We start from the raw sequence: 420,408 nt of genomic DNA on the forward strand, positions 1-420,408 counted from the left end.
CAATGTGACGGTGGACGTGGAACTGATCGTGCCGGTGGCGATGGAAGAGAAGCTGCGCTTCGCTATTCGTGAGGGTGGCCGCACGGTGGGTGCGGGCATCGTCGCAGCCATCGTCGAGTAAGCAGAAAAGTGGATCTGGCGCGGGGCGGTGAGAAAAACCTCCCGCCCCTCGGCAGAACAAGGAATTTCGGTATGAACGGACAAAATATCCGCATCCGCTTGAAAGCTTTCGATCACCGCGTGCTCGATGCTTCCACGCGTGAGATCGTCTCGACCGCCAAGCGCACCGGCGCCAATGTGCGCGGTCCGATCCCGCTTCCGACGCGGATCGAAAAGTTCACTGTCAACCGCTCGCCGCACATCGACAAGAAGAGCCGCGAGCAGTTCGAGATGCGTACGCATAAGCGCCTGCTCGACATCGTTGACCCCACGCCGCAGACCGTGGACGCGCTGATGAAGCTCGACCTGGCCGCAGGCGTGGACGTCGAGATCAAGCTTTAAGAGCGAAACCGTCGGCGCTTCATTCCTGAAGCTGCTGGCATTGAAGTTCGGAAGGAAACCGGAACGATGCGTTCAGGTGTTATCGCACAGAAGGTCGGCATGACCCGCATCTACAATGATGCGGGCGAGCACGTGCCCGTGACCGTTCTGCGCATGGAAAACTGCCAGGTCGTGGCTCAGCGCACCGAAGAAAAGAACGGCTACACCGCTGTTCAGCTCGGCGTCGGCCTCGCCAAGGTCAAGAACACGCCCAAGGCGCTGCGCGGTCATTTCGCGACGGCCTCGGTCGAGCCCAAGGCGAAGGTCGCAGAGTTCCGCGTCTCCGCCGACAACCTTCTCGATGTCGGCTCCGAGATCACCGTCGAGCACTTCGTCGCTGGCCAAAAGGTCGATGTGACGGGCACTTCGACGGGTAAGGGTTTCCAGGGTGTCATCAAGCGCCACAACTTCGGTGGTGGCCGCGCGACGCACGGTAACTCGCTGTCGCACCGCGTGCACGGCTCGACCGGTCAGCGCCAGGACCCGGGCAAGGTTTTCAAGGGCAAGAAGATGGCCGGTCACATGGGCCAGACCCGCGTGACGACCCAGAACGTCGAGGTGGTTTCCACCGATCTCGACCGCGGCCTGATCCTGATCCGCGGCGCGGTTCCCGGTTCCAAGGGTGCTTGGATCCTGGTGCGCGACGCCGTCAAGGCTACGCTGCCGGAAAACGCGCCGAAGCCGGCAGCGATCCGTGCAGCCCAGAACGACTCGGCCCAGCCGGGCGAGGGGGCATAAATGGACGTGAACGTTTCCACGCTCGCAGGTCAGGGCGCCGGCACGGTGACCCTGTCGGACGAGATCTTCGGCCTCGAGCCGCGCGAGGACATTCTCGCCCGCGTGGTACGCTGGCAGCTGGCCAAGCGTCAGCAGGGCACGCATCAGGCCAAGGGCCGCGCGGATATCGCGCGCACCGGCGCCAAGATGTACAAGCAGAAGGGAACGGGCCGCGCCCGTCACTCCTCGGCCCGCGCTCCGCAGTTCCGCGGCGGCGGCAAGGCCCACGGCCCGGTTGCCCGCTCCCACGAGCACGACCTGCCCAAGAAGGTCCGCGCGCTCGGCCTGAAGCATGCGCTTTCGGCCAAGGCCCGTGCGGACAGCATCATCGTCGTCGATGAGTTGGCTCTTTCCGAAGCCAAAACCAAGACGCTGGTGGCGAACTTCGCTTCGCTCGGCCTTTCGAACGCTCTGGTGATCGGCGGCGCCGAACTCGACCAGAACTTCGCCAAGGCAGTGAACAACATTCCGAACATCGACGTGCTGCCGATCCAGGGCATCAACGTCTACGACATCCTCCGTCGCGGCACGCTGGTGCTTTCCAAGGCTGCGATCGAGGCTCTCGAGGAGCGCTTCAAGTGACCGATCTTCGCCATTACGACGTGATCGTCAGCCCCGCCATCACCGAGAAGTCGACGATGGCGTCGGAGCAGAACCAAGTGGTCTTCAACGTTGCCAAGACGGCTTCGAAGACCGAGATCAAGGCCGCTGTCGAGGCGCTGTTCGGCGTCAAGGTGACGGGAGTGAACACGCTGGTCCGCAAGGGCAAGGTGAAGCGCTTCCGTGGCACGATCGGCCGCCAGCAGGACGTCAAGAAGGCCATCGTCACCTTGCGTGACGGCGACTCGATCGACGTCAGCACCGGCCTCTAAGACGGATCGGCAAGGACAAGAACATGGCACTCAAGAGCTATAAGCCGACGACCCCGAGCCAGCGCCAGCTGGTGATCGTCGACCGCTCTTCCCTGTGGAAGGGCAAGCCCGTGAAGGGTCTGACCGAAGGCCTTTCGTCTTCGGGCGGCCGCAACAACTATGGTCGCGTGACGGCTCGCTTCATCGGCGGCGGTCACAAGCGCACCTATCGCGTGATCGATTTCAAGCGTCGCAAGTTCGACGTCTCGGCGACCGTCGAGCGTCTGGAATACGACCCCAACCGCACGGCCTTCATCGCGCTCTTGCGCTATGACGACGGCGAGCTGAGCTACATCATCGCCCCGCAGCGCCTGTCGCCGGGCGACAAGGTGATCGCCGGCCAGTCGGCCGACGTGAAGCCGGGCAATGCGATGCCGCTGCAGTCGATGCCGGTCGGCACGATCGTGCACAATGTGGAGCTCAAGCCGGGCAAGGGCGGTCAGATCGCGCGTTCGGCGGGTTCCTACGCACAGCTCGTCGGCCGCGATCAGGGCATGGCGATCCTTCGCCTGAACTCGGGCGAGCAGCGCCTCGTTCACGGCTCGTGCTTCGCGACCGTGGGTGCGGTGTCCAACCCCGACCATGGCAACATCAACCTCGGCAAGGCCGGTCGTTCGCGCTGGCTGGGCCGTCGCCCGCACAATCGCGGCGTCACGATGAACCCGGTCGATCACCCGCATGGTGGTGGTGAAGGCCGCACCTCGGGTGGCCGTCATCCGGTCACGCCCTGGGGCAAGCCCACCAAGGGCAAGAAGACCCGGTCAAACAAGGCGACCGACAAGTTCATCATGCGCTCGCGCCATGCGCGCAAGAGCTAAGTAAGAGGTAGAGGCGCATGTCCCGCTCAGTCTGGAAGGGCCCGTTCGTCGACGGATATCTGCTGAAGAAGGCAGAGAAGGTTCGTGAAGGCGGTCGTTCCGAAGTCATCAAGTCGTGGAGCCGCCGCTCCACCATTCTGCCGCAGTTCGTGGGTCTCACGTTCGGCGTCTATAACGGCCAGAAGCACGTTCCCGTCGCGGTGAACGAAGAGATGGTCGGTCACAAGTTCGGCGAGTTCGCGCCCACCCGCACCTATTACGGTCACGGCGCGGACAAGAAGGCAAAGAGGAAGTAACATGGGCAAGGCCAAGGCTCCGCGCAGGCTCGCCGACAATGAGGCTCGCGCCGTGCTCCGCACGATCCGCATCAGCCCTCAGAAGCTGAACCTCGTTGCCGCGCTGATCCGCGGCAAGAAGGTGGCGAGCGCGCTCAATGATCTGGAATTCTCGCGCAAGCGTATCGCATCGACCGTCAAGAAGACGCTCGAATCGGCAGTCGCGAACGCCGAGAACAACCATGACCTCGACGTGGACGCGCTGGTGGTGTCCGAGGCCTATGTTGGCAAGTCGATCGTCATGAAGCGTTTCCATGCTCGCGGTCGCGGCCGGGCGAGCCGGATCGAGAAGCCCTTCTCGCATCTGACCATCGTCGTCCGCGAAGTGGAAGAGAAAGTGGAGGCCGCCTGATGGGCCAGAAAGTCAATCCGATCGGTCTGCGTCTGGGCATCAACCGCACCTGGGATTCGCGCTGGTACGCGAACACCGGCGAGTACGGCAAGCTGCTCCACGAAGACCTCAAGATCCGCGAATACCTGCTCAAGGAACTGAAGCAGGCCGCCGTGTCGAAGGTGGTGATCGAGCGTCCGCACAAGAAGTGCCGCGTCACGATCCATGCCGGCCGTCCCGGCCTGATCATCGGCAAGAAGGGCGCGGACATCGAGAAGCTTCGCAAGAAGCTGACCGAGATGACCAAGTCGGAAACGCACCTCAACATCGTGGAAGTGCGCAAGCCGGAGATCGACGCCACGCTGGTCGCGCAGTCCATCGCGCAGCAGCTCGAGCGCCGCATCGCCTTCCGCCGCGCCATGAAGCGTGCCGTTCAGTCGGCCATGCGTCTGGGCGCCGAGGGCATCCGCATCAACTGCTCGGGCCGTCTCGGCGGCGCTGAGATCGCGCGTCTGGAATGGTATCGTGAAGGTCGCGTGCCGCTTCACACCCTGCGCGCCGACGTCGATTACGGCACGGCCGAAGCGCACACCGCTTACGGCACCTGCGGCGTCAAGGTCTGGGTGTTCAAGGGCGAGATCCTCGAGCATGACCCGATGGCGTCGGAGCGTCGCGCAACGGAAGGCGAGCAGAACGCGCCGCGCCGTCGCGAGCGCGAGAACGCCTGATTTTTGGAGTAGAACGAGATGCTGCAACCTAAGCGCACGAAGTTCCGCAAGCAGTTCAAGGGCCGCATCCACGGCGCCGCGAAGGGCGGGACAAACCTCGACTTCGGCGCGTTCGGTCTGAAGGCGCTTGAGCCCAACCGCGTCACCGCGCGCGAGATCGAGGCGGCCCGCCGCGCGATCACCCGCGAGATGAAGCGTGAAGGCCGCGTCTGGATCCGCGTGTTCCCGGACGTTCCTGTCACCTCCAAGCCGACCGAAGTCCGCATGGGCAAGGGCAAGGGCGCTGTCGATTACTGGGCAGCCCGCGTCAAGCCGGGCCGCATCATGTTCGAGATCGACGGCGTGTCGGAAGAAACGGCTCGCGCCGCGCTCCGCCTTGGTGCTGCCAAGCTTTCGGTCAAGACGCGCTTCATGCAGCGCATCGCTGAGTAAAGGACCGGGGTGATGAAGGTTTCCGATATTCGTGGCAAGTCCACTGACCAGCTGAACGACGAGCTTGCCTCGCTGAAGAAGGAGCAGTTCAACCTGCGCTTCCAGAAGGCGACGGGCCAGCTCGAGAAGACCGCGCGGGTGAAGGAAGTTCGCCGCACCATCGCGCGAATCAAGACCATCGCCGCCGAGCAGTCGGCCGCCAAGAAGGCATAAGGACAACAACCATGCCCAAGCGTGTCCTGCAAGGCACCGTCGTCAGCGACAAGAACGACAAGACGGTGGTCGTCAATGTCGAGCGTCGCTTCACGCACCCGGTCATGAAGAAGACCGTGCGCATGACCAAGCGCTACAAGGCGCATGACGAGAATAACAGCCACAAGGTCGGCGACCAGGTCTTCATCCAGGAGTCCAAGCCGATCTCGCGCGACAAGCGCTGGATCGTGGTGACCGAGGAGCAGGCAGAAGCCTGATTTCTCAGAATGACGGGTGAGGCGGCTTCGCTTCAGTCGTTTCAGTTTTTCGGGTTTCCGGGGCAATTCCAATTAGACTGCGGTGCAGTTTTGTTGGAATTGCTCTGGATTTTTAAGGCTTGCCGGCTTATGGGGCAGGCCGTGAATAACAAGAAGGTGGTCAGTCATGATCCAGATGCAGACTAACCTCGACGTGGCCGATAATTCAGGCGCTCGTCGGGTCATGTGCATCAAGGTTCTCGGCGGTTCGAAGCGCAAATACGCTTCGGTGGGCGACATCATCGTCGTCTCCGTGAAGGAAGCGATTCCGCGCGGCCGTGTGAAGAAAGGCGATGTCATGAAGGCGGTCGTGGTGCGCACGGCCAAGGATATCCGCCGCGCCGACGGCAGCGTCATCCGCTTCGACAAGAATGCGGCTGTGCTCGTCGATAACAAGCGCGAGCCGGTCGGTACCCGTATCTTCGGGCCCGTGCCGCGCGAGCTGCGCGCCAAGAACCACATGAAGATCGTCTCGCTCGCGCCTGAAGTGCTCTGACGCGTCGAACCGATCAAGGACCCAACTCATGAACAAGATTCGCAAGGGCGACAAAGTCGTCGTGCTCGCCGGCAAGGACAAGGGCCGCACCGGTGAAGTGCTTCAGGTGATGCCGAAGGACGACAAGGCCGTCGTTCGCGGCATCAACCAGGTTCGCCGCCATCAGCGCCAGTCGCAGTCCCAGGAAGGCGGCATCATCACCAAGGATGCACCGATTCATCTGTCCAACCTCGCTCTGACCGACAAGAACGGCAAGGCCACCCGCGTCGGCTTTGAGGTTCGTGATGGCAAGAAGGTTCGCGTGGCGAAGACCACGGGGGAAGTGATCAATGGCTAACACACAGTATCAGCCGCGCCTTCGGAAGGTCTATGACGAGACCATCCGCAAGTCGCTCCTCGAGCAGTTCAAGTACGACAACGAGATGCAGGTTCCCCGCATCGACAAGATCGTGCTGAACATGGGCGTTGGCGAAGCTACCGCCGACTCGAAGAAGCCCAGCATCGCCGCGGAAGATCTCGGCCTCATCGCCGGCCAGAAGGCCGTGGTGACCCGTGCCCGCAACTCGATCGCCGGCTTCAAGGTGCGCGAGAACATGCCGATCGGCGCGAAGGTCACTCTTCGCAAGGAGCGGATGTACGAGTTCCTCGATCGTCTCGTGAACATCGCGCTGCCGCGCGTTCGCGACTTCCGCGGGCTCAACCCCAAGAGCTTCGACGGCCGTGGCAACTACGCCATGGGTATCAAGGAGCACATCGTTTTCCCGGAGATCAACTACGACAAGGTCGATCAGATCTGGGGTATGGACGTCATCGTTTGTACGACTGCGAAGACGGATGAGGAAGCCCGGGCTCTGCTCAAGGCTTTCAACTTCCCCTTCCGCCAGTAACGGCAGCGAGAAAGGAAACACGAGATGGCAAAGACCAGCTCAGTCGAGAAGAACAACCGCCGTCGCAAGATGGTGAAGCAGTTCGCAAAGAAGCGCGCCGACCTCAAGGCGATCGTGATGGATCAGGACAAGCCGATCGACGAGCGCTTCCGCGCCCAGGTCAAGCTTGCCGCGCTGCCCCGCAATTCCGCGAAGAACCGCATCCGCAATCGTTGCGAAGTGACCGGTCGTCCGCGCGCCTATTACCGCAAGCTCGGAATGAGCCGCGTGGCGCTGCGTGAGCTCGGTTCGCTCGGGATGATCCCGGGTCTGGTCAAGTCGAGCTGGTAAGGGAGGGACGACGATGTCTTTGAGCGATCCTCTTGGCGATATGCTGACCCGGATCCGCAATGCCTATGGGCGGCGGAAGAGCACGGTGTCCACTCCCGCTTCACGTCTGCGCGCTCGGGTGCTCGACGTTCTGAAGTCGGAAGGCTACATCCGCGACTACAGCCAGACCGAGTTCGAGAACGGCAAGTCCGAGATCGAAATCGAGCTGAAATATTATGATGGCGCGCCGGTGATCCGCGAGATCTCCCGCGTGTCGAAGCCCGGCCGCCGCGTTTATGTGTCGGTCAAGTCCATCCCGCAGGTCGCCAACGGCCTCGGCATCTCGATCCTGTCCACGCCCAAGGGCGTGATGGCGGATCACGAGGCGCGCGAGCAGAACGTGGGCGGCGAGGTGCTCTGCCAGGTCTTCTGACCCGGCAGGCTCTTGGATCAAGGAAGGCTTTCATGTCTCGTATCGGAAAAAAGCCGGTCGCCGTCCCTCAGGGCGTGACCGCATCGGTGAACGGTCAGACCGTTTCCGCGAAAGGCCCCAAGGGAGAGCTGCGCTTCGTCGTCAACGACGAAGTACTGGTGAAGCTCGAGGAAGGCAGCATCTCCGTCACCCCGCGTGACGAAACCAAGGATGCGCGTTCGAAGTGGGGCATGTCCCGCACCCAGATCGTGAACATCCTGCAGGGTGTGAAGGACGGCTTCGAGCGTCGTCTCGAGATCACGGGCGTGGGTTACCGCGCCGCCATGCAGGGCAAGAACCTGCAGCTGGCTCTTGGCTTCAGCCATGACGTGGTCTACCAGACGCCGGAAGGCGTCACGATCGCTGTGCCGCGCCCGACCGAAATCGTGGTCACGGGCATCGACAAGCAGCAGGTCGGTCAGGTTGCCGCCGAAATCCGCGAATATCGCGGTCCCGAGCCCTACAAGGGCAAGGGTGTCCGCTATGCCGGCGAGCGCATCGTGCGCAAGGAAGGCAAGAAGAAGTAATCGCGGCAGGGCCGGTTTTCGCCGGCCCTTCCTTCTGTTTTCAGCGCGCGATCACGGGCGAGACTTTCCCGTGGTGGCGCTGTCAGTCTAGGAAAAGACCATGAGCACCAAGGCAAGCACGCAGCGCCGCGCACAGCGCGTCCGCCGCCAGTTGAAGAAGGTCGCGGGCGAGCGTCCCCGTCTTTCGGTTCACCGCACCTCGAAGAACATCTATGTCCAGGTCATCTACGACAAGCAGGGCCGGACCCTCGCTGCCGCTTCGACCCTGGAAGCCGGCTTCCGCAAGGAAGGCAAGACGGGCGCCGACACCGGCGCAGCGTCGGCCATCGGCAAGCTGATCGCCGAGCGCGCCAAGGAAGCGGGCGTCAACGAGGTCGTGTTCGACCGCGGCGCCTACATCTATCACGGCCGCGTCAAGGCGCTGGCCGAGGCAGCCCGTGAAGGCGGTTTGACCTTCTGAGGTTTTCACCGCCGGCTGATCGCATGATCGGCCGGCATCATTCCCAACCCGTGCTATCCGGAAAAGAACAAGGATTAGGATCATGGCACAAGAACGCAGGGACGGCGGCCGCGATCGCGGTCGTGACCGCGAAGAGCGCGACGACGGCTTCGTCGATAAGCTCGTTCATATCAACCGCGTCGCCAAGGTGGTGAAGGGTGGCCGTCGCTTCGGCTTCGCTGCTCTCGTCGTCGTCGGCGACCAGAAGGGCCGCGTCGGCTTCGGCCACGGGAAGGCGCGCGAAGTGCCTGAGGCAATCCGCAAGGCGACCGAGTCTGCCAAGCGCGACCTCATCTTCGTGCCGCTCCGTTCGGGCCGCACCCTGCATCACGACGTGGAAGGCCGCCATGGCGCGGGCCGCGTTCTGCTGCGCTCGGCCAAGGCCGGTACGGGCATCATCGCAGGCGGCCCGATGCGCGCCGTTTTCGAGACGCTCGGCATGCACGACGTCGTCGCCAAGTCGATGGGCTCGTCGAACCCCTACAACATGGTTCGCGCCACTTTCGACGCGCTGAAGCACCAGCTGCATCCGAAGGATGTGGCCGCGGCGCGTGGCATCAAGTATTCGACCCTTCAGGCACGTCGCGGCACCGCCGTGGCTGCTGAAGAGTAAGAGCGGCCGCGAGGAGATATTCGATGGCTGAGAAGAAGACACTCGTCGTGAAGCAGATCGGTTCGCCGATCCGCCGTGAGAAGAACCAGCGCGCCACGCTCGTGGGCCTGGGGCTGAATAAGTTGCACCGCGAGCGCACGCTGGAGGACACCCCTTCGGTGCGCGGCATGATCGCTTCGGTGAACCACCTCGTCCGCGTCGTCGGCGAGGCGTGAGCGCGAAGCGAGGAGAACCAAGATGAAACTCAACGATCTGCGTGACAACGAAGGCGCGACCCACTCGCGCAAGCGGCTCGGTCGCGGTATCGGTTCGGGCTCGGGCAAGACCGCCGGTCGCGGCGTGAAGGGCCAGAAGGCTCGTTCGGGCGTCGCGATCAACGGCTTCGAGGGCGGCCAGATGCCGCTCTATCGTCGCCTGCCCAAGCGCGGCTTCACCAACATCTCGGCGAAGAGCTACAACGCCGTGTCGCTGGCCCGCCTCCAGGCGGCAGTGGACGCCGGCAAGCTCGAAGCCGGTTCGACCGTCGATGCGGCGGCGCTCATCAAGGCCGGCGTGATCCGCCGCGCCAAGGATGGCGTGCGCGTGCTCGGCACGGGCGAACTGACCGCGAAGCTCTCGCTCGACGTGGCGGGCGCTTCGAAGTCGGCCGTCGAGAAGATCGAAAAGGCCGGCGGTTCGATCCGCGTGGCCGAGGCTGCCGCCTCGGCTGAATAATGGCGGCGCGACGCGTCTCCTACGCGTCGCTTGCAAGGTGACCGACCGGAGCTTATCTCGGCTCCGGTCCAGCCGCTCGCCCGACTCCCCTGGCGGTGCGGCCCAGCGGAGAGTGCTTGATGGCATCGGCTGCAGAACAGCTCGCATCCAACCTAAATTTTGCGGCCTTTGCCAAGGCTGAGGATCTCAAGAAGCGCATCTGGTTCACGATCGGTGCGCTGCTTGTGTATCGTCTCGGTACTTACATCCCGCTTCCCGGAATCAATCCGGCCGCTTTCGCGCAGGCGTTCAGCCAGCAGAGCGGCGGCATGCTCGGCGTGTTCAACATGTTCGCCGGCGGTGCCGTTGCCCGCATGGCGATCTTCGCGCTCGGCATCATGCCTTATATCTCGGCTTCCATCATTATGCAGCTGATGACCTCGGTCATCCCCTCGCTCGAGGCGCTGAAGAAGGAAGGCGAGCAGGGGCGCAAGGTCATCAACCAGTACACGCGCTACGGCACGGTGCTTCTGGCGCTGGTGCAGGCCTATGGCATCGCGGTCGGGCTGGAGAGTGGCAACGGGATCGTCACCGATCCGGGCCTGTTCTTCCGTGCGTCCACCGTGCTGACGCTGGTCGGCGGCACGATGTTCTTGATGTGGCTCGGTGAGCAGATCACCGCGCGCGGCATCGGCAACGGTATTTCACTGATCATCTTCGCAGGCATCGTGGCGGGCCTGCCGACCGCGCTGGCCGGCACGCTCGAACTCGGCCGCACCGGTGCGCTTTCGACCACGCTGATCCTGGCGATCATCGTTCTGGCGATCGTCGTGATCGCGGCGATCGTGTTCTTCGAGCGCGCCCAGCGTCGCCTGCTGATCCAGTATCCGAAGCGCCAGGTCGGCAACCGCATGTTCCAGGGCGACACGTCGCACCTGCCGCTGAAGCTGAACACGGCCGGCGTCATTCCGCCGATCTTCGCATCCTCGCTGCTCGTGTTGCCCGCGACGATCGCAGGCTTCTCGTCGAGCACGAACCTGCCGGGATGGGTGAACACGGTTCTCGCATCGCTCGGTCACGGCCAGCCGCTCTATATGCTGCTCTACGCCTCGATGATCGTGTTCTTCGCGTTCTTCTATACGGCGATTGTGTTCAATCCGAAGGATACGGCGGACCAACTCAAGAAGCATTCGGGCTTCATTCCGGGCTATCGTCCAGGCGAGCGCACGGCGGAGTATATCGACTACGTGCTGACGCGCATCACGGTGATCGGCGCGGCATATCTTGTGGTCATCTGTCTCATGCCGGAATTCCTGATTTCCGCGACCGGCGTTCCGTTCTATCTTGGCGGCACGTCGCTCCTGATCGTTGTCAGCGTCACGCTCGACACGGTTGCGCAGATCCAGGGCCATCTGATCGCGCACCAGTATGAGGGGCTCATCAAGAAGTCCAAGCTTCGCGGGGGGAAAAGGACACGATGAGACTGATTCTGCTTGGACCGCCCGGCGCCGGCAAGGGAACGCAAGCCCAGCGCCTCGTGCAGAAATACGGCATCCCGCAGCTTTCCACCGGCGACATGCTGCGGGCGGCTGTCGCGGCCGGCACGGATGTCGGCAAGCGCGCGAAGGCGGTGATGGATGCGGGCGAGCTCGTGTCCGACGAGATCGTCAACGCCATCGTCGCCGAGCGCATCCAGGAAAGCGATTGCAAGAAGGGTTTCATCCTCGACGGTTACCCGCGCACCCTCGCGCAGGCCGATGCGGTTCAGGAGATGCTCGACAAGAGCGGTCGGCGGCTCGATGCGGTGATCGAACTTGTCGTGGACGACGAGGCGCTCGTCGGCCGTATCGTCAAGCGGGCGGAAGAAACGCTCGCGGCGGGCAAGCCGGTTCGCAAGGACGATACGCCGGAAGTGTTCGAAGAGCGCTTGCGCGAGTACTATAAGAAGACCGCACCGCTGATCGGCTACTATTATGCGAAGAACATGTTGACCCATGTGGACGGCATGGCTTCGATGGATGCGGTGACGTCCTCGATCGAGAAGATCCTCGAGGACACGCGCGCTGTCGCGTAAAGTGTCAGTCAGCATTGACTTATGTGGGTGCGTCGCCTAAAGGCGGCGCATCTTCTGATCGCTGACTCGGCTGGCCGCCCTGTTTCGGGGTGTCGCCGGCTTTTTGGTTATGAGGATACCCGCAGGGGCCGGCCTCCACCGGACGCGGGGTTTTGCAACGAACGCCGGACATGGTCCGGCTCACATGGAGAATGAGCATGGCTCGTATTGCGGGTGTCAACATCCCGACCAACAAGCGCACCGTTATCGCGCTTCAGTATATTCACGGCATCGGCAAGAAGTTCGCGCAGGAGATCATCGACAAGGTCGGTATCCCGGCGGATCGTCGCGTCAACCAGCTGACCGACGCCGAAGTGCTTGCGATCCGCGAAACCATCGACCGCGACTATCAGGTCGAAGGCGATCTGCGCCGCAACGTTTCGATGAACATCAAGCGCCTGATGGATCTCGGTTCCTACCGTGGCCTCCGTCACCGTCGTTCGCTGCCGGTTCGCGGCCAGCGCACGCACACCAACGCTCGCACCCGCAAGGGTCCGGCGAAGGCGATTGCCGGCAAGAAGAAGTAATCTGTGGGGCAGGGCATCGCGTTCGCGTGGCGCTCTTCCGCAAGGTGTAGCCGCTGGAAATACGGCGGCGTAGAGATCAAAGGACAAGACCATGGCCAAGGAAGCCACACGCGTTCGCCGCCGCGAGCGCAAGAACATCTCGTCGGGCACCGCCCACGTGAACTCGACCTTCAACAACACGATGATCACCATCACCGACGCGCAGGGCAATGCGATTGCCTGGTCGTCGGCTGGTGCGCAGGGCTTCAAGGGCTCGCGCAAGTCCACGCCGTTCGCAGCTCAGGTTGCGGCCGAGGACGTGGCGCGCAAGGCTCAGGAGCACGGCATGCGCCAGCTCGAGGTGGAAGTGTCGGGTCCCGGCTCGGGCCGCGAGTCCGCGCTGCGCGCCTTGCAGGCGGCAGGCTTCACCATTACCTCAATTCGTGACGTCACCCCCATTCCGCACAATGGTTGCCGCCCGCGCAAGAAGCGCCGCGTCTGACGTTTTCACGAAAAGCTGCCCGAACGCTCACTCGCGGTCTTCTCGCAGCTTCCACCGATCGGCCGTCACGATTGGATAGTGGCGGCGAATGGAAGGAAAATACATGATCCAGAAAAACTGGCAGGAATTGATCAAGCCCAACAAGATCGATTTCTCCTCCAAGAACAAGACGCTGACGACGCTCGTCGCCGAGCCGCTCGAGCGTGGCTTCGGCCTGACGCTCGGCAACGCCCTGCGCCGCGTGCTGCTCTCGTCGCTTCGCGGCGCGGCGGTGACCGCCGTGCAGATCGACGGCGTGCTGCATGAGTTCTCATCGATTGCTGGCGTCCGCGAGGACGTGACGGACATCGTTCTCAACATCAAGGAAATCGCCATCCGTATGGAAGGCGACGGTCCGAAGCGCATGGTCGTGCGCAAGCAGGGTCCGGGCACCGTCACCGCCGGTGACATCCAGACCGTGGGCGATGTCGAGATCCTGAACCCCGACCACGTGATCTGCACGCTCGACGAGGGCGCGGAGATCCGCATGGAGTTCACCGTGGACAACGGCAAGGGCTATGTGCCCGCCGACCGCAACCGCGCCGAAGACGCGCCGATCGGGCTGATTCCGGTCGACTCGCTCTACTCGCCGGTCAAGAAGGTTTCGTACAAGGTCGAGAACACCCGTGAGGGCCAGGTTCTCGACTACGACAAGCTGACCATGACCATCGAGACCAACGGTTCGATCACCGGCGAGGACGCCGTGGCCTATGCCGCGCGCATCCTGCAGGATCAGCTCGGCCTGTTCGTCAACTTCGACGAGCCGACCAAGGAGCAGCCGTCGGAGCAGGTCGCGGAGCTCGCCTTCAACCCGGCGCTGCTCAAGAAGGTGGACGAGCTGGAGCTTTCGGTCCGTTCGGCCAACTGCCTGAAGAACGACAACATCGTCTATATCGGCGACCTGATCCAGAAGAGCGAAGGCGAAATGCTGCGCACGCCGAATTTCGGCCGCAAGTCGCTCAACGAGATCAAGGAAGTCCTGGCCTCCATGGGTCTGCATCTCGGCATGGAAGTGCCGGACTGGCCGCCGGAGAACATCGACGACCTCGCCAAGCGTTACGAAGATCAATATTGAGCCGGCCCCGCCCGGCAGAACCAAACTCGCGCGGTTCTAGCCGGCGGGACTTGAAGGAGAAAAACAATGCGTCACGGAAAGAGGGGCCGTCGGCTCAGCCGCTCCGTCAGCCATCGTAAGTCGCTCTTCGCGAACCTCGCGGCTTCGCTGATCGAGCATGAGCAGATCGTCACGACCCTGCCGAAGGCGAAGGACCTGCGTCCGATCGTCGAGAAGCTGGTCACGCTCGGCAAGCGCGGCGACCTGCATGCCCGCCGTCAGGCGATCTCGCAGATCCGCAACGAGGCTCTGGTCGGCCGTCTGTTCGACACGATCGCGCCCCGCTATGCGAGCCGCAACGGCGGTTACCTGCGCATCATGAAGGCGGGCTTCCGCCATGGCGACAATGCGCCGATCGCGGTGATCGAGTTCGTCGATCGCGACACCTCGGCCAAGGGTGCGGCCGACCGCGCGCGCGTCGAAGCAGAGACCGCGGAAGAGGCCGAAGCGGCATAAGCCGTTTCAGCACCGAATGTGTGAGAAGGGGCCGAAAGGCCCCTTTTCTTTTGCCCGGTCGTTCAAGCGCAGTTGTGGGATGGGGCGCTTGACCGGTGCAATGAGCGGAGTAGAGGTCGGCCCATGCTCAACATGATCAAGCTTTGCGTCGGCTGCGAATCCGTCGAGGATCTGGAAGGCTGGATCCAGTCACGGCTCGACGCGCGCCGTGCGGCGGGCGAGCCGGTGGAGCAGTTCCATACGACCCGCATGGTGCCGGTGCGCAAGGACGAGCTTCTGGATGGCGGCTCGCTTTACTGGGTGATCAAGGGAATGGTGCAGTGCCGGCAGCGGCTGGTGGATGTACGGCCGTTCACGGACGGCGAAGGCATCGGGCGCTGCCATCTGGTCCTGCACCCTGAGGTGATCCGGACCGACCTCGTGCCGAAGCGGCCATTTCAGGGATGGCGATATCTGATAACGCATGAAGCGCCGGCGGATATCGGGGGAGACCGCGCGGCGCTTCTGGAAATGCCGCATCACCTGCGGCGGGAACTGACTGAACTCGGACTTCTCTGACGCTTATTCCATGTTCAGCATGATGGCGGCCCTGCCGTCCGGCGCATAGACGCGAAGGCGGACGACCGTGGCGGGCATCGACGAGCGCCAGGAGCGCGCGCCGTGGGCGAGCAGCAGGTTGACCAGATCCCTGGTCTTGAAGCGCGGGGTGTTCTGGCGGAAATCCGCGAGGCCCATGGCTGCCTGATGCAGCATCTGGGACCGCGTATCGTTCGCGCGCGCCAGCTTACGGCGCGGGTCGATATAGCCCAGAACGTCTTTCTCCTGAATCATCTCTCAACCCCTTCGACGCAACAGAACAAAACCGGGAGTGGTGGCGAGCAGAGTGCTTACTGCTCGATGGCGTAGCAGGACACGCGCTGCTTCTTGAGTGCCGCGCAGGCGTCCCATGCGGCGGTCTTGGTGTCGAAGCCGCTGTAGCGCGCGCGATAAAAAGTGCTGCCGCCCTTGTTGAAGGCAACGGTGAAGGGCGAGGCCGCTGATAGGACGTTCGGTGCCTTGGCGGTGGTGGCATCGAGCAGCGCCCGCGCTTCGCGCTCGCTGGCGGACGATGCGACCTGAATCACCCAGCCGGACTGTGTCACGGAAGCGGTGGCGATCTGATCCACATGCTCAACGGCCGATGACGGCTTCTGGCGCGCAAAGGCGAGGGGGGCCGGCGCCTGCTTGGGCATGGCAAGGGTTTTCGCGGCGGGAGCGCTGCGGAGGACGCGGCCGGATTTCGGCGTGGTCAGAACCTGGGTATCCACTTCCTCTTCCACGGCTGCGGCGGCCACGATGTCGTCGGCGTCCATGTCGGCGGAGGCGACCTCGATCTCGTGGCGCGGTTGCGGCATCGGGATATCGGTGTGGGGCAGGACGGCGTCGGCGAAGGCCTTGAGCGGCGTGGCGCTGGCCGAGGCGACGAGCGTGCCGCCCTTGGTCGAGGCTTCGGGCAGATATTTCGTGATCAGGCGCGCCATCTGGTCGTCGCGCGAACGCCCCGTCGCACCGCCCATCACGACGGCGACGATCTTGCGGTTTCCATCCACGACAGACGAGACGAGGTTGAAGCCGGACGCGTTGGTGTAACCGGTCTTGATGCCGTCCACGCCCTTGATGCGGCCCAGGAGCTTGTTGTGGTTGGGCATGCGCTGGCGGCCGAGCGTGAAGGACGGCGTGGAGAAGTAATCGTAATATTCGGGGAAATGAGCACGCAGGGCCAGACCGAGGGTCGCCATGTCGCGTGCCGTGGTGTGCTGCTCCATGTTGGGCAGGCCGGACGCGTTGCGGAACACGGTCGAGCTCATGCCGAGACGGCGAGCCTTCTGCGTCATCATGACGGCGAAGCGGTCTTCGGAGCCGCCGAGCGTTTCGCCGAGAGCGGCTGCGGCATCGTTGGCGGATTTGGTGACGAGCGAAAGAATCGCGGTCTCGACGGAAACCGACTTGCCGGCGGGCACGCCGATCTTGGTCGGAGACATGCCGGCGGCGTGGGCCGAGAAGACGACGCGCGAATCCTTCGAGAGCTTGCCGGCCTTCATCGCCTCGAAAGTGAGGTAGAGCGTCATCATCTTCGTCAGCGATGCCGGGAAGCGCTGACCATCGGCATTTTCGGCGAAGAGCGTCTTGCCTGTGTTGGCGTCCACCACGATCGCGGCATAGCGCGGATTGTTGGCAGGGGCCTTCTTCCTGGGGGCAGCGTCGGCGGCACCGGCGCTCATCACCGACACTGCAACGAGAACTGCGGGAACGGTCGTGGAGATCGTACGGACGGTCTTACCGAAAAGACCAGCCAACACCTGTCGCACAGCGTCTTCCTTTTTATTCTTCTGATGGCGAGCAGCACCGCGCGGTGTGCTTCCTTGGCATCACGCTATGGGTGGCGCGTTACCATTCGGTTTATGGTTTCTCGATTGTTCATTTTTCCGCTCGGATTCGACCGGCTCACGCTCTCGCCGCTCTCGTTCACGAAAAGCGGAAATCACAGCGGAAGGGGCTTAGAGCCGTATTGTGCGCCGCCGCGAAGGGCTTACAATCGGCGTGCGAACACCTACATCCTCGCTGGGTTGAGGCTGAAGGTTTGGCCAACGGAAGGACACGGAACTTGAAGAGCAGGACGGCCCTCCACGCGCGAGATGCGCGGATGGCGGGCGAGGGCGAGAAGAACAATGGCACGGGTCGCGGCACCGCCGTGATCACGCGAACCCAAACTCGCACCAAGAAGCCAAGTCTCTATCGCGTGCTCATTCTGAACGACGACTACACTCCCATGGACTTCGTCGTTCACGTGCTCGAACGGTTCTTCCAGAAAGACAAGGAAGCAGCGACCCGGATCATGCTCCACGTCCATCATCATGGCGTCGGAGAATGCGGCGTCTACACCTACGAGATCGCGGAAACCAAGGTCTCGCAGGTGATGGATTTTGCCCGCGAAAACCAACATCCGCTTCAATGCGTGATGGAAAAGAAGTGAGGTCCTGAATGCCCGCATTCTCTCCAGGCCTTGAGAAGGCCCTCCACCAGGCGCTCACATTGGCCAATGAGCGCCATCACGAATATGCCACGCTGGAGCACCTGCTCCTGGCGCTGATCGACGACACCGACGCGGCCGCGGTGATGCGCGCCTGCAATGTCGATCTCAGTGAACTCAAGCGCACGGTGCTGACCTATATCGACACCGAGCTCGACAATCTCGTTACCGGCTATGACGAGGACTCGAAGCCGACCGCCGGTTTCCAGCGCGTGATCCAGCGCGCGGTGATCCATGTGCAGTCATCCGGCCGCGAGGAAGTGTCCGGCGCCAATGTGCTCGTCGCGATCTTCGCGGAGCGCGAAAGCCATGCCGCCTACTTCCTGCAAGAGCAGCAGATGACCCGCTATGACGCGGTCAACTATATCAGCCACGGCATCGCCAAGCGGGCCGGCGCGAGCGAGGCGCGGAGCCCGCGTGGGTCCGACGACGAGCCGCTGCAGAACGGTGCGCAGGACGGCGAGGACAACAAGAAGAAGCCGCAGGACGCGCTTTCGGCCTACTGCGTCAACCTCAACCAGAAGGCCAAGTCGGGCCGCATCGATCCGCTGATCGGGCGCATGAACGAGGTCAACCGTACGATCCAGGTGCTGTGCCGCCGCTCCAAGAACAACCCGCTTTACGTGGGCGATCCCGGCGTGGGCAAGACGGCCATCGCCGAAGGCCTCGCTAAGCGCATCGTCGAGAAGGACGTGCCCGAGGTTCTGCAGGACGCGACGATCTTCTCGCTCGACATGGGCACACTGCTTGCCGGCACGCGCTATCGCGGCGACTTCGAGGAGCGGCTCAAGCAGGTCGTGAAGGAGCTCGAGGAGTATCCAGGCGCGGTGCTGTTCATCGACGAGATCCACACCGTGATCGGTGCGGGTGCGACGTCGGGCGGCGCGATGGATGCTTCGAACCTCCTGAAGCCAGCCCTGTCTTCGGGTGCGATCCGTTGCATCGGTTCGACGACCTACAAGGAGTATCGCCAGTTCTTCGAGAAGGACCGCGCGCTGGTGCGGCGCTTCCAGAAGATCGACGTGAACGAGCCTTCGGTCGATGACGCCATCGAGATCATGAAGGGGCTCAAGCCGTACTTCGAAGAGTTCCACAAGGTGAAGTACAGCTCGGATGCCATCAAGGCCGCCGTGGAGCTTTCGGCGCGTTACATCAACGACCGCAAGCTGCCGGACAAGGCCATCGACGTGATCGACGAGACCGGCGCCTCGCAGATGCTTCTGCCCGAGAACAAGCGGAAGAAGACGATCAGCGTGAAGGAGATCGAAGCGACGATCGCCACGATGGCGCGCATTCCGCCGAAGACCGTTTCGGCCGACGACGAGCAGGTGCTGGCCAATCTCGAAAGCGAGCTGAAGCGCGTGGTCTATGGCCAGGACACGGCCATCACTGCACTGACCTCGGCGATCAAGCTGGCCCGCGCCGGGCTGCGCGAGCCGGACAAGCCGATCGGCTCCTACCTGTTCTCCGGCCCGACCGGCGTCGGCAAGACGGAGGTGGCGAAGCAGCTGGCGGCCTCGCTCGGGGTGGAACTCCTGCGCTTCGACATGTCGGAGTATATGGAGCGCCATACCGTGAGCCGCCTGATCGGCGCGCCTCCCGGCTATGTCGGCTTCGACCAGGGCGGCCTGCTGACGGATGGCGTGGACCAGCATCCGCACTGCGTGCTCTTGCTCGACGAGGTCGAGAAGGCGCATCCGGACCTGTTCAACATCCTGTTGCAGGTGATGGACCACGGCAAGCTGACCGACCACAACGGCAAGCAGATCGACTTCCGCAACGTGATCCTGATCATGACCACGAATGCGGGTGCCTCCGAGATGCAGCGTGCCGCGATCGGCTTCGGCTCGTCCAGGCGCACGGGCGACGACGAGGAGGCGATCAACCGCCTGTTCACGCCGGAATTCCGCAACCGTCTGGATGCGATCATTCCGTTCGGTCCGCTGCCGGTTCCGGTGATCCATCAGGTGGTGCAGAAGTTCGTGCTCCAGCTCGAAGCCCAGCTTTCCGAGCGTGGCGTGACCTTCGACCTTGCACCCGAGGCCATCGCGTGGCTGGCCGACAAGGGCTATGACGAGCGCATGGGCGCGCGTCCGCTGGGCCGGGTCATCCAGGAGCACATCAAGAAGCCGTTGGCGGAAGAGGTGCTGTTCGGACGGCTCAAGAACGGCGGCACCGTGAAGGTGACGGTGGAAAAGAAGGAGTCCGGCGAAACCGGGCTGCATCTGGAATCGATCGCCGGCGAAGTGCCGGTGAAGCCGAAGAAGGAAGAGCCGGAAGGCGAGCCGCAGGCGCGCAAGAGCCCGACCCGCAAGTCGTCCAAGCGAGATGATGGCGAGGACGATGCCGGTGGTGGCGAGGGCGGCAAAGAAGGGGGCAAGCGCAGCCTCGTTCCGCAGCTTCCGCGCAAGAACTGACGAAACAGGGGGGCGGCCTTCGGGCCGCTCCTTTTCTTTTCGGGCTCTGGTCCGCTAAGGACGAGGCCCATGCCGCTTTCCCCAGAATCACATCTATCCTGGTTCCGCGCGGGCTGCCGCGCGGCGCTTTCTGTGCCCGGCTTCATCCTGCTTGCCGCCTTTGTCGGTTTCGCAGGGCTGGCTAACGCGGCGGGCTTCACGCTCGCGCAGACGCTTTTCACGGTGCTGACGATCTGGGCGCTGCCCTCGATGGTGGTGCTGGTGGGCTCGGTGCAGAACGGGCTGTCACTGCCTGCGACCGCTCTGGCGGTGGCGCTTTCCGCAGTGCGGCTGATGCCGATGGTGGTGGCGCTGGTGCCGGAGATGCGGGACGCGAAAACGCGCCGCGTGACGCTCTACTTCCTGTCGCACTTCATCGCCGTCACCTCCTGGGTGATGTCGTTTCAGAGGTTTCCGGACATCCCGCGCGAGCAGCGCACGAGCTTCTATGCTGGCCTGGCGGCGATGCTGATGGTGATGAACCTCGCGGTGGTCGCAGTGGTGCATCCGCTGGCGAAGGAGCTGCCGCCCACACTCTCCGCGCTGCTGCTGTTTCTGACGCCGATGTATTTCCTGACTTCGCTCTGGGGCTCGGCGCGGGAGATCGCGGGCGCCTATGCGATGCTGCTTGGGCTGGTGCTCGGGCCCATCTGCCACGTGCTGGTGCCGCAGGCCGACCTCCTGGTGTCGGGGCTTGTCGGTGGCGCGCTGGCTTACGGATTGCAGCGTTGGCAGCAGGGCCGCAGAGGCGCATGACGTTCGACGCGTTCAGCCATCCGCTCTGGCCGTATCTGTTCATCCTCGTCGCCGGAAGTTTCGCGACGGATATCTGGCGCTTTCTCGGCGTCCATTTCGGCAGCCGGATCGACCCGGATTCGGAGGCGCTGGTGATGGTGCGGACGCTGGCGACCGCGCTGGTGGCCGGTGTGATCGGCAACCAGATCGTGTTTCCGAGCGGCGCGCTGGCGGATGTGCCGCTGCTTTTGCGAATCGGCGCGGCGGCGGCGGGGTTTGCGGCCTACCTCGTTCTCGGCAAGCGCGTGCTGGTCGGCATCGTCATTGCCGAGGCGGTCCTGCTCATAGGAATTCTGCTGAATTAGAAGCCGAGTGCGCCGATGATGAGTTCGGCGTTCCGTGCGAGCACGTCGGGCTTCTCCATCTCGGTCGTGGGCGGCGAAAGGGGCACGCCTTCGAAGCGCGGTATGATGTGGACGTGGAGGTGGAACACCACCTGCCCGCCCGCGGACTCATTGAATTGCTGAACGGTGACGCCATCGGCATCGAAGGCCTTTACGACGGCACGGGCGAGTTTCTGCGTGGTGACCGCAACATGCGCGAGGCTGTCGGGCGCCACGTCGAGGATGTTGCGCGCTGGCGCCTTGGGGATGACGAGGCAGTGGCCTCTGCCGCGGGGCATGATGTCCATGAAGGCGAAGGTGTGCTCGTCTTCGTAGAGCTTTTGGGCGGGAAGCTCGCCGCGCAGGATCTTGGCGAACACGTTGCTCTTGTCATAGTCCGCCATCGTCGCTGTCCTTCGCGTCTTTCCTGAACGGGGCATGTTCGGCGTAATAGGCGCCGGCCATTTCGACCTGTCGCGATTCCTGCCGCAGATAGTCTGCCACGGCGCGGCGCAGGCCGGGATGGGTGAAATAATGCGCTGACTGCGTTTCCACCGGCTGGTAGCCGCGCGCCAGCTTGTGCTCGCCCTGCGCGCCGGCTTCAACCACGCGCAGCTTGCGCTCGATCGCGAAATCGATGGCCTGATGGTAGCAGACCTCGAAATGCAGGAAGGGGTGGTCCTCGACGCAGCCCCAGTTGCGGCCGAACAACGTGTCCGCGCCGATGAAGTTGATGGCGCCTGCGATGTAACGACCCTCGCGCCTGGCCATGACGAGCAGGATGTCGTCGGCCATGCGCTCGCCGATCAGCGAGAAGAAGCGGCGGTTGAGATAGGGGCGGCCCCATTTGCGGGAGCCGGTGTCCATGTAGAAGGCGAAGAAGGCATCCCACGCGGATTCCGTGAGATTCTTGCCCGTCAGCCATTCGACCGTGATCCCGGACGAAAGGGCTTCGCGGCGCTCCTTCTTCAGCCCCTTGCGCTTGCGCGAGGAGAGGGTGGCGAGGAAGTCGTCGTAGGATGCGTAGCCGTCGTTGAAGAAGTGGAACTGCTGGTCGATGCGGCGGAGAAAATCCGCGCTTTCAAGAGCGGCCATGTCTTCGTCGGTGGCAAAGGTGACGTGAGCGGAGGAAATGTTGAGCTTTTCGGCGACGGCACGGAGGGCGGCGGCGAGGACGGGTTTGCGCTCGGGTGCATCGGCGGGGGCCAGCAGACGGGGACCGGTGGCGGGGGTGAAGGGGACGGAGACCTGGAGCTTGGGGTAATAGTCACCGCCCGCGCGCTCCAGCGCGTCGGCCCAGCCATGGTCGAAGACATATTCGCCTTGGCTGTGGGATTTGAGGTAGCCGGGCACGGCGCCGAGAAGCTTGCCGTCGGACGATTCCAGCCGGAGGTGATTGCCCTGCCAGCCGGTGCGGGCGGTGGCGCAGCCGGAATCTTCGAGGCTGAGCAGGAATTCGCGCGACAGGAAAGGGTTGTAGCCGGGCTCGCCGCGCGTGGTGCCGGCGAGGCTGCTCCACTCCGCCGGCGAAAAGTCCGTGATGCTCGAAACGACGCGCACGAGCGCGTCAGGCGTCTCAGGCAAGAGCGGCGAACTCCGGCTCGAAGCCTTCGAAGGTCATCTGGTCCGCATGGGCCTGGGTTTGGCTCACCGCAGCCTCGTCGCGGACCGTCCACGTGATCACCGGCATCTGCAGCCTTTCGCGCACGAATGAGACGAAGCGGTTGGGCAGGGCCGCCACCTCGTAGGACACGAAAGATATGCCATGGGCGAGCATGGAGAAGTGGGCTTCGATCAACCCTTCGCTACTGCCATAAGCGGTGAGCCCAGCAGGGATGCCGGCGGCGTCGAGCGGGAAGCGGCGGATGATCCAGTGGTCGAAGGACATGATCGCGACCTGGCCCTCATAGAGAGCGAGCTGTTCGGCGACGCGGGCGACGAGGCCGTCGTCGTGACCGGGAATGCCCTTGATCTCGATCACGAGCGGCACGCGGCCGGCTACCAGCCTCAGCATCTCGGCGAGCGTCGGCACGTGGTCATGCGTGCCGCCGACCTTCAGCGCCTGAAGCTCGGCGGCGGTTCGCTGCCAGACATAGCCGTCCTCGCCGGTGAGGCGGGTCAAACCGTCATCATGGAAGACGACGGGGATGCCATCGAGCGAGAGATGGACGTCGCATTCGATGGCGTAACCGCGATGTGCTGCGCGCTCGAAGGCGGAAAGCGTGTTTTCCCAGCATTGCTGGTTGCCGTCATGCAGCCCGCGATGGGCGATGGGGCGATGGGTCAGCCAGGAAATATCGGCCATGGATATCTGCCTCAGGGACTCTCTGAAAATGTTCTCGGGTCGGGCCAGCGGTTCTTTCGCTGCGCTGGCCCTCCATCGATGAATTCCCGAACAGTCTCTTACTCGGCTACCTCGATGACCGCTTCGACCTCGACCGGCGCGTTCAGGGGAAGCGCGGCCATGCCGATGGCGGAGCGGGCGTGCTTCCCCTTTTCTTCGCCGAGCACTTCGACCAGGAAATCCGATGCACCGTTGGCGACGACCGACTGGCTGGTGAAGCTTGGATCGGAGGCGATGAAGGCGGTGATCTTCACGATGCGCTTGATCTTGTCGAGATCGCCGAGCTCGGCCTTGGCGATGGCCAGGATGTTGATGGCACAAAGGCGCGCGGCGGCCTTGGCGTCTTCCGGCGAAACGTCACGGCCGACAATGCCGGTGGTTTCGAGCTTGTCGTTGACGAAAGGCAGCTGGCCCGAGGTGAAGATGAGGTTGCCGGTGCGCGTGTAGGGCACATAGTTGGCGGCGGGTGCTGCCACTGCGGGCAGTGTGATGCCTTGTGCCTGAAGCTTCTGTTCTGCCTGTCCTGCCATCGGTGCCGTCCTGCTCTGATGTGCGGCATCGGAGCTGCGTTTTTCGCCTCGCTTCCGCCACCGCTTCCGGTATGTTCGATCACCCGAAGCGGCGATCAGCGTTGGCCGCCATGGAGTTGATCGATGTTCAAGTTGCGGCTCGTGACAACCTTGTTGGCCTCGGTGGCCGGGCTGGGTTCAGCCTTCGCCGCGCCGCTGCTCGTGCCGCATCGCGCGGTTTACGACCTCGTGCTCGATCAGGCAACCGACCGTTCGGGGATCACCGGGCTTCAAGGCCGCATGGTCTATGAGTTCAACGGCAACGAGTGCGAAGGCTACACGGTGACCTTTCGGTTCGTGACGCAGATCGCCACGAATGACAGCTCGCGCGTGACCGACCAGCAGACCACGACCTTCGAGGGCGGCGACGGCAACTCGTTCCGATTCGTCACGAAGTCGTTCGTGGATCAGGCGCTCGACAAGGAGATCCGCGGCGAGGCCAAGGTGGAGCCGGACAAGCTCGACGTTGAAATCCAGCAGCCATCCGCGCAGAGCCTTTCGCTGGCGAAGTCTCAGTTCCCGACGCGGCATCTGATGGAGATGATCGACAAGGCCGAGAAGGGCGAGACCTTCTACGAAACGAGCCTGTTCGACGGCTCGGACGACGCCGACAAGGTGATGACGACGACCGTCGTGGTGGGCAAGAAGACGGCCGCGCCGAGCGACGACCCAGAGCTGCCGGCGGCGCCCGGGCTCGCCAAGGACCAGTATTGGCCCGTCGAGATCGCCTATTTCGACACCGGCAAGAACGATGGCGAGGGGCTGCCGGAATATCGCACCAGCTTCAAGCTGCACGAGAACGGCGTGACGCGCGATCTCGTGATGGATTACGGCGACTTCTCGATGAAAGGGAAGCTCGTGAACTTCTCGCTGCTTAAGCCTTCGACGGCTGCCTGCGACAAGCCGAAGTAAGGTCGTTCACCTTCGATAGCTCCGCCTGCGCGCAAAGGCTTGCGTGACGGCGCTTTGCCGCTTATATGCGCGGCTATTCCACACACGGGCTTTGGTTTCGGTTTCCGGGAGACATCCGGCCGAGACCTCCGGTGGCATCCGGGAATTCCTCTCGGTGCCGATGGTCCGTGGAGGCTCAACCGGAAAGGAAACTGACTAATGGCTCTGCCAGATTTCACCATGCGCCAGCTTTTGGAAGCCGGTGCGCATTTCGGCCACCAGACCCACCGCTGGAACCCGAAGATGGCGCCCTACATCTACGGCGCGCGCAACAACATCCACGTCATCGACCTCAGCCAGAGCGTGCCGCTCCTGCATCAGGCGCTCAAGGTGGTGTCCGACACCGTGGCCCGTGGCGGTCGTGTGCTCTTCGTCGGCACCAAGCGCCAGGCTTCGGACATCATCGCCGACGCTGCGCAGCGCTCGGCGCAGTATTACGTGAATTCGCGTTGGCTCGGCGGCATGCTGACCAACTGGAAGACGATCTCGAACTCGATCGCACGTCTCCGCAAGCTTGACCAGACGCTGGGCGAGGAAGGCTCGGGCTTCACCAAGAAGGAACGCCTGAATCTCGACCGCGAGCGCGAGAAGCTGAACAAGGCTCTCGGCGGCATCAAGGACATGGGCTCGACGCCTGACCTGATGTTCGTGATTGACACCAACAAGGAAGCGATCGCCATCCAGGAAGCCAAGCGTCTCGGCATTCCGGTCGTCGCGATCATCGATTCGAACTGCGATCCGGACGGCATCGACTATCCGATCCCGGGCAACGACGACGCCGCGCGCGCCATCCAGCTCTATTGCGACCTGATCGCGCGCGCCGCCGTTGACGGCATCGCCCGCCAGCAGGGTTCGTCGGGCTACGACATCGGCGCGGCCGAAGAGGCTCCGATCGAGCCGGCGCTCGAGGAGGCTCCTGCCGCTGAGGCTCCGGCGGCTGACGCTGCCGAGGCCAACACCGAAGTTCAGCAGTCGGCCTGATCGCGTTTTTCATATCCGGTCGGGCGGTTTCGGCCTGACCGGTCACATTCGTGTCGGGCGCATCGTTCATCAAACGGTGCGCCCGACCTGTTTCAAGATACTGACAAGAGGATGAGATGAGCATCTCGGCTGCACAGGTAAAAGAACTCCGCGAAGCCACCGGCGCGGGCATGATGGATTGCAAGGCCGCGCTCGGCGAAACCAATGGCGACATGGAAGCCGCCATCGACTGGCTGCGCAAGAAGGGCATCGCCAAGGCCGACAAGAAGGCCGGCCGCACGGCGGCCGAAGGCCTGATCGGCGTCGCGTCGGAAGGCAACAAGGCGGTCGTCGTCGAGGTCAATTCCGAGACGGATTTCGTGGCCCGCAACGACGCGTTCCAGCAGATCGTGCGCAATGTGGCGCAGGTGGCGCTCGAGACGGACGGCTCGACGGATGCTGTGGCCGAGGGCCGCTATCCGGGTGGAACGAAGTCGGTGACCGAGACCATCAAGGATGCGGTCGGCACGATCGGCGAGAATCTGAGCTTCCGCCGTTCGAAGCTGCTCGAAGTCAGCCAGGGCGCGGTGGCGACCTATGTGCACAACAGCGTCGGCGAGAACCTCGGCAAGCTGGGCGTGCTGGTGGCGATCGAGACCGCTGGCGACGCGGAAGCCGCGCGTAACTTCGCGCGTCAGGTTGCGATGCATGTGGCCGCGACCAACCCGCTTTCGCTGAACGAGACCGATCTCGATCCGGCGGCCGTCGAGCGCGAGAAGGCGATCTTCTCCGATCAGGCGCGCCAGTCGGGCAAGCCGGAGAACATCATCGAGAAGATGGTGGAAGGCCGTTTGCGCAAGTTCTACGAGGAAGTCGTGCTGGTGAAGCAGGCTTTCGTGCTCAACCCCGACCTGACCGTCGAAAAGGCGCTCAAGGAAGCCGAGAAGGAAATCGGTGCGCCGGCGAAGATTTCCGGTTTCGTGCGCTTCGCGCTGGGCGAGGGCATCGAGAAGGAAGAGTCTGATTTCGCTGCGGAAGTCGCGGCAGCCGTGAAGAAGTAAGCGCAAGCACTTCGCTTCAACGAGGAGGGCGCCGCGTGACATCGCGGCGCCCTTCGTGTATCCGCCGTTTCGCTGCGCGAGAACTCGCGCCGGCTCAGCCCTTAGTTTTGCGTCTTAGCGATGGAGCCCCGATGTCGGAGAAGCCAGTTTACCGCCGTGTCCTGTTGAAGGCCTCGGGCGAAGCCCTGATGGGCGGCCAGGGGTTCGGTATCGACGTGTCCGTCGCCGACCGCATCGCGTCCGACATCGCCGAAGCACGCGCGATGGGCGTGGATGTCGGCGTCGTGGTGGGTGGCGGCAACATCTTTCGCGGCGTGGCTGTGGCTTCCAAGGGCGGCGACCGCGTGACGGGCGACCACATGGGCATGCTCGCCACCGTCATCAATTCGCTGGCGCTGCGCACCTCGCTTCACAAGATCGACGTGGATGCGGTGGTGCTGTCGGCCATCGCGATGCCCGCTCTTTGCGAGAGCTTCTCGCAGCGCAAGGCGACGGCCTATCTCGATGCGGGCCGCGTGGTTCTGTTTGCCGGCGGCACGGGCAATCCCTTCTTCACGACCGACACGGCGGCAGCCCTTCGCGCGGCCGAGATCGGCGCCGGCGCGCTGTTCAAGGCGACGCAGGTGGACGGCGTTTATTCGGCCGATCCGAAAAAGGATGCGAATGCCGTGCGTTACGACCGCATTACCCATGACGAGGTGCTTGCGCAGGGCCTCGCTATCATGGATACCGCTGCGATCGCGCTTGCGCGCGAAAACCGAATTCCGATCATCGTCTATTCCATCCAGGAAGCGGGTGGGCTGGGCGAGATCCTGCGTGGCGGAGGGAAACGCACGGTCGTTTCCGACGCCTGACCGCGCGACGAGCAGACAGGAGATTTCTCGATGAGCACGGACGGTATCGACTTCAAGGATGTTCAGCGTCGCATGGACGGCGCCTTGACCTCGTTCAAGAACGATCTGGCTTCGCTTCGCACCGGCCGTGCCTCGAGCAACCTGCTCGACCCGGTGCAGGTCGCCGCCTATGGCAGCACCATGCCGCTGAACGCGGTGGCGACTGTTTCCGTGCCCGAGCCGCGCATGATCTCGGTGTCCGTCTGGGACAAGCAGATGGTGGGCGCGGTGGACCGTGCGATCCGCGAATCCAATCTCGGCTTCAACCCGATCGTAGACGGCACCACGCTGCGCATTCCGCTGCCCGAACTCAACGAGCAGCGCCGCAAGGAATTGGTGAAGATTGCGCATCAATATGCGGAGCAAGCTCGCGTCGCGGCACGCCATGTTCGGCGTGACGGGATGGAGCAACTGAAAAAAGCCGAAAAGGATGGCTCATTGAGCCAGGACGATTCGCGCATCCATTCCGAGCGCGTGCAGAAGATGACGGATGAGACCATCTCGTCGATCGAAAGCGCGCTGAGCGGCAAGGAAGCGGAGATCATGCAGGTTTAAACCGCTCCACCGAGCGGGCCGGGAAGCGGGAAATGACCAGCCCATCGCATGTCGCCATTATCATGGACGGAAACGGACGCTGGGCGAAGGCGCGAGGCCTACCGCGCCTGGCGGGCCATCGCGCGGGCGTGGAAGCGCTGCGCCGGACCGTTCGCGCTGCCGGCGACCTCGGCATCGAGTGGCTGACGGTCTACGCGTTTTCCTCCGAGAACTGGTCGCGGCCGGAGCCCGAGGTGAGCGGGCTGATGGGGCTGCTCAAGCTCTTCATCCGACGCGATCTGGCCGACCTTCATGCGCAGGGCGTGCGGATCCGGGTGATCGGCGACCGGGAAGGCGTGCCGAGCGACATCCGGCATCTGCTCGAAGAAGCGGAAGCGCTGACGGCGAACAACCGCCTGCTCAAGCTCGTGATCGCGTTCAATTATGGCGGGCGCGACGAGATCATCCGTGCGGTGAAGAAGGTCGCGCAGGCTTCCGCGCAGGGACTGATGACGGCTGACACGCTGACGCATGAAAGGTTCGCCGCGTTCATGGATACGGCGGAAATCCCCGACCCTGATCTGGTGATCCGCACGAGCGGCGAAATGCGGCTGTCGAACTTCCTGCTTTGGCAGGCGGCCTATAGCGAATTCGCGTTTCTGCCCTGCTATTGGCCCGACTTTTCCGAGCGCGACCTGCGCGAGGCGATCGAGATTTATGGCCGGCGCGAGCGGCGCTTCGGCGGGCTCGTCGCCCAGGATGCGGCCGCGTCGTGACGGCGGGGCCAAGAGACACACCCTCTTCACCGCGTGTCCGCAGCAATCTGCAGCTTCGCGTCATCTCCGCCATCGTTCTGGGCGCGCTGGCGATTGCCGCGACCTGGGCGGGCGGGTTCTGGTTCCAGCTGTTCTGTGCGCTGATCGGCGCGCTCGTCTTCTATGAGTGGGCGGCCATGACGCGTGCCATCTGCGATCGGCGGGCGCAGGTGCTGGCGGCGATAGCGCTGGCCGTGGCGCTGCTCGCACTGGTGATCGAGACGCCGTATCTCTCCTTCATCGTCGCCGGTGCGGTGGCAGTCATGCTCGTCGCGACGCTTTTCGACCGCGAGGCCTGGATCGTGGCTGGTGGGATCTACGCGCTGGTTGCAGCCCTGCCGCTGGCGCTTTTGCGTGGCCATGAGTTCGCTGGGCTCGCGGCCGTGCTGGTGCTTTACGCGCTGGTTTGGGGCACCGACACGTTCGCCTATTTCGTCGGACGCAGCCTGGGCGGGCCGAAGCTGGCGCCGGCCATCTCGCCGGGAAAGACGTGGAGCGGCTCGGTCGGCGGAGCGGTCGGCGGCACGCTTGCCGCGCTTTTCGTCGGCTATCTCTGCGGGGTCGCCATCGACGTGCGACTGGTCCTTGTTCTTCTCATCGTCTCCGTCATCTCTCAGATGGGCGATCTCTTCGAATCCTGGGTCAAGCGGCGGCGCGGGGTGAAGGATTCCAGCCATCTCATCCCTGGCCATGGCGGCGTGATGGATCGGGTGGATGGCTTGATCGTGGCCGCGCTGGCGTTCTGGCTGATTGGTGGGCTCGTGGGTGAGTTCGACGCGCCTGCTCGCTGGCTTTTTCCGGTTTAGTGGCGTGCGCTGGCACTCAGCCACGCTTCCGCCTTGTTCACGCTGCCTCTGCTAAAGGCGCGTTTCGCATCATGTTTTCGGATTTCAGCTTTTGAGCGACGTGTTTTCATCCGTGTTCGGCCTAGAGGGCATCCTGCTCGGCACCCTTGTGCCGTTTCTTTTCGTGCTGACGGTGGTCGTGTTCGTGCACGAGATGGGCCACTACCTTGTCGGGCGCTGGTGCGGGATCGGCGTACAGGCTTTCTCCATTGGCTTCGGGCCCGAGCTGATCGGCTTCAACGACCGGCGCGGGACGCGTTGGAAACTGTGCGCCGTGCCGCTCGGTGGCTATGTGAAGTTCGTCGGTGACATGAACGCGACGAGCGCGCCCGATCCCTCGCAAGTCGCGAGCCTCAGCGAGGAAGAACGCCGCGTGGCGTTCCATACGCAGCCCGTGTGGAAGCGGGCGCTGACGGTGTTTGCGGGACCGGCCTTCAATTTCATCCTGACGATTGCCGTGTTCGCGGTGATGTTCGGTCTTTATGGCCGTTACGTGCTGGAGCCGGTGGTGGCCGAGGTGCGCCCGAACAGCCCGGCGGCGGTTGCGGGTTTTCAGCCGGGCGACCGCTTCCTGCGGGTCGATGGCGCGAAGATCACCAATTTCGGCGATGTGCAGCGGATCGTCAGCGGGCGGGCGGGCGACGCCATTCCGTTCTTGGTGGCGCGCGGCGACCGGGAGGTGACGCTGACGGCGACGCCGGAACTCAGTGCGCAAAAGGATGCGCTGGGCAACGATGTGAAGATCGCCGTGATCGGCGTCGTGAACAGCCAGGAAGTCGGCCAGCCGCGCCTGATAGAGTATTCGCCCGCGTCTGCCGTGACCGAAGCCGTGCGCGAGACGTGGCATGTGGTCGAGCGGACCGGACAGTTCCTAAGCCGCTTCGTGGTGGGGCGCGAGGATCGCTGCCAACTGGGCGGCCCGGTGCGAATCGCCGACATGGCGGGCAAGGCGGCCGCGCTTGGATTCGAGTGGTTGGTGCAACTCGTTGCGCTGCTTTCTGTGGGTATCGGCATCCTGAACCTGTTGCCGATCCCACCACTCGACGGGGGGCATCTGGCTTTCTATGCGGTGGAAGCCGTAAAGGGACGACCGGTCTCCGAACGTGCTATGGAGGCGGTCTACCGAGTCGGATTCATGCTCGTTCTGGGCTTCATGGGTTTCGTGTTCTGGAATGATCTGTTCGGGTGTTGAGTGAGGGAGGGACGTCCACGGCGGCATTAGCCGTCTGTTCACCATGATGGTGCGTGGGCGTGTCGAGAATGCCACGGTCAGGGGTGCTGGTAAGCGCAAGTTAACCAGAAACCTTGCGTGTAGGGAAAACTTCAGTAAGACGTGAGGCCTAGTTTGGGCCGAGACGTCCGGATTTCTCGCCGTGGGGACTTCGAGAAAAGGTTACATGGGCCTATGAAGGCATCTTCGAGTTTGTTGAGCGCCGTTTCGGCGGTGGCGTTGTCGGCCGGTGTGACCGTGGCCGGCGTTGGTGCTGTTGGGCTGGCGAGCGTGACCGCTGCCCATGCGGCCGTGGTGAGCAATATCGACGTGCGGGGCAACCAGCGCGTCGAGGCCTCCACGATCCGTGACTATGTCGGCATCCGCCCCGGTCAGAACTTCTCTTCCGGCGACGTTGACGAGGCGACCAAGCGCCTGTTCGCGACCGGCCTGTTCTCCGATGTGAGCGTGAACCAGCGCGGCTCGACACTGGTGGTCGAGGTGTCGGAATACAAGGTCGTCAACCAGGTCCTGTTCCAGGGCAACAAGAAGATCAAGGACGCGCAGCTGAGCCAGGGCGTTCAGCTGAAGCCGCGCGGCACCTTCTCGCAGTCGCAGCTCGACGCCGACGTCGAGACCCTGCGCGAAGCCTATCGCCGCGTCGGTCGTGACGATGCGACCATCACCGGCCGCACCATCGACCTCGGCGAGAATCGTGTGAACGTGGTCTATGAGATCAACGAAGGCGACCGCACCAAGATCGCGTCGATCAACTTCATCGGCAACGAGGCGTTCAGCGACCGTCGCCTTTCGGAAGTGATCACGATCAAGCGCTCGAACTTCCTGTCCTTCCTGTTCCGCGACGACGTGTATGACGAGCAGCGTCTGCGCGCCGATGAAGAGGCCCTGCGCCGCTTCTACTTCAATCGCGGCTATGCCGATTTCCAGGTGGTGTCGTCTTCGGCCGACCTCAACGAGGCGACCAACGAGTACACGATCAACATCACAGTCGAAGAAGGCCAGCGCTATACGTTCGGCAATATCTCGGTTGAAAGCTCGATCCCCGAAGTCAATGGCGACTCGCTGCGCAGCGCGCTGCAGACGAGCGAAGGCAATGTCTATTCGGCCGAGAAGATCGAAAACTCGATCGTCGCTCTGACCGAGCGCGTGGCCGGTCTCGGCTACGCCTTCGCGCAGGTGACCCCGCGTGGCGACCGCAATTTCGAGAACCATACGATCAACGTCGTCTATGCCATCGACCAGGGTCCGCGCACCTATGTCGAGCGCATCGAAATCCGTGGCAACAGCCGTACGCGTGACTATGTGATCCGTCGCGAGTTCGATGTTTCGGAAGGCGATGCGTTCAATCAGGTCCTGATCCAGCGTGCGAAGAAGCGCCTCGAGGCGCTGAACTTCTTCGAGTCGGTCGAAGTTTCGACCGCGCCGGGTTCGGAAGCCGATCAGGTCGTGCTGGTGGTGGACGTGGTCGAGAAGTCGACCGGCGAGTTCAATATCGGCGCGGGTTACACCACGGGCGGCGACTCGTCGGGTCCGACGGTGGAAGGCTCGATCGCCGAGCGCAACTTCCTCGGTCGTGGCCAGTTCATCCGCTTCGCGGCAGGTGGCGGCAAGGACTCGCGTGATTATCGCGTGTCGTTCACCGAGCCCTACTTCCTCGGTCGCCGCATTTCGGCGGGCTTCGACGTGTACCACTCGACCCGCGAGTATCGCCGCTACGATTCAGAGTCCACGGGTGCCACCATCCGCTTCGGTCTGCCGATCACGCAGGCGCTCTCGACGCAGCTCGCCTACAACATCGTGCGCGAAGAGTACGATCTGGACGATTGCGACGACGACGATAACGATCCCACCGATTTCTGCGATGGTGACGTGTCGCGCGCCATCTTCAACGCGGTCGAAGACAGCCCGTGGACGAAGTCGTCGGTTTCGGCGAGCTTGCTCTACAATACGATCGACGATTTGAAGAACCCGCACTCGGGCCTCTACATCACCGGCACCGTCGAAGCCGCCGGTCTCGGTGGCGACGCGCAGTGGGTGAAGTTCACGACACGCGGTACGCTTTACCACACGCTCTCGGAAGAGTTCGACGTTGTCGGTTTGCTGACGGGTGGTGCAGGTTACGTCGCCAGCTATGGCGACAAGGACCTTCGCGTGTTCGACCAGTTCCGTGGCAATGACCGCATCATCCGTGGCTTCAAGGGTGGCGAGTTCGGTCCGGCGGCGGTGACCGAGGACGGCGACTTCGATCATGTGGGCGGCACGACCTACTTCAGCGCTTCGGCTGAAGCCCAGTTCCCGCTGCCCTATATCCCCGAGAGCTTCGGCCTGAAGGGTGCGATCTTCGCCGACGCGGCGACGCTTTACGGCAACGATGTGCGTTCGGGCGACGAGTTCGTGTCGGTCGACTCGCAGCTGCGCGCTTCGGTCGGCGCCGGCCTGATCTGGTCCTCGCCGTTCGGTCCGCTGCGCGTCGATTACGTGAAGGCGATCAAGAAGGAAGACAGCGACGAGGAAGAGAACTTCTCGTTCGGCATGTCCACGCGCTTCTAAGCTTTTGGAGATGCCGTCGGCGATTGCATCGCGCGGCGGCATCTCTTAATCCCTCCCGCATGAGTGATTCCTCGTTTTTTCCTATCTCGGGACCGCTGACGGTCGGCGAGATCGCATCGCTTTTGGGTGCGACGTTGCGCGACGAGACGCATGCGGAACGGGAAATCAGCGGGATTGCGTCGGCCGCCTCTGCGACGTCAACCGATCTCGCTTTTGTTGAAGGCAAGCGCAATGCGCCGATGCTCGAAGGTATCCGAGCCGGTGCGGTTCTGTGCTCGCCGGAACTCGAAGCGAGCGTGCCGCAGGGTGTGGCGGCTCTCCTCATTCAAAAGCCGCAGCGCGCATTCGCCGAGATCGGGCGCAAGCTTTACCCCGAAGCGGCTTTCCCCCATGCGCTGACAACTCAGCGCGGCGTTTCACCGAACGCTCATATCGACCCGAGCGCTCGCCTCGAGGATGGCGTGGTGGTGGAAGCCGGAGCGGTGGTCGGGCCGGACGTCGAGATCGGCGCGGGCACGGTGATCGCGCCCAATGCCGTGATCGGCAGGGCATGCAAGATTGGACGTTTCTGCTATCTCGGCCCGAATGCCAGCGTTCAGTGCGCCCATATCGGCAACGGTGTCGTGATCCATGGGGGGGCGCGGATCGGGCAGGACGGGTTCGGCTATGTGGGCGGCGCCAAGGGGCCGGAAAAGATCCCGCAGATCGGCCGGGTGATCATTCAGGACAATGTCGAGATCGGCGCGAATACGACGATCGACCGCGGCGCGCTCGAAGACACGGTGATCGGCGAGAACACCAAGATCGATAATCTCGTGCAGATCGCACACAATGTGCGGATCGGGCGCAGCTGCCTGATTGCCAGCCATAGCGGGATTTCAGGCTCGACCGTACTCGGCGACGGCGTGATGCTGGGCGGCCGGGTTGGACTGGCGGATCATCTCAATATCGGCTCAGGCGCGCAGCTTGCAGCATCCAGCGGTGTGATGAACGATATTCCGGCAGGCGAGAAGTGGGCGGGAACGCCGGCTCAGCCGTTGCGGGAATTCTTCCGCGGCGTCGCAGCAGTGCGGCGGCTGGCGGATAGCGGAAAGGGAAAGCAGTCGGATGGCTGAAGGCGAGAAGGCCGAGCTCGGCGCGGTCGAAATCAACGAGCTGATGCGGCTCCTGCCGCATCGCTATCCGTTTCTTCTGGTCGACAAGATCATCGAGATCGACGCCGACAATTCGGCGATCGGCATCAAGAACGTGACGATCAACGAGCCGCATTTCCAAGGCCATTTCCCGTCCTTCCCGGTGATGCCGGGTGTGTTGATCATCGAGGCAATGGCGCAGACAGCAGGTGCGATCTGCATCCGCGCGAGCGGCGCGTCGGACACGGCTATCGTTTACTTCATGACCATCGACAATGCGAAGTTCCGCAAGCCCGTGGTGCCGGGCGACCGGCTGGAGATTCATGTGCGCAAGCTCAAGAAGCGCGGCAATATCTGGCGCTTCGCCTGCGAGGCAGTGGTCGATGGCGGCAAGGTGGCCGAGGCCGAGATCTCAGCGATGATGGGTTCGTCGCGCCAGCCGACCTCGACTGGGGGAGCTGCGACCGATGCCGCATGAAGTCTCGATTCATCCTTCCGCCGTCGTCGAGGCGGGGGCGCAACTGGGCTCTGGCGTGTCCGTCGGTCCCTTCTGCCATGTGAGCGCCGATGCGGTGCTCGGCGACAATGTTTCGCTGGCGAGCCATGTGGCCGTGATGGGTGCGACCACGCTTGGGGCCGGCTGCAAGGTGTTTCCGCAGGCCGTGCTCGGCGCGCCACCGCAGAACGCCAAGCACAAAGGCGGTCGCACCACGCTGATGGTCGGCGCGAACACGATCATCCGCGAAGCGGTGACCATGCATCTCGGCACCGATACGAGCCGGGGCGAAACGATCATCGGCGAGAACGGCAACTTCCTCGCTTATTCCCATATTGCCCATGACTGCATCGTCGGCCGCAACTGCACATTCGCCAATGGCGCGACGCTTGGCGGGCATTGTGAGATCGGCGACAGCGTGAATATCGGTGGGCTCACCGCAGTTCATCAGTTCGTGCGCATCGGCGATGGCGCGTTCGTGGGCGGTTGCTCGGCGGTGGTGGGGGATGTCATCCCGTTCGGTATCGCCGCGGGCAACCGGGCGAAGCTGCGCGGGCTGAATATCGTGGGTCTGCGCCGCTCGGGCATGTCGCGCGCCGAAATTCACCAGCTGCGCCAGCTTTATCTCGACATTTTCTCGCATGAGCACCCGTTGTCTGAAAACATCGGACGCGTGGGCGCGCAGAGCGAGACATTCTCGGCGAACGCCAGGAAGATATTCGATTTCCTGACCCATCGCGGCAAGCGGCAATATACGGTGCCGCCGCTGGCGGGCGCGCTGCTCGATGACGATTCGGGCGAGTGATCGCCGGATCGACCTGAAGCCGGGCACACGCTTCGGCGTGATCGCGGGCGAGGGGCGTTTGCCCCTCGACGTGGCCGACCAACTCGCTGCAAACGGCACGCCGCCCTTCATCGTGCTCGCAGGAAACGACGCGCAGACTGCGCCGCGATTGCGCGACTTCGACCACGCGGAGCTTCCGCCCGAGCGGATCGCCGAACTCGTTTCGCTTCTCAAAAAGAACCGCGTTTCGACGGTGGTGTTGTCGGGAGCGATCACGCGCCGGCCGAACTGGCGAAGCTTCCGGCCGAGCATGCGCCTGTTGGGGCTGGTGCCGACTATCGCCAAGGCCTTGGTTCAGGGCGATGACGGTTTGCTGCGCATTCTGGTGCGCCATCTGGAATCGCAGGGCCTGACAGTGGTCGGCGCGCATGAGATCGCGCCGCAGCTGCTTGCGCCGCTTGGTGCGATGACAGCGATCAAGCCGACCAAAGGCGATGCGCGCGACCTTGAAGCTGCGCTGAAGGCGGCAAAAGCGATCGGTGCGCTCGATATCGGGCAGGCCGCGGTCGCGATCGGGGGCAGGGTGATCGCTCTTGAGGGGATCGAAGGCACGGACGGATTGCTGGAACGGGTGGCGGGGCTGCGCGGTCATGGCAGGCTGGCTAACGCCCAGCGTGGGGTGCTCGTCAAATGTGCCAAGCCCGAGCAGGAGTTGCGAGCCGATTTGCCGACGGTCGGCCCTGATACCGTGTTCCGCGCCCATCAGGCAGGCTTAGCGGGGATCGGCGTCGAGGCCGAGCGCTCGCTGGTGCTCGATCTGCCGGAACTTCAGGCGGAGGCTGAAAGGCTGGGTCTGTTCGTGGTTGGTTTGCGATGAGCAGTGAGACGCGGCCCCTTCGCATCGCTGTCGTTTCGGGAGAAGAGTCCGGCGACATCCTCGCGGCGGAACTGATCGAGGCGATCGCGCGGCGAAGCGGGCGGACTGTGGAACTCGTCGGCGTCGGCGGGCGGCATCTTCAGCGGCTGGGCCTGCAGTCGCTTTTCGATCCGCATGAGATCGCGCTGGTCGGCATCGGGGCTGTCGTTGCCGGGTTGCCGCGAATTCTGCGTCGTATCGATTTTACCGCAAAATCTCTCGCGCGCTCCGAACTCGATGTTCTGCTCACAGTCGACGTGCCGGATTTTTCGTTGCGCGTCGCCAAGCGGTTCCATGCCACGCAGCCCACCGTGCCTGTGGTCCATTACGTCTGTCCGAGCGTGTGGGCATGGCGGCCGGGGCGGGCAAAGACGATGGCCGGGTTCGTGAATCATGTGCTGTGCCATCTGCCGTTCGAGCCGGCGGAATTGAAGCGCCTAGCCGGACCGCCCGGCACCTATGTCGGCCACCGGCTGACGCACGATGCCGGGCTGGCCGAGGTGAGAGGCAAGCGGGAAACGGTGGCGGCAAGGGAGGCGGGCAAGACGCTTCTTCTGCTGCCGGGGTCGCGGCGGAGCGAGGTGAGGCGTCTGCTGCCCGATTTCGAGAAGGTGGTGGACATTCTCGCCGGTCGAGGCGGCGTGCCCGAGCTTCTGCTGCCGACCGTTCCCCATGTGGCACCGCTCGTCGAGGAAGCCACCGCACGGTGGAAGCATCGGCCGACAGTTCTCTTGGAGCCTGCGGACAAGCTCGCCGCGCTGGCGCGTGGGGATGCGGCGCTGATCGCTTCCGGCACGATTTCGCTGGAACTCGCGGTCGCCGGCATCCCGCATGTGTCGTCCTACCGGCTGGATGCGATCTCGCGGCCGTTCCGCTTTCTGATCCAATCGTGGTCGGCGAACCTGCCGAACCTGATTTCGGATCGGCCGATCATCAGCGAGTTCTTCGACGAGATGATCCGGCCGGCAAATCTGGCGCGGCAGGTGGAGGCGCTGTGGGACAAGACCCCACTGCGCGCCTGGCAACTCGACGGATTTGCCGAGGTGCGCCGGCGGCTCGAAACGGAAACGCCCGCAGCCGAGATCGGCGCGGGCGTTGTTCTCGATCTTCTGAAGCGCTGATCAGCGCTTGGCGATCGGCACGTAGTCGCGTTCCGGCGAGCCGGTGTAGAGCTGGCGGGGGCGGCCGATCTTCTGCTGCGGATCCTCGACCATTTCCTTCCACTGCGCGATCCAGCCGACCGTACGGGCCAGCGCAAAGAGCACCGTGAACATGGTGGTGGGGAAGCCCAGCGCCTTGAGCGTGATGCCCGAATAGAAGTCGATGTTCGGGTAGAGCTTCTTTTCGATGAAGTACTCGTCGGTCAGCGCGATGCGCTCGAGCTCGATGGCGACATCGAGCGTCGGATCGTCCTTGATGCCGAGTTCGCCGAGCACTTCATGCGTGGTGCGCTGCATGATCTTGGCGCGCGGATCGTAGTTCTTGTAGACGCGGTGGCCGAAGCCCATCAGGCGGAACGGGTCGTTCTTGTCCTTGGCGCGCGCGACATATTCCGGGATGCGATCGACGGTGCCGATCTCGGACAGCATGTTGAGCGCGGCTTCGTTGGCGCCGCCATGCGCCGGGCCCCAGAGACAGGCGATGCCGGCAGCGATACAGGCGAACGGATTGGCGCCCGAGGAGCCGGCGAGACGCACGGTCGAGGTCGAGGCGTTCTGCTCGTGATCGGCATGGAGGATGAAGATGCGGTCCATGGCGCGGGCCAGAACCGGGTTCACCTTGTATTCCTCGCAAGGGACTGCGAAGCACATATGGAGGAAGTTCGCCGCGAAGGAGAGTTCGTTGCGCGGATAAACGAAGGGCTGGCCGATGTGATACTTGTAGGCCATAGCAGCAATCGTCGGCATCTTCGCGATCAGGCGGATGGAGGCCACCATGCGCTGGTGCGGATCAGAGATATCCGTGGAGTCGTGGTAAAACGCCGAGAGAGCGCCGACCACGCCGCACATGACCGCCATCGGATGGGCGTCGCGGCGGAAGCCGGTGAAGAAGCGCGACATCTGTTCATGCACCATGGTGTGGTGCGTCACGCGGTGGTCGAAGTCGTCCTTCTGGCTCTTGGTCGGCAGGTCGCCATAGAGAAGCAGGTAGCAGATTTCGAGGAAGTCGCCGTGCTCGGCCAGCTGGTCGATCGGGTAGCCACGATGCAGCAGCATACCTTCGTCACCGTCGATGAAGGTGATCTTCGACTCGCAGCTTGCGGTCGAGGTGAAGCCGGGGTCGTAAGTGAAGGCACCGGTGTTCTTGTAAAGTGCCGCGATGTCGATCACGTCCGGACCGACGGTGCCTTTTCGTACCTTGTATTCGTTTTCCTTGCCGCCGAATTCCAGCTTCGCCGTCGATTCCACCATCGCTAACTCCTTGGGGGCCGCGCCGGGATTTCCGGTTCCGGGCTGCGGCAGATATGCGCGAAAGAGCGTTTCCTCGTTCAATCACTTAACAGCAGGCGGTGGGGGAGGTTGCCTGCTTGAAATATTGCAATGCAGCAATAGCCCTTACTGCGCCTCTGCCAAGCAATCGTCAATCCGCGCGAGGCTTTCGTCCCGGCCAAGCACGGCAAGCACGTCGAAGACGCCCGGCGAGGTGCTGCGGCCGGTGAGGGCTGCGCGCAATGGCTGGGCGAGGGCGCCAAGCTTTGCCCCGGTTTCAGCGGCGACGGTGCGAATCGCGGCCTCGGTGGACGCGGCTGACCAATTCGCATTCACCCCCCGCAGCGCTTCGGCACCCTTCCGGAGCATTTCGAAACCGGGTCCCGAAACGAGGCTTCTCGCTTTCTCATCCAGCGCGAGCGGACGCTGGGCGAAAAGGAAGGCGGCACCTTCGGCGAGTTCCACCAGCGTCTTGGCGCGGTCCTTGAGACCCGCCATAGCCTGGACTAGGAGGGCGCGGCCGTGATCGGTCTTCGCGGCTTCAATGAGTGTGCCGTTCGGCAGAAAGGGCTGGGTAGCAATCAGCGCATCGGCGAGGGCCTCATCGCCCATGGCGCGCATGTGAATGCCGTTGAGCGCGGTCAGCTTGTCGAAATCGAAGCGCGCCGCGCCTTTGTTGACGTCGTCGATGTCGAACCAGGCGATCATGTTCTCAAGCGACATGACCTCGTCGTCGCCATGGCTCCAGCCGAGGCGGGCGAGGTAGTTCTGCAGCGCCGCGGGCAGGTATCCCAGTTCGCGATAGGCCTCGACCCCCAGCGCGCCGTGACGCTTGGAAAGCTTGGCGCCGTCCTGGCCGTGGATCAGCGGGATATGGGCCATGACCGGCACATCCCAGCCCATCGCCTTGTAGATCACCGTTTGGCGGGCGGCGTTGGTGAGATGGTCGTCGCCGCGAATGATGTGGGTGACGCCCATGTCGTGGTCATCGACAACCACGGCATGCATGTAGGTCGGCGTGCCGTCGGAGCGCAGGATGATGAAATCGTCCAGATCCTTGTTCGGAAAGCGCACTTCGCCCTGCACGCGGTCGTACACGACGGTTTCGCCCTCCTGTGGCGCCTTGATGCGGATAACGGGCCTGACGCCTTCGGGCGCTTCGGCCGGATCACGGTCGCGCCAGCGGCCATCATAGCGGGGCGGCCGGCCCTCGGCCTTCGCCTTCTCACGCATCGCGTCGAGCTCGGCGGGCGTGGTGTAGCAGTAGTAGGCTTCGCCCTTGGCGACCAGCTCTTCGGCGACCTCGCGATGGCGCGGGGCGCGTTCGAATTGCGATATCGGCTCGCCGTCCCATTCGAGGCCGAGCCAGCTCAAGCCATCGAGAATCGCGGCGGTGGCGGCATCCGTCGAACGCTCGCGATCGGTGTCCTCGATGCGAAGCAGCATCGTGCCGTTGGTGTGCTTCGAATAAAGCCAGTTGAAAAGTGCCGTGCGCGCGCCGCCGATATGCAGATAGCCTGTGGGCGACGGCGCGAAGCGCGTTACGATGCGGTCTGTCATGAAAAGTCTCGCTCGGGCGACAGAAGAACCGCCCGCGTCGGTTTGCGGTGCGGGTGATGTAGCATAGGCGAGACACCGCGCAAGGGCGGGCTGGGGATGAGCGACGCGCCGGGGAGGGTGCTGGCAAGCGGCAGCCGGGCGATGCTCCGGCCGCTCGCGCTTGCCTTGCCGCGCGTTTCAATCGGCGCGTTGCGGCGGGACTTGGCAATCGAGGAAGATCGCGGGATCCTCTTTCTGCTTGGCACGGTGGCGCTGGGGTTCGGCGCCGTTCTCTACTTCCTTGCACCGTTCGAGCCGCCGCTCTGGCTGCCTGTTCTGGCAGTGGTCGCCGCCATGTCAGTCTTGTGGAGGCTGGCGCTTGGCCGCGCCTCGACGCTCGCGGTGGTGACACTCCTGTTGATCTCCGTCGGCGCCCTGGCCGGGAAGCTCGAGACGCTGCGCCACTCGACGCGTGTCATCGGTTCGGAGATCAGCACCAAGCTGACCGCGCAGGTGGTGCAGATCGAGCGGATGGCGAACGGGCGGACGCGGCTGACGCTCGACGTGGTTTCGACCGAACGACCCAAGCTGCGCTACGCGCCGGAACGGGTCCGGGTTTCCGCGCGGAAAGTGCCGGACGGAGTTAGGGCGGGAAGTCTCGTTTCGGGCATCGTCCGGCTGATGCCGCCTTCGGGGCCGGTTCGTCCGGGTGGCTACGACTTTTCGTTCGAAAGCTATTTCGACGGCATCGGGGCGAGCGGGTTCTTTCTCCGCGACCCTGAATTGCTGCCGGATGATCCGAGGCATCCTGCCGGTTGGCAGGGCGCGCTGGAGAATGCCAGGGCGCGCATCGCGGATCGCATTGCCGGAACGATCGGCGGCACCGAGGGGCAGATCGCGGCAGCGCTCGTGGTCGGCATTCGCGCGGGCATTCCGGAGGATGTGAACGAGGTTCTGCGCAAGACAGGTCTGGCGCACATTCTCTCTATCTCGGGGCTGCATATGGCGCTGGTGGCGGGCATTGCGCTGGGCAGTTTGCGCTTCGTTCTCGCGTTGTTTCCAGCTCATGCCTCGCGTCATGCGGTGAGGAAAGTCGCGTCGGCAGGAGCGCTGGCGCTTTTGACGGGATACTTCTTCTTTTCGGGCGGCGATGTGGCGGCGCAGCGGTCTTATGTGATGCTGGCCGTAATCCTTCTGGCCGTGATGTTCGACCGCGCGGCGCTGACCATGCGCAACCTCGCGATTGCGGCCGGCATCACCATTCTTTTCGCGCCGCACGAGGTGATGGGGCCGAGCTTTCAGATGTCGTTCGCGGCAACCGCCGCGCTGATCGCCGCCTATGGATGGTGGGTGGATCGCCAACGGATGCGGTCGCACTCGCCGCCGGGGGATCGAGGCGTCATTTCGAGCGCCGTTCATTGGCTCGGCGTGGTTGTCGCCGGCGGTGCCGCGACTTCGCTCGTGGCGGGCAGCGCGACGCTGCTGTTCAGCGCCTACCATTTTCAGCGCGCATCGCCCTTCGGTGTCGTGGCAAACCTTGCCGTCATGCCGTTGGTGTCGATCCTCGTGATGCCGTTCTGCCTGCTCGGCATGATCCTCATGCCCTTCGGCCTCGACTGGCTCGCCTGGGCTGTGGTCGGGTTCGGTTTGAAAGCGATGCTGGTGGTGGCAGCATGGTGCGCGTCCTATACGCCGCGCGATGCCATCGGACTTGTTCCCACCGTCACACTGGCAGTGGGCACGGTGGCGCTGATCGTGTTCGCGAGCGCCACGACACGCCTGAGGCACCTTTCTGTGCCATTGCTGCTGGTGGCCGGCCTTGGAATGACAATTCGGAGCACGCCGGACCTCTACATTTCCGAGGACGCCAAGCTCGTCGGCATGCGACGGCCGACGGTTCGGTGGCGTTCAACATGGACCGACCATCGGCATTCATTGCCCAGAATTGGCAGAACGCGTTCGATGTCGAGACTGTCAACAAGCTCGGAAAAGCCGGTTTCCAATGTGCCGGCGAGACCTGCCAAGCGGGTGAGGGTGATCGGAGCGTGGCTTTTGCCTCGAACGGAAAGGCTGGGAAAGCGCTTTGCGGCAAGGCGAGCGTCCTCGTCGTGTCCGAGGCTTCAGTCGAACCATGCCCGTCGCCTGCAGGGCCGTCGCTCATTCTATCGGCTCGTGATCTGGCCCGCCGGGGTGCAGCGGAGATATGGTGGCCGTCCGAGCCAAACGAGGCGCCGTTGGTGCGGTTCGCACTGCGTGAGGAATACCGTCCTTGGCACAGCCATCGCCGCTTCTCGCGTGCGGCGCGAGGCCTCGCGGAATATGTCAGGCCTCGCAAAGACGCACCGAAGGTGAAGACGGCTGAACCACCGCGTTGAGCTCCGGAAAGCTTCGGGAAATCGCGGACTTGCGCGGATGAGAACGAAAGACTACTGTTTGTTCTGGTTTTGTTTTTGATTGATTCCCGAGGCGCGCGATGCTTACCCGCAAACAGCATGAGCTTTTGCTTTTCATCCATGAACGGATGAAGGAAAGCGGCATTCCGCCCTCATTCGACGAAATGAAGGAAGCCCTTGATCTGGCTTCGAAATCCGGCATTCATCGCTTGATCATGGCGTTGGAGGAGCGGGGCTTCATCCGTCGTCTGCCGAACCGCGCGCGAGCGCTGGAAGTTCTGAAGCTGCCCGAATCGTCGACGCCGAGCCTTGCTGCGCCTCGCAAGTTCTCGCCGAGTGTGATCGAGGGTAGCCTTGGTAAAAAGCCGGTTGAGATCAGGAAGCCCGCTGCTGTCGAGACACGCGAGGCATTCGTTTCTCTGCCGGTGATGGGCCGTATCGCAGCCGGTGTTCCGATCGACGCGATTCAGAGCCAGACCCATTCCATCGTGGTGCCGCCCGAGATGCTGGCCGGCGGCGAGCACTACGCGCTGGAAGTGCGCGGCGACTCGATGGTGGACGCCGGTATCCTTGACGGTGATACGGTGATCATCCGCAATGCGAGCACGGCCAATGGCGGCGATATCGTCGTGGCCCTGGTGGACGACCAGGAAGCCACGCTGAAGCGCTTCCGTCGCAAAGGTGCCTCGATCGCGCTCGAGGCTGCCAACCCGGCCTATGAGACGCGGATCTTCGGACCCGACCGGGTGAAGGTTCAGGGCAAGCTGGTCGGGTTGATCCGGCGCTATTAAAGCGCCGAGCTAGCGAGTGGTTGTTTGATGAGTGAGCGGCGTCGGACACACGGCGCCGCTTTTTCGTTTGAGCGATGTTCGTCGGCAGGCTCTCGATTGACGCCCGTGCATGTCCGATGTCCAGCAGGTCATGAGAGCTTGGTCGGAGATGGTGACAGGCATAAATTCTTCACGTTGCCCTGACTGGGGCGATACTCCTCCGGCGAAGCGGCGAAGGGATGTGGCTGAGCCTGGCGAAAATGCTGAAGCGTCACGATGATCCGTAGGATCGGATGAGCGACGGCAGGCGCGTTGAGCGTGACTGCTGAACGCAGGACCGATGGGCAAATCCGCGTGCGACCTGAGATCAATATCAGTTCCATAATATATCTTATGCGACTGGCAGGTATGGGTGCCGGTGGCAAGGTGGGCTGTGGCGAATGGCATTGGAGCCCGGTATTGAGATTGGAACATTGCCTCCCCTCGAACTGGTGATTCCGATGGACGTCGAGCCTTCCTCCGATATCGCGATGCTGATTGGGATTATGCGGGCGTTGCGCGACCCGGTGGACGGATGTCCGTGGGATATCGAGCAGAGCTTCGCGACCATCGCTCCTTACACGATCGAGGAGGCTTACGAGGTTGCCGATGCGATCGAGCGTGGCGACATGGACGATCTCTGCGACGAGCTGGGCGATCTTTTGCTGCAGGTCGTTTATCACTCGCAGCTGGCATCCGAGAGCGGCGGGTTCGCGTTCGGCGATGTGGTGATGGCGATCACGCGGAAGATGATCCGGCGGCATCCGCATGTGTTCGGTGAAGAACGCGCACAGAGTGCCAAGGCGGCCAAGCTCTCGTGGGAGGCGTCCAAGCAGGCCGAGCGGGCCGGTCGGCCGAACAAAAGCGCTGGATTTCTCGGCGACATCCCGAACGCGCTTCCGGCAACGATGGCGGCGCTCAAGCTTCAGCGGAAAGCGGCGACAGTCGGGTTCGATTGGCCAAAGGCGTCGCAGGTGCTTGGAAAGATCGACGAGGAGCTGGAGGAAATCCGCTCGGTCATCGTTCAAAAGGAAGATGCTTCACGCATCCAGGATGAGGTCGGCGACCTGCTGTTCGCGGTCGTCAATCTCGCGCGGCATCTGGACGTCGATCCCGATACGGCGCTGCGGGGCACGAATGCGAAGTTCAGGCGGCGATTCACCTCGGTCGAGGATGCGCTTGTCAGTCAGGGCCGCGATCTCGCATCGGCATCGCTGGACGAGATGGAAGTGCTTTGGGTGGATGCCAAGAAATCCGAGCAGGAAACCGCAGGCCAAAGTGGCTTCTGACCATATTGTGCCACCGCGCTCTGGCCGACCACAGACGGCGGCGTTCGCTTTCGAACCGTTGCGTATCGGTCGGCGGTTGCCATACCAGCGCGTCACACCTTTTTTGCGCATCGTGCTGAATCGAAATCGTCGACGTTCCGACGACCTAACCTGATTGCAAGCCGCGCCAGCCTCCCATCTTCATGGCTGAAGGCTTCGTGCTTCTCGGCTAATTCGGTCTCGCTCTCAAAGCAAAGAGGCCTGAATACCTCTTCGGTTGCATGAGTTCGGATGCGAACTCGGCACCTCGTGAGCTGGTTGGCGGGCCGAGGGATCGGTTGGCGGTATTCGCTCGCCTTTGCCCCAATTTCTGCGCCTCTGAAGGCTGGAGATGTCGGTGCGTCAATATTGGGCTCAGGCCGCGACGTGTTGGCCCCGTTGCTGACCCGGCGCTTGTTTCGGACCGAGGTCGCTTTTGTTCCGAACGCCGGGCGGAGGATTGTGAATTCCCGTCGCTCCGGATCGCGGCCGCTCAAGCGGCCGAGAGCTTTTCCAGATCGTCGCGCGCGGAGCGAGTGCCGCGCAGATTGAGCGTCACGGAGCCGTCTTCTTCGTCCTGGCGCGAGACGACATCGGCGGTCTCGTAGACGGTTTGTAGGCGCGAAAGGCGGTCGGGCGACAGACGGATCGTGAAATCAACCAATTCGCCGGCAAGTTCGCGCTCGATGCGCTCGGTGAGGGCGGAGAGACCTTCGCCGGTGATGGCGGAAATGGCGACAGGGCGTTCAGCGCCCTCGCCCTGGCTTTCCGCGATGAGCCGCTCGCGGTCGTCTTCCGGCAGTGCGTCGATCTTGTTCCAGACTTCGATCAGCTTGGCGTTGGCCGGTTCGATACCGAGATCGCGCAGGATGCCTTCGACATCCTCGGCCTGGGCCGCCGTGTCGGGATCGGAGATGTCGCGGACATGCAGGATCAGGTCGGCCTCGACGACTTCTTCCAGTGTCGCGCGGAAGGCAGCGATCAGGTGCGTCGGCAGGTTCGAGATGAAGCCCACGGTGTCGGACAGGATGACGGGCGTGCCGTGCGGCAGGCGAAGGCGGCGCAGCGTCGGGTCGAGCGTGGCGAAGAGCATGTTCTCGGCCAGCACCTCGGCGCCGGTCAGCCGGTTGAAGAGCGTTGATTTGCCGGCATTGGTGTAGCCGACGATGGCGACCACCGGAAACGGCACTTTCCTGCGCTTGGCGCGGTGAAGCTCGCGCGTCCGGCGCACGGTTTCGAGCTCGCGCTTGAGCTTGATGATTTTTTCCTGAATCAGGCGGCGGTCGGATTCGATCTGGGTTTCGCCCGGGCCGCCCAGAAAGCCCGCGCCACCGCGCTGGCGTTCAAGGTGAGTCCACGAGCGAACGAGGCGGCCCTTCTGGTATTCGAGATGAGCGAGATCGACCTGCAGCACGCCTTCCTTGGTCCGCGCGCGTTCACCGAAGATCTCGAGGATCAGCCCGGTGCGGTCGAGTACCTTGGCTTTCCATTCCTTTTCGAGATTGCGCTGCTGAACGGGCGTCAGCGCGTGATCGACCACCACCAGCTCGATCTTCTCGCGGTCGATCTGTTCGGCGAAATCCTCGACCTTGCCGCTGCCCAGCAGCGTCGCGGGGCGTGGATCGTTCAGCGTGACGACCTGCGCATCGACCACATCGAGATCGATGGCGCGGGCGAGACCGGCGGCTTCCTCGCGGCGCGCTTCAGGCGCGCGGGACAGGCGCGGACGGTTGGGGCTCGCATCGTCCTCTCCGCGCTGGATGCGGGTCAGCCAAGGCACGATCACCAAGGCGCGGGTGGGCTCACCACCCTCGCCCGATTTGCGGCCGCTCGGGCCTTCGCGAGAAACCAATGAAGTTCCTTAGCTTGCGTCTTCGCCTTCGAACATGTTCACGGGCTGGCTCGGCATGATCGTGGAGATGGCATGCTTATAAACGAGCTGCGAGTGACCGTCGCGGCGAAGCAGAACGCAGAAGTTGTCGAAAGAAGTGACCACGCCGGTGAGTTTCACGCCGTTGATCAGGAAAATGGTGAGAGGATTCTTGCTCTTGCGAACGGAGTTCAGGAACAAGTCCTGAAGGTTCTGAGACTTGTCAGCCATGCTTTATTCTTTTCTTTGCCTCAGTTCGCGAACCCGGTGAGGGAAAGGCAGATTCGCGAAGTCCCACTTGATTGCAGTCGCGGCGCTTCCAGTCGCCATTCGAGACTGCAATCATTGGCGGTATCAGGCGGGTATCTTTTCCGCAATGTCAAAAAATGCCTTTCGCAAGGATAGCGCGATGGAGCTGGGGTGACCGTTGGCAACGGTGCGCCCATCGATCTCCACGACAGGCATCACGAGCGTGGTGGCGGCGGTGATGAAGGCCTCGCGCGCGGCCAATGCCTCGTCCACAGTGAAGCCGCGCTCTTCGATTCGCAGCCCTTCCTGGCGAGCGAGATCGAAAAGCGTCGTGCGGGTTACCCCGCGCAGGATGCCGTGTTCGGCCGGGCGCGTGACGAGCGTGCCGTCCTTGGTGACAATCCACGCATTGGTCGCAGCCCCTTCCTTCACGGTGCCGTCCGAATCGACGAACCAGGCCTCATAGGCGCCCTTTTCTTTCGCGGCCTGACGCGCGAGCACGTTGGGAAGGAGACCGACGGATTTGATGTCCACGCGATCCCAGCGGTTCTCCGGTACGGTGATGACGCTGATGCCTTTTTCGGCGCGGTCGTTGCCCGCCTTCGGATCGGTGCGCTTGGAGGTGATGACCAGCGAAGACGGCGTGCCGGGCTTCGGGAAGACGTGGTCACGCGGGGCGACCCCACGCGTTACCTGGAGATAGACGAGGCCGTTGGTGACGTGGTTGCGGCGCACCACTTCCCCCATCACCATCTCGAGCACGGGGCGGCGGATCGGCCATGCGATGGAGAGTTCGCCCAGCGAGCGGTCGAGCCGGTCGAGGTGGCGCTTGCGGTCCACGATGAAGCCGCGCGCGACCTCGCAGACTTCGTAGACGCCATCGGCGAACTGGTAGCCGCGATCCTCGATGTGAACCGAGGCCTGGTTGTGCGGCAGATAGCGGCCGTTGACATAGGCGATGCGCGGCACGTCAGACTCCGAGGGACTTGAGTTTGCGGTGGAGTGCCGAGCGCTCCATGCCGATGAATTCGGCGGTGCGGGAGATATTGCCGCCGAAGCGGTTGATCTGCGCGATCAGATATTCCTTCTCGAACATCTCACGCGCCTCGCGCAGTGGCAGCGCCATGATGTGCACGTCCGATTGCGACGGCGTCTTCGGCATGACGTCGCCGATCTCCGAGGGCAGCAGGTCGGCGGTGATGGGAGAATCGACATCGCCGCCGCGTACCAGGATCATCAGGCGCTCGATATTGTTGCGCAGCTGGCGGACATTGCCCGGCCAGTTGTGGGCCTGGATGACCGCCATCGCATCGTCGCCGATACGGCGCGGCTTGATGCCGGCCTGACGCGCGATCTGCTTCATGAAGTGATCGACGAGATAGGGAATGTCCTCGCGGCGCTCGGCGAGAGGCGGCACCATGACGGGCACGACGGCGAGGCGGTGATAAAGGTCCTCGCGGAAGCGTCCATCGGCGATCATGGCTTCGAGATTGTGCGCGGTGGACGAGATGATGCGCACATCGACCTTGACGCGCTTCGTGCCCCCTACCCGCTCGAACTGCTGATCGACCAAGACGCGCAGGATCTTGCCCTGCGTTTCGCGCGGCATGTCGGCGACCTCGTCGAGGTAGAGGATGCCCTTGTGGGCCTCTTCCAGCGCACCGACCTTGCGCTCGCCGCCGTTGTTCGACTCGGTGCCAAAGAGCTCGATCTCCATGCGCTCGGGCGTAATGGCTGCCGCGTTGAGCGAGACGAAGGGACCGGCGGCGCGCGACGAGTTGCCGTGGATCGCGCGCGCGACCAGCTCTTTTCCGGAGCCGGATGGGCCGATGATCATGACGCGGCTGTTGGTCGGTGCCACGCGTTCGATGGCCTGGCGAAGCTGCACCATGCCGGATGACATGCCGATGAGATCGAAGGTCTCACCGCTGCGCAGCTTGAGGTCGGACACCTCACGCTTGAGCTTCGATGTTTCAAGCGCGCGTTCGGCAATCAGCACCAGCCGGTCGGCCTTGAAGGGCTTTTCGATGAAGTCATAAGCACCACGGCGGAGAGCCGAGACGGCGGTCTCGATCGTGCCATGGCCGGAGATCATCACCACCGGCAGATTGGGATGCATGGCCTTGATCTTGTCGAGAAGCTCGAGGCCGTCGAGGCGCGAGCCCTGAATCCAGATGTCGAGAAAAACAAGACGGGGTACGCGGTCTGCGATGGCCTGAAGGGCGGAGTCGCTGTCATGCGCGGTGCGCGTGTCGTGGCCTTCGTCGCTGAGGATGCCGGCCACCAGCTCACGGATATCGGCCTCGTCATCGACGACGAGGATGTCAGACGCCATGTTCGACCCTCTCTTTCGCTTTCAATTCGGTTTCGCCGGTGGGCGGCAGGCGCAATGTCACCATCGCGCCGCGACCGCCGTGGAAGCGCACGGGCGCATCGTTCAACTCGATCGAGCCGCCGTGGTCCTCGATGATCTTCTTGACGATTGCGAGGCCGAGCCCCGTCCCCTTCGCGCGCGTCGTCATATAGGGCTCGAGAAGCCGCTGCCTATTCTCACGCGGCAGACCTTTGCCGTTGTCGATCACATCGACGCGCAGCTGCGGGCCTTCGCGGCGCGAGCGGACATGGATGTGGCCGCTTTCGTTCTCACCATAGGACGCGCTTTCGATGGCTTCCGCCGCGTTCTTGATGATGTTGCCGAAAGCCTGCGTGAGCAGGCGGCTGTCGAAGGTGCCAGCCAGTTTCTCATCTCCCAGATCGCGCGAGAACTTGATGTTGGGCTGGCTGACTTCCACCAGGAACGAGGCCTCGCGGAGCGGCTCGCGCAGATCCATCTGCTTCATCTCGGGCTTGGGCATGCGCGCGAAGGCCGAGAACTCATCGACCATGCGGCCGATATCCTCGACCTGCCGGATGATCGTGTCCGTGCACTGGTCGAAAACTTCGCGGTCTTCGGTGATGACCTTGCCGTAGCGGCGGCGGATGCGTTCGGCGGAGAGCTGGATGGGCGTCAGCGGGTTCTTGATCTCGTGCGCGATGCGACGGGCGACATCGGCCCAGGCCGAGCTGCGCTGAGCCTGCACGAGATCGGTGATGTCATCGACCGTGACGACGAAGGACGATTCCTCATCGCCCCCCTCGCCGCTTTCTTCGGTGACCTGCACATTGAAGGTGCGCTCGGCACCGCCTCGGAAAAACGTGACCTGTTCGCGGTAGACGGGCTTGTGGCTGGAGCGCGCGACTTCGAACACCTGCCCGACATGCGGCAGGAGGCTGGAAAGCGTCTGCCCCTCCGCGTCCTGCATGGCGATGCCGAGCATGGCTTCGGCGGACGGGTTGAGGATCGTCACCATGCCATCGGGATCGACGCCGATGACGCCCGACGTCACGCCCGACAGCACGGCTTCGGAGAAGCGGCGGCGTTCGTCGATCTGGTAGTTGGCTTCCAGCAATTCGTTGCGCTGGGATTTCAGCTCGCCGATCATGTTGTTGAACGTATCGGCCAGCGCACCGACATCGCCGTCCGAGGGGCGGACGGGGACCTTCACGTCGAGATTGCCGCCGGCCACTTCGTCGGCCGCACCGATGAGCTGGCGGATGGGGCGAACAAGCCGGTCGGCGACCGCGATGCCGGTCCAGATGGCGGAAAGGACGATGATGAGCGTGACGCCGAGATAAAGCACGGCAAAGGCGATCTGCGTGGTGCGGCGGTTGTTTTCGAGTCCGCGATATTCATTCGAATTCGCCGTCACGATCTGACGCGCGCGGATCACTTCCGGGTCCACCGTGCGGATCGTGTAGAGATAGGAGTTGTCGTATTGCTTGAGCTTGACGATGGCGCCGACGATGTTGCGCGTGCGCGGCTCGATCAGCACCGGCTTACCGTCGGCTGCGGTCTTCACCGCATCGACAGGTGGCTCTGGCATGGCGAAATCGGCGCGCGTTTCAGCCGTCATCTCGAAGGAGCCGTCGCCACGCAGGAGCGCTGCGTGAGCCAGGGAGCGCCCTTGCGCCTGCTCGCTCATGAACTCGCGGAAACCCGTGCGATCCAGGCCGTAGAGCGTGCGCGCGTTGTCGAGGTCATAGGCCATCGACAAGGTAGTGCCCTGAAGGTTGCGCGCGTTCTCCTGCACATAGGCTTCGGCAATCGAGAGCGAGGAATTGATGATCGTCTTGGTGCGGATCTCGAACCAGCGGTCGAGACCGACATCGAGCGTGATCGACGCAACCACGGCCACGAGCACGGCTGGGAGCGCGGCAACCAGCGAGAACATGGCGATGATGCGCACATGAAGGCGCGACGCGGCCTTGCGCGTGCGGCGTGCCATCAGGATGCGGTGTATCTCGCGGCCGATGAGGGCAAGGAGAAACGCGACGAAGCCGGCATTGATGCCGATCAGGGTCAGGGTCGTGGTCTGGTCGGGCGTGATGGGCGTGGCACCCATCAGGATCGCGAAGGAAACGGCGGCGGTCAGTAGTGCGCCGACGACCGCGATCACGCCGGGCAGCGCGAGCAGGCGGCGTCCATCGCTGCCCGCGCGGGTGCGCGGAAGCTTACGTTGCAGCAGTGGCTGGGCGAATGACGCCATCTGGCCGGACGGTTCCCTTTTGCCAATCACCCCTATGCAACGCATTGTGGCGATTATGCAACAAGTTTACCATTCGAGTATAATTTAGGGCCGCGAAGAGCGGTAAATCGAGACCCCCAGTTCGCGGATCTTCTTGCGAAGGGTGTTGCGGTTCACACCGAGCAGATCGGCGGCCTTGATCTGGTTCCCGCGCGTGGCGGTCATGGCAGCGAGCACGAGCGGATATTCCACTTCGGCGAGCATGCGCTGATAGAGACCGGCCGGCGGCAGCTCGGGGCCGAAGCTCGCGAAATAGCGTTGGAGGTAATGCTCCACCGCCTGGCCGACGGAAAGATCGTCGGGCAGTTCGCTTTCGGTCGGCGAGGTCGTGGACGGCGCTTCGGCGCGCAGTTCGGCCTGGATGATCTCGGCCGAAATTTCGTCCTGTGGGTAAAGGGCCGCCAGCCGGCGCACGAGATTTTCGAGCTCGCGCACATTGCCCGGCCAAGGGTAGCGCTTCATGAGTTCCAAGCCCTGCGGCGAGATGCGCTTGGCCTGCAGGCCTTCGGCCTGACCCTGCTTGAAGAAGTGGCGGACGAGATCGATGATGTCCTCGCTGCGCTCGCGCAGCGGCGGCAGGCGCAAGGGCACGACATTGATGCGGTAGAACAGGTCTTCGCGGAACAGCCCCTGATTGATCAGGGTGCGCAGGTCCTTGTTGGTGGCAGCGACGATGCGGACGTCCGTCTTGATGGGCGTGCGGCCGCCGACCGTGGTGTACTCGCCCTGCTGGAGCACACGCAGAAGGCGCGTCTGCGCCTCCATCGGCATGTCGCCGATCTCGTCCAAGAAGAGCGTGCCGCCTTCCGCCTGCTCGAAGCGGCCCGTCGAGCGGTGCTGCGCGCCGGTGAAGGCGCCCTTCTCATGGCCGAACAGCTCGGATTCGATCAGATCGCGCGGAATGGCCGCCATGTTGATGGCGATGAAGGGGCCCGAACGACGACGACCATATTCGTGCAACGCGCGGGCAACGAGCTCCTTGCCGGTTCCGGACTCGCCATTGATCATGACGGTGAGATCCGTCTGCATCATGCGGGCGAGCATGCGGTAGATGTCCTGCATCGCGGCCGATCGGCCGATCAGCGGCATTCCGTCCTGCTCTTCCGAGCGGGGCTCGTTTGCCTTCGCGCGGGGCTCCGACAGCGCGCGATTGACGATGGCGATCAGTTCGGTGAGGTCGAAGGGTTTGGGGAGATATTCGTAAGCCCCCGTTTCCGAGGCGCGGATGGCGGTCATGAAGGTGTTCTGCGCGCTCATGACGACGACCGGCAAATCGGGCCGCGCCTTCTTGATGCGTGGCAGCATATCGAAGGCGTTCTCATCGGGCATCACCACATCGGTGATGACCAGATCGCCCTCGCCTGCCGCGACCCAGCGCCAGAGCGTGGATGCGTTGGGCGTGGTGCGCACCTCATGGCCGACGCGCGACAGCGCCTGATTCAGCACCGTGCGGATCGCGGCATCGTCATCCGCGATGAGGATCTGGCCGCGCGTCGTCATGCATTGTCCTCGGATGAAGCGTCAGGCTCGGCGCTGTCTTTCCAGGCCGGCATCAGCACACGGAAGACCGTGCCGCGCCCGGTGGAATCGCACTCGATGATGCCGCCGTGATCGCCGACGATCTTGGCGACCAGTGCCAAGCCCAGACCGGAGCCGTTGGGCTTGGTGGTGATGAAGGGATCGAACAGGATCGGCAGGATATCGTCAGGCACGCCGCCGCCATTGTCCTCGACGCAGAATTCCAGAGGCAGCGAGACACGCACCTGCGTGCCGGGAACGGACACCCGCATGCCGGGGCGGAAGGCGGTGGAAAGAACGATCTCGCCATCCTCCCTGTGGCCAATGGCTTCTGCCGCGTTCTTCACGAGATTGAGGAAGACCTGGATCAACTGGTCGCGGTTGGCGTGAACCGGCGGGAGCGACGGGTCGTAATGCTCCTCGAAGCGGATGTTGCGGGCAAAGCCGCTTTTCGCGAGCGTCTTCACATGGTCGAGCACGACATGGATGTTCACCGGGAAGCGCTCGATGGGGCGCTCGTCGGAGAAGACTTCCATGCGGTCCACCAGCGAGACGATGCGGTCGGTCTCATCGCGGATCAGCTGGGTGAGCGTGCGATCCTCGTCGGACACGGTGCTTTCGAGCAGCTGGGCTGCGCCGCGAATTCCGGAAAGCGGATTCTTGATCTCGTGCGCGAGCATGGCGGCAAGGCCGGTGACCGAGCGCGCGGCGCTGCGATGGGTCATCTGACGGTCGATCTTTTCCGCCATCGACCGCTCCTGCAGCATGATGACGACCGAACCGGGGAGTTCGGGCACCGGCGCGGCATAGGCGTCGACGACCTTCTCGATGCCCAGACGCGGCGAGGAGACATCGACGCGGTATTCGTTGACCGGCGCGTAACGTTCACGGACCTGATCGACCAGCGTGAGGATCGGGCTGCCGAAGGGCACGAGTTTCGCGAGCGTGGTGCGGGCCAGCATGGTGGCGCTGGAGCGGAAGAAATCTTCCGCGTCGGCATTGGCATAGCTGATGGCCCCCTCGGCATTCAGCATCAAGACCGGGCGGCGGATCGTGTTGAGCACGATCTGCGCCGCTTCCTGCTCGCTGATCTTGGGCTTCGAAGGGGCATTCATGCGGCCTTCTTCTCCGGCAAAGGAGCGAATGCGGCACGAAGTGACGTCGCGACATCAAAGGGATCGAGCGAAGTCATGATCTGGGAGCGCAGCTCCGGCGCCGTGTGTGGCGCGTGGTTGTCGAGATACCAGCCGAGATGCTTGCGCGCCTGACGCAAGCCCTTCTGCTCGCCGTGGAAGCGAAGCATGTCCTGGTAGTGCTCGACGACGTAGGACGCCATGTCCGCTGGTTTCTGGCAGCCGCCGCATGCCACTTCGCCCGGCAGCCAAGGGGCACCGTAGGTGGCGCGGCCGACCATGACGGCGTCGGCGCCGGACTGGTCGAGGATCGCCTGCGCATCCGCAGGGCTCGCGACATCGCCGTTCGCAACGAGCGGCACGGTGACGGCCTCCCTCACCCGGCGGATCGCCCGCCAATCGGCGCGGCCTTCATAGAACTGGCAGCGCGTGCGGCCGTGGACGGTCACCATCCGCACGCCGGCCTGTTCCGCGCGGCTGGCGATGTGCGGCGCGTTCAACGAGGTCTCGTCCCAGCCAAGGCGCATTTTCACCGTGACAGGCAACTTCACGGCCTCGACGACGGAGGCGATGAGCCTGATGGCATGATCGGGCTCGCGCATGAGGGCCGAGCCGCAATAGCCGCCAGTGACCTTCTTGGCCGGGCAGCCCATATTGATATCGATAATGTCGGCGCCCTCACCTTCGGCGATCCGCGCAGCTTCCGCCAGTGCGGAGGCATCGCGGCCGGCGAGCTGGACCATGTGGACGGGGATATCCGGACGCCGCATGCGTTGCGCGGTGTCGCCGCGCATTTTGACGAGCTCGCCACTCGCGATCATCTCGGTCACGACGAGGCCCGCGCCCGCCTGATGCGCACGGACGCGAAAAGGCTCGTCCGTGACGCCGGACATCGGCGCAAGGAAGACGCGGTTGGGAATCGAGACTCGACCCAGCTGGAGAGGCTGATGGAGCAGCAAGAAATTGGTTGCCTAAAAACGGAGCATGGCGACAGACTGCTTATTCTCTAAACACAGTCTGCGAGGCGGCGCAACGGCGTGATTTGCCGCTGTGCTGTGGATGCCGTTTGGCCCTTTGCGAAGGTGGCCCACCTCCGCTAAGCCTCGCGCCATGACATTGCAAGACAAAGAGCGGGTTGCCGCGATCATCGTCGCCGCCGGCCGGGGCGAGCGCGCAGGCGTGGCCGAGGGGCCGAAGCAGTATCGCCGCTTGGGCGACAGCACGGTGATCGCCCAGTCGATCAGCCATTTTCGTGAGCATTTCGCGGTCGAGGCCATCGTCGTCGTGGTCCATGCGGATGACGGCGAGCTGCTTTCGCGTGCTTGCGATCTCGCCGATGCACAGGTCGTGATCGGCGGCGGGACGCGACAGGAGTCCGTTCTGCGGGGGTTGGAGGCGCTCGAGGGTCGGTCGTTCTCGAGGGTGCTGATCCACGATGCTGTTCGGCCTTTCGTCGATGCGGACATCATCACGCGTGTGATCGAATCCACTGACGGCCAAACGGGAGCGCTTGCCGCCCTGCCGATGCCCGATACGCTCAAGCGTGAGGCAGCGGATGGTACAGTGCTGGAAACATTGCCGCGCCAAGGCCTGTGGGCCGCGCAGACGCCGCAGGGATTTCCATTCGACCCTATTCTCGAAGCTCATCGCAAGGCACATGCGGAAGGACGCCATGACTTCACGGACGACGCGGCGATCGCGGAATGGGTGGGGATGCCGGTTCGGCTGGTTGAAGGCAGTGCCGACAACACCAAGCTCACATGGGCGCGCGATATCGAGCGGGCACGCAGGATGATCGCCGCCCAGCCGCGCTTTCCCGATGTGCGCGCCGGGACGGGCTATGACGTGCATTCGTTCGAACCAGGCGATGCGGTATGGCTTTGTGGGGTCGCCATTCCGTTCACCAAAAAGCTGTCCGGCCATTCGGATGCCGATGCCCCGCTGCACGCGCTGACCGATGCGTTGCTCGCGACATGCGGCGCGGGCGATATCGGCGTGCATTTCCCGCCCTCCGATCCGCAGTGGAAGGGCGTGGCATCGCGCCGTTTCGTCGAGCATGCGGTGAAGATCGTCCGCGATGCGGGTGGCCGTATCGCGAATGCCGATATCACGATCATCGCGGAGGCGCCGAAGGTGGGGCCGCATCGGGAGGCGATGACGGCACTTTTGAGCGAGGTTCTGGGCATCACGCCGAACCGCATCTCGATCAAGGCGACCACCAATGAGCGCATGGGTTTCGTCGGGCGCGAGGAAGGCATCGCAGCTCTCGCAACGGTCAGCGTGGTTTACCCGGGAGAACTTGTGTGATGAGCGAGGAAACACTGGCGAAACGTCTGCTCGCCTCGTGCATCGCGCGCGACATTCTGGTGGCGACGGCCGAGTCCTGCACCGGCGGCATGGTCGCCGCCGCGATCACGGACATTGCAGGCTCATCGGCTGCACTGGATCGGGGCTTCGTGACCTATTCCAACGAGGCCAAGATGGCGATGCTGGGTGTCGAGGCGAAGACGCTCGCCAATCACGGGGCGGTATCCGAAGAGACGGCGGCCGAAATGGCGCGGGGAGCACTCGCCCATTCGAACGCTGGTGCGGCCGTTGCGATCACGGGCATAGCCGGACCGGGCGGCGGCAGCGTGGAGAAGCCTGTCGGGCTGGTCTGGTTCGCCACCGCGTCGCGCGATGGGACGGTGGTCACGCGTCAGGCGCAGTGGGGCGATATCGGCCGCGCAAAGGTACGCGAGGCAGCACGGCATACGGCGCTCGAAATGTTGCTCGAAGCGGTGGAGCGGCTACACCGAGGCTGATGCGGTCGCGCCGTAGATCGTGTCGGCGCGCTTTTCGAAGGCTTCAGCGAACTTGCGGAAGGCGCGGTCGAACATCGCGCCCATCAGCGCGCCCAGCATGCGGCTCCTGAACTCGTAGTCGATCGAGAAATGAATGGTGCAGCCGCCGTTCGGAGCGGGTTCGAAGCGCCATTGGCTGTTGAGGTAGCGGAACGGACCGTCGAGATATTTCGCGTCGATCGTGTGTTCGGCGGGCTTGAGATGCACCTGTGTGGTGAAAGACTCGCGGATCGCCATATAGCCGACGGTCATTTCTGCCGCGAGCACCGCCTGACCGTCGCGCTCGCGGCGCGAGCGAATCGCAAGGCCTTCGCAGAGCGGCAGGAATTCCGGATAGCGCTCGATGTCGGCCACGAGCGCGAACATCTGGTCGGGTGTGTAGCGCACATGGCGTTCAGTCTGAAACTGCGGCATGGAAAGGTCAGGCTTTCCGCGCCAGGGCCGCCTCGCGTGCGGCACGCAGCTTGGCGAAGTCGTCGCCGGCATGGTGCGATGAGCGCGTCAGCGGGCTCGACGCGACAAGCAGGAAGCCCTTGGTGCGGCCGACCGTCTTGAAGCTTTCGAACTCATCGGGCGTCACGAAGCGCTTGACCGGATGGTGCTTGCGGGTGGGCGCCAGATACTGGCCGATGGTCATGAAGTCGACATTGGCGCTGCGCAGGTCATCCATCAACTGCAGCACTTCGTTCCGCTCCTCGCCCAAACCCACCATGATGCCCGACTTGGTGAAGATCGACGGGTCGAGTTCCTTCACGCGCTGAAGCAGGCGGAGCGAGTGGAAGTAGCGGGCACCGGGACGGACCGTGAGATAAAGCGACGGGACCGTTTCGAGATTGTGGTTGAAGACGTCGGGCTTGGCCTCGACGACCACTTCGAGCGCGCCGTCCTTGCGCAGGAAATCCGGCGTCAGGATTTCGATGGTCGTGGCGGGCGAAGTCTTGCGGATGGCACGGATGACGGCGGCGAAATGCTCCGCACCACCATCGGCCAGATCGTCGCGATCGACGGACGTGATGACCACATGCGTCAAGCCCATCTGCGCAACCGCATCGGCCACGCTTTGCGGCTCGTTCGCATCGAGCGCGCCGGGGATGCCGGTGCGGACGTTGCAGAAGGCGCAGGCGCGGGTGCAGATCTCGCCCATGATCATGAAGGTGGCGTGCTTCTTGTCCCAGCACTCGCCGATATTGGGGCAACCGGCCTCTTCGCAGACGGTGACCAGCTTGTTCGAGCGGACGATCTCGCGCGTTTCCGCATAGCCCTTGGAGACGGGCGCGCGTACACGGATCCAGTCCGGCTTGCGGAGCACTTCCTGATCGGGCCGATGAGCCTTTTCAGGATGGCGCGGCCGGGGCGCGATCGTGCGGTCGAGAACTGTGACCATCGTCGAATGGATACCCTTCACCCAGTTCGGGAACCACTGATCTAACCATGATGGCCGCAAATAAAAAGGCCGCCCGCGTTGCGCGAGCGGCCCATCTGCAATGCGTTTTTGCGTCTATCGCCTGAACAGGCGCGCAATCGCAATCAGGATGCAGGCGCCGATGAAGCCCGCGATCAGGTAAGCGATCCATCCGGTGCCGAGCGAGATATTCAGCGCGGCCAGGATGGCGTTGAGAACCACGGCACCGATGATGCCGAGGATGATGTTCATGAGCACGCCCATATTGCTGCGCATGAACGTTTCGGCGAGCCAGCCGGCAATGCCGCCGATGAGGATGGCTGCGATCCAGCCTACTCCGTTGGTATCCATTTCGTCCCTCTCCGCTGAGGTTGCCCAAACAGTGCTCAGGCAGTCACGGGAAGCGAAAAGGATTCCACTGCCGCCCAGCGGCGATAGAACTTTTGAAACGGATAACGGTTCCGTGAATCAAACGTTATCCACAGGCACGCTCAGGCGTTGAGCGCGCGACCGTAAGCGTCGAGCACGCTTTCCTTCATCATCTCCGACAATGTCGGGTGCGGGAAGATGGTGTGCATCAGTTCTTCCTCGGTGGTTTCGAGATTCATCGCCACGACGAAGCCCTGAATGAGTTCGGTCACTTCCGCGCCGATCATGTGAGCGCCGAGAAGCTGACCGGTCTTCTTGTCGAAGATCGTCTTGATGAAGCCCTGGTCCTCGCCGAGCGCGATGGCCTTGCCGTTGGCAGCAAAAGAGAAGCGACCGACTCGGATGTCGTGACCCGCTTCCTTCGCTTTGGCTTCGGTGAGGCCGACCGAGGCGACCTGTGGCTGGCAGTAGGTGCAGCCTGGAATCTTCATCCGGTCGAGTTTGTGAACGTGCAGGCCCGCGATCTTCTCGATGCAGGTGACGCCCTCATGCTCGGCCTTGTGAGCCAGCATCGGAGCACCGGCGACATCGCCGATGGCGTAGATGCCGGGCACATTCGTCGCGCCGTAGCCATCGGTGACGACCGTGCCGCGCTCGATCTTCACGCCGACCGCTTCGAGCCCGAGATTTTCGACATTGCCCTGCACGCCGACAGCCGAGATGAGCTTTTCGGCCGACAGTGCCTGGGTCTTGCCGTCCTTGGTCTCGACATGCGCGGTGACGCCGGTGCCGGACTTTTCGACCTTGGACACCTTGGCATCGGTCAGAATCCTGATGCCCTGCTTCTCGAACTGCTTGCGGGCGAAGGCCGAGACCTCGGCGTCTTCCACGGGCAGGATGTTGGGCAGGAGTTCGATCACCGTCACTTCCGCGCCCATGGTGCGATAGAAGGAGGCGAACTCGATGCCGATGGCGCCGGAGCCCATCACGAGCAGCGACTTCGGCATGGCCTTCGGAACCATGGCCTCGAAGTAGGTCCAGATGCGGTCGCCATCCGGCTCGATCCCGGGCAGCGCGCGCGGGCGTGCGCCAGTGGCGACGACGATATGCTTGGCGGTGTACGTCCCCTCGCCTTTGGTGCCCTTCGGCGCGGGTGGCTGGGGCTGCATGGCGGGCTTGGAAGATTTGCCGACCACGATCTCGCCCGGCTTGGTGATCCTGGCTTCGCCCCAGATCACGTCCACCTTGTTCTTCTTCATCAAGAAGCCGACGCCGCCATTGAGGCGCTGCGAGACGCCGCGCGAGCGCTGGACGACCGCGCCGACATCCGCCGACACGGTGCCGTCGATCTTCAGGCCGTAATCCTTGGCGTGCTCGGCATAGTGCATGACTTCGGCCGAGCGCAGCAGCGCCTTGGTGGGGATACAGCCCCAGTTGAGGCAGATGCCGCCCAGATGCTCGCGCTCGACGATGGCCGTCTTGAGCCCGAGCTGTGCGGCGCGCACCGCTGCGACATAGCCGCCGGGACCGGAGCCGATGATGATGACGTCGTAATTCTCGGCCATGAGCCGGCTCCTTGTCGTCAGGAGTTCAGGATATCGCGCACGAGGGGCGCGAGCGCGCGACCGACCGCGCGCGTATTTTCGGCATCCATATGGACGCCATCGAGCGGCGTGGTCTGCGCCACGCTGCCCGCATCGAAATGCGAAATGCCCAGTTGCTTCGCGAGCTTCGCATAGGCGCCCGCGAGTTTTTGCGATTCTTCGATCGCTTCGAACATCTCGGCGAAATCCTCGTCCTCGGTCCGGCACAGAGCGGGCGGGGAGACGAGCAGGATTTTCGGCACCGCGTATTCGAAGCCGTAGGCGTGGCCGCGAATGAGTTCGATGAGCCGCTCCATGCCCTGGCGGGCCGCGAGCGCCCTGCCCGCGATCCACGGCTTCATGTCGTTCGAGCCCAGAAACAGGATCACGAGGTCGAGCGGCTTGTGCGTTTCGAGGACCGTCGGGAGAAGCCGCATCCCGTTCCGGTCGCAATCGGCCCCGTGGTCGTCATAGATGGTCGTGCGACCGTTCAGACCTTCGGCGATGACGTGGAAGTCTTCGCCGAGTTCGGCCTGCAGGACGCTCGGCCAGCGATCCGCATACGCATGCCGTGTGGGACCCGAGGCGCTGTAGCCCCAGGTCAACGAGTCGCCGTAAGCGAGGATCGTCTTCATCGTGGGCGGCTCAGACGAGCATGCCCATCGGGTTTTCGATGTGGCGCTTGAAGGCCTGGAGCAGTTCGGCACCCAATGCGCCGTCCACCGCGCGGTGGTCGGTCGAGAGCGTCACGGACATGATCGTGGCGATCTTGATCTCACCCTTCTTCACCACCGCCCGCTCCTCGCCCGCGCCGACCGCGAGGATCGTGGCGTGCGGCGGGTTGATGACGGCGGAGAAATCCTTGACGCCGAACATGCCGAGGTTCGAAACGGCCGTGGTGCCGCCCTGATACTCTTCCGGCTTGAGCTTGCGGTTGCGTGCGCGGGAGGCGAGGTCCTTCATCTCGTTGGAGATGGCGGAAAGCGTCTTCTCTTCGGCACGTCGGATGATCGGGGTGATCAGGCCGCCCGGAATCGAGACTGCAACGCCGACATCCGAATGCGAATGCTTGAGCATCGCGGATTCGGTCCATGACACATTCGCGTTCGGCACGTCGCGCAATGCGAGCGCCAGGGCCTTGATGACCATGTCGTTGACGGAGAGCTTGTAGGCCGGAACCTCGCCCTTCTCGGTCTTGCGCATGGGCGATGCCTCGTTGATCTGCTTGCGCAGGGAGAGGAGCGCGTCCAGTTCGCAATCGACGGTGACGTAGAAATGCGGAACGGTGCTCTTCGCCTCGGTCAAGCGGCGGGCAATCGTCTTGCGCATGTTGTCGTGCGGGATCAGCTCGTATGAGCCTTCCTCGAAGAGCTTGAGCACGGCATCATCGCTCATCGGCTTCGGTGCAGCCGCAGGAGCTGCGGCTGGAGCCGGTGCTTCACCCGGCTTGGCGGCAGGAGCCGCGCCGGGCTTCGCGTTATCGACGTCCGCCAGAACGATGCGGCCATGCGGGCCGCTGCCTTTCAACGCGGAAAGGTCGATGCCCTTCTCCTTGGCGACACGGCGCGCGAGCGGCGACGCGAAGGTGCGCGCACCGCCATTGGCGGCGTCACCCGTTGACGGTGCCTGCGGCGCTGTGCTGCCGCCGTAGCCATCCTTGGCAGCAGCCCTGCTGTCGCTCTTCGGCGCTTCAGCCTGCGGCTCGGAAGCCGTGGCTTCGGCCTTGGGTGCCTCGGCTTTCGGTGCCTCCGCAGAACCCGAAGCGGCTGCGCTCGCGTCCTCACCGTCTTCGGCCAGAACGGCAATCAGCGCGTTGACCTTCACGCCTTCAGTGCCGGCAGGCACTACGATCCTGGCGACCGTACCTTCATCGACGGCTTCCACTTCCATGGTCGCCTTGTCGGTCTCGATCTCGGCGATCACATCGCCGGCCGAAACCTTGTCGCCTTCCTTGACCAGCCATTTGGCCAGATTGCCCTCTTCCATCGTAGGAGAGAGCGCGGGCATGGTGATGTTGATCGGCATCGCTCGCCCCTTATGCGCGGTAGGTCACTGCTTTGACGGCCTCGACGACTTCGGCCACGTTCGGAAGCGCGAGCTTCTCGAGGTTGGCCGCATATGGCATCGGCACGTCCTTGCCGGCGACCGTGATGACCGGCGCGTCGAGATAGTCGAAGGCGCGCTGCATGACCTGGCTGGCGATGTGGTCGCCTACCGAGCTTTGCGGGAAGCCTTCTTCGACAACAACCAGACGGTTGGTCTTCTTCACCGATTCGATGATGGTATCGAAGTCGAGGGGGCGGATGGTGCGCAGGTCGATGATCTCGACATCGAGGCCGAGACCGCGCAGTTCCGCTTCCGCCTTCACGACATAGGTCATGCCGATGCCGAAGGAGACGATCGTGGCGTCCTTGCCGGACTTGTGGATGCGCGCCTTGCCGATGGGGAGCACGAAATCGTCGAGCTTCGGCACGTCGAAGCTCTGGCCGTAGAGGATCTCGTTCTCGAGGAAGACAACCGGATTCTCGTCGCGAATCGAGGCCTTGAGCAGGCCCTTCGCGTCGGCAGCGGAATAAGGCATCACGACCTTGAGGCCGGGAATGCTGCTGTACCAGGCGGCATAGTCCTGGCTGTGCTGGGCACCCACACGCGCGGCGGCACCGTTGGGGCCACGGAACACGATCGGCGCACCCATCTGGCCGCCGGACATATAAAGCGTCTTCGCGGCCGAATTCACGATCTGGTCGATTGCCTGCATCGCGAAGTTGAAGGTCATGAATTCCACGATGGGACGCAGGCCCGCCATGGCGGCGCCGACGCCGACGCCGGCAAAGCCGTGCTCGGTGATCGGGGTATCGACCACGCGCTTGGAGCCGAACTCCTGTAGCAGGCCCTGCGTGATCTTGTAGGCGCCCTGGTACTCGGCGACCTCCTCGCCCATGACGAAGACGTTTTCGTCGCGGCGCATTTCCTCGGCCATGGCATCGCGCAGCGCTTCGCGCACGGTGGTCGAAACCATCTCGGTGCCCGCCGGAATATCCGGGTCGGCCTGCACATTGGCAACGGGTGCGGCAGGAACCTTGGCAGCGTCCTTGTCCGCCGTCGGCTCATCCTTTGCTTCGCGCGCCTTGCCGCCGGCATCGCCCTCGGCGGCCTTGGGCGTATCGGCATTGGTCGCCTCGGCTGGCTTGGGCGCGGGAACTGCTGCTGCCGAGTCCGCGCTTTCGCCGTCCTGCAGAAGCGTGGCGATCGGCGTGTTGACCTTCACCCCTTCGGTGCCAGCCTCAATCAGGATCTTGCCCAGCGTGCCTTCATCGACGGCTTCCACTTCCATGGTCGCCTTGTCGGTTTCGATCTCGGCGATCACGTCACCGGCGGTGACCGCATCGCCCTCGTTCTTCAGCCATTTGGATAGCGTGCCCTCCTCCATGGTCGGGGAAAGCGCGGGCATCAGGATTTCAATCGGCATTGGTGGTGAAATCCTCAGCGTACGATGTCGGTCCAGAGCTCGGACACATCCGGCTCAGGGTCGGTTTGGGCGAATTCGGCGGAATCGGCGACGACGTCGCGGACTTCCTTGTCGACGGCCTTGAGATCCTCCTCGCTGGCCCAGCCGGCCTTGGTCAGGCGCGCCTTGACGAGCTCGATCGGATCCTGCTCGGTGCGGATCTTCTGCACCTCTTCCTTGGTGCGGTACTTGGCCGGGTCGGACATCGAGTGGCCACGATAGCGGTAGGTCTGCATCTCGAGGATGATCGGGCCCTTGCCGGAGCGGCACCATTCGGCGGCGAAATCACCCGCAGCCTTCACCGCGCGCACGTCCATGCCGTCCACCTGCATGCCGGGGATGCGGAAGGACGCGCCGCGATGGGAGAAGTTGGTTTCGGCCGACGAGCGCGAAACGGCCGTGCCCATGGCGTATCGGTTGTTCTCGATCACGTAGATGACCGGTAGCTTCCACAGCGAAGCCATGTTGAAGCTTTCATAGACCTGGCCCTGATTGGCCGCGCCGTCGCCGAAATAGGTGACGGACAGATTCTCGTTGCCGCGATATTTGTTGGCAAAGGCGAGACCCGTGCCGAGCGAGACCTGTGCGCCGACGATGCCGTGGCCACCGTAGAAATGCTTCTCTTTCGAGAACATATGCATGGAGCCGCCTTTGCCCTTGGAATAGCCGCCCCGACGTCCCGTCAGCTCGGCCATCACGCCACGCGGGCTCATGCCGCAGGCGAGCATGTGGCCGTGGTCGCGATAGGCCGTGATGACCTGATCGCCCTCGACCAGCGCCATCTGCATGCCGGTGACGACGGCTTCCTGGCCGATATAAAGGTGGCAGAAACCGCCGATGAAGCCCATGCCGTAGAGCTGGCCCGCGCGCTCTTCGAAGCGGCGGATCAGGAGCATGTCGCGATAGGCCTTGAGTTCGTCTTCCTTGCTGAATTCGGCCGGAGGCGGTGTCTGGGGCGAGGCTTCGGTCAGCGCAGCCTCGGCGTCGAACTCGTCCTGCGTTTTTCGCGCCGCATTCGCCATGCATCACTCCCTGGACAGCATGATTGAGTGTTCGGCCGCGCGAATGAGCGCCGCCTATCATGCGTCCATAGCTAGCATCTTGGATGGGTCGCGGCCATGCGGAAAATGCATGGCTCATATGCGGCTAAGCTGTTCAAATCACTGCACTTATCCGCAGCATTTCATGTTGCACTGCAACATCAGCGCATGATCGTGATCTCGTCGGCATGGCTCAGGCTGAGCGCCTTACGCGCCTGCTCGTCGAGCATGTCCTTGTCGATGGTGCCGTCGTGGATCATGCGGACGCGACGCTCGATCGCCTCGCGTCGGCCGCGCACCTCATCGAGCTGCGCGGTGAGTTCGGCTTCACGGGCTTCATAGCGATAGGTGGCATAGATGCCGTAGTCGCCGTGATAGGCATGGAAGCCGAAATAGGAGAGGAAGCAGACCGAAATGACGGGGACGATCAACAGTCCCAGTCCTCGTTGCTTGTGCTGTTTGGTCCACATCGGCGCGGCTCTCCTCTGGCCGCGCCACTTTCCACAAACAGGCTTAACGCCCGGTTTAAGCGCGCAGAATCGAGCGCCCGGCGAAGCGTGCCTGCTTGCCCAGTTCTTCCTCGATGCGGATGAGCTGGTTGTACTTGGCGAGCCGGTCGGAACGGGCAAGCGAGCCGGTCTTGATCTGTCCGCAGTTCGTGGCAACCGCGAGATCGGCGATGGTCGAATCCTCGGTCTCGCCCGAGCGGTGAGACATGACTGCGGTATAGCCGGCCTTGTGCGCGATCTCGACGGCTTCCAGCGTTTCGGTGAGCGAGCCGATCTGGTTGACCTTCACGAGCATCGAATTGGCGACGCCGATGCGGATGCCGTCGCGCAGGCGGGCGGAGTTGGTGACGAACAGGTCGTCGCCGACAAGCTGCGTCTTCGCACCTGCGAGATCGGTCAGAGCCTTCCAGCCGTCCCAATCGTCCTCGGCCATGCCGTCTTCGATGGAGATGATCGGGTAATCGGAGGCGAGCTTGGCGAGATATTTGGCTTGTTCCTCGCTCGAGCGCGTGGTGCCCTCGCCTTCATAGACGTAGGCGCCGTTCTTGAAGAACTCGGTCGCTGCGCAGTCGAGCGCGATGCCGACCTGCTCGCCGGGCTTGTAGCCGGCCTTCTCGACGGACTTCAGGATGAAATCGAGCGCTTCCTCGGGGCTCTTCAGGTTGGGCGCGAAGCCGCCTTCGTCGCCGACATTGGTGTTGTGGCCGGCGTCCTTGAGGCCCTTCTTCAGGGTGTGGAAGATTTCCGCTCCCCACTGCACGGCCTCCTTGAGGCTCGATGCACCGACCGGCATGATCATGAATTCCTGGAAGTCGATCGGGTTGTCGGCATGCACGCCGCCATTGATGATGTTCATCATCGGCACCGGAAGGATGCGCGCATTGGCACCGCCGACATAGCGGTAAAGCGGCAGGCCCGAAGCATCGGCCGCTGCCTTGGCGACGGCAAGCGACACGCCGAGGATGGCGTTGGCGCCGAGGCGGCTCTTGTTGGGCGTGCCGTCGAGTTCGATCATCGTCTCGTCGATCTTGGTCTGGTCTTCGGCCTCGAGCCCACCGATCGCTTCGAACAGCTCGCCATTGACGGCATCGACCGCCTTCTGCACGCCCTTGCCGAGATAGCGGCTGCCGCCGTCGCGCAACTCAACGGCTTCGTGTGCGCCAGTGGAGGCGCCGGAAGGGACGGCCGCGCGGCCCTGCGAGCCGTCTTCCAGAACCACATCGACCTCCACGGTCGGGTTGCCACGGCTGTCGAGAATTTCGCGGCCGATGATATCGACGATGGCGGTCATGGGGTCTCTCCCTTTGGACAATCCGGGCCCCTCATAAACCAACCGCCGCGAAACTCAATTCGCGGCGGTGGGGGCAGGCCAAGAATTTAAATCGGTTCAGGACCAGTATGGGTCGACTTTGTAATAGTCGTATGACGCGTCACGCGCGGTGCGGCCGTCTTCCCGCGTCAGTTCCTCCACCGAATAGGCGGGCGCAGCTTCGAGCTGGTCCTTGGAGTAAGGCACGATATAGCCGCCACGGCTCTTCTCGTAGTCGAGCGAGCCCCAGGGGATGGCGTGATACTTTTCGCCGATCCCCAAAAATCCGCCGAACGAGACGACCGCGAACATAATGTTGTTCGACAGCTTGTCGAGCATCACATCGTGGATCGTGCCCACATTGTCGCCGGCGGTGTTGTAGACGGCGGTACCGATGACGCGCGATGCCGCGATGGCCGAGGTGTGGCCTGCCGGTGTGCTCATGCTGTTCTCCTTTCGCTTCAAGAAACTCGCGGCGAGAACAGGCTGGACGGCCGGTTGGTTCCGGCTCAGGCGCCCTTGGCGATGCGGTCGAACGCCATCAGACGCTCGAGAAGGCCGCGCATCTTGTCGAGGGGGACCATGTTGGGGCCATCCGATGGAGCGTTGTCGGGGTCCTCATGCGTTTCGATGAAGACAGCCGCCACACCCACTGCCACAGCCGCCCGGGCCAGCGTTTCCACGAAGCGGCGGTCGCCGCCCGACGAGCCGCCCTGCCCGCCTGGCTGCTGCACCGAATGGGTCGCGTCGAAGACGACCGGTGCGCCGATCTCGGCCATGATCGGCAGCGAGCGCATGTCGGAAACGAGGGTATTGTAGCCGAAGGATGCGCCGCGCTCGGTGAGGAGCACATCCGGATTGCCGGACTCGGTCAGTTTGGCGACCACGTTCTTCATGTCCCACGGTGCGAGGAACTGGCCCTTCTTGACGTTGACGATGCGGCCGGTCTTGGCGGCGGCGATCAGAAGATCGGTCTGGCGCGAAAGGAAGGCGGGGATCTGAAGGATGTCCACAGTTTCGGCGACGATAGCGCACTGTTCCTCATTGTGAATGTCGGTGAGGACCGGAAAGCCGAATTCCTTCTTGAGGTCGGCGAAGACGGGCAGCGCGCCTTCGAGGCCGATGCCCCGCTTGCCACCGAGCGAGGTGCGGTTCGCCTTGTCGAAAGACGACTTGTAGACGAAGCCGATGCCGAGTTCGTCGGTGAGTTCCTTCAATGCGCCGGCCATGGCGAAGGCATGCTCGCGGCTTTCCATCTGGCAGGGGCCTGCGATAAGGGTGAGCGGCAGGTTGTTGCCGAAGCGCACCGCGCCGGCTTTGACTTCGCTGTTGGGCTTTGCGGACATTTTCGATTTCCTGTTTGCGCGGCGGTTTGCCTCAATCGCCGCCGCGCATCAAGCGCTCGCTCTTCCTTCAAGATTCAGGCTGCGTTAAGTGGTCCTTGACCATAATGGGTCTTTCAGCCTCGCCAGCCCATCATTCCCGCCGAGACACCGTGAAACCCCTGTTTGTCATCCTTTCGCCCGCGCGGGCCGTAGCCCTCGCTCTTACGCTCAGTGTTGCCGGCTGCTCGACGTCGCAGACGCTCGACAGCGTCAGCCCGCTGCCGGTTTCCTCCTACGCGCCGGTGAACGGCAAGCAGGCGGCGATCGTGATCGATGGCGACACGGGCAAGACGCTCTACGAGTCGGACTCGACCGAGCCGCGCTACCCGGCGTCCCTCACCAAGATGATGACCGCCTACATGCTGTTCGAGGCCATGCAAGCGAACCGCATTTCGCCTTCGACGCGCATTCCGGTCTCGGCCAACGCCGCCTCGCAGCCGCCGACCAAGATCGGCTTCCGTCCCGGCGACACGATCACGGTGGAGGATGCGATTCTCGCGCTCGTCACCAAGTCGGCCAATGACGTGGCGGTGGCCGTAGGCGAGTTCCTGGGTGGCAGCGAAGAGAAGTTCGCCGAGCAGATGACGGCCAAGGCGCGACAGATCGGCATGCGCAACACCCGCTTTCGCAACGCCTCGGGCCTGCCCAACCCGGAACAGCAGACGACGGCGCGGGACATGGCGCTGCTCGGCATCACCCTGCGCAAGCGCTTCCCGCAATATTTCCATTATTTCTCGACCCAGAGCTTCATGCTCGGTGGCACCAAACCGGTGCGAGGGCACAATAGACTGCTCGCCCGAGTGAATGGCGCGGATGGCATCAAGACCGGCTACACGCGCGCTTCGGGTTTCAACATCGTCACGTCCGTCAACCGCGACGGCAAGAAGCTGATCTGCGTGGTGATGGGCGGTGCCAGCGCGAAGGCGCGCGACGACTATGCGGCATCGCTGATCGACACCTATCTGCCGCCGGTCGCGCCCGTTTCGCCCAAGGCGACGGACCCCGTCTGGGCGCCCGACCCGACCGAAGACAGCTGATGTTCGAGGGCTTCGCGCTCGACCGGATCCAACTTCCAGGCGGAGAAGTCCGCGTCAGGCATGGCGGCTTGGGGCCGCCATTGCTGCTGTTGCACGGGCATCCACGCACACATACGACCTGGCATCGGGTGGCACCGATCCTTTCGGAGCATTTCACTGTCGTCTGCCCGGACCTGCCGGGCTTCGGGCAATCGTTTCAGCCCATCGACGCGCCGGACCATCGTAATTCCTCGAAGCGTGCGAAGGCAAAGGCGCTGGTCGAGTTGATGCAGACGCTCGGTTTTGATCGGTTCAGGCTCGCCGGCCATGACCGGGGCTCCTACTCGGCGTTCCGGCTGGCGATGGATCATCCGCAGCGCGTTGAGCGATTGGCGATCCTCGATGGCGTGCCGATTCTGGAGGCGCTGGAGCGGACAAACGAAAAGTTCGCGCGGGCTTGGTGGCATTGGTTCTTCTTCGCGCAGCCGGATAAGCCCGAGCGTGCGATCATGGCCGATCCGGACGCTTGGTATGGAGCCGTACCGGAGGCGATGGGGCGGGAGAACTATGAGGATTTCCGCGCGGCCATTCATGATCCGAAGGTCGTGCATGGCATGATCGAGGATTATCGCGCCGGACTGTCGGTCGATCATCTGCATGACAAGGCGGACCGGGAGGCTGGCCGCAGGATCGCCTGTCCCATGCTGCTGCTTTGGTCGCTGCGCGATGATCTCGCAACGCTTTATGGCGATCCGCTTGCTGTCTGGCGGCCGTGGACGGCGGAGCTAACTGGGTTCGGCATCGACAGCGGCCACCACATGGCCGAGGAAGCGCCCGACGCTCTCGCGCAGGCGCTTCTCCGTTTCTTCCGGTCTTAAACGAGCCGAGACTGCTCCATCGCCGCTTCGATGAAGCTGGCGAAGAGCGGATGCGGCTCGAAGGGACGGCTTTTCAGCTCGGGGTGATACTGCACGCCGATGAACCACGGATGGTCGGCATATTCGACCGTCTCGGGCAGCACGCCATCGGGCGACATACCGGAGAAGACCAGACCGGCATCCTCGAGCTTCTGCTTGTAGTCGATGTTGACTTCGTAGCGGTGGCGGTGGCGCTCGGCGATATCCGTGTCGCCGTAGATCTCGGCGATCTTGGTGTCGGGTTTCAGCGAGGCTTTGTACGAGCCGAGCCGCATCGTGCCGCCCAGGTCACCGGCCTCCAGCCGCCGCTCCAGCATGTTGCCGCGCAGCCATTCGGTCATGAGACCGACAACCGGCTCCTTGGCCGGGCCGAACTCGGTCGAGGATGCGCCTTCGATGCCGGCGAGCGAGCGAGCGGCCTCGATGCAGGCCATCTGCATGCCGAAGCAGATGCCGAAGTAAGGCACCTTGCGTTCGCGTGCGAACTTCGCGGCGAGGATCTTGCCTTCCGACCCGCGCTCGCCGAAGCCGCCGGGCACGAGAATGCCGTGGACCTTTTCGAGGAACGGCGCGGGGTCTTCCTTTTCGAAGACCTCCGACTCGATCCAGTCGAGCTTCACCTTGACGCGGTTCGCCATGCCGCCATGCGCGAGCGCCTCGATCAGCGACTTATACGCGTCCTTGAGACCGGTATATTTGCCGACGACGGCGATGGTCACCTCGCCTTCCGGGTTGTGAATGCGGCTGGCGATATCTTCCCAGCGCTCCATGCGCGGCAGCGGCGCGGGCTCGATGCCGAAGGCTGCGAGCACTTCCGAATCGAGGCCTTCATTGTGATAGGCCACGGGCACATCGTAGATGTTCGCCACATCGAGCGCCTGGATGACGGCCGATTCGCGGACATTGCAGAACAGTGAAAGCTTGCGGCGCTCTTCGCGCGGGATCGGGCGATCGGCGCGCACGAGGAGGATATCGGGCGCGATGCCGATGGCCTGCAACTCCTTCACCGAATGCTGGGTCGGCTTGGTCTTCAATTCGCCGGCAGCGGGAATGAAAGGCATCAGGGTCAGGTGGACATAGACCGACTGGCCACGCGGCAGATCGTTGCCCAGCTGGCGAATCGCTTCGAGGAATGGCATCGCCTCGATGTCGCCGACCGTGCCACCGATCTCGCAGAGCACGAAGTCGTAATCCTCGTTGCCGCTCAAGACGAACTGTTTGATCTCGTCTGTGACGTGCGGGATGACCTGGACGGTCGCGCCGAGATAGTCGCCGCGGCGTTCCTTCTCGATGATGTTCTTATAGATGCGCCCGGTGGTGATGTTGTCGTGCGCATTGGCCGAGCGGCCGGTGAAGCGCTCGTAGTGGCCGAGATCGAGATCGGTATCGGCACCGTCGTCGGTCACGAAGACCTCGCCGTGCTGGTAGGGCGACATCGTGCCCGGATCGACATTGAGGTAGGGGTCCAGCTTGCGGATTCGCACGCGGTAGCCGCGTGCCTGCAGCAGGGCCGCAATCGCAGCCGCTGCAATACCTTTGCCAAGCGAGGAAACCACGCCGCCCGTGATGAATACGTATCGCGCCATGGGGGTCAGGGCATAACTTCACAAAGAAACTCGCGCCAGCGAAAAGATCGCGGCGCGAGCTTGTTTCACAATCTGATGAAGGCCGCCCTCATTGGGCAGCCGGCGAAAGTTTCAGAGGACGACGACGTTGGTGCCGACCTTCACGCGGCTGTAGAGTTCCTGCACATGCTCGTTGATCATGCGGAAGCAGCCGTTCGAGGCACTGGTGCCGATGCTCTGCGGCTCGGTGGTGCCGTGGATACGCAGATGCGTGTCCTTCTTGCCGTCATAGAGGTAGATCGCGCGCGCGCCGAGCGGGTTCGAGACGCCGCCGGGCATGCCGTCCTTGTACTGGCCGTACTTCTTCGGATCGCGTTCCTGCATCTCCTTGGTCGGAATCCAGCGCGGCCATTCCTGCTTGTCACCGACGGTCACGGCGCCCTTGTACTGAAGACCCTGGCGGCCGACGGCAATGGCGTAGCGGCGGGCGGTCGAGTCGGTTTCCATGAGGTAGAGGAACTTGGCTTCCGTATCGATCACGATCGTGCCGGGCTTGTAGCCGGTATAGGTGACTTCCTGTGGCATGAACTCAGGCTTCACCCTGAACGGGCGCTTAGCGTCCTTGTCAGCCAGGCGGGCATCGAGCGCACGGGTCTGAGGCAGATAGTCGGGCTCGCGCTCTTCGACGCCAAGCATGGCCGCGAATACGCCGATCTTCTTTCGCTCCGCGTTGGAACGCAGCTCGCCGTTGTTGCCGCTCTGAAGGACTTCGTCGGCCGTCGGCGCGCCGGCCATTTCGATGCTGGAAAACACGCCGGGCGGCGTGGTGCCGACCTTGGTGACGGGCGCCGTCACCTTCGTCTTGGCCGCGACCTTCTTGTCGGCCTTCGCCTTCTTGTCAGCGACCTTCTTCCTGGTCGAAGCGTCGGCCTTCTTGGTCTTCGTGTCGGCGGTGTTTGCCTCCGCGCGGGCGGCACGGCGGGCGGCGAAAATCTCGCTCAGCGTCTGCGCCTGTGAGACGCTGGGAACGCTTGAGAAAGCGAGGGCGGTGGAAAGAGCAAGCAGCGCAAGGCGAGTGCGAGACATGGGAGCGATCCGAGATGCACGAGCGACGCGGCGCGCGGGTCATCCACTTCGCGCCGAAAACTCTTCGTACCTAGGAGCTTGGAAAAATTCTCTCAAGCGGCGACAGCACCCTGCCGCCGCGATTTTTCAAAGGTGTGCCCGGCGCAACACATAGTTCGCACCGGCATCTAATTTACTGACCGCTCGGAACTTGCGGTGCGGCTGGCTGAGACGGCGTTGAAGGAGCCGTCGAAGGGGCCGGTTCGGAAGGTGCCGGCGTGGTGGTGGGCTCGCTCGCAGCCGGCGCCGGGGTCGTGGAGAGCGGCGAGCTTTCGGCTGGCGCGGTCGGGTCGGCAGCAGGTGCCACCGGTGCACCGTCAGTGTTCGGCGGGGTCGGGTTGGTTTCAGCCGGGGCGGGCTGGGCAGGTGCCTGCTCGCTGGACGGGGCGGTCGGCGTCGCCGGGGTCGCCGGCGCAGGCGCCGTCGAAGCGCCGCCGAGCTGGTCGAGAACGCCGCCCTGCCCGCTGCCGCCCTGCTGGGTCTGAACGCGATCGAGGATGTCGCCCGGCTGGCCGCCGTAGCGCGCAAGGATCGAGAGGCCGAGCGAGGTGATGAAGAAGGCAGCGGCAAGGATGGCCGTCGCGCGTGTCAAGGCATTCGCAGCACCGCGCGCAGTCATGAAGCCCGAACCGCCGCCGATGCCGAGGCCCCCGCCTTCCGAGCGCTGGACGAGCACGACGCCGACAAGCGCGAGCACGACCATCAGGTGGATGACGATGATGACGGTTTCCATGAACAAGTTCCCTGCGCGCGCCGAAACGCGAAATGCGCCCCTGGGGCGCGAAATTTGCGGCTCATTACAATGACCGGCGCAAGTTTCCAAGCCCGGCCGCGCAATGGATGATCAAGGCTCAGGTGGGAAAGCACCGCCCTGTTTGCAAATGGACGGTCAAAGCTTTCGGTAGGCTTCGGCGATGCCGAGGAAATCGGAAGCCTTCAGGCTGGCGCCGCCGACGAGCGCACCATCGACATTCTCCACGCCGAGCAATTCGACGGCGTTCGATGGCTTGACCGACCCGCCGTAAAGGATGCGCACCTTGTTTCCTTCTTCGCCGATCAGGCGGACGAGTTCGGCGCGCAAATGCGCGTGGGCGCGCTTCACATCTTCCGCGGTGGGCGTGAGACCGGTGCCGATGGCCCAGACAGGTTCATAGGCGATCACCGTGGTGGATGCGACCGCAGCGCGTGGCAGCGAACCGCCGATCTGGCGTGTCAGCACATCCGGTGTCGCGTTGGCTCGACGTTCGGCATCCGTTTCGCCGACGCAGATGATCGCCGTCAGCCCGCCGCGCCAAGCTGCTTCGGCCTTGCCGTGCACATCGCTGTCCTTTTCGCCATGATCCGTACGGCGCTCGGAATGGCCGACGATGACATAGCGCGCACCCGCGTCGTGCAGCATTTCCGCCGCGATATCGCCGGTGTGCGCGCCGCTTGCCTTGGCATGGCAGTCTTGCCCACCGACGGCGACCGGTGAGCCACTGAAAATCGAGGCGGCGCGGGTGATGAGGGTGGCCGGCAGGCAGAGCAGCGCGTCTACCTCGGCGTCTAGGCCGGACATGAAGCCGTTTCGGATTCCATGAATCTCGCCGAGCGAGGCTTCCGTGCCATTCATCTTCCAGTTGCCTGCGACCAGCGGTCGGATGCCTGGGGTCATGCGAAACTCCTCTATTCCTCGAACAAACGTGGCGATGGAGTATCAAACTCGCGACACAAAGCAATCGACACTCGGTTTCGAGCCCGCTATTGCCGGGAATGATTGCGGATAACTCCGCCAATGGAATCAAGGACGACTGATGCTGGATGCATTGCGCAGGGCGGCGCAGGGTTGGGTTGCCAAATCTCTTCTGGTGCTTCTGGTCGGCTCGTTCGCGATCTGGGGCCTTTCCAGCCGCATGATGCATGGCTTGGGCGGCAACCAGATCGTGACCGCCGGAGATACGGTGGTTACGCCCGCTGAATATCGCCTTGCCTGGAACAGCCAGGTGGGTGCCATCAGCCAGCAGTTCGGCCAGCAGCTGACGCGCGATCAGGCGCGCTCCTTCGGCATCGACGATCAGGTGCTTTCGCAGGTCGCGGCCGGAGCCGTTCTGGATGAGCAGGCACGCGAGATGCGGCTCGGCGTAACCGAGGACCGCCTGGCACAACAGACGGTCGAGAACCCGATCTTCCGGGCTGGTGGTTCGGGTTTCGACCGCAACCGCTTCAATTATGTGCTGAGCCAGGTCGGCATGACCGAGCGCGACTATTTCCGCAATCAGGAACAGGTCGCGGTGCGCCAGCAGATCACCGAGGCCGTGTCGGACGGCATGGTCGCGCCCGATACGTTCCTGCGAGCGGCTTCGCTCTACGCGGGTGAGGACCGGACGGTGGACTATCTCCTGCTTCCGCCCTCTCTGGTCGAGCCGATCGAGGAGCCGGCAGCGGATGCGCTGAACAAGTTCTTCGAGGAAAACAAGGCGACTTACGCAGCACCCGAATATCGTAAATTTTCCTATGTGAAGCTCGAAGCAGAAGACATCGCCGATGTCGCGAGCATCACGGACCAGCAGGCGCGCGAGAATTACGATCAGAACATCGCGACTTACACGACGCCGGAATCGCGAGTAATCGAGCAGCTAGTGTTTCCGTCACGCGAGGCAGCGCAGGCTGCGCTCGATGCCATTCGCGGCGGTAAGACGTTCGACGCGGTCGTCGCCGAACAAGGCAAGACAGCGAGCGACGTCGCGCTCGGCACATTCACGAAGGAAGAGGTCAGCGACCCGAAGGTCGCAGAAGCGGCCTTCGCACTTCAGCAGGGCGCGGTGAGCGACGTGGTAGACGGCCAGTTCGGCGCCGTGCTGCTGCGCGTGTCGACGGTCACGCCTGCACAGGTCAAGCCGTTCGAGGAGGTCTCCGCCGAAATCAAGCGGACGCTTGCGACCAAAGATGCGGGCACGGCCCTCGCCCAAGCGCACGACACCTATCAGGATGCGCGTGCGGGTGGCGCGAGCATGCAGGAGGCGGCGAGCAAGACCGGCTTGAAGGTCGTGACCGTGGACGCGATGGATCGTCAGGCGCAGCGCCCCGACGGGTCGGTGGTCAATGACCTGCCGGTGTCACAACAGCTCGTGGCGGCCGTTTTCGACGCCGATCAGGGCGTGGAAAACGAGGGCCTGCCGACCGTTTCGGGCGGTTCGGTATTCTACGAAGTCGAGGGCATCACGCCGGCACGCGATCGCACCTTGGACGAGGTTCGCGACCGCGTGGCGGCCGACTGGAAGACCGCCGAGCGCACGGCACGGCTGAAAGCGCGTGCGGACGATCTTGCCAAGAGACTGGCCGACGGCAGCGCGACGCTGGAGGCGATCGCGGGCGAAACGTCGATCGAGAAGCAGACCAAGCGCGGCGTGAAGCGCGAAGCGGATGACGGGGATTTCGGACGCGCCGGGGTTCAGGCCATTTACGCAGTCGCCGAAAACAAGACCGGAAGCTTCGAAGCGCCGAACAATGCGGGCCGGATCCTGTTCCACGTGGTGGAAAGCATCGAGCCGGCGGGCGCTGGGCCGGAAGCCTTGGGCGAACAGCAGCGTACCAGCTATGCCCAAGGTTTGCGCAACGACCTGCTCGACCAGATGATCTCGCAGCTCGAGACCAAGTATACCGTTCAGATCAACCGTGAGGCGGCCGAACAGGCGCTGGGCGAAACGCAGCGATGACGGGACTGAAGGCGCATCTCGCGACGGTCGCCGCCGGCAAGCCGCTTTCGTTCGAGGAAGCGCGCGAGGCGTTCGGCATCATCATGTCGGGTGACGCCACGCCGGGCCAGATCGGCGGCTTTCTGATGGCACTGCGCGTGCGCGGGGAGAAGGTGGACGAGATCGCAGGCGCAGTCGCGTCAATGCGCGAGCGCATGCTGACCGTCGAAGCACCGGCCGAGGCCATCGACATCGTCGGCACCGGCGGCGATGGCTCGCACAGCGTGAACATCTCGACGGCTTCGGCTTTGATCATTGCAGGCGCCGGCGTGCCTGTGGCGAAGCACGGCAATCGCGGATTGTCCTCGCTGACGGGTGCGGCCGATGTGCTAATGGCGCTCGGCGTGAACATCGAGCTGACGCCGGAACAGATCGGGCGTTGTATCCGCGAGGCGGGCGTGGGCTTCATGTTCGCTCCCTCCCATCATCCGGCGATGCGCCATGTCGGGCCGACGCGTTCGGAGCTCGGGACGCGGACGATCTTCAACCTGCTCGGACCACTGTCGAACCCCGCAGGCGTCAAGCGCCAGCTGGTCGGGGTGTTCGCGCCGGAATGGGTCGAGCCTGTGGCGCAGACACTGCTTTCGCTTGGGACGGAGCATGCCTGGGTCGTCCATGGTGATGGCTATGACGAGATCACGACGACCGGCGCGACCGAAGTGGCAGAACTGAAGAGTGGTCAGGTGCGCAAGTTCTCGATCACGCCGGAAGAATTCGGCCTTCCGCGGCATGTGAGCCGGGACCTGCGCGGCGGAGATGCCGCCTTCAATGCGTCGGCGCTTTCGCGGTTGCTGGATGGCGAGGCGGGCGCCTATCGCGACACGGCGCTGATGAATGCTGGTGCGGCACTGGTCGTCGCTGGCAAAGCCGTAGGACTGGCGGATGGCATCGCCGCGGCCAGGCATTCAATCGACTCCGGTTCGGCGCGGCGCGTGCTCGACCGGCTGGTCGAAGTCTCTCGAGGTTGATCATGGCCGATGTTCTGCGGCGCATCGAAGCCTACAAACGCGACGAAATCAAAGCGGCGAAGGCGCGGCTCCCGCTTCACGAGCTGAAGGCGAAGGTTCGTGACTGCGCGCCGACGCGCGGCTTCGCGCAGGCGCTGCGCGCCAAGCACGCCGCCGGGGCGTTCGGACTGATCGCCGAGGTGAAGAAGGCGAGCCCGTCCAAAGGTCTGATCCGCGAGGACTTCGATCCGGCGAGTTTGGCGAAGGCTTATGAGGCCGGCGGCGCGGCTTGCCTCTCCGTGCTGACCGACACGCCGTCCTTTCAAGGCGCGCCGGAGTTCCTCGCGCAGGCACGCGTTGCATGCGCCCTGCCCGCTTTGCGCAAGGATTTCATGCTCGATCCCTATCAGGTGTGGGAAGCGCGGCTTTGGGGTGCGGATGCGATCCTGATCATCATGGCGAGCGTCGATGACGCTCTCGCCGCTGAGCTGGAGGACGCGGCCGAGGAGCTCGGTATGGACAGCCTGATCGAGGTTCACGACGAGAGCGAACTCGAACGCGGGCTCAAGCTGCGCTCACCGCTGATCGGCGTCAACAACCGCAATCTGCGGACCTTCGAGGTCGATCTGGCGACGACCGAGCGGCTGGCGCCGATGGTCGGCGCTGAGCGGATCATCGTCGGTGAAAGCGGAATTTTCACGCATGCGGACTGCGAGCGGCTTGCGCGTTCGAACGTGCGCTCGTTTCTCGTCGGCGAGAGCCTGATGCGGCATGCGGATGTGACCGCCGCTACACGCGCGCTTCTTTTCGAGGCGGCCTGAATTGGTCGGCAAGTCACTCACCCATGTCGCGGCCGATGGCCGGGCCGATATGGTCGATGTCGGCGAAAAGGGAGCAACGCGACGCACGGCGGTGGCCGAGGGCCGCGTGCGCATGGCGGGAGAAACGCTGCGAGCGATTCGCGACAACAACGCCAAGAAGGGCGATGTGATCGGTATCGCGCGTATCGCCGGCATCATGGGCGCGAAGAAGACGCATGAGTTGATCCCGCTCTGCCATCCGCTTCTGCTGGATAAGGTTTCGGTCGAGATCGAGCCGGATGACACTTTACCGGGGCTCGTGGTGACGGCGCTCGCGCGGGTCTCGGGCAAGACGGGTGTCGAGATGGAGGCGCTGACAGCGGTGTCGGTTGCATGCCTGACCATCTACGACATGGCAAAGGCGATGGATCGCGGGATGGTCGTCGAGAACATACGGCTGCTCGAGAAGAGCGGCGGAAAGTCAGGCGATTTCCGCGCGGGTAAGATCTGATGGCGCTGCTCCCCGTCGCCGAGGCGATGCGCCGGATTCTCGATCGCGCAGGCCCGCGTGACGAGGAATGGGTGCCGCTCGCAGAAGCACGGGGACGGGTTTTGAGCCAGCCGCTTCAGGCCGGCCGCACCCAGCCGCCTTTCGATGCTTCAGCGATGGATGGTTATGCCGTGCGGGCAAGCGATATCGCGGAAGTGCCGGCGCTCCTCACGCTGGTCGGCGAGGCTGCGGCAGGGCAGCGATACCATGGCAAGCTTGGTGCCGGTGAGGCAGTGCGAATCTTCACCGGCGCGCCGCTGCCCGAAGGTGCGGAGACGATCGCCATTCAGGAGAATGTCCGCAGGCTCGACGGTGACCGTATCGAGGTGATCGAAAGCGCTGCGGCGGGCAAGCATATCCGCCGCGCGGGGCTCGATTTCACGAAGGGCGACGAGTTGCTGGCGCAAGGGCGCGTGCTCGATGCAGCCGCTCTCGCCTTGGCAGCATCGGGTAATCATCCGGAAGTGCCCGTTTATCGGCGACCTCTGGTTGCCGTGCTGGCGACCGGAGACGAACTCGTGCCGCCGGGGGTGGAGCCGGGGCCGGATCAGATCGTGGCGTCGAACACGTTCGGGATCGTCGCGATTCTGAAGGACGCCGGTGCGGATGTGGTCGATCTTGGTATCCTGCCGGACGACAAGGCTGTCATCGTGAAGAACCTTCGGGAAGCGCTAGACAGGGGCGTTGATCTGATCGTCACGGTTGGTGGTGCCTCGGTCGGCGACCATGATCTGGTCAACGAGGCGCTCACCGAGGCCGGGCTGTCGCTGGACTTCTGGAAGATCGCGATGCGGCCGGGCAAGCCGCTGATGTTCGGCACGGTGGGCCAGACGCGTTGCATCGGCTTGCCGGGTAATCCGGTGGCAAGCCTCATCTGCTCGCATGTGTTCGTGGCGCCGCTGGTGGCCCGGCTCGGCGGGCGAACGCATGAGCCGCTGATCCTGCAGGCGCGGCTCGCTGCCGATATCGGCGGGAATGACCAGCGCCAGGACTATGTGCGGGCAAGCCTGCGCCGCGACGGCGAGACGCTTTTGGTGACGCCGTTCGGCACGCAGGATTCATCCATGCTGAAATTCTTCGTGGATGCCGACTGCTTGCTGATCCGGGTGCCGCATGCGCCTGCCGCAAAGGCGGGCGATCCGTGTGAAATCCTGGTGATCCGGCGCTGAGGCGTCGTCAGGCGATCTCGGTCTCGATCACCAGACCGTCATAGGCCGGCTCCACGTGAGCGGGCGTCTCGGCGAGCACCGTTCGGTAGTCGAGTGGCACGTGCATATGCGTAAGGACCGCGCGTGTCGGCGCCAAGCGCTCGATCCATTCGAGGGCTTGGCCCAGCGAGAAGTGACTCGGATGCGTGCGGTATTGCAGGGCGTCGATGACGAGCAGATCGAGATCACGCAACTGCTCGACTGTCGCATCCGGGAAGCCGCTGACATCCGGGCAATAGGCGAACGAGCCAATCCTCATGCCGAGCGTGATGGCATCGCCGTGGTGCTGCGGGAGGGGTTCGAAAGTGATCGGACCGCCCTCACCCTCGATAGCGAAGGGTTCGCCATGCTTGATGAGGTTAGCGCGCAGGATCGGCGGGTAATTGCTGCCCGGTGGCGTCTGGAAGCAGTAGCCGAACGCTTCGTTGAGGCGCAGTTGGGTCGCCCGGTCGGCATAGACATTCACGAGGTGCTTCTGGTCCAGCACATAGGAACGCAGGTCGTCGATGCCGTGAATGTGGTCGGCATGCGCGTGCGTGTAGACAACGCCATCCAACCGGCCCGGCGGAACGGATAGCATCTGCTGACGGAAGTCAGGACCGGTGTCGATCACGATGCGGGTGGTCCCGCTGGCCGAGATGCGCTCCACGAGTGCCGCCGCACGGGTGCGGCGGTTGCGCGGTTCTGCCGGATCACAGGCGCCCCAGTCGCCGGTGATGCGAGGCACGCCGGGCGACGAGCCGCAGCCGAGGATCGTCAGCCGAAGCCTGTCACCCATCAGGGACGGCTCATCTTCGAGAAGAGCCGGAACGCATTCTCGGTGGTGATGGCAGCCATCTGCTCGGTCGAAGTGCCCCGCGTGGAGGCGAGCACGGCGAGTGTGTCGGCCACATAAGACGGCTCGTTGGTCTGGCCCCGATGCGGGACGGGCGCGAGATAGGGCGCGTCGGTTTCGACCAGCAGACGATCTTCCGGGACCGCCGCTGCGATTTCTCTAATCTCGGGCGAGTTGCGGAAGGTGAGGATCCCGGAAAACGAGACGTAGCCGCCAAGTTCCACACCGGTCTCGGCCAAAGCGCGGCCCGATGAGAAGCAGTGGAGCACGAAGGGAAACGCGCCCTTCGCGGTTTCGTCGCGCAGGATGCTCGCCATGTCGTCGTCCGCCCGCCTGGCGTGGATGACGAGCGGCAGCTGCGTGCGGCGCGCCGCTTCGATGTGGACGAGCAGACTTGCGCGCTGATCGGCGTGCGGGGCGCGGTCGTAATGGTAGTCGAGCCCGGCCTCGCCGATGGCGACGACCTTCGGATGCTCGCTCAGTGCGACGAGATCCTCAGCCGTGATGTCGGTTTCCTCATGCGCGTTGTTGGGATGCGTGCCGACCGAACAGAACACGTCATCGAACTCTTCGGCGATGGCGCGGATGGTGTCGAAGCGGCGCAAGCGGGTGGAGATCGTAATCATGCGCCCGATGCCTCTGGCTCGAGCGCGTGCGACGACTTCAACGCGCTCGGCTTCGAAATCGGGGAAGTCGAGATGGCAGTGGGTGTCGATGATCACTGCGACGCCTCAGGCGCGGCCTCGACGTAGCGCGGGAACACGCCTTGCGGTGCCGGCAGTGGCGTTCCGGGTTTCAGGGCATGCTCTTCCGCGACATGAGCGAAAGTGCGCGCGTCGGTATCAACCGCGAGCAGGTCGAGCAGCTTAGCCGATGACTCCGGCATGAAGGGCTGGCAGAGGATCCCGACGCGACGTACGACCTCGATGGTCGTCCAGAGCACGGTTTCCATGCGAGCCGGATCGGTCTTGCGCAGCGCCCAAGGCTCCTCGCCCGCGAAGTAACGGTTGGCCTCGGAGACGACCGCGAAGATGGAGGCCAGCGCGTGATGCGTCGCCTGTTCGCCCATGGCCTTGCGCGCGGAACCGAGTGCTTCGACGGCCGCCAACAGGATTGCCTCATCCTGCGGCGCAGCCGCGCCGTGCTGGGGCACGACCCCGCCGCAATTCTTGGCGATCATCGACAGGGAACGCTGGGCGAGATTGCCGAGATCGTTGGCGAGATCTGCATTGGTGCGGTTGACGATCGCTTCGTGGCTGTAGGAGCCATCCTGTCCGAACGGCACTTCGCGCAAGAGGAAGTAGCGCACCTGATCGAGACCGTAATGGGCGACGAGCGAGAACGGATCGATGACGTTCCCGACCGACTTCGACATCTTCTCTCCGCGATTGAACACGAAGCCGTGGCCGAACACGCGGCCGGGCAGTGGAAGGTTCGCGGACATCAGGAAAGCCGGCCAGTAGATGGCGTGAAAGCGCGTAATATCCTTGCCGATTACATGGAGGTTCGCTGGCCAGAACCCGGCGCGCGGCGCATTCGGGTCTGGATAGCCGGTCGCGGTCAGGTAGTTGGTCAGGGCATCGACCCAGACATACATCACATGCTTCTCGTCACCCGGCACCGGAATGCCCCAGTCGAAGGTGGTGCGGGATACCGACAGGTCCTTGAGGCCCGAACGCACGAAGCTCGTGATCTCGTTGCGGCGCTCGATCGGACCGATGAAGTCCGGGTTCTCGCCATAGAAGGCAAGCAGGCGGTCGCCATAGGCGGAGAGGCGGAAAAAGTAGCTCTCCTCTTCGACCCATTCGACCGGCGTGCCCTGCGGACCATAGCGGACGCCCTCGCGGACTTCCGTTTCGTCCTCGCCGTAATAGGCCTCGTCGCGCACCGAGTACCAGCCGGCATAACCGCCTTTGTAGATGTCCCCACTGGCTTCCATCGCCTTCCATATGGCCTGGCAGGCAAGCTTGTGGCGCGCTTCGGTGGTGCGAATGAAATCGTCGTTCGATGCGTTCAGCACCTCCGCCATGCGCAGGAACTCGGCCGCGTTCCGGTCCGCGAGTTCCTTGGGCTCAATGCCTTCCTTGCGTGCCGTTTGCAGCATCTTGATGCCGTGCTCGTCGGTGCCGGTCAGGAAGAAGACATCCTTGCCATCGAGCCGCTGGAAGCGCGCCAGCGCATCGGTCGCGATCAGCTCATAGGCGTGACCGATATGCGGGCGGCCGTTCGGATAGGAAATCGCGGTGGTGATGAAAAACTTGTCGGCGGACATAGGCTTGCTTGGGCTTACTGGCAAAACGGAACTGAAGTGCCGTTGCCTTAGCCTATCACCCCTCCTCTGACTACCTTGGATGGCGCTTAGCCGCCATGCACAGCGCGGTGAACGGCGTTGATGAGGTCCAGGGCCTGCTGCTTGCGGTCGAGATTATAGGCCATGGCCTCGCGCGAGGCATCACGAAGGGATTCGCTCGAGGAAGAAAGGCGTTCGGCTCTGCCGAGTTCGCCTCGCAGTGCGGCTTCGCTTGCGCCTTCGGTCAGCATTTCGAGGGCGCGATCATGAAGAAGCGTGAAGGCCGTTTCCTTGCCTTTCGCGGCAACCTGATCGGCAAGCCGGTTGGCGGCAAGCGTGTCGAGACGCGCATTTCTGATTGCGGCATCGAGCGCGCCGGCAATTTCGACGCCGCCATGTCGCATCAGCAGGATCGCCTGGCGCACGCTGCCATTGGCGCCTTCGATGATGGCCTGGCGCGGCGATGGGTCGTCGGGCAGCGGCGCGCCTGCAGATTGCAGTGCTGCGGAGAGATCGTCCGCCTCGAGCGTGTCGAGTTTCAAAACCTGGCAGCGGGAGCGCAGCGTCGGCAGGATCGGGCGGCGCGCGTGGGCGATCAGGATGAAGACGGTCCGGCTCGGCGGTTCTTCGAGGTTCTTGAGAAGCGCATTGGCGGCCTCGGTGTTCATGTCGTCCACGGAGTCCACGATCACCATGCGATAGCCGCCATCGTGGGAGGTGTGCGACAGGAAGCGGCCGATGCGGCGGATCTCTTTGACCGAGAGCACGGTCTTGAAGCCCTTGCCCGTCTCGCTGAGAGGACGCGTGAGGTGCAGCACGGCCGGGTGCGCACCCGAAGCAACCTGACGGAAGATCGCGCCATCGATCGGCACCGTAGCGAGGTCGCTTCCACTCTGCCGGCTGAGAAGATGCCGCGCGAAGTGGAAGGCGAGCGTCGCCTTGCCGATGCCGGTCGGGCCGGAAAGGATCAGGCCATGCGGCAGCCTCCCGCTGGTCTGCATCGACAACAGCCGCGTGATCGTTTCGTGGTGGCCGAACAGGTTCGGATTTTCAGCGGGTTCGGGAATATTGTCGAGCGTGTCGTGCTGCTCGGGGGCCAGTCGCTCAACCATCAGTCCGATGCTCGTGCCGCAAGTGCCGCAAAGACCGCCTCCGTCACGGCATTCTCGACCTCCTCCGGGCTTCGCGAGGCGTCGATGAGGCGGCAGCGATCCGGTTCCGCGGCAGCGATGGCGAGGAAGGCTTCGCGACGTCTGCGGTGGACGTCGAGCGCCTCCTTTTCGAAGCGGTCCACTTCGTCCTCGCCTCGACGAGCCGCGGCGCGACGCAAGCCTTCTTCCGGGTCGATGTCGAGCAGGAGCGTGAGATCCGGCCGCGTGCCGTCGAGTGCCAGTTTCTCGACACTCTTGATGAAGCGCAGATCGATGCCGCCGGTCGTGCCCTGATAGACGCGGGTCGAATCCGCAAAGCGGTCACAAAGCACGATCTCGCCGCGTTGCAGAGCGGGCCGGATCGTCGAATCGAGATGATCGATGCGCGCCGCTGCGAAAAGCAGCGTTTCGGCCTTTGCTCCCAGGGGTTCCGCAGCACCCGACAGCAGAACGTGTCGCACCGCTTCCGCTCCAGCTGAGCCGCCCGGCTCACGCGTGACTAGAACGCCGTAGCGCTTGTCCCGCAGCTTCTCGGCAAGCCAGGCGATCTGGGTCGATTTACCCGCCCCCTCGCCGCCTTCGAATGTGATGAAGAGCCCGCCCGTCATGCGCGCTATATGCGATGAATCGAAAGGCTCCACCAGACTTTAGGGAACCCAACCGAGCATCAATTCGCCGGCCGCGTCCATGGCCCGCTGCTGCAAGGTACCTGTGCCGATGCTTTCGGCTGCGAAGAGCGGGGTTTCCTGGCTCAACGTGTCGCCGAGCCAGACCCTCAGCTTGCCGATCGGCGCGCCGGTCTCGACCGGCGCCCGGACGGGCCCCTGATACTCGATGCGCGCAACGAGCTTGTCGCGGTTGGCGACCGGCACGAAAAGCGAGACGGGACCGCCAGCCTTGAGCGCGACGGTTGACTTGGTGCCGCCATAGACCGAAGCCTCGCCGACCATCTCCCCTTCAGCGAAAACCGGAAGCTTGCGGAAGGCCCGAAGGCCCCATTCGAGGAGCTTGCGCGATTCGACCGCGCGCTCCTTGTCGCTCGCCATGCCGCTCATCGCCACGAACAGGCGCTTGCCGTCGCGATTGACCGAGCCGACAATCGCGTAGCCGGATTCCTCGGTGAAGCCGGTCTTCATGCCGTCCGCGCCGATATCCATGGCAAGCAGCGGATTGCGGTTGCGCTGCTTGATCTTGTTCCATGTGAAGTCGCGCTGCGAATAGTAGCCGTAGCGGTCCGGATATTCGCGCCAGATATGCATCGCGAGCTGTGCCAGCTCACGCATGGTGACGAGCTGGCCCTCGGCCGGCAGACCGGTGGAGTTCTTGAAAACCGACTTTTCGAGCCCGATCGCGCGGGCGCGCTCGTTCATTAGCGCCGCGAAGTTCTCTTCCGAACCCGCCATGCCTTCCGCGATGACGATGCAGCCATCATTGGCCGACTGGATCACCACGCCCTGGATCAGGTCTTCGAGCCTGATCTGCGAATTCAGCTTGGCGAACATGGTGGAGCCGCCGGAATTCGTACCGCCGGTGCGCCATGCATTCTCACTGACATGGAACATGTCGTCGAGCGCGTTCTGGCCGGTCTTCAGGTTGTGGAAGACGACTTCCATCGTCATCAGTTTGGCGAGCGACGCCGGAGGCACGAGCTTGTCGGCATCCTTGGAAAACAGGATCGTGCCGGTCTCCGCATCGACCATGAAGGCTTGGCCAGCACGGGTCTCGAACGTCTGCGCCGAGGCGACGCCGGTGCCAAGCACCGTCAAGGCCGATGCCGCCAGTGTGGATTTCAGAAGATCGCGCCGATTGACCACGAACTGCCCCTGCTTCTCGTAGTCCCTTCAAGGATAGGCTTAGCGCGGGCAATTGCCGCCCGCAATGTCGACCGGTGTCGTTTCAGCGAATTGTCATCGCGTTCGGTGCGCCGTTCGCCCATGCCGCCTGAAGAAGATCGTTGCCCGCCAAGCGGCCGTCCGACCGAAGGACGACGCTGAATGCGCCGCCGGCCACCTCGACCCGCGCTTCACCGAATTCCGCAAGACGTTCGGCCAAAGTGTCGGCTTCGCGCTTCGAGCGGAAGGTGCCGGCTGCGACGTAGTCGTGCTGTGCCGGGCGGTCGAAGCTCGCGAAGGCGTTCAAGCCGCCATCGGCTTGGCCTGCCGGCGCATAGGACATCACCGCAAACGGGATCTGGTCGGGCGGCGCGAAACCTGGCTTCACCTCAGGCTCGCGATGTGGCTTGCGCTTGGGCGCAGCGACCGGGGCCTCTGGTTTGTTGAAGGCGGGGACGACCTCTGGAAGAGCGACCGGCGTCGGCATGGATGCCGCGACCGGCTGGACATCGGTGGGTACCATCGGCTTCGGCATCGGCGCGCGGCGAACCTTTGGTGCGCTCGGTTGCGAGCCGTTCATGGCGATCATCACGCCGCTCGGCAAGCCATCCATCGAAGGATCGGGCACCCGGCCGCCGGGGCGGTAGGAAGCCATCAGATACTGATCGTCCTGCCCGTCCATGCGAGCACGTCCGACATATTCGACCTCGACCTTGGCCGAGCCGGCCTGCGTATAGCCGAGAAGATCGGCCGCCTTGTGCGAAAGGTCGATGACCCGCCCCTGCTCGTAAGGTCCGCGATCGTTCACACGCACGATGACCGAATTGCCGTTGGCGAGGTTGGTGACACGGGCGTAGCTCGGCAGCGGCATGGTCGGATGCGCGGCCGTCAGGTGCGTCATGTCATAGACTTCGCCGTTCGCCGTCAGGCGGCCGTGAAACGCGTCGCCATACCAGGAGGCCTGGCCGACTTTCCTGTAGTCCTTGTCTTCCTTCGGAAAATACCACTTGCCCTTGACCTGATAGGGCTGGCCGGTCTGGTCGCGACCGCCGCCGCGCGGCAGGTTCGTGCGCAGGGTCGAAACCCGCGGGCTCGCCTTCACGCCATAGATGCTTTCGGCGAAATATTCCTTGGAACGCTTCTTCTTGGTCTCGGCGACCTTGGGTGCGGTCGCGCTGCACGAGGCCAGAAGCCCGGCGGAAACCGCGAATACTGCCACTTTTCCAACGCTGCGCGCTGAGACACCTGTTCGCTGCCGCATCAGCTGAACTTCCCCTCTCACTGCCTTAAGCCACACCGGCAGCCTGTCGAGCCTGCTTCCAATCTTTGTCCCTATCGCTAAATCTTTATCGATAGCTTAACCGGAGTCACGCGCGGTTTGAGCGCGCGATGGCCACGGAAACACTGGCTGGGGACAAGTCTGCGACACCCGCCTTGCGCGAGCCCGGAGTCCTCGCGAATTTTATGTCCGGGCACCCGATCCCGTTCTCGTCGCCGGCATGTGGATAAGTGTTGTGGGACGGGTGGCCGCTCGAGAAACTCGGCCCAAGTCAAAATGAAACATTCCGCTTGCCCTAATCCAACCACATTGACGACAGGCTCCGCCGAGCGCTAAAGCCCTCCCCAGAACCGCCGCCAAGCAGGCGAAAAACGCCGGAGGGATGGCCGAGCGGTTTAAGGCACCGGTCTTGAAAATTGGCGATGGCCGTATCCTTTCTGACCAGCCCTGATCAAAAAGCGCGCATTTACGCGGTTCGCCTTCATCGCTCGTGATAGAAAAGTTCAGGCCTGATCAGTCGGGAATTTTCCGTCCGGTGCCAACTCCGGTGCCAAAAACGAGAACGGGGTGCCGTCTCCGACACCCCGTCATCCGATTGCTACTCCGGATAGAGCAGGCCCTTCGCAAGGACCTTGAACATACCCAGAGAGTGCTGACCGCGCAAATAAAAGCGCGCGCCTGGATGCCAAGCGCGCGCTCTTCTGGAGGTCTTTGCTAGGGACCGATCTGCTGCCAGCACCCTACCCCGGATCGGCCCACTTCAGCAAGCGGACGCATATCCTGAACAGGACGATGCAGACGGTCGCGCGCCGCCCGGCAAGTATTGTTCCCGGTCGGAACAATACCCATTCGCCGTTGACCTGGTGCAGCGGGGTGATGGCCTCCATCAGCCACCGCGCCGGGATGGTGATCGCGAACGCGATGAGCATTCGAATCATGCTGCGGCCTCGACGAGCGTGCGGATGAGATCGCCCACCCACTTGTCGCAGCCCTTCAGATCCTCCCGCTGCATGGCGAGCTGGGCTTTAGCCTGCGCGTCGGCAAGCGTGATGATCGGCGCCGAGTAGACGGCCGCCTCAGCCTCGAGAATCGCCGCGAAAGCATCTTCCTTCAGCTTGTCGAGCGCCTCGCCGCCCGCTGCGGCATACTTCTCATAGTCGACGCGAGGGACAGGCACGCCCAGAAGCGAAATCGGCTTGGGGTCGAGTGAAGATTGCTCGAGCCGGTCGACAGCAGCCCCTGCCCGTTCATATCGAGCGAAGGCCTCAACTTCGAGGCGCAGAAGCGTCGCCAGCGCCTTCGATACGCCGGATGGTGGCAGAGTGGCGGAAGCGCCTAGCGCACGACCTGAGGCAGCTGTGGCGGAAAGAACGGGTATCGCCGCGAGCGCGGCACGGCGGGAGAGTTTGGTCATCTCAGTTCTCTCGGTTCGAACCAGCTTTCTAGGGCTGGCGAAGTGAAAGGGTGGGACGGCCCTCCTCTTCACTTCCTCGCAGATGGCGGACCTGCAGCCGGGGGCTAGAAACCAGCCGAGAGACTGGCGCGACGCTTTTATGGGTTGCCCCACTGGACAGAACGGCGCCCCCCGGCCATAAAGGTCGGGTTCGGAGCCGCGCCGCCAAGCGCGTCCGTCAAAATCCCAACTTGGTTGGAATTTCAGTCACCGCAGCCCAACGCCGCCAAGCGTCAGGGCGATCCTCGCCAAAGGATGTTGCGGTCTATCTCGGTCCGGGTTTCTAGGCCCACGGACACCCTGCCCTCACATCGTTAACATTGCAAGCACTCCCCTCGGGGGGAGCGAGCTTGCGCGCGTGAACGTGATGGGTGATGTTCCGGCATGACCGAACGTGAACGCGAGACAATCAAGCTTCAGGCTAACTATGCGAACGGCCTCGCCTTGGTAGCAGCTGGTGCCGGGGGATTCGCTCCGATGATCGCTCTTGGCAGCAAGCTGCATCCCGTTTGGCTGATTGCGGGCCTTTCAATATTTGTCGCGGGAATGTGGCTGAGCTCGTCTCTTCACAAACACGCCATGCAGATCCTGCAGAAGCTGCCAAACTGATCGCGAGCGGGCAGCCGTCGGACGGTTCGGCGTGATGTCGACCATTCGGCCACGGTGGCCGTATGGTCCATCCGCGCAAATCTGCACGGATCATTCAGAACTGGATCATATGGCCACCATGGCCGGATGATAGGTGCGCTCACTTCTGAGCCGACCGATCCAAATCTGGATTGGATGACCATTTAGCGACCGCGGCTATTTGGTCCGCGAAAGCAAAACAGCTGACACGGTTAGGACCGCGCAGATTTGCGCGCACCTCGGTCTGTCCAGATTTGGACGCACCTCGATCGCCCCAGATTTGGGGGCATTGGTCTTCTCCCCAGTTTTGGGGGAAAGAGTGTCGGCACCGTCAGCCTTTCGCGCAGTTTTGCGCGAAAGTCCTGGCCTCCAATAACCTCTAACTTATCGGAGGCCAGCCCGGTACCATTGCGCGAGGATCCGTGATCATCGCCCTCGCCCGCCGCACGAGGTCGCACTGCTCTGGCTGCAGCTTCTTCCACTGCGGCGTCGTCAGGCCGACCGATAGAGCGCACTGCCGTTCGAGCCTGAAGTGCCTTGCCGTTCCCCTCACCTGCCTGCACTGCTGACTGTTGAGCTTCTGGCAGAGGCCGATGCCGGGAAGCTCGATCGCCTCTAGGCAGCCAGACACGTTGAAGTGGGGGATGGGGGCGCCGGTCATCCAACTATGTTGCCATCTCGACGCGCCTCCGCCAACGGGCATGCCTTGCGGCAGACGGCGACTCCATTCACGGTGCCACCATGAAGGAACGTCGCGTAACCGCCACACAGCTTGAAGCAGCCGCTCGGATCGCGAAGAGCCATGGCGTTTCGATCACGCTCAAGACCGACGGCACGGCCGTCGTGTCGCCGCTGAGCGCTGACCAGCTCGCAGATCAGGAGGTCGAGCGCGAATTCGCTGACTACCAACGAAAGCACGGCTACCTCTGACTGATGAGGAAGCCGCTGCGGTGGGATTGATAGCAAGGGCAGCCTTGCGCTTTGCGCGGTTGACGGCGAACTTGACGGTATGGACCCAACTCTCGTTTCGCTCGCTTCCGTTGCACTCGGTGGTGTGATCGGTATCACCGGAACGATCGCCACGACGGCGATGCAGGGAGCGCGAGAAGAGCGACGTCACCGCCGTGAACTTGCTGCGCAGTTCGCCCTCGCGGAGTGGAAGCATGCGCACGAGGCGATAAAAGATATGGGTGGAGCAGCTGGTTCGCTCGACCTCCATCTGATCCGGATGACGAAGATCCTTCAACTGATAGAAACGGGCGAACTGACGTCTGAGAAACTCATTGAGTTGAACGCCGAGAGCCGTCAGCTTTTTGAAGCACTACGTGCTGCCGAGCAAGAATAGCGGACGACCGATGCTTGACTTCCTTTAGGTCCTGCCCCAGCTTCTCCGCATCGACTCGCTTTGGGTCGCCCTGGTGGGCGCGCTCGTGACCGGCGGTCGGTGGTAACAAGGAGAACTGCCATGACTGCTTCACAGCAGAACGACACCTTTGTGCTGTCTTACAACAGCTGTCGCAACATCAGTGCCCCCGAGGATGACGCCGCAGGTCGGAAGGTCTACTCCGGGCATGCCCCCGCCACCTCTGTCCTGGATCTCGACGACAACGAGAACGTTCGCGAGTATCTCGTGGATGCCCGCGGGAAGCAGAAGCGCACTCCTACCCTCGTCCATCAAGCCATCCGCAAGACCCTGCGCGATCAGCCCGACCAGTTTAGCATCCTGAATGGCGGAATCGTGCTTGTCGCGCGCAGCGCTGTCGTCGATGACAAGGAGAAGGTCATCCGTCTGACCGATGCCAGCATCATCAACGGCTCGCAGACGCAGGGTGAACTGAAGCGCTACTTTGCAGAGGTGCAGGGCGGCATGGTGCCGAGCATCCGGTACGAGCTGATCGTCTGTGATGATGATGACCTCATCGCGGAAATCTCGATCGCGCGGAACTTCCAGAACGATGTGCGCGCGATCTCGATTGCCGGCAGGCGCGGTCAGCTCGATGACCTCGAGGCGTCTATCCAGCGCGTCGACACTAGCATCAAGCTGCGCAAGTCGGAAACGGATCTGACGGCTGACGGCGAGTTTCTGGATACGGAAAAGCTTATCCAGGTCATCTTTGCCCTGCTGCCCGAGCCTATGCTGCGGAAGATGGATGCGCAGGCGGATCCGAGCAACAAGGTTTTCACTTATGCTCAGAAGACCCGCTGCCTGCGCCTCTACCAGAAGCTGGTGGAGGACGGACCGCGTGAGGTCTATCAGTGTTTCCTAGATCTCGCTCCGATCGCGTGGGAGCTCTATCAGGGCTGGAAGGCGCACCAGGGTTTCCGCGGCACCCGCATTCGCTCGATTGAGCGGGATAACGGCGAGATCATCGAGGTGCCGGACGGCGTGATCTTTCCGATCATTGCAGCGATGTCTGCATTCGTGACGCAGAATGACGAGGGTCGCTGGATCGTCCGTACGCCTAAGATGTTCAACGATGCTGAGATGATCAGCGCTGCGAAGCAGGCCTACATGAACATCGCGGATCACAATCCGCAGACGATGGGCAAGAACCGGGCCTGCTACGCCACGCTGCAGCAGATCACCGACATCTACGCCCGCCTGGCAAACAAGGTGGACCTCTTCTCGTAAGGTCTCGCGAGACGAGGCGGCTCAGGCCGCCTCTCTCAACAATTGCCGAGGATTTGCCAGCTGCCACAGGATGACGCTGGCGATCGCCGCCGACTTCGGGCAATCGCGGGCGGCCACCGTCGCCCAAGCGCGGATCTCGCCAAGATCGAGCTGATCGAACGCATCGAAGAGCGCACCGTCGACCGTGACAAGCCCCGACAGCACGACGCGCGACACGGCCGTGATGATGTCGGCCTCGAGTGCGGTCGCGTTGCCCTTGCTCTCGACGATCAGCCGGAGGACCAGCTCAAGGTGCGGTTCGCCGTGTGTCTGCCCGATCCACTTCAGCGTCTTTCGGGCAAAGCACTGGCCGGGCGCGCGGTCGGCGCGCGCTTCCGTCATCGGTGGCAAGCGGACACCCACGCGGGCCGCCACAGCGAACACATCGCAGGGATACGCCTGGCCGGGCATCGGCCGCTGCCGGCCGTTCACCGACTTCGGCGCCAAGCTGTTCGCCGCCATTTGATTGTTCATGAAAACGCACCCTGCCGACGCGATGTCGTTCAAGATAATGGAACGGACAGACAAGTTCCAGCTGTGCTCGCATGCGGGGATGCGTCGTTGCCTCCTACTGAACAGACCCTCTGCGCCCTATGTATGATCTCAGAGGATGCCACCATGCGCTTTTACACGCTCAAGCGATCTGCCGACGGGAAACTGTTCGGGGTGACTGCCGGCTCTCGCGACACAGCGATCGAGTATCTGGCTGACCTGGCGGATGAAGATCTTACCTTAGACGTGTTTGATACGATCCCGCCATTTCTCCTCAGTGATCAAGATGATCGAGCGGGCAGGACAAGGTTTGTCATACCCGTGTTTCGACGAGTGTTGTGACGCCGTATTCGGACTTGGGTGATCGACTCTAAGTAAGGGCGCACTTGCCATCAGCCGAGTCCAGCGACAGGGCTTCAGACACAGAATAAAAATGCGGTGAAATGGTAATTGCTCGACAGCGAAAGCAAATCATAATGCGCTTAAATCAACTTAGGTTAACTTATTGTCCTACCTTGTAATATAAGGTGCTCCCATCGGCGACATGTCTGAACCAGGCGTCGCTGGCTGGGAGAGACAATCACGCTTCCGCCTGCCCTTGCAGGAATGAAGCCATGTCTTCGCACTCAAGCGGGCCTGTTGGCGTGTTTACGTTTCGGCTGAATGCCGTTTCAAACCTATCGAGCCCTATCAGCTACGCCTTGGGACGCCTCGTCGGCAATGTGCGGACCTTCCCCGCGCATCAGGACATCGTGCGCCAAGGAGACCGGCCGTCGCAGTGCTGTGTTGTCCTTCGCGGCTGGGTCAGTCGCAACAAGGTACTCGAAGGCGGCGTCAGGCAGATCACGGCCTTGCATATTCCAAGCACGATCCCGGATCTGCAAAGTCTCATGCTGCCTCAGATGGATCACAACATCACCACGGTCACCTCAGTGGAGGCCGGCTTCATTCCCCACTCTGCGCTCAGGCACCTGATGACCGAGTTTCCGTCCCTTGCTCTAGCTTTCTGGAAAGAGACATTGATCGATGGGGCCATCGCACGCGAGTGGGAAGTCAACCTCGGCAGTCGGCCCGCCGCCCAGCGCATCGCCCATCTCTTCTGTGAGATGGCCACGCGTTTGGAGCATGTCGGTCAGGCTGATCGTATTGAGAATGCGCTGTCCTTCCCGTGGCCGCTAACGCAGGGTCAACTGGGAGAAGCGACTGGTTTGTCCGCGATTCATATCAATCGGACTTTGCAGGAACTGCGTGCACGCGGACTTATCGAGTTCACGCGGCAGCAAGTGCAGATCACTGACCTGGATAGACTGACGCACTTCGCTGGGTTCAACCCGGATTACCTTTTGAGCGAGAAGCCCGGGCAATCGGCATCGCTCATCGATGCATATGAGCGAGCTGTAGCCTCGATCTGAGTAAACATTTTAGGACGCAGTTCGCAGGGTTTGGATCAATGGTCACACATACCTTGGAGCCCTCAACGCATAACGGCCGGGGCCAGATAAAGCCGCTGACGGGCATCGCGATAGTCTCCACTGCCCAGTGCCTGCACATATCGAAATGATTGCAGAAATGACTGACGAGGTAGCTGGACTTGAAGACGAGGCCAAGCATTTGCGAGCGATCATCGCGAATTGCGAGGCGGCAACAAGAACCGAAGCCAGGGCAACAAGCAAGGTTCGTTCTGACGGCAGCCTCATGGCGTTCCGCAACCGGCTGATGGTTGTCGAACTTCGCATCAAAAAGATCAAGTTCAGGCCGTTGCGTCTGGTGGAATGATCGAACGCCCGTGAAGGATGACAACGAAAAGTGTGATCCGAGTACGGGTTGATATCCGCTGTCTGCTTCTATCTCACCGCCCGGTGAAACGGAGGGCCAGCTGTGTCGAAGATCGTTCCCTGGCATCATCAGGAACCCACGCCTGATGACATTGAACATCTGATCGTACGTCAGTCCGAGAACGGCCACTTCAAGCTATCAGCTAAGCTCCACGGCGAACCCGACGAGTTCGAAGTGACTGGGCAGAGTTACACGACCATGACACGCGCTCTGGAAGCTGCGCACTCGTTCGCGAAGTCGATGAAGGTCGATCACATCTATCTGCTGCCCAAGCAGCATGCCGTCGAGGATTAGCGGTGCGCTGACTCTCTGCGCCGCAGTTCGATACGTCCTTCGCTAAAGCCATCCATCCACGCCATCCGAAGATGCCGGAATGGGAAGGGTGGGCAGTCTACCGCATACTTGGCAGGATTGGTGCCGGCTGCCCGGCCGAGCGCACGCGCATCGTCGTGGCTCATATCGTCTGACAGCGGATCGTTGGTGCTCATCAGTCACAACGTCAGAGCGGAAGCAAAGCCCGTCCAGTGTTTGGCCACCGGACGGGCCCTTGTCGGCATCTCAACTTCCGGGGTGCAGAAGCCGAGAGGCGCGGCCCCGATAGCTGACTGCTTCTTACGGATTGATAAAAAACCCGCCCAGCGTGGTGACACCGGACGGGTAAGGTCGGGATTAGCCTCGCAAGAGAGTGTGGGAGGCATGACTGCAAGCGTGAGGCGTTCACTCAGTTCCATTGCCACCCAACCACAGCCCGGCGAATGTAAGCGTCGCAGAATAGACCGGTGCCCCCGCCTCATCCTTCACCAGCACCGTGAACGCTTGTCGGTCACCATCCTTCGGGATCTCTTCTCGAGCGATCGAAGGCAGCACCCTCATCGCTTCGAGCCGGACCTCCTCATGGGAGACGCAGTCGTGTCCGTGATCGTCCACGATGTGCGTGCCGTTCTCAAAGGTGTCGAAGAAATAAAGAGGCATCACGCTCCCGTACGATCTCAAACCACGATCTGCTTTGACATAAAGCAGTGCAGGCAACAGAAAACCCGCCTGGCTATCACCAGACGGGCTTAGAGCTCGGAAACTCTATCCTTGCCGGGAGCATTGCTCCCGAGACATGAAACTACGGGCCGGCGGCTAGGATAGTTTCGCCCATACTGGGAGACCCAGGATATGGGGTGCGCATCCCTACGCCTTGGAGCGCTTCTTCGCTGCTTTCGTCCGATCTGCCCTCCGGGCGTTGCCTAGCCCAATACGTTTCGCATTCTCAGAGCGGGCTTCCGCATAGTCGGGCGCGGTCATCGGGTAGCTTGCGGGAAGTCCCCACTTTCTCCGGTATGCGTCTGGTGTAAGTCCAAGGCGTCCCAAGTGCGGTTTCAGCATCTTGTAAGCCTTGCCGTTTTCGAGGCTGATGATGTGATCAGGGAAGACCGAGCGCTTCGGGTTTACTGCCGGCTTCTGGCCCGCCGCAACCTGTTGCGAGGGAACGCGCAACGGCTGCACGGTTGCTGCAGCAGCGATCCCACGATGCACGTCGGCGATAAACTTAGGCAGCTGGTCTAGCGCAACATGGTTGTTGCCGATGTAAGCACAGACGATGTCGGCGGTCTCATCAAGGAAATCGACGCTCATGGAAATGCCTGGTTGCGGTTTCTCGCGACCCTCCTACGTCGATGATGGGGACACAAGGGCCTATCGGTCTTCAACGCTGACCGAGATGACGCACGTCACCCGATCGTTCTCATCGGTGACGAACATCTGCCACTCATTGCCGTCCCACCGATCAGTGCCTGTCTTGGCGAGCATCTCTCCCACCTGCTTCAGCGCTTCACGCCGTGCTTCCTTGCGCGAGCATATCTGCCTGCCCTCGTTGTCGGGCTCAAACCGACCATGGCGGACGTGAAAGAAGAACGGGCTTGTTCGATGAGCTGGCGCCATAGCTAGCAGCACCCCTGACGAGTCGAAACTACGATAGCCAGCGTGCCAAGGGTGTCAGCTACGACCTGCCGTCAGGGTTTCCTGAAAATTAACGGAGCGCGCGAGGTTTTATGCAAAAAACCCCAGACCCGACCGAAGCCGAGCCTGAGGCTTTAGGCTGCTCGTTTGCAGGGAGCAACGCGGGCTTCGTAGCATGGCTATCCTTAGGGAATGTGATCTTCCGCACAAAGTGATGGCCCAATCAGCGAAAGCATTCCCGATCTAAACAATAGTTAGGATTGGCAAAGCAGCCAGCGTCTGATTCATTCTCAGCGCTGGCTACTCCCTGCAAGCTGTGGCCGGCGGATAACCCGGCGCCTTCCCTACCAACCCCCAAGGCAGGCGCCGGGCCCCCAGTTCTGAGACATGAAGAGCTCCAGAACGGACCACCCCTCTACCTATCCGGAGCTCTTCTGACGGCGCCGGGATCAGACGACACCGCGCCCGTAGTATGTGCTCTTAACATTTGGTAGGCAACGGGCGCGCTTATCCGGCATAACTCGCCAGTTCCGTCTCGACCTTCGCCGGCAGTCCCAGTCCCTCGTCCACCTTCCGGCAGACGGTATTAAGGTCAGAGGGCATCCCGCTACTTGATACTGATCGCCCGCTCCATCTCATGCAGCAGGCGCGGCACCACGTACTTGTCGGCGATCTCGATCACCAGCTCGGCGTACTCATCAAGGTTGCGGTTGATGTGCTCGGCAATGTTCACACCATAGAGCTCGCGGATCGGCAGGCGTTTGTCGCTGGTGCGCATGAAGACGCCCACATGGCCGCTCTTCATCGTCTGCACGAATGCCCCGTGATGGCGGCCGGCGCGCTTCATCATCGCCTGCAATCGGCCAGCCTTGCCCGCCGTTTGCTTATAGCGCGTCAGCCATCTCGTCCTGACCTGTAGCTCCTCTGCATCGTTCGCGAAGCCCACCGTCATCTGACCCTTGAACAGGTGCTGCGCGGCTTTGGTTCGCTGGGAAGCGTGGCGGGCGATCTGTGTCTTCATCATGCCACGGACTCGGCCAAGCGCCCGCTGTGCCACCTTGGCTTTCAGGTCTGCTGGCATCTGGTTAAGCATCCGCTCCACGCGCGCGAAGTCATCAGCCTGGATCATGAAAGCCATGGTGTTTCCTCCTAGTGCGCCACGGTGGACGGCTCGCCCATCGAAAGCAGCGCCTGCGCCTTCATGCCTTGCGCCTGCTTGTCGAAGATCGCTTGGCACTCGCTGAGGTCTACGCCTGTCACGGTCTCGGCGATCTCGTTGAGCGCCTTCGAAAGCGCGCTGTAAAGGTCGATCTGCTTGACGATATGGGGCACGCGGTCGGCTTCTTCGGGCAGTGCCAAGGTGTGGAGCATCAGTGCGACGACACCCTCATGTGCCTCGCTCAAGGCCTCGTCGAAGCGGTCAGCGTCGACGAAGTGCGGTTCGTCAGTCATCGCTATCGATCCTGTATGTGGGTTCGAGGGCAGCCGGGGTGTCCCAGCCGGTGCTTGATTTGCCCCGCGGGTTCTCGCCACCCAGCGCGCGGGGATCCTGCAGGTTCAATGTGGTAGTCGTGCCGTTGTCCGCATCCTGAACGAGCGCCACGTCGCTGACGATCATGTCCTGAGCGATCCCGAGCCAGTCGCTTTCGACGGGGACAATGAAGTTGCGGGTCCAGAGGGTGCCGCCAGCGTCACGCCAACCGGGCACAGTGATTGTCGCGCTTGTGCCTCTGCCAGCGCCCCTGCGCGCCTCCCAGGCAGCGCGCCTCTTCAGGTTGATCGAGTTGGCCTCTCCTTCGTAGATGATGATCAGCGGGCGCTTGCGTCTGACGCCTGGGTCAATCGCTTCCGCCTCGGGGCGGAGCGCAGAGCCGGTCACACCAATCGAAGACTGTCCGCGCACTTTGACGCTGGAATGCCTGGTCGCCCCGGACAACTGCGCGGACGCCTCGATGATGTTGTGGCCTTGTGTGAGCGCACCGACGTGACGGCCGTCCGGCTTGCTGGCTAGGCGAAGCTTTCCCTTCGGCGTGTCGTAGATGAGGATGCCTTCGCCGCGCGCCACATCCTCGATCGTGTCGAATAGCGTTTCGCCCAGATTGATCTTGTGGCGTGGTTTGGTTTCGCTTTCGACGTCACCCTCGATGCCGATGCCAAGCGTGTCGAACGCCTTCGCCACTCCCATGATGTCGACGTTCACGGCGAGGCCTGTCGGATGGTCGATCGAGCATTCGGTGGCGTCGATCGTCCGGCTGACAAAAGACACCTCATAGGAGCGGTCTTCTGGGTTCATGCTGGGCTGGATCGAGCCGACATAGCCCGTGCCCCAGCGCTCGCCGGAGACATCGATGGTGGCGGGCTCGTCGTAGATGCATGGCAAGCCCGGCTCGTTCCAGGCTATCGAGAACGAAGCTTCGCGGACTGCCTCGCGCGCGGACGAGCGAAGCGAGCAGCGGGTGTGCGGCAGCTGCCGTCCGCCCACGGTGAGAACAACGCTTTCCAGCATCAGCGCGGCCCGCCATAGCTCGGGCTGCCTGCATTGGGCATGGAGGGCCCAAGATTGCGAGCCGGTGCCCCGCCGCTGCCTGGGTTCGTGATCCTCGCATTGATCGTCAGACTGCTCAGCTCGCGCGCAACTCTGGTGCCAGCATCCTCGATGGCCCTGGCGGCCTGATCGCCCGCTTGCTGCAGCCGGTCAGCGGCGTCTGCGACCGATCGGCCAGCATCCCTGCCGCCGTCGGACATCGCGTTGCGCAGCGCATCCACGTCGTTGGAGATGGTGCCAGACAGATCCATCGTATCGGGCAGCGAGCGGGGGTTGCGCGATGGCGTGGGCAGCACCGATGTCGTCGGCCAGTGACGCGTAATGTCCGGCCACTCGGCAGCCGGCGCGGCTCCATGCCGGCCGCCTCGACCCGGTGGCGGGACGGATGCTGCATTGAATCGGGTGTCCCGATCCTCCTCAACGATGATCTTGGGCTCGGATACAAGACCATCGCCGCGGAGGAAGTCGCGCTCGGAGAGGTCGCGGTCGGACAGCACCTGCGCGTTGCGTCGGTTCTCCGCCGCACGCCGAGCGGAGCGTCGCTGCGCTGCATCCCATGGCGTGGCGACAAAGCCGCCGTTCTCTTCCTTCATCGCATCGGGGATGCTCGCATAGGGCACATCGGCGGGTTCGAGCAGAGAGGAAGGATTCGAGATGCCTTCGCGGATGATCTCGATGCCACGCGCCACGCTGTTGATGCCGGTCGAGATGTCATTCACGATCTTCGCCGTGTCGCGGAAGAAGTCGCCGATGCTTGAGCCTGACGTGTTGAGGTTCAGCAGCTCGCCGATCTTGGTGGCAAGGTCACCGACAGCCGCCGAGGCCGCATCAAACTCGTTCATGTCGATCTGCGTGTGGAAGTTCTCCAAGCCGTGGTCAATCTCCTCGACGAGCTTCTTGGCGCCTTCCAGACCCGCCTTCATTGCAGGCATACCGCGCATGCCGACATCGATCGCAAGCTCGCCGACCTGGTTCTTGAACAGCTGCCACTGCGATTCCATGGTCTTCAGCTTGATCTGGTAGGCATTGCTCAACGAGCCGAACCAGTCCTTGCTGTCCACGTAGTCGAAGTTCTTGATCAGCTCGTCCATGCCACCGGCGAGACGCTGCACCTCGTCGGAGAAACCTTGACCGAGGATTTTGCTCAGGATGTCGGCCTGCTTGAACTTGTCCAGTTCGCGAACGCGCTTCAAGAAGTCGATCAGCGCGCCACGCGCGTCCTTTTTGAGCAGATCGGTGAACTTGTCGGCGCTGCCATAGAGCTCTTTGAAAGCAGCGCGGGACGGCTTCGTAGCTTCCGGCGTCAGAAGTTTAGTGCTGAGCGTGCCCATCGCTCGGGCTGCCACGTCAGCGGGCAGCTTTAGGTTCAGGAGCGTTGAACCGAGGGCCGCCACATCCTCTTTCGCGAGGCCGAGGTTCCGCAATGGTGCAGCGGCATTGTCGAGGAACTTCACAATGTCACGCTCGTCGGCGATGCCGCTGTCCGCCAGTCCGTTGATAAGGTCGAAGTATCGCTCCATCTCGGCAATCGGAACGCCCATCGAGACCTTGAAGCCTGCGGCGGCATTTCCGACGTCTTCCGCACTCATCTCGAAGCCGTCAGCCGCTGTCGCGGAAAGCCTTGCGAACTCGCGCAGATCATCAAGCGGCAACCCAGCTGCGGCGCCGCGCTCATAGGCACTGAGGATTTCCTCAAGTGGCATGGCCAACTCGCCGCTGGTGGCGAGCTTGCGCGCCTCGTCGCCGAGCTTGGCCGCTTCCTCGGCGGTGCCACCGAGCTTCTTCTGGATGCCAGCAAGGCGGGACTCGTAGTCGGCCGCCGACTTCGCCACCCCGACGAACCCGGCGCCGATCGCGAGCGCACCAGCGGTCTTGCCGTAGGCGAGCAGCGCGCTTTCGGACGATGCCATGGTCTTCGATAGCGCAGCCTGTGTGCGATTGAAGGCGCCAGTCTGCCGCTCGACTTCCCTGATCTTCTTCCGCGCCTGCTCGAACGCGGCCATGGAGCCGAGTTTGGACTGAATCTTGAGGGTGGCTGTGACCTCTCGGTTTGCCATGATCAGTTCTCCTCTTCGGCTTCAGATGCGCGCTTAATCTCGTCTGGTCCGATACCGACCACGATCGTTGAAGCCAGTTCGTCGAGGCACTCGTGGACGGCCGCGCGGATCGTCGCCTCGATCTCGGCCGCGCTGGTCAGCCCAAGCACCCGCGGTGCCAGTTTGGTTGGAATGGCGAGGAGCTTTGCCCGCACCCTCGCGAAGGCGGCCGTGATACCTGCCAGCACCTCGTCGCGTGGCAGCAGCTGGTTCCGGAGCCGCGCGGTGCGCATGCGCTGCTCGTCGAGCGCGGCCTCGGTCTTCTCGCGCTTGGCAGTCGTCAGACGCAGCTCTTCACGCTTCTGCTCTGCGTTCTCACCGCCGGCCTTCAGGTAAGCGACATAGGCCTGCACCGTGCGCTCGACGGACCACTTTCCGCGGGAAACAGGTTCGGGGATCGTGCCGGCCTTCGACAGGCGGCCCAAATGCACCTCGGAGAGCCCGCAGATGCGGCCCATCTCAAGCGTGGAGACTGTCAGCGTTTCCAACATAACATGCCTTTTTTCGAGGTCTGTCTCTGACGGGATTTCGGGGTCGCCCCGACCCGCAGTAGGAGGGGGACGGCTCGAAAGGTACCTGAACCCAGGGGGGTGTCTGGGGCGGTCTGGGCGGGGTCGAGGGACATCGGGTCAGGCCTCCTCGTGGTCGAGGCCGAGGCGTCGGCGTTCATGTGCCTCCCTGTCGGTTAGGGCGGGCTGCTGGCGCGATCCTCTGCCCACGTCCGACAGAACAGCTTCGAACAGGCCCTCGCACTCAGCGAGCTTTATGGGGGCTTTGCAGACGAGGTGCATGAGAAGCGGGAAGTGGCAGTCACCCATCCCGGCATTGGCATAGAGCTGCATGATGCCGGCGACGCGCTTCATCACTTCCTGCTCGCGAGCTTCAAGCTCCTCAGCGTGTGTGAGGGTGGGCGCCTTCGGCTCAGCACTTGGGACGAGGCTGAACTTCGCCTTGCCGTTGAGCCTTCCACTCTCGATGTGCATCTCGGTGCGTTTGGCTGCGATCTCGCCCCGCGTCTCGAACAGTTCAGCTCGCGTCTCCTCGTCCTTCTGGAACACACCCTGATCGCGGCATGCGTCGAGGTATGTCCGCCGCAGGGGCAGATCGGTCACGTTGGAAGGAGCGGAGTCCGCACCGGACCGAAACGATGCGGACTCCTCACCCTGGTCCACTACCTCCAGGGGTTCATGATCCTCGGTCATCACTGGCCTCGCTCCGGCTCAGGCAGGCCGCAGAGACGGCGCATGTTGGCTGCGAGGCTTCCGTCCGCTGCATTCGGGTTCGGAATGCCGAGGAACGGGTTTCCGTCCTGCTGGCCGATCACCCGTCGCATGTTCGCCTTGGCACGCTCGGTAGCCTCCGTTTGCCGCTGCTTGGCTTGGGCGACGATATCGACGCGCAGCGGTTGCTGCTGGGCAGGTGCAGGCGCAGGCGCAGGCGGGGTCTGCGCCACAGCGGCAATAGGCGGAACGGACCTCACACCGCTAAAGGCGATGCCGGGGCGATAGGCTGCCGTACGGCTGGCGGAGCGGGCGTGATCCCGGATCTGGCGTGACAGGTTGTCGACCATCGCGCGACGATCGAGCGGGGTTGCGGTGGGGATGGTCATAGGTCTCTCCTGAACCGGCTGGCTTCCGTGAAGGTGTTGGTCTCATCCGGGAAGGATTCCGGCATCTCCACGCCGTGCTTGGCGAAGACTGCTTCGGCGCGCGCAAAGCGGTCCTGGGCAGCGCGGAGGGACGCATGCGGGCTGGGGCGGCCATACACCCGGCTCTCGCTCTCCAGAGCGCGGACAGGGCCGCGGCACTCGTACGGTTCGGTGTGAGGTGCACTCGCTGCGGACGGTGTTGCTGGCCGTGCTGATCCGCCCAGATAGCTCGAGGCGAATTCCGACGAGCGGCGGACGATGCTGCCGAACCCCATGCCCAGTGTCAGCGGCGCGCGCGGGTTCCGCTGTCGGCCAATGCGGTTGCCCTTCCGCCTCGGACCTTTCGTCTTCGATTCCTTGACGGGGGCAAGGACACCAGCCGCACGCGCGGCCTCTGCGACCTCTGGCTTGACGTTGCCCGACCAGAAGGCCGGATAGATCACGTGCTGGCCGCATTCGTGCCTGTGCTCGAAGGCAATGCGGAACTGAACGAACTCGGTCATGCCCGCGCCCCCAGGGGCACACCCTGCCGCGCAAAGATCGGCAAGGATTCTCGATACCGACCCAGCTCATCCTTGCCCGCAGGACGGGATAGCATGGCGCGCAGGTGCTTGTACTTGTCCCACTCGCCGCTCACCCTTGTCGCGCGAGCACGCTTCTTGCTGGATCGGGAAGCCATCAGGCGGCCTCCTCTTCGACTTCGGCAACCGCCAGTGCCCGAACGTTGCCGAGGTTCACGCAGTCCGCCAGGCTGACCGAAGGTGCGAAGAAAGCGGTCGGCGACTGACGGCGGGCCTCCTGCTGATCCCTGAAGGCTTTTTCGCCTTCCGGAGTGTCAATGCGTAGCGCCACGCCAGCTTCGACCGCAGCGTCTGCGACGTCTTCCGGTACATTGTGCGACCAGCGCGAAGTGATGATGGTGTAGGCCTCGCCTTCGGCTGTCCGGTAGGCGAAGTGGACAAGCGAGTAGATCTGCACGAGCGGGAAAGTCGGCACGATCTTGGGCCTGAAGCGGACCGGCACGAGGTCGGTGTCATCGAGATCGGGGGACAGCTCGCCTGCCACGATGTCTTTCGCCCGGTCGCGCAGCCGCTCGCTGATAAAGTTCGCCGCGAAGGTCCGCGCATCGGTCGGGATCGGAAGCTCGCCAGTGGCGTAGTACCGGGCCCGGCCGTCCGTATCGAGCAGCCGACGCAGCGCCGAGGCGTGTCCGTCGTACTTGGCGAAGTATTCGGTCGGGAAGGCAGATGGGATAGCATGAGCGATGCCCTCGGCGATGACGGCCGCGACGAGGCGCTCCTTGTCGCTCTCGCCGTCGCCCAGCTGCTCGGAGAAGTCGATCACATGCAGGCTGGGCGGAATGGCGCCGACCATCTTCGAGGCGGCCTTAGCGAGCGCTGCGATCGCATCATTCAGTTCGACTGCGGCCTTGTCGACCGCACCCGCAACGCGTTCGAGTTCCTTGGCCGAGGCGGCACGGACATCCTCGTCCTTCGCCTTCGCCAAAAGCTCTTCCTGCTCGGCGTGCTGTTCATCGAGATCGTGAAGCACACCCTGGATGGTCTCGATCTCGTCTTCGTTATCGCGCACCGCCTGGGTGAGAGCTGAGAGGTCAGCGGTGGGGTCGGATGCCAGCGCACTCTTGCGCGCCGAGCGGGCCGCTTCGAACTTGGCAGTGGCATCCGCCAGCCGGCCGTTCAGCGTCTCGCGACGCGCGGCGAGGTTGGCGATGGCAGCCTCGATGGTGCTCACCGGGTCTTTGCCCAAGAGCTTCGAAATCTTCATGGTGATGGATCCTGTCTTGGCCACGGTCAGGCCGCCTGGTCGGAGATGTCGCCGGCGCGGAACACGCCGCCGAAGGATGCGCCCCGAGCGCGCAGGCGCTGGGCTGTGGCGCGCAGCACAAACTCGTTCACGCTCATGCCCTCACGCGCTGCAGCATCGAACAGGGACGCGCGGAAGGCAGATGTGACGCGGCCACCATTGAGCATCAGCGCGACGGTGGCATCAGGGCTTTCGGAAATGGGAAGAGGTGTCTGGGACACGAAGGCCGCTCCTCTCGATTGATCGGGAAGAGAATGGACGAGAACGTCAGGCCTGAGGACTAGGCAGGGTTATGCATGTGTGGGCACGGATTGAGTGAACGTCAACACTCCCGCTGGCCCGTCAGTCAGCCCTGACTTTTGCGCAGATCCAGCCGGGAAGCCTCGACGATCGAAGAGTGATCAATGATGGAATGTCTTCATCCTGCAAGAGCATTCATATCTTGATTACAAGAGGTACTTATAACGTAAGTTATCTCACTACAGCTTTGGAGGTACAAATATTAACGTGATTGGATACCGTAATATTTAGATGAACTTCGACGAGGGGTCAGACTTAATCTTGACCTTTCCGCTTTTGGAAAGACAAGTTTTCGAGGAAATGACAATGTTTATCAAGAAAACACTGACCACGCTCGCAGTCGGCACGATGCTTGTCGGCTGGACAGCGGTCAGCTTCGCTGACAGCACCGGCGGTAGCGGCACCAGCGGCTCAGCTTCATCAGGCAACGCCAGTGGGGGGAACGCATCCTCATCGGGCTCAGGGGGCGGCTCGGCCTCAGGCGGTAACGGCTCGTCTGGTTCAGCGTCCTCCGGATCGGCCGGGGGTGGCAACGCCTCCAGCTCAGGCGGTGGTTCAGCCAGTGGTGGCTCTGGCACCTCTGGCGATGCTTCGTCGGGCTCGGCCGGCGGCGGAAACGCTTCAAACTCGGGTGGTGGCTCGTCAACCGGCGGCAGCGGAACGTCCGGTGACGCCTCCTCCGGGTCGGCTACCGGCGGGAATGGAACGTCCTCAGGCGGCGGCAGCGCGACCGGCGGCAATGGATCGAGCGGATCGGCCGGTTCTGGCTCCGCTACAGGTGGGGATGCCAATTCGTCAGGCGGCGGCACGTCTGGTGGTAACGCTGGCACCGGCGGCAGTGGATCTGGCAATGGTGGCACCTCTGAGGGCCATAACCCAGGGGATGGTGGTGCGACTGGCGGGACCGGCAGCAGCACTGGTGGGACAGTCGGCGGCGGCACAAATGGTGACGCAGGCTCAGGCAGCATCGGAGGCAACTCGGATACCACGCCGAACGGAGGAGCAGTCACCGGCGGCGACGCCACAAGCGGTAGCGCCTCAACGGGCAATGCTTTGGGCGCCAGCAGCGACAGCTGGCCTAGGTCTGCCGGGTCGGTCGATGATCCAAACTTCGTCGGCCCTGACAAAGAAGGCAAGTAATCTCTTCTGAACTGAATGACTGCGGCCTCACTCAAGTGGGGCCGCATCGTATCTTTTGCCTGACGGTACACCCGATGCTTGGACTATCTCGCCACATTCGATCGAAAGCGTTCTTCAGTGAAAGGCTCAGCCGGACGAGGCCATCAACCCGATCTCGCCCGCCAAGCGACCCGTCTAACCCCTCGAATTTCCATCGACCAGCACGGCCGAAAGTGCTCTGTGATAGTGTTTACGCCACACACCGGGCGTTTCTCGGGCCACATTGATCACTTGCCGCACGACCCTCAAAAAAAAGCAGCATTGGAGTCTCTTGAGAGCTCCAAGAATCGCATGATATTTGAGTGCCACCCTGAACTCGCTACGGCTGCGGAAGATCCTGTGGCCTGAATCCAGTGCAGCGAATTGCTTTGAGCGTGGCCCGCATGACCCTCATGTCGGTAGGCCGATGTGCTCAGCATAACGCTTGACCTCAGGTGCATCCCGGCGTCCTTCGCGAAGAAGCTCAATCGCTCTAACATCTCCATATCGGGCCATTTCCAAAGCGAGTCGATTGATTTCCAATGGACTGCCCGGGGTTGGTTGGTGCGCAATTCCGTATAGGTGGCACCAGCGGCGGACCGTATCCTTCGACCTGCCGATCTGATGTGCCGCCCGGTCGAGGTTGGTGATCTCGTCCGGCAGGCTGAGGATGGGCGGCCGCGTCGACATCACGCCGCGTCCCCATGCTGCTCGCCAAGGATACCGAGAATAATCTGACGGCGCATGGCACAGACGATGCCTTCTCGAAAGATGCTGGTCTGGCGCTCGATCTCGGCGGCTGGAAAACGCTGACGCTGCATGCGCAGACGCATCAATGCGACTTCCTTGTTGAGGTACTTCTGCTGACGATCAAGCGGCAGTGCGAGAGTTTCGGCAGCGATATCCCGCATCGCTCGCCTCATCGCAAACGCCGGGAAGGCGACGAGTTCGCCCGACTTCCGTGCTGGCTGGGTGGCGAGCCAATCGAACAGATCGAGTTGCGCACAGGGATCAGAACGGGACGTCATCGTAGTCTTCCTCGCTGTCCTCGTCGACAAACTGGATCGAGCCGTCGGCGGCAGACAGAATTTGGTAGCTTTCCCCTGTATCCATGTGCCGGACGGTGTAGCGGTTGCCCCCAAGCTCTTCGAGGACGACGCAGACGCCAATGCTGGGGATTGGCACCTCGTCATCCTCACGAAAGAATTTCTGCTTGGTGGTAGGGGACGCGGCCGAAGGTCGAGCGTCCCTACTACGGTCCAACGTAGAGCTGGATCCGGTACTCATAGAGCTGGAGTTATCAGAAGAACGATGACGTTCATTAAGAACGTCTCGTTCTGACTCTGTCATCTCTCTCTTACTCTTCTCTCTTTCTCTGTATGCCTCAGCATCGTCGGGTCTTTGTTTTTCTTTGTTTTTTTCCCAACGTTTGGCTGCTTTTTGTCGCCCCAACTCGCTCCTATTGCGCCTGAATTCCTCCTCCATTTGAGCAGCATCAGCCCAAAGGCCACCGGACGATCTTGTGACCAGTCCCTGCTCGACGAGGCTGTCGAGAGCGGTTTTGAACGAGCTGGTTTTGAATATGTGGCAGGCAGTTGCGAGGCGGCGATGATCCTCCTTCAGCGGACCTTGATCCTCATGCATGTGGGCAAGCAAGCGAACGTAGATGGTGAACTCGACAGGCGACAGACGGCTGGTCTGCGAAAGGAAACGCGCCGCGTGGAGTCGAAACCAGGGTGCTGGCGCTCGGGCTGCGTCCAGCGACCCGGCGCCGCGACCGTCCGCTTTGCTCTCAACATCGCTCGCTAGGCTTCCGATGGCCCCCGGTGCTCGAACATTCCGCGCGACGGCGCTCATGTCGATTGGCCTTTCCGGCGCTGCCACTCTGCGATCGCCGCATCCGCTTCTTCGCGCAGTTCGGCCTTCGACTTTCGCTTCTTGAGAGGCCCTACCAGAGCGCTCAGCGGGATGCCTTGATCGGTCACATCATCAGCGCCGCGGTCGCGGACGAGCTGGCGCGATCGGTTGCGGTCCCAGTCCCGGCCGCCGCTCATTTGCACGCCCTCCTCATCCGGCCTGCGAACCGCCGAACGATCTCAAAAAGCTCTCTGTCCGTAAGATCCGGATGGCGTCCCCTGAGGAAGGCGGCGACGGTGACGAAAGCATCGACGGGTGACGCTTCATCAGCGCTCGCCTCTGGCCACTCCACGTCGGTCAGACGTACGACGACGTCCTCGATGCGGGGAACCGATCGGGCAGGCCCGGCGCCGTTTGTCCCGCATTTTTCCGCCGTTTGTCCGCCGTTTGTCCGCCTGTTGGCGTTGGCATTGGCGGGTTGCGGGCTCATCAGACTGCGCTCTCAAATTTCGTCTTGAGCCCCAGCTGCTTCGCCACGATCGCAACGGGCACGAGCAACGACTTGTTGATCTCGATGGTGGGGATTTGACCGTTCCTCGCGGCCTCATACGCCTTCGAACGGCACATGCCGAAGAAGATGCGGCCAGCGTCCGGCACGCTGATAGTTGGGCTGCTCAGGGCGTCGTCAAGAGTCACTGCTATCTCCTATGTAGGATATGAACCTATGTAGGAAAATCTAGCACAGCTTGACTTGCGTGCAACATATTTTATGCGCAAGTTACGTATATCGAGAAAAATGCGAATTTATCGAATGGCCGACGAGCCGCAGCAGAAGAGCGAACGCTTCAACATGTTCATCTCGCCGTCCGAACTGGCGGCGATTGATGAATGGAGTTTCCAAAACCGTATCAGGTCTAAGTCTGAGGCGGTCCGAAGGCTTGTTCAGATCGGGTTGGTTTACGATGTTGAGACGCGGGCATCGCGCGACCATGCAAGGAAGGCGATACAGGAATCGCTTGCTGGGCTTAATCAGCTGTCGGCGCTTCTCCGAGCATCTGAAGGCGAAACTGCTTATGCGGTTCATGCTGCCATGGGCCCGCTCATCGCAGGTGGCCGGGCGCTGGTCGCACTCTTTCAGGACATGGCCGCGACAGACTCCACAGCCAATGCCATGGAGAGCGTCGAGGAGTTCGAGCAAGCTCTTCAAGATGCCGCAGAGGAGCGCGCCAAAATTGACGCGCAACGCACGAAATGACCGGCAGTATCACGAAGCGAGGCGAGCGGTCCTGGCGTCTGAAGTTTGACCGCGGCACCGATCCCGAAACGGGCAAGCGGCGCACAGTCTACGTCACTGTGAAAGGCACGAAGAAAGAGGCGCAAGCTGAGCTGATCCGACAGCTCAACCAAGTTGATGAGGGCAGCTTCGTTGCGAAGTCGGGCAGCACGGTCGGCGAGTATGCCGACCATTGGCTCACTTCGATCGCGCCCGCAAAGGCATCGCCAAAAACCCTTGAGCGTTACCGCGAGATCGCCGCGCATCACATTGCCGCCCGGCTAGGCAAGGTCGAACTGCAGAAGCTCGACGGCACGAAGATCGATGAGTTCTACCAGCACTTGCGGACCAAGGGGCGGCGAGACGGCAAAGGCGGGCTGGCCTCGCAAACCGTGATGCACGTTCACCGGCTGCTGAGCCAGATTCTTGCGTCGGCCGTGAAGGCGCGCAAGCTCCGCGCTTCGCCTATGGCTGAGGTGCAGGCAGTGCCGAAGGTGCGCAAGGAAGAGATCCAGGTTCTTGACGATGGCGAGTTGGCGAAGCTGCTGCAGCACCTAAAGGGCCGATCGATCTACATGCCTGTGATGGTGGCGGCCTCGACGGGAATGCGCCGCGGCGAGGTGCTGGCTCTGCGCTGGCGCGATGTCGACTTCGACGCATTGACCCTGCAAGTGCGCCAGGTCGTGGAAGAGACGAAGGAAGGCGTTCGCGTCAAAGAGCCGAAAACCGATAGAGGCAGGAGAACGATCTCGCTGCCAGCGCGCTTGGTCGCAGAGTTGAAGCGGCACAAGAAAGAGATAGCCGAACTGCGCTTGAAGCTCGGCATGGGCAAGGCAAACCATGATCTCGTCTTCCCGACGATTGACGGCGGCATGCGTGCCCCTCGCCCGTTCTCAAAAGAGTTCGCTCGCGAGGCGAAGGCCGCAGGCGTTCCGCACGTCACCTTCCATGGTCTGCGACATACCCACATCACGCACCTGCTGCGCAGCGGCGTGCCGGTTCACGTGGTTGCAACGCGCGCCGGCCACGCTAATCCGTCGGTCACCCTGACGATTTACGCGCACGTACTGCCTGGACAGCAGGAAGCTGCGGCCGCGATAGTTGACGCGGCGCTGTCTCGCGCTCTACAGGAGGGCCCGCAACAGTCCTCGGACCGCTCCGGTGCCAATTCGGTGCCAACTGACCAGATCAGTGGGGCTGTAGCACTGCCAAGTGGTTGAAAAATCACGATGGAGGGATGGCCGAGCGGTTTAAGGCACCGGTCTTGAAAACCGGCGTGGGGGCGACTCCACCGTGGGTTCGAATCCCACTCCCTCCGCCACTGCGGCATCGCCGCATCTGCGATCTTGTTCAGCGTTATCACCTGGAACGAACAGCGCAGGCCACCGTTCGTGGTGGGCCTGGGGTCGGCGTATTGGTCGATCCATTTCGCGACCAATTTTGGAGATCCAGCCATGGCGCCTCCCGCCAAAGCCACCTCCGCGCCTTTCCATGCGCAGACTGTTTCGCTTACGCTGAATGGGGAGAACAAAACCCTTCAGGTCGAACCGTGGACGACCCTTCTCGATCTGTTGCGCCATGACCTTAGGCTGACCGGCACCAAAAAAGGATGCGATCACGGGCAGTGCGGCGCTTGCACCGTCTTGATTGATGGTGAGCGCATGAATTCATGCCTGCAGCTGGCCATCATGCAGGACGGCAAAGCGATTACGACGGTCGAGGGTTTGGCCGGCGAAGGCGAAGATCTTCATCCGATGCAGGCGGCGTTCATCAGCCATGATGCCTTTCAGTGCGGGTACTGCACGCCCGGCCAGATTTGTTCAGCGGTGGCACTGGTGAACGAAGGTCGCGCGAAAAGTCGCGACGACATCCGCGAAATGATGAGCGGCAATATCTGCCGATGCGGCGCCTATCCCAACATCGTCGATGCCATCGAGGAGGTGCTTGCCGAGCAGCAGTCGGGTTCGCGTCATCTGGAGGCTGCGGAATGAACCGGTTCTCCTATCTACGTGCATCTGATGTCGGCGAAGTGGTTTCGGCGTTGAAGGACGCACCAGCGGCCAAGATCATCGCTGGAGGGACAAACCTCGTCGATCTGATGAAGTACAATGTCGAAAGGCCTGAGCGGCTGATCGACATCACGCATGTCGAGGCGCTTCAGGAGATCATCGAAGGCGAAAATGGCTCGCTCAGGATCGGCGCACTCGTTTCGAATAGTGCCCTGGCCTACGACGCGCGTGTGACCGAGCGTTTTCCGCTCCTGTCGAGCGCGTTGCTGGCGGGTGCCACACCGCAGCTGCGAAACGCTGCGACCGTGGGCGGCAACATCAACCAGCGGACCCGATGCTACTACTTCTATGACGCGGGCACGCCTTGCAACAAGCGCGAGCCCGGCACTGGTTGCCCCGCGAAAACAGGTCTTAACCGCATCCACGCGATCCTCGGACAGAGCGAAGCGTGCATCGCGACACATCCGTCTGACATGTGTGTCGCCATGGCTGCGCTTGAAGCTGTGGTGCATGTGACGGGGCCTGATGGCGAACGCGATATTCCGTTTGCGGACTATCACCGCTTGCCTGGCGATACGCCTCAGAAGGATAACACCCTGCTGGATGGCGAAGTGGTGACAGGGATCACCCTGCCCGCTTCGTCGACGCAGTTCAGCGCCAACTATACTTACCTGAAACTGCGTGATCGCTTGTCTTATGCCTTCGCCCTCGTCTCAGTCGCGGTTGCGCTTGAGAAGGAGGGAGACACGGTAAAGCGCGCGCGGATCGCGCTTGGCGGTGTTGCCCATAAGCCGTGGCGAAGAGCAGAAGCGGAAGCACTATTTGAGGGCAAGGCAGCAGACTCAGGCCTGTTCGCAAGGGTCGCCGATGCACTGATCGACGGCGCGCGGGGCTATGAACACAACGCCTTCAAGATCCGCATGGCCCGCGAGGCTATCATCCGTGCGCTGGAGCAGGCTTCGGCCGGCACGCCGCAGTCCAATATCGACAAGCACATCGTTTGAGGCGAGCACCATGCTGAGAAACGAACGGAATTTCGGTTCACCCCGCGACCGCGTGGATGGTCGCGCCAAGGTCACTGGCGCAGCGCAATATGCGGCCGAGTTCAATGCACCGGACTTGTTGCACGGCTATGTGGTGTCGAGCACCATCGCCAAAGGCCGGATCACGTCCATCGACACACAGAAAGCGCTCGACGTGCCGGGCGTGCTCAAAGTGTTCACGCATGACAATCGACCGGCGACGGCCTGGTTCAGCTCGAGCTACCAGGACGAGGTCGCCCCTCCCGGGACGCCCTTCCGGCCTCTCTATGACGAACAGATCTATTACAGCGGGCAGCCGATCGCGCTGGTGGTGGCCGAGAGTTTCGACGTTGCCCGCTATGCCGCGTCGCTGGTCGAAGCGACCTACGAGGCCGGGGCGCACGAAACGGATTTGAAGCTGGCGCGCGCTGCGGCCTATGTGCCGCCGAAGAAGCGGCAGGGCATGAAGCCGCCGGCCAGCAAGGGCGACGCCATGGCGGCTTACGCGAAAGCGCCCTTGCGTATCGCGAACGACTACTCGATCGCCAACGAGCATCACAACCCAATGGAGCCGCATGCTTCGACGGTGATTTTCGAGGCCGGCGGCAAGCTGACGATCCACGACAAGATTCAGGGTGTGATGAACACCCAGTCCTATGTATCGGGCGTGTTCGGCCTGCCGGCGAGCGACATCCATGTGGTGTCACCGTTCGTCGGCGGCGGCTTTGGCTCGGGCCTGCGACCGCAGTATCAGCTCTTTCTGGCCGTGATGGCTGCGTTGGATTTGAAGCGGTCCGTGCGTGTCGAGATGACCCGCGATCAGATGTTCACCTTCACGCATCGGCCGGAAACGATCAACACGGTGCTGCTCGGCGCGGATAAGACAGGGCGGTTGAGCGCACTGCGGCACCAAGCCGTGGCTGTGACCTCGCGGTTCGAAGACTATCAGGAGGTGGTCGTGAACTGGTCGGGCATCCTTTACGATGCCGAGAACAAGCAGTTCGATTACCGCATCGCAAAGGTCGATACCTATACGCCCGGGGACATGCGCGCGCCCGGCGCGCCGCTTGGCACGTTCGCCATCGAGAGCGCGATGGACGAACTGGCCTATGCCGGAAACATCGATCCGTTGGAGCTGCGGCTGCGCAATTACAGCACGCGCGACGAGACGACGAACAAGGAGTTCACCTCCAAGGAGCTGCGGGCCTGCTTCCAGCTGGGTGCCGAGAAGTTCGGCTGGTCCCGGCGCTCGCCCGCGCCGCGTTCCATGCGCGAAGGCCGCGAACTGATCGGTTGGGGCATGGCATCGGGCTGTTGGGAAGCGCAGTTCAGCAAAACCAGCGCCAAGGCGGTGCTGACGAGCGATGGCCGGCTCGAAGTGGGCACGGCGACAGCGGATATCGGGACCGGCACCTATACGATCCTGACCCAGATCGGCGCGGACGCGCTTGGTCTCGACATGGAACAGGTGACGGCCAAGCTCGCGGATACGACGCTGCCCAAATCGCCCGTCGAGGGCGGGTCGTGGACGGCGGCCTCGGCTGGAACGGCGGTTCAGATGGCCTGCGAGGCGCTGAAGAAGACATTGCTGCAAGAGGCGCAGAAAATCGAAGGCTCGCCACTTGCGGATGCGAAATACGAGGACGTGGTGTTTGCCAACGGACGTATCGCGATGGCCGACGATGCGGGCAGATCACTCGACTTGTCGGACGTCGTGCGGCATTCGGGTCAAAGCGAGATCGAGGAACAGGCGACGGCGCAGCCGGATTCCAAGGTGCAAGCTCAATATGCGGCCTATACGCACAGCGCGGTTTTCGTCGAGGTGCGGGTGGACGAGCAACTCGGGCTTGTCCGCATTCCACGCATCGTCAATGCCGTCGCGGCGGGCCGCATCATCAATCCGAAGACCGCGCGCAGTCAGGTGACCGGCGGCACGGTATGGGGCATCGGAATGGCTCTGCACGAGGAGTCGCTGACCGATCACAATCTCGGCCGCTTCATGAACCACAATCTGGCCGAGTATCACGTGCCGGCAAATGCCGACATCTACGACATCGATGTGATCTTCGTGCCCGAGGAGGACGACAAGGTCAGCCCGATCGGCGTGAAGGGTCTGGGCGAGATCGGGATCGTCGCGACGCCCGCGGCAATCGCCAATGCGATCTTCCACGCAACCGGCAAGCGTATTCGCGAATTACCGATCACCATAGACAAGGTGCTGCGGGAAGCTGCTTAAGGAGCGTGTTGCGATGAAGCTGACTTATGAAATTGTCGAGCATAATGACGGTTGGGCTTACAAAGTGGGAGACACTTTTTCAGAGACCTTCGATACGCACGACCAAGCGGCTGAGGCCGCACGGCGAGCGGCTTCTGAGCAGCAGCTTTCGGACGAGACCCACGACATCGAATATGAAGATGCCGATGGTGAATGGCACGAAGAGTCGTCGGAGGGTGATGACCGGCCTGAGACCGAAGTCAAAGGCTGATACCGTCGATCGATTTTTTTCGAAAGTGGCGGAACCAATTGTCGGCCCGACAATTTTTGGAGCCAGACGGATCGTCCCCCACCCCCCTCGGATCCGTCTTAATTCAAGCCGGCCTTCATGGCCGGCTTTTTCTTTGCGCTGAAGACTTAGCCTTCGTGCTTGACGCGGTCTCGAACCGCAAGCTACGGGCCGGTTATCACTGAAGGGCGTCTTCATGGAAATTTTCACCAGCGCGGGTTTCACCGCGCTCCTACAAGTCATCGCAATCGACTTGGTCCTTGCCGGCGACAACGCTATCGTCATCGGTCTGGCGGCTGCCGGCCTGCCGGCGGATCAGCGCAAGAAAGCCATTCTGGTCGGCATCATCGCCGCCACCGTGCTGCGTATCGGCTTCGCGCTGGCCACGACATGGCTGCTTCAGATCGGACCGGTCCTGCTGATCGCCGGCGGTCTGCTGCTTCTCTACGTTTCCTGGAAGATGTGGCGCGAACTTGCCGGTGGCCACGACAAGGAAGAAGAGGCGGCTGCCGCGATCGAAGCTGCCGAGCATGGCGGCGCCACGGGGCAAGGCGGCATGCCGCGCAAGACATTCGCGCAGGCGGCCTGGCAGATTGTCATCGCGGACGTTTCGATGTCACTCGACAATGTGCTGGCGGTTGCGGGCGCTGCGATGGAGCACCCGACGGTGCTTATCATCGGCCTCGGTTTGTCCATCGCGCTGATGGGATTTGCAGCGACATTCGTGGCTCGCCTGCTCAGCAAGTATCGCTGGATCGCCTATATCGGCTTGCTGATCATCCTTTATGTCGCGATCAAGATGCTGCTCGATGGCGCTGTTCAGGAATGGCCGGACCAGTTCGGCTTCCTGAGCCCATGGTTCGGCCACGGCGGCGGTCACTGAGCTCAAAAATGGCGGCGTCTTGATGCCGCCGTTTTTCTCGATCATATGAGCACCGAGCGAAGGGCAGGCGCTGCCGCCCTTCCGGCACCGTCCGATTGATGATTGCGCTTCGCAGCGGCCCGGCCGCTTGCGGAGCTTTTGCTTTGGAGTTTCGATGGCAACCCCTGCCCCACGCGTAAGCTTCGTGAGCCTCGGCTGTCCGAAGGCGCTGGTCGATTCCGAGCGCATCATCACCCGCCTTCGTGCCGAAGGCTATGAAATCGCCCGCAAGCATGACGGTGCTGATCTCGTGGTGGTCAACACATGCGGGTTTCTCGATTCCGCGCGTGACGAGTCGCTGCAGGCGATCGGCGCGGCGATGTCGGAGAACGGCAAGGTGATCGTCACGGGTTGCCTGGGAGCCGAACCCGAGGCCATCCGTGAGAAGCATCCAGGCGTGCTCGCGATCACCGGGCCGCAGGCCTATGAAAGCGTGATGGCTGCCGTGCATGAAGCCGCACCGCCCGCGCATGATCCGTTCATCGATCTGCTGCCGCCGCAGGGCATCAAGCTCACGCCACGCCACTATGCCTATCTGAAGATTTCAGAAGGCTGCAATCACCGCTGCACCTTCTGCATCATCCCGGCACTGCGCGGCGATCTCGTCTCGCGTCCGGCCGCCGATGTGTTGCGCGAGGCCGAGCGTCTTGCCAAGGCGGGCGTCAAGGAATTGCTGGTCGTGTCTCAGGATACCAGCGCCTACGGTGTCGATATCCGCTACGAGGCCAGCAAGTGGCAGGACCGCGAGGTTCGGGCTAAGTTCTACGACCTGACGCGCGAACTGGGCGATCTCGGCATCTGGGTGCGCCTCCACTACGTCTACCCCTACCCGCATGTTGACGAGGTGATCCCGCTGATGGCCGAGGGCAAGGTGCTGCCCTATCTCGACATTCCTTTCCAGCACGCTTCGCCGACGGTCCTGCGCAATATGCGGCGCCCGGCGCACGGCGACAAAACACTCGATCGCATCCGCCGCTGGCGCGAGATCTGCCCTGACCTTGCCATCCGCTCGACCTTTATCGTCGGTTTCCCCGGCGAGACGGATGAGGATTTCGAGATGCTGCTCGACTGGATCGAGGAAGCGAAGATCGACCGCGCGGGCTGCTTCAAGTTCGAACCGGTGCGGGGCGCGCAGGCGAACGATCTCGGGCTACCACCCGTGCCCGCCGAGGTGATGGAATCACGCTGGCATCGCTTCATGGCGAAGCAGCAGAAGGTTTCGGCGGCCATCCAGAAGAAGAAGGTCGGCAAGCGGCTTCAGGTCATCATCGACGAGGCCAACGGCCTGCACGGCAAGGGCCGCACCAAATACGACGCGCCCGAAATCGATGGCTCGGTGCACCTGCAGTCACGCCGCCCCTTGCGGGTGGGTGATATCGTCACCGCCAAGGTCGACAGCTCGGATGCTTACGACCTCTACGCGACGGTCGTCTGAAACGAAAAAGGGCGCCTGAGGGGCGCCCTTCTTATATCTGCCTTTCGCTTACTGCGGCAGCTTGTCGTCCACACCCGCGACATAGAAGTTCATGCCGAGCAGCGTGGCATCGTCGGACGACTCGCCGGCCTTGAGCCATTCCGAACCGTCCTGCTTCTTGATCGGGCCGGTGAATGGCTTCAGCTCACCAGACTTGATCTTGGCTTCGGTCTCCTCGGCCAGCTTCTTCACGTCGTCCGGCATGTTGGTATAGGGCGCCATGGTCAGGATGCCGTCCTTCAGCCCGTCCCAGATCGATTCCGACTTCCACGACCCATCGGCAACGGCGCCGATGCGCTTCTCGTAGTATGGCGCCCAAGTGTCGACGATCGCGGTCAGCTGGGTCTTCGGGCCGGCCTTGATCATGTCCGAGGCCTGACCGAATGCGAGAATGCCGCGCTCGGCTGCGACCTGCATCGGACCCGTCGAGTCGGTGTGCTGGGTGATGATGTCCACGCCCTGATCGATCAGCACCTTGGCGGCGTCGGCTTCCTTGGCAGCATCGAACCAGGTGTTGGCCCACACGACCTTCAGCTTGAAGTCCGGGTTCACGGACTGCGCACCAAGGAGGAAGCTGTTGATGCCCATCACGACTTCAGGAATCGGGAAGGAGGCGATGTAGCCCGCCTCGCCCTTCTTCGACATCTTGGCCGCGATCACGCCCTGGATGTAACGGCCCTCATAGAAGCGCGAATTGTAGGTCGCGAGGTTCGGCGCGCTCTTGTAGCCGGTGGCGTGCTCGAACTTCACATCCGGAAACTTCTGCGCGACGGCGACCGTCTGGTCCATGAAACCGAACGACGTCGCGAAGATGATCTTGCAGCCCGAGCGCGCCAGACGCTCCAGTGTGCGCTGTGCGTCGGGACCTTCCGGCACGCTTTCCACGAAGCTCGTCTCGACCTTGTCGCCCAGATCCGCCTGAACCTTCTGACGCGCGATGTCATGAGCCTGGCTCCAGCCGCCATCGGTCTTCGAGCCGACATAGATGAAGCAGGCCTTGGTCTTGTCCTGCGCCATGGCCGGCACGGATGCCGACACGGCCATGGCGGCTGCGAGACCGATCAGTATCTTTTTCATTCTCCGAATTACCCTCTCTGGAGTTGGCCGCGTCTTGTCGCGCGGCATGTTTGCATTTTTCGTGAACCGGCTCAGCGTTCCGGCACGAAAGGTTGCCCGAGTGAAGCCGGCGTGTTCATCATGGTCAAGCGACGGTTACGTGAGATGATGACGAGCACGACGACCGTCGCGAGATAGGGAAGTGCCGACAGGAATTGCGAGGGAATGCCGACGCCCAGCGCTTGAGCGTGGAGCTGGCCGATGCTGACCGCGCCAAAGAGATAGGCGCCGAACAGGATCCGCATCGGGCGCCACGAGGCGAAGACCACCAGCGCTAGCGCGATCCACCCTCGTCCGGCCGTCATGTTCTCTACCCACTGAGGCGTGTAAACGAGCGACAGATGCGCCCCTGCCAGACCGGCGCATGCCCCGCCGAAGAGAACGGCGGCATAACGATAGGCGACGACCTCGATGCCGAGCGCGTGGGCCGAGGCATGACTGTCGCCGATGGCGCGCAGCGTCAGCCCTGTTCGCGTGCGAAACAGGAACCATGAGACGCCGATCAGGAGCAGAATCGAGATGTAGAAGATCGGATCCTGGCCGAACAGCAGGCGGCCGACGAGCGGGATATCGGTGAGGCCGGGTACGTATAGGTTCGGCAGGCGCAGGCCGGGTGAGCCGACGAAACTTTCGCCGATCAAGCCGGACAGGCCGAGCCCGAGCAAGGTGAGCGACAGACCGGTGGCAACCTGATTGGTGGCAACCGTGATCGTCAGCACGCCAAAGAGCAGCGAGAACAGCGCACCGGCGAGCACGCCGCACAAGACGCCAATCCACGGCGAGCCGCTCAGCGCAGCGCCCGCGAAGCCGCAGACCGCGCCGATCACCATCATGCCCTCGACACCGAGATTGAGAACGCCGGAGCGTTCGACGACGAGTTCGCCGAGCGCTGCGATCAGCAGAGGCGTCGCGGCCGTCGCGATGGTGAGCAGGATACTTTCAGCGAGCCCCACCGGTGCCTCCTGCTTCCAATGCGGCGGCCTCGGATGACGAAGCGGCGGGTGTGTCGGTGATCGACGACGGGGCAATCGCCTGCGCGACGCGGCGGATGCGGTAGTGGATCAGCGTGTCGCAGCCGAGGACGAAGAAGAGCAGCATGCCTTGAAACACGCGAGCAACCTTCTCGGACACCCCAAGCGAAATCTGCGCTGCCTCGCCGCCGAGATAGGTCAGCGCCAAGAGTAGGCCGGCAGCGACCGCGCCGAGCGGATTGAGCCGGCCGAGGAACGCGACGATGATCGCCGTGAAGCCGTAGCCCGGCGAGATCGTCGGCCGAAGTTGGCCGATGGCGCCAGACACCTCGGAGATGCCGGCAAGACCCGCCAATGCACCAGACAGGAGGAAAACGAAGAAGACCATGCGCTTCGCGCTGAAGCCTGCGAAACGCGCCGCGCGCGGGCTCGCGCCCATCACTCGGATCTCGAAGCCTTTCAGCGTGCGGCTCAGCATCAGCCAAGCGAGGACCGCAGCCACCAGCGCGAAGACGATGCCCCAATTGGCGCGACCTGAAGACGGAAACAGTTCGGGCAGGACGGCCTGCGCGTCGAACTGACGGGTTTCCGGAAAGTTCATGCCGCCGGGATTGCGCCACGGCCCACGCACGAGCCAGTCGAGCAGCAGTTGCGCGACATAGACCAGCATGAGGCTGGTCAAGATTTCATTGGTGTTGAAGCGCGCTTTGAGGAATGCGGGAACCGCCGCATAGACCGCCCCGCCGACCATACCCATCAGCAGCATCAGGGGCAGAACGAGCGGGCTCTGAAACTCCGGATAAAGCACCGGCAGGATCGAGCCGACGATGCCGCCGATGATGAACTGCCCTTCCGCCCCGATATTCCAGTTGTTGGACCGGTAGCAGATCGTGAGGCCGACCGCGATCAGGATCAGCGGCGCTGCCTTGATGGCAAGCTCGTGCAGCGACCAGATTTCGGTCAGCGGCTCGACGAAATAGGAATAAAGCGCATTGACCGGGTTCTGGCCGATAAGGGCGAAGAGGATCGCGCCCGCGATCAAGGTCAGGCCGAATGCGAGGAATGGCGAAAGAGCGGAAAAGAGAGCTGAGCGCTCGGGACGCCGGACGAGTTCGAAGCGCATCAGGCGGCTGCCGTCGCATGGCCGGATGCGTCCGCGCCGCCCATCAGAAGGCCGATGCGCTCGAAGCTGGCCTCGGCGATCGGGATCGGTGCCGAAAGTTCGCCGTGGTGCATGACGGCGATGGCGTCCGAAATCTCAAAGAGTTCGTCGAGATCCTGGCTGATGACGAGTACGGCGGACCCTGCACGCGCGAGCTCGACCAGTGCCTGGCGGATGCGAGCGGCCGCGCCCGCATCGACGCCCCAGGTCGGCTGGTTGACCACCATCACGGCTGGCTGGCGATCAAGTTCGCGGCCGATGATGAATTTCTGCAGATTGCCGCCCGATAGCGCCGATGCTTCCGGATCGTCACCGGATTTACGCACGTCCATGGCCTGCGAGATGCGCTGCGCCGCGCGCTTCACGGCTCCGAAATGCAGCAAGCCGCTTTTACCGGCAAAGGTGCGATCGGTGTGATGGCGAGCGAGCAGAAGGTTCTCGGATAGCGTCATCCGTGGCGCGGCAGCGTGGCCGAGACGCTCCTCGGGAACGAATGCGGCGCCCAGCCGACGGCGCTCCGAGATACCGATCCGGCCGGCCGGTCTGCTGCGGATGCTGACGGTCTCGGCCTGATCCTGCAGCACCTCGCCCGAGATCGCCTCGAAGAGCTCACTCTGGCCATTTCCTGCCACGCCAGCGATGCCGATCAGCTCGCCGCCGCGAACGCTCAAGGAGACATTCTTCAGCGCCGTGGCGAAGGGGTTGGCCGGCTTGCGGCTGAGATTGCGAACCACCAGTCGCGGCTCGCCGGCCGTCGTGCCCTCGCCTCGGCTGGCAATCTTCACATCGGCTCCGACCATCATGCGGGCCAGGCTCGCGGCCGTCTCTTGCCGTGGATCGCAATGGGCGACGACCTTGCCGTGACGCATCACCGTGGCGCGGTCGCAGATGCGCTTCACCTCCTCAAGGCGGTGGGAAATGTAGAGGATCGATTTGCCTTCCGCGCGCAGGCGTTCGAGCGTCTCGAACAGCTTGTCGGCTTCCTGCGGCGTGAGCACGGAAGTCGGCTCGTCGAGAATGATCAGCTCGGGTTGCTGAAGCAGGCAGCGGATGATCTCGATCCGTTGGCGCTCACCGACGGAAAGGTCGCCGACCAGCGCATTCGGGTCGAGCGGCAGGCCATATGCGCTTGAAAGTTCGCGCGCGCGATCGGCGGTGGCACGGAGCGGCGTGGTCGCATCGAGAGACAATGCGATGTTCTCGGCAGCGGTAAGCGCCTCGAACAGCGAGAAATGCTGAAACACCATGCCGATGCCGAGCTTGCGGGCCTCGGCTGGGTTCGTCAGACGGACATTCTGGTTATTCCAGAGGATCGTCCCGACATTGGGTTCGAGCGAACCAAACAGCATTTTCACGAGGGTTGACTTGCCCGCACCATTCTCGCCGAGAAGCGCGTGAATTTCGCCCCTGGCGATATCGAGATTGACGCCGTCGCAGGCGCGTAACGTGCCGAAGAGCTTGGTCAGCCCCTCGACCTGCAAGAGCCGGTCACCCTGTGAACTCACGCGCGCGTCCAACCCCTGGAGCCCCTGCTGTTCGCCTAAACCAGTTTGCCGATTTTTGTGGCATCCCTGGAACATGCTCGAAAGAGCATCAGCACTCGTCATGCGAAAAGGCAAGTGCGTGTTTTTCAGCGCAGCCCTTTATCCCTTACCTGTGATATCGACCGAACCATTCGCTGACGCTTTCCGGCCGAGGTTAGGGAACAATTGCATGACCCCGCCGATGCAGAAAAGATAGATTCCCGTTATTGCGATCCCGATCTTTGTGAAGATGTTCACATCCGCCTGCTCCACGCCAATCTGATAGTAGAAATGCGCGAGCGCGGCCTCTGCCAGCGCCAAGCCGCCGAAGGCGCACCACAGGAGCGTCATGCCGAGATTGAGGGGGCGCAACCGAACCACGCGCACCGGATGCAGGAAATTGATCGGCAGGAAGGTCAGGATGCCAGCGACGAGCACCACCGCGAATGAAACCCACTCGCCCGGCTCGATGATGAAAAGCGTGAAGACCACCATGTTCCAGACGACAGGGAAGCCCTTGAAGAAGTTCTCCTTCGTCTTCATGCCCGTGTCGGCATAGTAGATCGCGCTCGAGACGACGATGATCGCAGCCGACAGGAAAGACAGCCCCTCGCCCATGAAGCCACGTTGATAGAGCGCGAAGGCTGGGATGAGGACGTAGGTCACGTAGTCGATGACGTTGTCGAGGAGCTCACCCGACCAAGTCGGCAGAACTTCCTTGACCTCGAGCTTGCGGGCGATCGGGCCATCGATACCATCCACCAGGAGCGCCAGGCCGAGCCAGAAGAACATCGCCGTCCATCGCCCTTCGCTTGCGGCGACCAAGCTGAGAAAGGCCAGAAAAGAGCCGGACGCGGTCAGCAGATGGACCGAAAACGCCTTGGCTTGCGGTGCGGTGACCTTCTTCCGGCGGATCAATGGTTCCATAGGAAAACTCCGCAGCGCATCGGGTGAGCAGAAGGACGGCGCATGGCGCGGCCGTCGAGCAGCTGTGTCACGTGGCAATTCCCTTCCCTGCGGTGGTTGGACCCTAGCCACGAGCGGCGCGCGAACACAAGTGCGGCGGCCTTCTGCCTCAGCGGGATTGAACCCTTACCCCCAGCGCTTTAACTGCGATGCTTCACCGGGATCATGACATGACCGATCGCAGTTTCGACATCATGGTTGTAGGCGCAGGCCCTGTCGGCTCGCTGGCTGCGGTGGCGCTCGCAAGGCACGGTTTCGCGGTCGGACTGATCGGGCCGGAAGCTGCAACAGACCGGCGGACCACGGCCATCATGACGCCCGCGCTGCAGTGGCTGGACGAACTCGGGCTCGCCACGAAACTGCAGGTCGAAGGCGCGCCGCTGCGCGTGATGCGCATCGTCGATGCAACCACACGGCTGGTCCGCAGCCCGCCGGTGACGTTCCGCGCGAGCGAGATCGGTGAGGATGGGTTCGGCCTCAACGTCCCGAATGCCATCCTGAACCGCGATCTGGCCGATGCAGTGGCGCAGGAAGCGGGCATTGAGCGGCTTACCCTCTCAACGACACACTGGCTGATGGAAGGCGGCGAGGTTGCCGCCACATTGTCGGACGGAACGCTGGCAAAGGCCAAACTGGTCGTAGCCGCCGACGGCCGCATGTCGCCGGCACGTCAAGCAGCAGGTATCGGCCTATCGAAGGAAAGCTTGCCGCAAAGCGCGCTGGTGCTGAACTTCGCGCATAGTCGGGATCACGGCTACGTCTCGACGGAGTTCCATACGGAAACGGGTCCGTTCACGCAGGTTCCGCTGCCCGGACGGCGCTCGAGCCTGGTTTGGGTAGAAAATCCCGAACGTGCCGCTTCGCTCGAAAAGATGGGTGCCGACGAGCTGTCGCGCGCTGTCGAGAGCAAGATGCAGTCCATGCTGGGTGAGGTGAAGGTCGAGGATGGGCGGCAGGTCTATCCACTGAGTTCAGCCCTGCCCCGGGCCTATGCCGCGCGCCGCGTGATGCTCGCGGGCGAGGCTGCGCATGTGTTTCCGCCAATCGGAGCGCAGGGCTTGAATCTGGGCATCAGGGACATTCGCGATATCGTTTCCGTTGTAGAGAGCAATCGCGATGATCCGGGAAGCGATGGGGCGTTGTCCGCTTATGATCGAAAACGCCGGCTCGACGTGGTCAGCCGCAGTGCCGGTGTCGGCCTGCTGAACCGCTCTCTTTTGTCGGGCATGCTGCCGATGCAGATCGGAAGGCATGTGGCGCTTTCGGCGCTCGACCGTTGGGCGCCGCTGCGCGGCTTCGCAATGCGCATGGGGCTTGGCGGGGCGGGGCGGAAATCGGCTTAGTACCGGATTGATGGCCTCGTGCCCCGGTCCGCGGTCCCAATTCTTGGGGGATCAAGCGCCTACGCGTTGCGTTTAGGTGTGCCTGTCGTCAAAATAGCCGAAGGCACTTGGTTCAAACGTCGATGCGGACAGCGAAATTTCAGATCGGGCAGATCGTGCGGCACCGGATATTTCCGTTTCGCGGCGTGATCTTCGACGTTGATCCGGTCTTCAACAACACGGAGGAATGGTATGAAGCCATCCCTGCCGATGTGCGACCGCGCAAGGACCAGCCCTTTTACCATTTGCTGGCCGAAAACGAGGACACGGAATACATTGCCTATGTGTCCGAGCAGAATCTTCTGCCGGACCGATCCGATGAGCCGGTGCGGCATCCGCAGATCGGAGAGTATTTCGAGCAGATGCCGGACGGGCAGTTGAGGCCGCGGGATCAAGCCAAGCACTGAAGCGCAAAACGAAAGGGCCGCATCGCGCGGCCCTTTGTCATGTTGGATCCCAGCTTGCCGACTTACTGGCTCGCCTTCGCCTTTTCTTGCTCGTCCTTGAGCTTCTTGGCGAAGTCCTGGTTGTTCTTGCTCACGAAGTCCTGAAGCTTCTTCTGGCGGTCCGCGATATCGGACTGCTTGAGCGGCGCGCCGTCATAGGCGCCGGTGAAGCCCTTGAGCGAAACCTTGATCGGGTTCGGCTGGTTCTGGAAATTGACCGACGTCAGCGTCAGCTCGGTGCCCTTCTTGAACGTGCCGACAAGACCGTCGGTCAGCGCGATCTCGGCCACGCAGCGGTCCGGAAAGCAGATCACATAGTCGAGCTTCTGCGCCTTGCCGCCGTCAATCTGCAGGTTGATGCCGGGAGGCACGAGACGGCCGCTCGGCACGGTGACCTGGAACACGCGGCGCGTGACCTTGCCCTTGAGGTCGATCAGCGAAACGCCGGTCACGAGCTGGCCTGTGCTCGCGGTCACGATCTGCTGCACATTGCAGATGTCCACATCGTTCTGCTTCGTGCAGGCCTTGAACCAGCCCTCAGGAATACGCTGCTGCTGGGCTGCCGCAGGCTGCACATTGGCGACCGAAGCGAGACCCACAAGCGCGGCCACCGATAGCGCCGCACGCGAAATGTTGATGAACACGCTCGTCATCCCCTTTAGTTGCCTCCAAACTCTGGAAAGTCGGCGCTGCCGCCCTATTGCCCGCTCCCTCTCGCATGAATGAGGCAACAGGATGACTGGCCGTCTCGCCGCTCCTGCCGCCCCATGCCACTCTTCGACGGGTTGAAGCAAGCTATGCCGGCCATGCTAAGCAGGCACGAATCAAAAAAGCTGACGCCTTGAACCGTTTCCTGAAACCCATTCTGCCCACCTTGGCTTTCCTGGCGCTTGCCACGTTAGGCGTGCAGGCAGAGCCGCGCCACGGGATCGCGATGCATGGCGAACCGACCCTGCCTGCGACCTTTCAGCATTTCCCCTATGTGAACCCGGATGCGCCGAAGGGTGGGCGCGTGGCCTATGGCTGGCCGGGCACGTTCGACAGCGTGAACCCCTTCATCGTGCAGGGAAGCGCGGCGCGCGGCAGCCTCGATCTGATCTACGGCAATAACGTCTTCGACACGCTGATGATGCGTTCGGCCGACGAGCCGTTCACGCTCTACCCGCTGGTGGCTAAGACGGTCGAAACGGATGAGGCGCGCAGCTTCGTCGAATTCACCCTGGACGAGCGCGCGAAGTTTTCTGACGGACAGCCGATCACGCCCGAGGACGTGATCTTCACCGTCGAACTGCTGCGCGACAAAGGCCTGCCGCGCTATGGCGTGACCGCTCGCAAGATCGCGAAGATGGAAAAGGTCGGCGAGCGCAGTGTGCGCTTCACGTTCAACGAGCCCGACCGTGAGCTGCCGCTGATCCTCGGGCTGATGCCGGTGCTGCCCAGGCATGCGAACGATCCGGCGACATTCGGGCGTTCGACGCTGAAGCCGTTGGTCGGCAGCGGGCCCTATGTCTTGGAGAATGTTCGCCCGGGCGACAGCATCACGCTGCGCCGCAACCCGGATTATTGGGCAAAGGATTTGCCGTCCAAGCGCGGCTTCGACAATTATGATGAGATCCGCCTGACCTATTACCGGGACGAGAACGCGATGTTCGAAGCGTTCAAGGGCGGTCTGCTCGATGCCTTTATCGAGGGCAGCAGCGGACGCTGGAAGAGACAGTACAACTTTCCCGCCAAGTTGCGCGGTGACGTGGTTCAGGAGACATTCGACACCAAGCTCGCGTCGGGCATGCTCGGCTTTGTCATGAATACGCGCCGCGCGCCGTTCGACGATCGCGAGGTACGCCGCGCGCTAGCGAGCCTGTTCGATTTCGAATGGGCGAACCGCAACCTGCTTTCGAACGCCTACACGCGAACGCAGAGCTATTGGGACAATTCCGACCTTTCCTCGCATGGCGTGAAGGCAAGCGATGGCGAACGCAAACTTCTGGCACCGTTTCCCGATGCGGTCTCGGCGGACATCATGGATCACGGCTGGGACGCGCCTGTTTCGGATGGTACGGGACGCGACCGCAACTTCTTGCGCGCGGGCTTCGACAGGCTCAAGGCCGCCGGTTTTGCGATGCAGAACGGCCAGCTGACGGGAAAGAATGGTCGCGCGCTTTCCTTCGAACTGATGCTGAAGGGCCGTGACGGCGAGCAGTTGGCGAGCGCTTGGGCGGCGTCGCTTGCCCGGCTCGGCATCACCGTGACTATCCGCTCGGTTGATGCCTCGCAGTATCAGCTCCGGCTGAACGCCTATGACTACGACATGATCATGTTCAACTATACCTCATCGCTGTCGCCGGGTGTCGAACAGATGTCACGCTGGGGCTCGGCCTCACGCGACGTGAAAGGCACCTACAACTATGCCGGCGCCAACGATCCGGCGCTGGATGCCATGATCAATGCGATGCTCGCGGCAAAGGATCGCGAGAGCTTCCGAGATGCGACGCGCGCCTTCGACCGGGTACTCTTGAGCAACGCTTATGTGGTGCCCCTTTATTACCTGCCAGAGCAATGGCTTGGACATTGGTCGCGGATCGAGCGGCCGCAGGCGACGCCGATCTATGGCTATCAACTCCCGACCTGGTGGAGAAAACAATGACGCTGCGCATCGATGTCGTGTCGGATGTCGTCTGCCCGTGGTGCTTTCTCGGCATGAAGCGCCTCGATCGCGCGCTCGTGCAGGTGCCGGAAGCGAACGCGGTCGTCACTTGGAGACCGTTTCAACTCGATCCGAGCATCCCGCCGAACGGCCTCGATCGGCAGCAATATATGCAGGCGAAGTTCGGTTCGAGCGACAGGCTGCAGCAGATTCATGCGACGCTGGAACAGCTCGGTGCTGCCGAAGGCATCAGCTTCCGGTTCGATGCGATCACCCGCTCACCCAACACGCTCGACGCGCATCGGCTGATCCGCTGGGCCGGCGCCGAGGGCGAAGCCATCCAGCGCGATGTCGTGGCCGAACTGTTCTCGCGCTATTTCGAACAAGGGCAAGATATCGGCGATCATGACGTCCTGACGGACGTTGCCGAGAGGTCCGGCATGGCAACGGCCAACCTTGGCGAGCGTCTCACAAGCGCTGAGGATCGTGGTGCCGTACAGGCCGAAATCGCCGAGGCGCAAAGCAAGGGCGTTTCGGGCGTGCCCTTCTTTATCCTCGCCGGGCGCTACGCTGTTTCTGGTGCACAGGAGACGGCAGTTCTGGCCGATGCCATCGCCCAGATCGCTGCGATGCCGAAGGAGGCTTAGGCCGCGTCCTTCTTCTCCACCAACCTCGCCAGTTGCGTCATGACTACCGCTGAGCCCGCCAACCGCTTCTCGGGCGTCGCCCAATCGCGGATGAAGACCACGCTCTGATCGGGTCTGATTTTCGCCATCGAGCCCTGTTCGCCGATAAAGCGGACGAGGCCGGCAGGGTTCGAGAATTCGCGCTGGCGGAAGTGGACCACGACGCCTTTGGGTCCCGCATCGAGCTTTTCGACATTGGCCTTGCGGCACAGCGCCTTGATGAAGACGATCTTCAGCAGGTGCTGAACCTCTTCGGGCATCGCGCCGAAGCGATCCACCAGTTCCGCGCCGAACGCGTCGATGTCTTCGGGCGAGTCGAGCTCACCCAGGCGGCGATAGAGATTGAGGCGAAGCTGGAGGTCGGGCACGTAGGACTCGGGGATCATCACCGATGTGCCCACGGCGATCTGCGGTGACCAGCCACTGTCGGCCGCGTCTTCCTGTCCGCGCAATTCGGCGACGGCCTCCTCCAGCATCTGCTGGTAAAGCTCGAAGCCGACTTCCTTGATGTGGCCGGACTGTTCCTCGCCCAACAGGTTGCCGGCACCACGAATGTCGAGATCGTGGCTCGCAAGCTGAAAGCCTGCGCCGAGCGTGTCGAGCGATTGCAGGACTTTCAAGCGACGCTCAGCCGTCTGCGTCAAGGTACGGTTGGCTGGCAACGTGAAGAGCGCATAGGCGCGGACCTTCGAGCGGCCGACGCGGCCGCGCAACTGATAGAGCTGCGAGAGGCCGAACATGTCGGCACGGTGCACAATCATGGTGTTCGCAGTCGGCACATCAAGGCCAGATTCCACGATGGTCGTGGAGAGCAACACGTCGTACTGCCCGTCATAGAAGGCGTTCATGATGTCGTCGAGCTCGCCGGCCGGCATCTGGCCATTGGCGGTGGCGACCTTCAGTTCCGGCACCTGTTCCGCGAGAAAATCCTGAATTTCCTTCAGGTCGGAAATGCGCGGCACGACATAGAAGCTCTGCCCGCCGCGATAGCGCTCGCGCAGAAGCGTCTCACGGATCACGAGTGGATCGAAGGGCGAAATGAAGGTGCGCACCGCCATGCGATCCACAGGCGGCGTGGCGATCAGCGAGAGTTCGCGAACACCCGTGAGCGCCAGCTGCAGCGTGCGTGGGATCGGCGTGGCGGACAGCGTGAGCACGTGCACGTCGGATTTCAGCTCTTTCAGCCGCTCCTTGTGCTTCACGCCGAAATGCTGCTCCTCGTCGATGATCAGCAGGCCCAGATTCTTGAAGCTGACGCCACTGCCGAGCAGCGCATGGGTGCCGACGACGATATCGATCGTGCCATCCGTGATGCCCTTCTTGGTCTCGGCCAGCTCTTTCGTTCCGACGAGACGCGACGCTTGCCGCACCTTGACCGGCAGGCCGGCAAAACGCTGCGAGAATGTTTTGAAGTGCTGGCGTGCGAGAAGCGTGGTCGGCACGACCACCGCGACTTGGAAGCCTTCCAGTGCCGCAAGGAAGGCCGCACGCAAGGCCACCTCCGTCTTGCCGAAGCCGACATCGCCGCAGATCAGGCGATCCATCGGCTTGCCCGCCGTCAGGTCCTCGAAAACCGCGTCGATCGCGTTCTGCTGGTCGTCTGTTTCCTCATAAGGGAAGCGCGCCGAGAACTCGCCATAAAGGCCTTCGGGCGGGTTCATGACCGGTGCCTTGCGGGTCTGGCGTTCGGCTGCGAGCTTGATCAGACCGCCCGCCATATCAAGCAGGCGCCGCTTGAGGCGAGCCTTCCTCGCCTGCCAAGCGCCGCCGCCGAGCTTGTCGAGATGTGCTTCGGCAGAATCCGAGCCATATCGCGACAGAAGCTCGATATTCTCGACCGGCAGGAAAAGCCGGTCGTCGCCGGCATAGTGGATCTCCACGCAGTCGTGCGGCGCGCCCAGTGCTTCGATAGTCTTGAGGCCGATGAAGCGGCCGATGCCGTGATCGGCGTGAACCACGATGTCGCCCGCATTAAGCGAGGAGACCTCGGCGATGAAGTCCGAGCCCTTCTTGCGCCGCTTCGAGCGGCGCACGAGGCGGTCGCCTAGAATATCCTGCTCGGCTACGACAACGAAGCTGTCGGTCTCGAAACCCGCCTCGATGGGCAGGATGCCGAGCCCGGCCTCGTTCTTCGCGAGCTTGTCGAGCCCTGCGAGATTCTCGACCGATTTTAGCCTGCTTAAGCCGTGCTCGCCCATGATCTGGCTGAGGCGATCAAGCGAGCCTGCGGTCCAGCCGGCGAGCAGAACCTTGCGGCCCTTTGCGCGAATATCCGCGACGTGATCGACAGCCGCCTCGAAGACATTGGCTTCGGTATCCGCGCGCTCACGCTCGAAGCTGCGGCCCTCATGCGAGCTGGCGTGGTAAACCTTGCGCGCACTGCTTTCCGGCGTGTCGAAGGGCGAGAATTCGAGCAAGACACGGCGTTGCGCAACTGCCTGTGCTTCGTCCGGATCAAGGAACATCAGCGCGGGCGGGACCGGTTTGTAAGGCACAGAGTCCGCACCACCCAAGGTGCTTTGCTTCTGGCGCGCATCGAAGTGGTCGAGAATAAGCGTGTGACGCTCGCCCATCGCTTCGCGCGACAAGTGATCGAACACGACCGGCGCATCGGGCAGGTAGTCGAATAGCGTATCGAGCCGCTCGTAGAAGAACGGGAGCCAGTGCTCCATGCCGGCGAAGCGACGCCCTTCCGAGATCGCGGCATAGAGCGCATCGTCACGCGACGGCGCCCCGAAGGCCTCGATATAGTTACGGCGGAACCGTGCGATGGTGTCGGGCGACAGCGTGACTTCGGTCATCGCCTGCAAAGAGACCGATGTGCGCTGGCCCGTGGTGCGCTGGGTGGCCGGATCGAAGGCGCGGATAGTTTCGAGCGTGTCGCCAAAGAAGTCGAGACGAAGCGGTTCGTCGGCTCCCGGCGCGAACAGGTCGAGGATACCGCCGCGCACGGCATATTCGCCGACTTCACGAACCGTGCCGACGCGTTCGAAGGCGGCCGATTCGAGCCGCGCGATGAGCGTCGCCATCTCTACCTGATTGCCCGGCTTCGCATTGAAGCTCTGCGCCTCGATCAGATCGGCTGGTGGAATACGCTGAAGCAGTGCGTTGGCGGTCGTCAGAACGATGGCACGATGCGGTTTCCGGCGCAGCGCCGCGAGACCGGCCAGCGCTTCGAGACGACGCGCGGCGGCGTCGGCGCTCGGTGAGACGCGATCGTATGGCAGGCTATCCCAGCCGGGCAGTTCCAGCACAGGGATGTCGGGGGCTGCGAAGGCCAGCACATCGCGCAGATTGGGCAGGCGCTGACCGTCGCGAGCGACGAAGAGCAGCGGGCCATCCGGCGCAAGCTCAGCGGAGGCAGCGGCAAGTGCGAAGCCCGCGAAGCCATCGGCCACGCCGTCGAGGATGGACAGGCCGGGCTTGGCTTTGGCAAGGCCGATATCGGGAAGCAGCGTCATAAAGCAGGCGAACTTTTAGGACCGAATGGAAGCCTTGATGCGGTCGAGCAGGCTCTCGGCCCAGGCCGGCGGCGCGGCTCGCGCGCCCGTCACCCATCCGAGCAGCTCGGCATCAGGAATGTCGAGAAGGTTCTCATATTGTTCGAGTTCCGGCAGGGTCAAGGCACCGAGTTCGCGGTCGGCGAATGGGCCCAGGATCAAGTCCATCTCGCGCATGCCGCGATGCCACGAACGGAAGCGGGCGCGCTTGCGGCGCGGGTCGAGCTGATGAACATCCATGCCGCACGCACTATCCGAGGTCGTCCCCGCGCGCCAGCTTTGCAAGCATGGCCACTTGTCGCTAACTGAGCGCCGCATGCGCCCGACAATCCTCGATCCCCTGTTCGCACCGATCACCTCGCTTTCCGGCGTGGGTGAGAAGGTTGCCGGCCTGATCGAGCGCGTGGTGCCAGCCGATCTGGGCGGACGCCATGCGCGGGTCGCCGATCTGCTGTTCACCTTGCCGCATTCGGTGATCGACCGTCGCTTGCGGCCCGGCATCGCACTTTCGCCGGAAGGCGCGATCGTAACGCTCGACCTGCGCATCGACCGTCACCAGCCGCCGCCCCGCGGCAATCATTCGGTGCCCTACCGTGTCTTCGCGCATGACGACACCGGTGAAATCTCGCTGACTTTCTTTCGCGCACAGGGGCAGTGGCTCGAGCGGCAGATGCCGGTGGGCGAGCAGATGGTCGTCAGCGGGCGGATGGAATGGTTCAACGGGCGGCCGAACATGGTCCATCCGGACCATATCGCCAAGGCCGAGGATGCCGCTTCGCTGCCGCTCATCGAGCCGGTCTATCCCGGCACGGCTGGACTGTCCTCAAAGGTCCTGAAGCGCGCCATCGACCAAGCCCTGGGCCGGATACCCGCCCTGCCCGAGTGGCTGGATGGCGACGCGTTGCGCACGCATGCGCTGCCTGCCTTCAGCGCCGCTCTCAGCGCGCTCCATCATCCCGACGAACCGTCGGAAGCGGCTCCCGAAAGCAACGCATGGAAGCGGCTGGCCTATGATGAGCTGTTCGCGGGACAGATCGCGCTCGCTCTGGTGCGCGGGAGCACAAGGCGGGACAGCGGACGACGCATGGCACTGACGGGCGAGATCGCGGCTCGCATTCGCACGGCACTGCCTTTTCAGCTCACCCGTTCGCAGGAGCAGGCCGTGGCCGAGATCGATTCGGATCTGCGCTCTGACAACCGGATGCTGCGCCTGCTTCAAGGCGATGTCGGCTCAGGTAAGACGGCCGTGGCGCTGATGGCGATGGCGGGCGCGGCGGAGGCCGGGCGGCAGTCAGCGTTGATGGCGCCAACGGAAATCCTTGCGCGCCAGCATTTCGCGACGATCGGGCCGCTGGCCCAGAAGGCCGGCTTGCGTACGGCAATCCTGACGGGACGGGAAAAGGGCCGGGATCGCGCCGAGACGCTGGCTGGATTGGCTTCCGGCGAAATCCAGTTGATCGTCGGCACCCATGCTCTCTTTCAGGAACAAGTGGAGTTCCACGACCTCGGCCTCGCGATCGTCGATGAGCAGCACCGCTTCGGCGTGCATCAGCGGCTCGCCATGAACGCCAAAGGCGAGCAGCCGGATATGCTGGTGATGACGGCCACGCCGATTCCGCGCACTCTGGTGCTGACGGCGTTCGGCGACATGGAAGTGTCGCGTCTGACGGAGAAGCCTGCCGGGCGCCAGCCGATCCGAACAGTGTCCATGCCGGACGACCGTATCGGCGAACTCGTCGGGCGCATCGGGGACGCGATGGCGGATGGGCAGAAAGCGTACTGGATCTGCCCGCTGGTCGAAGAGTCGGAAGAGCTCGACCTGACGGCAGCACAGAAGCGGTTCGAATCCCTGCAGAAGGTATTCGGCGACGCGGTCGGCCTCGTTCACGGCAAGATGCACGGCCGCGACAAGGACGAGGCGATGCGGCGCTTCAAGGAAGGTGAAACGCGGCTGCTGGTAGCGACCACGGTCATCGAAGTCGGCGTCGATGTGCCGGATGCGACGATCATCGTGATCGAACATGCCGAGCGTTTCGGCTTGGCGCAGTTGCATCAGCTGCGCGGCCGCGTCGGGCGCGGATCGAAACCGTCTTCCTGCGTGCTCGTGTTCAAGGGGCCGCTCGGGGAGACGGCCAAACGGCGGCTCACTATCATGCGCGAGACCGAGGACGGTTTCCTGATTGCCGAAGAAGACCTCAAACTGCGCGGCGAAGGCGAGGTACTGGGCACACGGCAGTCGGGCACGCCGGGCTTCCAGATCGCGCGGCTAGACGTTCATCAGGACGTTCTGGCAATCGCGCGCGACGACGCACGACTGCTGCTCTCACGCGATCCCGAACTGCAATCGCCGCGCGGCCAATCCGTGCGGCTCCTGCTTCATCTTTTCGGTCGCGAGGAAGCCGTGCGCCTGCTCGATGCCGGCTGATTACTCGACGGTGACCGACTTCGCGAGATTGCGTGGCTGGTCCACATCAGTGCCCATGAAGACAGCGGTATAATAGGCCAGCATCTGGATCGGCAGTGCGTAGATGATCGGTGCGACGATCTCCGGCATATCCGGCAAGACGATGGTCTGCAGCGTCTCGACGGTCGCGTGTTCGGCGCCCCTCTTGTCGGTGATCAGGATGATCTTGCCGCCGCGCGCTGCAACTTCCTGCATGTTCGAAACCGTTTTCTCGAACACACGGTCGTGCGGGGCGATCACGATCACCGGCATGCTCTCGTCGATGAGTGCGATCGGCCCGTGCTTGAGTTCGCCGGCGGCATAGCCCTCGGCGTGAATGTAGGAAATCTCCTTGAGCTTCAGCGCGCCCTCGACCGCAAGCGGGTAGCTCGTGTCACGGCCGAGATAAAGCACGTGCTTGTAATGCGCGAGTTCGCGCCCGAGCGCTTCCAGCTGCGGCGCGAGCTTGAGCACCTGGCTCGCCAGACGCGGTGCTTCGGCCAACTCGCGCACGAGTTGTTCTTCGCCGGCATCATCCACCATGCCCCGCGCCTTGGCTGCATTCACGACGAGCGAAGCAAGAACGGAAAGCTGGCAGGTGAAGGCCTTGGTCGACGCGACGCCGATTTCCGGACCGGCAAGTGTCGGCAGAACGACGTTGGATTCACGCGCGATCGTCGATTCGCGCACATTGACGATGGCACCGATCGGCAAGCCGGCCTTGCGGCAGTAGCGCAGCGAAGCGAGCGTATCGGCCGTTTCCCCGGACTGCGAAACGAAGAGCGCCGCACTGCGCATCGAGAGCGGCATCTCGCGATACCGGAACTCGGACGCGATATCGATATCGACCGGCAGCTTGGCGATGCGCTCGAACCAGTATTTGCCGACCGAGCCCGCCAGAAACGCCGTGCCGCAGGCTGCGATGGCAAGACGATCGACCTTAGCGAAGTCGAATGGCAGATTGAGAGGTTTGGCGCGGTTGGTGGTAAAGTCGAGATAGTTCGCCAGCGTGTGCGAGATGACCTCGGGCTGCTGGTGGATTTCCTTTTCCATGAAATGGCGGTGGTTGCCCTTGTCCACCAGGAAGCTGGTGCCGATGGACTGCTGGCGCGTGCGCTCGACGGGCTGGCCGTCGATGTCGAAAATCCTTGCTTCGTCGCGGCGAACCACCACCCAGTCGCCATCCTCGAGATAGGTGATCGAATCGGTGAAGGGTGCAAGCGCGATAGCGTCGGAGCCCAGGAACATCTCATTGTTGCCGTGACCGATGGCGAGCGGCGGGCCGTTACGCGCGCCGACGATCAGGTTGTCGTCGCCTTCGAACATGATCGCCAGGGCGAAAGCTCCTTCGAGCCTGCGCAACGCGTTGTGCGCGGCCGCGACCGGTTCAATGCCCTTCGCAAGTTCGCGCGCAACGAGATGCGCGACCACTTCGGTGTCGGTCTGCGAGGAGAAGGCGTAGCCGTCGCGCCGCAATTCATCGCGCAGAGCGGCGAAATTCTCGATGATTCCGTTATGAACGATGGCCACGCCATTCGAGAAATGCGGATGGGCGTTGGTTTCGTTGGGCACGCCATGCGTCGCCCAGCGCGTGTGACCGATGCCGATCGAACCATCCAGCGGTTCCGCAGCCAGGCGGCGTTCCAGATTGATCAGCTTGCCCTCGGCACGCCGACGGCCTAGCGCGCCTTGATCGACAGTAGCGACACCAGCGGAATCATAGCCGCGATATTCCAAACGTTTCAGCGCATCCACGATGAGAGGCGCGACCGGCGCATGGCTGACGATGGCGACAATGCCGCACATAGAGAATATCCCCCGAAGGCCGCCCCCAAGCGGCATAAAGATCAGTCCGTCAGGCGGCTTTTAGTGGAGCGCGCGGCGCGGCGGGAAGTCAAATTTCATTGCGGCGTATGACAGCAACAATAAGGCTTAGACCTTCTTCGCTTTCGCGGCCGCACGTTGCTCGCGAAGCTCTCTGCCGCGTCCCGCTTTCGTCACCTGACGTGCCCGACCGAAGGCCAGTGCATCTGCCGGAACCTCATCCGTGACGACACTGCCCGAAGCGACATAGGCGCCGTCGCCGATCTTGATCGGTGCCACCAGTGCGGAGTTCGAACCGATGAAGACGTTCTCTCCGATATCGGTGAAAAACTTGGAATAGCCATCGTAATTGCAGGTGATCGTGCCGGCGCCGATATTCGAGCCGGCGCCCACGCGCGCATCGCCGATATAGGTCAGATGGTTGACCTTGGCGCCCGCCTCGACCACTGCCTTCTTGACCTCGCAGAAATTTCCGACCTTGGCCTTGCGCCTGAGTTCAGCGCCGGGGCGCAGGCGCGCATAAGGGCCGACCTCGCAGGCTTCATCGACGGTCGCGCCTTCAAGATGTGAGAATGCGTGGATCACGGCATGGCGGGCGACCGAGACGCCGGGCCCGAACCAGACATTCGGTTCCACCACCGTGTCTTGCCCGATGACCGTGTCGTAGGAGAAGAATACGGTTTCCGGCGCGATAAGTGTGACACCGTCGAGCATCATCGCGCGCCGCTTGCGCTGCTGCCAGATCTGCTCCGCTTCGGCAAGTTCGGCGCGATTGTTGATGCCGAGCACGTCCTCATAGGCACATTCGACGACCGCTGCACGATGGCCTGCCTCGTTCGCGAGCTCCACGATGTCGGTGAGGTAGTATTCGCCTTTGGCGTTCTGGTTGCCGATCTTGTCCAGCAGTTCCAGGACCAGCCGGCCGCTGATGGCCATAGCCCCGCCATTGCAAAGCTGGATCAGCTTTTCATCAGGCGAACAGTCCTTGTCTTCGCGGATCGCGAGGAGGTCACCGTCACGCTCGATCAGGCGGCCATAGCCCTGTGGGTTCATTGTACGAAAACCCAGCACCGCTACGGCTGCACCACCGAGAACGGCATCGCGCGCGCGGCCGAGCACGTCCGCCGTGATGAGAGGCGTGTCCCCAAATGTCACCAGCACGACGGACGGCGCACTGCTTAGCGCGTCACGCGCGGCGAGAGCAGCGTGAGCCGTGCCCTTGCGCTCAGCTTGCACGAAGGTCTTGTGCGTGCCAAGAAACTTACTTGCAGCATCGCGAACTTTCTCGACACCGTGACCGACGACTAGCGCAATATCGGATGCGCCCGCGGCCTCTACAGCTTTTGCCACATGGCCGAGCATCGGGAGACCGGCGATCGGGTGCAGAACCTTGGGCAGCGCGCTTTTCATGCGCGTTCCCTCTCCCGCTGCGAGAATCACTGCGAGCGTCGTATCCGTCATCACTATCTCCGACATCGGTGCCGGCTCATAGCATCGGCGCGCGCACGCGCCTAGCCGAGGCGCCCGAGCGCCGGGAAGGTTTCGAGTAGCCAGTAGGAAGCGGTGGCGACGCCGCCCGTCATGAAGAAGATGCCGGCGAGAACCAGAAGCGCGCCGATGGCCTTCTCCACTTGACCGAGATGCATCCGGAAGTGTCCGAGAAAGCGCATGAAAGCTTCTGAAAAGAAGGCCGCGATAAGGAACGGGATTCCGAGACCAAGCGAATAGGCGGCGAGCAGGAGCGCGCCTTCGCTGACCGTCTCTCGACCGCCCGCCAGTGTCAGAATCGGACCGAGCACCGGGCCGATGCAGGGCGTCCAGCCGAAGGCAAAGGCCAGTCCCATGAGATAGGCGCCCGCAACGCTCGCGGGCTTGCCCGGCGACTGAAATCGCGCTTCACGAGAAAGGAGCGGAATGCGCAGGACGCCGAGAAAATTCAGCCCCATCAGAATGATGACGATGCCCGCGCCGATCGCCAAAGGTTCCTGCCAGACGCGAAGAAGACGGCCGATGGTCGAGGCGCCTGCGCCGAGCGCGACGAAAACCGTCGAGAAGCCGAGGACGAAAGCGAAGGCCACACTGAGCAAAGCGCGTTGCGCATGGGACTTCTCGCCCGTGCGGAAGTCGTCGATGGAGACGCCCGCCATATAGCAGAGGTAAGGCGGCACCAGCGGCAGGACGCAGGGCGACAGAAACGAAAAGGCGCCGGCAACCACTGCGCTGGCAAGACCGACATCAATGGCCATGAACGAAAAGCGCCCTCGAAAACATGATGCTGACAGGGCGAAGGCTTGGTGAGCGCGCTGGGACTCGAACCCAGGACCTACAGATTAAAAGTCCGTTGCTCTACCAGCTGAGCTACGCGCTCGCGACAGCCGGTGAACCGCCGTCCGAATTGCGGCGGACCATATTGAGTCGAACCCAAAGGGTCAACGGCAGAAGCGTCGCATTTCAGCTGGTTCTGCAAATTAGCTCAAGCGAGCTAGCACGCTGGAACAAACCACTGAATCTTTCGTTGCGCAAACACAAGGGACGTCCAAAACGCTATCGAAGGAAACGTCATGAGAAAGCTTTCATCGAGCCTCTTCGCCGTGGGGCTCGCATTTGCCACCGCTTTGACCGGAGTGATGCCGTCGCAGGCTGCGCCGCGCGCGAGCACACCGACGCCAACGGTTGTCGCTGGTGACGCAGGTCTGGTTCAGGAGGTGCAGTGGGACCGCCGCGATGCCCGTCGCTATCGTGAGATGCGCCGCGCCGAACGGCGTTTCGACCGCAGGGCGGACCGTTATGAGCGTCGCCGCGACGGCTATTACCGCGGATACAGGGGCTATCGCGATCGCCGTGCCGGCTACCGTTACCACAATGGCTACTGGTTCCCGGCAGCCGCGTTCCTCGCGGGCGCATTGGCAACCGGCGCCATCGTGGACGCCAACCGTAACCGGGCCAGCGCCGGCAACTCGCATGTCGAGTGGTGCTACAACCGCTACCGTTCCTATCGCGCATCGGACAACACGTTCCAGCCGAACAGCGGTCCGCGTCGCCAGTGCGTGTCGCCCTACTGAGCGATCAAACTTCCCGTCAAACCCGCAGCTTCACCGCTGCGGGTTTTTCTTTGCCTCGGACTCATATCCGAAATCAGGAAGGCTCTTGAACGCGACCTTGAGCGCGTTGGACCATCCATCCGAAATTTTGCGATAATAAGGATCGTCAGCGCCGATCCGCTTTCGCAGACCGACCTTTAAGCTGTCGCGTTCGTAGAAGGTCATGTCGAGCGGGAGCCCGACGGATAGGTTCGATTTCAGCGTGGAGTCGAACGACACCATCAGGAGCTTTGCTGTTTCGGCGAAGCTCATATCGGGGTCATATGCCCGGATGATGATCGGCTTGCCGTATTTCGTCTCGCCGATCTGGAAGAATGGCGTGTCTTCCGTGCTCTCGATGAAATTGCCTTCGGGATAGATCATGAAAAGACGCGGCTCGGAGCCTTCGATCTGGCCACCGACGATCAGCGAAGCCTGAAACGCCTCGGCTTTGTGCCCCCCGCGCGCTGACCGGGCGATGACCTCGCGCAGCGTGTTTCCGACCAGAAGTGCTGTTTGATACATCGACGGCGTTTCGAGAAGCGTTTGCACGCGGTCCTTCGCTGCCTTCACGCGCTCGTCCAGCAGACTCACGACCGCCTGCGTCGTTGCGAGATTGCCGGCCGACATGATGACGATCACGCGCTCGCCGGGCTTCTCCCAGACATGCATCTTGCGAAAGGTCGAAATATTGTCGATGCCGGCATTGGTGCGGGTGTCCGACATGAACACCAAGCCGTTATTGATCTTCAATCCGATGCAGTAGGTCATTCGCTCCGCGCCTTCGTCGCGCGGGATTACTGCTCCACCGTGATCCGCACTGCAAGCTGTTCCTCACCACTTCCGACCCTGATGCCCGAAACCGGCATCGCATCGCGGTAATCGCGTCCGATCGCGACGCGCACATAGGCTTCGTCCGGCGAGATGCCGTTGGCGACATCGAATGCGACCCAACCGAGTTGCGCGACATGGGCCTCGGCCCATGCATGGGAGGCCGCCTGCTCCGTGTCAGCCATCTTCAGGTAGCCGCTGACGTAGCGCGCCGGAAATCCGAGCCGCCGGGCGGCGGCGATGAAGATGTGAGTGTGGTCCTGACACACGCCCTCGCCCCGCTCGATGGCCTCCTCGGCTTTCGTTTCCGCGTCCGTCACGCCGGCATTGTACGCGACACGCTCGCGTATGGACCCCATCAGGTGATGCAATCGCGAAATGTCGTCACCCTTGGATACGACCGATGCAGCGATCGAACTCACCCCCTCACCGGCCTCCGTCAGTTGCGTGTCCGACTGGAACAACCAGAGCGGCGCAAATCCGCGATGGGGACCACTGACACCGGCGGTATCCGTCGTTTCGACAGTGCCGCTCGCTTCAATGGCGATCAGTTGCGGCTCGCCTTCGACGCTGATGAGACGGGTGTCGTTGCCGAACTGGTCGCCGAAGCGCAGTTGCTCCCGCCCTCCGGTGATAGCGAGTGTCCAGGGTCCGACCTTTTGCGTCGAGCCGTTTGGCGGCATGAGGCGCAGGCGCTGAAGCGCGTAAGCAACAGGCGCGTCATAGCGATACTCTGTCCGGTGCGTGATCTTGAGCCGCAAGCCGGATCTCCTCAATAAAACTGGAAATCGCTGGCGAGCTGGTCGCTCAGCTGATTGTTGTCGCGGATGAAGTCCGACAAGAACTCATGCAGCCCCGCGTCGAAAATATCCTTGATCGTGCTGTTCGAAAGCTTCGCGTAGGTCGTCTCGGCAGTCGCGTGGCACGCATGGCGGACGCCGTAATCCTGGCTGAGAAAGCGTAGGCTCTCAGTGAGGTAGCGGTAGCAGAAGGCCAGGGAGCGCGGCATCCGCCCATTGAGAATCAGATAGTCCGCGATCTGTCGCGGCTTGTAGTCGCCCTCGTAGAGCCAGCGATAGGAACGATGCGCCGCAACCGAGCGGAGGATCGATTCCCACTGTGAGGTGTCGAGCGTCGAACCGACCCACGAGATCGAAGGCAGCAGAACATAGTACTTCACATCGAGGATGCGCGCCGTGTTGTCGGCGCGCTCCACGAATGTGCCGAGCTGGCAGAAGTCGAAAATCTCGTTGCGCAGCATGGTGCCGTGGAAGGAGCCGCGGATCAGCGCCGTCTCGCGCTTGATGGCATCGAGGACGCTTGGCAGGTCACGCTCGTCAATGGGGTCGGCAAGCATGCGCTTGAGCGACATCCAGGCTTCGTTGATGCTTTCCCATGTTTCGCGCGTAAGGGCGGTGCGCACAGCCCGGCCGTTCTGGCGGGCGTTTTCGATTGAGGACAGCACGCTCGAGGGATTGGCCGGGTCGCGCAGCAGAAAGTCGGTCACCGGTCCGACCTCGAACTGGTCGTATTTCTCGCGATAGGCGTTTTCCGCGCCGGCGCTGACGATGACCGAAGCCCACTCCTCCGCCGATGACTGCGAGCGTGTCAGCGCCATGCGCAAGCCGGCATCGACCAGACGCGCCATGTTCTCGGCGCGCTCAATGTAGCGGTTCATCCAGTAAAGGCCGTTGGCGGTGCGACCAAGGAGCATGAATCAGGCGGCCTTGCGAAATGAGAGGCGATTGCGGCTTTGGCAGGCGTGACGCATGCGTTCAGTCATCCAGCACCCACGTATCCTTCGTGCCGCCGCCCTGACTGGAATTGACCACCAGGGACCCTTCCTTCAGCGCCACGCGTGTCAGTCCGCCGGGCACGATCTGGATACGGTCGGAAACGAGAACGAAAGGCCGTAAATCGACATGGCGTGGCGCGAGACCCGCATCCGTGTAGATCGGGCATGTCGAGAGCGAGAGTGTCGGCTGAGCGATGTAGTTCGATGGGTTCGATTTGAGTTTCGCAGCGAAGGCGTCCTGCTCCACTTTCGTGGAAGTCGGCCCTACCAGCATGCCGTAGCCGCCCGAGCCGTGCACTTCCTTGACCACCAGTTCGCCCAGATGTTCGAGAACGTATTTCAGGCTGTCCGCTTCCGAACAGCGCCAGGTCGGCACATTCTTCAACAGCGCCTTTCGCCCGGTGTAGAACTCCACGATCTCGGGCATGTATGAATAGATCGCTTTGTCGTCAGCGATACCGGTTCCCGGTGCATTGGCAATGGTGACGTTGCCCGCGCGATAGACATCCATGATGCCGGCGACACCGAGGGCCGAGTCGGGTTTGAAGGTCAGCGGGTCGAGATAGGCGTCGTCGACCCGGCGATAAAGAATGTCGATCTGCTTGTATCCCTCGGTCGTGCGCATCGCGACATGGCCGTCCACCACCCGCAGATCCTGCCCCTCGACCAATTGCACGCCCATCTGGTCGGCGAGAAACGCGTGCTCGAAATAGGCCGAGTTGTAGGAGCCGGGGGTCAGCACGGCGATCGTCGGCTGGGACGACGAGCCTTCCGGACGGGTCGCGGAAAGAGACTGGCGCAGGAGCTGCGGGTAGTTCTCGACTGGTCGCACCTTCACCTTCTGAAACAGCTCGGGAAAGAGCTGCATCATGGTTTCGCGATTCTCGAGCATATAGGACACGCCAGAGGGCGTGCGGGCGTTGTCCTCGAGCACGAAGAACTCGTCTTCGCTCGTGCGCACGACGTCGATGCCGATGATGTGGGTATAGACACCGGCCGGCGGGCGAACGCCGATCATTTCCGGCAAAAACGCCGCGTTGCGCGCGATCAGATCCTTCGGAATGCGCCCTGCCCGCAGGATTTCCTGCCGGTGATAGATGTCGTCCAGAAAGGCGTTGATCGCCTGCACGCGCTGCTCGATGCCGAGCGTCAGCCGCCGCCATTCGGCGCCTGATATGATGCGCGGTACGATGTCGAAGGGGATCAGTCGTTCTGCGGCGTCCTCCTCGCCATAAACGGCGAATGTGATGCCGGTCTTACGGAAGACGCGCTCAGCGTCACGCATCTTGTCCTGAAGGCGCTGGGCCTGCTGAGTCTGCAGCCAACGATCGTAACCGGTATAGGGCTTCCGCAAGCCGTCTACCTGCGGAAGCATCTCATCGAATGCCGTCAAGCCATGTCTCCCATTGGCGCTTATTCCATTTCGCAAATGCGAAAAAAGCAAGCATGTTTAAGCGCCTCGCGAGCTTCCCCGCGTGAGTTTTTGCTGCGCCGGCTCAATCGGCCAATTGAAACTCAACGAGCGGGATGCACGTATCCCTTTCGGACGCTTCACGTAGAAACGGCGCCAGGGTGACATAGAGGAGAATGCGATGCGCAGCCTTCTTGCGGCGATCGGCTTTTCACTTGCTTCCACAGCACTCGCTCAGGCGGGCGATGCCGAGGTGAAGGCCGCGCAGAATACGATCGAAATGCAGATGGACGCCTTCCGTGCCGGCGACGGGGTGCGTGCATACAGCTACGCCGCGCCGACCATCCAGAATATCTTCCGCACGCCCGACCTTTTCATGAGCATGGTGACGAACGGCTATCCGCCGATCCGCAATCCGCAACAATACTCTTTCGGCGCGGTGGAAGAAGCGGCGAACGGCACGATTGCCCAGCGTGTGATGGTGACCGGGCCCGACGGCAAGGAATATGAGGCGCTCTACCAGCTTCAGCGCCAGCCCGACGGCATGTTCCGCATCATCGGCGTCAGCCTGAAGGCCGCGAACACCATCGGGGCGTGACGTGTCATCCGATCAGCGTGGCGGGATATCGCCCCGCGCCCAACCTTCACTGATCCGAGCCGCCATATCCACGAATTTGCCCGACGCGATGCCGTCGCGGATTTCGGCCATCAGGCTCTGGTAGTAGGCAAGGTTGTTCCAGGTCAGCAGCATCGCGCCGAGCGCTTCGTTCGAGCGGACCAGATGGTGGAGGTAGGCGCGTGAGTAGTCACGCGCGGCAGGGCAAGTGCTTTCCTCGTCCAGCGGGCGCGGATCATCCGCGTGGCGCGCGTTCTTGAGGTTGATCTTGCCAAACCGCGTATAGGCGAGGCCGTGGCGGCCGGCGCGGGTCGGCATCACGCAGTCGAACATGTCGATGCCGCGCGCGACACTTTTCAGGATGTCGTCCGGGGTGCCGACGCCCATGAGATAGCGCGGCTTGTTCTCCGGCAGTTCGGGACAGGTGATCGACAGCATATCGAGCATCACCGCCTGCGGCTCGCCGACGGCGAGGCCGCCAACGGCATAGCCTTTCAGGTCCATGCTGTTCAGCGCCTGAGCCGACTTCACCCGCAGTTCGGGCACGTCGCCGCCTTGGACGATGCCGAACATCGCCTTGCCGGGCTGGTCGCCAAATGCAGTCTTGCAGCGCTCGGCCCAACGCAGCGACAGCTCCATCGCGCGCTGAACCTCGGCAGGCTCGGCCGGCAGCGCGATGCATTCGTCGAGCTGCATCTGGATATCGGAGTCGAGCAGGCCCTGAATTTCGATGGAACGCTCCGGGCTCATCTCGTGCTTGGCGCCGTCGATATGGGAGCGGAAGACGACGCCGCGCTCGTCCAGCTTGCGCAGCCCCGAGAGTGACATGACCTGAAATCCGCCGGAGTCGGTCAGGATCGGGTGCGGCCATCGCGCGAAGTCGTGCAGCCCGCCGAGCCGGGCGACCCGCTCGGCGCCGGGGCGCAGCATCAGGTGGTAAGTGTTGCCGAGAATGATGTCCGAGCCGAGGTCTCGGACCTGATCGAGATACATGGCTTTTACCGTGCCGCCAGTGCCCACCGGCATGAAGGCGGGGGTGCGGACATTGCCGCGCGGCATGGAAATCTTGCCGCGCCGCGCGCCGCCGTCGGTCGCGAGCAGCTTGAAAGTGAACTGGTCGGTCATTGGCTGTCTTGCCGGAAAAGAAGACTGGCGTCGCCGTAGGAGTAGAAGCGGTAGCCGGTTTCGATCGCGTGCGCGTAAGCCGCGCGCATCGTTTCCAGCCCGGAGAAGGCGGAGGCGAGCATGAACAGCGTCGAGCGCGGCAGATGGAAGTTGGTCATCAGCATGTCCGGCACGCGGAAGCGGTAACCGGGCGTGATGAAAATCTCTGTTGCACCTTCCCAGGCCTCGATCGTGCCGTCAGGCTGAGCCGCACTTTCCAGCAGGCGAAGCGAGGTGGTGCCGATTGCGACGACCCTTCTGCCTTCGCGCTTCGCCCTCATGATGCGGGCGGCGACCTCGGCTGAGATATGGCCACGCTCTGCATGCATGTGGTGGTCATCGGTATCGTCGGCCTTGACGGGCAAGAAGGTCCCCGCGCCCACGTGGAGCGTGAGGAAGCAATGCTCGACGCCGCGCTGGGACAGCTTTTCGAAGAGCTGAGGTGTGAAGTGCAGGCCGGCGGTCGGAGCGGCGACCGCACCTTCCTCGCGCGCATAAACGGTCTGGTAGTCGTGCCGGTCCTGCGCGTCGTCCGGACGCCTGCTCGCGATATAGGGCGGGAGTGGCACATGGCCGACTTCGGCGATAGCCCGGTCGAGCGCGGGTCCGGACACCGAGAAGCGGAGCGTCGCCTCGCCTGCATCACCTTTGGCAGCGACTGTCGCGGTGAGCGTGTCACCATCACCGAAAGTAATGGTGTCGCCTTCGGCCACTCGCTTGGCCGGGCGCAGGAAGGCTTTCCAGCAGTCATCCGACACGCGCATGTGCAGCGTCGCCTCGACGCGCGCGCTGGCTTCGCCGCGATGGCGCAGACCTTCAAGCTGGGCGGGAATGACCTTGGTGTCGTTGAAGACAAGCAGATCGCCGGGCTCGAGCAGGTCAGGCAGATCGCCGACATGGCGATCCGCAAGCCCATCGCCCGGCTTCACGACGAGCAGTCGTGCAGCTTCGCGGGGCTCAGCGGGCCGGAGTGCGATGCGCTCGTCCGGCAACTCGAAATCGAACGCGTCGACGCGCATCAGGTCAAACGGATGAGAAGCGCGCCGCAGAGAAGCAGAACGGCGCCGGTGATGCGGCCGAGGGAGATCTCGCGCACGGCCACGCCCATGAAGCCGATGCGGTCGATCAGCAGTCCCGCCAGAAGCTGGCCGGTGACGGCGAAAGCCATCACGGCGGCGGCACCCACTTTAGGCACAAGAAGAATGGCGACCGTCACGTAGAATGCGCCGAGAACGCCGCCCGCGAAGAACGTCCATCCAGCGGGTGCGCGCAGGTCGATGCTCTCACCCTGCCACCAGATGAAGCCGAGCGAGACCAGCGCGAGAAGAACCGCGCCGGAAAAGAAGGAAAAGCCGGCAGCGGCCGAAGGCAGGCCGAGACCGCGCCCGAGCGCCGTATTGATCGGCGCCTGGACGGCAATGGCGGCGCCCGCGAGGACGCCGAGCACTGCCCAGAGGAAATTCGCCACCGGCATAACGGTCAGGCCTGAGCGTCCGCTGCGACCTTGAGCGACACGATGGTGTCGGGATCACGCACGGGCTCGCCGCGCTTGATCTGATCGACGTTCTCCATGCCCTCAATGACCTGGCCCCAGACCGTGTACTGACGGTTCAGGAAAGCGGCGTCATCGAAGCAGATGAAGAATTGCGAGTTGGCCGAGTTCGGGCTCTGTGCGCGCGCCATGGAGCAGGTGCCGCGGCCGTGATTGGCGTTGGAGAATTCCGCCTTGAGGTCCGGCTTGTCCGAGCCGCCCATGCCGGCGCGGTTCGGGTTGAAGAAGCCCGAGCCCGTCTTGCCGAACTTCACGTCGCCGGTCTGAGCCATGAAGCCCTCGATGACGCGATGGAAAACCACGCCGTCATAAGCACCCTCGCGGGCCAGTTCCTTGATGCGAGCGACGTGGCCGGGGGCCAGGTCGGGATAGAGCTCGATCACGACGCGACCCTTGGTCGTTTCCATGATCAATGCGTTTTCGGGATCCTTGATCTCGGCCATGAGGCTGAACCTTTCCTGTTATGAACTTACTTGTCGGCCGCGATGCGGACCTTGACCATGCGATCCGGCTCGCTCACCGTGCCGTTGGCGCTCTCGTCGCCCTTCTTGATCGCGTCGATATGCTCGATGCCCTTCTCGACTTCGCCGACCACAGTATACTGGCCGTCCAGCGAAGGTGCCGGCGTGAACATGATGAAGAACTGCGAGTTCGCCGAGTTCGGGTCCTGCGCCCGCGCCATGCCGACCGTGCCGCGCTTGAACGGCGTCTGCGAGAACTCCGCCGGAATGTTCGGCTTGTCCGAGCCGCCGGTGCCGACATCCGATGCCGAGAAATTCTTATCCATGTTCCCGAACTGCACATCGCCGGTCTGCGCCATGAAGCCGTCGATCACGCGATGGAACGCGACGCCGTTATAGGCGCCCTCACGCACCAGTTCCTTGATCTGCGCGACGTGCTTGGGCGCGAGGTCGGGCCGCAAGCCGACGACCACATCACCGTCCTTCAGCGTGATGATCATGGTGTTTTCCGGGTCGGCCGCCAAGGCCGCCGTGGCACCGAAAGCGACAGCGCATGTCAGCGCGAACGCGGTGACCAGCTTCTTGAAGAGCATCAGGCTTTATCCTCTTTGCCGTGAGCGAACTTGGCTTCCAGAGCGGAAGCGACAAGGGGCGGGACGAAGGGGCGGACATTTCCGCCCATGGATGCGATCTGGCGTACGAGCGTGGCAGTGATGGGGCGCGAGGCGGGCTTTGCCGGAAGAAAAACGGTCTGGATGCCTGGAGCCATGGCGGTGTTCATGCCGGCCATCTGCATCTCGTAGTCGAGATCCGTACCATCGCGCACGCCGCGAAGGATGATCGAGGCGCCGTGCTCACGAGCGGCATCGATCACGAGACCGCCGAACGCGATGACATCCACCCGTCCAGCGGCTTCCGAAAAATGCGCCTGCGCGACTTTGCGGATCAGCGCGACGCGCTCGTCAAAACTGAAAACCGGCTGCTTTCCCGGATGCGTGCCGATCGCCACGAGCACACGGTCGGACAATCCCAAGGCGCCTTCCAGCACGTCGAGATGGCCGTTGGTGATCGGATCGAACGAGCCGGAGTAGAGAGCCGTGCGGGAGGTCATTGGGACGGGCTTCTAGCGAGTGGCCGGCTGAAACGCAAACCGCAGAAATTTTCGATGCAACGTGTGTCGGATCACGGATGATTCAGCGATGATCAACATAGTTGTGATCGACTGGCGATCGTGAGCCGATGCAACCAAATGAATGAAGCATTCGTTGCTAGCTCACAAGACGAGACGCGGAAACTGGACCCATGTTGATCTACCTGCTCGCCGCCGCCATGACGATCGCCATGCTTATCGCCACTGCTTTCGGCCTTCATCAGGAAGCGCAGAAGGTGCGGATCGAAGCACGTCGCAACCGCGTCAATCCGTTCGGTCGCCGTTACTGAGCCCAAACCGCCCGCGCCCTCTACGACGCGGGCTCCGATTTGAGGTTTAGTCGTCGGCTTCTTCCTCGGTCTCCGGAATACGCTCGACCGAAACGACTTTTTCGCCACCCGCTGTGCGGAACACGGTGACGCCCTTCGTCGCACGGCTCGCAAAGCGTATGCCAGTGACAGGCACCCGGATCACCTGCCCCCCATTCGACACCATCATCAGTTGATCGCCCGGTTCCACTGGAAATGCCGCGACGAGACAGCCGATTTCGTCCGTCTTCGACACGTCGGTCGCACGGATACCCTTGCCGCCACGTCCTGTGAGGCGGAAGTCATAGGATGACGAGCGCTTGCCGTAACCGTACTCGGTCACGGTCAGCACGAACTGCTCGCGTGCCTTAAGTTCCTCGTAGCGGGCCGGCGAGAGGTCGGTTTCTTCCGCCACATCTTCGTTTGTCAGCGTGACAGCATCCTCTGCATCCTCCGACTCGCTTGGCTCCGCGGCCTTACGTTCGGCAGCTGCCTGTTTCAGATAGGCCGCGCGCTCTGCCGGACTCGCATCGACATGCGTGAGAATGGTCATTGAGATCGCACGGTCATTTTTAGCCAGTGCGATACCGCGTACACCGATCGAATTGCGGCCTGCGAAGACACGGACGTCTGACACGGAGAAGCGAATGCACTGGCCCGAGGCTGCGGTCAGCAGCACATCATGCGCCTCTGTGCAGGTCTCGACGCCGAGAATTTCGTCGCCCTCTTCCTCCAGCTTCATCGCAATCTTGCCGTTACGGTTGATCTGCGTGAAATCCGAAAGCTTGTTGCGACGAACCGTGCCCCGCGTGGTGGCGAAAAGCACATCAAGCTCCGCCCAGCTATCCTCGTTTTCCGGCAGCGGCATGATCGTGGTGATCCGCTCGTTCTGCTCGAAGGGCAGAAGATTGCGCAGGAACTTGCCCTTGGATTGCGGCGTGCCGAGCGGCAGGCGCCAGACCTTTTCCTTGTAGACCTTGCCCGACGAGGTGAAGAATAGGATCGGCGCGTGCGTGCTGGCCACGAAGAGCCGCGTCACGAAATCCTCGTCCTTGGTCGACATGCCCGAGCGGCCTTTGCCGCCACGATGCTGCGCGCGGTAGATCGAGAGCGGCACGCGCTTGATGTAACCCTCGTGCGTGACTGTGACGACCATGTCCTCGCGCTGGATCAGGTCTTCATCCTCGACATCGGGCCCGCCTTCCGCGAGTTCAGTGCGGCGCGGCGTGCCAAATTCGTCGCGAACTGCGATCAGCTCATCCTTGACGATCTGCTGGATGCGAGCGCGCGATGACAGGATGTCGAGATAGTCTCGAATCTCCGCGCCGATCTTTTCGAGCTCATCGCCGATCTCATCACGGCCGAGCGCGGTAAGGCGCTGGAGGCGCAGTTCAAGAATGGCGCGCGCCTGCTCTTCGGAGAGGTTGTAGGTGCCGTCATCGTTGATGCGATGACGCGGATCGTCGATGAGGCGGATGAGAGACTCGACATCCTCCGCCGGCCAACGACGCGTCATCAGGCGATCACGCGCCGTCTGCGGATCGGGCGCTTCGCGAATAGCCTTGATGACCTCGTCGATGTTGGCGACCGCAATCGCCAGACCGACCAACACATGCGCGCGCTCACGCGCCTTGCGCAGCAGGTATTTGGTGCGCAGGCTGACGACGTCCTCACGGAACGTGACGAAAGCCTTCAGCATGTCGTGGAGGTTCAGGACCTCCGGACGACCGCCGTTCAGAGCCACCATGTTCGCGCCGAACGAGGTTTGCAAAGGCGTATAGCGGTAGAGCTGGTTGAGGATCACGTCCGCATTGGCGTCGCGCTTCAGCTCGATCACCACGCGGTAGCCCTGGCGGTCGGATTCGTCGCGAATGTCCGAGATGCCCTCGATGCGCTTTTCGCGCACCAGATCGGCCATCTTCTCGATCATCGTGGCCTTGTTCACCTGGAACGGCACTTCAGTGATGATGATGGCTTCGCGGTCGCCGCGCAGCTGCTCGATCGAGGTGCGGCCGCGCATGATGATCGAACCGCGGCCCGTCGAATACGCACTGACGATGCCGGAACGGCCCAGCACCAAGGCACCGGTCGGGAAGTCCGGGCCCGGAATGATTTCCATCAGTTCGGACAGGTCGATGGCCGGATTGTCGATCAGCGCGACGCAGCCGTTGACGACCTCGCTCAGATTATGCGGCGGAATGTTCGTTGCCATGCCCACGGCGATGCCGCCGGAGCCGTTGACGAGCAGGTTCGGAAAACGGGCCGGCAGAACGCGCGGCTCGCTGCCCGACGCGTCGTAGGTGTCCTGAAACTCGACCGTTTCCTTGTCGATGTCTTCCAGAAGCTCATGCGCGACCTTGGTCAGGCGCGACTCGGTATAGCGCATGGCCGCCGGCGGATCGCCGTCGATCGAGCCGAAATTGCCCTGGCCGTCGATCAGCGGCACACGCAAAGACCAGTCCTGCGCCATGCGCACCAAGGCGTCATAAATCGAGGCGTCGCCATGCGGGTGATACTTACCCATCACGTCGGCGACAGGACGGGCCGACTTCACATATTTGCGGTTCCAGTGATACCCGCTCTCATGCGCCGCATAGAGGATGCGCCGATGCACGGGCTTCAGGCCATCGCGCACATCGGGCAGCGCGCGGCTCACGATCACGCTCATGGCGTAATCGAGATAGGAACGCTGCATCTCGTCGATAATGGAAATGGGCTCGATATCGGTCGGGCCCAATGGCGGGGTCGGATCGCTCAAAACAGTCACGCAATCGAAAAAGAATCGGACCTGTTACATATAGGAAATGACAGGGCTAAATACCAACGCCGCGTAAGCGGGCTGCCATGCCGTCCGACGTTTCCACCCGAATTGGCGCGCAAGCCGAGGGGACAGCGATTGCCTGAGTTCGAAGCCTTGTTCAACGCTTTCGTCACAGTGCTGGTGACCATCGACCCGCCGGGCCTCGCGCCACTGTTTTTGGCGCTGACGCCCGGTATGTCGCGGTCGCAGCGCGCGCAGGTTTCGTTGCGGGCGAGCCTGATCGCGTTCGGCGTGCTGGCGCTTTTCGCCATCGCCGGGGCTGCGATCCTGAAAGTGTTCGGCATTACCCTGCCCGCTTTCCGTGTCGCGGGCGGATTGCTGCTGTTCTTCATCGCCTTCGAAATGATCTTCGAGCGCCGGCAGGACCGAAAGGAAAAGAGCGCGGATGTCGCGATTACGCGCGACATGATCCACCACGTCGCCGCCTTCCCGCTCGCCATTCCGTTGATCGCCGGTCCCGGCGCGATTTCCGCCATCGTCCTGTTGTCCGGCTCGATGCCGGGTGCCGGCGGCAGCATTGCGCTGACGATAATCATCGCGCTCTCTATCCTGATCACATATGCAGTGCTGATCCTCGCCGAGCGCGTGGACCGTTTCCTTGGCCAAACGGGCCGCTCGATCCTCACGCGCTTGCTCGGCGTGATCCTCGCGGCGCTTGCGGTGCAGTTCGTGGCGGATGGGGTTCGCGCGCTCATAAGAGCGGGATGAGCAAGCCTTCTCTATCTGCGCTGCAGCGTGAATGAAAAAGGCACGGCGTGAGCCGTGCCTTTTACTTTTGCGCGTAAAGTCAGATCAGAACGGAATGTCGTCGTCGAGATCGCGCGAGCCGCCACCACCGCCGCGCCCACCACGGCCACCACCGCTGCCGCCCCAGTCATCGCTCGGGCCAGAACTGCCGAAGTCGCCACGACCGCCGCCGCTGCGACCTCCGCCTCCGCCGAAGCTGCCACCACCGCCGCCGTAGTCGCCGACATCGCCACCGCCCTGGCCGCGCGCGTCGAGCATCTGGAGTTCGCCGCGGAACTTCTGCAGCACGACCTCGGTCGAATACCGGTCCTGACCGTCCTTGTCCTGCCACTTGCGGGTCTGAAGCGCGCCTTCGAGGTACACCTTCATGCCCTTCTTCAGGTACTGCTCGGCGACCTTGGCGAGGTTGTCGTTGAAGATCACGACGCTGTGCCACTCGGTCTTTTCCTTGCGCTCGCCCGAGTTCTTGTCGCGCCAGGTTTCCGAGGTCGCAATTCGCAGGTTGACGACAGGGTCGCCGGAACCCAGGCGCCGGACCTCAGGGTCCGCTCCGAGATTGCCGACCAATATGACTTTGTTGACGCTTCCCGCCATCACGCTTCTCCACGCATTATCCTAAACCGGCCCGAAGGCGGCGCTACCCTAGCCCGCGCTCGCGCCATTTGCTTGCATCATCATCGAACATTCCCCGTTCTCCACAGGATATGTTCCTTGTTTGTTCTAAGCAATGTGGTCGGTCTCCACAAGAGAAAGCCCTCCGAGCTCGGAAGCAGCGGAGGGCTTGCATGGCAACGCCATTGGCAGTTCAGGATGCCGGCCTTTGTTCGTGACGCAACGCGAAACCGCGCGGTCCGACTATAGTCTCTTCGGTGGGTTGGGTTTCGGCTTCGCGCGCCGGGATGAGCCAGCTCGTATCGGCCGTGGCTCCAATCGTCAGGTGGAGCCTTTTGAACGCTGCGGTGGAGTCATGGCCTCCCTCCGGTTCGTTGCTCACAATGTTCAGCCACCTTCCCGGTGCCTGCGGCGCCTCGCAGGCGGTCGCTGATCGACGCGGGTGCAAGAAGGCTGGAACAGGATGAAACGTGCGCCCGATCACGCAGCCTGTCAACGAAAACGGAATCATGCTCGCGGATTCGTGAATGTCAGGACGCGACAGCACCAAATTGCCGCTGGATTTGTTTCCGTTGCGTTCTCACTTAAGCCGATGTTAATCACTGCAACGATCTAGGCGCCGCGCCCGTTAGCCGTTCGACCGCGCCACCCACACTCCCGAGATATCATGGCCGACCACCGAACCATTTCGATCCGCGGCGCGCGCGAGCACAATCTCAAGAATATCGACCTCGATCTGCCCCGGGATTCGCTGATCGTGATGACCGGCCTGTCGGGCTCCGGTAAGTCATCGCTCGCCTTCGACACGATCTATGCGGAAGGCCAGCGCCGTTACGTCGAGAGCTTGTCGGCCTATGCGCGCCAGTTCCTCGAAATGATGCAGAAGCCGGATGTCGATCAGATCGACGGCCTGTCACCCGCGATCTCCATCGAGCAGAAGACGACTTCGAAGAACCCCCGTTCAACGGTCGGCACCGTCACGGAGATCTACGATTATATGCGCTTGCTCTGGGCGCGCGTCGGCATCCCCTATTCGCCGGCCACCGGCCTGCCTATCGAGAGCCAGACGGTGAGCCAGATGGTGGACCGCGTGCTCGCGCTCGACGAAGGCACGCGCCTTTTCATCATGGCGCCCATCGCGCGGGGCCGTAAGGGCGAATACAAGAAGGAGCTGGCCGAGCTTCAGAAGAAGGGCTTCCAGCGCGTCAAGATCGACGGCGAATTCTACGAAATCGGCGAAGCACCGACACTCGACAAGAAGTACAAGCACGATATCGACGTGGTCGTGGACCGCGTCGTGGTGCGCGCCGATATGAGCTCGCGCCTAGCTGACAGCCTGGAAACGTCGCTGAAGCTCGCTGAAGGCTTGGCCATTGCGGAGTTCGCCGACAAGCCGCTGCCCGAGGGCGCCACGGCCAAGGATTCCGCGAACAAGTCGAAAAACGAGACGCATGAGCGGATGCTGTTCTCGGAGAAGTTCGCCTGCCCGGTTTCCGGCTTCACGATCTCCGAGATCGAGCCGCGCCTGTTCTCGTTCAACAACCCGTTCGGCGCCTGCCCGACTTGCGATGGCCTCGGCAGCCAGCAGGCCATCGATCCGACGATGATCGTGCCCGATGAAGGTCTGACGTTGCGCAACGGCGCTATCGCACCGTGGGCGCGCTCGACCTCGCCCTACTACAATCAGACGCTGGAGGGTCTCGGCGCGATCTATGATTTCAAGCTTTCCGACCGGTATCGCGACCTGTCCGCCGAGGCGAAGAAGGCGATCCTTTATGGCACCGGCTCGAAGCAGGTCGCATTCCAGTACAATGACGGGCTGCGTTCCTACAAAACCAACAAGACCTTCGAGGGCGTGATCCCGAATCTCGAGCGTCGGTGGAAAGAGACCGAGTCTGCCTGGATGCGCGAAGAGATCGAGCGCTTCATGTCCGCCACGCCCTGCCCGGCGTGCAAAGGCTATCGCCTGAAGCCGGAAGCTTTGGCGGTGAAGGTTGCCGGGCGGCATATCGGCGAGGCCACTCAGCTCTCGATCAAGGCAGCGGATGCCTGGTTCGATACTCTGCCCGGGCAGTTGAGCGAAAAGGACAATGAGATTGCGGTCCGCATTCTCAAGGAGATCCGCGAACGCCTGCGCTTCCTCAACGATGTCGGCCTCGACTATCTGACGCTTTCGCGCAATTCCGGCACGCTGTCGGGCGGCGAGAGCCAGCGCATTCGCCTGGCATCACAGATCGGCTCGGGGCTGACCGGCGTGCTTTATGTGCTGGATGAGCCGTCTATCGGCCTGCATCAGCGCGACAATGCGCGGCTGCTCGAAACGCTCAAGCACCTGCGCGATCTCGGCAACACGGTTATTGTTGTCGAGCATGACGAGGATGCCATCCTGCAGGCGGATCACGTGGTCGATATCGGTCCTGCTGCGGGCATCCACGGTGGAGAGATCATCGCGCAGGGCACGCCATCCGACATTCTTGCGAGCCCAAAGTCGCTGACCGGCCAATATCTGTCTGGCTCGATAGGTGTGCCGGTGCCGGATCATCCTCGCGTCGGCAAGAAGGGGAAGATGCTGAAGGTCGTCGGCGCGCGGGGCAACAACCTCAAGAACGTCACGGCTGAAATTCCGCTCGGCACTTTTACGGCGGTGACGGGCGTTTCAGGCGGCGGCAAGTCTACATTCCTCATCGAGACGCTGTTCAAGGCCGCGTCGCGCAAGATCATGGGATCGCGCGAGCACCCGGCCGAGCATGACAGCATCGAAGGCCTCGAATTCCTCGACAAGGTGATCGACATCGACCAGTCGCCCATCGGACGCACGCCGCGTTCGAACCCCGCCACCTATACGGGCGCCTTCACGCCGATCCGAGACTGGTTCGCCGGCCTGCCGGAAGCCAAGGCGCGCGGTTACCAGCCGGGCCGCTTCTCGTTCAACGTAAAGGGCGGCCGTTGCGAGGCATGCCAGGGCGATGGCGTCATCAAGATCGAGATGCACTTCCTGCCCGATGTCTATGTCACCTGCGATGTCTGCCACGGCAAGCGCTACAACCGCGAAACGCTGGATGTCACGTTCAAGAGCAAGTCGATCGCCGATGTGCTCGATATGACCGTGGAGGAAGGCTGCGACTTCTTCTCGGCCGTGCCGGCCGTCCGCGACAAGCTGCTGACGCTCAACAAGGTCGGCCTCGGCTATATCCGCATCGGCCAGCAGGCCAACACGCTGTCCGGCGGTGAGGCTCAGCGCATCAAGCTCGCCAAGGAACTGTCGCGCAAGAGCACCGGCAAGACGCTTTATATCCTGGACGAGCCGACCACCGGCCTGCACTTCCACGACGTCGCGAAGCTCCTCGAACTGCTGCATGAGCTTGTCGAACAGGGCAACACCGTGATCGTGATCGAGCACAATCTCGAAGTCATCAAGACGGCGGACTGGATCCTTGATCTTGGGCCGGAAGGGGGCGATGGCGGCGGTGAGCTCGTCGCCGAAGGGCGACCGTCAGACATCATCAAGCAAAAGCGGTCCTATACTGGCCGCTTCCTCAAGGAAGTAATGGAGCGTCGGCCAAGCCTGCCGCAGGCTGCGGAGTAGAAGCGAATTCAGCGCCGCTTGGGCTTCAGCGCTTTCGGTCCGAGTTCTGTGAGCACTGCCGGCAGCGCGTCCGGCAGATCCTCGGCGATCAGCCCCGGTCCGAACCGGGATGCCGTTTCCGCATGGAGCCAGACGGCCGCGGATGCCGCCTCAAATGGCGGCATGCCTTGCGCAAGCAGGCCGCCGCAAAATCCGGCCAGCACATCGCCCGAACCCGCGGTGGCCAGAAAAGGCGTCGCGTTGCGGTTGATGGCTGCGCGGCCATCGGGATCGGCGATGATTGTTTCCTCGCCTTTCAGGATGACCACGGCGCCTGATCGTCTTGCGGCCTCTCTCGCCCTATCCACGCGGGTGAGTCCCTCGTCTTCCCCGAGATCGGGGAATAAGCGGCTGAACTCGCCTTCGTGTGGGGTCGTCACCACGTGGGAGGCGCTGCTCTTGATGGCTTCGAACAGGATTTCAGGCTTGTCTCGGAACGCGGTGATGCCATCGGCGTCGAGAACGAGTGACGACGCTTGCTTAAACGCGAGCACAGTGATCGCGAACGCGTTCGCCTTCTCGAGATTTCCAAAGCCGGGCCCAAGGACATAGGCGCGGCAGCGCGCTTTTTCCTGAAATGCGTCCAGAGCATTAGCGTCAGCCAGCGAGCGCACCATGATCGCGGTCAGGTGAATGGCATTCACCAGCAGCGCATTCGGTGGCGACAAAACCGTCACCGCCCCTGCCCCGATCCGCGCCCCGCCTCTGGCCGAAAGTCGTGCGGCGCCAGTCATCGAGGCGGGGCCTGAGAAAACCGCGAGATGGCCGCGTGCGTATTTGTGGGTATCACCGCCCGGCCATGGAAAATGGTCGAGCCAGAGTTCCGGCCGGTTTTCGACTAGGCTGCCGCTAAGGTGAGTTGCCGCGCGGCTGGTCACTTCTTGTGCAGGCTGTCCGGCTTGTGCGCGGCCTTCGCGCCGCTCTTCGCGCTTTCGACGATGATCTGTGGATCGTCCTTGGACGCGGATACTTTGTGACCTTTGATCTTCGTGTCACTCGTCTGCTTTTTGACGACTTTGCCCTCTGTCTCTCCCTGCGAGGTATTCCAGGCGACTTTGTCGCCTTTCTTGAATTCAGTCACGCGCGCCTCCTCTATGTCCGGCCTCTAGAACGACAATGGATGAGCAACGTTCCTACGCCAATCGTGCTCACGGATTAGGCGAATTGCATCCGAATTAAGCATGAATTCGTCTTGTCAGGCTGTCAGATAGTCATGGCCGGGCGCAGCATTACGAGACGCGCGGCAGTCCTACGCGATCCAGATTGCTGTTGCCTTGGCATGCATCCTGCATTCATAACGGCGGCTGGGCTCTTGCCCTGCCTTGCAGCGAGGAAGCGTTCAAACTCATGAAAAAGATCGAAGCGATCATCAAGCCGTTCAAGCTCGATGAGGTGAAGGAAGCGCTTCAGGAAGCCGGACTTCAGGGCATCACCGTTACCGAGGCGAAAGGCTTCGGCCGACAGAAGGGTCACACCGAGCTCTATCGGGGCGCGGAATATGTCGTGGATTTTCTGCCCAAGGTGAAGATCGAGCTGGTGCTGGGCGACGATGCAGTGGAAGCAGCCGTCGAGGCCATCCGTCGCGCCGCTCACACCGGCCGCATCGGCGACGGCAAGATCTTCGTCTCCACGGTTGAGGAAGTCGTGCGAATCCGAACGGGCGAAACCGGCATCGACGCCATCTGAGCGTTCGAGCCGATTAAAAAGACCACAAACGAAAACAGGGAAAGACCGATACATGACGACTGCCTCAGACATCATGAAGCAGATCAAGGACAACGACGTGAAGTTCGTTGACCTGCGCTTCACCGACCCCAAGGGAAAGCTGCAGCACGTCACCATGGATGTGGGCGTGGTGGACGAGGAAATGTTCGCCGATGGCGTGATGTTCGACGGCTCCTCGATTGCGGGCTGGAAGGCCATCAACGAGTCCGACATGGTGCTGATGCCCGACACGGACACCGTCCACATGGACACGTTCTTCGCGCAGTCGACCATGGTCGTGGTTTGCGACATCCTCGATCCGGTCACCGGCGAAGCCTACAATCGCGATCCGCGCGGCACGGCGAAGAAGGCCGAGGCCTATGTGAAATCGGAAGGCATCGGCGACCAGATCTTTGTCGGCCCGGAAGCAGAATTCTTCATCTTCGATGACGTGAAGTACAAGGCCGATCCTTACAATACCGGCTTCAAGCTCGACTCTTCGGAACTGCCGTCCAACGACGACACAGACTATGAGACGGGCAATCTCGGCCACCGTCCGCGCGTGAAGGGCGGCTACTTCCCCGTTCCGCCGATCGACAGCGCGCAGGACATGCGCTCCGAGATGCTGACGGTTCTGTCTGAAATGGGCGTGACCGTCGAGAAGCACCACCACGAGGTGGCGGCGGCCCAGCATGAGCTCGGCCTGAAGTTCGACAGCCTCGTGCGCAACGCCGACAAGATGCAGATCTACAAATATGTCGTGCATCAGGTCGCGAACGCCTATGGCAAGACCGCGACCTTCATGCCCAAGCCAGTGTTCGGCGACAACGGCTCAGGCATGCACGTGCATATGTCGATCTGGAAAGACGGCAAGCCGACCTTCGCGGGCAATGAATATGCCGGCCTTTCGGAGAGCTGCCTCTTCTTCATCGGCGGCGTGATCAAGCATGCCAAGGCGGTGAATGCCTTCACCAATCCGCTGACGAACTCGTACAAGCGCCTGGTCCCGGGCTACGAGGCGCCGGTTCTGCTCGCCTATTCCGCGCGCAACCGCTCGGCATCCTGCCGCATTCCGTTCGGCTCGTCGCCGAAGTCGAAGCGCGTCGAAGTTCGCTTCCCCGATCCGGGCGCGAACCCCTATCTCGGCTTCGCTGCACTGCTGATGGCCGGTCTCGACGGCATCAAGAACAAGATCCACCCCGGCCAGCCGATGGACAAGGATCTCTATGACCTGCCACCGCGCGAATTGAAGCGTATTCCGACCGTGTCCGGCTCACTGCGCGAGGCGCTGCAGAACCTCGACAAGGATCGCGGCTTCCTGAAGGCTGGCGGCGTGTTCGACGACGATCAGATCGACGCCTTCATCGAACTGAAGATGGCCGAGGTCATGCGCTTCGAAATGACCCCGCATCCGGTCGAGTTCGACATGTATTATTCGATCTGATCGAATGTCGATTTATTCGAAAGAAAAAGGGGCGCGGCTGAAACAGCCGCGCCCCTTTTTATTTATCTTACGATCACGGAAACTCACCGCCGTCGGCAGCTCAGAATTTCCTCGCATTCAATTCGTCGCGCATCGCTTGCTCATGATACCAACCGTCCGTGTCGATGATCGGACGGATCAATTCCACATTCCGCGTGCCGGCCACATCTCCTGCCGCATGTCCCCGCCTTTGGCGGATGGCGTGAAGCGGGAATTGCAGAACCGTCGCGGATGCTTCCTGCATCCTGCCAGACATGTTCATTCCCTCAAATTTGTCGTTGGGATCGAACTTAGTACGTTCCTCAAGATAAGCAAGCGATCTGCCCAATAATAATGCTTATTGCCTAATATATGTGCATTTGAGCGAGCATGAGCGGTCGGCCCCAAGAGATGAGCAGCCGCTAGGGCCCGGCGAAAGCCGCCCTCGGTGCCGATGTTCCAGTGCCGCGGACGAAATTTCGCGGTTGGCACGAGGCTTGCAGTATCCCTCGCGTCGAGCGCGCCAAAGGGAAACGCGTCGGCTGCCGCGCCCGGGGCATGGAGAGAGGCGAAAAAAGAAGGTCATCATGACGAAATACAAACTCGAATATATCTGGCTGGATGGCTGCAAGCCTGTGGCGGGCCTGCGCGGCAAAACGCAGATCAAGGAATTCGCTGAGTTTCCGACGCTGGAGCAGCTGCCGCTCTGGGGCTTCGATGGTTCGTCCACCGAGCAGGCGGAAGGCCGCTCTTCGGATTGCGTTCTCAAGCCCGTCGCCATTTATCCCGATCCGGCCCGCACGAATGGCGCGCTTGTCATGTGCGAAGTGATGATGCCCGACGGCGTCACCCCACACGTGTCCAACAGCCGCGCAACCATCCTCGATGATGAAGGCGCTTGGTTCGGATTCGAGCAGGAATACTTCTTCTACAAGAACGGCCGTCCCCTCGGCTTCCCCGAGAGCGGTTACCCGGCGCCGCAGGGCCCTTACTACACCGGCGTCGGCTACAAGAATGTCGGCGACATCGCGCGCCAGATCGTCGAAGAGCATCTCGACCTCTGCCTCGCGGCCGGCATCAACCATGAGGGCATCAATGCCGAGGTGGCCAAGGGTCAGTGGGAATTCCAGATTTTCGGCAAGGGCTCGAAGCGTGCTGCCGACCAGATGTGGATCGCGCGTTACCTGCTCCTCCGCTTGACCGAGAAGTATCAGATCGACATCGAATTCCACTGCAAGCCGCTCGGCGATACCGACTGGAACGGTTCGGGCATGCATTGCAACTTTTCGACCGCCTATATGCGCGAAGTCGGCGGCAAGGCCTATTTCGAAGCGCTCATGGGTGCGTTCGAAAAGAACCTGCAGGAGCACATCGACGTTTACGGTCCGGACAATCACATGCGCCTCACCGGCAAGCATGAGACCGCTCCGTGGAACAAGTTCTCCTACGGCGTTGCCGACCGGGGTGCTTCGATCCGCGTGCCGCACTCCTTCGTCAACAACGGCTACAAGGGCTATCTCGAGGATCGCCGTCCGAACTCGCAGGGCGACCCGTACCAGATCGCTTCCCAGGTTCTGAAGACCATCGCCTCGGTTTCGGCCGAGGAAGGCAATGTTTCCGCAGCCGCCTAAAAAGCGCCTCGCGTAACCTCCAAGCCAGTTTTCGCGGCGGCCCGAGCAATCGGGCCGCCGCTTTCGTTTGATCACATTCTGCGATGTTCTTGTTTTGTTCATTTAACCGAGCTAGGTTGGAAGAGTTTCGTCAACCTCCTTTGCGCATGGTCGCGAAATGCTTGTGGACGAGTGTGAATCGCGGGCACCGGGTCTGAATGAGGCAAGTCGGGTTCGCCCGAATCGCCTCACCCCGCTAACCTGCTTTCTTTTCGTTGGAGCAATCGACTGTCATGGCTGAACCTGCCCGTAAGATCGGTCTTGTCGAAACCCCGCTTTATCGCGAGGCTCCCAGCAACATCGAGGCCGAGCAGGCCCTGCTGGGCGCCATCCTCGTCAACAATGACGCGCTTTATCGTGTCACGGACTTTCTCAAGCCCGAGCACTTCTTCGAGCCGCTGCACCGTAAGATCTACGAGGTCGCGGGCGACATGATCCGCATGGGCAAGACGGTCAGCCCGGTGACGATCAAGACCTTCCTGCCCGCTGACGAGAAAGTCGGCGACATGACCGTTGCCTTCTATCTCGCGCGCCTCGCAGCCGAAGCCGTGACCATCATCAACGCCTCGGACTATGGCCGTGCCATCTACGATCTAGCCACCCGCCGTTCGCTGATTTCGGTCGGCGAGGACATGGTAAACGTCGCCTACGATTCGCCGGTCGACAGCTCGCCGCAAAGTCAGATCGAGGATGCCGAGCGAAAGCTTTTCAGCCTGGCCGAAAGCGGTCGCTACGATGGCGGCTTCGAATCGTTCAACGACGCGGTGAAGACCGCGATCGACATGGCCAACGCCGCCTACATGCGGGATGGAGGCCTGTCGGGCATCTCAACTGGTCTGCGCGATCTCGACAAGCGCATGGGTGGCCTGCAGCCCTCCGACTTGATCGTGCTCGCCGGGCGTCCCGGCATGGGCAAGACCTCGCTTGCGACCAACATCGCCTATAATATCGCGTCGGTATATGAGCCGATCCAGCAGGCCGACGGCTCGTTCAAAGCCAAGAACGGCGGCGTCGTCGGCTTCTTCTCGCTCGAAATGTCGTCCGAGCAGCTTGCGACCCGTATCATTTCCGAGCAGACGGAAATCGCCTCCTCCAAGATCCGTCGCGGTGAGATTACCGAGGTTGATTTCGAAAAGCTCACGGCCTGTGCGATTCAGATGGAGAGGGTTCCCCTCTATATCGATGCGACGGGCGGCATTTCCATCGCGCAGCTCGCCGCGCGTGCCCGCCGTCTCAAGCGTCAACGGGGGCTGGATCTTCTGGTGATCGACTATATCCAGCTGATGCAGGGCTCTTCGAAGAACAGCCAGAACCGCGTGCAGGAGGTGACCGAGATCACCACCGGCCTGAAGGCGCTCGGCAAGGAGCTCGCGGTGCCGATCATCGCGCTGTCCCAGCTTTCGCGTCAGGTCGAGAACCGCGACGACAAGCGTCCGCAGCTTTCCGACCTTCGCGAATCGGGCTCGATCGAGCAGGACGCCGACGTTGTGCTCTTCGTGTATCGCGAGGAGTACTACCTCAAGAACAAGGAGCCCAAGCCCGGCACGGAGGAATACGTGCAGTGGGAAAACAACATGAATGAGATGCGCGGCAAATCCGAAGTGATCATCGCCAAGCAGCGTCACGGTCCCACGGGCTCGGTGCCTCTCGGCTTCCAGTCCGAATTCACGCGCTTCTTCGACCTCGCCGAGGAAGACCGCCTGCCTGTTCAATACGAGTAATCCCTTGAAGCACCCAGCATCGGGAGCGCGCGGCTGATGGCTAAGCCGCGCGCTCAATTCATCTGTCAGAACTGCGGGACGGTTTACAGCCGGTGGGCGGGCAAGTGCGACGCCTGCGGGGCCTGGAACACGATCGTCGAAGAAGGGACGTCCGGCGGCATCGGCGGCGGACCGGCCGCGATGCGTTCGGCTCGCAAGGGCCGTCCGGTTGCGCTGACCTCGCTGCAAGGCGAGATCGAGGATGCGCCGCGCATCGTCACTGGCATCGCGGAACTCGACCGCGCCACAGGTGGTGGGTTCGTGCCCGGCTCGGCACTGCTGGTCGGTGGTGACCCCGGCATCGGCAAATCGACGCTGTTGATGCAGGCGGCGGCGGCACTCGCGAGTAAAGGCTATCGCATCGTCTATGTCTCGGGCGAGGAAGCGGTCGCGCAGGTGCGCCTGCGGGCACAGCGTTTGGGCGTGGCATCTGCCCCGGTCGAGCTGGCAGCCGAAACGAATGTCGAGGACATCCTCGCCACCCTCGCCGATGGCAAGCACCCCGATCTCGTGATTCTCGATTCGATCCAGACGCTTTGGACCGACCTTGTGGAATCCGCACCCGGCACCGTCACGCAGGTCCGCAGCTCCGCCCAGAGCATGATCCGCTTCGCCAAGGCGTCGGGCTCGGCCATCGTGCTTGTCGGCCACGTCACCAAGGAGGGCCAGATCGCGGGTCCTCGTGTGGTCGAGCACATGGTCGACGGCGTGCTCTATTTCGAGGGCGAAGGCGGGCATCACTATCGCATCCTGCGCACTGTGAAGAACCGTTTCGGGCCGACCGACGAAATCGGCGTGTTCGAGATGGGCGATAAGGGTCTGCGTGAGGTCTCGAACCCTTCCGAACTCTTCCTCGGCGAGCGGCAGGAGAAGGCGCCGGGTGCTGCGGTCTTCGCCGGCATGGAAGGCACGCGGCCGGTGCTGGTCGAGATTCAGGCGCTGGTTGCCCCCACTTCCCTTGGCACACCACGCCGCGCGGTGGTCGGGTGGGACGGCGCGCGGCTGTCCATGGTACTCGCGGTGCTCGAAGCGCATTGCGGTGTCCGCTTCGGTCAGCATGACGTTTATCTCAATGTCGCGGGCGGCTATCGCATCAGCGAGCCGGCAGCGGATCTGGCCGTGGCGGCAGCCCTGGTCTCCTCCATGACCAGCCTTGCCCTGCCCGCGGATTGCGTTTATTTCGGCGAGATCAGCCTGTCGGGTGCCATCAGGCCGGTTGCGCATGCGCAGGCCCGGCTCAAGGAGGCCGAAAAGCTCGGCTTCGGACAGGCCGTGATGCCGGCTTCCAGCGAAGAGACGCTGAGCGGGATCGGCAGCAAAGGCTTCCAGCCGCGCATGCTGATCGATCTGGTTTCGCGGATCGCTGGCGCCCGGCTGAGGCGGGAGGCGGACGACGATTAAAGGCCGAGAGGGCAAAGTGGCATTCGCTTTGCCTGCTCGAACAGCCGGCAATCGAGAATTCTGGGGCAGCGCGGGTCCACCGCGCCGTTCAAGGCTTGTTTTGGCCGCATTTTCGGGGACAGAGCGGGGCTTACCGTTTCCGGAACTGCCTTACTTGGACGAGGGGGTCCATTCTCGCGATGCCGATTACGCTGCTCGACGGAATCCTCGTCGGCTTCACGCTCGTTTCCGCCGTTCTCGCCATGGTGCGTGGCTTTTCGCGCGAGATTCTGTCGATCGCTTCATGGGCCGGCGCCGCGATCGCCGCCTATTTCCTCTACCCCTATGCCCTGCCCTATGTGCAGCCTTACGTGAGCAGCGCGCAGCTGGCGCTTGCCGCGGCAGCCGGGGCGGTGTTCGTGATCGCCCTGATCGTCATCACCTTGATCACGATGAAGATCGCCGACTTCATTATCGACAGCCGCGTGGGCGCGTTGGATCGCACGCTCGGTTTCCTCTATGGTGTCGCACGCGGCGTGATCGTGGTTGCCGTTGCGCTGATGTTCTTCAACTGGCTCGTCGGCACCAATCCGCCTGCCTGGATAGCCAACGCCAAGTCACGCCCCTGGCTCGAATCCATCGGCCAGTGGATCGAAGCGAAGCTGCCGGCCGACCCCGAAGATTCGCTGCTGCGCCGTCTGCGTCCGGGTGAGACCACCGAGCAGCCTTCGACGACACCGCCCGCAGAGGTAGCGCCGTCCGACGAGGCCTCACCGCCCACTGACAACGCACCTGTGGATGCGCCGCCGGCTGACAATTGATTGAGTAGCGACAGTGCCCGCCCTTTCCTATATGCGTGGCTCTCGCGGAGACTGAACCCATGTCCCAGCAAACCGAGCTGATGGCCGAGGCAGACGACTACTTCCACGACGAGTGTGGCGTCTTCGGTATCTTCGGACGCCAGGATGCCGGCGCCATCGTGACGCTCGGCCTTCATGCCCTGCAGCATCGCGGCCAGGAAGCGGCCGGTATCGTTTCTTATGACGGGCAGCAGTTCCACGTGGAACGTCACGCCGGTCTGATCAGCGATGCCTTCACGAGGCCGGACGTGATCGAGCGGCTCAAGGGAAGCCGTGCTATCGGGCATACCCGTTACGCCACCTCCGGCGGCGGTGGCATGCGCAATATCCAGCCGTTCTTCGCAGAACTCGCGGATGGTGGCTTCGCGGTTGCGCATAACGGCAATCTCACCAATGCCCGTGCCGTTCAGCGCGTGTTGCAGAAGCAGGGATCGATCTTCTCCTCGACCTCGGACACCGAGACGATCCTGCACCTCGTCGCCACCAGCAAGGAGCGTGACACCAATGCGCGCTTCATCGATGCCGTGCGCCAGATCGAAGGCGCATTCTCGCTCGTCGCGCTGACGACCAAGAAGATGATCGGTTGCCGCGATCCGCTCGGCATTCGCCCGCTGGTGCTAGGCGATCTCGACGGTGCCTATATCCTTGCCTCCGAAACCTGCGCGCTCGACATCATCGGTGCGCGTTTCGTGCGCGATGTGAAGCCGGGCGAGATGGTGATCATCACTAATAAGGGGATCGAGAGCCGGTTTCCGTTCGAGCCGGTCAAGTCGCGCTTCTGCGTGTTCGAGTATGTCTATTTCGCGCGGCCGGATTCGATGATCGAGGGCCGCAACGTCTATGAAGCCCGCAAGCAGATCGGGGTGGAACTTGCGTTGGAAAGCCCGGTCGAGGCTGACGTAGTCGTGCCCGTGCCGGATTCCGGCGTGCCGGCAGCGATCGGCTTCGCGCAGGCTGCGAATATTCCCTTCGAACTCGGCATCATTCGCAATCACTATGTCGGCCGCACCTTCATCCAGCCGGGGGACTCGATCCGGCATATGGGCGTGAAGCTCAAGCACAACGCGAACCGCCGGATGATCGAGGGCAAGCGCGTGGTGCTGGTGGACGACTCCATCGTGCGTGGCACCACTAGCCAAAAGATCGTGCAGATGGTCCGCGATGCGGGCGCGAAGGAGGTGCATATGCGCATCGCTTCTCCGCCGACGCGCTCCTCATGCTTCTATGGCGTCGATACGCCCGAGACTGCCAAGCTTCTCGCCTCGCGCATGTCGGTCGAAGAAATGGCGGATTTCATCCGCGTGGACTCGCTCGGATTCCTTTCGATCGACGGGCTTTACCGCGCTGTCGGTGAAACGAACCGCAACAACGAGACGCCACAGTTCTGCGATGCCTGTTTCACCGCCGAGTATCCGACGCGCTTGGTGGATCATGAAGGCGTGGACAATGTGCGGCCGCTGACACTGCTCGCAGCAGGCGCATAAGGTGACTGTCGATCTTGCGGGACGCATCGTCCTCGTCACCGGTGCCTCGCGCGGCATCGGTTATCATCTTGCCAAGCAATCTGCCGAAGCCGGCGCGCATGTGATCGCGGTCGCGCGCACGGTCGGCGGGCTCGAGGAGCTGGACGACGAGATCAAGGCGGCGGGCGGCGAGGCAACTCTGGTTCCGCTCGATTTGGCCGACATGAAGGGCATCGACCGCTTAGGCGGCGCCATCCATGAGCGTTGGGGCAAACTCGACGTGCTCTTCGCCAATGCCGGCATTCTAGGCACCATCTCCCCCATCGGCCATGTCGAGGCGAAGGTGTTCGAGAAAGTCATGGAAGTAAACGTGACTGCGACTTGGCGGCTGATCCGCTCGGTCGATCCGCTGCTTCGCCTGTCCGATGCCGGCCGCGCCATCATCATGTCGTCGGGTGCGGCGCATAGCGCCAAGGCGTTCTGGGGGCCGTATGCGGCGTCCAAGGCAGCAGTCGAAGCGCTGGCGCGGTCGTGGGCGGACGAAACCAAGAACTCGCCGCTGCGCGTGAACTCGGTTAACCCTGGTGCCACGCGCACGGCGATGCGCGCTCAAGCCGTGCCGGGCGAAGACCCGAGCACCCTGCCCCATCCGTCCGAGATCGCCGCTCGCATCATGCCGCTCGCTTCACCGAGCGAAACGCGCACGCGCATGATCTATGAGGCCAAGCCCGATCGCTGGACCTCGTATCAGATGCCTGAGTGATCAGGTCCGGCTTTCGCCTCTTCGATATCGGCGCGCCGTGAATAGGCTCGTGCGCTCAACGGCAAGAAGATGAGATAGGCGAGCGTCGACAGGCTCAGCGTTCCCCACGGATAAACGACCAGCAATACGACATAGAAGGCTGCGGCGAGAATGGCCGGCAGCGCATATTCGCGCCTCAATCGAAAGCTCTTCGCCGACCAGACCGGCAGGCGGCTGACGAGAAGGAACGCGATCAGCACCGTATAGGCCGCCGAAATGTAGGCAAAGGTTCGGTCCGGCGTGACGAAATCAAGGAAGGAAACATAGATCGGCAAGAGCACGAGCACCGCGCCGGCAGGCGCGGGCACGCCAACAAAGTACTCGATCTGCCAGGCAGGCCGTGCATGCTCCTCGTCCAATTCATCGAGGACGTTGAATCGCGCAAGGCGCAGACCGCATGCGATGGTGAAGAGAAGCGCCGCGATCCAGCCCGGCGAGCGCGTGAGGTCGAGCAGGTAGGCGTAGAGCACGAGGGCCGGCGCCACACCGAAATTGACGATATCGGCCAGCGAATCCATCTGAGCGCCGAAGCGTGAGGTGGCCTTCATCATCCGCGCTATGCGGCCATCGATGCCGTCGAGAAAGGCAGCGATCAGAACCATCACCACTGCCGGCTCGAAGCGACCCTCGAAGGCCAGGCGGACGCCAGACAGGCCGGCGCAGATCGCGAGCACCGTAATAAGGTTCGGCACCAAGAGGCGCATCGGAATTTCACGGATGCGCGGGCCGCCGCTGCCATGGGGTTCGAAGGGCTGGAATGGGCCGACCATGGTTCAGCTCACCCGAACGAGAGACGACGGCACGGAAGCGCCGAACTCGGCGATGACAGTTTCGCCGCCAACCGCAGTTTGGCCGACCGCCACACGGGTGGTGAAGCCGGCGGGCAGATAAACATCGAGACGCGAGCCGAAGCGGATCAGACCGAAGCGCTCGCCCATGCCGATGGCGTCACCGCCACGCGACCAGCACAGGATGCGACGGGCCACCAAGCCGGCAACCTGGGTCACGGCGATTTGGCCGTGTGGTCCTTCGATCAACAGGCTGTTGCGCTCGTTCTCGGCACTCGCCTTGTCGAGATCGGCATTCAGGAACTTGCCCGGACGATACTCGATGCGGGCGATGCGGCCACGCACCGGGGAACGATTGATGTGGCAGGAGAAGACATTCATGAACACCGAGACGCGTGTCAGCTCAATGTCGCCCAACCCCAGTTCGCGCGGCGGAATGGCGGGGCCGACGGCGGACACGATGCCATCCGCCGGGCTGATCACAAGCCGGTCGTCGGTTGGCGTAACGCGAACCGGATCTCGGTAGAAATAGGCGCACCATGCTGTGAGGATCGCACCTATCCAGAACAGCGAGGTGGACCAGAGCCCGAGCAGGATGGTCACGACCGCGAAAGCCGCGATAAACGGATAGCCCTCGCGGTGAATGGGCACGAAGGTCTTGCGAATGGTATCGGAGAGGCTCATCGCGTGTCGGGAATTCCCTGTTGCGGCAAGCCTGTCAGTAAACAAAGGCTTAGCCAGCCGCAATGCGGCATGGCTTCAAGGGACGCCGACAGGGCGCCGACGCACGACGAAGCCCTCTTCATCCGCTTCACGCGCGATGCGCAGCTTCTCTTCGGCCTCGGTCGCCTCGCGCTGGCGTTGCCACATGGAGGCGTAGAGGCCGTTGCTTGCCAGAAGCTCGCCATGGGTGCCGCGTTCGGCGATCTCGCCATCCTTGAGCACGATGATCTCATCGGCCGAAATCACGGTGGAGAGGCGGTGCGCGATGACCAGCGTGGTACGACCTCGACTGACCAGATCGAGCGCGGCCTGTATCTCTTGCTCGGTCTGCGTGTCGAGCGCAGAAGTCGCCTCGTCGAGCATGAGGATCGGCGGCGCTTTGAGAATCGTGCGCGCGATGGCGACACGCTGTTTCTCGCCGCCTGAAAGCTTCAGGCCGCGCTCGCCGACCATGGTTCGGTAGCCATCGGGCAGGCGTTCGATGAACGGACCGATCTGTGCCAATTCGGCCGCACGACGCACATCCTCTTCGCTCGCATCGGTTCGGCCATAGCGGATGTTGTAGGCGATGGTGTCGTTGAAGAGCACGGTATCCTGGGGGACCATGCCTATCTCACGACGGAGGCTTTCCTGCTCGACCGAGGCAATGTTCTGCCCGTCCACCAGGATCTCGCCGCCTTGGATGTCGTAGAAGCGGAACAACAGGCGCGAGATCGTCGACTTGCCCGCACCCGATGGACCGACGATTGCGACAGTGCGCCCGGCCGGCACTTCGAAAGAGACGTTCTTGAGGATCGGTCGTGCCGGATCGTAGGCAAAGCTCACATTGCGAAACTCGATAGTGCCTTTACCCACCACCAGCGGCTTCGCATTCGGCGCATCCTGCACTTCCTGCGGTACATCCAGCAGGTCGAACATCTGTTCGATGTCGGTAAGCCCCTGGCGTACTTCGCGGTAGATGAAGCCGATGAAGTTGAGCGGCACGGAAAGCTGCATCAGCATCGTGTTGATGAAGACGAAATCGCCCACGGTCTGTGTGCCGGCCATCACTTCGCGGGCGGACATGACCATGGCAACCGTCATGCCGATGCCGAAGATCATGCCCTGACCGAAATTCAGCCAGCCGAGCGAGGTCCAGCCTTTGGTTGCGGCCACCTCGTAACGCGCCATGGAGCGGTCGAAGCGCTCGGCCTCCATGCGCTCATTGTTGAAATACTTCACCGTCTCGAAATTAAGCAGCGAGTCGATGGCCTTGGTGTTGGCGTCGGTATCGGACTCATTCTGCTCGCGCCGGATGCCGATGCGCCAGTCGCTGGCGCGGATCGTGAACCACACATAGACCGCGACGGTGATGGCGATCACCGCCACATAGGACCAGCCATAGGCGAAGGCGAAGACGCCTGCGGTCAGGGCGAACTCGAGAACGGTGGGCAGGGAGTTGAGGATCGTGAAGCGGACAATCGTCTCGATGCCCTTCGTGCCGCGCTCGATGATACGCGACAGGCCGCCCGTGCGCCGTTCGAGATGAAAGCGCAGCGACAGCTGGTGCATGTGCACGAAAGTGCGATAGGCGAGCTGGCGCACCGCATACTGGCCGACGCTTGCGAAAAGCGCATCGCGCAGCTGGTTGAAACCCCATTGCACGAGGCGGACGACGTTGTAGCCGATGACTAGCGCGACCGGCGCCAGCAGGATCGGCGGCAGGTCCGGCAGGCCCTGAGGCTCGTCGGCCAGCGCATCGGTCGCCCATTTGAAGAAATATGGGACGCCGATCAGGACGACCTTGGCGATGACGAGAAAGAACGTCGCCCAGATCACACGCCATCTGAGATCGGGCCGATCTTTCGGCCACATATATTCCCAGAGATTGGCGAGCGTGCGGAAAGTCGAGCCGGTTTCGGCCGAAACTGTTTTCTGCGCCATGGCGTCAGGCCTTTTCAACGCAGCAAGCGGACAGTCTCGCGAGTTCGGCCTGAAGCTGCTCGAACGCGGCAAGTTCGACAGTGAACAGCGACTTTTGACCCTGTGCCGCTTGTTTCACCAAGCCGGCATCCACCAGCACCCTGAGATGCTGGGATACGGTCGATTGCGCGAGATCGAGCCGAGCCACGACCTGCCCGCAGCAACAGCTCCGTTCCAGGAGAAGATGCTGCAGAATTTCAAGGCGGCGCGGGTGACCAAGGGCCGCGAAGCCCTTGGCAACATCGCCCATGCCCGCTGATACGGAGGAATTATTCATCGTCTATCGCCGATAGACGATGAATATTGGCTCTTCAACATGCGAATTGGAGAATGGTCAGTTCGCCGCAGGCGGGTTCGAGACGGACTGCTCGCCCATCGCGCCCATATTCGCTGCTTCACCCTCTGCAGATTTATTGGGCACCGTGAAAACCTGACCCGGCCAGATGCGGTTCGGGTTGGTGATCTGCTGCTGGTTGGCGAGGTAAATGGTCGAGTAGCGCGTGCCGAAGCCGTAGACCCGGCGCGAAATGCGCCAGAGATTGTCGCCGCGCCGGATGATCACGGCGCCATCGACGTTCTGAAGTGCTGGCGACAAGTTCTCATCGGTCTGCGCCGCTGTGTGCGCCGAGGCGACGGCGGTATCGGCACTATGGGCGTCGCCCTGCCCTGAGCCAGCGGCGGATTGCGCTGTCGATGCGCCGGGCTCAGACGACCCAGCGCCGTTGGTCTGTGCAGCCGCCTGTTCGCCGATTGGACCGTCAGCAGCGCTTTGCGCACCAACTGCACCAGCCGGCGTGCCGGGAGCAGCAGGCGACGTCTGGGATGTCGTCGCATCGGATGTGGGAGCAGCGGTCGCCTTTGCGGGAGTGCTCGGTGCCACGGCGGCGAGCGTCTCTCCAGGCTCACGCTGGAACGGCACTGCGGCGCGAGCCGTCACTTTTCCGTCCGCGCCGAGCACATCCGCGCGGACGACGTAATTTCCGACCGCAAGGTCGCGCTGCGCTTCGACCAGGAACTGGCCATCGGGCGACGCCTTGGCATCGCCCAGCAGCGTCTCGCCCGCATAAACACGGACGGTTGCGCCCGGCGCGGCACTGCCTGCGACGAAGACCTTGCGGCCTTCGATTTCGACGGCCTTGACTGCTACCGCATTCTGCGAGCCGGGCGCTCCAGCAGGTACCGTGACGCGGGGCTGCGTCTCGGTTACTGCAACCTCGGCACCGCTGGGAGCAGACGTTTTCGACGGCGCACTCTGTGCTGTTGGCGTCTGAGAACCGCCCGACGCCTGACTTTGTGTCGCCACATCCGGCATCGGCTGTGCGGGTTGCACAGCGGCGTTGCTGTCGGGCTGCGGTGCCGTCAGGATTCGGCTCGCCTCACCCGGCTGATCGACCATCGCCAGCACTTGGCCGTTCGGCTGCATGGGCACGGAAACGGTGGCCGTTTGCGGGGAGACGACCGGCTTGCCATCGGGACCTGTCGCCTGGAGCTCGATCTGGTGGTTGCCGGGCTCGAGCGGCTGGTCGAGAACGATAGCGAAATCGCCCCCCGGTCCCGCCTGCGCACTGCCTAGGACCTTGCCGCCGAGCCGAAGTTCGACCTTGGCGTTCGGCGCCGCCTGCCCCGCCACGACTGCCGAACCATCACCCTCGACCCGAACGACGTCGAAGGACGGCGTCGCGACAATTGCTGCGGCAGGGTTCGCATTCGCCGATGATGGCGCCGTCCCTTGTTCGGGCTGCGCCATGTCAGCTGGCGGCGTTGTGGCCTGTTCAGTGCCGACAGACGTCCGATCACCCTTCGGCGCGCTCGCGGCGACGTCCGTGGTGCGACCTTCCTTGCTCGTCGTTCCAGCCACCGGCGAATTGACAGCACCATTCTGCGCGGCTTGTTGCGACGGCGAAGCGCTCGGCTGCCAGCGGCCGGCGACATATGCCGCGCCAGTCACAGCCAGCACACCGCCCAGCACAAACAAAAATATCTTCAACGGCTTGTTAGCCATTCTTCCAGCTCCCACCACCCCCATGGATTTAGCGGCTTTTGCCGGCGCTCACAAGAAACGCGTGCTGCGCTCTTGACGAGTTACGAGCGCCATCCCCAATCAGTTTCCCATGACCATGATTCGATCCGTCTGCGTGTATTGCGGTTCCTCCAACGGGAACGGTGGGCTTTATCGAGCGGCGGGCGTCGCGCTGGGCCGAAGCATCGGCGAGGCCGGGCTGAGACTTGTTTATGGCGGTGGCACGCGCGGCATCATGGGCGCGGTCGCCGAAGGGGCGATGGCCGCGGGCGGCACGGTCACCGGCATCATTCCGAGCTTTCTGCTCGACAAGGAGGCGTCGCGCGATGCGCTGGCGCATCTGACCGAAGTCACCATCACCGAGAACATGCATGAGCGCAAGCACGCGATGTTCGAGCGCTCCGATGCCTTCGTTGCAATGCCCGGCGGCATCGGCACGCTGGAGGAGATCGTCGAGATCATGACCTGGGGACAGCTCGGCCGTCACCACAAACCGATCCTGTTTGCCAACATCAACGGCTTCTGGGACCCGATGCTCACACTTCTCGATCACATGCGCACGGAGGGTTTCGTCCATACCGGTCACCTGGTTCAGCCGCTTGTGGTGGATACGGCCGAAAAGATCGTGCCCGCCCTGCTCGCGGCAGGCAGTTCCGGGAACAGCGGCGATGCGCCGATTATTCAGAAAATGTAGGGGCGCTCACCGCTTTCTGAAGATCGACCAGGTGTAGACGACGAGCGACAGCCAGATCAGGATGAAAGCGATGCCGCGAACGGTGCTGAAGGGTTCGCGGAAGACGAATACCGCGATCAGGAACACCAGCGTCGGTGCGATGTATTGCATGATGGCGATGGTCGACAGGCGCAGGCGCTTGGCGCCGTTGGCGTAGAGGATCAGCGGGATCGCTGTGACCAGGCCCGATGCCATCAGCAGAACCGTGTCCTGCCAGCCCGTCACGCCGAAATGTGCCGTGCCGCTCTGGCCGACCCAGAAAAGGCAGATCAGCGCCAGCGGCGAGAGCAGAAGGACTTCCAGAAAGAAACCCTGATTTGCGCCGATCGGCAGAGCTTTCTTGAGCAGCGCATAGACGCCCCAAGAGCCGGCAAGGCCAAGCGAAACCCAAGGCAGGCCGCCGGTTTCCCATGTCAGGAGTGCGACGGCCGCAGCCGCGATTCCCACCGCAACCATCTGCAGTCCATTAAGCTTCTCGCCGAGAACGGCGGCTGCTAGCAGAACGCTGATGAGCGGATTGATGTAATAGCCGAGCGCGCCTTCCACGGCGTGGCCCGAGCCGATCGCCCAGACATAGATGCTCCAGTTGACCGTCAGGAAGCCGGCCATCAGCATCCCCATGCCGATCATGCGCGGCGAGATCAGGGCTTCGCGCAACTCTTTGGTCCGGCCGGTCAGGATTACGACCAAGCCCGCAATCGGCAGCGACCAGAGAATCCGGTGCGCGACCACTTCGAAGATCGGGATGTGCCCGACCGCCTTCAGGTAGAATGGCAGGAAGCCCCAGAGCAGGTAGGCCGAGAAAGCGAAGGCGAAACCCTTGCGGCTCTCATCGGCGGGCGCATCGACCGGCGCGGCGGCGAGTGTCGACATCGGGCGTTTCTCCAGACGGCTTTTGACCCCGCCTCTGCGCCTGTTCAGCCCCGCTTACCAGTTCAATTCGTTGATCCAACCATTAACGGCTCTACTCCGCGGCTGCCCGCCCCGCGAGATCGCGGTTCTTCATGAGCTTGAAGACGATGGAATCCATCAGGGCCTGGAAGGACGCGTCGATGATGTTGTCCGAGACACCAACGGTAGTCCAACGCGCGCCTGCGCCATCATGCGATTCGATCAGGACACGCGTCGTGGCTGCGGTGCCGCCATTGAGGATGCGGACTTTGAAGTCCACGAGTTCAAGGTCGGCGATCTCGCGCTGGTATTTGCCGAGGTCCTTCCGCAGCGCGATGTCGAGCGCGTTAACCGGGCCATGACCTTCGGCGACAGACATCTTCTCTTCACCGTCGATCAGCACTTTCACGACCGCTTCCGAGAAGGTGCGCAGCGTTCCGTTCGCGTCGTAGCGGCGCTCGACGGTGCAGCGGAAGCTCGTGACGTGAAAGAAGTCCGGCACCGTGTCGAGCATGCGGCGGGCGAGGAGCTCGAAGCTCGCATCCGCCCCTTCATAGGCGTAGCCCTCGGCCTCACGCTCCTTGACCAGCGCCACGAGGGCATCGAGGCGTCCCTCGCCTTTCGGCACGTCGATGCCGCGACGCTTGAGTTCGGCCACGAAATTGGCCTTGCCGCCCTGGTCGGAAACCATGACGCGCCGGCGATTGCCGACGCTTTCGGGTGGCACATGCTCGTAAGTGGCCGGTTCCTTGAGCAAAGCCGAAGCGTGAATTCCGGCTTTGGTCGCAAACGCCGACTGGCCCACATAAGGCGACTGTGCATCCGGCGCGCGGTTCAACAGCTCGTCGAACCCGCGCGAGAGATGCGTGATTCCTGCCAGCGCGTCTGGGGAGATGCCGGTCTCGAAGCGCTCGGCATAAGCAGGCTTGAGCAGCAAGGTCGGGATCAAGGAGACGAGATTCGCATTGCCGCAACGCTCGCCGATGCCGTTCAAGGTGCCTTGGATCTGGCGCGCGCCGGCCTCGACGGCGGCCAGCGCATTCGCGACGGCCTGACCCGTATCGTTGTGCGGATGGATTCCGAGTTGTGCGCCGGGGATGCCGCCCCTCACGACCTGCTCGACGATTGCCCGCACTTCGCTCGGTTGGGTGCCGCCATTGGTGTCGCACAGCACGACCCATCGCGCACCGGCTTCATAGGCTGTTCGCGCGCAGGCAAGGGCGTAGGTCGGGTTCGCCTTGAAGCCGTCGAAGAAATGCTCGCAATCGACCATTACCGCCCGGCCCGCAGCCGAGGCCGCCTCGACCGAGGCACGGATGGCGTCGAGGTTTTCGTCCTTTGTGCAGCCCAGCGCCACGCGTACGTGGTAGTCCCAACTCTTGGCCACGAAACACACGGCATCGGCTTCCGCGCGTAGGAGCGTCGCGAGACCGGGGTCGTTCGAGGCCGAGACGCCGACGCGCTTGGTCATGCCGAAGGCGACGAACTTCGCCTTCGCGGTGCGTTTGCGCGTGAAGAAGGCCGTGTCCAGCGGGTTTGCACCGGGATAGCCGCCTTCGACGTAATCGACGCCGAGTTCATCGAGCATGCGCGCAATCGAGATTTTCTCCTCGAGCGAGAAATCGATGCCGGGTGTCTGTTGGCCGTCACGCAGGGTCGTGTCGAAAAGATAGATGCGTTCCCGCGACATAAGCCTAGCTCGCGTAGTGATCTGTGGCGCGGATCAGGCGGTCGAGGATGCCGGGTTCGGAATAAGCGTGCCCGGCCCCCTCGATCAGATGAAATTCGGCTTCCGGCCATGCCTTGTGCAGCTCCCAGGCGAAGCGCGCGGGGCATGGCATGTCGTAGCGACCGTGGACGATGGTGCCGGGGATGCTGCGGAGCTTATGAGCACCGCGGATCAGCTGCCCCTCCTCCAGCCAGCCGGCATGGACGAAATAGTGGTTCTCGATGCGTGCGAAAGCCAGCGCAAACTCGTCTTCGCCGAATTTGCCGCTGGTTTCAGGCTCGGGCAGGAGCGTGATGGTTTCGCCTTCCCAGATACTCCACGCGCGCGCCGCCTCGATCTGCGCCTTGCGATCATCCCCGACCAGCCGCTTGCGGTAGGCGCCCATCATGTCGCCACGCTCTTCCGGCGGTATCGGGGCCACGAAGCGTTCCCATTTGTCGGGAAACATCTCGGAGACACCGAACTGGTAGTACCAGGCGAGCTCGGCTCGCGTCAGAGTATAGACGCCGCGCACGACGAGTTCGCTGACCCGCTCGGGATGGGCTTCGGCGTAAGCCAGCGCCAGCGTAGAGCCCCAAGAGCCACCGAAGACGAGCCACTTCTCCACACCGATCATTTCGCGGAGCCGTTCGATATCGGCCACGAGATGCCATGTCGTGTTGGCTTCGAGCGAGGCGTTGGGCACTGATTTACCGCAGCCGCGCTGATCGAACAGGATCAGATCGTAGCGCGCCGGATCGAAGAGACGCCGGTGCTTCGGGCTGAACGCACCGCCCGGACCACCGTGGAGGAACATTGCCGGCTTCGCACCACGTGTGCCGACGCGCTCCCAATAGATTTGATGGCCGTCGCCGACATCGAGCATGCCGCTGTCGAAGGGCTCGATCTCGGGATAAAGTGTCCGCAACGTCCCGCTCACAGCTTCAGTCCCTGACGCGGCCAATTCTCGGTATCGTGGTCGGGATGCTGGAAGGAGATGATGCTTTCCTGCCGCATCGCATCCTCCGCGTCGTTCCGATGCGGCTGGTCGAAGATTTCCTCGACCCACGGCAGGCGCGCGGAGTAATTGACCTGAATGCGCGGCATCAGATTGTCGCGGTCATCGAAGGCGCCGATGGCGATGTCGATGCCTTGCGGATAGCGATAGGTCAGCGGCGTTCCACACTGCTTGCAGAAGCCCCGCGCGATGTTGACCGAGGACTGGAAATAGCTCGGCTCCTCGCGGGTCCATTCCAGCCTCTCGCGCGGCACGGTCACCAACGGGCCGAAAAAGCCGCCGAAGGCTTTTTGGCACATGCGGCAATGGCAGATGGAAGCGCGGCCGAGTTCGCCGCGTATGCGAAAGCGCACGGCGCCACATTGGCAACCGCCGGTTCGGATCGTCTCGCTCATGCGTGCTTCTCCAAGGGCCACTGATCGGTATCGTGATCGGGATGCTGATAGGACACGATGTCCAGCAAATAGCTGGATGCATCGGTGTCGTCGAACGTGTCATGGCCCGGAAGCGACGGCACGCTATCGACGTACGGCAAAGCCGCCTCGCGGCCCCACTGGACGGTTGGCGCCAGTGACGAGGGGTCATCGAATGCGCCGACCGTCAGTGCGATGCCTTCCGGCGTCTCGAAGGTCAGCGGCGTGCCGCACTCAGCGCAGAAACCGCGCTTGACGTGATTGGACGACTGAAATCGCTTCGGCTCGCCGCGCGTCCATTCCAGCGTCGCATCGCCCGTGCCGACGAGCGTCAGATACAGATTGCCGGCCGCCTTCTGGCACATGCGGCAGTGACAGACGGAAGGCGACTCGATGGCGCCTTCCACGTGGAAGCGGACGGCACCACACTGGCAGCCGCCCGAGAAAGTGGGCCTGTTGTCGAGGCTCATCGGTTGACCTCCCAAGTCGTGATGCGCTCTCCCGTCGCCGGGTCTTTGCCGTCCTTGAGCTGGACACCTTCGGCAAGAAGCTCGTCGCGAATCCTGTCAGCTTCGCCCCAATCCTTCGCGCGGATCAACTGCAAGCGCTGCTCGATCCGCGCGGTAAGCTTCTCGGCTTCGTCTGCATCGAGTTGCTTGGCAGTGAAATCCAATCCGAGAAGTTCCGCAGCGGCCCGAAACTCACCCGCGGCAATACCCTCGCCACGCTGGCTGAAGAGCCAGTTCAGCGCAGCGGCAGTGTTGAGATCGTCCCCGATGGTCTCGAGAAATTCCGATGGGACATTCGACGCCGGCGTGTTGCCGATAAAGGAGCGCGCCCGTGCCACGAGGTTCTCCGCCTCCTGAAGCTTGCGGACGCTGAAATCGATCGGCTCGCGGTAGTGCGTCATCAGCATCGCCAGACGCAGCACCTCGCCCGGCCATGCCCGCCCCCCGAACTTGTCGGTTTCCAATAGCTCGGCGATGGTGACGAAATTGCCCTCGCTCTTGGACATCTTGCGCCCTTCGACCTGCACGAATCCGTTGTGAAGCCAGTAATTGGCCATCACTTCCGTGCCATGCGCACAGCGCGACTGGGCGATCTCGTTCTCATGGTGGGGGAAGATCAAGTCGAGCCCACCGCCATGGATGTCGAAGACTTTGCCGAGATAGGCAGCCGACATGGCGGAACACTCGATGTGCCAGCCGGGGCGGCCACGGATGGGGATTTTCTGCCCATCGACCTCGAAGGATGCATCCCAGCCGGGCTCGTCCGCGCTGGAGGATTTCCAGAGCACGAAGTCGGCGGGGTTTCGCTTGTGCGCATCCACCGCCACGCGCGCGCCGGCCTGCTGCTCGTCGAGAGGACGTTTCGAAAGCGCGCCGTAATCGGCCATCGAGCGGGTGTCGAACAGGATTTCACCTTCCGCCTCATAAGCATGACCGCGTTTGATGAGATCCTGAATGATGCTCACCATATCGGCCTTGCCATCCGCGCGCGGCAGCACGAACTCGGTAGCGCGCGGCTGCACGGTCGGGTTCAAGCAGCCGAGCGCCTGGACGTCCTTCTGATACTGCGCCGCCGTCGTTTCCGTCACCTTGCGGATCGCGTCGTTGAGCGGCAGGCCGGGATGGTCGCGCAAGGCGCGCGCGTTGATCTTGTCGTCCACGTCCGTGATGTTGCGGGCATAGGTGACGTGATCGTCACCGTAGAGGTGGCGCAGCAGACGGAACAGCACGTCGAAGACGATGGCCGGGCGCGCATTGCCGATATGGGCATAGTCGTAGACGGTGGGCCCGCAGACATACATGCGCACGTTCTTCGCATCGATCGGCAGGAAGGCCTGCTTTTCTCGCGCCAGCGTGTTGTAAAGCCTCAGCTTCGGTGTGCCGTCAGTCATCAAGTCCGCCCGTCAGAGAACGCGAAAAGCTCAACCGCCCGCCGGCTGGTCGGGTGGGTTCTCGTGCAGTCTCAGTGAGAGGGCGAAAACGTCCGGACCAGCCAAAGGGCTAGCCGATAATGCAGATGCCGGAAATGGCCGTGGACGCGTTCATGCGTGTCTCTTCTTCCACACGGCAAAGAAAATCAAGTCCCGACACAATCGAACGCCCCGGGCGGCATCGGTTCGAAACACTTCGTTAAGCATGAGAGCGCTTCGCTGAAACATCTTGATACGAAGGTTGAACGTGGCGTCACGAATTCGACCGAATCCGCCAACACTTCTTCGGTCCATAGGGACACGAGATCGGGAGAGAACAATGTCCGCCAAGAAGCCGGAAGCCGAACGAGCGCAAATCGACAACCAGGCGCTTGCCACCCAGTATCGTGAGATCGGCCCTGCCGCGCTCGTCGCAGCCCTGCTTTGCGCCGCCAAGAAGGGCAAGAAGGCTGACGAGGGCAAAAAGAAAGCCGCTTGAGCGGCAGTCCGCAACCACTGGCGCTGATCGAAGCGGTTTCGGTCGCGCTCAGGCAGGGCGATGCCCTGCTTCTGGTCAAGCGCGGTCGCGCACCATCGCTTGGCTTATACGCGTTCCCGGGTGGCCGGGTCGAACCGGGCGAGACGCTGATCGAGGCCGCGCGCCGCGAACTTTTCGAGGAAACCGCGCTTCGTGCCGCGCATCTCGAACATCTCCGCACCATTCTGCTGCCCGCCGAAGGCGACAATGGCACGCCGCATTACTCGCTGACGGTCTTTCTCGGCGAGAACCCGTCGGGCGATCTGCAGGCAGGCGACGATGCGGCCGAAGCTGGATTCTTCACGCTGGCTGAAATGGCATCCCTCCCCATCACCGCCTCGACTTTTGATGCCGCTCGTTCGATTTTGAGCTAAACGCGCCTTATCGCCGTCAAAATGGGCGTGCTTGTTGGTGCCCATGCGTTTGGTTGCGTGCGTCTCTGCTGGTCTGTTGTTGTGCGCGACGCCGTTGCGCGCGGCCGAAGCCCCGTTCGAACCGAGCTTGCTCCGATTGGCCGAGATTCTCGGCTCGCTTCACTTCCTGCAGACATTGTGCGGTGGCGAATCGCGCGACTGGCGCATGGAGATGGAGACCCTTCTTGACGCCGAGAAGCCGAGCGCGGAGCGCCGCGCACGCTTCATCGCCGGCTTCAACAGCGGCTATCGTGCTTACGCGGCAAATTATACGACCTGCACGCCCTCGGCGAGGGCAGCCATCGCGCTTTATGCAAAAGAGGGCGAGAAGCTCACACGGGAAGTAACCGGCCGTTTCGGCAATTAGGCAACTGTTAACCTTTAATTCGCGTCGGCGGTTTCGCGCGAAATCAGGCATGGTAGAACTCTTAACGAGACATTAATTCATCGATTCAAATTGGCTGGGGCATTCCCGGTCGTGAGAACCGAAGCGGGGGCGAGCATATGGCTCAGGGCATGAACGAAATCGACGCGCTGGTGCGCGAGGAAAAGCGTCTGACCGCCGTGGATTGCCACAACGAAGCCTGGGCCGAGGGCCTGTCGGCCGGCATCGAGCCCGATATCATCGCGGAAGCGGCGTTGACCACCGCATTCGGCGAGCTTTGCCGCTCGAGCGGCGAAAATGCCGCCCTTGCCTTGCTCGACCGCATGCGTTCGATGGTGGAAGCGGGCGAGTTCGAGCCGTCGAAGCTGAAGCACTGAGCCGACCGCTTCGCAACTCTGGAATTTCCTCGATGACGATTACCCCCAACCGTCTCACTGCTTCCCGTGCTCTTCTGCTCGCCCTTACGCTTGGTGTCAGTTCCTTCGTCTCCTCATCGGCGTGGGCCTTGAGCGAAATCCAGCGCGAAGAAATTCCGGCGCCTGCCGGTGAACAGCCGACGCAAAGCGCGCCGGACGCGACGACGCCCGCTCAGCCCGAAGCGGGCGAAGGAGCTGAGACACCTGCGCCTGAAGGTGGTGACAAAGCTCAGGCGCCGACCGCAGAGGAAGACGAGACACCTCCGCCGCCCATCGAATACGACCTTCCGAAACTGCCAGAAGCAGTGAAGCGCACGCATGATCAGCTGATCGAGATCGCCAAGAGTGGCGAGATCGAGAAACTGCGCCCTCTGCTCGGCACAGGCGATGAGGCCACCCAGCTTTCCGTCGGCGAAGTCTCGAGCGATCCGATCGAATTCCTGAAATCCGCTTCCGGCGATGGTCAGGGCTATGAGATCCTCGCCATCCTGCAGGAAATCCTGTCGGCCGGTTTTGTCCACCTCGATGCGGGCGAACCGGAAGAGCTTTATGTCTGGCCCTATTTCTTCGCCGTGCCGCTCGACACGCTCGACGGTCGCCAGCAGGTCGAGCTGTTCAAGCTGATCACGGCTGGCGATTTCGAAGAGATGAAATCGGTCGGCAATTATATTTTCTATCGCGCTGGCATCACGCCACAGGGCCGCTTCGCCTTCTTCCTCGCAGGCGACTAAGCGCTCGCTCCCAGGGTCTCACTAAACCTGATCGGCTGGCCGCCACCTGCGGCCGCCAACTCGCCTTCCCACATCCGCATATTGCCGCGCACGATGGTGCCGACCGGCCAGCCGGTGACCTTGCGCTCATGATGCGGCGTCCAGCCCGCCTTCGAACCGGCTTGTTCGTTCTTAATCGTCTCACGCCGCTTGAGATCGACGACGGTGAAGTCGGCATCGTACCCGACCGCGATACGCCCTTTGCCGGCGATGCCGAACAAACGCGCAGGACCGGCGCTCGTCATGTCGACGAACCGTTCGAGCGACAGGCGGCCGTTCGCAACATGATCGAGCATTACCGGAACGAGCGTCTGCACACCGGTCATGCCCGAGGGCGATTGCGGATAGGACTTGGCCTTTTCCTCCAAAGTGTGCGGCGCATGGTCCGAGCCGAGAATGTCGAGGATGCCGCTTGCCAGGCCCTCCCATAGCCCGTCGCGATGGAAGGTCTCTCGCACCGGCGGGTTCATCTGCAGTAGCGTGCCGAGGCGGGCATAATCGTCAGATGAAAGCGTCAAGTGGTGCGGCGTCACCTCGGCACTCGCATAATCTTTGGCGGCTGCGAGCAGCGGGAGTTCGTCACGCGTCGAGATGTGCAGCACATGGATGCGCGCGCCGGTCTCCTTCGCGATCCGCAGAAGGCGACTCGTCGAACTGACGGCAGCTTCGACATCGCGCCAGACATGGTGCGACGTGGGATCGCCCGGGCGCCGCTCGTCGAGACGCGCGCGCAGGCGGAATTCGTCCTCGGAGTGAAATGCCGCGCGGCGGCGCGTGTTGCGCAAGATGGCCCGCACGCCCTCGTCGTCCTCCACCAGCAGGCTGCCGGTCGAGGAGCCCATGAATACCTTGATGCCGGCCGCCGCCGGCAGGCGTTCCAGTTCGGCCACCTCATGCGCGTTCTCGCGCGTGCCGCCGACCCAGAAGGCGAAGTCGCAATGCATCCGACGCGTCGCGCGCCGCACTTTGTCCGCAAGTGTCGCTTCGCTCGTCGTAAGCGGATTGGTGTTCGGCATTTCGAAAACACCGGTGACGCCGCCCAGGACCGCCGCACGTGAGCCGCTTTCGAGGTCTTCCTTGTGATCCAACCCGGGCTCACGAAAATGCACCTGCGTGTCGATCACGCCCGGCAGAACGTGCAGGCCGGCGCAGTCGATGGTCTCACCGGCACTCACGCCAGCAAGCGCGCCGATTGCCGCGATGCGTCCCGAGCGGATGCCGATGTTTCGCGTCCCCACTCCATCCTGATTGACGACGGTTCCGTTCAGAAGAAGGAGGTCGAAGGTATCGGCCATGCAGGTTCGTCCCTTGCTCGCGCTCAGGCTCGGGCATAATTACGCCCTGCCCCTTCCGCAAGCTTCAGCGCCAAACGAACCCATGCCATCCGCAATTCTTTCCAACCGCGCTCTCCTTCGTCTTTCAGGCGAGGATGCGGCGTCGTTCCTCCAGAACCTCGTCACCACGGACATCGATTTGATCGGTAACGACGAAATCCGCGCATCAGCGCTGCTCTCGCCGCAGGGAAAGGTCATGTTCGACTTTCTCGTCTCGCGCGACGGCGAGGAGCTTCTTCTCGAAACTCGCGCCGATATCGCAGCCGATCTGGCCAAGCGACTGACGCTATACAAGCTGCGCGCGAAGGTTGTGATTTCTCAGCCGGAGCAGGTTGTTGCCAAAGTTTTCTGGGACGATGATTCAGCGTCGGTGATGTCCGGCAGCAAGCGTGACACACGGTTCAAGGGGCTGGTCGTGTGGCGTGTTTATTTGGATGCTGGACAATCATCGAACGAAGATGAGTGGAACCGCCTCCGTATTGCATCTGGCGTGGTCGAAAGCGGATCTGACTACGCGCTCGGCGATGCGTTTCCCCATGACATCTCATTCGACCAGAATAGTGGGGTCGGCTTCGGCAAAGGGTGTTTCGTCGGACAGGAAGTGGTTTCGCGCATGAAGCACCGCGGGACGGCACGACGGCGGGTGCTGATTCTCGAAGGCAGCGACGCCTTGCCCGTGACGGGCACGGATGTCACGGCGAACGGACGGCCGCTCGGGTCGCTCGGGACGGTTGACGGAAACAAGGCGCTCGCGATCCTGCGCATCGACCGTGTGGCTGATGCGCTCAACGGCGCATTGGCGATTCTGGCGGGCAGCGTCCCGGTCACAGCATCGCTTCCGCCGGATGTGAGCTACAGCTTTCCCGCCGACACCACGTCGGCCCAAGACTAATGCCGCCGCGCAAAGATGCCAGCCCGCGTGCGTGGCAGCGGATGTTGTCCGGTCGGCGGCTCGACCTTCTCGATCCCTCGCCGCTCGATATCGAACTCAGCGACATCGCCCATGGACTTGCCCGCGTTGCGCGCTGGAACGGCCAGACGCTCGGCGCGCATGCCTTTTCGGTGGCGCAGCATTCGCTTCTGGTCGAGGATATCTTCGGCCTGATAGGCGAGGAGCCAAGCCCGAAGGAGCGGATCGCGGCACTGCTGCACGACGCCGCCGAGTATGTGATCGGCGACATGATCTCACCCTTCAAGGCAGTCGTCGGCGGTGGCTATCGGGAGGTCGAACATCGCCTGCGCCATGCCATCCATTTGCGGTTTGGGCTCAAGCCCGACCTTTCCAAGAAGCTCGAGGCGCGGATCAAGCGAGCGGATCAGGTGGCCGCCTATCTCGAAGCCACCGTGCTTGCGGGCTTTTCAAACACCGAGGCAGCAGCTTTTTTCGGAAAGCCGAGTGAAATCGTGGTCGAGCGTTTCGATGTGACGCCGCAGCCGGTCGAGCAGGTGCAGAACGCTTTCCTCGAAAGATTTTCAGCGCTCGAAGCTGCGAGGCACTAACGCGCGGTTCGTTCCAGCCGGTCGAGGAACCATTGGGTGAGGCGCACCCAAACCTCGTCCTTCTCTCCCGAATCTTCATAGCCATGGTCGAGGTTCGGGTTGTCGTTGACCTCGATCACCGTCACGCCGTCTTTCGTCTCCTTCAGATCGACGCCATAAAGTCCATTGCCGATACAACTCGCCGCGCGCACGGCCGTATCGACCACATGAGCAGGTGCGTCCCTGAGCGTGAAGGTGCGCACGCCGCCCTGATCCGGCTTACCGTTCCGCTCGTGATTGACGATCTGCCAGTGCTTCTTGGCCATCATGTACTGCACGGCGAAAAGCGGTCTGCCGCCGAGCACGCCGACGCGCCAGTCATAGGCGGTCGGCACATATTCCTGCGCAATCAGCAGATCGGAGTCCTCGAGCCACTTGCCGGCAATCTGAGCTAGCTCATTCGGATTATTCGCTTTCTTCACCCCGCGCGAGAAAGAACCGTCCGGAATTTTCAGGACCAACGGAAAGCCAAGCGTATCGGCGGCTTGCTCGAACTCCTGCGGGCCCGCGATCATCATCGTTGCGGGAACAGGCACCTTGTTGGCGCTCATCAGTTCGTTGAGATAGACCTTATTGGTGCAGCGGATCATCGACAGCGAGTCATCGATGACCGGCATGCCCTCCTGCTCCGCGCGACGCGCAAAGCGGTAGGTATGATTGGAGATCGCCGTCGTCTCGCGGATGAACAGCGCATCGTAATTGGCGAGTTTGGCCAAATCCTTCCGCGTGATCGGCTCGACCTCCACTCCCATCTTCTCCGCGATGCGCGCCCAGTAGCGCAGCGACGCGACCGTAGAGGGCGGCATGTCCTCCTGCGGATTGACGAGCGTGGCGAACGTAAAGCGCGCGGGGGTTCGCGTCTTCCCATCGCGCCACTCGCGGCTCGTGTAGGCGTCGAGGCATGCGAGAAACCGCGTACGCTCCTCACCATCGATGCGGCCGAGCGGCTTGAAGGCGATCTTGCGGATCGACGCCCATCCGTCAGCGTCCTTGATCGAAACCTCCAGCGCCGGCGCGCGGAACCAGTCGAAGAGCAGCTTGGCGAAGCGTTCCCAGGGTTTGGATGGCGCGATACCGAAAAAGATCACGATCCTGGCCGGAAAGTCTCCGCCAAGTTCCTTTCGGCATTTGTTGAGCGAAACTTCGAGTTCCGGCAGCGCGGTCTCGTAGAGCTTGCGCTCGGAGAGATCGATCATCGTCTCGACGGTCGGGATCACCTTGTGTCCGCGTGAGCTGGCAAGCAGCGACGCGTAGTAGCCGCGACTTTGATAGCCCGTGCTGCCAGCGAGATTGATGACCTTTGGCCGCTGTCCGTTGAACAGCGTTGGATGGACGAGATAATCTTTCGCCGTGATGATCTTGTGCGGCGTGGCGACCTGATCGAGGTCCCCCGGACGGCTGGTGACGATCACCCAGCTCATCGGAGAACCGCCTGTCCCAACGACTTGATGAAGTGCAAGGCAGTCGCGCCGTCAGAATAGTAGTTCTTCGTTTCGCCCAACAATTCGTAGCCGTCGCGCCGGTACAGGCTTACCGCAGGTTCATTGTCCGCGCGAACCTCGAGGCTGACGGCCTCGCATCCCCGCTCCCTCGCCGCACGCTCCATCTCAGCAAGCAATGCTCTCCCAACGCCTTTACCCCGGGCGGCTTGCGCGACAGCCAGTGAATAGAGTCTGCAGCGCCTGGAGTAAGACCGGAACAGCACGACTGCGCATCCGGCGATCAGGGTGCCCTCAACGGCGACGAGCACTGCCGCGCTGGGTGCTCCGACAAGGCGCGCGAATGATCGGCGGGAGATACGATCCTGGCTGAAGGCTTCGTTCTCCAAGGCGACGATCGCGTTCAGATCCGATAAGGTCGCATGACGAATGTTCAGCGAGCCCCCATCGTACCTCACTACTGGCACTGCCTCAGTCTGCGTGCTCATGAAAGCCCCGATCCCACCCTCAGGCACACGCAAGGTGCCGCGCGCAAACGCCCGTGCAATACGGCTACAGTGTGACGCGTTCGCCTGATCGGCGCATCAGAGTTTCTGACGCATTCATCCGGCGAATTGAATTAACTTGCGCGCCCCGTCGCGCTAGAAATCCTGATCCTTCCGGAGTTCATCCCATGACCGTCGCAAATCCTCCGCGTCAGTCCAGCGCGTCGCTTCCCTGGCTGGTGATCGGCTGCGGCTGCCTCGTCGCGGCGCTGACCTTCGGACCGCGCTCCGCAATGGGCTTTTTCCAGCTGCCCATGATCACCGACAGGGGCTGGGACCGCGCGACGTTCGGCCTCGCCATGGCGATCCAGAACCTCTTCTGGGGCCTCGGCCAACCGCTCTTCGGCGCAATGGCCGACAAGTTCGGAACATGGCGCGTGCTCACGCTTGGCGGGGTGCTCTATGCAGTGGGCCTGCTGATGATGGCGCATGCCAACAATGTCGCGATGCTGCATATCGGCGGCGGCGTGCTGATCGGCCTCGGGATCGCGGCCGGTTCCTTCAGCATCGTCCTCGCGGCCTTTGCGCGGAAGGTTTCGCCGGAGCGACGCAGTCTTGTTTTCGGCCTCGGCACGGCGGCCGGTTCGGCGGGCATGTTCCTGTTCGCGCCCATCAGTCAAGCGATGATCGGCACCTATGGCTGGTCCGATACGCTGAGCATCTTCTCGATACTCCTGCTGATCGTACCGCTTCTCGCCATCCCGCTTGCCGGCAACTCGTCTACCGGACAATCGGCGCAGGCAGAGATGCAGCAGACGGCAGCACAGGCGTTGCGCGAGGCCGCCGGGCACCGCTCCTACCTGCTGCTCGTGTCCGGCTTCTTCGTGTGCGGCTTTCAGGTCGCCTTCATCACCGCGCACTTTCCGGCCTATATCGGCGACCTCGGAATCGCGCCGCGTTATGCGGTGATCGCGCTCGCCCTGATCGGTTTCTTCAACATCATCGGCTCACTCGCAGCCGGCTTCATCGGCCAGCGCCAGCCCAAGCCCTATGTTCTGGCCTTCATCTATTTCGGCCGCTCGGTCGTGGTGACACTGTTTCTGCTCCTGCCGCAAACGCCGACGAGCGTGATCGTTTTCTCAGTTGTCATGGGTCTGCTATGGCTTTCAACCGTGCCGCCGACCAACGGCCTGGTCGCGACCATGTTCGGCACTCGTCACCTCGGCATGCTCGGCGGCATGGTGTTTCTGTCGCACCAGATCGGATCGTTCCTGGGCGTTTGGCTCGGCGGGGAGCTGTATGACCTGATGGGTTCATACGATCCCGTCTGGTGGCTGGGCGTAGCACTGGGACTGTTGGCGGCGCTCGTTCATCTTCCCATCCAGGAGCGACCCGTCGTCCGCGCCCAGCCTGCGGCAGCCTGACCCCATGGACTTGGCGCGGGAGCTTTGCCAAAGCTCTCGCCCATGACCGCTCAGCCATTGCCTTCGCGACACAAGCCGCCTCGCCTGCCATGGATCGACGCGGCGCGCGGTGGCGCGCTGCTTGCGATGGCGGTCTATCATTTCAGCTGGGATCTCGAGTTCTTCGGCTACCTGCCAGCGGGCATCACGGCGCAGGGGCCGCTGAAAATTTTCGCACGCTGCATCGCCACGAGCTTTCTGTTTCTCGTCGGCGTCAGCCTCGTTCTGGCGCATGGCAATGGCATTCGCTGGAAGGGATTCTGGAAACGGTTCGCCATGGTCGCCGGTGCGGCCGCGCTGATCACTGTTGCGACGTTCTTCGCCGTCCGCGACGAGTTCATCTTCTTCGGCATCCTGCACCAGATCGCGTTCGCCAGCGTGGCAGGCCTGCTGTTCCTCCGCCTGCCAGCGCTTGTTACGGCGGGGCTTGGCGCCGCGATCATCGCACTGCCGTTCGGTTTCCAGAGTTCCTTGCTTGATCCGCCGTGGTTCTGGTGGCTGGGCCTTTCAGAAGTACGTCCGCGCTCGAACGATTATGTGCCGCTGTTCCCGTGGTTCGGCGTCGTGTTACTCGGCATCGCGGCGGCAAATTGGGCCTGGGAGGCCGGGCTCTTCAATCGGCTCGCCGGGCGAGGCGTGGGCAGGTTGAAACCGCTCGCCTTTCTCGGCCGCCACAGTCTCCTGTTCTATCTGCTGCACCAGCCAGTCTTGATCGGCCTCGTATGGTGTGCGGCACAGGTTCTACCGCCGCAGGTGGAGACCGAATCCGTGCGGTTCCTCCGCTCCTGCCAGACCAGTTGCGAAGAGATTCGGGACACCGAATTCTGCACTCGCTACTGCGCGTGCATGGAAGAGCAGGTCGAGCAGGCGCAAATGATGAACGATGTCTTCAGGCGCGGCGGCGAGAGCGACGTGCAAACGCGCGTGCAAAACCTCGCCCGCATGTGCACCGCGCGGGTCGACCTCGCCGAGCCGGCTCCCCAGCCCTTCCCCGAAAACGACTAGGTCGAGACGCCGAGTTCCGCCAAGCGTTCGAGGCAGTTGTCCTCCGCCAGGTCGAGTTCGCCCAAAGCGTCCTCCAGATCACGACGCTTCTGGCGCAGCGCCTCGCGCTTTTCATCGATACGGCGGATCATCAGCTTGAGTTGCCCGACCTCGCCAGGCGGTTCGCGATACATCTGAATGATCTCGCGGATCTCCGCGATCGAGAAGCCGAGGCGCTTGCCGCGCAGGATCTGGCGAAGCAATTGGCGATCGGCAGGGCGGTAGAGCCGCGTGCGTCCGCGCCGCACGGGATGGATCAGCCCTTCGTCTTCATAAAAGCGCAACGTGCGCGTCGAGACGTCGAACTCCCGGGTCAGTTCGGTGATCGAGTAGAATTCGCGAACGGCCAAGCCACTTCTCCTGCGCTCAGCCATGAACTCTGCCTGAGTTACGTAAAAGTCAATTGCGTGGCCCTCACCCGCCGAGCCCGAACCACCATGTGGCGAGGCCAAGAAACGAGAAAAAGCCCACCACATCGGTGACGGTCGTCACGAAGACGGCGGACGCGATGGCAGGGTCGGCGCCGAAGCGATCGAGCAGAAGCGGAATGAGGATGCCTCCCGCAGCGGCTGCGAACATGTTGATGATCATTGCGGCCGCTATGACCCCGCCCAGACTTGGGTTCGAGAAAAAGATCGCTGCCGTCGTACCGACGAGAATCGCGAAGGTTATTCCATTGATGGCGCCGACAAGCAGTTCGCGCCGGATCACGCGCCAGGCATTGTAGATGTCGAGATCGCGCGTCGCGAGCGCCCGCACGGTGACCGTCATGGTCTGGGTCGCAGCGTTGCCGCCCATGGAAGCGACGATGGGCATAAGGATCGCGAGAGCCACCATCTGCTCGATTGTCGCGTCGAACAATCCGATCACGCTGGCGGACAGGAACGCTGTGAGCAGGTTCACCCCAAGCCACGGCACGCGACCGCGGCTGGTCGTGAGAACCGTGTCTGATAGTTCCTCGTCGCCAACGCCGCCCATGTGCAAAAGGTCTTCCTCGGCCTCCTGCTGGATTACGTCCACGACATCGTCGATGGTCAGCACACCGACAAGACGGTCGTTCTCGTCCACCACGGCGGCGGACAGCAGATCGTACTGCTCGAACTCCTGCGCAGCCTCTTCCTGATCCATCGTGGCGGGGATGGCGTGACGCGTTTCGTGCATCACGTCCTCCACTTTGATCGAGCGCTGGGAGCGCAAGATCTTATCGAGGTCCACTGCGCCCTTGAGCTTGAAGCTCGGGTCGATCACGAAAATCTGGCTGAAACGCTCGGGCAGATTGCGATCGTCGCGCATGTAGTCGATCGTCTGGCCAACCGTCCAGAAGGGTGGCACGGCGACGAATTCGGTCTGCATGCGGCGCCCGGCACTCTCCTCCGGGTAATCGAGCGAGCGGCGCAGACGGATGCGTTCGGTAAAGGGAAGCTGGGCCAGGATTTCTTCCTGATCCGCCTCGTCCAGATCCTCCAGAATGTAGACCGCATCGTCCGAATCGAGTTCCTGGACAGCCTGCGCGATGGTCTCGTTGGGCAGGTTCTCCACGATCTCATGGCGAACCGCGTCATCCACTTCGGTGAGCGCGGTGAAGTCGAAATCGCTGCCGAGGAGCTCCACGAGCTGCTGGCGCTGCTCGGGCATCAAGGCTTCGAGGAGATCACCGATCTCGGACTGGTGGAGCTCGGGAACCTCGCCGCGAAGCGTTACCGTGTCGCGGTCGGCAATCGCCGCGCCGATATGCGAAACGTAGCCGGCGCGGATCGCGCCGTCTTCGTCATAGATATCTGCATGGGGGCGGGACGCGGCAGCCGCTTCGCGAGCGTCGTGAAGGCTCTCCATGGGCGTTTCCCCGCTAGACCATGGTGCGGGATACTCGTTCCAGCATCGCTCAGAAGCGAGAAAGGAACAGCGTCACACGCTGAATTTGAAGAGAGCTGCCGATGATCCGAAGCGGGGAACTTCGGGCGATGGTGCGGTCGAGAAGACTCGAACTTCCACGGGTTGCCCCACAGCGACCTCAACGCTGCGCGTCTACCAATTCCGCCACGACCGCTCGCCACGAAAACCCGGTCGGAACCGGCACGCGGCATCTAGCAAAGGGTTTAGCCAGACACAAGGCATCCGGTGAACTTTTCTCAGTCTTTGTACGGTGACGCAGCGGCTTCAAGGCGGCTATGCGAGGCTGGCGTCGGGACACCGGAAAGGCCATATCTCGCAGCATGACATCCACGCCCCTGCCACGCGAAGCTCTTCCGCACAAATTTCTGCCGGTTCAGCCCGCTGCGCCTGTTTCCTGGCGCCTCGGATCAGGGTTGACACCCTATGAGGACGCGGTGGTGGAAATGGAGCGGCTGGCGGCCGATATTCATACAGGCAGGGCGCCCGAAACCGTCTGGCTGGTCGAGCATCCTCCGCTCTACACAGCCGGCACCAGCGCCGATGCAGCAGACCTTCTGACGCCGGACCGTTTCCCTGTGCATCAGACGGGGCGCGGTGGCGAATATACCTATCACGGGCCGGGCCAGCGCGTGGCCTATGTGATGCTCGACTTGAAGCGCCGCCGACAGGATGTGCGGGCTTTCGTCTCTGCCTTGGAAGAGTGGATCATCCAGACGCTTGCGCGATTCAATGTGAAAGGCGAGCGCCGCGAGGATCGTGTTGGTGTCTGGGTCGTTCGACCTGACCGACCTTCTCAGCCCGACGGGTCGCCCGCCGAAGACAAGATCGCCGCCATCGGCATCCGACTGCGCCGATGGGTGAGCTTCCACGGCATCGCGATCAACCTCGAACCCGATCTCAGCCATTTCGGCGGGATCGTGCCGTGCGGAGTTTCTCAGCATGGTGTCACGAGCCTCGTCGACCTCGGCCAACCCATCACGATGACCGATCTCGACTTCGCGCTCCGTGCCGCCTTCGAAGACATATTCGGTCCGACTGCCGCAGCCAGAAGCGCATAAAAAAGGCCGGAAAATCCGGCCTCGAAAAGTTTCGTTAGAGGGCACCGATCCACATGGCGGCAGCTACCAGAAAGGTCCCCATGCAGGCCATGGAAAGCACGTCCTGAACCAGATCACTCATCGCCCTGCTCCGTTTCTGTTGTGTTTTATTATTGTTCTATCTTTGTTCTCTTTGCAAGCGAAAAAGATGAGCGATTCGCAAGCACGTTGCGAATGCTCAATCTTTACGAAAAGCTGAAGAAAATCAGGCTGGAACGATATGGCCCTGGTCAAGCGTGACCTTGCGGTCCATGCGTGCAGCCAGTTCGTGATTGTGTGTGGCGATCAGCGCGGCCAGGCCAGACTGTTTCACCAAGGCTGCGAGCGCATCGAATACGTAGCCGGCCGTCTGCGGATCGAGATTGCCGGTCGGCTCATCGGCGAGCAACAAGCGGGGGGCGTTGGCAACGGCACGCGCGATTGCCACCCGCTGCTGCTCGCCGCCGGACAGCTCGGCGGGACGATGGCCTGCGCGCTTGCCGATATGCATGTAGTCGAGCAGCTGCCTGGCTCGGTTCGCCGCTTCCTTCTTCGCAAGCCCCTGCACCAGTTGCGGCAGCATGATGTTTTCGAGCGCGGAGAACTCGGGCAAAAGGTGGTGGAACTGGTAGACAAAGCCGATCTCGTTGCGGCGGATCGAAGTGCGCTCGTCGTCCGGAAGGTTGCCACAAACGCGGCCGTTCAGCGTCACCTCGCCCGCATCGGGCTTCTCCAGAAGCCCTGCCGTATGCAGAAGCGTCGATTTACCCGCACCGGAGGGCGCCACCAGCGCGACCATCTCGCCGCGGTTAATGGTGAAATCGGCCCCGTTCAGGATCGTCAGCTTGCGCTCGCCTTGGACATAGTGCCGCTCAACCTTGTTGAGCACCAGCACGGGCCGCGCCGGCGCGGGAGGCTTGCTCATCACTCGTACCTCAGTGCTTCGACCGGATCGAGCTTGGCCGCGCGCCATGCCGGAAAGAGAGTCGCGAGGAACGAAAGACCCAAGGCCATCAGCACGACTGAAACCGTCTCACGCACGTCCATGCGCGCCGGCAACTGGCTGAGGAAATAGAGCTCGGGGTTGAACAGCGTCGTGCTCGTCAGCCACGAGAAGAACTCGCGGATGCGTTCGACATTGAGGCAGATGGCGACACCTAGCGCCACGCCTGCCAGTGTGCCGGTGACGCCGATGGCCGCACCTGTCATCATGAAGATACGCATCACCGCACCGCGCGAGGCGCCGATCGTCCGCAATACGGCGATGTCGCGGCCTTTGTCCTTCACCAGCATGATCAGCCCGGAAATGATGTTGAGCGCGGCAACCAGCACGATCATCGTTAAGATCATGAACATCACGTTCCGCTCGACCTGAAGGGCCGAGAAGAAGGTTTGATTGCGCTGGCGCCAGTCGGTCAGCATGATCGGCCGTTGGGCCGCGTCCTCGATAGGCTTGAAGAGCATATCCACCGCGTCCGGGTTGTCGACAAAGACCTCGATGGTCTGCGCCCTGCCCTCCATGTTGAAATAGAGCTGCGCTTCCGCCAGCGGCATATATATGACGGAGGCATCATATTCGGACATGCCGACTTCGAAGATCGCCGTCACCGGATAGGCTTTGACGCGAGGCGTAGTGCCGAGTGGTGTCACATCGCCATCGGGCGAAACCAGCGTCAGCATATCGCCGAGCTGAAGCCCGAGATTCTGCGCCATGCGCGTGCCGATAGCGACACCTTCGCTGGTGTCGAAGCCGACGATGTTGCCCTGCTTGATGTTGTTGGCGACGAGCGTGACCTTGCCGAGGTCCCCGCCCCGGATGCCACGCACCAGCGCGCCGGTGCCGGGGCCGGCATTGCCGGATGCCAGGACCTGTCCGTCCACCAAGGGGATCGCATATTTCACGCCGGTCACGCCATTGATGCGGCCGGCAATCGCCTCGTAGTCCTCGAGCGGGCTGTCGAGCGGCTGGACGATCAGATGTCCGTTGATGCCGAGAATGCGTGTGAGCAGTTCCGCGCGGAAGCCGTTCATCACCGCCATCACCGTGATCAGCGTGGCGACGCCGAGCATGATGCCGATGAAGGAGATGATGGCGATGACGGAGACCACCGTTTCCTTGCGCTTGGTACGCAGATAGCGCCACGCCACCATGCGCTCGAACGCAGAGAATGGACCTGCGCCCTTCGGCGCTGGCGCGCGCTTCGCAGGTTTTTCGACAGCGGCGGCGGTGGCGCTCATGCAGCCTTTTCCAGAGATGCGAGGAGCTCGGCAATCGGCTTCACCGCGCGCTCGCCGCTCTTGCGCTGCTTCACCTCGACTTCCGCATTCGCCACGCCGCGCGGACCGACAATGATCTGCTGCGGCACGCCAATCAGATCGGCGGTAGCGAACTTGCCGCCCGCGCGCTGATCGGTGTCGTCATAAAGCACGTCAAGGCCGGCAGCCTGATAGGCGGCGTAGAGTTCTTCGCTTACGCGGTCGCATTCGGCATCGCCGGTCTTCATGTTGATGATCACCGCATCGAAGGGTGCGATCGAATCCGGCCAGATGATGCCGTTCTCATCGTGACTGGCTTCGATGATCGCCGCGATCAGGCGGCTCGGCCCGATGCCATATGAACCCATCGACACGAAATGCTCCTTGCCATCCGGGCCCGTGACGCTGGCGCCCATGGGCTTGGAATACTTCTCGCCAAAGTGGAAAATATGGCCGACCTCGATGCCGCGCGCGGCAAGCTGGTCACCTTCGCCAACCTTTGCCCAAGCTTCCTCGTCGTGCATCTCGTCGGTCGCCGCATAAGGCGTCGTCCACTGTTCCACGACGCCCGCAATTTCGGCATCGTTCGAAAAGTCGGTGTCGGCGCCCGGCACCGGCATTTCGAGATAGGCGCGATCGCAATAGACCTGGCTCTCGCCTGTCTCGGCCAAGATGATGAACTCGTGGCTCAGGTCGCCGCCGATGGGGCCCGTATCGGCCCGCATTGGAATGGCCGTCAGGCCCATGCGCGTGAAGGTGCGCAGGTAAGAGACGAACATGCGGTAGTAGGCCGCCTTCGCGCCGTCGTAGTCGAGGTCGAAGGAATAGGCATCCTTCATCAGGAACTCACGCGAGCGCATGACGCCGAAACGCGGGCGCACCTCGTCGCGGAACTTCCACTGGATATGATAGAGGTTCAGCGGCAGGTCGCGGTAGGACTTCACGTAAGAGCGGAAGATTTCCGTGACCATTTCCTCGTTGGTCGGACCATAGAGCATGTCGCGCTCGTGCCGATCCTTGATGCGCAGCATCTCCTTGCCATAGGCCTCGTATCGTCCGCTTTCGCGCCAGAGATCGGCAGACTGGATCGTCGGCATGAGAATTTCGAGTGCACCGGCGCGGTCCTGCTCCTCGCGAACGATCTTGCACACTTTGTCAAGCACGCGCTTGCCGAGCGGCAACCAGGAGAAGCTACCGGCACCCTGCTGGCGGATCATGCCGGCACGCAGCATCAGGCGATGCGACACGATCTCCGCCTCGCGCGGTGTCTCCTTGAGAATGGGAAGGAAATATCGCGAAAGGCGCATGGGAGTCCGAGTAGCTAGAGAGGCCGCGCGAGGGATAAAGCGCAACGGCTTCTTAACCAGTTCGCCGGCCAAATCAAAGCGCGCATTCAACCTCCAATCCCGATGCCCGCGCCTTGGGCAAGCCCTGCGAAAGGCTTAGGCAAAATCCTCTTCTTCTGCTTGTTTCCGTGCAAAATTCCTCGTGACAAGCATACGGACCTTGAGTAAGGTCGCCGCCATAAACAAAGTGCGAAGGCAAATTCGCTCTTTTACGCGGTCAAAGTCTTGGGAGGATGCGATCTAGGCGCGGTTACTCGCTGCCGCCACTAAACTGGAAACAGATCGGACGCGTTTGATTGCAAGGCCTTCGGGCCTTGCTTTTTTTTGGCCTGTTGTTTGCCTCAACCACTGATAGTGGTTGGCATTATTCAGTGGTGATCGAAGTCCGGCACGAAACTCGGAATGCTGTCGATACCCAAGCCCAGTCGATTGACCAGCAAGTAGGCCGACCCCATCAGGATCACGGTGACTATTGTCGTGCGCAGCATGGCGCGGCGCATGTGACTGCCGTTCGGCGCGCTGGATGTGGTGCCGAGGATGACTTCGTTTTCGTCATCTTGCGTGCGCAGGCTGAAGGGCAGCACGGCGAAAAGCGTGAGCCACCAGACGATAAAAGTCAGCGCTGAGAACGAAATGCAGTTCATCGCGGTCCTTCTCCGCCCTCTCTGTTCAGCGCGTCACGAAAACCGTGACCATGGGCTTCTTGCCCCACGCCTCGTTCGCAGCCGCGCGCACCGCTCGGCGCACGGCGTCGGACACCAGATCGAGATCCTTGCGCCGCGGCTTCGGAATGCTGTCGAACGCGCCGACCGCTGCGTCCAGCATCAGATCCTCAATCGACTCACCGGAACGATTCGTCTCAGGCACGCCCACCGGCACGATATCCGGATCGCCAGCCAGTTCGTAACGGTCGTCCAGAACAACATTGATCGCCACATGGCCGGCGAAGGAAAGCTTGCGGCGCTCGGCGACGCCGGTTTCCTTCTCACCGCCGACAACAAGGCCATCCTTGAACACGCGTCCGACCGGCACTGTACCGAGCTTGGCTGACGGGCCGGGCAAAAGGCGCAGGACATCACCGTCTCGGATGCTGGCGACATCCGGCACGCCGCATGAGCGCGCGAGCTGTGCGTGGGCGACGAGATGGGCCGCCTCACCATGTACGGGCACAGCCGTCTTCGGCTTCACCCAATCATACATCTGGCGCAGTTCGTCGCGGCGGGGATGACCCGAAACGTGCACCAGCGCGTCGCCGTCCTCGATCACGCGGATGCCGCGGTCGATCAGGCCGTTCTTGATCTCGAGAATCGCCTTCTCGTTGCCGGGAATGACGCGGGATGAGAACACCACGGTGTCGCCGGCCGTGAGTGCAACGGACTTGAACTCATCACGCGCAAGCTTGGCTAGAGCGGCACGCGGCTCGCCTTGGCTGCCGGTGCAGAGAAGGACGAGATTCTCGCGCGGGATATAGCCGTAATCCTCTTCCGACACGGGCGCTGGCAAGCCTTCCATGTAGCCGAGCTCGGTCGCGACCTCGATCACGCGCTTGAGCGAGCGGCCCATGACCAGAAGCTGACGGCCGCTATCCGCCGCAGCCTTGGCGATGGAGCGCACACGGCCGACATTGGACGAAAACGTCGAAATCGCCACGCGGCCCTTTGCCTTGCTGATGACCTCGCGGATGCCCTCGCCCACCTGCTGCTCGCTCGGCGACTGGCCCTCGCGCATGGCATTGGTCGAATCGCAGATGAGTGCCGCAACACCTTTCTCGCCGAGAGCACGGAAGCGCGTCTCATCGGTCTTGGGACCGAGTTCCGGCGCCTGATCGATGCGCCAATCACCGGTATGAATCACCGTACCCAGAGGCGTGGTAATGGCGAGGGCCATCGGCTCCGGGATCGAATGTGCGACCGGGATCGCTTCAATCGCAAATGGCCCGATCTGGAAGCTTTCGCCACCGCGGAAAATCGAGATGGGGATGCTGCGCGGGGCGCCGGGTTCGTTCATCCGCTTGGCTTCGAGCAGGCCAGCGGTAAATGGCGTCATCCAAACAGAAACGCCGATGCGGGGCCAGAGATCGACCAGCGCGCCGTAGTGATCCTCGTGCGCATGCGTAATGATCATGCCCGTGATGCGGTCGCGATTCTTTTCGATGAAGGAAATATCCGCGAAAACGAGATCGATGCCCGGAAGCGTCGCATCCGCGAAGGTCACGCCGCAGTCCACCACGAGCCATTCGCGATCATTTGCGGGCCCATAGCCATAGAGCGCGATGTTCATGCCGATCTCGCCGACGCCGCCCAACGGCACGAAAACGAGTTCGGCTTGATCCTGTTCAGCCATGCCGATTTCCCTTTGCCGTCATGCGGCGCCTGCGCTGGCGACCGCACCAAAATGGACGTCGCCTGCGGAGATCAAACGTGTTCTTCCATTCGCTTCGCGCAAAACGAAGCGGCATTCACTATCGATTGTTTCGAAGGTACCGCGCACCACGTCATGGTCGATCTTCACGGCGACTTCCGAGCCCAAGCCCGCCGCCCGCGTCAACCATTTGCGCCGGATTGCGTCGAGCCCACGCCCTTCGTCCCAAATCGCACTGTTTTCAGCCCACGCCGCCGAAAGCACTTCGAACAGGCCCTCCGCATCGACGGGGAAGCCGAGCCAATGAAGGGAAGTGGCGGGGTATGGCAAGTCATCCGGATGGGCCAGGACATTGACGCCAATGCCTACCGCGATAGCCATCGCGCCATCGGGCAGGAATGCCGATTCAAGGAGGATGCCGGCGAGCTTCGCGCCATCGGCCAAAACATCGTTCGGCCATTTCAGCGTGAAGCGGCCGCCTTGCGCGGTCGCGCCACCGTCCACGCCGACGGAGAGATAAAGGTTGGGTGCGACGCGATTCAGCGCATCAGACAGCGAGAGACCGGCCACGAAGCCGAGTGCCGCCGGCTGTTGGATGCCTCGCAGAACCAGCATAAGCGTTGCGGCGAGATTGCCTTCCGGCGTTTCCCAGATACGGCCACGACGGCCGCGTCCTGTTTCCTGCTTCACCGCTGCAATCCAGAGCCTGCCCGGATCGCCAGCCTTTGCCCGTTCGAGCGCCATCGCGTTGGTCGAACCGACGCGGACGTGTCCTTCGAGCCTGTAGCCGTTCCTTTGCGCTCCGGGAGACAGCCTGAAGGTCATTGCCTCAGAAGAAGCTCGCGGCCGCGGCACTCGCCACGCGGCCGATCGGGCCACCGAAGACGATGTAGAGCAGGATGAAAGCGCCCGAGAAGCCGAGCACAGCGCGAAGCTCGCCCGACATCGGCAGGAAGCCGCCGACCGGCTCGTCGAACCACATGATCTTGATGACCCGAAGATAGTAATACGCACCCACGACCGAGGTCAGCACGCCGATCACGGCGAGCGTATAGAGCTGCGCGTTGATCGCCGCCAGGAACACGTACCACTTTGCCCAGAAGCCAGCGAGCGGCGGTATGCCGGCCAGCGAGAACATCAGCAGCGTCATCACGGTCGCCATGACGGGATTGGTCGAGGCGAGGCCCGACAGCTCATCGGTGTTTTCGACATGGCCCGTCGTGCGGCGCATCGACATGATGAAGGCGAAGGTCCCCAGCGTCATCACCAGATAGATCAGCATGTAGAGCGCGACGCCCCGCACGCCTTCCTGGCTGTTGGCGGCAAGCCCGACCAGCACGAAGCCCATATGGCCGATCGAGGAATAAGCCATCAGGCGCTTGATGTTGCGCTGCCCGATGGCTGCAAATGAGCCGAGTGCCATGGATGCGATCGAGATGAAGATCACGATCTGGCGCCAGTCGGCAGCGATGGGCTCGAAGGCATCCATGGTGACACGGACGGTGAGTGCGATCGCAGCCATCTTGGGGGCGGCAGCCATGAAGGCCGTAACGGGTGTCGGAGCCCCTTCATAGACGTCCGGCGTCCACATATGGAACGGCACGGCGGAAATCTTGAAGGCAAGACCGGCGAGTACGAAGACCAGACCGAAGACGAGGCCGAGCTGGCGCTGGTCGGCAGCGAGCGCCTGGGCGATAGCTGCGAAGGAAGTGTTGCCCGTGTAGCCGTAGACGAGGCTGATGCCGTAGAGCAGCATGCCCGAAGACAGCGCGCCGAGCACGAAATACTTCAGGCCGGCTTCCGTCGAACGGAGGCTATCGCGGTTGCTGGCGGCCAGCACGTAGATTGCCAGCGACTGCAATTCGAGGCCCATATAGAGCGCGAGCATGTCGCCCGCAGAGATCATCACCATCATACCGAGCGTGCAGAGCACGATCAGCACGGGGAACTCGATGGTGTCGAAGCGGGCGGCGCGAATGAAGTTGTAGCCCATCAGAAGCGTCGCGGCGGAGCCAGCCAGCGCCAGCACCTTCGCAAAGCGGGCGAAGCTGTCCATCACGAACATACCGCCGAAGGCCGCGCCATCATGCGAGAAACCGGCGACCCAGACCGCGGCCACCGCCAACGCGACGATGGCGAGGCTGGTAACGAGCAGTGTCGCCTTGCGGCCTACGGACACGCCGATCATCAGCAGGACCATCGCGGCAATGGCGAGGAAAAGCTCTGGCGATGCGAGTGCGATGCTGGAGCGGAGGTCAGGAAGCATAGCGGAACCCAAGCCTCAGTTGGCGGACGCGGTTTGCGCCGCGCCGATCGAGGCAGTCACATTGTCGATAAGCGCATTCACGGACGCCGTGGTCACGTCGAAGACCGGAGCCGGATAGACGCCGAACAGGATCACGAGTGCGACCAGCGGGTAGAGCACGACCTTCTCACGTGGGCTCAGATCCAGCAGGCTCTTCAGGTTTTCCTTGGTCAGCGCACCGAAGATCACCTTGCGGTAGAGCCAGAGCGCGTAGCCGGCCGACAGGATCACGCCGGTGCAGGCGAACAGCGCAACCCAGGTGTTCGCCTTGAATGCTCCCATCAGGCTCAGGAACTCGCCGACGAAACCGCTGGTGCCCGGCAGGCCGACATTGGCCATGGTGAAGATCAGGAACGCCACGGCATATTTCGGCATGTTGTTCACGAGGCCGCCATAGGCCGCGATCTCGCGGGTGTGCATGCGGTCATAGATGACGCCGACGCACAGGAACAGCGCGCCGGACACGAGGCCGTGGCTGAGCATCAGGAAGATTGCACCCTGAATGCCCTCGGCGTTCAGCGCGAAGATGCCCATGGTCACGAAGCCCATGTGAGCCACGGACGAATAAGCGATCAGCTTCTTGATATCCTCCTGCATCAGCGCCACCAACGAGGTGTAGATGATGGCGACCACCGAGAGCGTGAACACGAAAGGCGCGAAGTAGGCGGAGGCTTCCGGGAACATCGGCAGCGAGAAGCGCAGGAAGCCATATCCGCCCATCTTCAGGAGAATACCGGCTAGGATCACCGACCCGGCCGTCGGCGCCTCAACGTGCGCGTCGGGCAACCATGTATGCACCGGCCACATCGGCATCTTCACCGCGAAGGATGCGAAGAAGGCCAACCAGAGCCATGTCTGCATGTTGCTCGGGAAGTCATGCGCCAGCAGCGTCGGGATGTCGGTCGTGCCAGCCTGCCAGTACATCGCCATGATGGCGAGCAGCATCAGCACCGAGCCGAGCAGCGTGTAGAGGAAGAACTTGAAGCTGGCATAGACGCGGCGCTTGCCGCCCCAAACGCCGATGATGATGAACATCGGGATGAGACCGGCTTCGAAGAACACGTAGAAGAGCACCACATCCAGTGCGCAGAACACGCCGATCATCAGCGTTTCGAGCACGAGGAAGGCGATCATGTATTCCTTCACACGCTTCTCGACGGACTGCCAGGAGGCGAGGATACAGAGCGGCATCAGGAACGCGGTCAGCACCACGAACAGCATCGAGATGCCATCCACGCCCATGTGGTAGGAAATGCCGGCGTCGAGCCAGTCTAGCTTTTCGACGAACTGGAAGCCCGGATTGCTGTTGTCGAAGCCCGCCCAGAGCGGGATCGACAGCAGGAAGACGAACACGGTCGTGATGAGCGCGATGGCGCGGATGTTGCGTCGCCCGGCCTCCCCTTCGTCGCGAACAAAGAGGATGAGCAGCGCGCCGACCAGAGGCAGGTAGGTCAGCAGGGAAAGGATCGGCCAACCGGTCATTAGAAGTTATTCCCGACCATCATCCAGGTCACGAGAGCCGCGACGCCGATGAGCATCACGAAGGCGTAGTGGTAGAGGTAGCCGGTCTGCAGGCGAACGACCGAGCGCGTGATGTCCTGCACGCGGGCCGAGAGACCGTCGGGTCCGAGCCCGTCGATGATCCGGCCATCGCCCGTCTTCCAGAGGAAGTGGCCAATGCGCTTGGCGGGACGCACGAACAGGAAGTCGTAGAGCTCGTCGAAGTACCACTTGTTGAGCAGGAACTGGTAGAGCCCCGGCTGCGACTCCGCGAGGCGACGCGGCGTTTCCGGCGAACGGATGTAGAAATGGTAGGCCGTGAAGAACCCGATCAGCATCGCCAGGAAAGGCGCGAGCTTCACCAGCAACGGCACATGGTGGAAGTGCTCGAGGATCTCGTTCTCGGGCAGCGTGTAGAGCGCACCCTTCCAGAACTCGTTGTAGACCTCGCCGATGAAGAAGTCATGGAACACGACGCCCGCAAAGAGCGCGCCGACCGCCAGAATGTAAAGCGGCACCAGCATCACCGGAGGCGACTCGTGCACATGGTGCATCACCTCATGGCTCGCCCGCGGCTTGCCGTGGAAGGTCATGAAGATCAAACGCCACGAGTAGAACGAGGTGAATACGGCGGCGATCACCAGCAGCGTGAAGGCGAGGGCCGCGAAGGCATTATGGCCGACGAACGCGCCTTCGATGATGGCGTCCTTCGAGAAGAAACCGGCGGTGCCGATGATCGTCGCAGGAATGCCGACGCCGGTCAGCGCGATCGTGCCGATCACCATCATCCAGTAGGTGGTCGGGATCAGCTTCCGGAGTCCGCCCATCTTGCGCATGTCCTGCTCGTCGGAGACGGCGTGGATCACCGAGCCTGAGCCCAGGAAAAGGAGCGCCTTGAAGAAGGCGTGGGTGAAGAGGTGGAATATGGCCGCGCTGTAGAAGCCCAAGCCCAGCGCCACGAACATGTAGCCAAGCTGCGAGCAGGTCGAATAGGCGATCACACGCTTGATATCGTTCTGCACGAGGCCGACCGTCGCCGCGAAGATCGCTGTCAGCGCGCCGATGAAGGTGACGAAGGTCAACGCCGTATGGCTGTGCTCGAAGAGCGGCGACAGGCGCGCCAGCATGAACACGCCGGCGGTGACCATGGTCGCGGCATGGATCAGCGCCGACACCGGCGTCGGACCTTCCATGGCGTCCGGCAGCCAAGTGTGAAGCGGCACCTGCGCCGACTTACCCATCGCTCCCATGAAAAGCAGCAGGCAAGTGACGGTCAGCGCCGACTGCTTGTCGAGCTGGTAGCCGAGAAAGTTGAGCACGGCGCCACCAGCCTCGCCCGCACCTTCAGCCGGGATGTAGGTCGGCGCATTGGCGAAGATCGTGTTGAAGTCCACCGTACCGAACAGCACGAACACGCCGAAGATGCCGAGCAGGAAACCGAAATCACCCACGCGGTTGACGATGAAGGCTTTCATCGCAGCGGCGTTGGCGGACGGCTTATGATACCAGAAGCCGATCAGCAGGTACGATGCGAGGCCCACGCCTTCCCATCCGAAGAACATCTGGACCAAGTTGTCCGATGTCACCAGCATCAGCATGGCGAAGGTGAAGAGCGAGAGATAGGCGAAGAAGCGTGGCCGATGCGGGTCGTGGTGCATGTAGCCGATCGAGTAGATGTGCACCAAGGTCGAGACCGTGTTCACGACGATCAGCATCACGGCGGTCAGCGTGTCGATGCGAAGCGTCCAGTCGGCCTGAAGCGCGCCGAGGTCGAGGAAACGCAGGACGTGGACCGTGACGGTCTCGTGCTCGCCGAGCGCCACGGTGAAGAAGGCGACCCATGAAAGGACCGCTGCCACGACCATGAAGCCGGACGTGATCAGCTCGGATGGCCGCGCACCGAGGCGATTGCCGAAAAGCCCGACGATCAGGAAGCCGAGCAGCGGCAGGAAGACGATTGCCTGATACATCGGCGCGTCAGCCCTTCATCATGTTCACGTCTTCCACCGCGATCGAGCCACGGTTACGGAAGAAGACGACGAGAATAGCGAGACCGATCGCAGCCTCGGCGGCGGCGACGGTGAGCACGAACAAAGCGAAGACCTGTCCGGCGAGATCGTTGAGCACGGCCGAGAAGGCCACAAAATTCAGGTTGACCGCGAGCAGGATCAGTTCGACCGACATCAGGATGACGATGACGTTCTTGCGGTTCAGGAAGATGCCGAACACGCCCAGCGTGAAGAGGACGGCGGAAACCGTCAGGTAATGCGCGATGCCGACGACCATCAGACGCCCTCCCCGGTACGAACCTTGCGAATTTCGATGGCCGTTTCCGGCACGCGCGCGACCTGCTGGTTGATGTCCTGGCGGCGCACATTGGCCTTGTGGCGCAGCGTCAGCACGATGGCCCCGATCATGGCGACGAGAAGCACCATGCCCGCGAGCTGGAAGGCGAAAAGGTAATGCGTGTAGAGCACATCACCCAGCGCCGCCGTGTTGGCGCGCTCGGCAAGCGGCGGCGTCGGCTGGCCTGTCGTGGCAGCGAGTCGCGGCGAGAAGGCGTAGCCGCCCAGCACTACGATCAATTCACCCACCAGGATGATGCCGACCAGTGCACCGATAGGGGCATATTGCAGCGCGCCGCTCTTAAGTTCTGCGAAGTCCACGTCGAGCATCATGACGACGAAAAGGAACAAAACCGCCACTGCGCCGACATAAACGACCAGCAGGATCATCGCCAGGAACTCGGCGCCGGTCAGAAGGAACAGACCCGCCGCGTTGAAGAAGGTGAGGATCAGGAACAGAACCGAGTGCACGGGATTGCGCGCGGCAATCACCATAAAGGCCGACGCAATCGCCACGAAGGCGAAGAGGTAGAAAAAGACCGCTGGGAGCCCGTTAAGCATCACTGTCCCCGAATGCGCTTCGCCGCCCTTCGTCGGCAGCATGGGTGCTGCCTGCGTCGAGCCATTGCGAATCCGCGTGTTCCATTAGACGAGGCATGCCGCCCCGTCCATCACCTGCCGCTTCACCTACCCCTTACCGGTAGGGCGAATCCATCGCGATGTTGCGCGCGATTTCGCGCTCCCACCGGTCGCCGTTCGCGAGCAGCTTTTCCTTGTCGTAATAGAGCTCCTCGCGCGTTTCCGTCGAGAACTCGAAGTTCGGACCTTCCACGATGGCATCCACCGGGCAGGCTTCCTGACAGAAGCCGCAATAGATGCACTTCACCATGTCGATGTCATAGCGCACGGTGCGGCGCGTGCCATCGTTGCGGCGCGGGCCTGCCTCAATGGTGATGGCCTGTGCCGGGCAGATGGCCTCGCACAGCTTGCAGGCGATGCAGCGTTCCTCGCCGTTGGGATAACGGCGCAACGCGTGCTCGCCACGAAAGCGAGGGCTCAAAGGCCCCTTCTCGTGCGGATAGTTGATGGTTTCTTTGGGTGCAAAGAACTGGCGCATCGAAAGAAAGAATGCGCCGACAAACTCCTTGAGGAGCAGTCCCTTTGCTGCCTGAGCTAATGCCGACATGGTCGGTCAATCTCCGAACAAGAGTGGGCCGACGAACCAGCCCACCACTGGGAACAAGACGATCTGTAGGATCGCCGTAACACGTAATGCCTTGCGCGTTTCGGGCAAATCGACGCGCTTGGCGAGCATTTGAAAGAACGCGAACTCGGCGAGCGCGAGGATCAGCCCCGCGCCGGCGCCGACCATCGCCGCGTTCATCAGCCGACCATGCCGGTCAGCTTCAGGAAGAAGGCCGTCACGACCACCATCACCAGCGAGAGCGGCAGGAACACTTTCCAGCCCAGGCGCATAAGCTGGTCATAGCGGTAGCGCGGCACGAACGCCTTCACCATCGCGATCATGAAGAAGACGAGGCAGACCTTCAGCACGAACCAGATCACACCCGGCACCCAAGTGAACGGCGCGAAGTTGAAGGGCGGCAGCCATCCACCAAGGAACAGAATGGTGGTCAGTGCGCACATCAAAACGATGGCGACGTATTCGCCGAGGAAGAAGAGCAGGAACGGCGTCGAGGAATACTCGATCATGTGACCGGCGACGAGTTCCGACTCGGCCTCGACCAAGTCGAAGGGCGGGCGGTTCGTCTCTGCCAGCGCGGAGATGAAGAACACCACGAACATAGGAAAGAGCGGCAGCCAGTGCCAGTCGAGGAGCGTGTTCGGCAGGCCCAAGCGCGTGCCAATACCGTTCTCCTGCGCGAGTACGATGTCAGTGAGGTTCAGCGATCCGACGCAGAGCAGCACGGTGATGATCACGAAGCCGATCGAGACCTCATAGGACACCATCTGCGCCGCCGAGCGCAGCGCGCCGAGGAATGGGTATTTCGAGTTCGACGCCCAGCCGGCCATGATCACGCCATAGACCTCGAGCGAGGCGATGGCGAAGACGTAAAGGATGCCGACATTGATATTGGCAACTGCCCAACCGTCGCTCACCGGTATAACTGCCCAAGCAGAGAGCGCCAGAACGGCTGCGACCAGCGGTGCCAAGAGAAAAATTCCTTTGTTGGCACCCGCCGGAATGACAGGCTCTTTGACCACGAACTTCAGAAGATCGGCGAAGGACTGCAGCAGACCCCATGGGCCGACGACATTCGGGCCTCGGCGCAGCTGCACTGCCGCCCAGACCTTGCGATCGGCGTAAAGGAGGTAGGCGATCAGAACGAGCAGGACGACGAGCAGCAGCACGGACTGGAGAAGAACCAGAACGGCCGGCACGACGTAGGTGGTAAGAAAGGCTTCCATGAAATTACTCCGCGGCCTGCTGCTGGAAGCCGCCGCGTGCGAGCGCGGAGCATTCGGCCATCACGGCCGATGCGCGCGCGATCGGATTGGTCAGGTAGAAATCTTCGAAGGCGGGACGGAACACTGTCTTGCCGAGATCGCCACCTTTGGTGCCGAGCCAAGACAAAGACGCATGCGTGCCGGGCTCGATCTCGCCAAAGCGGGCGAAATGCGGGAACTCGGCAAACAGCTTGGCGCGAAGCTGCTGGAGCGAATCGAAAGGCAAACGCTTTCCGAGCACATCCGACAGCGCGCGAATGATCGCCCATTCGTCCTTGGCGTCGCCCGGCGCGAAGCCGGCGCGATTGGTCTGCTGCACCCGGCCTTCGGTGTTCACATAGATGCCAGCCTTCTCCGTGTACGCAGAGCCCGGCAGGATGACATCCGCGCGGTGCGCACCACGATCGCCGTGGGTCCCGACATACACCACGAAGCCCTTCGCAGGCGTCAGGTCGATCTCGTCTGCGCCGAGCAGGAAGAGCACGTCCGAGTTCGCGACGATGCCGTCGGCATTCAGACCGCTCTCGCCGGGCACAAATCCGACATCGAGACCGCCCACGCGCGAGGCGGCGTTCTGCAGTACGGCAAAGCCGTTCCACTCATCGCCCAGTGCGCCGACATCATTCGCGAGCTTGGCAGCAGCGGAGAGAACCGCTGCACCGCTTTCGCCGCGCAAGGCCGCCTGACCGACGATGACCATCGGGCGCTTGGCGTTCTTCAGCACATCCACGAAGCTGCCGCGCCCGGCAACGAGCTCGTTGAGCGAATCCGTGCCTGCACCGAGGCTCGTATATTCATAACGGAGGTCGCCGGCGTTACCGATCACGCCAACCTGCAACGCACCCGTACGCCAGCGCTTACGAATGCGCGCGTTGAGCACGGAAGCTTCCCAGCGCGGATTGGCACCGACGATAAGCAGCGCATCCGCCTGCTCGATGCCTTCGATGGTCGGATTGAAGACGTAGGACGAGCGGCCGTGGCTCGGGTCGAGCGCGGCACCGTCCTGACGGCAATCCACGTTCTGCGAACCGAGCGAGGCGAGCAGGCTTTTCAGCGCATACATTTCCTCGACGGTCGCGAGATCGCCCGCAACCGCACCGATCTTCTCAGCGCTCGTCGCGGAGACAGCACGGCGGATCGCCTCGAAGGCCTCACCCCAGGATGCAGGACGCAAACGACCATCGACACGCACGTAAGGCCGGTCGAGGCGCTGCGTCTTCAGGCCGTCCCAAACGAAGCGCGTCTTGTCGGAGATCCACTCCTCGTTCACCTGCTCGTTCACGCGCGGCAGAATGCGCATGACCTCGCGGCCACGGCTATCCACGCGGATAGCGGAGCCCACGGCGTCCATGACATCGACCGACTCGGTCTTGCGCAATTCCCACGGACGCGCCTGGAACGCGTATGGCCGCGAGGTCAGTGCGCCGACCGGGCAGAGGTCGATGACATTGCCTTGAAGCTCGGACGTCATCGCGTTTTCGAGATAGGTGGTGATCTCGGCATCCTCACCGCGACCGATCAGGCCCAACTCGGAAATGCCTGCCACTTCAGTCGTGAAGCGAACACAACGCGTGCAGTGGATGCAGCGGTTCATGATCGTCTTCACGAGCGGGCCGATATATTTGTCCTCGACGGCGCGCTTGTTCTCGCCATAGCGCGAGGCGTCCACACCGAAGGCCATGGCCTGGTCTTGGAGATCACACTCGCCGCCCTGGTCGCAGATCGGGCAATCGAGCGGGTGATTGATGAGCAGGAACTCCATCACCCCTTCGCGCGCCTTTTTGACCATCGGCGTGTTGGTGAAGATTTCCGGCGCCTCGCCGTTCGGGCCGGGACGCAAGTCCTTCACACCCATGGCGCAGGACGCCTGCGGCTTGGGCGGTCCGCCTTTCACCTCAACAAGGCACATGCGGCAGTTGCCGGCAATCGACAGACGCTCATGGAAGCAGAAACGAGGCACTTCGGCGCCTGCGTCTTCTGCCGCCTGTAGCAGCGTATAGTGGTCCGGCACTTCGAGTTCGCGACCGTCGACCTTGATCTTAGCCATTCATCATCTTCCCGGCGGCCTCGGCCGCTTTCAGATCGGTCGCAGGCGTGAACCCGACGACCAACTTGCTCATTCCGCTGCGATCAGCACCGGTTCGGCCCGATGCGCGTTGCGGGAGAATTCGTCGATACGCCGTTCCACCTCAGGGCGGAAGTGGCGCATCAGGCCCTGGATCGGCCATGCGGCGGCGTCGCCCAGCGCGCAGATCGTGTGGCCCTCGACCTGCTTGGTCACGTCGAGCAGCATGTCGATTTCGCGCTTCTGTGCTTCGCCGCGCACCAAGCGTTCCATCACGCGCCACATCCAGCCGGTGCCCTCGCGGCACGGCGTGCACTGGCCGCAGGATTCATGTTTGTAGAAGTAGGACAGGCGCGCGATCGCCTTCACGACGTCCGTGGACTTGTCCATGACGATCACGGCCGCCGTGCCGAGGCCCGACTTCAGGTCCCGCAGCGCATCGAAATCCATCGGAGTGTCGATGATCTGCTCGGCCGGCACCAGCGGCACCGACGAGCCGCCGGGGATCACGGCGAGCAGGTTATCCCAGCCACCGCGAATGCCGCCGCAATGCTCGTCGATCAGCTCACGGAATGTGATGCCGAGCGCTTCTTCCACGGTGCAGGGATTATTGACGTGCCCCGACACGGCGAACAGCTTGGTGCCGACATTGTTCGGACGGCCGATGCCGGCGAACCAAGATGCGCCACGACGCAGGATGGTCGGCGCAACGGCGATCGATTCCACGTTGTTGACCGTTGTCGGGCAACCGTAGAGGCCGACATTGGCCGGGAACGGGGGCTTCAGGCGCGGCTGGCCCTTCTTGCCTTCGAGGCTTTCGAGCAGCGCCGTCTCCTCGCCGCAGATGTAAGCACCCGCGCCGTGGTGAACGTAGATCTCGAAGTCGTAGCCGTTCTTGTTGTTCTTGCCGATCAGCCCGGCCTCATAGGCCTCGTCCACCGCACGCTGCAGAGCCTCGCGCTCGCGGATGAACTCGCCGCGCACGTAAATGTAGGCTGCAATCGCCCCCATCGCGAAGCCGGCGATCAGGCATCCTTCGACCAACGTGTGCGGATCGTTGCGCAGAATCTCTCGATCCTTGCAGGTGCCGGGCTCGGACTCGTCCGCGTTCACCACAAGATAAGACGGACGCCCGTCCGAAACCTTCGGCATGAACGACCATTTGAGACCGGTCGGGAAGCCTGCACCGCCTCGACCGCGAAGGCCCGAAGCCTTCATCTCGTTGATGATCCAATCACGGCCCTTGGCGAGGATATCGCCCGTGCCGTCCCATCCGCCACGACGCATCACGCCTTTCAGCGATTTATCGAACTGGCCATAGATATTGGTGAAGATACGGTCGCGATCGGCGAGCATCACTCTTCTCCCTCGGTCTCGGGTGCGCCGGCCTCTGGACCGGTGTTGCCCACGGTCTTGCCCTCGGGCGACGGCGCCGATTCAGGGCGCTTGTTCTCGTCCAGCGGCTTCTTTTCGTTCGCGGAAACCGTAGCACCCTTGTGCAGTTCCGGCGACTTCACGTCGGCATCGCCCGGCTGCGCCGTCGGGCGCTCGCGATCCTTGTCGCCGCCTTCAACCCGCGGGTCGGCCTTATCGGCGGCCTTCTTGTCGTAGGCCGGCGCGACGTCCTTCGATCCGGTTTCCTGTCCGGGCGCGACCTTCTCAGGGGAAGGCGATTTCACGGCAGCGTTCGTTTCGATGGCAGACGTGTCCGGCTTCGCGGCCTGCGACGGCGGCGTATCGGCTTCGGTCGGCGCAACTGCGGCAGCGGCTGCCTTGGCCTTGCGGTCGTTGTTCGCGTCGACCACCGCCTGCTCATCGAGCAGCGCGGTCTGCTTGTCCTTGGCGATCGAGCCCCAACGACCATTTTGCGGCCCCACCGGCACCTGCGCGCCCTGCCCCGCTTCGAACACGTCGATGATTTCAGCCAGACGTTCCGGGGTCAGGTCCTCATAGGTGTCCTTGAAGATCATGACCATCGGCGCATTCACGCATGCGCCCAGGCACTCGACCTCTTCCCAGGACAGCGTGCCATCGTCGTTGAGATGGAACTGGTCGTGGTGGATCTTGCTCTTGCAGACTTCGATCAGATCGCCCGCGCCGCGCAGCATGCAGGGGGTGGTGCCGCAGACCTGCACATGGGCCTTTGTGCCAACGGGCTTGAGTTGGAACTGCGTGTAGAAGGTCGCGACTTCGAGGGCGCGGATATAGGGCATGCCCAGCATATCCGCGATGGTCTCGATCGCCGCCTTCGTCACCCAGCCTTCCTGCTCCTGCGCACGCATCAGAAGCGGGATGACGGCCGACTGCTGACGGCCGTCGGGATAGTGGGTGATAAAATCCTGCGCCCAGGCCGCGTTGTCATTGCTGAACGCGAACCCGGTCGGCTGGACTTCGGCGGCGGCTAGTCTGCGGACACTCATTCTCTTGCTTTCCCGGATGCCGTTTCAGGCGGTCGTCGGTTGGTTGCCGAGCAAACGCTCGAACCGGTCGATCCAGAATTGGCTACGCGTGGCGATCAGGTCATACCCGAAGCGCCGCGACTTCTTGATGGGCGTCACTTGCGCGACATCCGTGATTTCCCGCGCCCCGCCCTCGCCCAGCCAGAAAACCCGGAGCTTGAGCGTGTCGAGCACGTGGCGTGTGTTTCCGTGGTTCGAGTCCGAACCGTGCTCCTCGTAAACGAAGACAGTGTCGCCCGCCAAGAGGCGTTCGGCGCCGGAGAATGCGGCAACTTCGACGCCTTCGACATCGAGCTTGACGATGAACTTGGTCAGCCAGGCGAATTCCGGCATCGCTGCGACATCGTCGAGCGTGATCGTCTCGCAATCCAAAATCGGTTTCGCGCCAGCCGATGGCTGCACGGTCGAGCGCGCCTCATGCTTGACGCCGAAAATGCGGACATGCTCGCCACTCTTGGCACCGACCGCCCGATTGAGCGCCGTGAAGCGCCCACCATTCAGCCGGCGATTGTCTTCCAGATGCTCGAACGTATCCGATGCAGCCTCAACGGCCACCACAGGTTTGCGACCGCCTTCAGGCCCGGACACGATAATCGACCAGAACCCGTGGTTCGCGCCGCCATCGATGAAGCCATACGGCACGTCACGCGACAGGACGATCAGCCGACGGATCGCGGTCTCGTAGGGGTAGTTCGGCTTGGTGAGTACAGACCAGTAAGCGTCGCAGAAATCCGTGCGCATGCGGCTGTCATTGCCCAGCACATAGATCATCCGCTTGCTGCTCGGCAGCGCCTTGCGGACGCCGCGCGCGACATAGGAAAAACCCAGATCGTTCATCGGCTGCAGCACGGCCATGGCCGAGCGCAACAGGCCGATCGCCGTCCGCTCGCGCGTGTTCGCGCCCGACACGGAACCCGTGCCGGCGTCGATCACGATATCGCGGGCGGATGACTGCATCAGCGATCGACCTCGCCGAACACGATGTCGAGCGAGCCGAGCACAGCACTCACGTCGGCCAGGAGGTGACCGCGGCACATGAAGTCCATGGCTTGAAGGTGCGCGAAGCCGGGCGAACGGATCTTGCAGCGATACGGCTTGTTGGTGCCGTCCGACACGAGATACACGCCGAACTCGCCCTTGGGCGCTTCCACCGCAGCATAAACCTCACCGGCCGGCACGCGGTAGCCTTCGGTATAGAGCTTGAAGTGATGGATCAGCGCTTCCATCGAACGCTTCATCGCACCACGCTTGGGCGGAACGACCTTGCCGTCGAGGTTCGAGACGGGTCCGACTTTTTCCTTGCCCAGCAGCCGCTCGAGGCACTGGCGCATGATGTGGGCCGATTGGCGCATCTCTTCCATGCGGATGAGGTAACGGTCGAAACAGTCGCCGTTCTTGCCCACCGGAACGTCGAATTCCATGTCGGCATAGCACTCATAGGGCTGGCTCTTGCGCAGGTCCCAAGGCGAGCCCGAACCGCGCACCATCACGCCCGAGAAGCCACGCGCCCAGGCGTCTTCCAGCTCCACGATGCCGATATCGACATTGCGCTGCTTGAAGATGCGGTTGCCGGTCAGAAGATTGTCGAGGTCGTCGAGGGTCTTCAGGAACGGATCGATCCAGCGCGCGATGTCTTCGAGAAGCTTCTCCGGCAAGTCCTGATGGACGCCACCCGGGCGGAAGTATGCCGCGTGCATGCGTGAGCCCGAGGCGCGCTCATAGAACACCGCGAGCTTTTCACGCTCCACGAAGCCCCAAAGCGGCGGCGTCAGCGCACCGACATCCATGGCCTGCGTCGTCACATTCAGGATGTGCGACATGATGCGGCTGATCTCGGAATAAAGCACGCGGATCAGCTGTCCGCGAATCGGCACATCGACCCCGAGCAGACGCTCCACCGCCAAAGCGAACGCGTGCTCCTGGTTCATCGGCGCGCAATAGTCGAGCCGATCGAAGTAAGGCACTGCCTGCAGGTAGGTCTTGGCTTCGATCAGCTTCTCGGTGCCGCGATGCAGCAAACCGATATGCGGATCGACGCGATCGACCACCTCGCCATCCAGCTCCAGCACGAGGCGCAACACGCCGTGCGCGGCCGGATGCTGCGGGCCGAAATTGATATTGAAGTTGCGAACGTTGGTTTCAGCCATCGTAGTGTTGCCCGATCAATGCTTCGCCTTCTCGTCGCCCGGCAGCACGTAGTCCGTGCCCTCCCATGGCGAGAGAAAGTCGAAGTTGCGGAATTCCTGACGCAGGTCCACGGGCTCGTAGACCACGCGCTTGGCTTCGTCGTCGTAACGAACTTCCACGAAGCCCGTCAGCGGGAAGTCCTTGCGCAGCGGATGCCCCTCGAAGCCGTAGTCGGTGAGGATGCGGCGAAGGTCCGGGTGCCCCGAATAAAGAATGCCGTAAAGATCGTACGCTTCGCGCTCGAACCAGTCCGCGCCGGGATAGATGCCGGTCACGCTCGGGATCGGCGTATCCTCGTCGGTCGAGACCTTCACGCGAACACGGACGTTCTTGGACGGCGACAGCAGGTGATAAACCGACTCGAAACGGCGTGCACGGCCCGGATAGTCCACGCCGCACACATCGAGGATCGAGATGAAGCGATACTGCGGGTCGTCACGCAGGGTCTGCATGGTTTCAAGAAGCGCATCCGCCTCGACCACGAGCGTAGCCTCGTCAAACGCAGCGATGACCTTCGCGCCCCGCGGCTCGAACGTGGCGCGCAGCTGCTCGGCCAGAGCGTCGACCTTTTCCCTGGCGCTCATCGTTCGATCGTTCCCGTGCGACGAATCTTCTTCTGGAGAAGAAGCAGGCCGTAGAGCAGAGCCTCGGCGGTGGGCGGGCAACCCGGCACATAAATATCGACCGGCACCACGCGATCGCAGCCGCGAACCACCGAATACGAATAGTGGTAGTAGCCGCCGCCGTTGGCGCAGGATCCCATCGATATGACGTAACGCGGCTCGGGCATCTGGTCATAGACCTTGCGCAAGGCGGGCGCCATCTTGTTCGTCAGCGTACCGGCCACGATCATCACGTCCGACTGGCGCGGTGACGCACGAGGCGCGATGCCGAAGCGCTCGCTGTCATAGCGCGGCATGGACGTATGGATCATTTCCACGGCACAGCAGGCCAGACCGAAGGTCATGAACATCAGCGAGCCCGAGCGAGCCCAGTTGATCAGCGCCTCAGAGGATGTGACCAGATAGCCCTTCGCGTTCAGTTCTTCGTTGATCTCGCGGAACACCGGATCATCGGCACCGATCGGATTGCCAGTGTTCGGGTCGATCAGGCCCTTGGGGCGGGGCGCGATGAGCGTCGCGGACGCATCATTCAATCCCATTCGAGCGCTCCCTTCTTCCATTCGTAGATAAAGCCGATCGTCAGAACGCCAAGGAAGGCCATCATCGACCAGAACCCAACCCAGCCGATGGCGCCGAACGACACGGCCCACGGGAAGAGGAAGGCGACTTCGAGATCGAAGATAATGAAGAGGATCGACACGAGGTAGAACCGGACGTCGAACTTCATGCGGGCGTCGTCGAATGCATTAAAGCCGCATTCGTAAGCCGACAGTTTCTCTGGATCCGGATTGCGATAAGCGACGATGAACGGGGTCACGATAAGTGCGACGCCGATCAGCAGCGCAACGCCCATGAAGATCACCACGGGCATGTAAGAATAGAGTAGCGCGTCCATCGCCCCACTTTGTCCAAAAGCCAGCTCGCCCATCGGCAAGCCTAAAACGATTGAGGGTTGCAAGATAGCTTGGCATTCCAAGCCTGCAACACCCGCTGCAATTGAGGCTTGCGTTAGCGCAGCCCCTCAAGCGAAGCAAGAAACTAAAAGTCGCGGATTTGCGGCAAAACGCGCGCCCTCCCGCCATTCCCATATAGGCGTGCGCGGCCTTTGTCGCCACGCAAAGCGGCACCTACCGCCATCACGTTTTGCATGGCAGAGTTGACGAATGGTGCAGACGATCTCGCAGGCGCAGGCGCGCAGAATAGCACTCTACGCGCAAGGCCTGAGCCGCCCACGTCGAGACGCCATTCCCACGCGCCGAGACGTACTCAAGCTCGCTGACCGGTTGAACCTTTTTCAGATCGATTCCGTGAGCGTGCTGGTGCGCGCCCATTACATGCCGCTCTTCTCACGTCTTGGCCCTTACGCGCCGGCACTTCTCGAAGGTGCGGCAAAGGGCAAGCGGCGCGGGCTTTTCGAATATTGGGCGCATGAGGCGTCGTTTCTTCCTCTTTCAGCCTGGCCCCTGATGCAGTGGCGCATGGCGCGCGCGCGCAACGGCGAAGGCATCTATGGCGGGCTCGCCAATTTCGGTCGCGAACGGCCCGACATGATTCAGTCGATTCTCGGCGAAGTGACAAAGCGCGGCCCTTTGTCGGCTTCGGAGATCGATGGCGAACGCGGCGCGGGCGGCTGGTGGGGCTGGAGCGACACCAAACGGGCATTCGAGTGGCTGTTCTGGGCCGGCCTGCTGACAGCCTCGCACCGCCGCACAAGTTTCGAGCGCGTCTATGACCTGCCCGAGCGGACACTGCCTGCTGAAGTTCTCGGACGACCGGTTCCGGACGTCGCGGACGCCCATCGCCAGCTCCTCGCCCTGTCCGCGCGTGCCCATGGAATCGCAACCGCCCACTGCCTGCGAGACTACTTCAGGCTGTCGCCGTCCGACGTAAAGAACAGGCTCGAAGAACTGGTCGAGGAAGGGACACTGATTCCGGTTGCGATCAAAGACTGGGATCGGCCCGCTTACATGCACCGCGACGCCAAGCTGCCGCGTCGCGTCGAAGGCCGGGCGCTGCTGTCGCCGTTCGACCCGCTTGTCTGGGAGCGCAACCGGTCCGAGAATCTCTTTGATTTCCGCTATCGCATCGAAATCTACGTGCCGGCCGAAAAGCGCATCCACGGTTACTACGTGCTGCCATTCCTGCTGCGCGATCGAATCGCCGCGCGCGTCGATCTCAAGGCGGACCGCGCCGGCAAAGTGCTCCGTGTGCTGGCGGCCTATGCCGAGCCCGGCGCACCCGATGACACGGCCGAAGAACTCGCGGCGGAACTGCGGCTCATGGCGAACTGGCTCAAACTCAATTCGATCGAGGTAGCCCCGCGCGGCGATCTGGCCCCGAGGCTTCTCACTGCAACCGGTTCAGTCTTCGGAATAAAGGACGGTCAAAAACTTGGAACCGACTTTGTCCGGTTCCAACTCAAGACTGACATCAGGAAGTAAGTCTTCGAAAAATGGCGCGAGTGACGGGGCTCGAACCCGCGACCTCCGGCGTGACAGGCCGGCACTCTAACCGACTGAGCTACACCCGCGCTCCCCGCCGAGAAGCGTTTCCGTCTCGGCGTGTGAGCGGCTGATTAAGGGGTCCCCTGCCCCCTGTCAAGCGCGTGTCACATGCTTCTTGCAATCATTTTGGGCTCCGCAACGGAAGCTCGACGGACTTGCGGTTCGGGCGCGAAACGCCTAGAGCACACTCACCGATTGGGGGCGATTAGCTCAGTTGGTAGAGCGCCTCGTTTACACCGAGGATGTCGGCGGTTCGAGTCCGTCATCGCCCACCACGTTTCCCCTATCATTCGTTAGCCACTCGCTCGGCCGAGCTAACGCGCTCCGCCTTGCAACGCGTGTCCTGGTGTCCACCTGACGGCGGCCGGGCGCATCAATCGAACGAAGATGGTTCACGCAGCGCCTGCAGGCAAAGAAAAAGCCGGGCTTTAAACCCGGCTTCGATGCTTCGGCTTTGATGCCTGGAACTCAGTTGACCGAATCCTTCAGGCCCTTGCCGGCCGTGAATTTCGGCACGGAGCGGGCCGGGATCTTAACTTCGGCGCCGGTCTGCGGGTTGCGGCCGGTCGTGGCGGCACGCTTCGAGACGCTGAAGTTGCCAAAGCCGACGATGCGGATGTCGCCGCCGTTCTTCAGTTCCGAGGTGATGACGCTGACCATCGCCTCGACAGCGTTGGCGGCATCAGCCTTCGAGAGGTTCGACGCTTCGGCAACAGCCGCGACGAATTCATTCTTGTTCATTTGCACTCCCCTTTGGGTCGACCGGCTACGTGCGGCCAAGTCATGGATGCCAGTTGTCGGCCTCATGCCGCGCAACTGACGGCTTTCCTTGCATGCAAGCCGGTGGATTACCAACCCTCAAATCACGCAAAGGTCAAGGAATTCCGGGCTTTCGTGACCCCTTTTCCTACGAAAAAGCCGGGCTTTCGCCCGGCTTCTCCATCGTTCGGTCTACTCGGTTCAGTGAGCCAGCGACTTCGATGACCCATCCTCCGTCAGTTCCGGCGTCGTCACCGGTGCAGAGATGGCAGGCTCGACCCATTCGATGGGCTCGGGCATGCGCACAAGCGCATGTTCCAGAACCTCACCGACGCGGCTGACGGGCACGATATCCAGCGCGTTCTTCACGTTCTCGGGGATGTCCGCCAGGTCCTTGGCGTTGTCCTCGGGAATCAGAACCTTCTTGATGCCCCCACGAAGCGCTGCAAGCAGCTTCTCCTTGAGGCCACCGATCGGCAGCACGCGGCCGCGCAGGGTGATCTCGCCCGTCATCGCCACATCCTTGCGGATCGGAATGCCGGTCAGAAGAGAAACCATCGCCGTTGCCATCGCAGTGCCCGCCGACGGACCGTCCTTCGGCGTCGCACCTTCCGGCACGTGCACGTGGATGTCGCGCTTGTCGAAAACCGGCGGCTCGATGCCGAAATCGACGGCGCGCGAGCGGACATAGGATGCCGCCGCAGAGATCGATTCCTTCATCACGTCCTTCAGGTTGCCGGTCACCGTCATCTTGCCCTTGCCGGGCATCATGACGCCTTCAACCGTGAGGAGCTCACCACCGACCTCGGTCCAGGCGAGGCCCGTGACGACGCCCACCTGATCTTCCGCATCGATGATGCCGAAGCGGTAGCGCTCAACACCGAGATAGTCGGCCAGGTTCTCCTTTGTCACCGCGACGGTCGGAACCTTGGTCTTGATGATCTCGGTCACCGCCTTGCGCCCGAGCTTCATAAGCTCGCGCTCGAGGCTGCGCACGCCGGCTTCCCGCGTATAGGTGCGGATCACCTCACGGATGGCATCCTCGGTAACCGAGAACTCCTGTGGCTGAAGCGCGTGGTCGCGGACGACCTTCGGCATCAGATGGCGCTTGGCGATCTCGACCTTCTCGTCCTCGGTGTAACCCGCGATACGGATGATCTCCATGCGGTCCAAAAGCGGACCGGGGATGTTCATCGTGTTCGCGGTCGTCACGAACATCACGCTCGAAAGGTCATATTCGACCTCGAGGTAGTGATCCATGAACGTCGCATTCTGCTCGGGGTCCAGGACCTCCAGCAGGGCCGATGACGGGTCGCCGCGGAAATCCATGCCCATCTTGTCGATCTCGTCGAGCAGGAAGAGCGGGTTGGACTTCTTCGCCTTCTTCATCGACTGCACGACCTTGCCGGGCATGGAGCCGATATAAGTGCGGCGGTGACCGCGGATTTCCGCCTCGTCACGAACGCCGCCGAGTGCCATGCGAACATATTCACGTCCCGTGGCCTTGGCGATGGACTTGGCGAGCGAGGTCTTGCCGACGCCGGGAGGGCCGACGAGGCATAGGATCGGACCCTTCAGCTTGCGCTGACGGCTCTGCACCGCGAGATACTCCACGATGCGGTCCTTGACCTTGTCGAGGCCGTAGTGATCCGTGTCGAGCACTTCCTGCGCGAAGTCGAGATCGGTGCGCACCTTGGACGCCTTGCCCCAAGGGAGCGACAGCAGCCAGTCGAGGTAGTTGCGCACGACGGTTGCCTCGGCGGACATCGGCGACATGGTCTTGAGCTTCTTCAGCTCAGCGTCGGCCTTTTCCTTGGCTTCCTTGGAAAGCTTGGTCTTCTTGATGCGGGCTTCGATTTCGGCAGCCTCGTCGCGGCCGTCCTCGCCCTCGCCCAGCTCCTTCTGGATCGCCTTCATCTGCTCGTTGAGGTAGTACTCGCGCTGTGTCTTCTCCATCTGGCGCTTGACGCGCGAGCGGATGCGCTTTTCCACCTGGAGCACGGAAATCTCCGACTCCATGAAGCCCATGGCCTTCTCGAGGCGCTCCTTGACGGAAAGCGTCGCAAGCATTTCCTGCTTCTCGGGGATCTTGATCGCGAGATGCGAGGCGATGGTATCGGCAAGCTTCGAATAGTCGTCGATCTGGCTGGCAGCGCCGACCACTTCAGGCGAAATCTTCTTGTTGAGCTTCACGTAGTTCTCGAAGTCGGAGACCACCGAGCGCGCGAGCGCCTCGATCTCGACTTCTTCTTCCTCGGGCTCATCGAGCACGTCGGCGAAAGCCTCGTGAAATTCCTCACGGGCGGTGAAGCTGTCGATCTTAGCACGTGCCGTACCTTCGACCAGCACCTTTACGGTGCCGTCCGGCAGCTTCAGAAGCTGAAGCACGTTGGCCACGGTGCCGATGTCATAGATCGCGTCGGGCTGAGGATCATCGTCAGCCGCATTCATCTGCGTGGCGAGAAGGATCTGCTTCTCGGCTCCCATCACGTCTTCCAACGCCTTGATCGATTTCTCGCGCCCCACGAAAAGCGGCACGATCATGTGCGGAAACACAACGATGTCGCGCAAGGGGAGAACGGCGAACGCGCCGTCCGGGGAAGACCTCGTTTGTTCGGTCATGGAACAACCTTTCTGCCGCCGCCGCTTCAAGAGCCGGCTGCGGCTCACTGAAATAATGGGGCGCGTCTTTCCGCCTTAGCCCACCTCAAAAGAAGGGCCTTCGCAAGCGCGGAATTAGCCGGCATCCCCACAGTCTTTAAGTGGTCGCGCCCGGCGGCATATTCAAGGGAAGGAGGGAGCGCGCTCAAGCGCTCGCGCTGCCCTTCTCTTCGCGTTCGGCATAAATGTAGAGAGGGCGAGCCTTGCCGCCGACGACCTCTTCGGAGATCACCACTTCCTGCACGCCTTCTAGCGCGGGAAGTTCGAACATCGTGTCGAGCAGGATCGCTTCCATGATGGAACGCAGGCCACGCGCACCGGTCTTGCGCTCGATGGCGCGACGGGCAATCGCGGACAGCGCGTTTTCGTGGAAGGTCAGCTCCACATTCTCCATCTCGAAAAGACGCTGATACTGCTTCACCAGCGCATTCTTCGGCTCGGTCAGGATCTGGATCAGCGCGGGCTCATCCAGGTCTTCGAGCGTTGCCAAAACCGGCAGACGACCGACGAACTCAGGAATGAGGCCGAACTTCAGAAGATCCTCGGGCTCGACCTGGCGGAACAGCTCGCCCGAGCGGCGGTCCTCGGGGGACGCCACGCTGGCACCGAAGCCGATCGAGGTCTTGCGACCGCGATCCGAGATGATACGGTCGAGACCGGCAAACGCACCACCGCAGATGAACAGGATGTTGGCCGTGTCCACCTGCAGGAATTCCTGCTGCGGATGCTTGCGCCCGCCTTGCGGCGGAACGGATGCGACCGTGCCTTCCATGATCTTCAGCAGCGCCTGCTGGACGCCCTCGCCCGACACGTCGCGCGTGATCGAGGGATTGTCCGACTTGCGGCTGATCTTGTCGATCTCGTCGATGTAGACGATGCCACGCTGGGCACGCTCGACATTGTAGTCGGCAGCCTGCAGCAGCTTCAGGATGATGTTCTCGACATCCTCACCGACATAACCTGCCTCGGTCAGCGTCGTGGCGTCAGCCATCGTAAAAGGCACGTCGATGATGCGAGCGAGCGTCTGCGCGAGCAGCGTCTTGCCGCAACCGGTCGGGCCGATCAGCAGGATGTTGGACTTGGCCAGCTCGACATCGTTGTTCTTGCCCGCATGTGCGAGGCGCTTGTAGTGATTGTGCACGGCTACCGAGAGCACGCGCTTGGCATAGGGCTGGCCGATCACGTAATCGTCCAGAACCTTCAAAATTTCCTGCGGGGTGGGCACGCCCTCCCGCGACTTCACCATCGAGGTCTTGTTCTCCTCGCGGATGATGTCCATGCACAGCTCGACGCACTCGTCGCAGATGAACACAGTGGGTCCGGCGATGAGTTTGCGGACCTCGTGCTGGCTCTTGCCGCAGAACGAGCAGTAGAGCGTGTTCTTGGAGTCGCCGCCGCCGTTGTTGACCTTGCTCATTCCCGGATTCCTTGTTCAGCTCGCCCGGCCTCGGCGCGGCCCCCATGCCGCGCCTGGTAGGGGCTAAGGAAGAAGTCTTCGCCGGTTCAGGTTCCGCGTACTCCGCAAAACCGCTCCGAATCCAACCACTTCACGCAACGCTAGCTTTGCGTCGCTCAATAGAGACTTAACGTAGGCTGCGTTCCCTTTCGAGGAAACAGCCGATTGTGACCGAATTGCCGCAACCGTCGTCAAATCCTTGTCATGCGGGCGCTGCCGTTCAGCTGGCGGCGACCGCAGCCTCCATGGCTTCGCGCGACGTGATCACCTTGTCGACGAGACCGAAATCCCTGGCTTCGTCCGCCGTCATGAAGTGATCGCGGTCGAGCGTCTTTTCGATCTCGTCATAGCTCTTACCGGTGTGCTTGACGTAGACCTCGTTCAAACGACGCTTCAGCTTGATGATGTCCTGCGCGTGGCGCTCGATATCCGAGGCCTGGCCGGAGAACCCGCCCGAAGGCTGGTGGACCATGATGCGGGCGTTTGGGGTGGCGAAGCGCATATCGGGGTGACCAGCACAGAGCAGAAGTGACCCCATTGAGGCCGCCTGCCCGGTGCAGAGCGTCGAAACGGCCGGCTTGATGAACTGCATGGTGTCATAGATCGCCATGCCCGAGGTCACCACGCCGCCGGGCGAATTGATGTAGAGGTTGATTTCCTTCTTCGGGTTTTCCGCTTCGAGGAACAGCAACTGCGCGCAGACGAGCGTCGCCATGCCGTCCTCGACGGGACCCGTGATGAAGATGATGCGCTCTTTCAGCAGGCGCGAGAAAATGTCGTATGCCCGCTCGCCGCGATTGGTCTGTTCGACCACCATCGGCACGAGATTCATGTAGGTCTGGACTGGATCTTTCATTTCAGGACGTGCCTTCTTGGAATTGCAAACTGCGCTGCTAGCGGGAAACAGCGCGGAATCAGGCTGAGAGTTCTTGTCCGGTAGATAGGATGGCCCTTCCACCTTGCGCAAGGCCGGGTGCCTCTACCTCTTTGTTATGGTTATGCGAGCTCAGCCTGAAGCCAGCGGAGCAGGCCCGGTGCATCCTTCTCGTCGACGCCTGCGGCCACGCGACGCCCCACAGCCGCGCCGAATTTGTAGCCGTGGCCCGAGCAGGCCGAAACGACAAGGCAGCGGCCCTCTTCGAACGAGGCGAAGCGCTCGTCGGATGTAAATGTGTAGGCGCAGGTCACGACCTCGCGGACCTTGTATTCCCCGATGCGTGCGATGGGCGGCGCGAAGCGGTTGCGGATTTCCTCGCCCTCGCCGGGACGCGGCGTGCGGTCGGCATTGGCGTCTTCCGTCACGTTCTTGTGCAGGCCCGTGCCGAACTTCATGCCACCCACCGGCGTGGGCGGGATAATGTAGCCGTCGGTGTCGCCGCCCACATCAAGGATCACCGGCGCGCGCTCCCATGCCTCCTGCAGGTCTGCCGGAACGTCGCAGTAGGACAACGCCGTGCGCCAGGCAGTGAGCGTATGCGCCAGATGTGGGAACAGCTTGAGCACCCAGGCGCCGGCGGTGACCACGATCTGGTCCGCCTCCAGCACCTCGCCGGAAGCGAGCGTCACGCAGGCATTCACTGTATCGACTGCCGTCACCTGCGAATGCTCGTGGAGATCCGCGCCATTCTTGCGGAGCCATGCAGCGAGGTCGCGGGCGATGAAGCGGCAATGAAGCGCACCGCCTTCGGGCGAGAAGAATGCATAGCGGAGGGTGCCGGCTTCGAGAAACGGCCAGCGCGCGACAGCCTCGTCCGGCTGCACGACTTCCAACGGATAACCGCCGGCCTCCAGCCCTTGGCGCATGATTTCAGCCTCGTCGCCTTCCTCGCGCGAAATGCAGATAAAGCCGCGCGGGTCGAGATGGCTGATGCCGAGATCGGCCCATAGTTCGTCCCAGGCCTCGTAGGCTTCCGTGATCATCCGGCCATAACCCGACGCCTTGCCATAAGCGCGGCGGATAATGCGATGATGGTCGCCCGAGGCTGCCATCGGATTCGGGATCGGACCTTGTTCGAGCAGCGTCACCTGGTGGCCACGCTTGGTGAGCGCCCAGCTCGTGGAAAGCCCGGCGATGCCGGCGCCGACGACGATGACCTTCATGGAAAGCTCCTCTGGTTCGGGCCGGGGATGCCAAGCGCTTTGCCAGCGCGCAAGCTTCGGCTACTGGAAATCGGATGCTCCAGACGTTTCCCTCGCGCCCCGATTACCTTTCCTTCGACCCGGCCAAACGCCGTGTCAGCCTCGACCCGCACGAGCCGCGCTTTGTTCAGAACCCTTACGAGGCTTATGCCTATCTGCACGCGGTCGCGCCGACTTTCTTTTGGGAAGAATACGGTTTCTGGTGCGTGAGCGCCTATGCCGACGTGAACAGGCTTTTCCGCGACAAGCGTTTCGGCCGCGAGAAACCGGGTGGCTATCTCGCTCATGTCGGCACCCGCGACCATCTTGAGGCTTTCGACCGCCTCGAAGCCGCCTCGCTTCTGGAACTCGAGCCGCCCGTCCACACGCGGCTGCGTGGGCTCGTCAACCGCGCCTTCGTTTCGCGGCAGGTCGAGCGCCTGCGTCCGCGCATCGAAGCGCTGTCACATTCCCTGATCGACGCTATCGAGAAGGAGGGCAAAGCCGACCTGCTGCCCGCTTTTGCCACGCCGCTGCCGATCACGATCATCGCCGAGATGCTTGGCGTGCCGGTGGAGATGGGCGGGCAGATGCTCGACTGGTCGCACCGCATGGTCGCGATGTACATGCACCGGCCTTCCCGCCAAGTCGAAGCCGATGCCAACCGCGCCTCAGCCGAGTTTTCCGATTTCATCCGCGACCACGCTCGCAGGCGCCGTAGCGCGGAAGGCGACGATCTTCTCTCGCTCCTCCTTGCCGCGCAGGCGGATGGCGACAGGCTCAGCGAAGACGAACTCGTGGCTTCGGCCATTCTCCTGCTCAACGCCGGCCATGAAGCAACAGTGCATCAGGCTGGCAACGCCATCCGCGCCATCCTGATGCAGGGTGGCGACGCGAGCCGCTTCTTCGCCACACCGCAGGCCGGCGAAGCGACTGTCGAGGAGTGCCTGCGCTTCGACGCGCCGCTGCACATGTTCACACGCTGGGCCAAGGAACCGGCGGAGATTGCGGAGGGAGTGTCCGTCGAACCGGGTGATAAGATCGCGCTTCTGCTCGGTGCGGCCAATCGCGATCCGGCCTCCTTTGCCGAGCCGCACAACTTCATTCCGTCACGCGCGGACCAGAAGAACGTCTCGTTCGGCGCGGGCATCCACTTCTGCATCGGCGCGCCGTTGGCACGTCTCGAATTGCAGATCGCGTTGCGTGTGCTGTTCGAACGCCTGCCGAAGCTCCGGCTCGTGGAGGAGCCCCGCTTTCGCGACAGCTACCATTTCCACGGTCTGGAAACGCTGCGCTGCGCTTGGGACTAAATCACGGAAGTTTAATTACATACTCTTTCCGCGTCGTCTCAAGCACTTGCCAGCTTCCCTTGAAGCCTGGCCGCAAGACGAAGCTGTCGCCGGCGCGCACGGTGCGCGCCGCCCCGCCGTATTCTTCGATGACCGAGACACCTGCGAGGATGTGGCAGAATTCCCATTCGTCATAGACGATCCGCCACTTGCCGGGCGTCGCCTCCCAGACGCCCGCATAGAGCCCGCCATCAGCTTCTTCAGCGTTCCACGTCTTGAAACGCGGTTCGCCTTCGATGATGCGGCCGACATCCGGCGCGCCTTCCTCGGGCTCGATGCTCGTCGTGTTGATCTTGAGAAAGAGTGTCATGCCTTGTTCAATGCCTGTTCGAGGTCGGCGATGATGTCTGCAACATCTTCGATGCCAACCGAGATACGGATCACCTCGGATCCTGCCCCCGCCGCGCGCTTCTGCTCGTCCGTCAGCTGGCGGTGTGTGGCCGAGGCCGGATGGATGACGAGCGAGCGTGTGTCGCCGATATTGGCGAGGTGCGAGAACAGCGCCAGCCCTTCGACGAGCCGGATACCTGCCTCGTAACCGTCTTTCAGGCCGAAAGTGAAGACGGCGCCCGCACCCTTGGGCGAGTGGCGGCGATAGAGCGAGTGGTTCGCGTCGCTCGGCAAGCCGGGATAGGATACCCAGGCGACCTTCGGATGCGCGGCAAGCCAGTGCGCCACCTTCATCGCGTTATCGCAGTGGCGCTGCATCCGCAGCGGCAGCGTTTCCAGACCTGTCAGGATCATGAAGGCGTTGAACGGTGAAATCGAAGGGCCAAGGTCTCGCAGGCCGAGTACCCGCACGGCGATCGCCAGCGCGAAATTTCCGAATGTCTCATGTAGGACCATGCCGCCATATTCTGGCCGCGCCTCCGACAGCATCGGATAGTTCCCGCTTTTCGACCAGTCGAACGTCCCCCCATCCACGACGACGCCACCCATCGAATTGCCGTGACCGCCGATGAACTTGGTAAGCGAATGAATCACGATATCCGCGCCGTGCTCGATGGGACGAACGAGGTATGGCGTGGCCAGCGTGTTATCGACGATCAGCGGAATGCCGTGCCGTTGCGCCACGTTCGACACCGCTTCGATATCCACGAAATTGCCGCCGGGGTTTGCGAGGCTTTCGATGAAGATCGCGCGCGTGCGCTCGTCGATCAGCGCATCGAAGCTTTCCGGCTCGTCGGTATTGCCCCAGCGGACCTCCCAGCCGAAATTCCTGAACGAATGTGAGAACTGGTTGATCGAGCCGCCATAGAGCCGGCGGGCCGCAACGAAATTGTCTCCGGGCCGCATCAGTGCGTGAAAGACGAGCAACTGCGCAGCATGACCCGAGGCGACCGCCACGGCCGCCGTGCCCTGCTCCAGTGCTGCCAGCCGCTCTTCTAGCACGGCCTGGGTCGGGTTCATGATGCGCGTATAGATATTGCCGAACGCCTTCAGCCCGAACAGCGAGGCCGCGTGCTCGCTGTTTTCGAAGACATATGACGTCGTCTGGTAGATCGGCGTCGCACGTGCGCCTGTGGTGAGGTCGGGTTGGGCTCCCGCGTGGATGGCGAGTGTGCTGAATCCCGGTTCACGCGGCATGAAAGGCTCCTAGTCCGAACGCGGCGCCATTGATGCCGCCCCGGTCCGCGAATGCAACCGCATTTCATATTCCCATGCGCAACGTTGCGGATAGTGGGGATTGTCGCAGTCGCCTGACAACAGATTGGGATGTGTTCAATCGGGCAGCGTGATGCGGCCCTCGGCGTCGATCGAGAAGTCCGGATTATAGGCGACTTCCCAGAGATTGTTCTCGGTGTCGAAGAAATAGCCCTGAGTGCCGCCCCACTCGGCTCGCCTCGTCGGCCTGACCACACGGCCGCCCGCGCCATCGGCCCGGTTCAGCACATCGGCGACCTCTGCGACGTCCCGGGTGTTGTAGGCGAGTGCAACGCCGGAGAAAGGCGCGTTGGACGAGGCACTTTGATAGGCCGCGAAGCCCTGATCGAGCCCGGCATCCTCAGCCAAGGCCTCTCTCGGCCAGAGCGAAAGGATTAGTCCGCCGAGCTGAAAGAAAGCAACCCCTTCGGTGAAACGCTTGTGCCGGATCAAACCCATCTTCTCGTAGAAGGCGACGGCACGTTCGAGGTCCTCGACGCCCAGCGTGATGAGCGAAATGCGCGGCTCCATCTAGTCCTCCCAACGCGCTTCGCGCTTTTCGAGAAACGCACCGATGCCCTCTTCCGCGTCGCGAGCGAGCATGTTTTCGACCATCACGCGCACCGAATGGTCATAGGCTTCCGCTAACGGCATTTCGGCCTGCCGGTAGAACGCCTCCTTGCCGATCCTCAACGTCGAAGCCGGTTTCGATGCAATGGTTTGGGCGTATTTGGTCACCACGGGGTTCAGGTATTCGCGCGGCACGACGCGGTTGATCAGGCCCCATTCTCGCGCGGTCGCCGCATCGATGGTCTCACCCGTCAGCAGCATCTCCATCGCCTGCTTGCGGCCCACATTGCGCGACAGCGCAACCATCGGCGTCGAGCAGAACAGGCCGATATTGACGCCCGGCGTGCAGAAGGTGGCGGTGTCGGTGGCCACAGCGAGATCGCAGCTCGCAAACAGCTGGAGGCCAGCAGCGGTCGCCAGTCCGTCGACCGCTGCGATCACGGGTTTCGGGCAGCGGACGATCGCCTGCATCAGCGAAGCGCAAGCAAGCATGGTCTCCTCGAAGAAGGCGCGGCCGCGGTCCGCATCCCCGCGACGGCCGTTCATCTCCTTGAGATCGTGTCCGGCCGAAAACACCTTCCCTTCGGCGCCGATGACGACGACGCGCACGGCTCCGTCGGTGGAGGCACGGTCGATGGCTTCATGGAGCCGCTTCAGCATCTCGCGCGACAACGCATTGGCAGGCGGGCTGGCGAGGATCACACGCAGGAGCGGCCCGTCCGCTTCCACACGAAGCGGGGTGTCCGCGACGCGCTTGATGGCTACGATCTCCGCCATGATACTCTCCTTGCTCCGATCGTTTTGCTCTCGACGGACGCATAACGTCAATCACGATAACGCTCCTCCAAAGACCTCTCAGGCCAAAGTCAGCATACGGTAAAATAATACCACATATCTAAGTTATTGTTCTCAATGGCACAATTTGCCAGCAGCGTTAGGTCAACGCGTTGACGCTGCGACCGCTCTCGCTTATAGACGCCGTATGGTTCGGTCCCCCGATCCATCCGTTCGACTCATTCGAACAAAAGCAACAAGAAACGCCTCGGCTAAAGGGCTCACACCCGATGCCAAGGTCACTCAAGGAACCAACTCATGAAGACGTTCTCGCAGAAGCCTGCGGACGTGGTGAAGAAGTGGGTGCTGATCGACGCCGAAGGTCTCGTCGTCGGTCGTCTCGCCTCAGTCGTCGCCAATCGTCTCCGCGGCAAGCACAAGCCCTCCTTCACCCCCCACGTCGATGACGGTGACAATGTGGTCGTCATCAACGCCGACAAGGTGGTGTTCACGGGCAAGAAGCATTCCGACAAGGTTTACTACTGGCACACCGGCCATCCGGGCGGCATCAAGGAGCGCACCGCGCGTCAGCTGCTCGAAGGTCGCTTCCCCGAGCGCGTAGTCGAAAAGGCTGTTGAGCGCATGATCCCGCGTGGCCCGCTCGGCCGTCGCCAGATGAAGAATCTCCGCGTCTATGCCGGCGCAGAGCATCCGCACACCGCCCAGCAGCCCGAGTCGCTCGACGTCGCGGCGCTCAACGGCAAGAACAAGAGGGCCTGATCATGGCTGAACTCAACTCGCTCGCCGATCTCGGTGCAGCCACGGGCGTGCAGTCCAACCAGGCTGCGGCTCCCGTTCACGTCCAGAAGCTCGACAAGCAGGGCCGCGCCTATGCTACCGGCAAGCGCAAGGACGCAATCGCACGCGTCTGGGTGAAGCCCGGCTCCGGCAAGATCACCGTCAACACCAAGGAATTCGGCGAATACTTCGCGCGCCCGGTGCTGCAGATGGTGCTCAAGCAGCCGATCGTCGCGTCCAACCGCGAAGGCCAGTTCGACATCGTCGTGACGGTGGCCGGCGGTGGTCTCTCCGGCCAGGCCGGTGCGGTTCGTCACGGCATCTCCAAGGCGCTGACCTATTACGAGCCGGGCCTGCGTTCGGTACTCAAGAAGGGCGGCTTCCTCACGCGCGACAGCCGTACCGTCGAGCGTAAGAAGTACGGCAAGGCCAAGGCCCGCCGGTCCTTCCAGTTCTCGAAGCGCTGATCGCTTCCCGATACAGCCAACAAGAAGGCCGCCTCCGGGCGGCCTTTTCTTTTGGATGGATCAGTTGGTGAGACCATAGGGTATGCGGCGCCCCTCGGCTTCGAGCCAGCCGATGACCGCCTTGGGCTCATCGGTGTGGATCATGGTGGCGCCGCGGTCGAGCCAGAAGCCGTAGGCCTCGCCCGGAAGGTCTGCGCCCACGCCGAGCCTGTCGCCGCGCCCACCAGCGAGTAGACCGCCGGGCGTGTTGACGATGGAAAGCGTGTCCACAACGACGTGCTGGTTGGAGTTCGCGTAAGCAGCTTGCATCGCCGGCGTGAAGAGCGGCCCACCATCGAGTGTCGGCGCATCTGGCTGACGCCAAACGACAATCTCGAGCGCGGTCGAATCGAAGCTCTCGGCCACTTCGGTTGCGAACCCCGGACTGCGCACCGCATCATCTGCCAACACCGGCATGAACCGGACGCCGGGCTTGAGCGCCGACTTGACCGCTGCGAGCCTGCTTTCGTTCCAGATATTTTCCTTCACTACCACGTCGCGCTCCATGCCCAACTCTCGGGCGAGCGCGGCATATTCCGCGACGGCGTCGAGGCCGAGCTTGTTGTCGATATTGACCATGATGCGGCCGCGCGCGACGAGCAGCAGATCGCGCAAGGTGGGCACGGTTTCCATGGTCGGGCGGCTTCCCTCGACGACCAGCCTGCACTGCTGAATCTGCCTCAGGCTCTGTCGCTCCACCTCGCCCTTGCATGTCGTGGTCCGGTCGAGCCAGCTGTCATGCATGACGACGAGTTCGCCATCCGCCGATTTGCGGACATCGATTTCGACCATTTCCACGCCCATCGCGATGGCATTCTCGATCGCAGCACGGGAATTCTCGGCGCGCACCGGCTTACCGTTTTCGAGCCAGCCGCCGCGATGAGCGAGCACCATGACGTGGTGCGGCGCGACCCTGCGATCACTGAAGCGTTGTGCGATCTCAGCGGCGCGCCCCGGTTCGGAGCGCAATGGTGTGGCGATCACCGAAGCGGATGTCAGTAAAGCGAACAGGGCGAAACGGAGCATGGCGCAAGTCCCTCGAATGCCTTTTCGAGGATGGGCCGTAGCCGTCGCGCATGACGCTGGGACTACTGCGCCGCGACAGTTTCATGAAAGCCTCGGAAGGGCTGGCTTTCGCCTCGGCTTTCGCCAATAAAGCGGCAGAGAACAGGGATCTGCGTCATGGCTTCGACCAGCATCGACCACGCCTTCACCACCGAGAGCCTGCTGGGCCGCGCCTGGGATCCGACCTATGCCGGTGCTCTCTCCTTCATGCGCCGCCGCTTCACCAAGAACATCGACGGCGCGGATGCGGTCGTCTGGGGCATTCCCTTCGACGCGGCGGTGTCGAACCGTCCTGGCGCGCGCTTCGGGCCCCAAGCCATGCGCCGCGCCTCGGCCATCTTCGACAACGACCCGCAATACCCGTTCTCGCGCGACCTGTTCGAAAAGCTCGCGGTGGCGGACTATGGCGATTGCCTGCTCGATTATGGCAACCACGCCGAAACGCCGGCCTCGATCGAACGGCAGGCGAGCGCCATCCTCGACAAGGATGCTTTTTTAGTGACGCTGGGGGGAGACCACTACATCACCTGGCCCCTCCTCCGCGCACATGCCAAGAAGCATGGCAAACTAGCGCTGGTGCAGTTCGACGCGCACCAGGACACCTGGCTCGACGACGGCCGCCGCATCGACCACGGCTCGTTCGTGGCGCGCGCGGTGGAAGACGGGGTGATCGACCCCGAGCATTCGATCCAGATCGGCATCCGCACCCATGCGCCGGACGATTACGGGCTCGAAATCCTCTACGGCGACGAGATCGAGGAGATGCGCATCGCCGATATCGTCAGCGCGATCCGTGAGCGCGTAGGCGACCGCCCGACCTATCTCACCTTCGACATCGATTGCCTGGACCCGGCTTTCGCGCCGGGTACGGGGACGCCGGTGGCCGGCGGCCCATCCTCGGCAAAAATCCTGTCTGTGCTACGGCGTCTCGGTACGCTGAATATTGTGGGCGCCGATATCGTCGAGGTTGCGCCGGCCTATGATCATGCCGACATCACGGCGATCGCAGGCGCAACGGTCGCGATGTTCTATCTGGCTCTGCTCGCCGAGAAGAAGGCCGGCGCGGTGTTCACGGGCTGATTCCGCAAACCGCCGCAAGTGATTGGGAAGTAACATGGCAAAGATCTTCATCGACGGCGAACATGGTACGACTGGTCTGCAGATTCGTCAGCGCCTGGGCGGCCGCGACGACCTCGAACTACTCTCCATCCCCGTCGAGCGCCGCCGCGATGCCGGGGCGCGCGCCGAGATGTTGCGCGAAGCCACCATCGCCATTCTCTGCCTGCCTGACGATGCCGCGCGCGAAGCGGTCTCGATGGTCGATGGCGCAAAGACACGTATCATCGACACCTCGACTGCGCATCGCGTAGACGACGCCTGGGCCTATGGTTTTCCCGAACTCGATGCGGACCAGGCCGAGCGCATCGCACGGAGCGACCGCGTGGCGAATCCCGGATGCTATCCGACAGGAGCGATTGCACTGATCCGTCCGCTCGTCGCGGCGGGCATTCTACCGGACGATTATCCCGTCACGGTCAATGCCGTGTCGGGCTACACCGGCGGGGGCAAGCAGATGATCGCGCAGATGGAAGACCCGGCAAACCCGGACCACATCGCGGCACCCTTCTTCCTCTACGCGTTGCCGCTCAAGCACAAGCACGTGCCCGAAATGCAGAAACACGGCCGGCTTTCCCGCAAGCCGATCTTCACGCCCAATGTCGGACGTTTTCCGCAAGGCATGCTGGTGAACGTGCCGCTCTATCTGAGCGACCTGAACGGCACCTCTTCGCTCGGTGAAATCCATGCCACGCTTGCCGACCATTACGAGGGTCAGCCAAATGTGGAAGTTGTCTCGCTCGATGAGAGTGCAGGTCTCGCGCGGCTTGACCCAACCGAATTGGCCGGCACCGACAAGCTCAAGCTCTTCGTGCTCGGCACGGAGGGCGGGGGCCAAGTCAACCTCGTCGCATCGCTCGACAATCTCGGCAAGGGCGCATCGGGCGCAGCCGTGCAGAACATGGATCTGATGCTCACGCGACAGGTGGCGTGAGCGCTGCGCAAGTTTACGCTCCCGGCCTGATCACAACATCCGTCTCGAGCGGATAGGCGCCCTTCGTGCCACGCCAGTGGGCGGCGGCGAAGCCGAGGACAAGCAGCGCGCCGGCCTGGTGCAGCAGTGCCCAGCCGATCGGCACGACGAGCACCAGTGTCGTGATGCCGATGATGGCCTGCAGGATCACGAGGTGAAACAGCACCAGAGCCCGGCGCGCATGGGTCGTGTTCGGCTGGCGCCGGCGCACGGCGATCATGTGCCAGAGCGTCAGCGCTAGCAGCGTGTAGGCGCCGATGCGGTGGACGAACTGGACGGTCTTCGGGTTTTCGAAGAAGTTTCGCCAGACGCTGTCGATCGCGAAAAGGCCGGATGGAACGACCGAGCCATCCATCAGCGGCCATGTGTTGTAGCTCATGCCGCCATCGAGGCCTGCCACCAGCCCGCCGAGATAGAGCTGAAAGAGCGACGCCACGACGAGCCAGCCGGCAAAGGTCTGCGTGCCGCGATCGGCAGGACGCGCCGTGTGCGGCGTGAGGCCGCGCGCGACGATGCCGGTCGCGACGAAGATCAGGGCTGCGATGGTGAGATGCGTTGCCAGCCGGTATTGGCTGACTTCGACACGGTTGACGAGGCCCGACGCCACCATCCACCAGCCCACGCCTCCCTGAAGCGCGCCGAGCGCGAGAATGCCGAGAAGCTTCGGCTTGATCTTTCGCTCGATGCGGCCTGTCACCCAAAAGAACAGGAGCGGCAGCGCGAAGACGACGCCGATGGTGCGCGCGAGCGCGCGGTGGGCGTATTCCCACCAGAAGATCGTCTTGAAGCCGCTCAGCGTCATGTCGGCATTGAGCTGGCTGTATTGGGGAATCTGCTGGTATTTTGCGAATTCTTCCTGCCACTCGACATCGTTCAAAGGCGGGATGATGCCGTGGATCGGCTTCCATTCAGTGATCGACAGGCCGGATTCGGTGAGGCGCGTTGCGCCGCCGACGATCACGATCGCCACCAGCATCGCAACGATGACCCAGAGCCACGCACGCACCATGGCTCGGTTGCGCGCGACTTCGTCGCGTCTTCCATAAACAGCTCGCGCCTCGACAGTGGCCGACATGGCAGGCTCTCCGGTTCGTCGCGTAGTTGAACGCTCCGCGCCCGCGCGGCAACCGCCATCCACGCGACATGCCGTCGCGCGAGGATTGCGTGCGGCTCCCCATGCGCTTACGAGGAGGCAATACCAATCGAGGCAAGGCTCCTGTGCCGGTCCGCATCAAGAAGCTTATCGGCACCGTCCTTCTGATCATTCTCGTGATCGTCTATGCCGTGCTCGCCACGCTGATCGCGGTTGCGCAGCTGTCGGAGTCGAGCCCGATCGTGCACCTGCTCTATTTCTTCCTCACCGGCCTGTTATGGATCGTGCCGGCCATGTTCATCATCAAATGGATGATCGGAAAGCCGGAAGATCAGGCCTAAACGGTGACGAGCCGCCGCCCGCCGTTCGCGAGCGGCGTGGTCAGCCCGCGCAGCATGGTGCGCAGATGGGCGAGGTTTTGGAACCGCCCGTTCAGCGACAAGCGCGGCAGCGCATGGAGGTGGTCGATATGGTCTTCGCGCAGCACGCCATGGCGCGTGGTAACCGCTGAGAGATAACCGGTCTGTCGCACAAGAGCGACTTCGCGCGGACCGACCGCCTCGCCAAAACCGTACGGGTAAGCGAAATGGCGCGGCTCGCGGCCGAGCTGTTCCGTGATGCGCCGCCGTCCTTCTTCGAGTTCGAACAGCACCTCCGTCTCGCCGAGACGCTTGAGATTGTGGTGATCGACGGTGTGCGCTCCGATCGTCACGAGCGGATGGCGAGCGAAGTGCCGAAGTTCGTCCCATGTCATCAGCGTGGCGCGGCCCGGTGCGCTGTGATCGACGCCAGCCTCGCGCGCGACGCGGCGAACGAACCCGGTCCGCTCGCTTTCCGGGACATCCTTGCTGACCGCAGTAAGCAAGCGACTGAAAGCCGATTGGCGCGCGCTCGAACTATCGCAGTTCAGCTGCTCGCCCCCGAGCTGGATCGGACACCCGGCATTGACCGCTTCTTCGAGAACGTCCCACCAGAGGTCGGCCGTGCCATCGATGAGCCCTGGTGCGACATAGACGGTAATCGGCGTGGAATGCCGCTCGAGAACCGGCAGAGCTTCGAGCATGTTGTCGCGATAGCCGTCATCCGCTGTAAGCGCGACGAAGCGCGAGCCGCCGGCATCTCCTGCCCGCAGACGCTCGACGGCCTCATCCATGGATACAAAGACGAAACCGTCATCGCGAAGCATGGTGAGAACCGCGTCAAGAAAACGCGGCGATACGGAAAGGTGGCGGTTCGGGCCATCCGGGAAGCGCAGCTTATCCGTGACGCGATGGAGCATCAGGATCGCTCCCGTGCCGCCGAACCATGGTTGCAACAGCCGATCGATCCCGGTGATCCGTCCGGCATCCATGACCATGCGGCGAAGCGCGTCGGCGCCTGAACGCATTCCTTCACCTTTCCTTGCGAGCTTCCATCTACTGCGGCCAAGGGTAGAGCTGAAGGATTGCGGCATGGTTGATGGCATGGCACGCGCTGACGCAACAGGCTTGAACAGCCTGTCGGCTACCCTGCGCGTGCTGGATGAAGGCGCGCTGCAAGATTACCGCAGCTTCGCGGGGAGCCGCATCGTCGGTCCTGCACAGCATCCGGTCTGGGCGAAAGCTTGGAGCCGGCAACCGAATGCGAAGCCGATACTCGTCGAGGTCCAGAGAGACGGCGCAACAGTCCTCATGCTTCCGCTCGAAGTCGTAACCTTGCACGGCGTGCAGATGGCCCGCTTCATGGGCGGACGACATGCAAACTCGAATTTCCCCGCCTTTATCGATGGTGAGGTTGGACGTCTCGAACTTGGCACGGCGCTGCGAACAGCTTTGACCTCGGCGGACCTTACCGTTGATGTGCTGGCCTTGGAGCGCATGAGCCCGGATCGCGAGGGACAGTCAAATCCTCTCGTTCTGGATGGTGCCCGCGCGAGCCCAAACCTCGCGCTCGCAACGAAGCTCGGCGCTCCGTTCGACGTTCTGGTGAAGACCAAGGAGTATCGCGGCAAGGCGAAGAAGCACCGTTCGCAACTGCGCAAATATGAGGCCGTAGGGGGCTTCGTGCGAAAGGAGGCTGCGACACCGGTGGAAACCGCACAACTGCTCGACACCTTCTTCGCGCTCAAGGCCGAGCGGTTCAAGCAGGCCGGCATACCCGATCCGTTCGAGCCCGCGCCGGTGCGCGCCGCCTTCCATGCCCTTTTCGCGGACGCATTGTCGGAACCCGAACCGCCATTCCGGCTGCAGGCGCTGGAAGTGGAGAACAAGCCCCGCGCCGTCACCGGCAGCAGCTACGGTTCGGACCGCATCACCTGCGAGTTCGGTGCGATTGCCAGTGACGAGCTCGCCAAGCTCAGCCCCGGTGAGCTCCTGTTCTATCTCAACATCAAGGAAGCTGCCGACAAAGGCTGCACCTTCTACGATTTCGGCGTCGGCGACGAGCCCTACAAGCGCCAGTGGTGCGACGTGGAGACCGAACTGTGGGATGTCTTCATGCCGCTGACACTCAAGGGTCGGGCTTCCGTCGCTGCGCTCGCGACTTCGGCAAAGCTCAAGCTCATGCTCAAGCGCAATCAGCGCCTTTGGCAGGTCTTCAAGGATGTGCGCCGCCGTCTTGCTGGCAGCGCCACGCAGGCTCCCTAAGCTTGATGCCTATTAGGCCGCGTCGCGATCGGTCTTTGGCGGCAGCGGCGCGCGATAACCGGCGGGCGTGACGAGGAGCGGCTCGTAGCCGCGCTCTTTCAGGTCAAGAACGGTTTTTGTCACGCTCTCGTCTTCGCTGCTCAGCACGCTGACCAGAACCGACGTTTCCTCGCCGACCAGACGCTCGATGCCCTCCGCATCGATCGGACCGCATTCGACCACCACTAGATCATAGGCGGTGGTCAAAGAGCTCATGATGATCGGCAGGCGGTCGGCGGCGCGCATCGCCTTCGCGGCATCGGCCGTGCCGATCGGGATGACGTGACAGTCGGAATAGTGCTCGGCACGGATGACATCGGTGAACTGCGCTTCGGCGGCAAGCAGGTTGGTGATGCCGGGAAAACCGACGCCATCCAGCATCGGCCTGGAAGCAGCACCCGATGAGGACAGATCGAGAAGCAGCACGCGCAAACCCGTATCGGCGACTTCTCGGGCAACGAGAACCGAAACGGCAGCCGCTTCGTCACCCTCCGGCGAAATCACCACCGCGCGGCTGGTGCCGCCCGTGACGAGGCGCTGCGCGGCACGCACGATGCCGATCTCGCCGGACTTGGGCTCCGGCACTTGGGTGGTCGCGACTGGTGTGGCTTCCTGCGGTCTTGGTGCGGGCAGTGCAAGCGGTGCGACGGGCTCGGCGGTCGCAACGGGCGGCGCCGCGGCGATCACGTCATCGACGGGCTCGCTATAAGCGCTCCTTGCAGGGCGCATCGCACGGCCGGAGAAGAGTTCGCTCAGCAACGTCAGCACGGACATCAACAGAAGCGACGCGACGAAGGCCGCGACCGTGATCGGAACCTTCTTCGGGAAGTAAGGCTCGATCGGCGTCGTCGCCGGTGAAAAGACTCGCGCATCGGCCGGAAGGTAGTTGCCATCGCGGCGCGAAGACGCTTCGCGGAAACGGCCGAGATAAGATTCGAGGAGGTCGCGCTTGGCGTTCGCCTCGCGCTCCAGCGCCCGCAGCTCGACCTCCTGCTCGCCTGCCTTTGCAGCGGCATCTTTCTGGGCATTGAGTTGGGCGACGAGTTCGTTCTCGCGCAGTTTCGCGGTGTCGGCTTCGTTCGCCAGACTGCGCAATACGTTCTGCGCCTCCGCCCGGATCTGACCGTCCAGATCACCCAGTTGCGACCGCAGCGAGCGGACGCGCGGATGGTTTTCGAGCAGCGTGGTGGAGAGGTCGGCAATATCGGTCTTGAGCTGAACCTGTCGCTCGCGCAGCCGCTGGATCAGCGGGGATTGAAGCACTTCAGGGATCGAGTCGAGCGAACGCCCTTGCTGAAGTGCGGTGCGCACGCTGGCAGCCGACGCCTCGGCTGAAGAGCGCGCGGCGCGAACGCGGGAGAGTTCGGTCGAAAGTTCGGAGAGCTGCTGCGTCGCGAGCACGGAATTATTTTGGCCGATCAAGAGGTCGGACTGTGCCCGATACTGGGCGACCTTGGCCTCGGCCTCCTTCACCTCGCCCGTCAGCTTGGCGATCTCGGGCTCGAGCCAAGTGGTGGCATCGGTGTTGGACGAAAGCTTCGTGTCACGCTGCACGTCGAGATAGGCATTGGCGATGGCCGAGGAGACATTGCGTGCCACCTCGGGATCTTCCGACGAAAACTGCACGACGATGACGCGAGAGCCTTCCACGCGGAAAACGCTGAGCTTGTCGCGCATTTTCTGCAGGACGCGCTCCTCGACCGGCATGCTGGCCGGGTCGGTACGCAGACCGGTCTCGATCAGAAATTTGGAAACCGCCGATGGATTGCGTGCCTCATCGAACTCATCGCGCGTTTGCAGGTTCAAATCGTCGGCGACCTTGCGCAGGATACTGGACGAGCCGATCAGCTCGACCTGCGTTGTAATCCCTTCCGCATCCATCGGCTGCGGCTCGGCCTGCGTGGCAGTGTTCGGACGCGTGAATGCCGACTCGCGCCCTTCGATCGTGAGCCGTGTCTCGCTTCGAAATTGCGGGGTGGCGAGCGACGCCAAGCCGTAGGTCCCGGCGGCCACCACGACCGATACCCCAAGCACGCGCTTCCAGCGGCGCAGGAGGCTGCCGAACAGCGTGCGGAGATCGACATCGAGGTCGGCGGTGTTGGACTGAACGCGTGACATGACCGTCTGCCTGCTTCTGACGCATCAGCAAGGTAAATAGTTATGGTAACTCAATACTTAAGATAGGGGCGAGCCGCAGGGCCCAAGGTGTTTTACGCCGCGTTAACCCTAACCATTCAATAACACCGCATGAATTGGGGGCGGCGTCGTCCCGACCACCGGGCACGGATCATGAAACGCAACCTCTTCGCAGTGACGGCCATCCTTGCCTCCGCACTTGCCGCGGGCTGCACCAGCTATCGCCCTGCCCCACCGGCTTTCCATAAGGCGCTTTCGCAACCCTACATGCTCGGCGCCGGTGATCGCGTTCGCGTCACCGTGTTCGAACAGGATGGGCTGACCAACACATACAGCGTCGATCAGGCCGGCTACATTTCCGTGCCGCTCGTCGGACAGGTGCCGGCACGTGGCCGCACCGCCCAACAGCTGGAAAAGGACATCGCCAACAAGTTGCGCGGCGGCTATATCCGCGACCCAGATGTCGCGGTCGAGGTCGATCGTTATCGCCCGATCTTCGTCATGGGCGAAGTGGGGGCTGCGGGCCAATATTCCTACCTGCCCGGCCTCACCGCCCAGAAAGCCATCGCGACCGCCGGCGGCTTCACGCCCCGCGCTCAGCAAACAGATGTGGACATCACGCGCGATATCAACGGCAAGGTCATGACGGGCCGCGTCGTGACCTCGGATCCGCTTCTGCCCGGCGACACGGTCTACGTGCGCGAACGCCTTTTCTGATTACCCGGCAAGTGTCGGACGAACCTCTCCGCATCGTCCACTGTTTCCGCTCGCCCGTCGGAGGCATTTTCCGCCACGTGCGCGACCTTGCCGAGGCACAGACGAGCGCCGGGCACCTTGTCGGCATCGTCTGCGATTCCAGCACCGGTGGGGTGCATGAGGATAGGCTGTTCGAGGCCATCGCGCCATTTCTGGCGTTGGGTGTCACGCGCACGCCGATGCAGCGCCATATCGGCTTCGGCGATCTTGCGGCCGCCCGACGCACGCTCGGTATCCTGCACCGCATGAAGGCCGATGTGCTGCACGGCCACGGTGCCAAGGGCGGCGTCTATGCTCGCCTGTTCGGCACTTCGATGCGGCTCGGCGGCAGGCGCGTCGCGCGCCTTTACTCGCCCCATGGCGGCAGCCTGCACTACGACCCGAGAACCATGACGGGCCGCATGTTCTTTGCGCTCGAACGCATGATGGAGCGCTTCGGTGATGGGGTGCTCTTCGTATCGGACCACGAACGCCGGACATTCATCAACAAGATCGGAGAGCCGAGGGGCCGCACCACGCTCGTCTATAACGGTTTGCGCGACGAGGAATTCGTGCCGGTCGAAGCCATGCAGGATGCCGCCGATTTCCTGTATATCGGCATGATGCGTGACCTGAAGGGGCCTGATCTCTTCATCGATGCCTTGGCCGACACCAGTCGAACCACCAGGCTACCGGTTTCGGCCGCTATGGTCGGCGCAGGCGACGACCTACCGCGCTATCGCGAGCAGGTGCGGCTTCTTGGCCTGTCCGACCACGTGCGCTTCTTCGACCCGATGCCGGCTCGCGACGCCTTCCGGCTCGCCCGCCATGTCGTCGTGCCGTCGCGTGCCGAGGCCATGCCCTACATCGTCCTCGAAGCCTTGGCGGCGACGAAGCCCATGATCGCGAGCATGGTGGGCGGCATTCCTGAAATCTTCGATGAATGGCGTCATGGGCTTGTTCGGCCCACTGTCGAACAGATCGCACAGAAGATGCGGGAAGCGCTGGATGATCCGATACAGTTCGCCGGGCTCATGCCCCCTGCCGAATCGCTCCGGGCCCGCTTCAGCGCTGGCGTAATGGCAACAGCTATCGAACGAACGTATCGCGAAGCACTGAGGCGTCATTCCTGACGTGGCGTCATCGATCGAATTCGTGTCAAAGCTTCCTTAGCTGCGCTTTGCTATGAAAAGCCGCAGACGGACCCGCCTGCGATGAACGATCCCAATCCAGCCCGCCCTACTTCGATCGACCAAATTCTGCGGCGGCCGGAGGATGAAACCGGCAGCAGTAATTCCGTGCGCCTGAACCGGCTCGCGCAAGAGATCGCGTCGCAATACCGTAAGGATTCCATCTCGCCCGATCTGATGCGCGGCGTGATGCTGCTTTGTGAGCTTTCCCTGCTGCTCGCGTCGGGCCTCGTCATCTACGCCTTCTATGTCGGACACCCCTCGCCGATCTGGCTCTATTATCTCGCTTCCATCGGCACGGCGTCGCTCGGCGCGGTGATCCTCTTCGAGGGAGCCGGCGCCTACCAGATCGGCACGCTGCTTCGCCCCTCGACCGTGGTGCGTGCAGTGACCTTCATCTGGTCGGGCGTCTTCGCCTTGGTCGCGCTGGCCGGCTTCTTTCTGAAAGTGACGGAGGAGCTTTCACGCTTCTGGCTCGGATCCTGGTATCTGACCGGTCTCGCTTTGCTGCTCGTGTTCAGGTTCGTCATGTCACGGGTGTTGCGCAAATGGGCTCGCGACGGGCGGATGGAGCGCCGCGCAGTGATTATCGGCGGCGGAAAGCCGGCGGAAGTCCTGATTCGATCGCTTGAGCAACAACCCTATAACGACATCCGCATCTGCGGCCTGTTCGACGATCGCGACGACACGCGCTCGCCGCCGCTCGTGGCGGGCTATCCCAAGCTCGGCACGGTGGACGAATTGATCGAGTTCGCCCGCATCGCGCAGATCGACATGATGATCGTCTGTCTGCCGCTGACGGCCGAGACGCGCGTGCTGCAGCTGTTGAAGAAGCTTTGGGTTCTGCCGGTCGACATTCGTCTGTCCGCGCATTCCAACCAGCTGAGATTCCGCCCGCGCGCCTACTCCTTCATCGGCTCCGTGCCGATGCTGGATATCTTCGACAAGCCTATCAATGATTGGGATTCTGTGGCGAAGCGTGTCTTCGACATCCTGTTCAGCCTGCTCGGCCTCCTCGCCTTTTCGCCCGTGATGATCGCGACCGCGATTGCCATCAAGCTCGACAGCAAGGGACCGGTCTTCTTCCGTCAGAAGCGCCATGGCTTCAACAACGAGGTGATCGAAGTCTGGAAGTTCCGCTCGATGTTTCACGACCAAGCCGACCAGATGGCCGCACAAGCCGTCACGCGAGGCGACCCGCGCGTGACGCGTGTCGGGCGTTTCATCCGCAAGACTTCCATCGACGAACTTCCTCAGTTCTTCAACGCGCTGGCAGGCAGCCTTTCGCTTGTGGGTCCGCGTCCACATGCTGTGAGCGGTCACAGCCGCAGCCGGCTTTTCTCCGAAGTGGTGGACGGCTACTTCGCGCGGCATCGCGTGAAGCCCGGCGTGACGGGCTGGGCGCAAATCAATGGCTGGCGCGGTGAGATCGACAATGACGACAAGATCCGCATGCGCACTGAATTCGACCTGCAATATATCGAGAACTGGTCGATCTGGTTCGACCTGAAAATCCTTTTCCTGACTCCGATCCGCCTCTTCAACACCGAGAACGCCTATTGAGTGCGACCTTGCAGCCGGGCGTGACGGCCGAGGCCGTGAATGCCAAGACCGTCGCGCTGATCGCCTCGGGCGCGGTCGCGCTGGGCGTCGCGCTGTCGGGCTTCGTGATCCGCGAGCCTGCGCCGTACGAGCTTTACATGGCAGCGCTCATCGCAGTCTGGGCGCTCTTGGGTCTTCGCATCTCGCGCGGTGTCGTTCCGCTGCTGATCCTGCTGGTGACCTTCAACATCGGCGGCGCGCTCGCCATGACGCAGATGGCCGATATTTCCGGCACCCCGCTCTACCTCATGGTCTCATTGTTTCTCGGGCTGACCTCGGTTTTCTACGCGGCCGTGCTGGAGCGAGACCCGAGCCTGTTCAAGCTGATTTTCGTGATCTGGACCCTGGCTGCCACCGTCACATCGGCGCTCGGAATTCTGGGCTACTTCAATCTCGTGCCGGGCGCCTCGCTTTTCACGCTTTACGGCCGCGCATCCGGGGCATTTCAGGATCCGAACGTGTTCGGTCCTTATCTCGTACCGCCTGCCCTGTTCCTGCTGCATGCCACGCTCACCGGCCGCATCTCGCGATTGCCGTTCGTCGCCTTGCCCTTGCTCGTTATCCTCGGCGGCTTGTTTCTGTCATTTTCGCGCGGTGCTTGGGGCCTGTTCGCGGCAACCGCCATCGTGCTCACAGCCGCGCTATTTATACAGACCCAAAGCGGACGCGTGAGGCTGCGCATCGTCGTCATGAGCTTGCTCGGGCTCCTCATGATGGCCATTCTGCTGATCATCATCTTGCAGCTTCCCGGCGTGGCAGAACTCTTCACAACCCGCGCGCAGCTCGTGCAGGACTATGACGGCGCGCGGCTGGGCCGATTCGCGCGTTACGCCATCGGCTTCTCGCTTGCGCTCGAAAAGCCGCTCGGCATCGGCCCGCTTGTCTTCGGCCAGCTTTACAGCGAGGACACGCACAATATCTGGCTCAAGGCGCTGATGGATTATGGCTGGCTAGGCTTCGTTTCCTGGCTGACATTGATGCTTTGGACCATTGCCGCCGGCTTCCGCATCCTGTTCCGCGACAGGCCTTGGCAGCCCTTTCTGCTCTGCGCCTATATCGCCTTCCTCGGCCATCTCGCGCTCGGCTCGGTGATCGACATCGACCACTGGCGTCACTTTTATCTGCTGCTCGGGCTCGTTTGGGGCGCGATCGCGCTGGAATATCGTCGCGGCATGACTGCACGACGCCATTTGGAGGCAGGGCGACAGCAAATCCTGAACTACGCAGAAGACTGAGCCGCGGCGGTCGCCACAGATCAGGCAGCGGACCGGCATCATTCATTCGGCACAGCTCGAAAGACCGCTCATCTCCCACTTATCCAAAGGATGTGCGGCGTTAAACCTTGCAGTTCGTCTTGAACGGCATCACGCTTCAGAAACCTTGGGAGGGGTGTGTTATGTCTAGAAACACGAAGGCTGCGTGGCAGACCGTCGGCTTGGCAACATTCACCGCGATTTCGGGCGCGCTGCTGCTCGCGGTCATGATGGCCGATAGACTTTGAGCACGTCTTTGGCAGCCTGAAGCATGGGGTCAAGCGCTGTGGGCATAGGCCGAAGTCGTGCCCGGACCCTCGTGGGACTTTGCGTCTGGGCATACCGCAAATCATCCAGATTGGCGGGCTTTCGTTTGAAGAAGTGATTTTAGCGCTTGCGCCGCAAACCCGTATTCTCTAAGGCTTCGCTCGGTTCGGAGCGTAGCGCAGCCCGGTAGCGCACTTGACTGGGGGTCAAGGGGTCGTGGGTTCGAATCCCGCCGCTCCGACCATTCCTTCCCTCAGCTTTCAAACTTAAATTCTACCGTTCAGGTGGCGTCAGCCATCTGTCTCATGCTGCTCGCATCCGGCTACAGGGTTCAGCCATTCCTCGCGTCGTATGGTCCAGACCTCTTCAGTCGGCGTCAGTCCGCTTGGTGCCGCGTCAAGGGAGCCGACGCGGATGCGCGCTTCGGTTTCGCGCAGGAAAAAGAGCCGTCCGCCACAGGTGGAACAGAAGTGGCGTCCTCGATAGCTTGCCGTCTCGCCAGTCATCTTAAAAGAGTCGCGGGGCCACGCTGCGATGAGCGCGAAGGCTGAGCCGCTTTCCTTGCGGCAGTCGCCACAGTGACAGATGCCCACTTGGGTTGGCTCGCCGGAGACCTCATAGCGAACGGCGCCGCAAAGGCAGCCGCCGGTTCTCGCCCTCAGCGGACCTGATCCAGCAGGCGTTTGCATTCGAGCAGGTCGAATAATGCTTCCTGCAGAAGCGCGCGGTTGTCGCGGCTGAGCTTTCCTGAGCCTGCTACCGGCCCTTCCTCCTCGCCTTTTCCGATCCCGAAGAAACGGCGGCTGGGCTTGGCCTTGGCTTCGCCGACCAGCATCTCGCCGTCCTCGTCGCGCTCGATCACGGGCGCGGGCGGCACCGCCATGGCCTCTTCTTCGGCCGCCCGTCGGCGCGCCACAGCCTCGATCGCCGGCACGTCGCCAGTGCCGACGGAAACGACGAACTGATTGCCGTTGTCGCGCAGCATGCGCTGCACGCCTTTAATCGTGTAGCCCTGGTCATAGAGCATGTGCCGGATGCCCTTGATGAGTTCGACATCCTGCGGGCGGTAATAGCGGCGGCCGCCGCCGCGCTTCATCGGCTTGATCTGCGTGAAGCGCGTTTCCCAAAAGCGCAGCACATGCTGCGGCAGGTCGAGATCCTCGGCAACCTCGCTGATGGTCCGGAATGCGTCGGGACTCTTATCCATCGCGGCAGACCTTTGCGGTTGTGATTCGAATGACATTGCAGCGCGTTACGCGCCGAAGCTCAACTGCGCTCGGTGCTCGACTTCTTCTTGTCGCTCGACATGCCGCGCAGGATACGGCTTTTCAGCACGTTGGACGCCTTGAAGGTCATCACGCGACGCGGCAGGATCGGCACTTCCTCGCCGGTCTTCGGGTTGCGGCCGATGCGCTCGTTCTTGTCGCGGACCTGGAAGGTGGCGAAGGAGGAGAGCTTCACCGTCTCACCGCGCACGATGGCGTCGCAGATCTCGCTCAACACGCTTTCGACCAGTTCCGCCGACTCCGTCCGGGAAAGTCCGACCTTGCGATAAACAGCTTCCGCAAGGTCAGCACGAGTCAGAGTTTTACCGCTCATCCGATGAACCAGCCGTCCCAGTCAAAATCTTGCCAAGTGCGCGAGAATGTTAGGGATTTTCGCGCACGCGGTCAACAAATTCGCGCCTACCAGCGCAGCAGAACCGCACCCCAGGTGAAGCCGCCGCCCATGGCTTCGAGCATCACCACGTCACCTTTCTTGATGCGTCCATCACCGACCGCCTCGCCCAGCGCCAACGGTACGGACGCGGCCGAGGTGTTGCCATGCAGGTTCACGGTGATGACCACCTTGTTCTCATCGATGCCGAGTTTCTTGGCGGAGGCGTCGATGATGCGCTTGTTGGCCTGATGCGGCACGAACCAATCGAGGTCGTCGGGACCGAGACCGGATTTGACGAAAACGTCCTCGACCACATCGGTGATCATGCCGACCGCATGTTTGAACACCTCGCGACCTTCCATGCGCAGCTTGCCGACCGTGCCGGTGGTGGAGGGACCGCCATCGACATAGAGCTTTTCGCGGTGCGAGCCGTCGGAGCGCAGGCTGGAAGCGATGATGCCGCGATCGTCCCGGGTGCCCTCGCCTTCAGCCGCTTCGAGGATGATGGCGCCGGCACCGTCGCCGAAAAGCACGCTGGTGGTGCGATCCGTCCAGTCCACAATGCGCGAGAACGTCTCGGCGCCGATCACTAGAGCGCGCTTGGCCTGCCCGCCGCGCAGGTAAAGGTCAGCTGTCACCACCGCATAAACGAAGCCTGAGCATACGGCCTGCATGTCGAAGGCGAAGCCATGGAGCATGCCGAGACGCTGCTGAATCTCGACGGCGCTTGCCGGAAAGGTGTTGTTCGGCGTCGAGGTGGCTAGCACGATCAGGTCGATATCGGCAGGCGTCAGGCCGGCATTGTCGAGTGCCTTACGCGCGGCCGCCTCGCCCAGCGAAACGGTCGTCTCGCTTTCATTGGCAATGTAGCGCTGGCGGATGCCCGTGCGTTGGGTGATCCACTCGTCCGAGGTTTCGACGATGCCCTCGAAATCCGTGTTCTTCATCACGCGCGCCGGCAGTGCCGTGCCGATGCCGCGAACGACTGACCGAATCATTCTGTTCTTATTCCTCGGTTTCAGGTTCGGATTCATCTTCCGCCCGCAGCGCGCCGGAGCGGAGATGACGAGCGTGGAAAAGGTCGAGATCGGCCTCGATGCGGTCGAGCAGGCGGTTGCGTACCATGTCGTAGGCGAGATCGACGGCAGCGGCGAAGCCTTCCGCATCCGCGCCGCCATGGCTCTTCACGACAATGCCGTTAAGGCCCAGGAAGACGCCGCCATTGCTCTTGCCGACATTGAGCTTCATGCGCAGCCGCTCGAAGGCGCCCTTGGCGAAGAGATAGCCGATCTTGGCCATCACCGTGCGCTGCATGGCCTCACGCAGATAGGTGCCGATCTGGCGCGCGGTGCCTTCGGCGGTTTTCAGCGCGATGTTGCCGGTGAAGCCCTCCGTCACCACGACATCGACGGTGCCCGCCCCGATGTCGTTGCCTTCCACGAAGCCATGATATTTCATCGACGAAAGGTCGGCCTCACGCAGGAGGCGGGCGGCGTCCTTGACGTCCTCCTGTCCCTTTACGTCCTCAATGCCGACATTGAGCAGGCCGACGGTGGGGCGATCGATCTCGAATAGCGCGCGCGCCATCGCCGCACCGAGAATCGAGAAATCCACGAGCTGGTGAGCATCGGCGCCGATGGTCGCGCCGACATCGAGCACGATGCTCTCCGAACGCACCGTTGGCCAGATGGCGGCGATGGCCGGGCGTTCGATGTTTGCCATGGTGCGCAAACAGAACTTCGACATGGCCATCAGCGCGCCGGTGTTGCCGGCCGAGATGCAGGCCTCCGCCTCCCCCAGCTTCACCGCTTCGATGGCGCGCCACATGGAAGATTTGCCGCGACCCTGGCGAAGTGCCTGGCTCGGTTTGTCATCCATGCGCACTTCCACCTCGCAATGGGTGAAGCGGCTCGCTGCGGCCAGCCGCGGATGCGCGTCGAGGATGGGGCGTACCACCTCTTCTCGGCCATAGATCAAAAAGCGGACGTCGCTGCGGCGCGAGAGCACGGTCAACAGCGCGGGCAGCACGACTTTCGGGCCGTGATCGCCGCCCATGGCGTCGATGGAAAGTGTGATCAAGTGTCGGTCATCCCGATTGGCGCGCGCCGAAGCAGGCTACCCTGCCGGACGCGGTGCGCGGGAAAATAGAGATTTTGCCTCGCGGCACAACGGCTTTCGCGCAACAGTCTCGTTTCAAGGCTTGCGCGCGAGCCCCGCGAGCTTGGCCTGCCAGTCGCTCATCGGCGCTTCTTCGCCGGCTTCCGGCTCCGCCTCGACCTTGGCGTTCGCCTTGCGAGGATAGGGATCGATGGCAAGGCCGAAGAACTGCTCGGCCAGCGCGCCGACATCGATGAAGTCGCCTGAGAATGTTTCAGGGCTGTCCGGCCCATCCATGTCGAGATGGATTTCGCCGCCAACATCGAAGCCTTCGCGACCGAGCTTCGAGTCCTCGGGCAGGAAGACGGCATCGATCTCTTCATCGATGCGATTCCGGAGTGGCTCGAGCGTGACCACGCATTCCTGATCGATCAGTGCCTCGACCCGGCCGCGCACGCGAACACCGTTGCGCTTCCATTTCTCGACGGTCAAATCTGCCTTGAAGCTCTCGACGCCGAGCAGACCGTGCTCGTCGGCAAGTTCCGCGCGCGTTTCTGCATCGGGCTCGATTAGCACCGGTGTTCCGCGGTCGGGCAGACGTGCGACATTGACGGGATGCGCGATGGGACTGCGGGTTTCGTGGTTGGGGTGGCTCATCGTCCAAACTCCTCGGCCGCGTCAGGGAATCGCAGCGTTCCGGCCACGATCTCTTCGAGCGGCTGTGCCGCGAGCGTGGTCGCAGCATGTGAAACGTAAGATGCGAAGGCATCGGCCTGTGCATCGCGCGCTTCGCCCGGCCGTATATTGCGAAGCAGGGCGTCGGCGAGTGCCGCGCGGTCGTCGCGGTCGAGTGCCTCACCATAGGCACCGGTGCGGCCGTAAAACATCCGCGCGAGCTTCTTCATGCGCTTCGGAATGCCCATGTCGCCGATGCCGAGATCGCGCAGCGAACTGTCCACGTCGGCAAAGAACATGTCCGTCAGTTCCTGCGCCACGTCGCGCGCGGCGACCGTCTGATCCTGCACGCGGCGCAGAACGAGAAAGACATGAAGACCGATCATCTCGAATCGGCCGAGCGGCGTGTCGGGCACGTTCCACCGCGCATAAAAGGTCGGCTGCCGCGCGGCTGCCACGATCTGCTCATAGAGCGCATCGATGATCGCACGATTGGCTCGGCGCTTTCTGCTGAATAATCGTTCGAGCATCACTGAATTTCCGCGCGCTCTCGCAAATGATGGCGCTGTTGCAACGGTAGGGAAGCTGGTTTACCGCTTCAATCGCCCGGATCAAGGGCGGACAGGGGCCGAAGGGTGGCACTGGATCGACTGGATGGGGAGTTGCGCTTGAGGGGAACGAATTTCAAGAGGGCTGCAGCCTGGGGGCAAGCTGCGCCACTTCTTGCCGCAGGCCTATTGCTGGCCGGCTGCAATGGCACGGGCAATCTCGGCCTGACGCCCGGCGAGACGATCACGCAGGGCTATATCATCGACCAGGCGCAGATCGACTCGGTACCGGTTGGTTCGAGCCGCGAACAGGTTCTGCTCGCGCTCGGCACGCCTTCGACCACGGCGACCTTCGACAATGAAGTCTTCTACTACATCTCTCAGACGCGTCGCCGCAGCGTGGCCTTCATGAATGCGCGCCTCGTCGACCAGCGCATTTTGGCCGTTTACTTCGGCGCGGATGGCCGCGTGACCAATATCGCGAATTACGGCATGAAGGACGGCAAGGTGTTCGACTTCATCTCGCGCACCACGCCAACGGGCGGCAAAGACCAGAACTTCCTCGGCCGCATCCTTTCGGGAGCCGGCGCCAAGCCGAGTCTGCCGGGGGCAAATCCGACCAGCTCCTTCTAGGAGCAGGCGCAGAATCAGAAAGGCCCGCGGAGCGATCCGCGGGCCTTTCGTTTATGGTCAGGCCGAGTGGGCCAGAACCGCCAGCAGCAGCAAGGCCACGATGTTCGTGATCTTGATAGCGGGGTTCACGGCCGGGCCGGCGGTGTCCTTGTAGGGGTCGCCCACCGTGTCGCCGGTGACCGATGCCTTGTGCGCCTCGGAGCCCTTCACGTGGCGGACGCCGTCCTTATCGATGAAGCCGTCCTCGAAGCTCTTCTTCGCATTGTCCCAAGCACCGCCACCGGAGGTCATCGAGATCGCCACGAAAAGGCCGTTGACGATAACGCCGAGCAACGACGCGCCGAGTGCCGCGAACGCTGAGGCTTTCGAGCCAGAAATGAGCAGCACGCCGAAATAAACGACGAGCGGCGCCAGGACAGGCAGCAACGAGGGGATGATCATCTCCTTGATCGCGGCCTTGGTCAGCAGGTCCACGGCGCGCGCATAATTCGGCTTGGACGTACCCTGCATGATGCCAGCATCCTCCCGGAACTGACGCCGGACCTCCTCGACGATCGAACCCGCTGCGCGACCGACCGCCGTCATGGCGATGCCGCCGAAGAGGTAGGGGATCAGGCCGCCAAAGATCAGGCCCGCCACCACATAAGGGTTCGAGAGATCGAAGGACACAGTCCCGAGATCGGCGAAGTACGGATACTGCGCGGCGTTTGCAGCGAAGTATTGCAGGTCGTAGGAGTAGGCCGCGAACAGCACCAATGCGCCCAAGCCTGCCGAGCCGATGGCATAGCCTTTGGTCACGGCCTTGGTCGTGTTGCCCACCGCATCGAGCGCGTCGGTGGATTGGCGCACTTCCTTGGGCAGGCCCGACATTTCGGCGATACCACCGGCATTGTCGGTAACGGGACCGAACGCATCGAGTGCCACGATCATACCGGCAAGGCCCAGCATGGTCGTTACCGCGATTGCCGTGCCGAACAGGCCTGCAAGCTGGAAGGTCGCGATGATGCCGCCAACGATCACGATGGCGGGCAGCGCCGTCGATTCGAGCGAGACAGCCAGACCTTGGATGACATTCGTGCCGTGGCCGGTCACGGAAGCCTGCGCGATCGAGTTCACCGGACGCTTGTTGGTGCCGGTATAGTATTCGGTGATCACCACGATCAGTCCCGTCACGAGAAGGCCGATGAGCCCGCAGATGAAGAGGTTGGACCCGGTGATCGCCATGCCGTTGGCGGTGCCGATCTCACCAAAGCCGACAGTCGCCCAGGTCGCGACGCCGAGGCCGACGATGGAAAGCAGGCCGGTGACGATCAAGCCCTTGTAAAGCGCGCCCATGATCGAGCCGTTTGAGCCGAGCTTCACGAAGAATGTGCCGACGATCGAAGTGAGGATGCACGCGCCGCAGATGGCGAGCGGGTAGAGCATGACATTGCCAAGGGCGGCTGTCGTGCCGAAGAAGATCGATCCGAGCACCATGGTGGCGACAACGGTCACCGCATAGGTCTCGAACAGGTCGGCCGCCATGCCCGCGCAGTCGCCGACATTGTCGCCGACATTGTCCGCGATGGTCGCCGGGTTGCGCGGATCGTCCTCCGGGATACCCGCTTCGACCTTGCCCACCAGATCGCCGCCGACATCCGCGCCTTTGGTGAAGATGCCGCCGCCGAGACGCGCGAAGATCGAGATGAGCGAAGCACCGAAGCCGAGCGCGACGAGCGCGTCGATGACGGCGCGGTCGTTCGGTGCATGGGCCATCGGACCAATCAGAATGAGGTAGTAGACCGAGACGCCCAACAGCGCGAGGCCGGCCACCAGAAGGCCTGTAATCGCGCCCGACTTGAAGGCGATGTCGAGGCCAGCGGCAAGGCTGTTCGACGCGGCTTGAGCCGTTCGCACATTGGCGCGCACCGAGACATGCATGCCGATAAAGCCTGCGACGCCAGAGAGCACGGCACCGATCAGGAAGCCGATGGCAGCGATGCCGGACAGAAGCCACCAGGCGAGCAGGAAGACCACGACGCCGACGATGGCGATGGTGGTGTATTGGCGGGTCAGATAGGCTTGGGCACCCTCGCGGATAGCAGCAGAAATTTCCTGCATCCGCGCATTACCCTGGTCGGACGCCAGCACCGACTGGGTTGCCCAGATCGCATAGGCGATCGAAAGCAGCCCGCAGGCGATGACGACATAAAGCATTGTCATGTCCGAATTCCCTCCCAAAAATTCGAAGGGGACCCGGGCGGAATGACCGGGCCCGATGGAATCACGCCCAAATCAAGGGCGGAATGCCCATAGGCCGTAACGGCAGGGATAAAACGGGACGGTTCGACCGGCGTCAAGCTGACGCCGTCATGGTTCAAGCGTTAATCGGTTGAGGAACTGGCACCAGTCCGCGCAATTCGACGCGGAACCCTCATTTGATAGGTCGAGCGCAGGTAAGGGCCCTATGCGCTGCCCTTGCTCTCGGTGCGAACGCGCTTCGCAACGCGGTCCAGCACGGCGTTGACGAGCTTGGGCTCGTCCTCGGTATAGAATGCCTTGGCGATATCGATATATTCGGACACGATCACCGGAACCGGCACGTCGTTGCGCTTCATCAACTCCCACACACCTGCACGAAGGATGGCGCGAAGGGTCGAATCGAGGCGCGAGAGCGGCCAGTCATCTGTCAGGGCCTGACGGATCACCGGGTCGATGGTGCGCTGCTCCGCGACGACGCCCGAGATGATGGTGCGGAACCACTGCGCATCGGCCTCGCGATATTGCGCGCCATCCACTTCCTTGCCGAGACGGAAGCTCTCATATTCGGCCGCGATCTCGAGGACACCCGCGCCCGCGACATCCATCTGGTAGAGCGCCTGCACCGCAGCGAGGCGAGCGGCCCCGCGCTTGTTTGCCTGGCGAGGTGCTGTTTCTTCATTCGCAATCGGCTCGGCCATGATCAGGCTCCCAGGCGATCGCGGATGGCGATCATGGTCAGAGCCGCGCGTGCCGCGAAGCCGCCTTTGTCGCCCTCTTCGCGCTTGGCGCGAACCCAGGTCTGCTCTTCATTCTCAGTGGTGAGAATGCCGTTGCCGATGGCGAGCGAGCCGTTCACAGAAAGGTCCATAAGAGCGCGCGAGGATTCGTTGGCGACCACATCGAAGTGGTAGGTCTCGCCGCGAATAATGGTTCCAAGCGCGACGAAGCCGTCATACTGCTTGCCGCCATCGTCGGCTGCGTCGAGCGCAAACGCGATCACGGCCGGGATTTCGAGCGCGCCGGGAACGGTGACGACGTCGTAGGTCGCGTTCGCCTCGTCGAGTGCGGCCTTCGCGCCTTCGAGCAGCGCATCGGCATAGCCGTCATAGAAGCGCGCCTCGATGATCAGCAGGTGCGTTTTCCGCGCCGGCGCGAGAAACGCGCCCGTGTGAGTGTGGGTGGTGGCCATGAAAGTCTCCGGAAGCGCCGGTGACTTAGGCCGATGCCGACTTTATCGCAAGGCTAGAGGTGAAGAGCAGCCATTCCCTTTTGCGTTAGCGCTTTAAGGAACGCTCATGCAGACGCACAGCGGTGTAGGCACCCGCAGCAATCAGCGCAGGCAAGCCGAAACCCCAAAGCAGCCAGAACAGGTTCGCATCGCTCACGAGATCGATCCTTTCAGCACGCGTCTTGCCCACAAATGTCGTGCGGTCGAGAGCGTTGGCCAACAGCTTTGTACGCTCATTCTATATCAGGCTCAAAGCCCATCCTTCTGCGCTTCCACTAGCCGTGCCGCATAGCGGGCCATTGTGTCGATCTCGATGTTGACACGATCGCCCGCCTTGCGCTCCCCCCATGTGGTGACTTCGAGCGAGTGACGGATCAGAAGCACGTCGAAGCGAGTACCTGCGACGCGATTGACGGTGAGCGACGTGCCATCGAGTGCGACCGAGCCTTTCGGCGCGATGAACCGCGCGAGCTCGCGTGGCGCTTCCAGCGTGAAGCGGGTCGCCTCCCCCTCCTCCTCGACAGAAACGATCTCGGCCTGCCCATCGACATGGCCGGACACGATATGGCCGCCGAGTTCGTCGCCGACCTTCAGCGCGCGCTCGAGATTGATGCGCGTGGCACTGTTCCAATTGGCGGCAGTGGTGAGGCGCAGCGCTTCCTCCCAAGCTTCGACCTCGAACCAACGCGCATTCGAGCCTGCCTCGGGCAGCGTCACGACAGTCAGGCACACGCCGGAGCAGGCGATGGAAGCGCCGATGTCGATCGTGGACGGATCATAGGCCGTTTCAATCCGAAAACGCTTTCCCTCGGGCAGCGAGGAAACAGCTGAAATGTTGCCGATGTCGGACACGATACCTGTGAACATCAGTCTCTTCTCCATTCCCGGCAGAGATCATCACCGAAGCGGCTTTCGCGCGTGAGGTGAAAACCCTGTAGCGGCGTATCCCATGCGATTGGCGACGCTATGCCGCCTCGGCCGATCTTCATCGCGCCCTTGAACAGCACGAGCCGATCCACGAGGCCATCCGTGAGCAAGGCTCTTGCGGTCGCAGCACCCCCCTCGATGAACAGATTTGCAATGCCCTGTGACGCCAGATCTTCGAGAAGTTCCGGCATCGCAATACGACCGTCGAACTCTTCGACGGCCAGAATGCCGACACCGGCTGCTTCGAGTTTCGCGCGGCGGTCGTTATCAACGGATGCGGCAATGCGAACCGGGACATCCCGAGCGGTTCGAACTAGATTCGATTGAAGCGGCAGGCGGCTGTTCTTGTCGAGCACGATGCGGATCGGCGAGCGCCCTTCTAGCCCGCTCAAGCGAACCGTCAAAAGCGGATCATCAGCCAGCGCCGTATTGATGCCCACCATGATCGCATCGCTCGCAGCGCGCATCATCTGCACCTGGGCGCGGGCGGTGGCACCCGTGATCGGCAACTGCCCTTTGCCTTCTCGCCCGATCATATCATCAGCGGAAAGCGCAAGCTTGAGAGTCACATAAGGCCGCTTGTTCAGCGAGCGCATGAGATAGCCCGCCATGGCGTCGGATGCTTCGGTAGCCAAAACACCTTCGGTCACGTCAATCCCAGCGTCGCGCAGGATGGCGTAACCGCGCCCGGCGACACGCGGATCCGGATCGGCCGCAGCGCCGACAACACGGCGTATGCCGGCCGCGACCAAGGCATTCGCGCAAGGCGGGGTCCGGCCGTGATGGGCGCAGGGTTCGAGCGTGACATAGGCGGTCGCACCCTTCGCCCGCTCGCCGGCCTCGGCGAGGGCTTGGGGTTCGGCATGCGGGCGGCCACCGACAGCCGTGACGCCCCGGCCGACAATGATGCCATGGTCGTCAACGATCAAGGTTCCGACAGATGGGTTGGTCGCGGTGCGCCCGAGATTGCGCAACGAAAATCGGATAGCCGCCGCCATGAAGCAACGGTCTTGCGCCGGATCAGTCAACATCCTCGTCGCTGCGCAGCTCGCCAAGAACGTCGTGGAAGTCCTTGGCCTCGCGGAAATTGCGATAAACCGAGGCAAAGCGGACATAGGCCACGTCGTCCAGCGACTTCAGGGCGTCCATCACGAGACGGCCAATCTCGTCGGATGTCACTTCCGCCTCGCCGCCGCTTTCCAGCTGGCGAACGATGCCGGTGACAGCCCGGTCCACGCGATCCGGATCGACATTGCGCTTGCGCAAGGCGACGTCGATCGAACGACGTAGCTTGTCTCGGTCGAAAGGCACCTTGCGGCCGGAGCGTTTCCCAACGATCAGGTCGCGCAGTTGCACGCGCTCGAAGGTGGTAAAGCGCCCGCCGCAAACGGGACAGACGCGACGGCGCCGGATCGCGACGCCGTCTTCGGCGGGTCGCGAATCCTTCACTTGGGTGTCTTCAGACTGGCAATAAGGGCAACGCATCTTGAACCGATATGGTGATGCGCTGCCTTTAGTTCATGTAGGGGTACATGGGGAAGCGGTCAGTCAGCTTGCGCACCTTGTCGTGCACCGCTGCCTCGACCGTGCCGTTACCTTCGTCCGAATTGGCCGCCTTCAGGCCGTCGAGCACTTCAGAGATCAGCGCGCCGATCTCGGTGAACTCGGCTTCGCCGAAACCACGCGTGGTGCCGGCCGGCGTGCCCAGGCGGATGCCAGAGGTGACGAACGGCTTTTCCGGGTCGAACGGGATGCCGTTCTTGTTGCAGGTGATCGCCGCGCGGCCGAGCGCGGCTTCCGCGCGCTTCCCCGTGGCGTTCTTGGGGCGGAGGTCCACCAGCATGGAGTGATTGTCCGTGCCGCCCGACACGATGTCGAGACCCGTATCCTGCAGGCTCGTGGCAAGCGCCTTGGCGTTCTTCACGATGTTCTCGGCGTAAGTCTTGAACTCGGGCTGCAATGCCTCGCCGAAAGCCACGGCCTTCGCCGCGATGACATGCATCAGCGGACCGCCCTGCAATCCGGGGAAAACGGCCGAGTTCATCTTCTTCGCGATCTCCTCGTCGTTCGAGAGGATCATGCCGCCACGGGGGCCGCGTAGCGACTTATGCGTGGTAGTGGTCACCACATGCGCGTGCGGGAACGGCGACGGATGCGCGCCACCGGCCACGAGGCCCGCGATATGGGCCATATCGACCATCAGATAGGCGCCGACGCTGTCGGCGATCTCACGGAAGCGCTTGAAATCCCAGATGCGCGAATAGGCAGTGCCGCCGGCGATGATGAGCTTGGGCTTCTCCTGCTGCGCGATGCGCTCGACCTCATCCATATCGATGAGATGATCGTCGCGACGCACGCCGTAGGACGCCACCTTGAACCACTTGCCGGACATGTTCACCGGCGAGCCATGCGTGAGGTGGCCACCCGAATTCAGGTCGAGGCCCATGAAGGTGTCGCCCGGCTGCAGGAGCGCCAGGAACACCGCCTGGTTCATCTGGCTGCCGGAGTTCGGCTGGACGTTCGCGAAGTTGCAGCTGAACAGCTTCTTGGCGCGGTCGATGGCAAGCTGCTCGGCGATATCCACGAACTGGCAGCCACCATAGTAGCGCTTGCCGGGATAGCCCTCGGCATATTTGTTGGTCATGATCGAGCCCTGCGCCTCGAGCACCGCACGGCTGACGATGTTCTCCGAGGCGATCAGTTCGATCTCGTGGCGCTGACGACCGAGTTCCTTGCCGATGGCATCGAAGATCTCCGGATCCGCATCCGCGAGCGTGGTGGTGAAGAAGCCGTTGGCTGCCATGACTGCCCCATTCGTGTCTAAACGTGCGCGCGACCTAGCACGGAGATCAGCGCCTCACCATGCATTCGCGCGACGTATTTTGCTGCTTTGCGCCACGCTGAAACGGAAAAAGCCGCCCGAAGGCGGCTTTCTCTCAGATGACGATTTTTAGAGCGAAGAAATCTTCAATTCCTGCGCCCCGTCCAGCGCGTAGATATCGTCGCGGAAATGCGTGACGTGATCGCCCGTGGACCATGCCGAGATGTAGGAGAAATAGACCGGCACCGGCTGCGCGATCTGCACCGGCGTGCTCTCGCCCGACTTGATGGTCTGTTCGAAACGCTGGCGGTTCCAGCCAGGCGTGTCGCGGATCAGCCAGGTCACGAGGTCGCGGACGTTCTGCACGCGCACGCAGCCCGAAGAGTCGAAGCGCATGAGCTTGTTGAACAGGCTCTGCTGCGGCGTATCGTGCATGTATGTGGCGTGGGTGTTCGGGAAGTTGATCTTCACCGACGCCATGGCGTTGTTCGCACCCGGATCCTGACGGAAGCGGAACTTCGCTGCATCTTCGGTCGACCAGTCGATGGTGGTCGGGTCGATCTCGCCGCTGGGTCCGAGAATGCGGATGTTGTTCTTGGTCAGATAGGTCGGATCCTTGCGCATGAGCGGAATGATGTCCTTGCGGACGATCGATTCCGGTGCATTCCAGTACGGATTGACGATGACCTCGTTGATGGCCGAGTTCAGGATCGGCGTCTGGCGGTCGATCTTGCCGACGATCGCCGTGTGCCGCTGCACCACGCGACCGTTCTCGACTGCCTCGATCTGGGCTGCCGGAATGTTGACCATCACATAGCGGCTCGGTGTGTTCTGCGTGTAGGGGCGCAGGCGCTCGAGATTGGTCTGGAGCTGGCCGAGACGAACCTGGGCAGAGATGTTCATGGCGGCGTAGGAGTACTTGCCGAGCACACCGTCTGCCGGCAGGCCGTGACGCGCCTGGAAGCGCTTCACGGCGGAATCGACATATGAGTCGAACTCAGTGGAGAGGCCGGCCGACTGCGAAAGGTCGCCGGTGATGATCAGGCGGCGGCGCAGCGCCTCGACGTCCGGGTCGGACACGCCGAGTTGAAGCTTCTTGGTGTCCGGCACCGTGTTCCAACTGCCCTGTGCCGCGATGTTCGAATACTCGCCGATGGCCTGCTCGATGTAGCCGAGCGTCTGCGGGGAAAAGATCGGCAGGGTGGAAGCGACCTTGCCGCCCTGCGAAGCGCGCGCATCGAACTGCATATCCCAATCGCCGCGACCAGATGCTTGGAAGATGTCGCTCAACACGTCCTGCGCGAAGCTCGTGCCCGGCACGGCTGCGGTGGCGAGGCCGGCGATCCCGGCGAGAAACTGGCGGCGGCTGGCTTGCATCGATTATCCCATCGCTTTGCTTCGCCAAATCCCGCGCTTCCCACGCGGCTCACGAAGCTCAAGGTTTCGGAAGCGTCCTTGGTGCCTGCCTATCCTTAACAAAAGGCCAAGGCACCCTGCCCAGCCGATCACGGAAAGGTCAACGATCTCGCTTCCTTAGCTGGGTTTCTCGAAAGCCATTCGAATATGGCGGCAGCGTGGCCGGTAGCCCGACGCTGTTCGCGAAAACGACGTGGCCGACGGGGTGGTGTTCCCCGCCGGCCACACCTCTTTGCCTGGAGAGCAAAAAGAAGGGAGAAGAGGCTTACATGCGGTAAGCGATGGTATCGTTCCAGAAGCGGTCCAGACGCTGCAGCGCCTTGTTCATCTGCTGGAACTCTTCCGGGTTGATGCCGCCGACCTGCTCGATGGAACCGATGTGGCGCTCGTAGAGCTTGGCGACCACATCCGCGACTTCAGTGCCCTTGGGCGTCAGGCTGATGCGGACCGAGCGGCGGTCGATGCGCGAGCGCTGGTGGTTGATAAAGTCGAGCTCGACCAGCTTCTTGAGATTGTAGGACACGTTCGAGCCGAGATAGTAGCCGCGGGTGCGAAGCTCGCCGGCGGTCAGCTCGGAATTGCCGATGTTGAACAGAAGCAAGGCCTGGATGGCGTTGATGTCGGAGCGGCCCGAACGCTCGAACTCATCCTTGATCACGTCGAGCAGGCGGCGGTGCAGACGCTCGACCAGCTGAAGCGACTCCATGTAGAGGGTGCGAAGCGCATCACGGCGTTCGTCCTGCGGAGCGGTGTTGGTGTTCGACTGGGTGTGAGCGGTCCTGCCCGCAGCGCGTGCGTTCGTCATGGGTTGCCTCTTCCTGTTGTCGCCAGTGGCAAGGTCTATCGCCTCACCTTGATCGCGACCCTACGCGGCAGCCTATAAAACTTGACTTAAACCTCACGCTTAACAGAGCCTTGCACAGGAAAACGCAATCTCACGCTTAATAGTGGCTTACTTCCCTCCCTCGCCTTCGTCTCGAAATGACAACAACGAAGGCGATATACACAATCGCAACCATAGCGTGGACTGCGAGCACCGAATAATTAGTGCCGAATAGATCAGGCAGTGCTGCATACATCACCGTTTCCACTACCGCGCAGATGAACCAGATGATCGGCCCCCAAGACGCCAGCATCCAGAGCCCAATGGCGGCGAACGGAAAGAACACGGCGAGCAGGACAGCCGCGACCTGCCAATAGGTGGGCATCAGGTCGAAGCGCCAGAGCGGTCCTTCATAGAAACCGAGGAGCCTGACCCAGTAGAAAACGCCGAAGATCAGGCAGTACAGAGCGACGATGCGCTGAAACCATTCGAACAAAAGCTCGGTGGTCGAAGGTCGCGTGGACAGGCGGGAAAGTTGCTCGTCCGTCATCTGCCATCGTTCCACAAAACGAGTTCGTCTTCGCCAAGCGGCGCGAAATGCGCATCCACGGCTGCCGGATCGACATCGGACAGGCGCGACGGGCGCCAAAGCGGCTTGCCGTCCTTTTCGATCAGCGTCGCGCGGATACCCTCGTAAAAGTCATGGCCGCGCAGCATGCGGGTCAGGATGCGAAATTCCATGCGCAACGCTTCCTCGACCGTCAGCATCGCGCCGGCGGCGATCTGCGCGAAAGTGACGGCGACGCTCATCGGCGAGCGGCTTTTGATCGTCATCAGGGTTTGCCGCGCGAACTCGTCGCGCCGCCATGCGGCCTGCTTGAGGCTCGCGAGCACATGCCGGAGCGTATCGCGGGAGAAGTGGGTGGCGATGGCGTAAAGCGTGGCATCATCGGTCTCACGCGGTGGGACGACCGCATAGGACCTGACGCTCGTGTCCGCATCGGCGGTCTCGCAGAGATCGTCGCGAAAGGCCGAAAGCTTGTCGGAGGGGACGGCATAGGTCGCAAGCTCCGTCCAGAGCGCATCGCCCCAGTGCATGCGGTTGCCTGTCAGCGCCATATACATGCCGTAGGAGCCCTTGACGCCGGAAAGAATGCAAGTGCCGCCGACATCAGGGAAAAAACCGATGCCGACTTCCGGCATGGCGAACTCGGCGCGCTCGGTCATGATGCGCGTCGGCCCATGGAAGGCCAGACCAACGCCGCCGCCCATGGCGATACCATCGACCAGCGAGACGTAGGGCTTCGGATAGCGCGCGATCAACGCGTTCAGGCGATACTCGTCGGCAAAGAAATCGAGCGGTGGACCGCCTTTCTTGCGGCGCTGGTAGACTTCCATCAGGTCGCCCCCGGCACAGAATGCCCTGCCCTCGGCCTGAACAACCACGATCTCGATGGCCGGATCCTCCGCCCATGTCAGCAGCGCGCGCGTCAGGGCCAGGATCATCCGGTGCGACAGCGCGTTCAGCGATTCCGGACGGCACAGCGTGATAAGACCCGCACGGCCCTGCCGCTCGAACCTGATCTCGCGATCCTTCACTTGATCCATGAGGTTGTCCCGTTGCGGGTTTCGGGATAGCAGCGGCCCCATGCTTTGACAAAACGCTTTTGGGCGGTGACCCTGCTCACGCCCGGTAAGCGACCGAAAAGGCGCATCCATGAACAAGCACTCATCCTTCTCACAGCCCTCGCCCCGCAGTGTGGACGAGATCACCGGATCGCGCCGCCTGCGACGGATGCGCAAGGCGCCATGGTCGCGCCGGCTGGTGCAGGAAACGCAGCTCACGGTGAACGACCTGATCTGGCCAATCTTTCTGACCGAAGGCACGAATGTGCGCGAGCCCATCGCAGCCATGCCCGGCCTATTCCGCGTCTCGCCCGATCTCGCAGCCAAGGAGGCGGAGCGCGCGGCGAAGCTCGGCATTCCGGCACTCGCGACCTTTCCGAACGTCGCTTTCGACTTGAAGGACGAAGCGGGCTCCCAAATTCGCGAACGCGAGAACCTGATCAACCGCGGCACACGCGCCATCAAGGCGGCGGTGCCCGAAATCGGTATCATCACGGATGTGGCGCTGGACCCCTTCACCACGCACGGCCATGACGGGATCTTGCGCGACGGCATCATTCTCAACGACGAGACCGTGGCCCAGATCGCGCATGGTGCCGTGCTTCAAGCCGAAGCGGGCGCCGACATCATCGCGCCATCCGACATGATGGATGGCCGTATCGGCGCGATCCGCGATGCGCTCGACGCGAACGGCTTCTCGGACGTGCCGATCATGTCCTATGCGACCAAGTTCGCCTCCGCCTATTACGGCCCCTACCGCGAGGCCATCGGCACGGCCGGGCTGCTGAAAGGCGACAAGAAGACCTACTATATCGACCCGGCCAATTCCGACGAGGCCGTGCGCGAGACCGAGCAGGATCTGGCCGAAGGCGCCGACATGATCATGGTCAAGCCCGGCCTGCCCTATCTCGACATCATCCGCCGCCTGAAGGACGAGTTCGCCATGCCGACCTTCGCCTATCAGGTGTCGGGCGAATATTCGATGATCCGCGCGGCCGCTGCCAATGGCTGGATCGACGGTGAGCGGGTGATGATGGAAACGCTTCTGGCGTTCAAGCGTGCGGGCTGCGACGGCATCCTGACCTATTTCGCGCCCGAGGCTGCGGAATTGCTGGCGAAGGGTGGTCTCTGATGGATATCAAACGCGCAGGGTCACAGGCCTCGCAAACGGGCGCCGCGGACTGGTTCACCGGTCGGGTCCGCAGAGACCCGCTTTTCACGGCGCCCGAACCGGCACGTGTGGCAGGCGCCCAGGTGACGTTCGAGCCTGGTGCGCGAACCGCATGGCACACGCATCCGCTTGGCCAGACGCTGGTCGTCACGTCTGGCTTCGGGTGGGCGCAACGTGAAGGCGGGCCGATCGAGGAGATCAGGCCCGGCGACGTCATCTGGTTCGAACCCGATGAAAAGCACTGGCATGGCGCGACTGCCACCACGGCCATGACGCATATCGCTATCCATGAACAGCTCGACGGTCGATCCGTCGACTGGCTCGAGCATGTCTCGGACGCAGAGTATCTCGGTCAGGCTGCCGGCTGATCGAGAGCGGCGGCTTCGGCTCTCGCCCCACCCATGCGGTTCCATGCGTCGAGGCCCGCGATCTTGTAGGCCTCGGCGAGCGTGGGATAGTTGAAGGTGTTTTCGACGAAGAAGTCGACCGTCCCCTGAAGGTTGATGACCGCCTGTCCGATATGGACCAGTTCGGTGGCGCCTTCTCCGAGAATGTGCGCGCCGAGCAGGCGGCGGTTTTCCAGAGAGAAGATCAATTTCAGGAAGCCCGAACCGACGCCCATGATGTGGCCGCGCGACGTTTCGCTAAAGCGCGCCACGCCGGCCTCATAAGCAATACCCTTCTCGCGCACCTGCGCTTCGGACAGGCCCACGGTCGAAATCTCCGGCACGGCATAGATGCCATAGGGAAATGTCTCGGGCGCGGGCGGCAGCGCGATGCCGAAGGCGTGGCAGGCGGCGACGCGTCCCTGTTCCAGCGAGGTCGAGGCAAGGCTGGGGAAGCCTATCACGTCACCTGCTGCGTAGATGTTCGGCACGGAGGTCTGAAATGTGTGCGGATCGACTTTGATGCGCCCGCGCTCGTCGGACTGTATGCCCACCGCATCGAGGTTCAGGCTGCCGATATTGCCGCTGCGGCCAGCCGCGTAAAGCACGACATCGACGCGCACCACCCGGCCGTCCGCCATGTGAACCTCGGCGCCCTTCTCATTCGAAACGATCTCCTTCACAGCCGTACCGAGCCTGATCGTCATGCCGCGATCGCGCATCTCGTGGATGAACTCGTCCACCAGTTCGCGGTCGATGAAGTCGAGAATGGTCTGGCGCGGCTCGATCAGCGTCACCGGCACGTCGAGCGCGGAGAAGATCGTGGCATATTCCACGCCGATCACACCGCCGCCGATCACCGCCAGGCTGCGCGGGAGGCGTGGCAGCTCAAGGATGTCTTCGCTGTCGAAGACATGCTTGCCGTCGAAGGGCACATTGGCCGGCCGAAAGGGCTTGGTGCCCACCGAGATCAGGGCGTGGCGGAAACCGATGCGGCTCTTTTCGCCGGCTTCGGTCTCCACATCGACATTGTTCGCGTCCGCAAACTTCGCCACGGCCCGCAGCGAGCGTACGCCGTTGCGCATGAACTGGTGCTGCAGCACCTCGACTTCGTGGTCGAGCGTCTTTTGCAGGCGCGCAATGAGGTCGGCCGCACCGATGTCCTGTTTCACGCGATAACCGCGCCCGTAGAAGCCGCGCTCGCGCAAGCCCGAAAGGTTCAGCACCGTTTCGCGAATGGTCTTGGAGGGAATAGTCCCGGTATGAACGGACACGCCACCCAGCCTCCGCCCGCGATCCACGACAAGAACCGACTTGCCAAGCTTTGCCGACTGGATGGCAGCGCGGCGTCCGGATGGGCCGCTGCCGATGACCAGCATGTCATATTCCGCCATCACAAATCCTTCCGCCGCACGCTTTGGCGAACGTTGCGCACCCACGTTGCGAACTCAACGCAGAATACGGCTCTTCAGCACGATCCTTGCATTCGCATAGACTATTCCCACCTTTCGGTTGCAGACCGGTAACAACGCCGCGTCATGGAGAATGAAGATGACCGCCCGCGATTATCGTGACGATCTCGCTTCGGTGCCCCTCGACGAGCCTGCGCTCTATGACGGCGTGCTGTCGCGCCGCGTCTTTGCGTTCTGTATCGACTATCTCCTGATCGCGTTGTGGACGATCCCTGCCGCCATCGTCGTGTTCATCGGCGGCATCGTGACGCTCGGCCTCGGCTGGATGCTGTTTGCGATACTGATCCCGCTCGTCGCGCTCATCTATATGTGGAAGACGCTCGGTGGCCCGAACCAGGCGACCACTGGCATGCGCATGATGGGCGTGCACATCATGCGGCTAGACGGCTCACGCATCGACGGGCCAACCGCCGCAATCCACATGGCGCTGTTCTGGCTCGGCAATGCGGTGCTCACGCCACTGATCCTGCTCGCGACGCTCTTCACCAATGGCAAGCGTACGATTCACGACCTTTTGCTCGGCACGGTGGTCGTGCGGGACCGCCCGCCGCTATAACTGTCAGAAAGACTGAATTGACGAATCGCGCCGCATGGCGGCCAATGGTGGAATTGTTTCTCGTAATCACCGCTCGATGACGCAGCACGTAGTCACACAAACTCCGCAGTTCTTCCTGACTGCGCCATCGCCCTGCCCTTACATTCAGGGGCAGTTCGAGCGGAAGGTGTTCACGCACCTCGTAGGCGACCGCGCGCCTGGGATGAACGATCTCTTGACGCAAGGCGGCTTCCGCCGCTCGCAGAACATCGCCTACCGGCCGGCCTGCGAGTCCTGCCGGGCCTGCGTGTCCGTTCGTATCGTCACCGACGAGTTCGCCGAAACTCGGAACATGCGCCGCGTGCAGCATCGCAACAGTGACCTGATCGGCACGATGTTCGATGCGCAGCCCTCCACCGAACAATATTCCCTTTTCCGCACCTATCTCGACGCCCGTCATCGGCGCGGCGGCATGTCGGATATGAGCGTGCTCGACTATGCGATGATGGTCGAGGACACGCATGTGGATACAAAGGTCATCGAGTACCGCCGTCGCGGTCCCGACAGCTTCATCACGGGTCGAGGCGAAGGCGAGCTGATCGCGGTCGCCCTTACCGACAAGATGGGCGACGGGCTTTCCATGGTCTATTCCTATTTCGATCCGGAAATGGAGGACCGCTCGCTCGGCACCTTCATGATCCTCGACCACGTCGCGCGGGCCAAGGCGATGGGCCTGCCCTATGTCTATCTCGGTTACTGGGTCAATGGCTCGCCCAAGATGAACTATAAGGTGCGCTTCCAACCCCAGGAGCACCTTACTGCGCGCGGCTGGGAGCGTTTCCCCATCGAGGACTGAGGTCTTCGCCAGCCGAAAGCAGCCCGTGACCGCGGACGTCCCTCGCCCTCGCCTGTCATCCTATGCGAAGGGGCTGGCTCTCACCGCCTTTGGCGGCTTCATCCTGACATTCGACATTCCGCTTATCCGTGCGGCGCAAGGCGATGCGTGGAGCATCCTTGCAACGCGAACCGCGCTGACGCTTGTCGTCGGACTGATCGGTTGGCTGATCTGGCGCCGCTTCGACCGCAACGCGCCGCCGCTGATACCGGGCGGCAAGGGTCTGCTCGTTGCGCTGTTCTACGGCGCAAGCTCTCTCACTTTCGTGCTTTCGGTGTTCAACACGGCCACCGCGAATGTCGTCTTCATCCTCGCCCTGAACTCGATGTTCGCGGCTCTGCTGTCCTGGGCCTTTCTTAACGAGCGTCCGCGCCTCGGCACCTTGGTTGCCATGGGCGCAACGCTTGTCGGCATCGCCATCATCGTTGGCGACGGGTTGGGGAACGGCCGCATCTTCGGCGACCTGATGGCGGCACTGTCCACTTTCCTGCTCGCTTGCGGCATCACGGTCGCGCGGTCGAGCGGCCGGCCAATGGGTATGGCCGCGATCACCGGTACGGTCCTGCCCTGCATTGTCGCGCTCGCGATGGTGGGCGCCCGGGGTGGATTTGAGATCGAAGTGCCGTTCTGGATCGTCTTCAACGGCGCGGTGGTGACGCCGATCGCGCTGTTCTGCCTGTCCACTGGCCCGCGTTACATATCGGGGCCGGAAGTGGCAATGTTCTACCTGCTCGAAACCGTGCTGGCACCGATCTGGGTCTGGATCATCTTTACCGAGGTGCCCAGTCGGAACACGCTGATCGGCGGCTCGATCCTCATCGGTGCTCTGACAGCGCATTCCGTCTGGCAGCTCTCCGCCGCCAGACGCCGCAGTCGTGCAGTTTACTCCGCCGCGATCGGCATGCCGTGATCGCCGCGCCGCAGGGCGTGGACATTGCTCGGCTCACCGAGATCCTCATCCGGCTCGTCGCGGCGGTTCGGGCGAACCGCCCAGCGGAAGAGCCGTGCCGTCTGGATCGCCGCATCGTCCATGATCGTGTAGAAGGACGGCACGAACACCAGCGACAGGAAGGTCGAGACCAAGAGGCCGCCGATCACCGCGACCGCCATCGGCGCGCGGAACTCGCCGCCATCGCCCAGCGCCATCGCAGCCGGGATCATGCCGGCGGACATGGCGATGGTGGTCATCACGATCGGCCGAGCGCGCTTGCGCCCCGCGTCCACGATGGCCTCATGGCGTGGGATGCCCTGCTTCACCTCTTCCACCGCGAAATCGACGAGCATGATCGCGTTCTTGGTGACGATGCCCATCAGCATCAGGATACCGATCACGACCGGCATGGACACAGCCGAGTGCGTCAGCAACAGCGCGGCAGCCACGCCGCCGACCGCCAATGGCAGCGAGCCGAGGATCGTGAAGGAGTGGAACACCGAGCCGAACAGCAGGATCAGCACCACGAGCACCAGCATCAGGCCTGTCATCATGGCCGTCGCGAAGCCCGAGAACACTTCGCCCATCACCTCGGCGTCGCCCGCCTCCTGTACCCGAATGCCAGCCGGCAGGTTCTTGACCTCAGGCAGCGCCATGACGGTCGCGAGACCTTGGCCTACTTCGATGCCGGGCGGCAGGTCGGCACCGATCAGCACGCGCCGCTCACGGTTGTAGCGTGCGATTGCCGAAGGCCCCTGGCCGAAGCGGATTTCGGCGACGGACGACAGCGGCACAGCCACGCCTGACGGCGTCGGCACCGGCAGCGCACTGACCACCGAAAGATCATCACGCGCCTGCTCCGTCAGCTGGACACGGATCGGAATCTGGCGGTCGCCGACCGTGAACTTGGCGAGGTTCTCGTCGATGTCGCCGATGGTCGCGACGCGCAGCGTCTGCGACAGGGTTTGAGTCGAGATACCGAGCTGTGCCAGGCGATCAAGGTCAGGCACGACCACGACTTCCGGACGGTCGAGCGCTGCGTTCGAGCTGATCGCACGGAACTGGCCGGTCTGAGCCATCTCGCTCTGAACCTTGCGTGCCGCCTCGTCCAAGGCCTGCCCGTCCGTGCCCATGATGCCGACGGACAGCGTGCGTTCGCCGCGGTCGTTCACGAAATAAGCGCGCAGGTCGGGAATCTGTGCGAGCTTGGCGAGCAGAGTTTCCTCGATCTGCGCCTGCGTCACGTCACGCTCGGACTTGTGCACGAGATCGGCGACCAGCGTCGCGCGTCGGGTTTCGAGTGTGCCGGTAGGGCTCGCGCCGCCGACCACGTAGACGCCTTCCACGCCGTCGGTATCCCGCACGGCCTTGCTCGCTTCATCCGTCACGCGGCGGGTGTCCTCCAGCCGGCTACCCGGCGGGAGTTCGAGCGAAAAGACGATGCGGCTGGCGTCTTCGCGCGGAATGAAGCCCGAGGGCAGAAACTGCATCGCGTACATCGACACCGCGAAGAAGCCGATGCCTGCGAAAAGCGTCAGCCAGCGAAAGCGCAGCGTGCCGCGTAGCAGCGAGAGATAGCCGCGCAACACGAAGCCTGGCTTCGGCTCCTCGTGGCCGTGCTCACGCAGGAAATAGGCGGCGAGCATCGGCGTGATGAGGCGCGCGACCAACAGCGAGAAGAACACCGCGATCGCGACGGTCAGGCCGAACTGCTTGAAATACTGCCCGGCGATGCCGCCCATGAAGGAAACAGGCGCGAAGACCGCCATGATCGTGGCGGAAATGGCGATCACCGCGAGGCCGATCTCGTCGGCCGCTTCCAGCGAGGCGCGATAGGCAGATTTGCCCATCTTCACATGTCGAACGATGTTCTCGATCTCCACGATCGCATCGTCCACGAGAATTCCGACGACCAGTGTGATACCGAGCAGGCTGACGAGGTTGAGCGAGAAGCCCAGCATGTCGAGCGCCCAGAAGGCAGGGATAATCGACAGCGGCAGTGCCACAGCTGAAACAAGCGTCGCCCGGACATCGCGCAGGAACAGGAACACCACGACCACCGACAGGATCGCGCCTTCCAGCAGCGTTTCCATGGCCGAGTCGAAGTTGCCGACCGTGTAGGACACGGAGTCGTCGACCTTGGAGATCTTCACCTCGGGATGCGCGGCCTGAAGATCGGCGATCGCCGCCTCGACGCGATTGCTCACATCGACGTCGCTTTCGCCCTTGCCGCGGAACACGCCGAACGACACCACCGTCTGATCGCCGATGCGGGCGAAGGAAACGGGGTCGCTCCAAGAGTCGGTCACCGTCGCGATCTCGGACAAGCGCACCGTGCGGCCGCCCGTCAGCGGGATATCGAGCGCGCGCAGATCACCGATCGTCTTGGCACCACCCAGCGTGCGGATGGTCTGTTCGCGATCCGCGAACTTCGCATTGCCGCCGGTGAGGTCGACATTGGAAGCGAGGAGCGCTCGGTTGACGTCGCTGGCGGTGACGTTGAGAGCGCTCAACCGATCCGGGTCGAGCTCGACCTTGATCTCGCGCGTCACCCCGCCGTAGCGGTCCACGCGCGCGACGCCCTTCTGGCCCTGCAGTTTGCGGATCACGGTGTCGTCCACGAACCACGACAGCTCCTCGATCGTCTTGCCCGGCGAGGCAACGGCATAGGTGACGATCGCCTGCCCCTCGACATCGATACGATTGACGATCGGCGTTTCCGAGGTCGCGGGGAGGTCCGTGCGAATGCGCTCGACGGCGTCCTTCACATCGTTGACAGCAGTCTGCGTATCGACTTCCAACCGGAACTCGATCAGTGTCTGAGATTGGCCCTCAGTGATGTTGGTCGTGACGTTCTTGACGCCGGTCAGGTTTGCAACGGCGTCCTCGACCTTTTTGGAAACCTGCGTTTCCAATTCGCTCGGCGCCACGCCGGGGTCCACGACAGTGACGGCAACCAGCGGCACGTCGATGTTCGGAAAGCGCGTGACGGGCAGCGTCATGAAGGACATGACGCCGAGGGCCATCAGCACGAGAAAAAGCAGGATCGGCGGAATAGGGTTCCGGATCGACCAGGCGGAGAAGTTCCAGTTCATTGGACGGTCGCTCCTGCCTGCGCTTCAGCCTCACGCACGGGCGTGATCGCATCGCCGTCGGCCACGAAGGTCCCGGCACGAGCCACCACTTCGGCGCCTTCCTCGATGCCCGACGCCACCTCGATCTTGGTTGCGCCGCGAATCCCGAGCTCGACGGGCGTCGTACGCACTTTGCCATCGGCCACGACCTGCAGAAACGCATCGCGCCCCTGATAGATGACAGCCGACACCGGCACGGCGATTCCCTCATGGCGGTCCACCTCGATCTCGCCGCGCGCGAAATTGCCGACACGCGCCTTCTCATGCTCGTCCAGGGTGACACGGATCGAGCCCAGGCGCGACTGCTGGTTCACTTCGGGCGAAACGCGCCGGATCTTGCCTTTGATGGGTTGATCGAGCCCGGCGAGTCTCACTGCGACAGGCAAGCCCCTGGTCAACCGCGCGAGCGAAGCTTCGGATACGTCGGCGGCCAGCTCGAACTCCGAATTGATGGCGATGCGGAAGAGCGGCCCCGCACTGACGGACACGACACCGCCCAGAGTGGCATCGCGCTGCAGGATCAGGCCGTCGGCCGGCGCGCGAACCTGAGTCTTGTCGATCTGAAGCTGAATGTTGCCGCGTTGAGCGTCGATCACGGCCAGCTGCGCCTGGGAAGCTGAAAGCGCCCGTTGCGCCACGATCAGACGTGCCTTGGCACTATCCGAGGCGTTAAGGGCGTCATCGAGCTGGGACTGCGCAGAAACACCCTTGTTCTTCAATTCCCGCGCACGGCGCAGGGCCTCGCCCGCCTGGCGCACCGCCACTTCGGCGTCGGTGATCTGCGCGCCGACCTGCGCTGCGGCGGCCTCGGCCTGTGCGCGGTTGGCTTCCAGTTCCTTCAACTGCGTGTCGAGCGAGCGCCGGTCGAGAACGGCGAGCACATCGCCCTTTTTCACGACATCGCCTTCGTCTGCGTTCAGTTCGACCACCTGCAGACCAGTGACATCCGTGCCGAGCGCCGCCGTGTCGCGCGCTACGATCGTGCCGGTGACCGTGATGGTTTCACGCAGTTCCTGCCGCCTGGCAGCGACCACATTGATCGACGGCGGCGTTTGGCGCTGGGCGGCAGCGGGCTGCGCTTCGGCTGAAAGCGCGTGCTGCGGCATGGAAAGCGTCGCGGTGCCGAGCAGCAGCGATGCGAGAAGAAGAATTTTGGTCTGTCGCATGGCTCGCTCATCCGGCAAGTCGGGATTGTGGATCACAGGATCAGGTCCGGGTTGCGATTGCGTTGTCACGCGGGCGCAAAAGCGCGCCGAGTGAGACACGGAGCGCGGTCTCGATCTCGTCGAAGGTGATGTTCCGAGAAGGCAGATCGTTGATCGCGATGCCTTCGCCGATAGACATCAGGATGCCGAGCAGGCTTTCCAGCGGAACAACCGGATCGATTTCGCCCGCCTCTATGGCGCGCTCGAGATGCACCCGGAAATCGTTCTCGACATCCATCATGCATTGCAGGCAAGTGTCGCGGACGAGTTCGTTGCGCATGGATTCCGCGCGGATTTCCGTGAACATCGCGGCATTGCCGTCGAGATGCGTGTGGCGGATATGCGCCATGGCGCAGGCAATGATGCCCTCGAAAATCGACGGAGCCTGCTCAATCAGCGCGAACATCTCCGCGTCATGCTTGCGATCCGCCTCGGCGATTGCGGCAATGATTGCTTCCTTGGAAGGAAAGTAGCGATAAAGCGCACCAGGGCTCATCCCGACCTCGGCGCAGATCTGGTGCATAGAGGCACCTTGAAAACCGCTGCGGACGAAGCAGGTCTTCGCAGCCTCCAGAATACGCTTGATCTGAATGTCACGACGCTCCGCGCGGCTCAGGCTTTCTTCGCTTGACCCGTTGGCGTGCGTTTCAGTGTCGAGGAGCATGTATACGGCGATCTCAAAGAGCGAACGTTCATTCTCAAATTATGCGAATGAACGTTCGCAGTCAAGATGCCGCATCGCACAAAATATGTGTCAGCCGAACTTGCCGCTGCGCGGGAAGCCTTTGGGCACCATGCGGCCCGCCGAGCCACGTGGTCCCATCCAGTCTGTCAGTTCGGCGCGCGTCCGCACATGCATGCGGTCGGCCGAGTCTTTCCAGGAAAGGCCGGTCTCCATCATGAACGCCTTGGCATCGACCACACCGCCGTCGCGGAAGCGTTGCAGGCGAACGCCCTTGCCGCGTCCCATTTCCGGCACCTCGGCTGCGGCGAAAACCAGCATCTTCCGGTTCTCACCGACGATCGCCACGTGATCGCCATCCATGGGCAGGCAGCGAACCGCTTCATTCGGCGCTTTCACATTCATCACCTGCCGCCCCTTGCGGGTGTTCGCCACCGTCTCGCTTTCGGGCACTGTAAAGCCGTAACCTTCACGCGACACAAGCAACAGTTTCTGCCCCGGACGATGTACGAAGGCGGTGACAATGGCTTGATCGTTTTCCATGTCCACCATGATGCGGATCGGCTCGCCATGGCCGCGGCCGCCCGGCAACCGGTCCGCGCCGATCGTGTAGAACTTGCCGCCCGTGGTGAAGACGAGGATCTTGTCCGTGGTCTGCGCCGGGAAAGCGAGCTTGAGGCTGTCGCCTTCCTTGAAGGTCAGGCTGGCGAAATCCGAGATGTGGCCTTTGAGCGCGCGCAGCCAGCCCTTTTCGGAGATGACAACCGTGATCGGTTCCTTCTCGATCATCGCGTGGTGGATGTCGGTCAAATCGTGCTCGGGTGCCTGCGCGAAATCGGTGCGGCGGCGACCGAGAAGTGTTTCGGGCCCGAAGGTCTTCGCCGTTTCCTCGATTTCACCACGGATCGTTTTCCACTGCTTGGCGTCCGATCCGAGCAGCGTTTCGAGCTTCTGCTTTTCCTTGGTCAGCGCATCGAATTCCTTGCGGATTTCGAACTCCTCGAGCTTGCGCAAATTGCGCAGGCGCATGTTGAGGATCGCTTCGGCCTGATTGTCGGTCAGTTCGAAGGCGCTCATCAGCTTGGCCTTCGGATCGTCCTCCTCGCGGATGATCCGGATGACCTCGTCAATATTGAGATAAGCGATGAGGTAGCCGCCGAGGATTTCCAATCGCCGCTCGATCTCAGCCAACCGGTGGCGCGAGCGTCGGATCAGTACGTCCTTGCGATGCTCCAGCCATTCCTGCAGCACGGATTTCAGCGACAAGACGTTCGGCACACGGCCGCGCGACAGCACGTTCATGTTGAGCGGCACGCGAACTTCCAACTCGGTCAGCTTAAAAAGCGATTCCATCAGGATGCCGGGATCGACCGTGCGCGAACGCGGCACGAGCACCACGCGCACATCCTCCGCACTCTCGTCGCGGATGTCTTCGAGCAGCGGCAGCTTGCGCGCGATCAGAAGCTCGGCGATCTTCTCGATGAGCCGCGCCTTCTGCACGCCATAGGGGATCTCGGTGACCACCACGACCCAGGTGCCGCGCCCCTGATCCTCCTGCGTCCAAGTCGCGCGCAGGCGGAAGCCGCCGCGCCCGGTGCGATAGGATTCGAGCATCGCTTGGGGCGTATCGACCACGATGCCGCCGGTCGGAAAATCGGGCCCACGCACGAGCCCATCGCCTTCCGCCTGGCTCATCAACTCTTCAATCGGCGTTTCCGGATTGTCGATCAGCTTGACCGCCGCGTTGCACAGTTCGAACGCGTTGTGCGGCGGGATCGACGTCGCCATCCCCACCGCGATGCCCGACGAGCCATTGGCAAGCAGGTTCGGGAACGCACCGGGCAGCACGACCGGCTCCTCGTCTTCCTCGTTATAAGTCAGGCGGAAATCGACGGCATCCTCGGTGATACCCTCCAGAAGCGCCGTCGCGACCTCCGTCATGCGCGCTTCGGTGTAGCGCATGGCAGCCGCGTTATCGCCGTCGATATTGCCGAAGTTCCCCTGACCGTCGACCAGCGGATAGCGAACGGAAAAGTCCTGCGCGAGGCGCACCAGCGCGTCGTAGATCGACTGATCGCCATGCGGGTGAAACTTGCCCATCACCTCGCCGACGATGCGCGCGCATTTCGCGAAGCCCTGGTTCGGCTGAAGGCGCAGCAGGCGCATGGCATGCATGATGCGGCGATGCACCGGCTTCAGACCATCGCGCACATCCGGCAGCGCACGATGCATGATGGTGGACAGCGCGTAGGCCAGATAGCGCTCTTCCAACGCGGCCTTGAGATCGACCGGCTCGATCGATTCGCCGCCGGCGGGCGGAGGGGTCACCTTACCCATAAGATTTTATTCCTTTTATCTCCCCGTTCGAATACCGTAATCGGACATCTCGAACAAGCAGCAGCTTCCAGTTTGCGTTTTCCGCCTATTTCGTTGAAAGCACAGCTGCTTTCATTTTCCGGTCTCATTCTCTCAGCAATGAATCGACCGTTACTTAAAAGACACGAGATACGACCCCAGAGGAAACTGCATGACGCTGAACCAATCGCTTCGACTTCTTTCCATCACAACTGCTCTCGTCGTGCTGCCGAGCCAGTTCGCGTCCGCTCAGGACGCAACCAAGTTCGGCGAGGACCTGAAAGCCGCGCTGACAAAGCAGGGCTTGTCTGCCGAGTGGACAAATATCGAGCAGAACGGTTCACAACTCGTGCTCAAGGGCGTCAGCTTCGGGCTGCCCAAGGGCGCCGCGGCAGCAACCAGCCAGACCAAGCCGATCGGCGACGTGACGCTCGATGGCGTGACGGAACAGGCCGGCGGTTACAAGGTCGAAAAGGTGTCTTTCCCCACCTACTCGACCACCGATCAAGGCATCACCTTCGACTTGAGCGGTGTCTCATTGAGCGGCCTCGAAATCCCGGCGGCCGGCGAGACGGATCCGCTGAAGAGCCTGATGCTTTATGATGCGGCCGATGTCGGCAAGGTGGCCTTCACCTCGAACGGCACCGAGATGTTCACGCTCGACAACCTCAACGTGAAACTCGACCGCGGCACGGAAGGCGCCTTCGGCTTCACCGGCAAGGCCGAGAAGTTCGCAGCCAATCTGGGCGCGATTCCCGACCCGAAGACCAAGCAGGTCGTCGAGGCGCTCGGCTATCAGAACATCGATGGCTTTCTCGAAATGGCCGGCTCCTGGCAGGTTGGCAGCGGCGCGCTGAAGATCTCGCAGTATGATCTGACCGTGAACGATGTCGGTAAGCTCGGCTTCACCTTCGATATCGACGGCTACACGCCGGCCTTCATCAAATCGGTGCAGGATCTGCAGCAGAAGATGGCCGCGCAGCCTGCCGGCTCCGATAATTCGGCGCAAGGCCTCGCTATGCTCGGTCTGATGCAGCAGCTGAAATATGGCGGCATGTCGATCCGCTTCGATGACGACTCGCTGACGGAGAAGGTCATCGACTACATCGCCAAGCAGCAGGGCGTGCAGCCCTCCGACATCACCAACCAGGCCAAGGCGATCGTGCCCTTCGGTCTCGCCCAGCTTCAGATGCCCGACCTGGCCAAGCAGGCTTCGGACGCGGTAAACGCGTATCTCGACGACCCGAAGAGCCTCGAGATCGTGTCGCGCCCGTCCGCGCCGGTTCCGGTCGCGCAGCTTGCCGGCTCGGCTGCAGGCAACCCTCTTGATGTGCTCAAGCAGCTCGGCTTGTCGGTTTCCGCCAATCAGGCGAAATAGGCGACACCAAGACCCTCATCGAAAGGCCGCGTCTTCGGGCGCGGCCTTTTTGATTCAAGCATCCTGCCAGCGGGCGATAGAGGTTTCGATGATGATCTCCGCGCCACGCTTCAGCATGTCGAGCGAGAAGCGTTCGCCGTTCGAGAGCTCGGTGTCGAACGGCGGCACATGGATGAAGCCTGCTACCTTCGGCGCGAAGGGCGGCACATGCATGCCGCGCGAGAGGTAGAAGATGAAGTTACAGAGATAGTCGCCGGCATCGTCCGACAACGCGACCGGAAGCTGCGCCATTTCCAAAGCTCGCTTGATCGCATCGATGGGCAGGGTCGAAAGCAAAGGCCCCTCACCCGCGCGAACGAACGCTTCGGCCGGCACATGACCGGCATTGTCCGGCTTGACCGTACAGACCACGTTCCGCGCGGTCGTCTCGACATCGAAGGCCCGCGAGTTGCGGCTCACGCCGAAATGGATCGCGATGTCAGGTGCGAAGTCGTGGCCCAAGGCTTCGAGACGCTGCGGCACGCTCTGATACTCGACGGCCAGAATCTCGTAGCGAAAGGCCGCGTCCTTGGCGTGGTTCGTACGGAGAGCCGCAATCAGCTCTTCCGTAGGATTGGCCGGCACGCCGGGAAACGAGCCGAAGCCCGTAACGAGGACACGCGGGCGCCCTCGCTCCCCCATAGCACCGCTCAAGCCTTGGGCGGCAGCGGCCGCAGTGCGAGTTCGCGCAGCTGCGTCGGGGTCGCAGGGGACGGTGCACCCATCAGAAGGTCTTCCGCCTGCTGGTTCATCGGGAACAGCGAGATCTCGCGCAGGTTCTTCGCGCCCACCAAGAGCATCACGACGCGGTCGATGCCGGCCGCCATGCCGCCGTGGGGCGGCGCGCCATACTGGAACGCGCGATAAAGGCCGCCGAAGCGCTCCTCCACATCCGCCTTGCTCAGCCCCACCTTCTCGAAGGCCGCGACCATCAGCTCGGGGGACTGGTTGCGGATCGAGCCTGATGCGATCTCGAAGCCGTTGCAGACCATGTCGTACTGATAGGCCTTGATCGACAGCGGATCGGCGCCGTTCAGCGCCTCGAGCCCGCCTTGCGGCATCGAGAAGGGATTGTGCGCGAAGTCGATCTTCTTTTCCTCTTCGCTCCACTCGAAGAAGGGGAAATCGACGATCCAGCATAGCTCGAAACGGTCGCGATCGACGAGGTTCAGTTCCTCACCGGCGCGAGTGCGCGCCTCGCCCGCGAACTTGTAGAACTTGGACGGCTCGCCGGCCACGAAAAAGCAGGCGTCGCCATCCGCGAGACCAAGCTGCGTCCGGACAGCCTCGGTGCGCTCTTCGCCGATATTCTTGGCAAGCGGTCCGGCACCTTCAAGCTTCTCGCCTTCCTTGCGCCAGAAGATATAGCCAAGGCCGGGCTGGCCCTGCTGTTGCGCCCAGGCGTTCATGCGGTCGCAGAAGGCACGGCTACCACCGGTCTTGGCGGGAATGGCCCACACTTCGACCTTCGGGTTCGCAGCGATCATGTTGGCGAAGACCTTGAAGCCCGAGCCTGCGAAGTGCTCGGTCACCGCCTGCATCTCGATCGGGTTGCGCAGGTCCGGCTTGTCGGAACCGTATTTCCGGATGGCCTCGTCGTAGGGAATGCGCGGGAATTTTTGCGTCACCGGCTTGCCCTCGGCGAACTCTTCGAAGATGCCGCGCATGATCGGCTCCATCGTGGTCCAGATGTCTTCCTGCTCGACGAAGCTCATTTCGAGGTCGAGCTGGTAGAACTCACCCGGCAGGCGGTCTGCGCGCGGGTCCTCGTCGCGGAAGCAGGGCGCGATCTGGAAGTAGCGGTCGAAGCCCGCCACCATCAGAAGCTGCTTGTACTGCTGCGGCGCCTGCGGAAGCGCATAGAAGTTGCCGGGATGGATGCGGCTCGGCACGAGGAAGTCACGCGCGCCTTCGGGCGACGATGCGGTGAGGATCGGCGTCGAATATTCGGTGAAACCGACATCCGTCATGCGGCGGCGCATCGCCGCGATGATCTGCGTGCGCTTGACGATGTTCTTGTGCAGCGTGTCGCGGCGCAGGTCGAGGAAGCGATACTTCAGGCGCACGTCTTCCGGGTAGTCCGGCTCACCGAACACCGGCAGCGGCAGTTCCTTGGACGCTGACAGCACTTCCATCTCTAGCGCGAAGATCTCGATCTCGCCGGTCGGCAGGTTCGGGTTCACCGTCTCGGGCGTGCGCGCCTTCACCTCGCCGTCCACGCGGATGACCCACTCGCCGCGCACGGTTTCGGCCGTCTTGAAGCATGGCGAGTCCGGATCGGCGACGATTTGGGTCAGGCCGTAATGGTCGCGTAGATCGATGAAGAGCAGGCCGCCATGGTCGCGAACGCGATGGACCCAGCCGGAAAGGCGGGTGGTCGTGCCCACATCCGCTTTGCGGAGCTGGGCGCAGGTGTGGCTGCGATAGCGGTGCATGAAGTGTTCCGGCGCGAAATGATCGACGGGAGGCCACGCAAAGGGAGGCCAAGTTTGCGCGGGGTTAAGCGCATGGGGCTCAAGAATTGTCAAGGTCGGCAATCTTTTGTTCATTGCCGCCGCGATGAAGCCGGCTTAACAGCGGATCATGTCTCGGAATCTGTTGCAGAAGGTTGATTTGACCGGCTCATCGCCCATCGCCACGGGGGGCGTGCGCGATGTCTACCTGCATCCCGAGTTCGACGATGTGCTGGTCAAAGTCATCCGCGCCGACCGCATCGACGGCCGTGGAGAGCTGACGCAGCTTCGCCGCAAGTGGAAGCCGAACCGCGCCTATGGCTGCTATATCTCGTTTCACCGTGAGCTGAGCGAAACCCTGCGCTTCGCCCGAAACGCCTTCCGCTACGGTCAGCGTGACCTCCCCTTCGCGCCAGCCATCGGTATCGTTGCGACCTCGCATGGACCGGGACTGCTCGTCGGCAAGGTCGCGGCACCTGACGGCAGCCCCGCGCCGACATTGATGGCGCTGGTGAAGGAACGCCGCTTCACGCTGCTCCATCGCCAGAAGCTCGACGCTTTCTTCCAGGAATGCGTCGACTGCCATGTGGTGCTGAACGATGTGCACGCCTCGAACTTCCTCTGGCTCGGCACGGAAGAGGATGGCCGCTTCGTCTGCATCGATGGCCTTGGCGAGAAGATGCTGATCCCCGTCCACCGACTTTCGAAGACCTGGAATACGCGCAAGCTCGTCCGCAAGCGCGAGAAGCTGCTGGAATGGATCGACCGTACAGGGCGCCACGCGGCCGAACGTGCTTCCCGCGCGTTGGAAACCGCAACCGCTTGATGCGGGTGTCAGCGCGGCCGACTCTCTGGTCCAATGCCTGTTCCTTGCTGACACCCTACCCCCGAACCTTTAGCTAGGTTCGGTATGTCTTCCCTCCGCCCCCTCATCCCGCTGCTCGTCGCGGCTGCCATCCTTCTTGGCGGCAACGGCTTGCAGGCGACGCTGATCGCGCTTCGCGGCGCGTCGGAAGGCTTCGGACCGACCGTGATCGGCTTCGTGGGAACGGCCTATTTCGCAGGCTTCCTGCTCGGATGCATTTTCGTCGTACGCCTGATGCGGTCCGTAGGGCACATCCGCTCTTTCGCGACGCTCGCTGCGACGGCCGCCTCCTGCACGCTGATGCTCGTTCTCGTCGTTGACCCGGTCGCATGGGCCCTGATCCGGTTCATGACCGGCTTCTGCTTCGCCGGGCTTTTCACCGTCATGGAGAGCTGGCTCAATTCCGGCTCATCGAACTCGGACCGCGCACGGGTGCTCGCGCTCTACCGCATCATCGACGTGTCCGCCGTGACCGGATCGCAATTCCTGATCCCACTTTTCGGCCCCGGCGGTTTCACGATCTTCGCGGTCATGTCGATGATGATCACCATGTCGCTCGTTCCGGTTTCGATCGCAGACCGGTCCAACCCGAAGGTACCGGACGAGGTAAAGCTCGACCTCCGGCGCGCATGGGCGATCTCGCCGCTGGCGAGCATCGGCTGCATCTCAGTCGGCGTGACGAACGGCGCGTTTCGCACGGTCGGGCCGGTTTATGCGGAAGAGATCGGGTTGAGCGTCACCGACGTCGTCACCTTCATGAGCCTCGGCATCATCGGAAGCGCGCTGGTGCAGTACCCGCTCGGCTATCTGTCGGATCGCTGGGACCGGCGCATGGTCCTCCTGCTCACCACGATCGGCGCCATGATCTGTTCCGTGGCCTTCCTGTTCCTGCCCGGCGAGGATCGCTTTCTCAACTTCGCGCTCGTGTTCGTTTTCGGTGCCTGCGCGATGCCGCTCTTCTCGCTTTCGGCGGCCCACGCCAACGATCGCGCGGGCAAGGACGAGTTCGTGCTTGTTTCGGCCGCACTGATGTTCTTCTACTCGGTGGGCGCCATCATGGGGCCTTATGCGGCATCCGTCGTCATGCGCATCTATGGGCCTCACGCGCTGTTCGGCTTCACGGCGCTCATCTACATCCTCTTCATCGGCGTGACGGTGCTGCGTATGGGCTCGACGCCCGCCGTTCCGGCCGAGCGGCGACGGCGCTTCGTCATGATGCTGCGCACCTCGCTCCTTTTCGGCCGTCTGGCACGCAAGGCCGATGGTCCTCCACAGGGCTGATCGTGCGCGGCTTGACGCAGCGCGCCGTGGGGTGAATGACGAAAGCAAGCCTGCTTAGCCGGAAATGCCTATGCATACGATCACGACACAGTCCGAGCTCGAAGCTGCGATCGAAATTCTGAGGCGCTCAGCCTTTGTCACGGTCGACACCGAGTTCATCCGCGAAACGACTTTCTGGCCCGAGCTCTGCCTGATCCAGATGGCCGCGCCCGGTGCCACCGCGCTGGTCGACCCGCTCGCGCCGGGTCTCGACCTGAAGCCGTTCTTCGACCTGATGGGCGATGAGAGCGTGCTCAAGGTCTTCCATGCGGCACGTCAGGATATCGAGATCATTTTTCACCTCGGCGGGCTGATCCCGCATCCGGTGTTCGACACGCAGGTTGCCGCGATGGTCGCGGGCTTCGGCGAAAGCGTATCCTACGACCAGCTCGTGAGCCGCGTGACCGGCGCCCATATCGATAAATCCTCGCGCTTCACCGACTGGCGCCAGCGCCCGCTTTCAGACCGGCAGCTCGAATATGCGCTGGCCGACGTAACGCATCTGATCGAGGTCTACGAATTTCTCGCCGCGCGACTGGAAAAAGAAGGCCGGTCGAGCTGGGTGAACGAGGAGATGGATATCCTCACCAATCGCGACACCTACGATCCGCATCCTGAGGATGCATGGAAGCGGCTCAAGATGCGCGTGCGCAAGCCGATCGAGCTGGCCGTTCTGCAATCGATCGCAGCATGGCGCGAGCGCGAGGCACGCGAGCGCAATGTTCCGCGCCAGCGCGTGGTCAAGGATGACGCCTTGTTCGAGGTCGCGCAGCAGCAGCCGAAGGATGCAACGGCGCTCGGGCGGCTGCGGACAATTCCCAAGGGTTGGGAACGGTCATCGACAGCCAATGGCCTGATCGCTGCCGTGCAGACGGCCTTGGCGATCCCCAAGGAAGAACTGCCGAAGGTGCCGAAACCGGCGCAAGGGGCGGAAGGCTCGAACGCCGCTTCGGAACTCCTTAAGGTGCTGCTGCGACAGGTCGCCGACCAGCAGGGCGTCGCGGCCAAGGTTCTCGCATCGAGCGATGACATCGACCGGCTGGCGACGGATGGCGAGAAGGCCGAGGTCGCCGCGTTGCATGGATGGCGGCGCGAAGTGTTCGGGGAAAAAGCGCTCCGGCTGGTCCGTGGTGAACTGGCGATGCGATTTTCCGGGAGGAAGATCGTGACATTCGAGGTTTGAGCAGCGGCTCAGGCATTCAGCCTAGGTGGGCGATCCTTTTAGTGGTGGGGGTGGTCTAGCCTCCGCCACAGTGCCGACAAGCAAATCGCTGCTCGCAGCGAGGGAGACGTAGCGGGTTTCTTACCCCACCACTCCCAGGTCCAGTTTCCGCCCGGCCACTTTCGCCAACTGCGCCACACGCCCTTCCGGTCGCTCGCCGTTCAGCGGTGCACAGTCCGCAGGCAAGACAAGAGCTAACCCGCCATCACCACGCTTCTCCCAGCGCATTCTCGGCATGATGCCGGGCATCGAGGCCGTCAGCAGGTACACCACGCGGAACATCGCGCCGAGCAATCGAGCGCGCTCGATGTAGCGCTGCGGCGCGAGAACACGCAATTCCGGCGCAATGTCCTCGTTGAAGATGCCCTCGTGCCGGAAGAGCGGTGCCAAGGCCAGGTAGATGCGGCCGGGGTGATCCACGCCCACGAAGGACGCATGCGCGATGATGTTGAGCGACTGCGCGCCGCGATATTCCGGATGAGCGCGCCAGCCGATATCGGACAAGAGACAGGCAGCATGACGCAAGCGCTTCTCGGTGTCGGTCTCCTCGATGCCGAAGGCTTCGAAGCTTTGATCGGTCCAGTCGAGCAACTCCCGCGCATGGGCGTAGGAACGCGAGCGCAGGAGCGCGAACTCGGCGGCAGCCTCGATCAGCGGATCATGCCCGTGCTCGTCCTGCGGCAATAGTGAGTGCAGAAATCCTTCCCGCACGCCAAGCGCCGACACGACGACCTTGGACGGTTTCATCTGCTCGATGACTTCCGAGAGCACGAGGGCGCCGTAGGGGAGCAGAGCGCGGCGGCTCTTCGAAATCTTCTCGATACCCTTGATCTTGTCGAACTCGCCCTTTCCGACCTGGCGCAGGAAATCGACCGAAGCGTCGGTCAGCATCTCGTAATTGTGCATGACCGTCAGCGGATAATCCGTGGCGTTCATGTGCAGCCGCGCGAGATTCCGCCATGTGCCGCCGACGGCATAGAACGGTCGGCCTTTGCCGAGCTTGAGCGGCGCGGCACCAGACAGGTGCTCGCGCGCGAGCCTCGCTGCGGTTGCAAGCGATCCCTTGGCCATATCCTGCAGACGCAGGCCGCCGAGCGGCAGCGTGATACCCTCGCCGACCGTGTCGTTTTTCACATCGACCAGCTCGAGGCTACCCCCCCCGAGATCGCCAGCGATGCCATCGGCATCGTGGAACCCGGCAATGATCCCGAGCGCCGAATAATAGGCTTCTTCCTTGCCGCTCAGGATGCGGATCGGCGCGCCGAATACCTTTTCCGCACGTTCCACGAAATCCGCGCCGTTCTCCGCCTCTCGCGCAGCCGCGGTCGCGATCACGTACAGCTCTTCGGCACCGGACTGCTCGGCCAAAGCGCGAAAACGTGCGAACTCACTCATGGAGCGCGTAACCGCTTCCGGGTCGAGCCGCCCGGTCGAGACCAGCCCACGACCGAGGCCTGCCAGCATCTTCTCATTGAAGAGAACAGTCGGCGCACGCGCGATGCCCTCGTAGATCACCAGTCGGACCGAGTTCGATCCGATATCGACGATGGCTACCGGCTTGCGCCCGGGTAGCCGTCCCTGCGAGTCGAAATTCATTCGGCCGCCGCTGCCGAAGGGGCAGGATGCGAAGGCAGCTTCTTGCGGCGCTTCACCTGCGCGATCGTCTTCGGCGCATGCGACTTCAGCGCGCCGCCACGGCCCGACAGGCTCGGGTTGGTCATGAAATATTCCTGCGCATTGAATGGCTCCTCGCCTTCCTCCGGTTCGATCCGGCGCGACGTGCCATCGGGCAATACTTCGAAGCTTTGCTGGTTGTCTATCAGGTTGCCCAGCATGATCTGGCCGAGCACCTGTTCATGCACAGTCGGATTGGTGATCGGCACCATGCACTCGACGCGGCGGTCGAGATTGCGCGGCATCAGGTCGGCTGAGCTGATGTAGAGAATGGCGCCATCCGATGGCAGGCCCTGACCGTTGCCGAAGCAGTAGATGCGGCTGTGCTCGAGGAAGCGGCCGACGATCGACTTGACGCGGATATTCTCCGACAAGCCCGGCACCTGCGGACGCAGGCAGCAGATGCCGCGCACGACGAGTTCCACCTCGACGCCTGCCGCGCTCGCCTCGTAAAGCGCATCGATGGTGATCGGATCGACCAGCGAATTCATCTTCATCCAGATGCGCGCCGGCCGCCCTTCCCGCGCATGCACGATCTCCTCGGCGATGTGGCCGAGAATACGGTTGCGCAGCGTGTAGGGCGAGAGCGCGATGCGCATGTCATGCGCGGGCTCGGCATAGCCGGTGATGAAGTTGAAGATCTGCGCCACGTCGCGCGCAATGGTCGGGTCGGTCGTGAAGAAGGAAAGATCGGTGTAGATGCGTGCAGTCTGCGGGTGGTAGTTGCCGGTGCCCAAGTGCACATAATTGCGCAGCTTCGTATCCTCGCGGCGCACCACGAGCGACATTTTGGCGTGGGTCTTCAGCTCCAGGAAGCCGAACACGACCTGCACGCCGGCGCGCTCCAGATCACGCGCCCAGCGGATATTCGCCTCTTCGTCGAACCGTGCCTTCAGCTCGACCAATGCCGTCACCGACTTGCCGGCTTCGGCGGCATCCACCAGCGCGCGGACGATCGGGCTGTCGTTCGAGGTTCGGTAGAGCGTCTGCTTGATGGCGACCACATCCGGATCGGCCGCAGCCTGCCGCAGGAACTGCACCACCACGTCGAAGCTCTCGTAAGGGTGGTGGACGACGATGTCCTTCTCGCGGATGGCCGCGAAACAATCGCCGCCGTGCTCGCGGATGCGCTCGGGGAAGCGCGGATTGTAGGGTTCGAACTTCAGGTCGTCGCGTGAAACGCTGATGATCTCGGAGATTTGGCCGATGGCGAGCGGGCCATGCAACACGCTGACACGGTTGCCGGACACGCCCAGTGCTTCGGACACGAATTCGCGTAGCGAGTCGGGCGTGCCGGAGTCGAACTCGATGCGGATCACCTGCCCGCGCCTGCGGCGCTTCAGCGCGCTCTCGAACAGCCGAACGAGATCCTCAGCTTCTTCTTCCACTTCGATATCGCTGTCGCGAATGATGCGGAACGTGCCCGAACCGTGCACCTCGTAGCCCGGGAAGAGCCTGCCGACGAAGAGGTTCACGACCTCTTCTAGTGGAATGAAGCGCGACACGCCCTTGCGTTCCGGTAACCGGACATAGCGGCGCAACGCGGTGGGCAGGCGCAAAAGCGCGGTCATTTCCGTCTTGTTGCGCTTGTTGCGAAGCTGAAGCGCGATGGTGAAGCCGAGATTCGGGATGAACGGGAACGGGTGGGCCGGGTCGATCGAAAGCGGCGTCATCACCGGAAAGATCGCATCGAGGAAATGCTCTTCCAGCCACGACCGGTCTTCCTTCGCCAGCTGGTCACTCGTGACCAGTTCGATGCCTTCCTTCGCCAGGAGGGTCAGAAGACCGGCAAGGCTCGCATGCTGATCCTCCTGAAGATGCTCGACCTCGATCAGAAGCTGTTCGAGCTGCTGTTCGGGCGTGCGGCCGTCCGGGCTCTTGAGCGCGATGCCCTGCCGCACCTGCCCGGCGAGGCCCGCCACGCGGACCATGAAGAACTCGTCGAGGTTGGCGGCCGAGATGGACAGAAACCGCACACGCTCGAGAAGCGGGTGGCGATCATTGAGCGACTGTTCGAGAACGCGGCGGTTGAACTGCAGCCACGAGAACTCCCGATTGACGAAGCGATCCGGATTGCCGGTCACGCCGCCGGGCTCGGCGGGCGAGAACGCTTCCTGTGCGGGTCGGAACTCGCTCTCGCTGCGGATCGGTCTCTTTGCCTTCAACGCCAACTTCGCCTCCATGCGACTTCTTGCAAAGAAATCGGATATGCTCCAAACGCTGACTTCTTCATGACAGGAATTGCGAGCGGGCGGAAGAATCATGGCTGGCGGAACGATCCCCCACTTCCAGAACGATGCAGGGCACGCCTTCATCACCATCGGCGTCAAGGAATTCATGTGCGTGGGCGCGACACCGCCCTTCGATCATCCGCACGAGTTTCTCGACATGGGCGGCGACAATGAGAAGGTCTGCCCCTATTGCTCGACGCTGTTCCGCTACGACCCCGCGCTGAAGGCCGGAGAGACGGTTCCAGCCGGCGCGCTCTATCTCGGGCGCGCAGCCTGATATCTCAATGACCGAACCCGTGCTGATCGTCGGCGCGGGGATAGCCGGGCTGACCGCAGCGCTCGCGCTCGCCAAGCGCGGCATAAGCGTGCGCATCTTCGAGCAGGCCGAACGGCTGGAGGAAGCCGGCGCAGGCCTGCAACTCTCGCCCAACGCGACGCGTATCCTGATCGAGCTCGGGCTCGGCGAGGCCTTGAAGGCGGTTGCAAGCCAGCCCGAGCGCGTTGCGCTGATTGACGCGCGGTCGAGCCGAGAGCTTGCGACTGTGCGCCTAGGTCAATGGGCGGAAGCGCGTTGGGGCGCACCTTATTACGTGCTTCACCGTGCCGACCTTCAACGTGTGTTGCTGGAAGCGGTCGCCAGCGAGCCGCGCATTGCGCTGACACTCGGCACCCGGATCGAATCCGTCATCCGTGATTCCGCCGGTCTCTCCGTTGTGACTGATGGCCAGCCAGTGGGCGCATCTTTCCTCATCGGCGCCGATGGTGTGCGTTCACGATTGCGCCGTTTGGGTGGAGGCCGAGAGGCCCAACCATCGGGTTTTACGGCATGGCGCGCCACATTCTCGCCCGACCAACTCTCCGGGCTGCCCGCATCGGACGACCATGTCACGGCATTCGTCCATCCACGCGTCCACTGCATCGCTTATCCCGTTCGCGGCGGACAACAATTCAATCTCGCGGGCTTCTCGTCCACGCGAGGCGAGTGCGGCGGCGAAAGGGATTTTCGGGCGTTCGCCGATAGTTTTGCGGGCGCCCTGCCCGCGCTCGCCCAGCTGGCTGCGCAGCGCGCCCGCTGGTCCGCATGGGACGTGAAGCTGGTGCGTCCCATCGATTGGGGAGCCGGTGCGTCCCTTGCGCTCATCGGGGACGCTGCCCATGCGACGACGCCATTCGCGGCCCAAGGTGCGGCGATGGCCATCGAGGATGCGGCCACGCTTGCAATGGCGCTCGCCTCGCACAGTCCGCGTCTTCGCGCTCTCGATGAGTGGCGTCGCGTCCGCACTGCGCGCGTCAATGCGGTTATCAAGCGCGGCAGGCTCAACCGGTTGGCATGGCATGCTGCGGGGCCCGTGGCCTGGGTCCGCGACAGGGTGCTTGCTCGGCGCACACCAGAGGCGCTCGCGGCCGACCTCGACTGGCTTTACGGCTGGCGCATCGGCGACAGCTGATTTGATTGGAGCAGCCTTCAGGCGCCCTTCGAACCTCTTTCCAAACCATTGTGGAGCCGAAGCGACAGCATCGGGCTTTGGGGCAGTGGATTCCACCACCCGGTTTGCAAACCGCCCTGACGCAGCATTGCGCTGCTCCAGGTGTTGCAGCCCATCAGTGCCGTGAAGCCGCCATTCGCTTCGTAGAACAAGTCCGCTGGCCCGTAGCGGGACCCCTCGATGAGGTCAGGTCGCCCGGACGCCTCTGCGCGAAAGCTCTGGCGAATTGAGGTGATGATGTGCTGAAATTCAGCTTCCGGCAACTCGAGCGCAAGGACGCCTTCGCTCTCCGGATCGAATTGGCCGATCAGCGTCACATGCATGACGGAGGCATCGTAGGTCAGGCCCCGAAAAAGCGGACCGGCCTTCAACTGCGACCATTCTGGCGTCTGGGTGTAGAAGGCACGCCCGCCCCATCCGAATGCAATCCATCCGACGTCCGGATGCGTGAGCGGTAGGCCGTCCTCGGCGAGAAAACCGAAGGTCGAGAGAATGTCCGGGTCGGGCGCGAAGGCGATGTCGGTGTGGATCGGATTCGCCAGAACGAGAATGCGCCGCATCGGCACAGCGCTCTTTTCCTTCGACCAAAGCGGGCGCGGGATCAGCGCGCCCAACACGAAGGCGACGATCAGCGTGCCGACCAGCGCTCCAAGTAGACGGAGCGCTGTCAGCCGCCGTGATCGTCTCAATGCAGGATCTGGCTGAGAAACAGCTTGGTGCGCTCGTGCTGGGGGTGATCGAAGAACTCGACGGGCGTGTTCTGCTCGACGATCTGGCCCTGATCCATGAAGATCACACGGTTCGCCACCTTGCGCGCGAAGCCCATTTCATGGGTCACGCACAGCATGGTCATGCCCTCCTCGGCCAGGCCGACCATGGTTTCAAGCACTTCCTTGATCATTTCGGGATCGAGGGCCGAGGTCGGCTCGTCGAAAAGCATGATGCGCGGGTTCATGCAGAGCGATCGGGCAATTGCCACGCGCTGCTGCTGGCCGCCCGAGAGCTGGCCGGGATATTTGTTGGCCTGCTCGGGGATCTTCACGCGCTTGAGAAAGTGCATCGCCACCTCCTCGGCTTGGCGTTTGGGCATCTTGCGCACCCAGATCGGTGCCAGCGTGCAGTTCTCGAGAATGGTCAGATGCGGAAACAGGTTGAAGTGCTGGAACACCATGCCGACTTCGCGGCGCACCTCGTCGATCTTCTTCAGATCGTTGGTCAGTTCCTTGCCATCGACGACGATGCGGCCCTTCTGGTGCTCTTCCAGGCGGTTGATGCAGCGGATCATGGTCGACTTGCCGGAGCCCGAAGGCCCGCAGATGACGATGCGCTCGCCACGCATGACCTTCAGATTGATGTCGCGCAGCACATGAAAGTCGCCATACCACTTGTGCATCGCATCGATCTCAACTGCGACCTCGGTCTTCGACACCTGCATCTTGGCGCGATCAACCGAAAGGTCCTCGGCTGCAACGGCGTTCTCGGTTGCCATGATCCTAACCCCTAACCCCTTAGCGCCTGTAGCCCGTGTCGAGCCGACGCTCCATGAACATGGAATAACGCGACATGCCGAAGCAGAATACCCAAAAGACGAGGCCTGCAAAGATCAGCCCCGTCATGGGTGTCTGCGGCGATGCCCAGGACGCGTCGGAGAAGTTCTGACGAACGATGCCGAGCAGATCGAACATGCCGATGATGTAGACGAGACTCGTATCCTTGAAGAGCCCAATGAAGGTGTTGACGATGCCCGGGATCACCAGCTTGAGCGCCTGCGGCATGACGATGAGGCCCATCTTCTGCCAGTAGCTCAGGCCCAGAGAGTCGGCACCCTCGCCCTGCCCCTTCGGGATCGCCTGCAAGCCGCCGCGGATGACTTCGGCCATATAGGCCGAAGCGAACAGCGAGAAGCCGACCAAGGCCCGCAGGAACTTGTCGAAGCTCGTACCCGGCGGCAGGAAAAGCGGCAGCATCACGCTCGCCATGAACAGCACGGTGATGAGCGGCACGCCACGAATCGTCTCGATGAAAATGACGCTCAACAGCTTGACGACCGGCATCTTCGAGCGGCGTCCGAGCGCCAGGATCACGCCGAGCGGCAGCGACACGACCATGCCCACGAAGCTCAGCACCAGCGTCACCATCAGACCGCCCCAGAGCGCCGTTTCGACGTAGCGAAGCCCGAAATGGCCGCCGAGCAGCAGGAAATAGGCGACGATCGGGAAGGCCACGAAGAAAAGGATGGCATTGAGCGTCTTCTTCGGTACGCGCGGGATCAGCAGCGGCGTGAGAAGAGCCACGAACAGCACGGCCACGAGATAGACCCGCCACCGCTCGTCCACCGGATAGCGGCCGAACATGAATTGCTGGAATTTCGCGCCGACAAAGGCCCAGCATGCGCCGGACCAACCCTCGGGCTGAATGCCGCCGCCCTGCGCCGTCGTCGCGCAGAAGGTGCGATCCGTGCCGGTCCATTGTGCGTTGATCAGCATCCAGTTGATGACCGAAGGCAGGTAGTAGCTCACGATCAGCAGAGCGATCAGGGTGAGCACCGAATCGAGCGGCGTGGCGAACAGATTGGTACGCAGCCAGTGACCGGCACCCCGCTCGCTCGCCGGCGCAGCCTGTGCGTTCACCATCTCCACACGGACATAGGAAAGGTCGTGCTCCTGCATCTTACCTCTCCACCAGCGCGACGCGCGCGTTGAACCAGTTCATGAAGGCGGATGTCACGAGGCTGATGGCAAGATAGATCACGAGCCAAAGCACAACGACCTCGACAGACTGCCCTGTCTGGTTGAGCGTCGTACCGCCGATGGCGACGAGGTCGGGAAAACCGATGGCGATCGCTAGCGACGAGTTCTTGGTAAGGTTCAGATATTGGCTGGCGAGCGGCGGAATGGCGATGCGCATGGCCTGCGGCACGACGACGAGATTAAGCGCGCTTCGCGGTCGCAAGCCCAGCGCATAGGCTGCTTCGGTCTGCCCTTTGCTCACGCCACGGATGCCCGCCCGCACGATCTCGGCGATAAAGGAGGCCGTGTAGAAGGAGAGCGCCAGATAGAGCGAAAGAAGCTCAGGCGCGAGCGTCATGCCGCCGGTCAGGTTGAAGACGGACTTCTTCGGAAAGTCGAGAGTCGCCGGCATTCCGCTGACGAAAAATGCCAGGAGCGGCAGGCCGATCAGCAGGGCGATCGAGGTCCATACGACCGGAAAGCGCTGACCCGTCGCTTCCTGTCGCGCTTTTGCCCGGCTGCGGACGAAGAGCACCAGCGCGATGGCAACGATGAACGCGACCGGGATGAGCCACGCACCCTCGCCCCAGATCACCTTCGGAAAGAAGAAGCCGCGACTGTTCAGGAACGAGCCGAAAGGCAGCGCGATCGAGTCGCGCACGGTCGGCAGCGCGGAAATGACGCCGAAATACCAGAAGAAGATGACGAGCAGCGGCGGAATGTTGCGGAAGGTCTCGACATAGACGGTCGAGATCGCACGGATCAGCCAGTTGCGCGACAGGCGCCCGACGCCCACGATGAAGCCGATGATCGTCGCGGTGACGATACCCATCACGGCAACCAGAATGGTGTTCAGCGTGCCGACCGCGATCGCGCGCAGATAGGTCGAATCGTTGGTGTAGGGGATAAGCGAGAAGGAAATGTCGAAGCCGGCGCGGCTGTAAAGAAACCCGAAGCCCGAAGCGATGTTGGCGCGGCGCAGGTTGGTGATCGTGTTGTCCACGAACCAGGCGATCAACGCGATCAGGGCCAGCGCCACCACGACCTGCGTGATGATCGAGCGGAACCGCGGATTGTAGAGCAGGGCCACGCGCGGCGCGGCAGCACCCATACGGAGGTCTTGCGTTGCCATCACGGCGCTCCGGAAACGAGGCAGAATGGGAGCGGCTCGGAAAGCCGCCCCCGTTTTCCAGAGACGATCAGCGGATCGGCGGTGCGTATTGCAGGCCGCCCTTGGTCCAAAGACCGTTCAGGCCACGTGCGATCTTGAGCGCGCTGCCCGAACCGACATTGCGCTCGAACATTTCGCCGTAATTGCCCACGCCCTTGACGATGTTCACGACCCAATCGTTGGTAAGGCCCAGGTCAGTGCCGATCTTGGTGTCGGCCTCGGTGCCGAGCACGCGGCGGATCTCGGGGTTCTCGGAGTTCTTCATCTCCTCGACATTGGCCTGCGTGATGCCCAGTTCCTCAGCGGTCAGCTGAGCGAAGTAAACCCACTTGACGATATGGTACCACTTGTCGTCGCCCTGACGCACGGCTGGTCCGAGCGGCTCCTTCGAGATGATTTCGGGCAGAACGATGTGGTCGTCCGGGTTGGAAAGCGTCAGACGCGTGCCGTAGAGGCCCGACTGGTCGGTCGTGTAGACGTCGCAGCGGCCCGCATCATAGGCCGCGTTGGCTTCCTCGACCTTCTCGAACACGACGGGGTTATACTCCATCTTGTTCGCCTTGAAGTAGTCGGCGAGGTTCAGCTCGGTGGTCGTACCCGACTGCACGCAGACGGAAGCGCCGGAAAGCTGAAGCGCGGAGTTCACGCCGGGGATCTTCTTCGAGTTCAGCATGAAGCCCTGGCCGTCATAATAGGTGACGCCCACGAAATTCAGGCCGAGCGCGGTGTCGCGGTTCACGGTCCAGGTCGTATTACGCGACAGGATGTCCACCTCGCCCGACTGAAGCGCGGTGAAACGCTCCTTGGCGCTCAGCGGCGAGAAGCGGACCTTGGTCGCGTCACCGAAAACTGCGGCCGCCACGGCACGGCAGAAATCGGCGTCGATGCCGGTCCACTCGCCCTTGTCGTCCGGCGCGGAGAAGCCGGCCAAACCGGTATTGACGCCGCACTGGAGAAAGCCCTTGGCCTTCACATCGCTGAGCGTGTCGGCGGATGCTGCCGAAGCGCCGAGCGCAAGCAGAGCCGTGCCCAGCGCAGCTTTGATGATGGTCTTCATTCCCGTTGCAATCCTTTTCCCGTTGTCTGCCGAAGACGTCCCGTCTTTCAGCCACCCTGCAAGGTTCCCCGCCAGCAACATTCTTCAACCGTTGCCGGCTGCGGCTGCTCTCAATGTGTGCAGTGCATCGAAAGCGATTATTCCACGCAGGTCAAGCACTATGCGCCAGCACTCTCATTCCCCACCGGAACATGTTTCCGATGCTTGCGCCCATCGGGTTTCTGGACTTATGGCCGCAAGATTCGAACTTTTGGAATGAAGCATGGCGAACGATCCTCAAACGAAGCTCGGCATCAACACGCGGCTGGCGCATATCGGCAACGACCCGCGCGAGTTCCACGGCTTCGTCAATCCGCCGGTCGTTCACGCCTCCACCGTGCTGTTTCCCGACGCAGCGACCATGGCCGCACGCGCCCAACGCTACACCTACGGAACCCGCGGCACGCCGACCTCCGATGCGCTTTGCAGCGCCTTCGACGCACTGGAGGGCTCGGCCGGCACGGTTGCCGTTCCCTCGGGTCTCGCGGCGGTGACACTTCCACTGATCGCGTTCCTGTCGGCCGGCGACCACCTGCTGATCGTCGATTCCGTTTACGGCCCGACCAGGCATTTCGCGAACACGATGCTGACGCGCCTCGGCGTGGAGGTCGAATATTACGACCCACGGATCGGCGCCGGCATTTCACGGCTCTTTCGCCCCAATACCCGCGTGATCTTCACCGAATCGCCGGGGTCGAACACGTTTGAAGTCCAAGACATCCCGGCAATCGTTGAAGCGGCTCGCGAGATCGATGCCGTGGTGATGATCGATAACACCTGGGCGACCGCGCTTCTCTTCAAACCGCTCGATTTCGGCGTCGATGTCGTCATCCACGCGGCCACCAAATATCCCGCCGGTCATTCCGACGTCCTGCTCGGCACCGTTTCGGCCAACCCGAAATGCTGGCCGCAGCTTCACGAGACGTTCTTGTCGGTGGGCATCTGCGCAGGGCCCGACGATGTTTATCAGGTGCATCGCGGGCTTCGCACCATGGGGGTTCGCCTCGAGCGCCACGGTGCAACGGCCCTGCGGCTCGCCGAATGGCTGGAAACCCAGCCGGGCGTCGCGCGCGTGCTGCATCCTGCCCTTCCGAGCCATCCGGATCACGCCCTCTGGAAGCGCGACTTCAAAGGGGCGAGCGGCATCTTCTCCATCGTCCTTGCCGGCGGTGGCAAAACGCAGGCGCATGCCTTCCTCGACGCACTGGCGATATTCGGCCTCGGCTACTCCTGGGGCGGATTTGAGAGCCTCGCAGTGCCAGTCTTCTTGGGCGACCGAACGGTGGCTGTTGCGCCCCAGGAAGGGCCCGTTCTGCGGCTGCAGATCGGTCTCGAAGATTTCGAGGATTTGCAGGCCGATCTCGCAACCGGTCTTGCAGCGGCGGCTGCCGCCTAGAAACTCGGCCCTCCCCCGCTAGTTCTCCGCAGACAGCAGCAAAGGGAGGACAAGCATGCGTCCACGCAAGGAAGTTCTGGTTCTGATCATCGTGGTGGCGATCATCGCGGTTGCGTGGACGGTGCACTCACTGATCGACACGCAGGTTTCGACCGCTCCCGACGTCAAGACAGGCGTGCAGAACAATGTGAACAGCAATGCGCCCAATGAGACGATCGCGCCTGCCGGCACGAACGGCAATCCGAGCGACCCGGCGGCACCGAATGCCGCAGGGCAGAACGCGCCGGCACAGTGATTTGGCGCTTGCATTCCTTGCGATCACAAGGCTAGGAAGCGCCCAAGCCCGATGGGTCGTCGGAGTGTAGCGCAGCCTGGTAGCGCACCTGATTTGGGATCAGGGGGTCGCAGGTTCGAATCCTGCCACTCCGACCATTTGATTGAACAACAGACGGCCAAGCAACAGACGGAGCCCCGATGGCGGCGCGCATCTACAGCCCGGCGAAGACGGCCATGCAGTCCGGCAAGGCGAAGACCGGACACTGGGTGCTCGAATTCGATCCTGCCGCGCCGCGCCGCATCGACCCGCTGATGGGCTACACGTCCTCCACAGACATGACCTCGCAGGTGCGCCTGACCTTCGAAACGCGGGAAGACGCGACGGCCTATGCCGAAAAGCATGGCATCGAGTATCGGGTCGAGGAGCCGCAGGAAAGCAAGCGGCGGCAGATTTCCTATTCGGACAACTTCCGCTATGACCGGAAAATTCCCTGGACGCATTGAGTCCAAGGGCAAACGGTCCCGTAGCTCAGCCGGATAGAGCACCGGCCTTCTAAGCCGATGGTCGCAGGTTCGAATCCTGCCGGGATCGCCAACGGACTTTTCGGCATCTGATTTCATTGAGAAAATCGGCCTGACGGTCGCACCGGATAAAAGGTGCGACTTCTCGTTGTTCTGCGAGCGTTCTCTCCCCCACCCCTCCACGGTCACGGGAGAGGCGTGATGGGGGAGCGCGTTCTATTCCTCGATGTCGATGGCGTCCTGAACCATGATGGCGTCTTCGGCGACTGGCGCTTCGGGCCGCTCCCGCTTGACCACACACGCATTGCGCTCGTCCACGAGGTTGTCAAAGCGACCGGTTGCAAGATCGTCCTGTCGTCTGCGTGGCGCGGGATGCCTGACCTTGAGCGCAAGTTGGCGGCCGACTTCATGTGGGAGGTGTTCGTTGATCTGGGTAAGGACCGCATCAACTGCCGGCATGAAGACGGCTCGACAATCCGAAGCCATGACAGTCGCGGGCACCAGATCGAGGAGTGGCTAAGCCGCCATCCTGAGATCGAAGCCTATGCCATCGTGGATGACGACTGCGACATGCTTCCGGAGCAGCGGCACAACTTCGTGCGCGTGCCTGATGGAAAAGGTCTCAAGCCGAAGCACCGTGACAAACTGATCGAGATACTGTCGGCCGCCTAGCCCTTCCCTCACCGCCCTCTGGCGCAGGAGATTTGAGATGAGCGAGACAATGTGGAAGCCGATTGAGAGTGCGCCGAAGGATGGGACGGCAATTCTACTCTTCGAGCCAGATGATGGCAGCTTCCCTCATCTGTCGCCGGGCGTGGGCCGGCATCAAATGCTGTGTATAGGGCTAGGGCGTTGGTTTTCTCCTGACTGTGGCCCAGACCATTGGGTTGATGCATTCGAGCCCGAAATACTCTTCGACAGGCCTACCCACTGGATGGAGTTGCCAGCGCCACCGCCTGCATCCTAGCCTGATGCGATGCTCTCGCCCTCCGCGTTCCTCGCGAAGAAATCTTGGGAATAGCTCGCTTCGCTTAGATCACCGAGTATATCGGTCTCAGCGGAGAGTAGATCATGGACAGATATGCTGTGTGGTTCTGGCTTCGACTTGGCACCGTGATGGTTTCGCCAGTGCTCATGGGCTGCGTGACGATCTGGGCGGTGCTGCACTAGCCATCCCTTGCCTGCTCATAGGCGTTTGGCGTGGCCGGTCTGATGTTCTCGTACTTCAGCCGGCACTTGTTGTAGATGTCGGGGTCGCGCTCAAGCGTCTCGCACTTCAACCGCTCTTGGATGGCATCGAGCAGATCGAGCAAGCGCCGGTCACCACCGGCCTTGATCATAGCGTCCCGGTCATACTGCGCGCGGCGCCCGCACTTTTCGCACGAGACCTTTATCTTCGGCTCGGGATAGTCGGATATCATCGGTATCTTCATAAGAACGAATGAGGAACAATTTCCTCTGAGTCGCGCAAGCCTCTTGTCGGCTTCGCTGCACTGAGGCACGGTCCTGCCCATGTGCAACCTTTACAATACCCGTACCACGCAGTCCGAAATCCTACAGTGGACGCAAGCGAAACGTGACCTGTTCGGCAACCTCCAGCCCTCGTTGAGTGTCTATCCAGGGTACAAAGCACCCGCTGTCCGTGTCGGCGAGGACGGCAAGCGCGAGCTAGTGGCCCTGACCTGGGGAATGCCCTCGCCTGCCTTTGCCATGAAGGATAAGAAGGCCGACCCCGGCGTGACGAACGTGCGGAACTCCTCGTCGCCTCACTGGCGCCGCTGGCTGGCTCCCGAGCACCGATGCATTGCGCTGGCCACTAGCTTCTCAGAGCCCAACCCAAAGAAAGGAGAGGATGGTGAAGGGCCAGTTGTCTGGTTCGCCACCGATGACGACACGCCGCTGTTTGCATTTGCGGCCATCTGGACGCCATGGACCGGCGTGAAGAAGGTCAAGGATGGCGAGCAGGACTTCGAACTGTTCGGTTTCCTGACGACGGAGCCCAACGAGGTGGTGAAGCCGATCCATCCGAAGGCGATGCCGGTGATCCTTACCGAGTCGGATGAAATCAACACGTGGCTCCGCGCACCATGGAACGAGGCATCCGAACTTCAGCGCCCCCTGCCCGACGATCAGCTCCTAATCGTGGCCGCACCTGGCTAGGATCAGCGCGCGATCAGTGTTTTGTCTCGCAGTGAAAGTAGGCCGCGAGGATTTGCTCTTGGAGCGTCGTCAACTTCGGCAGGGCCGGATAACTGCGGTCCATGAGTGCACCTTGCTTATCAAGGATGCCGGGAAGCGCGTGCAGTCCTTTCGATGTCACCCTGAACGCACCTGCGCGTTTCATCTCGACTGATACCTGGACAAACCAGCCGCGATCACACCAGCCTTTTAGCAGCTCATAGGAAGAGCCCGGCGTGGTCCGATTTTCTGAAGTTATCCATACGGACGTCTCTCCGTAGATAATTGCTGCAATCGTAAGGGTTTGCTCCTCACTCAACTGCATGGTCCCGACCTGCCTCATCTTGTCAGAGCCCAAACGCACGACTCTACGCATTGGTATATCGGGCGCTTGGGAAGCATTTCATTATCGCTTCCTGCAACTCAACAACGCAGGCGGTTGCATAGCCTCGCCGCCAGCCATTATTTTGAAGTAGATCGAATGAGCGTTTGACTTGTGTGATCAGTCTATCATTTCTGGCGATGAGAGATGAGCGCTCGGCTCTGTAATGGGGTTTAAGCTGCAGCGCGATGTTGAACGCTGATCGGTGGGGGATCGAGTGCCGCACAACCATGATGGTCATTCCGATCATGAGAAGAATGCCTTCGTGCGCGACCTCGACCGCATTCTGTCTGACCTCAAAAAGACTTCCGAGCGGCTAGACTTGCCAACAGTCACCTACTTGCTTGAGGCGGCGCGGGTTGAAGCGCAACGGCAGATTGGTGGTGAGCCACCCGAAGAGCAGCCACCACTCCTGCGAAAGAAGAGAGCGCCGTAGCGCCCATATGTTTGACGCATTCGTTGACCACGGTTAGCTTCCGGCTCCGCCATCAGCCGGCGACCATGCTACGGGACGGATCGCCATGAGCTCATCAGATATCGCAGCGAAGCTGAACGCTTTAGGAGATCACCCGGACCTTTCGCCCCGCATGCGGGAACTGTTGGATCGTATCGAGGGCGTTGTCAGCGCTCCGATCGATGAGACGGACCCGCTCAAGATGCGACGAGAAGTTGAAGCTGTCGCGTCCGTTTTACATGACCTCTACGGCGATCAGGCCTTGGACATGGCTCGTCGGATCAGTGACAACCTCGCAGACGGTACGTTTCCTCGCTTAGTGACAGTCGAACTTGAGCGGCAGGCTCGTGAAAGTGCACGGATGCTTGGTAAGACAACCAATCATAGCTGACCGGTTGCAGTTTGATCTGATGTACTTGTGCTTGCGCTGATTATCGCGCGACCACTGCAGAATGCGCGGCGGTTAACTGCTCCGTACCGAGCCTGTGACTTTCGGGCAACTTGATATTAACCACTCGTTAAATATCATTTACCATCTTGGCGATGCAGACGGGAGCGTAATGCTCTAATGTCAACGATCTACCAAGGGGATGCACATGCCTGAACGCCGCAACTACAGCTCCGATTGTGACAAGGTTGGAGCACTACGCTTTATGCAGTCGCACATCCGCGAACTCGGCGAGATGGCTAAGGCAGAGCGTTTCACAATGATCGCCTACCTTCTCGAGATGGCATACATTGAGGTCGGCGACGAATTGCGCGAGCGCGTAAACGCCGACCATGCGACTGAGAACGGCGAGAGTGCAGTCGAGACTGCAGCTGGCGATCCTCTCGCTGCTTGATCGTAGCATGACGGCGATCTCAACTGGTGGGATTGGAGCGCCTCTCACCAGAGGAGTCTAACGGCTACCTTACCAGCACTATTTTGTACATCTCCAAGTCGCAGCTCAAGGTTTTTAACATTTCTAAATCGGCTGACGCCATCCTGCCGGGATGGATCGCGAGCTGCTCGCCCATCACTACGCCGTCTGGACCGCTATCGATGAGATCGCGGGACAGGTCGGCATGTCGCGATGGAGCTTGGCGCAGCACTGCGGGCTGGACCCGACCACCTTCAACCCGTCGAAACGCGTCAGCGTGAATGGTCTCCCGCGCTGGCCGAGCAGTGAGACGATCGCCACCATTCTGATTGCCACCGGCACCAGCTGGGCTGAATGGGGCATCTATCTTGATCAGATGAAGAAGATGTACGTGCATCCCGAGGGCGGAACGGTCAGCGACGGGTATGCGAGTTGACCGACAGCATCCCGGCCTTCATTGGGGAACTGACCCGCGCGGCGAACGAGATCGAACGCGTCAGCATTCAGGAACGCGGTGCCCTACTCCGGCGCGCCGCTATTACCATTCGTCAGTTCGAAGGCGAGTTCGGCGAACTGGGCAACAGCAGTCGGGTGAAGGATATCGTGGATGCATCACTCCTACCCAAGGTCATCCACAACGACGAAGTCCGCAATTCGCTTCTGCATGCCGCTGAGATGATCCGGCTTCACCACATGGCCGAACAAGCAAGAAACAGCGCCATCGACGAAAGCTGACGATAGGGCATCGAACGCGTTTCAACCTCTGGGACTATCCGGTCGCCGATGACAAAGCGCAAGGATTAAACTGCAGCCGTTTGGCTGAACAAGCCCCACAAGTAAGGGTTTCCGTTCTGACGGGAAGTCGATTATGCTGAGGCATCTCCGGCGCATCATAGTATGGCTTGCCGAGACTGAGAGATGCTTTGCGCTCCCGCCACCCCGTGGGAGATTGGCATGCAACGATACTTTTTCCATGTCATGGACGGTCGCGCTGTCGTCGATGCGATCGGCATAGAGTTGCCCGACTTGTGGGCGGTTCGCCTGCATGCAATCAAGCTCGCCAGCACGGTTCTTGCCGACCTTGAGACAGGCCTGCTCCTTGGGCAGCCCTGGCAGATGACGGTCGCCGACGAAAACAGCAATACCGTTTTCTCACTCACCTTCTCTGCCAACACGCATGGCACTTAAAGCTATCACCTCTGAAATCGCAGAATGGACCCGCCCATGTCTTCAGATCTCAATAAGCAGGTGGAGCGTATCAAAGCGACGATTTTGCAGCATGAGCGAGAGGTGACGAGCGATACCATTGAGCATTCTGGCTCGCCTTCTCGTGTGACATTGGTTGGTCTGCGCGGTCAGCTTAGGATTCTCAGTTGGCGCATTTCTCAACTCGGGGGATCTGCCAGACATGCGATCGACTTGGCAGCGATCGAGGACGAAGCGAGCCAAAGCGACCCGACACGATCTGAATTGACGTGAGTTCGCGTTCCTCGCTCTAAAGCAGAAAGCCCACCTGAAGCGGATCAGGTGGGCTTGGAGCTCGGAAACGATATTCTTGCAGGGAGCACAGCTCCCGAGGTTTACGCAACGGCAATGAATTGAGTTGGTTCCGGATCAACTTCGCTGGCGAAACCACTCACTTCAGTGCACGATCATTCCCTTCCCTCAAAAACTAATTAGCCCAGACCCGACTGAAGCCGAGCCTGGGGCTATTGCGGTCGCTTGGGAGGCGTCCTCGCTCTGTGAAGCTGGACCGCTGGTGTGACGAGATCACGGCAGCGCTGCATCAGCATCCGACCTCGGATCGAATAGTCGTCGCATTAAAGTGACCTAAGGGAACTTTGTCGTCCTGCTAGGCGTGTTGATGTCGATATGCTGAGGATACCAGTTATGCCGCAACCATGTGCTCCGACGCCTAAACCGTGGGACGTAGACGCCAGAGAGAGTGAGTGTCGGGTAGCAGCCGAGCATTTGGTCAGCGGCGCTCTGGAACGAGCAATCGACGCAGGTTGGGAACGTAGGGAAATGGCAGTGGCCATGCTTAGAGCCGCTCTGGCAGAAGTGAACCGCCTTTATCCTCCGATGCCCAGTTGAGTGCGTTCAACATAGGCCTGACGCACTGATCACACACTCCAGACCGGCTCCATCATTTGTTAGGATTGGCAGGAAGCAGATAGTCTGTTCCGATCCCAAAGCCGGCTACTCCCTGCAAGCTGTGGCCGGCGGATAACCCGGCGCCTTCCTTAACAACCCCCAAGGCGGGCGCCGGGCCCCGCAATGAAAGGGCTCCGATGCGGTAACCCCTCCACTTCGAAGCCCCCTGTGGCGTGCTCGCTTCGGCTCAACCACAGATTCAAGATGCGCCTGACGGTGGTGGCCGACAATACGGCCTTAGGTCTGACTGGCCCTACAAGGCTAAGTGAGCAGGCCTCTCTAGAACTGTCCCCCGATCAATCACCCGTCATAGGATACCGGCTCCGCCTCCACCTTCGCTGGCAATCCCAGCCCCTTGTTCACCTTCGGCCAGATTGTGAGGATCAGCGGCGGCGGGCCATTTCATTCCGCATCTCCTTCATTTCGTCGGTCTGGTCCACGATTGCCTCGGTCAGCTTGGTGACGGCAGTCCGAAGCTGAATGCCCTCCATGTTGCCCGCCTCGATTGCGCTGATGAGCATTTTCATGGGCTCGTTCGAGATGATCGCGGCGCCCTGCATCTCGACACCGGGCGTCAGTTGCGCTGGCGTCTGACCGCTCTTGGCTTTTCGCCCGATCTGGGTTGCGAGCAGAACGATGGTGGCGGTGAGAAGTGCGAGCACGGCATTCGCCAGGGCCGTGAAGTCCAATGCTGCCCAGTTCATGCTCTGCTACGCCTTTGGGAACTGCTTGCCCACGTCAAGCCATGAGCGCCACGTGTTCATCAGCTCGAGCACGACCATCGTGGACCAGCCAACGAAGCCCGAAAAAGCGCCCCCGCTGAACACGAAGGCGGTGAGAAAGCCCAAGCTGAACTGAGACCACATCAGGACGCCGAAGAGGCTGGCGCCGGCTCGGATGTGCGGAGAGAACTCGAAGTTGCGGAAAGTGCCGTTGACGAAGAGCGCGGCGAACCGAAGGATCATCGCGACGCCCATGGCAAACGACCACCACGCTTCCGATCCCCAAGAAGCAAGATCGGCAAAGGATGGCGATGTGCTGAACATGTTCGGCTGAAACTGCAAGCCGATGTAGAGCCCGAAGGTCGGCCAGAGCATCGCCCATTCGGTCCACCGGATCGGGAAGTGATCCGCGATGCCGCGATAGACGCGAACAAGGAGGGTGGGTTCGGTCATTGCGTCTTTCCCGGCACCGCATTGGCCGGCGCGATGTAAGCGCCGACTACACCACCAGCAGCGGCCAGCAGCGCCGTCACAGCAGCGGTGAAGGCTGGGGTGGTAAATTGTGTCGGGAGAACGTCCGAAGCCACCACCACCGTCCACAGAGCCCCAAGGATGGCAGCCCACTTGCCGGCACCGACAGCTTTGCTGGATTGCTCGACTGGTGTGGGGGACGGATTGGCCGGGCGCGGCTCGGGATCGAGTGCAGGCCCGCCGTTGTGGCCGATGGGTGCGGGAGCCGGGACTGCAGTCTCGGGCATGACGATGATCGGCTCAGGGTGAAGGTCGGCTGCTTCCGGCACGGTGACAGGCGCAGGGAGGAAGTCTGGCACCCGCTCACTTGCGGTGGCTTCGTTCCAAGCCGCCAACGCCTTCTTCGCCCACTGGATGCGTGACGGGTAGTGCTTCACGCCCGCGCGCTCGAAACCCATTTCGAACGCCTTGACCTTCGCCTCGAGGCCGCTTGCAGCGACGACCGCAGGGATGGCTTTGCGTTCGGAGCCCTTCAGCTCGACAAACAGGTAGGCATAGTTCGCCCGATCCGATGCCGGGTTGAGCCTGTTGCGCTGGCAATAGGCTTCATAGGCGCGTCGCCGAGGCCCGGTCCATTGCGCCCAGCCATAGCCGCCGCGAGAACCTGCCACGGTCGGGTTGATCTCCTGCAAGTCTGCGAAACCGCCGCTCTCGTGACCGAGGTTGCCGACAATTGCTGCCGCATCCTCCAATCCGATCGGAAAGTCCGACAGAAGGGCGGACATGATCTTGGGTGCCTTCGTTTCGAAGGTCATGGCAGTTCTCCAAATTGTCAGGAAGGGTGGGCTGAGGCCCGAAACTTGCGACCCGTTCAGATGGCCGGCGGGCTCATATTCGGTCCGAACGACGCGATACGCTAAGTCGCTTAATAATCTTGAGTGTTGAAACTAACTCCAAGACTCGTCACAACGTCTTCCGCAGCGTGGGGACAGTGATTCCATATGGCGGCCGAGTCTATCGAGAAGTCAGATAAATCTCTCTACTTGCCTTCACTCGACGGCCTTCGCTGCCTAGCGTTTCTGCTAGTTTTCGTACACCACATGCCAGCACCCCAGCCGATTGGTTGGCTAGAGCCGGCAAGCATCCACGGCTGGGTCGGTGTGGAGCTGTTCTTCGTAATATCAGCGTTTCTGTTCTTCTACCTCTTCGAAGCTGAGCGCTCGAAAACCGGCAGAGTGTCTTACTCCGGGTTCTACATACGCCGGATGCTGCGGATCTATCCGCTGATGATCGCTTTTCCGCTTCTGATGCTGGTCCTGTATGGCTCCACCGACCAATTCGGGATATTACGTTTGGCTGGATTGGCTCTGGCGTCCGATAATCTTCTTACCTGGATTCGCGGCTACAACACCTCGATCCCCAACGTTGCCCACCTGTGGTCGCTGTCGTTCGAGTTCCAGATTTATCTGGTGATCCCCGTGCTTTTCGCTCTTTACGTGAAAGCACCGAGGCCGACATTCTTTGCGGTGATGGGCCTCGCGCTCGTCATCTGCACAGCACTACGGGTCGTATATTTCGGGATGGGAGCGCCGCATCCAATCATCTGGACAACGCCCTTCTTCCGCCCGGAATCGGTTATGCTTGGCATACTCTTGTCAGTGATCCGGCCCCGCTGGCACTGGGGTTGGTCATTGTCTGTCGCCGTTTTGGCGGGAGCTTTCTTCTTTTCAAACCTTTCCCCTTGGCAATCGTCCTACGCCAACCTCGTCCAATACCCGATCGCTGCCCTGATGTGCGCCGCACTTGTAGACGCCGTGGTGAGGTCCCCGAGCCTGGGTCGCGTGGCGAGCCACCCGGTGCTGATCAAGCTTGGGTCAATCACCTTCGGTCTCTACGTTTTCCATATCTTCGCGATGGACCTCGCCTTCTGGTATGTCGGGAAGAGAACGGCGGACACCGTGATGGAATATGTGGAGATTGGTGCGTTATCCCTCTCGCTCACGATCCTCATGGCCGCAGTGAGCTATATGCTGCTGGAACGTCCGTTTCTGTCACTGAAGCGCCGCGTCACCGCTGTGGATGGTCGCGCCAAGATAAAATCGCTGCAACTACAGCAAAGCATCTGAGCCCATACTGCGGGAGCCGCGAGTTCCTTCCGGAACACTGCTTCAGCTAAATTCACTTAGGTTCGAGAGTACGGCTCCTCCTGCCCGTTGCTAGGCCGCATCCATTTCACCACGAAGTTAGCAAAACTCCACTTGCGACTGCCGCAGCGTGAGGTATCGAGGATTCAACCTTGGGAGGGGCTGGGAATGTCGAACGGGGCAAAAACTGTCGCGAAGGCAGCGGGAATCACGACGCTATCCTTGATGTGGTTCGCATTGCTCGTGGCGCTGATGGTGACCGGAAAGATTTGACCTAAAGCGTGGCGCCGAACCGCCAGAGATCATCGATCTGCTCAGGCGTCATGCCCTTGGCCGCACCGAAGCCGTCGACCAGCGGATGGTCGCGGTTGAAGCTGGTCGCTCCCGATAGCAGCATGGTTGCCGCGAACCGTTCGGCAGCTGGTAGCTGATCCACGTATGCCTGCATATCGGCGGGAACGTCACCCGTCTTCACCGCTGCGAGCGCTTCGTCTTGCGTGATCAGCCCCTGCATGGCGAGCGCTTGGGAGAACTGGCGGTCGGAGATCGACGCAGGCACTGGCGGCTCGGGCTCGGGCGGCTCGTAGGCGGTGATCTTGCCATCTTCCCACCGGCGCCGGCCTTGGTTGTTCACCAGCTCGTACCACTGCTCGAACGTTACCGGGATCGCTTGTGCGGGTATCTTGCAGTCGGGATTTGGCTCCTCGCCGATGATGGGCGCGACGGGGCTTGGCTCCTCCTCGGTCGGCTCAGGAACCGGGCCATAGATGGGGCGCATCTTTTCGCCATGGACTTCTGTCGAGAAGCCACCCGCGAAGAACCCCGCCTCATCGATCAGAACGAATTTTTGCATCAGTAACCCCATGAAAATAGGTAGGAACCGGAGGTTTCCGCCGCGACCGAGCCGCCGCTGAAGATGGCGCGCTTGCGGATGGACATCAGCGTGCGGGTGGGCGTGACGCAGTGGATGACAACTGCCGCCGTGCCTGAGACGGCGAAGTTGGAAGTGGCGACGCCCCCGAGGCAGGCATTCGGATAGGTCAGCGGCCAGCCAATGTTCGGATCGGCGATACCCGTCGCGTCGCGCACCCATTGGAAGATGATGCCGTTCGGGAACTTCACGTAGCCGCTTTCGCCGGCGATGTTCGCCTGGTTAAAGTTCGTCCAGAGCAGGCCTAGATCCAGCGCATCGACTTGAATGCGGACGCCCGCACCATCCCAGCCTAGGCGGAGCTTATTTGTGTTCTGGTTTGTGCCGCCGCCCTGCTGAACTGGCGTGAAGCCCAGAGCAGCCTGAGCACCAAGCGTCACCAACATCGCCGCTGTCGTCGGATCATCCAGAAGCGTGCGTGCGGCAGCAGTCAGGTCAGCAAGCGCCGCCTGCCCGTTGCCCGTAAAGAAGGGCAACTTGTCGGCGGCCGATGCGAGCCCAGCGAGTGCATCGACGTTGCCCGAAGCGAGCTTCGCTACGAGATCGCGCGTGGCCGCTGTCAGGCGCGAGCCGTCCGGCTGGTATCGGATGCGATATGGCGCATTATTCAGCGCGCCGCCGTCCCATGCTTCCGCAAGCGTGATCTGTGTGGCGCTGTCCACCGAGGCAATGATGGCCGAACGATTGTTCTTCATCAGAAGATCGCCGGCCTGAATGTCGGCGGTCAGCCAGGACGTACCGGCACCCGTCACCACCGTGCCGCCTGCGGCAAGCGAGATGGTGCCGGTCTGCCAGTCTGAGCGAGCGGGCATGGATCAAGACTCCGTGGTCAGCAGCGCGAGCGGCACTGCAATCTGTTCGGGGTTGGCTGCAGCGCGAACCTGAGCCTTCAACTCGCGCCGTTGCGCATCGAGGGCGGCGAGCTGGGCGTCCTGCTCGGCCGCGCGCGCGAGGATGGCCTGACGATCTGCGTCGTCCGCGACGAGTGCGCCACCGCCTGTCTCGGCCTGGGCACGTTTCAGCGCGTGAAGTGGCGCCATCGGGCCGATCAGCATGGCGATGCGCCCGGCGAACCACTGGTCGATGCGCGTCTCGGCATCGAGCACGGCAAGCGACAGGCGATCAACCGCCTCGCGCTTGAGCAGCCTGCGCGGCACGAGCTTTCTCCAGCCAAGATGCGGCCGCCAGTCGGCAACGTTCTCGGGCAGCTCGGCGACCTCCATCACCGCTGCGCCCTCGATGCCGTCAGCCTGAGCGTCGAGCAGATCGGGCGGGCACTTGCCGGGGAAGAGAATGTCGCGGGTCTTGATATCGTAGACGACGAAACAGACCCGGATGTCGCGCGGATCAGGGCTCATCGCTTCCACCATGCAAGTCGGACCACGCCGGAACCGCTCAACGTGTTGGCGTTGCCGCTTCCCACTCGCTGGATGGCATACTGCACATTGCCCTGCGGGGCGGCGGAATGGAGGATAAAGCCCGTCTTCGTATCGTTGACCGTCCCAGTTGTGTTGCTCGGCGCGGTGTAAGTGTTGAGCGCCAGGACTTCGCCTGTCGTCACGCAAAGCAGACGTGTGCCCGAGGTGGCATCGCCCTGACCACCAGACTTCTGCAGTACGGTCGTCAGCGTCCAGTCGATCAGCACCGGCTGGGTATCCGGGTTGAAGATCGTCACCGTGGCCATATTGACCCAGGTGTTGCCCGAAGTGACACCTGAGCCCGAACCGGTGATGCCATCTTTCGATGTGATCGCGCCTGGCGCAAGACGGTCGTAAGTGATGCCGTTCAGCGTGATCGAGGCAGCGGTCAGGTTCTGGATGTAGGCGGTGTTGAAGTAGGCCCCGCCATTGGCGAAGAGCGCGGCGACATTACCGGAATTGTCGATGAAGTAGGTCTTCGCCGCTTGGATGACTGCACGGCTCGTGCCATCCGACATCGCTTGGAGGAAGAACCCAGCCTCAGCCCACCCGGCAGCGGTCGTGGCGCGAGCTTGAAACGAAAGGCTTGTGGTGACTCCGCCCACCCCAGCGCTTGCAACGAGGCGCATCAGGCCGCTGCCCGACGCCTGATCGGCTTTGGCCTCGACAGCCGTCAGCGAACTGGCCTGCGAGGTCAGCCCCTGCTCGGCGCTCGTCACCCTCGTGTCGAGCGCGGACAGTGCCGAGGCGATGTTCGTGTTGCCGACCTTAGCTTCCAGCGCCGTGGTGCGGTTGGCGAGTGCGGGAATGTCCACGCCGCCGATCGCGACCGTGATCACATCGAGGAAGGAGGCCGAGAGCTGGTCGCTCTGCACCTTTATCTCGAAGCGCATCTGCTGCTTGTCGCGGAAGTTGTAGGCGTCTTGGCCTGATACAAGCGAGTTCAGCCGCTCGATCTCATCCCAGGCATCCTGCACCGCCTGCCAATTTGCCTTCGCGACGGCGTAGATCTCGGGCGGGATAGCCAGAGCATCCATCAGCACGTCATCGGGGCCGAGTTTTGCAGAAGGCGTCTTTATCTGCTGCCACGCCGTCCATGGAATGGCACGGTCGGGACGCGCTCGCAGCCGGTAGCGAACCTCCCAATCGGTTACCGAGACCATGCCCTTCGTGAGCGTGATCGCCGTCTGATCTGCGGCAATGCTCTCGACCTGAACGGATGCGGCCTGATCCTTCGGGCGGTGCTCGAACTCGACCGAAATGATGGTCGGGTCGGAGATGACGTTCCATATCGCGCGCAGAGCTGGCCGACGCGAACCCGTCTCACTCTGGATGACCGCTTGGCTCAGCTGATAGTTTTCAAGCTCGCTCTGGTACTCCGAGACACCGGGCAGCACGGGCACGATGACGGGGCCCGGCACGATGCCTGCTTCGGAATAGATGTCGGCGCTGGTCTCTGCGAGCGTCAGCGTGAAGCGGAATTCCTCATCGCACTGCCAGTTGGTAACGAGCCATTCCTTGCCGTCGAAGGTGACCCACTCGCCTTCCTGCACAGCGAGGCCCACACGCCTGCTGACGGGCAGCGTGGCCGAGCCCCCCTTGCGGTTCTGACGATACCGGATGTTCAGCAGGTACTGCGCAATGTCGGGATTGGTGACCTGGAGGAAGTCGTTCGAGGTCTGGCGGGCACGGCCATCTGCGGCAACGTCCGCGTTCACATAGATCGGCTTCAGGCTCTCGGGCTGCCACTGGCTTTCGATCGAGGTGAACTGGCCAGAAAGGTAGTTGTAGAGATCGAATGCGCTCTTGCGCTTCTGCACGGTCTGCGAGCGGCCTGCGTCCAGATCATCCCTTGTGATCTCAAGCACGGGGATTTGCGGGGCGCCGGGGATGACACCAGACAGCCCGCGCCGGTTCAGCGCATAGCCCGCCATCGCATCATCGAACTCTTTCAGGATCTCGGTGTGGTCGTCATCTGAGGAAACGATGATGCCGCACTCGTAGGTGGCATGCCCGTTCTTCACGAGGTCGCAGACATTCATCGCGGCAACATAGGTGGGCAGATCAAGCTGACCGATCGACTTGCCTTCACCGATGATGACGCGGTTTGAGATCAGTCCGCGGAGACCAAGCTGATAGTTGAAGCGGTGAACGCCGGGGTTCTTGGTGAAGACGTAGGTGGCAGAATCATTGCGCCGCTGCGGGCCCGAGCCGCCGGCAACCGTGCTGTCCTTGCGGGGGTCGTACTCGCGCAGCCCGCGCAACACGAAGTCAAAGGTCGGCTTGCCCTTGGAGAAGCGGTCCTCGCTCCAGGAGCGCTCTACGACGACATAGCAGAGCCCGGCGCAGACAGACGTGGTCTTCCACTTCTGGGAAAGGCCAGCCGTGTTGTTGACGAGGATGGTATCGACGCCCTGCCCCGGTCGGCCATCATAGAAACGGATGCGGATGTCGCCCGAGAAGCCATCGACGCGATAGCTCGCCGCCTCGTTGCCGGTGACGGGTTGCGCGATAAGATCGTGCTTCTCGCCATAGAAGTAGATGTACGGCTCGAGCCCATCGCACCACCCATGCGCCAGACGAAAGACCTCGGCATTCCACCGGTTGCCCTTGCCGTACTTCGCATAGAACAGGCGGTGGCCCTGTGTTTTGCCGACACCGTAGATCGTGCTGGCCGGCACATCGCCGCCGTACTGCGTCTCACCCTGGACCGCCGAATAGCTGCGCTTCTTCGGGCGGTTCAGATAGCTGAGCGCTAGCTTGGTGCCGAACGCAAGCGCACCACCAATCAGCGTGGCGGCAAGCGTGGAGCCAGCAAAGAGCGCGCCCGCGATGGCAGTGCCGATCGCAGTGAAAATCGCCATGGATGAAGCCTGATGTCAGCCGCAGCGGAAGGCGGCGATGCAATCGAACAAGGTATGGTCGGAGCGGCCATGCTCCGTCTTGGTCACGAAGCGCGCACCGAGGCAGATGCCGACATGCTCGGCACCATCTTCTAGTCGAAGGATGACCAGATCGCCCAGCCTCGCTTCCGCCGGCCCAAAGGCCTCCAGATCGCGCGCGAAGAGTTCGGCGAGGGATTTGCACTTCCTGCGCCGCAACGCCGTCTGCGCCCCGCGCAGGCTTGAATAAGAGCCCTTGTACTTCTCGACCAAGGATAGCTTCGGATCGAGCGCATCGGCCATCCGGCAACCGAGGAAGAAGCAGTCGCTTTCGCCGTAGGTGTACGGCTTCGCAAGTTCGGCAGCGAGCGTGTCTCGAACAGTCTCGAACCGATCAGCCACTGCGCTGCCCCCACTCTTCTGGGATTGATGCATTGGTGGACGCATATTCGAGGCAAGTATCGGCCGCGCTGTTGTCGAACTGCTGCTCTTCCTGGCTGCACTTCACCAGCGTCGATCCACGCGCCGAGCGGCCGGGAGGCTCTAGATCGATGCGCATGTTGAGCGAGCGTTCGCCATTCGCTGCCATGGCACCTTTCTCGTACCGCACCTGATCGATCTCGTATAGGCTCGACGCCAGCACGCCGAGCACCTGATCGGTCTCAGGGTCGCCGGCCAGATGCGTGATGATCACCGGCGCGTTGACGTAGTTGTAGAGCTCGATCGCCGCGATGGCGTCATCCGGGTTCGACACCGGGATGTTCGAGAAGGTGATCGTGCGGGTGGTGACTGCCACACCGAGAGCCGAGGCCATGTTGCCAGCTGAGAGCCACCGGTTCGGGAGATAGACCAGCCCGTTGTAGGTATAGGGCCTCCCGCCACGGTGATAGCCGACCGACTTGCCCGGCAAATCGAAGCGGATCAGATCGAGACGGGCAATCTTGCCGGTCTCGATCTGAGCTTTGGTGGCGCTATCAAGCGGCATAGAACACCTCAGACGCCGAGAACGAAGCCTGCCGGTTGCTCTTGTTGCTCGGAGCTTTGTAGCTGCCCTGATCCATCTGCATCACGCATGACGCCTTCTCGAAATTGACGACAGCCGCAGTCGTGAAGTGCTGTGTATCGAGCCCGTACCGGATCGAAAGCGTCACCACGCCCGAACCGCTCGCCGTGGCATCGGCAAGGATGCGATGCAGCGACCGCTTGAGCGCCGACATGCGCAGCTCGACATAATCGCCCGCCGAAAGCAGGAAGCCCGCCGGCAGGCCTGACACGACGATTGTGCGGGTGTTGGTGATGGACTGCAGCGTTGCGGTACCATCGAACGCCCCGCCCCCGGCCTTGGTACCGGAGAGCGGGACGCCCTGATCCATGCGGATCGGACGCGGACGCCAGACATCGTGAGCAAGGAAGCATTCGCCGCCGTCGCCGGCCGACATCGAAAACGCATCCATGATCCCACGGCCACGCTCATACAGCGGCTCGCTGGTAAGGCTCATTGTCCACCAAGGCGTGCCGACATACTGCGTCTCGGTACGGCGACCTTCCATCCGATCAGCCGCGAATGGGCGCATTGGATCGAAGGATCTGTCAGTCCATCCGACAGCAGGGAGAGAGATCGGGTCAGCCATCAGCGCGCTGCGCCGTTCTGGTAGCGGTTTTCCTGATACTCATTGTTCGCCTGCACCGCTGCCACTGCCTGCTGCCGAGCGATGTCCTCGAACTCGCCACGTGACAGGGTGGAGCCTTTGGCATCGATGTTGAACGTAAAGCTCGGCCCATTCTGATTGCCCGCCGCCGGCTGATTGTTGTTGGCAGACGGTACGCGCGGTAGGATCGTGCCGCTGCGGTTAGGCACAAACACCTCAGGGCGCTTCTCACCCACGATGTACGCCCTGCCGGCCGAAACCGGCCCGCCATTCGCGCGGAACGTGTCTTGGGCCCAGGGAATGCCGCCCAGAGCCGTTGAGCCGGCATTGGTACCGCGACCGCCAAAAGCACCCGTGATCCAGCTGAGCAAGCCACCCCCGACCGACTGCCCGCCTGGCGTCGCCGTCTGAAACATGGCGTCCATGACATCGTTCAGGAGCTTGTCCACGATTTTGTCGAGCGCGTTCAGAGCGGCATCGGCGAAGGATTGCCATATGCCCTTGCCGTCCTCGATGCCCTGCTTGAAGTCGCTGAAGAATCCTCCGGTAACATCGCGCGCGAAGTCGAGAGCGTCTTGCGCCTTCTTCGTCGCCGCCTCAATTGACGCCATCTCGCCGGCAAGGCCAGACAGTTCCGCCTTCTGGGCGGCCGTGAGCGTGATGCCCTTCTGCTGCGCCTGGTTGAGCAGATCGGTTTCGTAGCGCAGCTTCGCGGCTGCTTCTGCCGTCAGGCCAACCGCAGCCTGTTCCGCTTTCAACGAGGCGATGGTCCGCTCCGCACCTTCTACGATGTCAGAATACTTCTCGGCGTCGGTCTTTCCGTGACGGGTGCGGCCCTTCTTTTTCTTCTTCTCGTCGGTCTCCGACAGCCATCCGGCCAGATCCTTGAGCTTGCCCGACGCCCACTCCGCGCCCTCTCCGACCTTTCCCACCCAGTCTTCTGACTGAGCATCGCGGAAGACCTTGGCGACCTGATCGTAGGCACCTTGGCCGCCTGCCGACACCTGCGGTTTTGGGTAGAGTTGGACGAGCTTCCCGTTGGCGTCTTTCCGATGCTCTGGAATGACCTTGTTCACGGGGATTTGCGGCGACTGCTCGAATCCCATGGCACGGCTGATCTGCGTCATCGCGTTGTTGACGTCGATCAGCACTTGGCGAAGCATCTCGCGCAGAGCGGCTCCCATGTTGTAGGCGGCCAGCGCGCCGATATCCGCCATGTAGTCTGGGAACTTGCCCCAGATGAGTTCAGCCGCACGGTAGGCGCCTACAAAGGTACCGATGACAGCGTTGGCGCCAGTTCGGGCAGCCTCCACCACATCGAAGCCAAGGATCTCGCTGATCTCGTCTCCGAATGCGACGATCGCGATGCCAGCGGCAGTCACCGCGGCCACCACTAAGCCAATCGGGCCGAGCGCAGCTACCCAGGAGGCGGCGAACGTCACGGCCATGCGCGTGGCTTGGAGCGTGATTCCGATCAGTCCGGTTGTGACACTTGCCAACCCAGCTAGGATGGTTGGGGCGTAGATGAGAGCCAGACCAGCAGCAGCCACCGCAGCATACGGCGCAATGGCTTCCAGCGAATCGGCGAGGAAGTTGACCGCAGCGGATGCCGCCTTCGGCCACTCGACCATCTGTAAGCCGAGAGCCAGCAGCGCAGTGAATGCGATTGTGGCGATGCTCACCGGCGACAGGAGGGCAAGGAACGCCTCGCCGAGCCCTTGGATGGGCCGTTCCATAGTCATCAGGACGCCGGCAAGCTGGGTACCTTGCTGCAGACCGATCTGCATTGCGTTCATGCCCATGGCGGCGGTGACCGCCACATCTTGGAACTGCGCGGCAATATTCGCCGTGTTGGCTTTGCTGCCACTTACGCCACCCGCGCCCGGATGATTGGTGTTCGCTGCGGCCATCTTGGCGGCGGAGGCCTGAGCAGCGGCGGCTTCCTTTTCCAGCGCCGCAGCGTGTCGAAGGGCAGCCTGCGTGTCCTTTTCCGCAGCCGTGGCCGCAGCGAATAGCGCGCTCTGCCGTGCCTTCTCCGCGTTCGCTGCTTCGTACGCCGCTCCGGCTAAGCGCTTCGCAGCCGTCGCAGCCTGGATGTCTGCACGCGATGCGTTCTCGGCTGCCTTCACCGATGCGAGATGAGCAGAAGCTTCCGCATACTTCGCCTTGGCGGCAGACGCAGCTATCGCGCTCGCATTCCGCGCCGCTGCACTGACGCCGTTGGTCGCGGCCTCGGCACGCTTCGATGCGTTCGCAAGGTCCTGAAGGGCGCCAGTACCCCTCTCGACCTGGCTGCTATCAACAGCCAAGCCGAGCGTAGCGACATCTGCCATGGTTGCTCCGCTTCATGCCGCGCGCTAGCGTCCGCGCCTCCTGTAAGGAGGAATGGATGCGAGCACTCGTTGCGATAGGTCTCAGTTTGTCGGCGTCGGCCGCAAGCGCCGCTGATCTGAAGGAGCAGATCTACAGCTGCTGGTCGGTGCCTGCGGGGTTTGAGCAGGGCCCACCACCACTATCATTCGATGTGAAATTGGACGGCAGCGGCGCTGTTCAGGATGTAACCTTTATCGGTGAGAAGCCCTCCGACCCAACCGTCGAAAAGCTCATCCGGTCTTCCTCGCTAGCAATCCAGCGGTGCTCGCCATACGTGGCCGTCAAGGTAGGGACGCAGCGAGTGACGCTCGACCTGCGCGATATTCTGGACGCGCAGCCTGAGATTGATCCGCTTAAGTAGCTTCATATAGCGCTGGCGGAAACGCATGCCGCTAAAGCCAACACCATCTCAGCCTCATCGCCATCACCGGCGATAAACGCCTCAATCTGCCGGGCCAATGATTCAGTGTCCGGCAGAATTACTCGAAGACCGTTCATCCGCATAAACGCCACCGAGGCATTGAATGCCGTCCGCTTATTCCCTTGCTCAAATGGATGGTTCTTCCCCACTGACCGCATTAGGCGAACGGCGAGTCTCACGACATCATGCTCATTGCCATACAAATGCATGTTTCGAGGTGCGAATGCTGCACTATCGAGGAGGCCTTGATCCCTCACTCGGTGGGGCTCGCCCGTAGCCGCAACAATCGCCTTGTTGGTTTGCACCAACTGTCTAGCTGTGACCCACCTCACGTCAGCGAGCGAGGTAAGCGTTGATCACAGGATGGTCAGCTATGCTTTCGTGCACATGCTGGCTGAATTCTGTCTCATCAATAAGCTGCTGCCGGAAGTCCTGCAGGCCCCGCTGCAATTCTTCGATACACGCGATTTGTTGCGATTGGAGAACTTGAACGCGACCCGCCTGCTTCCGCATTAGCCTTCGGGCGCCTGGTTGAAGCCGCGCAAAGCGCTCATCCGAAAACATGCCGATCAGATTGTCGAACGGGACGCCATATGAAACGCGGAGCTCCTCTGCAGACAGAAGCGCCTCATCGATCATCGGCACAATTGCAAGCTCCACAATATGGGGCTCTTCGCCCTCAGCTTTCGCCAAGATCATCTCTATGCCGCTTGCGAGCGTTTTGCGCATATGCGTACGCCACGCAGCCATGCTTCTCTCAGCCTGGTCTACGACGTTTCTGAACTCATCGAGAGTATCGGCAGCCTCCAGATCTTTCGCCCAGTTAGGTGCGGGCGGGAGGGCAAGGACACCATCGAAGTCTTCTGCGCGAAGGGCTAGGCCCATGCTGATCTCCGTTTCATTCGGAATGTAGCTCAGCGAGCCGCCATCTCCAATGCCTCCCAGTGCTAGGCCTAGGTGTTTCCTTTCCGCCTCTCCCGCGCCTCCTCACGCTCGATGGCATGTGCTGACAGGAACGCGGCGTCCATCTGCCGGAGGATGCCAAGCTCTTCGCGCAGGAGGATCGTCCCGGTCAGAGCCGACCAGTTCGCGATGTCCGTGAAGGAGAGAGGTTGAGGCCCATCGAAGCTCTCGGCGCGAGCCGAGTGCAAGTTCCAGAACCAGTCGAGGAGATAGGCTGTATCGGGATCGATATCCGGCTCGGGCGTTTCCTCCTCAACTCCGAACCGCTCGTTGCGCTGCCGGCGGGTCTCGCCCTTATCGTCTGGTGTTGAATACCGGACGTGGAGCCTGATGACCTCGCTCAGGCTTTGCCCGACTCCGTAAAAAAAGCGGTGTCGTCACCGAGCGCGGTATCGATCTGCTTCGCAATCCAGCCAACGGCCAGCAGCTTGCCGGCGTTCTCGCGGTTCAGCGGCGGATCCTTGAGGTCGCCAAGCGTCAGGTCTTTGGCCCACTTCCACGAGGTGATCGCGGCGGTCAGGATCGCGACGGTGTTGTCCTCGATCTTCTCGGCGGTGACGGTGTTGCGGCCGCCGCGCAGCGCTTTGTTCTTGATGGCGCGCTCGACGGCTTTCACCTTGTCATCCTCCAAGCTGACGCACTCGACCGTGAGGCCGATCGGTGCGCCAGTGGCGGGGTGCTTAATATCGACCGTGATGGTCGATGGCTGGATGCTGAGAATGTCCACGGAGCGCCTCAGATGGTGGTCGGGTCGACGGTGATTTCCTTCTGGACCAAGCCCAGCGTAAACACCTCGAGGATGAAGTCTTCGTTGCGGCCGCCGGGACGACGAGGACCGGTCACCAGGCCACGGTTGAAGTACAGCGTGTTGGTCTTGGTCGCGTCCGGCGCATCGGCGTCTTCGACCTTGAAGGCGTAGTAGAACTTGGTCTGCGCCGCCGCGCGCATCGCCTGCTGGCCGGGATCGGTTGGGTTGCGGGCGCATTCCACTTCGGGATCGCCGGCATTCGAGATGCCCTTTTGCTTCTGGGTGACCTCGGTGGCGAGCTCGTCGTAAGAAACGACGTTGGTATCGGTGCCGCGGTCGCCGACCATGCCAACGTTTTTCACCTCCGTCCAAAGCAGCGCCTTGTAGGCCACTTCGGTCAGGTCGGCGGCTTGAGGTGCCGGGATCGCGCCACCGGCCACGGTGCAGGCGATGTAGACCTTACGGCCCTTGTTGGTGTTCGCCATAGGTCAGCCCTCCTTCTTGGCGGTGGCAGCGGCAGCCTTGGCCGCCTCTTTCTCTTCCGGCATGTCAGAGAGCGGATAGACCTTCGCGCCAGCCTCTTCGTATGCCGTTTTCAGGGCCGGCCAGTCGCCGTCCAGATAGACCTTCTTCACGCCCTCCTCGGGTACGGTGAAGAACTGTGGGTTGACCGCGCGCCGTCCGCCTTTGTGGGCAACGGGCTGGGTCGCGTAGATGATCTCTTCGGTCATCAGTCTTGCTCCTTCAGCAGATGGCTTCGACACGGATGGAGACCGGCACCTGCATGTGGGTATCGGTCGGGAGGGCTTGGGCGACATCGGGGGCTTTGCTGACCTTCACGGTCACTCCATCGAAGCGCATAGGCAGATCGGGTGGGAAGAAGGCGGCGACCTTGCCGGCCAGTTCGGTCGAGACTGCGATGTCCTGGTTCTTCTTCGCGAACACGTCGATCTGCAGGATGCTCATCCGGCGGTGCGGTTCGTCAGAGGCGAGGAACGGTCGGGTGTTGATGTTCGGGATATGCGAGATGCGCAGATAGTTGCCTGATGGCGGCGTGAAGTCTTGGTTGGGCCATGAGGCAGGTAGACCTAGGCTTGCCACCATGGTCTCAGCTCGTGTTTTCAGCGCCATCCAGATCTTTGTTTCGATGGACGGCATTCTGCGCTACTCCTCGCGGCGTGAAGCCTCTGAGCGATATCGATATCCACGAGCGCCTGACCGCTGCCCGCGATCTGCTGGGCAACGAGAAGGCTGAAACCGTGCGTGGTGAGACCGCCCTTGAAGCGGCCCGAAAGGTGCTGTCAGGCCTCGGGCTCGCGCTGTTGCTAGCCGGCGAGCAGGAGTCCGACAGGCTTGTTGGTGTTAGAGGCCAAGACGAGACTTAAGCTCGGCGGCTTTTTCGTTGACGATGGTGCCCCAGCGCTGCGCAACCATATCGACCCACGGTCGCGGTGATCGGCCGTTCGCCCCGTAGTGGACATAGACGCCATACTTGGCTGTGTAGCCGAGGTAGATCGTGTCACCGAGTTCGGAGCCCGCGATGACCAACTCGATCTGCCCGACGTCAGCGTTGAAGGTGCCACCGGGGTTGTTGAGCGTCAGCGCAGGCATGGCCGAAGTTGACGCCACGAGCGAGGCCCGGAGAAAGCCCGTGTCTACCGGGACCAGCGCCTGCATCTGGGAGACAAGTTCCTGAGCCGATTCCTTGAACACCGCCTCGGTGGCGCCCTCGACCTTCCGCACCCAGTCAACAACCTGAGCCGCGAATGAGAGGTTCGCCATTAGGCAGCCCTGTTCCTTCGCACCACGCCTGCGAGATGGTCGACCTTGTATTCGAGCCAGCAGCGACATCCGCTGATCTCGGAGACCGGGGCCTGCGGATCGCCGGGATGTCTCAGCACTGCACCGGATGGACTATGGAAAACACCATCCATCGGGACCGCCTTGCCGTTCAGCGCGCGGTGGGTGTGCCGCACTCGGCTGTCACCGGCTGAACGCCACTTCTTCGTCACGTCCTCGGCCATGAACTTGCCGGCGGTGATCTGCTGGCGCATGGCGTCGTCACGGCTCTTCGACAGAGCCACCATCGTCTCGGTTCGCGCCAGCATCTCGCCGCGGAGCAAGAGCAGCCGGTCGGAATAGCGCCCCGTGATGCGCGTAATCAGATCGGCCGGCAGCGGCTTGCCGTCGCGAATGGCTTTTTCGATGGTTCGGTCAAAGCGCTTGTCGCGCCTCTCGCGACCCAGATAGGCCCGTAGAGCGGCGGCATCGCCAGAAGCCAGTTCGGCCCGCGCCGAGGCGACGTAGCGTTCCTGAGCAGCCGTGAGCCCGATAACGCCCCCTTCCCGACGGTTCGTGGCGCGACTGATGCGCCCGACCACATCCAGTGCGGTGCGGCGTGGGTTCTCGCCTCGTGCCAGCCCATCGGTAAGCGCCTGACGGATTGCCGTCCGCTGATCGTCCACGATGCGGGTGACAAGCGTCGCGCTGTGATCGCGCAACCATGCCTCGCCTTCCGGGTTGCGGACGCCGAAGCGGAACTGGATGCGGTTGCCGGCGGGATCGGTGAGACGGGGCAGATTGCCAACCGTCGCCTGTCCGCCCGAGTTGTAGGCTTCGGCTATCGCGACTTCGAGCCGGGCGAATGCTTCAGCGTCGATCTGCATAGCCTCGATCGCGCCCTGCACATCGCCCTTCTCAAGCCGCTCGACAATCACCCGAAGCGTGATGCTGTTTCGAATGTCATCGATCGCGGCGAGAAAAGCATTGGCGAGGCGGTCATCGTAGGTCGCCAGAAGCTCTTCGATCATCTCGCGGGTGGAGCGGGGCATCAGTCGATACGGATCTCAACCCGACCGTGAACCGTCTCCTCAAGGACATCGCCCTTATGGATATCGACGGCCAGATTGCCGAACGGAGTTCTCACAGCTCGCGTGACGGTACCGGCGCCTTCGTCAGCGGCCACCGCGCTCTTCTGCTCGACGCCATCCAGATAGACCGTGGCGCGCTTGTGGTCTCCGTTCAGGATGCACCATTCGCGGTAGCCGGGAAACTCTGGGCGGCACGAGATTACGCGCGAGCCGGATGCCATTGCTGGAACTGAGGAGACGGCCGGCACGGCGGCCACTGCAACGGCGGAGCCGCGAAGGAATGCACGTCGATCCATGACTATCTCCTCATGCTGCGCAGAAGCACTGCCAGGCCACGCACACCCCCGCGCCCGGTATCCGCTTCAGATTGGTGATCGCCCTCTCCCGCCCGTCGATAACGAGCACATTGGCATTGGCAGGCTCAGGCTCGACCGGAGCGAACGTCACGATGTCGCCTGTCGCGATGATCAGGGCGCCGTTCTCGTATCTCTGATCGACCCGCTTCACCGTGGCTGAAAGCTTGGTGTCGGTGATCTGCTCGGTGGGCTCGTCCCATGGATTGGCGCCGGGGGTGGTGACCACTCGGCGGAGCAGCACCTCACCTTGCCCCAGCCCGCCTTCATCTTCTGGGGCGAGCAGGTCGGCGGCCATGTCGGCCATCTCATCGTAGAAGCCCATCACACCACCATGATGGCAGGCGCGTTGGCAGGGATGAGCAATGGCGCGAGCAGACCTTCGATGGCGGTCGAGACGGGACCGGTGACGGGCCCATCCGTCCCAGGCTCGAAAAACTCACGCTCGATTCCCTCGACTTTCTGCCTTCGGACCCGCTTCGACGGATCGGCAACCACCGACAGACTCCCAGGCGCATTAAGTTCAAGAAGAGCAGCCTGGTAGGAGGCGTTGACGACACGGGCGGGAATGACATCGCTCCCGATCGCCGAGCCCGCCGCTGACGCTCCTGTGCGAGGCCACGCGCGTTCCTGTTCGATCCCGCCGGTGGGTGTACCGGGGAAGCGGGCACCGTAAGCCCCGTCCACATAGTCACTGCCCCGCTGGCGCGCGGCCGTCACGCTTCCCTCGGGGATGGTGTAGCCGGCTGCGGCCGCCCAGGCAGCGAACTGCTCGTCAGAACCGTAGCCGGCCATTTTTCTTACTTCCTTTGTGAAGCTCCGTCGCATCGCCGCTATAACGGCAATAGCAAGCACAAGGAGTGATCATGATGACGAAGCACGAGCAGATGACCCAAACCGCTTTCCGCAAAGGGCAGGATGACGCGCGTGATAATCGACCACGCGACAACCCGTATCCAACCCAATCGGATTGGCACGACCCGTATGAGCAGGGGTACGATAGTGAGTACGAAACCATGTACGGTTAGGGCGCAGCGCTGACGAACTGCGCCCTACTACCGATCAGGATTTAGCCTTCTCGATAAAGGAGGCTTTCTCCTCGTCACTCAGGCCGTTGAACTTGTCGGCGTCCGCCTTGGACAGACCCGACAGGATTACGGTCTCACCCTGGGTGACGTTGAACTTGCCGCCGCCATGATGCTCGGCCTTGATGGCGGCAGGAACACCGCCCTCCTTCAGCTTTGCAATCTCGGCATCACGATCGGCAATCACCTGTTCGAGTTCGCCGACACGGCCGCGCTGGGCTTCGAGTTCGGTGGTGACAGTCGCAAACGATGCGTTGAATTGCTGACGCATCGCGGCCATCTCGGTAGTGTCGCCGTTCTCGTCGCGGTCATCGCCCGCCGGCTTCTTCCTGCCCTTGCCATCGACAATCAGGAAGCCCGCCTCGACAGCACCTTTGACCACGGGGTGGTCCTTCGATGCGCCCCAAATTTCAGGCTCCACCGTGATGGAGCCGTTGCCGGGAACGACTTGACCGGTCGGGAGGCCGAAGCCCCCCAAGCGGGTGTTCTCAAGAGTGACAGTCTTGGTCATGACGTTCTCCTCAGATCCCATCCAGATAGCGAGCGGCACCCGGCCGGCGGAACTCGACGCCACCGGTACGGAAGATGCCGGGCACCTCGTACTTGAGCAGACGATGTTCGGCCTGAAGCCAGCGCAGCGGCATCGGAATGTGCATCTTCACCACGCCTGGATCGCGACGGTACGCCGCCATGCGCTGAGTGCCGCCGGCACCAGCCGTTTCCAGTCCGAAGACGGCGCGGATGGTCAGCGGGCGGCCCGTGCGGATCGTGTAGATATTCACACGCTGGATGTGCTCCAGAAGCGTGATCGACTGCATGTCCGACAGGCGCTTGGTTGCGAGGTAGGCGTACTTCTGCTGGCTCAGCAGCAGGGTGTCCGCCTGCTCGATTCCGTTCGTGGTCAGGAAGATGTCGCTGAGGACGTTGTTCACGTCCGCCACGATCTCATCGACCGTCTTCGTCTCCCACGTGGCCGTACCCGCGGCACCATTGGCCGCCGTCAAAGCCGTGACGCTGATCGAGTTGATCAGGCCCGGCATGCCGAGCTTCGCGCGGCCGACGAATGCGAGGTTGTCGACAAACAGCTCGTACTTGCGGCGGGCCGCGTCGGCGCGCTCATCGGTCAGGCGAATGCCATACGCCTGGGCGTGGGCAAGCTCCTGCAGATTGTAGCGATAGCCGATGCCGACCATGAACACGCGGCTCGAGCCCTTATCGAGCTTGAAGTCCACGAAGTTGATGTCGTCGCCGTCCGGCGCGAACTCGCGGGCTTCGCCGACATCATCGCCCATCGAGAAGAAGTCGATGTTCGTGGTCCATTCGGGCGCCGAGTTATCGACCGGCACCAACTCGCGGTACTGGAAGTCGGGGTAAGCGCGGGCGTAGATGCCCGGCTCGATGTAGTTCTGCGCGGTGCGCAGGAAGTTGAGCGCCAGAGCGGGCGCGTCAGTGGTGAACATCTTGGTTCCCCCCTTACTTTGCCACGCCGAGGCGGAGCTTCGCGAGTTGATTGGTGCCGGAGGTGACCGACGCCCATTCGGCGTTCTCGATCAGCTGGTTGGCGCTGGAGTTGGACACGTTGGTGAAGGTGCCGGTCGGGGTCATGTAGACCGGATCGCCCTGAGCAACGGCGACGAGCGCGGTGACCCAGATCGTGCCGCCCTTCATGACGCTGATCTGGTCATACGGCTTGTAGACCTCGCCATTGGCCGCAGGCAGCGTGCGGTCCACCACGGCGACACCAGCGAACTTGCCGATCGCAGCCGGCAGCGCCACCGTGTCTTCGAGCGCGCCGAACAGGACGCCACGGCCGAAGGGTACATCACCCGATGCCTGGGCCACGATCATCGAAATGATGTGGTGCGGCTCGGTGGTGGCAATCATGCCGGGATAGCCCTTCGGCGTATCGCGGCTGTACGAGACGGGAGGGATAGCCATCACGCGGTCTCCTTCGTGCCCTGCCATGCGTTGCGGTCGCGCATGAGCATCTGGTTGTAGGCGTCATTGGAAGACGTTGCGTCGTTGGTCTGGCGCAGGCCGTTCTTCATCGTGTCACGGAATGGATCGGGCGGGTTCTTCGCTGCGTCCTCGGCGAGAATGTCGAAGCGCGCATCGATGTAGGCGTCCGACTTACCGGTGAGGGCGGCGTCGCCGAGCTTGGCAGTGACAGCAGCCTTGCGGATTGCCGCATCGGACAGACCGTCGGTCTTCACGTCGGCCGCGATGGCCTTGGCCGTGGAGATCAGGTCGGCGCGCTGCTGCACACGCTTGTCGAGATCGGCATCGGACAGCACCTTTCCATTGGCGGCGTCACGCTCGGCATGAGCCTTGGCAATCTCCGCATCCTTTGCGGCAAGCGCCTTCTCGTGGTCGGTCTGCAGCTGCGTGACCTTTGCAGCCGAGTCCCGCAGGTCGCCCTGCAGCTTGTTGATGGCCTGGGCGCCCTGATCGGTGGTGCTCACCGACAGCCCGTCCACGACCACAGTACGAAGTGCGTCGCTCATAGCGCGCGTCTCCTTGTCAGTGGTTGATATCGGGGCCGCGCCCCATGCATGCCGGTCGGCATCGCCGATCCTGCATTCCGCTCCCGCGCGTCCTCGATCGACAATGGCGACGTGGTTGGCGCGGATGTTGGTCTGGCGGGCGTCGTAAGCCTCGCCTGATGGTGTGGTGCCGGCGTCCCAGACGAGCTCGCAGGTGTAGCCGGCGGAAAGCTCACGCTTGCCCGCATGCACGGCGTCGATCGCGGCACGGTCCTTGAGGATGAGAGGCAGCGCGATGCGGTTGCCGTCCCATGTCGCCGAGGTGCTGACCTCGCCCACGGCCAGCTGCTTCCAGTTCTCATCCGTGACAGGTTCGGCAGGGTGATCGACGGTGACCGGGGCGTGGCTGAAGCTCCGCAGGCTGTCAGTCGAGCGAACCTCTTCCTCGCTGCGATAGACACGCACGGTCTGCATGTCGGGGCGACCGACTTCCGGGCCCAGGTAATGCTGGATGCCCGTGCGAACCGCTTTGGCGTCGGCAATGAGGTAGCCTTCGCCCGTCCGGCGTGTGCCAGACAACGTTACGGCGTCTGTGAATTGCATGTGGCCCTGCCTTAGTGCAGCTTAGATGAGCGCAAGCAACTTGGAGGAAGACGTGGCGCTATACATGGACGGCAACCTCGTGAAGGAAGCAAAGCCCCACGAGGCATTTAAGAAAGAGTGGAAGCCGGGGCAGACCCCGGACTATGCGGGCATCTATCGCTGCGCTGGTTGTGGTGATGAGATTGCGTCGAACAAGGGCGTTCAGTTGCCGTCGCAGAATCATCGCCAGCATAGCCCTGCCCAAGGCTCGATCAGATGGAAGCTGCTAGTGATCGCTCAGCAAGTCTGACGCTATGCCGTGATGTGTTTTACTGCCCACATCACGGCCTCTTCCACCTTCGTCTTCGCCAAAGAGATCTCACGGTCTGAGCCCAGCGCCGCGATACGGTCGTGGAAGGCCAGCCCCATATCCTTGATCTCCTGCATCGCTGCCTTTTCCTCGTCGCTGAGGACGCGATAGGCGTGGCGCATCGTATTGTTCACGGTGCGCTGGTCGGACGTGCTGTCGACTTCGGCCACTGACTTGCCCTCCGGGAAATAGAACTGGCATTTGCGCAGGCCGCAGACCGCGCATGAGCGAGGATATGGAAGCTCTTGGCGGCGGCGACTTTCGGAGCATCGCTCGTCCACGCTCAAGCCTCCGTCAGCTTCGAGGACCAATCCTCATCGACCTCCTCGAAAATCTCAGGCCCAAGCTCGATTTTGCCGCGGTAGGGCTCGATCGAACCCAGCGAACCGTCGAACTCGTATGAGATCGTGATGTGGGGCTGATATTCCTCGTGGTCCCATGAAGCGCCGGCCTCGCGGATCGCCATATGCCGCCATTGCAGATCGGATGACGAGAACAGCAGCACGGTCGCCTTGCCGAACTGCTCCATCAGGCGCGGGCCGCCGGCAGAGACCGTAAGCTTGCCAGTGCCGTTGCCGCTGAAGTCTCGATAGTCCTGCTCGACCTTCATCCAATCCAGCTTTTCTCGGCTGTAGGCGATGGTCACATGCAGGTCGGATGCCGGCAGGGTGGATTCAAACCCCTGCGCTTTCGCCCATGCGATGATCTCGGCAGCGTTCAGCACATCCCGGCGCACATACAGCGTGCGGGGTTCGGCATCATTCGCAGCCACGCGGAGGCGGGACACGTTGCCTTCGCCGCCTAGCGCGGCATCAACCTCGTCCTCGTCCTCTTCCTGGTCAGCGAGCTTGCCGTATTGATCGATCGCAGCTTCGAGCCCAGGCAGTGATCCATCCTCGACAAAGGCGTTCACCAGCGCATCGGACAGTGCCTCGACAGGCATAAGCGGCTGTTGGCCCGACCCGCCGGCGATAGCGCGTGCTGCATCGCTCTTCGTCTTGAAGATGTCGGCCCGTTCCTTCTCGGACAGTCCCCAAAGCGGCGCCCATTCGTAGTAGATGTCGGGATCGCGCTTGCCGGTGGCCGAACGGATCAAGCATTCGTCCAGCCTTGCCAACGCCGGCGTCATCTCGATCGCCTGCATGGCCTGTAGCCGGTCGTAGTAGTTGCGCAGATCGCTTTCGCCCGTCGAGTTCATGCCCGCCGGTGACTGCCCAAGAAGACGCGTGGCAGGGATATCGGCCGCACCCGACACGATCTGCATGAAGGACATCAGCACTTCGGGCAGCGTGGCAAAGCTCACCTGGCGCTGCTCGTATTCCTCTTCCTTGTCGAGAAGCAGATCGCCGTTGATACCCTTGGACGTCGCCGCGAGCGTGTAGCGCTCAAGCAGCTTCGCCTTGTAGCCCTCGTCACCCAAGCTCGCCATGAACTGCGGGATGCGGATGATGTTGACCTTGGCCTCAAAGACAAGCGAGGCGATGTTCGCTGCCGTCCCATCGGCCTGCTTGATCGCCTGCATCACCGCGAGCAAGACACTATCGCCCCACCCGGGGTATGCTGTGAACACCTCCTCTTCGGGCTGAGAGGCCCCGTGGAAGAGCACGAGCCGCGATGGGTGGATTGTCACCTGCTGCTTGTCGCCTGCTGCCAGCGTGTAGCTGCCGGGCTTGCCGTACCACTCCGACTGCGGGTCGCGGATAATCTCGCCTGCGGTCAGCTGACGGCGCGAGAGCACGGTCAGATAGCGCACCCCACCCTTTTCAACGCGGTCGGCGCGAAGCTCCTGCGCTAGTTCAAGATCACCGGTGCCGATCATGATGGCGGAGCCGCCCCAGAGCCGCGCCTTGATGCGGGCTTCGAGCACCTTGCCCTTCACGTTCAGGCGGTTCTCTTCGCCTTCGATCTGCTCGATCTGTCCACCCTTGGCCTGCCAGTCGCGCCATGCCCGCACGCTGTCGAGTGCCGGGATGTCCACGATCTTCCGCGGTAGCCATGCGCCGCGATAGGCGTTCGCAAGCTGGTCATCGGTCAAGAGCGGGTCGGCATAGAAGCTCGCCGATGCCTTGTCCCGGTCGGTGCCCATCCGCGAGACGAGATTCGTCAGGCTGTCGCGGGCGAACTGCAGAATGTTTCCCACGGCTTCCTCAGATGTTGTCGAGCGTGAAGGACGAGCCCAGCGCGAGCTCATTCAGAGCATCGGCGAAGGCGTCGACCTGATCGTCATGCTGGGCATTCGGAAACGAGCACACCTCGTCCAAGAACGTGTCGTTCCATTTGCCTCGTACGAGCTTCACATTCCCCGCTTCAGCCTGTGCTGACGCTGGCTTGGCGCGGGTGGCCTTGTCACCTGTCGGACGCACGACCTTGATGTTGTGGCCGGCCAGCAGCTTTACCTTCGTGGCGGCATCAGCCTTACCGGCTGCGCCTGGGTCTTCCGGTATGCGGATGGTCACCTGCAGGCCATCTTGCGATGCCGTGTTCTTCAGGTTCCGTTCGACGTCACCGGGCGACCACCGATCGCGCCTGACATCCTCCACGTAGAAGGTGCCGTTGGCCCAAGCCATCCTGAGGCCTACCGTCCAGTCCGGTTGCTTGCCGGGCTTCTCTGCCGTCGCAGCGAAGTCCCAAGCGCGGCAGCGCCGGACATTGGACGGCACCGCATCCACAATCTCGAAGTCGCCCCGCTGGAACATACCGCCAGAACGAGGCGCTGGCCGCTGCTGGAACTGTCCTGCAACCGCATATGATCCCATCGGGATCTTGTCGCGCTCGACCACCTCACGGGGGAAGCGCTCCGGGAACAGAAGCTCTCCATCCTCGTGCCTCGGGTCAGTGAACCCGATCGCGGTATGGCAGGCCCTGTCCGGCTCGAACTCCATCGGCAGCATCAGGTGCTCGTAGCCGAGCCCGAGTTTCATGATCTCGCCGCTGACATCTCCTTCGTGGAGGCGCTGCATGATCACGATGATCGCCGACGTCTTCGGGTCGTTCAGGCGGGTCGGCACGCTCTCGCGGAAGATGCGGATCGTGTTGAGACGTTCGGCCTCCGATTCCGCCGTCTCCGTCGAGTGAGGATCATCGATGATTACGCGGTCGCCGCGCCCGCCAGTCAGCGAGGCGAAGGGGACACCCTCACGGTTGCCGGTGCGCGTGTTGGCGAAGGATGCCTCACCCGCTCTTACCAGCGACACTTCCGGCCAGAGCGACTGATACCATTCGCTGGTCACCAGGTCGCGCATGCGTCGGCTGTCGCGCTTGACGTACTTCTCCGTATAGCTGCTGGTCAGGTACCGCAGCGAGGGCCGACCTATCGGGCCCCATTCCCATGCCGGCCAGAGCACCGAAGTCAGCAGCGACTTCATCGTGCCAGGCGGGACGTTGATCAGAAGGCGATTGATCCGCCCATCGGTCACCGCCTCGAGATGGGCGCAGATCGCATCGATATGCCAGCCGTGGGTGTATTCGCTCGACGGCTCGACCACATGCCAAGCCTCGCGCACGAACCCTGCAAGCGTCTGGCACCGCGCTCTGATCCGTTCCGCATCGCGCGTAACCCGATCCCGTTCGGCCTCAGCCGCCCGTCTCGCCCTCTCCTGCCTGATCAGGCGCATCATCGTCGCCGGGTCCGGCAAGCGGGCCGAAGATGCTTTCAAGCTGATCGAGCTCATCACCGGATAGTTTCGTCAGGTCCACTGTCTGGATGGGGCCGCCGTTGCGACCGGTGTGCTGCATGTTGGCGAGCTTGGGATGGACGTACGGGGCAGCGGCCACCGCCATCTTGTCTCGCCTGTCGCCACTGGCTCGGCTGTCGCGCATGACCCTCAACATGTATTCGAGTGGGGTCTGGCCCATCTTGGCGATATCGCGCTCACGTCGCGCTGTGGCCCTGTTCGGGGTGCCTCTCTGGCGTCCGCCAGTCTTCTTGCCCGCTGCCATCTAATTTGATCTACTTTCGGTCTAATTTAGACGGGAGGTTCCATGAACGACACTATCAGCAGTGGCTCGTTTCGTGACGGGTTTGAGATCGGCTTTCGAAGCATCCGCGGGGTGCATGCGGCACTGCCCGGAATACCCGGTCAGCCTGGCACTCGTGGCAACATGACACCGTTTCTCATGGGCGTTCGGCGCGGCATTGAACGCGCACTTGATAAGGATCTCGACGGCCTAGTCTAATCACGCTGCCTCCATCATCGCGGCCGATAGCGCTTCATCGACGCTGCCATCCTCGCGGATCAGGCCATGGTCCCAGCGCTCGCGCGGGTCGTTCCAGCTCGGCGTGTTGACGATCGGGTAGAGGCAGATGCCGACCACATTGATGCGATTCCAGTGCTGCGCGCCGCGGACCTCGCCACGGACATGCCGCAGCCATTCCGCCTTGCAGTCGATGCCTTCCCACTTGCGATCTAGACCGGGATGCAGGCCCGTCTCGGTGATCATCAGCGGACGGTCCGGGTAGCGCGCCGCCATCGCGCGGAGCGCCTCACCGATGCTCCAGTCCGCATGGTACGGATAGATGTTAATGCCGAGCACATCGGCCTGATCGGCTAGGCCGGCGTGCGCCTCGATCTCGTCAGGGATGTGCGCGGGCTCGGCCGTCACCAGCCGGACGTCGTAGATGTTGGCGCGCAGCACGCGCATGATCTCTTTCGCCTTCGCGACGACCTCAGCTTGGTCTTGGCCTGGCGTCAGAAGGCCGGCGAGACGGTTCTCGTTGAAGCAAACCCAGAATGTCTGACCCGGACAGACACGCTGCACGGCCATGGCGACGCGCTTGGCGTAGTCGGTCGGTGCAGGATGGCGCCAGTAGTGATCGAGATCCCAGATCACCTCCATGCCGGCGTCCTTAGCGACCTGGAGGCGCGGCTCGATCGGATGCCACCAAGGCAGCCCGTCGCGGACGGTATGAACGCCATGCGCCTTCATCAGCTCGTAGTGCTCGCGCATCCGGCGCTCGGGCACATGGTCGGTTGCCGTCAGAAGGCAGAGGTCATTCTGCCATTCGAGGCGCGCGCAGTCGAAACCCGCCATGATGGTGGATCGAAACATGCGAAGCCTCGCTCGTTTGCTATTGCCGCGCTTCGGTGCTCATCTCTTGTCAAATGATAAGGGAGGACTTCGGCGTGACTGATGTGTGGGCCTACCAGCGCGACATCCTGAAGCGCGAGATCGTCCGAACCCAGAAGGACATCGATGACATGAGGCGCGGGCGGCTTCGAGTAATGCGCAGCCAAGGTGAAGCGCCATCTTGGGATGACGATACGAGCAACTGGTCTCAGCGATCAGAGGACCGTCTTCAGGCTCTCAATGCCTTGCTCGAACGCTTCGATTGATCTGCGAACGTTGCCCTAGTCGGTCCCTTGCGGGCTAGTCTCTCACGGGGGCTTTCAGACACTTCGATCCGACCGCGGCTATCTTCGCTGGCCGTCAGCTACATCCTGCATCCGGCAGGCGCGGTTCCCAGCTCATAGGGGTGAACCGGCTGGGACTACCGTTATCCGCGGGGACACACATAAGACACGCTGGGAGCGGTATACTGGTCAATGAACCACAGCCGCATCATCATCTTGTCTTTTCTTACGTTCGTCGTTGTCAGCATCGCGCTCGTTTCCTTTTGGGGATTTGATCGCGTGGGCTCGACAGCCAACGGCGTTGGTGCCGAGACTTCAGCACCGGAGGGCAACTGATGCCTCTCCTGCCTCGACCCGATAAGTGGGACAACGATCCGACGGACGTCGAAATTAACCGGCGCCCTTTCCTTACCGTCGCGGTGTTGGTGAAGGTTGGAATTTGCGTGGCAGCCGGCTGGGTAGCTTACCACCAGTTTTCTAGGGTGGCCTTTGATGCTCCGTCCACGCATTCCGATGTTCCAGGCATTATACGGTAGGCTTACGCAGCCCGCTTCGCCTCTTCGGCCTTCTTTCTCTCCGCGCGCTTCCGGCGCTGCTCGTTGCGTTTGGCCGACCAGCTGAAGTCCGGTTCGGCATCGCTATGGAAGGGGGTGAATGCGTCGTCCGCTGCCCATCCGACGATGGCGTTTTGCTTGGGCGCGGTAGTGTTCAGGATAGCCTCAATATCCTCGATTTCAGGGTCGTCAGGCAACACCCCAAAAGATGCGTTTTCGTTATTCTGCAATGCCTTGCGACCGTGGGCTTGCGCAATTTCGCAAAGAGCACGGTCTTTCCGACGTCTGCCGGTCACCGGATGGATACCTGCTTTGAAGCAAGCGTCCTTGAAGATGCGACCGCCTGCCATGGCCTCAACCCAGATCGAGAGTGCATAGCGGTTCGCCTGGTTCGTGACCAAGCTATACCAGCTACCCGCCTCCTCCGCCTCGCTTACCTGCTTGTGCGTCGGGCGCTTGGACACGCTAGCGACGAACTCGCGCTGCTCCTCCTCGAGCCGTTCCTTGCCCCAGCCGTTCATGTCGGCGAAGTCGTGGGCATAAGGCAGTTGTAGCGAGCGCGCCGGTGCGGGCCCAATTGGCACCGCGATGTTGCGCTCGATTTCGGCCGCTTGGATCAGGCGCTCTGCAATCTCACCGATGTTCATGCTGTCCTCCGACGATCATCGAAAAGCTCGCCCTGCCGGCGCTTTTCGTTGTAGCGTCTATATAGGCGCTCATGGATCTGGCCGCCTAAGGCGAAGCGCTGAGGAACGAGGCCGCGCAGCTGTAGATTTGCCGCCTGCAATTCGCCCACCGGCATGGCGTCCCAGACCGCGAACCACACCGACAGATCGTCATCGATCACATCGCCCCAGGCGCGGATCATGTCGGATGCAGCCCAGAACCCAACCTCATCGAATGCCATCTTGTTGTTGGCGCTCTCGGCAAGCGTGGAGAGCATTAGGCGGGTGTGCTCTTCGCCATACCGGCGCAGGATGCGGGCGATGGTTTCAGGCGCGCGTGTCTCCCCAATCTCGGGATAGCGCTTCCCGTCGATGATCTTGATGCCGAACTCGGCGCAGAGGGCAGACACACGCGCGTCGCTCATGCCGCCTCCTTCGCAGGTGCCGGGAAGATCGCCTGCAGCTTGCCGAACAGCGGTTCGCCTGAAGGATCGATGCACTCCGGTGGCACCGGCCGGAACGTGGAGTATCGGTGCGCCTCGCCCTTGTGGATGATCGGCTGATCGCCGTGGCAAACGACCGGGCACCACCGCATGGCGAAATCGCGCTCGTAGCCGAAGAACATCGGGCGCGGAGTGGTCTGCTTCTTGCGGCTCATGACAGGCGCTCTCCTTCGGGCCAAGCGTCCCGGATCTCGTAGTAAGTCTCATGACCTTTGGCGCCGAAGCGCACGGTTGCGATGGGGATGCCCTGCACACGGCGGGCGAAGGCGATGGCGCTGTGAATACCGTGTGCGGTGATATCGAACTCGCCCATGATGCGAGCGATGGAGCACGATGGATTCCGCCGGATGAAGCCTACGACGTTTTCGGCGTTGCGCTCGATGTGGCCGTTGACGGGGAGCTTCCAGGTCATGCCCGCTTCCTCCCCCGCTTCTCGACGCGAACGATCTTGCCGCCGCCACGAAAGAGCTTATCGGCTTCTGCCTTGAGCTTCCCCGCCCGCTCCCCACTGCGCACAAGATGGCCGTTCGCATGGGCACACAGCGCCTTCGCCAACGCCTTCCAGGCTTCCTTCTCAGTCGGAAATATCTTCGGTGTCCCGCCCTTCGCGAGAAGCGGGTTGGCCTTGCCGTCTTTCGGAAAGCGGATGAAGGCGCGATGACCGCCGACACAGGTATCGGTGAATGCCGTGGTTTGGTTCATTGGAACATGCCCTCGAATGCATCCGGCATGTCCGTGGGCGGCGACGTGAACAGCGTGTATTCCGCCTCGAACCTGATTTCCTGATTGCCCTGCGGCTCACCACGGCGGCGCTTGTGGTTGATGAGCCAGGCCTTGCCGCGGCTGTCCTCGTACTTCACCTGCAGATCAGCGCGCTTGTCGTCCCGGCGCTCCTGCGGGATCAGGTCTTTGTAGAGCGGCTCCGGTCGATAGAGCGAGAACCAGACATCCAGGTTCTGCTTCACGCCGTCGCCGCCGTAGGCGTCACCCATCATGGGGCGCAGGGAACCGCCGCGCTTCCACCGCTCTTTCCAGTCGCCGTTGCGCTGGATCAGGATCATGATCGCCACGTTCAAGCGCTTCGCGATGGCCTTGAGGCCGCGATAGAGGGCGTTCACGCGCTCAGCGAACAGCTCGGTGCCCTTCCCTGGCAGCTGGATCATCTTCGCGTGGTCGATGGCGATGAAGTCAAGGCCCTTGGATTTCACCATCGCCTCGAGCTTCACCGCGATGTCGGACAGGGAGCAGTCGGAGAACGAGACGATCTCGAAGGGCAGATCCATCGCCTTCATCATCTCGTCTTCGACGTGGCGCTGCTCGTTGGTGTTCAGGTTGAAGGCGTCGAGCCGATCAAGCTTCACGCGAGCCGCCTGGGCGGCAGCTTGCAGGGCCGCTTCCTCTTCCGTGATCTCGATCGAAAAGAATGCGGACTTGAACCCGCACATCGCAGCATGCCTGCACTGGCTGAGGGCGAACGATGTCTTGCCACCACCGGAATCCGACATGAAGCCGATAAGGTTGCCGCGGCGCATGTCACCCATGACTGCGCTGGCCTCGGGCAGGAACCATGGAATGCGGCTGGCGGTGTCCGTGCTGGCCTTTTGCACCTGCTCGATCGCCTTCGGCAGGATCACACCGTACTTCAGCGATGCCGCGCGCTCGTCGGCTTCCTGCGAGATGTTCGTCAGCGCGTTTGCGGTGTCGCCGATAATTTTGGCGATGGTGTCGCTGATGTGCAGGTTGCGGGCTCGGGCAATCCCATCCTCGAGCTCGCGGATGATGCGCCGGCGGCCGTGGGCCAGCAGAACGCCCCTCCCATCCTCGTAGCAGTTCGCCAAGGTCGGCAGTTCGGAGAAGAGCCGGACGACATAGCGGAAGAGCGTCAGTGGGCCGCCCTCGTCACCACCGTTCGGATCGATGACCTGATCTGCGTTGATGTACGACTTCACGGTCTGGATGGTGGCCGGTCTTCCCTCAGCGATGAGCGTGCCAAGCACCTCATAGATCGCCCCGTTGACACCCTTCACGCCGCCCTCGAAATGATCGGGCTTGAGGAAGCCAGCGACGCGCCAATACTGCGTGTTGTCGTGCAGGATGGCACCCAACAAGGACTGCTCGCATTCGAGCGCGTTGGGCAGCGGTGTGTTGAAATGTTGCGCGTGCAAGGTCATGCTGCCGCCTTCATGCGATAGGTTTGGGTGGTGGCGCCGTAGAGCGCGATGCAGACCGCCTCGGCCTGGTCCTCGTTCTTCGCAGGGATGCGAAGCATCTGGCACATCTCGCGCGCCTTCTTCTTTGCGGTCTCCCGGTCGAGGTTGCCGTTCTTCAGGATCGAAGCGCGCCAAGTGCGCGGGTTCACAGCCTCATACGGCAGCCGGCGCGCGCGGGCGGCGTGACGGATATGGCCTTGGATGTCGCGGAGGATGAGTTGGTCCGCATTGACGGTCAGAGGCGGCGGCGTCTTCACCCCAGCCAGATCGCCCTTCCCTGTCTTCGGCGCGAAGGAGCGAATGACCTCGGTTGCCGCTTCCCAGATCACGAACTGCGGCTTGTGCTCGCGGAACAGCTTCTCGATCTCGTCGCAGAAGATGCCGGTCTTCTCCTCCGTCGACATGCCCTTCTCCGGTCGTGAGGTGAACGAGCCGATGATCATGGATTTGGTCGCTGGCGGCTCGTAGAGGCACCAGCCGGTGCGCGCGATGGATTGATCGAAGGCAAGGATGAGCATCACGCCACCTCCGCAAACAATTCAGCCTGGCGTGCGTCCTTGCGGTCGAGCATGCGCAAGACGGTCTCGCCGACGTGCTTCTTGTCCCAGACAAACCAGCCATTGAGCATGGGCGGCGCGCCCTGCCCGGTGAAGTCGATCTTCCAGCGCATGAGGTAGACGCGAGCGGCTGGATGCTCTGCCCAGAACGGGGCGAGTCCGCCGGCGCCGGGCCAAGTCCAGTTGAGCAGCAGCGCCATGTATTCGACATCGAGCACGTCGAGGGCATGTTTAAGCCAGCGCGCCTTGCCGTTCCCCCAGCCACACTCCGCGAAAGGCGGGTTCGTGACGATCGCGCCGGCTGCCGGAAAACTCCAATCGTAGAAGCTGCGCACCTCGGCGCCGCAGCCACGGTCGATCAGATCGGATGAAACGACGCGCAGACCGAGCGCCTTCATCTCGCGCATCATCGCGCCGTCGCCTGCCGCCGGCTCCCACACCGTGCCGAAGTCGCGCAGTCGGTCGATCTCGGCATGCAAGAAGGCGCGTGTCGGCTCAGGCGGCGTCGGATAGAATTCATCTTTCTCGCGCGTCAGGTGCTCGACCTTCGTGTAGGTGCCGTCGAGCTGACGCTGTGGGACCGGCTTTGACTTCTTGCCGGTGGCGCGGAAGAGACCGCGTGCGGAAGGTGCTGCCTCCTCCATCTGGCCGCTTACTCCGCCGCCTGCGCGGTAGGAGCCGCAGCATCCCACTCTTCGCTGCTCAAAAATGGATCGCGGAACTCGCCCTCGCCTTCATCCTCTTCGTCGGTGGCGGGGCGCTCGCCCTTGATCAGTTCGTCCGTGCTGGCTTCGTCCGCGCGCTTCTTGCGGATGGCGAAGATCGCCTCCTGCCCGCTCTTCCAGCCCTTCTCGTAAGCGCGGCCGGCGTCGGTGTTCGGATCGTGCGGATTGTCGAGCGTTTCGCCGCGCATGCCGGCATCTTGGCCGTCGTTGAAGGCGCGCTCATCAAGCGGTGCCAGATCGGTCAGAAGATCAAGCTGCGTGTTGATCGGGACGCCGGCCCAAGCCATCGCCTGACGCTCGGCTTCCTGCTTCGCCTGCAGTTCGGCTTTGCCCTCGGCTGTCTGCGACTGCTCGTAGGCTTTGATCTGGAGAAGACCATGTTCGCCGAGGTCGGCCTTGATCTGCTTGCCGACGAGCTTCACGCGGGCATCGGCAGCCTTCTTCGCCGCCATCGCCTTCCAATAGTCGTCCCGGTTCAGAAAGAAGAGCGCTTTGCGGTCCGTCTCGCTCATGTCGCCGCTGTTGTGCCCAACGGCTGCTGCTGCCTGTGCCATGCTCGTCTCCATCCGTTCGTGTTGATCAGAAGCTGCGTGCCCGCATGATGGCGGGGTTGGTCGGGTTCAAAGCAGGCTGGGCGTAGGAGATTGCAGCCCAAACCAGAGCGATAGCGGTGCAGGCCATAGCTACCGGCCACAGCCAGCTATGCGTTCGTTCGGGCTCGATGCCCTCGCGCCGCATCTCGCGATGAAGCTTTGATCCGAGCCTCCAGAGCGCGAATTTCGTCCTCAATGCCTCGTAGAGCGTCATTGTCGTGTCCTCGTTTCGCGGCCATGTCCGCGTCATGGAGGAGCCGTTCCGCATGGCTCCGGCAGTGTTCGATGAAGAATGACCTGATGCGGTCCTGCACATCGCCATTCACAGTCTTCGCGCGCCCCGTGCGAAGGTTGTTCAGGGTCCAGAAGGAGAGCTTGATCTTGGTCGCTATGCGCTTGAGCGCTTCGGCCTCGTCGCCCCAGCCACCGCTCTCGGCCTTGACCATTCGGCGAACGTAGTCGGCCGACTCTGTTGCGGCGCTACTCATCGTTGCGTGCACCTTCTGCTTAAATTCTCTGCACATGCTGCATTCGTTCCACGGCTAGGTTTCCAACCGTGGCGGATGCATTCAGCGATGTGCTTGTTGACGGCATCCCAAGCGTCAAAAGCCGGAGAGAAGGCCGAAGAAGATGTACGGACACCGGACCCGCCAAGATCGAATGCCCGTACAGCTCGTGTTTGAATTCGCGTCGCAATCGGGGAGACAGCGCCAACTGTCTCGCCCGCGCGCCCTGAATGACGATTCGCCGTTCGCCCAACTTCCATCAAAGGCGCTCCGCCTCGACGCAGTCGCCCGTCTGAAAGCAGTGCCCGCGCGATTCCAGATCGCGACCGGCAAAGCCATTGCGGGGCTGACGCTTGCGGACCTTGAGCGCCGCTGCGGCCGCGGTTGACGCGACGCCGCCGACGATCAGCACCAATGCGAGAATGCAGATTGCTTGGGTCATGCCGGCACCCCGTCGAGGATCGAGACGAAGGGCAGCGAGATCAGATGCTCACGGAAGCCGCGCTCGGTGACAGACCATGTGCGGACCTCGCAGACACGAATACCAAGCTCGTCGCAGAGCCGAGGACGGGGATCGTCCAGCACGATCGGCTTCAGAGCTTCATAGGCCTTCGCCACGTTCTGCTCTCGCTCCCAGCGCCCGTAGACTTTTCGGGCGCCTTCACGGGTGCAGCCGATCTTGGTGGCGATCTGCGTGAACGAGGCACCATTGCAGCGAAGCTGGACGACCAGGTTCACATCGATCTTGCGGGGGTTGTGGCGGACAGCCGCCTTGCGACGCTTCAGCATCGGTCAGGCCTTCGTCACGGCGGTATAAAGCTCGTCCAGGACGACAGCCTCGGCGATGGTCTCCTCGCCCTTGCGGCGCTTGTACTTGCGGGCATCATCCAGCCACGCCGGTTGGGCGATGAGCATCTCGACCGGCACCAGCTGGCCGAGCTCCTTCACGTAATGCGCGCCCGATTTCAGCTTCGACACGATCGGCGCAAACTGCTCCGGAATGTCGAATGCAAGTTGGTCTGGATCGAGCTTCGGTGCTCGCTTGAAATACGCCGTCAGGAACTGGATGACGCCGTTGCGGAGCATCGCGTCGGCGCCCTCCTGATTGGCGGCAGTCGAGGTCTCCGGGAAGGCTTCGAGCAAAACGACATCAGCTACAGCCTTCGCATTCAGGCCGTGCGTCGAGGCTGCTTCGTTCACCTTCTGATAGAACAGCGACAGCTTGTCATTCAGCATGTTGGCTCTCCAAGAAACGGGTGAGTGCGGCGTGACAGTCCTTGACCGCAGCAAGGTTCAAAGCCTGATCGTCGGCGCGCTCGCTCAAGCCAACGGCGGCCAGTGCCACGTTGTCGTCAGACGCCCACTCGGTCAGCGCGCGGCATGTGCCGTAGAGATGCGTCCAGGCTTCCGCGGCGCGGCTCGGTGCCACGTAACGGGGGTTCTTGTTGGAGGATGGCGCCGGCTTGCTGCCCTGCTTGGCAGCTTCCATCACCTGAGTGCGGAGATCGGACACCGCCTTCTTGACGTTTGGCTGGGCGACGACTTCGCGCTGAACCTCGGGCGGCTGGGCGGCGACGATGGCTGCGGCCGACACGCTGACCTTGCCAGCCTCCACAGCAGCAACGAGTTCGGGTGTTCCAGACTTTTCGACCTGCCGTGCCGTCTCGATGGACCGCTCGGACACGTTGAGCATCGCCGCCGCATCGGAAGTCCGCAAATTTGCGGAGTTATCTTCGGATGGCCTTTGCGCCGGCATCTTCGCAAGCTTTGCCCCGACCATCGAGCGCTGGCTTTCGGTCAGGTGTCGGCGGTGCAGGTTCCGGGCGATAACGAAGGCAAGCGGGTCGTCGCCATCGAACTCAATGCGGGGATATTCGATGCCCAGTTGGCGGGCCGCCATGTAACGGTTGCGGCCGTCGAGAATGGAGCCGTTCAGGAAGACGATCGGCTCGAGCACTCCGTTCTTGCGGATATCCTCGACCAGATCGTCAAAGGCTTTGCCTTCGATCCACGGGAAGATATCGGCTGCGGGATGCCAGCGGACGCCGACGTTGGGTGTGTGCTCGCGCTGGAAGTCAGAGACGCCGCGTGCTTCAGCGTACGCGTTCATGCTGCAGTTTCCTGCTCGCTGGCGGCAGGACCGAACAGATCGGGGCGGAGCTCGTGGCGTGAGATGCCAGAGACGCGCTCGATCTCGATCACGCGCTCTGCAGGCACCCGCTTCCACGAGTACATCGCGTTGTGGCTGATCTTCAGATGGCGCGCGAGGGCTACGATGCCCCCTGCTCCCGCCGCTGCTTTGGTCACGATGTCGATCATGGTAAGCAGATGTAGGTCATACTTACCTACATCGTCAAGCCCCTACGTAGGTGCAAATTACGTAGGGCCGACCTACCGTCGATCTCATGACTGACGACGAGACGACACTGGGCGAGCGGATCAAGGCTGCGCGGAAAGCTGCGGGCCTGACCCAGCAAGACATCGCGAGCTATTTCGGCATCAATCGTGTGTCGGTTACCCAGTGGGAAAAGGACACGACCCGTCCCGATCCGTCCCGGCTTATGAAGCTTGCGGAATTCCTGCAGACCACCGCCGAATGGTTGCTTGATGGTCGCGGCAACCAGAATGCCCCCGGCTTGGGTCGCTCAACCGCTAAGCCCACCGTTGATCTTGAGGACATTCCTGCCGATGCGGTTTTCACCTCAGGCGAGCAGAAGCGCTACCAGGGCGCCCATGATGTCGAAAAGCTAGGCGTCGTCGCCGGCGGCGATGATGGTGACTTCCACTTTAATGGCGAAGTGATCGAGCATGTCGCCCGCCCGCGCGGCTTGATCGGCCGTGCCGGCGTGTTTTCGCTCGAGGTGATCAGCGACAGCATGTATCCCGCCTACCGCAAAGGCGATCCGATCTACTGCGACCGCACCGAGCCGCAGCCTGGCGATGACATCGTGATTGAAACCTTCGCAGAGGAAGGCGAGAAGAACGGCAAATCCTATGTGAAACGGCTTGTCCGCCGGACCAAGGCGCAGCTGATCGTGGAGCAGTTCAATCCGCCTTCGGAACTCACGTTCGACCGCTACGCGGTGAAACACGTTTGGCGCGTTGTTCCCGTGCGTGAGCTTCACGGGAGTTGATCAGATAGGCTTCCGCCTTCAGTCGATCCCGCTCGCTGATGAAGATCGCGGTGACAGATACCCGCTTGCCCGCCATCCCTTCCGAGCTGCAGTCCGAGCAATAGAGGCGTCCCGACACGTCAGAGATCTTCGTCGAGGAACTCCCGCCTACTTGCTTCAGCTCCTTGATGTCGAATCGGTGCGTGTTACCGCAGTCCCGGCACTCCACGAGGAGGGCATACACTTGCCCAAGCACGGCTTCCTTGCCGGGATAGGCCATCCTCGATCCGCTCCATCATTCCGCTGAGTCATCTTAGGCTGACTCGGAAACGAGAACGGATCAAGAACATCGCGGAGGCGTGACCTGTGGACAAATGTGGATAACGGGGTAACCGTTGGAGTGAGCAACCATCTCGCCTGTACTTCCTGAACTGGTGATTTGTTTTGGAGGACGCCAGTCGGCCACGCATGGAATTTGGCGAATACATCATCTACGTCGATGAGAGCGGCGACCACAGCCTTACGTCCATCGACCCGAACTTCCCGGTCTTTTGCCTAGCGTTTTGCATCTTCAAAAAGCAGGATTACATCGATCGCGCCGTGCCGCTGATGCAGGCGTTCAAGTTCCGCTGGTTCGGCCACGATACAGTGGTGATGCACGAGTCCGACATCACCAAGAAGCGGAAAGCTTTCCACTTCCTTCAGTACGACGACAAGCGCGAACGCTTCCTGCAGGATCTCTCGGAGGTGATGGACGCAATGCCCATGCACGTCTGCGCCGCGACGATCCACAAGGAAAAGCTGAAGAAGCGCTATGCCAACCCGGAGAACCCCTACCAGCTTGCGCTGCTTTTCTGCATGGAGCGAGCCCACGAGGTGCTGCGAAAGGCCGGCGCCGAGGACAAAGCATGTCACATCGTTGTCGAGTCCCGCAGTCCAAAGGCGGCCGGCACGGGCAAAGAAGATGCGGCGCTCGAACTTGAGTTCAGGCGCATCATGGCTGGGGACCATTACCTGCAACAGATGACCGGCGGCGACCCAATGCCATGCTTTGAGATGGTCTTCGCCTCGAAGCTGGCCAACTCCACCGGATTGCAGATTGCCGACCTAATCGCGCGCCCGATCGCGCTGCGCACCCTAAACCCCTACCAGATGAACCGGTCGTTCCAAGTCATTGCTAGGAAGCTGAAAGGGTGGAAGGTCTTCCCCTGAAAGCGAAAGGCCCCGGCAATGCCGAGGCCCAACGCCGACCAGGAACGAACCCCAATCCATTTGACTGTTAGATAGTCAACCCCGTTGGATTCGTCCACATTTATCCACACTCATCCACAGTGGTGTGAATTCTGTGACTGACGGTGACAGTCCTGAAACCTCAGTTCCTATCCTCTGATCTTCGTTTCTGAAGGATGGTGAGGGAGGGTTCCAGCCAAAGCTTCCCCCTACCCCATGGAGCGAATCCTTGAGGCGGGGGAGCCATGGCTATGTCCTGAAGGCCGGAGCCGGGATGGGACGCACGCCAGGACGCCTTTCAGCAATCCATCCTCGTTTTCAGGCAGCACAGTAGGACTTTCGCTTCCCGCGCCTGCGGCTTCACCTGCACGGGAATTGCACCCGGTCGCCGCTCAAATTTGCCCATCTCGATGTGAGGTGAGGCGCGTCTTATCGCGCCACTGCAAACTCGCAGTCAATCAAAAAAGTAAGTCACACCTACATTTTCCGTTTGACAGGTAGGTAAGTATCACCTACGTTCAACCCATCCCAAGCGCATCCCGCGCCCCGATGGAGAAGTCGAAGTGTCCCTCGCCCCGAACGCCATCACGATCTGCAGCCAGCGCTTCTCGCGCGGCACCTGGTCGGGCCGGGTTCTGGTCAGCGGCGCTCTCTACGAGGTCGACAAGATCGATCTCAAACTTCTCCGCGAAGGCGCATCACCCGCCGAACTGGATCTGATCGCGGTCGATACGGACGCCGAGGAAATCGAACAAGAACAAGCCGTCGAGGCGCGGGCATGGGGACGCCATTGCGCGGACTATGCGCGGCCCTCGGGCTACTGAGGAGCGCGGCCGTGACCCGTCCTGAGACCGTTTCCAGCCTCCAAGCAGACATCGCCCAAACCGAGGGCTTCATCGCCCTGCATGCCCGCCTCGCCGGCATGTGCCTCTGCTTCGAAGACATCGAGCGCCACCGCTACGAAGCCACGCTCGACGCCATCCGCCTGAACAGCCTCCGCCAGCGTCTCGCTGCGCTCGAGGCGGCCAACACAATTGCAGCCTGAAGGAATCCGACCGATGCGTGAGACCATCCTGGCTTTGCAGACGCGCCTTGCGCAACTGGTTGTCGAGTGTGATGCCGCCCGCACGGACAAGGACGGCAAGCGCATTGATACGGCGCTGCACGATATCGGCCTGACCTATGTCGCGCTCCACCATCTGACGCCGCCTGATGAGCAGAAGCATATCGCTGAAGCCGTCATCGCGCTCGGTGATCGCGTTGCGACCGTGCGGAGGGCAGCATGACCCTCGATCTCCGCATCTACACTCTGATTGCTGTCTGCATCGTCTTCGTCGGCTTGATCGAGAAGGTGGCGCCGTGATGTTCAGCAGCCTCCCCGCCATCATGGCCCGGCGCGTCACCGAGGAAGTCCCCGGCGATGTCAGCGAAGACGACTTCCTCGCATGGGTTGAAGCGAACTTCCCCAACGCCACGGGCGACGACTGGGAACAGACGCTCACGATCATGAACGAGATGGACGCGCTGCAAGCCTCTGACTTCGAGGCGAGTGCGCGCTTCTTCTGGGAGACGCTTCAATGAACGCGCACACCGACGTCTCGAACCTGCCAGAGCCGATCGCCGCCTTGATCCCCGACGGCATCCATTTCGGGCTTGAGGACACCGCCTATCACGCGGACCCAGCTCTCGGCTCAACCGGCCTGAAAGACCTGATCGACAACGCTCCTGACTTCTGGTGGTCGAGCTGGATGAACCCGGCGCGCGAGCTGGAAAAGGAAACGCCTGCAAGGATCTTCGGGCGCGCGGTTCACAAATGCGTCTTGGAAGGGCGCTCGCTCTTCGAGCAGCACTACGGCCCGTGCGAGCATCACGGCAATGTTAAGGCAGGCATCGCCGAGCGCGTCGCTCTGGAAGCCGAGGGCAAGATCGCCCTCAAGCGCGACGACTTCAACCGCATCCTGGCGGCGTCGGCTTTCATCAAGGCGAATAGTCATCTGCGTGCGGCCTTCGAGGGCGGCTATCCTGAAGTGTCCGTCTTCTGGACGCAGGATGGCGTCCGGTTCAAGGCGCGGTTCGACTACCTAAAGATGCGCGCCATCGCCGACCTGAAGTCGATCCGCAACCCGCTGAACAAGTCGTTCGTGCAGGCCTGCCGAGAGCGCATCGCCGGGCTCGACTACATCGTATCGGCTGCCCACTACATGGCGGCTCGCTCACAGATGGCGCGGCTCGTGAAGGCGGGCGCCATCTACGGCGCACCTGATGATCCGAACTCTCGCTCTTGGCTGATCCAAGCCGCCGGCATCCGGGAGTTCGCCTTCGTCTTCGTGTTCTGGCAGGCCGAAGGCGCTCCGATCTCCCACGGCTTCAAGATTTCGCCCGGCAATCCGCTGCTGGCGTCGGCCGAGATCGCCATCGGCAAGGCCGTCCACAACTACCGGACCTTCATGGCCGACTTCGGCACCGACACCGCTTGGGTGCCTTCCACACCTCTCGAAGAGCTCGATGAAACCGACATGCCGATCTGGTGGCAGGTCAAGCAGACGACGGGGAAGTAAGCGATGGAAGACATCATCACCCAGGACGGCGAGATCATCGAGACCGGCACCGCGCTGGCACCGATGGCGAGCATGGCAATCCAGTTGCAGAAAGCTGAGATCGATCAGCTGGTGACGACCGCCCGCGCCTTCCCCCGCTCTCTGAAGCGCGTCCAGTCCTCGATTATGTCGATGGCGACACTGGACGAGGAACCAGCGGAGGAGTGCATCTACGCCCTTCCCCGTGGCGGAAAGCCGATCCGCGGCCCCTCGATCCGCTTCGCGGAGATCCTGAAGCAGTCCTATGGCAACTGCCAGTCGGCCGCTCGCGTGATCCATGTCGATCGCGACGAGATGTATGTTGAGGCGGAAGGCATCTTTATTGACCTCGAGACCAATTCGAAGTCCACGGCTCGCGTGCGCCGTCGCATCAGCGATAAGCGAGGCAAGGTCTTCAACGAGGATATGATCATCGTCACCGGCAATGCCGCGTGCTCGATCGCGATGCGCAATGCCATCTTGGCCGGCGTGCCGAAGCCGCTCTGGCGGAAGGCATACGATTCCGTTCAGGCGACGATCACGGGCGATATCTCGACCCTTACTGAGAACCGCGAGAAGGCATTCAAGGCCTTCGCCACCTTCGGCGTGAAGCCCGACCAACTATTCCAAGCGCTCGGCGTCGAGGGTGTCGAAGACATCAAGATCGACCACATCGCCACGCTGCGCGGCATGCACTCGGCGCTGAAGAACGGCGAGGCGACGGTCGAGGAAATGTTCGTCGGCACCGTGAAGGGCGTCTCCGATCATTCCAAGGTCGCCGACCCGCTGTCAGACGAAGCACCGCCCGCAGAGAGCGATGAGCCTGAAGGCCGGGCTGATGATGCAGACGCCGGCTTGTTCGATGGTGATGGCACAGAAAAGACGACTGCCGATGACACCTCGACCAAGAACCTGAAAGTCGAGTGCCGCGACAAGTTTCTGCAGCTGGCCGGCAATCCCGACAAGCTCGATTTGGAGAAGCTGGCGGCCGTTCTCGCCTCGACCAAAGAGGCGTGGGACGAAGAATTGCCGAAGCATCGCGACTTCGTGCGGCAGTGCTGGAAAGCCGCTGATGGCATCGCGCGGGGCGAGCACATCGAGATCAACCGCAAGATACTGAAGGGATCAATTTGATGCCTTCCGTCGAATGCATGAACAGAGCCATTGCTGGCTGGGTTGCTTGGATGGGATCGCGGTGGATTCGCAGGCAGATCGCAGCCGAGCGAAAGGCGGTGCGCTGATGGGCATGATTGTTCAGAAGCTGCGCGACAGCGCCCGCGGCCGAGACTGCACCTTCGAGATTCCCGGCGTCTGCAACCGCAACCCGGAAACCTCCGTCCTCTGTCACGCGCCGAGCGAGGTTAAGGGCATGGGCTCCAAAGGGCACGACTTCAACGCCGCCATCGGCTGCTGCGCCTGTCACGCCGCCTTGGACGAACACCGGCTCGATCGCGAGGATGAGCTTCGTATCTGGCTGCGCGGCTGCCAGCGCACGCTGACGATCTGGATCGAAGCCGGGCTGGTGATGGTTGGCGCCGATCCTGCGAACCTGAAGCGCCGACCCAAGCGCAAGACGAAGTGGGCGTCCGGGAAGATTCAGTCGAACCCCACCATCCCCTCCCGCCCTTTCACTTCCACCCGCGCAGCCCTGCGTGAAGGAGCAGAACGGCCATGAAGAACCGGCTAGTTGACCTTAACAATCACCTGTTCAGCCAGCTTGAGCGCTTGACTGACGAAGCCATGACTGCCGAGCAGATCGAGCAGGAAGTGAAGCGCTCGGATGCCATCGTAGCGGTGAGCGAGCAGATCATCCGCAATGCTGACCTGTCTCTCAAGGCTGTTTCGCTGGTGGCAACACACGGCGACCGCTTTGCACAGGCGCTTCCGATGATGACCGCCCCGGCTCCTGCCGAGGAAGGCGGTCAGGTTCGTTCGAACCGGCCTCTCATCAAGGCGGCTGGCACATGAAGGGGCATCGGATCGAATACAGCGCGGACGAGATGGCTTGGCTCGATGCCAACCGTTCCATGGTCATCAGCGAGTATCATGCCGCATTCTGCGAACGCTTTGGTCGTGACGTTGCGGCGGCAAACCTTCACGCTCTGCGGAAGCGCAAGGGCTGGAAGACCGGGCGCACCGGTTGTTTCGAAAAGGGAATGGTGCCGCATAATCTCGGCAAGCCTTGCGCCCCCGGCACTGGCGGTCGGCACCCGAACGCGCGCAAGACGCAGTTTCGGAAAGGCAATCTGCCCCACAATACGCAGTTCCTCGGGCACGAGCGCCTTAACAAGGACGGATATATCGAGATCAGCGTCGCCGAGACGAACCCACACACCGGCTATGAACGGCGATACGTGCATAAGCACGTTCATCTCTGGACGCAGGCCCACGGCCCAGTCCCCGAAGGCCACGCTCTTAAGTGCCTCGACGGCGACCGCCTGAACACCGACCCGTCGAACTGGGTTGCGGTCCCTCGTGGCGTTCTGCCCCGCCTGAATGGTGGCAGAGCCACTCGCGTCATGGCCTACGACACCGCGCCGGATGATTTGAAGCCCGCACTCCTCACCATCGCTCGCATCGATCACCGAACAAGCGACCTTCGCCGCAAGCACTCAGGAGAGCGCCCATGAACCCCCTCACCGATATAGCCGTGCCTATCGCCCCAACCATGCGCAGCCAGTTCGAGGCGTGGATGAAGGAGCGCGGTCTGTTCATACGGATGCGCCGTGGCAATAGCTACGACGACCTGCTGATGGCCGACAACTGGGACATCTGGCAGGCAGCTTGGCAAGCCGCCCTCCTCTCCTCCTCGAAAGGGGAGGCAGAAGCCCCGCCTGACGTTCATGCAGCACTCGTATGGGCGATGGATGAGATCGACGCTCTGTCGAATAAGCTCTGTCATTTTGCCTATCCGCAAGGGATGCATTGGGCGAACCGAATGGACCAGCAGGAGGCTTATGCCCGTGCTGTAGCCGCCCGCGCCGCCCTCATCCCACCAGCAGGAGAGGGAACGGGGGTGGAGCCTTTCGGCTATGCGTGTGCAGACGGATTGGCCGACGAGAGCTTCCTCGTGTTTCGCGAGAAAGAAGGCGCATACTCGATCCCCGTTTATCTCATCCCACCAGCAGAAGTAGCGGGGGTAGATGCAACTCGCGCTGTCTGGATCGAAGCTCTCAAGCTGGTCGAAAGCTATGTCGGCGGAGAGTGGGAGAGCCAAGGCATGGCCGCCCACATGATCGCAGAGGAAATCGAAACCCGTATCGCCGCCCTTTCCACCCCCCTCGCACAAGGGGAGCTAAAGGCTGGGGAGGCGGTGGGGGAAGAAGCGCTTGGCAAAGAGGTCCGCCAATGGCTCGATGACAGAATGCTCATTGGCCCAGAAGGCTACGTGCCCGGAACCTTCGCAGCAATCATGGAGCGGAACGAGAAAGAAGATGTCGCAGAGGCCTTCGCAGCCGCCAAGCGGGCTTCTGCGATGCCTCTACCGCATGGCGTCGCAGTCGGGGTTGGCTACCGTACAGCACTTGCGGATTGGTTCGTTATGGCGAGCGGCTTCAAGTCGGAGCGTGACGCTCAAGCACTCGAAGCCGCCCTCATTCCCTCCCCATCAGGACAGCCGAACAGACTGGCCGAGCTTGAGGCGGCTGCGCGAGACGTGCTCACCGAACGCAAGCGCCAAGTCGAAAGCGAGGGCTGGACGCCCGAACACGATGACGAGCATGGCAATGGTCAGATGGCGAGTGCCGCCGGCGTCTATGCACTTAACGCCGCTCGCCTGACTGATCGCAATCCCCCGCCACTCCATTTGTGGCCTTGGTCTTTGGATTGGTGGAAGCCAACCGATCGCCGCCGCGACCTCGTGAAAGCTGGCGCACTCATTCTCGCTGAAATCGAACGGCTTGATCGCGCCGCCCTTTCTCCCACCGAGCGAAGCAAAGAGGAGGAGCAGGACCGTGGTTGATTTAGCAAGTCTTATTGAGCGAGTCGAAAAGTGCGCGCGCTTGGACAATGCACTTGATGTCGAAATTGAAGTTGCTCTGTTTGAGCCTGATGACGTGACCAAGTCATGCCGCCCGAACAATGCCGGCACCAAGGTTATCTACACGCATGTGAACGGGCGGGAGACAACCTACCGTGCTGACGATTGGACGATGAACAAGCCTTACGCGCTTAAGCGTCTCCGCGCCGCCCTCCATCAGGACAAGAGCCATGACTAAGCCAGCAACCGATGAGATGGTGGCGCTCGTGGAAAGCTTGCGCGCGGACAACGACACTTGCCCGTTCTGCCTCCGCGATCCGTACGAGTATGTTGATATCGGCGTCGGCTACCAGCGCGTTGCCGTCACATGCTGCGATGCAGGGATTGCCCTCATTCAATACGAGGATAAAGTGCTTGCCAAGGTTGTTGAGCGCATGCGTGCCGCCGCAGACGCCTTCGACGCAGCCGAGCAGCGCGCCTCAAGCGATGTGAAGGTGAAGGACATCGTTTGGGGCGAGACGAGCTATGGCAGGCCAGAGGCCGAAACCGTGGTGGGTGTCTACCGCATTGTCGAAGCTTGGGACGGTGGCTGGTCAGTCAACGTCAGGAACGAGGTGCTTCGGCATCCCGATGGCAGAAAAAGCTTCGCCACCTTGGATGAAGCGAAGGCCGCGGCCCAAGCCGACTACCGCTCTCGCATCCTGAGCGCAATCCAGAACGGAGGCGGCGATGCGTGAGAAGCCAAACACAAACGCTGTGCCGAACCCAGGGAGCGATGCGGCGCTGGTGCGGGGCTGCACTTGCCCCGTTCTCGACAATGCCCATGGCAAGGGCGCGATGGGGAACCCGGATCGCTTCTGGTACACGGTCGGCTGTCCGGTTCATGTGCCCGCCGCCTCGAAATTGGGAGGCGGCGATGCATAAGCCAACCCGCGTTCAACTCAGCCGGCGCAAAGGTTGGCGGATGCCTGAGAATACGGTCAGCGTTGCTAGGCCCGGCAAATGGGGCAACCCTTTTACGGTACAGGCCGCAATCGAGTCGGGCTACGCCACAGCCGAAACAGCGAACTCATTCGTGGTCGAGTGCTTCCGCGATTGGCTTAGGCCGACACAGTCGGGGAGAGATTGGTGGCAAGGCCCAGAAAGTGACAGGCGGAAGGCGTTCATAGCTGAGAACTTGACCAGCCTGCGAGGCAAAAATCTTGCTTGTTGGTGCCGCCCCGGTTCTGCTTGTCACGCTGACGTGCTGCTCGAACTTGCCGCCGCGCCTCAATCTGATGGTGGGCTCTAATGAGTAGGCCAGCCCTTATCAGACAGGCAGACGTTAAGCGCATCGCACAAGCTGCAAAGGCGGCCGGCTGTGTGGCTGAAGTCGAGATCCACGGCATGGTCATTCGCCTCCGCCCAGACGATGGCAAGGCTGGCGCAAGCCCAGAGCCCAAACCTCGCGAGAGGATCAAGCTCTGATGGATGCCATGCCCCGCCCTCGCCCGCTTTACCTCTGCCGTGAAACCACGAGACACAAGCGCGTCGTCTGGTACGTGAAGCGACATGGCAAGCGGGTGCGAATGCCCGACCCATACGGGTCAGATGAGTTCTGGGAGGCCTACCAGGGCGCCATCAACGGAAAGCTGCCAGAGAAGCCCGCTCAGGCGAAAGGCGGCTCTCTGCGCTGGCTGGTGGACCGATATCAGGAAAGCGCTGCGTGGGCCTCCCTGCGCCCGTCTACGCAGCGGATGCGGGGCAACATTCTCAAGCGCGCCGTGGAGAAGTCTGGTGCGGCTCCGTTCGCCGCCATCTGCAAGGAGGACATCGACGCCGCTGTGATGGATCGCGCGGCAACGCCGAATGCGGCCAACAACTTCCGCAAGGCCATGAACCAGCTCTTCACATGGGCAAAGCGCAACGGGCATGTGAAAGTGAACCCATGCGACGGCGCTGACCGCATCAAGGTGGAGAGCGAGGGCCACCACACTTGGACCGTGGCCGAGGTCCAAGCCTACCGCAAGAAGCATGCTGTCGGGACTATGCCGCGCTTGGCGCTCGACCTACTGCTCTTCACCGGATTGCGCCGAAGCGACGTGTGCTTGGTCGGCCGCCAGCACCTCAAGGACGGCGTTCTGTCACTTCGCCCGACGAAGCCCGGCCCGATGCTCTATCTGCCTGTCTGCGAAGAACTGGCGGCTTCCATCGATGCAACCAAGACAAGCGACCTGGCCTTTCTCGCTACGAGCCTCGGGCGGCCCTTCAAGAGCGCTGCGAGCTTTGGCAACTGGTTTCGCGAGCAATGTGATGCAGCTGGTCTCAAGCACTGCTCCGCGCATGGTCTAAGAAAGGCCGGGGCCACCTTGGCCGCAGAGAGCGGTGCTAGCGCACACGAGCTGATGGCGATGTTCGGATGGACCAAAATGGCCACTGCGGAGATTTACACGCGAGAGGCTGACAGAGCTCGTCTTGCCCGCGCTGCATCGGACCGGATAGGTGCGGCTATGGCGCCGAAAAGCGTAACTAAATCAAATGGGGCGCAGTCTGGTCGCACCTCTGCTATGGAGTGTTAATTTCAATGGGAAATTCCCTGTTTTTGGCAGTCCTGCCGGGATCGCCAAACCAGGCTTCATCCCATCGACGCGCCAAGGTCGCAGGTGAGTTGCGTCATCTGTCGAAAGGCGCGGCGACGCGGAATTAGCTTCATCGCGGGCAAATTTCCAACAATCCCGACACCGTTCGAAACCAGCCAGCAAATTATTGCCGAAAATTAACATTTGCTTGCAACCTCTTCGGATTCACCCGCGTTGGCAGCACTTCGACCAAACAAAAACAGCAAGCCGAGAGAACGATGAGAAATCTGGAGTTCCCTGCGCCCATCAGTGTTCAGCGTTTCGGGCAAACAGTCGAGATCGAAACCGTTGACGAGGCGTTGGCTCTGCTGATGTTCTGGCCGGTCTCGCATCGCGGAAACGCATTTCAATATGCGCTGAACGGATGCGAGGGTGCTCTCGATGGTGCCGTCACGGCCGGCGAAGCGCGAGAAGCGCTCGCCGAGTTCGTCGATGTAACCGGAACGGCCGCAGGGACGCACTCTTCGGGAAACACCCAACGGCTCAAGACGATCGAGGCGCTCGCTTCCTTCAAACATTAGGCTTGCCGGACAAGGCTCGGACAGCCTTGGACCAGTCAGCTCTCGCCCTCCGAGAGAAGACTGGCGGCCAGTGAGCGTGTGATGGGCCGCTTGGTCTCTAGCGCGATCCGATCCAGTTCCGCGACGACCCTTTCAGCTTCCGCCAGCGACCGTTCCACCCGCTTGATCAGATACTGAACGACAGCTGGCTCGACCTCGACTTGCCTGTCGGCAAACAGCTTCGCGAAGACGCCCGTCAGCAACTGGTCGTCCGGCGCGCCGATCTCGACGGAGGCGGCGGTGCGCAGTCGCGAGCGCAGGTCCGGCAACCTCACATCCCATGATCCGGCCGGTCGCTCGGACACCAGCAGCAACGAGCCCTGCCCGGCGCGGATAGCGTTGAACAGGTGAAACAGACCTGTCTCGTCGATGGTCGTATCATCGATGTCATCGAGCAGTACGGCTCCGTTGATGACCGACTCGACGGATGAGAGTTGCGACGCGTCGAGAACCTCCGCGTCGGAAACCTCGCGCCAACGCGTCGCCAGATGCGTCTTGCCAGACCCCGGCGGACCGGAAAGCGAGACGACATTGGACGGCCATGCAGGCCATGCTTCGATGAGCTCGACGGCAAGCCGGTTCGCTTCGGACACGACGAGATCATCGCGCGAGCGCGCCGGGCGGTGCCCAAGATCGAGCGGTATCTGCCTCGGCTTTGCCAATCGCTAAAGATCCAGCGTCTTGTCGCCCGGCTGATGCACGAGCACGGCACCTCGGCCCTTGTAGAGCGGCGATTCGAGATAGCGCGAGAGTGCAAAGCGCATCAGCACGCCGATGGCAGCCGCCAGTGGTACGGCGACCAGCAGCCCCACGAAGCCGAACATGGCGCCAAAAGCGAAAAGCGCGAACATCAGCCAGACGGGGTGGAGACCGACGCTCTTGCCGACAAGCTTGGGCTGCAGGATGTTTCCCTCGATGAACTGGCCCAGGAAGAACACACAGGCCGTGGCGAGGACCCAGATCCAGTCCGGCCAGAACTGAACGAGCGCGACACCGAGCGCCAGCACGAGGCCGAAGGCTGAGCCGATATAAGGAATGAAGGAGATCAGACCGGCGAAAAGGCCGATCAGAATACCGAAATTCAGCCCGACCAGCGTCAGGCCGACCGCATACATGGTGCCGAGAATCAAGCAAAGCGCGCCCTGCCCGCGTACGAAACCGGCGGCGGCGTGGTTGATCTCTGCCGCAAGGCGACGAACCGTCATCACGTGATCGCGCGGCACCCAGGAATCGACCGAAGCGACCATGCGATCCCAGTCGAGCAGCATGTAGAAGGCGACGACCGGGGTGACGATGAAGAGACCTGCAACATTGACGATGGCGAGGCCCGATTGCCAGATGCGGGTGAAGATCGTCGTCGCGATCGACGTGCCCGAAGACAGGATTTGATCGAGCCCGCTGCGTAGGTCGGCGGGATTTACGCCAAAGCGCTCTTCCAGCCATTGCGGATCGAAGCTAGTGATCAAGGTCTGCAACTGCCTGAGATAGCTCGGGATGTTCGCGCCGAAGTCACGGAACTGCGCGCTGAGCACGGGTATCAGTACCATCAACCCGACGATCAGGATCACTAGAAATGTCAGCAGGATGACGGTGGACGCCATCAGACGCGACAGACCGAACCGTTGCAGCCGATCGGCCACCGGATCAAGGAAATAGGCTAACACCATGCCCGCGATGAAGGGCAGGAGGATGTCGGAGAAGACAAGAAAGAAAACGACGAGGATCGCCGCCGCGATCAGCCAGAAGCGGAGCTGACGACGAAACGCCGCCGCCGCTGTGGCATCGGCCACGGCAACCTCAACGGGATGAGGATTCGCCTTCACGCGCGCCGCCCATATGCTTCAGCCATGCCACGAGATAGGCCGCCGCCGAAGCGACGGTCAAGATGCCGGACACGGCGATGAGAAAAGGCATGACCGCATCGACTGCCGGCCATACCGAAAGCCGTGCCAGCGCAAGACCGGCGACGACGATCTGCACGGTCGTGTTCACCTTCGACACGAAGAGCGGTCTCACATGGACCGGATGGTGCATGACCGTCGAGAGCAGCACCGCGAGTACGATCAGTACATCGCGCGACACTGCCAGCACCACAAGCCAGAGCGGCAGTTGGCCCATCAGACCGAGAACCACGAAAACCGAGACGAGCAGAAGCTTGTCGGCCATCGGATCGAGATAGGCGCCCAGTTCGGAACGCTGGTCGAAGTGACGCGCGATGAAACCGTCCACGCCGTCCGACACGCCAGCGAGGATAAAACCTGCGAACGCCCACCCCGTGGCGCCCTCCAGCAAAGCGTAGATCACGCAGGGCACGAGCAGGAGCCGCATGATCGAAATGATGTTGGGTATCGTCACTTGCCGCCGCACGCTCCTTCGCCGCAAAAATGACGATGCGAGGCGGGCGGTGCAAGGCGCGGAGCGGTTTAAGCTGGGTGCAACGCGACGCTGCCTTGCGAATGCGCCTTTTAACGTGCAAGAGCCCGTTACATTCTACCGGGAACAACCAAGAGGCGGGCGATGACGGAACGGCGCAATGGGGCAACCTATGCACAGGCCGGGGTGGACATCGACGCCGGCAATCTCCTGGTCGAAAAGATCAAGCCCATCGTACGCACCACCCTGCGTCCCGGGGCAGGCGAAATCGGCGGCTTTGGCGGCTTGTTCGATCTCAAGGCGGCAGGCTTCGAGGATCCGGTTCTGGTTGCTGCCAATGATGGCGTCGGCACCAAGCTCAAGATCGCGATCGACACCGGGCTTCGCACCACCATCGGCATCGACCTCGTGGCGATGTGCGTCAATGATCTCGTCGTTCAGGGCGCTGAGCCCCTGTTCTTCCTCGACTATTATGCGGTCGGAAAGCTGAACCCGGACGAGGGTGCCGAGATCGTCTCGGGCATCGCCGAAGGTTGCCGGCAGGCCGGTTGTGCGCTGATCGGCGGCGAAACCGCTGAGATGCCGGGGCTGTATCGCGAGGGCGACTACGACCTCGCCGGTTTCGCGGTGGGTGCAGCCGAGCGCGGGCAGTTGCTGCCGACCGACGACATCGTGGAAGGTGATGTACTGCTCGGCCTCGCGTCATCCGGCCTTCATTCTAACGGCTTCTCGCTCGTGCGCCATATCGTGGCGCAGAGCGGTCTCGACTGGCAGGCCGACGCGCCCTTCGCACCGGGCAAGACGCTCGGCGAAGCGCTGCTCGAGCCGACGCGCATCTATGTGAAGCCGCTGCTCCAAGCCATCCGCAACACGCATGGGCTGAAAGCGCTGGCGCATATCACGGGCGGTGGTTTCGTCGACAACATCCCGCGCGTGCTCCCCGAAGACTACGCGGCGGAAATCGACCTCGAAGCTGTCGATGTGCCGGATGTCTTCAAATGGCTTGCGAAGACCGGCGGCGTCGCCGAGCACGAGATGATGCGCACCTTCAACTGCGGCATCGGCATGGTCGTGGTCGCCGCAGCCGGACAGGCGGCGCAGGTCGCGGCAGTGTTGCAGCAGGCTGGCGAAACGGTCAGCACCATTGGCCGCGTCATCCCGCGCCGTGATGCGGCAGTCACCTTCATGGGCGAGCTCTCGCTATGAGCAGCGTGAAGAAGCCGGTCGCGATCCTGATCTCGGGTCGCGGGTCGAACATGGCGGCACTGATCGACGCGGCCGCCGAAACGGATTTTCCGGCAAGGGTGGTGCTGGTCGTATCCGACAACGCCGACGCCAAGGGCCTCATTGTCGCGCAGCAGGTGGGGATCGCAACGGAAACGATCGAGCGCAAAGGTTACGCCAGCAAGGCCGAGCATGAGGCTGCAATCACCGCCGCGTTGAGAAAAGCCGGGGCAGAACTGATCTGCCTCGCAGGCTTCATGCGCGTTCTTTCTGCCGGCTTCATCGGCGATTGGCGCGGACGCATCCTCAACATCCACCCCTCGCTCCTGCCGAGCTATCGCGGGCTCGACCCGCACAAGCGCGCGCTGGATGATGGCGTTTTGATCCACGGCTGCTCCGTGCATTTCGTGACCGAAGAGCTGGATGCCGGCCCGATCGTGTCACAAGGTGCCGTGCCGGTTCTGGGCGACGACACGGAAAAAACGCTCGCAGCCCGCGTGCTCGGCGTCGAGCACCGGATTTATCCCTTGGCGCTCAAGATGGTAGCGGAAGGTCTGGCGGAGTTCGCAGGCGGCCGAGTCCGTTTCCGGCATCAGCCCCAGCCGAAGGCCGGCTCCGCATCGCTGATCGCACCGGCCATCTCCTCACGCGGCAGCTTCGAGGATCTGGCGCGTTTGACGCCCTAAAACCGATGTTGCGGCTCCTAAGCGAGCCGCAGCCATACTTTTGTGTCGTGAAACGCCGCGCCGCCATAGGGCGCGCCGGGGTCTGCGCCGACAAGCGTGTTGATCCCCTCGCCCCGTTCATGCGCGCTGTTGGGCCAGATGCCCTCGGCGATGACCACGCCACGACGAATGCCACCAAACAGCTTGGCGTGCAGAATCACTTCGCCCCGATGGTTGCCGATCTCGACACGCGTGCCATCCTCGATACCAAGCGTACTCGCATCTTGAGGATGAACCAGAAGCTCCGGCCGCCCTTCCTTGCCTTTCGAGGTCGGCGTTTCGGTGAAAGTCGAGTTCAGGAATTGTCGTGCGGGTGAGGTCGTCAGCCGGAATGGATGCTCGGAATCGGCGACTTCGATCAGGTCCACATGGTCGGGGAAGCGCGGCAGGCTTTCGTGACTGCCCTGCAAGCCCATGCTTTTCGGCGGGCGGTTGGGCGCGGGCGTATTCGCCCAGTCGGGACGGAAGCGAAACTTGCCGTCCGGATGCGCAAAGCCGTTGGAATAATGCGCGGTCTCGAACGGCGGCTGCATGTCGGCCCAGCGCTGCGTTTCGAAAGAATCAAAGCCTCCCAGCCCGCGCTTGGCGAGCATGGTGTCGATCAACTCCCGTTCGGTCTTGCCGAAGCCCGGTCTGTCGGCAACGCCAAGCCGCTTGGCGAGCTCCTCGATCACGAAATGATTGGTGCGTGGCCCCTCCGGCGGTTCGATCAGCTTGGCGCCCAGCGTGATATGCTGCTGCCCGCCGCCTTTGTAGATGTCGTCATGTTCGAGGAACATGGTCGCGGGTAGCACGACGTCGGCGAGTTGGGCCGTGTCCGTCATGAACTGCTCGTGGACGCAGGTGAACAAGTCATCGCGCTGGAAACCCTGACGCACCAGGCGATGCTCGGGCGCGACATTGGCCGGGTTGGTGTTCTGGATCAGCATCGCCGTGACAGGCGGGCCATTGTAAAGCGCCTCGCGGTCGCCGGTCAGCACGCGACCGATCTTGGATTGATCCAGATACCGAATGCGTGGGTCGGCCATCTTCGCGCCTTCGATCTCGGACGTATCGAGCTTGAAGATGCTGGAATTGGAATGGAACGCCCCGCCACCTTCCAGTGCCCACGCGCCGGTGACGGCCGCGATCGAGAGCGCCGCATGCATGTTGACCGCGCCGTTGCGCTGGCGTGAAAAACCATAGCCGAGACGGAAGAAAGTGCGCTTGGTTTCACCCACGAGCCGCGCGAAAGTCTCGATCTCCTCGACGCTCAAACCGGTGATGGCGGATGCCCACTCCGGCGTGCGCGTCTGCAGATGCGCTTCGAGCCCCGCCGGGTCGTCGGCGTGCCTGGCGAGGAACTCACGGTCGGCGAACCCGTCGCGGAAGATCACATGCATCGCCGCACAGGCAAGGGCGCCATCGGTGCCGGGCTTTAGCACGAGGCCGAGATCGGCCTGCTTCATCGTGGCATTTTCGTAGACGTCGATGACGACGATTTTCGCCCCGCGCTCCTTCCGCGCCCGGATCGCATGGGTCATCACATTGACCTGCGTGACCACGGCGTTCGTGCCCCAGATCACCACGCAATCCGATTTTGCCATCTCGCGCGGGTCGGGGCCGATCAGCCGGCCCGTACCCATCACGAAGCCGGTCCAGGCGAGATTGGTGCAGAAGCTGTCGAAGAGATTGGAATATTTCTTGGCGTGGCGCAGGCGGTTGATGCCGTCGCGCTGCACGAGGCCCATGGTGCCGGCATAATAATTTGGCCAGACGGTCTCGGAGCCGTACCTCTCTTCCGCGCGGATGAACTTTTCCGCCACGAGATCGAGGGCGGCTTCCCAACTCGCTTCCTTCCACACACCCTCACCCTTCGCACCACCGCGCACAAGCGGCTTCAGGAGCCGGTCGGGATGATGGATGCGCTCGGCATAGCGCGCGACCTTGGCGCAGATGACGCCGGCAGTATAGGTGTTGGCCTTCGCCCCATGGACACGGCCGATGCGCTTGCCATCGATCACCTCGACGTCCAGCGCGCAGGTGGACGGGCAATCGTGCGGACAGGCCGAATGGCCGATCTTGATCGGAACGTGCTGGTTCATGGCTCGATCTCTAGCCGGTTTCGCCCCTGTGGAGTAGAGCGGCATTCATGCGCAGACTGGCCCAGCCGAAATGAATTACCGCCACGCCTTCCATGCGGGCAACTTTGCGGATGTGCTCAAGCACTTCGTCCTGTCGCGAATCGTCCTCTATCTGCAGAAGAAAGAAAAGCCGTTCCGCGTGATCGACACCCATGCGGGACGCGGACGCTATGAGCTGTCGTCCAGCGAAGCCCAACGGACCGGCGAATGGCGCGACGGCATCGGTCGCGTGCTCGATGCCGAGTTGCCCGCACCGGTTGCCGAACTGTTGGCACCCTACCTTGCCACCATCAAGGAAGATGCCGATGGCTTTTCGGCCTATCCCGGCTCACCGCTCGTTGCGCGCCGCCTGTTGCGCAAGCAGGACAGGCTGACGGCCATCGAATTGCATCCGCGGGATTCCGAAGCACTTCGGTCGCTTTTTGCCGGCGACTTCCAGGTTCGCGTCATTCACCTCGATGGCTGGCTCGCGCTCAACAGCCAGTTGCCACCCAAGGAAAAGCGCGGGGTGGTGCTGGTCGATCCGCCCTTCGAAGAGCCGGATGAATTCGACAGGCTCGTGGAGGGACTTAAGACCGCCCATAGCCGCTGGCCGGGCGGAACCTATGCGCTGTGGTATCCCATCAAGGATCGCAAGGCGGTGGCGCGGTTTCGAGAGGCTCTGAAAGGATCCGGCATCCCCGACATCATCGATGTGACGATCGATGTCCGCGCGCCGTCGCCCGAGCCGAAGCTCGACGGTTGTGGCATGGTCGTCGTCAATCCGCCCTACACGCTGGAAGCCGAGCTGGCGGTCGTTCTGCCAGTGCTGCGCGACCTGCTCGCGCAGGGCGACGGAGCCGCAGCCACTGTCACCCGGCTTGCAAAGGAGGCACAGCCGGGCTGAATTCGTCGCAGCAGGCTTGACCTCGGGGCTTCGCGCGCGACAATTCGGGCAAAACCGTGACCGACCTCCTTCGACGAGATTCGCCGATGCTTCGCCAACTCGCCTCTTTCGCCGCTGCAGCCCTCGCGCTTGGCGGCATCTTTGCACCGCAGCCTGCCTTCAGCGCCGATCCGATCTCGATTCAGGTCGATCCCGGCGTTTGCGCCGAGCAGCGTTACCTCGGACGCATCGTTTCCCGCTTCGATTATCAGGTGCGCCACGTGCCGAACTTGCCGCAGGTCGGCATCGAATCCTTCTACAACATCACCGAGCGTCGCTACGAGCCGACCGACGACTGGCACCCGATCTCGCGCCGCTATTGCACGGCCGATGTGGTTCTTTCGGACGGCCAGCGCCGCGACATCGATTATCTGATCGAGACCGACATGGGCTTTGCCTCGATCGGCAACAGCGTCGAGTTCTGCGTGGAAGGCTTCGACCGCTGGTATGTCTATAATGGCGGCTGCCGCGTTCTGAAGTAAGCCGATGCGGCGATTGCTGGGTTACGTCGTTGGCCTCGCGCTCGCAGGCCTGTCCTCCGTCGCACAGGCCGAAGACTTCGACTTTTACGTTCTCGCCCTGTCATGGTCGCCGAGCTATTGTGCGAGCGAAGGCGCCAACGCCAACCGGCAGCAATGCGGGGCGACGAAACCCTACTCCTTCGTGGTCCATGGCCTGTGGCCGCAGCGGGAACGTGGTTATCCAGCCGACTGCGCGACGGATGAGCCGCGTGTGCCGCGCGAACTGGCCCGTAAGCTGTTCGACATCATGCCGTCCACGGGCCTGATCGGCTATCAATGGCGCAAGCACGGAAGCTGCTCCGGCCTCTCGCAAACGGACTATTTCTCGCTTCTGCGGCGCGCGCGTGAAAAGGTCCGCGTCCCGAACGAGTTCAGCAACCCACGCGAGGCGCGCAACGTCGCTCCATCACAGGTCGAGGCGCGTTTCATCCAAAGCAATCCGGGCCTGACACCCGACGCCATCGCAGTCGCCTGCGACGGGCAGTTCATCAGCGAGGTGCGAATCTGCATGACAAAGGATCTCGCCTTCCGTTCATGTCCGGAGGTGGACCGGCGCGCCTGCAAACGCGGCAGCGCGCGCATGCCGCCCCTCGGCACAAACCGCTGAACACTCTTCAATCCGGATCGACGATGCCTCGCCTGCTTTATTCCCCTCCCTCCCCATACAGCGCAAAGGTTCGCCTTGCCGCCAAGCATCTCGGAATCGCAATCGAATTGGAAACCGTGAACACGGGCCAAGCCCCGAGCGTGCTGATCGACGGCAATCCGCTCGGCAAGATTCCCACGCTGTTGCTGGACGACGGCAGCGCGGTATTCGACAGCCGCGTGATCATGCGTCATCTCGACCGCAGCGCGAAGGGCGAGCTTTTCGCCGACGAAACGGCCGAATTGATCGAGGCCGTGGCGGATGGCATCTGCGATTCCGCACTGGCCCACGTTTATGAGCGTCGCAACCGGCCGGAAGAGAAAGTCCATCAGCCCGTTCTGGACTGGCAGTGGGACAAGGTTTCGCGCGGACTCGATTGGGTGGGCGATCACCTGCCCCCGACCGCCAAGCCCGATGCCGGCGGCTTCGCCCTCCGCGCCGCGCTCGGTTACCTGGCACTGCGTTTCGGCGGAAAATGGGAAGCAGGCCGCGATGCACTGACCGACTGGGCGACAGCGTTCGACAGCGCCCATCCCGACCTAACGGATTGCCTTCCGGCCTGAAACGAAAAAAGCCGGGCAGATGCCCGGCTTTTTCCTTGATCGGCTTGTCGCCGGATCAGAACTTCATACCGACGCCGAACTGCACGCGGTGATCCTTCTGGTCGACATCGATCGAACCGGCACCAGTGTCGAACGCCTTGTCGGCGTAGTCGGTGTAACGGTACTCGACGCGACCGAACACGTTCTCGGTCAGCTTGATGTCGGTGCCGGCGCCCACGGTATAGCCGACCAGCGTATTGCGATCGCGCTCGCCGCCTGCGGTGACCTTGAGGTCCTGACCGGCAACACCGGCGGTGCCGTAGATCAGCACGTCGGGCGTGACGGCGTAGCCGAGGCGGGCGCGGAGCGAGCCCTCGATGCCGGACTTGGAGCGGACGCCGTTTTCGCTCTCGTTGCGATCGCCGTAGCCGACATCACCTTCGAGACCGTAGACCACGTTGTTGCTTTCCCAGTTGTAGCCGGCGAAAGCGCCGCCGATGATGCCGTCGGTGTCGACGTTACCGGCATCCGTGTCGGTCTTGCCCTTGGTGTAGCCGAGCTGGAGACCGGCATAAGGACCAGCCCACGAAGCAACCGGAAGGGCTTCGATCGGCGCCGGTGCCGGGGGCTCTTCGCTGATCACGTCAGCTGCGAAAGCAGGGGCCGCGCCAAGAACCGCGAGAATGCCAGCGGCGGCCAGCGGGCGAACGATCCGCGAGGGGGAAGTGAAACGCGACATGGTATTTCCTTTCAAAACTCATCACTCGAAACGGGCGGGGAGCGTGGGAGTTCGCATCGCTCGCCGGTCGAGAAACAATTTCGCTGGCAAATGGGGCGGCATCCCCGCCGGAATGCGTTCATTCTGGGGCTCGAATGCGGCCGACGACCCCTGTTGCACTGATGATACAATCGGCGAACATCACTTTCTAAGCCGCTGTTCTGGATGATTTATTCGTCTTCTTGGCCTGATGGAACCTTTTTGCCCTTGAACCAAATCACCCCGTTCGCCGGATTCTCGCCGCAAGCCTGAACGGATATTTACAAGGGTAAACGCCGCAGCCCTGCGGGGTCGAAATCCCTTAACCCCGTCGCTATCTCTTCCATTCGAGACGATTCCTCGCAGCGTTCGATTCCCGCGAATGTGATCGCTGCCATGCCACCTCGCCCTTGCGCGCGCGACTCGCGCTATGACACTCGGAAGCGGAATGAAACCGGAACAAGCAGATCTGTCTTCGGAAGCGGAGCGTCCTCGAGACGACGACATCGCTGACGATGTGGCGGGATTCCTGCCCGGCGATGAAACCGATGAGGACGAGGGATCCGACGCTGAACCGGCACCCCTCGCGGAGGGCCCGGAACTGGCTTTCACTGCAATCGACTGGACGCCCGATGCCGGCGATATCGAAGGCAAGATGGGGGCGGAGGTCATCCAGACGCTGGTCAAGCGCCTGCCGAACTCGCCCGGCGTTTATCGCATGCTCAACAGTGCAGGCGATGCGCTTTATGTCGGCAAGGCGAAGAGCCTTAAGAAGCGCGTGACGAGCTATGCGCAGGGGCGGTTCCACAACAACCGCCTCGCGCGCATGGTGCGTGAAACGGCGACCATGGAGTTCGTGGTCACCCGCACCGAGACCGAAGCGCTCCTGCTCGAAGCGAATCTTATCAAGCGCTTCCGTCCGCGCTTCAATGTGTTGATGCGGGACGACAAGTCGTTCCCCTATATCCTGCTCAACCGCGATCACCGCGCCCCAGGCATCTTCAAGCATCGCGGCGCGCGGTCGCGCAAAGGCGACTATTTCGGACCGTTCGCCAGTGCAGGCGCGGTCGGCCGCGCGATCAATTCGCTGCAGCGCGCATTCCTCCTGCGCACCTGCGCTGACTCCGTGTTTGAAAGTCGCACGCGGCCTTGCCTGCTCTTCCAGATCAAGCGCTGCTCGGGCCCTTGCACGAACGAGATTTCAGTGGACGACTACGCGACGCTTGTCGGCGAGGCGAAGGATTTCCTCGCCGGACGCAGCCAGAAGGTGAAGGGTGAGATCGCCGCAGCGATGCAGGTCGCCGCGTCCGATCTCGATTTCGAGCGCGCCGCCGTTTTGCGCGACCGCCTTTCCGCCCTCGCCCATGTGCAGAGCCATCAGGGCATCAACGCGCAGACCGTGGAGGAAGCGGACGTCTTCGCCATTCACGAGGAAGGCGGACAGTTCTGCATTCAGGTGTTCTTCTTCCGCACCGGCCAGAATTGGGGCAATCGCGCCTATTTCCCGAAGGCCGACCCATCCGTCGAGCCGGAGGAGGTGTTGGGTTCGTTCATCGCGCAGTTCTACGACGACAAGCCCTGCCCGCGTACGATCCTGCTTTCACTGGCCATCCCCGAGACCGATCTGCTTGCCGAAGCCTTGAGCGAGCGTATGGGCTATCGCATCGCGTTTTCCGTGCCGCAACGCGGCGAGAAGAAGGAACTGGTCGAACACGCGCTTCACAACGCGCGCGAAGCGTTGGGGCGCAAGCTTGCCGAGACGTCCACCCAGACGCGTCTGCTGAAAGGCTTCGCGGAAACCTTCGGCCTCGAACACCCGCCGCGCCGCATCGAAGTTTACGATAACTCGCACATCATGGGCACGAGCCCGGTCGGGGCGATGATCGTGGCGGGCGCGGACGGGTTCGTGAAAAACCAGTATCGCAAGTTCAACATCCGCTCGACCGACCTGACGCCCGGCGACGATTTCGGCATGATGCGCGAGGTCATGACGCGGCGCTTCTCGCGGCTCAAAAAGGAAAACGCCGAGGGCCCGTCGCTCGATCATGAAGCGGAACAGACGACCTTTCCCGCCTGGCCGGATGTTATCCTGATCGACGGCGGCCAGGGCCAGATGTCGGCTGTGCGCGAAATCCTCAAGGAACTCGATGTGGAGGATAAGGTGATCGCCATCGGCGTCGCCAAGGGCGTCGATCGCGATGCTGGCCGCGAGCGGTTCTTCGTGAAGGGCAAGGAGTCCTTCACGCTGCCGGTGCGCGACCCCGTGCTTTATTTCGTCCAGCGCATGCGCGACGAGGCGCACCGTTTCGCCATCGGCGCGCACCGCGCGAGGCGCTCCAAGCAGTTCGTCAAGAACCCGCTCGACGAGATCACAGGTGTCGGCCCAACGCGCAAACGCGCGCTGCTGCACCATTTCGGCAGCGCGAAGGCTGTGGGCCGTGCCGGAATCGAGGACCTCATGGCGGTGGAGGGCATCTCCGCCTCGACCGCGAGACTCGTTTATAACCATTTTCACGAGAACTAGAGGACTTACGCCGGCTACTGTTCGGACAGCCTTGCATTCGCCGTGATTCAGGGTTTCATTCCCCTGCCATAATAATTCGGCAGAATTCTCTCTTGCGCGATGTCGGGACCGTGCGTGAAAGAAGGCGCTAACAGGAACCAGTGAAGTGACCACCCAGGACATGCCATTGCCCAGACAGTCCCGCGGCGGCCAAGCCTTCAACCTGCCCAACCTGCTCACTTACGCACGTATCCTTGCCGTGCCTCTGATCGTGCTTTGCTTCTTCGTGGAAGGCAGGCTGCAGTCGAGCGACTTCGCGCGCTGGTGCGCGGTAACGATCTTTGCCGTGGCAAGCATCACCGACTGGTTCGACGGCTATCTCGCCCGCGCCTGGAAGCAGACCTCGAATATCGGCCGCATGCTCGACCCGATCGCCGACAAGCTCTTGGTCGCGACTTGCCTTCTGCTGCTCGCCGCTGACACGGATCAGATCATCGCAGGCTGGACGCTTTGGGCGGCCATCATCATCCTCTGCCGCGAAGTGCTCGTTTCGGGCCTGCGCGAATATCTCGCCGACCTCAAGGTCAGCGTGCCGGTGACGCGCCTTGCCAAGTGGAAGACGACAGCGCAGATGGTCGCGATCACGGTGCTGCTTGCCGGTCCGGCCTTGGACAAGATCGTGTCCTACGCTACTCAAACCGGGATCGTGCTTCTCTGGCTCTCGGCACTGCTCACGCTATATACGGGCTATGACTATTTCCGCGCAGGCCTCAAGCACATCGTCGACGAATAGAGCGGTCAAGCTGCGCTATTTTGCCTGGGTCCGTGAGCGGATCGGAATTTCCGAAGAGGTCATCGAATTGGACGAGGGCGTGGAGACGGTTCACGACCTACTCCACTGGCTCCCTACGCGCGGCGAAACCTATGCCGAAGCCTTGAAGCAACCGGATGTCATCCGGGTCGCCCTCGACCATCGCCATGCCGACCATGCTCAGCCGTTGGCACAGGCCAGCGAGATCGCGCTCTTTCCGCCGATGACGGGCGGATGAGCATCACGCCTTTCATTCGGGTCTCGGAGGAAGATTTCCACCTCGCGACGGAATCCTCGCGGTTGACCGCAGGACGCGTCGATATCGGTGCCGTCGTGACATTCACCGGGCTTTGCCGCGACGAAGGCGGCCACTTGTCCGCGCTCGAACTGGAGCATTACCCCGGTATGGCGGAGGAAGAGATCGGTCGCATTGCCAAGCAGGCCATCGAACGCTGGCCCCTTCTCGGTCTCACCGTCATTCATCGCTGCGGCAGGATCAGGCCGGGCGAGAATATCGTTCTGGTCGCGGCCGCCTCCGCGCATCGTCAGGCAGCATTCGATGCGGCCTCCTTTCTGATGGATTTCCTGAAAACCAGCGCGCCCTTCTGGAAGAAGGAGCACCTGAACGGCTCCGATGGCGCCTGGGTCGAGGCCAAGCAGAGCGACGATGCGGCCACATTGCGTTGGAAGCGGTAACGCAACGTTAGCCCAGACTGTAATCATCCAAGCGATTTAGCGAATCTGAAAAGTCCTGCGATCAACATTCAGCAATCGAACGAGTGTGACGAGCAGCAGGCAGTGCCTCCTTTTCTGCAAGATGGATCGCAATGGGCAGCGCTCGCGCTGCCGCTGCTTTCGCTCGCATCGGGCGCAAGCTTGGCTGCCGCCGCTTTCTTCGCCCAGCGTTCACTGAAGGCACGGCGCGAACGGGACAGGCTCGATGCGCTGGTCAATCACCTCGGAGAGGGCGTTTATCGCGCGAGGCTCGATCGCACGATCATCAGCGCCAACAAGGCGCTGGTTGCGATGAACGGCTATCGCAGCGAAGCACAAATGCTTGATGCCCTGCGAAACAGTTCCGAGCAGTGGTACGTGGATCAGGCCAAGGGCGATGTCTTTTACGCCCGCCTGATGCGAGACGGCAGCGTTTCGGATTTCGTGGCCGAAACCTATCGGCACAAAACCCGCCAGAAGATCTGGATAACGGAGTCTGCCCGCCTCGTGGTGCACGAGCGGACCGGCAAGCCGCTTTACTACGAGGGCTCGGTTCGCGATATCACCGAAACCATGGCGCGGCTGACCCTGGAGGAACGCTTCCGCCGTTTGACGAGCGCACTTCCCGGCGTGTTGTTCCAGGTCGATGTGATGGACGACGGTACGGCCCACTTCGGCTATCTCAGCCAGAGCATCTCGAAATTGACCGGCCATCCGCACCGCGCCCACATGGCCGATCCGCTTCTATTCAGAAGCCTCATCCACGCTGACGATATCGAGCTCTACGACCGCTCGCGCGAAGCGGCCTTGGCCGAACGGCAGCCGTGGGAGGTCGAATGCCGGCTGACCGCGAAGGACGGGACCGAACGTTGGCTGCGCATCACGGCCAGTTCGCAGCGCCAAGGGGATGGCTTGACGTGGCGCGGCTACATGGCCGACGTCACGAGGCGCTGCCGGCAGGAAACAGAAAACGCGCGGCTTGCCTTTTACGACCCGCTGACGCACTTGCCTAACCGCCGCAAATTCCTCGAGCGCATGGCCGCGGAAACGGGTTGCGCGGCAGGCGACGGGTTCGGTGCCCTGCTCTTTATCGATCTCGACAACTTCAAGGCGCTCAACGACACGCAAGGCCACGATGTCGGCGATGCCTATCTCGTGCAGGTGGCTGAACGGCTCTCGGCCTGCGTCGGCGAAAGCGACATGATCGCGCGTCTCGGCGGCGACGAATTTGTGGTCGTCCTCGGCTCGAAGTTCAACGAGAGCGCGTTGGCGACGCGCGATGCCATCCTGCTCGGTCATCGGGTGCTCGACGCCGTGCAGAAGCAATTCGCGATCGGTCGCGTGCGCCATGTCGGATCGGCCAGCATCGGCCTGGTCGTCTTCGACCGGCAGGAAAAGCGGGTCGACGAAGTGCTCAAGCGTGCCGATCTTGCCATGTATCAGGCGAAGGCTGCGGGCCGGAATCGGCTGGCGCTGTTCGATCCGGCCTCGATGGAGCGCGAGGCGGACCGCTTCAAGCTGACGGCTGAGCTGCGGACTGCCATCGATCAGAAGGCTTTCTCGCTGCATTTCCAGCCGGTTCTCGACGATGAGCGCATCATCATCGGTGCGGAGGCGCTGCTGCGATGGGATCACCCGACGCGCGGCACGATCCTGCCGCCGCAGTTTCTCCAATTGGCCGACGAAGGCGGGCTGGGCGCGGAGCTTTCGGCGATGGTGGTCGAACAGGGCATCGCCACGCTCGCTTCATGGCAGCGCGACCCGGAACTGCGCAATCTTCGGCTGGCTCTGAAGATGAACGCCCGGGCATTCGCCGATGCCGGCTTCGTCGCCGCGTTGCACCGCTCGCTGCGCCATCACGAGGTCGATGCACGCAAACTGGTCTTCGAGCTGACGGAAACGGTTCTCGCCTGCCAGACGAGCGCTGCCATCGAGCGGATGAACCAGGTCAAGGAAATCGGGATCAATCTCGCGCTGGACGATTTCGGGACCGGCTCGGCCTCGATCCTTCAGCTCAAGCAACTGCCGATCGACTTCATCAAGATCGACGGCAGTTTCGTGGCGGATATCGAAAAGAGCGACGGGGACCGGTCACTCGTCAAAACCATTCTCGCCATGGCGCGCACGCTGAAGGTGAAGACGGTCGCGGAGCATGTCGAGAATCCCAAGCAGGAAGCTTTCCTCCGCGCGTTCGGTTGCGACTTCTTCCAAGGCTACCTCTACGCGCCGCCCATGACGCCGCGGGTCTTCGAGGATTTCGTGCGGCATGGCCGCGATCTGCGCCCCGCGCCATTCAACGCGGGGCGGCTGGGATCGGTTTGAGCGTCAGCCGACGATTTCGGTCTGCGAGAACCAGTAGGCGATTTCCTCGCGCGCGGTCTCGGGCGCATCCGAACCGTGCACCGAGTTCTCGCCGATGGAAACGGCATGTACCTTGCGGATGGTGCCTTCAGCCGCATTCGCAGGGTTGGTGGCGCCCATCACTTCGCGGTTCTTGAGGATCGCGTTCTCGCCTTCGAGAACCTGCACGATCGTCGGACCCGACGACATGGACTCGACCAGTTCCTCGAAGAACGGACGGCCCTTGTGAACGGCGTAGAAGCCCTCGGCCTCGCGGCGGCTCATCCAGACGCGGCGGCTGGCGACGACGCGCAGGCCGGCTTCCTCGAGCATGGCCGTGATGGCGCCCGTCAGGTTGCGGCGCGTCGCGTCCGGCTTGATCATCGAGAAAGTGCGTTCAATCGCCATGGGGCATCCTTTGCGTGGGAAACGGTAAAGAGGGACGTTCGGCCGGCTCTATAGGCAAGCCCCCGTCCCTTGCCAAGGGCATGGCTCAAGCTGCGGCGGGAATGGAAGCGCCGAGGCCGTCGTGAAGCGCGAGACAACGCTCGAACCAGTCCGCTATCGGATCGCCGTCTTCCAAGAGCTGGTAGGATGTCACGACACGCGCCCACTGCAGCGCGCCGAAGACGATATAGTCCGGAAAAAGCGGGCCCTCGCCGCCAATCCAAGGCTGGTATTTCAGCATGCTGCGCAGCGGCTCCAGCGAAGCTCGGAATGCAGCCAGCCCGGCATCGCGGCCTGCCACGACCTCCTCCAGCGATCTGCCGAGCTTGGCTTCCCGGTCCGGCCTGAACCATGCCTTGTTGTCCTGGTCCTGCATCTCGAAAATATCGAGAACGGCGGCTTTCGTGACGAATGGATGGACCGTCAGTTGCGACCAGCGCTCAATGAAACGCGCCATCGCCTCCCCACCCTGCCCGCCGAACAGGCTGGGCCGGTCGGGATAGGTTTGGTCGAGATAGAGGGCGATGGTGAAACTATCGATGACCTTGCTGTCGCCGTCACGAATGACCGGAACGGTCTTTGATATCCCGCCCTCGACCTTGGCAATCTCAAGAAAACGCGTCGGCACACGCTGGAAGTCGAGCCCCTTATGCGCCAACGCCATGGCGACCTTCCAGCAATGCGGGCTGTAGGGCCGGCCAGCATCGGCCCCGACGAGATCGTAGAGCAGGATCGTCACTGGTAGCTTACCTATCGCAGGTGTTAGGAGCCGCCATCCTTGTCATGTGGAGCGCTGATGTCCAAACGACATTTTCTGATGATGGCTGCCTATAACCGCTGGGCGAATTATCGTGTTTATACTGCAGCTGAAGCTCTGTCCGAAGAAGAGTGGCGGCGCGACACGGGCGTCTTCTTCGGATCGCTGATGGGAACGTTGAACCACATCCTTGTCGCGGACCGGATTTGGCTGCATCGCTTCACGCGCGAAGGGGCCGCTCCCACGGCCCTTGACGCCATCCTCCATCCCGACCTTGCGAGCCTCAGGCAAGCGCGGGAAAAAGAGGATGCACGGATCATCGAATGGATCGGCGCGCTGTCGGACGCCGAGATCGCAGGTCGCTTCACCTACACGACCATCAGCGACATGCGCACGATCTCCCAGCGGCTGGAACCGGCGCTGGCGCATCTCTTCAATCACCAGACGCATCATCGCGGGCAGGCGCACGCGGCTTTGACGAGACTTGGCCGCCCCTCAATCGGGCTCGACCTCATTGCGTTCCTCAGAACAGAAGACGGACGGGCCTTCGCTTGAAAGATAGCGAGATTCTTAAATACTTACATAAATTCATTTAACTATGGTATTTATTGCTCTCTTTTTCGTGATCAAGTCACTTTGAAACTAACCCTCCTAGTATTTCGTATTTAGCTATCGAGAACTACATGAAGTACTTCTCGCAGCGCAGCATGGAGGAACAAGTCGATGGCGGCCACCTGGTCCAAACTTGCCACTGCTTTTGCATGTGGCACACTCATTGCAAGCATACCCCTGACATCTTTTGCAGAAAGCCAAGCTGGTGCCAGCGGCGGCCGTAGCGGTGGCGGCGTGAGCGCTGGCGTCGGCGGCAACGGTCGTGGCGGCTTGGGCGTTGGCGTATCCGTCGGAGGCATCGGTGTCGGTGCATCGATCGGTGGCGGACAAGGTCTGAATGCCGGTGTCGGCGCTAGTGTAGGCGGCGCTAGTGGCGTCAATGCAGGCATCGGCGCTTCCGTCGGCGGCTCGAACGGAACGGGTGCCGGCGTCGGTGCCTCTGTGGGCGGCAGCGGCGGCGTCAATGCCGGTGTCGGCGCCTCCGTCGGCGGTTCACGCGGTACGAGCGCCGGTGTTGGTGCATCCGTCGGCGGCTCCAGCGGTGTCAATGCCGGTGTTGGTGCGAATGTCGGCGGCGGTCGCGGTGTCGGCGCCGGCGTCGGTGCCAGCGTCGGCGGAAGCAGCGGTGTGAATGCGGGGGTCGGCGCGTCGGTCGGCGGGGGGCGGGGCATCTCGCTCGGCGCACTCTTGGGCATCGGCGGTCGCAACGGCGGTACTGGCACTGGTGGGACTGGCGGAACCGGTGGAACTGGCGGAAACGGCACCGGTGGAGCCGGTGGCAATTCTGGCTCCGGTACCGGCGTCGGCACGGGTCAGAATAGTGTTGGCGACCGTGGCACGAGCCGCTCGCGATCGTTCGCTTTCAGCAACGAGAACGGCCGCACCAACGCCACCAAGATGAAGAAGCGCTGCGCGGATATCATGGCCGATCCCGGCTCCTTCGATAGCGCACTTGTCGGGCTCTGCGCTGCAGCCGGGCGCTGATATCAACATCAACAGAGAGGCCCGCTCACCCAGCGGGCCTTTTTCTTTGTCGGCACGCATACTTGCGCGGTCGGCCTGGGCCGGTGCAAAAGCGGCCATGCTCGCGATCAACGACCTATCCCTGCGCATTGCCGGCCGGCTTCTGCTCGACCATGCCAACCTATCATTGCCAGCCGGCACCAAGGCCGGGTTGGTGGGGCGCAACGGCACGGGCAAGACCACGCTTTTCCGCGCCATCACCGGCGATCTCGCCTCGGAAAGCGGCACGGTGGAACTGCCCAAGGGGCTGCGCATCGGCCAGGTCGCACAGGAAGCGCCGGGCACGGAAGAGTCTTTGATCGAGATCGTGCTGAAAGCCGACAAGGAACGTCTGGCGCTGATGCACGAAGCCGAGACCGCCACGGACGCTCACCGCATCGCCGAGATCCAGATCCGGCTCGCCGATATCGACGCACACTCGGCCGAATCGCGCGCGGCCACTATCCTCGCCGGCTTGGGCTTCGACGATGCCGCGCAGAAGCGGCCTGCCTCATCCTTCTCCGGCGGCTGGCGTATGCGCGTGGCACTCGCCTCCGTGCTCTTCGCCCAGCCCGATCTTCTGCTTCTCGATGAGCCGACCAATTACCTCGATCTCGAAGGCACGTTGTGGCTCGAAAATTACGTCGCGAAATATCCGCATACGGTTCTCCTGATCAGCCACGACCGCGACCTTCTCAACAACGCGGTCAGCTCCATCGTCCATCTCGACGCGCAGAAGCTGACATGGTGGCGCGGCAACTATGACAGCTTCGAGCGGCAGCTGGAGGAAAGCCAGGTTCTGCAGGAAAAGAGCCGCGTGAAGCAGGAAGCGCAGCGCAAGCACCTGCAAAGCTTCGTGGACCGGTTCCGAGCGAAGGCATCCAAGGCGCGCCAGGCACAGTCACGCATCAAGGCACTGGAGCGCATGAAGCCGATCGCCTCGGTGACCCACGACACCGTGCGGCCCTTCTCGTTTCCCGAGCCGGCGAAAGTGGTCGCCTCGCCCATCGTCGCGATGAACAATGTCTCGGTCGGCTACACGGCCGGCAAGCCGATCCTGAAGAACCTGACCCTGCGCATCGACGCCGACGACCGTATCGCGCTGCTCGGCGCCAACGGCAACGGCAAGTCGACCTTCGCCAAGCTTCTGGCCGGACGCCTCACGCAGGAGGCGGGCTCGATCACGCTGGCGCCGGGTCTCAAGGTTTCGATCTTCGCACAACATCAGCTCGATGATCTGAGGCCGGAAGAAAACGCTTATGAGCATGTCCGCCGCCTGATGCCGGATTCGCCCGAGTCAAAGGCGCGCGCCAAGGTCGCGCAGTTCGGTCTTTCGACGGAGAAGATGAACACCAAGGCCAAGGAACTGTCGGGCGGCGAGAAAGCGCGTCTGCTGATGGGCCTCGCCGCCTTCGACGGTCCGAACCTTTTCATCCTCGACGAGCCGACCAACCACCTCGATATCGACAGCCGCGAACAGCTGATCGTGGCGCTCAATGATTTCCCCGGCGCGGTCATCCTCGTCAGCCACGACCGTCACCTGCTGGAAGCCACCGCCGACCGGCTCTGGCTCGTCAAGGACGGCACCGTCGCGCCCTATGACGGAGACATGGACGATTACCGCCAGCTGGTGACGGGCTCTTCCGCCGACCGCCGCGAGAAGCGCGAAGCAGACAAAAACTCGAAAGCCGACAAGCGACGCGAGGCCGCGCAACGCCGCGCCGCCAACGAGCCGCTCGCCAAGGAAATCAAGGCGACGGAAGCCTTGATCGAACGCCTGCGCAAGCGTGTCGGCCTGATCGAGACGGAGCTGAACGACCCCGCCCTCTACGAACGCGACGCAGCCAAAGCGACCAAACTCGCCAAGGAACGGGCCGAGCTCGCCAGCTCCATCGATGGCCACGAGGAGCGCTGGCTGGAGCTTTCGGCGAAATACGAAGAAGCGGTCGCCGTCTAGCTACCGCCTCCCTCGAAAGCCTAGTTCGTCGGCTCGTTCGTCTGCGCATATTTGCCAACCAGTTCGCCCTTGGCCACGACATGGCCTTTGACGAGATTCAATATCTCGTCACGGTTGGCGCCCAGCGGGGCGTCGAGCATCGTATCCAATGCCAGAACCTGAATATGATAATGGTGGGCCGGATCGCCGACCGGCGGGCGCGGGCCGCGATAGGCGACATAGTTCGCCGAGCCCCGCCCCTGCATGATGCCCTTTGTCGTGTCCCCATCGAGGCGGTCACGCTCCGGCAGTGCTTCCGGCAATTCGATCGTGGACGCAGGAATGTTCCACGCCACCCAATGCACGGTCGGCTTCTGCGGCGCGTCGGGGTCTTCCATGATGATAGCGTAGGATACGGCGCCCTCCACGCGATTCCATTTGAGAGGAATCGAAATGCCTTGACCATATTCCGTGTAGGCGAACGGAATGTCGCCATCGGCCGCAAAAGCCGGGGAAGAGACGTCGACCTTTGCATCGGTCTTGGCAGCCGTTTCCGGGCGTGCATTCGCTAGCGCCATATTCGTGCCCTGCGATGTCTGCGCCGTTGTCCAGTCGGCCGGCACCTGTTTCGGCGTGTAGTCGGCGGAGGCGCCATCCTTCACGACACGATAAAGGATGCCGTTGGTGTCATCCGAGAACAGCAGCGCGCCATCCTTGGCGACCGCCATACCGACGAGCCGGCCGTAATTCTTCGTGCCGTCCTCGCTCAGGAAACCGGTGATGAACGGCTCAACCTTGGTTGCCTGCCCGTTCTCATCGAAACGCACGCGGACGACCTCGTAGCCCGACGCAGGCTTGCGGTTCCAAGAGCCGCGCAGAGCGACGAACGCGTCGTTGGCGACCTCGTCGCCCATGCGTCCGCCGCCCGAATGGAACGCCCACTCCATGCCGGCCGAATGGGCCGTATACATCAGCGCCGGGTTCGTGCTGCCTTTGGCCCATTCGGCATTCGACAAACCGCCCTGCGGTTCGAGCTGCGGATACTCCTTGCCGTCCTCCATCACATAGGGCCAGCCATAGCGCTTGCCGAACTCGACCTTGTTGACCTCTTCCTGCTGCAGATCGTTGCCGAGATAATCGATGCCCTGATCCCAGGTCCACAGCTCGCCGGTGACCGGGTGCCAGCCATAGCCGATGGCATCGCGCAGGCCGGTCGCCACGATAGAGCGCTGCTTGCCATCCGGGCTCACGCGCAGAAGTGCAGCACTCTCCTGGCTGGATTCGTTGCAGGTGTTGCAGGTCGAGCCGACCTGCACATAGAGCCAGCCATCAGGCCCCACCTTCATGCTGCGATTATAGTGCTGTCCGCTGTCGGGCAGGTCCTTCACGATCCGCTGCAATTCGCCGACCTTGCCGTCCTCGGCGATGTCGGCCACGAAAACCTCCCGCGCGCTCGCCGCGTAGAGCTTGTTCTCGTGGACGGTAACACCGTAGATCGCAGGTCGCTTGGCGACCACCTCCGGCGCTTCGTCGGCCACCCCGTCACCGTCCCGGTCACGCAGGCGGATGACGTCGCCTGTGCTGTTGCGGTTGATGTAGATGTCGCCATTCTCGGCCACCTCGACATAGCGCGCATTGCCGAGGTCCTTGGCGAAGACGCTGACCGAGTAGCCGGCAGTCACTTTCAGGCTTTTCACGAAGTCCGGGCCCGGCACGGTCGGCTTGGTCTCGAAGATATAGGTTTCGATCTGAGGCAGCTGGTCGTCATCGCCGACAGTCTGCGCGAGAGCCAGTTGCGATGTTACCGCCAGAAGACCGAGCGCGAGGGCAAGTGAGCGTTTCAAATCCATCTCCTCCGAATTGCCGGCGGAGATAGCGTGAGAGGGCGAGCCGCCTAGGGCGCTCGCGAGAAGTTCAGGCCTTGCGTTCCCATCGGCGGTCTGCCGTCTGCTGCCAGTAGGTCACGTCGTGCCCGGCATCCTTCATCACCTTCCAATGCCGCCGCGCACCTTCGAGCTGCTGCTGATCGTGCCCGTCGAACAGAAACACTGCCCTCTCATAGGCCTCCAGACCCGAAGGCTCCGCGTTGTCGACGAGAAAGCGCACCTGCGCGCCGTTCGGATTGACCGGTTCGGTCGAAAGAATGATCGGCTGACGATCGGGATGAGGGTCGCGGTCCGTGCCATGCGCGAGAAAGGAATCGTCGCGAAACGTCCAGAGATGCGCGTCCAGCGCATCACGCCGCTCCGTCGAGCCACACTGTACGGCAACGCGCCAGCCGCGCTTCAGGCTGCGCTCGAGAAGGCCCGGCAGCGCATCCTCGAGCGTCGACTCGGTGAGATGATAGAAGAGGACTTCCGTCATGCCGTGTTTTTGGCAGTCTCGTAATTGTCCGCCACGAAGCGGTCGAGCAGCCGGACGCCGAAGCCCGAACCCCAGGACTGGTTGATCTCGTTCGACGGCGAGCCCATCGCCGTGCCCGCGATGTCGAGGTGCGCCCAAGGCGTGTCCTTGACGAAGCGCTTGAGGAACTGGGCTGCCGTGATCGAGCCACCGTAACGGCCACCGATATTCTTCATGTCGGCATTCTTGGAATCGATCAGCTTGTCATAGTCGGGGCCCATCGGCATCCGCCACACGCGCTCGTCGGTGGCGAGGCCTGCCGCAGTCAGGCGCTGTGCCAATTCGTCATCGTTGGAAAACAGGCCGGCATGCAGCTGGCCGAGCGCCACGAGAATGGCACCCGTCAGCGTCGCCAGATCGATCATCAGCTGCGGCTGGAAGCGGTCATTGGTGTACCAGAGCGCGTCCGCCAGCACGAGGCGGCCCTCGGCGTCCGTGTTCAGCACCTCGATGGTCTGGCCCGACATGGATGAGACGATATCGCCGGGCCGCTGCGCGTCGCCGCTGACCATGTTCTCGACGCAGCCGATGACGCCGACGACGTTGGCCTTCGCCTTGCGGCCGGCAAGCGCTCGCATCAGGCCGAGCACGGCGGCGGCACCGCCCATGTCGCCCTTCATGTCTTCCATGCCGGCGGCCGGCTTCATCGAGTTGCCGCCCGTGTCGAACACCACGCCCTTGCCAACGAAAGCGACGGGCTTCTCGTCGCCACCGCCCTTCCACTGCATGACGGCCAGCCGGCCCGGCTGGGTCGAGCCGCGCGAGACGCCGAGCAATGCACCCATGCCGAGCTCGTGCATCTCTTCTTCAGTCAGCACTTCGACCTCGACGCCGAATTCGCGCAACGCTTCGGCGTGGCCCGAGAGTTCCAGGGGGCCGAGATGGTTGGCCGGCTCGTTGACGAGATCGCGCGCCAGATGCACGCCCTCGGCAACCGCCCTCACCGCGGCGAAGGCCCGCTCGGCGGCTGCAGCGTCGGAAACGTGAATGGTCACGGAAGCCGCTTCGCCGCTTTTCGCGCCGTCCGCCTTCTCGCCCTCATCCTTCCTGGTCTTGTATTTGTCGAAGCTGTAGGCGCGCAGCAGGATGCCGGCCGCGAGCTGCGCAGCGTCCTCGGCGCTCACATCCACGCCCTCGACGCTCGCGACGATCGATATCTTGGCGCCCTTGCGCAATTGGCTGCCGGCCACCCCGCCGAGCTTCAGCCATGCATGGTCGTTCAGCGCATCGGCCTTGCCGGTGCCGATGGCGATCAGACGGTCGGGGCCGTTCTCCACTGGCGCGATCAGTTCGAGCACCGCGCCGAACTTGCCTGAAAATTCGGCGACCCCAGACGCTCGACGCAGCGCTCCGCTGCCGTCGGCGGCCCGCCCCTCCGCGCTCAGCGCACCACCGTCTCCCGCCAATACGATGACGGAGCCACTCTGCGGGGCTGGCGATGAAGCGAAGGCGATGGTGGGAAGCTGGGCCATGCAATGTCCTTTTGCAGCGCACGAAATTGCGCCGTGAAGCGGCGCGACTTTCGCCTTTTTCCTTTGATTTGCAAGCGGGGTGCGCCCGTCGATCCAATCGTTTACCGTTTGTGAACCATGACTCTTCCCGCTTTCTTCACCATTCGAGAACAGTTTGACTTAACTTGGTCGGGCCCTCCCCGGCCAAGGATGAACGGTTGTGCAGTGCGAAATCAGCGCTTAAATGCGCGCTCGGCTGCAAAGCCTTTGAAGCTGGAAACACGAGCAGGATGAACGTCGCCGAAAACTACATCCTGCGCCGCGTTTTCGTTTTCTTCGCAGGCACCCTGCTCTGGACGCTCGCCATCGTCTGGACGACGCAGGTCCTCGCGCGCATCGATCTCGTCACCGACAGCGGTCAATCGGCGCTGGCCTTCTTTCAGGTCGCAACGCTGATCCTGCCTTCGATCATCCCGCTTGTCGTCGCCTTCGCCATCCTCATCGCGGTGAGCCAGACACTGGCCGCGATGAATTCCGACTCCGAACTGATGGTGTTCGCGGCCGCCGGCAGCCCGCGCACCACCGTCATTCGACCCATCATCCTGCTCGCAGTGTTTGCAAGCCTGCTGGCGCTTTTCGTCGACAACAGCATCGACCCCTATGCACGCCAGAAGAGCCGCGAATTGGTAGCTGCCGCGCGCGCCGATCTGCTTTCGCTGGTCATTCAGGAAGGTACGTTCCGCAAGGTCGAGGACGGGCTTTACGTGCAGATCGCCCGCCGACTGCCCGACGGGCGCCTGGGCGGCATCTTCATTTCCGACACCCGCACCGAAGGCGTGAACCTCGTCTATTACGCCAAGGACGGCGCGGTGACGAAGCAGGACAACAAGAACATCCTCGTCATGCAGGATGGTGAGGTGCAGCGGAAAACAGCGGAAGGCGATGTGTCGATCATCCGCTTCGATTCGAACGCCTTCGACCTTTCCGCCTTCGCACCAGGCAGCGGCGAAGTGCGCCTGTTGCCCAAGGATCGCACGCTCGGTTATCTCTTCAATCCCGATCCGAACGACAAATATTTCCAGTCCACTCCCCAGGCGTTCACCGCGGAAATCCATCGGCGCCTGACGGAATGGATCTATCCGCTGGTCTTCGCGATGATCGCACTGGCCGTCGCCGGGTCGCCGCGATCCGCTCGCGAACAGCGGCTTCATCCCCTGCTGACGGCTTCGGTCATCGCGCTCTTCGAGCGCTGGCTGGGCTTCTTCTTCGCCGATCAGACCCAGTCGCATCCCGGGATGGCGTTCCTCGTTTATCTCGTGCCGATCGGTGCCATCGTGGTTTCCGGCCTTTTCATCCTGTTCAACAGGCCGATGGAGCTGCCGACCTCGACCGTCGAGCGCGTCGTGGCTCAGTTTCGCCGCTGGAATGATCGCTTCAACGCCTGGCGCTGGGGCAAGGCTGCGGGAGGCACCGCCTGATGGGCTGGACGCTTTCCCGCTACTTCCTGGTCCGCTACGCCGTCATCACGCTGTGGTTCTTCATCGGCGTGTTCATGCTCGTGTTCCTCGTGGACTTCACCGAACTGTCCCGGCGCATCTCGGATGCGGCCGACGTTTCGCTTGCCTCTGTTGCTAGCGTTTCGCTGCTTCGCGTGCCGATGATCATGCAGCAGACGGTGCCCTTCATCGGCCTTTTCGCGGCCATGGCGACCCTCGTCTCGCTCAACCGCAAATACGAGTTGGTCGTTGCCCGCGCTTCCGGTATCTCGGCATGGCAGATCCTCACGCCGGTCTGCCTCGGCGCGCTTCTGTTCGGCGTCCTTTCGCTCGCCATCCTCAATCCGTTGGCCGCCAATGGCTTCGCCGTTTCCGAGCAGCTCGAGTCGGACCTGCGCTCCGGCGGCGCCCCACGCCGTGAGGCCGACAACGCGCCATGGCTGCGCCAGCGAACCAGCGAGGAAGGCGAGACGATCATCGGCGCAGACGCTGTTCTGGGAGCCGGCACTCAGCTCGCGGGCGCCGTGTTCCTGTCGATCGATGCTGATGGCAACATGACCGAGCGGCGCGATGCGGCCCTAGCAGTGTTGCATGATGGTTACTGGGAGCTGTCGGATGTACGCGTCCATCGGCAGGGACAGTATCTCGAACCGCGCGCGACGGACCGCGTTCCGACCTCGCTGAAGCCGGAATATGTGGCCGAGCGCTTGGCGCGTCCTGAAACCGTGCCGTTCTACGAATTGCCTTCGAAAGTGCAGGTTGCGCGCTCTTTCGGGCTTCGCGCCGACGCTTTCGCCATGCAGTTCCAGTCGCTTCTGGCGACGCCATTCCTGCTCGTCGCGATGACGCTCATTGCTGCAACAGTGTCGATGCGTTTCGCTCGCATGGGCCAGTCGGCGGGCTTGATTCTGGGTGGCATCGTCGCCGGCTTTCTGCTTTATGTCGTGTCGGTTCTCGTCAAGGCGTTCGGCAATGCGGGATTCGTGCCGGCATATGTCGCGGCGTGGGTTCCTGTCGTCGTGGCGATGTTCTTTGGAGTAACCTTCCTGCTTCACAAGGAGGACGGCTAGTGGGGGCCGATTTGGACCGGAGCCGTCTGGCAGGTTTGAAGCGCCGTCTCTCGACGGCAAGTGCGTTGGGTTTCATTTTCGCGGTTCTCGCCGGACCGCTGCCGGAAGCCTATGCGCAGGATCTGGGTGCGCTCGCCGGCTCGTCCGTGCCGAGCGACTCGCAGATGCTGCTCGAAGCCGACACGCTGACCTACGACAATGACAGCCAGATCGTGACCGCAGCCGGTCGCGTGCGCATCGACTATGGCGGCAACCGCCTCGTCGCGCAGCGCGTGAGCTACGACCAGAACAGCAAGCGTCTCCTCGCCGAAGGCGACGTCGAGATCGTCGATCCGCAGGGCACGCGCGTGACCTCCGACAAGATCGACATCACCGACGATTTCGGCGAAGGCTTCCTGAACGCGCTTCGCATCGAAACCGCCGACAAGACCTACTTTGCGGCAGAAAGCGCGACGCGCCGCAGCGGCCGCGTGACGACCTTCAACAACGGCGTCTACACTGCTTGCGCGCCCTGCGAGGAAAAGCCCGACAAGGCGCCGATCTGGCGCATCAAGGCGCGAAAGATCATCTGGGACGGCCAGGAAAAGGTCGTACGCTTCGAGCAGTCGCGCTTCGAGCTGTTCGGCTTCCCGATCGCCTATTTTCCGGTTTTCGAAACGGCCGACCCGACGGTCAAGCGCAAGTCCGGCTTCCTGATTCCGAGCCTCACGCAAAGCGATGAGCTGGGAACGGGCGTGACAGTCCCCTACTACTTCGCCCTCTCCCCAACCTTCGACCTGACGGTGACCGGCAGCTATTTCACGAAGCAGGGGTTCCTCGGCCAAGCGGAGTGGCGCCAACGCTTCAATAATGGCGAGTATTCGATCCAGGTTGCAGGCATTAACCAGAAAGAGCCGAGCGCGTTCGATCCGAACACGGTCGACTCCGGTCCTGAAGGAGACCCGACTGAAGGTCGCGCCATGGTCGGCACGCGCGGTCAATTCGACATAAACCCCCGCTGGACGTTCGGTTGGGACTATCTCGCCCAAACCGACAAGAATTTCTCCAAGACCTACGGCATCGCGAATTTCGCGAAGTCTGTGCAGCGCAACCAAGCCTACCTCGTCGGTCTGGATGATCGGAACTACTTCGACCTGCGAGCCATGGAGTTCAAGGTCCAGGAAGAGGTTCTCGATTCCAACCCCGACGCCCGCGATCCGAAACAGCCGCTGGCGCTTCCGAGCTTCGACTATTCGATCACGCCAGACGAGCCGGTGTTCGGTGGTGAACTGAATCTGGATGTCAACGCCCGCGCCATCAAACGCGATGAGTTGGACGGCTTCACTGCGCTTTCGGATATTCGCTCGGGAAATGACCCATTCGTTCGCGGTCTCGATGGCGACAACGGCCGCATCACGGGTGAAGCAGAGTGGCGCAAGACGATCATCACCGACTCTGGTCTGGTCATCACGCCGATCCTCGCCTTCCAGGCGGATGCCGGCTACGACAATGCCTCATCGGAATCGATCGACCGCGTCAACGCGATGGCAGACCGCCTGAACTCGCTTTCCGAGTATCAGGGGCCGACCGCTGATGCCGATGTCGTTTCGGAGTTCAACCGCTATATGGCGACGCTCGGGCTCGACCTTCGCTGGCCCGTTCTGTTCTCCTCGACCAGCGCCACGCATATCCTCGAGCCCACCGCGCAGGTCTTCGCGCGGCCGAACGAGCAGTATGTGGGCGATCTGGCCATTCCGAACGAGGACGCGCAGAGCTTCGTGTTCGACGCGACCACGCTCTTCGAGCGTGACAAGTTCTCCGGCTACGACCGCATTGAGGGCGGCACGCGCGCCAATGTCGGCTTCCGCTACACCGGCACGTTCGGAGGCGGCTGGAGCACGAATGCGATCTTCGGCCAGTCATACCAGCTTGGCGGTGAGAACTCGTTCGACCAGCCGGACTTGGTCAATGTCGGCGCTTACTCCGGCCTCGAAACCGACACTTCCGACTTCGTGGCGCTCGCCGGCCTGATGACGCCGGTCGGCCTGTCGCTTTCGGCCAGTGGTCGCTTCGATGAGGAAAGTTTCGACATGCGGCGTGGCGAGCTGAAAGCTGGCTATAGCCAAGGTCCTCTCTCGCTGACGGCGCGCTATGCCTATATTCAGGAACAGCCGCTCTACGGCTTCGACGAGGACCGCCAGGAGGTGCGCGGCACCGGCTCGCTGCGCTTTGCGCAGAACTGGACCGTGCTCGGATCGGGCACCTATGACATCGAAAAGTCTGTGGTGACCAATCGTGGCATCGGCTTTGGTTATGATGACGAATGCTTCACCTTCAATGTGAGCTACGCCGAAAGCGTCAATCGTGACGACGAGGACGATGTGAAGAAGACCATCGGCTTCAATCTCTCGTTCCGCACCATCGGCGATTTCGGATCCAGCCAGTCGCTTGCTCAGGATACGAACTGATCGAGACGCTCCAGGAAATGAGCGACATTGTTTTGCCGCAGTGGGGCCGCAAAACCCAATCATCCGAATAGCTTGAAGGTCCTGATGCCGGCACTGGCCGGCATCCTCTTATGGGGATGCTCATGACGAAGAACACCCTCTCCGCCCTTTTCCTCGCCGGCGCGATGGCCCTGCCCCTCGCCGCCGCGATGCCGGCCGCCGCGCAGGAGAGCCAGATCCGCTATGTGGTGAACGGCACACCGGTCACCAGCTACGACATCCAGCGCCGCGCAGCATTCCTGAAGCTTCAGCGCAAGCAGGGCAATCTGAACCAGGCAGCTGGTGACGAGATGGTGGAGCAGGTTCTCAAGAATGCCGAGGTCGCGCGCCTCCGTATCAACATCACCGACCAGCAGGTCGATGATGCCTATGGCCGCTTCGCCAAGAACAACAAGATGACCGTCGCGCAGCTCGATGGCGTCATGAACCAGTCGGGCGTCACCAAGGAGCACTTCAAGCAATACATCAAGGCCCAGATGGGCTGGAACCAGGCGCTCGGGGCGCGCATGCGCTCGAAGAATGGCGGCGGCACTGGCCGCGTGACCGAACAGGAAGCCGTGCGCCGTATGCTCGACAATGGCGGCAACAAGCCGAGCGCCACGCAGTACACGCTGCAGCAGGTTATTTTCGTGGTTCCGCAGTCCGAGCGCGCCGCAAAGCTTGGCGTGCGCAAGCGCGAAGCCGATGCACTGCGCCAGCGCGTGCAGGGCTGCGACAGCACGCGTCAGTTCGCCAAGGGCCTGATCGACGTCACCGTGCGCGATCTCGGCAAGGTCTTCGCCCAGCAGCTCCCGGCGGATTGGTCGGATGCCATCAAGGCTGCGCGTGAAGGCACGGCCACGCCCTCCCGCGAGACCGAGCGCGGCGTCGAGTTCATCACGATCTGCTCGTCGCGCGAGGTCTCGGATGACCGCGTGGCGCAGATGGTTTTCCAGAACGAGCAGAACGGCAAGAGCCAGGATGCGCAGGTCGATGCGTTGAACAAGACCTATGTGGAAGAACTGCGCAAGCGCGCCAAAATCGCGCAGCGCTGACACAAGCATGCAGCAGGCAGTGATTGGGGCGGGGTCGCAAATGGCCCTCGATGGATTGCCGCCGCTGCGCGAGGTCATCCGCCAACACGGTCTCGACGCGCGCAAGGCGCTCGGCCAGAACTTTCTTCTCGACCTCAACCTGACATCCAAGATTGCACGCAGTGCGGGCGATCTCAGCCAGACGACCGTTTTCGAGGTTGGGCCCGGGCCCGGTGGCCTCACCCGGGCGCTGCTGATGAACAGCGCACGGCGCGTGGTAGCCGTCGAGCGCGACGAACGCTGCCTGCCCGCACTCGCCGAAATCGCCGCGCATTATCCCGGCCGTCTGGAAATCATTTCGGGCGATGCGCTGAAGACAGACTGGGCGGCTCTTGCGGGCGGGAAACCGGCGAAGATCGTCGCCAACCTGCCCTATAATATCGGCACGGAGCTGCTTGTGCGCTGGCTGACGGTGGAACCGTGGCCGCCGTTCTTCGAGTCACTCACCCTGATGTTCCAGCGCGAGGTCGCGCAACGCATCGTCGCTTCTCCCGATGGCGACGCCTATGGTCGTCTCGCCGTTCTCGCCGGCTGGCGCACAGACGCGCGCATCATGTTCGACGTACCCCCGCAGGCTTTCACGCCGCCGCCGAAAGTCACGTCGTCGGTTGTCCATCTTATACCACGCGCCGAACCCCTGCCCGTTTCGGCGCGCCTTCTCGGCCGCGTGACGGAGGCAGCCTTCGGGCAGCGACGCAAGATGCTGCGCCAAAGCCTCAAACCCTTGGGCGGCGAGGCGCTGCTGGCGAAGGTCGGTATCGATCCGACCCGCCGTGCAGAAACGCTGTCTATTGAAGAGTTCGTCGCGCTCGCACAGGCGCTCTAGACTTTCTCGTCCAGCAATCCCGATACGAAATCGAATAGTCCCGGCCGACGATCGCGGCGCAAGCGCTCTGCGGCAACGATGGCTTTCACGGCCGAAAAGGCGCGGTCGAGATCGTCGTTGACGACCACGTAATCGTATTCGCGCCAATGCTCGAGTTCGAGCTTCGCATTGTAGAGGCGGCGCTCGATGCTTTCGAGCGAGTCTTCCGCGCGACGCATCAGACGTGCCTTGAGCTCGCCCATGGAGGGCGGCAGGATGAAGATCGAGACGATGTCCGTTCCCATCTTCTCATCGAGTTGCACCGCGCCCTGCCAGTCGATGTCGAACAGCATGTCGCGTCCGGCTGCCATCGCAGCCTCAGCGGGCTCGCGGGGCGTGCCGTAATAATTGCCGTGCACTTCGGCCCATTCGAGCAGACCATCGGTCTCCCGGCTGCGCTCGAACTCGCGCTGCGACAGGAAATGGTAATGCACGCCGTCGATTTCGCTGCCGCGACGCGGGCGCGTGGTGACGCTCACCGAAAGCTCGAGGCTCGGATCGCTCTTCAGAAGATTACGCGCGATCGTGGACTTGCCCGCCCCCGAAGGTGAGGACAGCACGAGCATCAGACCACGGCGACGGATCGAAGCCGTCAGGTCCTGGGACGCCATACACTACTCCAGGTTCTGGACCTGCTCGCGGAACTGATCCACGACGGCCTTGAGCTCCAGCCCAGCTGCCGACACGGCAGCGGAGCCCGACTTTGAGCACAAGGTGTTTGCTTCTCTGTTAAATTCCTGGCCGAGAAAGTCGAGCCGCCGCCCGATTGCGCCACCTTCCTGCAGATGCCTGCGCGCGGCGGCGATGTGGATTGCAAGGCGATCGAGCTCCTCGCGAATATCCGCCTTGGTCGCGAGCAGCGCGGCCTCAGCGAGGAGACGGTCGGGGTCGAGGGCGGCGCCACCTTCGAGCAGCACGTTGAGCTGGCTCGACAGCCGTTCGCGAATGGCCGCCGGCTCGCGCGACGGATCGACCTCCACTCGCTGAACCAGTCCCTCCATCGTGTCGAGCAAACGGGAAAGAACGAGCGACACCGCCCATCCTTCCTCCTTACGCGATGTTGCAAGCGCAGCCGCGGCGTCTTCGAGTGCATCGAGTGCAACCTTGTCCGCCGCCCCGCGCTCTTCCTCGGTCTCCACGATCTCGGGTGTTTCGAGAACGCCGCGCAAGCCGAGCAGACCGTCCGCACTCGCGGGTGCCACACCGAACTGCTGGTGCAGGCGCTGGGCCAGTTCTGCCAGTTCGCGCAGCAGCGCCTCGTTGACGATCGGCTGGACGCTGTTGGCACCGGTCCGTGTCACCGAGAGCGTCACCTGCACCGAACCACGCGCAATATGCCTGCCAAGAATCTGGCGCACGGCCGGCTCGAGCCGTTCCAGCCCTGGCGGCAGTCGAAGGCGCAGGTCGAGCCCCTTGCCGTTCACCGAGCGCAGTTCCCAGGTGAACCGGCTGCTCTGCGCTTCCCCGCTCGCGCGAGTAAAGCCGGTCATGCTTTGAACGCTCATGCGCGCTTCCCCTTGGTTCGGGCTGCGGTCATTGAGCCCCGTCGCCCGTTTGAACGGGCAAGGCATCGCCGGATGCGTTTTGCTTCTGCTGCGCACGCCATTTCGCGACGTTGCGGTTGTGCTCGGCGAGCGTCTTGGCGAATACGTGGCCACCGGTGCCATCCGCGACGAAATAGAGGTCATCGGTCTGCAAGGGCTTCGCCACCGCTTCAAGGGCCGCGCGCCCCGGATTTGCGATGGGCCCGGGCGGCAAGCCACGGATCACATAGGTGTTGTAGGGCGTCTCCTTCTGGATGTCCGACTGGTAGATCGGCCGATCCGCCGGACGTCCCTTGCCGCCGAACAGCCCATAGAGAATGGTCGGGTCCGATTGCAGCCGCATGTTCTTCTTCAGGCGATTGACGAAGACGGCCGCCACACGCGGGCGCTCCTCGGCGATGCCCGTTTCCTTTTCGACGATGGAAGCCAGCGTCACGAACTCGTTCTTGTCCGCGACCGGCAGATCCGGATCGCGCGTTTCCCAGATTTCATCGACGAGCTTCTGCTGGTCGGCTGCCATCTTGGACACGATCTGCGAGCGCGGCGTGCCGCGCGTGAAGCGCAGCGTGTCGGCGGCCACCCCGCCCTCAGGCGGCAGGTCGGTCGGCATGTCACCCGAGAGAGCCTCATGCGTCGCCACGCGCTGAAGGGCCTGTTCGGTGGTGAGGCCTTCGGGCACGGTCAGCGAATACATGATCGACTTGCCGCTCGTCAGCGTTTCCATGATGTCGCGCATGGAGGCGTTCGGCGCGACCGCATATTCGCCCGCCTTGAGCGTGCTGCCAGCTCCATAGGTGCGCACCCCGATCTGGAAGATACGCGCGTCGGAGATCAGATTGCGCCGCTGTAGGTCCTCGGCGATCTCCGTCACGCCGGTGCGTGGCGGCACGAGGAAGGTCGTCTCGGTCTTGTTGGGGCCGTCTGCCTCGAAGCTTTGTTTGCCGAAATAAACCACGGCGACCGCTGCAATCGCGACAAGCACTATGGTCGAAACCAGAAAGTTCAGGAAGACGACGATCTGGTTGCGCGACTGCTTCGAGCGGCGTACCGCCTTCCTGTTATTGGCCGAGGGCTCCTGAGAGGGCGCCGCTGCCGGCGGTGCGTCCTCGCGCGGACGCACTTCGGTCGGCTCCGGTCCCGCCATGGCTTGCGAAACCGGAACGGCATCGCGCCGGCCGAACTGCCCATCACCGGATGGCGTGTCGGTCATGCTTGATCTTCCATGCTAATCGGCTCGATTTCCGCCGTGGGCCCCGCCCGTGATTTGGGCAGGGAATATGGCGATTTCGCGCCGCGCTTACGCTTCGTAGCGGCGGAAGACCAGCGAGGCGTTGGTGCCACCGAAGCCGAAGGAGTTGGAAAGAGCCACGTCGATCGGGCGCTCGCGCGGTGTGTTCGGCACGAGATCGACAGGCGTATCCCGCTCCGGGTTCTCCAGATTGATCGTCGCCGGCGCGATGTTGTCGCGGATGGCGAGCACGGAGAAGATGGCTTCCGCCGCGCCCGCCGCGCCCAGCAGGTGTCCGATAGAGGATTTGGTGGACGACATCGAAACCTTGGATGCCGCATTGCCGAGCAGGCGCTCGACAGCGCCCAGTTCGATCGTGTCGGCCATGGTCGAGGTGCCGTGGGCGTTGATGTAGTCCACGTCGCTCGGCGTCAGGCCGGCGCGCTTGAGTGCCGCCGTCATGCAGCGGAAAGCGCCGTCTCCGTCCTCGTTGGGAGCCGTGATGTGGTAGGCGTCGCCCGTCAGGCCATAGCCGACGACTTCGGCGTAGATCTTGGCCCCACGCGCCTTGGCATGTTCGAGTTCTTCGAGCACCACGACGCCGGCGCCCTCGCCCATCACGAACCCGTCGCGGTCGCGGTCATAGGGCCGCGACGCGTGTGTGGGATCGTCGTTTCGCTCGGTGGAGAGCGCGCGGCAGGCGGCAAAGCCGGCGAGCGAAAGCCGCGTGACAGGCGCCTCCGCACCGCCCGCGAGCATCACGTCGGCATCGCCGAACTGAATCAGCCGTGCGGCATCGCCGATGGCATGCGCGCCGGTCGAGCAGGCCGTCACCACCGCATGGTTCGGACCTTTCAGCCCATGGCGGATGGAAACCTGGCCGGAAACGAGGTTGATGATGTTGCCCGGAATAAAGAACGGGCTAATTCGGCGCGGGCCCTTCTCGCGGAGAAGGATCGCATTGTCTGCGATACCGTCGATACCGCCGATGCCCGAACCGATCATCACACCGGTGGCGCAACGGTCTTCCTCGGTTTCGGGCTTCCAGCCGGAATCACGCAGGGCCTCGTCGGCCGCCGCGATGCCGTAAAGAATGAAATCGCCGATCTTGCGCAGTTCCTTGGGCTCAAGGAACTGCTCAGGGTCGAACGCGGCGTCGGACGCGCCGCCCACCTCATCCCCCTTGCGCGGGATGACATGGGCGATCTTGCAGGGAAGATCGTCGGTCTGGAAGGTTGTCACCTTCCGGCAAGCGCTCTTCGCGCTCAGGATACCCTGCCATCCGGTCTCGACGCCGACGCCGAACGGCGAGAGCAGTCCGAGACCGGTTACGACGACGCGTCTCAGTTCAGCCACGTGAATACTGCCAGGCCTGAAGGATCAGGCCTGCGCTTTGTCGATATACTTCACCGCGTCGCCGACGGTCAGGATGGTCTCGGCTGCATCGTCCGGGATCTCGACGCCGAACTCTTCTTCGAAGGCCATCACGAGCTCGACCGTGTCGAGGCTGTCCGCGCCGAGATCGTCGATGAAGGAGGCCTGCTCCGTGACCTTGTCGGCTTCGACGCCGAGATGCTCGACAACGATCTTCTTAACGCGCTCTGCGGTGTCGCTCATGGGGATTTCCTCATGTTCTAAAGTTTCACCGTCTCGTTACCCACGAGACTGACGGTAATCAAGCTGAAAGATTTGGGTTCCCGCCCCTTGCCTGTGCGGGAATCATATCGTTTCAGATCATAGCCATGCCGCCATTCACGTGAATGGTCTGGCCGGTGATGTAGGAGGCCTCGTTCGAAGCGAGATAGACGACGGCCGAGGCGATCTCGTCGCCCGAGCCCATGCGCTTCATGGGAATAGCACCCATGATCGCGTCCTTCTGCTTGTCGTTGAGCTTGTCGGTCATGGCCGACTCGATGAAGCCGGGCGCCACGCAATTGACCGTCACGTTGCGCGACGCGATCTCCTGCGCGAGCGACTTCGAGAAACCGATCAGGCCGGCCTTGGAGGCGCAATAATTCGCCTGCCCCGGATTGCCGGTGACGCCGACGACCGAGGTAATGTTGATGATGCGGCCCCCACGGCGGCGCATCATCGGATGCGTCAGTTCGCGGGTCAGGCGGAACACGGCGGTGAGGTTCACTTCCAGAACCGCGTCCCAGTCGTCGTCCGACATACGCACGAAAAGCCCGTCACGCGTGATGCCGGCATTGTTGACGAGGATATCGACGCCCTCCAGCTCGGCTTCCGCCTTCTGGCCGAGCGCCTTCACACTGTCGCGGTCCGACAGATTCGCCGGAAAAATCTTCACGCGCTCGCCAAGTTCGCCGGCCAGCGCCTCGAGCTTTTCGGTGCGCGTGCCATGAAGGCCGACAGTGGCACCCTGCGCGTGAAGCGCGCGGGCGACCGCCTCGCCGATCCCGCCCGTGGCGCCCGTAACCAGCGCCTTCTTGCCCGTCAGATCCAACATGGTCGTTTCCTCTTTCTTCTCTCTCAGGCGAGCGCTGCGAGCGCCGTTTCGACATCGGCCGGCGTATTGACCGCAACCGTCTCGACATCGCGATTGATGCGCTTGGCCAGGCCCGACAGGACCTTGCCCGCGCCGATCTCATAGAGCGTCGTCACGCCGTTTTGCGCGAACCAATCCACGGTCTCGCGCCAGCGCACGCGGCCCGTCACCTGCTCGACCAGCCGCTGCGCGATCTCGTCGGGGTCGGAAATCGGTGTCACGACAACGTTGGCCACGACTGGCACGAGCGGGCGGTTCTTCCGAACCTCAGCCAGCGCCTCGCGCATCCGCTCGGCGGCCGGCGCCATCAACGCCGAATGGAACGGCGCGGAAACGGGAAGCGACAATGCGCGCTTGGCACCCGCCGTCTTGCAAAGCTCCATCGCGCGCTCGACCGCAGGCTTGTCGCCCGAGATCACCAGCTGGCCGCCGCCATTGTCGTTCGCGACTTGGCACACTTCACCCTGGGCGGCCTCGCGGCAGGCCGCATCGACGGCGTCTTCTTCCAAGCCGATGATCGCCGCCATCGCGCCCTTGCCGGCGGGTACCGCTTCCTGCATGGCAGTTCCGCGAATGCGCAAGAGGCGCGCGGTGTCGGCAATCGAGAAGGTGCGGGCAGCCGCGAGCGCCGAATATTCGCCGAGCGAATGGCCGGCGACGAACTTCACCTTTTCTGCCAGATCAAGGCCGCCGGCTTCCAGGGCTCGGATCGCGGCCAGCGAAACGGCCATCAGAGCCGGCTGCGCGTTGGCGGTCAGCGTCAACTCATCCTGCGAGCCTTCCCAGATCAGTGTCGAAAGCTTCTGGCCGAGCGCCTCATCGACCTCATCGAACACCGCCCGGCTTTCGGGAAAGGCTTCCGCGAGTTCGCGGCCCATGCCAACCGTCTGGCTTCCCTGTCCGGGAAAGGTGAAAGCCACCGCCATGCGGGCTCCTCTTCATGAATCGCGCGCTTGGTGGCGTCGAGTGAAGGGGAAGTCAAGCAGAACACCTTCTTAAAGACGAGGCTTTTTCCACCATAACCGCCGCGCGACTTGCCTTGCCGGCTTCCCTTTCGCGCGGAATGTTCTATTTCTTGTGACGTTGGGATGACAGAAACGCGACAACGATCGCGGCTTCAGAGGCGAAAAATAAAAGTGAGTTCTGCGAGTGCGAACCGCGTGCCAGCGGTTCGACCATCATCCCATGTGCCGTCCTTTTTCACGCGCCATGGCGATAAGATCATCTCGGTCGCGCTGACGCTCTTCATCGCGGCCGCGCTCGTTTTCGTCGTGGAACTCACCGTGCGCGGCTCGTTTCAGGCGACGCTCGACTTTTTCCGCCAGCCCTTCCGCCCGAGCTGGGCGACCGTCGCGCTGATCGCACTTCTGTTCTGGCTGCTCGACGCCGTATTCGGCCGCGCGCATAACGGCGTGCTGATCGTGGCGCCGCTGCTGTTGCTCCTGGCGGTCGTGAACCACCAGAAGGCTTTCTATCTCGGCGACCCGCTTTATCCGACGGACTTCCTTTATTCGCGCCAGATCATCGAGCTCCTGCCGCTGCTTGTGCGCGACCGACCGTGGACTGCAGCCGGGATCGTGCTGGGCATCACCGTGCTCATCGCAGCTCTCGTCTGGGGCTGGCGCACTCTACGCCGCCGTCTGCCCCGACTGAAGCCGCGAGCGCGGCTCTGGCGTCTGGCGGCGGCCCTGCCCGCGCTGCTCTTCTTCGGCTCTCTCATGGACTACGCATCCTTCTCCTGGGTGCGCGACCGGCTGCAGATCGTGCCGATGATGTGGGACCAGCGCGAGAATTATGCGAGCAACGGCTTCGCCATCGCCTTTGCGCTGAACGTGCCGATGGCGAAGGTCTCCGCGCCTGTCGGCTACGACGAGAAGGCCATTCAGGCGATCCAGTCGCCGGTCCATGGGGTGACCATGCCGGGCGAGCGGCCGGACATCATCATGGTCATGAGCGAGTCCTTCTGGGACCCGACGCGCCTGCCGAACGTGTCGATCTCGCCCGACCCGATGCCGACGGTGCGTGCGAACTCCTCTGGCTATTCCTTCTCACCCGAATTCGGCGGCATGACCGCGAATGTCGAATTCGAGGCGCTGACCGGCTTTTCCAACGCCTTCCTGCCCTACGGCTCGATCCCTTATCAGCAATATATCCGCGCGCCGATGCCGACGCTCGCCAACTTCCTGAAACAGGAAGGCTACGAGACACGCGCCGTGCATCCGTTCGCCGGCTGGTTCTGGAACCGCAAGCCGGTCTACGAGGCCTTCGGCTTCGAGCATTTCTCCTCGGAAGAGAACCTTCCCTATCTCGAAAAGCGCGGACCGCTGGCCTCGGACGCGGCTCTGACCGAGCAGATCATCAAGGAAGCGGACGCCACGCGTGCGCCGCTCTTCATGTTCGCCGTCAGCCTGCAGAATCACGGGCCCTATGAGCCCGGCCGCTACTGGGATGCGACGCATACGGTTTCGACCGACATCCCCGAAAAGAGCATGCAGTCGGTTTTGTCCTATGCGGAGGGCGTGTCGGATGCCGACAAGGGGCTCGCACGGCTGATGGAATGGGCGAAGTCGCGCGACCGGCGCACGATCATCGCCTTCTTCGGCGACCACCTGCCGCCGCTCGGCCAGCCCTATATCGACACCGGCTATCTCAAGGACATGGTGCCGCCCAAGCGCGAGCCGCTCAAGGATTTGCTGCAGCATCGCGAGACGCCGCTCGTTGTCTGGTCGAATCGCGACGGGCCGATCCAGAATATCGGGACGGTCAGCCCCGCCTATCTGCCCTCGATCCTGCTGGGAGAGGCGGGCATCAAGCATCCTTACTACACCGGCGTGCTCTCCGAGATGCGCAAGCGCTTTCCAGTCGTGGACCGCCATGTTCTGATGGGCGCCGATGGTTCGGAAACCGCCGATTGGTCGCGCGCGAAAGAGGTTGCCCCGGATGTGAGCAGGCTGCGCCTGCTTCAATACGATGCGATGTTCGGCAAGAAGTTCGGCACGGACCGCTTTTTCCCGAAGCCGCGACAGGATGTTCTGCCGCTCGGCTGAGGCTTGCGCTCGTTGGGTTTAGCCTATAAAGGCAGCCACAATCTGTCGGTCTCTGGCTGGGGGCTGAACGGAGGAGCGTGGGTTCTCGAACCCGCGCGTGAAGCCGGAACGGTCTTCCGCCTCCCCCGTGTTCCCGCTCTCGACCGTCCCTAAAGCGCCTTTCGTTTCCCTTGCGGGAAGAGATCGCGTTGCAGAGGCTTAGCCGCCGGGACCGACCGAGAAACTCGAAAGGCAAAAAACACATGGCATTGTACGAACACGTGTTTCTTGCCCGGCAGGATCTGTCGCAGCAGCAGGTCGACGCCCTTGTGGAACACTACAGGGGTGTGATCGGCGGCTTCGGCGGCAAGATCGGCCGGGTTGAGAACTGGGGCCTCAAGTCCCTCACCTACCGCATCAAGAAGAACCGCAAGGCCTATTTCACGCTGGTCGATCTCGATTGCTCGGCGGAAGCGCTGAACGAGATGGAACGCCAGATGGGCCTGTCGGAAGACATCCTCCGCTTCATGACCGTCAAGGTCGAGCAGCACGAGGAAGGCGCATCGGCCATGATGCAGAAGCGCGAAGAGCGCACCGAGCGTTCGGATCGCGGTGGCTTCGGCGATCGTGGCGGCCGTGGCTTCGGTGGTGGTGATCGCGGCGACCGTGGTGGTGACCGTGGCGGTCGCTCCTTCGGTGGCGACGATCGTGGTCCGCGCCGTCCGCGCGAGAATGAAGGAGCGCAGGCATAATGGTCGACATCAACCAGATCCCGACGCGCCGGCCCTTCCATCGCCGCCGCAAGACCTGCCCGTTCTCGGGCGCCAACGCACCGCGCATCGACTACAAGGACGTGCGCCTGCTGCAGCGTTACATTTCCGAGCGCGGCAAGATCGTGCCGTCGCGCATCACAGCCGTTTCGCAGAAGAAGCAGCGCGAGCTGGCCAAGGCCATCAAGCGCGCCCGCTTCCTGGGCCTGCTCCCTTACGTCGTGCGTTAATCATTGAATGGCGGGCGGCTCCGGCTGCCCGCTCTTTCCTTCTCCGCGACGGGCGCGGTCCAAGGCAGAATTCAAATCCCGAGTTGAGGCACCGTGCCTCTAACTGCCGGCGGGCAGGACAGCGAAATCGGCGTGGATCCCGCGCTTTCCCTTGTCTCCTCCGGTTTCAGTTCAACCAATCAAGGAGACCAGAGATGGATGTCATTCTTCTCGAACGCATTTCCCGCCTCGGCCAGATGGGCGAAACTGTCCGCGTGAAGGACGGCTTCGCGCGCAATTTCCTGTTGCCGCAGGGCAAGGCGCTGCGCGCCAATGAAGCCAACAAGAAGAAGTTCGAAGGCCAGCGCGCCCAGCTCGAAGCCCGTAACCTCGAACGCAAGTCGGAAGCCGAGACGGTCGCCAAGGAACTCGACGGCAAGAACTTCATCGTGGTTCGTTCGGCGGGCGAGACCGGCCAGCTCTACGGTTCGGTGTCCACCCGCGACATCGCCGATCTGATTGTCGCCGAAGGCTTCACGATCAACCGCAACCAGGTCGAGCTCAACCAGCCGATCAAGACCATCGGCCTGACCAATGTTGCCATCGCGCTCCACCCCGAAGTGGAAGTGACCGTCACGCTCAACATCGCCCGTTCGGCCGATGAAGCCGAGCGTCAGGCACGCGGCGAGACGCTGACCACGGCCGAAGCCATCTACGGCGAGGACATCAACGAGAACGCCCGCCCCGACAACTTCTTCGACCCGAACGCCGAGGAAGACGAAGAAGCCTGATCGGCCCTTCATCGGAAAAACAATAAGCCCGGCAGGATCGCTCCTGCCGGGCTTTTCTCATTGAGTCTGATTTATTGCACCGCATCCAGATCGGTGCCCTTGGTGTCACGCACGAAGATGATGCCGACGATCAGGGACATCGCCGCGATGGCGATCGGGTACCAGAGCCCGTAATAGATGTCGCCCGCCGCCGCCGACATCGCGAACACGGTTGCTGGCAACAGGCCACCGAACCAGCCATTGCCGATATGGTAGGGCAAGGACATGCCGGTGTAACGGATACGGGTCGGGAACATCTCGACGAGGATCGCTGCGATCGGCCCATAGACCATGGTGACGTAGAGAACGAGCACGAACAGGATCGCGATCGTCTTCGGCCAGCTCACGGCGTTCGGGTCCGCCACCATCTTGAATGTGCCGGCATTCGGCACGGTGTAGACGGTGACATCGCCCGCGCCTGCTTCCTCCGCCGTCAGCAGCTTGTCCTTGACCGCCTGGGCGGCCGGAACGGTCGCCGGCTGCGTGGCGCGGATGGCATTGCCTTCGAGTGCCAGTTCGGGGTTCGCCGCGATGAACGCATCGACCTTGCTGTCCGGCACGCGGGCCGGATCGCGCACCAGCGGATAGCCGGCCTTCTGCAGCGCGAGGTTCACATTATGAGTGAACGCCGTGCCCGCTGCAGCCGCACCGGCACCGGCAGCGCCCGCATCATAGGACGAAACCGTGCTGTCGCCGACTTTCACACTCGCCGGCGTGCCGGCCGGGCCTTCCACGATGTCGTAAGGCACCGAGCTTTTGGCCAGGAAATCCGTCGCGACATCGCAGGACGTAACCGGCTTGCGCGTGCCGATCGGGTTGAACTGGAAGTTGCAGTCCCCCGGCGCGGCGGTCACCGTCGCCCGCACATTCTCCTGCGCCGTCGCGAGCGCCGGATTGGCCGCCCAGGTCAACGCCTTGAAGAGCGGGAAATAGGTGACGATGGCCAGCGCCAGGCCCGCCATGATGATCGGCTTGCGGCCGATCTTGTCGGACAGCCAACCGAAGAACACGAAGAAGAACGTGCCGAGGCCCAGCGCTATCGCGATCATGATGTTGACGGACACGCCGTCCACCTTGAGCACGTTCTGCAGGAAGAAGAGCGCGTAGAACTGGCCCGAATACCAGACCACGGCCTGACCGGCGGTGAGACCGAGCAATGCCAAGAGCGCGATGCGCGCATTCTTCCACTGGCCGAAGGCCTCCTTGAGCGGCGCCTTGGATTGCTTGCCTTCAGCCTTCATGCGCTGGAACGTGGGCGACTCGCTGAGCGTCATGCGGATCCAGACCGAGATGCCGAGCAGCACGACGGATACCAGGAACGGCACGCGCCAGCCCCAGGCAGCGAAGTCTTCCTTGGACATCGAAGCCTGGATCGCGAGGATGACGAGCAGGGACAGGAACAGGCCGAGCGTGGCAGTCGTCTGGATCCACGACGTATAGAAGCCGCGACGGTCATCCGGCGCGTGCTCGGCCACGTAGGTCGCCGCACCGCCATACTCGCCACCCAGCGCCAGGCCCTGAAGCATGCGCAAGACGATCAGGACAATCGGTGCCGCGATGCCCCAGGTCGCCGAACCCGGCAGGATGCCCACCAGAAAGGTCGAGAGGCCCATGATCAGGATGGTGACGAGGAACGTGTATTTGCGGCCCACGAGATCGCCGATGCGACCGAAAACCAGCGCGCCGAACGGGCGAACGAGAAAGCCTGCCGCAAAGGCGAGCAACGCGAAGATGTTTCGCGTGGCTTCAGGATACTGGCTGAAGAAAGTCGCGCCGATAAAGGCCGCGAGCGAGCCGTATAAATAGAAATCGTACCACTCGAAGACCGTGCCGAGCGACGAGGCGAAGATGACCTTCCTTTCCTCGCGCGACATCGAGCGGCTCGTCGAGCCGCTGACTGCTGAAACCGCCATCACTCATCCTCCCATCGGATCATGGCATATGCCTTACCCCCGCCCATGCTCCTCCACGCGCGGAATTGAGTCAGCTAAGCATGGTTTATCCGATGGGAAAACCTCGAACCCACAATCATTTCACAGGTTTGACGCGGAAACCTTTGCCAATACTGGCAATTCAGTCGAGTGCTTCCAGCAGTCGGGTCGCGGCGAGCATGTCGCGGCGGCGTGCGTTGTGGCGCGCGACCGCTTCCGCATCGTGCCCCCACTGCTCGGCGTTCCAGTTCTCGTCCACATGGGCGGCGTTCCAGGCCTGATCCGGCGAGAGCTCGCCGCTTTCCACGGCCAGAGCCAGAAGTGCGGAGCCCATCAGTGAAGTGAGCAGATGCAGGCTCGCCAATCGCAGAGGTTCGATGCGGGGCGCCAAATGCCGGCGCACGGCCTCGACGGCCTCGCGCGGCTGCTCGACAGGCATCACGCCCTCCGCCAGCATGAACCGGGCATGGAGCGCGTTACGCGCCCAGTCGATCACCGGATCCCAAGCCTCGGCCTGCCGCTCGACCAGCGTTTCAGGCCCATCGGCGCGATAGAAAAGCAGATCGGAAGAGGCGAAGCGCAGGATATCCTCGGCCACCGCCTCGGGCTCGCGCGCCACGCCGTCCAGCGCCGTGTTGACCAGACGCAAAACGGGCATGGTCACCGGATTGATCTCGGTCTGCTGCGCTTCGAACTCGTCGGCCAGCAACTGAGCCGCTGCGCGCGTCGGAAGCACCAGCGGCTGCTGGCCGGGCGTCTTGGCGCGTTTGCCATCGAGCGTTACGGCGAACCCGTCTTCGCTCTCCTCGACCTTGGCTTCCCTGTAGAAGCGCTTCGGCAACGGCGTGCGCATGCTCAGTTGTGCGCGCTTCACGGGGTCCGGATCGGACAGGTAGATGTCGCTTTCGAGGTCGGAAAGAATGTCGCGCATGGGAAAAGTCCGAAAGCTGCGGGAGTTCACCCGCATATAGGCATGCCGGGCGCGGGTTTCACTCGCCCGCCGCGTTCTCGTCGAAACCGAGCAGGTTCCAGCTCTGGCGCATATGCGGCGAGAGCGGTGCGGTGACGTCGATCTTGCCACCATCGGGATGCGGGATCACAATGCGCCGCGCATGGAGATGCAGCCGGTTCTGGATCCCGCCGGGGAACTCCCAGTTGGTGTCCGCCTCGAAATACTTCGGGTCACCGATGATCGGGCACCCGATGTAATGCGCGTGCACGCGCAGCTGGTGCGTGCGTCCCGTATAGGGTTCCATCTCCAGCCATGAGAGCGTCTGCGCTGCCTGCTCGACGACGCGGTAATGCGACACAGCATGGTCGGCACCGGTCTCGCCATGTTTCGCCACGCGCACGCGGTCGCCTTCGGGTGAAGGCTCCTTCACCAGCCAGGTCGAGATCTTGTCCTCGCGCTTCTTCGGCACGCCTTTCACCAGCGCCCAATAGGTCTTTTCCGCGTCGCGCCCACGGAAGGCCTCGGCGAGCTTCATGGCCGCCAGCCGCGTGCGCGCCACGACGAGCACGCCGGACGTGTCGCGGTCGAGCCGGTGCACGAGGCGCGGCTTCTCGCCCTTCTTGTTGCGCCACGCTTCCAGCATGCCGTCCACATGGCGCGCCACGCCGGAGCCGCCTTGAACGGCGAGGCCTGCGGGCTTGTTGAAGACGAAGACCTTCGGGTCCTCGTGCAGCAGCATCTTTTGCAGGACTTCAGCATCGTCGCCCGCGCGCACCATGCTTGGGCTCAGACCCTCGCCGGCCTTGCGATCCACCTCGAGCGGCGGCACGCGCACGACCTGCCCCGGCTCGACGCGCGTGTCGGCTTTCGCGCGGCCGCCATCGACGCGCACCTGCCCTGAACGCAGAAGCTTCTGGAGATGTCCGAAGCCTAGGCCCGGAAAGTGAGATTTGAACCAGCGGTCGAGGCGCATGCCCGCCTCGCCCGCTTCAACCGTGATTTGTTCGACGCCTGCCATGATAGCACGCGCTTAGCATCAGCCGGCCGCGCGCGCGAGGGCCAGCCCGAGAAAGACGGCCAAGATCGAGCCCAAAACGCTCAGAAGCACATAGGAAACCGCCTGAACTGTCGCCTGCCGCTCCCAGAGGAGCGCAATGTCGAGCGAAAAGGCGGAGAATGTCGTGAAGCCGCCGAGGATGCCCGTGACGAGGAAAAGCCGCACATCGTCCGAAGTCCCCGCACGACGCGCGAGCCAGCCGGTTGCGATGCCGATCAAGAACGAGCCGACGATGTTGATCGCCATCGTGTGCCACGGCATCGCATTGAGGCGCATGGACGCCATATTCACCAGATGCCGGGCCGTGGAGCCCAGCGCGCCACCGAGCGCGACAAGGAGAACGCCCTGCATCGCTCAGTGCTCTTCCTGCCGCTCACGCCGCAGCTCGTCCCAGCGATCGAGCCTGCGCCTGATCTCCTTTTCGAACCCGCGCCCGGGCGGGTCGTAGAAGGTCTGGCGCCCCATTTTCTCGGGGAAGTAGTCTTGGCCCGAAAACGCGTCAGGCTGGTCGTGGTCATAGGCGTAGCCGGTGCCGAAGCCTTCTTCCTTCATAAGCTTGGTCGGCGCGTTGAGGATATGCTTGGGTGGCAGAAGAGAGCCGTTCTCCTTGGCCGCACGCGTCGCGGCCTTGTAGGCGACGTAAGCGGCATTCGATTTCGGTGCGGTCGCGAGATAGATGCAGGCCTGCGCCAGCGCCAGTTCGCCCTCGGGCGAGCCGAGATAGTCGTAGGCATCCTTGGCGGCATTGGCGATGACGAGCGCCTGCGGGTCGGCCAGCCCGATATCCTCGACGGCCATGCGCACCAACCGACGCCCGAGATAAAGCGGGTGCTCGCCCGCATCGAGCATGCGGCAGAGATAATAGAGCGCGGCATCGGGGTCGGACCCACGCACCGACTTATGGAGCGCTGAGATCAAGTTGTAGTGGCCGTCCTGACTCTTGTCGTAAACCGGCGCGCGACGCTGAAGCACGCGCTGCAGGCCTTCCGCGTCGAACACCTCGCCGCGCTTCGCGGCGCGCCAAGCTTCCTCGGCCAAGGTCAGCGAGGCTCGGCCGTCGCCGTCGCTCATGCGGACGAGAACCGCGCGTGCTTCCTCATCGAGCGGTAGCAGCCTGCCCTCCTCGGCCTCCGCGCGTTCAAGCAGCTTGAGAATGTCTTCCGGCGCCAGCGAGCGGAAGGAGAGAACGCGGGCGCGCGACAAAAGAGCGGCGTTGAGCTCGAAGGACGGATTCTCCGTCGTCGCGCCCACCAACACCACGGTGCCGTCTTCCATGACGGGGAGAAAGCTATCCTGCTGCGCACGGTTGAAGCGGTGGATCTCGTCCACGAACAACAGCGTCTGCCGCCCCTTGGCGCGGCGAAGGCGGGCGGCCTCGAAGACTTTCTTGAGGTCGGCCACGCCGGAAAAGATCGCCGAGATCTGCTCGAAGGCGAGCGATGTCTCGTTGGCGAGCAGCCGTGCGACGGTCGTCTTACCCGTGCCGGGCGGGCCCCAGAAGATCATGGAGCCGAGCGAGCCCGAGGCGATCAAGCGCGTCAGCACGCCATCCTCCCCCGTCAGATGCTCCTGCCCCACGACCTCGGCGAGCGTGCGCGGGCGCAAGCGGTCCGCGAGCGGACGGTTGCCAACTGGGGCGGGCGCGTCCTTGCCGTCGTCGGAGCCGAAAAGGTCGGCCATCAGAACCGCAGCGTCTGGGTCAGGAGGCGATTGCCGCGCTGGATGGTGAAGCGCCAGCGGCTCGTGTCCGACGAGGCGATCTTGTTGAGCATGTCGGCACTCGTGATCTCACGGCCGTTCACCTCGCGAATGATATCGCGCGGCTGAAAGCCGATCTCGGCGGCCGGCGAGCCTTCGGCCACTTCCGTCACCGTCACGCCCTTGAGACTGTCGGGCATGTTGAGTTTCTGCGCGAGACGCGGCGAGAGCGACGCGATTTTCGTGCCCGAGAACGGGTTCTTGCCACGAATGGCGATCTCGCGGTCACCGCCACCATCGGGCGCGCGTACGAGCGTGACGGCGACCTCACGCTCCTTGTTGCGCGAGAGAACATCCAGCTTGGCTTCCGAACCGATATTCTGCGTGGCCAGACGATAGCCCAGCGCGTCGACGTGCTGGATCGGCTCGCCGTTCATCTTCAGGATCACGTCGCCCGGCTGGATGCCAGCCTTGGCCGCCGGGCCATCGGCGGTAATATCCACCACCAGCGCACCGTAAGGCCGGTCCATGCCGAGCGCTTCCGCAACCTGCGAAGTGACAGGCTCGAACGTGGCACCCACGAAGGGCCGCTCGAAATAGTCCTGCCCCTTCATCGCAGCCGAGGCCACGGCGCGCACGATGTTGGAAGGAATGGCGAAACCGATGCCGATCGAACCGCCCGAGCGGCTGTAGATCGCCGTGTTGATGCCCACCAGCGCACCATCCATGTTGATCAGTGCGCCGCCCGAATTGCCCGGATTGATGGCCGCATCGGTCTGAATGAAGAAACCGAAATCGCCGACGCCGACATGCGTGCGGGCCAATGCCGAAACGATGCCGCTCGTGGTCGTTTGACCCACGCCGAACGGGTTGCCGATGGCGAGAACGAGGTCACCCACTTCGAGCGCTTCGGAGTCGCCCGTCTTGATCGCCGGGAAAGGCTTGTCGCCCTCGATCTTGAGCACGGCGAGATCGAGCGATTCGTCCTGCAGCATCACCTTGCTCGTGAACTCGCGTCCGTCCGAGGTCGCCACCTTGATCTCGTCCGCGTCCTTGACGACGTGGTAGTTGGTGACGATCCAGCCGGCCGGATCGACCAGCACGCCCGAGCCCAGGGAGTTGCTGGCACGCGGCGTCATCTGACGGCCGAAGAATTCCTGGAAGAACGGATCGTCCATGAAGGGTGACCGCGATTTCGGCTTCTGCGTCGCATAAACGTTCACCACCGCCGGCGCGGTCTGGGCGACGAGGGGCGCGAAGGAAAGCTGGATCTGCTGCCGGCTGAAAGGCTGGCGCTTGGAGGGCGCCGGCGCTTCCGTCTGGCCCTTCTGAAGATCGGTCAGCGGGCCCGCCTCCTGCGCCACCGCAGGCGCCACACTGAGCACGGAAGCGAGCAGAAGAATGGAAAGGGTTTTGGTACGATGCATCGGCTCAACCTGCTGCAGGAATCTCAAACAGGCTAACGCCCGAATTGTGCAACAGGCATGGCGAGACTGGCTTGCGCGAGGATGATGAGGGAGGCTTGCGGGGATGTTGGTGAGATAGCCCTCAACACTCCACCACATTGACCGCAAGCCCGCCCTGGCTCGTTTCCTTGTACTTCTCGCTCATATCCATGCCCGTCTGCCGCATGGTCTCGATCGCGGCATCGAGCGGCACGAAGTGCTTTCCGTCGCCTTTCACAGCCAGTGACGCCGCCGTCACGGCCTTCACCGCGCCCAGCGCATTGCGCTCGATGCAGGGCACCTGAACCAGACCGGCGACCGGATCGCAGGTCATGCCGAGATGGTGTTCCAGCGCGATCTCCGCCGCGTTTTCCACCTGCTCCGGCGTGCCGCCCAGAACGGCACACAGCCCCGCGGCCGCCATCGCGGACGCCGAGCCCACCTCGCCCTGACACCCGACCTCCGCGCCCGAGATCGAAGCGTTCGTCTTGATGATGCCGCCGATGGCCGCCGCCGTCAGCAGGAAATCGCGGATCGAGGCCGCATCCGCTTCCGCATGGAAATGCAGCCAGTAGCGCAGAACGGCAGGCACGACGCCCGCAGCCCCATTGGTCGGCGCGGTCACCACGCGGCCGCCGCTGGCGTTCTCTTCGTTCACCGCCATGGCGTAGATCGAGAGCCAGTCATTGGCGAGGAGCGGGTTGGGCCGGTTCGAGCGCCAGTCGTCCTGAAGCTTGTCGTGCAGCGCTCGCGCGCGGCGCCGCACCTTCAGCCCGCCCGGCATGATACCTTCCTGGCTCAGGCCTCGGTCGATGCAGCCGCGCATCGCGCCCCAGATGGCGTCCAGACCGCTGTCGAGCTCTTCACGGCTGATCAGCGTTTCCTCGTTGGCCCGCTTCATCTCGGCGATCGACAACCCGCTGCGCTCGGCCATTGCAAGCATCTGAACGGCATTCGCGAAGGGATAAGGCACCTTCGCGCTCGCCTGCTTCGCGCCGCCCGCCTTCATGCGCTGCAACTCTTCCTCCGACACGACGAAACCGCCGCCGATCGAATAGTAAATGCGCTTGAGCAGCAGCCGGTCGCTCGCGTCGAACGCCGAAAAGCTCATGCCGTTGGCGTGGCCCGGCAAGGACACCCGCTTATCAAGCACGAGATCGGTTGTCGGATCAAATCGATAGCGCGGATGACCGGGCGGCGCGATATGCTTTTCGCGCGCCACCCTTTCGATCGTAGCATCGGACGTGTCGGGGTCCACGCTGATCGGCGTCTCGCCGGTGAGCCCGAGAATCACCGCGCGATCCGTGCCGTGCCCGATGCCGGTGTAGGCCAGCGAGCCGTGCAGGCTGGCGGAGATGCGCTCGACGGTCGCGCCCGCGGGCCTCGGCCAATCGCCGCGCAGGATTTCATCGAGAAATCGAGCAGCTGCCGTCATAGGCCCCATCGTGTGGGAGCTCGACGGCCCGATACCGATCTTGAAGAGGTCGAAAACCGAAAGAAACATGAAACCTGCCTGCGCGGGCGTTTGAACGAAACAAGCCAGAAGCGGGGAAATCATTCTTCTTCCCCGCCGACTCCTTCCGGCTGACCCGCGACATGCGCGGCGCTTCTCTCATATAAGAAGCGCGAGCGGCACAGTGCGAGGCGGCATGCGGACTTTCTTCGACCTTTCCCAATCCGACCTGATTGCGCTGGCCTTTTTCGGGATCGTCTGGGCGCTGTTCAATTATGCCGCCGAAGGCGTGATCTTCCGCCGGCCCTCGCTGACGGTTGCCATGAACCTCCAGCGCATCAACTGGATTTCGACCATGGCGCGGCGCGACCTGCGCATGATCGACACGGCCATCATGCAAGGCCTACAGCAGGGAACGGCGTTTTTCGCGTCGAGTTCGCTGATCGCCGTTGGCGGCTGCTTCGCCCTGCTCGGCACGCCGGACACGCTGATGACGCTTCTGGCCGACCTGCCTTACGCACCCCCACCCTCGCGGCTTCTGTTCGAGCTCAAGGTGATCGGGCTCGTCGTGATTCTGGCCTATGCCTTCTTCAAGTTCGGCTGGGCCTACCGGCTCTTCAACTACTGCTCTATCCTGATCGGTGCCGTGCCCATGGCGGCCGAAACGCGCGAGAATCCCAAGGCGGCCGACCGCGCGGTGCGGCGAGCGGCACGCATGAATATCCTCGCCGCCCGCCATTTCGGAGCTGGCCTACGCGCCGTCTTCTTTTCGGTCGGCTATCTCGGCTGGTTCATCCACGCTTATGCGCTGATGGCGACGACGCTGCTGCTGCTGGCCGTCCTGACCCGCCGCCAGTTCTTCTCAGCCGCGCGCGCGGCCGTCCTCGACGGACTCGAGCCTCATTCCGGCGAGGGCAGAAGGCTCCGCGTCTTCCCCGACAAGCGGTAGGAGATAAGGCCGATCCACTCGCGGATGCCGAGCGTCGTGTTCTGCAGCGAATCGGCAATGTTATCTGCGAAGAAGCCGATGCCCTCTTCGCCTGTGGTGCGGTAGTCCACCGGCCACGGGACGACCGGAAAATCATTGGCGCGGAACAGGCCCACCGAGCGGGGCATGTGGAAGGCGGAAGTCACCAAAAGCCATGTCTCGCCCGGTTTCGGCTCGACCAGCGCCTTGGTGAAGCGCGCATTCTCGTCGGTGTTGCGCGACTTGCCTTCAAGCACCAGCCGCTCGCGCGTGACGCCGAGAGCGGACAGGAAGCGCTCGGCCGTCGTCGCATCCGCCTCGCCTTCCGTGATCAGCGAGCCCGATCCGCCGGAAATGACGATCCGCGCGTCGGGATAGCGCCGCGCCAGCACGGCGGCTTCCACGAAGCGGTCACCGCTGCTGTTCAGTTCATAGCCGCCTCGCGCGAGATTGATCGCACCCTCGAAACCGCCACCCAGCACGACGATGCCCGCGACAGTTTCCGGCGCCGGATCAGGCTTGCGGAAGCGATCTTCCAAAGGATGCAGGATCAAGGCACCGAGATTGCTCCAGCCGGCCAGGATCAGCACGGCAATCGAAACGACCCAGAGCGTCACGCCGCTGCGCCACCAGTTGCCGAGAGCAGCAAGCAGCCCCAGACCGCTCGCGCCGATGGCGAAGTTCAAAGGCTGGATGAAGAAGCCGACGATCTTGGAAAGGACGAAGAACATCGGCTCGTTTTCTTACCACCATTTGGTCGGTTCGAAGCGTCCCGCAGCCTGTTCGATCACCGCTGCCGTCTGGAACAGCGTTTCTTCCTCGAACGGGCGTCCTATCAGCTGGAGCGCCAGCGGCAGGCCGCTGGCGTCGAGGCCTGCGGGCACGGCGATGCCGGGGAGGCCCGCCATGTTCACCGTCACCGTGAAGATGTCGTTGAGGTACATCTTCACCGGGTCCGCGGCCATGTCCTCGTCGGCGATGCCGAAAGCGGCCGAGGGCGTGGCGGGAGTCAGGATCACGTCGATGCCAGACGCGTAGGCTTCCTCGAAGTCACGCTTGATCAGCGTGCGCACCTTCTGCGCCTTGAGGTAATAGGCGTCGTAATAGCCGGCTGAAAGCACATAGGTGCCGATCATGACACGGCGCTTGACCTCGCGGCCGAAGCCTTCGGCGCGGGTCTTCTCATACATATCGACGATGTCCTTGCCCGGCACGCGCAAGCCATAGCGCACGCCGTCATAACGGGCGAGGTTGGACGAAGCTTCGGCAGGCGCCACGATATAGTAGGCCGGCAGCGCGTATTTCGTGTGCGGCAGCGAGATATCGACGATCTCGGCACCAGCTTCCCGCAGCCACGCGATACCTTGGCTCCAAAGCTTTTCGATTTCGTCGGGCATCCCGTCCACGCGGTACTCGCGCGGAATGCCGACCTTCAATCCCTTGATCGGACGGCCGATCGCCGCTTCGTAATCCGGCACGGGCAGATCGACGGATGTGGTGTCCTTCGGATCGACCGAGGCCATCGACTTCAGCAGGATCGCCGCATCGCGCACATCGCGCGCGATCGGTCCTGCCTGGTCGAGCGAGGAAGCGAAGGCGACCGTGCCCCAGCGCGAGCAACGTCCGTAAGTCGGCTTGATGCCGACGGTGCCGGTGAACGCCGCAGGCTGGCGGATCGAGCCGCCGGTGTCGGTCGCGGTGGCACCCGCGCAGAGCCAGCCGGCGACGGCTGCCGCCGAACCACCGGACGAGCCGCCGGGCACCAGCTGCTTGTTGTCGCCGTTAGCGCGGCGCCACGGGTTCACGACCGGGCCGTAAAAGGAGGTCTCGTTGGACGAGCCCATGGCGAACTCGTCCATGTTGAGCTTGCCGAGCATCACCGCGCCATCCGCCCAGAGATTGGCCGTCACGGTCGATTCGTAGCGCGGCTCGAACTTGTCGAGGATGTGGCTCGCAGCCTGCGTGTGCACGCCTTCGGTCGCGAACAGGTCCTTGATGCCGAGCGGAATGCCTTCGAGTACCCCGCCCTCACCCCTGGCGAGCTTGGCATCCGAGGCAGAAGCCATGGCGCGAGCCTTGTCATGGGTGACCGCGACATAGGCATTAAGCGAGGGGTTCGCCCGGTCGATGGCGTCGAGGTACGCGTTCGTCAGTTCGGTTGCCGAAAATTCCTTGCCGCGCAGGCCCGCGCGCGCTTCGGCGATTGTCTTCTTGGTCAGCTCGGTCATGGGTCGATCCGGAAAAAGGCGTGGCGCGCGGGCGGGACGAGTTTACTCGACCACTTTCGGCACGAGAAAGAAGTTGGCGTCCGTTGCCGGGGCGTTGGCGACGATGTCGGCAGCCTTCTCACCGTCCGTCACCTCATCCTGCCGCTCGCGCATCTTCATCGGCGTGACCGAGGTCATCGGCTCGACGCCCGACACATCCACCTCGTCCAACTGCTCGACGAAGCCGAGAATGGCGTTGAGCTCGCCCGTCATGCGGGCGGCATCATCTTCGGTGACAGCAATGCGCGCGAGATGCGCGACGCGCTTGACGGTTTGCAGATCGACGGACATGGGATCTCCCGCGCTCGGGGCTTTCCGGAAAAGGGCTTGAGGGCGCTATACCGGCGCCCCCGCCCCTTCGCAACCGTCGAGCGGCCGACGCCTCAAATCTCGAAGGGCTCCCCCACCTTCGGCACGATCACCTGCGTGTCGGACCCTTCCATCGCATCGACGAACTTGTCGGCGTTCTGGTCGAGCAGCCCGAAGGTCGCATAGTGGCAGGGGATCGCGACATCGAAGCGGAAGAAGCGGCGGCAGGCAAGCGCCGCGACCGCACCACCCATGGTGAAGCGGTCGCCCACTGGCACCAGTCCGATCTTCGGCTCATGCAGTTCCTGGATCAGCGCCATGTCCCCGAAGATGTCGGTGTCGCCGAGATGGTAGAGCGTCGGCGCATTGGCCGAATGCACGATCAAACCGTTCGGATTGCCGAGATAGGTGTTGGTGCCGTCCTCGTTCGAGAAGGAGGATGAATGCAGAGCGTTGACGAAGGTCGTGGTGAATGCGCCGCAATCGACCGTGCCGCCGTGATTGCCCATGTTGAGTTTGTCCTGCGCCACGCCCTTCGCGCCGGCCCAGCCGCAGATCTCGGCATTCGAGACCAGTTGAGCGCCGGTGGCCTTCAGGATGTCGATGGCATCCGCCGTGTGGTCGTTGTGGCCGTGGGTCAGCAGAACATGCGTGACACCCTCTGCAGGACCTTCCCAGCCTTTGCCCCAGAGCGGGTTGTGGGAGAGGAACGGGTCGAACAGGATCACTGCGCCCTCGATTTCGACGCGAAAGGCCGATTGCCCATACCACGTGATCTTCATATGCATCGTCCTTCTGCTGTGCTTTGTGCGCCCGCAGATAGAGGATTCGCCGAAGCGTTCAACGAGGGCCGGCCATGAACATCATCGACGTCGAGACCCTGCCCGACCTGCTTGGAGGCGGTCGCCGGCTGATGGGGCTCGACCTCGGCGAAAAGACCATCGGCGTCGCGGTGTCGGATGCCGGCCTGGCCTTTGCCCATCCGCGCCCGGTGATCGCGCGGGGCAAGTTCACGCGTGATGTGGAAACGCTTATCGCGCTCGCGGCGAAGGAAAACGTCGCGGCCATCGTCATGGGCCTGCCCGTCAACATGGACGGCAGCGAAGGCCCGCGCGCTCAGGCAAGCCGGGCCTTCATCCGCAACGCCGCACGCCTCACCGACCTGCCCTTCGTGCTTTGGGACGAGCGGCTTTCGACGGTGGCCGCCGAGCGCGCGCTGATCTCGATGGATGTCTCGCGCCGCAAACGGGGCGAGCGGATCGACTCTGCCGCCGCCTCATTCATTCTGCAAGGCGTGCTCGACCGGGTTCATGCGTTGAGCGAGGGCCGCATGTGAGATGCGAGACGGCGGCGTGCGCGGAACCAGTCCTGGATCGCGCGGCGTCGGCGGAACGCGATGATGCCGGCCAAGATGAAGCTGTCGAGGACCAGCGCCTTGGCGATCATGCCGGGCAAGAGCTTCGGGTCGATGCCAAGCGCCTTGCCATAAAGCTCGAACACGAGATCATGCACCTGCCGGCTTAGCATGATGTATCCGAAATTGTAGTCGTAATAGCTGAGGAAGTACCAACTCCAGAAGAGGGCGAGCGGCAGTCCCCATAAAGCAAGCAGCCAGCGCATACGCCTTACCCTCTCAGCTCTTGCCCCTCATGAGAATCGTGAAGGCAAGCTTAACTCACAGGGTTAATGTGGAGCGGTCGATGCTGGGCGGCAATTTAAAGACGCCGGTAAGGTTAATTTCAGCGCACCCGAAGCCCGGTTTTCCACCGTCAAAAATGAAAAAGGCCGCGAAGCTCTCACTTCGCGGCCTTTCCTGTTTCGTGTGACGCTGCCGATTACTCGGCAGGCGTCGTCATGTCGGTCAGCATGGCATCCGCTGCTTCCGCACCCGTGTTCTTGCGGCGATCCTCGAGGATGAGGTCGTCGCGCGTGGTCGCGATGCGGCGGATATTGCTCATCTGGCCGCCGGTGCCGGCCGGGATGAGACGGCCGACGATGACGTTTTCCTTGAGGCCCTGCAGCATGTCCATCTTGCCGGCAACCGCAGCCTCGGTGAGGACGCGGGTGGTCTCCTGGAAGGAAGCCGCCGAGATAAAGGACGGCGTCTGCAGCGAGGCCTTGGTGATGCCGAGCAGCACAGGTGTGCCTTCGGCAGGCGCCTTGCCCTCTTCCACCAGACGCTCGTTCACCTCGTCCAGCTCGATCTGGTCGACGTGATCACCCGGAATGTAGGTCGAGTCGCCTTGCGCCGTGATCTCGACCTTCTGCAGCATCTGGCGAACGATCACCTCGATGTGCTTGTCGTTGATCAACACGCCCTGCAATCGGTAGACCTCCTGGATTTCGTTGACGAGGTAGGAAGCCAGAGCCTCCACGCCCTTGATCGCCAGGATGTCGTGCGGTGCCGGGTTGCCGTCGAGGATGTAGTCACCCTTTTCGATGGCGTCGCCGTCCTGAAGATGGAACGGCTTGCCCTTCGGGATCAGGTACTCGACCGGCTCGGCGCCCGCCTCATGCGGCTCGATGATGATGCGGCGCTTGTTCTTGTAGTCGCGGCCGAAGCGGACCGTGCCATCGATCTCGGCGATGATGGCGTGATCCTTCGGACGACGAGCCTCGAACAGTTCCGCCACGCGCGGCAGACCGCCCGTGATGTCCTTGGTCTTGGCCGATTCCATCGGGATACGCGCCAGCACGTCACCGGGCTTGGCGCTGGAGCCGGGCTCCACCGACAGGATCGCCTCCACCGAGAGCATGAAGCGCGCATCGCCGCCCTTGGAGAGCTTCGCGGGCTTGCCGTTCGGCCCCTGGATCACGATCGCAGGCTTGAGATCCACGCCGCGCGGCGTCGAGCGCCAGTCGATGACCTCGCGCTTGGTGATGCCGGTCGACTCGTCCGTCGTTTCCTGAACGGAAATGCCGTCCACGAGATCCTCGAAGGACACGCGGCCTTCCACTTCCGTCATGATCGGGCGGGTATACGGGTCCCACTCGGCGATGCGCTGACCACGGCGAACCTTGTCGCCATCGTCCACGTAGATGCGCGAACCATAGGCAACGCGGTGCGTCGCACGCTCCTTGCCGGACTCGTCCAGGATCAGCGCCGCCATGTTGCGGCCCATGACGACCAGATGGCCGTCCGAGTTGCGCACCACGTTGCGGTTGCGGATCTGCACGGTGCCCTCATACGAGGCTTCCAGGAAGGACTGGTCGGCAACCTGTGCCGCGCCGCCCATGTGGAAGGTACGCATGGTGAGCTGCGTGCCCGGCTCGCCGATCGACTGTGCCGCGATGACGCCGACAGCCTCGCCGATATTGACCGGCGTGCCGCGAGCCAGATCGCGACCGTAGCAGATGGCGCACACGCCGACCTTCACGTCACAGGTGAGAGCCGAACGGATACGGACCGTCTGCACGCCCGCCTTCTCGATCGTGTCCACGTCGCGCTCGTCGATGAGCGTGCCGCCCTTTACGAGCACGTCGCCGGTCGTCGGGTGGAGGATGTCCTCCAGTGCCGTACGGCCAAGAACGCGCTGGCCGATGGAGGCCACCACCTGGCCGGCATCCACGATCGGCTGCATGGTCAGGCCGCGATCGGTGCCGCAATCGGGCGACACGACGATGCAATCCTGCGCCACGTCGACCAGACGGCGGGTCAGGTAGCCCGAGTTCGCGGTCTTCAAGGCGGTGTCGGCCAGACCCTTGCGGGCACCGTGGGTCGAGTTGAAGTACTCGAGCACGGTGAGGCCTTCCTTGAAGTTCGAGATGATCGGCGTCTCGATGATTTCACCCGACGGCTTGGCCATCAGGCCGCGCATGCCGGCGAGCTGACGCATCTGGGTAGGCGAACCACGCGCACCCGAATGCGACATCATGTAGATCGAGTTCATCGGCTTCTGACGGCCGTTATCGTCGAACTCTACGGCCTTGATACGGCCCATCATTTCTTCGGCGACCTTTTCCGAGCACTTGGCCCAGGCATCGACCACCTTGTTGTACTTCTCGCCCTGCGTGATCAGGCCGTCATTGTACTGCTGCTCGTATTCCTTGGTCAGCGCGTCGGTGTCGGCGACGAGCTTGGCCTTGGTCTGCGGAATCAGCATGTCGTCCTTGCCGAACGAGATGCCGGCGAGGCAAGCATGCTTGAAGCCGAGCGCCATGATGCGATCGCAGAAGATCACCGTCTCCTTCTGACCGCAGTGGCGATACACCGTGTCGATCATGCGGGAGATGTTCTTCTTGGTCATCTCCTGGTTCGCGGTCGCGAACGGCACGTTGACGTTCTTGGGCAGAAGCTCGGCCAGGATCATGCGGCCGGGCGTCGTGTCGTAGATGTGCGACTCGAGCTCGCCATCCGCATTCATGGTCTTGAAGCGGCCCTTGATCTTGGCGTGCAGCGTCACGGCCTTGGTTTCCAACGCATGCTGGAGCTCGCCCATGTCGGAGAACACCATGCCCTCGCCCGGCTCGCCCTGATTGACGATGGAGAGGTAGTAGAGGCCCAGAACCATGTCCTGCGACGGCACGATGACCGGTGCGCCGGAAGCCGGATGCAGGATGTTGTTGGTGGACATCATCAGAACGCGGGCTTCGAGCTGCGCCTCGATCGAGAGCGGCACGTGCACGGCCATCTGGTCGCCGTCGAAGTCCGCATTGAAGGCGGTGCAGACGAGCGGGTGCAGCTGGATCGCCTTGCCTTCGATCAGGATCGGCTCGAAGGCCTGGATGCCCAGACGGTGCAGCGTCGGTGCGCGGTTGAGCAGCACGGGGTGCTCACGGATCACCTCGTCCAGGATATCCCAGACCTCGGGACGCTCCTTCTCGACCAGCTTCTTCGCCTGCTTGACGGTGGACGAATAGCCCTTGGCGTCGAGGCGGGCGTAGATGAAGGGCTTGAACAGTTCGAGCGCCATCTTCTTCGGCAGGCCGCACTGGTGCAGCTTGAGCTCTGGGCCCGTCACGATCACCGAACGGCCCGAATAGTCGACGCGCTTGCCGAGCAGGTTCTGACGGAACCGGCCCTGCTTGCCCTTCAGCATGTCGGAGAGCGACTTCAGCGGACGCTTGTTGGCGCCCGTGATGACGCGACCGCGACGGCCGTTGTCGAACAGCGCATCGACCGCTTCCTGAAGCATGCGCTTCTCGTTGCGGATGATGATGCCCGGCGCACGAAGCTCGATCAGGCGCTTCAGGCGGTTGTTGCGATTGATAACACGCCTGTACAAGTCGTTCAGATCAGACGTCGCGAAGCGGCCGCCATCCAGCGGAACCAGCGGGCGCAGGTCCGGCGGGATCACGGGGATGGTCTTCATGATCATCCACTCGGGACGGTTGCCCGATTCCATGAAGTTCTCGACGACCTTCAGGCGCTTGAGCAGCTTCTTCTGCTTCAGCTCCGAGGTGGTCGAGGCGAGCTCCGAACGCAGGTCGCCCGCGATCTTCTCGAGCTCCATGGAGGCGAGCAGGTCGTGGATGGCTTCGGCGCCGATCTTGGCCTCGAAGCTGTCCTCGCCATACTCGTCAACGGCGAGCATGTATTCGTCCTCGGTGAGGAGCTGGTTTTCCTTGAGCGCGGTCAGGCCCGGCTCGGTCACGATGTAGTTCTCGAAATAGAGAACGCGCTCGATGTCCTTGAGGGTCATGTCGAGCAGCGTGCCGATGCGCGAGGGCAGCGACTTCAGGAACCAGATATGGGCGACGGGAGCGGCGAGCTCGATATGGCCCATGCGCTCGCGGCGCACGCGGCTCAGCGTGACTTCCACGCCGCACTTCTCGCAGATGACGCCCTTGTACTTCATGCGCTTGTACTTGCCGCACAGGCACTCGTAGTCCTTGATCGGGCCGAAGATGCGCGCACAGAAAAGACCGTCACGCTCGGGCTTGAACGTGCGGTAGTTGATGGTCTCCGGCTTCTTGATCTCACCGAACGACCAGGACAGGATCTTTTCCGGGCTGGCCAGCGAGATCCTGATTGAATCGAACGTCTGGGCCGGCACCTGGGTGTTACCGAAAAGATTCATGACCTCTTGGTTCATGCCGTTCTCCTTGGTCTGAGGCAGCGGGAATGCCCCGAAATCCGCATTTGTCCGGACACTAGAATCCGAAACGGGCGAAAGAGCGGTTCGCGCCACGCGCAAACCGCCCTTTGCCGGAAAAGTGACCGCCGACCGATGCCGGCGGGAAGCAAGGACGCCTTACTCGGCGGCGTCCTGAAGGTGGCCCGGCGTCTCGTCGAGACGCGCATTCTCGAGCTCCACATTGAGACCGAGCGAGCGCATTTCCTTGACGAGAACGTTGAAGCTCTCAGGAATGCCGGCTTCGAACGAGTCGTCGCCGCGCACGATGGCCTCGTAGACCTTGGTGCGGCCGGCCACGTCGTCCGACTTCACCGTCAGCATCTCCTGCAGCGTGTAGGCGGCACCGTAAGCCTCGAGTGCCCAGACCTCCATCTCGCCGAAGCGCTGGCCACCGAACTGCGCCTTGCCGCCCAGCGGCTGCTGGGTGACGAGCGAGTAGGGTCCGATCGAACGCGCGTGGATCTTGTCGTCCACCAAGTGATGCAGCTTGAGCATATATATGTAGCCCATCGTCACTTTGCGATCGAACGGTTCGCCCGTGCGGCCATCATAAAGCTGCGACTGGCCGCTCGAATGCAGACCCGCCTCTTCCAGCATCTCGTTGATGTTGGCCTCATGCGCACCGTCGAAGACCGGGGTCGCAATCGAAACGCCGCGCTTCATCTGCTCGCTGAGGCGAACGATGCTGTCGTCGTCGAAATCGCGAACCGGCTCGTTGCGGTCGTCGTCGGGGATCAGGTCCTCGAGCGTCGAACGCAGCGGCTTGATGTCGCCCGAAGCGCGGTAGGCTTCGAGCAAATCACCGACCTTGCGGCCCATGCCAGCACAAGCCCAGCCCAGATGCGTCTCGAGGATCTGGCCGACGTTCATGCGCGATGGCACGCCCAGCGGATTGAGCACGATGTCGGCATGCGTTCCGTCTTCGAGGAACGGCATGTCTTCCACCGGCACGATGCGCGAGACCACGCCCTTGTTGCCGTGACGGCCGGCCATCTTGTCGCCCGGCTGCATCTTGCGCTTCACGGCCACGAAGACCTTGACCATCTTCATGACGCCCGGAGGCATCTCGTCGCCGCGCTGGACCTTTTCGACCTTGTCCATGAAGCGCTGCTCGAGAGCACGCTTGCTATCGTCGTACTGGCCACGAAGCGCTTCGAGCTCGCTCTGCGCGCGCTCGTCCTCGACGGCAAACTGCCACCACTGCGAGCGGGGATAATCCGCCAAGAGGTCACGGGTCAGCGAGGTGCCCTTCTTGAAGCCCTTCGGCCCCGCAATGGCTTCCTTGCCGGTCAGCATGTCGACCAGACGCGCATAGACGTTGCGGTCGAGAATCGCCTGTTCGTCGTCACGGTCCTTGGCGAGACGCTCGATTTCCTCGCGCTCGATCGCCATGGCGCGCTCGTCCTTTTCCACGCCGTGGCGGTTGAAGACGCGCACTTCCACGATCGTGCCGAAGGTCCCGGGCGGCATGCGCATGGAGGTGTCACGCACATCCGATGCCTTTTCGCCGAAGATCGCGCGCAGAAGCTTCTCTTCCGGCGTCATCGGGCTTTCGCCCTTCGGCGTGATCTTGCCCACAAGGATGTCGCCCGGCTGCACTTCCGCGCCGATATAGACGATGCCCGCCTCGTCGAGGTTCTTCAGCGCTTCTTCCGACACATTCGGAATGTCGCGCGTGATTTCCTCAGGCCCGAGCTTCGTATCGCGGGCTGCGACCTCGAACTCTTCGATATGGATCGAAGTGAACACGTCGTCGGCCACGATGCGCTCGGAAAGCAGGATCGAGTCCTCGTAGTTGTAGCCGTTCCACGGCATGAACGCGACGAGCACGTTCCGGCCGAGCGCCAGATCGCCGAGATCGGTCGAGGGACCGTCAGCGATGATGTCGCCCTTCGAGATCCGGTCGCCCATCTTCACCAACGGACGCTGGTTGATGCAGGTGGACTGGTTCGAACGCTGGAACTTCATCAGGCGATAGATGTCCACGCCCGACTTGCCGGCTTCGAGGTCCTCGGTCGCACGGATGACGATACGGGTCGCATCGACCTGATCGACGATGCCGGTGCGGCGGGCCGCGATCGCGGCGCCCGAGTCGCGTGCCACGATCGGCTCCATGCCGGTGCCGACGAACGGCGCCTCGGCGCGCACCAGCGGCACGGCCTGACGCTGCATGTTCGAGCCCATCAGCGCGCGGTTGGCGTCGTCGTTCTCGAGGAACGGGATCAAAGCTGCCGCGACCGACACCATCTGCTTCGGCGACACGTCCATCAGATCGACGTTTTCGCGCGGCGTCATCAGAACTTCGCCGGCATTACGGCAGATCACGAACTCGTCCGCGAGCTGGCCGTTGCCGTCGAGCTCGGCGTTCGCCTGAGCCACGAAGTGCTTCGCCTCTTCCATGGCGGAGAGGTAAACCACGTCATCGGTCAGCCTGCCGTTCACGATGCGCCGGTACGGACTTTCGATGAAGCCGTATTTGTTGACGCGCGCGAAGGTGGCGAGCGAGTTGATGAGGCCGATATTCGGGCCTTCCGGCGTTTCGATCGGGCAGATGCGGCCGTAATGGGTCGGGTGCACGTCGCGCACTTCGAAGCCGGCGCGCTCACGCGTCAGACCGCCGGGCCCGAGCGCCGAGAGACGACGCTTGTGCGTGATCTCGGAGAGCGGGTTGGTCTGATCCATGAACTGCGACAGCTGCGAGGAACCGAAGAACTCGCGCACGGCGGCAGCCGCCGGCTTCGCGTTGATCAGGTCCTGCGGCATGACGGTGTCGATCTCGATGGACGACATGCGCTCGCGGATGGCACGCTCCATGCGGAGCAGACCGACGCGATACTGGTTCTCCATCAGCTCGCCCACCGAACGCACGCGGCGGTTGCCGAGATTGTCGATGTCGTCGATCTCGCCCTTGCCGTCGCGCAGCTCGACCAGCGTCTTGACCACCGCGAGGATGTCCTCCTTGCGCAGGACGCGCACGGTGTCCTCGGCGTCGAGTTCGAGACGCATGTTCATCTTCACGCGGCCGACGGCCGAAAGGTCGTAGCGCTCGGCGTCGAAGAACAGCGAGTTGAACATGGCTTCCGCCGTGTCCATCGTCGGCGGCTCGCCCGGACGCATCACGCGATAGATGTCGAAGAGCGCGTCCTGGCGGGACTCGTTCTTGTCGGCCGAAAGCGTGTTGCGGATGTAGGCGCCGACATTGATGTGGTCGATGTCGAGCACTTCGATCTCGTCGAGACCAGCCTCCAGAAGCACCTTCAGCGTCTTCTCGTCGATCTCGTCGCCGGCTTCGAGATAGATCTCGCCGGTCTCGAAGTTGACGGTGTCTTCCGCCAGATATGAACCATACAGATCGTCCTGGGTCGCCTTGATGGCCTTCAGGCCCTTTTCGGCGAGCTGACGTGCCTGGCGAACGGTGATCTTCTTGCCAGCCTCGACCACGATCTCGCCGGTGTCGGCATCGATCATGTCGGAAACGACCTTGAGGCCGCGGAAGCGGTCGGCCGAGAACGGAATGCGCCAGTGGTCGCCGTCACGCTGGTAGGAAATCTTGTTGTAGAAGGTCGACAGGATTTCCTCGCCGTCCATGCCCAGCGCCATCAGGAGCGAGGTCACGGGGATCTTGCGGCGACGGTCGATACGCGCGTGGACGATGTCCTTCGAGTCGAACTCGATGTCGAGCCACGAACCGCGATAAGGGATCACGCGGGCCGCAAAGAGCAGCTTGCCCGACGAGTGCGACTTGCCTTTGTCGTGGTCGAAGAACACGCCCGGCGAACGGTGCATCTGCGAAACGATCACGCGCTCGGTGCCGTTGACGATGAACGTGCCGTTCATGGTCATCAGCGGCATGTCGCCCATGTAGACGTCCTGCTCCTTGATGTCCTTGATGGACTTGGAGCCGGTGTCCGGATCGACATCGAACACGATCAGGCGCAGCGTCACCTTCAAGGGCGCTGCGAAAGTGAGGTCGCGCTGGCGGCACTCGTCAACGTCGAACTTCGGCTGTTCGAACTCGTACTTGACGAATTCGAGCATCGAAGCGCCGGAGAAATCCGAGATCGGGAAAACGGACTTGAAGACCGCGTTGAGGCCTTCGTCCGGGCGCCCGCCCTCGGGTTCCTCCACCATCAGGAACTGGTCGTATGAGGCCTTCTGAACCTCGATGAGGTTCGGCATCTCGGCGACTTCGGGGATCTTTCCGAAGAACTTGCGCACGCGCCTGCGGCCATTGAAAGTCTGCGTCTGGGCCATCGTCGCTCCTTGTCCGCCTCGCCGCTCGCGCTCGGGAAAGCGCGGATCGGGCAAGGCTTTGCCTGCATGCTGAGGCTCGGGATCGGCTCCAAGCCCCTTAACGGTTGAAAACCCGTTTCCGGAAAGCCGCATTTCGGCCCTCTGGAAAGAGGTTCTCGTGGGGATGTCTCTGGAAAGGCAGGGTGGATCGCTCCACCCCGCCCCGCCAAAGCGGTGATTACTTCAGGTCGACCTTGGCGCCAGCACCTTCGAGCTGAGCCTTGATCTTGTCGGCGTCGGCCTTGGAAACAGCTTCCTTGACCGGCTTCGGAGCGCCCTCGACGAGGTCCTTGGCTTCCTTGAGGCCCAGGCCCGTGATCGCACGGACTTCCTTGATAACGTTGATCTTCTGCGCGCCGGCATCCGTGAGGATGACGTCGAACTCGTTCTTCTCTTCAGCCGGAGCAGCGGCAGCGCCACCAGCGGCAGGAGCTGCGACAGCGGCCACGGCAGCGGCGGAAACGCCCCACTTCTCTTCGAGGAGCTTCGAGAGCTCGGCCGCCTCGAGGACGGTCAGAGCGGAGAGGTCTTCAACGATCTTGGCGAGATCAGCCATAAACGTATTCCTTTAGTTGGGTTCGAATGTGAGTTGATGAGAGGAACGGCCTCACGCCGCCTCGTCCTTCCGGGCATAAGCGCCGAACACGCGCGCAAGCTGGCCTGCGGGCGCATTGACGACGGAAGCGATCCGGGTTGCCGGCGTTTGGATCATGCCGACCAGACGGCCACGAAGCTCGTCGAGCGAAGGGAGCGTGGCGAGAGCCTTGACTCCTTCGGCGTCGAGCGAGGTCTTGCCCATCGTTCCGCCGAGGATAACGAGCTTGTCGTTGCCCTTGGCGAAGTCAGAGGCGACCTTCGGTGCCGTGATTGGATCTTCCGAGTAAGCAATCAGCGTCTGTCCGACGAACAGACCCTGCATTGCCTCGGATTCCGTACCCTGAAGAGCGATCTTGGCGAGGCGGTTCTTCGCGACTTTGACGGTGCCACCGGCTGCGCGCATCTTCGTACGAAGATCGTTCATCTGCGCAACCGTGATACCGGCATAGTGGGCCACGACGACTGAACCGGCGTTCTGGAACGCGCCGTTCAGGTCGGTGACAAATTCGCGCTTTTCCGCTTTGTCCACTGCCTGTCTCCAGTTGATGCTCCCATTTGCGGGAGGCATCCGTTGCCTTTTGCCGCGTCTGCTCCGGTTCGGAGCCTGGCGGCGCTCGAGGATCCTGTCCCCTTTCGCCATGAAGTGGTTTGCACCGCCTCACGCAGACAAAAGGCACTCACGGTTCGAACCGCTTATCCCGATTGCTCGGGAAGACGGCCGACCCCGTCTCATGCGGGCCAAGCAATTAAGGCCAGATGGCCACCCACAGTCTCGGACAGGACTAAACCGGAAGAAAACTTCCGGCATCCAGACCCAAGGGCCTGGAATTTCGCTCCGGGCCAATCTTGAGGATCAGCCCGGAGAATTCACTGATCAGGACGCCTGCAGCGTCGTGACGTCGAGCTTGAGGCCCGGGCCCATGGTCGAGGTGAGAGCCACCTTCTTCACATAGACGCCCTTGGCGCCGGCCGGCTTCGCTCTGTTCACCGCGTCAGCGAAGGCGCGGATGTTCTCGGCCAGCGCGTTCTCGTCGAACGAGACCTTGCCGACGCCGGCGTGGATGATGCCGGCCTTCTCGACGCGGAACTCGACGGCACCGCCCTTGGAAGCCTTCACCGCACCCGCGATGTCGGTCGTCACAGTGCCGACCTTCGGGTTCGGCATCATGCCGCGGGGGCCGAGCACCTTACCCAGACGGCCGACGAGCGGCATCATGTCCGGGGTCGCGATGCAGCGGTCGAAGTCGATCTGGCCGCCCTGGACGATCTGCACGAGATCTTCCGCGCCCACGATATCGGCACCAGCCGCGCGGGCCTCTTCGGCCTTCGCATCACGGGCGAAAACAGCCACGCGAACCGTGCGGCCCGTGCCATTCGGCAGGTTGACGACGCCACGGACCATCTGGTCGGCGTGACGGGGATCGACACCGAGATTCATCGCGACTTCGATCGTTTCGTCGAACTTCGCCGAGGCGCGGTCCTTGAGCAGCTTCACGGCCTCGTCGAGAGCGTAAGCCTTGTTTGGGTCGATGCCCTCGCGGGCCTTGGCCACGCGCTTGGAAAGCTTTGCCATCGTCTTAGCCCACCACTTCCAGGCCCATCGAACGGGCGGAGCCCTCGACCATGCGCATCGCTGCGTCCACGTCGTTGGCGTTCAGGTCCTTCATCTTGGCTTCGGCGATCTCACGCACCTTGTCGCGGCTGATCTTGCCGGCACCCACCTTGCCCGGCTCCTTGGAGCCCGACTTCAGGTTGGCGGCCTTCTTCAAGAAGTAGCTCACCGGGGGCGTCTTCATGACGAAGGTGAACGACTTGTCCTGGTAATAGGTGATCACGACGGGGACGGGCGAACCCTTCTCCATCTCCTGGGTCTGCGCGTTGAACGCCTTGCAGAACTCCATGATGTTGATGCCACGCTGACCGAGCGCCGGGCCGATCGGGGGCGACGGCGTCGCCGACCCTGCCGAAACCTGGAGCTTGAGCTGGCCTGCAATCTTCTTTGCCATCTCTCTTCCTGCCTTTGTTGTGCCGATGAAATCGGCGGTTTGCAGTCCGGTGGTGCGGAGCGATCAAAGCCGGCAAAGCTAGACCCATCCTCCCACCGCGTTCGCGAGCCGCTTGCGGCCCGCTTTCAGTGCGCCCGAAGACGCACCGATTGGGTCAGCCCTTGTCGATCAACCTTTATCGACCTGGCCGAATTCCAGATCCACCGGCACCGCGCGGCCGAAGATCGACACCTCGACCTTGAGGCGGGCGCGCTCCTCGTCCACTTCCTGGACGAAGCCGTTGAAGGAGGCGAAGGGGCCATCCGACACGCGCACCTGCTCGCCGATCTCGAAGGTGATCGAGGGCTTGGGACGCTCGACGCCCTCCTGCACCTGATGCAGGATCTGCTGCGCTTCCTTTTCCGTGATCGGCGTCGGCCGGGCGGTATGCCGATCCTCGCCCAGGAAGCCCGTCACGCGGGGCGTGTTCTTCACGAGGCTGATGACCTCGTTGTTCAGATCGGCCTTCAAGAGCACGTAGCCGGGAAAGAACTTGCGCTCGGCATCCACCTTCTTGCCGCGGCGCACTTCCACGACCTTCTCGGTCGGCACCACGATCTGCTCGATGAAGTCCGACAAGCCCTTCTGCTTGGCCTTGTTCTCGATGTCCTCGGCGACCTTCTTTTCGAAGTTCGAATAAGCGTGGACGATGTACCAGCGCGCAGCCATCAATGAGCCTCCAACGATGTCCGCGTTCAGAAACCGATGCCGAGAATAAACTGAACAGCGTAGTGCATCAGCAGATCGGCAACGAAAAAGAAGATCATCGCAACAGCGGCGAACACCAGAACCATCACCGTCGAGATCAGGGTCTCGCGCCGTGAAGGCCATGTGACCTTCGCGGTTTCCGCCCTCACCTGCTGAAGGAAGGTAAAGGGGTTGGTGGTCTTGGATGCCATCGAATGCTCTGTTCCCGCGGCCTGCCGCCGCAGACCAGTTCACACGATGGCTTTTACCGCGCCCCGCCGTCTTGGCCGAATCAAACGCGAATCACGCTTGCTTCATCCATGACAATCGGACGCGGTGACCCAGCTTCCCGGTTCGACGCGTCGTGTTTTCGTAAGTTGTGGCGCATATAAAACCGATTCCCCTCTCGCGCAAGGGCGGAGTGAACAGGTTCTTGCCGAATTATCGCCGCGCTCTAGGCACCGAATGTCCACCCCTCATCTGGCGAGGATGGCAGGGGCAGCAGGGCTCGAACCTGCGACCTGCGGTTTTGGAGACCGCCGCTCTACCAACTGAGCTATACCCCTAGGCGACAGGGAGGCCTCATAGCGCCACTCGGCAGCAAAACGCAAGCGCTCCGTGCGCCTGTCGCACATTTCGCAGCGTCCTTCGGTGCTGGCTTGGCGCCTTCATTGTGATAGCACCGCGTCGAAAGGCATGAACGAACGATGACAGCAGACCCAAAGCCAGAGGATGCCAAGCCCGAGCGGATCCGGCACAAGCGCCATTCGGCCTTCTTTCGCTGGCGCATGCGACGGCGCATCCGGGGCGTGCTGAAAAGCGGCGCGCCGGAATTCGCGCGCTTCCGTGAAAGCCTGTCCGGCGACCTCCCCTCGCCCGGCTCGGACGGCGTGATCCTGGCCGCCTGCAACGACTATTATTACTGGCACTTCGCCGTCACGCTCGTGCTTTCCATGGAAAGGCAGAACGCGAAGCAGAGGCTTCATCTTCACCTCTGCGAGCCCCACGCGCTGACGCTCGACCATATCGCCAAGCTTCAAGCCCGGCTGACTTGTGTCGAACTGAGCTGGACGGCTGATCCGTGCCTGCTCGCCGAGGGCCTGCGCTATCGCACCGTGTACTACGCCTCCTCGCGCTTCCTCATCGCTCCGTTGATCCTGGAGCAGACCGGCGCGCCATTGCTTGCCATCGATGTGGACGGCATCGCTGCAAAGCCTGTCTGGCCGGCATTCGAAGCCGTGCGGCATGATTCCGACGTGGCCCTCATTCAGCGTCCGGACGAAGAAAAGCCGACGATGAAGATTCTGGCCAGCGCAGTCGGCTTCAACCAGACGGAACGCGGCACCGGGTTCGCGCGCGATCTGGGCCAATCGCTCGCAGCGCTCCTTGCCATGCGGCCTGGCTACCATGTCGACCAGATCGCCATCCATTACCTGATGACCGAGCCGAAATATCGCGATCTGCGCATCGCGCCCGTTCCCCAAACACTCTGGGACCACGACTTCGATCCCGATGCGGTGATTTGGACCGCGAAAGGCTGGAGCCGCAAAGAGTCCGGGACATTCCAGCGGGCCAAGCAGGAAGTGGATGCGGCTTTCCCCGATTTGGCTTATCGGGCCGAGCGATGAGCAAACAATCCGATCCGAGCCGCGACGCCAAGACCCTCGACCGCATCGCACGCCGCCACCGTCCCTGGCTCGAAAGCCTGGGCATCCGCTCGAAACCCTGGCTGATCCTCGGCTCCGCACCCGACCCCACTTTGCCGCCCGCGATCTTCGGGACCCATGCGCGCATCGATATCAACAATGTCGGCCGCACCGCGCAGGCACTCGGGCTCGGCCGTGCCGACCTCACGGTGCGGGCGCGCAAGAAGTCGTGGGAGGAGCACGCCCATGTCGATACCAACGGCCTGCTGTGGATGCACACATGGCCGCGTTTCATGATGCGCCTACCGCTGATCGGCAAATCATACGACCATATCGGCAGCGTCATGCCGCTCAAGCGCCCCGAACGTGATCTGATCGTCTCCCACATCGCGGGCGCATCACCGCAATCCATCGGCGACCTCGGCAAGGTCACCAACGGCGTGGCCGCTGCCTGCTACGCGATGTTTCTCGGCGTGCCGCGGATCGTGCTCGCCGGCATCTCGCTGTCCAAGGTCGGCCATTCCTATGACGAGCTCGGCCGCCGCCGGCGGCAGGTGGACGAAGACGCTTTCATTCTGGAGCGCCTGAAGACGCGCGCCGACCTCTTCACCACCGAGCCCGATCTGGCCGAAGACGCCGGCATCAAGCTGTGGGCGCCGAAAGGCTGACAGCCGGCTCGCGGCTCGATATGACCCCGGCTCAGCAATCACGGAATTGACCATGCGCGTTTGGACCGTCAGCGAAGCCAAGGCAGGCACTCTCACCCAGTGCCTCGGCGTCGCGCGCCTGATCGACCCCAAGCCGCGCAAGGTGGTCGTCAAGCGCGAGTTGCCGGCATGGCAGCGCGGGATGCTCTCGCCCTATCGCCGCCTGAAGGTGCCCGAGCCCGATCTCATCATCTCCTGCGGCGGTGTGGCGAACTCGCACGTCCAGGCAATCGTCGCGGCCTGCAAGGTAAAGCCTTTCACGGTTCATCTCGCGACGCCGCAACCGGACTACGAACAGATGTTCGACATGGCTTTCATTTCGCGCCATGACTGGAATGAGACGAAGGCTCGCCGCGCCAACTGGCACGAGATGGTCGGTGTGCCGCACCAGATCAGTCGCGAGATCCTCGACGGTTTTCGTGAGCAGGCGCGCCAGCGCTGGGCGCCCAAGGGCGACAAGGTCGTCACCGTTCTCGCCGGCGGCCCCAACCGCGCTTATCTCTATGACGACGCCACGGTCGATCGTCTGATCGAAACCATCAAAGGGTTCGCAGCCGATGGCTGGACCGTGCTGGCTTCCACCTCCCGCCGCTCCCGCTCCGACCTGCTCGGCCGCCTGCTGGCTCTACGCAGCGAGCGCATCGTCGTTTGGGACCGCGAAGGCGAAAACCCTTATCGCGACTATCTTGCGGCTGCCGACGCATTTCTGGTGACCAAGGACTCGATCACCATGGCCTGCGAAGCGCTCGCCACCGGCCGTCCCACTTACGTCTTCGACCTCGCCAAGAACCCGGGCCCCCGTCTCGACAAGTTCGAATGGTTCCACCGCGACATGAGCGAGACGCTACGGCTGACGCGGCCCTTCGAGGGCATGCTCGATGCCTATCCGTACCAGCCGCCCCATGAATCTCAGCGCGTCGCTGAAACGATCATGGCAGAGATCGCCAAGCGCCGCCCCGATCTCGTGAAGCGCGCAGCCGCGACCGCGGAAGCACGGAAAGCGGAAAATGCAGCCAAGCAAGCCGATGAAGGCCATTCCGGTATTGCCGCGACCTACGACACGACATTCGCCCATCACCGCAAATGGCTGGAAGAACACAAGCTTCTCGGCCGGCCCTGGTTCTTTCTCGGCTCGGCCCCCGACCCGACGATCCCAGCGAAGCTCGCCGACAATACCGTCTATGCCTATATCAAATTCGCCGGTCGCTCCGCGCGCATGCATGGCCTGCCGCCTGCCGACATCACGCTGCTGACGCGCTGGAAAGAACTTCAGCAGGCCGCCAATCTCGATCTCAAGCTGATCCTGCGTCTGCGCCCCGATGTGAACTGGCGTGGACGCATCAATCGCGCGCTGGGCCGCGCCGGTATAGCGGAAAGCCAACTCACCAGCCGCGAGCGCGACGATTACGTCGTCAAAACGCTCGGCTCGCTCTTCAGCGGCGTCGGCAGCGAGAAGCGTCCATCGAACGGTGTGGGCATGATCTGCTTCGCCCTCGCCCACGGCATCGAACAGGTCGTCATCGCCGGCCTGTCATTCGATGTCTCGGGCCACGAATATGAGCGCTCGACCGCACCCCGCCGGCACGCCGCGGAGGATCGCGCGGCCCTTTCCGTCATGGCTCAGCGCTACCCCGGCGTTTCGACGACGGAGCCAAGCGTCCACGAAGCGACCGGTCTGCCCCTCTACTCAGCCTCCTGACCACAGCCCGTCATAGAGCGGCAGGCCGGTGATCCGGTGCAGGTTTTCTTCGGTTGTCGAAACGAACGGATAGAGTGCCGCAATCTGTTGCAGCGCAGCACGGTCCTCTGCAACGTGCCGACGCTTCTTGCCGACAGCGTTGTAATCATGCCCGTTCGTTTCCAGCGACATCCCGGCAATGATGATCTGTGGCACGCCGAGTGCCAAAGCATAAGCGAGGAGCGAGATGCCGTTGGAAGGACGCTTTTCCTCACCGATCCCGGTGAAGAGCGAGCCAAGCGTGCGGATCACGAACTGATCCCTTTCCATCCGATGCAACTCAGCCTGACTGGACCAGCGCCAGCCGCTGAGACGCTTGAGTTTCGCGCTCAGGGGAAAGGTACGGCCCATCATGAGAGTGCTGCGGGTCTTCAAACCCGCAATCTGCTTCGGTTCGGTCTTGGTAAGAAGCAGCGTCAGGTCCGCGTCGGGCAGCCCACGCCTTTTCGCCGAGTGGCCGGCATATTTGACGTAAATGTAAGCGGTATTTTCCGGCAGATGGTCGGGTATGGCGGGGCCCGGCGCGGAACCCAGGACAAACCAGGGCCGACCCAACAGACCTCGTGCGCCGGCCCAGTTGCGATGAAATTCCAATGTCCGCATCCAATCGCGATCGGTCTCCGAGAAGGCGGAGCCTGCGAGGGAGAAGGGTGACGCGACGCTTGCCGACTTCGCCATGAGCTGCCTGGAAATTTCTGGGTAACTCTTTGGGTAGAGGAATTAGATTCCACGCGCACCAATTTCAGAACAGCACGACCATCACGTTTACTTAACGCCGGGAAATAAAAAAGGGCGGGTCCGTGAAGACCCGCCCTTTGATCTGAAGCTTGGAAAAGCTTACTCGACGATGGCTGCGACGATGCCCGCACCCACCGTGCGGCCACCCTCACGAATAGCGAAGCGCAGCTTCTCTTCCATCGCCACCGGCACGATCAGTTCCACGTCCACCGTCACATTG

The 420,408-nt window shown here is 62.5% G+C and carries 452 protein-coding genes, 9 tRNA genes and 1 pseudogene; 199 read left to right on the top strand and 263 right to left on the bottom strand.

The features are described from left to right. The 29 genes from NGM99_RS12060 to NGM99_RS12200 form a co-directional block, all read left to right on the top strand. On the top strand, positions 1-121 hold a 121-nt coding region (locus NGM99_RS12060; RefSeq protein ID WP_493594239.1), incomplete at its 5' end, for an EF-Tu C-terminal domain-related protein. A gap of 71 nt (positions 122-192) precedes the next feature. Then, positions 193-501, top strand: coding sequence for a 30S ribosomal protein S10 (rpsJ, locus tag NGM99_RS12065; protein WP_007066362.1), 309 nt, complete (start codon positions 193-195; stop codon positions 499-501). A gap of 66 nt (positions 502-567) precedes the next feature. Further along, the gene (gene rplC, locus NGM99_RS12070; protein WP_252819233.1) at positions 568-1,278 is read left to right on the top strand and encodes a 50S ribosomal protein L3; all 711 of its coding nucleotides are present in this window, start codon (positions 568-570) and stop codon (positions 1,276-1,278) included. Next, positions 1,279-1,899 (top strand): 50S ribosomal protein L4, encoded by a 621-nt coding sequence (rplD, locus tag NGM99_RS12075; RefSeq protein WP_252819235.1) that lies wholly within the window; start codon positions 1,279-1,281, stop codon positions 1,897-1,899. It begins immediately after the preceding gene. Beyond that, the gene (locus NGM99_RS12080) at positions 1,896-2,189 is read left to right on the top strand and encodes a 50S ribosomal protein L23 (protein WP_252819237.1); all 294 of its coding nucleotides are present in this window, start codon (positions 1,896-1,898) and stop codon (positions 2,187-2,189) included. Before rplD ends, NGM99_RS12080 begins: the two co-directional genes overlap by 4 nt. Positions 2,190-2,212: 23 nt before the next feature. Continuing rightward, positions 2,213-3,046, top strand: a complete 834-nt coding sequence (gene rplB / locus NGM99_RS12085; RefSeq protein WP_252819239.1) for a 50S ribosomal protein L2 — start codon at positions 2,213-2,215, stop codon at positions 3,044-3,046. A gap of 17 nt (positions 3,047-3,063) precedes the next feature. Beyond that, complete coding sequence (gene rpsS / locus NGM99_RS12090; protein ID WP_252819241.1) at positions 3,064-3,342, top strand: 30S ribosomal protein S19; 279 nt, start codon at positions 3,064-3,066, stop codon at positions 3,340-3,342. A 1-nt stretch (position 3,343) separates the two neighbouring features. After that, complete coding sequence (rplV, locus tag NGM99_RS12095; RefSeq protein ID WP_252819243.1) at positions 3,344-3,733, top strand: 50S ribosomal protein L22; 390 nt, start codon at positions 3,344-3,346, stop codon at positions 3,731-3,733. Further along, a complete protein-coding gene (rpsC, locus tag NGM99_RS12100) occupies positions 3,733-4,440 on the top strand; it encodes a 30S ribosomal protein S3 (protein WP_252819245.1) in 708 nt (235 codons plus the stop codon). The genes rplV and rpsC overlap by 1 nt, the downstream gene beginning before the upstream one ends. A gap of 18 nt (positions 4,441-4,458) precedes the next feature. After that, the gene (rplP, locus tag NGM99_RS12105) at positions 4,459-4,872 is read left to right on the top strand and encodes a 50S ribosomal protein L16 (RefSeq protein ID WP_252819247.1); all 414 of its coding nucleotides are present in this window, start codon (positions 4,459-4,461) and stop codon (positions 4,870-4,872) included. 12 nt (positions 4,873-4,884) lie between these two features. Further along, entirely contained in the window at positions 4,885-5,085 is a 201-nt protein-coding gene (gene rpmC, locus NGM99_RS12110) for a 50S ribosomal protein L29 (protein ID WP_252819248.1), read from the top strand. 11 nt (positions 5,086-5,096) lie between these two features. Next, the gene (gene rpsQ / locus NGM99_RS12115) at positions 5,097-5,342 is read left to right on the top strand and encodes a 30S ribosomal protein S17 (protein ID WP_252819251.1); all 246 of its coding nucleotides are present in this window, start codon (positions 5,097-5,099) and stop codon (positions 5,340-5,342) included. A gap of 166 nt (positions 5,343-5,508) precedes the next feature. Further along, positions 5,509-5,877 carry a 50S ribosomal protein L14 gene (gene rplN, locus NGM99_RS12120; RefSeq protein ID WP_252819253.1) on the top strand — a complete coding sequence of 123 codons (369 nt, stop codon included), beginning with the start codon at positions 5,509-5,511 and terminating at the stop codon, positions 5,875-5,877. Positions 5,878-5,905: 28 nt separating this feature from the next. Continuing rightward, positions 5,906-6,214 carry a 50S ribosomal protein L24 gene (gene rplX, locus NGM99_RS12125; RefSeq protein WP_252819255.1) on the top strand — a complete coding sequence of 103 codons (309 nt, stop codon included), beginning with the start codon at positions 5,906-5,908 and terminating at the stop codon, positions 6,212-6,214. Next, entirely contained in the window at positions 6,207-6,764 is a 558-nt protein-coding gene (rplE, locus tag NGM99_RS12130) for a 50S ribosomal protein L5 (RefSeq protein ID WP_252819257.1), read from the top strand. The genes rplX and rplE overlap by 8 nt, the downstream gene beginning before the upstream one ends. A 24-nt stretch (positions 6,765-6,788) precedes the next feature. After that, positions 6,789-7,094, top strand: coding sequence for a 30S ribosomal protein S14 (gene rpsN / locus NGM99_RS12135; RefSeq protein WP_252819259.1), 306 nt, complete (start codon positions 6,789-6,791; stop codon positions 7,092-7,094). Between the two features lie 13 nt (positions 7,095-7,107). Then, positions 7,108-7,506, top strand: coding sequence for a 30S ribosomal protein S8 (gene rpsH, locus NGM99_RS12140; protein ID WP_252819261.1), 399 nt, complete (start codon positions 7,108-7,110; stop codon positions 7,504-7,506). Between the two features lie 32 nt (positions 7,507-7,538). Then, positions 7,539-8,072 carry a 50S ribosomal protein L6 gene (rplF, locus tag NGM99_RS12145; protein WP_252819271.1) on the top strand — a complete coding sequence of 178 codons (534 nt, stop codon included), beginning with the start codon at positions 7,539-7,541 and terminating at the stop codon, positions 8,070-8,072. Positions 8,073-8,172: 100 nt separating this feature from the next. After that, entirely contained in the window at positions 8,173-8,532 is a 360-nt protein-coding gene (gene rplR, locus NGM99_RS12150) for a 50S ribosomal protein L18 (protein WP_252819272.1), read from the top strand. 82 nt (positions 8,533-8,614) lie between these two features. Continuing rightward, on the top strand, positions 8,615-9,184 hold the full coding sequence (rpsE, locus tag NGM99_RS12155) for a 30S ribosomal protein S5 (RefSeq protein ID WP_252819273.1): 570 nt from the start codon (positions 8,615-8,617) through the stop codon (positions 9,182-9,184). A 23-nt stretch (positions 9,185-9,207) separates the two neighbouring features. Then, complete coding sequence (gene rpmD, locus NGM99_RS12160) at positions 9,208-9,399, top strand: 50S ribosomal protein L30 (protein ID WP_252819276.1); 192 nt, start codon at positions 9,208-9,210, stop codon at positions 9,397-9,399. A gap of 22 nt (positions 9,400-9,421) precedes the next feature. Beyond that, complete coding sequence (rplO, locus tag NGM99_RS12165; RefSeq protein ID WP_252819278.1) at positions 9,422-9,898, top strand: 50S ribosomal protein L15; 477 nt, start codon at positions 9,422-9,424, stop codon at positions 9,896-9,898. A 119-nt stretch (positions 9,899-10,017) separates the two neighbouring features. Further along, entirely contained in the window at positions 10,018-11,358 is a 1,341-nt protein-coding gene (secY, locus tag NGM99_RS12170) for a preprotein translocase subunit SecY (RefSeq protein WP_252819280.1), read from the top strand. After that, positions 11,355-11,951 (top strand): adenylate kinase, encoded by a 597-nt coding sequence (locus tag NGM99_RS12175; RefSeq protein WP_252819282.1) that lies wholly within the window; start codon positions 11,355-11,357, stop codon positions 11,949-11,951. The genes secY and NGM99_RS12175 overlap by 4 nt, the downstream gene beginning before the upstream one ends. A 197-nt stretch (positions 11,952-12,148) precedes the next feature. Next, on the top strand, positions 12,149-12,517 hold the full coding sequence (gene rpsM, locus NGM99_RS12180; RefSeq protein ID WP_252819284.1) for a 30S ribosomal protein S13: 369 nt from the start codon (positions 12,149-12,151) through the stop codon (positions 12,515-12,517). Between the two features lie 91 nt (positions 12,518-12,608). After that, entirely contained in the window at positions 12,609-12,998 is a 390-nt protein-coding gene (gene rpsK, locus NGM99_RS12185; RefSeq protein ID WP_252819286.1) for a 30S ribosomal protein S11, read from the top strand. Between the two features lie 103 nt (positions 12,999-13,101). Then, a complete protein-coding gene (locus NGM99_RS12190) occupies positions 13,102-14,112 on the top strand; it encodes a DNA-directed RNA polymerase subunit alpha (RefSeq protein WP_252819287.1) in 1,011 nt (336 codons plus the stop codon). 66 nt (positions 14,113-14,178) lie between these two features. Then, positions 14,179-14,607, top strand: a complete 429-nt coding sequence (gene rplQ / locus NGM99_RS12195) for a 50S ribosomal protein L17 (RefSeq protein ID WP_252819289.1) — start codon at positions 14,179-14,181, stop codon at positions 14,605-14,607. A 123-nt stretch (positions 14,608-14,730) separates the two neighbouring features. Next, complete coding sequence (locus NGM99_RS12200) at positions 14,731-15,165, top strand: DUF1489 family protein (RefSeq protein WP_252819291.1); 435 nt, start codon at positions 14,731-14,733, stop codon at positions 15,163-15,165. Between the two features lie 3 nt (positions 15,166-15,168). Here NGM99_RS12200 and NGM99_RS12205 read toward each other — a convergent pair whose 3' ends face one another. Together NGM99_RS12205 and NGM99_RS12210 are read right to left on the bottom strand one after the other, a co-directional pair. After that, positions 15,169-15,438 (bottom strand): hypothetical protein, encoded by a 270-nt coding sequence (locus NGM99_RS12205; RefSeq protein WP_252819293.1) that lies wholly within the window; start codon positions 15,436-15,438, stop codon positions 15,169-15,171. 56 nt (positions 15,439-15,494) lie between these two features. After that, a complete protein-coding gene (locus tag NGM99_RS12210) occupies positions 15,495-16,955 on the bottom strand; it encodes a D-alanyl-D-alanine carboxypeptidase (protein ID WP_252819294.1) in 1,461 nt (486 codons plus the stop codon). Between the two features lie 335 nt (positions 16,956-17,290). Between NGM99_RS12210 and clpS the strand changes: the two genes are divergently transcribed. The 4 genes from clpS to NGM99_RS12230 all read left to right on the top strand — a co-directional run bounded on the left by clpS (position 17,291) and on the right by NGM99_RS12230 (position 21,233). Then, positions 17,291-17,620: an ATP-dependent Clp protease adapter ClpS gene (gene clpS, locus NGM99_RS12215; protein WP_252820028.1), complete on the top strand. Its 330-nt coding sequence runs from the start codon at positions 17,291-17,293 to the stop codon at positions 17,618-17,620. An 8-nt stretch (positions 17,621-17,628) separates the two neighbouring features. Then, a complete protein-coding gene (gene clpA / locus NGM99_RS12220) occupies positions 17,629-20,094 on the top strand; it encodes an ATP-dependent Clp protease ATP-binding subunit ClpA (protein WP_252819296.1) in 2,466 nt (821 codons plus the stop codon). Positions 20,095-20,163: 69 nt separating this feature from the next. Continuing rightward, a complete protein-coding gene (locus NGM99_RS12225; protein ID WP_252819297.1) occupies positions 20,164-20,889 on the top strand; it encodes an AzlC family ABC transporter permease in 726 nt (241 codons plus the stop codon). Then, positions 20,886-21,233 carry an AzlD domain-containing protein gene (locus tag NGM99_RS12230; RefSeq protein ID WP_252819299.1) on the top strand — a complete coding sequence of 116 codons (348 nt, stop codon included), beginning with the start codon at positions 20,886-20,888 and terminating at the stop codon, positions 21,231-21,233. Before NGM99_RS12225 ends, NGM99_RS12230 begins: the two co-directional genes overlap by 4 nt. Here NGM99_RS12230 and NGM99_RS12235 read toward each other — a convergent pair. The 4 genes from NGM99_RS12235 to NGM99_RS12250 all read right to left on the bottom strand — a co-directional run bounded on the left by NGM99_RS12235 (position 21,230) and on the right by NGM99_RS12250 (position 24,125). Next, entirely contained in the window at positions 21,230-21,655 is a 426-nt protein-coding gene (locus NGM99_RS12235) for an HIT family protein (protein WP_252819301.1), read from the bottom strand. The two genes, NGM99_RS12230 and NGM99_RS12235, sit on opposite strands and share 4 nt — an antisense overlap. Then, positions 21,642-22,811: a GNAT family N-acetyltransferase gene (locus tag NGM99_RS12240; protein ID WP_252820030.1), complete on the bottom strand. Its 1,170-nt coding sequence runs from the start codon at positions 22,809-22,811 to the stop codon at positions 21,642-21,644. The genes NGM99_RS12235 and NGM99_RS12240 overlap by 14 nt, the downstream gene beginning before the upstream one ends. A 16-nt stretch (positions 22,812-22,827) precedes the next feature. Continuing rightward, positions 22,828-23,556 carry a glycerophosphodiester phosphodiesterase gene (locus NGM99_RS12245; protein ID WP_252819302.1) on the bottom strand — a complete coding sequence of 243 codons (729 nt, stop codon included), beginning with the start codon at positions 23,554-23,556 and terminating at the stop codon, positions 22,828-22,830. Between the two features lie 98 nt (positions 23,557-23,654). Continuing rightward, a complete protein-coding gene (locus NGM99_RS12250; RefSeq protein WP_252819304.1) occupies positions 23,655-24,125 on the bottom strand; it encodes a RidA family protein in 471 nt (156 codons plus the stop codon). 123 nt (positions 24,126-24,248) lie between these two features. Between NGM99_RS12250 and NGM99_RS12255 the strand changes: the two genes are divergently transcribed. The 14 genes from NGM99_RS12255 to NGM99_RS12320 all read left to right on the top strand — a co-directional run bounded on the left by NGM99_RS12255 (position 24,249) and on the right by NGM99_RS12320 (position 38,454). After that, positions 24,249-25,076 carry a cell envelope integrity EipB family protein gene (locus tag NGM99_RS12255; RefSeq protein ID WP_252819306.1) on the top strand — a complete coding sequence of 276 codons (828 nt, stop codon included), beginning with the start codon at positions 24,249-24,251 and terminating at the stop codon, positions 25,074-25,076. Positions 25,077-25,274: 198 nt separating this feature from the next. Then, complete coding sequence (gene rpsB, locus NGM99_RS12260) at positions 25,275-26,096, top strand: 30S ribosomal protein S2 (RefSeq protein ID WP_252819308.1); 822 nt, start codon at positions 25,275-25,277, stop codon at positions 26,094-26,096. Between the two features lie 116 nt (positions 26,097-26,212). Continuing rightward, complete coding sequence (tsf, locus tag NGM99_RS12265; protein WP_252819310.1) at positions 26,213-27,136, top strand: translation elongation factor Ts; 924 nt, start codon at positions 26,213-26,215, stop codon at positions 27,134-27,136. A gap of 131 nt (positions 27,137-27,267) precedes the next feature. After that, positions 27,268-27,990 (top strand): UMP kinase, encoded by a 723-nt coding sequence (gene pyrH, locus NGM99_RS12270; protein WP_252819312.1) that lies wholly within the window; start codon positions 27,268-27,270, stop codon positions 27,988-27,990. Between the two features lie 30 nt (positions 27,991-28,020). Continuing rightward, positions 28,021-28,584, top strand: coding sequence for a ribosome recycling factor (frr, locus tag NGM99_RS12275; RefSeq protein ID WP_252819313.1), 564 nt, complete (start codon positions 28,021-28,023; stop codon positions 28,582-28,584). Positions 28,585-28,616: 32 nt separating this feature from the next. Then, positions 28,617-29,339: an isoprenyl transferase gene (locus tag NGM99_RS12280; protein ID WP_252819316.1), complete on the top strand. Its 723-nt coding sequence runs from the start codon at positions 28,617-28,619 to the stop codon at positions 29,337-29,339. After that, a complete protein-coding gene (locus NGM99_RS12285; protein ID WP_252819318.1) occupies positions 29,336-30,184 on the top strand; it encodes a phosphatidate cytidylyltransferase in 849 nt (282 codons plus the stop codon). The genes NGM99_RS12280 and NGM99_RS12285 overlap by 4 nt, the downstream gene beginning before the upstream one ends. Positions 30,185-30,275: 91 nt before the next feature. Then, complete coding sequence (gene rseP, locus NGM99_RS12290) at positions 30,276-31,415, top strand: RIP metalloprotease RseP (protein ID WP_252819319.1); 1,140 nt, start codon at positions 30,276-30,278, stop codon at positions 31,413-31,415. A 213-nt stretch (positions 31,416-31,628) separates the two neighbouring features. After that, entirely contained in the window at positions 31,629-34,004 is a 2,376-nt protein-coding gene (bamA, locus tag NGM99_RS12295; RefSeq protein ID WP_252819321.1) for an outer membrane protein assembly factor BamA, read from the top strand. Between the two features lie 59 nt (positions 34,005-34,063). Then, a complete protein-coding gene (gene lpxD / locus NGM99_RS12300; protein ID WP_252819322.1) occupies positions 34,064-35,119 on the top strand; it encodes a UDP-3-O-(3-hydroxymyristoyl)glucosamine N-acyltransferase in 1,056 nt (351 codons plus the stop codon). Beyond that, positions 35,112-35,615, top strand: coding sequence for a 3-hydroxyacyl-ACP dehydratase FabZ (fabZ, locus tag NGM99_RS12305; RefSeq protein WP_252819323.1), 504 nt, complete (start codon positions 35,112-35,114; stop codon positions 35,613-35,615). The genes lpxD and fabZ overlap by 8 nt, the downstream gene beginning before the upstream one ends. Continuing rightward, complete coding sequence (gene lpxA / locus NGM99_RS12310) at positions 35,605-36,438, top strand: acyl-ACP--UDP-N-acetylglucosamine O-acyltransferase (RefSeq protein WP_252819325.1); 834 nt, start codon at positions 35,605-35,607, stop codon at positions 36,436-36,438. Before fabZ ends, lpxA begins: the two co-directional genes overlap by 11 nt. Further along, entirely contained in the window at positions 36,419-37,294 is an 876-nt protein-coding gene (locus tag NGM99_RS12315) for an LpxI family protein (RefSeq protein WP_252819326.1), read from the top strand. Before lpxA ends, NGM99_RS12315 begins: the two co-directional genes overlap by 20 nt. Beyond that, positions 37,291-38,454, top strand: coding sequence for a lipid-A-disaccharide synthase (locus tag NGM99_RS12320; protein ID WP_252819328.1), 1,164 nt, complete (start codon positions 37,291-37,293; stop codon positions 38,452-38,454). Before NGM99_RS12315 ends, NGM99_RS12320 begins: the two co-directional genes overlap by 4 nt. Here the strand turns inward: NGM99_RS12320 and gltA are convergent, their stop codons facing one another. Both gltA and gltX read right to left on the bottom strand, forming a co-directional pair. Beyond that, positions 38,455-39,744, bottom strand: a complete 1,290-nt coding sequence (gene gltA, locus NGM99_RS12325; protein WP_252819330.1) for a citrate synthase — start codon at positions 39,742-39,744, stop codon at positions 38,455-38,457. 144 nt (positions 39,745-39,888) lie between these two features. Then, positions 39,889-41,322 carry a glutamate--tRNA ligase gene (gene gltX / locus NGM99_RS12330; protein ID WP_252819332.1) on the bottom strand — a complete coding sequence of 478 codons (1,434 nt, stop codon included), beginning with the start codon at positions 41,320-41,322 and terminating at the stop codon, positions 39,889-39,891. 96 nt (positions 41,323-41,418) lie between these two features. Here gltX and NGM99_RS12335 point away from each other — a divergent pair, with 96 nt between their 5' ends. The 3 genes from NGM99_RS12335 (at position 41,419) to mazG (ending at position 45,792) form a co-directional block, all read left to right on the top strand. Next, positions 41,419-43,653, top strand: coding sequence for a ComEC/Rec2 family competence protein (locus NGM99_RS12335; protein ID WP_252819334.1), 2,235 nt, complete (start codon positions 41,419-41,421; stop codon positions 43,651-43,653). Positions 43,654-43,774: 121 nt separating this feature from the next. Beyond that, positions 43,775-44,485 (top strand): transcriptional repressor LexA, encoded by a 711-nt coding sequence (gene lexA, locus NGM99_RS12340; RefSeq protein ID WP_252819336.1) that lies wholly within the window; start codon positions 43,775-43,777, stop codon positions 44,483-44,485. Positions 44,486-44,964: 479 nt separating this feature from the next. Further along, a complete protein-coding gene (gene mazG / locus NGM99_RS12345; RefSeq protein ID WP_252820032.1) occupies positions 44,965-45,792 on the top strand; it encodes a nucleoside triphosphate pyrophosphohydrolase in 828 nt (275 codons plus the stop codon). 511 nt (positions 45,793-46,303) lie between these two features. Here mazG and hflX read toward each other — a convergent pair. The 8 genes from hflX to dusB form a co-directional block, all read right to left on the bottom strand. After that, positions 46,304-47,662, bottom strand: coding sequence for a GTPase HflX (hflX, locus tag NGM99_RS12350; RefSeq protein ID WP_252819338.1), 1,359 nt, complete (start codon positions 47,660-47,662; stop codon positions 46,304-46,306). 9 nt (positions 47,663-47,671) lie between these two features. Next, entirely contained in the window at positions 47,672-47,911 is a 240-nt protein-coding gene (hfq, locus tag NGM99_RS12355) for an RNA chaperone Hfq (protein WP_252819339.1), read from the bottom strand. A gap of 123 nt (positions 47,912-48,034) precedes the next feature. Then, complete coding sequence (locus NGM99_RS12360) at positions 48,035-48,898, bottom strand: D-amino-acid transaminase (RefSeq protein ID WP_252819341.1); 864 nt, start codon at positions 48,896-48,898, stop codon at positions 48,035-48,037. A gap of 1 nt (position 48,899) precedes the next feature. Further along, positions 48,900-50,264: a nitrogen assimilation response regulator NtrX gene (gene ntrX, locus NGM99_RS12365; protein ID WP_252819343.1), complete on the bottom strand. Its 1,365-nt coding sequence runs from the start codon at positions 50,262-50,264 to the stop codon at positions 48,900-48,902. Next, entirely contained in the window at positions 50,254-52,515 is a 2,262-nt protein-coding gene (locus NGM99_RS12370; RefSeq protein WP_252819345.1) for a sensor histidine kinase NtrY-like, read from the bottom strand. The genes ntrX and NGM99_RS12370 overlap by 11 nt, the downstream gene beginning before the upstream one ends. Positions 52,516-52,599: 84 nt before the next feature. Continuing rightward, a complete protein-coding gene (gene ntrC / locus NGM99_RS12375; protein WP_252819347.1) occupies positions 52,600-54,054 on the bottom strand; it encodes a nitrogen regulation protein NR(I) in 1,455 nt (484 codons plus the stop codon). After that, positions 54,051-55,187 carry a two-component system sensor histidine kinase NtrB gene (locus tag NGM99_RS12380; protein WP_252819349.1) on the bottom strand — a complete coding sequence of 379 codons (1,137 nt, stop codon included), beginning with the start codon at positions 55,185-55,187 and terminating at the stop codon, positions 54,051-54,053. Before NGM99_RS12380 ends, ntrC begins: the two co-directional genes overlap by 4 nt. Continuing rightward, a complete protein-coding gene (gene dusB / locus NGM99_RS12385) occupies positions 55,184-56,164 on the bottom strand; it encodes a tRNA dihydrouridine synthase DusB (RefSeq protein ID WP_252819351.1) in 981 nt (326 codons plus the stop codon). The genes NGM99_RS12380 and dusB overlap by 4 nt, the downstream gene beginning before the upstream one ends. 151 nt (positions 56,165-56,315) lie before the next feature. Here dusB and NGM99_RS12390 point away from each other — a divergent pair, with 151 nt between their 5' ends. Continuing rightward, positions 56,316-57,512 (top strand): bifunctional 2-C-methyl-D-erythritol 4-phosphate cytidylyltransferase/2-C-methyl-D-erythritol 2,4-cyclodiphosphate synthase, encoded by a 1,197-nt coding sequence (locus NGM99_RS12390; RefSeq protein WP_252819353.1) that lies wholly within the window; start codon positions 56,316-56,318, stop codon positions 57,510-57,512. Next, a complete protein-coding gene (locus NGM99_RS12395; protein WP_252819355.1) occupies positions 57,512-58,009 on the top strand; it encodes a CinA family protein in 498 nt (165 codons plus the stop codon). Before NGM99_RS12390 ends, NGM99_RS12395 begins: the two co-directional genes overlap by 1 nt. On the opposite strand, the gene NGM99_RS12400 is transcribed toward NGM99_RS12395, so the two are convergent. From NGM99_RS12400 to kdsA, 12 genes are all read right to left on the bottom strand, one after another. Beyond that, complete coding sequence (locus tag NGM99_RS12400; RefSeq protein ID WP_252819357.1) at positions 57,995-58,462, bottom strand: type II toxin-antitoxin system RatA family toxin; 468 nt, start codon at positions 58,460-58,462, stop codon at positions 57,995-57,997. The two genes, NGM99_RS12395 and NGM99_RS12400, sit on opposite strands and share 15 nt — an antisense overlap. A gap of 7 nt (positions 58,463-58,469) precedes the next feature. Next, the gene (gene lipA, locus NGM99_RS12405; protein ID WP_252819360.1) at positions 58,470-59,432 is read right to left on the bottom strand and encodes a lipoyl synthase; all 963 of its coding nucleotides are present in this window, start codon (positions 59,430-59,432) and stop codon (positions 58,470-58,472) included. Between the two features lie 114 nt (positions 59,433-59,546). Then, entirely contained in the window at positions 59,547-59,801 is a 255-nt protein-coding gene (locus NGM99_RS12410) for a GlsB/YeaQ/YmgE family stress response membrane protein (RefSeq protein ID WP_252819362.1), read from the bottom strand. A 140-nt stretch (positions 59,802-59,941) separates the two neighbouring features. Next, a complete protein-coding gene (gene lpdA / locus NGM99_RS12415; protein ID WP_252819364.1) occupies positions 59,942-61,384 on the bottom strand; it encodes a dihydrolipoyl dehydrogenase in 1,443 nt (480 codons plus the stop codon). A gap of 17 nt (positions 61,385-61,401) precedes the next feature. Then, complete coding sequence (locus NGM99_RS12420) at positions 61,402-62,037, bottom strand: SGNH/GDSL hydrolase family protein (protein WP_252819366.1); 636 nt, start codon at positions 62,035-62,037, stop codon at positions 61,402-61,404. A 10-nt stretch (positions 62,038-62,047) separates the two neighbouring features. Next, positions 62,048-63,427, bottom strand: a complete 1,380-nt coding sequence (locus NGM99_RS12425) for a pyruvate dehydrogenase complex dihydrolipoamide acetyltransferase (protein WP_252819368.1) — start codon at positions 63,425-63,427, stop codon at positions 62,048-62,050. A 10-nt stretch (positions 63,428-63,437) separates the two neighbouring features. Beyond that, positions 63,438-64,871: a pyruvate dehydrogenase complex E1 component subunit beta gene (locus NGM99_RS12430; protein ID WP_252819370.1), complete on the bottom strand. Its 1,434-nt coding sequence runs from the start codon at positions 64,869-64,871 to the stop codon at positions 63,438-63,440. A gap of 14 nt (positions 64,872-64,885) precedes the next feature. Continuing rightward, complete coding sequence (gene pdhA, locus NGM99_RS12435; RefSeq protein WP_252819372.1) at positions 64,886-65,932, bottom strand: pyruvate dehydrogenase (acetyl-transferring) E1 component subunit alpha; 1,047 nt, start codon at positions 65,930-65,932, stop codon at positions 64,886-64,888. Between the two features lie 179 nt (positions 65,933-66,111). Beyond that, positions 66,112-66,420 (bottom strand): FtsB family cell division protein, encoded by a 309-nt coding sequence (locus NGM99_RS12440; RefSeq protein ID WP_252819374.1) that lies wholly within the window; start codon positions 66,418-66,420, stop codon positions 66,112-66,114. 55 nt (positions 66,421-66,475) lie between these two features. Beyond that, positions 66,476-67,750, bottom strand: coding sequence for a phosphopyruvate hydratase (gene eno / locus NGM99_RS12445; RefSeq protein WP_252819376.1), 1,275 nt, complete (start codon positions 67,748-67,750; stop codon positions 66,476-66,478). 96 nt (positions 67,751-67,846) lie between these two features. Further along, a complete protein-coding gene (locus tag NGM99_RS12450; protein WP_252819378.1) occupies positions 67,847-68,212 on the bottom strand; it encodes a PRC-barrel domain-containing protein in 366 nt (121 codons plus the stop codon). A gap of 65 nt (positions 68,213-68,277) precedes the next feature. Further along, the gene (gene kdsA, locus NGM99_RS12455) at positions 68,278-69,114 is read right to left on the bottom strand and encodes a 3-deoxy-8-phosphooctulonate synthase (RefSeq protein WP_252819380.1); all 837 of its coding nucleotides are present in this window, start codon (positions 69,112-69,114) and stop codon (positions 68,278-68,280) included. Positions 69,115-69,263: 149 nt separating this feature from the next. Here kdsA and NGM99_RS12460 point away from each other — a divergent pair. Then, positions 69,264-70,130 (top strand): annotated as a pseudogene (locus NGM99_RS12460) (D-alanyl-D-alanine carboxypeptidase family protein); the annotation flags it as partial. Positions 70,131-70,189: 59 nt separating this feature from the next. Beyond that, complete coding sequence (locus tag NGM99_RS12465; protein WP_252819383.1) at positions 70,190-71,047, top strand: alpha/beta fold hydrolase; 858 nt, start codon at positions 70,190-70,192, stop codon at positions 71,045-71,047. Here NGM99_RS12465 and pyrG read toward each other — a convergent pair. From pyrG to tpiA, 4 genes are all read right to left on the bottom strand, one after another. Continuing rightward, complete coding sequence (gene pyrG / locus NGM99_RS12470; protein WP_252819385.1) at positions 71,044-72,672, bottom strand: CTP synthase; 1,629 nt, start codon at positions 72,670-72,672, stop codon at positions 71,044-71,046. The genes NGM99_RS12465 and pyrG overlap by 4 nt on opposite strands. Before the next feature lie 111 nt (positions 72,673-72,783). Continuing rightward, on the bottom strand, positions 72,784-73,737 hold the full coding sequence (locus NGM99_RS12475; RefSeq protein WP_252819387.1) for a L,D-transpeptidase: 954 nt from the start codon (positions 73,735-73,737) through the stop codon (positions 72,784-72,786). 172 nt (positions 73,738-73,909) lie between these two features. After that, entirely contained in the window at positions 73,910-74,509 is a 600-nt protein-coding gene (gene secG / locus NGM99_RS12480) for a preprotein translocase subunit SecG (protein WP_252819389.1), read from the bottom strand. A gap of 156 nt (positions 74,510-74,665) precedes the next feature. Further along, a complete protein-coding gene (gene tpiA / locus NGM99_RS12485) occupies positions 74,666-75,430 on the bottom strand; it encodes a triose-phosphate isomerase (RefSeq protein ID WP_252819391.1) in 765 nt (254 codons plus the stop codon). Positions 75,431-75,569: 139 nt separating this feature from the next. Between tpiA and NGM99_RS12490 the strand changes: the two genes are divergently transcribed. From NGM99_RS12490 to NGM99_RS12510, 5 genes are read left to right on the top strand one after another with little or no spacing between them, the layout of a single operon-like run. Further along, positions 75,570-77,471, top strand: coding sequence for a peptidyl-prolyl cis-trans isomerase (locus NGM99_RS12490; RefSeq protein ID WP_252819392.1), 1,902 nt, complete (start codon positions 75,570-75,572; stop codon positions 77,469-77,471). Then, positions 77,468-78,478: an anthranilate phosphoribosyltransferase gene (trpD, locus tag NGM99_RS12495; protein ID WP_252819394.1), complete on the top strand. Its 1,011-nt coding sequence runs from the start codon at positions 77,468-77,470 to the stop codon at positions 78,476-78,478. Before NGM99_RS12490 ends, trpD begins: the two co-directional genes overlap by 4 nt. Beyond that, positions 78,478-79,278 carry an indole-3-glycerol phosphate synthase TrpC gene (trpC, locus tag NGM99_RS12500; protein WP_252820034.1) on the top strand — a complete coding sequence of 267 codons (801 nt, stop codon included), beginning with the start codon at positions 78,478-78,480 and terminating at the stop codon, positions 79,276-79,278. Before trpD ends, trpC begins: the two co-directional genes overlap by 1 nt. 1 nt (position 79,279) lies before the next feature. Beyond that, on the top strand, positions 79,280-79,768 hold the full coding sequence (gene moaC / locus NGM99_RS12505; RefSeq protein WP_289852466.1) for a cyclic pyranopterin monophosphate synthase MoaC: 489 nt from the start codon (positions 79,280-79,282) through the stop codon (positions 79,766-79,768). Next, complete coding sequence (locus NGM99_RS12510; protein WP_252819396.1) at positions 79,768-80,976, top strand: molybdopterin molybdotransferase MoeA; 1,209 nt, start codon at positions 79,768-79,770, stop codon at positions 80,974-80,976. The genes moaC and NGM99_RS12510 overlap by 1 nt, the downstream gene beginning before the upstream one ends. A gap of 7 nt (positions 80,977-80,983) precedes the next feature. Here the strand turns inward: NGM99_RS12510 and NGM99_RS12515 are convergent, their stop codons facing one another. The 9 genes from NGM99_RS12515 to NGM99_RS12555 form a co-directional block, all read right to left on the bottom strand. Next, positions 80,984-81,793, bottom strand: coding sequence for an MBL fold metallo-hydrolase (locus NGM99_RS12515; RefSeq protein ID WP_252819398.1), 810 nt, complete (start codon positions 81,791-81,793; stop codon positions 80,984-80,986). Further along, positions 81,793-82,572 (bottom strand): TatD family hydrolase, encoded by a 780-nt coding sequence (locus NGM99_RS12520; protein ID WP_252819400.1) that lies wholly within the window; start codon positions 82,570-82,572, stop codon positions 81,793-81,795. The genes NGM99_RS12515 and NGM99_RS12520 overlap by 1 nt, the downstream gene beginning before the upstream one ends. Then, a complete protein-coding gene (gene metG, locus NGM99_RS12525) occupies positions 82,569-84,122 on the bottom strand; it encodes a methionine--tRNA ligase (RefSeq protein ID WP_252819402.1) in 1,554 nt (517 codons plus the stop codon). Before metG ends, NGM99_RS12520 begins: the two co-directional genes overlap by 4 nt. 86 nt (positions 84,123-84,208) lie before the next feature. Then, positions 84,209-85,252, bottom strand: a complete 1,044-nt coding sequence (locus NGM99_RS12530) for a DNA polymerase III subunit delta' (protein WP_353937415.1) — start codon at positions 85,250-85,252, stop codon at positions 84,209-84,211. Next, complete coding sequence (gene tmk, locus NGM99_RS12535) at positions 85,252-85,899, bottom strand: dTMP kinase (RefSeq protein ID WP_252819406.1); 648 nt, start codon at positions 85,897-85,899, stop codon at positions 85,252-85,254. Before tmk ends, NGM99_RS12530 begins: the two co-directional genes overlap by 1 nt. A gap of 39 nt (positions 85,900-85,938) precedes the next feature. Further along, positions 85,939-87,084 carry a D-alanyl-D-alanine carboxypeptidase family protein gene (locus NGM99_RS12540; RefSeq protein ID WP_252820040.1) on the bottom strand — a complete coding sequence of 382 codons (1,146 nt, stop codon included), beginning with the start codon at positions 87,082-87,084 and terminating at the stop codon, positions 85,939-85,941. Positions 87,085-87,187: 103 nt separating this feature from the next. Continuing rightward, a complete protein-coding gene (locus tag NGM99_RS12545; RefSeq protein ID WP_252819407.1) occupies positions 87,188-88,384 on the bottom strand; it encodes a septal ring lytic transglycosylase RlpA family protein in 1,197 nt (398 codons plus the stop codon). Between the two features lie 758 nt (positions 88,385-89,142). After that, positions 89,143-89,331 (bottom strand): hypothetical protein, encoded by a 189-nt coding sequence (locus NGM99_RS12550; protein WP_252819409.1) that lies wholly within the window; start codon positions 89,329-89,331, stop codon positions 89,143-89,145. A gap of 5 nt (positions 89,332-89,336) precedes the next feature. Then, a complete protein-coding gene (locus NGM99_RS12555; protein ID WP_252819412.1) occupies positions 89,337-89,816 on the bottom strand; it encodes a hypothetical protein in 480 nt (159 codons plus the stop codon). A gap of 423 nt (positions 89,817-90,239) precedes the next feature. Here NGM99_RS12555 and NGM99_RS12560 point away from each other — a divergent pair, with 423 nt between their 5' ends. From NGM99_RS12560 to NGM99_RS12575, 4 genes are all read left to right on the top strand, one after another. After that, positions 90,240-90,464 (top strand): hypothetical protein, encoded by a 225-nt coding sequence (locus NGM99_RS12560; RefSeq protein ID WP_252819414.1) that lies wholly within the window; start codon positions 90,240-90,242, stop codon positions 90,462-90,464. A 759-nt stretch (positions 90,465-91,223) separates the two neighbouring features. After that, the gene (locus tag NGM99_RS12565) at positions 91,224-91,412 is read left to right on the top strand and encodes a hypothetical protein (RefSeq protein ID WP_252819416.1); all 189 of its coding nucleotides are present in this window, start codon (positions 91,224-91,226) and stop codon (positions 91,410-91,412) included. Between the two features lie 79 nt (positions 91,413-91,491). After that, positions 91,492-91,827, top strand: coding sequence for a hypothetical protein (locus NGM99_RS12570; RefSeq protein ID WP_252819418.1), 336 nt, complete (start codon positions 91,492-91,494; stop codon positions 91,825-91,827). Between the two features lie 120 nt (positions 91,828-91,947). Next, on the top strand, positions 91,948-93,114 hold the full coding sequence (locus NGM99_RS12575; RefSeq protein WP_252819420.1) for an AIPR family protein: 1,167 nt from the start codon (positions 91,948-91,950) through the stop codon (positions 93,112-93,114). A gap of 21 nt (positions 93,115-93,135) precedes the next feature. Here the strand turns inward: NGM99_RS12575 and NGM99_RS12580 are convergent, their stop codons facing one another. Continuing rightward, positions 93,136-93,627, bottom strand: a complete 492-nt coding sequence (locus NGM99_RS12580; protein ID WP_252819421.1) for a hypothetical protein — start codon at positions 93,625-93,627, stop codon at positions 93,136-93,138. 144 nt (positions 93,628-93,771) lie between these two features. Here NGM99_RS12580 and NGM99_RS12585 point away from each other — a divergent pair, with 144 nt between their 5' ends. The 4 genes from NGM99_RS12585 (at position 93,772) to NGM99_RS12600 (ending at position 95,775) form a co-directional block, all read left to right on the top strand. Further along, positions 93,772-93,987, top strand: a complete 216-nt coding sequence (locus tag NGM99_RS12585) for a hypothetical protein (RefSeq protein WP_252819423.1) — start codon at positions 93,772-93,774, stop codon at positions 93,985-93,987. 272 nt (positions 93,988-94,259) lie between these two features. Next, positions 94,260-95,057 (top strand): Crp/Fnr family transcriptional regulator, encoded by a 798-nt coding sequence (locus NGM99_RS12590; protein ID WP_252819425.1) that lies wholly within the window; start codon positions 94,260-94,262, stop codon positions 95,055-95,057. A gap of 157 nt (positions 95,058-95,214) precedes the next feature. Next, positions 95,215-95,421, top strand: a complete 207-nt coding sequence (locus NGM99_RS12595; RefSeq protein ID WP_252819427.1) for a hypothetical protein — start codon at positions 95,215-95,217, stop codon at positions 95,419-95,421. Positions 95,422-95,523: 102 nt separating this feature from the next. Continuing rightward, on the top strand, positions 95,524-95,775 hold the full coding sequence (locus NGM99_RS12600; RefSeq protein WP_252819428.1) for a hypothetical protein: 252 nt from the start codon (positions 95,524-95,526) through the stop codon (positions 95,773-95,775). A gap of 423 nt (positions 95,776-96,198) precedes the next feature. On the opposite strand, the gene NGM99_RS12605 is transcribed toward NGM99_RS12600, so the two are convergent. From NGM99_RS12605 to NGM99_RS12690, 19 genes are all read right to left on the bottom strand, one after another. Beyond that, a complete protein-coding gene (locus tag NGM99_RS12605) occupies positions 96,199-96,453 on the bottom strand; it encodes a DUF6894 family protein (RefSeq protein ID WP_252819430.1) in 255 nt (84 codons plus the stop codon). Between the two features lie 207 nt (positions 96,454-96,660). Beyond that, complete coding sequence (locus tag NGM99_RS12610) at positions 96,661-97,104, bottom strand: Ros/MucR family transcriptional regulator (protein ID WP_252819432.1); 444 nt, start codon at positions 97,102-97,104, stop codon at positions 96,661-96,663. A gap of 60 nt (positions 97,105-97,164) precedes the next feature. Next, the gene (locus NGM99_RS21940) at positions 97,165-97,410 is read right to left on the bottom strand and encodes a DUF6894 family protein (protein WP_435371427.1); all 246 of its coding nucleotides are present in this window, start codon (positions 97,408-97,410) and stop codon (positions 97,165-97,167) included. Positions 97,411-98,035: 625 nt separating this feature from the next. Further along, a complete protein-coding gene (locus NGM99_RS12615; protein WP_252819434.1) occupies positions 98,036-98,566 on the bottom strand; it encodes a hypothetical protein in 531 nt (176 codons plus the stop codon). An 11-nt stretch (positions 98,567-98,577) separates the two neighbouring features. Next, positions 98,578-98,880 carry a hypothetical protein gene (locus tag NGM99_RS12620; RefSeq protein WP_252819436.1) on the bottom strand — a complete coding sequence of 101 codons (303 nt, stop codon included), beginning with the start codon at positions 98,878-98,880 and terminating at the stop codon, positions 98,578-98,580. After that, positions 98,873-99,934 (bottom strand): phage baseplate assembly protein, encoded by a 1,062-nt coding sequence (locus NGM99_RS12625; protein ID WP_252819438.1) that lies wholly within the window; start codon positions 99,932-99,934, stop codon positions 98,873-98,875. Before NGM99_RS12625 ends, NGM99_RS12620 begins: the two co-directional genes overlap by 8 nt. Then, a complete protein-coding gene (locus tag NGM99_RS12630) occupies positions 99,934-102,030 on the bottom strand; it encodes a phage tail tape measure protein (protein ID WP_252819440.1) in 2,097 nt (698 codons plus the stop codon). The genes NGM99_RS12625 and NGM99_RS12630 overlap by 1 nt, the downstream gene beginning before the upstream one ends. 2 nt (positions 102,031-102,032) lie before the next feature. After that, a complete protein-coding gene (locus NGM99_RS12635; RefSeq protein ID WP_252819442.1) occupies positions 102,033-102,557 on the bottom strand; it encodes a hypothetical protein in 525 nt (174 codons plus the stop codon). Positions 102,558-102,698: 141 nt separating this feature from the next. Then, a complete protein-coding gene (locus NGM99_RS12640; protein WP_252819444.1) occupies positions 102,699-103,271 on the bottom strand; it encodes a hypothetical protein in 573 nt (190 codons plus the stop codon). Next, complete coding sequence (locus NGM99_RS12645) at positions 103,271-103,678, bottom strand: hypothetical protein (RefSeq protein WP_252819446.1); 408 nt, start codon at positions 103,676-103,678, stop codon at positions 103,271-103,273. Before NGM99_RS12645 ends, NGM99_RS12640 begins: the two co-directional genes overlap by 1 nt. Beyond that, positions 103,675-104,220: a hypothetical protein gene (locus tag NGM99_RS12650; protein ID WP_252819447.1), complete on the bottom strand. Its 546-nt coding sequence runs from the start codon at positions 104,218-104,220 to the stop codon at positions 103,675-103,677. The genes NGM99_RS12645 and NGM99_RS12650 overlap by 4 nt, the downstream gene beginning before the upstream one ends. Positions 104,221-104,395: 175 nt before the next feature. Continuing rightward, positions 104,396-105,502 (bottom strand): hypothetical protein, encoded by a 1,107-nt coding sequence (locus NGM99_RS12655; RefSeq protein WP_252819450.1) that lies wholly within the window; start codon positions 105,500-105,502, stop codon positions 104,396-104,398. A 26-nt stretch (positions 105,503-105,528) separates the two neighbouring features. After that, positions 105,529-105,762, bottom strand: a complete 234-nt coding sequence (locus tag NGM99_RS12660) for a hypothetical protein (protein ID WP_252819452.1) — start codon at positions 105,760-105,762, stop codon at positions 105,529-105,531. Positions 105,763-106,068: 306 nt separating this feature from the next. After that, positions 106,069-106,692, bottom strand: a complete 624-nt coding sequence (locus NGM99_RS21605; RefSeq protein ID WP_289852467.1) for a hypothetical protein — start codon at positions 106,690-106,692, stop codon at positions 106,069-106,071. Between the two features lie 718 nt (positions 106,693-107,410). Next, on the bottom strand, positions 107,411-107,689 hold the full coding sequence (locus tag NGM99_RS12670) for a hypothetical protein (RefSeq protein WP_252819454.1): 279 nt from the start codon (positions 107,687-107,689) through the stop codon (positions 107,411-107,413). Next, positions 107,689-108,027 carry a hypothetical protein gene (locus tag NGM99_RS12675; RefSeq protein WP_252819456.1) on the bottom strand — a complete coding sequence of 113 codons (339 nt, stop codon included), beginning with the start codon at positions 108,025-108,027 and terminating at the stop codon, positions 107,689-107,691. Before NGM99_RS12675 ends, NGM99_RS12670 begins: the two co-directional genes overlap by 1 nt. Next, positions 108,011-108,856: a DUF1376 domain-containing protein gene (locus NGM99_RS12680; protein WP_252819457.1), complete on the bottom strand. Its 846-nt coding sequence runs from the start codon at positions 108,854-108,856 to the stop codon at positions 108,011-108,013. Before NGM99_RS12680 ends, NGM99_RS12675 begins: the two co-directional genes overlap by 17 nt. Then, positions 108,853-109,053, bottom strand: a complete 201-nt coding sequence (locus NGM99_RS12685) for a hypothetical protein (RefSeq protein ID WP_252819459.1) — start codon at positions 109,051-109,053, stop codon at positions 108,853-108,855. The genes NGM99_RS12680 and NGM99_RS12685 overlap by 4 nt, the downstream gene beginning before the upstream one ends. Before the next feature lie 292 nt (positions 109,054-109,345). Further along, the gene (locus NGM99_RS12690) at positions 109,346-109,552 is read right to left on the bottom strand and encodes a hypothetical protein (RefSeq protein WP_252819461.1); all 207 of its coding nucleotides are present in this window, start codon (positions 109,550-109,552) and stop codon (positions 109,346-109,348) included. Positions 109,553-109,667: 115 nt separating this feature from the next. Between NGM99_RS12690 and NGM99_RS12695 the strand changes: the two genes are divergently transcribed. The 9 genes from NGM99_RS12695 (at position 109,668) to rimO (ending at position 118,021) form a co-directional block, all read left to right on the top strand. After that, positions 109,668-110,111 carry a hypothetical protein gene (locus tag NGM99_RS12695; RefSeq protein ID WP_252819463.1) on the top strand — a complete coding sequence of 148 codons (444 nt, stop codon included), beginning with the start codon at positions 109,668-109,670 and terminating at the stop codon, positions 110,109-110,111. Continuing rightward, positions 110,108-111,349 carry a tyrosine-type recombinase/integrase gene (locus NGM99_RS12700; RefSeq protein ID WP_252819465.1) on the top strand — a complete coding sequence of 414 codons (1,242 nt, stop codon included), beginning with the start codon at positions 110,108-110,110 and terminating at the stop codon, positions 111,347-111,349. The genes NGM99_RS12695 and NGM99_RS12700 overlap by 4 nt, the downstream gene beginning before the upstream one ends. An 11-nt stretch (positions 111,350-111,360) precedes the next feature. Beyond that, positions 111,361-111,450, top strand: a tRNA-Ser gene (locus NGM99_RS12705). 133 nt (positions 111,451-111,583) lie between these two features. Beyond that, on the top strand, positions 111,584-112,120 hold the full coding sequence (locus NGM99_RS12710) for a (2Fe-2S)-binding protein (RefSeq protein ID WP_252820042.1): 537 nt from the start codon (positions 111,584-111,586) through the stop codon (positions 112,118-112,120). Further along, positions 112,117-113,142: an FAD binding domain-containing protein gene (locus tag NGM99_RS12715; protein WP_252819467.1), complete on the top strand. Its 1,026-nt coding sequence runs from the start codon at positions 112,117-112,119 to the stop codon at positions 113,140-113,142. Before NGM99_RS12710 ends, NGM99_RS12715 begins: the two co-directional genes overlap by 4 nt. A 10-nt stretch (positions 113,143-113,152) precedes the next feature. Then, complete coding sequence (locus NGM99_RS12720; RefSeq protein WP_252819470.1) at positions 113,153-115,396, top strand: xanthine dehydrogenase family protein molybdopterin-binding subunit; 2,244 nt, start codon at positions 113,153-113,155, stop codon at positions 115,394-115,396. 13 nt (positions 115,397-115,409) lie between these two features. Next, positions 115,410-115,646 carry a DUF2188 domain-containing protein gene (locus tag NGM99_RS12725; protein WP_252819472.1) on the top strand — a complete coding sequence of 79 codons (237 nt, stop codon included), beginning with the start codon at positions 115,410-115,412 and terminating at the stop codon, positions 115,644-115,646. A gap of 214 nt (positions 115,647-115,860) precedes the next feature. Continuing rightward, complete coding sequence (locus tag NGM99_RS12730; protein ID WP_252819473.1) at positions 115,861-116,547, top strand: TerC family protein; 687 nt, start codon at positions 115,861-115,863, stop codon at positions 116,545-116,547. A gap of 154 nt (positions 116,548-116,701) precedes the next feature. Continuing rightward, a complete protein-coding gene (gene rimO, locus NGM99_RS12735) occupies positions 116,702-118,021 on the top strand; it encodes a 30S ribosomal protein S12 methylthiotransferase RimO (RefSeq protein WP_252819475.1) in 1,320 nt (439 codons plus the stop codon). Between the two features lie 48 nt (positions 118,022-118,069). On the opposite strand, the gene NGM99_RS12740 is transcribed toward rimO, so the two are convergent. From NGM99_RS12740 to pcsA, 5 genes are all read right to left on the bottom strand, one after another. Continuing rightward, complete coding sequence (locus NGM99_RS12740) at positions 118,070-119,137, bottom strand: BMP family ABC transporter substrate-binding protein (protein ID WP_252819478.1); 1,068 nt, start codon at positions 119,135-119,137, stop codon at positions 118,070-118,072. Positions 119,138-119,208: 71 nt separating this feature from the next. Then, entirely contained in the window at positions 119,209-120,129 is a 921-nt protein-coding gene (locus NGM99_RS12745; RefSeq protein WP_252819480.1) for an ABC transporter permease, read from the bottom strand. Beyond that, complete coding sequence (locus NGM99_RS12750) at positions 120,116-121,270, bottom strand: ABC transporter permease (RefSeq protein WP_252819482.1); 1,155 nt, start codon at positions 121,268-121,270, stop codon at positions 120,116-120,118. The genes NGM99_RS12745 and NGM99_RS12750 overlap by 14 nt, the downstream gene beginning before the upstream one ends. After that, the gene (locus tag NGM99_RS12755; protein WP_252820044.1) at positions 121,270-122,889 is read right to left on the bottom strand and encodes an ABC transporter ATP-binding protein; all 1,620 of its coding nucleotides are present in this window, start codon (positions 122,887-122,889) and stop codon (positions 121,270-121,272) included. Before NGM99_RS12755 ends, NGM99_RS12750 begins: the two co-directional genes overlap by 1 nt. A gap of 63 nt (positions 122,890-122,952) precedes the next feature. Then, positions 122,953-123,759 (bottom strand): phosphatidylcholine synthase, encoded by an 807-nt coding sequence (pcsA, locus tag NGM99_RS12760; RefSeq protein WP_252819484.1) that lies wholly within the window; start codon positions 123,757-123,759, stop codon positions 122,953-122,955. A gap of 209 nt (positions 123,760-123,968) precedes the next feature. On the opposite strand from pcsA, the gene NGM99_RS12765 reads away from it, so the two are divergent. Next, on the top strand, positions 123,969-125,141 hold the full coding sequence (locus tag NGM99_RS12765) for a UbiH/UbiF family hydroxylase (protein ID WP_252819486.1): 1,173 nt from the start codon (positions 123,969-123,971) through the stop codon (positions 125,139-125,141). Between the two features lie 122 nt (positions 125,142-125,263). Then, on the top strand, positions 125,264-125,587 hold the full coding sequence (gene hspQ, locus NGM99_RS12770) for a heat shock protein HspQ (RefSeq protein ID WP_252819488.1): 324 nt from the start codon (positions 125,264-125,266) through the stop codon (positions 125,585-125,587). Positions 125,588-125,649: 62 nt separating this feature from the next. On the opposite strand, the gene NGM99_RS12775 is transcribed toward hspQ, so the two are convergent. Next, on the bottom strand, positions 125,650-126,279 hold the full coding sequence (locus NGM99_RS12775) for an invasion associated locus B family protein (protein ID WP_252819490.1): 630 nt from the start codon (positions 126,277-126,279) through the stop codon (positions 125,650-125,652). Between the two features lie 188 nt (positions 126,280-126,467). Between NGM99_RS12775 and NGM99_RS12780 the strand changes: the two genes are divergently transcribed. Together NGM99_RS12780 and NGM99_RS12785 are read left to right on the top strand one after the other, a co-directional pair. Beyond that, positions 126,468-128,270, top strand: coding sequence for an extracellular solute-binding protein (locus NGM99_RS12780; RefSeq protein ID WP_435371428.1), 1,803 nt, complete (start codon positions 126,468-126,470; stop codon positions 128,268-128,270). Further along, a complete protein-coding gene (locus NGM99_RS12785; RefSeq protein ID WP_252819492.1) occupies positions 128,267-128,917 on the top strand; it encodes a DsbA family oxidoreductase in 651 nt (216 codons plus the stop codon). The genes NGM99_RS12780 and NGM99_RS12785 overlap by 4 nt, the downstream gene beginning before the upstream one ends. Here the strand turns inward: NGM99_RS12785 and mfd are convergent. Together mfd and NGM99_RS12795 are read right to left on the bottom strand one after the other, a co-directional pair. Next, on the bottom strand, positions 128,914-132,417 hold the full coding sequence (gene mfd / locus NGM99_RS12790; protein ID WP_252819494.1) for a transcription-repair coupling factor: 3,504 nt from the start codon (positions 132,415-132,417) through the stop codon (positions 128,914-128,916). The two genes, NGM99_RS12785 and mfd, sit on opposite strands and share 4 nt — an antisense overlap. A 15-nt stretch (positions 132,418-132,432) precedes the next feature. Next, complete coding sequence (locus NGM99_RS12795; protein WP_252819496.1) at positions 132,433-132,696, bottom strand: succinate dehydrogenase assembly factor 2; 264 nt, start codon at positions 132,694-132,696, stop codon at positions 132,433-132,435. 76 nt (positions 132,697-132,772) lie between these two features. On the opposite strand from NGM99_RS12795, the gene recG reads away from it, so the two are divergent. Beyond that, on the top strand, positions 132,773-134,881 hold the full coding sequence (recG, locus tag NGM99_RS12800) for an ATP-dependent DNA helicase RecG (protein ID WP_252819498.1): 2,109 nt from the start codon (positions 132,773-132,775) through the stop codon (positions 134,879-134,881). Here recG and glmS read toward each other — a convergent pair whose 3' ends face one another. The 4 genes from glmS to NGM99_RS12820 all read right to left on the bottom strand — a co-directional run bounded on the left by glmS (position 134,882) and on the right by NGM99_RS12820 (position 139,091). Continuing rightward, positions 134,882-136,705 carry a glutamine--fructose-6-phosphate transaminase (isomerizing) gene (gene glmS, locus NGM99_RS12805; RefSeq protein ID WP_252819500.1) on the bottom strand — a complete coding sequence of 608 codons (1,824 nt, stop codon included), beginning with the start codon at positions 136,703-136,705 and terminating at the stop codon, positions 134,882-134,884. It lies immediately after the preceding gene. A 126-nt stretch (positions 136,706-136,831) separates the two neighbouring features. Further along, positions 136,832-138,187, bottom strand: a complete 1,356-nt coding sequence (gene glmU, locus NGM99_RS12810) for a bifunctional UDP-N-acetylglucosamine diphosphorylase/glucosamine-1-phosphate N-acetyltransferase GlmU (RefSeq protein WP_252820047.1) — start codon at positions 138,185-138,187, stop codon at positions 136,832-136,834. Between the two features lie 47 nt (positions 138,188-138,234). Next, on the bottom strand, positions 138,235-138,969 hold the full coding sequence (locus NGM99_RS12815) for a cytochrome c biogenesis CcdA family protein (RefSeq protein WP_252819502.1): 735 nt from the start codon (positions 138,967-138,969) through the stop codon (positions 138,235-138,237). Between the two features lie 46 nt (positions 138,970-139,015). Further along, positions 139,016-139,091, bottom strand: a tRNA-Lys gene (locus NGM99_RS12820). Positions 139,092-139,284: 193 nt separating this feature from the next. On the opposite strand from NGM99_RS12820, the gene NGM99_RS12825 reads away from it, so the two are divergent. After that, on the top strand, positions 139,285-139,785 hold the full coding sequence (locus NGM99_RS12825; RefSeq protein WP_252819504.1) for a BA14K family protein: 501 nt from the start codon (positions 139,285-139,287) through the stop codon (positions 139,783-139,785). Positions 139,786-139,815: 30 nt separating this feature from the next. Here the strand turns inward: NGM99_RS12825 and NGM99_RS12830 are convergent, their stop codons facing one another. From NGM99_RS12830 to NGM99_RS12845, 4 genes are all read right to left on the bottom strand, one after another. Beyond that, positions 139,816-140,574 (bottom strand): proteasome-type protease, encoded by a 759-nt coding sequence (locus NGM99_RS12830; protein WP_252819506.1) that lies wholly within the window; start codon positions 140,572-140,574, stop codon positions 139,816-139,818. A gap of 26 nt (positions 140,575-140,600) precedes the next feature. Then, on the bottom strand, positions 140,601-141,395 hold the full coding sequence (locus NGM99_RS12835) for a transglutaminase family protein (protein WP_252819508.1): 795 nt from the start codon (positions 141,393-141,395) through the stop codon (positions 140,601-140,603). An 11-nt stretch (positions 141,396-141,406) separates the two neighbouring features. Beyond that, complete coding sequence (locus tag NGM99_RS12840; protein ID WP_252819510.1) at positions 141,407-142,348, bottom strand: alpha-E domain-containing protein; 942 nt, start codon at positions 142,346-142,348, stop codon at positions 141,407-141,409. Between the two features lie 61 nt (positions 142,349-142,409). Beyond that, positions 142,410-143,822, bottom strand: a complete 1,413-nt coding sequence (locus NGM99_RS12845; RefSeq protein WP_252819512.1) for a circularly permuted type 2 ATP-grasp protein — start codon at positions 143,820-143,822, stop codon at positions 142,410-142,412. Positions 143,823-144,021: 199 nt separating this feature from the next. Here NGM99_RS12845 and NGM99_RS12850 point away from each other — a divergent pair, with 199 nt between their 5' ends. Beyond that, positions 144,022-144,438, top strand: coding sequence for a DUF4864 domain-containing protein (locus NGM99_RS12850; protein WP_252819514.1), 417 nt, complete (start codon positions 144,022-144,024; stop codon positions 144,436-144,438). A 12-nt stretch (positions 144,439-144,450) separates the two neighbouring features. On the opposite strand, the gene tgt is transcribed toward NGM99_RS12850, so the two are convergent. From tgt to coaD, 6 genes are read right to left on the bottom strand one after another with little or no spacing between them, the layout of a single operon-like run. Continuing rightward, on the bottom strand, positions 144,451-145,581 hold the full coding sequence (gene tgt, locus NGM99_RS12855; protein WP_252819516.1) for a tRNA guanosine(34) transglycosylase Tgt: 1,131 nt from the start codon (positions 145,579-145,581) through the stop codon (positions 144,451-144,453). After that, on the bottom strand, positions 145,578-146,639 hold the full coding sequence (queA, locus tag NGM99_RS12860) for a tRNA preQ1(34) S-adenosylmethionine ribosyltransferase-isomerase QueA (RefSeq protein ID WP_252819518.1): 1,062 nt from the start codon (positions 146,637-146,639) through the stop codon (positions 145,578-145,580). The genes tgt and queA overlap by 4 nt, the downstream gene beginning before the upstream one ends. After that, complete coding sequence (locus NGM99_RS12865; protein ID WP_289852469.1) at positions 146,639-147,094, bottom strand: DMT family transporter; 456 nt, start codon at positions 147,092-147,094, stop codon at positions 146,639-146,641. Before NGM99_RS12865 ends, queA begins: the two co-directional genes overlap by 1 nt. 5 nt (positions 147,095-147,099) lie before the next feature. After that, positions 147,100-147,615 carry a peptidylprolyl isomerase gene (locus NGM99_RS12870; protein WP_252819520.1) on the bottom strand — a complete coding sequence of 172 codons (516 nt, stop codon included), beginning with the start codon at positions 147,613-147,615 and terminating at the stop codon, positions 147,100-147,102. A gap of 26 nt (positions 147,616-147,641) precedes the next feature. After that, on the bottom strand, positions 147,642-148,226 hold the full coding sequence (locus NGM99_RS12875) for a peptidylprolyl isomerase (RefSeq protein WP_252819522.1): 585 nt from the start codon (positions 148,224-148,226) through the stop codon (positions 147,642-147,644). Beyond that, positions 148,226-148,744 (bottom strand): pantetheine-phosphate adenylyltransferase, encoded by a 519-nt coding sequence (coaD, locus tag NGM99_RS12880; RefSeq protein ID WP_252819524.1) that lies wholly within the window; start codon positions 148,742-148,744, stop codon positions 148,226-148,228. The genes NGM99_RS12875 and coaD overlap by 1 nt, the downstream gene beginning before the upstream one ends. Before the next feature lie 191 nt (positions 148,745-148,935). On the opposite strand from coaD, the gene NGM99_RS12885 reads away from it, so the two are divergent. Then, on the top strand, positions 148,936-149,073 hold the full coding sequence (locus NGM99_RS12885) for a hypothetical protein (RefSeq protein WP_252819525.1): 138 nt from the start codon (positions 148,936-148,938) through the stop codon (positions 149,071-149,073). A 46-nt stretch (positions 149,074-149,119) separates the two neighbouring features. Here NGM99_RS12885 and gyrA read toward each other — a convergent pair whose 3' ends face one another. Further along, a complete protein-coding gene (gene gyrA, locus NGM99_RS12890) occupies positions 149,120-151,849 on the bottom strand; it encodes a DNA gyrase subunit A (protein ID WP_252819527.1) in 2,730 nt (909 codons plus the stop codon). 138 nt (positions 151,850-151,987) lie between these two features. Here gyrA and NGM99_RS12895 point away from each other — a divergent pair, with 138 nt between their 5' ends. Further along, the gene (locus NGM99_RS12895) at positions 151,988-152,620 is read left to right on the top strand and encodes a MarC family protein (protein ID WP_252819528.1); all 633 of its coding nucleotides are present in this window, start codon (positions 151,988-151,990) and stop codon (positions 152,618-152,620) included. An 84-nt stretch (positions 152,621-152,704) separates the two neighbouring features. Here the strand turns inward: NGM99_RS12895 and ssb are convergent, their stop codons facing one another. After that, positions 152,705-153,253, bottom strand: a complete 549-nt coding sequence (gene ssb, locus NGM99_RS12900) for a single-stranded DNA-binding protein (protein ID WP_289852470.1) — start codon at positions 153,251-153,253, stop codon at positions 152,705-152,707. 685 nt (positions 153,254-153,938) lie between these two features. Here ssb and uvrA point away from each other — a divergent pair. Continuing rightward, positions 153,939-156,857, top strand: coding sequence for an excinuclease ABC subunit UvrA (gene uvrA / locus NGM99_RS12905; protein WP_252819531.1), 2,919 nt, complete (start codon positions 153,939-153,941; stop codon positions 156,855-156,857). A gap of 8 nt (positions 156,858-156,865) precedes the next feature. On the opposite strand, the gene NGM99_RS12910 is transcribed toward uvrA, so the two are convergent. Together NGM99_RS12910 and NGM99_RS12915 are read right to left on the bottom strand one after the other, a co-directional pair. Continuing rightward, on the bottom strand, positions 156,866-157,774 hold the full coding sequence (locus NGM99_RS12910; RefSeq protein WP_353937416.1) for an NAD(P)H-hydrate dehydratase: 909 nt from the start codon (positions 157,772-157,774) through the stop codon (positions 156,866-156,868). Next, positions 157,771-157,977, bottom strand: coding sequence for a hypervirulence associated TUDOR domain-containing protein (locus NGM99_RS12915; protein ID WP_252819533.1), 207 nt, complete (start codon positions 157,975-157,977; stop codon positions 157,771-157,773). Before NGM99_RS12915 ends, NGM99_RS12910 begins: the two co-directional genes overlap by 4 nt. A 266-nt stretch (positions 157,978-158,243) precedes the next feature. On the opposite strand from NGM99_RS12915, the gene NGM99_RS12920 reads away from it, so the two are divergent. Together NGM99_RS12920 and glnA are read left to right on the top strand one after the other, a co-directional pair. Next, entirely contained in the window at positions 158,244-158,582 is a 339-nt protein-coding gene (locus NGM99_RS12920) for a P-II family nitrogen regulator (RefSeq protein WP_252819534.1), read from the top strand. 52 nt (positions 158,583-158,634) lie between these two features. Next, a complete protein-coding gene (glnA, locus tag NGM99_RS12925; RefSeq protein ID WP_252819536.1) occupies positions 158,635-160,044 on the top strand; it encodes a type I glutamate--ammonia ligase in 1,410 nt (469 codons plus the stop codon). 100 nt (positions 160,045-160,144) lie between these two features. Here glnA and NGM99_RS12930 read toward each other — a convergent pair whose 3' ends face one another. After that, complete coding sequence (locus tag NGM99_RS12930; RefSeq protein WP_252819537.1) at positions 160,145-160,411, bottom strand: DUF2735 domain-containing protein; 267 nt, start codon at positions 160,409-160,411, stop codon at positions 160,145-160,147. A 238-nt stretch (positions 160,412-160,649) separates the two neighbouring features. Between NGM99_RS12930 and NGM99_RS12935 the strand changes: the two genes are divergently transcribed. The 6 genes from NGM99_RS12935 to NGM99_RS12960 all read left to right on the top strand — a co-directional run bounded on the left by NGM99_RS12935 (position 160,650) and on the right by NGM99_RS12960 (position 167,958). Further along, positions 160,650-161,693, top strand: a complete 1,044-nt coding sequence (locus NGM99_RS12935; RefSeq protein WP_252819539.1) for a glutamine synthetase beta-grasp domain-containing protein — start codon at positions 160,650-160,652, stop codon at positions 161,691-161,693. A gap of 272 nt (positions 161,694-161,965) precedes the next feature. After that, positions 161,966-163,453: a replicative DNA helicase gene (locus NGM99_RS12940; protein ID WP_252819540.1), complete on the top strand. Its 1,488-nt coding sequence runs from the start codon at positions 161,966-161,968 to the stop codon at positions 163,451-163,453. A gap of 36 nt (positions 163,454-163,489) precedes the next feature. Then, positions 163,490-164,893 (top strand): DNA repair protein RadA, encoded by a 1,404-nt coding sequence (gene radA / locus NGM99_RS12945; protein ID WP_252819542.1) that lies wholly within the window; start codon positions 163,490-163,492, stop codon positions 164,891-164,893. 179 nt (positions 164,894-165,072) lie between these two features. Beyond that, on the top strand, positions 165,073-165,693 hold the full coding sequence (locus NGM99_RS12950) for a CvpA family protein (protein WP_252819544.1): 621 nt from the start codon (positions 165,073-165,075) through the stop codon (positions 165,691-165,693). Between the two features lie 59 nt (positions 165,694-165,752). Further along, positions 165,753-167,216, top strand: coding sequence for an amidophosphoribosyltransferase (gene purF, locus NGM99_RS12955; protein ID WP_252819546.1), 1,464 nt, complete (start codon positions 165,753-165,755; stop codon positions 167,214-167,216). 1 nt (position 167,217) lies between these two features. Continuing rightward, on the top strand, positions 167,218-167,958 hold the full coding sequence (locus NGM99_RS12960) for an SDR family NAD(P)-dependent oxidoreductase (protein WP_252819547.1): 741 nt from the start codon (positions 167,218-167,220) through the stop codon (positions 167,956-167,958). On the opposite strand, the gene NGM99_RS12965 is transcribed toward NGM99_RS12960, so the two are convergent. From NGM99_RS12965 to NGM99_RS12985, 5 genes are read right to left on the bottom strand one after another with little or no spacing between them, the layout of a single operon-like run. Further along, complete coding sequence (locus tag NGM99_RS12965) at positions 167,943-168,767, bottom strand: CDP-alcohol phosphatidyltransferase family protein (RefSeq protein WP_252819549.1); 825 nt, start codon at positions 168,765-168,767, stop codon at positions 167,943-167,945. The genes NGM99_RS12960 and NGM99_RS12965 overlap by 16 nt on opposite strands. Before the next feature lie 3 nt (positions 168,768-168,770). Next, the gene (locus tag NGM99_RS12970; protein WP_289852471.1) at positions 168,771-169,514 is read right to left on the bottom strand and encodes a phosphatidylserine decarboxylase; all 744 of its coding nucleotides are present in this window, start codon (positions 169,512-169,514) and stop codon (positions 168,771-168,773) included. Between the two features lie 30 nt (positions 169,515-169,544). Continuing rightward, a complete protein-coding gene (locus tag NGM99_RS12975) occupies positions 169,545-171,431 on the bottom strand; it encodes an ABCB family ABC transporter ATP-binding protein/permease (protein WP_252819552.1) in 1,887 nt (628 codons plus the stop codon). A 4-nt stretch (positions 171,432-171,435) separates the two neighbouring features. Then, the gene (locus NGM99_RS12980; RefSeq protein WP_353937417.1) at positions 171,436-171,747 is read right to left on the bottom strand and encodes an ArsR/SmtB family transcription factor; all 312 of its coding nucleotides are present in this window, start codon (positions 171,745-171,747) and stop codon (positions 171,436-171,438) included. Between the two features lie 57 nt (positions 171,748-171,804). Next, positions 171,805-173,472, bottom strand: coding sequence for a LysM peptidoglycan-binding domain-containing protein (locus tag NGM99_RS12985; protein ID WP_252819556.1), 1,668 nt, complete (start codon positions 173,470-173,472; stop codon positions 171,805-171,807). A gap of 109 nt (positions 173,473-173,581) precedes the next feature. On the opposite strand from NGM99_RS12985, the gene NGM99_RS12990 reads away from it, so the two are divergent. Further along, complete coding sequence (locus tag NGM99_RS12990) at positions 173,582-174,184, top strand: LOG family protein (RefSeq protein WP_252819557.1); 603 nt, start codon at positions 173,582-173,584, stop codon at positions 174,182-174,184. A gap of 6 nt (positions 174,185-174,190) precedes the next feature. Here NGM99_RS12990 and rarD read toward each other — a convergent pair whose 3' ends face one another. The 6 genes from rarD to cysS all read right to left on the bottom strand — a co-directional run bounded on the left by rarD (position 174,191) and on the right by cysS (position 180,153). Next, positions 174,191-175,096: an EamA family transporter RarD gene (gene rarD / locus NGM99_RS12995; protein WP_252819559.1), complete on the bottom strand. Its 906-nt coding sequence runs from the start codon at positions 175,094-175,096 to the stop codon at positions 174,191-174,193. Positions 175,097-175,187: 91 nt separating this feature from the next. Continuing rightward, entirely contained in the window at positions 175,188-176,804 is a 1,617-nt protein-coding gene (gene cimA, locus NGM99_RS13000) for a citramalate synthase (RefSeq protein ID WP_252819560.1), read from the bottom strand. 4 nt (positions 176,805-176,808) lie between these two features. Next, positions 176,809-177,762, bottom strand: coding sequence for a prolyl aminopeptidase (pip, locus tag NGM99_RS13005; RefSeq protein WP_252819562.1), 954 nt, complete (start codon positions 177,760-177,762; stop codon positions 176,809-176,811). After that, positions 177,759-178,235 (bottom strand): GFA family protein, encoded by a 477-nt coding sequence (locus NGM99_RS13010; protein WP_252819564.1) that lies wholly within the window; start codon positions 178,233-178,235, stop codon positions 177,759-177,761. Before NGM99_RS13010 ends, pip begins: the two co-directional genes overlap by 4 nt. Continuing rightward, the gene (locus NGM99_RS13015) at positions 178,232-178,723 is read right to left on the bottom strand and encodes a GFA family protein (RefSeq protein WP_252819566.1); all 492 of its coding nucleotides are present in this window, start codon (positions 178,721-178,723) and stop codon (positions 178,232-178,234) included. The genes NGM99_RS13010 and NGM99_RS13015 overlap by 4 nt, the downstream gene beginning before the upstream one ends. Then, on the bottom strand, positions 178,720-180,153 hold the full coding sequence (cysS, locus tag NGM99_RS13020) for a cysteine--tRNA ligase (protein ID WP_252819567.1): 1,434 nt from the start codon (positions 180,151-180,153) through the stop codon (positions 178,720-178,722). The genes NGM99_RS13015 and cysS overlap by 4 nt, the downstream gene beginning before the upstream one ends. 358 nt (positions 180,154-180,511) lie before the next feature. Here cysS and NGM99_RS13025 point away from each other — a divergent pair, with 358 nt between their 5' ends. The 5 genes from NGM99_RS13025 (at position 180,512) to NGM99_RS13045 (ending at position 182,654) form a co-directional block, all read left to right on the top strand. After that, the gene (locus tag NGM99_RS13025) at positions 180,512-180,670 is read left to right on the top strand and encodes a transcriptional regulator (protein WP_252819569.1); all 159 of its coding nucleotides are present in this window, start codon (positions 180,512-180,514) and stop codon (positions 180,668-180,670) included. After that, positions 180,667-181,083 carry an NUDIX hydrolase gene (locus NGM99_RS13030; protein WP_289852473.1) on the top strand — a complete coding sequence of 139 codons (417 nt, stop codon included), beginning with the start codon at positions 180,667-180,669 and terminating at the stop codon, positions 181,081-181,083. Before NGM99_RS13025 ends, NGM99_RS13030 begins: the two co-directional genes overlap by 4 nt. Before the next feature lie 43 nt (positions 181,084-181,126). Beyond that, positions 181,127-181,489 (top strand): TIGR02301 family protein, encoded by a 363-nt coding sequence (locus tag NGM99_RS13035; protein WP_252820050.1) that lies wholly within the window; start codon positions 181,127-181,129, stop codon positions 181,487-181,489. 137 nt (positions 181,490-181,626) lie between these two features. After that, on the top strand, positions 181,627-181,884 hold the full coding sequence (locus NGM99_RS13040) for a type 1 periplasmic-binding domain-containing protein (protein ID WP_252819571.1): 258 nt from the start codon (positions 181,627-181,629) through the stop codon (positions 181,882-181,884). A 32-nt stretch (positions 181,885-181,916) separates the two neighbouring features. Then, positions 181,917-182,654 carry a hypothetical protein gene (locus NGM99_RS13045; protein WP_252819573.1) on the top strand — a complete coding sequence of 246 codons (738 nt, stop codon included), beginning with the start codon at positions 181,917-181,919 and terminating at the stop codon, positions 182,652-182,654. Here the strand turns inward: NGM99_RS13045 and NGM99_RS13050 are convergent. After that, positions 182,651-183,988: a dihydroorotase gene (locus NGM99_RS13050; RefSeq protein ID WP_252819575.1), complete on the bottom strand. Its 1,338-nt coding sequence runs from the start codon at positions 183,986-183,988 to the stop codon at positions 182,651-182,653. The two genes, NGM99_RS13045 and NGM99_RS13050, sit on opposite strands and share 4 nt — an antisense overlap. On the opposite strand from NGM99_RS13050, the gene ygfZ reads away from it, so the two are divergent. Further along, complete coding sequence (gene ygfZ / locus NGM99_RS13055) at positions 183,987-184,919, top strand: CAF17-like 4Fe-4S cluster assembly/insertion protein YgfZ (protein WP_353937418.1); 933 nt, start codon at positions 183,987-183,989, stop codon at positions 184,917-184,919. The two genes, NGM99_RS13050 and ygfZ, sit on opposite strands and share 2 nt — an antisense overlap. Beyond that, a complete protein-coding gene (locus NGM99_RS13060; RefSeq protein WP_252819576.1) occupies positions 184,919-185,527 on the top strand; it encodes a YfbR-like 5'-deoxynucleotidase in 609 nt (202 codons plus the stop codon). The genes ygfZ and NGM99_RS13060 overlap by 1 nt, the downstream gene beginning before the upstream one ends. On the opposite strand, the gene NGM99_RS13065 is transcribed toward NGM99_RS13060, so the two are convergent. Together NGM99_RS13065 and NGM99_RS13070 are read right to left on the bottom strand one after the other, a co-directional pair. Further along, the gene (locus NGM99_RS13065; RefSeq protein ID WP_252819578.1) at positions 185,524-186,987 is read right to left on the bottom strand and encodes a RimK family ATP-grasp domain-containing protein; all 1,464 of its coding nucleotides are present in this window, start codon (positions 186,985-186,987) and stop codon (positions 185,524-185,526) included. The genes NGM99_RS13060 and NGM99_RS13065 overlap by 4 nt on opposite strands. Further along, positions 186,984-187,493: a GNAT family N-acetyltransferase gene (locus NGM99_RS13070; RefSeq protein WP_252819580.1), complete on the bottom strand. Its 510-nt coding sequence runs from the start codon at positions 187,491-187,493 to the stop codon at positions 186,984-186,986. The genes NGM99_RS13065 and NGM99_RS13070 overlap by 4 nt, the downstream gene beginning before the upstream one ends. Before the next feature lie 185 nt (positions 187,494-187,678). On the opposite strand from NGM99_RS13070, the gene NGM99_RS13075 reads away from it, so the two are divergent. Beyond that, entirely contained in the window at positions 187,679-188,914 is a 1,236-nt protein-coding gene (locus tag NGM99_RS13075) for an MFS transporter (protein WP_252819582.1), read from the top strand. Between the two features lie 42 nt (positions 188,915-188,956). Further along, entirely contained in the window at positions 188,957-189,958 is a 1,002-nt protein-coding gene (locus tag NGM99_RS13080) for a heparan-alpha-glucosaminide N-acetyltransferase (RefSeq protein ID WP_252819585.1), read from the top strand. On the opposite strand, the gene NGM99_RS13085 is transcribed toward NGM99_RS13080, so the two are convergent. The 3 genes from NGM99_RS13085 to NGM99_RS13095 all read right to left on the bottom strand — a co-directional run bounded on the left by NGM99_RS13085 (position 189,955) and on the right by NGM99_RS13095 (position 192,044). Then, entirely contained in the window at positions 189,955-190,371 is a 417-nt protein-coding gene (locus NGM99_RS13085; RefSeq protein ID WP_252819587.1) for a MerR family transcriptional regulator, read from the bottom strand. The two genes, NGM99_RS13080 and NGM99_RS13085, sit on opposite strands and share 4 nt — an antisense overlap. A 40-nt stretch (positions 190,372-190,411) precedes the next feature. Then, complete coding sequence (gene mgtE, locus NGM99_RS13090) at positions 190,412-191,830, bottom strand: magnesium transporter (RefSeq protein WP_252819589.1); 1,419 nt, start codon at positions 191,828-191,830, stop codon at positions 190,412-190,414. A gap of 129 nt (positions 191,831-191,959) precedes the next feature. Further along, positions 191,960-192,044 (bottom strand) — tRNA-Leu (locus NGM99_RS13095). A gap of 166 nt (positions 192,045-192,210) precedes the next feature. Here NGM99_RS13095 and lipB point away from each other — a divergent pair. Beyond that, entirely contained in the window at positions 192,211-192,948 is a 738-nt protein-coding gene (gene lipB, locus NGM99_RS13100; protein ID WP_252819591.1) for a lipoyl(octanoyl) transferase LipB, read from the top strand. A gap of 244 nt (positions 192,949-193,192) precedes the next feature. Here the strand turns inward: lipB and NGM99_RS13105 are convergent, their stop codons facing one another. From NGM99_RS13105 to NGM99_RS13210, 22 genes are all read right to left on the bottom strand, one after another. Continuing rightward, entirely contained in the window at positions 193,193-193,891 is a 699-nt protein-coding gene (locus NGM99_RS13105) for an ABC transporter ATP-binding protein (protein WP_252819593.1), read from the bottom strand. Beyond that, positions 193,891-195,204, bottom strand: coding sequence for a lipoprotein-releasing ABC transporter permease subunit (locus tag NGM99_RS13110; protein WP_252819595.1), 1,314 nt, complete (start codon positions 195,202-195,204; stop codon positions 193,891-193,893). Before NGM99_RS13110 ends, NGM99_RS13105 begins: the two co-directional genes overlap by 1 nt. Continuing rightward, entirely contained in the window at positions 195,201-196,529 is a 1,329-nt protein-coding gene (gene proS, locus NGM99_RS13115) for a proline--tRNA ligase (RefSeq protein WP_252819597.1), read from the bottom strand. Before proS ends, NGM99_RS13110 begins: the two co-directional genes overlap by 4 nt. Positions 196,530-196,936: 407 nt before the next feature. Then, positions 196,937-197,212: a DUF1467 family protein gene (locus tag NGM99_RS13120; RefSeq protein ID WP_252819599.1), complete on the bottom strand. Its 276-nt coding sequence runs from the start codon at positions 197,210-197,212 to the stop codon at positions 196,937-196,939. A 25-nt stretch (positions 197,213-197,237) separates the two neighbouring features. Next, positions 197,238-198,911 (bottom strand): ribonuclease J, encoded by a 1,674-nt coding sequence (locus NGM99_RS13125; RefSeq protein WP_252819601.1) that lies wholly within the window; start codon positions 198,909-198,911, stop codon positions 197,238-197,240. 18 nt (positions 198,912-198,929) lie between these two features. Continuing rightward, positions 198,930-199,754, bottom strand: coding sequence for a biotin--[acetyl-CoA-carboxylase] ligase (locus NGM99_RS13130; RefSeq protein ID WP_252819603.1), 825 nt, complete (start codon positions 199,752-199,754; stop codon positions 198,930-198,932). A 4-nt stretch (positions 199,755-199,758) separates the two neighbouring features. Then, complete coding sequence (gene nuoN, locus NGM99_RS13135) at positions 199,759-201,195, bottom strand: NADH-quinone oxidoreductase subunit NuoN (RefSeq protein WP_252819605.1); 1,437 nt, start codon at positions 201,193-201,195, stop codon at positions 199,759-199,761. A gap of 15 nt (positions 201,196-201,210) precedes the next feature. Beyond that, positions 201,211-202,716, bottom strand: a complete 1,506-nt coding sequence (locus NGM99_RS13140) for an NADH-quinone oxidoreductase subunit M (protein WP_252819607.1) — start codon at positions 202,714-202,716, stop codon at positions 201,211-201,213. Next, positions 202,716-204,704: an NADH-quinone oxidoreductase subunit L gene (gene nuoL, locus NGM99_RS13145; RefSeq protein WP_252819609.1), complete on the bottom strand. Its 1,989-nt coding sequence runs from the start codon at positions 204,702-204,704 to the stop codon at positions 202,716-202,718. Before nuoL ends, NGM99_RS13140 begins: the two co-directional genes overlap by 1 nt. 7 nt (positions 204,705-204,711) lie before the next feature. Next, complete coding sequence (gene nuoK / locus NGM99_RS13150) at positions 204,712-205,020, bottom strand: NADH-quinone oxidoreductase subunit NuoK (RefSeq protein WP_252819610.1); 309 nt, start codon at positions 205,018-205,020, stop codon at positions 204,712-204,714. Next, positions 205,020-205,640, bottom strand: coding sequence for an NADH-quinone oxidoreductase subunit J (locus NGM99_RS13155; protein ID WP_252820054.1), 621 nt, complete (start codon positions 205,638-205,640; stop codon positions 205,020-205,022). Before NGM99_RS13155 ends, nuoK begins: the two co-directional genes overlap by 1 nt. A 133-nt stretch (positions 205,641-205,773) precedes the next feature. Continuing rightward, positions 205,774-206,265 carry an NADH-quinone oxidoreductase subunit NuoI gene (gene nuoI / locus NGM99_RS13160; protein WP_252819612.1) on the bottom strand — a complete coding sequence of 164 codons (492 nt, stop codon included), beginning with the start codon at positions 206,263-206,265 and terminating at the stop codon, positions 205,774-205,776. A 6-nt stretch (positions 206,266-206,271) separates the two neighbouring features. After that, complete coding sequence (locus tag NGM99_RS13165; protein WP_252819614.1) at positions 206,272-206,463, bottom strand: hypothetical protein; 192 nt, start codon at positions 206,461-206,463, stop codon at positions 206,272-206,274. Beyond that, entirely contained in the window at positions 206,463-207,509 is a 1,047-nt protein-coding gene (nuoH, locus tag NGM99_RS13170) for an NADH-quinone oxidoreductase subunit NuoH (RefSeq protein WP_252819616.1), read from the bottom strand. Before nuoH ends, NGM99_RS13165 begins: the two co-directional genes overlap by 1 nt. Before the next feature lie 4 nt (positions 207,510-207,513). Further along, positions 207,514-209,595, bottom strand: a complete 2,082-nt coding sequence (nuoG, locus tag NGM99_RS13175; protein WP_252819618.1) for an NADH-quinone oxidoreductase subunit NuoG — start codon at positions 209,593-209,595, stop codon at positions 207,514-207,516. A gap of 69 nt (positions 209,596-209,664) precedes the next feature. Continuing rightward, positions 209,665-210,969 (bottom strand): NADH-quinone oxidoreductase subunit NuoF, encoded by a 1,305-nt coding sequence (gene nuoF / locus NGM99_RS13180; protein ID WP_252819620.1) that lies wholly within the window; start codon positions 210,967-210,969, stop codon positions 209,665-209,667. Further along, entirely contained in the window at positions 210,969-212,033 is a 1,065-nt protein-coding gene (nuoE, locus tag NGM99_RS13185) for an NADH-quinone oxidoreductase subunit NuoE (protein WP_252819622.1), read from the bottom strand. The genes nuoF and nuoE overlap by 1 nt, the downstream gene beginning before the upstream one ends. A 24-nt stretch (positions 212,034-212,057) precedes the next feature. After that, positions 212,058-213,029 carry an FkbM family methyltransferase gene (locus NGM99_RS13190; protein WP_252819624.1) on the bottom strand — a complete coding sequence of 324 codons (972 nt, stop codon included), beginning with the start codon at positions 213,027-213,029 and terminating at the stop codon, positions 212,058-212,060. After that, positions 213,029-214,219, bottom strand: a complete 1,191-nt coding sequence (locus NGM99_RS13195; RefSeq protein ID WP_252819626.1) for an NADH-quinone oxidoreductase subunit D — start codon at positions 214,217-214,219, stop codon at positions 213,029-213,031. The genes NGM99_RS13190 and NGM99_RS13195 overlap by 1 nt, the downstream gene beginning before the upstream one ends. Before the next feature lie 15 nt (positions 214,220-214,234). Continuing rightward, positions 214,235-214,843 carry an NADH-quinone oxidoreductase subunit C gene (locus NGM99_RS13200; protein WP_252819627.1) on the bottom strand — a complete coding sequence of 203 codons (609 nt, stop codon included), beginning with the start codon at positions 214,841-214,843 and terminating at the stop codon, positions 214,235-214,237. Next, positions 214,840-215,421, bottom strand: coding sequence for a NuoB/complex I 20 kDa subunit family protein (locus NGM99_RS13205; protein ID WP_252819629.1), 582 nt, complete (start codon positions 215,419-215,421; stop codon positions 214,840-214,842). The genes NGM99_RS13200 and NGM99_RS13205 overlap by 4 nt, the downstream gene beginning before the upstream one ends. After that, positions 215,412-215,777, bottom strand: coding sequence for an NADH-quinone oxidoreductase subunit A (locus NGM99_RS13210; protein WP_252820055.1), 366 nt, complete (start codon positions 215,775-215,777; stop codon positions 215,412-215,414). The genes NGM99_RS13205 and NGM99_RS13210 overlap by 10 nt, the downstream gene beginning before the upstream one ends. A 268-nt stretch (positions 215,778-216,045) precedes the next feature. Between NGM99_RS13210 and NGM99_RS13215 the strand changes: the two genes are divergently transcribed. Then, a complete protein-coding gene (locus NGM99_RS13215) occupies positions 216,046-217,323 on the top strand; it encodes a winged helix-turn-helix domain-containing protein (protein WP_252819631.1) in 1,278 nt (425 codons plus the stop codon). Between the two features lie 12 nt (positions 217,324-217,335). Here the strand turns inward: NGM99_RS13215 and NGM99_RS13220 are convergent. Next, positions 217,336-217,412: transfer RNA gene (locus NGM99_RS13220), tRNA-Asp, on the bottom strand. Positions 217,413-217,585: 173 nt separating this feature from the next. On the opposite strand from NGM99_RS13220, the gene NGM99_RS13225 reads away from it, so the two are divergent. Next, positions 217,586-217,661 (top strand) — tRNA-Val (locus NGM99_RS13225). A 193-nt stretch (positions 217,662-217,854) separates the two neighbouring features. Here the strand turns inward: NGM99_RS13225 and NGM99_RS13230 are convergent. The 5 genes from NGM99_RS13230 to NGM99_RS13250 all read right to left on the bottom strand — a co-directional run bounded on the left by NGM99_RS13230 (position 217,855) and on the right by NGM99_RS13250 (position 224,362). Next, positions 217,855-218,127, bottom strand: coding sequence for an HU family DNA-binding protein (locus NGM99_RS13230; RefSeq protein ID WP_252819632.1), 273 nt, complete (start codon positions 218,125-218,127; stop codon positions 217,855-217,857). 219 nt (positions 218,128-218,346) lie between these two features. After that, positions 218,347-220,767 carry an endopeptidase La gene (lon, locus tag NGM99_RS13235; RefSeq protein WP_252819634.1) on the bottom strand — a complete coding sequence of 807 codons (2,421 nt, stop codon included), beginning with the start codon at positions 220,765-220,767 and terminating at the stop codon, positions 218,347-218,349. A gap of 184 nt (positions 220,768-220,951) precedes the next feature. Beyond that, positions 220,952-222,223, bottom strand: a complete 1,272-nt coding sequence (gene clpX / locus NGM99_RS13240) for an ATP-dependent Clp protease ATP-binding subunit ClpX (RefSeq protein WP_252819636.1) — start codon at positions 222,221-222,223, stop codon at positions 220,952-220,954. A 259-nt stretch (positions 222,224-222,482) separates the two neighbouring features. Further along, positions 222,483-223,118, bottom strand: coding sequence for an ATP-dependent Clp protease proteolytic subunit (locus NGM99_RS13245; RefSeq protein ID WP_252819638.1), 636 nt, complete (start codon positions 223,116-223,118; stop codon positions 222,483-222,485). A 140-nt stretch (positions 223,119-223,258) separates the two neighbouring features. Beyond that, a complete protein-coding gene (locus NGM99_RS13250) occupies positions 223,259-224,362 on the bottom strand; it encodes an NAD(P)/FAD-dependent oxidoreductase (protein WP_252819640.1) in 1,104 nt (367 codons plus the stop codon). A gap of 74 nt (positions 224,363-224,436) precedes the next feature. Here NGM99_RS13250 and NGM99_RS13255 point away from each other — a divergent pair, with 74 nt between their 5' ends. Further along, the gene (locus tag NGM99_RS13255; protein WP_252819641.1) at positions 224,437-225,690 is read left to right on the top strand and encodes a cytochrome P450; all 1,254 of its coding nucleotides are present in this window, start codon (positions 224,437-224,439) and stop codon (positions 225,688-225,690) included. Between the two features lies 1 nt (position 225,691). On the opposite strand, the gene NGM99_RS13260 is transcribed toward NGM99_RS13255, so the two are convergent. The 4 genes from NGM99_RS13260 to NGM99_RS13275 form a co-directional block, all read right to left on the bottom strand. After that, positions 225,692-226,039 (bottom strand): cupin domain-containing protein, encoded by a 348-nt coding sequence (locus tag NGM99_RS13260; RefSeq protein ID WP_252819644.1) that lies wholly within the window; start codon positions 226,037-226,039, stop codon positions 225,692-225,694. Continuing rightward, the gene (locus NGM99_RS13265) at positions 226,036-227,316 is read right to left on the bottom strand and encodes an O-acetylhomoserine aminocarboxypropyltransferase (protein ID WP_252819646.1); all 1,281 of its coding nucleotides are present in this window, start codon (positions 227,314-227,316) and stop codon (positions 226,036-226,038) included. Before NGM99_RS13265 ends, NGM99_RS13260 begins: the two co-directional genes overlap by 4 nt. Positions 227,317-227,451: 135 nt before the next feature. Then, positions 227,452-227,904, bottom strand: a complete 453-nt coding sequence (locus tag NGM99_RS13270) for a VOC family protein (RefSeq protein ID WP_252819648.1) — start codon at positions 227,902-227,904, stop codon at positions 227,452-227,454. After that, on the bottom strand, positions 227,905-228,720 hold the full coding sequence (locus NGM99_RS13275; protein ID WP_252819649.1) for an enoyl-CoA hydratase: 816 nt from the start codon (positions 228,718-228,720) through the stop codon (positions 227,905-227,907). 315 nt (positions 228,721-229,035) lie between these two features. On the opposite strand from NGM99_RS13275, the gene rplM reads away from it, so the two are divergent. Continuing rightward, on the top strand, positions 229,036-229,497 hold the full coding sequence (rplM, locus tag NGM99_RS13280) for a 50S ribosomal protein L13 (protein WP_252819651.1): 462 nt from the start codon (positions 229,036-229,038) through the stop codon (positions 229,495-229,497). Between the two features lie 2 nt (positions 229,498-229,499). After that, positions 229,500-229,982, top strand: a complete 483-nt coding sequence (rpsI, locus tag NGM99_RS13285) for a 30S ribosomal protein S9 (RefSeq protein ID WP_252819653.1) — start codon at positions 229,500-229,502, stop codon at positions 229,980-229,982. Between the two features lie 60 nt (positions 229,983-230,042). On the opposite strand, the gene NGM99_RS13290 is transcribed toward rpsI, so the two are convergent. Continuing rightward, on the bottom strand, positions 230,043-231,047 hold the full coding sequence (locus NGM99_RS13290; RefSeq protein WP_252819654.1) for a glycerophosphodiester phosphodiesterase family protein: 1,005 nt from the start codon (positions 231,045-231,047) through the stop codon (positions 230,043-230,045). 156 nt (positions 231,048-231,203) lie between these two features. Here NGM99_RS13290 and speB point away from each other — a divergent pair, with 156 nt between their 5' ends. Both speB and argC read left to right on the top strand, forming a co-directional pair. Then, positions 231,204-232,166, top strand: a complete 963-nt coding sequence (speB, locus tag NGM99_RS13295; RefSeq protein ID WP_252819656.1) for an agmatinase — start codon at positions 231,204-231,206, stop codon at positions 232,164-232,166. 34 nt (positions 232,167-232,200) lie between these two features. Beyond that, complete coding sequence (gene argC / locus NGM99_RS13300) at positions 232,201-233,136, top strand: N-acetyl-gamma-glutamyl-phosphate reductase (RefSeq protein WP_252819658.1); 936 nt, start codon at positions 232,201-232,203, stop codon at positions 233,134-233,136. Between the two features lie 13 nt (positions 233,137-233,149). Here the strand turns inward: argC and NGM99_RS13305 are convergent, their stop codons facing one another. Then, entirely contained in the window at positions 233,150-234,250 is a 1,101-nt protein-coding gene (locus tag NGM99_RS13305) for a COX15/CtaA family protein (RefSeq protein ID WP_252819661.1), read from the bottom strand. Positions 234,251-234,393: 143 nt separating this feature from the next. Here NGM99_RS13305 and NGM99_RS13310 point away from each other — a divergent pair, with 143 nt between their 5' ends. Then, positions 234,394-234,609, top strand: coding sequence for a DUF2842 domain-containing protein (locus NGM99_RS13310; protein WP_252819662.1), 216 nt, complete (start codon positions 234,394-234,396; stop codon positions 234,607-234,609). Here the strand turns inward: NGM99_RS13310 and NGM99_RS13315 are convergent. After that, positions 234,606-235,655: a polysaccharide deacetylase family protein gene (locus tag NGM99_RS13315; protein WP_252819664.1), complete on the bottom strand. Its 1,050-nt coding sequence runs from the start codon at positions 235,653-235,655 to the stop codon at positions 234,606-234,608. The two genes, NGM99_RS13310 and NGM99_RS13315, sit on opposite strands and share 4 nt — an antisense overlap. Positions 235,656-235,731: 76 nt before the next feature. On the opposite strand from NGM99_RS13315, the gene NGM99_RS13320 reads away from it, so the two are divergent. After that, positions 235,732-236,892, top strand: coding sequence for a GNAT family N-acetyltransferase (locus tag NGM99_RS13320; RefSeq protein WP_252819666.1), 1,161 nt, complete (start codon positions 235,732-235,734; stop codon positions 236,890-236,892). 12 nt (positions 236,893-236,904) lie between these two features. On the opposite strand, the gene NGM99_RS13325 is transcribed toward NGM99_RS13320, so the two are convergent. After that, on the bottom strand, positions 236,905-239,049 hold the full coding sequence (locus NGM99_RS13325) for an exopolysaccharide transport family protein (RefSeq protein WP_252819667.1): 2,145 nt from the start codon (positions 239,047-239,049) through the stop codon (positions 236,905-236,907). A 171-nt stretch (positions 239,050-239,220) separates the two neighbouring features. Between NGM99_RS13325 and NGM99_RS13330 the strand changes: the two genes are divergently transcribed. The 5 genes from NGM99_RS13330 (at position 239,221) to NGM99_RS13350 (ending at position 244,358) form a co-directional block, all read left to right on the top strand. Continuing rightward, positions 239,221-239,784 carry a polysaccharide biosynthesis/export family protein gene (locus tag NGM99_RS13330; RefSeq protein WP_252819669.1) on the top strand — a complete coding sequence of 188 codons (564 nt, stop codon included), beginning with the start codon at positions 239,221-239,223 and terminating at the stop codon, positions 239,782-239,784. Between the two features lie 11 nt (positions 239,785-239,795). Further along, positions 239,796-240,935 (top strand): glycosyltransferase family 4 protein, encoded by a 1,140-nt coding sequence (locus NGM99_RS13335; RefSeq protein WP_252819670.1) that lies wholly within the window; start codon positions 239,796-239,798, stop codon positions 240,933-240,935. An 81-nt stretch (positions 240,936-241,016) separates the two neighbouring features. Further along, a complete protein-coding gene (locus tag NGM99_RS13340) occupies positions 241,017-242,555 on the top strand; it encodes an undecaprenyl-phosphate glucose phosphotransferase (protein ID WP_252819672.1) in 1,539 nt (512 codons plus the stop codon). After that, complete coding sequence (locus tag NGM99_RS13345; RefSeq protein ID WP_252819674.1) at positions 242,552-243,829, top strand: O-antigen ligase family protein; 1,278 nt, start codon at positions 242,552-242,554, stop codon at positions 243,827-243,829. Before NGM99_RS13340 ends, NGM99_RS13345 begins: the two co-directional genes overlap by 4 nt. A gap of 452 nt (positions 243,830-244,281) precedes the next feature. Continuing rightward, a tRNA-Pro gene (locus NGM99_RS13350) sits at positions 244,282-244,358 on the top strand. A 46-nt stretch (positions 244,359-244,404) separates the two neighbouring features. Here NGM99_RS13350 and NGM99_RS13355 read toward each other — a convergent pair. From NGM99_RS13355 to NGM99_RS13385, 7 genes are all read right to left on the bottom strand, one after another. Continuing rightward, the gene (locus tag NGM99_RS13355; protein WP_252820058.1) at positions 244,405-244,776 is read right to left on the bottom strand and encodes a GFA family protein; all 372 of its coding nucleotides are present in this window, start codon (positions 244,774-244,776) and stop codon (positions 244,405-244,407) included. Next, the gene (locus tag NGM99_RS13360; RefSeq protein WP_252819676.1) at positions 244,773-245,321 is read right to left on the bottom strand and encodes a MerR family transcriptional regulator; all 549 of its coding nucleotides are present in this window, start codon (positions 245,319-245,321) and stop codon (positions 244,773-244,775) included. Before NGM99_RS13360 ends, NGM99_RS13355 begins: the two co-directional genes overlap by 4 nt. A gap of 59 nt (positions 245,322-245,380) precedes the next feature. After that, the gene (locus NGM99_RS13365; protein WP_252819677.1) at positions 245,381-245,713 is read right to left on the bottom strand and encodes an integration host factor subunit alpha; all 333 of its coding nucleotides are present in this window, start codon (positions 245,711-245,713) and stop codon (positions 245,381-245,383) included. Positions 245,714-245,799: 86 nt separating this feature from the next. Then, on the bottom strand, positions 245,800-246,771 hold the full coding sequence (locus tag NGM99_RS13370) for a beta-ketoacyl-ACP synthase III (RefSeq protein ID WP_252819679.1): 972 nt from the start codon (positions 246,769-246,771) through the stop codon (positions 245,800-245,802). Positions 246,772-246,778: 7 nt separating this feature from the next. Continuing rightward, positions 246,779-247,852, bottom strand: coding sequence for a phosphate acyltransferase PlsX (gene plsX, locus NGM99_RS13375; RefSeq protein ID WP_252819680.1), 1,074 nt, complete (start codon positions 247,850-247,852; stop codon positions 246,779-246,781). Between the two features lie 114 nt (positions 247,853-247,966). Next, positions 247,967-248,527 carry a YceD family protein gene (locus tag NGM99_RS13380; RefSeq protein ID WP_252819682.1) on the bottom strand — a complete coding sequence of 187 codons (561 nt, stop codon included), beginning with the start codon at positions 248,525-248,527 and terminating at the stop codon, positions 247,967-247,969. Then, entirely contained in the window at positions 248,524-249,075 is a 552-nt protein-coding gene (locus NGM99_RS13385) for a ubiquinol-cytochrome C chaperone family protein (RefSeq protein WP_252819685.1), read from the bottom strand. Before NGM99_RS13385 ends, NGM99_RS13380 begins: the two co-directional genes overlap by 4 nt. 138 nt (positions 249,076-249,213) lie before the next feature. Here NGM99_RS13385 and NGM99_RS13390 point away from each other — a divergent pair, with 138 nt between their 5' ends. Then, the gene (locus tag NGM99_RS13390) at positions 249,214-249,726 is read left to right on the top strand and encodes an outer membrane protein assembly factor BamE (protein WP_252819687.1); all 513 of its coding nucleotides are present in this window, start codon (positions 249,214-249,216) and stop codon (positions 249,724-249,726) included. 57 nt (positions 249,727-249,783) lie between these two features. Here NGM99_RS13390 and NGM99_RS13395 read toward each other — a convergent pair whose 3' ends face one another. The 12 genes from NGM99_RS13395 to NGM99_RS13450 all read right to left on the bottom strand — a co-directional run bounded on the left by NGM99_RS13395 (position 249,784) and on the right by NGM99_RS13450 (position 260,790). Beyond that, positions 249,784-251,928 carry a sodium-translocating pyrophosphatase gene (locus tag NGM99_RS13395; protein ID WP_252819689.1) on the bottom strand — a complete coding sequence of 715 codons (2,145 nt, stop codon included), beginning with the start codon at positions 251,926-251,928 and terminating at the stop codon, positions 249,784-249,786. 242 nt (positions 251,929-252,170) lie between these two features. Next, complete coding sequence (gene nusB, locus NGM99_RS13400; protein ID WP_252819691.1) at positions 252,171-252,665, bottom strand: transcription antitermination factor NusB; 495 nt, start codon at positions 252,663-252,665, stop codon at positions 252,171-252,173. Between the two features lie 2 nt (positions 252,666-252,667). Next, positions 252,668-253,156 (bottom strand): 6,7-dimethyl-8-ribityllumazine synthase, encoded by a 489-nt coding sequence (ribH, locus tag NGM99_RS13405; RefSeq protein ID WP_252819693.1) that lies wholly within the window; start codon positions 253,154-253,156, stop codon positions 252,668-252,670. 85 nt (positions 253,157-253,241) lie between these two features. Continuing rightward, on the bottom strand, positions 253,242-253,415 hold the full coding sequence (locus tag NGM99_RS13410) for a hypothetical protein (protein WP_252819695.1): 174 nt from the start codon (positions 253,413-253,415) through the stop codon (positions 253,242-253,244). A 29-nt stretch (positions 253,416-253,444) separates the two neighbouring features. Continuing rightward, positions 253,445-254,062, bottom strand: coding sequence for a riboflavin synthase (locus NGM99_RS13415; RefSeq protein ID WP_252819697.1), 618 nt, complete (start codon positions 254,060-254,062; stop codon positions 253,445-253,447). Next, the gene (gene ribD / locus NGM99_RS13420) at positions 254,062-255,153 is read right to left on the bottom strand and encodes a bifunctional diaminohydroxyphosphoribosylaminopyrimidine deaminase/5-amino-6-(5-phosphoribosylamino)uracil reductase RibD (RefSeq protein WP_289852475.1); all 1,092 of its coding nucleotides are present in this window, start codon (positions 255,151-255,153) and stop codon (positions 254,062-254,064) included. The genes NGM99_RS13415 and ribD overlap by 1 nt, the downstream gene beginning before the upstream one ends. Beyond that, on the bottom strand, positions 255,143-255,607 hold the full coding sequence (gene nrdR / locus NGM99_RS13425) for a transcriptional regulator NrdR (protein WP_252819701.1): 465 nt from the start codon (positions 255,605-255,607) through the stop codon (positions 255,143-255,145). Before nrdR ends, ribD begins: the two co-directional genes overlap by 11 nt. A 28-nt stretch (positions 255,608-255,635) precedes the next feature. Continuing rightward, positions 255,636-256,925, bottom strand: a complete 1,290-nt coding sequence (gene glyA / locus NGM99_RS13430) for a serine hydroxymethyltransferase (RefSeq protein WP_252819703.1) — start codon at positions 256,923-256,925, stop codon at positions 255,636-255,638. 147 nt (positions 256,926-257,072) lie between these two features. Next, positions 257,073-258,320, bottom strand: a complete 1,248-nt coding sequence (locus NGM99_RS13435) for a L,D-transpeptidase family protein (RefSeq protein WP_252819704.1) — start codon at positions 258,318-258,320, stop codon at positions 257,073-257,075. Positions 258,321-258,624: 304 nt separating this feature from the next. Then, complete coding sequence (ldtR, locus tag NGM99_RS13440) at positions 258,625-259,164, bottom strand: transcriptional regulator LdtR (RefSeq protein WP_252819706.1); 540 nt, start codon at positions 259,162-259,164, stop codon at positions 258,625-258,627. Between the two features lie 136 nt (positions 259,165-259,300). Further along, complete coding sequence (locus NGM99_RS13445; RefSeq protein ID WP_252819708.1) at positions 259,301-259,732, bottom strand: DUF6163 family protein; 432 nt, start codon at positions 259,730-259,732, stop codon at positions 259,301-259,303. After that, positions 259,729-260,790: an enoyl-CoA hydratase/isomerase family protein gene (locus NGM99_RS13450; protein ID WP_252819710.1), complete on the bottom strand. Its 1,062-nt coding sequence runs from the start codon at positions 260,788-260,790 to the stop codon at positions 259,729-259,731. Before NGM99_RS13450 ends, NGM99_RS13445 begins: the two co-directional genes overlap by 4 nt. Before the next feature lie 109 nt (positions 260,791-260,899). On the opposite strand from NGM99_RS13450, the gene hemB reads away from it, so the two are divergent. After that, positions 260,900-261,940, top strand: a complete 1,041-nt coding sequence (gene hemB / locus NGM99_RS13455; protein ID WP_252819712.1) for a porphobilinogen synthase — start codon at positions 260,900-260,902, stop codon at positions 261,938-261,940. Further along, a complete protein-coding gene (locus NGM99_RS13460) occupies positions 261,940-262,347 on the top strand; it encodes a (R)-mandelonitrile lyase (protein WP_252819714.1) in 408 nt (135 codons plus the stop codon). Before hemB ends, NGM99_RS13460 begins: the two co-directional genes overlap by 1 nt. On the opposite strand, the gene sthA is transcribed toward NGM99_RS13460, so the two are convergent. Beyond that, positions 262,332-263,759: a Si-specific NAD(P)(+) transhydrogenase gene (gene sthA / locus NGM99_RS13465; RefSeq protein ID WP_252819717.1), complete on the bottom strand. Its 1,428-nt coding sequence runs from the start codon at positions 263,757-263,759 to the stop codon at positions 262,332-262,334. The genes NGM99_RS13460 and sthA overlap by 16 nt on opposite strands. A gap of 157 nt (positions 263,760-263,916) precedes the next feature. On the opposite strand from sthA, the gene NGM99_RS13470 reads away from it, so the two are divergent. The 3 genes from NGM99_RS13470 to NGM99_RS13480 all read left to right on the top strand — a co-directional run bounded on the left by NGM99_RS13470 (position 263,917) and on the right by NGM99_RS13480 (position 266,177). Then, positions 263,917-264,393, top strand: a complete 477-nt coding sequence (locus tag NGM99_RS13470; protein ID WP_252819719.1) for an RDD family protein — start codon at positions 263,917-263,919, stop codon at positions 264,391-264,393. Between the two features lie 76 nt (positions 264,394-264,469). After that, positions 264,470-265,228, top strand: coding sequence for an arginyltransferase (locus NGM99_RS13475; protein ID WP_252819721.1), 759 nt, complete (start codon positions 264,470-264,472; stop codon positions 265,226-265,228). Positions 265,229-265,253: 25 nt separating this feature from the next. Next, complete coding sequence (locus tag NGM99_RS13480) at positions 265,254-266,177, top strand: DMT family transporter (RefSeq protein WP_252819723.1); 924 nt, start codon at positions 265,254-265,256, stop codon at positions 266,175-266,177. Here NGM99_RS13480 and NGM99_RS13485 read toward each other — a convergent pair. The 4 genes from NGM99_RS13485 to parC form a co-directional block, all read right to left on the bottom strand. Then, complete coding sequence (locus NGM99_RS13485) at positions 266,150-269,293, bottom strand: efflux RND transporter permease subunit (protein WP_252819725.1); 3,144 nt, start codon at positions 269,291-269,293, stop codon at positions 266,150-266,152. The genes NGM99_RS13480 and NGM99_RS13485 overlap by 28 nt on opposite strands. After that, positions 269,290-270,498, bottom strand: a complete 1,209-nt coding sequence (locus NGM99_RS13490; protein ID WP_252819727.1) for an efflux RND transporter periplasmic adaptor subunit — start codon at positions 270,496-270,498, stop codon at positions 269,290-269,292. Before NGM99_RS13490 ends, NGM99_RS13485 begins: the two co-directional genes overlap by 4 nt. A 40-nt stretch (positions 270,499-270,538) precedes the next feature. Beyond that, a complete protein-coding gene (locus tag NGM99_RS13495; RefSeq protein ID WP_252819729.1) occupies positions 270,539-271,060 on the bottom strand; it encodes a TetR/AcrR family transcriptional regulator in 522 nt (173 codons plus the stop codon). 231 nt (positions 271,061-271,291) lie between these two features. Next, positions 271,292-273,556: a DNA topoisomerase IV subunit A gene (parC, locus tag NGM99_RS13500; RefSeq protein ID WP_252819731.1), complete on the bottom strand. Its 2,265-nt coding sequence runs from the start codon at positions 273,554-273,556 to the stop codon at positions 271,292-271,294. A gap of 190 nt (positions 273,557-273,746) precedes the next feature. On the opposite strand from parC, the gene NGM99_RS13505 reads away from it, so the two are divergent. Further along, positions 273,747-274,952, top strand: coding sequence for an aq_1923 C-terminal domain (locus NGM99_RS13505; RefSeq protein WP_252819733.1), 1,206 nt, complete (start codon positions 273,747-273,749; stop codon positions 274,950-274,952). Positions 274,953-275,006: 54 nt separating this feature from the next. Here NGM99_RS13505 and NGM99_RS13510 read toward each other — a convergent pair whose 3' ends face one another. Beyond that, positions 275,007-275,633: a pyroglutamyl-peptidase I gene (locus tag NGM99_RS13510; protein ID WP_252819734.1), complete on the bottom strand. Its 627-nt coding sequence runs from the start codon at positions 275,631-275,633 to the stop codon at positions 275,007-275,009. An 8-nt stretch (positions 275,634-275,641) separates the two neighbouring features. Further along, entirely contained in the window at positions 275,642-277,426 is a 1,785-nt protein-coding gene (aspS, locus tag NGM99_RS13515) for an aspartate--tRNA ligase (protein ID WP_252819736.1), read from the bottom strand. Positions 277,427-277,604: 178 nt separating this feature from the next. Here aspS and NGM99_RS13520 point away from each other — a divergent pair, with 178 nt between their 5' ends. From NGM99_RS13520 to rnd, 3 genes are all read left to right on the top strand, one after another. Continuing rightward, positions 277,605-278,270 carry a YrbL family protein gene (locus tag NGM99_RS13520; protein ID WP_252819738.1) on the top strand — a complete coding sequence of 222 codons (666 nt, stop codon included), beginning with the start codon at positions 277,605-277,607 and terminating at the stop codon, positions 278,268-278,270. Between the two features lie 84 nt (positions 278,271-278,354). Further along, positions 278,355-279,590: an MFS transporter gene (locus NGM99_RS13525; protein ID WP_252819740.1), complete on the top strand. Its 1,236-nt coding sequence runs from the start codon at positions 278,355-278,357 to the stop codon at positions 279,588-279,590. Between the two features lie 70 nt (positions 279,591-279,660). Beyond that, complete coding sequence (gene rnd, locus NGM99_RS13530; RefSeq protein WP_252819741.1) at positions 279,661-280,812, top strand: ribonuclease D; 1,152 nt, start codon at positions 279,661-279,663, stop codon at positions 280,810-280,812. Between the two features lie 120 nt (positions 280,813-280,932). On the opposite strand, the gene ppx is transcribed toward rnd, so the two are convergent. Both ppx and NGM99_RS13540 read right to left on the bottom strand, forming a co-directional pair. Continuing rightward, a complete protein-coding gene (gene ppx, locus NGM99_RS13535) occupies positions 280,933-282,447 on the bottom strand; it encodes an exopolyphosphatase (RefSeq protein ID WP_252819743.1) in 1,515 nt (504 codons plus the stop codon). Next, positions 282,444-284,672 (bottom strand): RNA degradosome polyphosphate kinase, encoded by a 2,229-nt coding sequence (locus tag NGM99_RS13540; RefSeq protein WP_435371433.1) that lies wholly within the window; start codon positions 284,670-284,672, stop codon positions 282,444-282,446. The genes ppx and NGM99_RS13540 overlap by 4 nt, the downstream gene beginning before the upstream one ends. A 115-nt stretch (positions 284,673-284,787) precedes the next feature. On the opposite strand from NGM99_RS13540, the gene NGM99_RS13545 reads away from it, so the two are divergent. Both NGM99_RS13545 and NGM99_RS13550 read left to right on the top strand, forming a co-directional pair. Continuing rightward, positions 284,788-285,033 (top strand): zinc-finger domain-containing protein, encoded by a 246-nt coding sequence (locus NGM99_RS13545; protein WP_252819745.1) that lies wholly within the window; start codon positions 284,788-284,790, stop codon positions 285,031-285,033. A gap of 7 nt (positions 285,034-285,040) precedes the next feature. Continuing rightward, positions 285,041-286,204 (top strand): FAD-dependent oxidoreductase, encoded by a 1,164-nt coding sequence (locus tag NGM99_RS13550; RefSeq protein WP_252819747.1) that lies wholly within the window; start codon positions 285,041-285,043, stop codon positions 286,202-286,204. Positions 286,205-286,221: 17 nt separating this feature from the next. Here NGM99_RS13550 and NGM99_RS13555 read toward each other — a convergent pair whose 3' ends face one another. From NGM99_RS13555 to NGM99_RS13575, 5 genes are all read right to left on the bottom strand, one after another. Beyond that, complete coding sequence (locus NGM99_RS13555) at positions 286,222-286,932, bottom strand: TIGR02117 family protein (RefSeq protein WP_289852478.1); 711 nt, start codon at positions 286,930-286,932, stop codon at positions 286,222-286,224. Beyond that, positions 286,929-287,732 (bottom strand): amino acid ABC transporter ATP-binding protein, encoded by an 804-nt coding sequence (locus NGM99_RS13560; protein WP_289852479.1) that lies wholly within the window; start codon positions 287,730-287,732, stop codon positions 286,929-286,931. The genes NGM99_RS13555 and NGM99_RS13560 overlap by 4 nt, the downstream gene beginning before the upstream one ends. A 19-nt stretch (positions 287,733-287,751) precedes the next feature. Beyond that, positions 287,752-288,912, bottom strand: a complete 1,161-nt coding sequence (locus NGM99_RS13565) for an amino acid ABC transporter permease (RefSeq protein WP_252819748.1) — start codon at positions 288,910-288,912, stop codon at positions 287,752-287,754. A gap of 1 nt (position 288,913) precedes the next feature. After that, positions 288,914-290,104 (bottom strand): amino acid ABC transporter permease, encoded by a 1,191-nt coding sequence (locus tag NGM99_RS13570; RefSeq protein ID WP_252819750.1) that lies wholly within the window; start codon positions 290,102-290,104, stop codon positions 288,914-288,916. A 67-nt stretch (positions 290,105-290,171) separates the two neighbouring features. After that, positions 290,172-291,200: an amino acid ABC transporter substrate-binding protein gene (locus NGM99_RS13575; protein WP_252819752.1), complete on the bottom strand. Its 1,029-nt coding sequence runs from the start codon at positions 291,198-291,200 to the stop codon at positions 290,172-290,174. A 262-nt stretch (positions 291,201-291,462) separates the two neighbouring features. Between NGM99_RS13575 and NGM99_RS13580 the strand changes: the two genes are divergently transcribed. The 7 genes from NGM99_RS13580 (at position 291,463) to NGM99_RS21790 (ending at position 294,400) form a co-directional block, all read left to right on the top strand. Beyond that, entirely contained in the window at positions 291,463-292,635 is a 1,173-nt protein-coding gene (locus NGM99_RS13580; protein WP_252819754.1) for a cystathionine beta-lyase, read from the top strand. 55 nt (positions 292,636-292,690) lie between these two features. Continuing rightward, complete coding sequence (locus NGM99_RS13585; protein ID WP_252819756.1) at positions 292,691-292,930, top strand: hypothetical protein; 240 nt, start codon at positions 292,691-292,693, stop codon at positions 292,928-292,930. Positions 292,931-292,990: 60 nt separating this feature from the next. Then, positions 292,991-293,067, top strand: a tRNA-Pro gene (locus NGM99_RS13590). Positions 293,068-293,109: 42 nt separating this feature from the next. Further along, complete coding sequence (locus NGM99_RS13595) at positions 293,110-293,415, top strand: ETC complex I subunit (RefSeq protein ID WP_252819759.1); 306 nt, start codon at positions 293,110-293,112, stop codon at positions 293,413-293,415. 14 nt (positions 293,416-293,429) lie between these two features. Next, positions 293,430-293,506, top strand: a tRNA-Arg gene (locus NGM99_RS13600). 128 nt (positions 293,507-293,634) lie between these two features. After that, a complete protein-coding gene (locus tag NGM99_RS13605; protein WP_252819760.1) occupies positions 293,635-294,105 on the top strand; it encodes an HAD domain-containing protein in 471 nt (156 codons plus the stop codon). A gap of 157 nt (positions 294,106-294,262) precedes the next feature. Then, positions 294,263-294,400, top strand: a complete 138-nt coding sequence (locus NGM99_RS21790; RefSeq protein WP_353937424.1) for a DUF551 domain-containing protein — start codon at positions 294,263-294,265, stop codon at positions 294,398-294,400. Positions 294,401-294,599: 199 nt separating this feature from the next. Here NGM99_RS21790 and NGM99_RS13610 read toward each other — a convergent pair whose 3' ends face one another. Further along, positions 294,600-294,854 (bottom strand): hypothetical protein, encoded by a 255-nt coding sequence (locus NGM99_RS13610; protein WP_252819762.1) that lies wholly within the window; start codon positions 294,852-294,854, stop codon positions 294,600-294,602. Positions 294,855-294,945: 91 nt separating this feature from the next. Here NGM99_RS13610 and NGM99_RS13615 point away from each other — a divergent pair, with 91 nt between their 5' ends. Further along, complete coding sequence (locus NGM99_RS13615; RefSeq protein WP_252819764.1) at positions 294,946-295,593, top strand: SOS response-associated peptidase; 648 nt, start codon at positions 294,946-294,948, stop codon at positions 295,591-295,593. A gap of 13 nt (positions 295,594-295,606) precedes the next feature. Here NGM99_RS13615 and NGM99_RS13620 read toward each other — a convergent pair whose 3' ends face one another. Continuing rightward, positions 295,607-295,936 carry a hypothetical protein gene (locus tag NGM99_RS13620; protein WP_252819767.1) on the bottom strand — a complete coding sequence of 110 codons (330 nt, stop codon included), beginning with the start codon at positions 295,934-295,936 and terminating at the stop codon, positions 295,607-295,609. Positions 295,937-296,514: 578 nt separating this feature from the next. On the opposite strand from NGM99_RS13620, the gene NGM99_RS13625 reads away from it, so the two are divergent. From NGM99_RS13625 to NGM99_RS13650, 6 genes are all read left to right on the top strand, one after another. Continuing rightward, positions 296,515-296,838, top strand: coding sequence for a hypothetical protein (locus tag NGM99_RS13625; protein ID WP_252819769.1), 324 nt, complete (start codon positions 296,515-296,517; stop codon positions 296,836-296,838). A 205-nt stretch (positions 296,839-297,043) separates the two neighbouring features. After that, on the top strand, positions 297,044-297,289 hold the full coding sequence (locus NGM99_RS13630; RefSeq protein ID WP_252819770.1) for a hypothetical protein: 246 nt from the start codon (positions 297,044-297,046) through the stop codon (positions 297,287-297,289). Between the two features lie 151 nt (positions 297,290-297,440). Next, positions 297,441-297,743 carry a hypothetical protein gene (locus NGM99_RS13635; RefSeq protein ID WP_252819772.1) on the top strand — a complete coding sequence of 101 codons (303 nt, stop codon included), beginning with the start codon at positions 297,441-297,443 and terminating at the stop codon, positions 297,741-297,743. Continuing rightward, positions 297,740-298,042, top strand: coding sequence for a hypothetical protein (locus tag NGM99_RS13640; protein WP_252819774.1), 303 nt, complete (start codon positions 297,740-297,742; stop codon positions 298,040-298,042). Before NGM99_RS13635 ends, NGM99_RS13640 begins: the two co-directional genes overlap by 4 nt. Before the next feature lie 219 nt (positions 298,043-298,261). Beyond that, complete coding sequence (locus tag NGM99_RS13645) at positions 298,262-298,495, top strand: DUF6894 family protein (RefSeq protein ID WP_252819775.1); 234 nt, start codon at positions 298,262-298,264, stop codon at positions 298,493-298,495. Between the two features lie 36 nt (positions 298,496-298,531). Continuing rightward, complete coding sequence (locus tag NGM99_RS13650) at positions 298,532-298,786, top strand: hypothetical protein (RefSeq protein WP_252819777.1); 255 nt, start codon at positions 298,532-298,534, stop codon at positions 298,784-298,786. A 1,058-nt stretch (positions 298,787-299,844) separates the two neighbouring features. Here NGM99_RS13650 and NGM99_RS13655 read toward each other — a convergent pair. The 3 genes from NGM99_RS13655 to NGM99_RS13665 are packed head-to-tail and all read right to left on the bottom strand — an operon-like array spanning position 299,845 to position 301,469. Then, positions 299,845-300,165: a hypothetical protein gene (locus NGM99_RS13655; protein ID WP_252819780.1), complete on the bottom strand. Its 321-nt coding sequence runs from the start codon at positions 300,163-300,165 to the stop codon at positions 299,845-299,847. Positions 300,166-300,171: 6 nt separating this feature from the next. Further along, positions 300,172-300,636, bottom strand: a complete 465-nt coding sequence (locus tag NGM99_RS13660; protein ID WP_252819781.1) for a hypothetical protein — start codon at positions 300,634-300,636, stop codon at positions 300,172-300,174. Next, positions 300,633-301,469, bottom strand: coding sequence for a phage tail tip lysozyme (locus NGM99_RS13665; RefSeq protein WP_252819782.1), 837 nt, complete (start codon positions 301,467-301,469; stop codon positions 300,633-300,635). Before NGM99_RS13665 ends, NGM99_RS13660 begins: the two co-directional genes overlap by 4 nt. Before the next feature lie 186 nt (positions 301,470-301,655). On the opposite strand from NGM99_RS13665, the gene NGM99_RS13670 reads away from it, so the two are divergent. Next, positions 301,656-302,780 carry an acyltransferase family protein gene (locus tag NGM99_RS13670; protein ID WP_252819783.1) on the top strand — a complete coding sequence of 375 codons (1,125 nt, stop codon included), beginning with the start codon at positions 301,656-301,658 and terminating at the stop codon, positions 302,778-302,780. Positions 302,781-303,072: 292 nt separating this feature from the next. On the opposite strand, the gene NGM99_RS13675 is transcribed toward NGM99_RS13670, so the two are convergent. From NGM99_RS13675 to NGM99_RS13710, 8 genes are read right to left on the bottom strand one after another with little or no spacing between them, the layout of a single operon-like run. Beyond that, the gene (locus NGM99_RS13675) at positions 303,073-303,651 is read right to left on the bottom strand and encodes a hypothetical protein (protein ID WP_252819784.1); all 579 of its coding nucleotides are present in this window, start codon (positions 303,649-303,651) and stop codon (positions 303,073-303,075) included. Next, positions 303,651-304,541, bottom strand: a complete 891-nt coding sequence (locus tag NGM99_RS13680; RefSeq protein WP_252819785.1) for a gp53-like domain-containing protein — start codon at positions 304,539-304,541, stop codon at positions 303,651-303,653. Before NGM99_RS13680 ends, NGM99_RS13675 begins: the two co-directional genes overlap by 1 nt. Positions 304,542-304,544: 3 nt before the next feature. Further along, positions 304,545-305,087, bottom strand: a complete 543-nt coding sequence (locus NGM99_RS13685; RefSeq protein ID WP_252819787.1) for a hypothetical protein — start codon at positions 305,085-305,087, stop codon at positions 304,545-304,547. After that, complete coding sequence (locus NGM99_RS13690; protein WP_252819788.1) at positions 305,084-308,011, bottom strand: phage tail protein; 2,928 nt, start codon at positions 308,009-308,011, stop codon at positions 305,084-305,086. Before NGM99_RS13690 ends, NGM99_RS13685 begins: the two co-directional genes overlap by 4 nt. A 15-nt stretch (positions 308,012-308,026) precedes the next feature. Further along, positions 308,027-308,431 (bottom strand): DUF6950 family protein, encoded by a 405-nt coding sequence (locus NGM99_RS13695; RefSeq protein ID WP_252819790.1) that lies wholly within the window; start codon positions 308,429-308,431, stop codon positions 308,027-308,029. Further along, on the bottom strand, positions 308,424-309,014 hold the full coding sequence (locus NGM99_RS13700) for a DUF2163 domain-containing protein (RefSeq protein WP_252819792.1): 591 nt from the start codon (positions 309,012-309,014) through the stop codon (positions 308,424-308,426). Before NGM99_RS13700 ends, NGM99_RS13695 begins: the two co-directional genes overlap by 8 nt. Then, positions 309,004-309,660, bottom strand: coding sequence for a hypothetical protein (locus NGM99_RS13705; protein WP_435371429.1), 657 nt, complete (start codon positions 309,658-309,660; stop codon positions 309,004-309,006). Before NGM99_RS13705 ends, NGM99_RS13700 begins: the two co-directional genes overlap by 11 nt. Then, complete coding sequence (locus NGM99_RS13710; protein WP_252819796.1) at positions 309,660-312,011, bottom strand: phage tail length tape measure family protein; 2,352 nt, start codon at positions 312,009-312,011, stop codon at positions 309,660-309,662. The genes NGM99_RS13705 and NGM99_RS13710 overlap by 1 nt, the downstream gene beginning before the upstream one ends. Before the next feature lie 56 nt (positions 312,012-312,067). On the opposite strand from NGM99_RS13710, the gene NGM99_RS13715 reads away from it, so the two are divergent. After that, complete coding sequence (locus tag NGM99_RS13715; protein ID WP_252819797.1) at positions 312,068-312,412, top strand: hypothetical protein; 345 nt, start codon at positions 312,068-312,070, stop codon at positions 312,410-312,412. Positions 312,413-312,414: 2 nt separating this feature from the next. Here the strand turns inward: NGM99_RS13715 and NGM99_RS13720 are convergent, their stop codons facing one another. The 7 genes from NGM99_RS13720 to NGM99_RS13745 all read right to left on the bottom strand — a co-directional run bounded on the left by NGM99_RS13720 (position 312,415) and on the right by NGM99_RS13745 (position 315,341). Continuing rightward, positions 312,415-312,804: a type II toxin-antitoxin system death-on-curing family toxin gene (locus NGM99_RS13720; protein WP_353937419.1), complete on the bottom strand. Its 390-nt coding sequence runs from the start codon at positions 312,802-312,804 to the stop codon at positions 312,415-312,417. A 1-nt stretch (position 312,805) separates the two neighbouring features. Next, positions 312,806-313,357: a hypothetical protein gene (locus tag NGM99_RS13725; RefSeq protein WP_252819800.1), complete on the bottom strand. Its 552-nt coding sequence runs from the start codon at positions 313,355-313,357 to the stop codon at positions 312,806-312,808. Between the two features lie 68 nt (positions 313,358-313,425). After that, entirely contained in the window at positions 313,426-313,779 is a 354-nt protein-coding gene (locus tag NGM99_RS21945) for a phage tail assembly chaperone (RefSeq protein ID WP_435371434.1), read from the bottom strand. Beyond that, positions 313,776-314,162: a hypothetical protein gene (locus NGM99_RS13730; protein ID WP_252819802.1), complete on the bottom strand. Its 387-nt coding sequence runs from the start codon at positions 314,160-314,162 to the stop codon at positions 313,776-313,778. Before NGM99_RS13730 ends, NGM99_RS21945 begins: the two co-directional genes overlap by 4 nt. Positions 314,163-314,170: 8 nt before the next feature. Beyond that, a complete protein-coding gene (locus tag NGM99_RS13735) occupies positions 314,171-314,668 on the bottom strand; it encodes a hypothetical protein (protein ID WP_252819803.1) in 498 nt (165 codons plus the stop codon). Positions 314,669-314,671: 3 nt separating this feature from the next. Further along, positions 314,672-314,914 (bottom strand): hypothetical protein, encoded by a 243-nt coding sequence (locus NGM99_RS13740; protein ID WP_252819807.1) that lies wholly within the window; start codon positions 314,912-314,914, stop codon positions 314,672-314,674. Between the two features lie 13 nt (positions 314,915-314,927). Beyond that, complete coding sequence (locus NGM99_RS13745) at positions 314,928-315,341, bottom strand: phage tail terminator-like protein (RefSeq protein ID WP_252819808.1); 414 nt, start codon at positions 315,339-315,341, stop codon at positions 314,928-314,930. 20 nt (positions 315,342-315,361) lie between these two features. On the opposite strand from NGM99_RS13745, the gene NGM99_RS13750 reads away from it, so the two are divergent. Further along, entirely contained in the window at positions 315,362-315,568 is a 207-nt protein-coding gene (locus NGM99_RS13750) for a hypothetical protein (RefSeq protein ID WP_252819809.1), read from the top strand. On the opposite strand, the gene NGM99_RS13755 is transcribed toward NGM99_RS13750, so the two are convergent. Genes NGM99_RS13755 through NGM99_RS13775 form a run of 5 tightly spaced genes read right to left on the bottom strand, consistent with a single transcriptional unit; the run spans position 315,546 to position 318,201 of the window. Continuing rightward, complete coding sequence (locus tag NGM99_RS13755) at positions 315,546-315,965, bottom strand: HK97 gp10 family phage protein (protein WP_252819811.1); 420 nt, start codon at positions 315,963-315,965, stop codon at positions 315,546-315,548. The two genes, NGM99_RS13750 and NGM99_RS13755, sit on opposite strands and share 23 nt — an antisense overlap. After that, the gene (locus tag NGM99_RS13760) at positions 315,965-317,014 is read right to left on the bottom strand and encodes a putative phage head morphogenesis protein (RefSeq protein ID WP_252819814.1); all 1,050 of its coding nucleotides are present in this window, start codon (positions 317,012-317,014) and stop codon (positions 315,965-315,967) included. Before NGM99_RS13760 ends, NGM99_RS13755 begins: the two co-directional genes overlap by 1 nt. Beyond that, positions 317,014-317,349, bottom strand: a complete 336-nt coding sequence (locus NGM99_RS13765) for a twin-arginine translocation signal domain-containing protein (RefSeq protein ID WP_252819816.1) — start codon at positions 317,347-317,349, stop codon at positions 317,014-317,016. Before NGM99_RS13765 ends, NGM99_RS13760 begins: the two co-directional genes overlap by 1 nt. A gap of 10 nt (positions 317,350-317,359) precedes the next feature. Then, positions 317,360-317,731 (bottom strand): hypothetical protein, encoded by a 372-nt coding sequence (locus NGM99_RS13770; protein ID WP_252819817.1) that lies wholly within the window; start codon positions 317,729-317,731, stop codon positions 317,360-317,362. After that, complete coding sequence (locus NGM99_RS13775) at positions 317,731-318,201, bottom strand: DnaT-like ssDNA-binding protein (RefSeq protein WP_252819819.1); 471 nt, start codon at positions 318,199-318,201, stop codon at positions 317,731-317,733. The genes NGM99_RS13770 and NGM99_RS13775 overlap by 1 nt, the downstream gene beginning before the upstream one ends. Before the next feature lie 74 nt (positions 318,202-318,275). Here NGM99_RS13775 and NGM99_RS13780 point away from each other — a divergent pair, with 74 nt between their 5' ends. Continuing rightward, the gene (locus tag NGM99_RS13780; RefSeq protein ID WP_252819821.1) at positions 318,276-318,434 is read left to right on the top strand and encodes a hypothetical protein; all 159 of its coding nucleotides are present in this window, start codon (positions 318,276-318,278) and stop codon (positions 318,432-318,434) included. Between the two features lie 34 nt (positions 318,435-318,468). Here the strand turns inward: NGM99_RS13780 and NGM99_RS13785 are convergent, their stop codons facing one another. The 4 genes from NGM99_RS13785 to NGM99_RS13800 are packed head-to-tail and all read right to left on the bottom strand — an operon-like array spanning position 318,469 to position 321,577. Then, positions 318,469-319,002, bottom strand: a complete 534-nt coding sequence (locus NGM99_RS13785; protein ID WP_252819823.1) for a hypothetical protein — start codon at positions 319,000-319,002, stop codon at positions 318,469-318,471. Between the two features lie 10 nt (positions 319,003-319,012). Next, complete coding sequence (locus NGM99_RS13790; RefSeq protein WP_252819825.1) at positions 319,013-319,951, bottom strand: DUF2184 domain-containing protein; 939 nt, start codon at positions 319,949-319,951, stop codon at positions 319,013-319,015. Between the two features lie 13 nt (positions 319,952-319,964). Continuing rightward, positions 319,965-320,429, bottom strand: coding sequence for a structural cement protein Gp24 (locus tag NGM99_RS13795; protein ID WP_252819827.1), 465 nt, complete (start codon positions 320,427-320,429; stop codon positions 319,965-319,967). Beyond that, positions 320,429-321,577: a DUF2213 domain-containing protein gene (locus NGM99_RS13800; RefSeq protein ID WP_252819830.1), complete on the bottom strand. Its 1,149-nt coding sequence runs from the start codon at positions 321,575-321,577 to the stop codon at positions 320,429-320,431. Before NGM99_RS13800 ends, NGM99_RS13795 begins: the two co-directional genes overlap by 1 nt. 25 nt (positions 321,578-321,602) lie before the next feature. Here NGM99_RS13800 and NGM99_RS13805 point away from each other — a divergent pair, with 25 nt between their 5' ends. After that, the gene (locus NGM99_RS13805; protein ID WP_252819832.1) at positions 321,603-321,866 is read left to right on the top strand and encodes a hypothetical protein; all 264 of its coding nucleotides are present in this window, start codon (positions 321,603-321,605) and stop codon (positions 321,864-321,866) included. Positions 321,867-321,868: 2 nt separating this feature from the next. On the opposite strand, the gene NGM99_RS13810 is transcribed toward NGM99_RS13805, so the two are convergent. The 4 genes from NGM99_RS13810 to NGM99_RS13825 form a co-directional block, all read right to left on the bottom strand. Then, positions 321,869-322,096 (bottom strand): Acb2/Tad1 domain-containing protein, encoded by a 228-nt coding sequence (locus NGM99_RS13810; RefSeq protein ID WP_252819833.1) that lies wholly within the window; start codon positions 322,094-322,096, stop codon positions 321,869-321,871. Between the two features lie 113 nt (positions 322,097-322,209). Then, complete coding sequence (locus tag NGM99_RS13815; RefSeq protein WP_252819835.1) at positions 322,210-324,066, bottom strand: anti-CBASS protein Acb1 family protein; 1,857 nt, start codon at positions 324,064-324,066, stop codon at positions 322,210-322,212. Positions 324,067-324,073: 7 nt separating this feature from the next. Then, complete coding sequence (gene terL / locus NGM99_RS13820; RefSeq protein WP_435371435.1) at positions 324,074-325,540, bottom strand: phage terminase large subunit; 1,467 nt, start codon at positions 325,538-325,540, stop codon at positions 324,074-324,076. Continuing rightward, a complete protein-coding gene (locus NGM99_RS13825) occupies positions 325,500-325,865 on the bottom strand; it encodes a hypothetical protein (RefSeq protein ID WP_252819839.1) in 366 nt (121 codons plus the stop codon). Before NGM99_RS13825 ends, terL begins: the two co-directional genes overlap by 41 nt. A gap of 42 nt (positions 325,866-325,907) precedes the next feature. Between NGM99_RS13825 and NGM99_RS13830 the strand changes: the two genes are divergently transcribed. After that, positions 325,908-326,102 carry a hypothetical protein gene (locus NGM99_RS13830; protein ID WP_252819841.1) on the top strand — a complete coding sequence of 65 codons (195 nt, stop codon included), beginning with the start codon at positions 325,908-325,910 and terminating at the stop codon, positions 326,100-326,102. On the opposite strand, the gene NGM99_RS13835 is transcribed toward NGM99_RS13830, so the two are convergent. Next, positions 326,103-326,975: a hypothetical protein gene (locus NGM99_RS13835; protein WP_252819843.1), complete on the bottom strand. Its 873-nt coding sequence runs from the start codon at positions 326,973-326,975 to the stop codon at positions 326,103-326,105. 74 nt (positions 326,976-327,049) lie between these two features. On the opposite strand from NGM99_RS13835, the gene NGM99_RS13840 reads away from it, so the two are divergent. Both NGM99_RS13840 and NGM99_RS13845 read left to right on the top strand, forming a co-directional pair. Further along, positions 327,050-327,259, top strand: coding sequence for a hypothetical protein (locus tag NGM99_RS13840; RefSeq protein WP_252819845.1), 210 nt, complete (start codon positions 327,050-327,052; stop codon positions 327,257-327,259). Between the two features lie 210 nt (positions 327,260-327,469). Further along, positions 327,470-327,613, top strand: coding sequence for a hypothetical protein (locus tag NGM99_RS13845; protein WP_252819847.1), 144 nt, complete (start codon positions 327,470-327,472; stop codon positions 327,611-327,613). Between the two features lie 202 nt (positions 327,614-327,815). On the opposite strand, the gene NGM99_RS13850 is transcribed toward NGM99_RS13845, so the two are convergent. From NGM99_RS13850 to NGM99_RS13920, 15 genes are all read right to left on the bottom strand, one after another. Continuing rightward, a complete protein-coding gene (locus NGM99_RS13850; RefSeq protein WP_252819849.1) occupies positions 327,816-328,478 on the bottom strand; it encodes a hypothetical protein in 663 nt (220 codons plus the stop codon). After that, positions 328,475-328,921, bottom strand: a complete 447-nt coding sequence (locus NGM99_RS13855; RefSeq protein ID WP_252819851.1) for a hypothetical protein — start codon at positions 328,919-328,921, stop codon at positions 328,475-328,477. Before NGM99_RS13855 ends, NGM99_RS13850 begins: the two co-directional genes overlap by 4 nt. Then, positions 328,918-329,154 (bottom strand): hypothetical protein, encoded by a 237-nt coding sequence (locus NGM99_RS13860; RefSeq protein WP_252819853.1) that lies wholly within the window; start codon positions 329,152-329,154, stop codon positions 328,918-328,920. Before NGM99_RS13860 ends, NGM99_RS13855 begins: the two co-directional genes overlap by 4 nt. Beyond that, positions 329,151-329,411 (bottom strand): hypothetical protein, encoded by a 261-nt coding sequence (locus NGM99_RS13865; protein ID WP_252819855.1) that lies wholly within the window; start codon positions 329,409-329,411, stop codon positions 329,151-329,153. The genes NGM99_RS13860 and NGM99_RS13865 overlap by 4 nt, the downstream gene beginning before the upstream one ends. Continuing rightward, positions 329,408-329,701 carry a hypothetical protein gene (locus NGM99_RS13870; RefSeq protein WP_252819858.1) on the bottom strand — a complete coding sequence of 98 codons (294 nt, stop codon included), beginning with the start codon at positions 329,699-329,701 and terminating at the stop codon, positions 329,408-329,410. Before NGM99_RS13870 ends, NGM99_RS13865 begins: the two co-directional genes overlap by 4 nt. Further along, positions 329,698-331,170 (bottom strand): DnaB-like helicase C-terminal domain-containing protein, encoded by a 1,473-nt coding sequence (locus NGM99_RS13875; RefSeq protein WP_252820066.1) that lies wholly within the window; start codon positions 331,168-331,170, stop codon positions 329,698-329,700. The genes NGM99_RS13870 and NGM99_RS13875 overlap by 4 nt, the downstream gene beginning before the upstream one ends. Then, the gene (locus NGM99_RS13880) at positions 331,167-331,727 is read right to left on the bottom strand and encodes a RuvC family protein (protein ID WP_252819860.1); all 561 of its coding nucleotides are present in this window, start codon (positions 331,725-331,727) and stop codon (positions 331,167-331,169) included. Before NGM99_RS13880 ends, NGM99_RS13875 begins: the two co-directional genes overlap by 4 nt. Continuing rightward, positions 331,727-332,410 carry a hypothetical protein gene (locus NGM99_RS13885; protein WP_252819862.1) on the bottom strand — a complete coding sequence of 228 codons (684 nt, stop codon included), beginning with the start codon at positions 332,408-332,410 and terminating at the stop codon, positions 331,727-331,729. Before NGM99_RS13885 ends, NGM99_RS13880 begins: the two co-directional genes overlap by 1 nt. Before the next feature lie 8 nt (positions 332,411-332,418). After that, positions 332,419-333,045 (bottom strand): hypothetical protein, encoded by a 627-nt coding sequence (locus NGM99_RS13890; RefSeq protein WP_252819864.1) that lies wholly within the window; start codon positions 333,043-333,045, stop codon positions 332,419-332,421. A gap of 146 nt (positions 333,046-333,191) precedes the next feature. Further along, entirely contained in the window at positions 333,192-333,572 is a 381-nt protein-coding gene (locus NGM99_RS13895; RefSeq protein WP_252819865.1) for a hypothetical protein, read from the bottom strand. 277 nt (positions 333,573-333,849) lie between these two features. Next, on the bottom strand, positions 333,850-334,032 hold the full coding sequence (locus tag NGM99_RS13900; RefSeq protein ID WP_252819866.1) for a hypothetical protein: 183 nt from the start codon (positions 334,030-334,032) through the stop codon (positions 333,850-333,852). Further along, complete coding sequence (locus tag NGM99_RS13905) at positions 334,029-334,379, bottom strand: hypothetical protein (protein WP_252819867.1); 351 nt, start codon at positions 334,377-334,379, stop codon at positions 334,029-334,031. The genes NGM99_RS13900 and NGM99_RS13905 overlap by 4 nt, the downstream gene beginning before the upstream one ends. A gap of 3 nt (positions 334,380-334,382) precedes the next feature. Continuing rightward, positions 334,383-334,826 carry a hypothetical protein gene (locus tag NGM99_RS13910; RefSeq protein WP_252819868.1) on the bottom strand — a complete coding sequence of 148 codons (444 nt, stop codon included), beginning with the start codon at positions 334,824-334,826 and terminating at the stop codon, positions 334,383-334,385. After that, positions 334,816-335,700, bottom strand: coding sequence for a ParB N-terminal domain-containing protein (locus NGM99_RS13915; protein WP_252819870.1), 885 nt, complete (start codon positions 335,698-335,700; stop codon positions 334,816-334,818). The genes NGM99_RS13910 and NGM99_RS13915 overlap by 11 nt, the downstream gene beginning before the upstream one ends. Continuing rightward, a complete protein-coding gene (locus tag NGM99_RS13920; protein ID WP_353937421.1) occupies positions 335,697-335,897 on the bottom strand; it encodes a Cro/CI family transcriptional regulator in 201 nt (66 codons plus the stop codon). The genes NGM99_RS13915 and NGM99_RS13920 overlap by 4 nt, the downstream gene beginning before the upstream one ends. Before the next feature lie 98 nt (positions 335,898-335,995). On the opposite strand from NGM99_RS13920, the gene NGM99_RS13925 reads away from it, so the two are divergent. The 18 genes from NGM99_RS13925 to NGM99_RS21795 all read left to right on the top strand — a co-directional run bounded on the left by NGM99_RS13925 (position 335,996) and on the right by NGM99_RS21795 (position 347,627). Next, complete coding sequence (locus NGM99_RS13925) at positions 335,996-336,724, top strand: XRE family transcriptional regulator (protein ID WP_252819874.1); 729 nt, start codon at positions 335,996-335,998, stop codon at positions 336,722-336,724. Between the two features lie 447 nt (positions 336,725-337,171). Further along, positions 337,172-337,915 (top strand): DUF3800 domain-containing protein, encoded by a 744-nt coding sequence (locus NGM99_RS13930; RefSeq protein ID WP_252819876.1) that lies wholly within the window; start codon positions 337,172-337,174, stop codon positions 337,913-337,915. A 581-nt stretch (positions 337,916-338,496) separates the two neighbouring features. Then, positions 338,497-338,757, top strand: a complete 261-nt coding sequence (locus NGM99_RS13935; RefSeq protein WP_252819878.1) for a hypothetical protein — start codon at positions 338,497-338,499, stop codon at positions 338,755-338,757. An 11-nt stretch (positions 338,758-338,768) separates the two neighbouring features. Further along, positions 338,769-338,978, top strand: a complete 210-nt coding sequence (locus NGM99_RS13940) for a hypothetical protein (protein ID WP_252819882.1) — start codon at positions 338,769-338,771, stop codon at positions 338,976-338,978. Between the two features lie 13 nt (positions 338,979-338,991). Next, positions 338,992-339,219, top strand: a complete 228-nt coding sequence (locus NGM99_RS13945; protein WP_252819884.1) for a hypothetical protein — start codon at positions 338,992-338,994, stop codon at positions 339,217-339,219. 76 nt (positions 339,220-339,295) lie between these two features. Then, positions 339,296-339,514, top strand: a complete 219-nt coding sequence (locus NGM99_RS13950; protein ID WP_252819886.1) for a hypothetical protein — start codon at positions 339,296-339,298, stop codon at positions 339,512-339,514. Next, positions 339,511-340,491, top strand: a complete 981-nt coding sequence (locus tag NGM99_RS13955; RefSeq protein ID WP_252819888.1) for a PD-(D/E)XK nuclease-like domain-containing protein — start codon at positions 339,511-339,513, stop codon at positions 340,489-340,491. The genes NGM99_RS13950 and NGM99_RS13955 overlap by 4 nt, the downstream gene beginning before the upstream one ends. Positions 340,492-340,494: 3 nt before the next feature. Continuing rightward, entirely contained in the window at positions 340,495-341,643 is a 1,149-nt protein-coding gene (locus NGM99_RS13960) for a hypothetical protein (protein ID WP_252819890.1), read from the top strand. Positions 341,644-341,656: 13 nt separating this feature from the next. Continuing rightward, entirely contained in the window at positions 341,657-342,184 is a 528-nt protein-coding gene (locus NGM99_RS13965) for a nuclease domain-containing protein (RefSeq protein WP_252819892.1), read from the top strand. Next, a complete protein-coding gene (locus NGM99_RS13970) occupies positions 342,181-342,477 on the top strand; it encodes a hypothetical protein (protein WP_252819894.1) in 297 nt (98 codons plus the stop codon). Before NGM99_RS13965 ends, NGM99_RS13970 begins: the two co-directional genes overlap by 4 nt. A 59-nt stretch (positions 342,478-342,536) precedes the next feature. Beyond that, positions 342,537-343,139 carry an HNH endonuclease signature motif containing protein gene (locus NGM99_RS13975; RefSeq protein WP_252819896.1) on the top strand — a complete coding sequence of 201 codons (603 nt, stop codon included), beginning with the start codon at positions 342,537-342,539 and terminating at the stop codon, positions 343,137-343,139. After that, entirely contained in the window at positions 343,136-344,470 is a 1,335-nt protein-coding gene (locus NGM99_RS13980) for a phiTE_015 family protein (protein WP_252819898.1), read from the top strand. The genes NGM99_RS13975 and NGM99_RS13980 overlap by 4 nt, the downstream gene beginning before the upstream one ends. Next, on the top strand, positions 344,463-344,726 hold the full coding sequence (locus NGM99_RS13985) for a hypothetical protein (protein WP_252819900.1): 264 nt from the start codon (positions 344,463-344,465) through the stop codon (positions 344,724-344,726). Before NGM99_RS13980 ends, NGM99_RS13985 begins: the two co-directional genes overlap by 8 nt. Beyond that, positions 344,719-345,225: a hypothetical protein gene (locus NGM99_RS13990; protein ID WP_252819902.1), complete on the top strand. Its 507-nt coding sequence runs from the start codon at positions 344,719-344,721 to the stop codon at positions 345,223-345,225. The genes NGM99_RS13985 and NGM99_RS13990 overlap by 8 nt, the downstream gene beginning before the upstream one ends. Continuing rightward, complete coding sequence (locus tag NGM99_RS13995; protein WP_252819904.1) at positions 345,218-345,412, top strand: hypothetical protein; 195 nt, start codon at positions 345,218-345,220, stop codon at positions 345,410-345,412. The genes NGM99_RS13990 and NGM99_RS13995 overlap by 8 nt, the downstream gene beginning before the upstream one ends. Beyond that, positions 345,405-345,779, top strand: coding sequence for a DUF4326 domain-containing protein (locus tag NGM99_RS14000; protein ID WP_289852480.1), 375 nt, complete (start codon positions 345,405-345,407; stop codon positions 345,777-345,779). The genes NGM99_RS13995 and NGM99_RS14000 overlap by 8 nt, the downstream gene beginning before the upstream one ends. A 175-nt stretch (positions 345,780-345,954) precedes the next feature. After that, positions 345,955-347,046, top strand: a complete 1,092-nt coding sequence (locus NGM99_RS14005) for a tyrosine-type recombinase/integrase (protein WP_252819906.1) — start codon at positions 345,955-345,957, stop codon at positions 347,044-347,046. A 278-nt stretch (positions 347,047-347,324) separates the two neighbouring features. After that, positions 347,325-347,627, top strand: coding sequence for a DUF982 domain-containing protein (locus tag NGM99_RS21795; RefSeq protein ID WP_353937422.1), 303 nt, complete (start codon positions 347,325-347,327; stop codon positions 347,625-347,627). 35 nt (positions 347,628-347,662) lie between these two features. On the opposite strand, the gene NGM99_RS14015 is transcribed toward NGM99_RS21795, so the two are convergent. Genes NGM99_RS14015 through NGM99_RS14025 form a run of 3 tightly spaced genes read right to left on the bottom strand, consistent with a single transcriptional unit; the run spans position 347,663 to position 350,021 of the window. Beyond that, positions 347,663-348,328 (bottom strand): HdaA/DnaA family protein, encoded by a 666-nt coding sequence (locus NGM99_RS14015; RefSeq protein WP_252819910.1) that lies wholly within the window; start codon positions 348,326-348,328, stop codon positions 347,663-347,665. A gap of 3 nt (positions 348,329-348,331) precedes the next feature. Next, positions 348,332-349,489: an AI-2E family transporter gene (locus tag NGM99_RS14020; protein WP_252819912.1), complete on the bottom strand. Its 1,158-nt coding sequence runs from the start codon at positions 349,487-349,489 to the stop codon at positions 348,332-348,334. After that, positions 349,464-350,021 (bottom strand): CDP-alcohol phosphatidyltransferase family protein, encoded by a 558-nt coding sequence (locus NGM99_RS14025; RefSeq protein ID WP_252819914.1) that lies wholly within the window; start codon positions 350,019-350,021, stop codon positions 349,464-349,466. The genes NGM99_RS14020 and NGM99_RS14025 overlap by 26 nt, the downstream gene beginning before the upstream one ends. A 162-nt stretch (positions 350,022-350,183) precedes the next feature. Here NGM99_RS14025 and purM point away from each other — a divergent pair, with 162 nt between their 5' ends. Next, entirely contained in the window at positions 350,184-351,245 is a 1,062-nt protein-coding gene (gene purM, locus NGM99_RS14030) for a phosphoribosylformylglycinamidine cyclo-ligase (protein WP_252819916.1), read from the top strand. Next, positions 351,242-351,949: a phosphoribosylglycinamide formyltransferase gene (gene purN / locus NGM99_RS14035; RefSeq protein WP_252819918.1), complete on the top strand. Its 708-nt coding sequence runs from the start codon at positions 351,242-351,244 to the stop codon at positions 351,947-351,949. The genes purM and purN overlap by 4 nt, the downstream gene beginning before the upstream one ends. Before the next feature lie 17 nt (positions 351,950-351,966). Here the strand turns inward: purN and NGM99_RS14040 are convergent, their stop codons facing one another. Next, on the bottom strand, positions 351,967-354,072 hold the full coding sequence (locus NGM99_RS14040) for a molybdopterin-containing oxidoreductase family protein (protein ID WP_252819920.1): 2,106 nt from the start codon (positions 354,070-354,072) through the stop codon (positions 351,967-351,969). 70 nt (positions 354,073-354,142) lie between these two features. On the opposite strand from NGM99_RS14040, the gene NGM99_RS14045 reads away from it, so the two are divergent. The 4 genes from NGM99_RS14045 to NGM99_RS14060 all read left to right on the top strand — a co-directional run bounded on the left by NGM99_RS14045 (position 354,143) and on the right by NGM99_RS14060 (position 356,766). Next, positions 354,143-354,997, top strand: a complete 855-nt coding sequence (locus tag NGM99_RS14045; protein WP_252819922.1) for a 23S rRNA (adenine(2030)-N(6))-methyltransferase RlmJ — start codon at positions 354,143-354,145, stop codon at positions 354,995-354,997. A gap of 86 nt (positions 354,998-355,083) precedes the next feature. Beyond that, a complete protein-coding gene (locus NGM99_RS14050; RefSeq protein ID WP_252819924.1) occupies positions 355,084-355,518 on the top strand; it encodes a hypothetical protein in 435 nt (144 codons plus the stop codon). A gap of 4 nt (positions 355,519-355,522) precedes the next feature. Then, on the top strand, positions 355,523-356,164 hold the full coding sequence (locus NGM99_RS14055) for a ribonuclease T2 family protein (RefSeq protein ID WP_252819926.1): 642 nt from the start codon (positions 355,523-355,525) through the stop codon (positions 356,162-356,164). A 23-nt stretch (positions 356,165-356,187) separates the two neighbouring features. Continuing rightward, positions 356,188-356,766 carry a glutathione S-transferase gene (locus tag NGM99_RS14060; RefSeq protein WP_353937423.1) on the top strand — a complete coding sequence of 193 codons (579 nt, stop codon included), beginning with the start codon at positions 356,188-356,190 and terminating at the stop codon, positions 356,764-356,766. A gap of 55 nt (positions 356,767-356,821) precedes the next feature. Here the strand turns inward: NGM99_RS14060 and NGM99_RS14065 are convergent, their stop codons facing one another. Next, positions 356,822-357,484, bottom strand: coding sequence for an outer membrane protein (locus NGM99_RS14065; RefSeq protein WP_252819928.1), 663 nt, complete (start codon positions 357,482-357,484; stop codon positions 356,822-356,824). 466 nt (positions 357,485-357,950) lie between these two features. Between NGM99_RS14065 and uvrC the strand changes: the two genes are divergently transcribed. The 5 genes from uvrC (at position 357,951) to NGM99_RS14090 (ending at position 363,852) form a co-directional block, all read left to right on the top strand. Then, entirely contained in the window at positions 357,951-360,026 is a 2,076-nt protein-coding gene (uvrC, locus tag NGM99_RS14070; protein WP_252819930.1) for an excinuclease ABC subunit UvrC, read from the top strand. Between the two features lie 160 nt (positions 360,027-360,186). Continuing rightward, the gene (gene pgsA / locus NGM99_RS14075; protein ID WP_252820070.1) at positions 360,187-360,798 is read left to right on the top strand and encodes a CDP-diacylglycerol--glycerol-3-phosphate 3-phosphatidyltransferase; all 612 of its coding nucleotides are present in this window, start codon (positions 360,187-360,189) and stop codon (positions 360,796-360,798) included. Next, entirely contained in the window at positions 360,755-361,054 is a 300-nt protein-coding gene (moaD, locus tag NGM99_RS14080; protein WP_252819932.1) for a molybdopterin converting factor subunit 1, read from the top strand. The genes pgsA and moaD overlap by 44 nt, the downstream gene beginning before the upstream one ends. Further along, entirely contained in the window at positions 361,051-361,512 is a 462-nt protein-coding gene (locus tag NGM99_RS14085) for a molybdenum cofactor biosynthesis protein MoaE (RefSeq protein WP_252819934.1), read from the top strand. Before moaD ends, NGM99_RS14085 begins: the two co-directional genes overlap by 4 nt. A 102-nt stretch (positions 361,513-361,614) precedes the next feature. After that, positions 361,615-363,852 carry a putative bifunctional diguanylate cyclase/phosphodiesterase gene (locus NGM99_RS14090; protein WP_252819936.1) on the top strand — a complete coding sequence of 746 codons (2,238 nt, stop codon included), beginning with the start codon at positions 361,615-361,617 and terminating at the stop codon, positions 363,850-363,852. A gap of 3 nt (positions 363,853-363,855) precedes the next feature. Here the strand turns inward: NGM99_RS14090 and ndk are convergent, their stop codons facing one another. Together ndk and NGM99_RS14100 are read right to left on the bottom strand one after the other, a co-directional pair. Next, positions 363,856-364,278, bottom strand: coding sequence for a nucleoside-diphosphate kinase (gene ndk, locus NGM99_RS14095; RefSeq protein WP_252819938.1), 423 nt, complete (start codon positions 364,276-364,278; stop codon positions 363,856-363,858). Between the two features lie 85 nt (positions 364,279-364,363). Continuing rightward, positions 364,364-365,056 carry a glutathione S-transferase family protein gene (locus tag NGM99_RS14100; RefSeq protein WP_252819940.1) on the bottom strand — a complete coding sequence of 231 codons (693 nt, stop codon included), beginning with the start codon at positions 365,054-365,056 and terminating at the stop codon, positions 364,364-364,366. Between the two features lie 57 nt (positions 365,057-365,113). Between NGM99_RS14100 and NGM99_RS14105 the strand changes: the two genes are divergently transcribed. The 3 genes from NGM99_RS14105 to NGM99_RS14115 all read left to right on the top strand — a co-directional run bounded on the left by NGM99_RS14105 (position 365,114) and on the right by NGM99_RS14115 (position 368,645). After that, positions 365,114-365,629, top strand: a complete 516-nt coding sequence (locus tag NGM99_RS14105; RefSeq protein ID WP_252819942.1) for a DinB family protein — start codon at positions 365,114-365,116, stop codon at positions 365,627-365,629. A gap of 291 nt (positions 365,630-365,920) precedes the next feature. Then, a complete protein-coding gene (locus tag NGM99_RS14110; protein WP_252819943.1) occupies positions 365,921-366,670 on the top strand; it encodes a hypothetical protein in 750 nt (249 codons plus the stop codon). A 97-nt stretch (positions 366,671-366,767) separates the two neighbouring features. Continuing rightward, positions 366,768-368,645, top strand: coding sequence for an ABC-F family ATP-binding cassette domain-containing protein (locus NGM99_RS14115; RefSeq protein WP_252819944.1), 1,878 nt, complete (start codon positions 366,768-366,770; stop codon positions 368,643-368,645). Between the two features lie 20 nt (positions 368,646-368,665). Here the strand turns inward: NGM99_RS14115 and NGM99_RS14120 are convergent, their stop codons facing one another. The 3 genes from NGM99_RS14120 to NGM99_RS14130 form a co-directional block, all read right to left on the bottom strand. After that, positions 368,666-370,468, bottom strand: a complete 1,803-nt coding sequence (locus NGM99_RS14120) for a YbhB/YbcL family Raf kinase inhibitor-like protein (protein ID WP_252819946.1) — start codon at positions 370,466-370,468, stop codon at positions 368,666-368,668. A gap of 70 nt (positions 370,469-370,538) precedes the next feature. After that, the gene (locus tag NGM99_RS14125; protein ID WP_252819947.1) at positions 370,539-370,988 is read right to left on the bottom strand and encodes a DNA polymerase III subunit chi; all 450 of its coding nucleotides are present in this window, start codon (positions 370,986-370,988) and stop codon (positions 370,539-370,541) included. Next, positions 370,985-372,499, bottom strand: a complete 1,515-nt coding sequence (locus tag NGM99_RS14130; RefSeq protein ID WP_252819949.1) for a leucyl aminopeptidase — start codon at positions 372,497-372,499, stop codon at positions 370,985-370,987. Before NGM99_RS14130 ends, NGM99_RS14125 begins: the two co-directional genes overlap by 4 nt. Before the next feature lie 269 nt (positions 372,500-372,768). On the opposite strand from NGM99_RS14130, the gene NGM99_RS14135 reads away from it, so the two are divergent. The 5 genes from NGM99_RS14135 (at position 372,769) to rsmA (ending at position 379,429) form a co-directional block, all read left to right on the top strand. Next, complete coding sequence (locus NGM99_RS14135) at positions 372,769-373,956, top strand: LptF/LptG family permease (protein ID WP_252819951.1); 1,188 nt, start codon at positions 372,769-372,771, stop codon at positions 373,954-373,956. Then, positions 373,953-375,044: an LPS export ABC transporter permease LptG gene (gene lptG / locus NGM99_RS14140; protein ID WP_252820071.1), complete on the top strand. Its 1,092-nt coding sequence runs from the start codon at positions 373,953-373,955 to the stop codon at positions 375,042-375,044. Before NGM99_RS14135 ends, lptG begins: the two co-directional genes overlap by 4 nt. Beyond that, the gene (locus NGM99_RS14145; RefSeq protein WP_435371430.1) at positions 375,044-377,491 is read left to right on the top strand and encodes an LPS-assembly protein LptD; all 2,448 of its coding nucleotides are present in this window, start codon (positions 375,044-375,046) and stop codon (positions 377,489-377,491) included. Before lptG ends, NGM99_RS14145 begins: the two co-directional genes overlap by 1 nt. Positions 377,492-377,613: 122 nt before the next feature. Beyond that, entirely contained in the window at positions 377,614-378,564 is a 951-nt protein-coding gene (locus NGM99_RS14150) for a peptidylprolyl isomerase (RefSeq protein WP_435371431.1), read from the top strand. A 40-nt stretch (positions 378,565-378,604) separates the two neighbouring features. Continuing rightward, positions 378,605-379,429: a 16S rRNA (adenine(1518)-N(6)/adenine(1519)-N(6))-dimethyltransferase RsmA gene (gene rsmA / locus NGM99_RS14155; RefSeq protein WP_252819958.1), complete on the top strand. Its 825-nt coding sequence runs from the start codon at positions 378,605-378,607 to the stop codon at positions 379,427-379,429. On the opposite strand, the gene gmk is transcribed toward rsmA, so the two are convergent. The 7 genes from gmk to fabD form a co-directional block, all read right to left on the bottom strand. Beyond that, positions 379,426-380,079: a guanylate kinase gene (gmk, locus tag NGM99_RS14160; RefSeq protein ID WP_252819961.1), complete on the bottom strand. Its 654-nt coding sequence runs from the start codon at positions 380,077-380,079 to the stop codon at positions 379,426-379,428. The genes rsmA and gmk overlap by 4 nt on opposite strands. 3 nt (positions 380,080-380,082) lie before the next feature. Then, positions 380,083-380,973 carry a YicC/YloC family endoribonuclease gene (locus NGM99_RS14165; RefSeq protein ID WP_252819963.1) on the bottom strand — a complete coding sequence of 297 codons (891 nt, stop codon included), beginning with the start codon at positions 380,971-380,973 and terminating at the stop codon, positions 380,083-380,085. 28 nt (positions 380,974-381,001) lie between these two features. Further along, on the bottom strand, positions 381,002-382,222 hold the full coding sequence (gene mltG / locus NGM99_RS14170) for an endolytic transglycosylase MltG (protein ID WP_252819965.1): 1,221 nt from the start codon (positions 382,220-382,222) through the stop codon (positions 381,002-381,004). An 87-nt stretch (positions 382,223-382,309) separates the two neighbouring features. Continuing rightward, complete coding sequence (fabF, locus tag NGM99_RS14175) at positions 382,310-383,587, bottom strand: beta-ketoacyl-ACP synthase II (protein ID WP_252820076.1); 1,278 nt, start codon at positions 383,585-383,587, stop codon at positions 382,310-382,312. 33 nt (positions 383,588-383,620) lie between these two features. Beyond that, positions 383,621-383,857 carry an acyl carrier protein gene (locus NGM99_RS14180; RefSeq protein ID WP_252819967.1) on the bottom strand — a complete coding sequence of 79 codons (237 nt, stop codon included), beginning with the start codon at positions 383,855-383,857 and terminating at the stop codon, positions 383,621-383,623. Between the two features lie 112 nt (positions 383,858-383,969). Next, entirely contained in the window at positions 383,970-384,707 is a 738-nt protein-coding gene (fabG, locus tag NGM99_RS14185; protein ID WP_252819969.1) for a 3-oxoacyl-[acyl-carrier-protein] reductase, read from the bottom strand. Between the two features lie 23 nt (positions 384,708-384,730). Further along, positions 384,731-385,672, bottom strand: a complete 942-nt coding sequence (fabD, locus tag NGM99_RS14190; RefSeq protein WP_252819972.1) for an ACP S-malonyltransferase — start codon at positions 385,670-385,672, stop codon at positions 384,731-384,733. Positions 385,673-385,834: 162 nt separating this feature from the next. Here fabD and NGM99_RS14195 point away from each other — a divergent pair, with 162 nt between their 5' ends. From NGM99_RS14195 to rplI, 4 genes are all read left to right on the top strand, one after another. After that, positions 385,835-387,793, top strand: a complete 1,959-nt coding sequence (locus NGM99_RS14195) for an LTA synthase family protein (RefSeq protein WP_435371432.1) — start codon at positions 385,835-385,837, stop codon at positions 387,791-387,793. Between the two features lie 242 nt (positions 387,794-388,035). After that, positions 388,036-388,524 (top strand): 30S ribosomal protein S6, encoded by a 489-nt coding sequence (rpsF, locus tag NGM99_RS14200; protein ID WP_252819975.1) that lies wholly within the window; start codon positions 388,036-388,038, stop codon positions 388,522-388,524. After that, a complete protein-coding gene (gene rpsR / locus NGM99_RS14205; RefSeq protein ID WP_127403739.1) occupies positions 388,524-388,772 on the top strand; it encodes a 30S ribosomal protein S18 in 249 nt (82 codons plus the stop codon). Before rpsF ends, rpsR begins: the two co-directional genes overlap by 1 nt. 194 nt (positions 388,773-388,966) lie before the next feature. After that, the gene (gene rplI, locus NGM99_RS14210; RefSeq protein WP_252819977.1) at positions 388,967-389,542 is read left to right on the top strand and encodes a 50S ribosomal protein L9; all 576 of its coding nucleotides are present in this window, start codon (positions 388,967-388,969) and stop codon (positions 389,540-389,542) included. A 71-nt stretch (positions 389,543-389,613) separates the two neighbouring features. Here rplI and NGM99_RS14215 read toward each other — a convergent pair whose 3' ends face one another. The 7 genes from NGM99_RS14215 to NGM99_RS14245 all read right to left on the bottom strand — a co-directional run bounded on the left by NGM99_RS14215 (position 389,614) and on the right by NGM99_RS14245 (position 398,168). Next, positions 389,614-391,494 (bottom strand): MFS transporter, encoded by a 1,881-nt coding sequence (locus tag NGM99_RS14215; RefSeq protein WP_252819979.1) that lies wholly within the window; start codon positions 391,492-391,494, stop codon positions 389,614-389,616. A 160-nt stretch (positions 391,495-391,654) separates the two neighbouring features. After that, complete coding sequence (locus NGM99_RS14220) at positions 391,655-392,443, bottom strand: ATP12 family chaperone protein (protein ID WP_252819981.1); 789 nt, start codon at positions 392,441-392,443, stop codon at positions 391,655-391,657. A 58-nt stretch (positions 392,444-392,501) separates the two neighbouring features. Next, entirely contained in the window at positions 392,502-393,482 is a 981-nt protein-coding gene (locus tag NGM99_RS14225) for an RluA family pseudouridine synthase (protein WP_252819983.1), read from the bottom strand. An 18-nt stretch (positions 393,483-393,500) separates the two neighbouring features. Further along, positions 393,501-393,872, bottom strand: a complete 372-nt coding sequence (gene crcB, locus NGM99_RS14230; protein WP_252819984.1) for a fluoride efflux transporter CrcB — start codon at positions 393,870-393,872, stop codon at positions 393,501-393,503. A 3-nt stretch (positions 393,873-393,875) separates the two neighbouring features. Beyond that, positions 393,876-395,201, bottom strand: a complete 1,326-nt coding sequence (locus tag NGM99_RS14235; protein ID WP_252819986.1) for a replication-associated recombination protein A — start codon at positions 395,199-395,201, stop codon at positions 393,876-393,878. Further along, entirely contained in the window at positions 395,201-396,646 is a 1,446-nt protein-coding gene (locus tag NGM99_RS14240; RefSeq protein ID WP_252819988.1) for a DegQ family serine endoprotease, read from the bottom strand. The genes NGM99_RS14235 and NGM99_RS14240 overlap by 1 nt, the downstream gene beginning before the upstream one ends. 121 nt (positions 396,647-396,767) lie before the next feature. Then, positions 396,768-398,168, bottom strand: a complete 1,401-nt coding sequence (locus NGM99_RS14245) for an L-serine ammonia-lyase (RefSeq protein ID WP_252819990.1) — start codon at positions 398,166-398,168, stop codon at positions 396,768-396,770. A gap of 145 nt (positions 398,169-398,313) precedes the next feature. Here NGM99_RS14245 and NGM99_RS14250 point away from each other — a divergent pair, with 145 nt between their 5' ends. Continuing rightward, on the top strand, positions 398,314-399,066 hold the full coding sequence (locus NGM99_RS14250; RefSeq protein ID WP_252819992.1) for a DUF599 domain-containing protein: 753 nt from the start codon (positions 398,314-398,316) through the stop codon (positions 399,064-399,066). Here the strand turns inward: NGM99_RS14250 and NGM99_RS14255 are convergent. From NGM99_RS14255 to NGM99_RS14270, 4 genes are all read right to left on the bottom strand, one after another. Further along, on the bottom strand, positions 399,018-399,815 hold the full coding sequence (locus tag NGM99_RS14255; protein ID WP_252819994.1) for a YdcF family protein: 798 nt from the start codon (positions 399,813-399,815) through the stop codon (positions 399,018-399,020). The genes NGM99_RS14250 and NGM99_RS14255 overlap by 49 nt on opposite strands. Positions 399,816-399,827: 12 nt before the next feature. After that, entirely contained in the window at positions 399,828-401,312 is a 1,485-nt protein-coding gene (gene gatA, locus NGM99_RS14260) for an Asp-tRNA(Asn)/Glu-tRNA(Gln) amidotransferase subunit GatA (RefSeq protein WP_252819996.1), read from the bottom strand. Between the two features lie 42 nt (positions 401,313-401,354). After that, a complete protein-coding gene (gene gatC, locus NGM99_RS14265) occupies positions 401,355-401,642 on the bottom strand; it encodes an Asp-tRNA(Asn)/Glu-tRNA(Gln) amidotransferase subunit GatC (RefSeq protein ID WP_252819998.1) in 288 nt (95 codons plus the stop codon). Positions 401,643-401,734: 92 nt separating this feature from the next. Further along, a complete protein-coding gene (locus tag NGM99_RS14270) occupies positions 401,735-402,442 on the bottom strand; it encodes a metal-dependent hydrolase (RefSeq protein ID WP_252820000.1) in 708 nt (235 codons plus the stop codon). Between the two features lie 74 nt (positions 402,443-402,516). On the opposite strand from NGM99_RS14270, the gene ruvX reads away from it, so the two are divergent. Next, positions 402,517-402,996 (top strand): Holliday junction resolvase RuvX, encoded by a 480-nt coding sequence (gene ruvX / locus NGM99_RS14275; protein ID WP_252820003.1) that lies wholly within the window; start codon positions 402,517-402,519, stop codon positions 402,994-402,996. On the opposite strand, the gene NGM99_RS14280 is transcribed toward ruvX, so the two are convergent. From NGM99_RS14280 to NGM99_RS14325, 10 genes are all read right to left on the bottom strand, one after another. Further along, entirely contained in the window at positions 402,969-403,280 is a 312-nt protein-coding gene (locus tag NGM99_RS14280; protein ID WP_252820005.1) for a DUF6105 family protein, read from the bottom strand. The two genes, ruvX and NGM99_RS14280, sit on opposite strands and share 28 nt — an antisense overlap. 215 nt (positions 403,281-403,495) lie before the next feature. After that, positions 403,496-407,695 (bottom strand): DNA-directed RNA polymerase subunit beta', encoded by a 4,200-nt coding sequence (gene rpoC / locus NGM99_RS14285; RefSeq protein ID WP_252820007.1) that lies wholly within the window; start codon positions 407,693-407,695, stop codon positions 403,496-403,498. A 159-nt stretch (positions 407,696-407,854) separates the two neighbouring features. Then, positions 407,855-411,991, bottom strand: coding sequence for a DNA-directed RNA polymerase subunit beta (gene rpoB / locus NGM99_RS14290; RefSeq protein WP_252820009.1), 4,137 nt, complete (start codon positions 411,989-411,991; stop codon positions 407,855-407,857). 217 nt (positions 411,992-412,208) lie between these two features. Next, positions 412,209-412,586: a 50S ribosomal protein L7/L12 gene (gene rplL, locus NGM99_RS14295; protein ID WP_252820011.1), complete on the bottom strand. Its 378-nt coding sequence runs from the start codon at positions 412,584-412,586 to the stop codon at positions 412,209-412,211. A gap of 51 nt (positions 412,587-412,637) precedes the next feature. Continuing rightward, entirely contained in the window at positions 412,638-413,156 is a 519-nt protein-coding gene (gene rplJ, locus NGM99_RS14300) for a 50S ribosomal protein L10 (protein ID WP_252820077.1), read from the bottom strand. A gap of 345 nt (positions 413,157-413,501) precedes the next feature. Then, entirely contained in the window at positions 413,502-414,200 is a 699-nt protein-coding gene (gene rplA / locus NGM99_RS14305; RefSeq protein ID WP_252820013.1) for a 50S ribosomal protein L1, read from the bottom strand. A gap of 4 nt (positions 414,201-414,204) precedes the next feature. Further along, positions 414,205-414,633 (bottom strand): 50S ribosomal protein L11, encoded by a 429-nt coding sequence (rplK, locus tag NGM99_RS14310; RefSeq protein ID WP_252820015.1) that lies wholly within the window; start codon positions 414,631-414,633, stop codon positions 414,205-414,207. 168 nt (positions 414,634-414,801) lie between these two features. Continuing rightward, positions 414,802-415,341 carry a transcription termination/antitermination protein NusG gene (gene nusG, locus NGM99_RS14315; RefSeq protein ID WP_252820017.1) on the bottom strand — a complete coding sequence of 180 codons (540 nt, stop codon included), beginning with the start codon at positions 415,339-415,341 and terminating at the stop codon, positions 414,802-414,804. Positions 415,342-415,367: 26 nt separating this feature from the next. Further along, entirely contained in the window at positions 415,368-415,571 is a 204-nt protein-coding gene (gene secE, locus NGM99_RS14320; protein WP_252820019.1) for a preprotein translocase subunit SecE, read from the bottom strand. A 278-nt stretch (positions 415,572-415,849) separates the two neighbouring features. Then, a tRNA-Trp gene (locus NGM99_RS14325) sits at positions 415,850-415,925 on the bottom strand. A gap of 141 nt (positions 415,926-416,066) precedes the next feature. Here NGM99_RS14325 and NGM99_RS14330 point away from each other — a divergent pair. The 3 genes from NGM99_RS14330 to NGM99_RS14340 are packed head-to-tail and all read left to right on the top strand — an operon-like array spanning position 416,067 to position 419,411. Beyond that, the gene (locus NGM99_RS14330; protein WP_252820021.1) at positions 416,067-416,987 is read left to right on the top strand and encodes a hypothetical protein; all 921 of its coding nucleotides are present in this window, start codon (positions 416,067-416,069) and stop codon (positions 416,985-416,987) included. Next, entirely contained in the window at positions 416,984-417,673 is a 690-nt protein-coding gene (locus NGM99_RS14335; protein WP_252820023.1) for a hypothetical protein, read from the top strand. Before NGM99_RS14330 ends, NGM99_RS14335 begins: the two co-directional genes overlap by 4 nt. 52 nt (positions 417,674-417,725) lie before the next feature. After that, complete coding sequence (locus tag NGM99_RS14340; RefSeq protein WP_252820025.1) at positions 417,726-419,411, top strand: mitochondrial fission ELM1 family protein; 1,686 nt, start codon at positions 417,726-417,728, stop codon at positions 419,409-419,411. Here NGM99_RS14340 and NGM99_RS14345 read toward each other — a convergent pair. Next, positions 419,400-420,128, bottom strand: a complete 729-nt coding sequence (locus NGM99_RS14345; RefSeq protein WP_252820027.1) for a hypothetical protein — start codon at positions 420,126-420,128, stop codon at positions 419,400-419,402. The two genes, NGM99_RS14340 and NGM99_RS14345, sit on opposite strands and share 12 nt — an antisense overlap. 159 nt (positions 420,129-420,287) lie before the next feature. Beyond that, positions 420,288-420,408: EF-Tu C-terminal domain-related protein (locus tag NGM99_RS14350; protein ID WP_493594239.1), on the bottom strand; the 121-nt coding region annotated here is incomplete at its 5' end.

The organism is Mesorhizobium liriopis, assembly GCF_024053505.1.
Taxonomy (GTDB): domain Bacteria; phylum Pseudomonadota; class Alphaproteobacteria; order Rhizobiales; family Rhizobiaceae; genus Mesorhizobium_B; species Mesorhizobium_B liriopis.

Bases quoted from the DNA above. Each gene is read 5' to 3' on its own strand.
- NGM99_RS13010 (WP_252819564.1), bottom strand. From the start codon at position 178,235: ATGAGCGAGACGATCCGAACCGGCGGTTGCCAATGTGGCGCCGTGCGC.
- NGM99_RS12875 (WP_252819522.1), bottom strand. From the start codon at position 148,226: ATGCTCTTCAAGAAGCTGGTCACCGCGTTCGCGCTGACATGCGCTGTC.
- cysS (WP_252819567.1), bottom strand. From the start codon at position 180,153: ATGACTGACGGCACACCGAAGCTGAGGCTTTACAACACGCTGGCGCGA.
- NGM99_RS13315 (WP_252819664.1), bottom strand. From the start codon at position 235,655: ATGCGTTCAGGCGCCGACGCGCTTCGCCGCATGGTCATGGATGCCGGA.
- NGM99_RS13975 (WP_252819896.1), top strand. From the start codon at position 342,537: ATGGTCATCAGCGAGTATCATGCCGCATTCTGCGAACGCTTTGGTCGT.
- NGM99_RS13305 (WP_252819661.1), bottom strand. From the start codon at position 234,250: ATGTCGGCCACTGTCGAGGCGCGAGCTGTTTATGGAAGACGCGACGAA.
- ntrC (WP_252819347.1), bottom strand. From the start codon at position 54,054: ATGACGACGCGCGGCCAGATCCTCATCGCGGATGACGATGCCGCGATC.
- gatC (WP_252819998.1), bottom strand. From the start codon at position 401,642: ATGTCCGTCGATCTGCAAACCGTCAAGCGCGTCGCGCATCTCGCGCGC.
- lexA (WP_252819336.1), top strand. From the start codon at position 43,775: ATGCTTACCCGCAAACAGCATGAGCTTTTGCTTTTCATCCATGAACGG.
- fabD (WP_252819972.1), bottom strand. From the start codon at position 385,672: ATGGCGGTGGCTTTCACCTTTCCCGGACAGGGAAGCCAGACGGTTGGC.
- NGM99_RS13475 (WP_252819721.1), top strand. From the start codon at position 264,470: ATGACGCAGCACGTAGTCACACAAACTCCGCAGTTCTTCCTGACTGCG.
- NGM99_RS13625 (WP_252819769.1), top strand. From the start codon at position 296,515: ATGAGCTCATCAGATATCGCAGCGAAGCTGAACGCTTTAGGAGATCAC.
- NGM99_RS13740 (WP_252819807.1), bottom strand. From the start codon at position 314,914: ATGACCGAAGAGATCATCTACGCGACCCAGCCCGTTGCCCACAAAGGC.
- nrdR (WP_252819701.1), bottom strand. From the start codon at position 255,607: ATGCGTTGCCCTTATTGCCAGTCTGAAGACACCCAAGTGAAGGATTCG.
- NGM99_RS12825 (WP_252819504.1), top strand. From the start codon at position 139,285: ATGAGAAAGCTTTCATCGAGCCTCTTCGCCGTGGGGCTCGCATTTGCC.
- NGM99_RS14045 (WP_252819922.1), top strand. From the start codon at position 354,143: ATGAATTACCGCCACGCCTTCCATGCGGGCAACTTTGCGGATGTGCTC.
- NGM99_RS14335 (WP_252820023.1), top strand. From the start codon at position 416,984: ATGAGCAAACAATCCGATCCGAGCCGCGACGCCAAGACCCTCGACCGC.
- clpX (WP_252819636.1), bottom strand. From the start codon at position 222,223: ATGAGCAAGGTCAACAACGGCGGCGGCGACTCCAAGAACACGCTCTAC.
- NGM99_RS12645 (WP_252819446.1), bottom strand. From the start codon at position 103,678: ATGACCATCCCCACCGCAACCCCGCTCGATCGTCGCGCGATGGTCGAC.
- NGM99_RS13360 (WP_252819676.1), bottom strand. From the start codon at position 245,321: ATGGATAAGAGTCCCGACGCATTCCGGACCATCAGCGAGGTTGCCGAG.
- NGM99_RS12565 (WP_252819416.1), top strand. From the start codon at position 91,224: ATGAAGGAACGTCGCGTAACCGCCACACAGCTTGAAGCAGCCGCTCGG.
- NGM99_RS12410 (WP_252819362.1), bottom strand. From the start codon at position 59,801: ATGGATACCAACGGAGTAGGCTGGATCGCAGCCATCCTCATCGGCGGC.
- NGM99_RS12560 (WP_252819414.1), top strand. From the start codon at position 90,240: ATGACCGAACGTGAACGCGAGACAATCAAGCTTCAGGCTAACTATGCG.
- NGM99_RS13580 (WP_252819754.1), top strand. From the start codon at position 291,463: ATGGCGAACGATCCTCAAACGAAGCTCGGCATCAACACGCGGCTGGCG.
- NGM99_RS14240 (WP_252819988.1), bottom strand. From the start codon at position 396,646: ATGCATCGTACCAAAACCCTTTCCATTCTTCTGCTCGCTTCCGTGCTC.
- NGM99_RS13290 (WP_252819654.1), bottom strand. From the start codon at position 231,047: ATGCTCCGTTTCGCCCTGTTCGCTTTACTGACATCCGCTTCGGTGATC.
- NGM99_RS12840 (WP_252819510.1), bottom strand. From the start codon at position 142,348: ATGCTCCTTGGTCGCACCGCCAACGGCCTTTACTGGATGAACCGCTAC.
- NGM99_RS12950 (WP_252819544.1), top strand. From the start codon at position 165,073: ATGCCGATTACGCTGCTCGACGGAATCCTCGTCGGCTTCACGCTCGTT.
- NGM99_RS13195 (WP_252819626.1), bottom strand. From the start codon at position 214,219: ATGGCTGAAACCAACGTTCGCAACTTCAATATCAATTTCGGCCCGCAG.
- NGM99_RS12510 (WP_252819396.1), top strand. From the start codon at position 79,768: ATGGCGCTGCTCCCCGTCGCCGAGGCGATGCGCCGGATTCTCGATCGC.
- NGM99_RS13015 (WP_252819566.1), bottom strand. From the start codon at position 178,723: ATGAGCCTCGACAACAGGCCCACTTTCTCGGGCGGCTGCCAGTGTGGT.
- pyrG (WP_252819385.1), bottom strand. From the start codon at position 72,672: ATGGCGCGATACGTATTCATCACGGGCGGCGTGGTTTCCTCGCTTGGC.
- rpsI (WP_252819653.1), top strand. From the start codon at position 229,500: ATGGCTGAACTCAACTCGCTCGCCGATCTCGGTGCAGCCACGGGCGTG.
- NGM99_RS14105 (WP_252819942.1), top strand. From the start codon at position 365,114: ATGTCCAAACGACATTTTCTGATGATGGCTGCCTATAACCGCTGGGCG.
- NGM99_RS13035 (WP_252820050.1), top strand. From the start codon at position 181,127: ATGCGTTTGGTTGCGTGCGTCTCTGCTGGTCTGTTGTTGTGCGCGACG.
- NGM99_RS13670 (WP_252819783.1), top strand. From the start codon at position 301,656: ATGGCGGCCGAGTCTATCGAGAAGTCAGATAAATCTCTCTACTTGCCT.
- NGM99_RS13320 (WP_252819666.1), top strand. From the start codon at position 235,732: ATGGCACGCGCTGACGCAACAGGCTTGAACAGCCTGTCGGCTACCCTG.
- rpsS (WP_252819241.1), top strand. From the start codon at position 3,064: ATGTCCCGCTCAGTCTGGAAGGGCCCGTTCGTCGACGGATATCTGCTG.
- NGM99_RS13450 (WP_252819710.1), bottom strand. From the start codon at position 260,790: ATGGATCAAGTGAAGGATCGCGAGATCAGGTTCGAGCGGCAGGGCCGT.
- NGM99_RS13275 (WP_252819649.1), bottom strand. From the start codon at position 228,720: ATGGCGGAGATCGTAGCCATCAAGCGCGTCGCGGACACCCCGCTTCGT.
- rplV (WP_252819243.1), top strand. From the start codon at position 3,344: ATGGGCAAGGCCAAGGCTCCGCGCAGGCTCGCCGACAATGAGGCTCGC.
- NGM99_RS12450 (WP_252819378.1), bottom strand. From the start codon at position 68,212: ATGAGCACACCGGCAGGCCACACCTCGGCCATCGCGGCATCGCGCGTC.
- NGM99_RS13140 (WP_252819607.1), bottom strand. From the start codon at position 202,716: ATGACCGGTTGGCCGATCCTTTCCCTGCTGACCTACCTGCCTCTGGTC.
- rpoC (WP_252820007.1), bottom strand. From the start codon at position 407,695: ATGAACCAAGAGGTCATGAATCTTTTCGGTAACACCCAGGTGCCGGCC.
- rplC (WP_252819233.1), top strand. From the start codon at position 568: ATGCGTTCAGGTGTTATCGCACAGAAGGTCGGCATGACCCGCATCTAC.
- fabZ (WP_252819323.1), top strand. From the start codon at position 35,112: ATGGCTGAAGGCGAGAAGGCCGAGCTCGGCGCGGTCGAAATCAACGAG.
- NGM99_RS14255 (WP_252819994.1), bottom strand. From the start codon at position 399,815: ATGTTCTTCGTCCTTTCCAAGATCGTCGGCTTCTTCATCCAGCCTTTG.
- NGM99_RS13155 (WP_252820054.1), bottom strand. From the start codon at position 205,640: ATGCTTAACGGGCTCCCAGCGGTCTTTTTCTACCTCTTCGCCTTCGTG.
- rpsQ (WP_252819251.1), top strand. From the start codon at position 5,097: ATGCCCAAGCGTGTCCTGCAAGGCACCGTCGTCAGCGACAAGAACGAC.
- NGM99_RS13065 (WP_252819578.1), bottom strand. From the start codon at position 186,987: ATGAGCTGGGTGATCGTCACCAGCCGTCCGGGGGACCTCGATCAGGTC.
- gltX (WP_252819332.1), bottom strand. From the start codon at position 41,322: ATGACAGACCGCATCGTAACGCGCTTCGCGCCGTCGCCCACAGGCTAT.
- NGM99_RS13025 (WP_252819569.1), top strand. From the start codon at position 180,512: ATGTCCGCCAAGAAGCCGGAAGCCGAACGAGCGCAAATCGACAACCAG.
- purN (WP_252819918.1), top strand. From the start codon at position 351,242: ATGAGCAGCGTGAAGAAGCCGGTCGCGATCCTGATCTCGGGTCGCGGG.
- NGM99_RS13805 (WP_252819832.1), top strand. From the start codon at position 321,603: ATGAGCGCAAGCAACTTGGAGGAAGACGTGGCGCTATACATGGACGGC.
- parC (WP_252819731.1), bottom strand. From the start codon at position 273,556: ATGGGTAAGGTGACCCCTCCGCCCGCCGGCGGCGAATCGATCGAGCCG.
- NGM99_RS13890 (WP_252819864.1), bottom strand. From the start codon at position 333,045: ATGGCACAGGCAGCAGCAGCCGTTGGGCACAACAGCGGCGACATGAGC.
- moaD (WP_252819932.1), top strand. From the start codon at position 360,755: ATGACTATTTCCGCGCAGGCCTCAAGCACATCGTCGACGAATAGAGCG.
- NGM99_RS12580 (WP_252819421.1), bottom strand. From the start codon at position 93,627: ATGAACAATCAAATGGCGGCGAACAGCTTGGCGCCGAAGTCGGTGAAC.
- NGM99_RS12670 (WP_252819454.1), bottom strand. From the start codon at position 107,689: ATGTCGACGCGGCCGCCCATCCTCAGCCTGCCGGACGAGATCACCAAC.
- NGM99_RS12870 (WP_252819520.1), bottom strand. From the start codon at position 147,615: ATGGCCGAGATCAAGGATCCCGAAAACGCATTGATCATGGAAACGACC.
- hemB (WP_252819712.1), top strand. From the start codon at position 260,900: ATGAACAAGCACTCATCCTTCTCACAGCCCTCGCCCCGCAGTGTGGAC.
- NGM99_RS13080 (WP_252819585.1), top strand. From the start codon at position 188,957: ATGACCGCTCAGCCATTGCCTTCGCGACACAAGCCGCCTCGCCTGCCA.
- lpdA (WP_252819364.1), bottom strand. From the start codon at position 61,384: ATGGCCGAGAATTACGACGTCATCATCATCGGCTCCGGTCCCGGCGGC.
- NGM99_RS14055 (WP_252819926.1), top strand. From the start codon at position 355,523: ATGCGGCGATTGCTGGGTTACGTCGTTGGCCTCGCGCTCGCAGGCCTG.
- nuoF (WP_252819620.1), bottom strand. From the start codon at position 210,969: ATGCTCGCCGATCGCGACCGTATCTTCACCAATATCTATGGCCAGTTC.
- NGM99_RS13365 (WP_252819677.1), bottom strand. From the start codon at position 245,713: ATGAGCGGTAAAACTCTGACTCGTGCTGACCTTGCGGAAGCTGTTTAT.
- NGM99_RS12720 (WP_252819470.1), top strand. From the start codon at position 113,153: ATGCTGAGAAACGAACGGAATTTCGGTTCACCCCGCGACCGCGTGGAT.
- NGM99_RS13850 (WP_252819849.1), bottom strand. From the start codon at position 328,478: ATGAACATCGGTGAGATTGCAGAGCGCCTGATCCAAGCGGCCGAAATC.
- secG (WP_252819389.1), bottom strand. From the start codon at position 74,509: ATGGAAACCGTCATCATCGTCATCCACCTGATGGTCGTGCTCGCGCTT.
- NGM99_RS13980 (WP_252819898.1), top strand. From the start codon at position 343,136: ATGAACCCCCTCACCGATATAGCCGTGCCTATCGCCCCAACCATGCGC.
- pgsA (WP_252820070.1), top strand. From the start codon at position 360,187: ATGCCATTGCCCAGACAGTCCCGCGGCGGCCAAGCCTTCAACCTGCCC.
- NGM99_RS12725 (WP_252819472.1), top strand. From the start codon at position 115,410: ATGAAGCTGACTTATGAAATTGTCGAGCATAATGACGGTTGGGCTTAC.
- NGM99_RS13510 (WP_252819734.1), bottom strand. From the start codon at position 275,633: ATGGGGGAGCGAGGGCGCCCGCGTGTCCTCGTTACGGGCTTCGGCTCG.
- NGM99_RS12680 (WP_252819457.1), bottom strand. From the start codon at position 108,856: ATGAGCGCCGTCGCGCGGAATGTTCGAGCACCGGGGGCCATCGGAAGC.
- NGM99_RS12700 (WP_252819465.1), top strand. From the start codon at position 110,108: ATGACCGGCAGTATCACGAAGCGAGGCGAGCGGTCCTGGCGTCTGAAG.
- NGM99_RS12175 (WP_252819282.1), top strand. From the start codon at position 11,355: ATGAGACTGATTCTGCTTGGACCGCCCGGCGCCGGCAAGGGAACGCAA.
- NGM99_RS13885 (WP_252819862.1), bottom strand. From the start codon at position 332,410: ATGGAGGAGGCAGCACCTTCCGCACGCGGTCTCTTCCGCGCCACCGGC.
- NGM99_RS14220 (WP_252819981.1), bottom strand. From the start codon at position 392,443: ATGCGCGACATTCTTTCCGACCTCGAAAGCGACATCTACCTGTCCGAT.
- NGM99_RS12370 (WP_252819345.1), bottom strand. From the start codon at position 52,515: ATGGCGTCATTCGCCCAGCCACTGCTGCAACGTAAGCTTCCGCGCACC.
- frr (WP_252819313.1), top strand. From the start codon at position 28,021: ATGAGCACGGACGGTATCGACTTCAAGGATGTTCAGCGTCGCATGGAC.
- NGM99_RS13785 (WP_252819823.1), bottom strand. From the start codon at position 319,002: ATGACCAAGACTGTCACTCTTGAGAACACCCGCTTGGGGGGCTTCGGC.
- NGM99_RS12620 (WP_252819436.1), bottom strand. From the start codon at position 98,880: ATGACTGACGAACCGCACTTCGTCGACGCTGACCGCTTCGACGAGGCC.
- NGM99_RS13230 (WP_252819632.1), bottom strand. From the start codon at position 218,127: ATGAACAAGAATGAATTCGTCGCGGCTGTTGCCGAAGCGTCGAACCTC.
- rpsN (WP_252819259.1), top strand. From the start codon at position 6,789: ATGGCAAAGACCAGCTCAGTCGAGAAGAACAACCGCCGTCGCAAGATG.
- NGM99_RS13165 (WP_252819614.1), bottom strand. From the start codon at position 206,463: ATGAACGCGGCGATGGTCGGCGCCGGCGCGGGGCTGATCCTCGCGCTC.
- ygfZ (WP_353937418.1), top strand. From the start codon at position 183,987: ATGCAGGTTCGTCCCTTGCTCGCGCTCAGGCTCGGGCATAATTACGCC.
- NGM99_RS13250 (WP_252819640.1), bottom strand. From the start codon at position 224,362: ATGAAGGTCATCGTCGTCGGCGCCGGCATCGCCGGGCTTTCCACGAGC.
- NGM99_RS12605 (WP_252819430.1), bottom strand. From the start codon at position 96,453: ATGCCTCTTTATTTCTTCGACACCTTTGAGAACGGCACGCACATCGTG.
- NGM99_RS13945 (WP_252819884.1), top strand. From the start codon at position 338,992: ATGCGTGAGACCATCCTGGCTTTGCAGACGCGCCTTGCGCAACTGGTT.
- NGM99_RS13130 (WP_252819603.1), bottom strand. From the start codon at position 199,754: ATGACCTTCAGGCTGTCTCCCGGAGCGCAAAGGAACGGCTACAGGCTC.
- NGM99_RS13690 (WP_252819788.1), bottom strand. From the start codon at position 308,011: ATGGCGATTTTCACTGCGATCGGCACTGCCATCGCGGGCGCGCTCTTT.
- rplN (WP_252819253.1), top strand. From the start codon at position 5,509: ATGATCCAGATGCAGACTAACCTCGACGTGGCCGATAATTCAGGCGCT.
- ssb (WP_289852470.1), bottom strand. From the start codon at position 153,253: ATGGCGGGAAGCGTCAACAAAGTCATATTGGTCGGCAATCTCGGAGCG.
- tsf (WP_252819310.1), top strand. From the start codon at position 26,213: ATGAGCATCTCGGCTGCACAGGTAAAAGAACTCCGCGAAGCCACCGGC.
- NGM99_RS14130 (WP_252819949.1), bottom strand. From the start codon at position 372,499: ATGGCCCAGCTTCCCACCATCGCCTTCGCTTCATCGCCAGCCCCGCAG.
- NGM99_RS13270 (WP_252819648.1), bottom strand. From the start codon at position 227,904: ATGGAGCCGCGCATTTCGCTCATCACGCTGGGCGTCGAGGACCTCGAA.
- NGM99_RS13330 (WP_252819669.1), top strand. From the start codon at position 239,221: ATGAAACGCAACCTCTTCGCAGTGACGGCCATCCTTGCCTCCGCACTT.
- NGM99_RS13895 (WP_252819865.1), bottom strand. From the start codon at position 333,572: ATGAGTAGCGCCGCAACAGAGTCGGCCGACTACGTTCGCCGAATGGTC.
- NGM99_RS12585 (WP_252819423.1), top strand. From the start codon at position 93,772: ATGCGCTTTTACACGCTCAAGCGATCTGCCGACGGGAAACTGTTCGGG.
- rplD (WP_252819235.1), top strand. From the start codon at position 1,279: ATGGACGTGAACGTTTCCACGCTCGCAGGTCAGGGCGCCGGCACGGTG.
- NGM99_RS13610 (WP_252819762.1), bottom strand. From the start codon at position 294,854: ATGATATCCGACTATCCCGAGCCGAAGATAAAGGTCTCGTGCGAAAAG.
- NGM99_RS13775 (WP_252819819.1), bottom strand. From the start codon at position 318,201: ATGGCCGGCTACGGTTCTGACGAGCAGTTCGCTGCCTGGGCGGCCGCA.
- NGM99_RS13770 (WP_252819817.1), bottom strand. From the start codon at position 317,731: ATGGGCTTCTACGATGAGATGGCCGACATGGCCGCCGACCTGCTCGCC.
- rpsH (WP_252819261.1), top strand. From the start codon at position 7,108: ATGTCTTTGAGCGATCCTCTTGGCGATATGCTGACCCGGATCCGCAAT.
- NGM99_RS12380 (WP_252819349.1), bottom strand. From the start codon at position 55,187: ATGAATGCCCCTTCGAAGCCCAAGATCAGCGAGCAGGAAGCGGCGCAG.
- lipA (WP_252819360.1), bottom strand. From the start codon at position 59,432: ATGGTCACAGTTCTCGACCGCACGATCGCGCCCCGGCCGCGCCATCCT.
- secY (WP_252819280.1), top strand. From the start codon at position 10,018: ATGGCATCGGCTGCAGAACAGCTCGCATCCAACCTAAATTTTGCGGCC.
- nuoL (WP_252819609.1), bottom strand. From the start codon at position 204,704: ATGTATCAGGCAATCGTCTTCCTGCCGCTGCTCGGCTTCCTGATCGTC.
- nuoI (WP_252819612.1), bottom strand. From the start codon at position 206,265: ATGTCGGCATTAGCTCAGGCAGCAAAGGGACTGCTCCTCAAGGAGTTT.
- NGM99_RS13215 (WP_252819631.1), top strand. From the start codon at position 216,046: ATGGTGCAGACGATCTCGCAGGCGCAGGCGCGCAGAATAGCACTCTAC.
- NGM99_RS13735 (WP_252819803.1), bottom strand. From the start codon at position 314,668: ATGGCGAACACCAACAAGGGCCGTAAGGTCTACATCGCCTGCACCGTG.
- rpsF (WP_252819975.1), top strand. From the start codon at position 388,036: ATGGCATTGTACGAACACGTGTTTCTTGCCCGGCAGGATCTGTCGCAG.
- NGM99_RS14115 (WP_252819944.1), top strand. From the start codon at position 366,768: ATGCTCGCGATCAACGACCTATCCCTGCGCATTGCCGGCCGGCTTCTG.
- NGM99_RS12250 (WP_252819304.1), bottom strand. From the start codon at position 24,125: ATGGCAGGACAGGCAGAACAGAAGCTTCAGGCACAAGGCATCACACTG.
- rplQ (WP_252819289.1), top strand. From the start codon at position 14,179: ATGCGTCACGGAAAGAGGGGCCGTCGGCTCAGCCGCTCCGTCAGCCAT.
- NGM99_RS14065 (WP_252819928.1), bottom strand. From the start codon at position 357,484: ATGTCGCGTTTCACTTCCCCCTCGCGGATCGTTCGCCCGCTGGCCGCC.
- clpS (WP_252820028.1), top strand. From the start codon at position 17,291: ATGGCGGGCGAGGGCGAGAAGAACAATGGCACGGGTCGCGGCACCGCC.
- argC (WP_252819658.1), top strand. From the start codon at position 232,201: ATGGCAAAGATCTTCATCGACGGCGAACATGGTACGACTGGTCTGCAG.
- rpsC (WP_252819245.1), top strand. From the start codon at position 3,733: ATGGGCCAGAAAGTCAATCCGATCGGTCTGCGTCTGGGCATCAACCGC.
- ribH (WP_252819693.1), bottom strand. From the start codon at position 253,156: ATGGCCACCACCCACACTCACACGGGCGCGTTTCTCGCGCCGGCGCGG.
- NGM99_RS12200 (WP_252819291.1), top strand. From the start codon at position 14,731: ATGCTCAACATGATCAAGCTTTGCGTCGGCTGCGAATCCGTCGAGGAT.
- NGM99_RS12940 (WP_252819540.1), top strand. From the start codon at position 161,966: ATGGCTGAACCTGCCCGTAAGATCGGTCTTGTCGAAACCCCGCTTTAT.
- NGM99_RS13050 (WP_252819575.1), bottom strand. From the start codon at position 183,988: ATGGCCGATACCTTCGACCTCCTTCTTCTGAACGGAACCGTCGTCAAT.
- rpsJ (WP_007066362.1), top strand. From the start codon at position 193: ATGAACGGACAAAATATCCGCATCCGCTTGAAAGCTTTCGATCACCGC.
- rpsK (WP_252819286.1), top strand. From the start codon at position 12,609: ATGGCCAAGGAAGCCACACGCGTTCGCCGCCGCGAGCGCAAGAACATC.
- NGM99_RS14225 (WP_252819983.1), bottom strand. From the start codon at position 393,482: ATGGCAGGCGTCGAACAAATCACGGTTGAAGCGGGCGAGGCGGGCATG.
- NGM99_RS13665 (WP_252819782.1), bottom strand. From the start codon at position 301,469: ATGACCTTCGAAACGAAGGCACCCAAGATCATGTCCGCCCTTCTGTCG.
- gmk (WP_252819961.1), bottom strand. From the start codon at position 380,079: ATGGCGTCCCAGGACCTGACGGCTTCGATCCGTCGCCGTGGTCTGATG.
- NGM99_RS12570 (WP_252819418.1), top strand. From the start codon at position 91,492: ATGGACCCAACTCTCGTTTCGCTCGCTTCCGTTGCACTCGGTGGTGTG.
- NGM99_RS13950 (WP_252819886.1), top strand. From the start codon at position 339,296: ATGTTCAGCAGCCTCCCCGCCATCATGGCCCGGCGCGTCACCGAGGAA.
- NGM99_RS13825 (WP_252819839.1), bottom strand. From the start codon at position 325,865: ATGGCAGCGGGCAAGAAGACTGGCGGACGCCAGAGAGGCACCCCGAAC.
- NGM99_RS13485 (WP_252819725.1), bottom strand. From the start codon at position 269,293: ATGAACTGGAACTTCTCCGCCTGGTCGATCCGGAACCCTATTCCGCCG.
- NGM99_RS13915 (WP_252819870.1), bottom strand. From the start codon at position 335,700: ATGAACGCGTACGCTGAAGCACGCGGCGTCTCTGACTTCCAGCGCGAG.
- sthA (WP_252819717.1), bottom strand. From the start codon at position 263,759: ATGGCGGAATATGACATGCTGGTCATCGGCAGCGGCCCATCCGGACGC.
- NGM99_RS12755 (WP_252820044.1), bottom strand. From the start codon at position 122,889: ATGTTCCAGGGATGCCACAAAAATCGGCAAACTGGTTTAGGCGAACAG.
- NGM99_RS13060 (WP_252819576.1), top strand. From the start codon at position 184,919: ATGCCGCCGCGCAAAGATGCCAGCCCGCGTGCGTGGCAGCGGATGTTG.
- rplL (WP_252820011.1), bottom strand. From the start codon at position 412,586: ATGGCTGATCTCGCCAAGATCGTTGAAGACCTCTCCGCTCTGACCGTC.
- rplA (WP_252820013.1), bottom strand. From the start codon at position 414,200: ATGGCAAAGCTTTCCAAGCGCGTGGCCAAGGCCCGCGAGGGCATCGAC.
- rpoB (WP_252820009.1), bottom strand. From the start codon at position 411,991: ATGGCCCAGACGCAGACTTTCAATGGCCGCAGGCGCGTGCGCAAGTTC.
- rplK (WP_252820015.1), bottom strand. From the start codon at position 414,633: ATGGCAAAGAAGATTGCAGGCCAGCTCAAGCTCCAGGTTTCGGCAGGG.
- pcsA (WP_252819484.1), bottom strand. From the start codon at position 123,759: ATGGAACCATTGATCCGCCGGAAGAAGGTCACCGCACCGCAAGCCAAG.
- NGM99_RS12555 (WP_252819412.1), bottom strand. From the start codon at position 89,816: ATGACCAAACTCTCCCGCCGTGCCGCGCTCGCGGCGATACCCGTTCTT.
- crcB (WP_252819984.1), bottom strand. From the start codon at position 393,872: ATGCAGGGCGTTCTCCTTGTCGCGCTCGGTGGCGCGCTGGGCTCCACG.
- NGM99_RS12980 (WP_353937417.1), bottom strand. From the start codon at position 171,747: ATGAATAATTCCTCCGTATCAGCGGGCATGGGCGATGTTGCCAAGGGC.
- NGM99_RS13705 (WP_435371429.1), bottom strand. From the start codon at position 309,660: ATGGCTGACCCGATCTCTCTCCCTGCTGTCGGATGGACTGACAGATCC.
- NGM99_RS21795 (WP_353937422.1), top strand. From the start codon at position 347,325: ATGAGAAATCTGGAGTTCCCTGCGCCCATCAGTGTTCAGCGTTTCGGG.
- NGM99_RS12625 (WP_252819438.1), bottom strand. From the start codon at position 99,934: ATGCTGGAAAGCGTTGTTCTCACCGTGGGCGGACGGCAGCTGCCGCAC.
- mazG (WP_252820032.1), top strand. From the start codon at position 44,965: ATGGACGTCGAGCCTTCCTCCGATATCGCGATGCTGATTGGGATTATG.
- NGM99_RS13615 (WP_252819764.1), top strand. From the start codon at position 294,946: ATGTGCAACCTTTACAATACCCGTACCACGCAGTCCGAAATCCTACAG.
- rpmD (WP_252819276.1), top strand. From the start codon at position 9,208: ATGGCTGAGAAGAAGACACTCGTCGTGAAGCAGATCGGTTCGCCGATC.
- NGM99_RS12650 (WP_252819447.1), bottom strand. From the start codon at position 104,220: ATGACCGAGTTCGTTCAGTTCCGCATTGCCTTCGAGCACAGGCACGAA.
- NGM99_RS13900 (WP_252819866.1), bottom strand. From the start codon at position 334,032: ATGACCCAAGCAATCTGCATTCTCGCATTGGTGCTGATCGTCGGCGGC.
- NGM99_RS14150 (WP_435371431.1), top strand. From the start codon at position 377,614: ATGACGAAGAACACCCTCTCCGCCCTTTTCCTCGCCGGCGCGATGGCC.
- NGM99_RS12730 (WP_252819473.1), top strand. From the start codon at position 115,861: ATGGAAATTTTCACCAGCGCGGGTTTCACCGCGCTCCTACAAGTCATC.
- rplE (WP_252819257.1), top strand. From the start codon at position 6,207: ATGGCTAACACACAGTATCAGCCGCGCCTTCGGAAGGTCTATGACGAG.
- NGM99_RS21940 (WP_435371427.1), bottom strand. From the start codon at position 97,410: ATGGCGCCAGCTCATCGAACAAGCCCGTTCTTCTTTCACGTCCGCCAT.
- NGM99_RS13385 (WP_252819685.1), bottom strand. From the start codon at position 249,075: ATGCTCGAACGATTATTCAGCAGAAAGCGCCGAGCCAATCGTGCGATC.
- NGM99_RS13340 (WP_252819672.1), top strand. From the start codon at position 241,017: ATGAACGATCCCAATCCAGCCCGCCCTACTTCGATCGACCAAATTCTG.
- lipB (WP_252819591.1), top strand. From the start codon at position 192,211: ATGACATCCACGCCCCTGCCACGCGAAGCTCTTCCGCACAAATTTCTG.
- NGM99_RS12785 (WP_252819492.1), top strand. From the start codon at position 128,267: ATGACGCTGCGCATCGATGTCGTGTCGGATGTCGTCTGCCCGTGGTGC.
- rarD (WP_252819559.1), bottom strand. From the start codon at position 175,096: ATGTCGACACTCGCCGCCGCGCCGGTCGATGCGCCCGCCGATGAGAGC.
- NGM99_RS13190 (WP_252819624.1), bottom strand. From the start codon at position 213,029: ATGCAGTCATCCGCCCGCGATATCGTGATCGACGCCGGCACGGGTTCC.
- nuoG (WP_252819618.1), bottom strand. From the start codon at position 209,595: ATGGCTAAGATCAAGGTCGACGGTCGCGAACTCGAAGTGCCGGACCAC.
- NGM99_RS12395 (WP_252819355.1), top strand. From the start codon at position 57,512: ATGAGCGAGGAAACACTGGCGAAACGTCTGCTCGCCTCGTGCATCGCG.
- NGM99_RS13660 (WP_252819781.1), bottom strand. From the start codon at position 300,636: ATGACCGAACCCACCCTCCTTGTTCGCGTCTATCGCGGCATCGCGGAT.
- NGM99_RS12830 (WP_252819506.1), bottom strand. From the start codon at position 140,574: ATGACCTACTGCATCGGATTGAAGATCAATAACGGCTTGGTGTTCATG.
- NGM99_RS13990 (WP_252819902.1), top strand. From the start codon at position 344,719: ATGACTAAGCCAGCAACCGATGAGATGGTGGCGCTCGTGGAAAGCTTG.
- NGM99_RS12975 (WP_252819552.1), bottom strand. From the start codon at position 171,431: ATGGCGCAGAAAACAGTTTCGGCCGAAACCGGCTCGACTTTCCGCACG.
- NGM99_RS14195 (WP_435371432.1), top strand. From the start codon at position 385,835: ATGACAGAAACGCGACAACGATCGCGGCTTCAGAGGCGAAAAATAAAA.
- rimO (WP_252819475.1), top strand. From the start codon at position 116,702: ATGGCAACCCCTGCCCCACGCGTAAGCTTCGTGAGCCTCGGCTGTCCG.
- pdhA (WP_252819372.1), bottom strand. From the start codon at position 65,932: ATGGCGAATGCGGCGCGAAAAACGCAGGACGAGTTCGACGCCGAGGCT.
- NGM99_RS14050 (WP_252819924.1), top strand. From the start codon at position 355,084: ATGCTTCGCCAACTCGCCTCTTTCGCCGCTGCAGCCCTCGCGCTTGGC.
- nusG (WP_252820017.1), bottom strand. From the start codon at position 415,341: ATGGCTGCGCGCTGGTACATCGTCCACGCTTATTCGAACTTCGAAAAG.
- rplB (WP_252819239.1), top strand. From the start codon at position 2,213: ATGGCACTCAAGAGCTATAAGCCGACGACCCCGAGCCAGCGCCAGCTG.
- NGM99_RS13645 (WP_252819775.1), top strand. From the start codon at position 298,262: ATGCAACGATACTTTTTCCATGTCATGGACGGTCGCGCTGTCGTCGAT.
- NGM99_RS13795 (WP_252819827.1), bottom strand. From the start codon at position 320,429: ATGGCTATCCCTCCCGTCTCGTACAGCCGCGATACGCCGAAGGGCTAT.
- NGM99_RS13760 (WP_252819814.1), bottom strand. From the start codon at position 317,014: ATGCCCCGCTCCACCCGCGAGATGATCGAAGAGCTTCTGGCGACCTAC.
- NGM99_RS14085 (WP_252819934.1), top strand. From the start codon at position 361,051: ATGAGCATCACGCCTTTCATTCGGGTCTCGGAGGAAGATTTCCACCTC.
- NGM99_RS12640 (WP_252819444.1), bottom strand. From the start codon at position 103,271: ATGACCGAGGATCATGAACCCCTGGAGGTAGTGGACCAGGGTGAGGAG.
- NGM99_RS12710 (WP_252820042.1), top strand. From the start codon at position 111,584: ATGGCGCCTCCCGCCAAAGCCACCTCCGCGCCTTTCCATGCGCAGACT.
- NGM99_RS13565 (WP_252819748.1), bottom strand. From the start codon at position 288,912: ATGCAGGAGCACGACCTTTCCTATGTCCGTGTGGAGATGGTGAACGCA.
- NGM99_RS13265 (WP_252819646.1), bottom strand. From the start codon at position 227,316: ATGCCGCGTGAACCGGGATTCAGCACACTCGCCATCCACGCGGGAGCC.
- rplX (WP_252819255.1), top strand. From the start codon at position 5,906: ATGAACAAGATTCGCAAGGGCGACAAAGTCGTCGTGCTCGCCGGCAAG.
- NGM99_RS13905 (WP_252819867.1), bottom strand. From the start codon at position 334,379: ATGCTGAAGCGTCGCAAGGCGGCTGTCCGCCACAACCCCCGCAAGATC.
- NGM99_RS13780 (WP_252819821.1), top strand. From the start codon at position 318,276: ATGACGAAGCACGAGCAGATGACCCAAACCGCTTTCCGCAAAGGGCAG.
- proS (WP_252819597.1), bottom strand. From the start codon at position 196,529: ATGCGCCTTTCGCGATATTTCCTTCCCATTCTCAAGGAGACACCGCGC.
- NGM99_RS13070 (WP_252819580.1), bottom strand. From the start codon at position 187,493: ATGAGCACGCAGACTGAGGCAGTGCCAGTAGTGAGGTACGATGGGGGC.
- NGM99_RS12390 (WP_252819353.1), top strand. From the start codon at position 56,316: ATGACATTGCAAGACAAAGAGCGGGTTGCCGCGATCATCGTCGCCGCC.
- NGM99_RS12885 (WP_252819525.1), top strand. From the start codon at position 148,936: ATGTTGATCTACCTGCTCGCCGCCGCCATGACGATCGCCATGCTTATC.
- NGM99_RS13575 (WP_252819752.1), bottom strand. From the start codon at position 291,200: ATGAAGACCATCATCAAAGCTGCGCTGGGCACGGCTCTGCTTGCGCTC.
- NGM99_RS13845 (WP_252819847.1), top strand. From the start codon at position 327,470: ATGAACCACAGCCGCATCATCATCTTGTCTTTTCTTACGTTCGTCGTT.
- purF (WP_252819546.1), top strand. From the start codon at position 165,753: ATGTCCCAGCAAACCGAGCTGATGGCCGAGGCAGACGACTACTTCCAC.
- NGM99_RS12575 (WP_252819420.1), top strand. From the start codon at position 91,948: ATGACTGCTTCACAGCAGAACGACACCTTTGTGCTGTCTTACAACAGC.
- NGM99_RS14180 (WP_252819967.1), bottom strand. From the start codon at position 383,857: ATGAGCGACACCGCAGAGCGCGTTAAGAAGATCGTTGTCGAGCATCTC.
- queA (WP_252819518.1), bottom strand. From the start codon at position 146,639: ATGCGCGTCGACGCGTTCGATTTCGAGTTGCCGGACGAGCGCATCGCA.
- secE (WP_252820019.1), bottom strand. From the start codon at position 415,571: ATGGCATCCAAGACCACCAACCCCTTTACCTTCCTTCAGCAGGTGAGG.
- NGM99_RS12765 (WP_252819486.1), top strand. From the start codon at position 123,969: ATGACCGATCGCAGTTTCGACATCATGGTTGTAGGCGCAGGCCCTGTC.
- nuoE (WP_252819622.1), bottom strand. From the start codon at position 212,033: ATGAGTGTCCGCAGACTAGCCGCCGCCGAAGTCCAGCCGACCGGGTTC.
- NGM99_RS12425 (WP_252819368.1), bottom strand. From the start codon at position 63,427: ATGCCGATCAACATCACCATGCCCGCGCTCTCTCCTACGATGGAAGAG.
- terL (WP_435371435.1), bottom strand. From the start codon at position 325,540: ATGCGCCTGATCAGGCAGGAGAGGGCGAGACGGGCGGCTGAGGCCGAA.
- NGM99_RS13560 (WP_289852479.1), bottom strand. From the start codon at position 287,732: ATGGCAACCGAGAACGCCGTTGCAGCCGAGGACCTTTCGGTTGATCGC.
- NGM99_RS13120 (WP_252819599.1), bottom strand. From the start codon at position 197,212: ATGAACTGCATTTCGTTCTCAGCGCTGACTTTTATCGTCTGGTGGCTC.
- NGM99_RS14125 (WP_252819947.1), bottom strand. From the start codon at position 370,988: ATGACGGAAGTCCTCTTCTATCATCTCACCGAGTCGACGCTCGAGGAT.
- NGM99_RS13505 (WP_252819733.1), top strand. From the start codon at position 273,747: ATGACGCTGAACCAATCGCTTCGACTTCTTTCCATCACAACTGCTCTC.
- rplR (WP_252819272.1), top strand. From the start codon at position 8,173: ATGAGCACCAAGGCAAGCACGCAGCGCCGCGCACAGCGCGTCCGCCGC.
- NGM99_RS12205 (WP_252819293.1), bottom strand. From the start codon at position 15,438: ATGATTCAGGAGAAAGACGTTCTGGGCTATATCGACCCGCGCCGTAAG.
- NGM99_RS13325 (WP_252819667.1), bottom strand. From the start codon at position 239,049: ATGTCACGCGTTCAGTCCAACACCGCCGACCTCGATGTCGATCTCCGC.
- bamA (WP_252819321.1), top strand. From the start codon at position 31,629: ATGAAGGCATCTTCGAGTTTGTTGAGCGCCGTTTCGGCGGTGGCGTTG.
- gatA (WP_252819996.1), bottom strand. From the start codon at position 401,312: ATGACCGAGCTGACCAAGAAGACAATCGCCGAAGCGCGCGCGGGCCTG.
- NGM99_RS14330 (WP_252820021.1), top strand. From the start codon at position 416,067: ATGACAGCAGACCCAAAGCCAGAGGATGCCAAGCCCGAGCGGATCCGG.
- nuoN (WP_252819605.1), bottom strand. From the start codon at position 201,195: ATGCTTCCTGACCTCCGCTCCAGCATCGCACTCGCATCGCCAGAGCTT.
- glmS (WP_252819500.1), bottom strand. From the start codon at position 136,705: ATGTGCGGCATTGTCGCCATCGTCAGCCATGCGCCGGTCGCGCCTCTC.
- NGM99_RS12235 (WP_252819301.1), bottom strand. From the start codon at position 21,655: ATGGCGGACTATGACAAGAGCAACGTGTTCGCCAAGATCCTGCGCGGC.
- NGM99_RS13855 (WP_252819851.1), bottom strand. From the start codon at position 328,921: ATGAGCGACGCGCGTGTGTCTGCCCTCTGCGCCGAGTTCGGCATCAAG.
- NGM99_RS12615 (WP_252819434.1), bottom strand. From the start codon at position 98,566: ATGGCTTTCATGATCCAGGCTGATGACTTCGCGCGCGTGGAGCGGATG.
- NGM99_RS13045 (WP_252819573.1), top strand. From the start codon at position 181,917: ATGACGATTACCCCCAACCGTCTCACTGCTTCCCGTGCTCTTCTGCTC.
- coaD (WP_252819524.1), bottom strand. From the start codon at position 148,744: ATGACCTCCCGCACGGCTCTCTACTCCGGCTCGTTCGATCCGATCACC.
- NGM99_RS13970 (WP_252819894.1), top strand. From the start codon at position 342,181: ATGAAGAACCGGCTAGTTGACCTTAACAATCACCTGTTCAGCCAGCTT.
- NGM99_RS12965 (WP_252819549.1), bottom strand. From the start codon at position 168,767: ATGGTCGGCCCATTCCAGCCCTTCGAACCCCATGGCAGCGGCGGCCCG.
- glyA (WP_252819703.1), bottom strand. From the start codon at position 256,925: ATGGCAGCCAACGGCTTCTTCACCACCACGCTCGCGGATGCGGATCCG.
- eno (WP_252819376.1), bottom strand. From the start codon at position 67,750: ATGACCGCCATCGTCGATATCATCGGCCGCGAAATTCTCGACAGCCGT.
- ndk (WP_252819938.1), bottom strand. From the start codon at position 364,278: ATGGCGATTGAACGCACTTTCTCGATGATCAAGCCGGACGCGACGCGC.
- NGM99_RS13435 (WP_252819704.1), bottom strand. From the start codon at position 258,320: ATGCAAGCCAGCCGCCGCCAGTTTCTCGCCGGGATCGCCGGCCTCGCC.
- NGM99_RS12335 (WP_252819334.1), top strand. From the start codon at position 41,419: ATGAGCGACGCGCCGGGGAGGGTGCTGGCAAGCGGCAGCCGGGCGATG.
- NGM99_RS12280 (WP_252819316.1), top strand. From the start codon at position 28,617: ATGACCAGCCCATCGCATGTCGCCATTATCATGGACGGAAACGGACGC.
- NGM99_RS14005 (WP_252819906.1), top strand. From the start codon at position 345,955: ATGGATGCCATGCCCCGCCCTCGCCCGCTTTACCTCTGCCGTGAAACC.
- NGM99_RS13880 (WP_252819860.1), bottom strand. From the start codon at position 331,727: ATGCTCATCCTTGCCTTCGATCAATCCATCGCGCGCACCGGCTGGTGC.
- NGM99_RS13835 (WP_252819843.1), bottom strand. From the start codon at position 326,975: ATGTTTCGATCCACCATCATGGCGGGTTTCGACTGCGCGCGCCTCGAA.
- clpA (WP_252819296.1), top strand. From the start codon at position 17,629: ATGCCCGCATTCTCTCCAGGCCTTGAGAAGGCCCTCCACCAGGCGCTC.
- NGM99_RS13700 (WP_252819792.1), bottom strand. From the start codon at position 309,014: ATGCCGCTTGATAGCGCCACCAAAGCTCAGATCGAGACCGGCAAGATT.
- NGM99_RS13925 (WP_252819874.1), top strand. From the start codon at position 335,996: ATGACTGACGACGAGACGACACTGGGCGAGCGGATCAAGGCTGCGCGG.
- NGM99_RS13710 (WP_252819796.1), bottom strand. From the start codon at position 312,011: ATGGCAGATGTCGCTACGCTCGGCTTGGCTGTTGATAGCAGCCAGGTC.
- tpiA (WP_252819391.1), bottom strand. From the start codon at position 75,430: ATGACCCCAGGCATCCGACCGCTGGTCGCAGGCAACTGGAAGATGAAT.
- NGM99_RS12865 (WP_289852469.1), bottom strand. From the start codon at position 147,094: ATGCCGGTGGCGAATTTCCTCTGGGCAGTGCTCGGCGTCCTCGCGGGC.
- NGM99_RS13460 (WP_252819714.1), top strand. From the start codon at position 261,940: ATGGATATCAAACGCGCAGGGTCACAGGCCTCGCAAACGGGCGCCGCG.
- aspS (WP_252819736.1), bottom strand. From the start codon at position 277,426: ATGCACCGCTATCGCAGCCACACCTGCGCCCAGCTCCGCAAAGCGGAT.
- tgt (WP_252819516.1), bottom strand. From the start codon at position 145,581: ATGACCGACCAGTTCACTTTCAAGCTGCTCGCGACCGACGGCGGCGCG.
- radA (WP_252819542.1), top strand. From the start codon at position 163,490: ATGGCTAAGCCGCGCGCTCAATTCATCTGTCAGAACTGCGGGACGGTT.
- NGM99_RS13910 (WP_252819868.1), bottom strand. From the start codon at position 334,826: ATGCTGAATGACAAGCTGTCGCTGTTCTATCAGAAGGTGAACGAAGCA.
- NGM99_RS13525 (WP_252819740.1), top strand. From the start codon at position 278,355: ATGTCTTCCCTCCGCCCCCTCATCCCGCTGCTCGTCGCGGCTGCCATC.
- NGM99_RS13765 (WP_252819816.1), bottom strand. From the start codon at position 317,349: ATGGATCGACGTGCATTCCTTCGCGGCTCCGCCGTTGCAGTGGCCGCC.
- nuoK (WP_252819610.1), bottom strand. From the start codon at position 205,020: ATGGTCGTCGGCATCGCGCATTACCTGACGGTTTCCGCCGTCCTCTTC.
- NGM99_RS14270 (WP_252820000.1), bottom strand. From the start codon at position 402,442: ATGAAGATCACGTGGTATGGGCAATCGGCCTTTCGCGTCGAAATCGAG.
- NGM99_RS13605 (WP_252819760.1), top strand. From the start codon at position 293,635: ATGGGGGAGCGCGTTCTATTCCTCGATGTCGATGGCGTCCTGAACCAT.
- NGM99_RS14340 (WP_252820025.1), top strand. From the start codon at position 417,726: ATGCGCGTTTGGACCGTCAGCGAAGCCAAGGCAGGCACTCTCACCCAG.
- metG (WP_252819402.1), bottom strand. From the start codon at position 84,122: ATGTCCGCCGACAAGTTTTTCATCACCACCGCGATTTCCTATCCGAAC.
- lpxD (WP_252819322.1), top strand. From the start codon at position 34,064: ATGAGTGATTCCTCGTTTTTTCCTATCTCGGGACCGCTGACGGTCGGC.
- NGM99_RS12920 (WP_252819534.1), top strand. From the start codon at position 158,244: ATGAAAAAGATCGAAGCGATCATCAAGCCGTTCAAGCTCGATGAGGTG.
- rpsR (WP_127403739.1), top strand. From the start codon at position 388,524: ATGGTCGACATCAACCAGATCCCGACGCGCCGGCCCTTCCATCGCCGC.
- NGM99_RS13635 (WP_252819772.1), top strand. From the start codon at position 297,441: ATGGATCGCGAGCTGCTCGCCCATCACTACGCCGTCTGGACCGCTATC.
- speB (WP_252819656.1), top strand. From the start codon at position 231,204: ATGGCTTCGACCAGCATCGACCACGCCTTCACCACCGAGAGCCTGCTG.
- NGM99_RS13595 (WP_252819759.1), top strand. From the start codon at position 293,110: ATGGCGGCGCGCATCTACAGCCCGGCGAAGACGGCCATGCAGTCCGGC.
- NGM99_RS13490 (WP_252819727.1), bottom strand. From the start codon at position 270,498: ATGCGACAGACCAAAATTCTTCTTCTCGCATCGCTGCTGCTCGGCACC.
- kdsA (WP_252819380.1), bottom strand. From the start codon at position 69,114: ATGTCCGCAAAGCCCAACAGCGAAGTCAAAGCCGGCGCGGTGCGCTTC.
- NGM99_RS12420 (WP_252819366.1), bottom strand. From the start codon at position 62,037: ATGAAGACGATCCTCGCTTACGGCGACTCGTTGACCTGGGGCTACAGC.
- NGM99_RS12245 (WP_252819302.1), bottom strand. From the start codon at position 23,556: ATGGCCGATATTTCCTGGCTGACCCATCGCCCCATCGCCCATCGCGGG.
- NGM99_RS13875 (WP_252820066.1), bottom strand. From the start codon at position 331,170: ATGACCTTGCACGCGCAACATTTCAACACACCGCTGCCCAACGCGCTC.
- NGM99_RS12655 (WP_252819450.1), bottom strand. From the start codon at position 105,502: ATGAAGATTTCGAAGCTCTTGGGCAAAGACCCGGTGAGCACCATCGAG.
- NGM99_RS13680 (WP_252819785.1), bottom strand. From the start codon at position 304,541: ATGCCCGCTCGCTCAGACTGGCAGACCGGCACCATCTCGCTTGCCGCA.
- NGM99_RS13965 (WP_252819892.1), top strand. From the start codon at position 341,657: ATGCATGAACAGAGCCATTGCTGGCTGGGTTGCTTGGATGGGATCGCG.
- NGM99_RS13445 (WP_252819708.1), bottom strand. From the start codon at position 259,732: ATGACGGACGAGCAACTTTCCCGCCTGTCCACGCGACCTTCGACCACC.
- rpsM (WP_252819284.1), top strand. From the start codon at position 12,149: ATGGCTCGTATTGCGGGTGTCAACATCCCGACCAACAAGCGCACCGTT.
- lon (WP_252819634.1), bottom strand. From the start codon at position 220,767: ATGACCGAACAAACGAGGTCTTCCCCGGACGGCGCGTTCGCCGTTCTC.
- NGM99_RS12850 (WP_252819514.1), top strand. From the start codon at position 144,022: ATGCGCAGCCTTCTTGCGGCGATCGGCTTTTCACTTGCTTCCACAGCA.
- recG (WP_252819498.1), top strand. From the start codon at position 132,773: ATGCGCCCGACAATCCTCGATCCCCTGTTCGCACCGATCACCTCGCTT.
- NGM99_RS12795 (WP_252819496.1), bottom strand. From the start codon at position 132,696: ATGGATGTTCATCAGCTCGACCCGCGCCGCAAGCGCGCCCGCTTCCGT.
- rplF (WP_252819271.1), top strand. From the start codon at position 7,539: ATGTCTCGTATCGGAAAAAAGCCGGTCGCCGTCCCTCAGGGCGTGACC.
- rplM (WP_252819651.1), top strand. From the start codon at position 229,036: ATGAAGACGTTCTCGCAGAAGCCTGCGGACGTGGTGAAGAAGTGGGTG.
- NGM99_RS13725 (WP_252819800.1), bottom strand. From the start codon at position 313,357: ATGGGCCTAGCCCTTCGCGCAGAAGACTTCGATGGTGTCCTTGCCCTC.
- pyrH (WP_252819312.1), top strand. From the start codon at position 27,268: ATGTCGGAGAAGCCAGTTTACCGCCGTGTCCTGTTGAAGGCCTCGGGC.
- NGM99_RS14245 (WP_252819990.1), bottom strand. From the start codon at position 398,168: ATGTTTCTTTCGGTTTTCGACCTCTTCAAGATCGGTATCGGGCCGTCG.
- NGM99_RS13380 (WP_252819682.1), bottom strand. From the start codon at position 248,527: ATGAGCCACCCCAACCACGAAACCCGCAGTCCCATCGCGCATCCCGTC.
- NGM99_RS12230 (WP_252819299.1), top strand. From the start codon at position 20,886: ATGACGTTCGACGCGTTCAGCCATCCGCTCTGGCCGTATCTGTTCATC.
- ldtR (WP_252819706.1), bottom strand. From the start codon at position 259,164: ATGACGAACGCACGCGCTGCGGGCAGGACCGCTCACACCCAGTCGAAC.
- NGM99_RS14345 (WP_252820027.1), bottom strand. From the start codon at position 420,128: ATGGCGAAGTCGGCAAGCGTCGCGTCACCCTTCTCCCTCGCAGGCTCC.
- NGM99_RS13620 (WP_252819767.1), bottom strand. From the start codon at position 295,936: ATGCAGTTGAGTGAGGAGCAAACCCTTACGATTGCAGCAATTATCTAC.
- NGM99_RS13075 (WP_252819582.1), top strand. From the start codon at position 187,679: ATGACCGTCGCAAATCCTCCGCGTCAGTCCAGCGCGTCGCTTCCCTGG.
- NGM99_RS13870 (WP_252819858.1), bottom strand. From the start codon at position 329,701: ATGAACCAAACCACGGCATTCACCGATACCTGTGTCGGCGGTCATCGC.
- cimA (WP_252819560.1), bottom strand. From the start codon at position 176,804: ATGTCGCGGGAACGCATCTATCTTTTCGACACGACCCTGCGTGACGGC.
- NGM99_RS13110 (WP_252819595.1), bottom strand. From the start codon at position 195,204: ATGAGCGCCACCGCCGCCGCTGTCGAAAAACCTGCGAAGCGCGCGCCA.
- NGM99_RS14250 (WP_252819992.1), top strand. From the start codon at position 398,314: ATGCGGACTTTCTTCGACCTTTCCCAATCCGACCTGATTGCGCTGGCC.
- NGM99_RS13205 (WP_252819629.1), bottom strand. From the start codon at position 215,421: ATGGGATTGAATGATGCGTCCGCGACGCTCATCGCGCCCCGCCCCAAG.
- NGM99_RS13200 (WP_252819627.1), bottom strand. From the start codon at position 214,843: ATGAGCGCCAGGGAAAAGGTCGACGCTCTGGCCGAGCAGCTGCGCGCC.
- rplP (WP_252819247.1), top strand. From the start codon at position 4,459: ATGCTGCAACCTAAGCGCACGAAGTTCCGCAAGCAGTTCAAGGGCCGC.
- NGM99_RS14280 (WP_252820005.1), bottom strand. From the start codon at position 403,280: ATGCGCTGGCTGCTTGCTTTATGGGGACTGCCGCTCGCCCTCTTCTGG.
- NGM99_RS13960 (WP_252819890.1), top strand. From the start codon at position 340,495: ATGGAAGACATCATCACCCAGGACGGCGAGATCATCGAGACCGGCACC.
- NGM99_RS13860 (WP_252819853.1), bottom strand. From the start codon at position 329,154: ATGAGCCGCAAGAAGCAGACCACTCCGCGCCCGATGTTCTTCGGCTAC.
- NGM99_RS13570 (WP_252819750.1), bottom strand. From the start codon at position 290,104: ATGGCAACGCAAGACCTCCGTATGGGTGCTGCCGCGCCGCGCGTGGCC.
- rnd (WP_252819741.1), top strand. From the start codon at position 279,661: ATGCATACGATCACGACACAGTCCGAGCTCGAAGCTGCGATCGAAATT.
- mltG (WP_252819965.1), bottom strand. From the start codon at position 382,222: ATGACCGACACGCCATCCGGTGATGGGCAGTTCGGCCGGCGCGATGCC.
- NGM99_RS12740 (WP_252819478.1), bottom strand. From the start codon at position 119,137: ATGAAAAAGATACTGATCGGTCTCGCAGCCGCCATGGCCGTGTCGGCA.
- NGM99_RS12225 (WP_252819297.1), top strand. From the start codon at position 20,164: ATGCCGCTTTCCCCAGAATCACATCTATCCTGGTTCCGCGCGGGCTGC.
- NGM99_RS13790 (WP_252819825.1), bottom strand. From the start codon at position 319,951: ATGTTCACCACTGACGCGCCCGCTCTGGCGCTCAACTTCCTGCGCACC.
- ribD (WP_289852475.1), bottom strand. From the start codon at position 255,153: ATGTTGACTGATCCGGCGCAAGACCGTTGCTTCATGGCGGCGGCTATC.
- NGM99_RS12430 (WP_252819370.1), bottom strand. From the start codon at position 64,871: ATGCCGATTGAAATCCTGATGCCCGCGCTTTCCCCGACCATGGAGGAG.
- NGM99_RS13995 (WP_252819904.1), top strand. From the start codon at position 345,218: ATGCGTGAGAAGCCAAACACAAACGCTGTGCCGAACCCAGGGAGCGAT.
- uvrA (WP_252819531.1), top strand. From the start codon at position 153,939: ATGGCCGACCACCGAACCATTTCGATCCGCGGCGCGCGCGAGCACAAT.
- rpsE (WP_252819273.1), top strand. From the start codon at position 8,615: ATGGCACAAGAACGCAGGGACGGCGGCCGCGATCGCGGTCGTGACCGC.
- NGM99_RS14040 (WP_252819920.1), bottom strand. From the start codon at position 354,072: ATGAACCAGCACGTTCCGATCAAGATCGGCCATTCGGCCTGTCCGCAC.
- NGM99_RS12775 (WP_252819490.1), bottom strand. From the start codon at position 126,279: ATGACGAGCGTGTTCATCAACATTTCGCGTGCGGCGCTATCGGTGGCC.
- trpD (WP_252819394.1), top strand. From the start codon at position 77,468: ATGACGGGACTGAAGGCGCATCTCGCGACGGTCGCCGCCGGCAAGCCG.
- NGM99_RS12990 (WP_252819557.1), top strand. From the start codon at position 173,582: ATGACCATGATTCGATCCGTCTGCGTGTATTGCGGTTCCTCCAACGGG.
- NGM99_RS12550 (WP_252819409.1), bottom strand. From the start codon at position 89,331: ATGCTCATCGCGTTCGCGATCACCATCCCGGCGCGGTGGCTGATGGAG.
- gltA (WP_252819330.1), bottom strand. From the start codon at position 39,744: ATGGTGGAATCGACGGCGAAGCTGGAATTCGGCGGCAAGGAAAACGAA.
- glnA (WP_252819536.1), top strand. From the start codon at position 158,635: ATGACGACTGCCTCAGACATCATGAAGCAGATCAAGGACAACGACGTG.
- rpsB (WP_252819308.1), top strand. From the start codon at position 25,275: ATGGCTCTGCCAGATTTCACCATGCGCCAGCTTTTGGAAGCCGGTGCG.
- NGM99_RS12490 (WP_252819392.1), top strand. From the start codon at position 75,570: ATGCTGGATGCATTGCGCAGGGCGGCGCAGGGTTGGGTTGCCAAATCT.
- NGM99_RS14215 (WP_252819979.1), bottom strand. From the start codon at position 391,494: ATGGCGGTTTCAGCAGTCAGCGGCTCGACGAGCCGCTCGATGTCGCGC.
- NGM99_RS12400 (WP_252819357.1), bottom strand. From the start codon at position 58,462: ATGCCGCAGTTTCAGACTGAACGCCATGTGCGCTACACACCCGACCAG.
- NGM99_RS12595 (WP_252819427.1), top strand. From the start codon at position 95,215: ATGACTGACGAGGTAGCTGGACTTGAAGACGAGGCCAAGCATTTGCGA.
- ruvX (WP_252820003.1), top strand. From the start codon at position 402,517: ATGAACATCATCGACGTCGAGACCCTGCCCGACCTGCTTGGAGGCGGT.
- NGM99_RS12515 (WP_252819398.1), bottom strand. From the start codon at position 81,793: ATGGGTGACAGGCTTCGGCTGACGATCCTCGGCTGCGGCTCGTCGCCC.
- NGM99_RS13585 (WP_252819756.1), top strand. From the start codon at position 292,691: ATGCGTCCACGCAAGGAAGTTCTGGTTCTGATCATCGTGGTGGCGATC.
- NGM99_RS13260 (WP_252819644.1), bottom strand. From the start codon at position 226,039: ATGACACTCTTTCTCAAGATCAACACGACGAGCATCGAGCCCGAGGAA.
- NGM99_RS12675 (WP_252819456.1), bottom strand. From the start codon at position 108,027: ATGACGTCCCGTTCTGATCCCTGTGCGCAACTCGATCTGTTCGATTGG.
- hspQ (WP_252819488.1), top strand. From the start codon at position 125,264: ATGCGGACAGCGAAATTTCAGATCGGGCAGATCGTGCGGCACCGGATA.
- NGM99_RS13930 (WP_252819876.1), top strand. From the start codon at position 337,172: ATGGAATTTGGCGAATACATCATCTACGTCGATGAGAGCGGCGACCAC.
- NGM99_RS13650 (WP_252819777.1), top strand. From the start codon at position 298,532: ATGTCTTCAGATCTCAATAAGCAGGTGGAGCGTATCAAAGCGACGATT.
- NGM99_RS13255 (WP_252819641.1), top strand. From the start codon at position 224,437: ATGCTCCAGACGTTTCCCTCGCGCCCCGATTACCTTTCCTTCGACCCG.
- hfq (WP_252819339.1), bottom strand. From the start codon at position 47,911: ATGGCTGACAAGTCTCAGAACCTTCAGGACTTGTTCCTGAACTCCGTT.
- NGM99_RS13830 (WP_252819841.1), top strand. From the start codon at position 325,908: ATGAACGACACTATCAGCAGTGGCTCGTTTCGTGACGGGTTTGAGATC.
- ppx (WP_252819743.1), bottom strand. From the start codon at position 282,447: ATGAATTTCGACTCGCAGGGACGGCTACCCGGGCGCAAGCCGGTAGCC.
- NGM99_RS12695 (WP_252819463.1), top strand. From the start codon at position 109,668: ATGGCCGACGAGCCGCAGCAGAAGAGCGAACGCTTCAACATGTTCATC.
- NGM99_RS13125 (WP_252819601.1), bottom strand. From the start codon at position 198,911: ATGGCTGAACAGGATCAAGCCGAACTCGTTTTCGTGCCGTTGGGCGGC.
- NGM99_RS13545 (WP_252819745.1), top strand. From the start codon at position 284,788: ATGGCTGGCGGAACGATCCCCCACTTCCAGAACGATGCAGGGCACGCC.
- NGM99_RS14165 (WP_252819963.1), bottom strand. From the start codon at position 380,973: ATGAGCGTTCAAAGCATGACCGGCTTTACTCGCGCGAGCGGGGAAGCG.
- NGM99_RS12985 (WP_252819556.1), bottom strand. From the start codon at position 173,472: ATGGCTAACAAGCCGTTGAAGATATTTTTGTTTGTGCTGGGCGGTGTG.
- NGM99_RS13655 (WP_252819780.1), bottom strand. From the start codon at position 300,165: ATGAACTGGGCAGCATTGGACTTCACGGCCCTGGCGAATGCCGTGCTC.
- NGM99_RS13865 (WP_252819855.1), bottom strand. From the start codon at position 329,411: ATGACCTGGAAGCTCCCCGTCAACGGCCACATCGAGCGCAACGCCGAA.
- NGM99_RS13210 (WP_252820055.1), bottom strand. From the start codon at position 215,777: ATGGACGCGCTACTCTATTCTTACATGCCCGTGGTGATCTTCATGGGC.
- NGM99_RS12750 (WP_252819482.1), bottom strand. From the start codon at position 121,270: ATGCGCTTCGAACTCGTCCGGCGTCCCGAGCGCTCAGCTCTCTTTTCC.
- nusB (WP_252819691.1), bottom strand. From the start codon at position 252,665: ATGGCCGAGCCGATTGCGAATGAAGAAACAGCACCTCGCCAGGCAAAC.
- NGM99_RS14135 (WP_252819951.1), top strand. From the start codon at position 372,769: ATGAACGTCGCCGAAAACTACATCCTGCGCCGCGTTTTCGTTTTCTTC.
- rsmA (WP_252819958.1), top strand. From the start codon at position 378,605: ATGGCCCTCGATGGATTGCCGCCGCTGCGCGAGGTCATCCGCCAACAC.
- NGM99_RS13755 (WP_252819811.1), bottom strand. From the start codon at position 315,965: ATGGCGAACCTCTCATTCGCGGCTCAGGTTGTTGACTGGGTGCGGAAG.
- NGM99_RS12440 (WP_252819374.1), bottom strand. From the start codon at position 66,420: ATGTGGACCAAACAGCACAAGCAACGAGGACTGGGACTGTTGATCGTC.
- rplO (WP_252819278.1), top strand. From the start codon at position 9,422: ATGAAACTCAACGATCTGCGTGACAACGAAGGCGCGACCCACTCGCGC.
- NGM99_RS12590 (WP_252819425.1), top strand. From the start codon at position 94,260: ATGTCTTCGCACTCAAGCGGGCCTGTTGGCGTGTTTACGTTTCGGCTG.
- tmk (WP_252819406.1), bottom strand. From the start codon at position 85,899: ATGACGGGCGGGCTCTTCATCACATTCGAAGGCGGCGAGGGGGCGGGT.
- rplI (WP_252819977.1), top strand. From the start codon at position 388,967: ATGGATGTCATTCTTCTCGAACGCATTTCCCGCCTCGGCCAGATGGGC.
- NGM99_RS13085 (WP_252819587.1), bottom strand. From the start codon at position 190,371: ATGGCTGAGCGCAGGAGAAGTGGCTTGGCCGTTCGCGAATTCTACTCG.
- nuoH (WP_252819616.1), bottom strand. From the start codon at position 207,509: ATGGAAGCCTTTCTTACCACCTACGTCGTGCCGGCCGTTCTGGTTCTT.
- mgtE (WP_252819589.1), bottom strand. From the start codon at position 191,830: ATGGAGAGCCTTCACGACGCTCGCGAAGCGGCTGCCGCGTCCCGCCCC.
- NGM99_RS13370 (WP_252819679.1), bottom strand. From the start codon at position 246,771: ATGATTCGGTCAGTCGTTCGCGGCATCGGCACGGCACTGCCGGCGCGC.
- NGM99_RS13630 (WP_252819770.1), top strand. From the start codon at position 297,044: ATGCCTGAACGCCGCAACTACAGCTCCGATTGTGACAAGGTTGGAGCA.
- NGM99_RS12255 (WP_252819306.1), top strand. From the start codon at position 24,249: ATGTTCAAGTTGCGGCTCGTGACAACCTTGTTGGCCTCGGTGGCCGGG.
- NGM99_RS12320 (WP_252819328.1), top strand. From the start codon at position 37,291: ATGAGCAGTGAGACGCGGCCCCTTCGCATCGCTGTCGTTTCGGGAGAA.
- NGM99_RS13415 (WP_252819697.1), bottom strand. From the start codon at position 254,062: ATGTTCACAGGTATCGTGTCCGACATCGGCAACATTTCAGCTGTTTCC.
- NGM99_RS13245 (WP_252819638.1), bottom strand. From the start codon at position 223,118: ATGAAAGATCCAGTCCAGACCTACATGAATCTCGTGCCGATGGTGGTC.
- rpmC (WP_252819248.1), top strand. From the start codon at position 4,885: ATGAAGGTTTCCGATATTCGTGGCAAGTCCACTGACCAGCTGAACGAC.
- NGM99_RS12545 (WP_252819407.1), bottom strand. From the start codon at position 88,384: ATGCGGCAGCGAACAGGTGTCTCAGCGCGCAGCGTTGGAAAAGTGGCA.
- NGM99_RS12935 (WP_252819539.1), top strand. From the start codon at position 160,650: ATGACGAAATACAAACTCGAATATATCTGGCTGGATGGCTGCAAGCCT.
- uvrC (WP_252819930.1), top strand. From the start codon at position 357,951: ATGAAACCGGAACAAGCAGATCTGTCTTCGGAAGCGGAGCGTCCTCGA.
- NGM99_RS12630 (WP_252819440.1), bottom strand. From the start codon at position 102,030: ATGGCAAACCGAGAGGTCACAGCCACCCTCAAGATTCAGTCCAAACTC.
- NGM99_RS12190 (WP_252819287.1), top strand. From the start codon at position 13,102: ATGATCCAGAAAAACTGGCAGGAATTGATCAAGCCCAACAAGATCGAT.
- NGM99_RS12610 (WP_252819432.1), bottom strand. From the start codon at position 97,104: ATGAGCGTCGATTTCCTTGATGAGACCGCCGACATCGTCTGTGCTTAC.
- NGM99_RS12475 (WP_252819387.1), bottom strand. From the start codon at position 73,737: ATGTCTCGCACTCGCCTTGCGCTGCTTGCTCTTTCCACCGCCCTCGCT.
- NGM99_RS14235 (WP_252819986.1), bottom strand. From the start codon at position 395,201: ATGGCCGACCTTTTCGGCTCCGACGACGGCAAGGACGCGCCCGCCCCA.
- NGM99_RS13470 (WP_252819719.1), top strand. From the start codon at position 263,917: ATGACCGCCCGCGATTATCGTGACGATCTCGCTTCGGTGCCCCTCGAC.
- NGM99_RS13685 (WP_252819787.1), bottom strand. From the start codon at position 305,087: ATGAGCCCTGATCCGCGCGACATCCGGGTCTGTTTCGTCGTCTACGAT.
- NGM99_RS13395 (WP_252819689.1), bottom strand. From the start codon at position 251,928: ATGACAATGCTTTATGTCGTCATCGCCTGCGGGCTGCTTTCGATCGCC.
- NGM99_RS13800 (WP_252819830.1), bottom strand. From the start codon at position 321,577: ATGCAATTCACAGACGCCGTAACGTTGTCTGGCACACGCCGGACGGGC.
- NGM99_RS12465 (WP_252819383.1), top strand. From the start codon at position 70,190: ATGTTCGAGGGCTTCGCGCTCGACCGGATCCAACTTCCAGGCGGAGAA.
- NGM99_RS13675 (WP_252819784.1), bottom strand. From the start codon at position 303,651: ATGCAAAAATTCGTTCTGATCGATGAGGCGGGGTTCTTCGCGGGTGGC.
- NGM99_RS14060 (WP_353937423.1), top strand. From the start codon at position 356,188: ATGCCTCGCCTGCTTTATTCCCCTCCCTCCCCATACAGCGCAAAGGTT.
- NGM99_RS12685 (WP_252819459.1), bottom strand. From the start codon at position 109,053: ATGAGCGGCGGCCGGGACTGGGACCGCAACCGATCGCGCCAGCTCGTC.
- NGM99_RS13745 (WP_252819808.1), bottom strand. From the start codon at position 315,341: ATGCCGTCCATCGAAACAAAGATCTGGATGGCGCTGAAAACACGAGCT.
- NGM99_RS13715 (WP_252819797.1), top strand. From the start codon at position 312,068: ATGCGAGCACTCGTTGCGATAGGTCTCAGTTTGTCGGCGTCGGCCGCA.
- purM (WP_252819916.1), top strand. From the start codon at position 350,184: ATGACGGAACGGCGCAATGGGGCAACCTATGCACAGGCCGGGGTGGAC.
- NGM99_RS13105 (WP_252819593.1), bottom strand. From the start codon at position 193,891: ATGAGCAAGCCTCCCGCGCCGGCGCGGCCCGTGCTGGTGCTCAACAAG.
- NGM99_RS13550 (WP_252819747.1), top strand. From the start codon at position 285,041: ATGACCGAACCCGTGCTGATCGTCGGCGCGGGGATAGCCGGGCTGACC.
- NGM99_RS12815 (WP_252819502.1), bottom strand. From the start codon at position 138,969: ATGGCCATTGATGTCGGTCTTGCCAGCGCAGTGGTTGCCGGCGCCTTT.
- NGM99_RS13040 (WP_252819571.1), top strand. From the start codon at position 181,627: ATGGCTCAGGGCATGAACGAAATCGACGCGCTGGTGCGCGAGGAAAAG.
- NGM99_RS12715 (WP_252819467.1), top strand. From the start codon at position 112,117: ATGAACCGGTTCTCCTATCTACGTGCATCTGATGTCGGCGAAGTGGTT.
- NGM99_RS12315 (WP_252819326.1), top strand. From the start codon at position 36,419: ATGACGATTCGGGCGAGTGATCGCCGGATCGACCTGAAGCCGGGCACA.
- lpxA (WP_252819325.1), top strand. From the start codon at position 35,605: ATGCCGCATGAAGTCTCGATTCATCCTTCCGCCGTCGTCGAGGCGGGG.
- NGM99_RS12530 (WP_353937415.1), bottom strand. From the start codon at position 85,252: ATGGTTGAGCGACTGGCCCCCGAGCAGCACGACACGCTCGACAATATT.
- NGM99_RS14000 (WP_289852480.1), top strand. From the start codon at position 345,405: ATGCATAAGCCAACCCGCGTTCAACTCAGCCGGCGCAAAGGTTGGCGG.
- ntrX (WP_252819343.1), bottom strand. From the start codon at position 50,264: ATGGCGTCTGACATCCTCGTCGTCGATGACGAGGCCGATATCCGTGAG.
- NGM99_RS13495 (WP_252819729.1), bottom strand. From the start codon at position 271,060: ATGCACCAGATCTGCGCCGAGGTCGGGATGAGCCCTGGTGCGCTTTAT.
- fabG (WP_252819969.1), bottom strand. From the start codon at position 384,707: ATGTTGGATCTGACGGGCAAGAAGGCGCTGGTTACGGGCGCCACGGGC.
- NGM99_RS13955 (WP_252819888.1), top strand. From the start codon at position 339,511: ATGAACGCGCACACCGACGTCTCGAACCTGCCAGAGCCGATCGCCGCC.
- mfd (WP_252819494.1), bottom strand. From the start codon at position 132,417: ATGACGCTGCTTCCCGATATCGGCCTTGCCAAAGCCAAGCCCGGCCTG.
- NGM99_RS21790 (WP_353937424.1), top strand. From the start codon at position 294,263: ATGCTGTGTATAGGGCTAGGGCGTTGGTTTTCTCCTGACTGTGGCCCA.